This window comes from Pseudoclavibacter chungangensis (assembly GCF_013410545.1).
Classification (GTDB): domain Bacteria; phylum Actinomycetota; class Actinomycetes; order Actinomycetales; family Microbacteriaceae; genus Pseudoclavibacter; species Pseudoclavibacter chungangensis.
On record NZ_JACCFV010000001.1, the window covers coordinates 1660665 to 2122037 of the forward strand.

General features: G+C 70.5%; 392 protein-coding genes, 2 tRNA genes, 3 rRNA genes and 7 pseudogenes (2 of these 404 running past the window's edge). 142 read left to right on the forward strand and 262 right to left on the reverse strand.

Annotated elements, in window-relative coordinates:
• Window positions 1-254, forward strand: partial view of a LysR family transcriptional regulator gene (locus HNR16_RS07500; RefSeq protein WP_158039653.1) — the final stretch only. It extends 628 nt beyond the left edge of the window; the window shows 254 of its 882 coding nt (coding positions 629-882); its start codon lies off the left edge, out of view; its stop codon occupies window positions 252-254.
• Window positions 255-323: 69 nt separating this feature from the next.
• Here HNR16_RS07500 and HNR16_RS17825 read toward each other — a convergent pair whose 3' ends face one another.
• Window positions 324-1316: a PCC domain-containing protein gene (locus HNR16_RS17825; RefSeq protein WP_218868403.1), complete on the reverse strand. Its 993-nt coding sequence runs from the start codon at window positions 1314-1316 to the stop codon at window positions 324-326.
• 6 nt (window positions 1317-1322) lie between these two features.
• The gene (locus tag HNR16_RS07515; RefSeq protein ID WP_158039652.1) at window positions 1323-2486 is read right to left on the reverse strand and encodes an ABC-2 transporter permease; all 1164 of its coding nucleotides are present in this window, start codon (window positions 2484-2486) and stop codon (window positions 1323-1325) included.
• A gap of 130 nt (window positions 2487-2616) precedes the next feature.
• Here HNR16_RS07515 and HNR16_RS07520 point away from each other — a divergent pair, with 130 nt between their 5' ends.
• Window positions 2617-4566, forward strand: a complete 1950-nt coding sequence (locus tag HNR16_RS07520; RefSeq protein ID WP_225737770.1) for a potassium transporter Kup — start codon at window positions 2617-2619, stop codon at window positions 4564-4566.
• A 31-nt stretch (window positions 4567-4597) separates the two neighbouring features.
• Here HNR16_RS07520 and HNR16_RS07525 read toward each other — a convergent pair whose 3' ends face one another.
• The 6 genes from HNR16_RS07525 to paaA are packed head-to-tail and all read right to left on the reverse strand — an operon-like array spanning window position 4598 to window position 9286.
• Window positions 4598-5380 (reverse strand): enoyl-CoA hydratase/isomerase family protein, encoded by a 783-nt coding sequence (locus HNR16_RS07525; RefSeq protein WP_158039650.1) that lies wholly within the window; start codon window positions 5378-5380, stop codon window positions 4598-4600.
• Between the two features lie 7 nt (window positions 5381-5387).
• Window positions 5388-6569 (reverse strand): 1,2-phenylacetyl-CoA epoxidase subunit PaaE, encoded by a 1182-nt coding sequence (paaE, locus tag HNR16_RS07530; RefSeq protein ID WP_158039715.1) that lies wholly within the window; start codon window positions 6567-6569, stop codon window positions 5388-5390.
• A 2-nt stretch (window positions 6570-6571) separates the two neighbouring features.
• A complete protein-coding gene (paaD, locus tag HNR16_RS07535) occupies window positions 6572-7108 on the reverse strand; it encodes a 1,2-phenylacetyl-CoA epoxidase subunit PaaD (protein ID WP_225737768.1) in 537 nt (178 codons plus the stop codon).
• A gap of 5 nt (window positions 7109-7113) precedes the next feature.
• Window positions 7114-7950 carry a 1,2-phenylacetyl-CoA epoxidase subunit PaaC gene (gene paaC / locus HNR16_RS07540; RefSeq protein ID WP_158039648.1) on the reverse strand — a complete coding sequence of 279 codons (837 nt, stop codon included), beginning with the start codon at window positions 7948-7950 and terminating at the stop codon, window positions 7114-7116.
• On the reverse strand, window positions 7947-8258 hold the full coding sequence (paaB, locus tag HNR16_RS07545; protein ID WP_158039647.1) for a 1,2-phenylacetyl-CoA epoxidase subunit PaaB: 312 nt from the start codon (window positions 8256-8258) through the stop codon (window positions 7947-7949). Before paaB ends, paaC begins: the two co-directional genes overlap by 4 nt.
• 29 nt (window positions 8259-8287) lie before the next feature.
• On the reverse strand, window positions 8288-9286 hold the full coding sequence (gene paaA / locus HNR16_RS07550; protein ID WP_158039646.1) for a 1,2-phenylacetyl-CoA epoxidase subunit PaaA: 999 nt from the start codon (window positions 9284-9286) through the stop codon (window positions 8288-8290).
• 277 nt (window positions 9287-9563) lie between these two features.
• Between paaA and HNR16_RS07555 the strand changes: the two genes are divergently transcribed.
• The 5 genes from HNR16_RS07555 (at window position 9564) to HNR16_RS07575 (ending at window position 15617) form a co-directional block, all read left to right on the forward strand.
• Window positions 9564-10034: a PaaI family thioesterase gene (locus HNR16_RS07555; RefSeq protein WP_158039645.1), complete on the forward strand. Its 471-nt coding sequence runs from the start codon at window positions 9564-9566 to the stop codon at window positions 10032-10034.
• Window positions 10035-10122: 88 nt separating this feature from the next.
• Complete coding sequence (paaK, locus tag HNR16_RS07560) at window positions 10123-11400, forward strand: phenylacetate--CoA ligase PaaK (protein WP_158039714.1); 1278 nt, start codon at window positions 10123-10125, stop codon at window positions 11398-11400.
• A 72-nt stretch (window positions 11401-11472) separates the two neighbouring features.
• Window positions 11473-12105: a TetR/AcrR family transcriptional regulator gene (locus tag HNR16_RS07565; RefSeq protein ID WP_225737767.1), complete on the forward strand. Its 633-nt coding sequence runs from the start codon at window positions 11473-11475 to the stop codon at window positions 12103-12105.
• A 120-nt stretch (window positions 12106-12225) separates the two neighbouring features.
• Window positions 12226-14121 carry a S1C family serine protease gene (locus HNR16_RS07570; protein WP_158039644.1) on the forward strand — a complete coding sequence of 632 codons (1896 nt, stop codon included), beginning with the start codon at window positions 12226-12228 and terminating at the stop codon, window positions 14119-14121.
• Between the two features lie 95 nt (window positions 14122-14216).
• Window positions 14217-15617, forward strand: coding sequence for a sensor histidine kinase (locus tag HNR16_RS07575; protein ID WP_158039643.1), 1401 nt, complete (start codon window positions 14217-14219; stop codon window positions 15615-15617).
• Here HNR16_RS07575 and HNR16_RS07580 read toward each other — a convergent pair.
• The 13 genes from HNR16_RS07580 to dhaK form a co-directional block, all read right to left on the reverse strand.
• Complete coding sequence (locus HNR16_RS07580; RefSeq protein WP_158039642.1) at window positions 15533-16267, reverse strand: response regulator transcription factor; 735 nt, start codon at window positions 16265-16267, stop codon at window positions 15533-15535. The two genes, HNR16_RS07575 and HNR16_RS07580, sit on opposite strands and share 85 nt — an antisense overlap.
• 40 nt (window positions 16268-16307) lie before the next feature.
• Window positions 16308-18422, reverse strand: coding sequence for a phenylacetic acid degradation bifunctional protein PaaZ (paaZ, locus tag HNR16_RS07585; RefSeq protein ID WP_158039641.1), 2115 nt, complete (start codon window positions 18420-18422; stop codon window positions 16308-16310).
• Window positions 18423-18557: 135 nt separating this feature from the next.
• Window positions 18558-19412: a 3-hydroxyacyl-CoA dehydrogenase family protein gene (locus HNR16_RS07590; RefSeq protein ID WP_158039640.1), complete on the reverse strand. Its 855-nt coding sequence runs from the start codon at window positions 19410-19412 to the stop codon at window positions 18558-18560.
• Window positions 19409-20320: an enoyl-CoA hydratase/isomerase family protein gene (locus tag HNR16_RS07595; protein WP_158039639.1), complete on the reverse strand. Its 912-nt coding sequence runs from the start codon at window positions 20318-20320 to the stop codon at window positions 19409-19411. The genes HNR16_RS07590 and HNR16_RS07595 overlap by 4 nt, the downstream gene beginning before the upstream one ends.
• Window positions 20320-21534, reverse strand: coding sequence for a thiolase family protein (locus HNR16_RS07600; RefSeq protein WP_158039638.1), 1215 nt, complete (start codon window positions 21532-21534; stop codon window positions 20320-20322). The genes HNR16_RS07595 and HNR16_RS07600 overlap by 1 nt, the downstream gene beginning before the upstream one ends.
• Window positions 21535-21602: 68 nt before the next feature.
• A complete protein-coding gene (locus HNR16_RS07605; RefSeq protein WP_158039637.1) occupies window positions 21603-21971 on the reverse strand; it encodes a hypothetical protein in 369 nt (122 codons plus the stop codon).
• Window positions 21972-21978: 7 nt separating this feature from the next.
• Entirely contained in the window at window positions 21979-22563 is a 585-nt protein-coding gene (locus tag HNR16_RS07610; protein WP_158039636.1) for a hypothetical protein, read from the reverse strand.
• 45 nt (window positions 22564-22608) lie between these two features.
• On the reverse strand, window positions 22609-22899 hold the full coding sequence (locus HNR16_RS07615) for a GlsB/YeaQ/YmgE family stress response membrane protein (RefSeq protein ID WP_158039635.1): 291 nt from the start codon (window positions 22897-22899) through the stop codon (window positions 22609-22611).
• Window positions 22900-23023: 124 nt separating this feature from the next.
• Window positions 23024-24505 carry a flotillin family protein gene (locus HNR16_RS07620; RefSeq protein WP_158039634.1) on the reverse strand — a complete coding sequence of 494 codons (1482 nt, stop codon included), beginning with the start codon at window positions 24503-24505 and terminating at the stop codon, window positions 23024-23026.
• A 43-nt stretch (window positions 24506-24548) separates the two neighbouring features.
• Window positions 24549-25043, reverse strand: a complete 495-nt coding sequence (locus tag HNR16_RS07625; protein ID WP_158039633.1) for an NfeD family protein — start codon at window positions 25041-25043, stop codon at window positions 24549-24551.
• A gap of 103 nt (window positions 25044-25146) precedes the next feature.
• Complete coding sequence (dhaM, locus tag HNR16_RS07630) at window positions 25147-25890, reverse strand: dihydroxyacetone kinase phosphoryl donor subunit DhaM (protein WP_158039632.1); 744 nt, start codon at window positions 25888-25890, stop codon at window positions 25147-25149.
• Entirely contained in the window at window positions 25887-26519 is a 633-nt protein-coding gene (gene dhaL, locus HNR16_RS07635; RefSeq protein WP_158039712.1) for a dihydroxyacetone kinase subunit DhaL, read from the reverse strand. Before dhaL ends, dhaM begins: the two co-directional genes overlap by 4 nt.
• 2 nt (window positions 26520-26521) lie before the next feature.
• Window positions 26522-27523, reverse strand: a complete 1002-nt coding sequence (gene dhaK, locus HNR16_RS07640) for a dihydroxyacetone kinase subunit DhaK (RefSeq protein WP_158039631.1) — start codon at window positions 27521-27523, stop codon at window positions 26522-26524.
• Window positions 27524-27742: 219 nt separating this feature from the next.
• Between dhaK and HNR16_RS07645 the strand changes: the two genes are divergently transcribed.
• Window positions 27743-28516: an MIP/aquaporin family protein gene (locus HNR16_RS07645; protein WP_158039630.1), complete on the forward strand. Its 774-nt coding sequence runs from the start codon at window positions 27743-27745 to the stop codon at window positions 28514-28516.
• 98 nt (window positions 28517-28614) lie between these two features.
• Window positions 28615-30129 carry a glycerol kinase GlpK gene (gene glpK / locus HNR16_RS07650; RefSeq protein WP_158039629.1) on the forward strand — a complete coding sequence of 505 codons (1515 nt, stop codon included), beginning with the start codon at window positions 28615-28617 and terminating at the stop codon, window positions 30127-30129.
• Between the two features lie 96 nt (window positions 30130-30225).
• Here glpK and trpD read toward each other — a convergent pair whose 3' ends face one another.
• Window positions 30226-31281 (reverse strand): anthranilate phosphoribosyltransferase, encoded by a 1056-nt coding sequence (gene trpD / locus HNR16_RS07655; RefSeq protein ID WP_158039628.1) that lies wholly within the window; start codon window positions 31279-31281, stop codon window positions 30226-30228.
• Window positions 31282-31419: 138 nt separating this feature from the next.
• On the opposite strand from trpD, the gene ctaE reads away from it, so the two are divergent.
• From ctaE to qcrB, 4 genes are read left to right on the forward strand one after another with little or no spacing between them, the layout of a single operon-like run.
• A complete protein-coding gene (ctaE, locus tag HNR16_RS07660; RefSeq protein WP_158039627.1) occupies window positions 31420-32061 on the forward strand; it encodes an aa3-type cytochrome oxidase subunit III in 642 nt (213 codons plus the stop codon).
• Between the two features lie 19 nt (window positions 32062-32080).
• Window positions 32081-32899, forward strand: coding sequence for a cytochrome bc1 complex diheme cytochrome c subunit (gene qcrC, locus HNR16_RS07665; RefSeq protein ID WP_158039626.1), 819 nt, complete (start codon window positions 32081-32083; stop codon window positions 32897-32899).
• A 45-nt stretch (window positions 32900-32944) separates the two neighbouring features.
• A complete protein-coding gene (gene qcrA, locus HNR16_RS07670; protein WP_158039625.1) occupies window positions 32945-34024 on the forward strand; it encodes a cytochrome bc1 complex Rieske iron-sulfur subunit in 1080 nt (359 codons plus the stop codon).
• A complete protein-coding gene (gene qcrB, locus HNR16_RS07675; protein ID WP_158039624.1) occupies window positions 34008-35606 on the forward strand; it encodes a cytochrome bc1 complex cytochrome b subunit in 1599 nt (532 codons plus the stop codon). Before qcrA ends, qcrB begins: the two co-directional genes overlap by 17 nt.
• A 67-nt stretch (window positions 35607-35673) precedes the next feature.
• Here the strand turns inward: qcrB and HNR16_RS07680 are convergent, their stop codons facing one another.
• The 7 genes from HNR16_RS07680 to HNR16_RS07710 form a co-directional block, all read right to left on the reverse strand.
• Window positions 35674-36681, reverse strand: a complete 1008-nt coding sequence (locus tag HNR16_RS07680) for a transglutaminase family protein (protein WP_179558157.1) — start codon at window positions 36679-36681, stop codon at window positions 35674-35676.
• Window positions 36678-39188, reverse strand: coding sequence for a circularly permuted type 2 ATP-grasp protein (locus HNR16_RS07685; RefSeq protein ID WP_158039622.1), 2511 nt, complete (start codon window positions 39186-39188; stop codon window positions 36678-36680). Before HNR16_RS07685 ends, HNR16_RS07680 begins: the two co-directional genes overlap by 4 nt.
• A gap of 101 nt (window positions 39189-39289) precedes the next feature.
• Window positions 39290-39712 (reverse strand): cytochrome c oxidase subunit 4, encoded by a 423-nt coding sequence (locus HNR16_RS07690; RefSeq protein ID WP_158039621.1) that lies wholly within the window; start codon window positions 39710-39712, stop codon window positions 39290-39292.
• Window positions 39709-41481 (reverse strand): aa3-type cytochrome oxidase subunit I, encoded by a 1773-nt coding sequence (gene ctaD, locus HNR16_RS07695; RefSeq protein ID WP_158039620.1) that lies wholly within the window; start codon window positions 41479-41481, stop codon window positions 39709-39711. The genes HNR16_RS07690 and ctaD overlap by 4 nt, the downstream gene beginning before the upstream one ends.
• Window positions 41482-41491: 10 nt before the next feature.
• A complete protein-coding gene (gene ctaC, locus HNR16_RS07700) occupies window positions 41492-42439 on the reverse strand; it encodes an aa3-type cytochrome oxidase subunit II (RefSeq protein WP_225737766.1) in 948 nt (315 codons plus the stop codon).
• A 156-nt stretch (window positions 42440-42595) separates the two neighbouring features.
• Window positions 42596-42961 (reverse strand): iron-sulfur cluster insertion protein ErpA, encoded by a 366-nt coding sequence (gene erpA, locus HNR16_RS07705; protein ID WP_158039618.1) that lies wholly within the window; start codon window positions 42959-42961, stop codon window positions 42596-42598.
• On the reverse strand, window positions 42958-44448 hold the full coding sequence (locus HNR16_RS07710; RefSeq protein ID WP_158039617.1) for a dipeptidase: 1491 nt from the start codon (window positions 44446-44448) through the stop codon (window positions 42958-42960). Before HNR16_RS07710 ends, erpA begins: the two co-directional genes overlap by 4 nt.
• Window positions 44449-44485: 37 nt before the next feature.
• On the opposite strand from HNR16_RS07710, the gene HNR16_RS07715 reads away from it, so the two are divergent.
• A complete protein-coding gene (locus HNR16_RS07715) occupies window positions 44486-45052 on the forward strand; it encodes a DUF3043 domain-containing protein (RefSeq protein WP_158039616.1) in 567 nt (188 codons plus the stop codon).
• Between the two features lie 79 nt (window positions 45053-45131).
• Here the strand turns inward: HNR16_RS07715 and HNR16_RS07720 are convergent, their stop codons facing one another.
• From HNR16_RS07720 to HNR16_RS07835, 24 genes are all read right to left on the reverse strand, one after another.
• The gene (locus tag HNR16_RS07720) at window positions 45132-46160 is read right to left on the reverse strand and encodes a quinone-dependent dihydroorotate dehydrogenase (protein ID WP_158039615.1); all 1029 of its coding nucleotides are present in this window, start codon (window positions 46158-46160) and stop codon (window positions 45132-45134) included.
• Window positions 46161-46163: 3 nt separating this feature from the next.
• Window positions 46164-46655, reverse strand: coding sequence for a transcriptional regulator NrdR (gene nrdR / locus HNR16_RS07725; protein WP_158039614.1), 492 nt, complete (start codon window positions 46653-46655; stop codon window positions 46164-46166).
• Window positions 46655-47959, reverse strand: a complete 1305-nt coding sequence (hisD, locus tag HNR16_RS07730) for a histidinol dehydrogenase (RefSeq protein ID WP_158039613.1) — start codon at window positions 47957-47959, stop codon at window positions 46655-46657. Before hisD ends, nrdR begins: the two co-directional genes overlap by 1 nt.
• A 56-nt stretch (window positions 47960-48015) precedes the next feature.
• Window positions 48016-51525: a DNA polymerase III subunit alpha gene (gene dnaE / locus HNR16_RS07735; RefSeq protein WP_158039612.1), complete on the reverse strand. Its 3510-nt coding sequence runs from the start codon at window positions 51523-51525 to the stop codon at window positions 48016-48018.
• Window positions 51526-51634: 109 nt separating this feature from the next.
• Window positions 51635-52558 carry an RluA family pseudouridine synthase gene (locus HNR16_RS07740; protein ID WP_225737765.1) on the reverse strand — a complete coding sequence of 308 codons (924 nt, stop codon included), beginning with the start codon at window positions 52556-52558 and terminating at the stop codon, window positions 51635-51637.
• The gene (gene lspA / locus HNR16_RS07745) at window positions 52555-53133 is read right to left on the reverse strand and encodes a signal peptidase II (protein WP_225737764.1); all 579 of its coding nucleotides are present in this window, start codon (window positions 53131-53133) and stop codon (window positions 52555-52557) included. Before lspA ends, HNR16_RS07740 begins: the two co-directional genes overlap by 4 nt.
• Window positions 53134-53210: 77 nt before the next feature.
• Window positions 53211-53897: a DivIVA domain-containing protein gene (locus tag HNR16_RS07750; RefSeq protein ID WP_158039611.1), complete on the reverse strand. Its 687-nt coding sequence runs from the start codon at window positions 53895-53897 to the stop codon at window positions 53211-53213.
• A gap of 175 nt (window positions 53898-54072) precedes the next feature.
• The gene (locus HNR16_RS07755; protein WP_158039610.1) at window positions 54073-54363 is read right to left on the reverse strand and encodes a YggT family protein; all 291 of its coding nucleotides are present in this window, start codon (window positions 54361-54363) and stop codon (window positions 54073-54075) included.
• Between the two features lie 92 nt (window positions 54364-54455).
• A complete protein-coding gene (locus tag HNR16_RS07760) occupies window positions 54456-54944 on the reverse strand; it encodes a cell division protein SepF (protein WP_158039609.1) in 489 nt (162 codons plus the stop codon).
• Window positions 54945-55005: 61 nt separating this feature from the next.
• Window positions 55006-55713: a YggS family pyridoxal phosphate-dependent enzyme gene (locus HNR16_RS07765; RefSeq protein WP_158039608.1), complete on the reverse strand. Its 708-nt coding sequence runs from the start codon at window positions 55711-55713 to the stop codon at window positions 55006-55008.
• Between the two features lie 5 nt (window positions 55714-55718).
• Window positions 55719-57014, reverse strand: a complete 1296-nt coding sequence (gene ftsZ, locus HNR16_RS07770; RefSeq protein ID WP_158039607.1) for a cell division protein FtsZ — start codon at window positions 57012-57014, stop codon at window positions 55719-55721.
• A gap of 246 nt (window positions 57015-57260) precedes the next feature.
• Window positions 57261-58034 carry an FtsQ-type POTRA domain-containing protein gene (locus tag HNR16_RS07775; protein ID WP_158039606.1) on the reverse strand — a complete coding sequence of 258 codons (774 nt, stop codon included), beginning with the start codon at window positions 58032-58034 and terminating at the stop codon, window positions 57261-57263.
• Window positions 58031-59434 carry a UDP-N-acetylmuramate--L-alanine ligase gene (gene murC / locus HNR16_RS07780; protein WP_158039605.1) on the reverse strand — a complete coding sequence of 468 codons (1404 nt, stop codon included), beginning with the start codon at window positions 59432-59434 and terminating at the stop codon, window positions 58031-58033. The genes HNR16_RS07775 and murC overlap by 4 nt, the downstream gene beginning before the upstream one ends.
• A gap of 61 nt (window positions 59435-59495) precedes the next feature.
• Window positions 59496-60608, reverse strand: a complete 1113-nt coding sequence (murG, locus tag HNR16_RS07785; RefSeq protein WP_158039604.1) for an undecaprenyldiphospho-muramoylpentapeptide beta-N-acetylglucosaminyltransferase — start codon at window positions 60606-60608, stop codon at window positions 59496-59498.
• Complete coding sequence (gene ftsW / locus HNR16_RS07790) at window positions 60605-61888, reverse strand: putative lipid II flippase FtsW (RefSeq protein WP_158039603.1); 1284 nt, start codon at window positions 61886-61888, stop codon at window positions 60605-60607. The genes murG and ftsW overlap by 4 nt, the downstream gene beginning before the upstream one ends.
• On the reverse strand, window positions 61839-63359 hold the full coding sequence (murD, locus tag HNR16_RS07795) for a UDP-N-acetylmuramoyl-L-alanine--D-glutamate ligase (protein WP_158039602.1): 1521 nt from the start codon (window positions 63357-63359) through the stop codon (window positions 61839-61841). The genes ftsW and murD overlap by 50 nt, the downstream gene beginning before the upstream one ends.
• The gene (gene mraY / locus HNR16_RS07800) at window positions 63356-64453 is read right to left on the reverse strand and encodes a phospho-N-acetylmuramoyl-pentapeptide-transferase (RefSeq protein ID WP_158039601.1); all 1098 of its coding nucleotides are present in this window, start codon (window positions 64451-64453) and stop codon (window positions 63356-63358) included. The genes murD and mraY overlap by 4 nt, the downstream gene beginning before the upstream one ends.
• On the reverse strand, window positions 64450-65868 hold the full coding sequence (locus HNR16_RS07805; protein ID WP_158039709.1) for a UDP-N-acetylmuramoyl-tripeptide--D-alanyl-D-alanine ligase: 1419 nt from the start codon (window positions 65866-65868) through the stop codon (window positions 64450-64452). Before HNR16_RS07805 ends, mraY begins: the two co-directional genes overlap by 4 nt.
• On the reverse strand, window positions 65865-67403 hold the full coding sequence (locus HNR16_RS07810; protein WP_158039600.1) for a Mur ligase family protein: 1539 nt from the start codon (window positions 67401-67403) through the stop codon (window positions 65865-65867). The genes HNR16_RS07805 and HNR16_RS07810 overlap by 4 nt, the downstream gene beginning before the upstream one ends.
• 25 nt (window positions 67404-67428) lie before the next feature.
• Window positions 67429-69204 (reverse strand): peptidoglycan D,D-transpeptidase FtsI family protein, encoded by a 1776-nt coding sequence (locus tag HNR16_RS07815; protein ID WP_179558158.1) that lies wholly within the window; start codon window positions 69202-69204, stop codon window positions 67429-67431.
• Between the two features lie 28 nt (window positions 69205-69232).
• Window positions 69233-69799 carry a cell division protein FtsL gene (gene ftsL, locus HNR16_RS07820; protein ID WP_158039598.1) on the reverse strand — a complete coding sequence of 189 codons (567 nt, stop codon included), beginning with the start codon at window positions 69797-69799 and terminating at the stop codon, window positions 69233-69235.
• On the reverse strand, window positions 69796-70764 hold the full coding sequence (gene rsmH, locus HNR16_RS07825) for a 16S rRNA (cytosine(1402)-N(4))-methyltransferase RsmH (RefSeq protein WP_158039597.1): 969 nt from the start codon (window positions 70762-70764) through the stop codon (window positions 69796-69798). Before rsmH ends, ftsL begins: the two co-directional genes overlap by 4 nt.
• Window positions 70765-70900: 136 nt before the next feature.
• Window positions 70901-71332 carry a division/cell wall cluster transcriptional repressor MraZ gene (mraZ, locus tag HNR16_RS07830; protein ID WP_158039596.1) on the reverse strand — a complete coding sequence of 144 codons (432 nt, stop codon included), beginning with the start codon at window positions 71330-71332 and terminating at the stop codon, window positions 70901-70903.
• 553 nt (window positions 71333-71885) lie between these two features.
• Window positions 71886-72269, reverse strand: coding sequence for a DUF3040 domain-containing protein (locus HNR16_RS07835; RefSeq protein WP_158039595.1), 384 nt, complete (start codon window positions 72267-72269; stop codon window positions 71886-71888).
• 98 nt (window positions 72270-72367) lie between these two features.
• On the opposite strand from HNR16_RS07835, the gene HNR16_RS07840 reads away from it, so the two are divergent.
• Entirely contained in the window at window positions 72368-73444 is a 1077-nt protein-coding gene (locus tag HNR16_RS07840; protein ID WP_225737763.1) for a polyprenyl synthetase family protein, read from the forward strand.
• Between the two features lie 104 nt (window positions 73445-73548).
• Here HNR16_RS07840 and HNR16_RS07845 read toward each other — a convergent pair whose 3' ends face one another.
• Window positions 73549-73893 carry an Rv2175c family DNA-binding protein gene (locus HNR16_RS07845; RefSeq protein ID WP_158039594.1) on the reverse strand — a complete coding sequence of 115 codons (345 nt, stop codon included), beginning with the start codon at window positions 73891-73893 and terminating at the stop codon, window positions 73549-73551.
• Between the two features lie 160 nt (window positions 73894-74053).
• Between HNR16_RS07845 and HNR16_RS07850 the strand changes: the two genes are divergently transcribed.
• Both HNR16_RS07850 and pknB read left to right on the forward strand, forming a co-directional pair.
• Complete coding sequence (locus tag HNR16_RS07850) at window positions 74054-74593, forward strand: LysM peptidoglycan-binding domain-containing protein (protein WP_158039593.1); 540 nt, start codon at window positions 74054-74056, stop codon at window positions 74591-74593.
• Between the two features lie 50 nt (window positions 74594-74643).
• A complete protein-coding gene (pknB, locus tag HNR16_RS07855; protein WP_218868613.1) occupies window positions 74644-76641 on the forward strand; it encodes a Stk1 family PASTA domain-containing Ser/Thr kinase in 1998 nt (665 codons plus the stop codon).
• Between the two features lie 115 nt (window positions 76642-76756).
• Here the strand turns inward: pknB and HNR16_RS07860 are convergent, their stop codons facing one another.
• Window positions 76757-78136, reverse strand: coding sequence for a class II 3-deoxy-7-phosphoheptulonate synthase (locus HNR16_RS07860; RefSeq protein ID WP_158039591.1), 1380 nt, complete (start codon window positions 78134-78136; stop codon window positions 76757-76759).
• A gap of 38 nt (window positions 78137-78174) precedes the next feature.
• On the reverse strand, window positions 78175-78885 hold the full coding sequence (locus HNR16_RS07865) for a lysophospholipid acyltransferase family protein (protein ID WP_158039590.1): 711 nt from the start codon (window positions 78883-78885) through the stop codon (window positions 78175-78177).
• Between the two features lie 229 nt (window positions 78886-79114).
• On the opposite strand from HNR16_RS07865, the gene HNR16_RS07870 reads away from it, so the two are divergent.
• Complete coding sequence (locus tag HNR16_RS07870) at window positions 79115-80935, forward strand: AMP-dependent synthetase/ligase (RefSeq protein ID WP_158039589.1); 1821 nt, start codon at window positions 79115-79117, stop codon at window positions 80933-80935.
• 87 nt (window positions 80936-81022) lie between these two features.
• Here the strand turns inward: HNR16_RS07870 and def are convergent, their stop codons facing one another.
• From def to HNR16_RS07885, 3 genes are read right to left on the reverse strand one after another with little or no spacing between them, the layout of a single operon-like run.
• Window positions 81023-81514, reverse strand: coding sequence for a peptide deformylase (gene def, locus HNR16_RS07875; protein WP_158039588.1), 492 nt, complete (start codon window positions 81512-81514; stop codon window positions 81023-81025).
• Window positions 81511-82935, reverse strand: coding sequence for a mycothione reductase (locus tag HNR16_RS07880; RefSeq protein ID WP_158039587.1), 1425 nt, complete (start codon window positions 82933-82935; stop codon window positions 81511-81513). Before HNR16_RS07880 ends, def begins: the two co-directional genes overlap by 4 nt.
• The gene (locus HNR16_RS07885) at window positions 82928-86359 is read right to left on the reverse strand and encodes a pyruvate carboxylase (protein ID WP_158039586.1); all 3432 of its coding nucleotides are present in this window, start codon (window positions 86357-86359) and stop codon (window positions 82928-82930) included. The genes HNR16_RS07880 and HNR16_RS07885 overlap by 8 nt, the downstream gene beginning before the upstream one ends.
• Before the next feature lie 144 nt (window positions 86360-86503).
• On the opposite strand from HNR16_RS07885, the gene HNR16_RS07890 reads away from it, so the two are divergent.
• Window positions 86504-87346: a ParA family protein gene (locus HNR16_RS07890; RefSeq protein WP_158039585.1), complete on the forward strand. Its 843-nt coding sequence runs from the start codon at window positions 86504-86506 to the stop codon at window positions 87344-87346.
• An 86-nt stretch (window positions 87347-87432) separates the two neighbouring features.
• Here HNR16_RS07890 and HNR16_RS07895 read toward each other — a convergent pair whose 3' ends face one another.
• The 3 genes from HNR16_RS07895 to HNR16_RS07905 all read right to left on the reverse strand — a co-directional run bounded on the left by HNR16_RS07895 (window position 87433) and on the right by HNR16_RS07905 (window position 89390).
• Window positions 87433-87978: a MerR family transcriptional regulator gene (locus HNR16_RS07895; protein WP_158039584.1), complete on the reverse strand. Its 546-nt coding sequence runs from the start codon at window positions 87976-87978 to the stop codon at window positions 87433-87435.
• 264 nt (window positions 87979-88242) lie between these two features.
• On the reverse strand, window positions 88243-88962 hold the full coding sequence (gene ftsR / locus HNR16_RS07900; protein ID WP_225737762.1) for a transcriptional regulator FtsR: 720 nt from the start codon (window positions 88960-88962) through the stop codon (window positions 88243-88245).
• A 2-nt stretch (window positions 88963-88964) separates the two neighbouring features.
• Window positions 88965-89390, reverse strand: coding sequence for an FHA domain-containing protein (locus HNR16_RS07905; RefSeq protein ID WP_179558360.1), 426 nt, complete (start codon window positions 89388-89390; stop codon window positions 88965-88967).
• 355 nt (window positions 89391-89745) lie between these two features.
• Here HNR16_RS07905 and HNR16_RS07910 point away from each other — a divergent pair, with 355 nt between their 5' ends.
• Window positions 89746-90585 (forward strand): DUF3097 family protein, encoded by an 840-nt coding sequence (locus HNR16_RS07910; protein WP_158039582.1) that lies wholly within the window; start codon window positions 89746-89748, stop codon window positions 90583-90585.
• Here the strand turns inward: HNR16_RS07910 and HNR16_RS07915 are convergent.
• Window positions 90575-91168 (reverse strand): CDP-alcohol phosphatidyltransferase family protein, encoded by a 594-nt coding sequence (locus HNR16_RS07915; RefSeq protein WP_179558159.1) that lies wholly within the window; start codon window positions 91166-91168, stop codon window positions 90575-90577. The genes HNR16_RS07910 and HNR16_RS07915 overlap by 11 nt on opposite strands.
• Window positions 91169-91377: 209 nt before the next feature.
• Here HNR16_RS07915 and HNR16_RS07920 point away from each other — a divergent pair, with 209 nt between their 5' ends.
• On the forward strand, window positions 91378-92475 hold the full coding sequence (locus tag HNR16_RS07920; RefSeq protein ID WP_158039580.1) for an S-(hydroxymethyl)mycothiol dehydrogenase: 1098 nt from the start codon (window positions 91378-91380) through the stop codon (window positions 92473-92475).
• Window positions 92472-93083 carry an MBL fold metallo-hydrolase gene (locus HNR16_RS07925; RefSeq protein ID WP_158039579.1) on the forward strand — a complete coding sequence of 204 codons (612 nt, stop codon included), beginning with the start codon at window positions 92472-92474 and terminating at the stop codon, window positions 93081-93083. Before HNR16_RS07920 ends, HNR16_RS07925 begins: the two co-directional genes overlap by 4 nt.
• Window positions 93084-93141: 58 nt before the next feature.
• Here the strand turns inward: HNR16_RS07925 and HNR16_RS07930 are convergent, their stop codons facing one another.
• Window positions 93142-93960: a VOC family protein gene (locus tag HNR16_RS07930; RefSeq protein WP_158039706.1), complete on the reverse strand. Its 819-nt coding sequence runs from the start codon at window positions 93958-93960 to the stop codon at window positions 93142-93144.
• Between the two features lie 187 nt (window positions 93961-94147).
• Between HNR16_RS07930 and HNR16_RS07935 the strand changes: the two genes are divergently transcribed.
• The gene (locus HNR16_RS07935) at window positions 94148-94666 is read left to right on the forward strand and encodes a MarR family winged helix-turn-helix transcriptional regulator (RefSeq protein WP_158039578.1); all 519 of its coding nucleotides are present in this window, start codon (window positions 94148-94150) and stop codon (window positions 94664-94666) included.
• A 2-nt stretch (window positions 94667-94668) separates the two neighbouring features.
• On the opposite strand, the gene HNR16_RS07940 is transcribed toward HNR16_RS07935, so the two are convergent.
• The 10 genes from HNR16_RS07940 to HNR16_RS07985 all read right to left on the reverse strand — a co-directional run bounded on the left by HNR16_RS07940 (window position 94669) and on the right by HNR16_RS07985 (window position 115526).
• Complete coding sequence (locus tag HNR16_RS07940; RefSeq protein WP_158039577.1) at window positions 94669-95835, reverse strand: TRAFAC clade GTPase domain-containing protein; 1167 nt, start codon at window positions 95833-95835, stop codon at window positions 94669-94671.
• Complete coding sequence (locus HNR16_RS07945; RefSeq protein ID WP_158039576.1) at window positions 95832-96869, reverse strand: hypothetical protein; 1038 nt, start codon at window positions 96867-96869, stop codon at window positions 95832-95834. The genes HNR16_RS07940 and HNR16_RS07945 overlap by 4 nt, the downstream gene beginning before the upstream one ends.
• Window positions 96869-99646, reverse strand: coding sequence for a GAP1-N2 domain-containing protein (locus HNR16_RS07950; RefSeq protein ID WP_158039575.1), 2778 nt, complete (start codon window positions 99644-99646; stop codon window positions 96869-96871). Before HNR16_RS07950 ends, HNR16_RS07945 begins: the two co-directional genes overlap by 1 nt.
• Window positions 99636-102059, reverse strand: coding sequence for a SaeA-related protein (locus HNR16_RS07955; protein WP_158039574.1), 2424 nt, complete (start codon window positions 102057-102059; stop codon window positions 99636-99638). The genes HNR16_RS07950 and HNR16_RS07955 overlap by 11 nt, the downstream gene beginning before the upstream one ends.
• A gap of 44 nt (window positions 102060-102103) precedes the next feature.
• The gene (locus HNR16_RS07960) at window positions 102104-104782 is read right to left on the reverse strand and encodes a hypothetical protein (protein WP_158039573.1); all 2679 of its coding nucleotides are present in this window, start codon (window positions 104780-104782) and stop codon (window positions 102104-102106) included.
• A complete protein-coding gene (locus tag HNR16_RS07965; protein WP_158039572.1) occupies window positions 104782-108360 on the reverse strand; it encodes a tubulin-like doman-containing protein in 3579 nt (1192 codons plus the stop codon). The genes HNR16_RS07960 and HNR16_RS07965 overlap by 1 nt, the downstream gene beginning before the upstream one ends.
• Before the next feature lie 69 nt (window positions 108361-108429).
• Window positions 108430-111273 (reverse strand): vWA domain-containing protein, encoded by a 2844-nt coding sequence (locus tag HNR16_RS07970; protein WP_158039571.1) that lies wholly within the window; start codon window positions 111271-111273, stop codon window positions 108430-108432.
• 2 nt (window positions 111274-111275) lie between these two features.
• A complete protein-coding gene (locus HNR16_RS07975) occupies window positions 111276-111905 on the reverse strand; it encodes a hypothetical protein (RefSeq protein WP_158039570.1) in 630 nt (209 codons plus the stop codon).
• 169 nt (window positions 111906-112074) lie between these two features.
• On the reverse strand, window positions 112075-113079 hold the full coding sequence (locus HNR16_RS07980; RefSeq protein WP_225737761.1) for an MBL fold metallo-hydrolase: 1005 nt from the start codon (window positions 113077-113079) through the stop codon (window positions 112075-112077).
• Window positions 113080-113306: 227 nt separating this feature from the next.
• Window positions 113307-115526: an NADP-dependent isocitrate dehydrogenase gene (locus HNR16_RS07985; RefSeq protein WP_158039569.1), complete on the reverse strand. Its 2220-nt coding sequence runs from the start codon at window positions 115524-115526 to the stop codon at window positions 113307-113309.
• Window positions 115527-115711: 185 nt separating this feature from the next.
• Here HNR16_RS07985 and HNR16_RS07990 point away from each other — a divergent pair, with 185 nt between their 5' ends.
• The 6 genes from HNR16_RS07990 to HNR16_RS08015 all read left to right on the forward strand — a co-directional run bounded on the left by HNR16_RS07990 (window position 115712) and on the right by HNR16_RS08015 (window position 122459).
• Entirely contained in the window at window positions 115712-117409 is a 1698-nt protein-coding gene (locus HNR16_RS07990) for a cation:proton antiporter (RefSeq protein ID WP_158039568.1), read from the forward strand.
• Window positions 117410-117562: 153 nt separating this feature from the next.
• Window positions 117563-119320, forward strand: coding sequence for an MDR family MFS transporter (locus tag HNR16_RS07995; RefSeq protein ID WP_377700594.1), 1758 nt, complete (start codon window positions 117563-117565; stop codon window positions 119318-119320).
• On the forward strand, window positions 119317-119871 hold the full coding sequence (locus HNR16_RS08000; protein WP_158039567.1) for a MarR family winged helix-turn-helix transcriptional regulator: 555 nt from the start codon (window positions 119317-119319) through the stop codon (window positions 119869-119871). Before HNR16_RS07995 ends, HNR16_RS08000 begins: the two co-directional genes overlap by 4 nt.
• A 66-nt stretch (window positions 119872-119937) precedes the next feature.
• Window positions 119938-120789 carry a pyridoxal kinase PdxY gene (gene pdxY, locus HNR16_RS08005; RefSeq protein ID WP_158039566.1) on the forward strand — a complete coding sequence of 284 codons (852 nt, stop codon included), beginning with the start codon at window positions 119938-119940 and terminating at the stop codon, window positions 120787-120789.
• A gap of 109 nt (window positions 120790-120898) precedes the next feature.
• Complete coding sequence (locus tag HNR16_RS08010; RefSeq protein ID WP_338109151.1) at window positions 120899-121951, forward strand: aldo/keto reductase; 1053 nt, start codon at window positions 120899-120901, stop codon at window positions 121949-121951.
• Window positions 121952-122048: 97 nt separating this feature from the next.
• The gene (locus HNR16_RS08015) at window positions 122049-122459 is read left to right on the forward strand and encodes a YccF domain-containing protein (RefSeq protein ID WP_158039565.1); all 411 of its coding nucleotides are present in this window, start codon (window positions 122049-122051) and stop codon (window positions 122457-122459) included.
• Between the two features lie 7 nt (window positions 122460-122466).
• Here HNR16_RS08015 and HNR16_RS08020 read toward each other — a convergent pair whose 3' ends face one another.
• The gene (locus tag HNR16_RS08020) at window positions 122467-123978 is read right to left on the reverse strand and encodes an aminotransferase class I/II-fold pyridoxal phosphate-dependent enzyme (protein WP_158039564.1); all 1512 of its coding nucleotides are present in this window, start codon (window positions 123976-123978) and stop codon (window positions 122467-122469) included.
• A 74-nt stretch (window positions 123979-124052) separates the two neighbouring features.
• Between HNR16_RS08020 and HNR16_RS08025 the strand changes: the two genes are divergently transcribed.
• Together HNR16_RS08025 and HNR16_RS08030 are read left to right on the forward strand one after the other, a co-directional pair.
• A complete protein-coding gene (locus HNR16_RS08025) occupies window positions 124053-125006 on the forward strand; it encodes a LysR family transcriptional regulator (RefSeq protein WP_158039563.1) in 954 nt (317 codons plus the stop codon).
• Between the two features lie 41 nt (window positions 125007-125047).
• Entirely contained in the window at window positions 125048-125467 is a 420-nt protein-coding gene (locus tag HNR16_RS08030) for an SIP domain-containing protein (protein WP_158039562.1), read from the forward strand.
• 8 nt (window positions 125468-125475) lie between these two features.
• On the opposite strand, the gene HNR16_RS08035 is transcribed toward HNR16_RS08030, so the two are convergent.
• Both HNR16_RS08035 and HNR16_RS18785 read right to left on the reverse strand, forming a co-directional pair.
• A complete protein-coding gene (locus tag HNR16_RS08035; protein ID WP_338109152.1) occupies window positions 125476-126750 on the reverse strand; it encodes a glycoside hydrolase family 15 protein in 1275 nt (424 codons plus the stop codon).
• Window positions 126751-126880: 130 nt separating this feature from the next.
• Window positions 126881-127285 (reverse strand): annotated as a pseudogene (locus HNR16_RS18785) (trehalase-like domain-containing protein); the annotation flags it as partial.
• A 229-nt stretch (window positions 127286-127514) separates the two neighbouring features.
• On the opposite strand from HNR16_RS18785, the gene HNR16_RS08040 reads away from it, so the two are divergent.
• Window positions 127515-127988, forward strand: coding sequence for a hypothetical protein (locus tag HNR16_RS08040; protein WP_158039561.1), 474 nt, complete (start codon window positions 127515-127517; stop codon window positions 127986-127988).
• A gap of 65 nt (window positions 127989-128053) precedes the next feature.
• A complete protein-coding gene (locus tag HNR16_RS08045) occupies window positions 128054-128491 on the forward strand; it encodes an acyl-CoA thioesterase (RefSeq protein WP_158039560.1) in 438 nt (145 codons plus the stop codon).
• Window positions 128492-128524: 33 nt separating this feature from the next.
• Here HNR16_RS08045 and HNR16_RS08050 read toward each other — a convergent pair whose 3' ends face one another.
• The 9 genes from HNR16_RS08050 to HNR16_RS08090 form a co-directional block, all read right to left on the reverse strand.
• Window positions 128525-130414 carry an FAD-binding monooxygenase gene (locus HNR16_RS08050; protein ID WP_158039702.1) on the reverse strand — a complete coding sequence of 630 codons (1890 nt, stop codon included), beginning with the start codon at window positions 130412-130414 and terminating at the stop codon, window positions 128525-128527.
• A gap of 240 nt (window positions 130415-130654) precedes the next feature.
• On the reverse strand, window positions 130655-131569 hold the full coding sequence (locus tag HNR16_RS08055; RefSeq protein WP_158039559.1) for an SMI1/KNR4 family protein: 915 nt from the start codon (window positions 131567-131569) through the stop codon (window positions 130655-130657).
• Between the two features lie 152 nt (window positions 131570-131721).
• Entirely contained in the window at window positions 131722-132435 is a 714-nt protein-coding gene (locus HNR16_RS08060; protein WP_158039558.1) for a CE1759 family FMN reductase, read from the reverse strand.
• Window positions 132436-132471: 36 nt separating this feature from the next.
• On the reverse strand, window positions 132472-133677 hold the full coding sequence (locus tag HNR16_RS08065; protein WP_158039557.1) for an LLM class flavin-dependent oxidoreductase: 1206 nt from the start codon (window positions 133675-133677) through the stop codon (window positions 132472-132474).
• A 166-nt stretch (window positions 133678-133843) separates the two neighbouring features.
• The gene (locus HNR16_RS08070; protein ID WP_158039556.1) at window positions 133844-134677 is read right to left on the reverse strand and encodes an aldo/keto reductase; all 834 of its coding nucleotides are present in this window, start codon (window positions 134675-134677) and stop codon (window positions 133844-133846) included.
• 128 nt (window positions 134678-134805) lie between these two features.
• A complete protein-coding gene (locus HNR16_RS08075; RefSeq protein ID WP_158039555.1) occupies window positions 134806-137340 on the reverse strand; it encodes a glycoside hydrolase family 65 protein in 2535 nt (844 codons plus the stop codon).
• A gap of 454 nt (window positions 137341-137794) precedes the next feature.
• Window positions 137795-138553: an HAD family hydrolase gene (locus tag HNR16_RS08080; RefSeq protein ID WP_158039554.1), complete on the reverse strand. Its 759-nt coding sequence runs from the start codon at window positions 138551-138553 to the stop codon at window positions 137795-137797.
• A gap of 960 nt (window positions 138554-139513) precedes the next feature.
• Window positions 139514-141214 carry an HNH endonuclease signature motif containing protein gene (locus HNR16_RS08085; protein ID WP_179558160.1) on the reverse strand — a complete coding sequence of 567 codons (1701 nt, stop codon included), beginning with the start codon at window positions 141212-141214 and terminating at the stop codon, window positions 139514-139516.
• A gap of 242 nt (window positions 141215-141456) precedes the next feature.
• Window positions 141457-141627 carry a hypothetical protein gene (locus HNR16_RS08090; protein WP_179558161.1) on the reverse strand — a complete coding sequence of 57 codons (171 nt, stop codon included), beginning with the start codon at window positions 141625-141627 and terminating at the stop codon, window positions 141457-141459.
• Window positions 141628-142923: 1296 nt separating this feature from the next.
• Between HNR16_RS08090 and HNR16_RS08095 the strand changes: the two genes are divergently transcribed.
• The 5 genes from HNR16_RS08095 (at window position 142924) to HNR16_RS08115 (ending at window position 147495) form a co-directional block, all read left to right on the forward strand.
• The gene (locus tag HNR16_RS08095; protein ID WP_158039552.1) at window positions 142924-143985 is read left to right on the forward strand and encodes an ABC transporter ATP-binding protein; all 1062 of its coding nucleotides are present in this window, start codon (window positions 142924-142926) and stop codon (window positions 143983-143985) included.
• Between the two features lie 67 nt (window positions 143986-144052).
• Complete coding sequence (locus HNR16_RS08100; RefSeq protein WP_218868406.1) at window positions 144053-145303, forward strand: ABC transporter substrate-binding protein; 1251 nt, start codon at window positions 144053-144055, stop codon at window positions 145301-145303.
• Window positions 145304-145376: 73 nt separating this feature from the next.
• Window positions 145377-146396, forward strand: a complete 1020-nt coding sequence (locus HNR16_RS08105) for a carbohydrate ABC transporter permease (protein WP_158039551.1) — start codon at window positions 145377-145379, stop codon at window positions 146394-146396.
• Window positions 146393-147283, forward strand: a complete 891-nt coding sequence (locus HNR16_RS08110) for a carbohydrate ABC transporter permease (protein ID WP_158039550.1) — start codon at window positions 146393-146395, stop codon at window positions 147281-147283. The genes HNR16_RS08105 and HNR16_RS08110 overlap by 4 nt, the downstream gene beginning before the upstream one ends.
• A complete protein-coding gene (locus HNR16_RS08115) occupies window positions 147283-147495 on the forward strand; it encodes a hypothetical protein (RefSeq protein ID WP_158039549.1) in 213 nt (70 codons plus the stop codon). Before HNR16_RS08110 ends, HNR16_RS08115 begins: the two co-directional genes overlap by 1 nt.
• A 12-nt stretch (window positions 147496-147507) precedes the next feature.
• Here the strand turns inward: HNR16_RS08115 and HNR16_RS08120 are convergent, their stop codons facing one another.
• The 15 genes from HNR16_RS08120 to HNR16_RS08190 all read right to left on the reverse strand — a co-directional run bounded on the left by HNR16_RS08120 (window position 147508) and on the right by HNR16_RS08190 (window position 161147).
• The gene (locus HNR16_RS08120; RefSeq protein WP_179558162.1) at window positions 147508-148323 is read right to left on the reverse strand and encodes an HAD family hydrolase; all 816 of its coding nucleotides are present in this window, start codon (window positions 148321-148323) and stop codon (window positions 147508-147510) included.
• Window positions 148323-149471, reverse strand: a complete 1149-nt coding sequence (locus HNR16_RS08125; RefSeq protein WP_218868407.1) for a cysteine protease StiP family protein — start codon at window positions 149469-149471, stop codon at window positions 148323-148325. Before HNR16_RS08125 ends, HNR16_RS08120 begins: the two co-directional genes overlap by 1 nt.
• On the reverse strand, window positions 149471-151000 hold the full coding sequence (locus tag HNR16_RS08130; protein WP_179558163.1) for a phosphoribosyltransferase domain-containing protein: 1530 nt from the start codon (window positions 150998-151000) through the stop codon (window positions 149471-149473). Before HNR16_RS08130 ends, HNR16_RS08125 begins: the two co-directional genes overlap by 1 nt.
• A complete protein-coding gene (locus tag HNR16_RS08135; RefSeq protein WP_218868408.1) occupies window positions 150997-152196 on the reverse strand; it encodes an HpcH/HpaI aldolase/citrate lyase family protein in 1200 nt (399 codons plus the stop codon). Before HNR16_RS08135 ends, HNR16_RS08130 begins: the two co-directional genes overlap by 4 nt.
• Window positions 152193-152819, reverse strand: a complete 627-nt coding sequence (locus tag HNR16_RS08140; RefSeq protein WP_158039546.1) for a hypothetical protein — start codon at window positions 152817-152819, stop codon at window positions 152193-152195. Before HNR16_RS08140 ends, HNR16_RS08135 begins: the two co-directional genes overlap by 4 nt.
• A 367-nt stretch (window positions 152820-153186) precedes the next feature.
• A complete protein-coding gene (locus HNR16_RS08145; RefSeq protein WP_158039545.1) occupies window positions 153187-153738 on the reverse strand; it encodes a TerD family protein in 552 nt (183 codons plus the stop codon).
• Window positions 153738-154274, reverse strand: a complete 537-nt coding sequence (locus HNR16_RS08150; protein ID WP_158039544.1) for a hypothetical protein — start codon at window positions 154272-154274, stop codon at window positions 153738-153740. Before HNR16_RS08150 ends, HNR16_RS08145 begins: the two co-directional genes overlap by 1 nt.
• An 84-nt stretch (window positions 154275-154358) precedes the next feature.
• Window positions 154359-155570: a toxic anion resistance protein gene (locus HNR16_RS08155; RefSeq protein ID WP_158039543.1), complete on the reverse strand. Its 1212-nt coding sequence runs from the start codon at window positions 155568-155570 to the stop codon at window positions 154359-154361.
• 40 nt (window positions 155571-155610) lie between these two features.
• Window positions 155611-156189, reverse strand: a complete 579-nt coding sequence (locus HNR16_RS08160) for a TerD family protein (RefSeq protein WP_158039542.1) — start codon at window positions 156187-156189, stop codon at window positions 155611-155613.
• A 100-nt stretch (window positions 156190-156289) separates the two neighbouring features.
• Window positions 156290-156883, reverse strand: a complete 594-nt coding sequence (locus HNR16_RS08165) for a TerD family protein (RefSeq protein ID WP_158039541.1) — start codon at window positions 156881-156883, stop codon at window positions 156290-156292.
• Window positions 156884-157118: 235 nt separating this feature from the next.
• Window positions 157119-157439, reverse strand: coding sequence for a hypothetical protein (locus tag HNR16_RS08170; RefSeq protein ID WP_158039540.1), 321 nt, complete (start codon window positions 157437-157439; stop codon window positions 157119-157121).
• A 154-nt stretch (window positions 157440-157593) separates the two neighbouring features.
• Window positions 157594-157761, reverse strand: a complete 168-nt coding sequence (locus tag HNR16_RS08175) for a hypothetical protein (protein WP_179558164.1) — start codon at window positions 157759-157761, stop codon at window positions 157594-157596.
• Complete coding sequence (locus HNR16_RS08180) at window positions 157758-159113, reverse strand: L-lactate MFS transporter (RefSeq protein WP_158039539.1); 1356 nt, start codon at window positions 159111-159113, stop codon at window positions 157758-157760. The genes HNR16_RS08175 and HNR16_RS08180 overlap by 4 nt, the downstream gene beginning before the upstream one ends.
• 140 nt (window positions 159114-159253) lie before the next feature.
• Window positions 159254-160417: an MFS transporter gene (locus tag HNR16_RS08185; RefSeq protein WP_179558165.1), complete on the reverse strand. Its 1164-nt coding sequence runs from the start codon at window positions 160415-160417 to the stop codon at window positions 159254-159256.
• A gap of 25 nt (window positions 160418-160442) precedes the next feature.
• Window positions 160443-161147, reverse strand: coding sequence for an SDR family NAD(P)-dependent oxidoreductase (locus tag HNR16_RS08190; RefSeq protein ID WP_158039538.1), 705 nt, complete (start codon window positions 161145-161147; stop codon window positions 160443-160445).
• Between the two features lie 127 nt (window positions 161148-161274).
• Here HNR16_RS08190 and pgi point away from each other — a divergent pair, with 127 nt between their 5' ends.
• From pgi to HNR16_RS08205, 3 genes are read left to right on the forward strand one after another with little or no spacing between them, the layout of a single operon-like run.
• Window positions 161275-162957 carry a glucose-6-phosphate isomerase gene (gene pgi / locus HNR16_RS08195; RefSeq protein ID WP_158039537.1) on the forward strand — a complete coding sequence of 561 codons (1683 nt, stop codon included), beginning with the start codon at window positions 161275-161277 and terminating at the stop codon, window positions 162955-162957.
• Window positions 162958-162970: 13 nt separating this feature from the next.
• Window positions 162971-163477 (forward strand): DUF6328 family protein, encoded by a 507-nt coding sequence (locus tag HNR16_RS08200; protein ID WP_158039536.1) that lies wholly within the window; start codon window positions 162971-162973, stop codon window positions 163475-163477.
• The gene (locus HNR16_RS08205) at window positions 163474-164256 is read left to right on the forward strand and encodes a hypothetical protein (protein WP_158039535.1); all 783 of its coding nucleotides are present in this window, start codon (window positions 163474-163476) and stop codon (window positions 164254-164256) included. The genes HNR16_RS08200 and HNR16_RS08205 overlap by 4 nt, the downstream gene beginning before the upstream one ends.
• Here HNR16_RS08205 and HNR16_RS08210 read toward each other — a convergent pair.
• Both HNR16_RS08210 and HNR16_RS08215 read right to left on the reverse strand, forming a co-directional pair.
• The gene (locus HNR16_RS08210; RefSeq protein ID WP_158039534.1) at window positions 164183-165475 is read right to left on the reverse strand and encodes a M1 family metallopeptidase; all 1293 of its coding nucleotides are present in this window, start codon (window positions 165473-165475) and stop codon (window positions 164183-164185) included. The genes HNR16_RS08205 and HNR16_RS08210 overlap by 74 nt on opposite strands.
• Window positions 165472-169428 carry a Pls/PosA family non-ribosomal peptide synthetase gene (locus HNR16_RS08215; RefSeq protein ID WP_158039533.1) on the reverse strand — a complete coding sequence of 1319 codons (3957 nt, stop codon included), beginning with the start codon at window positions 169426-169428 and terminating at the stop codon, window positions 165472-165474. Before HNR16_RS08215 ends, HNR16_RS08210 begins: the two co-directional genes overlap by 4 nt.
• A gap of 164 nt (window positions 169429-169592) precedes the next feature.
• Here HNR16_RS08215 and HNR16_RS08220 point away from each other — a divergent pair, with 164 nt between their 5' ends.
• From HNR16_RS08220 to helR, 5 genes are all read left to right on the forward strand, one after another.
• On the forward strand, window positions 169593-170597 hold the full coding sequence (locus tag HNR16_RS08220) for an intradiol ring-cleavage dioxygenase (protein ID WP_158039532.1): 1005 nt from the start codon (window positions 169593-169595) through the stop codon (window positions 170595-170597).
• Window positions 170598-170686: 89 nt separating this feature from the next.
• The gene (locus HNR16_RS08225; RefSeq protein ID WP_158039531.1) at window positions 170687-170992 is read left to right on the forward strand and encodes a Sec-independent protein translocase subunit TatA/TatB; all 306 of its coding nucleotides are present in this window, start codon (window positions 170687-170689) and stop codon (window positions 170990-170992) included.
• Entirely contained in the window at window positions 170989-171888 is a 900-nt protein-coding gene (gene tatC, locus HNR16_RS08230) for a twin-arginine translocase subunit TatC (RefSeq protein WP_225737759.1), read from the forward strand. Before HNR16_RS08225 ends, tatC begins: the two co-directional genes overlap by 4 nt.
• On the forward strand, window positions 171876-172496 hold the full coding sequence (locus HNR16_RS08235) for a twin-arginine translocase TatA/TatE family subunit (RefSeq protein ID WP_158039530.1): 621 nt from the start codon (window positions 171876-171878) through the stop codon (window positions 172494-172496). The genes tatC and HNR16_RS08235 overlap by 13 nt, the downstream gene beginning before the upstream one ends.
• Window positions 172497-172664: 168 nt before the next feature.
• On the forward strand, window positions 172665-174836 hold the full coding sequence (gene helR, locus HNR16_RS08240; protein WP_158039529.1) for an RNA polymerase recycling motor ATPase HelR: 2172 nt from the start codon (window positions 172665-172667) through the stop codon (window positions 174834-174836).
• On the opposite strand, the gene HNR16_RS08245 is transcribed toward helR, so the two are convergent.
• The 4 genes from HNR16_RS08245 to HNR16_RS08260 form a co-directional block, all read right to left on the reverse strand.
• Entirely contained in the window at window positions 174788-176191 is a 1404-nt protein-coding gene (locus tag HNR16_RS08245; RefSeq protein WP_158039528.1) for an MATE family efflux transporter, read from the reverse strand. The genes helR and HNR16_RS08245 overlap by 49 nt on opposite strands.
• Window positions 176192-176253: 62 nt before the next feature.
• Window positions 176254-176538, reverse strand: coding sequence for a growth/differentiation factor (locus tag HNR16_RS08250; RefSeq protein WP_158039527.1), 285 nt, complete (start codon window positions 176536-176538; stop codon window positions 176254-176256).
• Window positions 176539-176545: 7 nt separating this feature from the next.
• Window positions 176546-178075, reverse strand: coding sequence for a TFIIB-type zinc ribbon-containing protein (locus HNR16_RS08255; protein WP_218868410.1), 1530 nt, complete (start codon window positions 178073-178075; stop codon window positions 176546-176548).
• Window positions 178076-178083: 8 nt separating this feature from the next.
• Window positions 178084-179361, reverse strand: coding sequence for an SPFH domain-containing protein (locus HNR16_RS08260; protein ID WP_158039526.1), 1278 nt, complete (start codon window positions 179359-179361; stop codon window positions 178084-178086).
• 214 nt (window positions 179362-179575) lie between these two features.
• Here HNR16_RS08260 and HNR16_RS08265 point away from each other — a divergent pair, with 214 nt between their 5' ends.
• The 3 genes from HNR16_RS08265 (at window position 179576) to HNR16_RS08275 (ending at window position 182050) form a co-directional block, all read left to right on the forward strand.
• Window positions 179576-180646 carry an Rv2578c family radical SAM protein gene (locus HNR16_RS08265; RefSeq protein ID WP_158039525.1) on the forward strand — a complete coding sequence of 357 codons (1071 nt, stop codon included), beginning with the start codon at window positions 179576-179578 and terminating at the stop codon, window positions 180644-180646.
• A 184-nt stretch (window positions 180647-180830) separates the two neighbouring features.
• Window positions 180831-181331, forward strand: coding sequence for a flavin reductase family protein (locus HNR16_RS08270; RefSeq protein ID WP_377700590.1), 501 nt, complete (start codon window positions 180831-180833; stop codon window positions 181329-181331).
• 122 nt (window positions 181332-181453) lie between these two features.
• Window positions 181454-182050, forward strand: a complete 597-nt coding sequence (locus tag HNR16_RS08275) for a superoxide dismutase (RefSeq protein WP_158042232.1) — start codon at window positions 181454-181456, stop codon at window positions 182048-182050.
• A gap of 77 nt (window positions 182051-182127) precedes the next feature.
• On the opposite strand, the gene HNR16_RS08280 is transcribed toward HNR16_RS08275, so the two are convergent.
• The 4 genes from HNR16_RS08280 to HNR16_RS08295 all read right to left on the reverse strand — a co-directional run bounded on the left by HNR16_RS08280 (window position 182128) and on the right by HNR16_RS08295 (window position 186574).
• Complete coding sequence (locus tag HNR16_RS08280; protein WP_158042173.1) at window positions 182128-183303, reverse strand: acyl-CoA dehydrogenase family protein; 1176 nt, start codon at window positions 183301-183303, stop codon at window positions 182128-182130.
• Entirely contained in the window at window positions 183300-184571 is a 1272-nt protein-coding gene (locus HNR16_RS08285) for a beta-ketoacyl-[acyl-carrier-protein] synthase family protein (protein ID WP_158042172.1), read from the reverse strand. Before HNR16_RS08285 ends, HNR16_RS08280 begins: the two co-directional genes overlap by 4 nt.
• Window positions 184568-186079, reverse strand: a complete 1512-nt coding sequence (locus tag HNR16_RS08290; protein WP_218868412.1) for a class I adenylate-forming enzyme family protein — start codon at window positions 186077-186079, stop codon at window positions 184568-184570. The genes HNR16_RS08285 and HNR16_RS08290 overlap by 4 nt, the downstream gene beginning before the upstream one ends.
• A 153-nt stretch (window positions 186080-186232) precedes the next feature.
• Window positions 186233-186574, reverse strand: a complete 342-nt coding sequence (locus HNR16_RS08295) for a DUF1801 domain-containing protein (protein WP_158042171.1) — start codon at window positions 186572-186574, stop codon at window positions 186233-186235.
• 62 nt (window positions 186575-186636) lie between these two features.
• On the opposite strand from HNR16_RS08295, the gene HNR16_RS08300 reads away from it, so the two are divergent.
• Window positions 186637-187119 carry a tRNA (cytidine(34)-2'-O)-methyltransferase gene (locus tag HNR16_RS08300; protein WP_158042170.1) on the forward strand — a complete coding sequence of 161 codons (483 nt, stop codon included), beginning with the start codon at window positions 186637-186639 and terminating at the stop codon, window positions 187117-187119.
• Between the two features lie 400 nt (window positions 187120-187519).
• Here the strand turns inward: HNR16_RS08300 and HNR16_RS08305 are convergent, their stop codons facing one another.
• The 3 genes from HNR16_RS08305 to HNR16_RS08315 form a co-directional block, all read right to left on the reverse strand.
• Window positions 187520-189241, reverse strand: a complete 1722-nt coding sequence (locus tag HNR16_RS08305; protein ID WP_225738010.1) for an ABC1 kinase family protein — start codon at window positions 189239-189241, stop codon at window positions 187520-187522.
• A 5-nt stretch (window positions 189242-189246) separates the two neighbouring features.
• Entirely contained in the window at window positions 189247-189795 is a 549-nt protein-coding gene (locus tag HNR16_RS08310; protein ID WP_158042169.1) for a PadR family transcriptional regulator, read from the reverse strand.
• Window positions 189796-190282: 487 nt separating this feature from the next.
• Window positions 190283-192133 carry an HNH endonuclease signature motif containing protein gene (locus HNR16_RS08315; protein WP_179558166.1) on the reverse strand — a complete coding sequence of 617 codons (1851 nt, stop codon included), beginning with the start codon at window positions 192131-192133 and terminating at the stop codon, window positions 190283-190285.
• Window positions 192134-193304: 1171 nt separating this feature from the next.
• Here HNR16_RS08315 and HNR16_RS08320 point away from each other — a divergent pair.
• Window positions 193305-194546, forward strand: coding sequence for an IS256 family transposase (locus tag HNR16_RS08320; RefSeq protein ID WP_179558167.1), 1242 nt, complete (start codon window positions 193305-193307; stop codon window positions 194544-194546).
• A gap of 778 nt (window positions 194547-195324) precedes the next feature.
• Window positions 195325-197910, forward strand: a complete 2586-nt coding sequence (locus tag HNR16_RS08325; RefSeq protein ID WP_225737999.1) for an excinuclease ABC subunit UvrA — start codon at window positions 195325-195327, stop codon at window positions 197908-197910.
• 232 nt (window positions 197911-198142) lie between these two features.
• Here HNR16_RS08325 and HNR16_RS08330 read toward each other — a convergent pair whose 3' ends face one another.
• Window positions 198143-198679 carry a helix-turn-helix domain-containing protein gene (locus HNR16_RS08330; protein ID WP_158042093.1) on the reverse strand — a complete coding sequence of 179 codons (537 nt, stop codon included), beginning with the start codon at window positions 198677-198679 and terminating at the stop codon, window positions 198143-198145.
• Window positions 198680-198752: 73 nt separating this feature from the next.
• On the opposite strand from HNR16_RS08330, the gene HNR16_RS08335 reads away from it, so the two are divergent.
• On the forward strand, window positions 198753-199112 hold the full coding sequence (locus HNR16_RS08335; RefSeq protein WP_158042092.1) for a hypothetical protein: 360 nt from the start codon (window positions 198753-198755) through the stop codon (window positions 199110-199112).
• A 36-nt stretch (window positions 199113-199148) separates the two neighbouring features.
• On the opposite strand, the gene HNR16_RS08340 is transcribed toward HNR16_RS08335, so the two are convergent.
• The 3 genes from HNR16_RS08340 to HNR16_RS08350 form a co-directional block, all read right to left on the reverse strand.
• On the reverse strand, window positions 199149-199862 hold the full coding sequence (locus HNR16_RS08340) for a DUF998 domain-containing protein (protein WP_179558168.1): 714 nt from the start codon (window positions 199860-199862) through the stop codon (window positions 199149-199151).
• A gap of 226 nt (window positions 199863-200088) precedes the next feature.
• The gene (locus tag HNR16_RS08345; RefSeq protein WP_158042090.1) at window positions 200089-201552 is read right to left on the reverse strand and encodes an NCS2 family permease; all 1464 of its coding nucleotides are present in this window, start codon (window positions 201550-201552) and stop codon (window positions 200089-200091) included.
• 34 nt (window positions 201553-201586) lie between these two features.
• The gene (locus HNR16_RS08350; protein WP_158042089.1) at window positions 201587-202069 is read right to left on the reverse strand and encodes a nucleoside deaminase; all 483 of its coding nucleotides are present in this window, start codon (window positions 202067-202069) and stop codon (window positions 201587-201589) included.
• A 437-nt stretch (window positions 202070-202506) separates the two neighbouring features.
• On the opposite strand from HNR16_RS08350, the gene HNR16_RS08355 reads away from it, so the two are divergent.
• From HNR16_RS08355 to HNR16_RS17840, 6 genes and pseudogenes are all read left to right on the forward strand, one after another.
• Window positions 202507-204015 carry a xanthine dehydrogenase small subunit gene (locus tag HNR16_RS08355; protein ID WP_158042088.1) on the forward strand — a complete coding sequence of 503 codons (1509 nt, stop codon included), beginning with the start codon at window positions 202507-202509 and terminating at the stop codon, window positions 204013-204015.
• Window positions 204012-206504: a xanthine dehydrogenase molybdopterin binding subunit gene (gene xdhB / locus HNR16_RS08360; RefSeq protein WP_158042087.1), complete on the forward strand. Its 2493-nt coding sequence runs from the start codon at window positions 204012-204014 to the stop codon at window positions 206502-206504. Before HNR16_RS08355 ends, xdhB begins: the two co-directional genes overlap by 4 nt.
• 7 nt (window positions 206505-206511) lie before the next feature.
• Window positions 206512-207318, forward strand: a complete 807-nt coding sequence (gene xdhC / locus HNR16_RS08365; protein WP_158042086.1) for a xanthine dehydrogenase accessory protein XdhC — start codon at window positions 206512-206514, stop codon at window positions 207316-207318.
• Between the two features lie 300 nt (window positions 207319-207618).
• Window positions 207619-208158, forward strand: a pseudogene (locus HNR16_RS19005) (bifunctional hydroxymethylpyrimidine kinase/phosphomethylpyrimidine kinase); the annotation flags it as partial.
• 202 nt (window positions 208159-208360) lie between these two features.
• A pseudogene (locus tag HNR16_RS19010) lies at window positions 208361-209470 on the forward strand (L-lactate permease); the annotation flags it as partial.
• Window positions 209471-209535: 65 nt separating this feature from the next.
• On the forward strand, window positions 209536-209778 hold the full coding sequence (locus HNR16_RS17840; RefSeq protein WP_218868413.1) for a hypothetical protein: 243 nt from the start codon (window positions 209536-209538) through the stop codon (window positions 209776-209778).
• Window positions 209779-209806: 28 nt separating this feature from the next.
• On the opposite strand, the gene HNR16_RS08380 is transcribed toward HNR16_RS17840, so the two are convergent.
• The gene (locus HNR16_RS08380) at window positions 209807-210607 is read right to left on the reverse strand and encodes a YggS family pyridoxal phosphate-dependent enzyme (RefSeq protein WP_158042085.1); all 801 of its coding nucleotides are present in this window, start codon (window positions 210605-210607) and stop codon (window positions 209807-209809) included.
• A 59-nt stretch (window positions 210608-210666) separates the two neighbouring features.
• Between HNR16_RS08380 and HNR16_RS08385 the strand changes: the two genes are divergently transcribed.
• Both HNR16_RS08385 and gabT read left to right on the forward strand, forming a co-directional pair.
• Entirely contained in the window at window positions 210667-212061 is a 1395-nt protein-coding gene (locus tag HNR16_RS08385; RefSeq protein ID WP_158042084.1) for an aminotransferase class I/II-fold pyridoxal phosphate-dependent enzyme, read from the forward strand.
• Window positions 212058-213395 carry a 4-aminobutyrate--2-oxoglutarate transaminase gene (gene gabT / locus HNR16_RS08390; protein ID WP_158042083.1) on the forward strand — a complete coding sequence of 446 codons (1338 nt, stop codon included), beginning with the start codon at window positions 212058-212060 and terminating at the stop codon, window positions 213393-213395. Before HNR16_RS08385 ends, gabT begins: the two co-directional genes overlap by 4 nt.
• A 75-nt stretch (window positions 213396-213470) precedes the next feature.
• On the opposite strand, the gene HNR16_RS08395 is transcribed toward gabT, so the two are convergent.
• The 5 genes from HNR16_RS08395 to HNR16_RS08415 all read right to left on the reverse strand — a co-directional run bounded on the left by HNR16_RS08395 (window position 213471) and on the right by HNR16_RS08415 (window position 217206).
• The gene (locus HNR16_RS08395; protein WP_179558169.1) at window positions 213471-213620 is read right to left on the reverse strand and encodes a hypothetical protein; all 150 of its coding nucleotides are present in this window, start codon (window positions 213618-213620) and stop codon (window positions 213471-213473) included.
• Window positions 213621-213664: 44 nt separating this feature from the next.
• The gene (locus tag HNR16_RS08400) at window positions 213665-214213 is read right to left on the reverse strand and encodes a DnaJ family domain-containing protein (RefSeq protein ID WP_158042082.1); all 549 of its coding nucleotides are present in this window, start codon (window positions 214211-214213) and stop codon (window positions 213665-213667) included.
• A gap of 91 nt (window positions 214214-214304) precedes the next feature.
• A complete protein-coding gene (locus tag HNR16_RS08405) occupies window positions 214305-215375 on the reverse strand; it encodes a LacI family DNA-binding transcriptional regulator (protein ID WP_158042081.1) in 1071 nt (356 codons plus the stop codon).
• A complete protein-coding gene (locus HNR16_RS08410; protein WP_158042080.1) occupies window positions 215372-216196 on the reverse strand; it encodes a TIM barrel protein in 825 nt (274 codons plus the stop codon). Before HNR16_RS08410 ends, HNR16_RS08405 begins: the two co-directional genes overlap by 4 nt.
• A complete protein-coding gene (locus HNR16_RS08415) occupies window positions 216193-217206 on the reverse strand; it encodes a Gfo/Idh/MocA family oxidoreductase (protein ID WP_158042079.1) in 1014 nt (337 codons plus the stop codon). Before HNR16_RS08415 ends, HNR16_RS08410 begins: the two co-directional genes overlap by 4 nt.
• 161 nt (window positions 217207-217367) lie before the next feature.
• On the opposite strand from HNR16_RS08415, the gene HNR16_RS08420 reads away from it, so the two are divergent.
• Complete coding sequence (locus HNR16_RS08420) at window positions 217368-218816, forward strand: sugar porter family MFS transporter (RefSeq protein ID WP_158042078.1); 1449 nt, start codon at window positions 217368-217370, stop codon at window positions 218814-218816.
• Window positions 218817-219265: 449 nt separating this feature from the next.
• Here HNR16_RS08420 and HNR16_RS08425 read toward each other — a convergent pair whose 3' ends face one another.
• Window positions 219266-219538, reverse strand: coding sequence for a hypothetical protein (locus tag HNR16_RS08425; protein WP_158042077.1), 273 nt, complete (start codon window positions 219536-219538; stop codon window positions 219266-219268).
• Between the two features lie 176 nt (window positions 219539-219714).
• Between HNR16_RS08425 and HNR16_RS18195 the strand changes: the two are divergent.
• Both HNR16_RS18195 and HNR16_RS08430 read left to right on the forward strand, forming a co-directional pair.
• Window positions 219715-220092, forward strand: a pseudogene (locus HNR16_RS18195) (transposase); the annotation flags it as partial.
• A gap of 298 nt (window positions 220093-220390) precedes the next feature.
• A pseudogene (locus HNR16_RS08430) lies at window positions 220391-221453 on the forward strand (IS110 family RNA-guided transposase).
• Between the two features lie 263 nt (window positions 221454-221716).
• Here HNR16_RS08430 and HNR16_RS08435 read toward each other — a convergent pair.
• From HNR16_RS08435 to HNR16_RS08465, 7 genes and pseudogenes are all read right to left on the reverse strand, one after another.
• Window positions 221717-222382 (reverse strand): response regulator transcription factor, encoded by a 666-nt coding sequence (locus tag HNR16_RS08435; RefSeq protein WP_158042188.1) that lies wholly within the window; start codon window positions 222380-222382, stop codon window positions 221717-221719.
• Window positions 222379-223647: a sensor histidine kinase gene (locus HNR16_RS08440; protein ID WP_158042189.1), complete on the reverse strand. Its 1269-nt coding sequence runs from the start codon at window positions 223645-223647 to the stop codon at window positions 222379-222381. The genes HNR16_RS08435 and HNR16_RS08440 overlap by 4 nt, the downstream gene beginning before the upstream one ends.
• Window positions 223644-224483, reverse strand: coding sequence for an ABC transporter permease (locus HNR16_RS08445; RefSeq protein ID WP_158042190.1), 840 nt, complete (start codon window positions 224481-224483; stop codon window positions 223644-223646). The genes HNR16_RS08440 and HNR16_RS08445 overlap by 4 nt, the downstream gene beginning before the upstream one ends.
• On the reverse strand, window positions 224480-225409 hold the full coding sequence (locus HNR16_RS08450) for an ABC transporter ATP-binding protein (protein ID WP_158042192.1): 930 nt from the start codon (window positions 225407-225409) through the stop codon (window positions 224480-224482). Before HNR16_RS08450 ends, HNR16_RS08445 begins: the two co-directional genes overlap by 4 nt.
• Window positions 225410-225427: 18 nt before the next feature.
• On the reverse strand, window positions 225428-225883 hold the full coding sequence (locus tag HNR16_RS08455; RefSeq protein ID WP_179558008.1) for a hypothetical protein: 456 nt from the start codon (window positions 225881-225883) through the stop codon (window positions 225428-225430).
• 48 nt (window positions 225884-225931) lie between these two features.
• Window positions 225932-227258, reverse strand: a pseudogene (locus HNR16_RS08460) (ISL3 family transposase).
• 133 nt (window positions 227259-227391) lie between these two features.
• The gene (locus tag HNR16_RS08465; RefSeq protein ID WP_179558092.1) at window positions 227392-228744 is read right to left on the reverse strand and encodes an ISL3 family transposase; all 1353 of its coding nucleotides are present in this window, start codon (window positions 228742-228744) and stop codon (window positions 227392-227394) included.
• Window positions 228745-228966: 222 nt separating this feature from the next.
• On the opposite strand from HNR16_RS08465, the gene HNR16_RS08470 reads away from it, so the two are divergent.
• The 5 genes from HNR16_RS08470 (at window position 228967) to HNR16_RS08490 (ending at window position 234569) form a co-directional block, all read left to right on the forward strand.
• Window positions 228967-230640 (forward strand): DUF262 domain-containing protein, encoded by a 1674-nt coding sequence (locus HNR16_RS08470; RefSeq protein WP_158042206.1) that lies wholly within the window; start codon window positions 228967-228969, stop codon window positions 230638-230640.
• An 11-nt stretch (window positions 230641-230651) separates the two neighbouring features.
• Window positions 230652-231458, forward strand: a complete 807-nt coding sequence (locus tag HNR16_RS08475) for a GGDEF domain-containing protein (protein WP_158042207.1) — start codon at window positions 230652-230654, stop codon at window positions 231456-231458.
• Window positions 231459-231659: 201 nt separating this feature from the next.
• The gene (locus HNR16_RS08480; RefSeq protein ID WP_158042208.1) at window positions 231660-231929 is read left to right on the forward strand and encodes a PDDEXK family nuclease; all 270 of its coding nucleotides are present in this window, start codon (window positions 231660-231662) and stop codon (window positions 231927-231929) included.
• Between the two features lie 60 nt (window positions 231930-231989).
• Complete coding sequence (locus HNR16_RS08485) at window positions 231990-233306, forward strand: ISL3 family transposase (protein ID WP_179558170.1); 1317 nt, start codon at window positions 231990-231992, stop codon at window positions 233304-233306.
• Window positions 233307-233354: 48 nt separating this feature from the next.
• On the forward strand, window positions 233355-234569 hold the full coding sequence (locus HNR16_RS08490) for a recombinase family protein (RefSeq protein WP_158041796.1): 1215 nt from the start codon (window positions 233355-233357) through the stop codon (window positions 234567-234569).
• On the opposite strand, the gene HNR16_RS08495 is transcribed toward HNR16_RS08490, so the two are convergent.
• A tRNA-OTHER gene (locus HNR16_RS08495) sits at window positions 234532-234609 on the reverse strand. The genes HNR16_RS08490 and HNR16_RS08495 overlap by 38 nt on opposite strands.
• A 96-nt stretch (window positions 234610-234705) precedes the next feature.
• Window positions 234706-235953: a hypothetical protein gene (locus tag HNR16_RS08500; protein WP_158041797.1), complete on the reverse strand. Its 1248-nt coding sequence runs from the start codon at window positions 235951-235953 to the stop codon at window positions 234706-234708.
• A 255-nt stretch (window positions 235954-236208) separates the two neighbouring features.
• On the opposite strand from HNR16_RS08500, the gene HNR16_RS08505 reads away from it, so the two are divergent.
• The 4 genes from HNR16_RS08505 to HNR16_RS08520 all read left to right on the forward strand — a co-directional run bounded on the left by HNR16_RS08505 (window position 236209) and on the right by HNR16_RS08520 (window position 240930).
• Entirely contained in the window at window positions 236209-236418 is a 210-nt protein-coding gene (locus tag HNR16_RS08505; RefSeq protein WP_158041798.1) for a DNA-binding protein, read from the forward strand.
• Window positions 236419-236567: 149 nt separating this feature from the next.
• Window positions 236568-238676, forward strand: a complete 2109-nt coding sequence (locus tag HNR16_RS08510) for an RNA helicase (protein WP_225737968.1) — start codon at window positions 236568-236570, stop codon at window positions 238674-238676.
• A gap of 68 nt (window positions 238677-238744) precedes the next feature.
• Window positions 238745-239113, forward strand: coding sequence for a hypothetical protein (locus HNR16_RS08515; protein ID WP_158041799.1), 369 nt, complete (start codon window positions 238745-238747; stop codon window positions 239111-239113).
• A gap of 401 nt (window positions 239114-239514) precedes the next feature.
• A complete protein-coding gene (locus HNR16_RS08520) occupies window positions 239515-240930 on the forward strand; it encodes a plasmid recombination protein (protein ID WP_158041800.1) in 1416 nt (471 codons plus the stop codon).
• 39 nt (window positions 240931-240969) lie between these two features.
• On the opposite strand, the gene HNR16_RS08525 is transcribed toward HNR16_RS08520, so the two are convergent.
• Both HNR16_RS08525 and HNR16_RS08530 read right to left on the reverse strand, forming a co-directional pair.
• Window positions 240970-241533 (reverse strand): antirestriction protein ArdA, encoded by a 564-nt coding sequence (locus HNR16_RS08525; RefSeq protein ID WP_158041801.1) that lies wholly within the window; start codon window positions 241531-241533, stop codon window positions 240970-240972.
• Window positions 241530-241853: a hypothetical protein gene (locus HNR16_RS08530; protein ID WP_158041802.1), complete on the reverse strand. Its 324-nt coding sequence runs from the start codon at window positions 241851-241853 to the stop codon at window positions 241530-241532. Before HNR16_RS08530 ends, HNR16_RS08525 begins: the two co-directional genes overlap by 4 nt.
• A gap of 289 nt (window positions 241854-242142) precedes the next feature.
• Between HNR16_RS08530 and HNR16_RS08535 the strand changes: the two genes are divergently transcribed.
• Genes HNR16_RS08535 through HNR16_RS17845 form a run of 4 tightly spaced genes read left to right on the forward strand, consistent with a single transcriptional unit; the run spans window position 242143 to window position 246329 of the window.
• A complete protein-coding gene (locus HNR16_RS08535; protein ID WP_158041803.1) occupies window positions 242143-244005 on the forward strand; it encodes an HsdM family class I SAM-dependent methyltransferase in 1863 nt (620 codons plus the stop codon).
• Complete coding sequence (locus tag HNR16_RS08540) at window positions 244002-244976, forward strand: restriction endonuclease subunit S (RefSeq protein WP_158041804.1); 975 nt, start codon at window positions 244002-244004, stop codon at window positions 244974-244976. The genes HNR16_RS08535 and HNR16_RS08540 overlap by 4 nt, the downstream gene beginning before the upstream one ends.
• Before the next feature lie 2 nt (window positions 244977-244978).
• Window positions 244979-245542, forward strand: coding sequence for a recombinase family protein (locus HNR16_RS08545; RefSeq protein WP_158041805.1), 564 nt, complete (start codon window positions 244979-244981; stop codon window positions 245540-245542).
• Entirely contained in the window at window positions 245535-246329 is a 795-nt protein-coding gene (locus HNR16_RS17845) for a hypothetical protein (protein ID WP_218868416.1), read from the forward strand. Before HNR16_RS08545 ends, HNR16_RS17845 begins: the two co-directional genes overlap by 8 nt.
• 107 nt (window positions 246330-246436) lie before the next feature.
• Here HNR16_RS17845 and HNR16_RS08555 read toward each other — a convergent pair.
• From HNR16_RS08555 to HNR16_RS08565, 3 genes are all read right to left on the reverse strand, one after another.
• Window positions 246437-246510, reverse strand: a tRNA-Pro gene (locus HNR16_RS08555).
• A gap of 164 nt (window positions 246511-246674) precedes the next feature.
• A complete protein-coding gene (locus HNR16_RS08560; protein WP_225737969.1) occupies window positions 246675-247361 on the reverse strand; it encodes a response regulator in 687 nt (228 codons plus the stop codon).
• A 52-nt stretch (window positions 247362-247413) separates the two neighbouring features.
• Window positions 247414-248538: a sensor histidine kinase gene (locus HNR16_RS08565; protein WP_158041806.1), complete on the reverse strand. Its 1125-nt coding sequence runs from the start codon at window positions 248536-248538 to the stop codon at window positions 247414-247416.
• Between the two features lie 110 nt (window positions 248539-248648).
• Between HNR16_RS08565 and HNR16_RS08570 the strand changes: the two genes are divergently transcribed.
• Entirely contained in the window at window positions 248649-249560 is a 912-nt protein-coding gene (locus tag HNR16_RS08570) for an ABC transporter ATP-binding protein (protein ID WP_158041807.1), read from the forward strand.
• 332 nt (window positions 249561-249892) lie between these two features.
• Window positions 249893-250702, forward strand: a complete 810-nt coding sequence (locus HNR16_RS08575) for an ABC transporter permease (protein WP_158041808.1) — start codon at window positions 249893-249895, stop codon at window positions 250700-250702.
• A 187-nt stretch (window positions 250703-250889) separates the two neighbouring features.
• Here the strand turns inward: HNR16_RS08575 and HNR16_RS08580 are convergent, their stop codons facing one another.
• Window positions 250890-251579, reverse strand: a complete 690-nt coding sequence (locus HNR16_RS08580; RefSeq protein WP_158041809.1) for a MerR family transcriptional regulator — start codon at window positions 251577-251579, stop codon at window positions 250890-250892.
• A gap of 239 nt (window positions 251580-251818) precedes the next feature.
• On the opposite strand from HNR16_RS08580, the gene HNR16_RS08585 reads away from it, so the two are divergent.
• From HNR16_RS08585 to HNR16_RS08625, 9 genes are all read left to right on the forward strand, one after another.
• Window positions 251819-252268, forward strand: a complete 450-nt coding sequence (locus HNR16_RS08585; RefSeq protein ID WP_158041810.1) for a DoxX family protein — start codon at window positions 251819-251821, stop codon at window positions 252266-252268.
• Window positions 252269-252612: 344 nt separating this feature from the next.
• The gene (gene iolC, locus HNR16_RS08590; protein ID WP_158041811.1) at window positions 252613-253572 is read left to right on the forward strand and encodes a 5-dehydro-2-deoxygluconokinase; all 960 of its coding nucleotides are present in this window, start codon (window positions 252613-252615) and stop codon (window positions 253570-253572) included.
• Window positions 253572-254495: a Cgl0159 family (beta/alpha)8-fold protein gene (locus HNR16_RS08595; RefSeq protein WP_158041812.1), complete on the forward strand. Its 924-nt coding sequence runs from the start codon at window positions 253572-253574 to the stop codon at window positions 254493-254495. The genes iolC and HNR16_RS08595 overlap by 1 nt, the downstream gene beginning before the upstream one ends.
• A 125-nt stretch (window positions 254496-254620) precedes the next feature.
• Window positions 254621-256126, forward strand: coding sequence for a CoA-acylating methylmalonate-semialdehyde dehydrogenase (locus tag HNR16_RS08600; protein ID WP_158041813.1), 1506 nt, complete (start codon window positions 254621-254623; stop codon window positions 256124-256126).
• Window positions 256127-256302: 176 nt separating this feature from the next.
• Window positions 256303-257274 (forward strand): 5-deoxy-glucuronate isomerase, encoded by a 972-nt coding sequence (iolB, locus tag HNR16_RS08605; protein ID WP_158041814.1) that lies wholly within the window; start codon window positions 256303-256305, stop codon window positions 257272-257274.
• An 18-nt stretch (window positions 257275-257292) separates the two neighbouring features.
• Window positions 257293-259254, forward strand: coding sequence for a 3D-(3,5/4)-trihydroxycyclohexane-1,2-dione acylhydrolase (decyclizing) (iolD, locus tag HNR16_RS08610; RefSeq protein WP_158041838.1), 1962 nt, complete (start codon window positions 257293-257295; stop codon window positions 259252-259254).
• On the forward strand, window positions 259251-260162 hold the full coding sequence (locus HNR16_RS08615) for a sugar phosphate isomerase/epimerase family protein (RefSeq protein ID WP_158041815.1): 912 nt from the start codon (window positions 259251-259253) through the stop codon (window positions 260160-260162). Before iolD ends, HNR16_RS08615 begins: the two co-directional genes overlap by 4 nt.
• Window positions 260163-260207: 45 nt before the next feature.
• Entirely contained in the window at window positions 260208-261218 is a 1011-nt protein-coding gene (locus HNR16_RS08620; protein ID WP_158041816.1) for a Gfo/Idh/MocA family protein, read from the forward strand.
• Window positions 261219-261259: 41 nt separating this feature from the next.
• A complete protein-coding gene (locus HNR16_RS08625) occupies window positions 261260-262147 on the forward strand; it encodes a sugar phosphate isomerase/epimerase family protein (RefSeq protein ID WP_158041817.1) in 888 nt (295 codons plus the stop codon).
• A 100-nt stretch (window positions 262148-262247) separates the two neighbouring features.
• On the opposite strand, the gene HNR16_RS08630 is transcribed toward HNR16_RS08625, so the two are convergent.
• Window positions 262248-263006, reverse strand: a complete 759-nt coding sequence (locus HNR16_RS08630; RefSeq protein ID WP_158041818.1) for a GntR family transcriptional regulator — start codon at window positions 263004-263006, stop codon at window positions 262248-262250.
• Between the two features lie 180 nt (window positions 263007-263186).
• Here HNR16_RS08630 and HNR16_RS08635 point away from each other — a divergent pair, with 180 nt between their 5' ends.
• Window positions 263187-263477 carry a hypothetical protein gene (locus HNR16_RS08635; RefSeq protein ID WP_158041819.1) on the forward strand — a complete coding sequence of 97 codons (291 nt, stop codon included), beginning with the start codon at window positions 263187-263189 and terminating at the stop codon, window positions 263475-263477.
• A 68-nt stretch (window positions 263478-263545) separates the two neighbouring features.
• On the opposite strand, the gene HNR16_RS08640 is transcribed toward HNR16_RS08635, so the two are convergent.
• From HNR16_RS08640 to HNR16_RS08675, 8 genes are all read right to left on the reverse strand, one after another.
• On the reverse strand, window positions 263546-265003 hold the full coding sequence (locus HNR16_RS08640) for a glyceraldehyde-3-phosphate dehydrogenase (RefSeq protein ID WP_158041820.1): 1458 nt from the start codon (window positions 265001-265003) through the stop codon (window positions 263546-263548).
• A 192-nt stretch (window positions 265004-265195) separates the two neighbouring features.
• Window positions 265196-266767, reverse strand: a complete 1572-nt coding sequence (gene der, locus HNR16_RS08645; protein WP_158041821.1) for a ribosome biogenesis GTPase Der — start codon at window positions 266765-266767, stop codon at window positions 265196-265198.
• Window positions 266764-267471 (reverse strand): (d)CMP kinase, encoded by a 708-nt coding sequence (cmk, locus tag HNR16_RS08650; protein WP_158041822.1) that lies wholly within the window; start codon window positions 267469-267471, stop codon window positions 266764-266766. Before cmk ends, der begins: the two co-directional genes overlap by 4 nt.
• Window positions 267468-268574 carry a prephenate dehydrogenase gene (locus HNR16_RS08655; protein WP_158041823.1) on the reverse strand — a complete coding sequence of 369 codons (1107 nt, stop codon included), beginning with the start codon at window positions 268572-268574 and terminating at the stop codon, window positions 267468-267470. The genes cmk and HNR16_RS08655 overlap by 4 nt, the downstream gene beginning before the upstream one ends.
• Window positions 268575-268586: 12 nt before the next feature.
• A complete protein-coding gene (locus HNR16_RS08660) occupies window positions 268587-269378 on the reverse strand; it encodes a pseudouridine synthase (protein WP_158041839.1) in 792 nt (263 codons plus the stop codon).
• Window positions 269379-270330: 952 nt separating this feature from the next.
• Window positions 270331-270897: an SMC-Scp complex subunit ScpB gene (scpB, locus tag HNR16_RS08665; RefSeq protein WP_158041824.1), complete on the reverse strand. Its 567-nt coding sequence runs from the start codon at window positions 270895-270897 to the stop codon at window positions 270331-270333.
• Window positions 270887-271714: a segregation and condensation protein A gene (locus tag HNR16_RS08670; RefSeq protein ID WP_158041825.1), complete on the reverse strand. Its 828-nt coding sequence runs from the start codon at window positions 271712-271714 to the stop codon at window positions 270887-270889. Before HNR16_RS08670 ends, scpB begins: the two co-directional genes overlap by 11 nt.
• Window positions 271701-272729: a ParA family protein gene (locus tag HNR16_RS08675; RefSeq protein ID WP_225737970.1), complete on the reverse strand. Its 1029-nt coding sequence runs from the start codon at window positions 272727-272729 to the stop codon at window positions 271701-271703. Before HNR16_RS08675 ends, HNR16_RS08670 begins: the two co-directional genes overlap by 14 nt.
• Window positions 272730-272860: 131 nt before the next feature.
• On the opposite strand from HNR16_RS08675, the gene HNR16_RS08680 reads away from it, so the two are divergent.
• Window positions 272861-273673, forward strand: coding sequence for a CPBP family intramembrane glutamic endopeptidase (locus HNR16_RS08680; protein ID WP_158041826.1), 813 nt, complete (start codon window positions 272861-272863; stop codon window positions 273671-273673).
• 38 nt (window positions 273674-273711) lie between these two features.
• The gene (locus HNR16_RS08685) at window positions 273712-274620 is read left to right on the forward strand and encodes a DNA-3-methyladenine glycosylase family protein (RefSeq protein WP_158041827.1); all 909 of its coding nucleotides are present in this window, start codon (window positions 273712-273714) and stop codon (window positions 274618-274620) included.
• A 24-nt stretch (window positions 274621-274644) separates the two neighbouring features.
• Here HNR16_RS08685 and xerD read toward each other — a convergent pair whose 3' ends face one another.
• The 21 genes from xerD to argC form a co-directional block, all read right to left on the reverse strand.
• The gene (gene xerD / locus HNR16_RS08690) at window positions 274645-275589 is read right to left on the reverse strand and encodes a site-specific tyrosine recombinase XerD (RefSeq protein WP_158041828.1); all 945 of its coding nucleotides are present in this window, start codon (window positions 275587-275589) and stop codon (window positions 274645-274647) included.
• Window positions 275573-276265: an NUDIX domain-containing protein gene (locus tag HNR16_RS08695; protein WP_158041829.1), complete on the reverse strand. Its 693-nt coding sequence runs from the start codon at window positions 276263-276265 to the stop codon at window positions 275573-275575. The genes xerD and HNR16_RS08695 overlap by 17 nt, the downstream gene beginning before the upstream one ends.
• Complete coding sequence (locus tag HNR16_RS08700) at window positions 276262-278013, reverse strand: CTP synthase (protein WP_158041830.1); 1752 nt, start codon at window positions 278011-278013, stop codon at window positions 276262-276264. The genes HNR16_RS08695 and HNR16_RS08700 overlap by 4 nt, the downstream gene beginning before the upstream one ends.
• 85 nt (window positions 278014-278098) lie before the next feature.
• Window positions 278099-279832 carry a DNA repair protein RecN gene (gene recN, locus HNR16_RS08705; RefSeq protein WP_158041831.1) on the reverse strand — a complete coding sequence of 578 codons (1734 nt, stop codon included), beginning with the start codon at window positions 279830-279832 and terminating at the stop codon, window positions 278099-278101.
• A complete protein-coding gene (locus tag HNR16_RS08710; RefSeq protein ID WP_158041832.1) occupies window positions 279829-280773 on the reverse strand; it encodes an NAD kinase in 945 nt (314 codons plus the stop codon). Before HNR16_RS08710 ends, recN begins: the two co-directional genes overlap by 4 nt.
• On the reverse strand, window positions 280770-281648 hold the full coding sequence (locus HNR16_RS08715) for a TlyA family RNA methyltransferase (protein ID WP_158041833.1): 879 nt from the start codon (window positions 281646-281648) through the stop codon (window positions 280770-280772). The genes HNR16_RS08710 and HNR16_RS08715 overlap by 4 nt, the downstream gene beginning before the upstream one ends.
• A 37-nt stretch (window positions 281649-281685) precedes the next feature.
• A complete protein-coding gene (locus HNR16_RS08720; protein ID WP_158041834.1) occupies window positions 281686-281913 on the reverse strand; it encodes a hypothetical protein in 228 nt (75 codons plus the stop codon).
• Entirely contained in the window at window positions 281910-282950 is a 1041-nt protein-coding gene (locus tag HNR16_RS08725; protein WP_225737971.1) for an HAD-IIA family hydrolase, read from the reverse strand. The genes HNR16_RS08720 and HNR16_RS08725 overlap by 4 nt, the downstream gene beginning before the upstream one ends.
• A 2-nt stretch (window positions 282951-282952) precedes the next feature.
• On the reverse strand, window positions 282953-284437 hold the full coding sequence (locus tag HNR16_RS08730; RefSeq protein WP_179558171.1) for a hypothetical protein: 1485 nt from the start codon (window positions 284435-284437) through the stop codon (window positions 282953-282955).
• Window positions 284438-286083: 1646 nt separating this feature from the next.
• Window positions 286084-286200 (reverse strand): 5S ribosomal RNA (rrf, locus tag HNR16_RS08735).
• A 137-nt stretch (window positions 286201-286337) separates the two neighbouring features.
• Window positions 286338-289445: ribosomal RNA gene (locus HNR16_RS08740) — 23S ribosomal RNA — on the reverse strand.
• Between the two features lie 407 nt (window positions 289446-289852).
• Window positions 289853-291374, reverse strand: a 16S ribosomal RNA gene (locus HNR16_RS08745).
• The 16S, 23S and 5S rRNA genes sit together here, the layout of an rRNA operon.
• Before the next feature lie 592 nt (window positions 291375-291966).
• A complete protein-coding gene (gene tyrS, locus HNR16_RS08750) occupies window positions 291967-293271 on the reverse strand; it encodes a tyrosine--tRNA ligase (RefSeq protein WP_158041887.1) in 1305 nt (434 codons plus the stop codon).
• Between the two features lie 72 nt (window positions 293272-293343).
• Window positions 293344-294033 (reverse strand): DNA-3-methyladenine glycosylase, encoded by a 690-nt coding sequence (locus HNR16_RS08755; RefSeq protein ID WP_158041886.1) that lies wholly within the window; start codon window positions 294031-294033, stop codon window positions 293344-293346.
• 8 nt (window positions 294034-294041) lie between these two features.
• Window positions 294042-295451, reverse strand: coding sequence for an argininosuccinate lyase (argH, locus tag HNR16_RS08760; RefSeq protein WP_158041885.1), 1410 nt, complete (start codon window positions 295449-295451; stop codon window positions 294042-294044).
• A 151-nt stretch (window positions 295452-295602) separates the two neighbouring features.
• Window positions 295603-296679 (reverse strand): lipoyl synthase, encoded by a 1077-nt coding sequence (lipA, locus tag HNR16_RS08765; RefSeq protein WP_158041884.1) that lies wholly within the window; start codon window positions 296677-296679, stop codon window positions 295603-295605.
• A complete protein-coding gene (gene lipB, locus HNR16_RS08770) occupies window positions 296676-297428 on the reverse strand; it encodes a lipoyl(octanoyl) transferase LipB (protein ID WP_158041883.1) in 753 nt (250 codons plus the stop codon). Before lipB ends, lipA begins: the two co-directional genes overlap by 4 nt.
• 105 nt (window positions 297429-297533) lie before the next feature.
• Window positions 297534-298472, reverse strand: a complete 939-nt coding sequence (gene argF, locus HNR16_RS08775; protein WP_158041882.1) for an ornithine carbamoyltransferase — start codon at window positions 298470-298472, stop codon at window positions 297534-297536.
• A gap of 61 nt (window positions 298473-298533) precedes the next feature.
• Window positions 298534-299433: an acetylglutamate kinase gene (gene argB, locus HNR16_RS08780; RefSeq protein WP_225737973.1), complete on the reverse strand. Its 900-nt coding sequence runs from the start codon at window positions 299431-299433 to the stop codon at window positions 298534-298536.
• Window positions 299430-300590: a bifunctional glutamate N-acetyltransferase/amino-acid acetyltransferase ArgJ gene (gene argJ, locus HNR16_RS08785; protein ID WP_158041881.1), complete on the reverse strand. Its 1161-nt coding sequence runs from the start codon at window positions 300588-300590 to the stop codon at window positions 299430-299432. The genes argB and argJ overlap by 4 nt, the downstream gene beginning before the upstream one ends.
• Entirely contained in the window at window positions 300587-301633 is a 1047-nt protein-coding gene (argC, locus tag HNR16_RS08790; protein ID WP_158041880.1) for an N-acetyl-gamma-glutamyl-phosphate reductase, read from the reverse strand. The genes argJ and argC overlap by 4 nt, the downstream gene beginning before the upstream one ends.
• A gap of 145 nt (window positions 301634-301778) precedes the next feature.
• Between argC and HNR16_RS08795 the strand changes: the two genes are divergently transcribed.
• A complete protein-coding gene (locus tag HNR16_RS08795; protein WP_158041879.1) occupies window positions 301779-303080 on the forward strand; it encodes an aminotransferase class V-fold PLP-dependent enzyme in 1302 nt (433 codons plus the stop codon).
• Window positions 303077-303532: a Fe-S cluster assembly sulfur transfer protein SufU gene (gene sufU / locus HNR16_RS08800; protein ID WP_158041878.1), complete on the forward strand. Its 456-nt coding sequence runs from the start codon at window positions 303077-303079 to the stop codon at window positions 303530-303532. The genes HNR16_RS08795 and sufU overlap by 4 nt, the downstream gene beginning before the upstream one ends.
• Window positions 303533-303665: 133 nt before the next feature.
• Here the strand turns inward: sufU and pheT are convergent, their stop codons facing one another.
• Window positions 303666-306236 (reverse strand): phenylalanine--tRNA ligase subunit beta, encoded by a 2571-nt coding sequence (pheT, locus tag HNR16_RS08805; protein WP_158041877.1) that lies wholly within the window; start codon window positions 306234-306236, stop codon window positions 303666-303668.
• A complete protein-coding gene (pheS, locus tag HNR16_RS08810) occupies window positions 306237-307289 on the reverse strand; it encodes a phenylalanine--tRNA ligase subunit alpha (protein ID WP_158041876.1) in 1053 nt (350 codons plus the stop codon). It lies immediately after the preceding gene.
• Window positions 307290-307516: 227 nt separating this feature from the next.
• Here pheS and HNR16_RS08815 point away from each other — a divergent pair, with 227 nt between their 5' ends.
• The 4 genes from HNR16_RS08815 (at window position 307517) to HNR16_RS08830 (ending at window position 311101) form a co-directional block, all read left to right on the forward strand.
• Entirely contained in the window at window positions 307517-308266 is a 750-nt protein-coding gene (locus HNR16_RS08815) for an amino acid ABC transporter ATP-binding protein (RefSeq protein WP_158041875.1), read from the forward strand.
• 167 nt (window positions 308267-308433) lie between these two features.
• Window positions 308434-309318 carry a glutamate ABC transporter substrate-binding protein gene (locus HNR16_RS08820; RefSeq protein WP_158041874.1) on the forward strand — a complete coding sequence of 295 codons (885 nt, stop codon included), beginning with the start codon at window positions 308434-308436 and terminating at the stop codon, window positions 309316-309318.
• Between the two features lie 107 nt (window positions 309319-309425).
• Window positions 309426-310079 carry an amino acid ABC transporter permease gene (locus tag HNR16_RS08825; RefSeq protein ID WP_158041873.1) on the forward strand — a complete coding sequence of 218 codons (654 nt, stop codon included), beginning with the start codon at window positions 309426-309428 and terminating at the stop codon, window positions 310077-310079.
• Window positions 310076-311101, forward strand: a complete 1026-nt coding sequence (locus tag HNR16_RS08830) for an amino acid ABC transporter permease (RefSeq protein ID WP_158041872.1) — start codon at window positions 310076-310078, stop codon at window positions 311099-311101. Before HNR16_RS08825 ends, HNR16_RS08830 begins: the two co-directional genes overlap by 4 nt.
• Window positions 311102-311181: 80 nt before the next feature.
• On the opposite strand, the gene HNR16_RS08835 is transcribed toward HNR16_RS08830, so the two are convergent.
• The 4 genes from HNR16_RS08835 to infC form a co-directional block, all read right to left on the reverse strand.
• Window positions 311182-311994: a TrmH family RNA methyltransferase gene (locus tag HNR16_RS08835; RefSeq protein ID WP_158041871.1), complete on the reverse strand. Its 813-nt coding sequence runs from the start codon at window positions 311992-311994 to the stop codon at window positions 311182-311184.
• Window positions 311995-312100: 106 nt separating this feature from the next.
• A complete protein-coding gene (gene rplT / locus HNR16_RS08840) occupies window positions 312101-312484 on the reverse strand; it encodes a 50S ribosomal protein L20 (RefSeq protein ID WP_158041870.1) in 384 nt (127 codons plus the stop codon).
• 39 nt (window positions 312485-312523) lie between these two features.
• Entirely contained in the window at window positions 312524-312718 is a 195-nt protein-coding gene (gene rpmI, locus HNR16_RS08845) for a 50S ribosomal protein L35 (protein WP_158041869.1), read from the reverse strand.
• A gap of 10 nt (window positions 312719-312728) precedes the next feature.
• Window positions 312729-313367 carry a translation initiation factor IF-3 gene (gene infC, locus HNR16_RS08850; RefSeq protein ID WP_158041868.1) on the reverse strand — a complete coding sequence of 213 codons (639 nt, stop codon included), beginning with the start codon at window positions 313365-313367 and terminating at the stop codon, window positions 312729-312731.
• 241 nt (window positions 313368-313608) lie between these two features.
• On the opposite strand from infC, the gene HNR16_RS08855 reads away from it, so the two are divergent.
• Entirely contained in the window at window positions 313609-313986 is a 378-nt protein-coding gene (locus HNR16_RS08855; protein ID WP_225737972.1) for a DUF1844 domain-containing protein, read from the forward strand.
• A 39-nt stretch (window positions 313987-314025) separates the two neighbouring features.
• On the opposite strand, the gene HNR16_RS08860 is transcribed toward HNR16_RS08855, so the two are convergent.
• The 6 genes from HNR16_RS08860 to HNR16_RS08885 all read right to left on the reverse strand — a co-directional run bounded on the left by HNR16_RS08860 (window position 314026) and on the right by HNR16_RS08885 (window position 318677).
• Window positions 314026-314946, reverse strand: a complete 921-nt coding sequence (locus tag HNR16_RS08860) for an SseB family protein (RefSeq protein ID WP_158041867.1) — start codon at window positions 314944-314946, stop codon at window positions 314026-314028.
• 19 nt (window positions 314947-314965) lie between these two features.
• Window positions 314966-315712 (reverse strand): bifunctional 1-(5-phosphoribosyl)-5-((5-phosphoribosylamino)methylideneamino)imidazole-4-carboxamide isomerase/phosphoribosylanthranilate isomerase PriA, encoded by a 747-nt coding sequence (priA, locus tag HNR16_RS08865; protein WP_158041866.1) that lies wholly within the window; start codon window positions 315710-315712, stop codon window positions 314966-314968.
• A gap of 75 nt (window positions 315713-315787) precedes the next feature.
• Window positions 315788-316438, reverse strand: coding sequence for an imidazole glycerol phosphate synthase subunit HisH (gene hisH / locus HNR16_RS08870; RefSeq protein WP_158041865.1), 651 nt, complete (start codon window positions 316436-316438; stop codon window positions 315788-315790).
• The gene (gene hisB, locus HNR16_RS08875; protein WP_158041864.1) at window positions 316435-317040 is read right to left on the reverse strand and encodes an imidazoleglycerol-phosphate dehydratase HisB; all 606 of its coding nucleotides are present in this window, start codon (window positions 317038-317040) and stop codon (window positions 316435-316437) included. Before hisB ends, hisH begins: the two co-directional genes overlap by 4 nt.
• A 10-nt stretch (window positions 317041-317050) precedes the next feature.
• Window positions 317051-318139 (reverse strand): histidinol-phosphate transaminase, encoded by a 1089-nt coding sequence (locus HNR16_RS08880; RefSeq protein ID WP_158041863.1) that lies wholly within the window; start codon window positions 318137-318139, stop codon window positions 317051-317053.
• Window positions 318140-318236: 97 nt separating this feature from the next.
• Window positions 318237-318677, reverse strand: coding sequence for a LysM peptidoglycan-binding domain-containing protein (locus HNR16_RS08885; RefSeq protein ID WP_179558172.1), 441 nt, complete (start codon window positions 318675-318677; stop codon window positions 318237-318239).
• 249 nt (window positions 318678-318926) lie between these two features.
• On the opposite strand from HNR16_RS08885, the gene lexA reads away from it, so the two are divergent.
• Window positions 318927-319580, forward strand: coding sequence for a transcriptional repressor LexA (gene lexA / locus HNR16_RS08890; protein WP_158041861.1), 654 nt, complete (start codon window positions 318927-318929; stop codon window positions 319578-319580).
• 85 nt (window positions 319581-319665) lie between these two features.
• On the opposite strand, the gene hflX is transcribed toward lexA, so the two are convergent.
• On the reverse strand, window positions 319666-321309 hold the full coding sequence (gene hflX / locus HNR16_RS08895) for a GTPase HflX (protein WP_158041860.1): 1644 nt from the start codon (window positions 321307-321309) through the stop codon (window positions 319666-319668).
• 53 nt (window positions 321310-321362) lie between these two features.
• Between hflX and HNR16_RS08900 the strand changes: the two genes are divergently transcribed.
• On the forward strand, window positions 321363-321971 hold the full coding sequence (locus tag HNR16_RS08900) for a class I SAM-dependent methyltransferase (RefSeq protein ID WP_158041859.1): 609 nt from the start codon (window positions 321363-321365) through the stop codon (window positions 321969-321971).
• A 27-nt stretch (window positions 321972-321998) separates the two neighbouring features.
• On the opposite strand, the gene HNR16_RS08905 is transcribed toward HNR16_RS08900, so the two are convergent.
• From HNR16_RS08905 to miaB, 4 genes are read right to left on the reverse strand one after another with little or no spacing between them, the layout of a single operon-like run.
• Window positions 321999-322430 (reverse strand): hypothetical protein, encoded by a 432-nt coding sequence (locus HNR16_RS08905; protein WP_158041858.1) that lies wholly within the window; start codon window positions 322428-322430, stop codon window positions 321999-322001.
• The gene (gene dapF, locus HNR16_RS08910; protein WP_158041857.1) at window positions 322427-323323 is read right to left on the reverse strand and encodes a diaminopimelate epimerase; all 897 of its coding nucleotides are present in this window, start codon (window positions 323321-323323) and stop codon (window positions 322427-322429) included. Before dapF ends, HNR16_RS08905 begins: the two co-directional genes overlap by 4 nt.
• Window positions 323324-323370: 47 nt before the next feature.
• On the reverse strand, window positions 323371-324309 hold the full coding sequence (miaA, locus tag HNR16_RS08915) for a tRNA (adenosine(37)-N6)-dimethylallyltransferase MiaA (protein WP_158041856.1): 939 nt from the start codon (window positions 324307-324309) through the stop codon (window positions 323371-323373).
• Between the two features lies 1 nt (window position 324310).
• Complete coding sequence (gene miaB, locus HNR16_RS08920; RefSeq protein ID WP_158041855.1) at window positions 324311-325858, reverse strand: tRNA (N6-isopentenyl adenosine(37)-C2)-methylthiotransferase MiaB; 1548 nt, start codon at window positions 325856-325858, stop codon at window positions 324311-324313.
• A gap of 297 nt (window positions 325859-326155) precedes the next feature.
• Here miaB and HNR16_RS08925 point away from each other — a divergent pair, with 297 nt between their 5' ends.
• Window positions 326156-328747: a hypothetical protein gene (locus HNR16_RS08925; protein WP_158041854.1), complete on the forward strand. Its 2592-nt coding sequence runs from the start codon at window positions 326156-326158 to the stop codon at window positions 328745-328747.
• Window positions 328748-328874: 127 nt separating this feature from the next.
• Here the strand turns inward: HNR16_RS08925 and HNR16_RS18605 are convergent, their stop codons facing one another.
• The 15 genes from HNR16_RS18605 to HNR16_RS09000 form a co-directional block, all read right to left on the reverse strand.
• Entirely contained in the window at window positions 328875-329681 is an 807-nt protein-coding gene (locus tag HNR16_RS18605; protein WP_179558173.1) for a regulatory protein RecX, read from the reverse strand.
• 1302 nt (window positions 329682-330983) lie between these two features.
• Window positions 330984-332060, reverse strand: coding sequence for a recombinase RecA (gene recA, locus HNR16_RS08935; RefSeq protein ID WP_158041852.1), 1077 nt, complete (start codon window positions 332058-332060; stop codon window positions 330984-330986).
• Between the two features lie 235 nt (window positions 332061-332295).
• Complete coding sequence (locus HNR16_RS08940; RefSeq protein WP_338109154.1) at window positions 332296-332526, reverse strand: DUF3046 domain-containing protein; 231 nt, start codon at window positions 332524-332526, stop codon at window positions 332296-332298.
• A gap of 110 nt (window positions 332527-332636) precedes the next feature.
• Complete coding sequence (locus HNR16_RS08945; protein WP_158041850.1) at window positions 332637-332945, reverse strand: helix-turn-helix domain-containing protein; 309 nt, start codon at window positions 332943-332945, stop codon at window positions 332637-332639.
• Between the two features lie 137 nt (window positions 332946-333082).
• Entirely contained in the window at window positions 333083-333454 is a 372-nt protein-coding gene (locus tag HNR16_RS08950; RefSeq protein WP_158041849.1) for a hypothetical protein, read from the reverse strand.
• Window positions 333455-333843: 389 nt separating this feature from the next.
• Entirely contained in the window at window positions 333844-334371 is a 528-nt protein-coding gene (locus HNR16_RS08955; protein WP_158041848.1) for a CinA family protein, read from the reverse strand.
• Window positions 334368-334970: a CDP-diacylglycerol--glycerol-3-phosphate 3-phosphatidyltransferase gene (gene pgsA, locus HNR16_RS08960; protein WP_158041847.1), complete on the reverse strand. Its 603-nt coding sequence runs from the start codon at window positions 334968-334970 to the stop codon at window positions 334368-334370. The genes HNR16_RS08955 and pgsA overlap by 4 nt, the downstream gene beginning before the upstream one ends.
• 24 nt (window positions 334971-334994) lie before the next feature.
• Window positions 334995-337841: an FtsK/SpoIIIE family DNA translocase gene (locus tag HNR16_RS08965; protein ID WP_158041846.1), complete on the reverse strand. Its 2847-nt coding sequence runs from the start codon at window positions 337839-337841 to the stop codon at window positions 334995-334997.
• Window positions 337842-337925: 84 nt separating this feature from the next.
• The gene (locus HNR16_RS08970; RefSeq protein ID WP_179558174.1) at window positions 337926-339179 is read right to left on the reverse strand and encodes an ABC transporter permease; all 1254 of its coding nucleotides are present in this window, start codon (window positions 339177-339179) and stop codon (window positions 337926-337928) included.
• Window positions 339176-340270, reverse strand: a complete 1095-nt coding sequence (locus HNR16_RS18790) for an ABC transporter ATP-binding protein (RefSeq protein ID WP_158041844.1) — start codon at window positions 340268-340270, stop codon at window positions 339176-339178. Before HNR16_RS18790 ends, HNR16_RS08970 begins: the two co-directional genes overlap by 4 nt.
• Window positions 340270-341325, reverse strand: coding sequence for an efflux RND transporter periplasmic adaptor subunit (locus tag HNR16_RS08980; protein WP_158041843.1), 1056 nt, complete (start codon window positions 341323-341325; stop codon window positions 340270-340272). The genes HNR16_RS18790 and HNR16_RS08980 overlap by 1 nt, the downstream gene beginning before the upstream one ends.
• Window positions 341326-341551: 226 nt before the next feature.
• Window positions 341552-343225 carry a ribonuclease J gene (locus tag HNR16_RS08985; RefSeq protein WP_158040793.1) on the reverse strand — a complete coding sequence of 558 codons (1674 nt, stop codon included), beginning with the start codon at window positions 343223-343225 and terminating at the stop codon, window positions 341552-341554.
• 48 nt (window positions 343226-343273) lie between these two features.
• On the reverse strand, window positions 343274-344251 hold the full coding sequence (gene dapA, locus HNR16_RS08990) for a 4-hydroxy-tetrahydrodipicolinate synthase (RefSeq protein ID WP_158040794.1): 978 nt from the start codon (window positions 344249-344251) through the stop codon (window positions 343274-343276).
• 9 nt (window positions 344252-344260) lie between these two features.
• Window positions 344261-344989: a DUF1990 family protein gene (locus tag HNR16_RS08995; protein WP_158040795.1), complete on the reverse strand. Its 729-nt coding sequence runs from the start codon at window positions 344987-344989 to the stop codon at window positions 344261-344263.
• Between the two features lie 69 nt (window positions 344990-345058).
• A complete protein-coding gene (locus tag HNR16_RS09000) occupies window positions 345059-345319 on the reverse strand; it encodes a hypothetical protein (RefSeq protein ID WP_158040796.1) in 261 nt (86 codons plus the stop codon).
• Between the two features lie 25 nt (window positions 345320-345344).
• Here HNR16_RS09000 and HNR16_RS18795 point away from each other — a divergent pair, with 25 nt between their 5' ends.
• The 4 genes from HNR16_RS18795 to HNR16_RS18800 all read left to right on the forward strand — a co-directional run bounded on the left by HNR16_RS18795 (window position 345345) and on the right by HNR16_RS18800 (window position 348899).
• Window positions 345345-345911 (forward strand): CGNR zinc finger domain-containing protein, encoded by a 567-nt coding sequence (locus HNR16_RS18795; RefSeq protein ID WP_225737874.1) that lies wholly within the window; start codon window positions 345345-345347, stop codon window positions 345909-345911.
• A 155-nt stretch (window positions 345912-346066) separates the two neighbouring features.
• Window positions 346067-346780 (forward strand): DUF4166 domain-containing protein, encoded by a 714-nt coding sequence (locus tag HNR16_RS09010; RefSeq protein ID WP_158040798.1) that lies wholly within the window; start codon window positions 346067-346069, stop codon window positions 346778-346780.
• A complete protein-coding gene (locus HNR16_RS09015; protein ID WP_158040799.1) occupies window positions 346777-347814 on the forward strand; it encodes a DUF1731 domain-containing protein in 1038 nt (345 codons plus the stop codon). Before HNR16_RS09010 ends, HNR16_RS09015 begins: the two co-directional genes overlap by 4 nt.
• Window positions 347811-348899, forward strand: a complete 1089-nt coding sequence (locus HNR16_RS18800; RefSeq protein ID WP_158040800.1) for a ribokinase — start codon at window positions 347811-347813, stop codon at window positions 348897-348899. Before HNR16_RS09015 ends, HNR16_RS18800 begins: the two co-directional genes overlap by 4 nt.
• 306 nt (window positions 348900-349205) lie before the next feature.
• On the opposite strand, the gene HNR16_RS09025 is transcribed toward HNR16_RS18800, so the two are convergent.
• Complete coding sequence (locus tag HNR16_RS09025; protein WP_225737884.1) at window positions 349206-350504, reverse strand: alpha-amylase family protein; 1299 nt, start codon at window positions 350502-350504, stop codon at window positions 349206-349208.
• 485 nt (window positions 350505-350989) lie between these two features.
• Between HNR16_RS09025 and HNR16_RS09030 the strand changes: the two genes are divergently transcribed.
• Window positions 350990-351511, forward strand: a complete 522-nt coding sequence (locus HNR16_RS09030) for a GNAT family N-acetyltransferase (protein WP_158040802.1) — start codon at window positions 350990-350992, stop codon at window positions 351509-351511.
• A gap of 304 nt (window positions 351512-351815) precedes the next feature.
• Here HNR16_RS09030 and HNR16_RS09035 read toward each other — a convergent pair whose 3' ends face one another.
• Both HNR16_RS09035 and HNR16_RS09040 read right to left on the reverse strand, forming a co-directional pair.
• Window positions 351816-353483 carry a DUF222 domain-containing protein gene (locus HNR16_RS09035; protein WP_179558175.1) on the reverse strand — a complete coding sequence of 556 codons (1668 nt, stop codon included), beginning with the start codon at window positions 353481-353483 and terminating at the stop codon, window positions 351816-351818.
• 195 nt (window positions 353484-353678) lie between these two features.
• A complete protein-coding gene (locus tag HNR16_RS09040; RefSeq protein ID WP_158040804.1) occupies window positions 353679-354221 on the reverse strand; it encodes an EXLDI protein in 543 nt (180 codons plus the stop codon).
• A gap of 212 nt (window positions 354222-354433) precedes the next feature.
• Between HNR16_RS09040 and HNR16_RS09045 the strand changes: the two genes are divergently transcribed.
• Window positions 354434-354868, forward strand: coding sequence for a VOC family protein (locus HNR16_RS09045; protein WP_179558176.1), 435 nt, complete (start codon window positions 354434-354436; stop codon window positions 354866-354868).
• Window positions 354869-354964: 96 nt separating this feature from the next.
• Here the strand turns inward: HNR16_RS09045 and lepA are convergent, their stop codons facing one another.
• Window positions 354965-356815 (reverse strand): translation elongation factor 4, encoded by a 1851-nt coding sequence (gene lepA / locus HNR16_RS09050; protein ID WP_158040805.1) that lies wholly within the window; start codon window positions 356813-356815, stop codon window positions 354965-354967.
• Window positions 356816-357159: 344 nt separating this feature from the next.
• On the opposite strand from lepA, the gene HNR16_RS09055 reads away from it, so the two are divergent.
• Window positions 357160-358227, forward strand: coding sequence for a CPBP family intramembrane glutamic endopeptidase (locus tag HNR16_RS09055; RefSeq protein ID WP_225737875.1), 1068 nt, complete (start codon window positions 357160-357162; stop codon window positions 358225-358227).
• Window positions 358228-358305: 78 nt separating this feature from the next.
• Here the strand turns inward: HNR16_RS09055 and HNR16_RS09060 are convergent, their stop codons facing one another.
• Complete coding sequence (locus HNR16_RS09060; RefSeq protein ID WP_158040806.1) at window positions 358306-360315, reverse strand: transketolase family protein; 2010 nt, start codon at window positions 360313-360315, stop codon at window positions 358306-358308.
• A gap of 213 nt (window positions 360316-360528) precedes the next feature.
• On the opposite strand from HNR16_RS09060, the gene HNR16_RS09065 reads away from it, so the two are divergent.
• Window positions 360529-360981 carry a PTS sugar transporter subunit IIA gene (locus HNR16_RS09065; protein ID WP_158040807.1) on the forward strand — a complete coding sequence of 151 codons (453 nt, stop codon included), beginning with the start codon at window positions 360529-360531 and terminating at the stop codon, window positions 360979-360981.
• A gap of 288 nt (window positions 360982-361269) precedes the next feature.
• On the opposite strand, the gene HNR16_RS09070 is transcribed toward HNR16_RS09065, so the two are convergent.
• The 4 genes from HNR16_RS09070 to HNR16_RS09085 all read right to left on the reverse strand — a co-directional run bounded on the left by HNR16_RS09070 (window position 361270) and on the right by HNR16_RS09085 (window position 366627).
• Window positions 361270-362178 carry a carbohydrate ABC transporter permease gene (locus HNR16_RS09070; RefSeq protein ID WP_158040808.1) on the reverse strand — a complete coding sequence of 303 codons (909 nt, stop codon included), beginning with the start codon at window positions 362176-362178 and terminating at the stop codon, window positions 361270-361272.
• On the reverse strand, window positions 362178-363116 hold the full coding sequence (locus HNR16_RS09075) for a carbohydrate ABC transporter permease (RefSeq protein WP_158040809.1): 939 nt from the start codon (window positions 363114-363116) through the stop codon (window positions 362178-362180). The genes HNR16_RS09070 and HNR16_RS09075 overlap by 1 nt, the downstream gene beginning before the upstream one ends.
• Window positions 363113-364345, reverse strand: a complete 1233-nt coding sequence (locus HNR16_RS09080; RefSeq protein WP_225737876.1) for an ABC transporter substrate-binding protein — start codon at window positions 364343-364345, stop codon at window positions 363113-363115. The genes HNR16_RS09075 and HNR16_RS09080 overlap by 4 nt, the downstream gene beginning before the upstream one ends.
• 101 nt (window positions 364346-364446) lie before the next feature.
• Window positions 364447-366627: an alpha-galactosidase gene (locus HNR16_RS09085; protein ID WP_158040811.1), complete on the reverse strand. Its 2181-nt coding sequence runs from the start codon at window positions 366625-366627 to the stop codon at window positions 364447-364449.
• A gap of 111 nt (window positions 366628-366738) precedes the next feature.
• On the opposite strand from HNR16_RS09085, the gene HNR16_RS09090 reads away from it, so the two are divergent.
• Entirely contained in the window at window positions 366739-367854 is a 1116-nt protein-coding gene (locus tag HNR16_RS09090) for an ROK family transcriptional regulator (RefSeq protein WP_158040812.1), read from the forward strand.
• Window positions 367855-367978: 124 nt separating this feature from the next.
• On the opposite strand, the gene HNR16_RS09095 is transcribed toward HNR16_RS09090, so the two are convergent.
• Both HNR16_RS09095 and HNR16_RS09100 read right to left on the reverse strand, forming a co-directional pair.
• Window positions 367979-368860: a DUF2262 domain-containing protein gene (locus tag HNR16_RS09095; protein WP_158040813.1), complete on the reverse strand. Its 882-nt coding sequence runs from the start codon at window positions 368858-368860 to the stop codon at window positions 367979-367981.
• Window positions 368861-369019: 159 nt separating this feature from the next.
• On the reverse strand, window positions 369020-369427 hold the full coding sequence (locus HNR16_RS09100; RefSeq protein WP_158040814.1) for a VOC family protein: 408 nt from the start codon (window positions 369425-369427) through the stop codon (window positions 369020-369022).
• A gap of 77 nt (window positions 369428-369504) precedes the next feature.
• Between HNR16_RS09100 and HNR16_RS09105 the strand changes: the two genes are divergently transcribed.
• From HNR16_RS09105 to rpsT, 4 genes are all read left to right on the forward strand, one after another.
• Window positions 369505-370092 carry a TetR/AcrR family transcriptional regulator gene (locus tag HNR16_RS09105; RefSeq protein ID WP_158040815.1) on the forward strand — a complete coding sequence of 196 codons (588 nt, stop codon included), beginning with the start codon at window positions 369505-369507 and terminating at the stop codon, window positions 370090-370092.
• Between the two features lie 139 nt (window positions 370093-370231).
• Window positions 370232-370507 carry a PTS sugar transporter subunit IIB gene (locus tag HNR16_RS09110; protein ID WP_158040889.1) on the forward strand — a complete coding sequence of 92 codons (276 nt, stop codon included), beginning with the start codon at window positions 370232-370234 and terminating at the stop codon, window positions 370505-370507.
• Window positions 370508-370535: 28 nt separating this feature from the next.
• Window positions 370536-372071 (forward strand): PTS ascorbate transporter subunit IIC, encoded by a 1536-nt coding sequence (locus tag HNR16_RS09115; RefSeq protein ID WP_158040816.1) that lies wholly within the window; start codon window positions 370536-370538, stop codon window positions 372069-372071.
• A 135-nt stretch (window positions 372072-372206) separates the two neighbouring features.
• Complete coding sequence (rpsT, locus tag HNR16_RS09120; protein ID WP_158040817.1) at window positions 372207-372467, forward strand: 30S ribosomal protein S20; 261 nt, start codon at window positions 372207-372209, stop codon at window positions 372465-372467.
• 200 nt (window positions 372468-372667) lie between these two features.
• Here rpsT and HNR16_RS09125 read toward each other — a convergent pair whose 3' ends face one another.
• The 4 genes from HNR16_RS09125 to HNR16_RS09140 all read right to left on the reverse strand — a co-directional run bounded on the left by HNR16_RS09125 (window position 372668) and on the right by HNR16_RS09140 (window position 377042).
• Entirely contained in the window at window positions 372668-373762 is a 1095-nt protein-coding gene (locus HNR16_RS09125; protein WP_158040818.1) for an ABC transporter ATP-binding protein, read from the reverse strand.
• Window positions 373763-373790: 28 nt separating this feature from the next.
• On the reverse strand, window positions 373791-375125 hold the full coding sequence (locus HNR16_RS09130; protein ID WP_158040819.1) for an ABC transporter substrate-binding protein: 1335 nt from the start codon (window positions 375123-375125) through the stop codon (window positions 373791-373793).
• A 64-nt stretch (window positions 375126-375189) separates the two neighbouring features.
• Window positions 375190-376068, reverse strand: coding sequence for a carbohydrate ABC transporter permease (locus tag HNR16_RS09135; RefSeq protein ID WP_158040820.1), 879 nt, complete (start codon window positions 376066-376068; stop codon window positions 375190-375192).
• Window positions 376065-377042, reverse strand: coding sequence for a carbohydrate ABC transporter permease (locus HNR16_RS09140; protein WP_158040821.1), 978 nt, complete (start codon window positions 377040-377042; stop codon window positions 376065-376067). Before HNR16_RS09140 ends, HNR16_RS09135 begins: the two co-directional genes overlap by 4 nt.
• Window positions 377043-377230: 188 nt before the next feature.
• On the opposite strand from HNR16_RS09140, the gene HNR16_RS09145 reads away from it, so the two are divergent.
• The 3 genes from HNR16_RS09145 to HNR16_RS09155 all read left to right on the forward strand — a co-directional run bounded on the left by HNR16_RS09145 (window position 377231) and on the right by HNR16_RS09155 (window position 383630).
• Window positions 377231-379048 (forward strand): dynamin family protein, encoded by a 1818-nt coding sequence (locus HNR16_RS09145; protein WP_225737878.1) that lies wholly within the window; start codon window positions 377231-377233, stop codon window positions 379046-379048.
• Window positions 379045-380643, forward strand: a complete 1599-nt coding sequence (locus HNR16_RS09150) for a GTPase (protein WP_158040823.1) — start codon at window positions 379045-379047, stop codon at window positions 380641-380643. Before HNR16_RS09145 ends, HNR16_RS09150 begins: the two co-directional genes overlap by 4 nt.
• A 257-nt stretch (window positions 380644-380900) precedes the next feature.
• Entirely contained in the window at window positions 380901-383630 is a 2730-nt protein-coding gene (locus tag HNR16_RS09155) for an aminotransferase class I/II-fold pyridoxal phosphate-dependent enzyme (RefSeq protein ID WP_158040824.1), read from the forward strand.
• 68 nt (window positions 383631-383698) lie between these two features.
• Here HNR16_RS09155 and holA read toward each other — a convergent pair whose 3' ends face one another.
• Complete coding sequence (gene holA, locus HNR16_RS09160; protein ID WP_158040825.1) at window positions 383699-384727, reverse strand: DNA polymerase III subunit delta; 1029 nt, start codon at window positions 384725-384727, stop codon at window positions 383699-383701.
• A gap of 116 nt (window positions 384728-384843) precedes the next feature.
• A complete protein-coding gene (locus HNR16_RS09165) occupies window positions 384844-386067 on the reverse strand; it encodes an MFS transporter (RefSeq protein WP_158040826.1) in 1224 nt (407 codons plus the stop codon).
• 96 nt (window positions 386068-386163) lie between these two features.
• On the opposite strand from HNR16_RS09165, the gene HNR16_RS09170 reads away from it, so the two are divergent.
• A complete protein-coding gene (locus HNR16_RS09170; RefSeq protein WP_218868418.1) occupies window positions 386164-387207 on the forward strand; it encodes a LysR family transcriptional regulator in 1044 nt (347 codons plus the stop codon).
• On the opposite strand, the gene HNR16_RS09175 is transcribed toward HNR16_RS09170, so the two are convergent.
• Entirely contained in the window at window positions 387153-388205 is a 1053-nt protein-coding gene (locus HNR16_RS09175) for a helix-turn-helix transcriptional regulator (RefSeq protein ID WP_158040827.1), read from the reverse strand. The genes HNR16_RS09170 and HNR16_RS09175 overlap by 55 nt on opposite strands.
• Window positions 388206-388268: 63 nt before the next feature.
• On the opposite strand from HNR16_RS09175, the gene HNR16_RS09180 reads away from it, so the two are divergent.
• Both HNR16_RS09180 and HNR16_RS17850 read left to right on the forward strand, forming a co-directional pair.
• Complete coding sequence (locus HNR16_RS09180; protein ID WP_218868419.1) at window positions 388269-390206, forward strand: excinuclease ABC subunit UvrA; 1938 nt, start codon at window positions 388269-388271, stop codon at window positions 390204-390206.
• Entirely contained in the window at window positions 390203-390514 is a 312-nt protein-coding gene (locus HNR16_RS17850) for a hypothetical protein (protein ID WP_218868420.1), read from the forward strand. Before HNR16_RS09180 ends, HNR16_RS17850 begins: the two co-directional genes overlap by 4 nt.
• A gap of 117 nt (window positions 390515-390631) precedes the next feature.
• On the opposite strand, the gene HNR16_RS09185 is transcribed toward HNR16_RS17850, so the two are convergent.
• Window positions 390632-391213, reverse strand: coding sequence for a TetR/AcrR family transcriptional regulator (locus HNR16_RS09185; RefSeq protein ID WP_158040828.1), 582 nt, complete (start codon window positions 391211-391213; stop codon window positions 390632-390634).
• Window positions 391214-391312: 99 nt separating this feature from the next.
• Here HNR16_RS09185 and HNR16_RS09190 point away from each other — a divergent pair, with 99 nt between their 5' ends.
• Window positions 391313-391699 (forward strand): DUF1304 domain-containing protein, encoded by a 387-nt coding sequence (locus HNR16_RS09190; RefSeq protein ID WP_158040829.1) that lies wholly within the window; start codon window positions 391313-391315, stop codon window positions 391697-391699.
• Between the two features lie 228 nt (window positions 391700-391927).
• On the opposite strand, the gene HNR16_RS09195 is transcribed toward HNR16_RS09190, so the two are convergent.
• The 4 genes from HNR16_RS09195 to leuS form a co-directional block, all read right to left on the reverse strand.
• Window positions 391928-394804, reverse strand: coding sequence for a ComEC/Rec2 family competence protein (locus HNR16_RS09195; RefSeq protein ID WP_158040830.1), 2877 nt, complete (start codon window positions 394802-394804; stop codon window positions 391928-391930).
• An 11-nt stretch (window positions 394805-394815) separates the two neighbouring features.
• Entirely contained in the window at window positions 394816-396141 is a 1326-nt protein-coding gene (locus tag HNR16_RS18805) for a helix-hairpin-helix domain-containing protein (RefSeq protein WP_225737879.1), read from the reverse strand.
• Window positions 396142-396258: 117 nt separating this feature from the next.
• A complete protein-coding gene (locus tag HNR16_RS09205) occupies window positions 396259-396780 on the reverse strand; it encodes a DUF3995 domain-containing protein (RefSeq protein ID WP_158040831.1) in 522 nt (173 codons plus the stop codon).
• Window positions 396781-396870: 90 nt separating this feature from the next.
• Window positions 396871-399432 carry a leucine--tRNA ligase gene (gene leuS, locus HNR16_RS09210; protein WP_158040832.1) on the reverse strand — a complete coding sequence of 854 codons (2562 nt, stop codon included), beginning with the start codon at window positions 399430-399432 and terminating at the stop codon, window positions 396871-396873.
• A 226-nt stretch (window positions 399433-399658) separates the two neighbouring features.
• Between leuS and HNR16_RS09215 the strand changes: the two genes are divergently transcribed.
• Window positions 399659-400573 (forward strand): DedA family protein, encoded by a 915-nt coding sequence (locus HNR16_RS09215; protein ID WP_158040833.1) that lies wholly within the window; start codon window positions 399659-399661, stop codon window positions 400571-400573.
• Window positions 400574-400692: 119 nt separating this feature from the next.
• Here the strand turns inward: HNR16_RS09215 and HNR16_RS09220 are convergent, their stop codons facing one another.
• On the reverse strand, window positions 400693-401976 hold the full coding sequence (locus HNR16_RS09220) for an MFS transporter (protein WP_158040834.1): 1284 nt from the start codon (window positions 401974-401976) through the stop codon (window positions 400693-400695).
• 71 nt (window positions 401977-402047) lie between these two features.
• Here HNR16_RS09220 and HNR16_RS09225 point away from each other — a divergent pair, with 71 nt between their 5' ends.
• Window positions 402048-403019 (forward strand): GlxA family transcriptional regulator, encoded by a 972-nt coding sequence (locus tag HNR16_RS09225; RefSeq protein ID WP_158040835.1) that lies wholly within the window; start codon window positions 402048-402050, stop codon window positions 403017-403019.
• Window positions 403020-403091: 72 nt separating this feature from the next.
• Here HNR16_RS09225 and HNR16_RS09230 read toward each other — a convergent pair whose 3' ends face one another.
• A complete protein-coding gene (locus HNR16_RS09230; protein WP_179558177.1) occupies window positions 403092-403751 on the reverse strand; it encodes a TetR/AcrR family transcriptional regulator in 660 nt (219 codons plus the stop codon).
• 272 nt (window positions 403752-404023) lie between these two features.
• Here HNR16_RS09230 and HNR16_RS09235 point away from each other — a divergent pair, with 272 nt between their 5' ends.
• The 4 genes from HNR16_RS09235 to HNR16_RS09250 all read left to right on the forward strand — a co-directional run bounded on the left by HNR16_RS09235 (window position 404024) and on the right by HNR16_RS09250 (window position 410073).
• Window positions 404024-404761 (forward strand): SOS response-associated peptidase, encoded by a 738-nt coding sequence (locus tag HNR16_RS09235; protein WP_158040837.1) that lies wholly within the window; start codon window positions 404024-404026, stop codon window positions 404759-404761.
• Window positions 404762-404849: 88 nt separating this feature from the next.
• Window positions 404850-406085, forward strand: a complete 1236-nt coding sequence (locus HNR16_RS09240; RefSeq protein WP_225737881.1) for an App1 family protein — start codon at window positions 404850-404852, stop codon at window positions 406083-406085.
• A gap of 150 nt (window positions 406086-406235) precedes the next feature.
• Window positions 406236-406559, forward strand: coding sequence for a DUF6504 family protein (locus HNR16_RS09245; protein WP_158040838.1), 324 nt, complete (start codon window positions 406236-406238; stop codon window positions 406557-406559).
• A 22-nt stretch (window positions 406560-406581) separates the two neighbouring features.
• Window positions 406582-410073: a DNA polymerase III subunit alpha gene (locus HNR16_RS09250; RefSeq protein ID WP_263971457.1), complete on the forward strand. Its 3492-nt coding sequence runs from the start codon at window positions 406582-406584 to the stop codon at window positions 410071-410073.
• A 24-nt stretch (window positions 410074-410097) separates the two neighbouring features.
• On the opposite strand, the gene HNR16_RS09255 is transcribed toward HNR16_RS09250, so the two are convergent.
• Window positions 410098-410736 (reverse strand): isochorismatase family protein, encoded by a 639-nt coding sequence (locus tag HNR16_RS09255; protein ID WP_225737882.1) that lies wholly within the window; start codon window positions 410734-410736, stop codon window positions 410098-410100.
• Window positions 410737-410806: 70 nt separating this feature from the next.
• On the opposite strand from HNR16_RS09255, the gene HNR16_RS09260 reads away from it, so the two are divergent.
• Complete coding sequence (locus tag HNR16_RS09260) at window positions 410807-411808, forward strand: GlxA family transcriptional regulator (protein WP_158040840.1); 1002 nt, start codon at window positions 410807-410809, stop codon at window positions 411806-411808.
• Here HNR16_RS09260 and HNR16_RS09265 read toward each other — a convergent pair.
• The 4 genes from HNR16_RS09265 to HNR16_RS09280 form a co-directional block, all read right to left on the reverse strand.
• Window positions 411751-413334: an alpha/beta hydrolase gene (locus HNR16_RS09265; protein ID WP_158040841.1), complete on the reverse strand. Its 1584-nt coding sequence runs from the start codon at window positions 413332-413334 to the stop codon at window positions 411751-411753. The two genes, HNR16_RS09260 and HNR16_RS09265, sit on opposite strands and share 58 nt — an antisense overlap.
• Before the next feature lie 7 nt (window positions 413335-413341).
• A complete protein-coding gene (locus tag HNR16_RS09270; RefSeq protein ID WP_158040842.1) occupies window positions 413342-413833 on the reverse strand; it encodes a DNA-3-methyladenine glycosylase I in 492 nt (163 codons plus the stop codon).
• A 114-nt stretch (window positions 413834-413947) separates the two neighbouring features.
• The gene (locus HNR16_RS09275; RefSeq protein ID WP_158040843.1) at window positions 413948-414454 is read right to left on the reverse strand and encodes a beta-class carbonic anhydrase; all 507 of its coding nucleotides are present in this window, start codon (window positions 414452-414454) and stop codon (window positions 413948-413950) included.
• Between the two features lie 70 nt (window positions 414455-414524).
• The gene (locus HNR16_RS09280; protein ID WP_158040844.1) at window positions 414525-415028 is read right to left on the reverse strand and encodes an HtaA domain-containing protein; all 504 of its coding nucleotides are present in this window, start codon (window positions 415026-415028) and stop codon (window positions 414525-414527) included.
• Between the two features lie 145 nt (window positions 415029-415173).
• Here HNR16_RS09280 and HNR16_RS09285 point away from each other — a divergent pair, with 145 nt between their 5' ends.
• A complete protein-coding gene (locus tag HNR16_RS09285; RefSeq protein WP_158040845.1) occupies window positions 415174-415770 on the forward strand; it encodes a TetR/AcrR family transcriptional regulator in 597 nt (198 codons plus the stop codon).
• Here the strand turns inward: HNR16_RS09285 and HNR16_RS09290 are convergent.
• From HNR16_RS09290 to HNR16_RS19020, 5 genes and pseudogenes are all read right to left on the reverse strand, one after another.
• Window positions 415704-417758, reverse strand: coding sequence for an FAD/NAD(P)-binding protein (locus tag HNR16_RS09290; RefSeq protein WP_158040846.1), 2055 nt, complete (start codon window positions 417756-417758; stop codon window positions 415704-415706). The genes HNR16_RS09285 and HNR16_RS09290 overlap by 67 nt on opposite strands.
• Before the next feature lie 178 nt (window positions 417759-417936).
• A complete protein-coding gene (locus HNR16_RS09295; RefSeq protein WP_158040847.1) occupies window positions 417937-418533 on the reverse strand; it encodes a DinB family protein in 597 nt (198 codons plus the stop codon).
• 104 nt (window positions 418534-418637) lie between these two features.
• A complete protein-coding gene (locus HNR16_RS09300; protein ID WP_158040848.1) occupies window positions 418638-419585 on the reverse strand; it encodes an AEC family transporter in 948 nt (315 codons plus the stop codon).
• A 139-nt stretch (window positions 419586-419724) separates the two neighbouring features.
• Window positions 419725-420036, reverse strand: coding sequence for a flavin reductase family protein (locus tag HNR16_RS19015; protein WP_420849929.1), 312 nt, complete (start codon window positions 420034-420036; stop codon window positions 419725-419727).
• A pseudogene (locus tag HNR16_RS19020) lies at window positions 419972-420364 on the reverse strand (flavin reductase family protein); the annotation flags it as partial. The gene HNR16_RS19015 and the pseudogene HNR16_RS19020, both read right to left, overlap by 65 nt.
• Window positions 420365-420874: 510 nt before the next feature.
• Between HNR16_RS19020 and HNR16_RS09310 the strand changes: the two are divergent.
• Entirely contained in the window at window positions 420875-421219 is a 345-nt protein-coding gene (locus HNR16_RS09310) for a histone-like nucleoid-structuring protein Lsr2 (RefSeq protein ID WP_158040849.1), read from the forward strand.
• 76 nt (window positions 421220-421295) lie between these two features.
• Here HNR16_RS09310 and HNR16_RS09315 read toward each other — a convergent pair whose 3' ends face one another.
• Genes HNR16_RS09315 through HNR16_RS09345 form a run of 7 tightly spaced genes read right to left on the reverse strand, consistent with a single transcriptional unit; the run spans window position 421296 to window position 427903 of the window.
• The gene (locus tag HNR16_RS09315) at window positions 421296-422522 is read right to left on the reverse strand and encodes an aminotransferase class I/II-fold pyridoxal phosphate-dependent enzyme (protein ID WP_158040850.1); all 1227 of its coding nucleotides are present in this window, start codon (window positions 422520-422522) and stop codon (window positions 421296-421298) included.
• The gene (locus HNR16_RS09320) at window positions 422519-423268 is read right to left on the reverse strand and encodes a 4-carboxy-4-hydroxy-2-oxoadipate aldolase/oxaloacetate decarboxylase (protein WP_158040851.1); all 750 of its coding nucleotides are present in this window, start codon (window positions 423266-423268) and stop codon (window positions 422519-422521) included. Before HNR16_RS09320 ends, HNR16_RS09315 begins: the two co-directional genes overlap by 4 nt.
• Window positions 423265-424023, reverse strand: coding sequence for an SDR family oxidoreductase (locus HNR16_RS09325; protein ID WP_158040852.1), 759 nt, complete (start codon window positions 424021-424023; stop codon window positions 423265-423267). The genes HNR16_RS09320 and HNR16_RS09325 overlap by 4 nt, the downstream gene beginning before the upstream one ends.
• A 31-nt stretch (window positions 424024-424054) precedes the next feature.
• Window positions 424055-425386 (reverse strand): MFS transporter, encoded by a 1332-nt coding sequence (locus HNR16_RS09330; protein ID WP_158040853.1) that lies wholly within the window; start codon window positions 425384-425386, stop codon window positions 424055-424057.
• The gene (locus HNR16_RS09335; RefSeq protein ID WP_158040854.1) at window positions 425383-426417 is read right to left on the reverse strand and encodes a 5-oxoprolinase subunit C family protein; all 1035 of its coding nucleotides are present in this window, start codon (window positions 426415-426417) and stop codon (window positions 425383-425385) included. Before HNR16_RS09335 ends, HNR16_RS09330 begins: the two co-directional genes overlap by 4 nt.
• Window positions 426414-427139: a 5-oxoprolinase subunit B family protein gene (locus HNR16_RS09340; RefSeq protein ID WP_158040855.1), complete on the reverse strand. Its 726-nt coding sequence runs from the start codon at window positions 427137-427139 to the stop codon at window positions 426414-426416. The genes HNR16_RS09335 and HNR16_RS09340 overlap by 4 nt, the downstream gene beginning before the upstream one ends.
• The gene (locus HNR16_RS09345) at window positions 427136-427903 is read right to left on the reverse strand and encodes a LamB/YcsF family protein (RefSeq protein ID WP_158040856.1); all 768 of its coding nucleotides are present in this window, start codon (window positions 427901-427903) and stop codon (window positions 427136-427138) included. Before HNR16_RS09345 ends, HNR16_RS09340 begins: the two co-directional genes overlap by 4 nt.
• 188 nt (window positions 427904-428091) lie before the next feature.
• Here HNR16_RS09345 and HNR16_RS09350 point away from each other — a divergent pair, with 188 nt between their 5' ends.
• Window positions 428092-429108, forward strand: coding sequence for a LacI family DNA-binding transcriptional regulator (locus HNR16_RS09350; protein WP_225737883.1), 1017 nt, complete (start codon window positions 428092-428094; stop codon window positions 429106-429108).
• Window positions 429109-429140: 32 nt separating this feature from the next.
• Here HNR16_RS09350 and HNR16_RS09355 read toward each other — a convergent pair whose 3' ends face one another.
• Window positions 429141-430463, reverse strand: a complete 1323-nt coding sequence (locus HNR16_RS09355) for a GNAT family N-acetyltransferase (protein WP_158040857.1) — start codon at window positions 430461-430463, stop codon at window positions 429141-429143.
• A gap of 81 nt (window positions 430464-430544) precedes the next feature.
• Window positions 430545-431936: a cation:dicarboxylate symporter family transporter gene (locus HNR16_RS09360; RefSeq protein WP_158040858.1), complete on the reverse strand. Its 1392-nt coding sequence runs from the start codon at window positions 431934-431936 to the stop codon at window positions 430545-430547.
• 195 nt (window positions 431937-432131) lie between these two features.
• Here HNR16_RS09360 and HNR16_RS09365 point away from each other — a divergent pair, with 195 nt between their 5' ends.
• Both HNR16_RS09365 and HNR16_RS09370 read left to right on the forward strand, forming a co-directional pair.
• Complete coding sequence (locus HNR16_RS09365) at window positions 432132-433400, forward strand: sensor histidine kinase (protein ID WP_158040894.1); 1269 nt, start codon at window positions 432132-432134, stop codon at window positions 433398-433400.
• The gene (locus HNR16_RS09370; RefSeq protein WP_158040859.1) at window positions 433397-434089 is read left to right on the forward strand and encodes a response regulator; all 693 of its coding nucleotides are present in this window, start codon (window positions 433397-433399) and stop codon (window positions 434087-434089) included. Before HNR16_RS09365 ends, HNR16_RS09370 begins: the two co-directional genes overlap by 4 nt.
• Before the next feature lie 16 nt (window positions 434090-434105).
• On the opposite strand, the gene HNR16_RS09375 is transcribed toward HNR16_RS09370, so the two are convergent.
• Window positions 434106-434573: a MarR family transcriptional regulator gene (locus HNR16_RS09375; RefSeq protein WP_158040860.1), complete on the reverse strand. Its 468-nt coding sequence runs from the start codon at window positions 434571-434573 to the stop codon at window positions 434106-434108.
• A gap of 59 nt (window positions 434574-434632) precedes the next feature.
• Between HNR16_RS09375 and HNR16_RS09380 the strand changes: the two genes are divergently transcribed.
• Window positions 434633-434944: an SDR family oxidoreductase gene (locus HNR16_RS09380; protein ID WP_158040861.1), complete on the forward strand. Its 312-nt coding sequence runs from the start codon at window positions 434633-434635 to the stop codon at window positions 434942-434944.
• Between the two features lie 118 nt (window positions 434945-435062).
• Window positions 435063-436139: a Gfo/Idh/MocA family protein gene (locus tag HNR16_RS09385; protein WP_158040862.1), complete on the forward strand. Its 1077-nt coding sequence runs from the start codon at window positions 435063-435065 to the stop codon at window positions 436137-436139.
• 10 nt (window positions 436140-436149) lie between these two features.
• Here the strand turns inward: HNR16_RS09385 and HNR16_RS09390 are convergent, their stop codons facing one another.
• Window positions 436150-437247 carry a YeiH family protein gene (locus HNR16_RS09390; RefSeq protein ID WP_158040863.1) on the reverse strand — a complete coding sequence of 366 codons (1098 nt, stop codon included), beginning with the start codon at window positions 437245-437247 and terminating at the stop codon, window positions 436150-436152.
• A gap of 164 nt (window positions 437248-437411) precedes the next feature.
• Here HNR16_RS09390 and HNR16_RS09395 point away from each other — a divergent pair, with 164 nt between their 5' ends.
• The gene (locus HNR16_RS09395) at window positions 437412-437747 is read left to right on the forward strand and encodes a hypothetical protein (RefSeq protein ID WP_158040864.1); all 336 of its coding nucleotides are present in this window, start codon (window positions 437412-437414) and stop codon (window positions 437745-437747) included.
• A gap of 9 nt (window positions 437748-437756) precedes the next feature.
• Here HNR16_RS09395 and HNR16_RS09400 read toward each other — a convergent pair whose 3' ends face one another.
• The 5 genes from HNR16_RS09400 to HNR16_RS09420 all read right to left on the reverse strand — a co-directional run bounded on the left by HNR16_RS09400 (window position 437757) and on the right by HNR16_RS09420 (window position 442700).
• On the reverse strand, window positions 437757-439253 hold the full coding sequence (locus HNR16_RS09400) for a zf-HC2 domain-containing protein (protein ID WP_158040865.1): 1497 nt from the start codon (window positions 439251-439253) through the stop codon (window positions 437757-437759).
• A 178-nt stretch (window positions 439254-439431) separates the two neighbouring features.
• A complete protein-coding gene (locus tag HNR16_RS09405) occupies window positions 439432-440511 on the reverse strand; it encodes a hypothetical protein (RefSeq protein WP_158040866.1) in 1080 nt (359 codons plus the stop codon).
• Window positions 440512-440565: 54 nt separating this feature from the next.
• On the reverse strand, window positions 440566-441033 hold the full coding sequence (locus HNR16_RS09410) for a hypothetical protein (protein ID WP_158040867.1): 468 nt from the start codon (window positions 441031-441033) through the stop codon (window positions 440566-440568).
• Window positions 441030-441758 (reverse strand): 3'-5' exonuclease family protein, encoded by a 729-nt coding sequence (locus HNR16_RS09415; protein ID WP_158040868.1) that lies wholly within the window; start codon window positions 441756-441758, stop codon window positions 441030-441032. The genes HNR16_RS09410 and HNR16_RS09415 overlap by 4 nt, the downstream gene beginning before the upstream one ends.
• 669 nt (window positions 441759-442427) lie before the next feature.
• A complete protein-coding gene (locus HNR16_RS09420; RefSeq protein ID WP_179558178.1) occupies window positions 442428-442700 on the reverse strand; it encodes a hypothetical protein in 273 nt (90 codons plus the stop codon).
• On the opposite strand from HNR16_RS09420, the gene HNR16_RS09425 reads away from it, so the two are divergent.
• A complete protein-coding gene (locus tag HNR16_RS09425) occupies window positions 442684-443868 on the forward strand; it encodes a lipid-transfer protein (protein WP_158040869.1) in 1185 nt (394 codons plus the stop codon). The genes HNR16_RS09420 and HNR16_RS09425 overlap by 17 nt on opposite strands.
• A 156-nt stretch (window positions 443869-444024) precedes the next feature.
• On the opposite strand, the gene HNR16_RS09430 is transcribed toward HNR16_RS09425, so the two are convergent.
• The gene (locus HNR16_RS09430) at window positions 444025-445494 is read right to left on the reverse strand and encodes an XRE family transcriptional regulator (protein WP_158040870.1); all 1470 of its coding nucleotides are present in this window, start codon (window positions 445492-445494) and stop codon (window positions 444025-444027) included.
• Between the two features lie 135 nt (window positions 445495-445629).
• Here HNR16_RS09430 and aceA point away from each other — a divergent pair, with 135 nt between their 5' ends.
• Window positions 445630-446946 (forward strand): isocitrate lyase, encoded by a 1317-nt coding sequence (gene aceA / locus HNR16_RS09435; RefSeq protein ID WP_158040871.1) that lies wholly within the window; start codon window positions 445630-445632, stop codon window positions 446944-446946.
• A gap of 29 nt (window positions 446947-446975) precedes the next feature.
• Window positions 446976-448658 carry a malate synthase A gene (aceB, locus tag HNR16_RS09440; protein WP_158040872.1) on the forward strand — a complete coding sequence of 561 codons (1683 nt, stop codon included), beginning with the start codon at window positions 446976-446978 and terminating at the stop codon, window positions 448656-448658.
• A 166-nt stretch (window positions 448659-448824) separates the two neighbouring features.
• Here aceB and HNR16_RS18810 read toward each other — a convergent pair whose 3' ends face one another.
• From HNR16_RS18810 to HNR16_RS09470, 6 genes are all read right to left on the reverse strand, one after another.
• Complete coding sequence (locus HNR16_RS18810) at window positions 448825-450651, reverse strand: lipase family protein (protein ID WP_158040873.1); 1827 nt, start codon at window positions 450649-450651, stop codon at window positions 448825-448827.
• 106 nt (window positions 450652-450757) lie between these two features.
• Window positions 450758-452287: an alanine/glycine:cation symporter family protein gene (locus tag HNR16_RS09450; protein WP_158040874.1), complete on the reverse strand. Its 1530-nt coding sequence runs from the start codon at window positions 452285-452287 to the stop codon at window positions 450758-450760.
• 4 nt (window positions 452288-452291) lie between these two features.
• Window positions 452292-453116, reverse strand: coding sequence for a dihydrodipicolinate synthase family protein (locus HNR16_RS09455; protein ID WP_225737886.1), 825 nt, complete (start codon window positions 453114-453116; stop codon window positions 452292-452294).
• 157 nt (window positions 453117-453273) lie between these two features.
• The gene (locus HNR16_RS09460; RefSeq protein ID WP_158040875.1) at window positions 453274-454659 is read right to left on the reverse strand and encodes a protoporphyrinogen/coproporphyrinogen oxidase; all 1386 of its coding nucleotides are present in this window, start codon (window positions 454657-454659) and stop codon (window positions 453274-453276) included.
• A gap of 282 nt (window positions 454660-454941) precedes the next feature.
• A complete protein-coding gene (locus HNR16_RS09465; protein WP_179558179.1) occupies window positions 454942-455079 on the reverse strand; it encodes a hypothetical protein in 138 nt (45 codons plus the stop codon).
• A 40-nt stretch (window positions 455080-455119) separates the two neighbouring features.
• Window positions 455120-455806 (reverse strand): GntR family transcriptional regulator, encoded by a 687-nt coding sequence (locus tag HNR16_RS09470; protein WP_158040876.1) that lies wholly within the window; start codon window positions 455804-455806, stop codon window positions 455120-455122.
• Between the two features lie 183 nt (window positions 455807-455989).
• Between HNR16_RS09470 and HNR16_RS09475 the strand changes: the two genes are divergently transcribed.
• Window positions 455990-457516 carry an aldehyde dehydrogenase family protein gene (locus HNR16_RS09475; protein ID WP_158040877.1) on the forward strand — a complete coding sequence of 509 codons (1527 nt, stop codon included), beginning with the start codon at window positions 455990-455992 and terminating at the stop codon, window positions 457514-457516.
• A gap of 74 nt (window positions 457517-457590) precedes the next feature.
• Here the strand turns inward: HNR16_RS09475 and HNR16_RS09480 are convergent, their stop codons facing one another.
• A complete protein-coding gene (locus HNR16_RS09480; protein ID WP_276528843.1) occupies window positions 457591-458469 on the reverse strand; it encodes a LysR family transcriptional regulator in 879 nt (292 codons plus the stop codon).
• Between the two features lie 112 nt (window positions 458470-458581).
• Here HNR16_RS09480 and HNR16_RS09485 point away from each other — a divergent pair, with 112 nt between their 5' ends.
• Both HNR16_RS09485 and HNR16_RS09490 read left to right on the forward strand, forming a co-directional pair.
• Window positions 458582-459604 (forward strand): NAD(P)H-dependent flavin oxidoreductase, encoded by a 1023-nt coding sequence (locus HNR16_RS09485; RefSeq protein ID WP_158040879.1) that lies wholly within the window; start codon window positions 458582-458584, stop codon window positions 459602-459604.
• A gap of 42 nt (window positions 459605-459646) precedes the next feature.
• On the forward strand, window positions 459647-460045 hold the full coding sequence (locus tag HNR16_RS09490) for a tautomerase family protein (protein WP_158040880.1): 399 nt from the start codon (window positions 459647-459649) through the stop codon (window positions 460043-460045).
• Between the two features lie 75 nt (window positions 460046-460120).
• On the opposite strand, the gene HNR16_RS09495 is transcribed toward HNR16_RS09490, so the two are convergent.
• On the reverse strand, window positions 460121-461373 hold the 3' portion of the coding sequence (locus tag HNR16_RS09495; protein ID WP_158040881.1) for an MFS transporter. It continues 124 nt past the right edge of the window; the window shows 1253 of its 1377 coding nt (coding positions 125-1377); its start codon lies off the right edge, out of view — the gene reads right to left on this strand; its stop codon occupies window positions 460121-460123.

Here is a 461373-nt window from a genome sequence, read left to right on the forward strand (position 1 = left end):
TCCGCGCGGCGGGCGTCCGACGCACCGTGTCGTTCGAGGCGACGACGACGGAACTCGTGCTCGACCTCGTCGCTCACGGTCTCGGGGTGACGATGCTCGCCGACACACTCGTGTCGTCAAACCCGGGACTCACGACCGTCCCCGTCACCGATGGCCCCGAGCGCATCGAGTACCTCGCCTGGAGTGCGTTCAACCCGTCACCGGCGACGCGAGCGTTCCTCTCCGGGCTGCCGCATGACGACGATCGATCCTGATCGCACGCACGACGGCGTGCGTCCGGGCGACGCGGACCCGACGAGCGCGACCGACCGGGTGGAGGACGGTCAGGGGGTCCACACCTCCGTCTCGCTCCCCGGCCCGTACCAGTGGCCGTTCGGGAGCGACTGCAGCTCGAAGATCGATCCCCACGGCGCGCGGACGTAGATGCTCGCATTCCCCGGGGTGTCCTCGTGGCGGGAGTTGCCGTGCGGCTCGTCCAGCGCCTCCCCGCCCGCCTCCACCGCTCGCGCGAGCGACGCGTCGATGTCGTCGACGAGGAGCGCGACGTGGCCCCAACCGATGTCGGCGAGCCCGGCGGGGCCCTGCCGTTCGTCGGTCTCCACCTCGAAGACCTCGAGACCCGGTCCCGTGCCGATGACGATCATGCGCTGCACGATGATCCGTGCGCCCGGCGGCAGCCCGAGCTGCGCCTCGACCTCGGCACCGCTGCGCGGCGGATCCGATCGCAGGAGCCCGTCGTACGCGACCTTCGCCCCGAACGCGTCGACGAGGAAGCGGGTCGCCGCCTCGAGATCGGGCACCGTGAGGCCGATGTGGTTGATGCCGCGCGGTACCGGCGGCGTCGTCCGCGATTCGGACGGCACGTCGTCCGCGCGCGTCTCGTCGATCGCGATGACCGCGAGTCCGGAGGACGGATCGAGTCGCTTCACGAGATGTGCGGGCGACTCCGTGAGCACGACCTCCATGGTCGGGTTGACATGCAGCGCCTCCGCGTGTCCGGCATAGGCCACACAATCGCGTCCACCGAGCACCGCGTGCGCGTGCAGCGTCGGGCCCTCCGAACCGGTCGCGATGTCGCCGATGAACGAGGCGATCTCGAGCTGCTCGTCGAAGTGCTTGAGCCAGAAGCCGCCGAGCTCCGCCGCGAACACGCCGAGCGTCGCCTCGTCGACGGCACCGATCGCCGTGACGGTGGCTCCGCGGATCCCGCGGTCACGAGCGAAGGCCGTGATCTCGGCACACGCCTCATCCCCGGCATCCATGACGAGGAGGTACGTCCTCGTCTCGCCGTCCTGGTGCAGCAGCCTGCTCTTCACCGGTCATCACCCCTCGTTCGTCTCGTTCCGACCGTTCTTCGGTGGCACCGCGGAATCCGGATCCGGGCCCGCGGTCGCCGCGTCCTCGACGCGGACGTCGCCCGGGTCCGGCACGTCGTCGGCCGGCGCCGAGGATGCGCTCGAGGCGGCGGGCCTCGCGGTCGGGGCCGGCCCGGCGCCCTGCCGATGAAAGCGCACGATCGTGAATGCGAGCAGGGAGACGATGCACCACGCGGCGAGCACGAGCAGGGGCTCGAGCGGCATGACGCCCGGGAAGTAGGTCACGTCGCGGACGATCCGCACGGTCGCGCCCGTCGGCAGCCAGCGCCCCATGATCTCGTAGAACGGGGGCAGGAGTTCGGGCGCGACGGCGCCACCCGATGAGGGGTTCGCGATGACGACGAACATGATCCAGGTCGGCAGGAGCGCCCAGCGTCCCCCGATCGAGACCCGCCAGAAGCTGTAGACGAGCGCGGCCGCGAGCATGTTCATCGCGAGCACGGGCCAGACGAGGAGGACGGGGAACTGCTCGATCCCGAGGAACGGGCCGATCACGAGCGTCATGAGGAGCGCGACGACGGCCGAGCGGATCACGTCCCACGTGATCTCCCCGCGCAGGGTCAGCCCGGGCGCGTTCACGCGCGTCTGGATGGCACCGACGAATCCGAGGATCGTGGCACCGAGCGCGAGGTAGAACAGTGCGAGCCCGTCCGGGTCACGGGGTGCGAGCGGGTGCGCGTCGACGATCGTGACCTGCTCCCCCAGCGCCGTCTCGAGCCCCGGCACGTACTGTTCGACGACGCGGGCGACCGAGACGCCGGCCGCGCTCGAGACCGTGAGCGTGGCGGGCGTCGTCGACAGGTCGATCACCGCGTAGACGTCGACGCGAGCGAGCGCGTCGATCGCGTCCGCCGTGTCGTCGAAACGGTCGAGTCGGAACATCTCGGCCCCGTCGGCGTCGAGGACGCCGGTCGCGAGCTGCACGCGATCATCGGGGCCGACCGTGGCGACGGGGACGCCGTGGGGCGTCGGGTTCGCCATCGCGAGACTGTACGACGCGACGAAGAGCGGGCCGACGACCGCGATGATGAGCGTGATGACGAGCGCCGGCAACTGCGCGCGCGCCGAGCCCCCGAGCACCCGAAGCCTCGCGCGCATCGTTCCCAGCACGTCGCCTCCTCTGCTCCGACGACCAACGCTACGCGAGCCGCGGTGCGAACGCGCGGGACGCACGGCTCCACGAGCCGCGGGGCGAGGGCCCGTCGTGCACTGTGCGGCCGCCGGGTCTACGATCGCCGACGTGGATTCCGCATCGAATCGAACCCCCCGCGCCGACGCGGGTGGGACCTCGACCGCCGCACGCCGACCCCCTCGCGCGTCGCTCCTCCTCGTCGGTGCGCTCGGTGTCGTGTTCGGCGACATCGGGACGAGCCCGCTCTATGCGATGCAGACGCTGTTCTCGGCGGACCACAACGCGGTGCGACCCTCGCACGAGCACGTGACGGGCATCATCTCGCTCGTCGTCTGGGCGCTCATCGTGGTGGTCACGATCAAGTACGTCGCCTTCGTGCTCCGCGCGGACCACAACGGCGAGGGCGGCATCCTGTCGCTCGCGACCCTCCTGTCCCGCAACCTCACCGCCGGGAAGCTCCCGAAAGCGGCCGCCGCGGTCACGATCGCCGGCATCATCGGTTCGTGCTTCTTCTTCGGTGACAGCGTCATCACCCCGGCGATCTCGGTCATGTCCGCGGTCGAGGGGCTCCGGGTCGCCGTGCCGTCCCTCCCCGATCTCGTCGTGCCGGTCGCGATCGGGATCCTCGTCGTGCTGTTCGCGGTGCAGCGCTTCGGTTCGGGACGTGTCGGTCGCGTCTTCGGCCCCGTCATGCTGCTCTGGTTCGTCGTGATCGCGGCGCTCGGTCTACCGCACATCATCGCGAGGCCCGAGGTGCTCGTCGCGCTGCTCCCCGTCCCTGGCATCCGCTTCCTCGTCGCGGAGCCGCTCATCGCGCTCGTCGCGATGGGTGCGGTCGTGCTCGTCGTGACGGGTGCCGAAGCGTTGTACGCCGACATCGGCCACTTCGGCCGGCGGCCGATCCAGCACGCCTGGCTGTTCGTCGTGCTCCCCGCGCTCCTCGTCAACTATCTCGGGCAGGGCGCGCTCATCCTCACGCACCCCGAGGCGGTCGCGAATCCCTTCTTCCTGCTCGCCCCCGCGTGGGCGACCCTGCCCGTCACGATCCTGTCCATCGTCGCGACGATCATCGCCTCGCAATCGGTCATCACGGGGTCGTTCTCCGTCGCGAAGCAGGCGATGCGTCTCGGCTACCTGCCCCCCATGACGATCCGTCGCACGTCGTCGCTCACGTCGGGTCAGATCTACATGCCCGCCGTCAACTGGGTGCTCTTCGCCGCGGTCATCACGGTCGTCCTCGTGTTCCGCAGCTCCACGAGCCTCGCCTCCGCGTACGGTCTCGCGGTCACGACGACCTTCGTCATCACGACGATGCTGTTCGTCGTGTTCGCGCGCCGCGTGTGGGGATGGCCGCGCTGGACGCTCGTCGTGACGGTCGCGGTCCTGTCGGTCTTCGAGTTGACGTTCCTGCTCGCGAACCTCGCGAAGATCCTCAACGGCGGCTGGCTGCCCGTCCTCATCGGCATCGTGCTCCTCACGGTCATGACGACCTGGCGTCACGGTCGCGCCGTGATCGGCGTGCGGCGCCGGGCGGCCGAGGGAACGCTCGACGAGCTCCTCGGCGGGCTCCGCGACGAGCCGCCCCGTCGGGCGCCGGGGACGGTCGTCTTCCCGCACGCCTCGACGCGGACCGCGCCGCTCGCTCTGCGCCTCAATCTCGAACTGAACGGCGTCCTGCACGAGCGAACGGTCATCGCCCGCGTCGCGACGGTCGACGTCCCCCACGTCGCCCCCGAACGACGGGTGCGCGTCGAGGACCTCGAACCGAACGTGCCGGGCATCGAACGCGTCACGATCCGCTTCGGATTCATGGACACGCACGACGTGCCCGAGGCACTGTGCCACGGTGGGCCGCGCCTCGCGGTCGAGACGGGTGACCTCGCGAACGCCGAGTACGTGCTCTCGCGCACGCGCATCGTGGCGCCGCGCGGCTGGGCACCGCGTGCCCTGCGCGCGCGGCTGTTCGTCGCCCTCACGCGGATCGCGAGCTCACCCGCGCAGCACTATCACCTGCCGCTCGACCGCACGGTCGAGCTCCGCGTCCGCGTCGCGCTCTGAACGCGCGGGCGCGCGCGCGGCGGCGGCCGGTTCAGTCGTGGGCGCGCGCGCCCCGGAACGTCGGGGAGCGCTTCTCGCGGAACGCGGCGAAACCCTCGACGTAGTCCGGGGTCGCCGCGAGCGCCGCCTGTGCGCGGTTCTCCGCGGCGATCGAGGTCCACAGCCCGACGCGCTCGTCGCGGACCTGGGCGACGAGCCGTTTCGAGGCATTGAACGCCTCGGTCGGACCGTTCGCGACGCGTTCCACCCGTTCACGGGTGAAGGCGAGGAGCTGCTCGTCCGGCACCGCTCTGCTGAAGAGTCCCTGTCGGACGGCGTCCTCGCCCGTCATGAGTTCCCCCGTGAACACGAGATCGAGCGTGCGATGCGCGCCGAGGCGCTCGACGAACAGCGCGTGCCCACCGGAGTCGAGCGTCGCGCCGAGCGCCGCGAACGGTGAGCCGATGCGCGCGCCCTGTGCGACGTAGACCACGTCACTCGCGATCGCGAGCCCGAGGCCCACACCGAGGCACGCGCCGTGGACGGCGGCGAACGTCGGCGCGGGGAAGGCGCTCATCCTGCGCAGGAGCCCCGCGAGCCGCACGTCGAGGTAGTCGTCGACGTCGTCCGTCGCCGGATCGACGCCGGAGATGTCGCGCCCGGCACAGAACGCCTTGCCCTCGCCGCGCAGCAGGAGCGCGCGGACGCCCGCCCGCTCGGCCCGCTCGTACGCGGCGTCGAGCGCGACGAGATCGTCGCCGCCCAGGGCGTTCCGGCGTGCGGGAGCATCGAGGACGACCTCGGCGACGTCGCCGGAGATCTCGAGTTCGATCACGATCGGCTCACACGTCGAAGTCGACGGTCACGGCGTCGCTCGTGGGTCGGGACTGGCACGTGAGCACGTAACCGCGTTCGACGTCGTCCGCCTCGAGCGCGTAGTTCTCGGCCATCTCGACCGTGCCCGCGGTGACCTTCGCGCGGCACGTCCCGCAGACGCCACCCGCGCACGCGAAGGGCACGTCGGGGCGCACGCGGAGGGCGGCGTTGAGGATCGTCTCCCGCGCGCTTCGTGGGCTCGTGACCTGTCCGCTCAATCCGTCGAGCACGAAGTCGATCTCGACGTTGTCGCCCTCGGGGTCGCTCACGACGGGCCGGCCGGTCGAGCGCTGCGCGCCCTCGCCCGGCTGCCCCGTCGAGAAGAGCTCGAAGCGGACGCGATCGCTGTCGACGTCTCGGGCCGCCAGCTCGTCGCGGACGAGCTGGACGAGTTCGAACGGTCCGCACAGGAACCACTCGTCGACCTGTCCGACCCGGATGACGTGTTCGAGGAGCATGCCGAGCTTCTCCGCGTCGACGCGTCCCGAGTGCATCGGTGAGATGCGCTGTTCGCGCGAGAGCACGTGATGGAGCGCGAGCCGGCTCGGGTAACGGTCCTTGAGGTCGGCGAGATCCTCGAGGAACATGACGTCGGACGCCGCGCGGTTCGCGTAGACGAGATCCATCGTCGTGTCCTCGTTCGCGAGGACGGACCGCGCGATCGCGATGACCGGGGTGATGCCGGAGCCCGCGGCGACACCGACGAAGTGCCGCTCACCGCGCGCCACGAGCTCCTCACTGAGGACGCCCGGGCTGTTGAGGCTCGTCAGGCGATGCTTCGACACGAACGCGCCCTGGGGGTTCATGACCTCGATGACGTGACCGGGGGCGAGCTCGTCGTTCGCCCAGTTCGAGAAGAGCCCACCGAGGTCGCGCTTGATCGCGATGCGGATCTCGCCCGGCCGCGGCTCGGCGCAGATCGAGTAGCTGCGACGGACCTGCTGGCCGTCGAGTTCGGTCCGCAGCGCGATGTACTGCCCCGCGACGTAGTCGTACTCGTCCTGCAGCGCGTCGGGCACGTCGAACGTGACCTCGATCGCGGCGTCGGTGAGGCGACGCACATCGCGGACGGTCAGCGGGTGGAAGGCGGCGCGCCGCCTCGTCGTCGGACCGGCGCCGTCGCCGGTTCCGTCGAGCGTCGTGTCGATCACTAGAGCACCTTGAAGTAGTCGAACGGCTCCTGGCAGTCGGAGCACGAGTAGAGGGCCTTGCACGAGGTCGAGCCGAAGCGGCTCATCTCGCGGGTCGCGAGCGAGCCGCAGCGCGGACACCGCACGCTCAACCGCACGCGCACGGGTCCGCGGTTCGCGCCCACGGCGGCCGTGCCGCTCGGTGGCGCGATGCCGTACTCCTCGAGCGTGGCTCGGCCGACGTCGGTCATCCAGTCCGTCGTCCAGGCGGGGGCGAGACACAGCTCGACGCGGACGTCGACGAAGCCGGCCGCCGCGAGCGCCCGTTCGAGGTCGACCTCGATCGTGCCCATCGCGGGGCACCCCGAGTAGGTCGGCGTGATGGTGACGCGCGCGCCGTGTGCACCGACGGCCTCCGCGCCGCGCAGGATGCCGAGGTCGGCGATCGAGAGCACGGGGATCTCGGGGTCGTTGACGGTCGCCGCGACGTCCCACACCGCCGCGTCGGCGGCGTTCTCCGGGCGCACGGCTCGGGCCGGGGCCGGGCGGGCTGCCACGGCGGTCACCAGCTCGCCCCGGGGTGCTTGCGCGCGAGCACCTGCATCTCGGCGAGCAGATAGCCGAGCTGCTCGCGATGCTCGCCCCGTCGGCCCCCGGTGCGCGCCTGCGCGACCGAGGGCACCTCGAGGCCGGCCTCACCGATGACCGACGTCACGCGCTCCATCGCGGGCGCCCGCAGTGTGGAGGGGCGGACGGCGATCCCGTCGAGCCGGTCGTGCAGCTCCTCGTCCTCGAACAGCTCGTCGACGTACGGCCACACGTCCTCGAGACCCGCCTGCATGCGCCGGTTCGACTCCTCGGTGCCGATCCCGAGCCGGAGGGTCCACTGCGTCGCGTGGTCGAGGTGGTAGTCGACCTCCTTGACCGCCTTCGCGGCGATCGCGGCGAGCGTCTCGTCGGCCGAGTCGCACAGCCGCACGTAGAGCTCGAACGCGTACGCGCTCCACACGAGCTGCCGCGCGATCGTGCGCCCGAAGTCGCCGTTCTCGAGCTGGACGAGGTGCACGCAGCGGAACTCGTCCTCGTCGCGGAAGTACGCGAGCTCGTCCTCGCTCCGCCCCCACGCGGAGCCCGCGTAGGTGAGCAGGACGCGGGCGTGCCCGAGCGTGTCGAGTGCGATGTTGCCGAGCGCGATGTCCTCCTCGATCTCGGGGCCGCGCGAGATCCACCACGCGAGACGCTGGGCCAGCACGAGCGAGTCGTCACCCAGCCGCAGTGCATACGCGCCGACGTCCTCGCTCGGGCGGGGGACGGTGTCCCCGCGGGCGGCGATCTCCTCGGCGATGAGCGCCGAGCCGGCCGAGATGCGGGTCGCGGAGTCGAATCCCTGAACGCTCACAGGTGTTTCACCCCCTCGCTCTTCGTGTAGTACGTCGCGTGCCGGTAGGCCTTGCCCTGTGCCGACTCGAAGAACGCGCCCTTGTGGTCGGGGTCGGACGCCGTGATGTCGGCCGCGGGCACGACCCAGATCGAGACGCCCTCGTTGCGGCGCGTGTAGAGGTCACGTGCGTTGCGAAGGGCCATCTCGGCGTCGGGCGCGTGGAGCGAGCCCGCGTGGACGTGGCTGAGGCCCCGCGACGAACGGACGAACACCTCCCACAGGCGCCAGACGTCGTCCGCGGCCCGGACGGGATGCTGATCGGTCATGTCGGTGGTCTCCGTGCGGTCGGTCGGATTCAGGCGACGGCCGCGGTCTCGGCCGTCGCGGCCTGCTGTTTGCGTGCGTACTCGCGCGCGGCCTCGCGCACCCACGCACCGTTCTCGTGTGCCTCGACGCGCCGCGCGAGCCGCTGGGCGTTGCACGGGCCGTTGCCCTTGATCACGCCGAAGAACTCGTCCCAGTCGAGCTCGCCGTAGTCGTAGTGGCCGCGCTCCTCGTTCCAGGCGAGGTCGGGGTCGGGAAGGGTGAGCTCGAGCGCCTCGGCCTGCGGCACGATCATGTCGACGAAGCGCTGACGGAGTTCGTCGTTCGAGAAGCGCTTGATGTTCCACGCCATCGACTGCTGCGAGTTCGGCGACGCGTCGTCGGGCGGCCCGAACATCTGCAGGGCCGGGCCGTAGAAGCGGTTCACCGCGTCCTGGGCCATGCGCTTCTGTGCGGGTGTCCCGTGGCTCAGCTCGTACAGGATCTCCCAGCCCTGGCGCTGGTGGAACGACTCCTCCTTGCAGATGCGCACCATCGCCCGGCCGTACGGCCCGTACGAGGCGCGGCACAGCGGCACCTGGTTGCAGATCGCGGCACCGTCGACGAGCCAACCGATCGCGCCCATGTCGGCCCACGAGCGCGCGGGGTAGTTGAAGATCGACGAGTACTTCGCCTTGCCCGTGTGCAGCTGCTCGAGCAGCACGTCACGTGGCGTGCCGAGCGTCTCGGCCGCCGAGTAGAGGTACAGGCCGTGGCCCGCCTCGTCCTGCACCTTCGCCATGAGGATCGCCTTGCGCTTGAGCGAGGGTGCCCTCGTGATCCAGTTCGCCTCGGGCTGCATGCCGATGATCTCGGAGTGCGCGTGCTGCGACACCTGCCGCGTGAGGGTCTTGCGGTAGGCGTCGGGCATCCAGTCCCGCGGCTCGATCCGCGAGTCGTCGCCGATGATCGCGTCGAAGTACGCCTGGGCGGCGTCCGTGTCGAAGACGTCGTCGACGGTCTGTTGCAGGTTCCTGACGGTGTCGCTCATAGTGGTTCGCTCCTTCGGTCATCGGCGCGAGTCGTGTGCGGCGGGCCGGGGCGCCGTCGCTCCGACCGACGTGCCCGACGCTGGGCGACGTCCACGTCCGGACGGAATAACCGACCTTCCGGTCAGTTTATGTGGGGAAGGTGATCTCGGCAAGCCGATTCCGGAGAGAAGCCTGGGACTCCCCCGCCCCACCCACTTGACTTTCCCGGTCGATTACGATTTTCTGCATGAGCGGTCGGTAAATCGTCCGCGTCGACGGCGACGAGGAGAGAGCAGCATGGTCTCCGGCCCGCGCCCCCTCCGGGAGGCGTCCCCGACCACGAGCGATCCCGTGGGCGCGCAGCATCGCGTGCTCGACGGCGACCGCTCGGCCGAGTGGATGGGGACCCACATCGTCCGTGCCGAACGGGGGCACGCGGAGATCCGCATGCGCGTGCGCCCCGAGATGCTCAACGGCTTCGGCACGGTCCAGGGCGGATTCGTGTTCGCCTTCGCCGACACCGCGTTCGCGATCGCGTGCAACGACCCCGACGAGACGGGCAGCATCACGGTCGCGCAGGGGGTGGACGTGAACTTCCTGCGACCCGCGTACGAGGGACAGACCCTCACCGCGCGGGCGCACGCCGTGCACGAGGGCCGCTCCGGTGTCTACGACATCGAGGTCTTCGCGCAGGGGGACGACGACGAGGACGCGACCCCCATCGCCATCATCCGCGGCCGGAGCCGCACCGTCCCCGACCGGCGCTGAGGCCGGCAGGGTTTTCGCACTCGAGAAAGCTGACCGCACCGTGCTGACCCAGACAACCGAGAACACGCAACTCGATCCCGAGGAGCGCATGAGCCGCGACGAGCTCGAGGCGCTCCAGCTCGAGCGCCTCCGGTGGACGCTCCGCCACGCGTACGAGAACGTCCCCTTCTGCCGGCGCCGATTCGACGAGCACGGCGTCCACCCCGACGACCTCGTCGAGCTCGCCGACCTGCGGAAGTTCCCCTACACGACGAAGGACGACCTGCGCGAGAACTACCCGTTCGGGATGTTCGCCGTCCCCATGGACCGCGTTCCCCGCATCCACGCGTCGTCGGGGACGACGGGGCTCCCGACCGTCGTCGGGTACACGCGCGGCGACCTCGACAACTGGGCGACCGTCGTCGCCCGCAGCTTCCGCATCTCGGGCACCCGGCCGGGCGACCTCGTGCAGAACGCCTACGGCTACGGACTGTTCACGGGTGGACTCGGCGCGCACGCGGGCATCGAGAAGCTCGGCTGCACCGTCGTCCCGATGTCGGGTGGACAGACCGACAAGCAGATCCAGCTCATCGAGGACTTCCGGCCGCGCGTCATCTGCTGCACACCGACGTACCTGCTGACGATCCTCGACGCGATGCGGCACCGCGGCATCGACCCGCGCGCGACGTCGCTCGAGGTCGCCGTGCTCGGTGCCGAGCCGTGGACGAACGAGATGCGGCGCGAGATCGAGGCCGGATTCGACCTCCGCGCCTCCGACATCTACGGCCTGAGCGAGGTCATGGGTCCCGGCGTCGCCGGCGAATCGGCCGAGTACCAGGACGGCTCGACGATCTGGGAGGACCACTTCCTCCCCGAGATCGTCGACCCCGACGACCTCACGCGCGTCCTCGACGACGGCGAGACCGGCGAGCTCGTGTTCACCTCGCTCACGAAGGAGGCGCTGCCGATCATCCGCTATCGCACGAAGGACCTCTCGCAGCTCCTCCCCGGGACGGCCCGCCCCGCGATGCGCCGCATGGCGAAGATCAAGTCGCGCACCGACGACATGATCATCCTGCGCGGCGTCAACCTCTTCCCGTCGCAGATCGAGGAGATCGCGCTCGCGATCCCCGGCCTCAGCCCGCACTATCACCTGGAGCTCACGCGCCCCGGACGCATGGACGAGCTCACGGTCGTCATCGAACGGCGCGAGGACTGCACGCCCGAGGCGGCGGCGGCCGCGAGCGAGGAGCTTCGCCGTTGCGTGAAGATCAGGATCGGTTCGACGGTGAACGTGACGGTCGCCGAACCCATGACGCTCGAGCGGTCCGCCGGCAAGCTGAAGCGACTCCACGATCTGCGAGGGCCCGTCGATCATGCGGGCTGAGCGGGCGCGCGGGCGCGGCGTGGGCACGCGTCCCCCGGACGCGCGCGGCACCTCGCGCTAGGATCCCCTCTCGTGCCTCCCGCATCGTCCTCCGCGCTCGACGCCGTCCCCGTGCCCCAGCGGCGCGGCCGCCCCGGCTACGACCAGGAACAGGTCATCGCCGCCGCGGTCGACCTGTTCAATCGGCACGGCTACGACGCGACGAGCATGGGCATGCTCGCCGAGCGGCTCGGCATCTCGAAGTCCGCGATCTACCACCACGTCCCGGGCAAGGAGCAATTGCTCGAGCACGCGCTCGATCGTGCGCTGCTGGAACTCGAGGGGGTGCTCACGCATCCCGCGGCCCAGGAGCGTTCCGTCGACCAACGGCTCGAGTACGTGCTGCGCGCGACGGTCGGCGTGCTCATCGACGAGTTGCCGAACGTCACGCTGCTGCTCCGCCTGCGCGGCAACACGCCCCTCGAACGCCGCGCGCTCGACCGACGACGTGCGTTCGATCACGAGGTCGCGGCACTCGTGGAGGCCTCGGCCGAGGCGGGCGCCCTGCGCGGCGATCTGCAACCGCGCGTCGTCACGCGACTCGTGTTCGGCATGATCAACTCCATCATCGAGTGGTACCGGCCCGACGGCCCGCTCCGACGCGAGGAGATCGCCGACAGCGTCGTCGCCATCGCGTTCGACGGCCTGCGTTCGCGCCCCGCGTGACCCCATCGGCTGCCGCCGTCGCCGTTCGCTGAGACGGCGCTGAGCGCCTCAGCATCGCCTCAGCGCCCCCGGCGCACCCTCGTGGTCGAGAAACATCACTTCGGACCACGAGGAGCAATCGTGAGCGAGCGCAGCCACAGCAACGACACCGGGACCCCGGACGTCCACCGGGAGGACGGCACGGACGTTCCCTTCGGGTCCGGAACCGGCTCGCCGACGAACGGCCCGGGCCCGGCACCCGCCTGGCGCACCGAGGACGGATTCGTCGTCGGGGCGGCGATGCCCGTCGCGTCGCACGACGGGGACACCGCGGTCGTGCCGGGGGTCGGTCCGTCCCACCCCGTCCCGCCGCTCCAGGACGGCTCCCGCCCCCACGATCCGACGCGGTTCCCGGACACGTTCACCCCGCGCACGAGCGACCCGTTCGCCCCGCTGCCGGACCTTCCGCCGAGCGGTGGCGCCGCGGACGGCTTCCGTGCCTTCGGTGCCCCTCGGTACGACGGACCGAGCGGCACGTTCACCGCACCGTCGACGCCGCTGCAACCGTCGACGCCGCTGCAACCGTCGACGCCGCTGCAACCGTCGGTCGGCGACCCGTCCGTCGGCGCCACCGGGTACGCGGGCCAAGCGTACCCGGGCCAGGGATCCGCGAGCGGCGGGTACCCGGGCGGCGGCTCCGGCGGTACCGGGTACCCCGACGGCGGGTTCGCGGGTCACGGATATCCCCCACGGTTCGACGCGAACGGTTCCGTCCCCGAGCCCGGCGCATTCGGCACCGCGGCTTCGGAGCGGTTCCGAGTGGACCAGGCAACCGGGCCCGGTGCGACTCCCCACGGCGCCGGTCCGGCCGCCGCGTGGCCTGTCGCGGCCCCCGAGGCCGCATGGCAGCCGGACGGTGGCACCGCCACATCGACGAGGCGCCGTCGCTCCGCGATCCACTGGCCGAGCGCGATCGTCGCGACCGTGCTCGCGACGACCGTCTCGCTCGGCGGCACGTTCGCGCTGCAGCAGTGGGGATCGGCCGGCGACGGCTCGTCGGCGGCGTCGAGCGCCGTCGTCGCGCAGGCCTCGGCCGCCTCGATCGACTGGTCGGCCGTCGCGCAGGCCGTCTCGTCGAGTGTCGTCTCGGTGAGCGCGACGACGAGCGAGGGGGTGTCCGAGGGATCGGGTGTCGTCTGGGACTCGAGCGGTCACATCGTGACGAACGACCACGTGATCGCCGGTGCGACGGCGGACGGCATCTCCGTCCTGCTGAGCGACGGCACGATCCTGCCGGTGACGGTCGTCGGCGAGGACGCCTCGACGGACCTCGCGGTCCTCAAGGTCTCGAACCCGCCCGCGCAGCTCACCCCGATCACCGTCGGCGACTCGGCCGACGTCGCCGTCGGTGCCGACGTCATGGCCGTCGGCAACCCGCTCGGGCTCTCGGGCAGTGTCACGACGGGCGTCGTCAGTGCCCTCGATCGGCCCGTGACGACGAGTTCGGCGTCCGGCGACGCCGTCGTCACGAACGCGATCCAGACCTCGGCGGCGCTCAACCCGGGGAACAGCGGCGGCGCACTCGTCGACGCAGCCGGTCGCCTCATCGGCATCAACTCGGCGATCGCGTCCCTCCCGTCGACGACGAGCGGCACCGACGAGTCGAGCACGAGCGGCAACATCGGCATCGGCTTCGCGATCCCCTCGGACCAGGTCCGGAACGTCGTCGAGCAACTCGTCACGACCGGTTCGGTCGCACACGCCTCACTCGGGATCCAGGTGGGTGACGGCGGCGTCCGGCTCGCGGACAGCGCGCGGGCGGGTGCGCTCGTCGGTGCGGTCACCGCGGGCAGTCCCGCGGCGTCCGCGGGCCTGCAGAAGGGCGACGTCGTCCTCGCGATCGACGGCCGTGACGTGACGGGCGCCGAGGCGCTCATCGGGTTCGTCCGTGAGCACTCCCCCGGCGACACGGTCACCCTGTCCGTCTCGGACGGGACGACGACGCGGGACGTGCAGGTGACGCTCGGTACCGCGTGACCGGCCGGGCGTGGGACGTCACGGCGGCGGGACGTCCTACGCTCGGGGAACGGCCCCTCGACGCACCCGACGACGGCCGGAATCGGAGGACGGACATGAGCGATGGGCGACGCCCCGGCATCGGCCTGCGCGGCAGGCTCTCCGTCCTGACGGCCGTCGTCGTCACCGTTCCCCTCCTGCTCGGCGTGTTCCTGCTCGGGACGATCCTGCACCGTGTGTTCAGGGCGCAGCTCGCCGACGAGGCGGCCGCCGAGGCACAGCGCGTCGCCGCCCTCGTGAGCGTCACCGGCCCCGCCGTCGTCTCCGTCCCCCACGCCTACGCCGACGGCTTCCGTGTGCAGGTCGTCGACGAGCACGGCACGGTGGTGGCGGCCTCCGTGCCGGGTGACGCACCGTTCGCCGACGCGGACGCCGGGCCGGGCGGCCTCGCGATCGTCGGCGTCGACACCTGGTGGGTGCCCGGCGCCCCGGCGGACGACCTCGTCGCGATCGCGCCGACGACCGTGCTCGGGGAACGGTTCTGTGTCCTCGTCGCGGTCTCCCAGGCCCCCGCGGCGCGATCGGTCGACACGCTCGCCGCGAGTCTCGCCGCCGCGGTCCCCATCCTCGTCCTCGCGGCAGCCGCCGCGACCAGGTTCGCCGTCGCCCGCACGCTCCGTGACGTCGAGGCGATGCGACGGCGGGTCGCGGCGATCGGCGACGATCCGGCGTCACTCGGCGTCCGCGTCACCGTCCCGACCTCGCGCGACGAGGTGCACGACCTCGCGGAGACGATGAACGACATGCTCGATCGCATCGAACGCGGCCGTGCCGCACAGCGGGCGTTCGTGTCCGATGCGGGACACGAACTGCGCTCGCCCATCGCGACCGTGCGCGCCGCCGTCGAACTCGGCGAACGCGACCCCGGTGAGTGGGAGCGGCTCGGTCCGCTCCTCCGGGAACAGACCGCGCGACTCGGCGACCTCGTCGACGACCTCCTCACCCTGTCGAGCATTGCCGACGGCGGGCTCCGGCTCGATCGCGACGAGGTCGATCTCGACGAGCTGCTTCGACGGGAGGCATCGCGCGTCCGGGCGACGACAAGCCTCGACGTCGCCGTGCGACCGGCCCCCGCACGCGTTCGCGGCGACACCCGTCGCCTGACGACGGTCCTGCGGAATCTCGTCGACAACGCCGCGCGACACGCGAACGCGACCGTGCAGCTCGCGAGCGCCACGGACGGCGACCACGTCGTCGTCCGGGTGTCGGACGACGGCGCGGGGATCGCGCCCGCGGACCGTGACCGGATCTTCGAACGCTTCGTCCGACTCGACGAGGCCCGCACGCGCGAGGCGGGCGGCGCCGGCCTCGGCCTCGCGATCGTCGGTGAGCTCGTGCGGGCGCACGGCGGGACCGTGCGCGTCGAGGACGCTCAGGAACTGGGCGGCGCGTCGTTCGTCGTGACCCTGCCGTGCGCCCCGTCGGATCCGTCGCCCGACGGCGGCTCGAAGCGGTAGCCCACCCCGCGCAGCGTCGTGATGCTGCGGGCCCCGAACGGCTGGTCGATCTTGCGGCGCAGGTACCCGATGTACACCTCGACGAGGTTCGGTGCGTTCTCGGCCGCGTCGTCCCAGACCCCGGCGAGGATCTCCGACTTCGAGATCGCCCGGCCCGCCCGGCGCATGAGGAACTCGAGGAGACGGAATTCCGTCGCCGTGAGCTCGATGGGGGTGCCTCCGCGGCGCACCGCGTGGCCGCGCGGATCGAGTTCGAGATCGCCGACGCGCAGCGCGCCGGAGCGTTCTCCGGCACCGCGCCGGGCGATCGCGCGCAGGTGGGCGGCGAGCACCACAAGACTGAACGGCTTCGTGAGGTAGTCGTCCGCTCCCGAGTCGAGCGCCTCGGCCTCGTCGAACTCGCCGTCCTTCGCCGTGAGCATGAGCACGGGTGTCCACACGCCACGGCGCCGCAGTTCCGCGACCACCCGGAAACCGCTCAGGCCGGGAAGCATGAGGTCGAGCACGATCGCGTCGAAGTCGCCGCTCGACGCGGCCTCGAGCCCCGCGATGCCGTCGTGTTCGACCGCGACGACGTGCCCGTCCTTCGTCAGGGCACGCCGCACGATGTCGGCGAGCGGACGATCGTCGTCGACGACGAGCAGGCGCATGGGTCTCCCTCCGGTGCCGCGAGGGAACGGCCCGAGGCCATCATCCCCCGAGCGCCTGCGATTCGTCGGCGGCGACGAGCGTGAGCACGTCGTAGTTCGCGACCACCTCGTCGCGCTGGTTGTAGAGCACGGCGTCCCAGCGAACCTCGCCGTAGTCGTCGGTCTCCCGCGGCGTGATCCGCTTCGCGGTGAGTTCCACGCGCACCTCGTCGTCGACGCCGATCGGCGTGACGAAGCGCAGGTTCTCGAGGCCGGAGTTCGCGAGCACGGGACTCCGACCCGGCGCGACGAAGAGTCCGGCCGCCCACGACACGAGGAGGTAGCCGTGCGCGACGACGCCCGGGAAGAAGGGGTTCGCCTCGGCCGCGGCGTCGTCGACGTGTGCATAGAACACGTCGCCCGTCGTGTCGGCGAAGGCCTGGATCTCCTCGCGCGTCGCGCGTCGGAGGCCCGAGACGAACGCGTCGCCGACGCGGAGCGTGTCGAGCGCGCGCCGGAACGGGTGGACGACGTCGGGCGAGCCGCCGAAGGCGGGATCCCCCGCGATCCGGCGCGCCGCGCCACGGTGCCAGACGCCCGTGACGGCCGTCAGCAGATCGGGCGATCCCTGCACGGCCGTGCGCTGCATGTAGTGGTGGACGGCACGGATGCCCCCGAGCTCCTCACCGCCACCGGCGCGGCCCGGGCCACCGTGCACGAGGTGCGGGACTGGTGAGCCGTGGCCCGTCGAGGTCTTCGCGTCGTCCCGGTCGAGCAGGAGCACGCGACCGTGGTGGCCCGCGATCCCCGTCAGGAGCGTGCGGGCGACGTCCGGGTCGTGGCTGCAGACCGTCGCGACGAGCGAACCGGCGCCGAGCGCGGCGAGTTCGACGGCGTCGTCGAGCGACGTGTAGCCGAGGACGCTCGTGACGGGGCCGAACGCCTCGCGCTCGTGCACGATCTCGGCCCGGGCGTCGTCGAAGGTCAGGACGACGGGCGACATGAACGCTCCTCCCGGTGCGAGCCCGGCCGGCGCGTCGAGCGAGCCGTACGCGATGCGGCCGCCTCCCGCGACGAGGTCCTCGACCGCGTGGCGGACGTCCGCGAGCTGATCGAGGGACGCGAGCGGCCCCATCGTCGTCGCCTCGCTCCGGGGATCGCCGAGCGCGACGCGCTCCTCGATGCGATCCGCGATGGCCCGGACGAGAACACCCACGAGCGGTGCGGGCGCGATGACGCGACGGATCGCCGTACACTTCTGGCCCGCCTTCGCCGTGATCTCGGTGACGACGGATTTCACGAACGCCTCGAACTCCGGCGTGCCGTCGACCGCGTCGGGGCCGAGGATCGCGGCGTTGAGCGAGTCGGCCTCCGCCGTGAACCGTACGCCGCCCTCACGGACCGCCGGGTGGGCCCGGAGCGTGTCGGCGGTCGACGCCGATCCCGTGAACGCGACGGCGTCGCGGTAGTCGAGGTGGTCGAGCAGGTCGCGTGCGGAACCCGAGACGAGCTGGATCGACCCCTCGGGCAGGATCCCCGAGTCCGCGATGAGGCGGACGCACGCCGCCGTCACGAATCCGGTCGGCGTCGCGGGTTTCACGATCGAGGGCAGCCCCGCGAGGAACGCGGGCGCGAACTTCTCGAGCATGCCCCACACGGGGAAGTTGAACGCGTTGATCTCGACCGCGACCCCGGGGAGCGACGTGTACACGTGCTCGCCGACGAACGAGCCGTCGGCCGAGAGCGGCTCGACCGCACCATCGATCTCGACCGTCGCGTTCGGGAGTTCCCGGCGGCCCTTCGAGCCGTACGTGAACAGGACGCCGATCCCGCCGTCGATGTCGATGAGGTTGTCGCGCCGGGTCGCACCGGTCCGGTTCGAGACCTCGTACAGCTCGGTCTTGTGCGCCTGCAGGTGGATCGCGAGATCCTTGAGCTTGAGGGCCCGCTGGTGGAACGTGAGCGGTTGGACGCCCGCGCGCCCGACGGTCCGCGCGTACCCGACGACCTCCGCGAGGTCGAGCCCCTCGGTGGACACGCTCGCGACCACGTCGCCGGTCGAGGCATCGAGCACGGTGGCACCCGCGGTACCGGCCGGTGGGGTCCACCAGGACCCGAGCACGTAGCTCGGGACGAACGGCACCTCGGTCGTCGCGGTCTGGTCGGTCTGCGTCATCGGTTCCCGTCTCTCTCGATTCCTCGTCGCGCTCGCGCGGTCGGGCGCGTCGTCGCACCCCGGAGAATTCCCGACCTTTCGGTCGGTATTGCATCAGGCTAGCTCACGACGCCGCGCACCGGCAGCCACGACGCGTCACGACCAGTCGTAGAAGCCCGTTCCCGATTTGCGCCCGAGCTCCCCGCGCGCGACCTTCTCACGGAGCACGTCCGGGGGCGCGAACCGCTCGCCGAGCGTCTCGTGCAGGTACTCCGCGATGCCGAGGCGCACGTCGAGTCCCACGATGTCGGTCGTACGCAGCGGACCCGCGGGGTGCCGGTAGCCGAGCTCCATGGCCAGGTCGATGTCCTGCGCGGACGCGACGCCCTCCTCGACCATGCGCATCGCCTCGAGCGCGATCGCGACCCCCAACCGACTCGACGCGAATCCCGGGGAGTCGTTGACGACGATCGGCGTCTTCCCGAGCGCCCGCACCCACTCGGGCGCGGCGGACCGGACGTCCTCCCCCGTCTCCGGCGCGAGCACGACCTCGACGAGCGTCGAGGCGGGGACGGGATTGAAGAAGTGCAGCCCCACGAACCGCGCGGGGCGGTGCAGCGCCGCCGCGAGCTCGGTGAGGCTCAGCGAGGACGTGTTCGACGCGAGGACGGCCCGCTCGTCGAGGACGCGCTCGACGCCGACGAGCGTGTCGAGCTTGACGCGGAGGTCCTCGAAGACCGCCTCGACGACGAGCTCGCGGTCGGACAGTTCGTCGAGCGCGTCGACCGTCCGAAGTCGCGCCGAGAGGGCCTCGGCGGTCTCGTCCACGGCACCGCGCGCGGTCGAGGTCGCGACCGATCCCATCACGCGCTCGCGCGCCGCCTCGGCGGCGGCCGCGTCGCGTTCGGCGACGACGACCTCGCACCCGGCCACGAGGAAGGCGTGCGCGATCCCAGCACCCATCCGCCCGCCGCCGACGACACCGATCCGTTCCGGCAGTTCCGCACTCATCCCTCGTCCTTCCCGTCGCCGCGACCACGCGGCACCCCGTCGTCGGCTCTGCCCCCACCGGGCTCGCCGTCAGCCTCACCCGTCGTCGCCGAGGTGCCCGAGCCGCGCGGGGCGCCCGACCGCGCGGCACCGTCCGCCCGCGCGGCACGTCGGTCGAGGAACGCCTGCATGCGATCGAACTTCGCGTCCGATTCGAACAGGATCGCCTGTGCGATCGTGTCGACGACCGGGTGTGCGTCGCGCGGCGCATGGAACACCGCCTTCGTGAGCCGGATCGCGAGCGGGTCCTGCGTCGCGATGCGGTCGGCGAGTGCGTGCGCCGCGGCGAGGAGCTCGCCCGCGGGATGCACCTCGCTCACGAGCCGACAATCGAGTGCCTCCCGCGCGCCGAGGACGCGCCCCGCCATGAGGATCTCCTTCGCGATCGGCTCACCCACGAGCTCGCGCAACCGCCAGGTCGCCCCCGCGGCGGCGATGATCCCGAGCCCTGCCTCCGGGTTCCCGATGCGCAGATCGTCCGACGCGAGCCGGAAGTCCGCGGCGAGCGCGAGCTCCGCCCCTCCCCCGAGTGCATAGCCCTCGACCGCCGCGACGACGGGCATCGGGAGTCGCGCGACGCGATCGAAGATCGACGAGTTGATGCCGGCGAGCGCGTCGTCGCGACGGCGCTCGCGGAGCTGGGCGATGTCGGCGCCCGACGCGAACAGGCCGTTCGCGCCGCGAAGGATCAGGATGCGCGGTCGACGCTCGAGCCACGCGCACAGCGCGTGCAGTTCGTCGACCGTCCGCTGGTCGATCGCGTTCTTCGTCGCGGCGTGGTCGAGGGTCGCGACGACGCGATCGGGTGCGACATCGACGCGGACGCGCTCGAACTCCTCGAACACGCCGTCGATCCGTTCCCCGCCCATCAGACGCGCTCCACGAGCAGCGCGGCGCCCTGCCCGACGCCGATGCACATCGTCGCGAGCCCGAGGTCCGCCCCCTCGCGCTCCATGCGTCCGAGCAGCGTGATCGTGATGCGAGAGCCGGACGAGCCGAGCGGGTGCCCGAGCGCGATCGCACCGCCGTCCCGGTTCACGATGTCGGGATCGAGACCGAGGCGGCGGATCGTCGCGAGCGATTGGCTCGCGAACGCCTCGTTGAGCTCGACGGCCCCGATCTCGTCGAGCCGTCGCCCCGCTCGCTCGAGCACGCGTCGCGTCGCGGGAACGGGACCGATCCCCATGATCTCGGGCTCCACCCCGGCCGCGCCGCCGGCGACGACCCTCGCCCGGGGCGTGAGGCCGTGGCGCCGGACGGCGTCCTCGGACGCGACGACGACGGCGGAGGCGCCGTCGTTCAGGCTCGAGGAGTTTCCGGCCGTCACGACGTCGCCGCCGGCGACGACGGGGAGCAGCTTCGCGAGCACCTCGGTCGTCGTCCCGGGCCGGGGTCCCTCGTCCGTGTCCACGACCGTGACCGCGCCGCGGCGCCCGGTCACCTCGACGGGCACGATCTCGTCCGCGAAGCGCCCCGCGGCGATCGCCGCGAGGGCGCGCTCGTGCGACCGCACGGCGAAGGCGTCCGAGTCGGCCCGGGAGATGCCGTCGACGCGGGCGAGTTCCTCCGCCGTCTCGGGCATCGAGAAGGTCATCTTGCCCTCGCGCCGCAGCGCACCGTCGACGAAGCGCGGATTCGGGAACCGCCAGCCGATCGACGTGTCGTAGGCCGGGCCCGGTTTCGACCACGCGGCCTCGGGCTTGGCCGTCACCCACGGCGCCCTCGTCATCGACTCGACGCCGCCGGCCACGACGATGTCCGCGTCGCCCGCACGGATCATCTGCGCGGCGAGGACGATCGCGGACATCCCCGAGGCACAGAGCCGGTTGACCGTGATGCCCGGCACCGACAGCGGGTATCCCGCGAGCAGCCACGCCATCCGTGCGACGTTGCGGTTCTCCTCACCCGCCCCGTTCGCATTGCCGAGCACCACCTCGTCGACGAGCTCCGGCGCCACGCCCGCACGTTCGACCGCGGCCCTGATCGCGATCGCCGCGAGATCATCGGGGCGGACCGACGCGAGCGCACCCCCGTACCGTCCGACCGGGGTGCGGACCCCGCCCACGAGCAACGCCTCGGCCATGTGAACTCCTTCGTCCCGTGGCGGGGTGGAATACCGACCGCTCGATCAGTATTCAATCATGGACCGGATCAACGGGGCTCGTCGTCCGGGGTCCATTCCGGCGTGTGCTGATGGGTGACGAGCCGTGGGCCCTCCACGGTGTCGACGTAGGTCGAGACCGTGTCGGCCCGATAGACCCGATCACCGCGCAGCCCCGTGAAGCGCGAGACGACCGCGACGGCGTCGTCGCCTACTCGCACGGTGCGGTCGTGCTCGACCTCGATCCGGTCCCACTCCTCCGACACGTCGAGCGCACCGGCGTAGTCGTCGAGGCCCAGGACGAATCCGGGCACGACGAAGATCGCATCGGGGTGGGCCCAGCGGCGGACGGTCGCGCCGTCCTGCGCACGCGCGAGTGAGGTCTCGACGTGCACGAGGAGGTCGTGATCGATCGGCACGATGCGGTCAGACCTGGATTCCCCGATCGGCCGCGACGCCGTCCCAGCCGCGTCGGTAGAGCGGCACGAGCATCGCCCAGGTGAAGAGGGCGCAGATCACGAACGTGACCGTGAGCACCCGCGTGACGTCCTCGATGCCGCCCGACACGAGGAACGAGACGAACGCGGCGGCCGCGCCCGCGGCGACGGCGTCCCCCGCCGCGAGCCGGAGGACGTCCCGCCGCGCGTACCGTCTCGTGCCCGAGGACACCCAGCGCAGGATCGCGATCGCGAGGATCGCCGCGACGCACGCGGCGGCGACGAGGACGAACCAACCGCCGAGCAGGCCGCCGAACCCGAGTCGCTCGAGCTGCGAGCGACCGACGGGGGTCCCGAGGAACGGGATGAGCACGAGCATCCCGACGACGAGGAGGGCCGGTGCCACGAACCGGGCCGACGTGAGGAATCCCGGTCGGAACGCGGCGACCTCGAGTCGCGCGGGCTCGTCGGCCGCCGGATGGCGGGTCGAGCGTCCGGCGTCCCGTGTCACACGGTCGACGTCGTCGCGTCGTGGCAGTTCGTTGTCGTCGTGGGCTCGTCGGCGTGAGGGCACGGCGACAGTGTACGGCGGCCGGGCGAACCGACGGACGGCGCGAGGTTACTTCCGCACCGCTCGCGCACCGCGGCGCGTGCTGAGCGCGCCCCAGACGACGAGGACGACGAGCGCACCCAGGATCGCGGAGAGCCACGTCCAGAGGCTCGTGAATCCGGCGTCCTCGACCCGGAACACGAGGCCCGCGAGTGCACCACCGAGCATCGCACCGAGCACCCCCAGGGGCATCGTGACCCAGAACCCACCACCGCGCCGGCCGGGTACGACGAGCTTGGCGACGGCGCCCGCCACGAGCCCCACGACGAGCCAGCTGAGCCACGCGAGTTCGAACAACATCGTCCCCTCCTCCGACGCGCTCGGGGTCGTCCCGTGATGGCCAGCACGCTACCGATCACGGGGACGCCGCGGGCCGGGTGCCGATAACGATTCGTCATCGACACCCGGCCCGCGGGAGGGACACTCAGTCCGTCGTGTCGCTCGGTTCCGTCGTGGCTCGCTCGCGCCGACCGAATCCCGACGTCTCGCCGACACTCCCGAGGAGCGTCTGCAGGTCGATGCCGGTGAGCGACTTGAGGACCTCCGAGCCCTCGCCGAGCACCTGTCCGACCGTCTTCGTGACGGCCGACGCACCATCGGTCGAGACGACCGTGAGCGTGTCGATGTTGCCGACGGGCTCGGCCGCCGCGCGCACGATCTCGGGCAGACGCGAGATGATCTCCTGCGCGAGCGCAGCCTCACCGTACTTGCGCAGCGCCTCGGCCTTCGCGTCGGTCGCCTTCGCCTCCGCGACACCCTCCGCCTCGATCGCGGCTGCCTTCGCTTCACCCTCGGCCCGGATACCGGCCGCGAACGCGATCTGCCGGTCGCGCTCCGCCTCACCGGCGTAGCGCACCGCCGTGGCGGCGGCCTCGGCGTCCTGCACGGCCGCGACCTTGTTCGCCTCGGCCGTCCGGGTGCGCTTGTAGACCTCGGCGTCGGTCGCCGCGTTCTCCGTGTCGCGACGCGCGTTCGCATCCTGCACCTGTGCGTAGGCCTGCGCCTCGGCGGGCTTGCGGACCTCGATGTCGAGCTTCTCCTGGGTCACGCGCGCCTGCTCGGCGAGCGCCTCGCGCTCCTGCTGTGCGACGAGGCGGTCCTGCTCGGCCCGGGCGAACTGTCCGGCGGCGTCGGCCTCGGCGTTCGCGCGATCGGTCTCGGCCTTGATCGACGCCTGGCGCAGGCGCAGTTCCTTCTCGCGCTCGGCGATCCGCTCGGACGCCTCGATCTTCGCGAACTCGGACACCCGGGCCGCCTCGGCCTCGCTGACCTCGGCGACCTGACGGGCACGAGCGGACTCGGAGCGCCCCAGGTTCTGCAGGTAGTCGCTGCCGGGCGTCGAGATGTCCGAGATGTTGAGGAGGTCGACCTGGAGACCCTGCTCGATGAGGTCCGCCTTCGTCTCGGCGACGACGCGATCGGAGAGCGACTTGCGGTCCGAGATGATCTGCTCGATCGTCATGTCGCCCACGATGGAGCGCAGCGACCCCTCGAGGGACTCGCGGATGATGTCGTTGAGGCCCTGCTGCTGGTCGAGGAAGCGCTGCGCGGCGCGGCGCACGCCGTCCTCGCTGCCCGACACCTTGAAGTTGATCGAGGCCTTGATCGCGATCTTGATGCGGTTCTTGTCGACACCCTCGACCTGGATGCCGATCTGTCGCTGTTCGAGCGACATCGCGAAGCCCTGCTGCAGGATCGGCCAGACGAACGTGCGACCGCCGATGACGACGCGCTGGCCCGTGAGGTCGGCGGAGCCCTTCACGCCGGCGCCGCGGCCGACGATGATGAGCGCCTCGTTGGGGGGCACCCGGCGGATACGGGAGGAGATGAACACGGCGAGCGCGACGAGGGCGATGACGATCACGATGACCGCGAGCACCCCGACGTTGTCGGTGATGAAGTCCATGTGGGTCCTTCTCGGTAGTCGGGAGGGGGGGGTCTGGATTCGGTCAGTGCGACGTCGCGTCGGGCACGACACCCGTCACGAGCGGCTCCACCTTGATGCGCGAGCCGAACGCCTGGACGACGCGGATGCGGGTGCCCTCGCTGATGGGTTCGTCCGCGAACGCCTGACGACGCTCGATCTCGCCCGCCGCGTCGAGGGCGACCTCGCCGCTCGCGGACGTGATGTCGGATTTCGCGATCCCCGTGTCACCGGTCACGTCGCGGGCCTCACCGTCGCTCGAGCGCGCGAGACTGCGGATGAGCAGCGCCGAGCCGATGTACGCGACGAGACCGATCCCGATCGCGATGACGTAGGCCCACACGATGTCGAGCGAGAGGCTCGTCGCGAGTGCCCCGGACGCGCCGAAGACCGTGAGCGCGATCGCGATCCCGGGGATCGAGATGAACCCGCCGCCGTCGAGGTCGAACAGTCCGTCGAACAGGAAAGACACGACGAGCAGCGCGAGACCGATCGCACCGATGATGATGAACACGGTCATGTGGTCGAGCCCCTCCTCGCACGCTCCGGCACGACGTCGCCGCCGAATATGCTGCGAGTCTACCGAGCGCGGCGAGGAGGGGCTTCATTCCACGGAGTGAGCTTCAGTCCTCCCCGAAGCCCGATTCGATGAGCCCGGCGACGGCGTCGACCGCGGCGGCCGCGTCCGCCCCGCTCGCCCGGACCTCGAGTTCGTCGCCGCGCTTGGACCCGAGCGCGACGACCGCGAGGATGCTCTTCGCGTTCGCACCGCCGACCGTGATGTCGGCGTCGAACGTCGACGCCGTCTTCACGAGCTCGGCCGCGGGACGCGCGTGCACGCCCATCTCGTTGACGACGCGCACGGTGCGGACGACCGTGCCGTCGTCGTGCGTGGCGTCGCCCGCGGCGTCGCTCCCGGCGACGGCGGTCGTGTCCGACGCCGGTTCGGGCGGGGCAGGCGCGTCGGCGGGGGCCGCCCGCCCCCAGGCGCCCTCGGCGGCGGCGACGACCGCCGCGAGGTCCTGCCCCTGCTGTGCAGCGACACCGGCGACGACCGCGCCCTCGACGAGCGGGGCGTCGGCGATCCGGACGAGCTCGCGCTCGTCGTCGTCGAGCACGTCGAGCACGGTCTCGCTCGTGAGCACGGCGGAGCCGAGATCGCACAGGACGACGACACCGGAGCCGTCGGAGGCCGACAGGGCTCGGTGGACGGCGCCCTCGACGCGATCGAAGCTCGTCCCGATCCCGTCCTCGTCCGTCCCGCCGGCCGCCTCGAGCGGCACCGCGCCGGCCATCTGCCGCGTGATCTCGACGACCCCGCGCGCGACGTCGGCGGAGTGCGACACGAACACGAGCGCGACGGTCATGCGTTCGCCTCCGCGGCCGCCGCGGCGGCCTCGAGGATGTACGCCGTCGACTGGGCACCCGGGTCGCGGTGACCGGCGCTGCGCTCACCGAGGTAGCTGGCGCGCCCCTTCCGGGCGACGAGCGGCTCGGTCGCGACGGCGCCGGCCGCCGCCGCGTCGGCGGCGGCCCTGAGTGCCGCGACGGGGTCGTCCCCCGCTGCCGCCGCCGCGTCGACCGCGGGCGTCCAGGCGTCGATCATCGTCTTGTCGCCCGGCTCGGCCTTGCCGCGGAGGACGATGCCGTCCCGCGCGGCGGTCAGGAACGCCACGATCGCGGCACCGTCGAGTTCGTCGAGCCCCTTGATCGCCGTGCTCCCCTTGAGGAACGCCGTTCCGTAGAGCGGCCCGGCGGCTCCGCCGACCGTCGAGATGAGCGTCGTCGCGACGAGCTTGAGGACGTCACCCGGCGTCGCGTCCGCGGCCGACGCGTCGAGCTTCGCGACGACCGCGCGGAACCCGCGGTCGAGGTTCTCGCCGTGGTCGCCGTCACCGATGTCGCGGTCGAGGTGCGTGAGCTCCTGCTTGTGCTCCTCGACGAGTGCCGCCGCGCGGCGCGTCCAGTCGACGGCCCATGCGGTTCCGAGTGCCATGGTCATCGCCCCCAGCGGAGGGCCGCGGTCTCGACGGGCGCGTCCCAGAGTTCGGTCAGTTCGTCGTCGAGCTTGAGCACCGTGATCGACGCCCCCTGCATCTCGAGGGACGTCGTGTAGTCGCCCACGAGGTGGCGCGTCACGTTGATGCCCCGCTCCGCGAGGACCTCGGCCGCGCGCCGGTAGACGATGTAGAGCTCGATGAGCGGTGTCCCGCCCATGCCGTTGACGAACAGGAGCACGTCGTCACCCGACTCGAACGGCAGGTCCTCGAGGATCGGCTCGAGCAGGCGATCGACGATCCGGTCGGCCGGCTCGATCGGGATGCGCGCGCGACCGGGTTCACCGTGGATGCCGATGCCGATCTCGATCTCGTCGTCCGGCAGGTCGAAGCTCGGTTCGCCCGCGTGGGGCACCGTGCACGCCGTGAGCGCGACGCCCATCGAGCGGACCTGCGCGTTGACGCGCGTCGCGATCGCCGCGACCGCGTCGAGGTCGTCCCCGCGATCGGCTGCGGCGCCGGCGATCTTCTCGACGAGGACCGTCCCCGCGACACCGCGACGCCCGGCCGTGTAGAGGCTGTCCTTCACCGCGACGTCGTCGTCGACGACGACGCTGCGCACCTCGATGTCCTCGGCGGCCGCGAGATCGGCCGCCGTCTCGAAGTTGAGGACGTCGCCCGTGTAGTTCTTGACGATGTGCAGGACGCCCCGGCCCGCGTCGACGGCCTTCGTCGCCGCGACGATGGGATCGGGCGTGGGTGAGGTGAAGACGGGGCCGGGCACGGCCGCGTCGAGCATGCCGGGACCGACGAGTCCACCGTGCATCGGCTCGTGGCCGCTGCCACCGCCCGACACGATGCCGACCTTGCCCGCGACGGGCGCGTCGGCCCGGACGATGAAGATCGGATCGGTCTCGACGCGGATCAGGTCCGCGTGCGCGACGGCCATTCCCGCGACGGCCTCCGAAACCACGTCCTCGGGGTCGTTGATGAGTTTCTTCACGGTACGTTGCCTCCATGGTGCCAGGCGGACGGGCTCCGCCGTCTGCCCGAACACTATCGCTCCCACATGACGGCGGGCAGTGGCGTCGACCGGGCTGTCGGATATCGAGAAAAGTGAAGATCAGCGTGCCGAAACGCACCCCGTGCAGATATGGTGACTTCGCACCCGAGGGTGCCCGGCACAGGTGCCGGTTCTGCACTTACAGAAAGGCCTCCCACAATGAATCTGGGACTCATCTTCGTCTCGGAGGCCGTCGGTACGACGCTGCTCCTCCTGTTGGGTTGCGGTGTCGTCGCCAACGTGGCCCTCAAGGGCACGAAGGGCAACGGCGGCGGCTTCCTCCTCGTCAACTGGGGCTGGGGTCTCGCCGTGTTCGTCGGCGTGCTCACGTCGGCCTACTCGGGCGGTCACCTCAACCCCGCCGTCACGATCGGTGTCGCGATCAACAACGCCGCGACCGGCGGGACCGTCGACTTCGCCGACATCGCCGTGCGCATCCTCGCCCAGATGCTCGGCGCCATCCTCGGCGCCGTGCTGTGCTGGCTGGCCTACAAGCAGCACTTCGACGAGGAGCCGGACCCCGCCGCGAAGCTCGGCGTCTTCGCGACCGGCCCCGCGATCCGCAGCTACGGCTGGAACACCGTCACCGAGGCGATCGGCACCTTCGTGCTCGTCTTCGCGGTGATCTCGTTCAAGAACTTCGCGTCGATCCACGACACGACCTCGGGCGCGTTCTCGCTCGGCAACCTCGCACCGCTCGCCGTCGCGCTCATCATCGTCGGTATCGGCGCGAGCCTCGGTGGCCCCACGGGGTACGCCATCAACCCCGCCCGTGACCTCGGACCCCGCATCGCCCACGCGATCCTGCCGATCAAGGGCAAGGGCTCGAGCGACTGGTCGTACGCGTGGGTCCCGATCGTCGGCCCGCTCATCGGCGGCGCCCTCGGCGGTCTCCTGGGCGTCTGGCTGCTGCCCGCCGCCATCATCCTCTGATCCCACCCGACCGACATCGGCCGACGCCGGGACGGGTCTCCTCCCAGCGCCGGCCCCCATACTTCTGAACGCATCCACGACGAAGGAGTCACATCACCGTGAGCAAGTACGTCATCGCCATCGACCAGGGCACCACCTCGAGTCGCGCCATCGTCTTCGACCACTCGGGGTCGATCGTCGCGACCGGTCAACTCGAGCACGAGCAGATCTTCCCCCGTGCCGGCTGGGTCGAGCACGACGCGAACGAGATCTGGACCAACACGCGCGAGGTCATCGGCCAGGCGCTCGGCAAGGCGAACATCACCCGCCACGACATCGCCGCGATCGGCATCACCAATCAGCGCGAGACCGCCGTCATCTGGGACAAGAACACGGGTGAGCCCGTGTACAACGCGATCGTCTGGCAGGACGCGCGCACCCAGTCGATCGTCGACCGACTGGCGGGCGACGAGGGGGTGGACCGGTTCCGTGACACGGTCGGTCTGCCGCTCAACACCTACTTCGCGGGCACGAAGATCGTCTGGATCCTCGAGAACGTCGAGGGTGTGCGTGAACGGGCCGAGGCGGGCGACCTGCTGTTCGGCACGACCGACACGTGGGTCCTCTGGAACCTCACGGGCGGGGTGAACGGCGGCGTCCACGCGACCGACGTCACGAACGCGAGCCGCACCCTGTTCATGGATCTGCGGACCCTCGAGTGGGACGACTCGATCCTCGAGGCCTTCGACGTGCCACGCTCCCTCCTCCCCGAGATCCGCTCGTCGTCCGAGATCTACGGCTACGCGTCGGACAACTCGCTGCTGCGCGAGGTCCCGATCGCCGGCATCCTCGGCGACCAGCAGGCCGCGACCTTCGGCCAGGCCGCGTTCACACGCGGTGAGGCGAAGAACACGTACGGCACGGGCTCGTTCCTCATCTACAACACGGGCGACGAGATCGTGCAGTCCGACAACGGCCTGCTCACGACGGTCTGCTACAAGCTCGGCGACGAGCCCCCGGTGTACGCCCTCGAGGGATCGATCGCCGTGACCGGTTCACTCGTGCAATGGTTGCGCGACAATCTCGGTCTCATCGGGAGCGCACCGGAGATCGAGACCCTCGCGAGCTCGGTCGAGGACAACGGTGGCACGTACATCGTGCCGGCGTTCTCGGGACTCTTCGCTCCCCACTGGCGATCGGACGCCCGTGGTGCGATCGTCGGCCTCACGCGCTTCGTGAACAAGGGGCACATCGCTCGCGCCGCACTCGAGTCGACCGCGTTCCAGACGCGCGACGTGCTCGACGCGTGCAACGCCGACTCCGGTGTGCCGCTCGCCGAGCTCAAGGTCGACGGCGGCATGGTCGCGAACGACACGCTGATGCAGTTCCAGGCCGACATCCTCGACACCGACGTGGTGCGCCCCAAGGTCACCGAGACGACCGCGCTCGGTGCCGCGTACGCGGCCGGTCTCGCGGTGGGCTACTGGAAGGACCTCGACGAGGTCGCCGCGAACTGGCAGGAGGACAAGCGGTGGACGCCGTCGATCGACGTCGCCGAGCGCGATCGCCTGTACCGCAACTGGCAGAAGGCCGTCACGAAGACCCTCGACTGGGTCGACGAGGACGTCGTCTGACCGACGACGCACGACGCCGAAGGGCGGGGATCCTCGATCCCCGCCCTTCGGCGTCCCTCCGGAACTCCGATCGCTCGGGAGCCCGGTTCGGACGCGTCAGGCGCGCGTGGCCGCGACCCAGTCGTCGAGCAACCGGATCGCACGGCCCTCGTCGATCGCCGCGCGGGCGAGGCCGATCTTCTCGCTGAGCCGCTCGCGGAGAAGCCGCTCCTGGCTCTCCGGGGTGGTCGCGAGGTCGTGCGCGACCATCCCGGCCGCCGCGTTCAGCAGCACGATGTCACGGACCGCGCCGTCCTGCTCGCCGGCGAGCACGCGTCGCGCGATCGCAGCGTTGTCGACCGGCGAGCCGCCGAGCAGCTGCTCCATGGGATACGTGTCGAGCCCGACGTCGCGCGGGTGCACGTCGTGCTCGGTGATCGCCCCGTTCGACACCTCCCAGATGTGTGAGTACCCGGTCACGGTGAGTTCGTCGAGTCCGTCGTCACCGCGGAACACGAGCGCGGCGGCACCGCGCGTCCGGAAGACGCCGGTGACGAGCGGGATCGCGTTCGTCTTCGCGACGCCCACGGCCGAGGCCTCCGGGCGTGCGGGATTCGTGAGGGGACCGAGGAAGTTGAAGACGGTCGAGATCCCGAGTTCCCCGCGCACCGGCGCGGCGTTCGCGAATCCGGGATGGAACAGCGACGCGAAGAGGAACGTCAGCCCCACGTCGTGGAAGATCCGCGCGACCCGCTCGGGATCGTCGCTGTGCTCGGCCCCGAGCGCGGTGAGGACGTCCGAGGATCCGGAGCGGGCGCTCGCCGCGCGGCCCCCGTGCTTGATGACGGGAACGCCCGCACCGGCGCACACGAACGCCGACATCGTCGACACGTTCACCGTGCCGACCATGTCACCACCCGTGCCGACGATGTCGAGGGCCCACGGCGTCACGTCCAGCGGAACGGCGTGCGCGAGCGCCGCGTCCCGGAATCCGACGATCTCGTCGACCGTCTCGCCCTTCGCACGCAGCGCCACGAGGAACGCCGCGAGGCGGGCCTGCGAGACCTGACCCGTGACGATCTGCTCCATCGCCCACGTCGCGTCCGACACCGAGAGGTCCTGTCCGTTCAGCAGCGACTCGAGCAGTGTGGGCCAGGTGGGCGCGATCGTCATGCGCACCACGATAGTGCGGCACCGACGCGTCGCGTCCTGCATCATCCGGTGCCGGGCGGCCCGGCCGCGCCCCGCGTTCCCGGGGCAGCGACGCGCGGGCCGGGCAGAGTGGCGTGGCGATCTGGGAAATCCGACATAATGGGATGCGTGACTGCTGCAACTTCCGCTCCGGCCGTTTCTCCGGTTCATCGTCCCAACACGACCGCCATCGGCGTCATCGTGTGGCTCGGCAGCGAAGTCATGTTCTTCGCAGGCCTCTTCGCGATCTACTTCACACTGCGGGCGATGGCGCCGGAGCAGTTCCAAGCGGGTCACGAGATCATGAACATCCCGTTCTCCAGCATCAACACGACGATCCTCGTGGCCTCCTCGTTCACGTGCCAGTTCGGCGTCTTCGCGGCCGAGCGCGCGCAGGCCCGAGCGACCGGCTGGCGTCCGTCGCAGTGGGGCACCGTCGAGTGGTTCTTCCTGACCGTCTTCCTCGGTGCGGTCTTCGTATCGGGTCAGGTCTGGGAGTACGCGACGCTCGTCACGGAGGGCTACGTCCTCAACCTCAACGCGTTCACGAGCGCCTTCTACATGACCACGGGCTTCCACGGCCTGCACGTCACGGGCGGGCTCGTCGCCTTCCTGCTCGTCATCGGCCGGATCTACTCCGTCCGGAAGATGGGTGCCAGGGAGTCCACGAGCGCGCTGTGCATCTCGTACTACTGGCACTTCGTCGATGTCGTGTGGGTCGCGCTGTTCTTCGTCATCTACCTGCTGCCGTTCTTCGCGTAGCCCCTCAGGAGAGAGAGTCATGTTCCTTCGGAAATCAACCCGAACCTCCTCGCGGACGTCGGCGAAGCGACGCGCCCCGCTCGCGACCGCAGCGCTGCTCGGTATCGGACTGCTCGCAACCGGTGGTGCGTACGCGCTCGTCGACGACGTGACCGAGGCGCAGGCCGACAGCACGACGCAGAACGCCGCTGACGTCGCCGCGGGCGAGAGCCTGTTCAACGCGAACTGCGCGACGTGCCACGGCATGGACGCCGTCGGCACCGAGTCGGGTCCGAGCCTCGTCGGCGTCGGTGCCGCAGCCGTGGACTTCCAGGTCGGCACGGGCCGCATGCCCATGCAGAACAACGCACCGCAGGCCCCCAAGAAGCCGCTCCAGTTCACCGACGAGCAGATCTCGCAGCTCGCGGTCTACGTCGCGTCGCTCGGCCCCGGGCCGGCGATCCCCGACGAGAAGTACCTGCTGGCCGACGGCGACGCCGCGCGCGGCGCCGAGCTGTTCCGCATCAACTGCGCCATGTGCCACAACGTGGCCGGCGCCGGTGGCGCACTCACCGAGGGCAAGTTCGCCCCCGAGCTGCAGACCGTCGAGCCCGTGCACCTCTACGAGGCCATGATCACCGGGCCGCAGAACATGCCCGTGTTCAACGACGCGAACCTCACGCCCCAGGACAAGGCCGACATCATCACCGCGCTCCAGTTCCAGACGCACGTGAGCGGTGGCGTGGGCGGCCTCGACCTGGGCTCCCTCGGCCCCGTGTCGGAGGGTCTGTTCATCTGGATCATCGGCATCGGCGGTGCCGTCATGATCGCGATCTGGCTCACCAGACGCGCGAGCTGACCGAGCACGCCCAGAACGACTTGATCAACGCAGAAAGGCATCACAATGGCTGAAGACGAACACGGCGGTCAGCTTCGCACCGTCACTTCGTCAGAGCGTCAGGTGAGCACCGGCACGTCCCTGCCGGTCACGGACGGCTTCGAGAACCCGGGCCTGCCGGAGCACACCCCCCGCATCACCGACACCGACCCGAGCGCGGCGAAGCGCATCGAGCGCCTCATCGCGGTCGTCTTCTGGGTCTCGCTCGCGGCGTCGATCTTCGCGGTGGTCGCGTACTTCGTGTGGCCGATCAACCGGGACGACTTCGCGAGCATCCGCCTGAACAACCTGTTCCTCGGCGTCGGCATCGCGACGTCCATGCTCACGCTCGGCGTCGGCATCGCCGCGTGGGGCAAGTACCTCATGCAGGACCACGAGCTCGTCGAATCGCGACACATCACGAAGGGCTCCCCCGCCACGCGTGCCCGCGCCGTCGAGATCTTCGCGCAGGCCAACGAGGAGTCGGGCTTCGGCCGGCGCACGCTGCTGCGCAACTCGCTCATCGGTGCGGTCCTCGCCCTCCCGATCCCGGGCATCGTGCTGTTCCGCGACCTCTACAACGGCAACAACCCGGACCCGGTCGAGCTGCTCAGCGAGACCATGTGGGACAAGGGCATCCGACTCGTGCGCGACCCCACGGGCACGCCGATCCTCGCGTCCGAGGTCACGATCGGTTCGGTCTTCCACGTCATCCCCGACGGGCTCATCGACCTCGAGCACGGCATGCTCGAGGAGAAGGCCAAGGCCGTCGTCCTCCTCATGCGCCTTCCCCAGGACCGCCTCATCGAGTCGGAGCAGCGCAAGTCGTGGTCGTACAACGGCATCGTCGCGTACTCGAAGGTGTGCACCCACGTGGGCTGCCCCGTCGCCCTGTACGAGCAGCAGACGCACCACCTGCTCTGCCCGTGCCACCAGTCGCAGTTCGACGTGACCGAGCACTGCAAGGTCATCTTCGGACCCGCCGGTCGCCCGCTCCCGCAGTTGCCCATCACGGTGGACAACGACGGCTACCTCGTCGCGCAGAGCGACTTCCACGAACCTGTCGGCCCGAGCTTCTGGGATCGCAAGCATGACTACAACATCTGAGGCCCCCGTCCGCCCCGACGGATTCATCGGGAAAGCGGCGAACTACCTCGACGAGCGCACGAGCATCTCGGGCGCCGTCAAGGAGTTCGGGCGCAAGATCTTCCCCGACCACTGGTCGTTCATGCTCGGTGAGGTCGCGCTCTACAGCTTCGTCGCGATCCTCCTCTCGGGCACGTTCCTGACCTTCTTCTTCGACCCGTCGATGGCGCACACCGTGTACGAGGGCTCCTACCTGCCGCTCAAGGGCATCGGGATGTCGGTCGCGATGCAGTCGACGCTCGACATCTCGTTCGACGTCCGCGGCGGCCTGCTCATGCGCCAGGTGCACCACTGGGCGGCGCTGCTGTTCGTCGCCTCGATCGGCCTGCACATGCTGCGCGTGTTCTTCACGGGCGCGTTCCGCAAGCCGCGCGAGCTCAACTGGATCGTCGGCTTCGTGCTCTTCGTCCTCGCGATGGCCGAGGGCTTCACGGGCTACTCGCTCCCCGACGACCTGCTCTCGGGCAACGGTCTGCGCATCATCGACGGCATGGTGAAGAGCTTCCCGCTCATCGGCGCCTGGATCTCGTTCCTGCTGTTCGGCGGCGAGTTCCCCGGCATCGACATCGTGGGGCGCCTCTACGCGCTGCACATCATGATCCTGCCCGCCATGGTGATCCTGTTCATCGCGCTCCACCTCGCGCTCATGGTCATCAACAAGCACACGCAGTGGCCCGGCCCCGGGCACACGAACGAGAACGTCGTCGGCAGCCCCGTACTCCCCGGCTTCGCGTCGAAAGCCGGCGGCTTCTTCTTCCTCATCTTCGGGTTCATCTTCCTCATCGCGTCGTTCTTCTCGATCAACCCGATCTGGAACTACGGCCCGTACGACCCCTCCCCCGTCTCGGCCGGTACCCAGCCCGACTGGTACATCGGCTTCGCGGACGGTGCGTTGCGTCTCGCACCGCCACGATGGGAGACGTACTGGTTCAACCACACGTGGGCGTGGGGCGTGCTCGTGCCCGTCATCGTGCTCGGCCTGTTCATCGTCACGGTCGCGGTGTATCCGTTCATCGAGGCGTGGGTCACGGGCGACAAGCGGGAGCACCACCTCCTCGACCGTCCGCGCAACGCGCCCGTCCGCACGGCCATCGGTGCCGCGGGGGTCACGTTCTACGCGGTGATGTGGGCGGCGGCGTCCTCCGACCTCATCTCGACGCACTTCCATCTCGCGATGGAACACGTCATCCACTTCCTGCAGGCCTCGCTGTTCCTCGGGCCGGTGATCGCCTTCGTCATCACGAAACGCATCTGCCTCGGGCTGCAGAAGAAGGACCGTTCGCTCGCGCTGCACGGCATCGAGACGGGACGCGTCATCCGCCTCCCGAGCGGTGAGTTCCTCGAGGTGCACACGCCCGTGAGCGAGGAGGAGCGCTGGGTGCTCACCTCGTACAACGACAACGCGCCGATCGTGCTCCGACCGAACGCCGAGGGCAAGATCACACCGATGATGCGCGTCCGCGCGGCACTCAGCCGCTGGTTCTTCGAGGACCGCATCGAACCCGTCACGAAGGCGGAACTCGAGTCGGCCGAACACCACTGAGCCGAGTGAACGAGGAGGGGGCCCACGCGAACGCGTGGGCCCCCTCCTCGTTCGTCCGTGCCGAGGCTCAGGAGCCGCCGCGGACATCGAGCGGTGCGTCGCCGGGCTCGGGCTCGGGTCGCGGCACGGGCAGTTCGATCGGGTTGCCGTCGCCGTCGAGTCGGATGACGTCGACGCCGACCGTGAGCGTCGACGGTGAGTCCTCCCCGTAGACGATGCCGCGCAGCGGCGAGACGTCACCGAACTCGCGGCCCCAGGCGGTGACGACGTACCGGCTGTCGGCGAAGTGGTCGTTCGTGGGGTCGAGGTCGACCCACGTCCCGAGCGGGGTCCGCACCGACGCCCACGCGTGGGAGGCGTCGGATCCCTGGAGCTTCGGCTTGCCCGGTGGCGGCTGGGTCTCGATGTAGCCGGACACGTACCGTGCGGGGAGCCCGGCCGCGCGGAGGCAGCCGATCGCGAGGTGCGCGAAGTCCTGGCACACGCCCGCTCGGAGTTCGAGCAGCTCGGGCAGGGTCGTCCGGACGGTCGTGACCCCGTTGCGATACGTGAAGTCCGTGTAGATCCCGTGCACGAGGCCGAGGAGGGCCGCACCGAGCGGGCGGTCCCCCGGCAGGTGTCGTGCGGCGTATGCGCGCACGTCCGTGTGCAGGGCGACGAGGGGTGAGGGCAACAGGAACTCGGTGGTCTCCGCGGGATCGCCGTGCGCGGCGTTCCATGCGGCCGCCTCGTCAACCGTCCACCGGTCGAGGGCCTCGACGTCGGGGCGCGGCCACGCGACGTGGACGCGGAACTCCTTCTCGATGTGCAGTCTCGTGTGCTCCGTGCGGATCTCGAGGTAGGACGAGGGATTGCCGTACAGGTCGGCGTGGACCGCGACGACGTCGGGCTCGGGGTCGACGCGTGTCACCGCCGAGAGGATGCGCTGGGATGGCGCCTCGCGAGGGAGCAGGCGGCCCCGCTCGTAGGCGGCCTCCCGCGGCAGCTCGGAGTCGTAGCGCGTGACGTGACGCACGAGGTAGTCACGTGGCGCATAATGGTCCACGTTCGTGTCGCCGGCGTTCGTGTCGTTCATGTCCGCGCCCTCCGTTCCGGCGACCATCTCGCCTGGTGGGCCGCGTGCGGTGCCTGACGGAGGAAGTGACGGCGCTCGATGCGATCGCCGATCGTCCGAAGTGCGCCGAGCAGTGACACGAGCACCGACTCCAGGGCGTCCCGATCGTCCGTGAGCGTACCGAGATCGAGCGGTGGGAGCCCGTCGATGAGTTCCCGGACGGCGGCCACGAGCGTCGCGTCACCGATGATCCTGAGGTCGCGCTCGAGTGCCTCGAGCTGGAACGCGACGGACCTCGGATTGCGCCGGTCGACGAGGAGCAGATCGAGGGTCGACTCGACCTGCACGGCGGGCCCCGTCGCATCCGCGACACGGCGTCGATGCGAGATGACCGAGTCGAACACGCGCAGCACGGCCTCGGTGACGAGGAACTCGACGACGGGCGAGCTCGCGGGTGTGAGCACGGACATGAGCAGGGCGACTGCGAACTGGGCACGCTCGATCCGGACGCCGGCGTCGAGGTAGGCCCATGTCTCGTCGCGGTACATTCCGTGGGCGGCGATGCCCTGCAGTGCGAGCAGTGGGCCGAGCAGGGAGTCGAAGTGGGGCCGCAGCTCGTCGGCGACGAGCGGGTGCGTCTCCCCCACGGCACGTTCGAGTGCGGAGAGCTCCGACCAGGTGTCGTCCGAGAGCAGGTCGCGAACCTGCTGCGACGCGCGAACCACGCGTGCGACGCTCGACGCGATCGTGCCCCTCGGCGCGGGCCCGACGACGAGGTCCCGCAGGTAGTCGGCGACCGCCTCGCCGTCGGCGCGCGGCCGCGCACCCGTGACGCCCGGGAGCGCGGCGAGCAGCGTACCGAGCGCCGTGTTCCCCGCCGTTCCGGGATGGAGCGCATGGTCCTCCGCGAGATCCCCCGCGACCGCGAGCAGACGAACCGTCCCGTCGGCACGTTCCGTGTAGCGCCCGACCCAGTGCAGGTTGTCGGCGACGCGTGGCGTCGTCTCGAACAGACCGCCGCGCCGACGCGCTCTCGTCCGCCGCGTCGTGACGACCGTGTCGGCCGGCGAGCCGTGTGCCGTGCCGAGCACCCACACGTCCTTCGCGAGGGCGCCGCGCTCGTTCGACACCGTGTGCTCGTCGCGCTCCGCCGCCACCCGACCGAGACCGCCACGCATGAGCTCGAACCGTTCCCCGTGCCACGCACCGAAGGTGCGCAGCACGAAACGACGGTCCTCGAGGCCGTCCGCCGTGACGGTCGGCGTAGAACTGAGCGGGAGCGGACGCTGACCGGTCCACGCCCACGGCCGCGCGAGGATCTCGTCGCGGAGGTGCTCACGCCGCGTGCGATCGAGCTCCCACCCCGCGATGCTCGTCGGTCCGTCGGCACGATCGGTGGGCCGGATGAGGAGGGTGTCGAAGTTCGCGAGGACGTGCGAGCGCGCGGTCGCGTCCCCGCACCACCACGTCTCCGGGGACTCGAGGAGCGGTTCCTCGCCGAGCAGACGACGCACGACGTCGCCCAGGTACGGAGCGAGTCCGACGCTTTCGAGCACCCCGGCACCGATCGGGTTGACGACGGTCACGTTGCCGAGGCGCGTCGACTCGAGGAGGCCGGGCACCCCGAGCTCGCTCTCGCCGCGAAGGTCGAGCGGATCCGACCAGAGTTCGTCGACGCGACGAAGGACGACGTCGACCGGCACGTCCCCGTGGCCGGCCCGCAGCCAGGGCCTCCCGTCACGCACGACGAGATCGTCGGCCTCGACGAGGGGCACGCCGAGCGCCGAGGCGAGGAAGGCCTGATCGAACGCGGTCTCCGACGCCGCGCCCGGCGAGAGCATGACGGTACGCACCGTGCCCTCGCCCGACGGGGCCGCATCGGTGAGGGCGGCCGACATCGTGTGGAAGAAACCGAGGAGCGTGCCGATCTCGGTCGTCCGGTGCAGGCGGGGCAGGAGGCGGGCGACGACGCGACGCGTCGCCATCGCGTACCCGGCGCCCGAGGGCGCCTGTGTGCGGTCTCCGAGCACACGCCACGAGCCGTCCGCATCGCGCCCCAGGTCGGTCGCGAACATGACGAGCGGACGTCGCTCGCGAGGAACACCGACCGCGGGGCGCACGAACCCCGGATGACCGAGCACGACCGGCGGCGGCACGACGCCGTCGCGGAGCAGCCGACGCTCACCGTAGAGGTCGTCCTGGAGGGCGTGCAGGGCACGCGCCCGCTGCTCGAGACCGCGTTCGAGCGAGGCCCACTCCGCCGCCCCGATGACGACGGGGATCGGATCGATCTCCCACAATCGCGCCTGTCCCCCGTCGGCCGTCCCGCCGTACGTGATGCCGTCGTCCTGGACGAGCCGCCTGGCGGCGCGCTTCGCCTCCAGCATGCCGAGCGGGTCCCCGCCGACGAGTGCCGCGACGAGGTCGTCGGGAGCGACGCTGCGATCGCGACCCTCCAGTACCTCGCGGAATCCGCGCTCGAGGGGCCCGTCGTCGTCCGTGCCGACGGAGTGCGAACCGAACGTCATACGTGCACCCTATTGCCTCGGCGGACGCGCAGCTCCGGGCACGCCGAAGCGCCCCCGCTCCGGTCGAGGAGCGGGGGCGCTTCGGCGTGCCGGCCGGTGCGTCAGTGCTTGAAGACGCCCCGGTAGTACTCGAACACCCATCCGAAGAGGGCGACGACGAGGATGGGAGCCGCGAAGAACGTGATCCACCAGCCGACGGCCGCACCGATGAGGACGACGCAGATCGAGGCCGCGAGCACGATGGGCCACCAGCTCCACGGGCTGAAGTGCCCGAGCTCGTAGTCGGCCTCGTCGATCTCACCGTCGAGCCGGTCCTCCGGCAGGATGCGCAGCTTGAACGGCTTGTTCTCGACGCCGAGGTAGAAGGCCACGAACGCCGTGAACGCGGCGCTCAGGAACAGCGTCACGACGCCGACCCACTCGGGGTTGAACCCGTCGTCCTTGAGCGTCCACAGCGTGTAGACGACGGCGACCACGACGTAGAAGCCCGAGAGGATCCACAGCAGGTGCGAGATGGTCTTCATGCGCGGTCCTTCCCGTCGACGTCACCGCTCGCGCCGACGCGTTCGCCGGCCTCGTGCCCCTCGGGCTCCGTCCACGAGCCCTCGAGCTGGCCGTGCGTGTGCGCCGCCGCCTCGGGGTGGTTGAGGTCGAACGCCGGTCGCTCCGAACGGATGCGAGGGATGGACGTGAAGTTGTGTCGCGGCGGCGGGCAGCTCGTCGCCCACTCGAGCGATCCACCGTAGCCCCACGGGTCGTCGACCGTGACCTTCTCGCCGGACCGCGCCGTGATGAAGACGTTGAGGAAGAACGGGATCATCGAGACGGCGAGCAGGATCGCACCGAACGTCGAGAGCTGGTTCATCCACGTGAAGTCGTCCTCGGGCTGGTACGTGTAGTACCGCCGCGGCATACCCATGACGCCGAGCCAGTGCTGGATGAGGAACGTCGTCTGGAAGCCGATGAACAGGATCCAGAACTGGATCTTCCCGAGCCGCTCGTTGAGCATCTTGCCCGTCCACTTCGGCCACCAGAAGAAGAAGCCGGCGAACATCGCGAACACGATCGTGCCGAACACGACGTAGTGGAAGTGGGCGACGACGAAGTACGTGTCGGACACGTGGAAGTCGAGCATCGGCGACGCGAGGATGACGCCCGTGAGACCGCCGAACGTGAAGGTCGCGAGGAAGCCGAGCGCGAAGAGCATCGGTGTCTCGAACGTCACGGACCCTCGCCAGAGCGTGCCGATCCAGTTGAAGATCTTCACGCCCGTCGGGACGGCGATGAGCATCGTCATGAGCGCGAAGAACGGCAGGAGCACGGACCCCGTCACGAACATGTGGTGCGCCCAGACCGACGCGCTCAGCGCGGCGATCGCGATGGTCGCCATGACGAGGGTCTTGTACCCGAAGATCGGCTTCCGGCTGAAGACCGGGAAGATCTCCGACACGACACCGAAGAACGGCAGCGCGAGGACGTAGACCTCCGGATGCCCGAAGAACCAGAAGAGGTGCTGGTAGAGGATGGCCCCACCGGCGTCGACATCATAGATGTGCGTGTGGAACACCCGGTCCATGAGCAGACCGAACCACGCGGCCGCGAGCACGGGGAACGCGAAGAGGATGAGGATCGAGGTGATGAGCGCGTTCCACGTGAAGATGGGCATACGCCACATCGTCATGCCGGGTGCACGCATCGTGATGATCGTCGTGATGAAGTTCACGGCACCGAAGATCGTCGAGAAGCCCGTTGCCGCGAGCCCGGCGACCCACAGGCTCCCGCCGACGCCCGGTGTGAACGTCGTCGTCGAGAGCGGCGTATAGGCCGTCCAGCCGAAGGCGGCCGCGCCGCCCGGCGTGAGGAAGCCCGCGACGGCCGTGAGCGACCCGAACGTCAGCAGCCAGAACGCGAAGGCGTTGAGTCGCGGGAACGCGACGTCCGCCGTGCCGATCTGAAGCGGAACGAGCACGTTCGCGAAGCCCGAGAACAGCGGGGTCCCGAACATGAGCAGCATGATCGTGCCGTGCATCGTGAAGAGCTGGTTGTACTGCTCCTTCGTCGGGATGAGGTCCATGCCCGGCTCGAACAGTTGCCCGCGGATGAGCAGCGCCATGACGCCGCCCACGCAGAACCAGATGAAGCTCGAGATCAGGTACATGTACCCGATCACCTTGTGGTCGGTCGACGTCAGCCAGCTGACGATGATGTTGCCCTTGTGGCCGACCGTTCGACTCGGCGTGGGGTTCGCCTCGCTGAGATTCGCCTCAGCGGGGCGCGGCAGCGTTGTGGTCATGTCGTCTTGCCTACTTCGACTCGTCGTGTTCGCTGAAGTCCGGGGCCTCGGTCCCGGGCAGGTTGTCGTTGCGGTTGCCCTCGTCACCGACGGCACCCACGTTGCCCGCATCGCGCAACGACTGGATGTACTCGTTGTACTCGGCCTCCGAGACCACGTGGACCTCGAAGAGCATCATGGAGTGGTATTCCCCGCAGAGCTCGGCGCACTTGCCGATGTAGACGCCCTCGCGCTCGGGGACGAACGAGTACTGGTTCGTCTTCCCGGGGATCGTGTCCTCCTTGTAGTGGAAGTCGGGCACCCAGAACGAGTGCGCGACATCGCGCGACTTGAGGTCGAGGGTGACGTTCGCGCCGACGGGGAGCATGAGCACGGGCAGCTTCTCGTACTCGATCTCACCGGTGAGGCGATCGTTCTCGTCGCGCTCCTCCTGGGCCTGGATGCCCTGCGTGTAGACACCACCGTCGTAGGGAGAGCCGGCGACGTCGAGGTAGTTGAAGTCCCACGCCCACTGCTTGCCGTACACCTCGATGTGGACGTCACGCACTTCCTGGCCCGCGACGGCCGAGGCCTGGTCGGCGGCGAAGTTCTGCTCGACGATCGCCTGGTCGCGTGCCGTGAAGGCGAAGAACCCCGCGACGAGGATGATCGGGACGACCGTGAAGAAGACCTCCATCGGCTGGTGGTAGCGCATCTGCTTCGGCAGGCCCGTGTCGTTGCGGCGCCGACGGTAGACGACGGCGGCCCAGATGAGCAGGCCCCACGTGATGAGACCGACCACGAGCAGGATGATCCAGCTGTTGACCCAGAAGGTCATCATGAGATCGCCCTTGTCGGTGGTCCCGCGCTCACCGGGCATGAAGCCGTCGAGCTGCTGCTGCGAGCAGCCGGCGAGCACGGCGATCAGGAGCATCGCGACCGGGACCGCGGCCCACGTTGATCGGTGGTCTTTTCGCACGACGAACCTTTCGAGAAGACGCATACAGGTGGCTGCCAGTATAGTGGGTTCGCCGAGGGCGTGTCGTTCCGGCGACACGGCCGCCGGGGAAATCCGGGGCACACGACGCGGGGCCCGGTGCCGTGGCACCGGGCCCCGCGTCGACGAACGGACGGATCAGTGGAAGGAGTCCCCGCACGCGCACGAACCCGTCGCGCTGGGGTTGTCGATCGTGAAGCTCTGCTTCTGGATCGTGTCCTCGAAGTCGATCGCCGCGCCCTCGAGGTAGGGGACGCTCATGGGGTCGATGATGACCTCGACCCCGTCGAAGTCGACCGATGCGTCCCCGTCGAGCTCGCGCTCGTCGAAGAAGAGCTGGTAGATGAGGCCCGAGCAGCCGCCGGGCTGGACGGCGATGCGGAGTCGCAGGTCCTCGCGGCCCTCCTGCGAGAGGAGGCTCTTGACCTTCGCCGCGGCCGCCTCGGTGAGGGTCACGTTGTGCGTGGCCTCGGTCATGGTGATGCCCTCGAGTACGGTCGTCATGCTTGCTCCTCTGCGGTGTCCGGATGGGGTCCCTCGGCGGGTGCACCGCCGTCTCCAGGATAACCCTCCCGGCTCGTCGACACATTCCCGCCGCCGGCGGCGAGGCGGGCCAGGAAGACCGCCTCGGTCAGGATCGCGCGTCGCAGGACGCCCAGGTGCTGCGATTCGTTCGGGCTGTGGGCTCTCGTCGCGGGATCCTCCACGCCCGTGACGAGGATCTGCGCGTCGGGGAATCGTTCGACGAGATCCGCGATGAACGGGATCGAGCCACCGATGCCCGTGAGTGCCGCTTCGGTCCCCCACCCCTCGTGCATCGCGTCACGCATCGCGGTCACGGCCGGGGCGTCGACGTCGACGAGGAACGGGTTCCCCGCGTCGACGCCCGAGATCTCGACCGATGCACCGAACGGCGCGTGCTCCTCGAGGTGTCGGCGGATGTGCTCGGCGGCGTCCTCGGCGCGCTGGCCGGGGGCGATGCGGGCGGAGAGACGCACCGAGACGACGGGTACGAGGGTGTTCGAGGCGTTCGCGAGGCTCGGGGCGTCGATGCCCGTGATCGTGATCGCCGGCTCGTTCCAGAGGCGGTCGTTGAGCTCGCCGCGCCCGATGGGCCGCACGCCGTCGAGGAGCCCCGCATCGCGTCGCAGGTCCTCGAGATCCCCGCCCGCACCGCCCGGTCGCGACGTGAGTCCCGCGACGGCCACGGCACCGTCCTCGTCCCACAGGGTGTCGAGCAATCGGATCGTCGCGAGCATCGCATCAGGCGCCGCACCGCCGAACATCCCGGAGTGGGAGGCGTGAGCGAGCGTGCGGACCGTCACGGTGCACGTCACGTTGCCGCGCAGCGAGACCGTGAGGCCGGGCACGTCGACGGACGGGTTGTCGCTGTCCGCGACGACGATGACGTCCGCGTCGAGGTGTGCGCCGTGGGCCTCGAGGAAGGGACGGAAGCTGCGCGAGCCGTTCTCCTCCTCCCCCTCGACGAACAGCGCGATGCCGAGCGGGAAATCGTCGCCGAGTGCGGCACGCACGGCCTCGACCGCGGCGACGTGCGTCATGACGCCCGCCTTGTCGTCGCTCGCACCGCGGCCGTGGAGCCGGTCCCCGACGACGGTCGGTTCGTACGGTGGCGTGTCCCAGTCCGCGTCGGATCCCGGGGGCTGGACGTCGTGGTGGGCGTAGAGCAGCACGCGCGGCGCACCGGCGGGTGCCGAGCGGACCGCGACCACCGCGGGCTGCCCCTGTCGCCCCTCGTCGTCGACGGCGTCGAGCACCTCGACGCGCTCGAACACACCCGTCGCCCGTGCGAGTTCCGCGACCGCCTCGGCGCTCGCGCGGACGTGGGCACGGTCGAACGCGTCCCAGGAGACGGACGGGATGCGCACGAGGTCGGCGAGGCGGGCGATGGTCCGTGGCAGGTCGGCGTCGACGGCGCGTCGGATGGCGTCGTCGGACGCACGGTGGTCGGCGTCGAGTGGGGTCGTCATGCGGTTAAGCTTAGGGTTCTGACGTTTCGGAGGCACGATGGCCAAGCAGGAGTCCGCGGGCGACCACCCGGCATCCACGGGGAAGAAGGGGCCGACACCCTCGCGGCGCGAACGCGAGGCGGCGAACCGGCGCCCGCTCGTCCCCGAGGACCGCAAGCAGGCCAAGCGGGAGATGCAGGCGCAGATGCGCGCCAAGCAGGCCGAGGCCCGCGAGGGCATGGCCCGGGGCGACGACCGCTACCTGCGTCCGACCGAGCGCGGGCCGCAGAAGCGCTTCCTGCGCGACTACATCGACGCGCGCTTCTCCCTCGGCGAGTTCCTCCTGCCGCTCATGTTCCTCGTCATCTTCGCCACGTTCCTCCCCAGCCAGCAGGCGGGCATCTGGGCGATGGCGTTCATCTGGGTGTTCCTCGCGATCGCGATCGCGGAGGCCCTCATCGTGGCGAATGTCATCAAGCGGAAGATCACCGCGGTCGTCGGCGCCTCGAACGTCGAGAAGGGCATCATCCTCGGCACGATCACGCGCATCATGCAGCTGCGGCCGCTCCGGATGCCGAAGGCACGCGTCAAGCGTGGCGAGAAGATCGAGTTCACGGGGAAGTGAACCCGGCTCGGGGCGTCCGTCGCGATGCGCGCGACGGACGCGCCGAGTCACACCCGGCGATCCGCCGAGCGGAACGCCGTCAGGCGCCGGCAGCCCGCCGGGCGAGGCCACGATTGATCGCGCGCGCCCACCCGGGCCCCTCGTAGAGGAACGCGGTGTATCCCTGCACGAGCGTCGCACCGGCGGTGAGACGCTCGGCGACGTCGGCGGCGCTCGTCACGCCACCGACCGAGACGATGCACAGCTCGGCCGGCACGGTCTCGCGCAGCACGCGGAGCACCTCGAGGGAGCGACGGCGGAGCGGCGCACCCGAGAGTCCACCGGCGCCGTACGCGTCGACGACGCGCGCCGGGGTGCGCAGACCGTCGCGGGCGATCGTCGTGTTCGTCGCGATGACGCCCGCGAGCCCCGCGCGCACCGCGAGCTCCCCGATGCGGCGGATCTCCTCGTCGGCGAGATCGGGGGCGATCTTCACGAGCAGCGGGACACCGTCGGCGGCCTCGCGCGTCGCGCGGAGGATGGGCTCGAGTGCGTCGAGCTCCTGCAGGCCACGGAGGCCGGGCGTGTTCGGTGACGACACGTTGACGACGAGGTAGTCGGCGACGTCCCGGACCGTGCGTGCGGCCGACACGTAGTCGTCGACGGCGGCCTCGGCGGACGTCGTCTTGTTCTTGCCGATGTTCACGCCGACGATCGCGCGCCCGCGCCTGCGACGGCGCAACGCGTCCGCCGCCTGGGCCGCACCGAGATTGTTGAAGCCCATGCGGTTGACGAGACCGCGATCCGCGATGAGTCGGAACATGCGCGGGCGGGGGTTGCCGGGCTGCGCGACGGGCGTCACCGTCCCCACCTCGATGTGCCCGAAGCCGAGCGCCTCGAGGCCGGCCACGTCGTGGGCGTCCTTGTCGAAGCCGGCAGCGAGGCCGAAGGGCGACGGGAAGACGAGACCGAGTGCCTCCGTCCGCAGGGACGGATCGGGGGCGCACACCGGGCCGACGAGCGGCGCGAGGGCTCGCGAACCGAGGAGGCGGACGACCCAGGAGCCCATCGCGTGTGCGCGCTCGGCGTCGAAGCGCGAGAGCACCGTGCGGAACAGGATTCGGTACACGGGCTACTCCCCCGTCTCGCTGAGATCGGCGGCCCCGTACTTCGAGGTCACCCCGTCGTGCCGGAGCGCGTCGATGGCCGCGGCGAAGTCCTCGAGGTCGGCGAAGGCCTGGTAGACCGACGCGAAGCGCAGGTACGCGACGTCGTCGAGCTCGCGCAGCGGCGCGAGGATCGCGATACCGATGTCGTTCGTCTCGACCTGCGAGGCGCCCGACGAGCGGACGGACTCCTCGACGCGCTGGGCGAGGAGGGCCAGGTCCGTGTCGGTGACCGGACGCCCCTGGCACGCCTTGCGCACACCCGCGACGACCTTGTCGCGCGAGAACGGCTCGACGACACCGTTGCGCTTGACGACCGAGAGGCTCGCGGTCTCGATCGTCGAGAACCGACGACCGCACTCGGGGCACTGACGCCGACGACGGATGGAGTTGCCGTCGTCGGTCGTGCGTGAGTCGACGACCCTCGAGTCGGGGTGCCGGCAGAACGGGCAGTGCATCAGGTCGTCCGGGCCCGGACGGCCTCGCCGTGCGCGGGCAGGTCCTCGGCGCCGGAGAGCGCGACGATCGCATCGGCGACCTCGGCCAGCGCGGGGGCGTCGTAGCGGATGATCTGCTGGGGACGCAGGAACGTGTGTGCACCGAGCCCCGCCGCGTGGGCGGATTGGCCGCCGGTCGGGAGTACGTGGTTGGACCCGGCGAGATAGTCGCCGAGGCTCACGGGTGAGTGCGCCCCGAGGAAAATCGCACCGGCGTTCGTGATGTCCGCGAGCACGGCCTCGTCGTCCGCCGTCTGGATCTCGAGGTGCTCGGGGCCGTACGCGTTCGAGACCGCGGCGGCCGCGGCGAGATCGTCCACGAGGACGATCGCCGATTGCGGCCCGGCGAGCGCGATCGCGACACGGTCGGCGTGGCGGGTCGCGGCTGCCCGTGCGGCGACGCGCTCGGCGATGCGGTCGGCGAGGTCGGCGTCGTCGGTCACGAGGACCGAGGCCGCCATCTCGTCGTGCTCCGCCTGGCTCACGAGATCGCTCGCGACGAGGTCGGGGTCCGCGCTCGCATCGGCGATGACGAGGATCTCGGTCGGTCCCGCCTCCATGTCGATGCCGACGACCGACTGCACGATGCGCTTCGCGGCGGCGACGTACACGTTGCCCGGGCCGGTGATGACGTCGACGCGCTCGATGCCGAGTGACTCGACACCGTACGCGAGTGCGCCGATCGCACCGGCGCCGCCCATGGCGTGCACCTCCCGGACGCCGAGCAGCGCGGCCGCGCCGAGGACGGTCGGGTGCACGGCGCCACCGAACGCGCGCTGCGGCGGCGAGGCGATGGCGATCGAACGCACCCCGGCCGCCTGGGCCGCGACGACGTTCATGACGACGCTCGACGGGTACACGGCCTTCCCGCCGGGCACGTACAGCCCGACGCGTTCGACCGGCTGCCAGCGCTGCGTGACCGTCGCGCCGGGGGCGAGGGTCGTCGCCGCGGCCGGCGGCACCTGCGCGGCCGAACCGGCGCGGACCCGCTCGATCATGCGCTCGAGCGCGTCCCGCACGTCGGGGGCGAGGCCGGCGCGGGCCGCCGCGAGTTCGTCCGCGGTCGCCGTGACGTGGTCGGGCGCACCGCCGTCGAGCCGCTCCGCCTGGTCGCGGAGCGCGTCCGCACCGCGCGTGCGGACGTCGTCGATGAGGGTCGCCGCGGTCTCGGCCGCGACCGAGACGTCGATCTCGGGTCGCGGGAGGGCGTCGCGCAGGGCGGTCGGCGAGAGGGAGGTGGCGCGCAGATCGATCGTTCGCAGCATGGTGCCTCGAGTCTATCGGCGCGCCGAGCTCGACATCGCCCTCCCCGCGCGCCACCTCACCCGAGACAGCCGGGGCCCAGGAGCGCCTTGAGCTCGCCGAACAGGTCGTCGGACACGCGCACGCGGTGCGGCAGCTCGAAGCGCCGGATCACGTTCGCGCCGCGCATCTTGAGCCGCACCTCGCTCGCCCCGGCGTGCCGCCGCAGGACCTCGTCGAGTTGCCCGACGACGCGCTCGGTCGCCTGGGTGTCGACGAGCGCGAGCGTGAGCGGCCCGGTGCTGCCCTCCTCGGCGAAACGCGGCACCTGCAGGCCCTGGGCGTGCAGGTTCATGCCGTCGTCGCGCTTCGAGACGCGCCCGCGGACGACGACGATCGCATCGTTGACGAGCTTCGACGCGAACTCCTGGTACGTCTTGCCCATGAACATGACGGTCATCTCGCCGCCGAAGTCCTCGACCTGCACCATGCCGTACGGGTTGCCCGATTGACGGGCCACGCGGTGCTGGACGCTCGTGATGAGGCCCGCGATCGTGACCTGCTGACCGTCCTCGACCGTCTCGGACTCGAGCAGGTCGAGGATCGAGGTCGACGCGAGCTTCGCGAGTTCCCGTTCGAGCCCCTTGAGCGGGTGGTCCGACACGTAGAGCCCGAGCATGTCGCGCTCGAACGCGAGTTTGTCGGTGCGGGCGAACTCGGGGCGGTCGGGAACCTGGTCGGTCTCCTCCTCGAAGTCCATGAGGCCCGCGAACAGGTCGACCTGCCCGTGCGCCTCGTTCCGCTTGCGCGACACCGACGCGTCGACGGCGTCCTCGTGGATCTCGAGCAGTGCCCGGCGCGTATTGCCGAGCGAGTCGAACGCGCCCGCCTTGATGAGCGACTCGATCGTGCGCTTGTTCGCGACGCCGAGCGGTACCTTGCGGAGGAAGTCGTGGAAGCTCTCGAACGCGCCCTTCTCCTTGCGCGCGGCCCGGATCTCCTCCACGACGTTGGCGCCGACGTTGCGCACCGCGCCGAGGCCGAATCGGATGTCCATGCCGACGGCCGCGAACTTCGCGACCGACTCGTTGACGTCCGGGGGCAGCACGTCGATCTGCATGCGGCGGCACTCGCCGAGGTAGATCGCGAGCTTGTCGCGGGAATCGCCGACGCTCGTGAGGAGCGCCGCCATGTACTCGGCCGGGTAGTGGGCCTTCAGATACGCCGTCCAGTACGAGACGACGCCGTACGCGGCGGAGTGCGCCTTGTTGAAGGCGTAGTCGGAGAACGGCAGGAGGATGTCCCACAGCGTCGTGACGGCGGCGTCCGAGTAGCCGTTCTCGCGCATGCCGCGATGGAAGCCCTCGTACTGCTTGTCGAGCTCCGCCTTCTTCTTCTTGCCCATCGCGCGGCGGAGCAGATCGGCCTGGCCGAGCGTGAAGCCCGCGAGCTTCTGCGCGATCGCCATGACCTGCTCCTGGTACACGATGAGGCCGAAGGTCTCGCCGAGGATGTCCTGCAGCGGCTCCGCGAGCTCCGGGTGGATCGGCACGACCTCCTGCAGCCCGTTCTTGCGCAGCGCGTAGTTCGTGTGCGAGTTCGCGCCCATCGGGCCCGGCCGGTAGAGCGCGCCGACGGCCGAGATGTCCTCGAAGTTGTCGGGCTTCATGAGGCGCAGGAGCGAGCGCATCGGCCCGCCGTCGAGCTGGAAGATGCCGAGCGAGTCGCCGCGGGCGAGCAGTTCGTACGTCGGGTGGTCGTCGAGCGAGAGCGCTTCGAGCTCGACCTCGGCGCCCTTGTTGTCGCGGATGTTGTCGAGCGCGTCGTCGATGATCGTGAGGTTGCGGAGCCCGAGGAAGTCCATCTTCAGCAGGCCGAGGGCCTCGCAGGTCGGGTAGTCGAACTGCGTGATGATCGCGCCGTCCTGCTCCCGCTTCATGATGGGGATGATGTCCATGAGCGGGTGGCTCGACATGATGACGGCGCACGCGTGCACGCCCCACTGGCGCTTGAGGCCCTCGATGCCGAGCGCCGTGTCGAACACGGTCTTCGCCTCGGGGTCGGTCTCGATGAGCGCGCGGAACTCGCCCGCCTCCTTGTAGCGCTCGTGCTTCGGGTCGACGATGCCACGCAGTGGGATGTCCTTCGCCATGATGGCCGGCGGGAGCGCCTTCGTGAGCCGCTCGCCCATGCCGAACGGGTGCCCGAGCACGCGCGCCGAGTCCTTGAGCGCCTGCTTCGTCTTGATCGTGCCGTAGGTGACGACCTGCGAGACGCGGTCGACGCCGTACTTCTCGGTCACGTAGTCGATGACCTCACCGCGCCGACGCTCGTCGAAGTCGACGTCGAAGTCGGGCATCGAGACGCGATCGGGGTTGAGGAAGCGCTCGAAGATGAGCCCGTGCTCGAGCGGGTCGAGTCCCGTGATGCCGAGCGCGTAGGCGACCATCGATCCGGCACCCGAGCCACGGCCGGGACCGACGCGGATGCCCTTCGACTTCGCCCAGTTGATGTAGTCCGCGACGACGAGGAAGTAGCCCGGGAACCCCATCTGGGTGATGACCCCGTTCTCGTAGTCGGCCTGCTGCTGCACGCGCTCGGGAATGCCGTCGGGGTAGCGCCCGTGGAGGCCCGTCTGGACCTCCCTGATGAACCAGGACTCCTCGGTCTCGCCCTCCGGGACGGGGAACACGGGCATGTAGCTCGCGTCCTCGTCGAACGTCGCCTCGCAGCGCTCGGCGATGAGCAGCGTGTTGTCGCACGCCTCGGGGTGGTCGCGGAAGATCTGCCGCATCTCGGCGGCGCTCTTCAGGTAGTAGCCGGAGCCGTCGAACTTGAAGCGGTTCGGATCGTGCATCGTCGAACCCGATTGCACGCACAGGAGGGCCGAGTGGCTGTCGGCGTCGCCGTGGTGTGTGTAGTGGAGGTCGTTCGTCGCGACGAGCGGGATCGCCATGTCCTTCGCGAGCTTCAACAGATCGCCCATGACGCGTCGCTCGATGTCGATGCCGTGGTCCATGATCTCGCAGAAGTAGTTCTCGGCGCCGAAGATCTCGCGGAACTCCCCCGCCGCCTTGCGCGCCTCCTCGTACTGCCCGAGCCGGAGTCGCGTCTGGATCTCGCCCGACGGGCAGCCGGTCGTCGCGATGAGCCCCTCGTGGTACTCCTGCAGCAGTTCGCGGTCCATGCGCGGCTTGAAGTAGTAGCCCTCCATGGACGCGCGCGACGAGAGCTTGAAGAGGTTGTGCATGCCGGGCGTCGAGTGACTCAGGAGCGTGATGTGCGTGTACGCGCCGGCGCCCGAGACGTCGTCCCCGCCGCCGTCGCCGAACTTCACGCGCGTGCGGTCGGACCGGTGCGTGCCGGGCGTGAGGTACGCCTCCGTGCCGATGATCGGCTTGATCCCGTTCTGCCGCGCCTGCCGCGCGAAGTCGTACGCGCCGAACACGTTGCCGTGGTCGGTCATCGCGATCGCGGGCATCCCCTCGGCGCTCACGGCCTTCATGAGGTCCCCGACGCGGGCGGCGCCGTCGAGCATCGAGTACTCGCTGTGGACGTGCAGGTGGACGAACGAGTCGGACTCGGACAAGACGCTCCCGGGGGTCGGATCACCGTGTGCATGGCCCGCGTCCGTGACGGGACGGGGTCCCTCAGCCTACGCCCCACGAGCCCGACGGAACGTCAGTGTCGCGCCCCGCTCAGGACTCGCGGAGCAGCTCCAGCGCGTTCGCGAGATCGGCCGGGTAGTCGCTGTGGAACTCGACGTACTCCCCCGTCTCGGGGTGCGCGAACCCGAGTGTGCGCGCATGCAACCATTGCCGCGACAGACCGAGTCGGGCGGCGAGCTGCGGGTCCCCACCGTAGAGCGGGTCACCGATGCAGGGATGCCGCTGCGCCGCCATGTGCACACGGATCTGGTGCGTCCGGCCGGTCTCGAGGTGCACCTCGAGCAGGCTGCCGTGCCGGAACGCCTCGATCGTCTCGTAGTGCGTGACCGAGGGCTTGCCGTCGGAGGTGACCGCGAACTTCCACGAGGAGCCCGGGTGCCGACCGATGGGAGCGTCGATCGTTCCGGCGAGCGGGTCGGGGTGCCCCTGCACGGCCGCGTGGTAGATCTTCGTCACGGTGCGCTCCTTGAAGGCGCGCTTGAGCGTCGCGTAGGCGTCCTCCGTCTTCGCGACCACCATGAGTCCCGAGGTCCCGGCGTCGAGCCGGTGGACGATCCCCGCCCGTTCGGGTTGTCCCGAGGTCGAGATGCGGAACCCGGCCGCGGCGAGCGCACCGAGCACGGTGGGCCCCTCCCAGCCGACCGAGGGGTGAGCGGCCACGCCGACGGGCTTGTCGACGACGACGAAGCTCGGCTCGTCGTGCACGATCCCGAGATCGGGGACCACCATGGGAACGACCTCGACGGGGCGTGCCGGCTCCCAGGTGACGTCGACGAGTGATCCCGCCGCGAGGCGATCGGATTTGCCGACGGTCCTGCCGTCGAGGAGGACGCCGCCGGATTCCGCGATCTCGGCCGCCGTGGTTCGGCTGAACCCGAGGAGCTTGGACAGCCCGGCATCGACCCGGACGCCGTCGAGGCCGTCCGGAACCGGCAGCATGCGCGACTCGCTCATGCGCGCCCCTCCCGCTCGTCCGTCCCGGGGGCGGGCGGTGTCCCGACCCCGCCGGACGCCTCGTCCGGCTCGTCCTCGGGGGCCGGCGCCCCGTCCGAGCGCGAACGGCGTCGGACACCGTCGAACCCGACGTCGAGCACCGTGAGGAGCACGAACAGGATCATCCCGAACACGATGCCCATGTCCGCGATGTTGTAGATCGCCGGGATCAGCCACGGCGTCGAGATGAAGTCGACGACGTGCCCCACGCCGAATCCCGGTGGCCGCAGGAGTCGGTCGGTGAGATTCCCGAGCACACCACCGAGTACGAGCCCGAACACGGCGGCCCATCGGGCCGAGTGGATCCGGCGGGCCACGACGACGATGACGACGATCATGACGATCGCGAAGCCCGTGAAGAGCCACGTCTGTCCCTCGGCGAACGAGAACGCCGCACCGGGATTCCGCACGAAGTACCACTGCAGCACGCGCCCGAGAACGGGCACCGGCTCGCCCTCGGTGAGCGATCGTTCGACGATCGCCTTCGTGAGCTGGTCGAGTCCGTACACGCACAGCGCGACCGCGCCGATCAGCACGAGGATCTTCGTGCTGATCGGACGCGGTCGCTGCGTGCGCGCGGGATCAGGTCGAGTCGACGCTCCCACGCTACGAACTACTGCTGCGGCTGCTGCACGCCGGACGCGGCGGGCTCGACACCCGAGGCCTGGCGGTTGAGGTCGTTGAGCTGACCCTCGATGTAGCCGCGGAGCTGGTTGCGGTAGTCGCGCTCGAAGATGCGCAGCTCTTCGATGCGCTCCTCGATCTTCGTCTTCGAGTCCTCGAGGCGGCGCATCGTGTCGCGCTCCTTGGCCTCTGCGTCGCTCACGATCTGGCGGGCCTTCGCGTCGCCCTCGTTCACCACGTTGCGGGCGCGGAGCTCGGCGTCGGCGACGATGCGGCGGGCCTCGGCCTCGCCCTCGGCGATGATCTCGTCCTTGCGGCGAGCACCGTCGGCGACGTGCTCGTCGTGGAGACGACGGGCCAGGACGAGCAGCGAGTTCGACGACTCGGCGTCGTCACCCGACGCGGCGGCGCCGAGCGAGGCGACGGGCTGCGGCGTCGGCTGCTGCACGGGAGCGGGCTCTTCCACGACCTTCTCGAGGACGGGCTGGGGAGCGGATGCGACGCGCTTCGCGGCGGCATCGAGCTCGGCCCGGAGCTCTTCGTTCTCCGCGATGAGGCGACGGAGCTCGATCACGATCTCGTCGAGGAAGTCGTCGACCTCGTCCTGGTCGTACCCCTCGCGGAACTTGGTCTGCTGAAAGCGCTTGTTGACCACGTCTTCTGGCGTGAGTGCCATGCCGGCCACCTCTCAACTTTCTTTGCGTATCGCTTGTCAATGGGTAACAGTATCGCCCCCGGCCCGCTGCCGCGATGCTGGGGGCTGCCCAGCGGGGTGCGCGTCAGTCACACTACGGCACTGGTGCCACTTTCGTCACATTTGAGTGAAGATTTACGACCGCACGGCGTGTCGTTCAGCGGAGGAAGACGAGGGCATTCGCGAGGATGATGAGTGCGAACATGACGATCATCCAGGCCAGATCGATGCTGATGTTACCCACGCGCAGCGGGGGAACGACCTTGCGAACGAGCTTCACGGGCGGATCGGTGATCGAGTACACGAACTCGCAGAGCACGAGGACGACACCCTTGGGCTTCCAGTTCCTGGCAAACAGCTGAACGTACTCGAGGATCAGTCGCGCCCACAGGACGACGATGTACAGGTTGATGACCAGACCGAGGATCTGGGCGAGCAGTCCGAGCAATTCGTGAGGCCTCTCTCGCGGATAGGTGTGCGCAGCTCACGCACGAGGCGGCGCGCATGTCGCACGCCGCCTCCCGAGGAACGGATTCTCGCCTAGGCGAAGAACGACGACTCCTTGGCCGCGGCGTTCTTCGTCTCCTCGCCGTGCACCGCGACATGGTGCGGCGAGAGGAGGAACACGCGGTTGGTGACGCGTTCGATCTTGCCATACAGGCCCTGCGAGAGGCCGCTCGCGAAGTCGATGAGGCGACGGGCCTCGCCGTCCTCCATCTGCGAGAGGTTGATGATGACGGGGATGCCGTCGCGGAAGTTCTCCGCGATGACCTGCGCGTCCTTGTACGCCTTCGGGTGGACCGTGAGGATCTCGTTCATTTCGTTCGCCGCCGGAGTCGGAGCCTGCATCTTGGTGGTCGGGGTGATGGGAGTCACTGGGGCAGGCGTCTGCCGCTGCTGCGGCTGCTCCTGGCGAGGCTCGGGGACGGCCTCGGCGCGGCGGGGCGTGTGCACCTCGTCCTCGAAGCGGTTCTCGTCTTCGTCGGCCAGGCCCAGGTAGACCATGGCATTGCGCAGGGGGTTGGCCATCTCAGTTCCTCCGTCAGTTTCGCGCGTGCTGCGTGTGGCACGTGTGTCGCGTGTGACTATGCTATTGCCGCATCGGTCGTTCTCCCGTGATTGCCGCGCCGATTCGCAGGTGTGTCGCACCCTGTGAAATCGCTGACACGAAATCGCCCGACATCCCCATCGAGAGCGCGCTCGCGCCCGGAGCGATCCGCCGCACATCGGCGGACAACTCGGCGAGCCGGGCGAACGCGCGAGCCGGCTCCACGTGCTGCGGGGCGACCGTCATGAGGCCGCGCAGCCGCAGCACCGGCGTGGCGAGCACGTGCTCGACGAGCGACTCGAGCGCGTCCGGAGCGACACCGCCCCGGCCGGACTCGTCGGAGAGGCCCACCTGGACGAAGACGTCGAGCGGCCGCTCGCGCCGCGCCGTCGCGAGCGCATCCACGAGGCCCGGTCGGTCGATGCTCTGGATGCAGTCGGCGTACGCCGCGATCTGCCGCGCCTTGTTCGTCTGCACCTGACCGACGAAGTGCCACTCGAGGTCGTCCCGACCCACGGCGGCCCGCTTGTCACGTGCCTCGGGGTGACGGTTCTCGCCGAAGCGGCGTTCACCGAGCTCGGCGAGCGCCTCGACGAGTTCGGGCGGGTGGAACTTCGTGACGACGACGAGCTCGACGTCGTCGGGCGAACGGCCCGCGTCCCGGCACGCCTCGTCGATTCGAGCGTGAACCGCCCGCAGACGGGCGGCGAGGGCGCTCTCGCCGCCCTCGCCGCCGCTTTCGTGCGCCATCGCCGCTACTTGAGGAAGTCGGGGATGTCGAACGGGTCGTCGCTCGAGTCGTCGTAGCCCTGCTCGGCGTCGGAGCGCGGCAGCACCGTCGGGGCCTCCGCCGTCGACCACGCCGGTACCGCACGCGGACCCGGCTGGCCCGTGTTCGGCTTCTGCTCGGTCTGCTGCGCGGGCGCGGGCTCGGGCTTCGACTGGACGGGCTCGGGGCGCTGGGACGACTGTCCGTACGCGCCGATCCCGACGGGCTCCGGCTCGCGGTCCGCGGTCGTCGACGGACGGTGCGACTCACCGCCACCGGCCGACTGCTGCGGGGCAGTCGACTGCGCCCGCTGCGCCTCCGCGAGCGACTTGGGCTCACCGCCGTCGAAGCCCGCCGCGATCACGGTGACCCGGACCTCGTCGCCGAGCGTGTCGTCGATGACCGTTCCGAAGATGATGTTCGCCTCGCGGTGCACGGCCTCCTTCACGAGCCCGGCCGCCTCGTTGATCTCGAAGATGCCGAGGTTGGAGCCGCCCTGGATGGAGAGGAGCACGCCGTGAGCGCCCTCGATCGACGCCTCGAGCAGTGGCGAGGCGACCGCGAGCTCGGCTGCCTTGATCGCACGATCCGCACCGCGCGAGGAGCCGATGCCCATGAGCGCCGATCCCGCCCCCTGCATGACGGACTTCACGTCGGCGAAGTCGACGTTGATGAGGCCCGGCGTCGTGATGAGATCGGTGATGCCCTGGACACCCGCGAGGAGCACCTGGTCGGCGGTCGAGAACGCCTCGAGCATCGAGATGCCGCGGTCGCTGATCTCCAGGAGCCGGTCGTTCGGCACCACGATGAGGGTGTCGACCTCTTCCTTGAGCGTCGCGACGCCCACCTCGGCCTGCTGCATGCGGCGCATGCCCTCGAAGCCGAACGGCTTCGTCACGACGCCGATCGTGAGCGCGCCGATCGACTTGGCGATCCGGGCGACCACGGGCGCGCCGCCCGTTCCCGTTCCGCCGCCCTCACCCGCCGTGACGAAGACCATGTCCGCGCCGGCAAGGGCCTGCTCGATCTCCTCGGCGTGGTCCTCGGCCGCGCGACGCCCCACCTCGGGGTCCGCGCCGGCACCGAGACCGCGCGTCAGTTCACGTCCGACATCGAGCTTCACGTCGGCGTCGCTCATGAGCAGCGCCTGCGCATCGGTGTTGATGGCGATGAATTCCACGCCGCGGAGTCCGAGTTCGATCATGCGGTTGACGGCGTTGACGCCGCCGCCACCGATGCCGACGACCTTGATGACGGCGAGGTAGTTGTTGGTGTTCGACACGTGTCCGGCCCCTCGTTGTTGTCACGAGCCCTGCGTCGCGTCGCGTGCGCGGAGCACACTTCCGACGACGACTTTAGGGTCTGGGGAGGCTCGTGAACTCGTCTGTTGCACCGACGGTACGGGGGTGAGCCGGGTGGCGTCCGGATCGTGGCGGGTGTGTCGCGAATGATCGGCGCGAAACGCCCATCTCATCTCAAGTTCCACCTGAAGGTTGAGGCTCGGGACGAGGGCGCCGCGACCCGCCGATCAGCGCGTGACGGGCGACTCCGGACTCGAGACGTCGTACTGCGACACGCCACCCGCCGGCGCCCCGGACATGAGCGCGAGGAGCACCTCGACCTTCCGCGCGGAGTCCTCGCCGCTCCCCCACACGACACTCGTCCCGTCACGCAATTGCAGCGTGACGTCGTCGAACGTCCGCGCCGTGACCGAGGCGACGCCGACACGGAAGTCGGCGGGCAGCGCGAGCGAGACCTGTGCCGCCGCGGCGAACGCGGGCGACGACGTGTCCCCGCCGCCAAGATCGAGCGTCGGCACGTCGGCCGGCGCCTCGGGTGCCCGCCACAGCTCGACGCCGGCGGCGTCGTACACGGCCCACTGTCCGTCCCGCTCGAGCGCGCCGATCGGCTGACGCTCGACGATGTCGACGACGAGTGTCGACGGCGGTACCGCCCGCTTCGACCAACTCTGCACGAGCACGAAGCCCGCGAGCCTTGTCGCGACGTCGTTCGTGGTCACGAGCGCGAGCGGGCGCCCGTCGAGGTCGGCGAGGACCTCACCCACGGCCGTCGCGTCGAGCCGGCTCGTGCCCTCGACCCGGATCTCGCGCACCGCCATGATGGGCGAGAACACGGCGACGGCGACGAACAGGAGCAGTGCCGCGACCGATGCGACGATCCCGACGAGCAGCCGCCGCCTGCGGCGCGACGAACGCGTGAAGCGCCGGACCTCGTCGCGCTCGACCTCCCGCTCCCGCCGCGCGTCCGCGATGGACGCGTCGCGATCCGCCGCGGGGCTCATGCCCCTGCGGACGCCTCGAGCGAGCCGAGCAACTGGGGGACGATGAGGTTCACGTCACCGCACCCGAAGGTGATGACGAAATCCCCCTCCCGCGCGACCGATGCCGTGTAGTCCGCGGCCTCCTGCCAATCGGGACGGAAGGCCACGCGGTCCGGATCGGCGAAAGCGTCCGCCACGAGTGCTCCCGTGACACCGGGAATCGGGTCCTCGCGCGCGCCGCACACGTCGAGTACGACGGTCCGATCGGCGAGCCGCTCGTAGACCTCGGCGAACACGTCGCTCATGGCCTGCGTGCGCGAGTAGAGGTGCGGCTGGTGGACGGCGATGAGTCGCCCGTCGCCCACGACCGTGCGGGCCGCCGTGAGCGCGGCCTCGACCTCGGCGGGGTGGTGCGCGTAGTCGTCGTAGACGCTCACACCACGAACGGTGCCGTGCAGCTCGAACCGCCGCTTCGTGCCGCCGAAGGCCGCGAGGCCGTCGAGCGCGGCACGCGGATCGTGCCCGAGGGCGGTGAGGACGGCGAACGCACCCGTCGCGTTGATCGCGTTGTGCCGACCCGGCACGTGGATCTCGGCCGGATACGCGACGCCCTCGTGATGGACGACGAAGGTCGTGCGGCCCCCCTGTGACGCGATGTCGCTCACGCGGACCGTCGCCCCCTCGGCCTCGCCGAAGGTGATGATCCGCGGATGGTCGATCCGCGTCGTGACCTCGACCGCGAGCGGGTCGTCGGACGAGATCACGACCGCCTCGCTCGCCCGCGACGCGAACGACACGAAGGCGGCCTCGAACGCCTCGACCGTGCCGTAGTGGTCGAGGTGGTCGTTGTCGATGTTCGTGATGAGGGCGATCGCGACGTCGTAGAAGAGGAACGAGCCGTCGGACTCGTCGGCCTCGACGACGAACTCCCGCCCGCCACCGATGTGCGAGGAGGTGTGCAGCTGCTCGATCACGCCGCCGTTCACGAAGCTGGGGTCGGCCCCGAGCTCGTCGAGCGCCGTCACGACCATGCCCGTCGAGGTCGTCTTGCCGTGCGCGCCGGCGACGGCGACGAGCCTGCTTCCGCGTGTGAGCCACACGAGCGCCTGCGAGCGGTGGAGGACCGTCAGACCCCGCTCGCGCGCGAGCACGAGTTCGGGGTTGTCGGGCCACAGCGCCGAGGTCACGACGACCGTGTCGGCGTCCCCCAGGTTGGCGGCGTCGTGGCCGATGTGGACCTCCGCGCCGCGCTCGCGCAGTTCGCGCGTGTAGTCGTTCTCGGTGCGGTCGCTGCCGGAGACCCGGACCCCGCGGTCCATGAGCATGCGCGCGATGCCGCTCATGCCCGAACCGCCGATGCCGATGAAGTGGACCTTCCCGAGTTCGTCGGGAATCTGCGCATCCGGGTCTGGCTGGATCATCTGCTGTCGCTCTCCTCGTTCGTGCTCACACGCGGTCGTCCCGTCGTGCGACCGCTACAGGTTACGCGCCCGGGGCGTCGTCGCGCCCGCCGCGCGGAACGGACGGGCGCCCGAGGGCACCGTCGACGAGCGCGATGAGGCGGGCGGCGCCGTCGCGGACGCCGATGCGTTCGGCGTTGGCCGACATCCGCTCCCGCCGCGGCGCGTCCTCGAGCAACGGCACGAGATCGTGTTCGACCCACTCGGGGGTGAACGCCGCGTCACGCACCGTGATCGCGGCATCGGCCGCGAGCATCTCGCGGATGTTGACGGCCTGCTCGCCGTTGCCGACCGGGTACGGGATGTATACGGCGGGCAGGCCGACCGCGGTCATCTCGCACACCGTCGAGGAACCCGCTCGCGAGATCGCGAGGTCCGCAGCGGCGAACGCGAGGTCCATGCGGTCGCAGTACTCGAGCACGTGATAGTGCTCGATGCCCGGATCGTCGAACGGCGAGAGGCGGCCGACGACGTGGACGATCTGCCAGCCGGCGTCGACGAGCCGACGACCGGACGCGCGGACCGTGTCGTTGAGTCGTTTCGCGCCCTGCGAACCGCCCGTGACGAGCAGTGTGCGCCGCGCCGGATCGAGCCCGAACGCGGCGATCGCCTCGTCGTGCGAGGCCGCCCGATCGAGGCGCTCGATCTCGCGCCGGAGCGGCATGCCGACGGTGACGGCACCGGGCAGCGGGGTGTTCGCGAACGCGGCACCGACGGCCGCGGCGCGCTTGGCCCCGAGCTTGTTGGCCATGCCGGGCACGGCGTTCGCCTCGTGGATCACGAACGGGACGCGACCTCGTGCGGCCATGTAGGCGGGTGCCGAGGCGTAGCCGCCGAACCCGACGACGACGTCCACACCGCGGGACGCGATGAGTTCGCGGACGCGACGGACCGCACGCGTGAAGCGCCCGGGGAAGCGGAGGGCGTCGAGATTCGGGCGACGCGGGAACGGCACCTTCGCGATCGTCTCGAGCTCGTAGCCGCGAGCGGGCACGAGGCGTGCCTCGAGGCCCTCCCGCGTCCCGAGCGCGATGATCTCGGCGTCGGGTTCGCGTGCGCGGATCTCGTCGGCGACCGCGAGGAGCGGGTTGACGTGTCCGGCGGTCCCGCCGCCTGCGAGGAGGTACGTGGTCATGCGGTCCGCCGACGTTCGGGGCGTTCGTGTTCGTTGGCCATCGACACCACGATACCGATGGCGAGCAGGGTCGTGATGAGCGCGGAGCCGCCCGACGAGACGAGCGGTAGCGGCACGCCGAGCACGGGGAGCAGATCGAGGACGACGGCCATGTTGACGAACGCCTGGAACACGAGCCACACGGCGACGCCACCGATCGTCGTGCGACGGAACGGGTCGTCGGTCGACACGATGATGCGCACCATGACGAGGGCCAGCGCGACGAACAGCAGGATCATGACGAGTGCGCCGACGAGGCCGAGTTCCTCCCCCACGATCGCGAAGATGAAGTCGTTGTCGGCCTCCGGCAGCCACGACCACTTGGCCGACGAGTTCCCGAGCCCGACACCGAACAGGCCGCCCGCGGCGAGCGCGTACCGCCCGTGCGCGGACTGCCAGCCCCACGTCTCGTACGGACACGTGTCGTTGATGAAACACGTGATGCGCGACATGCGGTTGCCGCTCACGAGCACCATCGCGATCGCGCCCGCGGCGGCGGCGGTCACGGCGATGAGGAGGAACCGCATGGGTACGCCGCCGAAGTAGAGCGCCCCCAGGACGAGCCCGCCGATGATGATGACCGTCCCCAGGTCGCCGCCGGCGAGCGCGATGCCGATCGACACGGCGAGCACGGGCAGGATCGGGATCGCGACATGGCGCCAATCGGTGAGCTTCTCACGCTTGCGGCTCACGATGAACCCGAGCCAGACGACGAGCGCGACCTTCAGCAGCTCCGCCGGCTGGAACGTGAGGCCGCCGATGTCGAGCCACGCGCGGTTGCCCTTCTCCTCGATACCGAGCGGCGTCAGGACGAGCGCCTGCAGGACCGTCGCACCGATGAGCATGGGCCACGCGAGCGCGCTCCAGAACCGCAGCGGCATGCGCGACGCGATGAGCATGAGGGGGATCCCGGCGACCGCGAACACCGCCTGACGGACGAACTTGTCCGAGACGGCGTTGCCCGCCGCGAACTCCTCGACCGCGGAACTCGACAACACCATGACGAGGCCGTAGACGACGAGGAACAGGGTGATGCCGAGCAGGAGGTAGACGTTCCGGTCGCCCGCCTGGACACGCTCACCGAGCGAGACGGTGACGGCACGGGCACCGTCGAGCGCACGGCGCGCCCCGTCACCCGTGCGTCCTCCCGTCCGCTCGGCCGACCCGGCCCCCGTGGGCCGGCGACTCGCGTCAGGCGTCGCCCGCCCCGTCCGAGGAGCGGTCGACGTCGTGCGGGTCATCGTCACTCGCCTCCCACTGTGCGCGAACCGCCGAGGCGAAGCGGTCGCCGCGGTCCCCGTAGCTGTCGAACTGGTCCATCGACGCCGCGGCCGGTGCCAGCAGCACCGTGTCCCCCGTCTCGGCGATCCGGCGCGCCTCGGCGACCGCTCGCGGCATCACGTCCTCAGTGTCCTCCACGTCGACCTCGAACACGGGTACCGCGGGGGCGTGTTGGCGGAACGCCTCGACGACGGCCGCGCGGTCGCGGCCGATGACGACGGCGCCGCGCACCCGTTCCGCGTGCCTGGCGACGAGCGGAGCGATGTCCACGCCCTTCAGCAGCCCACCGACGATCCACACGACCGACGGGTACGCGTGCAGCGACGCGTTCGCGGCGTGCGGGTTCGTGGCCTTCGAGTCGTCGACCCACGCGACGCCGTCCCGCGCACCGACCGGCTCGTTGCGGTGGCGATCCACGCGGAAGTCGGCGAGTGCACGTCGGACGTCGATCGGTTCGACTCCCGCCGCGCGTGCGAGCGCCGCCGCCGCGAGCACGTCCTGTACGAGATGGCCCGCGCCGAGGCCGAGCGTGCGCAGTTCCTCGAGTGTCGTCAGCTCGAGCGCGCGGTGCGCGCGGTCGTCGAGGAACGCCCGGTCGACGAGGATGCCGTCGACGACACCGAAGTCGCTCGGACCCGGCACGTCGAGTCCGAAGCCGATCGCCCGGCAGCCCTCCTGGACGTCGGCGGCCTCGACGAGCTCGCGGGTCACGTCGTCGGCGCGGTTGTAGACGCACGCGACGCGGGTCCGCTCGTAGACGCGTCCCTTCGCCGTCCGGTAGGCCTCGGCGCTCCCGTGCCAGTCGAGATGGTCGTCCGCGATGTTGAGCACGACCGACGCGAGCGGCGCGAGGGAGTGGGTCGAATGCAATTGGTAGCTCGACAGCTCGACGACGAGCACGTCGAATCCCGCCGGATCGCGCACGGCGTCGAGCACGGGGACGCCGATGTTGCCGCACGGCGCGACGCGTGCACCGCTCGCGGCGATCATGTGGGCCGTGAGCTGCGTCGTCGTGGTCTTGCCGTTCGTCCCCGTGATGCACAGCCACTCGGCCGGCGTCCCCGTCTTGTCGCGGACACGCCAGGCGAGTTCGACGTCGCCCCAGACGGGGAGCCCCCGTTCCGCCGCCCACCGGAGGAGCGGGTGGTGCGGGGGGAAGCCGGGGGACGCGACGACGAGTTCCGGGTCGAACGCGACGAGCTCGTCGGGGACGGCGTCGAGCGGTTCGCGCACGACGACCGGGACGCCGAGCACCTCGAGGATGCGTTCGCGGTCCTCGTCGTGCGCGCCCGCGAGCACGAGCACCTCCGAGCCGAGCTCCGCGAGCGTGTCGGCGACGGAGAATCCGGTCATGCCGAGACCGAGCACCGCGACGCGGAGCCCCGCCCAATCGGACGACCAGCTCGTCAGGGCGTCGAGACGCTCACTCATACCTGCGACCACCATTCGAGGTAGAACAGTCCGAGGCCGGCCGCGGCGCAGATGCCGGCGATGATCCAGAACCGGACGACGATCGTGACCTCGGCCCACCCCTTGAGTTCGAAGTGATGGTGCAGCGGGCTCATGAGGAAGATGCGTTTGCCGTGGGTCAGCTTGAAGTAGATCCGCTGCAGGATGACCGAGCCCGTCGTGATGACGAACAGGCCGCCGATGAGGACGAGCAGGAGCTCGGTGCGCGAGATGATCGCGAACGCGGCGAGCGCGCCACCGAGCCCGAGCGAACCGGTGTCGCCCATGAAGATCTGTGCCGGCGACGTGTTCCACCAGAGGAACCCGATGAGCGAGCCGACGATCGCCGACGCCGCGATCGTCATGTCGAGTGGCGCGTACGCGTGGTAGCACGCGTCGGACAGCGACTCGGCGACCCGTTCCGAGCCGCAGGTCTGGTTGAACTGCCAGTACCCGATGAGCCCGAACGCGCCGATCGACACGATCGACGCCCCCGTCGCGAGACCGTCGAGTCCGTCGGTGACGTTGACCGCGTTGGAGGTCGCCGTCGTGATGAGGACGATCCAGATGACGAGCAGGATCGTGCCCATGACACTGCCGAAGGCGAGGAAGTCGAACGGCAGCTCCCGGATGAACGAGATGCCCGTCGAGATGACCCGGACGCCCTCGGAGTTCACGAACTGCAGTCCGACGATCGCGAAGACGGACGCCACGATGACCTGGCCGGCGATCTTCGACCAGCCGCCGAGCCCGAGGCTCTGCTGCTTTCGCACCTTGAGGAAGTCGTCGATGAAGCCGATGCCCGCGAGCCCGACCATCATGCCGAGCACGAGCAGTCCGCTCGCGGTCGGGACGTCCCACACGATGAGCAGCGACGCCCCGTAGCCGACGACGGAACCGATCGTGAAGACGATGCCACCCATCGTCGCCGTTCCGCGCTTCGAGTAGTGCCCCTCCGGACCGTCCTCGCGGATGAACTGGCCCCAGTGCAGCTTGTGGAACAGCCGGATGAACAGCGGGGTCATGAACAGCGTGAAGAGCATGCCGACCGCGCCGGCGATGAGGATGGCGATCATGCGTCACGTCCTTCCGCGAGGTCCGCGAGTCGGTCGCCGAGGAACCGGAGCCCCGCCGAATTGGACGACTTGACGAGCACGATGTCGCCGGGCCGCAGCTCCGCCTCGAGGAGGGTGTACGCCTCGTCCGCGTCCTCGACGAAGCGGGACTCGCCGCTCCACGATCCCTGCGCGATCGCGCCGAGGTGCAGGGCGCGGGCGCCCCGGCCGACCACGACGAGCTGATCGATGTTGAGACGCACCGCGAGCAGACCGATCCGGTCGTGCTCCTCGATCGCGTACGGGCCGAGCTCGCTCATCTCGCCGAGGACGGCGATCGTGCGCGCGTCCGGCGGCGCGATCTGCGCGAGGGTCCGGAGCGCGGCCGACATGGAATCCGGGCTCGCGTTATAGGCGTCGTTGATGACCGTGACGGGGCCTCGGTGGACGACCTCCATGCGCCACCGCTCGGCGCGCGTCACCTCCTGCAGCGCGTCGCGCACGTCCGCGGCACTGACACCCTCGACGTGGGCGGCCGCGGCCGCGGCGAGCGCGTTCGTGACGTGGTGCTCACCGATGACCGCGAAGTGGACGTCGACGGGCTCCTCACCGGGCACGTGCAGCGTGAACCGCGTGCCGTCGAGCGAGGTCGTCACGTCGCTCGCGCGCACGTCGGCGTCGTCGCCGCGTCCGAACCACACGACGCGCGCGGCCGTCTTTTCCGCCATCGTGCGGACGCGCGCGTCGTCGGCGTTCAGGACGGCGACGTCGCCCTCGTCGAGCGCCTGGACCATCTCGGTCTTCGAACGGAGCGTCACCTCGATGCCGCCGAACTCACCGGCGTGGGCGAGCCCGACCGTGAGGACGATGCCCACGTCGGGCTTCGCCATGCGGGTCAGTCGCGTGATCTCGCCCGGTGCGCTCGCCCCCATCTCGGCGATGAGGTACCGCGTGGACGCCGTGAGGCGGCAGAACGTGATCGGCGCGCCGACCTCGTTGTTGAACGAGGCGATCGGTGCGACCGTCTCGCCACGGCGCGAGAAGATCGCCTGCAGCAGATTCTTCGTCGTCGTCTTCCCGTTCGACCCGGTGACCGCGATCTCCCGCAGCCTCCCGAGCGAGCGCACGCGGCGTACGACCTCGGTCCCGAGTGCCCCGAGTGCCTCGACGGCGTTCGCCACGACGATCTGCGGCACGTCGAGATCGAGCTCCCGCTCGTCGATCACGAGCGCGGCCCCGGCCTCGACGGCCTTGGGCGCGAAGAGGTGCCCGTCGGTCTCCTCGCCGGGCTTCGCGACGAACACGTCGCCGGGCCCGATCTTCCGCGAGTCGGTGTCGACGAGTCCCTCGACGACCGTCTCGGCAGTCGCGCCGCCGCGGAGGACGAGCGTCCCCGCGGTGACGTCGGCGATGTCCTGCAGCGTCATCGGGATCACGCCTGCCACCCCGCTTCCCGAAGCGCCTCACGCGCCTCGTCCCGGGCGGAGTAGTGGATCTTCTCCCCCGCCACCTCCGTGTAGCTCTCGTGCCCGGGTCCCGCGACGAGGATGGTATCGCCGTCGTCCGCGAGCTCGACCGCCCGTCGGATGCCGAGGCGGGCGTCCGCTATCTCGAGCACCTCGCCCTCGGGGCGTGCGGCCCGGGCCGCGTCGACGAGGACGCGGCGGATGGCCTCCGGGTCCTCCGTGCGGGGGTTGTAGTCGGTGATGATGACGACGTCGGCGAGTTCGGCGGCGATGCGCGCCATGTCGGGTCGCTTCGTCGCGTCGCGGTCGCCGTCGGCGCCGAAGATCATGAAGAGGCGGCCGGTCGTGAACTCGCGCAGCGCACCGAGGGTCTGTTCGAACGCGTCGGGCGTGTGGCCGTAGTCGACGTAGAGCCGGGGACCGCGCTCGCCCGACACGAGTTCGAGGCGGCCGGGGACGAACGCGTCGACCCCGCCGTCGCGTTCGAGCGCCTCGCCGATCTGATCGAGGTCGTAGCCCGATTCGACGAGCATGACGATCGCGAGGCCGGCGTTCGCGGCCGAGAACCATCCGGGCATCGGGATCGACGTGTCGAGCGAGCGACCGTCGGGGGCGACGAGCGTGAACGTCGTGGACGCGCCGCGCTGGCCGCCGACGATGACGCGCCAGTCCGCCTCGACCCCGTCCTTCGAGGTGATCGTCGTGACGGGGATGCGCGTGTTCTCGACGAGCTTCGCTCCCCACTCCGAGTCGAGCGAGACGACCCCGCGACGCGCGCGCTCGGGCGTGAACAGCTCGAGCTTCGCCTCGAAGTAGGACGCGAAGTCCGGGTAGTCGTCGAGGTGGTCGTGCGAGAGGTTCGTGAAGCCGACGACGTCGAAGAGGAGCCCGTCGACCCGGTGACGCGTGATCGCCTGCGCGGAGACCTCGATGCTCGCGGCGTGGACACCGACCTCGCGCATGCGGGCGATGAGTGCGTGGAGCTCGTTCGCTTCGGGCGTCGTGAGCGACGCGTCGATGCGTTCGTCGCCGATCCGACGCTCGACGGTCGTCGTGAGGCCCGTGAGGACCCCGAGCTGCCCGAGCAGCCCGTCGAGGATGTACGCGACGGTCGTCTTGCCGTTCGTCCCCGTGACGCCGAAGAGCTTCGGCACGTCGGGGTCGGTGCGGTAGATCCAGGCCGACACCTCGCCGAGCGCCGCACGGGGGTCCTCGGTCACGAGCACCGGGAGCCCGCTGTCGGCGGCGAGCGCCGCGCCGGCCGCGTCGGTGAGCACGGCGACCGCGCCGTCGGCCCTCGCGTCGTCCGCGAACGACGCGCCGTGGACCCGCGCACCGGGGATGCCGACGTACAGGTCGCCGGCGTCGACGTCCTTCGAGGAGATGGAGACGCCGGTCACCTCGAGGTGATCGATGTCGTCCGGTGCGTCGAGTCCGAACCTCGCGCAGAGTTGCGAGAGGGAACGTGGGACCGGATGGAGCGGGCGGATGCTTGCTGCGGGCATGTCTTCCTGAGGCGCGTGACGGGCTCTAGTAGCTCGTCTGGATGGTCGGCCACGGCTGCGGCGAAGTCGGAACCCGGTTCTTCTCCAGCACGTAGCTCATGACATCTTTCCACGCCGGAGCGGTTGCCGCGCTCGACCGCGTGGTCGTCGGGTCCATGATCGAGACGACGACGACGTACCGTGGGTCGTCGATCGGCGCGACACCGGCCATCGAGGTCATGTACTGACCGTCGAGGTACGTGCCCTCGCCGGAGGAGATCTGTGCCGTTCCCGTCTTGACCCCGACGCGGTAGCCGGGGATCGAGGTCTCGGCCGCGTTGTGGCCGGACTGCGCCGTGGCCTCGAGGAGCGTCAGGGTCTGGGCTGCGGCCTCGGGCGAGATGACCTGCCGGGGTTCCCCGCTCGTGAGCGGGGCGACCGTGCCGTCCGCGGCTCGGCAGCCCTGCGCGAGGCTCACGGGGAGGCGGACACCGCCGTTCGCGATCGTCTGGTAGATGCTCGCCATTTGCGGCGCCGTCACTTCGAGCCCCTGGCCGAACATGGTCGCGTAGTTCGTCTGGGGGTCCCACTCGCTCGCGGGGTGGACGGTGCCCGATTCCTCGCCGAGGAAGCCGGTCTCGGTCGGGCTGCCGAGACCGAAGTTCACGAGGTTGTCGTAGCGGGCGTCCGCGGAGAGTCGCTGTCCCATCATCGCGATGCCGACGTTCGAGGACACGGCCATGATGCCCGCCGCCGTCCAGTTCGCGACCGGGTGGTTCGAGTCGTCCGAGAAGCTCGCACCGTCCTGGTCCCAGCTGTCGGGCACGACGAAGTGCTCGTCGGGTGTCGTGAGTCCCGCGTCGAGAACCCCGGCGGCGGTGAGCGGTTTGATCGTCGAACCGGGTTCGTACGGCGACGTGAATGCACGCGAGCCGCGATCGTCGGGCTCCGAGAGGCCGGGGTTGTTGGGGTCGACGCTCGGCCACTCCGCGACCGCGACGAGCTTGCCCGTCTTGACCTCCTGCACCGTGATGTGGCCGTACTGGCCGCCCATGCGCTGCACCTCGGAGGCGATCACCTGTTGTGCGTACCACTGCGTGTCGAGGTCGATGGACAACATGAGGTCGCCGCCCTGTTGCATCTCGGTGATCGTCACCTCGCTGCCGGGGATCTGGACGCCGTCCGCGCCTCGCTCGTACATGAGCTCCCCGTCGACGCCCGCGAGACACGAGTCGAGCGAGTTCTCGAGGCCCGCGAGGGGGGTGCTGTCGGAGCCCAGGAATCCCGTCAGGTTGCCGGCGACCGCGCCGTTCGGGTAGACGCGGGCGGGGTGGCGTTCGTAGTACAGCCACGGGATCGCGAGGGCACGGACGGCCTCGTACTGTTCGAGCGTGACGGAACGGGTCAGGAGCGCGTAGTTGCTCTCCGGATCGGCGGCGAGCGCGTCGTCGACGATCGAGGTCACCTGGGTCGGGTCCTGCCCCGTGATCGAGGCGAGCTTCGCGAGGGCGTCGTCGCGGGTCATCACGACGACCTCCTCGCCATCGCTCGTGATCTCGGTGATGTCGGCGACGTTCCGCGGCGAGACGGTGATGTCGAAGCGGTCGACGCTTCCCGCGAGGACCGTGCCGGACGCGTCGAGGATGTCGCCCCGGTCGCCCCAGATGGTCGAGGTCACGCCCCGGCGCCCCTCGGCCTCCTCGTTGATCGACTGCGCGTTGACGAGCTGCACGTCGACGAGCCGAACGAGAAACAGGACGAGGACGGCGACGACGGCGACGACGGTCGCGGCGCCGCGGCGGCGGACGGCCGTGCGGTTCACATGCACCCCTTCACGGCTCGGCTCCGGATCACCTCGTGGTCGGTGACTCCAGCTCGGTTGCCGAGGGTACGTCAGTCCCGTCGCCCGTCGCGGGAGAAACTCCGTCCTGGCCCGGAGCGGGCGCGATGTTCGGATTCGCCGCGTTTGGCGCGCTCGGGTTGAGCGCCTCGTTCCCGACGAGGCCCGGGTCGATGCCGGCGCCGGCCGACGGCGCGGTGTCGCCGCCCGTCACCTGCCCGGTGGAGGTGTCGACGAACGAGAACGACTCCCCCGGGACCATGCCCTGTGCCGTCGCGAGCGTCGCGAGATTCTGTGGCGACGACAGTGAGCCGACCTGCTCCGCGAGTGCGGTCTCCTGTCTCGTGAGCGCGGTCTGCTGCTGTTCGAGGGCTTGGACCTCGTACGCGCCCTGTGCGACGACGGTCGCGAGCACGAGCTGCGCCACGAGGACGCCGCCCATGACGAGCAGGGTCGAGACGACCCACTTCACGGCCGGAGCCGCCCGGCGCCTGGGCTCGGGGGCGGCCGAGAGACGACCACGGGGTGTGCGGCCGCGCGGAGCGGCGGGCTGTCGTGCGTTCGAGATCGCGCTCATGCGTCGTTCCTCCTGATCCGTCGGGCGGCGCGCAACCTGACCGGGAGCGCGCGCGGGTTGGTTTCGGACTCGTCGAGCGGTGGCCGTTCGGCGCCACGAACGAGGAGTTCGAACTGCGGGCGGTGTTCCGGCAGTTCGACCGGGAGCCCGCGCGGCGCCGTCGACGTGCTCGCCTCGGCGAACAGCCGCTTGACGAAGCGGTCCTCGAGGGACTGGTAGGACTCGACGACGATGCGGCCGTCGACGCGCACTCGGTCGAGGGCCTGCGGCAGGGCACGTTCGAGTGCGGCGAGTTCGCCGTTGACCTCGACGCGGAGCGCCTGGAACACGCGCTTCGCGGGATGGCCCGCATCGCGTTTCGCCGCGGGCGTCGCGGCCTGCAGGATCTCGACGAGGCGTCCCGTCGTGGTGATCCGCTCGTCGGCTCGCTCGCGCACGATGCGCGACGCGTACCGGGGCGCGAGCTTCTCGTCGCCGCAGCGGTAGAACAGTTCGCGCAGCGCGGTCTCGTCGTAGTCGTTCACGACGTCTTCGGCGGTGACGCCGCGCGTGCGATCCATGCGCATGTCGAGCGGTGCGTCCCGGGCGTAGGAGAAGCCGCGCTCGGGCTCGTCGAGCTGGAGCGAGGAGACCCCGAGGTCGAACAGCACGGCGTCGACCTCGCGGAGGCCGAGTTCGTCGAGCGATTCCGCGAAGCGGTCGTAGACGGCGTGCACGAGCGTCACGCGGTCGCCGAAGCGCGCGAGTCGACGTCCCGCGAGCTCGAGCGCATCGGTGTCGCGATCGATGCCCACGAGGCGGGCGGTGGGGCACGCGGTGAGCACGGCCTCGGCGTGGCCGCCCATGCCGAGGGTCGCGTCGACGTAGACGGCCCCCTCGCGGTCGAGGGCGGGAGCGAGGAGCTCGACGCAACGTCGGAGCATGACGGGGGTGTGGAGTGCGGCGGGGTCGCGTGAATCGTCCATGGTGTCCGGGCTGCTGCCCCTGCCCCCCGATCCCCATCCATTCCGACCTGCCACCGGGGAAGGTGTGTCAGGGCGTTCGATCTGCTGCCGGGGAAGGTGCCTCAGAGCGTGAACGGCTGGGAGTCGCGGGCCAGGGTCAGAAGAGTCCCGGGATCACCTCCTCGGCGGTCTCGGAGAAGGCGGCCTCGTTCTCGTCGACGTAGCTCGTCCAGGCCTCGGCGTTCCAGATCTCGGCACGGGTGCCGGCACCGATCACGGCGAGTTCGCGGTCGAGTCCCGCGTACTCGCGGAGCTGCTGCGGGATCGTCACCCGGCCCTGCTTATCGGGCGTCTCGGCGTGCGCACCCGAGAGCAGGAGGCGCAGGTAGTCGCGCGCCTGCTTGCTCGTGACGGGCGCCTGCCGGATGCGGTCGTGCAGGTCCTCGAACTCGGCGTTCGAGAAGACGTAGACACAGCGGTCCTGGCCGCGCGTCATGACGACGCCCTCGGCGAGCTCGTCGCGGAACTTGGCGGGAAGTATGAGCCGCCCTTTCTCGTCGAGCTTGGGCGAGTACGTGCCGAGGAACATGCACGCCCTCCTCTCGCCCGATCGCTCCGCATACCCCCACTTTACTCCACTTCACGCCACGTTCTGGGATTCACGACGTTTTCGAGGTGTGTCATCCTCCGGATTCGCTTGAAATCATACGGATCTCGAAGGTGGAGGGGATTTTTCGACCCGTGATACTGGAGGGACAGGAGTGAACAGCGCTCGGGTGGGCTCGGGCGGGCTCGGGGTACCCCGGGTGAGCACCGCGCGGCGAGCGACGCGTCGGCGCGTCACCGGAAGAACGCCCGCAGGCGGGGAGCACCCGGGGAGGAATGTGGAGGACCGCCCGGCGAGTGACGTGGAGGATCACCCGGGGAGGAATGTGGAGGACCGCCCGGGGAGCGACGTGGAGGAACACGCGGGGAGGAATGTGGAGGATCACCCGGGGCCGCGGAATGCGGACGTTCCGCCCGCGCGTCGACGCTGTCGCGTCGGCTCGGTCGCGCCGGCTCGCGAATCGAGCCGGAACGACGAAACGCGGGCCGGCAGTCCGTGGACTGCCGACCCGCGTCGAGGCGTGTGTGGCGGTGTACTACTCGTCGCCGCTCTGGCGGCGCTCCCAGCGCTCCTCGAGGTTGCCCATGAACGACCCCTTGGCCTTCGGTGCCCCGGACGACTTCGGATCGGGCGCGGATTCGGCCTGCGCCTGCGCGTCGCCCTTCCGCGGACGGAAGGCGAACACCACACCGATGAGCATGGCGACGAAACCGATCACGCCGACGACGGGCTGCTGGAGCGCGAGCCCACCGAGGACGATGCCGAGTCCGACAGCGACCGCGAGGACCGCGAGGACGACCGAGCGCGTCGAGACCCCACCCGACGAGCGGCCGGCGGTCGACACGACGTCGGCGTCGTTCTGATAGAGGTGTCGCTCCATCTCATCGAGCAGCCGTTGCTCTTGCTCGGACAATGCCATGTGAACCTCACACCTCTCGAATCCTGACGTGCCGCCGTCGGACCTCGGGTCCGTCTGATGCTCCATCCTAGGCGCGGGCGGCTGAGTAGAATAGAGAAGTGACTGACAGTTCCGTCCCACCGGGTGAGGTCGATGCGATAATCGCCGCTCGCATCGACGAGGCGATGACCGCGATCGCCCCCCTGGGCGCGGATGCGGTCACGTTCGTGGATCGAGCGAGAGCGTACACCCGGGGCGGCAAACGCATCCGTGCCGCATTCTGCATCGCGGGATACGAGTCCACCGGCGCTGCCGCCTCGAGTGCCGCACCCACCGCCGCGGCCGCCCTCGAGTTCTTCCACGCGGCCGCCCTCGCGCACGACGACATCATCGACCGGTCGGACACGCGCCGCGGCCTCCCGTCCGCACACCGCGCCTTCGAGGCACTCCACGACGATGCGCGATGGGCCGGGGACGGTGCACACTTCGGCACGAGCGCCGCGCTCCTGCTCGGTGACCTCCTCCTCGTCTGCAGCGACGAGCTCATGGTGGAGGCCGAGCAGCTGGTCCCGCCGGACGCCGGGCGCGCGGCCCGTGCAGAGTTCCGACGCATGCGGCTCGAGGTGTCCGCCGGCCAGTACCTCGACCTCGTCGAAGAGGTCGCGTGGCCGACCGTCCCGACCCCCGAACGGGCGGCACGGGCCATCACGATCGCCACGGCGAAGTCGGCCCGGTACAGCGTCGAGGCCCCGCTCGTGCTCGGTGCACGCCTCGGCGGCGCCGACGACGACGACATCGAGCGCATCCGCGCGTTCGGCCTCCCGCTCGGCCTCGCGTTCCAACTCCGCGACGACGTGCTCGGCGTGTTCGGCGACGAAGCCGTCACGGGCAAGCCCGCGGGCGACGATCTGCGCGAGGGCAAGCGCACGCTGCTCGTCGCGGACACCCTCGCACGGCTTGACGCCGATGCCGCCGCCGCGTTCGACCAGGACCTCGGCGACCCCGACCTCGATGACGCGGACGTCGAGCGATTGCAGGGGGTCATCCGCGCGAGCGGTGGGCTCGATGCGACCGAGCGACGCATCGAGGACTGGCTCGGCACGGGCCTCGCCGCGATCGACGCCGCGGGCCTCCGCCCGGAGTCGACGACGCTCCTGCGCGACCTCGCCCACCGGACGGCCCGACGCGACCTCTGACCGGGGCACCGGCCCCGGCCGGCCGGCCGTCCCGACGCCGGCCGGCCGAACGCCCGGCCGCGGTGCCCGGTCGCGCCGTGAAGGCTCGGGTCGCGGCGGCCGACTCAGAGGCCGAGAAGCTGCACGCTGTGCCTGACGCTCGTGCGCCGTCCCGCGCGGAGGGCGTCCACGGGGGCCTGCCCGAGCGTCTCGTCCACGGCGAGCATCCAGTCGAGCACCTCGTCGTCGCGGAGGCCGCCGTCGAACAGCAGCGTCAGCGTGCCACGAAGCCCGTGCAGGGGTTCGCCGCCGTGGATGAAGTCCGCGGGGATCCGCGGTTCACCGTCGATGCGGCGCGCGAGCAGGAACCGTTCCTGGACGAGGCGACCGACCTTGCCCTTGGAGAGCCCGAGTTGCTCGGCCGCCTCGGGGATCGTCAGCCACTGTCGTTCGATGCTGCTGTCAGACACGTCTTCATGCTCCCAGATGACGTTCGCCACGTCGACCGGACACGACGCGCCACACCGAACACGTGAGCCTCACGTAAAACTTTAGTCACTTGAGTAACAATCGTCATAAGACATCGTCCGATGCACACACCGGGCGACTGCGGTGAGAGGGGACGGCAGCATGACGAGCTCGACGAACGACAGCGTGCCACGCCGCGCGCTGCGCCTACTGGCCACGGCAGGCACGACCGTCCGCGCCGTCGCGGCCCGGTGGCGATCGGCACAGGCCACCGCGACCGCCCCCGTGCCCCGCGGCACGGTTCACGTCGTCGTCGTCGGCGAGACCGCCGAATCCGTCGCCCTCGCGCACGACGTATCGACCGCGTCGCTCCTCGTACGCAACGGCCTCCGACTCCGCGGGCCGCTCGTACCCGGCACGCGCCTCGTCGTCGACGACGCCTGCCGAGGTGTGCGCGCCCACGGCGCCGATGAGATCCCACGGCACCACGTGTCGGACGACGACACCCTGGAGGGCATTGCGCGCACCCACCGGGTGTCCCCGCGCGTTCTGCTGCACGCCAACGAACTCGCGTGCGCCGCATCGATCGCGCCCGGCATGACGCTCGTCGTCCCCCGCTCCACCGACGCCCGCGACACGGGCGAGATCCCGGTCATCCGGCCCGTCGAAGCGGGCCACGGCGGAGTTTCGTCAGCGGCATGAGCACGACGACCGCTACCCTGCACAACGTGAGTCCAGCGAACCCTGACGACATGATCGGCCGTCTCATCGACGGCCGGTACCAGGTGCGCTCGATGATCGCCCGCGGCGGCATGGCCACCGTGTACGTCGCGACCGACCTGCGTCTCGAACGCCGCGTCGCCATCAAGATCATGCACGACCACCTCGCGGCCGACGACAGCTTCCGCGCCCGCTTCATCCGCGAGGCCCGCGCCGCCGCCAAACTCCAGCACCCGAACGTCGTCAACGTCTACGACCAGGGCGACGACCACACGTTCGCCTACATGGTCATGGAGTACATCCCGGGCATCACGCTGCGGGACCTCCTCCACGACCACCACCGGCTCACGGCGGAACAGACGACCGATGTCATGGACGCGGTCCTCTCCGGGCTCCAGGCGGCCCACCGGATCGGCATCGTTCACCGCGACCTCAAACCCGAGAACGTGCTCCTCGCCGACGACGGTCGGATCAAGCTGAGCGACTTCGGCCTCGCACGAGCGGCGAGCGCGAACACCGCCTCGGGCCAGGTCCTGCTCGGCACGATCGCCTACCTGAGCCCGGAGCTCGTCACCAAGGGCACCGCCGACATCCGGAGCGACATCTACTCGCTCGGCATCATGATGTACGAGATGCTGACGGGCGAGCAGCCCTACCGTGGCGACCAACCCGTCAACATCGCCTACCGACACGCGAACGAGGACGTGCCGCCACCGAGCGACGTGTGCGCGGACGTCCCGCCGGAGCTCGACGACATCGTCGCGTGGGCGACGGAACGCGATCCGGAGAACCGGCCCGCCGATGCCGGCGCCCTGCTCGCCGCGCTCCGCCAGGCCGAATCGGACATGAACGGCGGCGGCCAGCGTGCGACCCAGGTCGTGCCGACCGCGGGCATCGCGCACAGCGACGAGTGGGACGACGGCGAGCCGACCGATCCCACGGCCCTCGCGGTCGCCATCCCCCCGGGTTCGCTCGACCGCGCACCCGCGTACGCACAGGACGAGGCCCCGACGACGGTCGCGCCCCTCGTGCGCACCGGCACGCTCGTGGCCGACGAACCCGACCTCGACGCGCTCCCCGCGACGGGCGAGCTCGCATCGCAGGCCCCGCGGCGGCGGCGCCGCGGCATCGCGATCGCGATCGTCGTCGCCCTTGTGACGGTCCTCGCCGCGGGCACCGGCTGGTGGTTCTTCACCGGTCCCGGCTCCTACGCGGCGCTCCCCGAGGTCGTCGGCCAGCAACAGAGCGATGCGGAGCAGGCGATCGTCGACGCCGGATTCGTCGTCGGGAACGTGACCGCGTCGCCCTCGCTCGAGGTGCCGGAGGGGCAGGTCATGGAGATGGACCCGTCCGCCGGACAGCGGGTCGCTCCCGAGACGCCCGTGAACCTCACGGTCTCGAGCGGCCCCGAGATCCTCCCCGTGCCCGACGACATCGTCGGGCTCACCGAGGCACAGGCGAAGTTCTCGATCGAGCAGGCACGGTTCACCTACGATCCGGCCACGACGATCAAGGAGTTCTCGGACCAGCCGGTCGGGACGGTGCTCGCCGCGACGGACGCCGCGGGCGGCCCGCTCCCCGACGAGATGCCCGAGCAGCAGCCCATCCGGCTCGTCGTCTCGGCGGGTGCGATCCCGAACGTGACGGGCGTCACGACGCAGGACGCGACGTCGAAGCTCAACGCGGTGGGACTCAACGCCACCGTCGCGAGCGAACAGTTCTCGAGCACGGTCCCCGCGGGCGTCGTGCTCGAGCAGCAGACGACGACCGATCCCGTCCGACCGGGCGACACGATCAACCTCGTCGTGTCGAAGGGGAAGGACCTCGTCGAGGTCCCCAACGTCGTCGGGAAGTCGGCCAGCGAGGCGAAGGCCGCGCTCGAGGCGGCGGGGTTCGCCGTCACCATGTCGCAGGTCCCGAGCGGTACCGTCATGCCGGGCAACGTCCTCAACTCCCTTCGCATCAAGACCACGAACCCCGCGGCCGGTACCCAGGCCGAGCGCGGCTCGACGGTCGACATCAAGTGGTGAGCAGCCGCGCCGTGCCGGCGCGCTGACGGTCGGCACCCCGCGGCCCGCACCGCGACGAAACGGCTCGGCCCGATTCCGCAGGGAATCGGGCCGAGCCGTTTCGTCGCGCCGCGGCTCAGGAGCCGCGCAGCTGCTCCGCCACGAGGAACGCGAGTTCGAGGGACTGCATGTGGTTGAGCCGCGGGTCGCACAGCGACTCGTAGCGCGTCTCGAGCGCGGCCTCGTCGATCTCCTCGGCACCACCGAGGCACTCCGTGACGTCGTCACCGGTCAGCTCGATGTGGATACCGCCCGGGTGGGTGCCCGCGGCGCGGTGCGCCTCGAAGAAGCCCTTGACCTCGTCGACCACGTCGTCGAAGCGACGCGACTTGTAGCCGTTCGGGGTCGTGATGCCGTTCCCGTGCATCGGGTCCGTGATCCACAGCGGGGTCGCGTCGGTCTGCTTGATGGCCTCGAGCAGCGGCGGCAGTGCCTCGCGGATCTTCCCCGCCCCCATGCGCGTGATGAAGGTGAGCCGGCCGGGCTCGCGCTCCGGGTCGAGCTTCTCGATGAGCCCGCGCATCGTCTCGGGCGTCGTCGACGGCCCGAGCTTCACCCCGATGGGGTTGCGGATCCGGCTGAAGAACTCGACGTGTGCCTCGTCGAGGTCACGCGTGCGCTCACCGATCCAGATGAAGTGCGCCGAGGTGTCGTACGGCGTCGCGGTGCGCGAGTCGATGCGCGTGAGGGGACGCTCGTAGTCCATGAGGAGTCCCTCGTGGCCGACGTAGAACTCGACGTCGCGCAGCGCGTGGAAGTCCGCACCGCAGGCCTCCATGAAGCGCACGGCCCGGTCGATCTCCGCCGCGAGGGCCTCGTAGCGGGCCATCGCGGGATTGCGGGCGAAGCCGCGGTTCCAATCGTGCACCTCGCGCAGATCGGCGAATCCGCCGGTCGTGAAGCCGCGCACGAGGTTCAGCGTGGACGCTGCCATGTGGTACCCACGGAGGATCCGCTGCGGGTCGGGCGTGCGCGACTCGGACGTGAAGTCGAAACCGTTGACGATGTCGCCACGGTACGCGTCGAGGGTCTCGTCGCCGCGCGTCTCGGTGTCCTTCGAACGCGGTTTCGCGAACTGGCCGGCCATGCGGCCCATCTTGATGACGGGCAGGGACGCACCGTAGGTGAGGACGACGGCCATCTGCAGGATCGTGCGCACCCGCGCACGGATCTTGTCGGCCGTCGCGCCCTCGAACGTCTCGGCGCAGTCACCGCCCTGCAGGACGAACGCGTCGCCCGCCGCGGCCTGCGCGATGCGGTCGCGCAGTCGGTCGACCTCGCCCGCGAAGACGAGCGGCGGAAGGCCCGACAGCTCGTCCGTCACGCGCCGGACGGCGTCGGCATCGGGCCAATTGGGCTGCTGCCGGATCGGCAGTTCGCGCCATGCGTCCAGGCCGAGCGGATCGATCGTCTCCAGGGTGTCCTGGTCGAGGGGCACGTTCGTGATGTCGGTCATGCTGTTCACTTCGGGGTCGGTGATGTTCGGGTCTGGTGTTACCGCTTCGCTGACTCGAGCGCCTGGCGGTCGAGCTGCTGACGGACGGATGAGGCGTAGACGTCGCGGAACTCCTGGTCGGAGAGCGCGGAGAGCTCGGACATGATCTCGTCGGTGATCGAGCGCAGGAGGAAGCGATCCTCCTTGAGGCCGCGGAAGCGCGAGAACTCGAGCGGCTCGCCGAAGATGATGCCCGGGCGGATGAGTCGGGGAACCTTCGAACCGATGGGCAGGATCTTCTCGGTGCCGACCATGGCGACGGGCACGACCGTGACGTTCTCGTCGGCCTCCATGATCATGCGGGCGATGCCCGTGCGACCGCGGTACATGCGGGCGTCCGGGCTGCGGGTGCCCTCCGGATAGATGCCGAGCACGCGCCCCGCGTTCAGGACACGCAGCCCCGTCTTGAGCGACGCGTCGCTCGCGGCGCCGCCGGAACGGTCGATCGGGAGCATGCCCGTGCCCTTGAAGAACTCCCGCGTGAGGGCCCCCTTGACGCCCTTCCCCGTGAAGTACTCCTTCTTCGCGAGGAAGGAGACCGGGCGGTCGATGACGAGCGGGAGGAACACCGAATCGATGACGGAGAGGTGGTTGGACGCGAGGATCACGGCGCCCTTCGCGGGCACGTTCTCGACGCCCCGCACCCACGGCCGGAAGGTGCTCTTGAGCAGTGGCCCGGCGATGAGGTGCCGGAGAATCCAGTAGAACATTCGGGTCCTCTCCCCCGGTCGACCTCGCAAGTCTACTCCGACTCGCCCGTCCGCACCCTCGGGCCCCCGCGCACGGCACTCGTGCCCGTCCGCCGGAACACGGGACGGCCGCCACGGTGCACGGGAGTGCGATGGGGCGAGCCGATAGTCTGTCGCCATCGCGCCCGGCCGGGCCCCGGCCGATTGCTGACGCGCAGCGTCGCCGTCCGCGTCCCCGAGAGGAGACCCCATGCAGGAGTTCGAGACGCCACCGGTCGTCCCGGCAGATCCCACCCTCAACGTCACCGACACGCTCGTCCGCCAGGTCGAGCGGGACCCCGAACACATCCTGTTCGGCCGACCCGACGGCGAGGGCTGGCGGGATGTGCCCGTCGGACGGTTCCACGACGAGGTCGTCGGCCTCGCCAAGGGATTCGTCGCCGCCGGCATCGAACCGGGCGAACGGATCGCGTTCATCGCCCAGACCTCGTACGAGTGGACGCTCGTCGACTACGCGCTGTGGTTCGCCGGCGCCGTCATGGTGCCCGTCTACGAGACGAGCTCGGCGTCCCAGATCGGCTGGATCCTCGAGGACTCGGGCGCGATCGGGATCATCACGGAGCGTCCCGAGCACGACGTCCGGCTCGAGGAGATCTCGGAGCAGGTCGGTTCCCTGCGGTTCCGTCGCGCGCTCCACGACGGTGCGATCGCGGAACTCACGGCACTCGGTCGTGACGTCCCCGACGACGAGATCGAACGGCGACGGTCCCTCGCGGGCGAGGACGACATCGCGACGCTCATCTACACGTCGGGGTCCACGGGCCGGCCGAAGGGCTGTGTGCTCACGCACGGCAACTTCGTCGAGCTGTGCCGCAACGTCGAGGACCCGCTCGGGGTCATCGTCAACAAGGACTCCTCGACGGTTCTGTTCATCACGCTCGCCCACGTCTTCGCCCGCTTCATCTCGGTGCTGTGCGTCTACGGCGGCATCAAGGTCGGGCACCAGCCCGACACGACGAAGCTCGTGAACGCGCTCGGCTCGTTCCGGCCGACCTTCCTGCTCGCCGTGCCGCGCGTGTTCGAGAAGGTCTACAACTCCGCCGAGCAGAAGGCCGAGTCGGGCGGCAAGGGCAAGATCTTCCGGCGCGCGGCGGACGTCGCCGTCGCGTACTCGCAGAGCCTCGACACGGGACGCACGCCCATCGGGCTGCGGCTGCAGTACAAGCTGTTCGACCGGCTCGTCTTCTCGAAGCTCCGCACGACGATGGGTGGTCGCGTCGCCTACGCGGTGTCGGGTTCGGCGCCCCTCGGCCTGCGGCTCAGCCACTTCTACCGTGCCATCGGCATCAACATCATGGAGGGCTACGGCCTGACGGAGACGACGGCGCCGCTCTCGGTGAACCTGCCCGACAAGTCGAAGATGGGCACCGTCGGGCCGCCCCTGCCGGGCGTCGCCGTCCGCATCGTGGACTCGGGCGAGATCCAGGTCAAGGGCATCAACGTGCTCAAGGAGTACTGGCGCAACCCCGAGGCGACGGCCGAGGCGTTCGAGGACGGCTGGTTCAGGACCGGCGACCTCGGGGCGTTCGACGAGGACGGCTACATCACGGTGACGGGTCGCTCGAAGGAGATCATCGTGACCTCGGGCGGGAAGAACGTCGCTCCGGCGGCGCTCGAGGACCCAATCCGTGCCCACCCGGTCGTCGCGCAGGTCGTCGTCGTCGGTGATCAGCGGCCGTTCATCTCGGCGCTCGTCACGCTCGACGGTGACATGCTGCCGGCGTGGCTCGAGACGCACGGTGAGGACCAGACGCTCACGATCGCGCAGGCCGCGCAGAACCCGACCGTGCTGGCCGCCATCCAGGAGGCCGTCGACCAGGCGAACACGCGGGTGAGCCGGGCCGAGTCGATCCGCAAGTTCGTCGTCCTCGACAGCGACTTCACGGAGGCCGACGGCACACTGACGCCGAAGATGTCGATCAAGCGCCACGTGATCCTCGACACGTACGCGCCCGTCATTAACGGCATCTACGCCGCCGCGCCGCCCACGCAGGGCGTCACGCTGCGCTGAGCCGCACCAGCTCGAACGAACACGGATCGGGCCGGTGGCGATACGCCACCGGCCCGATCCGTGTTCGTCGGCGGGTCGTGCGAGGGCTCAGAACCAGTCGCTCTCGCGGACCTGCCGAAGCGTCGTCCGTCGCTGCTCGCGCGTGAGGCGATCGAGGTAGACGATGCCGTTCAGGTGGTCGGTCTCGTGCTGGAGCATCTGGGCCATGAGCCCCGTTCCCTCGAGCACGAGCTCGTCGCCGGACGCGTCGACGCCCCGCACGCGGGCGTACTCGTAGCGCGGCGTCGGCGCCCAGATGCCGGGGACCGAGAGGCACCCCTCCTGGATCTCGACGAGGTCGCCGCCCGTCTCCTCGAGGACGGGATTGACGATGTAACCGATCTCACCGTCGATGTGGTAGCTGAACGCGGCGAGCGAGACGCCGATCTGGGTCGAGGCGACCCCCGCGCGGCCCTCGAGCGACGTCGTCTCGACGAGGTCGCGGACGAGCGCGCGCAGGGCGTCGTCGAACGCGGTCACGGGCGCGGTCGGACTCCGCAGCACGGGGTCGGGGTAGAGGCGGATGGGCCGGACGGTCACAGCTCCTCCTCCGCCCGCAACAGCGCGTTCTCGACGACCTCGCTCGCGGCGGGGTGGGGCCAGTACTGGGCGCGCGCGAGCCCGCGGACGGAGTGCCCGAGGCTCGCGGCCGTCACGAGGGGCTGGACGAGGATCGCGGCGTCCGGACCCATGATGTGGGCCCCGACGAGCGCGCCGCTCCCCCGCTCGACGACGAGCTTCACGAAGCTCGTCGTGTCCTCGAGGGCCCAACCCCACGCCGTCCAGCCGTACTCGTGGACGACCTCGAAGGCATCGAGTCCCTCGGCCCGGGCGGCGTCGAGCGTCCGGCCGAAGACGGCGATCTGCGGGTGCGTGAACACGGCGTGCGGCACCGGTGCGAGCGTGTTCGCGACGAGGTCCGCGTCGTCGGCGAACAGGTTCTGCCGAACGATCCGCGCTTCCTCGTTCGCGACGTGCTTGAGCTGGTGCGGCGAGTCGACGTCACCGAGCGCGAACAGGCCGGGCACGACCTCGCCACCGGCGAGCACACGCTGGTACGCGTCGACGACGAGTCGACCGTCGTCGTGGTGGTCGAGGCCGATCTCCCGGCTCCCGAGCCGGTCGGTGTTCGGCACGCGCCCCGCCGCGACGAGGACGAGGTCGACGTCCACCGTCTCGTCGCCGGCTCGCACCCGGAGGACGTCGCCGTGCGCCGTCACCTCCGGATCGCTCACGCCGGTGCGCACGTCCCATTCGTCGCGCGCGACGGCCGTGAAGCGGTCCGTGAGCTCCGTGTCGTACCCGCGCAGCAGCGAGGAGCGGACGAGCTGGGTCACCTCGACGCCGAAACCCGAGAACATCGCGGCGAACTCGCACGCGCTCACGCCGCCACCGATGATGGCGATGCGACGCGGGAGCTCGTCGATCCGCATGATCGTGTCGGTCGAGTGCACGCGTCCGTCGAACGCGCCGAACGGGGCACCCGGGAGGGCCCGCGGACGGGAGCCGACCGCGACGACGATGCGATCGGCCTCGATCGTCCGGCCCGACGCGCTGCGCACGGTGCGGGGATCGACGAACCGCACGGTCTCACGGACGAGGCCGATGTTCGGCTCGCCCGACCGACGGTACTCCTCGCCGGACGTCGAGATCTCGTCGATCCGCCCGAAGACGCGGTCGCGCACGGCCCGCCAGTCGACGCGGCCCGTGACGTCGCGCAGCCCCAGCCGCTCGCCGTCGCGCGCGTCACGCAGCAGGTCGGCCACGTGGACGAGCATCTTCGTCGGGATGCACCCGACGTTGAGACACGTGCCGCCGAACCACGGCGCGTCGTCCGCGACGAGGATCCGCCGCTCGTGGTGGTCGGGGTGCGGCAGCGTGTTGCCGGACCCCGCCCCGATCACAAGAAGATCGACGTGTTCCGTGCCCTCGTCCTGCCCGGTCGTCGTCCCGTCACTCACTGCCGACGAGCCCCGCTCGTTCGCTCGGGCTGATCACGAGGAGCAGGTCGCCGTGCGCGACCTCGCTCGGCGAGGCGATCGCGAGGCGCTCGACCGTTCCCGCGACGGGCGCCGTGATCCCGGCCTCCATCTTCATGGCCTCGATCGTGGCGACCGTCTGCCCGGCCTCGACCTGGTCGCCCTGTTCGACGCGCAGGCTCACGACGCCCTGGAACGGTGCGGCCACGTGGGAGGGGTTCGAGGCGTCCGCCCGCTCACGCTCGACCGTGTCCACCTGGATCGCGCGATCGCGGACGAACACGGGACGCAGCTGTCCGTTGAGCGTGGCCATGACGGTCCGCATGCCCTCGTCGTCGGCCTCGCCGATCGCCTCGAGCCCCACGAACAGCTGGACGCCGCGGCTGATGTCGACGACGTGCTCCTCACCGGGCTCGAGACCGTACAGGTAGTCGAGCGTGTCGAGTGTCGAGAGGTCGCCGAAGAGTTCGACGGTGTCGTCGTAGCTCGACGCGGGCTGCGGGAACAGGAGGCGGTTGAGCGCGCGACGGCGCGTCGCGCTGTCGCCGTCGAGTGCCTGTTCGTCGTCGGCGGTGAGCGCCTTGTCGGCGAGGTGCACGTCGCGCCCCGCGAGCACCTTCGTGCGGAACGGCTCGGGCCACCCGCCGGGCAGCTCGCCGAGCTCGCCCGCCATGAAGCCGATGACCGAATCGGGGATGTCGTACGCCGCGGGATTCGCCTCGAACTCCGCCGGGTCGGCGTCGACGGCGACGAGGTGCAGCGCGAGGTCCCCCACGACCTTCGAGGAGGGGGTCACCTTCGGGATGCGGCCGAGGATGCGGTCCGCCGCGGCGTACATGTCCTCGATCTTCTCGAAGCGATCGGCGAGTCCGAGTGCGATCGCCTGCTGGCGCAGGTTCGAGAGCTGGCCGCCCGGGATCTCGTGCTTGTAGACGCGTCCGGTGGGGCCCGGGAGTCCCGACTCGAAGGGCCGGTAGACGAGGCGCACGGCCTCCCAGTAGGGCTCCAGGTCGGCGACCGCGTCGAGCGAGAGGCCCGTGTCGCGCTCCGTGTGCGCGAGTGCCGCGACGAGGGCCGACATGCTCGGCTGGCTCGTCGTGCCCGCCATCGGCGCGCTCGCGACGTCGACCGCGTCGACGCCGACCTCGCTCGCCGCGAGGAGCGTCGCGAGCTGGCCACCCGCCGTGTCGTGCGTGTGCAGGTGCACGGGCTGGTCGAAGCGCTCGCGCAACGCCGTCACGAGCCGGCGCGCGGCCTCCGGGCGCAGGAGGCCCGCCATGTCCTTGATGGCGATGATGTGCGCTCCGGCCGCGACGATCTGCTCGGCGAGTCGGAGGTAGTAGTCGAGCGTGTAGAACGGCTCGGCCGGGTCGGCGAGGTCACCCGTGTAGCAGAGCGCCACCTCGGCGACGGTCGTGTTCGACGCGAGGACCGCGTCGATCGCCGGCCGCATCTGCTCGACGTCGTTGAGTGCGTCGAAGATGCGGAAGACGTCGATGCCCGTGTCGACCGCCTCGCGCACGAACGCGTCGGTCACCTTCGCGGGGTACGGCGTGTAGCCGACCGTGTTCCGACCGCGCAGCAACATCTGGATCGGGATGTTCGGGACCGCCTCGCGCAGTGCGGCCAGGCGTGCCCACGGGTCCTCCCCGAGGAATCGCAGCGCGACGTCGTACGTCGCGCCACCCCACGCCTCGATCGAGAGGAGCTGCGGCAGCAGCCGCGCCTCGTAGGGCCCGACCTCGACGAGGTCCTTCGTGCGGACGCGCGTCGCGAGGAGGGACTGGTGCGCGTCGCGGAACGTCGTGTCCGTGACGGCGAGGGAGGTGCGCTCGCGCAGCGCGGCGGCGAACCCGGCCGGACCGAGGTCGACGAGGTGTTGGCGTGCCCCCGCGGGCGCGGGCTCGGCGAGGTCGACGACGGGGAGCTTCGTGCGCGGCTCGGTCGCGGTCGGACGGGCCCCGTTCGGTCGGTTGACGGTCACGTCGGCGAGCCAGTTCACGATCTTCGTGCCGCGGTCGCCCGGGCGCTTGTACGTGAGCAGCTCGGGGCGTTCCTCGATGAAGCTCGTCGAGACGTCCCCGCGCTGGAACGCCGGGTCGGCGAGCACGGCCTGCAGGAACGGGATGTTCGTCTGCACGCCGCGGATGCGGAACTCGGCGAGGGCGCGCTGGGCGCGTGCGACCGCCGTCGGGAAGTCGCGTCCGCGGGCCGTGAGCTTCGCGAGCATGGAGTCGAAGTGCGGCAGCACCTCGGCACCCGTCGCGATCGTCCCACCGTCGATGCGGATGCCGGAACCACCCGCGGAGCGGTAGGTCGTGATGGTGCCCGTGTCGGGCCGGAAGTCCTGTGCGGGGTCCTCGGTGGTGAGGCGGCACTGCAGCGCGGCACCGTGCATGCGGATGTCGTCCTGCAGCAGGCCGAGGTCGGCGAGCGACTCGCCCGCCGCGATCCGGATCTGCGACTGCACGAGGTCGACGTCGGTGATCTCCTCGGTGACCGTGTGCTCGACCTGGATGCGGGGGTTCATCTCGATGAACACGTGCTCGCCCGCGCGCTCGCCGGCGGTGTCGAGCAGGAACTCGACGGTACCCGCGTTGACGTAGTCGATGGACTTCGCGAACGCGACGGCGTCCCGGTAGAGCGCCTGGCGCGTCGCCTCGTCGAGGTTCGGGGCCGGTGCGATCTCGACGACCTTCTGGTGGCGTCGCTGCACGGAACAGTCGCGCTCGAACAGGTGGACGGTCTCGCCCTCGCCGTCCGCGAGGATCTGCACCTCGATGTGCCGGGGGCGCAGGACGGCCTGCTCGAGGAACATCGTCGCGTCACCGAACGCGCTGTCCGCCTCCTTCATGGCCGCTTCGAGGGCGCCACGGAGGTCCTCGCGGCGCTCCACGCGACGCATCCCGCGTCCGCCACCGCCGGCGACGGCCTTGGCGAAGATGGGGAAGCCGATCTCGTCCGCCGCGGCGACGAGTGCGTCGACGTCGGTCGTCGGCTCCGAGGAACGGAGCACGGGAACACCCGCCGCGATCGCCTGATGCTTCGCGGTGACCTTGTTGCCCGCCGACTCGAGCACCTCGGGCGGTGGTCCGATGAAGGTGATGCCGTTCTCGGCCGCCGCGCGTGCGAGGCCGGCGTTCTCGCTCAGGAAGCCGTACCCGGGATAGATGGCGTCCGCGCCGGCGAACTTCGCGACGCGGATGATCTCGTCGACGTCGAGGTACGCCCGCACGGGCTGCCCGACCGTCCCGATACGGTAGGCCTCGTCCGCCTTCAGCCGGTGCAGCGAATTGCGGTCCTCGTACGGGAACACGGCCACGGTGCGCGCGCCCAGTTCGACGGCCGCCCGGAAGGCACGGATCGCGATCTCGCCGCGATTCGCGACCAGGATCTTCTTGAACACTCGTTCCACCCATCTGCGCGTCGGCGCGCGTCGCAGTCACTCCGCCCCCAGCCTAGAGGGCGGAGCGCGCGAGTACCGCCGCAGCCTCCCCCGAACGGACGGACATCCAGGCGGGGGCGGTTCGAGCGCGTAGTCTGTGGGCCTATGTTCGTCCTCAGCATCTCCTCGCTCAAGGGCGGTGTCGGCAAGACCACGGTGACCCTCGGTCTCGCCTCCGCTGCATGGGCCCGCGGTCTGCGCACGCTCGTCGTCGATCTCGACCCGCAGTCAGACGTGTCGACGGGTCTCGATGTCGATCCTGCGGGGCACGGCAACGTGGCCGACGTGCTCACGTCGCCGAAGGCACAGGTCGTCCGTGAGGCGACGGCCCGCTCCGGCTGGTCGAACGGCAACGATCGCGTGATCGACCTCATGATCGGGAGCCCGTCGTCGATCAACTTCGACGGGCCGCACCCCTCGATCCGCGAGATCTGGCGCCTGGAAGAGGCCCTCGCGACGGTCGAATCCGAGTACGACCTCGTGCTCATCGACTGTCCCCCGTCCCTCAACGCGCTCACGCGCACCGCGTGGGCGGCGTCGGACCGGGTTGCGATCATCACCGAGCCGGGCCTGTTCTCGGTGGCCGCGGCCGATCGGGCCCTGCGCGCGATCGAGGAGATCAGGCGCGGCCTCTCCCCTCGGCTGCAGCCGCTCGGCATCATCGTGAACCGCACGCGCATGCAGTCCATCGAGCACCAGTTCCGCGTGAAGGAACTCAAGGAGATGTTCGGTCCGCTCGTGCTCTCCCCGCACCTGCCGGAGCGCACGTCGCTCCAGCAGGCGCAGGGTGCCGCGAAACCGGTGCACCTGTGGCCGGGCGACAGCGCCGAGGAGATGGCCGACCACTTCGATCGCATTCTCGAACGCATCATGCGCACCGGACGGCTCGGCCGCTACGCGACCCTCGAGGGCCAGGCGGCAGGCGCCGGACGGCGCGGCAGCGCCTGAGTCACAACCGCCGGGGACGAACGAGGGCCGGGCCGCTGTGCGGCCCGGCCCTCGTTCCGGTTCGGGGTCGACGGTGTCGGCGGCTGTCAGCTCGCGCGGGACGCGCGGCGCGCGGCGAGCTCGTCGACGGGGTCGACGCTCTGCTCCTGGAAGTCGACGAGCGTCGACTCCACCTCGCGCAGGACCTGGCCGACGAAGATGCCGAACACGCCCTGACCGCGGTGGACGAGGTCGATGACCTGGTCGTTCGACGTGCACAGGTAGACGCTCGCGCCGTCAGACATCAGGGTCGTCTGGGCGAGGTCGACGACACCGGTCTCACGCAGCTGGTCGACGGCCGCGCGGATCTGCTGCAGCGAGATGCCGGTCTCGAGCAGACGCTTCACGAGCTTGAGGACGAGCACGTCCCGGAACGAGTAGAGACGCTGCGAGCCCGACCCGGAGGCACCACGCACGGTGGGCTCGACGAGCCCCGTCCGTGCCCAGTAGTCGAGTTGCCGGTAGGTGATGCCCGCGGCACGCGCCGCGACCGCGCCGCGGTAGCCGGAGGTGGGATCGAGGTCGGGAAGACCATCGGTGAACAGCAACTCGGCCCCACTGTCGGGGGTGTCGCCTCGCCCGTTTGCGCTCATGCCCTCGCCCTTCTCGAACCGGTGTGTTCCGCGTCTGATGGTGACCACGTTATCCCCGTGGAAGCCGGAGTCCCGGCATTCACCCGCTATCACACGGGCGTGTCGTCGGGGACGCCGCGAACTCCCAGAAGTCTAGCCGCGCGGCACCCCGGCGACCATGTAGCGGCCCTGCGAGCCGCCGAGATCGGCGTCACCGCGCGGAACTCGCCGGGAACACTCAAGTTCCACCTCAAGGTGAGGCGAAATGGGCTCGGTGGCGCCGACTCAGCGGGACGACCGCGGACGACCGCCGTCGGCGAGCGCCTGCCGGATGAGCGTGCGACGCACGATCTCGAGCAGATCCGCGAGCTCGGCGGCGCGCTCGACGTCCCGGTGCCCGCCACCGGGCTCACCGCGCCGAGCCGCCGAGGGCACGGCCTGCTCGATGAGGCCGAGCTCGTGCTGCGCGGCGGCACGGAAGCTGCGCAGATGGCGCGGACCGATGCCGACCCGCTCGAGCTCGACGAGCGTCCGGAGCATCGTGAGGTCGTCGCCCGTGTACCGCGGCGACGCCACCAGCAGCCCCGTCTGCACGGCCTGTTCGAGCAGCGCGGCACTCGCGCCGGCGCGCCGGAGCAGCTCCGGCCGATCGAGGTGCACGTCGGCCGGGAGCATCGTCGCCGTCGAAGGGGCCCGCGAGCCGGGCCGCTCGGGTTCACCGCCCTGGTCCCGGTCGTCGAGGTACTCCGCGATGACCTTGAGGGGCAGGTAGCGGTCACGCTGCATCTCGAGCGCCGTCCGGATCCGCTCGACGTCCGCGTCGGAGTACTTGCGGTACCCCTTCTCGGTGCGCGACGGACGCACGAGTCCCTTGTCCTCGAGGAACCGCAACTTGGACGGCGACAGTTCGGGGAACTCCGACGCCAGTCGCTGCAGCACCTGACCGATGCTGAGCTTCGGCGTCCGCGGGTCCTCCGCGTGTGCCCGTGCGGCGCGTGCCGCCACGGCTACTCCCCCGAGAGCGGCGGAACGGCGGAGGTGTCGAGCGGGGAGCTGTAGAACGTGAGTCGGAACTTGCCGACCTGGACCTCCCCGCCGTTGACGAGCTCGACGGAGTCGATCCGCTCGCCGTTGTAGTAGGTGCCGTTGAGCGAACCGAGGTCGCGCATCGAGAAGGACCGGCCGTGTCGCGTGAACTCCGCATGACGTCGCGAGACGGTGACGTCGTCGAGGAAGATCTCGGCGTTCGGGTGTCGTCCCGCGACCTGCGAGTCCGTGTCGAGCAGGAACCGTGCCCCGACGTTCGATCCGCGCCGGACGATGAGCAGCGAGGAGCCCGACGGCAGCGCACTGATGGAGTCCATCTCCTCCTTCGACACCCCACCGGCGATCAACGCCGCGAGCTGGGCCGAGAAGTCACCCGTGAACGACATCGTGGACGATTGCGTGTGCTCGTCCACACCGTCGCCGTCCACGGGCCGGCGCCCCGCGGCGTCGAATTCCACCATGAATACCTCCTGAAGTCTGCAGCTCAGCGTAACGGATGCGGACCGCTCGAGCGCAGCACGCACTCACGAGCACCGAGTAGGTGAGTGTCCCGCGCGCGCCTGGGAGTTCGGCCTGACGTGTGGCTCATGCCGGGGCACATCGTGAGTGTCCCGCGCGCGCCTGGGAGTTCGTGGCGACCGTGTCCCCATCGCCGCCTCCACTCGGGCCCCCGGCGCGACGCGCCGCGACGCACCGTCCGAGGACGACGGCCTCGCGCACGCACGGCCGTACACTCGGCGCGTGCGAGATGACCGATACGACGGCGATCCCGTCGCGGCGATGGGCCGCGAGGCACGGACGCCCGCGCGCCCGCGAGAGCTCCCGATGGCGAAGGGCCTCTGGCTCGAGGAACCCGCGACGGGCTTCTACGGGCAACTCGTCGGCGCCGATCGTGTCACGATCGCGCTGCGCGACTTCGACGGGCAGGTGCGCAGATTCGAGCGCGGCGGCGTGTTCGTGCACGAGGACGTGGCGGTTCGCCTCGTCGCCCCCGTGACGGCGACACCGACGGGCCACGCCCGCAGCGCGTCCGGGTCGTTCCACGTCGCCGACGCACCCGCGCGCGTCGCGCGCGAGGGACGCATCTTCGTCGAGGGCAAGCACGACGCGGAGCTCGTGGAGAAGGTGTGGGGCCACGATCTGCGGATCGAGGGGGTCGTCGTCGAGTTCCTCCAGGGCGCGGACCACCTCGACGCCGTGCTCGATGTCTTCGGCCCCACGCGCGAACGTCGCGTCGGCGTGCTCCTCGACCATCTCGTGCCGGGGTCGAAGGAGTCGCGCCTCGCCGAGGCCGCGGTCCGCGGCCGTGGCCCCGACGCGCTGCTCGTCGTCGGGCACCCGTACGTCGACGTCTGGCAATCGGTCCGGCCGGCGAGGCTCGGTCTCGAGCGCTGGCCCGTCATCCCCCGCGGGCAGTCGTGGAAGCACGGCATCGTCCGCGCACTCGGCTGGCCCGCCGAGGACCAGGCGGACATCGCCCGGGCGTGGCAGCGGATCCTCGGGCGGGTGCGGGACTACCGCGACCTCGAGCCGAGCTTCCTCGGTCGCGTCGAGGAGCTCATCGACTTCGTCACCGCGTGACGGGCGGATCCGCGGGACGCAGGTAGCGGACGGCGTACATCGCGGCGACGAGGACGTGCAGCACGGTCGCCGCCGTGACGCACACGACCGCGACGACGGTGAGCCACGTGCTCCCGAGCTCGGGCGAACGGGCGACGAGGAGCAACGGCAACGAGACCATCATGAGGGCCGTCTTGACCTTGCCCAGGTAGAGGACGTGCCCCTCGCGCACCCGCTCGACGCGCAGCAGACCGATGACGAGGAGCGCCGCGTCGACGACGACGATCGTCACGATCACGGCCACGGGCAGCACCCCCACGACCGCCATCGTGATCGAGATCGCGATGACCCCGACGCGGTCCGCGAGCGGATCGAGCACCTCGCCGACGCGCGAGACCTGACCGAGTCGCCTCGCGAGGAAGCCGTCGATCCAGTCGGTTCCCGCGAACAGCGCGAGGGCGACGGCGGCCCACAGTTCGGCGCCGGGACGGAGCACGAGCGCGACGACGAGCGGGACGAAGACGACGAGGCGCAGGAGGGAGATCGCGTTGGGCACGGTGGCCCAGCGCATGGGCGCGGCGTCCCGCGGTTCGCGATCGGTCACGCTCCCATCATGCACCGGTCGGTGCGGACGACGCCGGGGCGACATGCCGACTCCTGGCGAACACCGAGCGGGTGGAGCGGCCCGCACGCTCGCAGGGCGTGCCCACCACGCCCGTGAGAGCCTGCTCACGGGTGGCGCGACGCATCGATCTGCGACAGGATCGATGTGCCGTGCGACCGCCGTCCCGCACGTGTCGAACAGGAGTTCCCATGCAGAAGGCCACCGGAGTCATCGCGCGGAGCAAGGGCGCTCCCGTCGAACTCGTCACGATCCTCGTACCCGATCCCGGCCCCGGTGAGGCCGTCGTGCGGGTGCTCACGTGCGGCGTGTGCCACACGGACCTGCACTACCGGGAGGGCGGCATCGGCGACGACTACCCGTACCTGCTCGGTCACGAGGCCGCGGGTGTCGTCGAGTCGGTCGGCGAGGGTGTGACCGACGTCGCGCCCGGTGATTTCGTCGTCCTCAACTGGCGTGCCGTCTGCGGCGAGTGCCGCGCCTGCAAGCGCGGTCGCCCGTGGTACTGCTTCAACACGCACAACGCGACGCAGAAGATGACGCTCGAGGACGGGACGGAGCTCTCGCCCGCCCTCGGCATCGGGGCGTTCGCGGACCGCACCCTCGTCCACGCGGGTCAGTGCACGAAGGTCGATCCGGACGCGCGCGCCGCCGCCGTCGGCCTGCTCGGGTGCGGCGTCATGGCCGGTATCGGCGCGGCGATCAACACGGGCAACGTCTCACGCGGCGACACCGTCGCCGTGATCGGCTGCGGAGGGGTCGGGACGGCCGCGATCGTCGGTGCACGCCTCGCGGGTGCGGCGAAGATCATCGCCGTCGACCTCGACGACCGCAAGCTCGCGCAGGCCGTCGAACTCGGGGCGACGCACACGGTGAACTCCCGCGAACGGGACGCGGTCGAGGCGATCCGCGAGCTCACCGACTCGTTCGGTGCGGACGTCGTGATCGACGCCGTCGGGCGCCCGGAGACGTGGACGCAGGCCTTCTACGCCCGCGACCTCGCCGGCACGGTCGTCCTGGTCGGCGTCCCCACACCCGACATGGAACTGTCGGTGCCCCTCCTCGACGTCTTCGGTCGCGGTGGATCGCTCAAGTCGAGCTGGTACGGGGACTGCCTCCCGAGCCGCGACTTCCCGATGCTCGTCGACCTCTACCAGCAGGGCCGCCTCCCGCTCGACGCGTTCGTGAGCGAGGAGATCGGCATAGACGACGTCGAGGCCGCGTTCGAGAAAATGCACCACGGCGACGTCCTGCGTTCCGTCGTCGTCCTGGACGAGGCCGGCGCATGACCGCGCGGATCGACCACACGGTCACGTCCGGGACGTTCTCGCTCGACGGTCAGACGTTCGACGTCGACAACAACGTGTGGGTCGTCGGCGACGACGACGAGTGCGTCGTGATCGACGCACCGCACGACGTCGAGGCGATCGTCGATCTCGTCGGCGGCCGCACGGTCCGGGCCGTCGTCTGCACGCACGCGCACGACGATCACGTGCGCGTCGCGCGCGAGCTCGGTGCCCGCGTCCACGCGCCCGTGCTGCTCCACCCGGACGACCTCGTCGTGTGGCGCCTCACGAACGACACGGATCCGGACGGTGAGCTGTCCGACGGTCAGGATCTCGAGGTCGCGGGCATCGTGCTGCGCGTCCTCCACACCCCCGGACACTCGCCCGGATCGGTCTGCCTGTTCGCTCCCGCTCTCGGCACGGTGTTCACCGGTGACACCCTCTTCGACGGCGGTCCCGGCGCGACGGGCCGCAGCTACTCCGATGCCGACCTCATCGTGCGGTCCATCCGGGAGCGACTTCTCACACTGCCCGACCAGACCGTCGTGCGAACCGGACACGGTGGCGACACCACGATCGTTGCGGAGCGCGCCCGGCTCGACGCCGACTGACCCCGGCGGCGAACGAGGCGGCGCGGTCGATCCGCGGCGCCCCGGGTGCCCTGTTCCGTCAGGCGCTCGCGACGGTGACGGCCGAGCCCCACGGGTCGGCGACGCGCACGGCCCGGCCGTCGTCGGCGAACGGGATCGAGCGCTCCCGCAACCGGGCCGCGAGGGCATCGAGGTCGTCTCGCCGCGGTACCTCGACCGCGACGCTGCCGAGGCCGAGCGTGGCGGCACGGGGCCCGGCACCCCGGCTGTTCCACACGTTGACGGCGATGTGGTGGTGGTATCCGCCCGCGCTCACGAAGAGCGCGCCCGGCGCCTCGAGCGTCGGCTCGAAGCCGAGTGCGTCGACGTAGAACGTCCGCGCCGTCGCGATGTCGCCCACCTGCAGGTGGACGTGCCCCACGGTGGCCTCCCCCGTCGGCTCGCCCGACCGGGTGGACAGATGCCGCCGGAGATACGCCCGCGGGTCGAGGAATGTCGTCGTCATCGAGATCCTGCCCGCATCGTCCGTCCAGGTGGCGCGCGGCCGGTCTCGGTAGAGCTCGATCCCGTTGCCCTCGGGATCGGTGAAGTAGAACGCCTCGGAGACCGAGTGGTCCGAGGAGCCGACGAACCTCGAACGGGGATGCTGTGCGGCCCGGTGAACCGTCGACGCGAGCGTCGCGGGCGTGTCGAACAGGAGGGCGGTGTGGAAGAGGCCCGCCTCTCGGGGCGAGGCGATCGGCAGCTCGGGTTCGCCGCGGAGTTCGACGAGCACACGGCCCGCGCGTCCCAGCCGCGTCGCCCGCCCCGACTCCCCCAGCACCTCGAGACCGAGGGCGTCCCGATAGTAGGCGGTCATGCCGTGCAGGTCGCCGACGAACAGCGTCACGAGGTCCATCGTCGTCCGCGCGTCCAGGGTGTCGCCCGCCGCGCGGCGCTGCGCCGCCCGGTCCCGCTCGGCGTCCCCGACGCTCGGATCGATCACTCCGTGTCCGTCCACGGCTCCTCCTCGATGACATTAGTTGTAGCTACAACTAGCCTATGTGGGAACAGTTGTACGTGCAAATGCGAGTAGGATCACCCTCATGTCCGAACCACGCTGGCTCGCCGGCGACGAGCGGGAGACCTGGCTCAGCTTCGCGGCGCTGCTCGAGCTGCTGCCCTCGTCCCTCGACGCGCAACTCCACCGGGACGCCGATCTCACCCACTTCGAGTACTACGTCCTCGCGATCCTCTCGGAGGCCACGGAGCGGACGCTCCGCATGGGCGTTCTCGCGCGCGCAACGAACGCGACCCTGCCGCGGCTGTCGCGTGTCGTCTCGGGCCTCGAGCGTCGAGGATTCGTGACGCGAGCCACGTGCCCGAGCGATCGCCGGGCCACGAACGCGACGCTCACGGACGCCGGGTTCGCACACCTCGCCGCCGCCGCGCCCGGCCACGTCGAACACGTCCGCACGATCGTCTTCGACGTCCTCACGCCCGAGCAGGTCGCCGCGCTCGGCGCCGCCTCGGACGCGATGCTCGGTGTGCTCGACCCGGACGGGCACGCGCGCGCCGGCGCCGACCTCGCCTCGGGCGGCCGGAGCGACGACGCCCAGGCCTGATCTCACACGGCCGGCAGCACCCCGGTCACGTGCAGGATCCACTTCACGGGGTCGAGGCACCGGAACGGCGCGATCCCGTGCGCGTTGAGCCGTCGGCCGTCCGGCGACTCGCCGAGCGCGGACACGGCGAAGAACTGGTGCATGATCGGCACGCCCGTCTGCGGGTTCTCCATGCTCCGGACGACACCACCGCCACCGAGGCGATCGAGCAGGCTCTTGACCTCCTCGTGGAGGAGCAACCCGTCCCCGACGTCGTAGGCCGCCTGATCCTCGCTCGGATCGCGCAGGAACGCCGCTCCGGTGTTCGACATGATGCCCGACCACTGGACGTCGTCGACCCCGCGCAGTGCGTGCAACGCGTCGAACTTGGACAGGATCACCCCGACCCGCGGCGAGCTGCGACCGACGAGTCGCTGCAGGTTCCCGAGCACGATGAGCGGGTCGCCACCGACCTGGAGCTGGGCCGGGATGAGGTCCACGAGCTTCTCACGGATGTTCGGGACCGCGAGCGGATCGAACATGAAGAAGATGCCGTCCGCGTGGGCGAGGAACTGCAGGTGACCGGCCTGCGCGGGCGGCCGCTCCATCTCCTCCCCCGCGACGTCACGCAGCACGAGGAACCGCACGCGACCCTGCACCATGCCGAGGTTGAACACGAGCGGTTCGCGCTGGTACGAGTTGTCCGTGATGGCCGCGGGCGTCGGCGCCATGAGTCCGCGCTCCACGTAGAGGGGCTTCTCGTACACCTCCGTGAACGTGTCCCTCGTCCGTGCGTCGCCGAACTGCATGACCGTGCCCATCTGGAGCGCGAGACGCTGCAGCTGCTTCACGACGACCGCGATGAACACGCTCTTGCCGGTCGCGCGCGCGCCGTTCATGGCGATGCACACCGCGTGCCCGTTGCGCCAGCCGTCGAGGAGCGCGTAGTGACAGTGCGGGCACGCTTCACGCATGGGCTCGGAGCACGTCGGGCACTCGCCGCCGAGCGGCGGCTGCCAGTCGACCGCGCCGGGCGGTTGCGTCGCGATGACGACCTTCCCCTTCTTGACCGGGACGGGCGAGTACCTGCTCGCCATGCGGTCCGGGTACTTCGTGCATCGGGGGTTCTCACACACCCAGGCGAACGCGTCGGGTGGGAGCAGCTGGAAGCAGTGCGGGCACTTCGTCACGGCCGGTCAGCTCCGTCCCCGAGCGCGTCGATGAGGCTCGCGACGAGGGGGCGGACGAGGTGCGGCGCTGAGGCCAGTGGGTCGGCACCGCCGTCCGTCGGCGCGGGCCCGAGCGCATCGACGTCGACGAGCGTCGCGGGCAACCCGCCGGTGTCCTGCAGCGGCCACGCCGAACCGTGTCCGACGAGGACGAGCCGTGCCGTGGGGGATGCGTCCCGCAGCGCCCGCGGCTGCGGAGGAACCGCGTCGGTCAGCACGTACTGGACGGTCCGGCCCGCTCCTGCCCTCGTGCCCGTCGATGCTCCGGCGAACGCGGCGCCCGTCATGGGGATCGATTCGTCGAAGTGCCGCGCGACGGCGTCCGCGACCGACTCACCGTCGGCCGGCGCCACGGCGAGCGGGGGGCGACGCGCGACGACGACCGCGGGCCGACGGTCGGGATCGACCACGGCGCTCACGCCCTCGAGCAGTTCGAGCGCCCGACGGAGCTGCCCGGAGGCATGGGCGCGCCGGAACGACGCCGACGCATCGACCGCGATCGTCACCTCGACGGCGCGCGACGTGTCGAGTCGCTGTGTACCCACGATCTCCGTCGTCGCGACACGCGCGGCGTCCGCGAGGGGACCGAGCGTCAGGTGCACGGTCTCGCGCACCTCCGAGCGGACGCGCAGGCCGTCCGGCGTCCGTTCGAGCGAGAGCACGTCCTGCCGTGCGAGCCCCGCGAGGTCGATGGGCGGGAGCACCGCACGTTCGGGATCGACCGTCCCGGGGTCGTTGACACCGACGCTCACGTGCGCGCGGGACCCCTGTGCGAACACCGACGCGCCGACGGGTTCGACGTGCAGGCGGATCCGCCCCTCGACGCTCGGCAGGATGAGGAGTTCGGGGCGCGGCCGGACGGCGTTCGCCACGGGCACGCCGTCGGCGCTCGCCTGGATGGTCCCCGCGACCGGACCCTGCATCTGGAGCGTCACGGTGAGCGGACGCGGGCTCAGCGCGACCGGGGTCGTGCCCTCGAGCATGTAGGTGGGCATCAGTTCTCCTTCGGGTCGGTTCGGGCCGACGAACCGGTCTTCGCATCCGTGGATGTCGCGCGCGGTCGTGAGTCGGCCGGGCGTGAGCGGAGCCACGACCGCACCGTCCGTTCCACGCCCGTCGAGCGGCTGACCTCGGCGAGGTGCTCCGCGACCGCGCTCGCGAGGAGGCCGGGCTCGCTCGTGACGCGCGGGAGCACCTCGTCGAGGACGGCGTCGAGGAGGCGCACGTCGTCGAGGTCGGTCGCGTCGACGAGCTGGACCGTCTGCGCCGGGAGCGCGACGTCCGGAACCGATCCGGCGTCGACGATCGCGATCGCGACGAGGCCGGCGGCCCGGTGCAGCGCGACGTCGGGGGCGTCGGAGCGGGCGGTCTGGACCGCGAGGGCGGCCTCGACGAGCTCGGGCGTCGCGAGCGAGGCACGCAGCGCCGTGAGCTCGGACACCGTCCAGTCCTCGCCGGCGACATCGCTCGTCGCGAGCGTGATCGCGGCGTCGACGAGCAGCGGACCGAACACGCGCATGGCGAGCATGTCGTGCCGGCCGACGAGCCGACTCACGACGGTCCGCACGTTCTGCTCGTTGCCGGCGGGGATGCTCGACCGCGTCGCGGCCTGCGCCCACGCGCGTGCCACGGCGGTCACCACCTCCTGGGTCGGTGTGCCCCGTCGCGCGACGGCGAGCGCGAGATCGTTGAGCTCGCGGGACGCATCGGCACACGCGAGGGGTCGCTCGAGCAGCTCGGCGGGCAACGCGCCCGGGAACGCCGTCTCGATCGCGAGCAGCGGATGTGCCTGCCAGAGTTCGCGGCCCGTGATGCGCGCGAGCTCCGGATCCGCGGACCACGAGCCGTGCGTGGCGAGCCGGACGAGGACGGCCGAGGCGACGGTCGCGGACGTGGCGCCCTCACGGTCCGCGAGCCGGAGCAGGCAGGCACGGTCGCTCGCGCCGAGTGCGAGCACCGGTGCCGGATCGCCGACCGCGGTCGCGGCGATCGCGTCCAGGAGTCGGGGCGACGGTCCGTGTTCGAGCATCCACTCGACGGCCGCGGGCGAGAGCAGGGCATCGGCGGGGACGCGGGCCGCACTCGGGTGGGCGTCGACGGCACGGAAAACGGGACCGTGCACGACGCGCGCGTCGCCGAGCCGCGGGAGTTCCGCGCCGAGCGGCTCGGCCGCGCCGACGAGGAGCCCGGGAACGAGCGTCCGGGCGATCGCGCGGTCCACGATCGCGGCGGCACCGTCCGAAGCCGGCGCCGGGTCGCCCGCGGGCGGTGTTCCGCCCGGCTCGGCCGGGAGCGCGGGCGAGGGGGCGAGGTCCGTCGCCGCATCGAGAAGGCCCGCGCGGGTGGCGGTCTCGGCGAGACGGAGGAGCACGGTCGGCTCGACCTCGTCCCCGAGTCGCCGCTCGAGCACGGCGACGGCACGGATCGCGAGCGCCGCGACGACCGGCTCCGCCGGGAGCGGCGCGCCACCCGGGAGCGCGAGCCACGAATCGTCGTCGAGGGCGAGCGCGAGGTAGCCCGCGGTCGCGACATCACGCACGAAGGCCGGGGTCGTGGGGTCGAGCCGTTCGAGCGCGGTCCACGCCGTCGCGGCCGAACCGCCGAGCCCCGTCTCCGCCTCGGCCGCGGCGACGAGCGTCTCGAGCAGGACCTCGTCGCCGAGCGCCGCGCCGGGCAGTTGCGACACCGCGATCGCACGGGCGAGCGAGCCGTCGCCGATGTCGACGCGCAGCGCGGCCACCGCGAGCGGCCACAGGAGCGGCAGACCCATGTCGCCGACACGGGCCGCGACGTCGTCGAGCTCGCGGAGTGCGGCCTCGGCGGTCTCCCGTTCGAGCAGGACCTCCTGGGCGAGCTGCGACCAGTCGGTCGGTGCGATCTCGCTCCCGAGCGTCGTCCGGTGAGGCGAGTGGCCCGCCTGGCCGAGCGCGGGCGTCTCGCCGTCGCGGACGACGATCCAGCGCGCGAGATCGTCCTCGTCGAGCGCCGCAAGGTCCTCGACCGGGATCGAGGCGATGAGCGTCCCGCGCTCCCACACGGACGCGAGGCGCGCCGCCCGCTCGTACACCGAGAACGAGACCGCGCGAGCGGTGGACGACGGCATGAGGCGGGAGAGCGACGCGATCCAGAGCGCCGCCTGATCGGCCGACGGTGACACGAGCAGGACGCGGCGTCCCCCACGCATCGCCTCGTCGAGGGCGTCGAGGAGCACGCTCAGGACGCCGATCCGCCAGGTCTCCGGATCGAAGAGGAAATCGACCACCATGTCGAGCCCGACCATGCCCGCCGCCTCGGGGTAGTCGCCGTCCGGCAGGAACGCACCGAGCACCTGATCGGCCCCGTAGGGCGTGAGCAGATCGAACGAGCGCCACAGCTCGATGGGTCGCACCTGCGGTGCGGGGTCGGTGGGACGGCGGTCCAGCACGGCATGCGTGAACACGTTCCCGGGACGTCCCGTGGAGTCGCTGCCGGCCTGCACGGCATGGATGTACTCGCCGACGACCCCGGTGAACGAACCGTCCGGCCCGGTCTGTCGAACGAGCAGGTACGCGAATCGGCGGGGCTGGACGGCGATGTCGCTCGGCGTCGGGTACTCCGGGAGCGGGGCGTGCGAGTCGAACGCCGTGACGAACAGGGCGCTGATCGACTCCATCTCGCCCGGTTCGACGCCGCCCCTGGACTCCTTCACCTGCCAGCCACCGGCACCGTCACCGCGATCGAACGACGCGTAGGTGAGCTGCGCCCATCGTGGCGCGGCGATCTCACGGTCCACCGGGGCCTCCCCCCATCGGTGCCCGGGGTGCGACACGCAGGGTCGCGACGGGCGGGTCGAGCAGTGCGACACGGCGCAGGACCTCGGGGGGAAGGTCGACGAAGAGACGCAGGAAGCCGACGGGCGGCACCTCCTGCAGGAAGGCACCGGGATCGGCGTGCCACGTGCCGGCGGGCGACGGGCGCATGCCGAGCGGGCTCGGGACGAACCGCCGCTGGGGCTGGGTCGGTGGCCCTTCCGGGACGACGGCGACGGGACGACCGTCCCCGATCGTGAGCGGGAGCCGGTCACGATTGTGGACGAGCACGAACGGCGGCGCGTGCTGCACGTCCTGCTGCGCCCGGACGCGCACGGTGACGGCGGGTCGGCCGTCGGGGAGCGATCCCTGGAGGACCTGGTACCAGATGCGCAGCAGCCCCGGATAGGTGACGATCGTCGGCTCGGCGAGGACACGGGCCCCGCCGTCGAACGCGACCGAGACGAGGTGCAGATCGCAGCCCTGCACGTCGAGCTGCCCGGCGGGGAACTCGAGACCGCCCCGGTCGCGGTAGTCGGTGCGCGAGACCTCGATCGCCTGTCCCTGCATCGCGACGGCGGAGTCGATGCCCCGCATGCTCTTGTAGGCGAGGACGACGTCCGCGCCCTCGGGCCACTCGAAGGTGAGGATCTCGCGGTTCACGCGCTCGATGAGCTTGGGACGCCCGACACGCGGGACGCGGACGCCGCGGACGGTGTTCCCGACGAACGCCATGTCGCCGAGCAGCACGACGGTCGTGAAGTAGGCGCGCGTCCACCCCGTGGGCCAGGGCACCTGTCGCATCGACGCGGTCTGGCCCGTCGTCGTGATGGGGTGCGCGAGCCGCTTCGCGACCGGCAGGCCGGCCTGGTCGAGGGCGGCCGCACGGGTCGCCTGCCGCTCGATGCCGGGCTGATGGGGCTGCTCGGTCCGATAGACGACGACCTGGCCGCCCGGCGGGATGCTCCACGACAGATCGAACAGCGGCGCGTCCTCGTGGTCGTGCAGCTCGAACGAGAGGTCGGTGACCGGACGGTGCACGGCCGAGACGAGCACCTCGTTGTTGAGCGGCGCCGAGAGTCGCGCGACTCCGTCGAACTCGGCCTCCGCGAACACCTGGTAGAGGTAGCGCGCTCCCCGGTCGGCCTCCGTGTCGACGAATCCACCGAGGTTCAGCTCGTCGCTCAGGATGCGGAACCGAGGGTCGCCCGAGGCGCCGGCCGCGACCTGCACGGGGATGCGGAACACCTGGACGCGCGTCGTGCCCGGCAGCACGCGCCATTGCCCGATGACACGCCCCTCGTCCTCCCGGAGGTCGAGCTCGAGCACGGGCGACACGAGTTGCCCGCGGGCGACGAGCACCGGCTGCGCGAGCTTGGCGTCGTCGAGGTCGGCCCCCGTGTTGCGCCAGACCTGGTAGTGCCGGGCGGCGTGGGAGAACGCCATGTCGTCGACGGCCTCGGTGGCCGTCGTCGCCGTGACGAGTCGCGCGGCGTCCGGGGAATACGGGGCGAACTCGTCGCTCGTGATGAGTCGGTCGACGGTGACCCGGTCCGGCTCGGCCGACTCCGGGCCGCGCCACGACACGTGGACCCCGCCCTCCGGCCTTCGCCGGACGACGAGCGCCGCGGGCTCGCCCTCCGACGCACCGAACTCGTAGGGCGCGAACCCCTCTGCATCGACCGTCGGATCGGGACGCGCCTCCGGTTCGGGCTCGGCCGGGCGGCTCGGCGGTGGCGTGGCCCGATCGGCGTTCGGCGCGTCCGTCGGGGCGGCCGACGTCGGCACCTGCGTGCGTCCGGTCCCCGCGGACGGCGTCGAGGCCTCGTCCCCGCGCCCCGGCTCGGGGGTGGTCGACGGGGACGCCGAGCCGCGCACGTCGAGCGCGGACGCGAGCTCGTTCGCGAACTGTCCGATCACGGGCGGGAAGATCGCCCGGATCTCGTCGGCGGTCTGGACGTGCGAGTTCGCGACGAGACGGAGGTGGGTCTCGCGGAGTTGCCAGGCGTTCTCGGTCCCCGCGTCCGTCGCTCGCGCGTGCCAGTCCCGCACGGCGACGAAGCGCTGGTCCGCCCGGGTCGGGCCGTCGACGTGCGGCGGCGCCTGACCGCCCGCCGCGGGCCGCGCACCCGGTGCGGCGACCGGCCGACGCAGCGCCTCCGGGAGACTCGTGTGCGGCTGTACGACACCCGCATCGGCCTGCTCGAGCAGCCAGCCGAGCGTCCGCTCCCACGCGACGACCTGCGGAACGCGCTGGAGAACGGGTGTCACGCCGCCGGCCTGTGCGACGGCCGCGAGCTGGTGCCGCTCGGGCACGGCGTGGCCGGCGCGGTGCGCGGCGACGGCCCAGTGCTCGAGCGCGGCGAGCCGCGCCTCGTCGCGAGGGGTCGGGGACATGGTCGAGGGTCCTTTCGGGGGTGGGAGGGGCGCGCGGAGCGCGATCAGAAGGGCGTACCGCCGAAGAGGTCCCCGGGCGGCGTCGCGCCGTCGAGTCCCGGCGCGCCGAGGGACTCGTCACGCGACGAGCGTCGCGAACGGTCCGGTGCCGCATAGGCGCGCAACTCGAAGTCGTCGAAGGGCTCGCTCAACTGCGTCAGCGCCGCCATGCGGTCGAGGTCGCGCTGGGTGCGCTCGGAGAACGATCGACCGACCACGCTCAGTCCGCGGGCCCGCGCGGAATCGGACAGCACCTGGTCGTCGAGTCGATCGACCCCGGCCTCGTGGTCCCGATCGATCCCGCTCATGAACGTCGCGTAGTCGACGGGGTCGCCGCCCTCGGCGTCGTCCACGACCTCGCGGAGCAGATCCGACACGAGCGTCTGGTGCTGGGTCTGCAGGAGCTGCATGATCTGTCGCCACTTCGCCTCCCCGATCGCCGGGTCGACGCCCCACTGGTCGAGCGACTCGGCCCACAGGTGGAGCAGGCTGTTCTGCCCGTCGCCGCGGTCGCGGTAGATCGCGAGCGGCTGCCCCTCGAGTTCGACACCGCGCGGGCCGACACGGCCGGCGGCGCCCTCGAGCGATGCGGCCCAGCACTCCGAGAGCCAGCCCACGGAGAACACGTCTCGTCGGAGGCGCGCGACTGCGCCGTCGATGTGCTCGTCGTCCGACAGGACCGTGCCCACCCGCGTGGACAGCGGGAGTCCCGTGACGGCGTCGTCGTTGCGTTCGACGCGCACCTCACGCTCGCCGAACGGGTTCGCGAGCACCTGCCCGATGACCCTCGACCAGGCGAGGAACTGACCGTACGCCTCGGAGAGCCGCCGCGCGTCACGCAGCGCGTGACGCAGGTTCAGCCGCGCGACCTCCTCCGTCGACATCACCTCGCGCCGACGGTTGATGATCGCGAACAGCTCGCGTTGCCCCTGCGCGAACACGAGCAGGGCCGCGAGGAACCAGACGACCAGGAGCCCCGCGATCACGATCGCCGTCCACCACCACGTGGTGAGCAGCCCGATGATGCCGAGCACGATCGCCGTGACGATGCCGACCGCGAACACGACCGTGAGGATCTGCATGATGAGCGAGAGCTGACGCTGCTTCTCCGCGAGTCCCGCGAGCAGGTCCTCACCCGCGGCCGCCTGTCGGATCTGCTCGAAGAGGCCGCGGATCTCGTTCTGCACCGCGCCGAGCGCGCCCGCGATCCGGCCGCCGACCTGCGACGCGAAACTCCGGCCGTGCTCCATGCGCCAGCGCTGCAACCCGTCGAGTGCCCCCGAGGCGTCGACGCTCATGAGCGGCTGCTCGGCGACGACACGCACCCGGCGTTCGAGATCCGCCGCGCCGAGCACGTCGTACGGTTCGACCCGGACGGCGCCGATGCTCGCCGCGACGTGCGGCTTCATCCCGCTGAACGCCTCCGCCGTCGACGGCACGATGCGGTCGACGCGTCGGACGATACCCGGCTGGCTCCCGATCCGGACGGCCGCGAGCCCGGCGACGCGCTCGCCCGCGTCCGCGAGCGTCAGCGAGGCGGCGGCGTAGTCCTGCCACAGGCCGGAGAGGTCCGCGTAGGGCGCGTGCTCGCGTTGGCCCGTCGCGTCGTCGAAGAGTCGGTCGAGCGACGTCGCCGCATCACGGAAGTCGAGCCAGCTCGAGGGGGTGCCGTTCGCCGTCACCCCGCGCACGACGACGTCGTAGGCGGCGGGCGCGTGACCGTACACGAGCCCCTGCACGGCGCCGGCCGCGTCCGCGCGCATCTGGTGGACGACCTGCCCGAGCCACGCGCGCGGGGCGTTCTTCATGGCCGCCCAGAGGAAGCCGAAGAAGAGGCGCAGTGCCTCGGCGGCGCCGATGGGCTTCGCCTCGGGTGGGCGGTGGGGTTCGCGCGGCCCGCGGAGCACGTTCGCGTGGCGCGTCCAGAGTTGGCCCGCCATGTTCTCGGCGGCGAGCGCCTCGTCGTTCACGTACACCGTCGGCACGCCGAACTGCGAGGGCAGCGGGAGCCCCGCGTCCATGGCGAGGACGCCCGTGCGCAGGCGAGCGGCGACCTCCGCCGTCCCCACGCGCCGGAAGAAGCTCCGCACGAGGCGGGCGCGGCGGCCGTCGACGAAACGTTCGCCGTCGAGCGGCGAACGATCGACGCCGCTCCACAGACCGAGCACCCCGGCGACACCGGCGGCCGCGTAGCGTCCGAGTTCGACCCCGTCGTCGGTCGCGTCGAGTCGCGTGCGCCCCATGCCGGGCCCCGTCGAGTCCTCGGGCGACAGGACGACGTTGTGCCACCCCGTGATGACGAGGTCCTCGACGGTCTGGTCGACGCCGGCCCGCGTCACGACGGCGCGAACGCGCGTCACGGGCACGCGCGCGAACGCCCGGTCGATGAGGTCCGTGATCGTCTGCTCCTCGACGAGCGTGAGCGGCTCGGCGCCGTCGAGCGCGGGGACGAGCACACACAGCCGCACGCCGTCGATGCGTTCCCGGCCGGCGATGGAGGTGAGCGAGGCACCGTGGAATTCACCCTGCCGGACGTGGATCGCGGCGTCGCCACGCTCCCCGAGCATGCGCGGCTCGATCCAGTGGAAGTCGTCCACGAGTCCGGCGGCCGACCAGTCGGCGAGCGCGTCGCGAACGCTTCCGAGGGGTCCGGGAGGCGCGACGACGAGGGTCAGGACGCGCATCAGAACGCCCCGAAGCCGGCGTCGGGTACCTCGGGCACGTTCGTCGCGGAGGCGTTCCGGCCGGACGACCCGCTCGCGAGCCCCTCGGCGTTGACCGGTGCGGCCGAGGTGCCCGTGCGGGCACGCTGCTCGGCGGCGTCGACGAGTTCGAGCAGCCGGTCCGTGACCGTCACGATGTCGGGTGCGAGATCCCGGAAGATCGGCGTCGACGCGGCGTGTCGTCGGTTGAGGATCGCGCCGTAAGGGCCGGAGGACTCGCCCTGTCGTGCGGGTGGGATGAAGCTGCCGGCCGTGAAGGTCCGGATCTGTTCGACCCAGGTCCGCGCGTTCGCGGCGCGTTCCTCGAGCGTGTCACCGGGGATGCGGGACGGGATGCCCGACGGCGTCCGTCCCGTCTCGATCCAGGCCGCGAGCTCGAGCTCGCCCGCGACGCGACCGAGGCCGCGCTCGGGGTGCAGCTCGTTCGAGTCGTACATGCGCCGCAGCCGGCGGTAGGGCTTGAGCGACGACATGACCGGCACCTCGTGGGCGCGCGAGATCGCGAGCAGCTGCGACTCGAGCACGGCCGGCAGCCAGTCGTACGACTGGCCGCGGAACTCGCTCGGCGGTGTGAGCAGCGGGTTCGGGAACGGCAACCAGCGACGATCGTCGGGGTCCCACACCTCGACGGGCGAATTGAACGGTGCGTCGGGGAAGCGCAGTTGCCCCGTCATCTGCCCGATGTACCACCCGGCGATCATGGCCTGCCGCTCGGCGTCGCTCACGGGGAGCGAGGCGGGCAGCGGCCTGCTGCGACGGTGCGCCCAGAACTGCAGCCTGCCCTGCGCGGGCGTCCCGGCCCACTGCTGGGCGACGGGCTTGAGGAGCGCGTCGAACGTGAGCGGCGAGTAGTTGCGGTACGACCCGAACACGTCGATGCGCGTCAGGTGGTCGGCGGTCGAGAGGGCCTTGTCGAACGCCTGGCCGACCTCGCTCGCGACGTTCGAGCGGCCGTCGATGACCGCCCGCAGCTCGCCGACGAGATCGCGGATGTGCTCGAACGGGATGGCGGAGAACTTGTACCGGTACTGCGGCTGGGTCGAGTGGATCGCCGTGACGGCGTCCGCGTCGAGGCTGATGAGCGGCAGCGCACGCGTCAGGGTCTCGTTGAACTTCGACACCAGGTCCGCGCGACGGCGTGGCAGCTCGGACGACGGGATGTCCGTCCCGAGGGCGTAGTCACGCAGCGAGAGCGAGCAGAACGCCTCGAACGACTCCCCCGGTCGCGACACGAACGCGAGGGCCCGACCCACGAGTTCACGCGGCGCGACGTGCAGTTCGTACCGCCCGTGGGACGGCGTGAGGGGCTGTCCCGTCATGGGGTCGCGGTTGAAGATCGCGGGTCGCCAATTGGCCTGGACGGTGAGCAGACCGCCCGGTGCGGTCGCGCCCTCCGCGACGGGCCAGTAGCCGGAGGTGACGGCTCGCGCGGCGACGACGCGCGCGTCCTCGAGGGTCGAGACCCGTTCACCGGTCGACACGGCCATGCGCACGTCGTTCTCGAACTGCGTGCCGAAGCCCGCGGACGGCGTGAGCAGGATCTCGTTCTCGGCGACGTCGAAGCGCTCCGGGACGATCTGATCGCTCTCGCTCGGCCACAGGCCGTACTGGTCGGTCCCGACGTTCGCGAGCCCCGACGCGACGGGCGGGGTCTGCACGGCGTTGTCGAGGACGCCGATGGAGTTCGAGAGCGTCGCCTGCAGCGGCGCGATGACCTCGCTCACGAGCGATTGCAGGACGCCTCCGGCGAGATCGGCCGCGCGCGAGTACACGAGGTCGGTGAGCTGGACGCGCATGATGTCGCACAGGCGCTCGACGAGCCCCTGCCCGTTGACGATCCCGCCCTTCATCGTGCTGATCTCGGCGAGGAAGCTCGGCGGGATCTGTGCGAGGTCGGGCCCCGAGAACCCGGCGAGGTCGCCGAGCCGAGGCGCGAGCTCCTCGCGGATGAGTCGCTCGACGCGCTCGAGGACCTCGCGCGCGTACGACAGGCCGAAGAGCTCCGAGGCCTCCTGCACCTGGTAGAGCACGCGGTCGTGCAGCTGCTGCGCCCACGTGAACGCCCAGCGGTACGCGCCCTCGGCGGCGGCGGTCCGCAGCGTCGGCGCCCGGTCGATGAGGAAACGCTGCAGCGTCGGCGTCCACTGTTCGGCGCGTCCCGCCGGCATCGGCACGAACGGTGCGACGTTCTGGTCGACGATCTGCCGCGCGGTGTTGTCCGCCTCCTGGCGGCCGAACGCGCCCTGGGTGAACCACTGCGCGACCTGCTCCTGGTTGAGCCCGCCGACACCGACGCCCGTCGGCAGGCCGATCGAGCTCGTCACGCGCGACCACTGCGAGTCCGCGAGCGAACGCAACTGGTCGACACCCGAGGACGTGTTGCCCGGCTGCAGGTGTCCCGTCCGCAGACGGTCGACGGCGATGCGGGCGAGCCGCTGGGCGGCGTAGTGCCGGTAGCGGTCGCGACCGAGCGACAGGCTCGCGAAGCCGAACGAGCCCCACGGGATGGGATTGGCCGCACCCCAGCCGAGATAGTCGGGGTGGGCGGGGGTCGGGTCCGAGATGTTCCCGAGGTCGAACGACGCGTAGTCGCCGGACGCGCTGCCCGAGGCGATGAGCGCCGCGAGCCCACGACCGAGCCCCCGGTAGACGGCCTTCTGGGAGCCGTCGCCGAACAGGGTCTTCTCGACACCGACGTAGCGGCCGACGGGGAAGACGCGTGCGAACGGCGGGCGCCCCGTGGGGGTCACCTCGAGCCCGAGCGCGCGCAGCATCGTGATGTCGTGCGCCTCGGCGGCATTCGTCTGGGTCGCGACGATCTCGCCGAGCATCGCGAGGGCGTTCGCGCGGACGCCGCCGCGCGCGGACTCGGGGAGCTCGTCGAACGCGTCGGGCGCCACCATGAAGACACCCACGAGATCGGGGTCGACGCCCGGCACGAGCGCGAGGAGCCGGCACACGTCGAGCGCCATCGAGGCACCCGCGCCACCGGCCATCGAGGAGACGACGAGCACGAGCGGCTTCTCCTCGGGGTTGAAGCGACCCACGCCCGGCAGCGCACGCGCCACCTCGGCCATCTGCGTGTTCGTCTCGACCGTGTTGAGCTGCTGGTACGCCCGTGCGAGGCCGTCGTACACGTCGCGCGCACGAGCGAGGGTGATGATCCGACCGACGGCACGCATCTGCCCCGCACCGTACGTGAGCGGCACGGTGATCTTCTCCGCCTCGCGCGGCGCCCACGTCCCGAACTCGCCGAACGCCGATCCCTGTCCGAGCCACTGCGAGACCGCGTTGTCGAGCACCTGGTACGAGCCCGAGTGGGGTGCCGTCGAGATGTACGTCCCGCCCTGCTCCCGAACGTTGCCGACACCGTCGATCTTGGTGTCCGGGGCACTCGGCACGTCGATGTGGACGAACTGCCACCCCGCTGGGATCTGCGTGATGCCGTACGGGGCGAGCTCGCTCCGCAATTGGTCCATCATGTAGGCGAGTGTCGAGCCACCCGAACCGCCGCACCCGACGATCAGGAACTTGTACATGGGGGTGTGCCTCTCTGAACGGCCCGACACGTGCGGGCGGATGTGGATCGGTCGGGGACGTGGGCGACGCTACACGGTGCCCCAGGGGCTGCCGCCCGACTGCGGCGGCTGCCCGCCGCCGGACGGGCCGGGCCCCTGCGACGGTCCCGATCCGAACGGCGAACCGCCCGCACCGGGCCCCTGCGACGGTCCCGATCCGAACGGCGAACCGCCCGCACCGGGCCCCTGTGACGCACCGGGGCCGAAGGACGGGCCGCCGAACGGTGAGGCCATTGCGTGCTCGGCCCCCGTCGCGCCCGGACCACCGGCACCGCGCTCACGGAGCAGCTTGTCGAGGAGGTCCGGGGCGCGCCTCGAGACATCGTTCTGCAGGTCCTCGCGGGTGGAGGGCGTCGCGTCGCCGCCGACGAGCAGCAGCAGTTGCGCCTCGTCGCCGGGTGTTCCGTCGACGTGGAGCACTGCCCAGGTGTTGTGCACCGCGAGCGGGAGCCGGGCGACGACCCCCGTCTTGTCGGTCGAGGGCTGCCCGCTCCCCGCGGATGCGCGGCCGGGAGCGTCGACGGTCACGTAGCCCGTCCCCGTCGGGGAGAGTCCCACGCGCGTGCGGAGGTGCACGTCGCCGACCGTGATCCGTCGCGCACCACCCGGCGGCATGGCCACCGTGTTGACGAGGTCGGCCGGGCCGATCGCGAACGGGGCACCGTCGCGCAGCACCTGACCGTGCTCGATCCGGACCGGTACGAGCGCGCCCACGAGGGGCTGCGGGGGGATCCGCGAGATCGCCCACTTCGCCGCGTAGAGGAGCAGCAGGGGAACGCCGATTCCGAGCAGCGGTGCGGCGATGAGCACGAGGATGAAGTTGAGTGTGTTGAGCGGCTTCTCGAGGTTCGCGGTGAACGGCACGTCGACCTCGATCGCGGTGCCGAGCCCGTCGGCCGAGCTGATCGAGACGGGAACCGTCCCGTTGATCGTGCCGTTGCCGGCCGCCTCGGTGGCGAGCGTCAACGAGATCGGCGTCCCCGCCGCGGCGTCGACGCACGTGCCGGCGGAGTCGTGACCGGGAGCCGTGATGGTCGCCGCTCCGATGCCCTCCGGCACCGCGACGACGGTCGTCGCGCTCGCGGCATCGACCCAGACGCACCCCTCCCCGGAGATCGGGAGGTCCGCGGTGAGCTGCACGTCGCCCGAGGCGGCACCGAAGTCGATGGACTCGCCGATCGTCGGATAGCTCGACGGCGTCGCGATCGAGACGGGCAGGGCGATGACGGCGGGCTCGAGCGTCGTTCCCGGGACGGTGGAGCCGTCGGCGAGCGTCGCGTCGGCCGTGGTCACGCCGAGGGTGAGTCGCAGCGTGCCGGCACCGATCGCGGCCTCCGTCAGGTCGACGCGGCTCGGTTTCGTGATCGCCGCCTTGTCCTCGGTCGCGTGCAGGGGGAACTCCTTCCCCTGTGCGTCGATGACCGTCGCGTCGAAGGTGATGGCGCCACGCACGCTCGTCGGGTCGACGGGGGCGTCGTCCGAGCGGTTCGCGATGCCGAGCGTGATCTCGCCCGACGTCCCGCCCGCGGCGAGCTGCAGGTCCTCCGGCGAGACGAGCGCAGGCACGAGCGAGCCGCGGATGTGGATGTTCGAACGCGACTGCTGGCCACCGGAGGTCCCCGCGGGGTCGGTGAACGCGAGCTGCCACTGGCCGGACCACGCCGTGTCGGCCGCACCGGCCTTCGTCGCGGAGATGGAGATCGACTTGTCGGTCTCCCACGTGTAGGCGAATTCGGCTCCGGCCGCGTTCACCGTCGTCTCGGTCCCGGCGGGATGCGTGGGGAACCCGACGAGCTCGCCCGACGGGAGTTGGATCGAGACCTCGAGGTTCGCGACGTCCGCCTGCGCGAGGATCCGCACGTCGGGCGTCGACTCGTCGAGCACGAACGTGTGGGCGTCCTCCGTGCACACGACGTTCTGGCAGATGCCGTGCTCCTGCTCGATGGGCGGCCCGTCGGGGTTCGTGATGGTGTCGAACGCGAGCAACAGCGAATCGATGTCGCTCGCGAGGAAGAACTGCCCGCGATCGTCGGAGACGAGACTGCCGCACGTCGATCCGTCGGGCCCCTTGCCCTCGACGATCGATTGGAAGAGGTTGAACTGCGAGGGGTCCGCGGCGTTCGTCGTGAGTCCGATGCCGAACAGTTTGACCTTCGAGCTCGTGAGCTGGTCGGCGAGTCCGCCCTCGCGGCAGATGTCCTGCTGGGCCTTGTCGCGCACCTGTGCGGCGGCCTGGTCGGTCGTCAGCTGGATGCCCGGCGCGAACGCCTTCTCCGTGCCGTACGCCTGGCGCTCCTGGTCGGTGAGGCGCGGCGAGTACGAGAGCTGGCCGTCCGTGAACATGACGATGCCCTGGCAGCGCTTGGCACCGTGGCCGACGTCACCCGCGCCCGCCTTCGCCTGCAGTTCGCGCTGTGCCGAATCGAGCGCCGTCCAGTAGTCCGTGTCGAAGCCGTCCATGCGGTTCGTGAGCGAGGCGATCGAGTCGCGGATGGTGGGCAGGTTGGCCGCGTCGAGCGCGGTCCAGCCCATGATCGTCTCGGCCGTGTCGCCGAACACGCCGAGCTGGACGTCGATCGAGAAGCCGTCGGCCCCGGCCGAGTCCGCGAGCTGGTTGATGAAGTACGTGGCGCTCGACACGCGAGCGGCGGCCGGATCGGCGCTCCCGAGCGAGGACGACTCGTCGACGAGCAGGAGCAGGTCGGCGGCACCGCCGCCCTTGAGGCAGGCGCCGAAGTCGTCCATGGCCGAGCGCGGTTCGGCACCCACCGGAGCGGCGTTCGCCGGTGCGACGGCGCCGAGCACGGCACCGCCGAGCGCGAGCGCGGCCGCGGCGACCAGTGCGAGCAGGCGTGAGGAGCGTCGTGTGGTCATGGTCACATCCGTCCGACCCAGAAGGCGATCTGCAGCGAGGCGATCATGACGGCCACGAACGCGAGAACGAGCACGATGCCGTAGAGCAACGGGCCCCACAGCGGCGGCGAGTACGTGAGGAAGGCGCGTGCCCGGACGTCCTTCGTGAGATACACGGCCAACAGACCGATCACGCCCGGTCCCGCGAGGGCCCAGCAGGCGATGCCCACGGCGGGGATGCCGCCGAAGATCGAGGCGGCGATGCCTGCGAGGAGCGCGACGACGAGCGCGGCGACGAGCCACCCGACGGGCGCCTTGACCGCGTGGACGGGCTCGGACGCCGAGCCGCCGAACGAGGAGTTCACGGTTCCGAACGGGTCGATCCGGTCCGGTTCGCCGCTCGCCGTGAACAGGCCCGCGTTCGGTGCGCCGCCCTGTGGGGCACCGAACGGTCCTCCCTGTCCGCCGTACGGCGACGGGGCGCCGCCCGCGGGGGCGCCGAACGTCGGGGTGCTCTCGCCCTGGTTGCCGTAGCCGCCGAACGGCGCGGCGCTCTGGTCCTGCCCGCCACCGAATGGGCTCGACCCGCGGGAATCGCCCGCGGGCGGCGGGGTGAAGTCGCTGAAGTCCCAGCCACTGTTACCTGTGCTCACTCACGCGCCCATCTGCTCAACGCCCTGTGTACGACCCGCGAGGCGGATGCACTCCGGCCACCGTGTCCGGCCCGTGCGACCGAAACGTCGTCAGCTTACAGCCGCGGGAGGGCCGGACAGTGCGATCTCAATCGTCGTGACGGTGTCCGTGCTACCTGCGGATGAGTCGTCACCGATCGCCCGGCGGCGCGCCGCCCGATCGGCAGGCGAGGAGGGTCGCGAGGCGTTCGGACCGGGCGAGGTCGGCATGCATCGAGGTCTGCGCGAGCGCGGACAGGAGGTGGAAGCCCCGCAGTCCACCCCGGCCCGCCGACCAGGTGATGCGCGAGGCGATCGACCACACCGAGGCGTCGGGCTCGGCGGCCAGGACGGCCGCCACCTCCGCGAGCCGCCGCAGGTGATGATCGCGCAGCTCGGCGCAGCGGGTGCCGATGCCCCGGAACCGGTGTTCGTGACCGGGGAGTGCCTCGTGGTCGTCGAGTGCACCGATCCGCTCGAGTCCGTCGAGGTAGGCGGCGAGCGGGTTCGTCCGGAAGCCGCCGCCGAGACCCACGCCCGGGTTGATGCGCGGGAGGACGTGGTCTCCCGTCAGGACGCGACGGCGGTCGACGTCGTGCAGACACACGTGGCCCGGCGTGTGGCCGGGCGTCTCCAGCACGCGGACGACGCGACCCGGGATCGGGAGGAGGTCGCCGTCACGCAGCGCCGTGTCGGCCGTGGGTGCGCGCCCGTGTTCGTCGGCCGGTGCGACGGCGGCGAGATCGGCGCGGTCGTCGACCGGGACGCCCCACGTCTCGAGCGCGGCCGCCCGGCCCGCCCCGTCGCGCCACTCGGGTTCGGTCGTCGAGGTCTCGGCGGCTCCGAGCAGGAGTGGCGCCCCGGTCGCGGCCCGAAGTCGCGCTGCGAGGCCGACGTGATCGGGGTGGACGTGCGTCACGACGATGCCGTCGAGCCCGGCGGCACCGATGGTGTCGAGTGCATCGAGCAGCCGGTCGAGGGCGCGCTCGCCGTCGACACCGGGATCGACGACGTGGGCGCGTCCCCCGTCGTCGAGGAGGATGTAGGCGTTCGTCCACGGCACGAATTCGATGCCGGTCGGCATCGCGATGCGCCACGTGCGTTCGTCGATGCGGGCGTGCGACGGGACCGCCGCCGTCTCCCAGGCCCGATCCACGCCGGGCTCCGTCACCCGAACGGGGGTCGTCAACGGGGTCCCGGCTCGGGGTGGCGGCGACGCGATCGCGCACGCCGCGCACGGGGATCGTCTCCCCCGCGGGGGCCCATCCGTCCGATGTCGTCGCGCGCCATGGTCCGACCCTAACGCCCGCGGGGCGCCCGGCACGTGCCGGACGCCCCGCGGGCGGCGCGATCCCGTTCAGGCGACCGCGCGGCGGATCGTGCTCAGGAGATCGTGTCCACGATCGCGTTGAGCACGGTCGACGGGCGCATGACGGCGCTCGCCTTCGCGTCGTCGGGCCGGTAGTAGCCGCCGATGTCGACGGGCTCGCCCTGGACCTCGATGAGCTCGCGGTCGATGTCGCCCCACGCCTCGGCGAACTCGGCCGCGACGGGCGCGAAAGCGGCCGCCAGTTCGGCCTCGGCCGTCTGCTCGGCGAGCGCGCGCGCCCACTCCGCCGCGAGGAACGCGTGGCTCGAGCGCACGTCGGGCTCGCCCACCTTGCGGCGGGGGGACTTGTCCTGATTGAGCAGTTGCTCGGTCGCCTCGTCGAGGGCGTCGGCGAGCACGTCGGCGCGCGCGTTGCCCGTCGTGGTCGCGAAGTGGCGGAAGCTCTCCGCGAGCGCCATGAACTCGCCGAGCGAGTCCCAGCGCAGGTGGTTCTCCCCCACGAGCTGCTGGACGTGCTTCGGCGCCGAACCGCCGGCACCCGTCTCGAACAGGCCGCCGCCGTTCATGAGCGGCACGACGGAGAGCATCTTGGCGCTCGTCCCGAGCTCGAGGATCGGGAACAGGTCGGTCAGGTAGTCGCGCAGGACGTTCCCCGTGACCGAGATCGTGTCGAGCCCCTGGCGGATCCGGTCCACCGAGAACTTCGTCGCCTCCTCGGGCGAGAGGATGCGCAGGTCGAGCCCGTCGGTGTCGAGGCCCTCGAGCGCGCGCTCGACCTTGGCGATGAGGCTCGCGTCGTGGGCGCGCGTCGCGTCGAGCCAGAACACGGCGGGCGTGTCGGAGGCGCGTGCGCGCGTGACGGCGAGCTTGACCCAGTCCTGGATCGGCGCGTCCTTCGTCTGGCAGGCGCGCCAGATGTCGCCCGCCGAGACCTCGTGCTCCGTGAGGACCGACCCGGCGGCGTCGACGAGCTGCACGACACCGTCCGACTCGATGCGGAACGTCTTGTCGTGGCTGCCGTACTCCTCGGCCTTCTGCGCCATGAGGCCGACGTTCGGCACCGAACCCATCGTCGCCGGGTCGTACGCGCCGTTCGCGCGGCAGTCGTCGACGACGACCTGGTAGACGCCCGCGTAGCTCGAGTCGGGCAGCACGGCGAGCGTGTCGGCCTCCTCGCCGTCGGGGCCCCACATGTGGCCCGACTGGCGGATCATGGCGGGCATCGACGCGTCGACGATGACGTCGCTCGGGACGTGCAGGTTCGTGATGCCGCGGTCGGAGTTGACCATCGCGAGCCGCGGGCCCTCGGCGAGGCCCTCGTCGATCGCGGTGAGGATGCCGTCCCGCACGTCCGCGGGCAGCTCCTCGGCACCCGCGACGATCGAGGCGAGCCCGTTGTCGGGTGAGAGCCCGGCCTCCGCGAGCGCGTCGCCGTATCGCTCGAACAGCGCCGGGAAGAAGGCCCGCACGACGTGTCCGAAGATGATGGGGTCGGAGACCTTCATCATGGTCGCCTTGAGGTGGACGGAGAACAGGACGCCCTCCTCCTTCGCGCGGCGGACCTGCTCGGCGAGGAATGCGTCGAGTGCTGCGGCGCGCATGACGGTCGTGTCGACGACCTCGCCCGCGAGGACGGGCAGCGACGCCTTGAGGACCGTGACGGTGCCGTCGGTGGCCACGTGCTGGATGCGGAGGGTGTCCGGGGCGTCGAAGACGACCGAGCGCTCGTTGCTCCGGAAGTCGTCGGCCGACATCGTGGCGACGTTCGTCTTCGACTCGGGGGTCCACGGTCCCATGAAGTGGGGGTGCGAGCGGGCGTAGTTCTTGACGGCCGCGGGCGCCCGGCGGTCGGAGTTGCCCTCGCGCAGCACCGGGTTCACGGCGGAGCCCTTGATGCGGTCGTACCGGGCGCGCGTCTCGCGCGCCTCGTCGCTGCGGGGGTCGTCGGGGTAGCCGGGGACGGCGAAGCCCTGCTCCTGGAGTTCGGCGATCGCGGCCTTGAGCTGCGGGATCGACGCGGAGATGTTGGGGAGCTTGATGATGTTGGCCTCGGGCGTCTTCGCGAGCTCACCGAGCTCCGCGAGCGCGTCACCGATGCGCTGCTCCGGCTCGAGGTGCTCGGGGAAGCTCGCGAGGATGCGGCCGGCGAGCGAGATGTCGCGCGTCTCGAGCTCGATCCCCGCGGCCCGGGCGAACGCCTGCACGATGGGGAGGAAGGAGTACGTGGCGAGCAGCGGAGCTTCGTCGGTGTGGGTGTAGATGATCTTGGCCATGTAGTCGGCGCCCTCTCGGCTCAGGGATGCAGGTGCGCGGTGCGGGTACGCGATGCGCCCTGTCAGCGTACCCGGCACGGCGCGCCGGGGCCGCGGTGCCCGTGCCCGCAACATGCTCGTCACGACCGCCGTCTACGATGGCTCGCACCTGGACCGGCGGCGGTCGGCCCGGAGGGAGAGGGGTCATGACCGAGTTCGCCATGCTGGCGGTCGCGGGCGTGCTCATCATCGTCGCGGTCTCGGCGCTCGCACCCCGCATCGGTGTGGCCGTGCCCGTGCTGCTCGTCATGATCGGTGCGGCGTGCAGTTTCATCCCCGGTGCGCCGGTGCTCGAGATCGAGCCCGAGTGGATCCTCGCGATCGTGCTCCCGCCGATCCTCTATTCGGCCGCGGTGAACATGCCCGTCGTCGATCTGCGCCGGAACGTGTTCGCGATCTCCGGGCTCTCGGTCGTGCTCGTCGTGGTCTCGGCGTTCGCCGCGGGCACCTTCCTGTTCCTCGTGTTCCCCGACCTCGATTTCGCGGCGGCCGTCGCGCTCGGAGCGGTCGTGAGCCCACCCGACGCGGTCGCCGCGACGGCCATCGGGAAGCGACTCGGACTCCCCCACCGACTCGTCACGATCCTCGAGGGCGAGGGACTGCTGAACGACGCGACGGCGCTCGTGATGCTGCGCACGGCCACGGCCGCGGTCGCCGGTTCGGTGTCGCTGTGGGGCGTCATGGGTGACTTCGCGCGGGCGGTCGTGGTGGGCGCGATCGTCGGACTCGTGATCGGTCTCGTGACGGTGTGGGTGCGCTCGCACCTGACCCAACCCGTGCTCACGACCGCGATCTCGCTCGTCGTGCCGTTCCTCGCCTACAACCCGGCCGAGCTCCTGCACGCGTCGGGCGTTCTCGCCGTCGTCGTCGCCGGGCTCGTCACGGGGCACGAGAGCGCGAAGCGCTTCACGGCCTCCGACCGTGTGTCGGAGCGCACGAACTGGCGCACGGTGCAGCTCATCCTCGAGAACGGGGTGTTCCTCGTCATGGGGTTCGAGATCCGCACCCTCATCGCCGATGTCGAGGAGCACGGGCTCGGCGTGTGGCTCGCCGTCGCCATCGGTCTCGTCGTGACGCTCGTCCTCGTGGTCGTCCGGTTCGCCTTCGTCTTCCCGTTCCTCGCGTTCCTGCGCGTCCGGGAACGGCAGGTAATGCGCCGCGTCCCGCGGCTCGAGGACGCGCTCTCGCGACTCGACGTCGACGAGACCGATCCCGTCCGGCGCGCGCGCTATCGCCGGGCGCTCCGACGGGGGCGGGCCGACGCGGGGTTCTACGTCCGCGAAGGACTCGCGTGGCGCGGCGGTGTCGTGCTGTCGTGGTCGGGCATGCGCGGTGTCGTGACGCTCGCGGCGGCGCAGTCGCTGCCCGCGGGTGTCCCGTACCGGTCGCAACTCGTGCTCATCGCGTTCACGGTCGCGGTCGTGACCCTCGTCGTCCAGGGCGGTACGCTCCCCTACCTCATCCGGGTCCTCCGGATCGCGCCACCCGATCGCGCCCACGAGCGGCAGGAGCTCGCGACGCTCATGACCGCGGTCTCGGCCGATGCGCAGACGCGCTTGCGCAGCCCGAACCTGCGCCGGGACGACGGTCGGTCGTTCGATCCGGAGGTCGTCGAGCGGATCCGCCGCGAGACGGAGGGTCGGGCCACGGCGATGGCGCGGACGGCCGCCGATCCCAGGACGGGCCCGGCGGCACAGCTGCTCGAGCTGCGCCGCATCGTGCTCGACGCACAGCAGGCCGCCCTGAACGATGCGCGCGTGAGCGGTCTGTACTCGTCGACCACGCTGCTCCGCGCGCAGTCGATCCTCGACGCGGAGGCCGTCCACCTCGACCGGCCGCGCTGACGCGGACATCCCTGACGCCGCGCCCGTGCGACCGCCGTACACGGGTGCACGAAATTTGTTGACCGCGGTCAATCATGATATCGTTGCCCTCGGTCAACAACATTTCGGCCCGCCGTCGACGACGAGCGGGCCGACGTCCGTCCGAGGAGTTCCATGTCATCGTCCGCACTCGCGGAATCCGACGCCACGACCGGTGGCGCCATGACGCATCGCCAGGTGCTCGAGGCCCTCTCCGGCCTCCTGCTCGGCATGTTCGTCTCGATCCTCGCGGGAACCGTCGTCTCGACGTCGCTCCCGCTCATCATCGCGGACCTGGGCGGCGACCAGGCGGCGTTCACGTGGGTCGTCACCGCGACCCTGCTCGCGACGACCGTCTCGACGCCGATCTGGGGCAAGCTCGCCGATCTCTTCGATCGGAAGCTGCTGCTCCAGCTCGCGCTGAGCGTCTTCGTCCTCGGCTCGGCGCTCGCGGGATTCTCGCAGGACCCGTCGACGCTCATCGGCTTCCGCGTCCTGCAGGGTCTCGGTGCGGGCGGCCTCGCGGCCCTCAGCCAGATCGTCATGGCCGACATCATCAGCCCGCGCGAACGCGGCAAGTACGCGGGGCTCTTCGGTGGCGTGATGGCCGTCGGCACGGTCGGTGGACCCCTGCTCGGCGGCGTGGTCACCGACGCCTTCGGATGGCGCTGGAACTTCTTCATCGCGCTCCCCGTCGCCCTCCTCGCGATCGTCCTCCTGCAGCGCACCCTGCACCTCCCGAAGCGCGCGCGGCGGCGCGTCTCGATCGACTACCTCGGCTTCGTCCTCATCTCGGGCGGCGTCTCGCTCCTGCTCGTGTGGGTGACGCTCGCCGGCAGCAGCTTCGAGTGGGCGAGCGCGACCTCGTTCACGATGGTCGCCGGTGCGCTCGCGCTGCTCGTCGCCGCCGTGTTCGTCGAACTGCGTTCGCCCGACCCGATGATCCCCATGACGATGTTTCGCGACCGCACCTTCACGCTGTCGGTCGTCGCGAGCCTCGCGGTCGGCGTCGCGATGTTCGGCACCGCCGTCTTCCTCAGCCAGTACATGCAGCTCGCGCGCGGTGCGACCCCGACGCAGTCCGGCCTGCTGACGATCCCGATGATGGCGGGCGTACTCATCGCCTCGTCGGTCTTCGGATCGCTCATCAGCCGGACCGGCCGCTGGAAGGCCGTCATGGTGACGGGCTCGGGCCTCACGATCGCGGGCCTCCTGCTGCTCTCCTTCCTGCACTACGACACCCCGTTCTGGTACGTCGGAGGCGCCATGTTCGTGCTCGGCTCGGGCGTCGGCATGGTCATGCAGAACCTCGTGCTCGTCGTGCAGAACGCGATCGAGGTGCGCAACCTCGGCGTCGCGACGAGCGCCGTGACGTTCTTCCGCAGCCTCGGCGGCACGATCGGCGTCTCCGTACTCGGTGCCGTGCTCGGCCACCGGGTCTCGACCGACCTCGGCGCGAACATCGCCGCGCTCCCCGTCGATCAGCAGCTCGTGGCGGCGCAGACGCTCGCCTCGGGCACCATTCCGCACATCTCGGCGCTGCCGGAGTTCCTCCGCGTACCCGTCGAGGCGGCCTACGGCACGGGCGTGGGAACCGTGTTCCTCTGCGCCGTCCCGCTCGCGGTGATCAGCCTCGTCGCGATCGTGTTCCTGCCGCGCATCCCGCTCGGCACGCGCACCGCGCAGCAGCGACTCGCGGACGGCGACCGGCCCGCGGAATCCGATGCGGTCGTGCACCCCGAGGAACCCACGCACGCCGACGACCCCGTGCACACCGACGGGCCCGTCGACGGTACTCGGGCCACGACCCAGGTGCCGGCAGGGGTCGCGGCGGACGCGGCGGCACGCGGCGACGAGGCGACGCCTGCGGGCCGGACGGCGGGCGGGGCATGACGAGTTCCACGTCCGCGCACGATCGCGAACCGGGCGACACCGAGGCCGAGATCGACGCGCTCGAGCACGAGTTCGTGCGGTTCTTCGCCCGCGCCCGCGCGATGTGGAAGACCGCGGCGACCGAGATCGAACCGGAGTTGCAGCCCGTCGGCTACAAGCTGCTCGTGAACCTCCATCGCGACGGCCCACGCCGCGCGGGTGACCTCGCGGCCGCCACCGAGACCGACAAGAGCGTCGTGAGCCGCCAGCTCCGGTTCCTCGAGTCGCGCGGTCTCGTCGAGGGCATGCCCGATCCCGACGACGGGCGCTCCCGGATCTACGCCGCGACACCCGAGGCGAGCGCGCGTCTCGACGCGACGGGCAGCCGATTGCGCGCCCGACAGCACGGCTGGCTCGCCGAGTGGGAGGGCGACCGGGTGCGCACGCTCACGGCGCTCCTCGCGGAGCTCAACACCGGGCTCGACGAGCTCGCGCGACCGACCGAACCGGCGGCGGAGCGCGCCGAGCGGACGACCGACCGCCCGGGCACCGCCACGGTGCACGAGGACTGAACGCCGCGTGAACGGCGCACCGACGGCCGCCGTGCCGTCGGTGCGCCGCCGTGGGAGGATGTGACGGTGAACATCCTCTCCATCCAGTCGCACGTCTCCTACGGCCACGTCGGGAACTCCGCGGCCGTCTTCCCGCTGCAACGACTGGGGCACGAGGTGTGGCCGGTGCACACCGTCAACTTCTCGAACCACACCGGCTACGGCGAGTGGCGCGGACAGGTGATCCCCGCGAGCGAGGTCGCGGCCATCATCACGGGCCTCGAGGAGCGCGGCGCGCTCGCGCGCGTTGACGCGGTGCTGAGCGGCTACCAGGGCGGAGCGGACATCGCCGACGTCGTGCTCGACGCGGTCGCCCGCGTCAAGGCGCTCAACCCCGCCGCGACGTACACGTGCGACCCCGTCATGGGCAACGCGAAGTCGGGCTGCTTCGTCGACCCGGCGATCCCGCCGATCCTCCGTGAGCGGGTCGTGCCGGCGGCCGACCTCATCACGCCGAACCAGTTCGAGCTCGGCTTCCTGACCGAACGCGAGGCGTCGACGATCGAGTCGACGCTCGAGGCCGTCGACGCGGCCCGGGCGCTCGGGCCGCGCGCGGTGCTCGTGACGAGCGTCGAGCGACCGGACCGCGAGCCCGACACGATCGAGATGCTCGCGGCCGACGACGAGGGCGCCTGGATCGTCCGGACGCCGCACCTGCCGCTCAAGGCGAATGGCTCGGGCGACGTGACGGCGGCCCTGTTCACGGCCCACTACCGCACGACGGGTTCCGCCGCCGAGGCGCTCGCGGCGACGACGTCGAGCGTGTTCGACCTGCTGCAGGCGACGCTCGACTCGGGTGCGCGCGAGCTGCAGCTCGTCGAGGCGCAGCAGGCCTATGCGGCACCGCGCCTCCAGTTCGAGGTGCGCCGACTCCGCTGAGCGGCGGTCGTGTCCTTCCGTGCCCTGCCTACCCCGCCGAGCGCGGCCCGGGCGAGACGCGGCGTCACATCGTCCCGTCCGGCCGGACGCGACGGGTAGCGTGCCGGACGTGACCGGAACGAACACGCACACGCGCGACCACGCCACCGTCGAGCTCGGCGACGGGCTCGTCGTCTCGCCACAGGGCTACGGGGCGATGTCCCTCACCGACGTCTACGGCCCCGTCAGCGACGACGACGCGCTCGCCACGCTCCGGCACGCCGTCGACGCGGGGGCGTGGTTCGTCGACACGGCGAACATCTACGGCGAGGGGCGCAGCGAGCGCATCATCTCGCGACTCATCGACGGCCGGCGCGACGAGATCGTGCTCGCGACGAAGTTCGGCATCGTGCCGGGTGGGCGCATCGGCGAGCGGAGCATCCGCGGCGACCGGGCCCACGTCCGCGAGCAGATCGACCGCAGCCTGCAGCGCCTCGGAACCGACCACGTCGACCTCTACTACCAGCACCGGGTCGATCCCGAGGTGCCGATCGAGGACACGGTGGGGGCCGTCGCCGAGCTCGTCGCGGAGGGCAAGGTCCGGCACATCGGCCTGTCGGAGCCGACGGGCGACGAGCTCCGTCGCGCCGTCGCCGTCCACCCGATCGCGGCCGTGCAGAGCGAGTGGAGCATCGTGAGCCGGGACGTCGAGGCACACGTGCTGCCGGCGGCGCGCGAGCTCGGCGTCGGCTTCGTCCCCTACTCCCCCCTCGGCCGCCAGTGGCTCACGGGCGCGTTCGACGAGGCGGCGCTCGGCGCCGACGACGGTCGCCGCAAGTTCCCGCGCTTCTTCCCCGAGGCGCTCGCCGCGAACCGCCCCGTCCTCGCCGAGATCGTCGCGATCGCGTCCGAGGCGGGGGCGACCCCGGCGCAGCTCGCGCTCGCCTGGCTCGACGCGCGCGGCCGCGAACTCGGCGTACCGGTCGTGTCGATCCCGGGCAGCCGGAGCATCGCGCACGTCGACGAGAACCTCTCGGCGCTCGATGTCCGTCTCGGCCCGGACGTGCTCGCGCGACTCGATCCGATCGCGTCGCGCATCACGGGCGGCCGCTCGTTCGATCCCGCGTGGGTCTCGCGGGGGCGTGAGACCGCCGTGGACGACACGGCGTCGCCACACGCCTGACCCGCGGTCGCCGCCCGTTCGCCGAGGGCTCACCGGGACGGCGGACCCTCCGGCCAGCCGGTGGGTGCGGGCGGTCCGGACGCGAGATGATGGTGGCATGCGCACGCTGCTCAACATCATCTGGCTCGTCCTGTCCGGGTTCTGGCTGTTCCTCGGCTACGCCCTCGCGGGCATCCTGCTGTGCATCCCGATCATCACGATCCCGTGGGCCATCGCGTCGTTCCGCATCGCGGGCTACGCGCTGTGGCCATTCGGGCGCGAGGTCGTCGCCAAGCGCGATGCCGGCGCGTTCTCCTTCATCGGCAACGTCATCTGGGTGCTCCTGGCCGGCTGGTGGCTCGCGATCGGCCACATCGCGTCCGGCATCGCACTGTGCGTCACGATCGTCGGCATCCCCCTCGGTATCGCCGACTTCAAGATGATCCCGATCTCGCTCGCTCCCCTGGGCCGCGAGATCGTGCCCGTCGGGACGGCGAGCGCGGCGAGCGCGCACCGCGTGCCCGCCTGATCGTCGATCACACGACGACGCGGAACCCGCTCAGGCGCTCGTCGACCGCCCCGCGCACGTGGCCGCCCGGAACGGTCGCCGTGGCGCGCAGGAACGCGATGGTCTCGGGCGTGATCTCCTCGCCCGGCAGGACGTTGGGGATGCCGGGCGGGTACGCGGCGAGCGAGTCGGACGAGATACGTCCCGCGGCCTCGTGCCACGGCACGACCTCGGACGGCGCGAGGTAGGCGTCGCGCGGCGGGACGACGAGCCGTCCCGTGGCGGGCAGTTCGAGCGTGCCGGGCGCGGCCGCCGCGGACGCCTCGGGGCGCGTGTCGGCGAGCTGCGCGAGCGCGGCGAGCAGGCGCCGGCCGTCGGCGCTCCCGCCGACCCCGACGAGGGCGACGATCGCGGTCGCGGTCGCCATCTCCACCTCGATGCCGTGTTCGCGGGCGAGCAGGCTGCGCACGGTGTATCCGTCGCGCCCGGTCGCGCGGATGTCGACGGGGATCCGGAACGGATCGACGTCGACGACGGCATCGACCTCCGTGAAGCGGTCCGAGAGGATCGGGAAGCGGCCGTCGGCACGCAGGAGCGCACGCATCGCGAGCACCTCGTCGTACGAGCGGGCGAGTTCGTCACCGCGCTCCACGAGGTCGCGCCGATCGAGGTCGAGCGACGCGAGGAGCAGCGCGCTCTCCGACGTCGAGGTCGTCATGCGGACGGCGCGCTCGACGTGCGGTTCGAGTGCCGCCGCGAACGGTCCGTGCCCCAGGTGCAGCATGGCGCTCTGCGTGAGCGAGCCCGTGAGCTTGTGGGTGCTCGTCACGACGAGGTCGGCCCCGAGCCGGGTCGGTGCGTCCGGCAGTTCGTCGAGGAATCCGAAGTGGGCTCCCCACGCCGCGTCGACGACGAGCGCGGCGCCCGCCGCGTGCACGACCTCGGCGATGGCTGCGACATCGGCGACGGCGCCGAAGTAGCTCGGCGAGACGATCACGACGGCGCGCACGTCACCCGGGTGCTGCGCGATCGCGGCGGCGACCGCATCCGGCGTGACGCCGTGCGCGATGCCGTGTTCGACGTCGAGGCGGGGCTGCACGAAGCCCGGCTCGGAGCCCGCGAGGATGACGCCGTCGACGAGACTCGAGTGCGCGCTGCGCTGCATGACGAGACCCGGGCCGAGCGCGCGCGCCGCGAGCGCCGCGACGCGGTTGCCCTGCGACGACCCGCCGGTCAGGAACCAGGTGCGCGACGCACCCCAGGCCTCGGCCGCGAGCCGCTCCGCGTGGGCGCGCGGAGAGTCCGCGCCGAGATCGATCCCGTCCATGAGCATCGTGACATCGAGTCCGAGCACGCGCTCGCCGAAGAACTCCGCCTGGCCCGTCGCGAGCCCGCCGGAGCGCGCGCCGTGACCGGGCACGCTCAACGAGAGCGTGTCCCGAGCGGCGTGCATCGCGAGTGCGGCGGCGTACGGCGCACCGGGGCCGGACCGGCGCTCGTCGGAGGAACCGGGGCGGGTCGTCTCGGGCGCATGGGTCATGTTCCGATGGTGCCCCCGCAGCTTCGAAGCCGGAAGGGCAACTTTTCTTGTGGCTTCAGCACTACGCTGAAGCCATGTCCCGTCACCCGGCCGATCTGCGAGGACTCACGGCGTTCGTCGCCGTCCTCGACACGGGCTCCGTCGCGGCGGCCGCGGCGCTACTCGGGTGGAGCCACCCGACGGTCGATCACCACCTCCGCAAGCTCGAGCTCGCCGCCGGCGTCCCCCTCCTCGAACGCGGCCCGCGCGGGAGCGTCCCCTCCGAATCGGGCCTGCGCGTCGCAGCCTCGGCGCGGCGCGTGCTCGACGCCGAACGGCATGTGTTCGACGAGCTCGACGCCTGGCGGCGGACGGGGTCGTCCCTCGTCCGCCTCGGCGTGTTCCCGACGCTCGGTGCGCAGATCGTGCCCGGGCTCCTCGCCGGGCTCACGGGATCGGGGGTCGCACTGGAGGTCACCCTCGACGAGTGCGAGCGTCTCACGGCGAAGCTCGGCGACGGTTCGCTCGAGGCGGCGATCGTGTTCCAGGCCTCCGGCGCCCCGATCACCCTGCCCGCCGAGACCGACGCCGAGCTCCTGTTCGCCGAGGAGGTCATGATCGCGCTCCCCGTCGGTCATCCGGTGGGCGGAACGGCGGTCCCGCTCACGGACCTCGGCGCCTTCCGCGACGAGCGCTGGTCGTTCGGGGCGTCCGGGAGCGACACGCTCGACGACGCGACACGCGATCTGTGCCGCCGCTCCGGCTTCGACCCCGAGACCGCCATGCACTCCGACGACTACGCCGCGGTGCTTCGACTCGTGGCGGCGGGCGTGGTCGTGGCGGTCGTACCGCGCTCGGTCGCCCGGGGCGACGGTGTCGACTTCGTCCCCATCGACCGCGCGCTCCTCCATCGCGAGGTGCTGCTCGCGACGACCCGCGCGGCACTCGCCACGCGAACCGTCGATGCGGTCCGGGCGGCACTCCGGCGCGTGCTCCCCGACATCGGACCCCGTGCGGCCAACCCACCCTCGCCAGGTTCACGCCTGTAGGTTAGGCTCGCCTTACTCTTCTTCCGTGGAATCGAGGTCCGATGCCGCCGCTCATCTGCCTGTTCATCGGCGACCAGTCCGACCTTCCGCAGATCCGCCGCCTCTGCGACGAGCTGCCGACCGATTCGTACGGGCAGATCTTCATCGAGGTCACGACGCGACTCCAGGTCGTGCGCTGGTCACCGCCGGCGGGCATGACGCTCACGTGGTTGTGCCGGGACGAGTCCCGGGGCCGCGGCGGCGCCGTCGCGAAACGCGGCGAGCTCGCGACCCGTGCGCTGCGGGCCTGGGCAGCCGAATGGTTGCCGGAGGACGGCACAGCGACGGACGGACCCTACTCGATGTGGGTCGGCTGCAGCTCGAGTCCCCTCGTGACCTTCGAGTACCACGAACTGCGCGAGCGGCTCGCGTGCGAACCCGAGCACTTCCGTGGCGCTCGCCCCGGTTCCCACGACGGCTGACTCGTTCCTCATCCGGCCCCGGGCCGGGGGGCTCGATCCGCGAGCGTGGCGAGCGGGTCGGCGAGCGTGTCCGCCGCCCGGATGAGCGCCAGATGGGTGAACGCCTGCGGCGTGTTGCCCGTCTGGCGACCCGCCGCGACGTCGTACTCCTCGGAGAGCTGCCCGACATCGCCCGCACACGCGAGCACGCGGCGCATGAGCGACTCGGCCTCCGCCCTGCGGCCGGTCCGCGCGTACTGCTCGACGAGCCAGAACGAACAGGCGAGGAACGGATGCTCGCCGCCGGCGATCCCGTCGAGCTCGGCGGACGCGTCGTAGCGAAGCACGAGCCCGTCGGGCATGAGCTCCGTCTCGATGCGCCGGACCGTCGCGATCATGCGCGGATCGTCCGGCGCGACGAACCCGATGTCGGCGAGCAGGAGCAGGTTCGCGTCGACCGCGGTCCCGCCGTAGAACTGGACGAACGAACCGGATCGCCGATCGACGCCGTCCCGCTCGATCTCCGCCCGCAGTTCGTCCCGAACCGACGCCCAGCGCTCCGCCGGCCCGTCGAGACCACCCTCGACCGCTTCGACACCGCACTGGAACGCGGCCCACAGCATGGCCCGTGAGCACGTGAACGCGCGCGGCGCTCCGCGGACCTCCCACATCCCACGGTCGGGGCGCCGCCAGCTCCGCTCGAGGTACACGGGGATGGCGCGCTGCAGGTTGCACGACCAGCCGTCCTCGGCGAGTCCGTGGCGTCGCGCCGCACGGAGGGCGATGAACAGTTCACCGAACACGTCCGCCTGGTACTGCGACGCCGCGCCGTTCCCGATGCGGACGGGACCGGAGCCACGGTAGCCGGGCAGCGAGTCGATCTCCCGCTCGTGGAGATCGCGTTCGCCCGCGAGGCCGTAGACGATGCGGACGTCCGCGGGCGCCCCCGCGACGGCGCGCAGCAGCCATGCGCGCCACCGGATCGCCTCGTGGGTGAGGCCGTGGTGCAGGAGCGTCCCGAGGGTGAGCGATGCGTCGCGGAGCCACACGTACCGGTAGTCCCAGTTGCGGCCGGCGCCGATGCGTTCCGGCAGGCTCGTCGTGGCGGCCGCGACGATACCGCCCGTGTCGCGGAAGGTGAGTGCTCGGAGCGTCGCGAGCGATCGGCGCACCTCGCGCTCGTGCCCCGCCGGTACGCTCGCCTGCCGGATCCAGCGCTGCCAGTCGGTCCGGACCTCGTCGAGCTCGGCGTCGACCTCGATGGGCGCGGGCACCTGCTCGTGGGAGGCGAACCAGCTCAGCACGAAGTCGACGGTCTCCCCCCGCCCGCACGTCGAACTCGGTGACGTGCCGCATGCCCTCGGCGCGCAGTTCCGGCCCGCGGAGGACGAGGGCGTCGGGGCCGGCGGTCGCGACGAGGACCGCGCTCCCGTCGCGACGCTCCTGCCGGACCCACGGGGTCGCGCTCGCGTAGCCGAAGCGGAACGTGACCTCCACCCGCATGCGGACGACCCCGCGGTCCCCCGAGATGCGGCGAACGACGTGGCTGCGGCCGCCACTGAACGTCATGGCGTCCGTCACGGTCACCGCGCCGGTCGAGGTGCGCCAGTGCTGGCGCAGCACGACCGTGTCCTCCACGTACGCCCGCGACGCCACCGCGTCGGGGTCCGCGGGGGCGATGCGCCACGCACCGTGGTCCCCGTAGCCGAGCAGCGCCCCGGAGACCGAGGGACTGTCGAAGCGCGGGAGGCACAACCAGTCGATGGATCCGTCGTCGCCGACGAGTGCGGCCGTCCGCCGATCACCGATGATCGTGTAGTCCTCGATGCGAAGCGGCATCACGGTCCCCGTCCCTGCGCCGCCCGGCGCGCGCTGCGACGCTACTCCCCCGAACGGTGCGGCGGCCGCATGCACCGGACCACGACGGGCGTTCGGGCGCCCGTGCGATGATGGACCCTCATCGTCGCCCGCGAGAATCGAGATCGCCCTGTCCCGCTCGTCACGTCACGCCGCCCCCCGCCGGAGTCCCGCACGTCGGTTCTGGTCGGCAGTCACGACCGTCCTCGGCGTGCTGCTCCTGGTCGCCGGCGTCGCACTCGGCGCGGGTGCCCTTCTCGTGCCCGACCGGGTCGAGGCCCTCTACGGCGACGTCAAGACCTCGGTGCAGGACACCGTGCAGGACGTGTCCGGCGAGGTGCCCACGATCCGGCTCGGCGAAGAGGGCGACGAGAACGTCCTCGACATCTGCGACGGCTCGTTCTTCGAGATGGCGACCTACCGCGACGACAACCACATCCTGCCCGTGTTCGCCGCGCACAACAATTGCGGCGGCGACGTGATCCTCGGCTGGGAGGTCGGCACGCAGATCGCGATCGACGGCCGCCCGGGCCTCTACGAGGTCGTCGAGATCCGCAACACGGGCAAGACCTGGGTCACGACGAGCGAGCTCGTCGGCCTCCAGGGGGAGCTCGCGCTGCAGACCTGCTACTACGGCGTCCAGGAGATGCGTTTCGTCGGGCTCTCCCCCGTCCCCGGGAGCTGACCCCCGGAGCCACGCACCGAGACGCACCGGAGCGGCGACGTCCTGCGCGGCGATACCCTGGCGGCATGACCGACGACACCGAGACCGACGCCGACGCCGACGAGATCAACTTCCGGTCACGGCGATGGGTCCGTCCCGAGGACCTCAACGCGAACGGCACCCTCTTCGGTGGCAGCCTCCTCCGCTGGATCGACGAGGAGGCGGCGATCTACGCGATCCTGCAGCTCGGCAACCACCGTGCCGTCACGAAGTACGTCTCCGAGATCAACTTCGTGTCGTCCGCGAAGCAGGGCGACCTCATCGAGATGGGAATTCGCGCGACGAAGTTCGGTCGCACCTCGCTCACGATGCGCGCGCAGGTGCGCAACATGATCACGCGTCGCAGCATCCTCACGATCGAGAAGATCGTGTTCGTGAGTCTCGACGAGCACGGCGTCCCCGTCCCGCACGGGTACTCCGACATCACCTACGGCCGCGACCGCATCCCGTTCGAACGGGAGTAAGCCGGCGGGAGGCCGGCTACCTCCCGCCCGCCGTCACCCGGCCGTGAGGAGCGGTGCGAAGTAGTCGGCCAGTTCCTCGCGTGCGTCCAGCGGCAGCACGTTCGAGACGTACTGATCGGGACGCACGACGACGACGGCCCCCGTGGGCGAAATCCCGCGCGCCTCGAACACGTCCTCGCCCTCGATCGCGGTGTGGAACTTCTCGTAGTCGACGACGCCGAAGGGACCGACGCGCGGGCGGAACAGCTCGGGCACCCGGTTGATGTCGACCTCGGTATAGGGCTGCCGGTAGACGACCTTCACGTCGAAGAGGGCATCGATGTCGGCGTCGCGGGGCGAGTGCACGGCGAGCGGCGAATCCGGTGCCTCGGCGAACCATGCCGCCCAGTCCGTGACGCCCGAGGGCTCGCCCGGCGCGGGCGCGTCGGCGAACACGTAGATGCGCCACCGGCCGTCGGCCCGGTGGTGGTGCCCGAGATGGATCGTGTTCGCGTCCGCGACCCGCATGACGCGAGCCGACTTGAACCGCTTCCCGACGGGGAATCCCGTCGCGAGGTGCTGGTGGACGGGCGTGGCCGTCAGGATGGACGGCGCGTACTCGGTCATGAAGCCCGCCGGGAACTCGAACGTGCGCACGTAGAACTCCTCGAGCTCGGTCGGGTCGGCCATCTCCTCCGGCTTCGCGGCCATGAGGGTCGACCACTCCCGGTCGAAGTCGATGAGGTCCTTCGCGACGACGCGCCGCTCCGCCGAGTAGGTGCGCAGCAGACGCTCGGGGCTGCGTCCGGACACGACCGAGCCGAGTTTCCAGGCGAGGTTGAAGCCGTCCTGCATCGACACGTTCATGCCCTGTCCGGCCTTCGCGCTGTGGGTGTGGCACGCGTCGCCGGTGAGGAACACGCGCGGCGTGCGCTCGCCCACCTCGTCCTCGCCGAGGTCGTCGAAGCGGTCGGTGAGGCGGTGCCCGACCTCGTACACGCTGTTCCAGGCGACGTGCCGGACGTCGAGCGTGTACGGGTGGAGGATCTCGTTCGCGCGACGCACGATCTCGTCGAGCGGGGTCGCGCGGATGCGTCCCGCGTCGTCCGCCGGCACGACGCCGAGGTCGACGTACATGCGGAAGAGCGAGCCACCCTCGCGCGGGATGAGGAGGATGCTCCCGCCCGAGCCCGACTGGATCGCACACTTCGTGCGGATGTCGGGGAAGTCGGTGACGGCGAGCACGTCCATGACGCCCCACGCGTGGTTCGCCTTCTCCCCCTCGAGGCGGCCACCGATCGCGCGGCGGACACCGCTCGCCGCTCCGTCGCACCCGACGACGTAGCGCGCCCGGACGGTGCGCGACGTGCCCGCGCGTTCACCGGCGGTCGAGCGCACCTCGACGGCGACGGGGTACTCCGCACCGTCCGTGACCTCGAGCCCGACGAACTCGATGCCGTAGTCGGGGACGACCCGTCCGGGCGCGTTCGCCGCGAACTCGGCGAAGTGGTCGAGGACGCGGGCCTGGTTCACGATGAGGTGGGGGAACTCGCTGATCCCGCTCGGGTCGTCGAGCGTGCGCGCGGCCCGCGCGATCCTCGTGGGATCGTCCGGGTCCGGCTTCCAGAAGATCGTCTCGGTGAGGTGGAACGCCTCCTCCGTGATGCGTCCGGCGAAACCGAAGGCCTGGAACGTCTCGACGCTGCGCGCCTGGATGCCGTCGGCCTGCCCCACGGCGAGGCGACCGGCACGTCGCTCGATGATCCGGACGTTCACGTCCGGGTACATCGCGAGCTGGGCCGCGGTGATCATGCCCGCGGGACCGCTGCCGACGACGAGCACGTCGACCTCGTCCGGGAGCTCGGTGGGCCGATCGAGGCCGACCCCGGCGGCCTCGAGGATCCGCGGATCGCCGGACACATACCCGTGGTGGTGGAACTGCACGAAGTGCTCCTCACGTCGTCGTGTGGGTGCACCGGACTCGAACGCGTCGTTCGCCGTCTCCGTCATCGGAACGGTGAACACTCGACCCGGTGCGATCATGTGTGCGATATGCGCACATGAAGTGCGAAGATCGCACACTCACTCTACGCGGGCACGTCCCGCCGAGCAATGCTTCCCTCCCTGTGCCGCCCCACCGAGCCTGCCCGGATCACGTGCCACCGCCGCTTCGACGGTCGAGGATCACCCGTACCGGCGGACGAACGCCACGAGCGCGGGAACGAAGTCGCTGCCGAGGGGCACGTCGATCGACGCGGTCCCGACCGGGACGCTCGCGACGAACGCCGCGTTCTCGTCGGAGGGCACACGAACGAAGAGGCGAACACCGACGCCGGCCGGCGCGGCGGCACTCCATGACAGTTCGACGCGATCGGGGCGGTCGCGGAAGAACCGATCCCAGTCCTCACCCGCTCCGCGGAGCATGACGAGTCGTTCGACACCGTCGCCCACGTCGACGTCGCCGAGGTAACCGTCCGTCCACCACATGAAGCGACGCAGCTCGTCGGGGAACCGGAACCCGACGCGAGCCTCCAGGCGCGACGGGCCCCCGTCGGGGACGTCGGCATCCAGGCAACGGGGGTCGAGGAAGCGCAGGCCGAACGCCTCGACCGGCTCCCCCCGCGGAACCCTCGGCCACGGCTCGTTCCCCGACTCCCCCGCATCGTCGAGGTCGTCGAACTCGTGGATCCACCCGTGGAGCGCGTCCACGAACGTCCCACCCGACCACGCGTACACCTCGTTCGAGCCCGCATCGACGACGGCGAACCGCAGCGCGCCGTCCTCCTCGCGCCGGAACACGAGCGCGTCCCCGCCACCGTTGTCACCGATCTCGACCGCCCCGGGGAACCTGTCCTCGTCGTGATAGGCGTCGCTCGTCTCCGTGCACTCGACGATCTCGTCGACGGCGTGGAGGCGGATGTACCGCGGCTCCGTCGCGGTCGCGTCGGTGATCTCACCGTCGTAGCCGTCGGTCAGGCGCAGGAGGGCCCGCACGTGCACCGGGAACCGTGCCCCCAGCCGCCGCTCGGCGGCGTCGATCGCCCCGTCCGATGCCCCGGACTCGGTCTCGTCGACGAACTCGATGTCGAAGAATCGCATGGGCACGACGCTACGCGGCACCCCGGCGGCCCTCGTCGCACGTCGGACCGATCCCGGCTCATGCCACGTACGCAGCCGGGAAGGCGGCCGACACGCACGGCGCGATCACCGAGCGGTCGCCGAGCGCGGCGGACGTGGCTCGTATCGCTCGCTCACGCGGCGGAGCCGCCGGTGGCGAGGCGCATGAGGTCGGTCCCGAGGTCGATTCCTGTCCCCGCGTCGTCCACGGCCCGGAACGTGTGCTGATAGCTCGACCAGGTGTCCGCCCGGAGTCGGTTCGCGAACCCGCTGTCCATGAGGAGGAACAGTTCGAACGCTGCGCGGTCGATTCGAGTGGTGAGGGCGGGAACGTTCCAGTCCTCGGTCGACGCGAAGACGCCGGTCGGTGCGATGAGGGTTCGCAGGAACGCGAACAGCGAGCGCATCGCCCCGTCGACGACGAGCGCGTGCCTCGCGGTTCCCGCCGTCGCGGCGAGGACGACGGGCGTCCCGAGGAGCAGATCGCTGTCGAGCACGTGGAAGAAGGAACTGAACAGTCCGCTCGGCTCGGCCTTGTAGACGGGCGTCGCGACGACGGCACCGTCGGCCGCGCCGAGGAGTTCGGCCGCGCGTTCGAGGCCGGGCCCCACGAGCTGCGATACGAGTGCGGTCCCGATCTCGCCGGCGAGCTCGCGGAGTTCGAGGACGTCGGTGTTGACCTCGCGGCCGTGGCGCGCTGCGGCGGCCTCGACGGCGCCGGCGAGTCGATCCGCGAGCATGCGCGTCGAGGAGGGGTCACTCGTCCCCCCGTTCACGACGACGAGCCGGAACGGCGCGGCGGCCTCGTTCGATGCCGGGTCCGGGTGTCGGTCGATGTGTGTCGTCATGGTGATGTGCTCCCTGTCATGCGGTGGGTCGATGCGTCACGGCGTTGCGGTCCGTCGGTCGTCGGCCGAAGCGGTCGTGCGGACGGTCGCCGAGTCGAGGTACGGCGAGCCACCTGTCACGTTGTCCCCACGGTTCGCGCGCGGGCGTGGTTCGCGGACCTCGCCGTCGCCGTAGCGGGCGCGCACGAGTGCCGCGTGCGTGGGCGCCTCGGCCGACTCCGGATCCCGGCGTGCGGCGAGCTCCCGGCGCAGCACGGGGACGACCTCGCCGCCGAGGAGCTCGAGCTGCGACAGCACGGTCGACAGCGGGAGCCCGGCGTGGTCGATGAGGAACAGTTGCCGCTGGTAGTCCCCGAACGTGTCCTGGAACGTGAGGATCTTGTCGATGACCTCCTGCGGGCTCCCCACCGCGAGGGGCGTCTGCGTCGAGAACTGCTCGAGCGAGGGGCCGTGTCCGTAGACGGGTGCCTCGTCGAAGTACGGCCGGAACTCGCGATACGCGTCCTGCGAGTTCTTCGCGATGTAGGTCTGCCCGCCGAGACCGATGATCGCCTGCTTGCGCGTGCCGTGACCGTAGTGCTCGAAGCGCTCACGGTAGAACTCGATGAGCCGCTTCGAGTGCGCGCTCGGCCAGAAGATGTGGTTCACGAAGAAGCCGTTGCCGTAGAACGCCGCCTGTTCGGCGATCTCGGGCGTGCGGATCGACCCGTGCCAGACGAACGGCGGGACGTCGTCGAGAGGGCGCGGTGTGGAGGTGAACCCCTGGAGCGGCGAGCGGAACTTCCCCTCCCAGTTCACGACGTCCTCGCGCCAGAGCCGGTGGAGGAGGTTGTAGTTCTCGAGGGCGAGGGGCAGGCCCTGCCGGATGTCCTGCCCGAACCACGGGTAGACGGGCGCGGTGTTGCCGCGGCCGAGCATGAGGTCCATACGCCCGCCCGCGAGATGCTGGAGCATCGCGTACTCCTCGGCGATCCGCACCGGGTCGTTCGTCGTGATGAGGGTCGTGGACGTCGTGACGAGCAGGCGCTCGGTCGTCGCCGCGATCGCCGCGAGCAGGGTCGTCGGCGAGGACGAGAAGAACGGCGGGTTGTGGTGCTCGCCGATCGCGAAGACGTCGAGCCCGACCTGCTCGGCCGTCCGCGCGATCTCGACGATCCCGCGGATCCGCTCGGCCTCGCTGGGGGTCTCACCCGAGACCGGGTCGCGCGTGACGTCGCTCACGGAGAAGATTCCGAACTGCATGGTGCCCCCTTCGGTCATGTTCATGCGTTTTCATATAAATGGAACGTACGAGTGACCGGAACATTCCCGGTGTGTCGTCGCGACGTGCGCAGGACGACCGGCGGGACCGCAGGAACGCCGAGAGGGCACCACCGGTGCGGCCGGTGGTGCCCTCGCGGAGGGTGGTTCAGAACTCCTGGTAGACGGCGGGGTCCTGGTCGGCGATGCGGCCATCGGCTCGCCCGAGCCCGGTGATCGCGGCGATCTGGTCGTCGTTCAGCTCGACGTCGACCGCTCCGAGGTTCTCGAGCTGTCGTTCGTCCGACGCGGCCTTCGGGAGGGGCAGCGCGCCTCGCGCGATGCCCCACGCGAGCACGACCTGGCCGGGGGTCGCCCCGACGTCGCTCGCGATCTGACGGATGACGGGCTCCGCGAGCAGGTCGTTGCCGCGCCCGAGCGGGCTCCACGCCTCGGTGATGATCCCGCGCTCGCGGTCGAACGCGAGCTGCTCGGTCTGCGGGAAGTAGGGGTGCAGCTCGACCTGGTTCACGTCCGGCAGCACACCGGTCTCCCGCTCCAGCCGCTCGAGGTGCTCGGGCAGGAAGTTGCAGACGCCGATGGCGCGGACGAGGCCCCGCTCGCGTGCGTCGATGAGCGCCCGCCAGGCCTCGACGTAGCGGTCGACCTCGGGGTTCGGCCAGTGGATGAGGTAGAGGTCGATCGCGTCGAGGCCCGTGCGGTAGACGCTCTCCTCGACCGTCGCGATGGCCTCGTCGTACGCGTGATGGCGCCCGGGGAGCTTCGAGGTCACGACGAGGTGGTCGCGACGCGAGAGGCGCGCGGCGCGGCCGACCGCTCCCTCGTTCTCGTAGTTGAACGCGCTGTCGAGGAGCGTGTACCCCTTCTCGAGCGCCCGGCCGATGGCCTCGACGCCCGTCGCGCCGTTGAGCTTGTAGGTGCCGAATCCCAGGACCGGCAGGGTCAGGCCGGAGTGCGAGGTCGTGGTGGGGATCGTCGTCATGCGTGTTCCTCCTCGAGGGCTCGGTCGGCGCGGCGGATCGGCCGCACCAATCCGGAGCGTAGTCCCGCGAACGCTCGCGCGCCCGAGCGTGCGCTGGACGGGGTCGCCCGCGAGACCCCGCGACGCGCTCAGCGACCGAACGGCTCCTCGGTCGGCGGCGTCAGGTGGATGGGCCCCGTGACGATCGGGATCGCGGTCGTGATGACCGGCACGGAGGCTTCGAGGAGCGACCCGTCGTCGCGCCGCGCGTCCTCCTGCGGACGGGGACGGCCGGGCCGGTCGGGGCCCTGGCCGTCGAGGGGGACGCGCACCTCGTGTTCGGGGCCCGCGACGAAGCGCTCGCCCCGCACGCCGAACTCGACCTCGCCGCCCGACCGCACGCGCACGCGAAGTTCGTGGGTCGAGACGGTGACGTCGAGCTCGCTGTCGTGCCAGCGCAGCGGGAACTGCAGTTCGGGCCACGCGGCCGGGAGCCGCGGGTCGAACGTGAGCTCCCCGCCGTGGTCGCGCATGCCGCCGAAGCCGCACACGAGCGCCGTCCAGACACCGCCCGCCGAGGCGACGTGCACGCCGTCGGCGGCATTGTGGTGCAGATCCGCGAGGTCGACGAACACGGCCTTGCGGAAGTACTCGAGCGCGAGCTCGCGATAGCCGACCTCGGCCGCGAGGATCGACTGCACGACCGCCGAGAGTGTCGAGTCACCCGTCGTCAGCGGGTCGTAGTAGTCGAAGTCGGCGAGCTTCTCGCGGTCGGTGAACGAGTCACCCTGCAGGAACAGGGCGAGCACGACGTCGGCCTGCTTGAGCACCTGGAAGCGGTAGATGACGAGCGGGTGGAAGTGCAGCAGGAGCGGGCGCTGCTCGGCCGGCGTGTTCTCGAGGTCCCACACCTCCCGTTCGAGGAACATCGCGTCCTGGGGGTGGATGCCGAGTGCCTCGCTGTACGGGATGTGCATGGACTCCGCGGCGCGCTCCCACGCGCCGACCTCACCGGGCTCGAGGTCGAGGCGGTGCACCATCGCGCGGTACTCCTGCGGCGCAGCGGTCTTCATGTTGCGGACGGCGCGGCTCGCGGCGCTGAGGTTGAAGCGTGCCATGACGTTCGTGAAGAGGTTGTCGTTGACGACCGTCGTGTACTCGTCGGGGCCCGTGACGCCGTGGATGTGGAACGACTGGTCACCGTTGTGCTTGCGCAGGAAGCCGAGCGACACCCACAGGCGCGCGGTCTCGACGAGCACGTCGATGCCCTCGCGGTAGAGGAAGTCCGTGTCGCCCGTCGCGCGAACGTACTTGACGAGCGCGTAGCTCACGTCCGCGTTGATGTGGAACTGTGCGGTCCCGGCCGCGTAGTAGGCGGACGCCTCCTCGCCGTTGATGGTGCGCCACGGGAAGAGGGCGCCCTCCTCGTTGAGCTGCCGTGCTCGCCGCCTCGCGTCGTCGAGCATGAGCACGCGCCTGCGCAGCGCGTTGCGTGCCCATTGCGGTGACGTGTAGGTGAGGAACGGGAGCACGTAGACCTCGGTGTCCCAGAAGTAGTGACCGCTGTAGCCCGACCCCGTCATGCCCTTCGCGGGCACGCCCTTGGCATCGGCGCGGGCCGCGGCCTGCGCGAGCTGGAACAGGCACCAACGGATCGCCTGCTGGAGCGCGTCGTGGCCCGTGACCCGGACGTCCGAGCGGGCCCAGAACGCGTCGAGGAAGGCGCGCTGCTCGACGAGGATCGCGTCGAGCCCCGTCTGCCAGGCCCGGTCGATCGTGAGGGCGCAGCGGTCGAGCAGTTCGCGCGTCGGGACGCCCCGCGACGCGTGGTACGCGGCGGCCTTGGTGACGACGGTCGGCACGCCGGCGCTCGCGCGGAACACGAACGCCGTCTTCGCGAAGTCGGGCTCGATGAGCCCCGACACCTCGACAGGGTTCTCGGATTCGACGCGGTGGTCGACCATCACGGCGAGCGTCATGCCCGACGAGGCGACCCTGTACGAGAGGGCGCTGCGCGCCCCGTCCTGCCGGTACTCCTGCGGGATGAGCACGCGGTCGGCGATGCGCTCGGCCTTGCGCGGGTCGAACGACGGCTCGATGCGGCCGGTCGTCGTCGGTGCGGGCTCGGAGGCGCCACCGTACACGTCCTCGCCGTCCTGGCGGTTGATCACCTGGCTGCTGATCGTGACGGTCGCGTCGGCGTTCAGGACCGTGACGCGCAGACGCATGAGCGCGAGGTGGCGGGCCTCGAACGACACCATGCGCTCGTCCTCGATGCGCACGTGCTTGCCGGAGGGGGTGATCCACAGCAGGTGTCGGCGGAGGACGCCATCGCGCAGGTCGAGCGAGCGCTCGTAGTCGCGGACGTCGGCGACGTCGAGCGAGAGCGGCTCGTCGTCGACGTAGACGCGGATCACCTTCGTGTCGGGCGCGTTGACGATCGTCTGGCCGACCTCGGCGAACCCGTACGCCTGCTCGGCGTGGCGGATCGGCCACGTCTCGTGCAGGCCGTTGATGAAAGTGCCGTGCTCGTGGGCGTGGCGGCCCTCGGGGAAGTTGCCGCGGAGGCCGAGGTAGCCGTTCGCGACGGCGAAGAGGGTCTCGGTCACCCCGGCGTCGGCGAGCGTGAAGTTCGTCTCGACGAGTCGCCAGGGGTCGACGGGGTAACGGTCGCGGTCGATCATGTGCAGCCTGTCAGGATCGTGTGTGGTCGGTGGATACGTGCGCGTGGGGCGGCGTGGGCGGTCGTCGCGCGTCCGCGGGGCGATGTTGCGGTCGGAGTGACGGTTCGGTCGGAGCGAAGATGCGGTCGGAGTGACGGTTCGGTCGGAGCGATGATGCGGTCGGTGTGACGGTTCGGTCGGAGTGACGGTTCGGTCGGAGTGACGGTTCGGTCGGAGCGATGATGCGGTCGGTGTGACGGTTCGGTCGGTACGTGGCTGTTTCGGGTGCGGTCGGTACGTGGCTGTTTCGGGTGCGGTCGGTACGTGGCTGTTTCGGGTGCGGTCGGTACGTGGCTGTGCCGGGTGCGGTCGGTACGTGGCTGTGCCGGGTGCGGTCGGTGCGCGCCTGTGTCGCGTGCGGTCGGCGTTCTGCGCTGCTTGTCCGGGCGGCGTGGCGGGTGCGGTCGGGCGCTCGTCAGTCGAGGAGTTCGCCGAGATCGGTGACGACGAGGTGCGCGCCCGCATCGAGGAGCGCCTGGGCGCCCGTGCCGCGATCGACGCCGATGACGAGTCCGAATCCTCCGGCGACGGCGGACGCGACGCCGGAGAGGGCGTCCTCGACGGCGGCGCTCCGCGCGGGTTCGACGTGGAGCCGTTCGGCTCCGGCGAGGAACACGTCGGGGGCGGGCTTGGAGGGCAGGCCCTCGATCTCGGCGACGACGCCGTCGACGACGACGGGGAAGCGTTCGCTCAGCCCCGCGACGCGCAGGACGCGTTCGGCGTTCTTCGAGCTCGACACGACGGCGACGGGCACGTCGCGGCGCGCGAGTTCGTCGAGGAGCCGAACCGAGCCGGGGTACGCCTCGATGCCCTCTTCCAGGAGACGTTCGAAGAGGACGTTCTTGCGGTTGCCGATGCCGCAAACGGTCTCGGCGCTCGGCGGGTCGCCGGGTTCGCCCCACGGCAGTTCGACGCCGCGATCGGCGAGGAGTGCGGCGACGCCGTCGTAGCGCTTCTTGCCGTCGACGTGGTCGAAGTAGTCGCGGTCGGTGTAGGGCGATTCGATGCCGCGCGCCGCGAATTCGTCGTCGAAGAGGCGCTGCCAGGCGCGCATGTGCACCTCGGCGGTCGGGGTGAGGACGCCGTCGAGGTCGAACAGCACCCCCTGCGCGGCGAACAGGTCGGCGGGTGCGCCGTCGGGGCGGTCGCGCGTGGCGTGGACGGGTTCGGTCACGGGTCCTCCTGGCGGTTCGAGGAGCGACGACGGAGGCCGGTGTCGACCCCCGCCCACGCGGGCGGGTTCGGTGCTTCGAGTATCGCACCCGGGCGGTGCCGGGTCGCGAGCCGGAGCCGAGTGACGCGCCCGTCGGAACGAGCGGCGAAACGAGATCCGACGCGTTCGATGCTAGCCGCACCGAACCTCGACGCGACACCGACGACCGCCGGGGTACCGGGATTGCGAGGAGCAGCGACGCTGCTGTCGGTACAGACACCACCAGCGACACCGAAACGACCCAAGGCACAGACACTGTTCACCGGCTCGGACCGGCTCGGCTCCGCTCGGACTGGCTCGACGCGGCCCAGCTCGGCCTGACTCGGCTCGACCCAGCTCGAATTGGCTCGACTCGGCGCCGCTCGACTCGGCTCGACTCGACGCGCCCCGGCCCGACTCGGCGCGACGAGATGCGGCGCGACCCGGCTCACACTGACTCGACTCGACTCGACCCATCTCAGACTGACTCGACTCGACGCGACGCGACGCGGCCCGACTCAGCTCGACCCGATGCGGCGCAACCCAGCTCAGAATGGCACGGCTCGGCTCAGCTCAGCTCAGCTCGACTCGACTCGACTCGACTCGACTCGACTCGACTCGACTCGACGCGGCCCGGCCCGGCCCGACCCGGCTCAACTCGATCCAGCTCAGATGGCTCGACTCGGCGCAGCCCGGCCCGGCTCGACTCGACCCGGCCCAACTCGATGCGGCGCGATCCAGCTCAGAGTGGCTCGACTTGGCACCGCCCGGCCCGGCTCGGCTCGATGCGGCGCGACCCAGCTCTGACTCGACGCGACGCGACGCGACGCGACGCGGCCCGGCTCGGCCCGGCTCAACTCGATGCGGCGCGACCCAGCTCAGAGTGGCTCGACTCGGCGCGGCGCGGCTCGGCGCGGCTCGGCTCGGCTCGGCGCGATCAGATCAGAACGGCGGTGGATCGAATCCTCCATCGGCGTCGCTAGGGACCGTGGCGGTTCTCCTCGGCCGGTGTCCGCGAGGGCCGGCTCGGCGCTCGGCGTTCATATGCCCAACCGTGGACGACTCGAGCTCGGGGTCGAACTCGAACTCGGCTTCCATGCTCGTTCGCGGACGCTCGGTGACCGGTCGAATGGTGGGCGCGACCGCGTATTCGGAGGTATCGAGCGCACGAACCAGCCCCGCCGGGGCGGCTTGGGTGTCGCCTGTTCCGGGTGGGCTGTCGAGATCGTCGTCATGGTAGGCCCATGAGGGTCTGAACCTGGGCCCGACAGGGATGGGTCGGTCGGAGTAGTGATCGCCGTTCGGTGAGAACCACACCAGCCGTCCCGGCTCCCGCTGTTCCACTCGCCAGCGCGTGGCGTGTTTGAAGGTGTGGTGCCTGCGGCACAGGTGCGCCATGTTCCCCAGCGAGGACGTGCCGCCGTCGGTGACCGCGATCGTGTGGTCGATATCGCACCGCCTGGCGGGGCGCGTGCAGCCGGGGAAGCGGCAGTGCCCGTCCCGCACGCGGAGGAACTCGCGCTGTGCCGTGGTCGGGAAGCGCGTGTCGCTCTCGCGAGCGACGCCCGTGATCGGATCGGTCAGTACGCGCAGGAACGACGGTGCACGCGAGGCGAGTTCCCGCGCCTGTTCCACCGGAACCGGCACCACCCCGTCGAGCAGCGCTGGATCGTCGCCACCATCGAGGAGCGACAGCACGGGCACGGTGATCGCCACGCGGGCGTTGATCCCGCCAGCCGCGCCGTGCGGCGACCCGCACCCATCGGCGGGGTCGCTGGTGAGGACGAGTTCGCACAGCAGGTCCGCGCGGATCTGATCATGCGTCCGGGGCTCATCCGGACCCGCGAGCGCTTTGGCCTGCTCGGTCAACCGGTCGAGCATCGCCGCACCGAGGAGGGTGGGGACGAGTGCTTCGAGTCGGCTCATGCCGTCGTCCTCGTGCACGACCCGCACCCCACGCTGCTCCCGAGCGACCTTGTGCCGCTCGTCGAGACTCTCCCGCATGAGCGTCTGCGCAGCCCGCCGCGCGCGAGCCCGCAACCTGGCGGGCGTCTCCCGCGAGGCCCCGTCCACCACCGCACGCTCGTACGCTTTGCGCGCCTCGTCATCGGGCAAGCGTCGTCCTTCCGCGAGGATCACGCGCACGTGCGCGAGCGAGAGGTACCCGTCCCGGAACATTCCTTCCGTGACGGGGAACGCGTCGCGCAGCATGAGGCTCTCACCGAGCTCCCGCGACACGACCGGCTCTGACCGGCTGGTCGCGAGCGCGAGCTCGGCGGTGCGCTCACGCATCGCCGTCACCACCGCATCATCACTCCCGGGATGCTCTTCCCGAGCACTGGCGAGGGTCGCTTCGTGGATGAACGCGAGCAGCTCCGCGCGGCGCGCTTCGGCTTTCGCGATGAGCTTGTCCTCGGCACGGATCGCGTCCAGCGCCAGGTCGAAGGCTTCGTCGTGGGCACCGATGCCATCGAGGTGCTGCAGACGCATCATGAACGCAACGTGCGGCGCGACCGTCGCCTGACCACGAGGCCGAGAGCGCGCGTCACCACCAGCCGACGGGCGCGCGTCACCACCGACCGCCGGACGCGAGGCCGCGTCCGGGGCCGGTGCGGCAGTGCCGTCGGGCTCGTGATCGTTCATACCCATACCCCATCACCACCCTCGGACAATCCGACCCGGCCCAGGAACGGAGCCGGAAACGACAACGGGAACAGCGACACCGTCGAACCGGGCAGGCACGACCGCGAGAGCCCGCGACAGCGCGCGTCACAGCCGGCCGTCAGACGCGCGGTCGCGTCCGGGGCCGGTGCGGCGGTGGTGCCGTCGGGCTCGTGATCGTTCATACCCACACCCCATCACCACCCTCGGACAATCCGACCCGGTCACGGAACGGACACCGGAACGAAATCGTGAACGGTGTTCGGGAAAACCCTCGAACGCTGAAAGGCCCGACGACGAACTCCTGCGCGATGGCGCGCATCCCCGGCGCCCATCAGATGCGGGGCAGCATCCGGGACCGGGTCGGTGGCGCCGTCGAGCTCGTGATCGTTCATACCCACACCCCATCACCGCCCTCGGACAATCCGACCCGTCCCAGGGGCGGTAACTGGGATGGGATCGGAATCCGGGACGGGAGAACACTCGAACGCTGAAAGGCCCGACGACGAACTCCTGCACGACGGCGCGCATCACCGGCGCCCATCAGATGCGGGGCAGCATCCGGGACCGGGTCGGTGGCGCCGTCGAGCTCGTGATCGTTCATACCCACACCCCATCACCGCCCTCGGACAATCCGACCCGTCCCAGGGGCGGTAACTGGGATGGGATCGGAATCCGGGACGGGAAAACCCTCGAACGCTGAAAGGCCCGACGACGAACTCCTGCACGACGGCGCGCATCACCGGCGCCCACCGGATGCGGGGCGGTATCCGGGGCCGGGTCGGTGGCGCCGTTGGACTCGCGATCGTTCATGCCCACACCCCATCACCACCCTCGGACAATCCCATCCTGCCCAGGAGCGGCAACTGGCCCGGGAGCGGCAACTGGGATGAGATCGGAATCCGGGACGGGAGAACACTCGAACGCTGATAGGCCCGACGACGAACTCCTGCACGACGGCGCGCATCACCGGCACCCACCGGATGCGGGGCGGTATCCGGGGCCGGGTCGATGGTGCCATTGGACTCGCGATCGTTCATACCCACACCCCATCACCACCCCCGGACACTCCGACCCGCCGTGGGCTGGAACGGTCGCTTTCTCCGGCTGCCGCAACTCGGGCGGATCGCCACTGGGCACGCCGCCGTCGGCCGTCGAACACGCGGGGTGCCCAAGGCGGCGGCAGCATCGATCTCACGAAGATCCAAACACTCACACTGTCAGTCCCGACGACCACTTCTATCGCTCACCGACACAGAGCACTCGGGCAGTGAGCGAATCCAATTGCTGCTGAGCGGGAACCGCAATGGCATCGTCAAGTCGTGAAAGAAAGCCGGGTTGTTGCTACCGGGCCCGCGGCCCGGTAGCAACAACCCGGCTTTCTTCGGAGACGGTCAGCCCCAGACGGCCAGTCCCGAACCGAGGGAGTGAGCGGGGAACGACGAACGGGGAACGGCGAGCGGCGAGCGGCGAGCGGGGAACGGGTAACGACGAGTGAGGAGCGGGGAACGGTGGACGGCGAACGGGGCACGACACGCCACGCACGTCCCCCGCCCGCTGTCGGCTCCCTCGCGATGCCGCCTGGGTATCCGGTGATGCAACTTCCGGTTCGTCGGAGTACGGTGCGCACGAGTCAGCTCCACGTTCCACGCATCGTCCGGCGCACCCCGCCGGGGAAGGGCGAAGACGTCATGGCAACGGTGACCTTCGATCATGCGACGCTCAGGTATCCGGGCGCGACCCGGCCGAGCGTGAACGATCTCGACCTCGAGCTCGCCGACGGCGAGTTCCTCGTGCTCGTCGGCCCGTCGGGCTGCGGCAAGTCGACCACGCTCCGCATGCTCGCGGGGCTCGAACAGGTCACGAGCGGGTACATCCTCATCGACGACGTCGACGTGACGGACACGGACCCGAAGGATCGCGACATCGCGATGGTCTTCCAGAACTACGCGCTCTATCCGCACATGTCCGTCGCCGACAACATGGGCTTCGCGCTGTCGCTCGCGAAGGCGCCCAAGCACGAGATCCGCGAACGCGTCGAGCGCGCAGCGGCGATGCTCGACCTCACGCCATACCTCGACCGCAAGCCGAAGGCCCTCTCCGGCGGCCAACGCCAGCGCGTCGCGATGGGGCGCGCCATCGTCCGCGAGCCGAAGGTGTTCTGCATGGACGAGCCGCTCTCGAACCTCGACGCGAAGCTCCGGGTCCAGACGCGCGGCGAGATCGCCCGGCTCCAGAAGCGCCTCGGCACGACGACGCTCTACGTCACCCACGACCAGGTCGAGGCGCTCACGATGGGTGACCGGGTCGCGGTCCTCGACGCGGGCACGCTCCAGCAGGTCGCTTCGCCCGAGGAGCTCTACAACCGGCCGGCGAACGTGTTCGTCGCAGGATTCGTCGGCTCGCCCGCGATGAACCTCGTCCCGCTCGTGCGCGACGCCGACGGCCGGATCCCCCTCGGCGACGTCGCCGTGCCGATCCCGCCCGGCGCCCCCGCCGAGATCACCGTGGGGTTCCGCCCGGAGCACCTCGACCTCGTCGAGTCGGGCGGGATCACGCTCTCGGTCACGATGGTCGAGGACCTCGGCAGCGACCTCTACGTCTACGGACGATCCGACCTCGCCGGCGAGCCGCAGCTCGTGCTCCGTCTCGAACGCACGAGCGGGATCCGGATCGGTGACACGCTCCACGTCACGATGGACCCGGCGCGCGTGCACCTGTTCGACACCGCGACCGGCGAGCGGTTGGACTGACGATGCGACGACCGCACGCCGCCGGGCCCCGCACGCCACGAACCGCGAACCCGCTCGGGAGGGGGCGATGATGAGGAGCACGAAGCGCATCGCCGTCCTCGCACTCGTGGCCGCGGTCGCGCTCACGGGCTGCGCCGGACGTTCGGCGAGCGACGTCGACACGACGGCACGCGGCCCGATCACGATGGCGATGGGGTCGAACGACGCGGGCAAGCTCGCGCCCGTCATCGAGGCGTGGAACGCGGCCCACCCCGACGAGACCGTCACGATGTTCGAGCTCCCGAAGGACGCCGATCCCGCGCGCGACACGCTCGTGCAGTCCCTGCAGGCGCGCTCGGGCGACTACGACGTCATGGCGCTCGACGTCGTCTGGACGGGCGAGTTCGCGGCGCACCGGTGGATCCTGCCCCTCGAGGGCGACCTCGCGATCGACACCTCGGGGCTCCTGCCCGCGACCGTCGACAGCGCCACCTACCGCGAGACCCTGTACGCGGCGCCCATGAACACGAACGCGCAATTGCTGTTCTACCGCACCGATCTCGTCCCCACGGCGCCCGCCACCTGGCAGGACCTGCTCGCGAGCTGCCCCACCGCCCGCGCGGCCGACGTGGATTGCCTCGACCTGCAGTTGAAGAGCTACGAGGGCATCACCGTCCAGGCGACACAGGCGATCAACTCGTGGGGCGGTTCGGCGGTCGGCCCCGACGGATTGACCCCCACCGTCACGACGCCGCAGGCGACCGCCGCGATCCAGGCCGTCACCGACGCGTACGCCGACGGCGACATCGCCGGACGCTCGAGCGGTTTCACGGAGGAGGAGACGAACCTCGCGTTCCTCGCGGGCGAGACGATGTACGCGTACAACTGGCCGTACATGTTCGACACGGCGAAGACCGAACCCACGTCGACCGTCGGCGACGACTTCGCGGTCGCCCCGATCGTCGGCCCCGACGGGGTCGGCGCGTCGACGCTCGGCGGGTACAACAACGCGATCAACGCGTACTCGGAGTACCCGGCCACGGCACGCGACTTCGTCGCGTTCGTCCAGAACGAGGACAACCAGCGTGCGTTCGCCGACCAGTCCTTCCCACCCGTCCTCGCATCCGTCTACGACGACCCCGAACTCGTCGCGCAGTACCCCTACCTGCCCGTGCTGAAGGATGCGCTCGAGCACGCCCAGCCGCGCCCGGTCACACCGTTCTACTCGGGTGTCTCGAAGGCCATCCAGGACAACGCGTACGCCGCGATCACGGGAGCGAGACCCGTCGACCAGGCGCTCGCCGACATGCAGGCGGCCATGACCGCGGCCGCGAGCTGATCACCATCGCGGACGCCACGCGTCCGCCCGACCCGATCCGAACCCCGATCCGAACACAGCGAGGTGATTCGACATGACGCAGGCGCCGAGCGAGACCGAGGCCGTCGTCCTGACGACCGGCACGCCCGACCGGCGGCGCCGCGACGACGGTCGATGGGCGTGGGCGCTCATCGCCCCGACCCTGCTCATCCTCGCGATCGTCATCGGGTACCCGATCGTGCAGGCGGTGCGCCTCGCGTTCCAGGCGGACGAACAGCTCGACCCGGCGACGGGATTCTTCGAGGAGGGCGGCTTCGCGGGCGGCTCGAACTTCGTCCACTGGCTGATGCAGGACTGCGGTGGCGGCGCGGGAAGTTGTCCACCGGGCACGCTCGGCTCGGAGTTCTGGTCCGCCATCGGTGTCACGTTCTTCTTCACGATCGTGACCGTGACGCTCGAGGTCGCCCTCGGATTCTGGTTCGCGACGATCATGGGCAAGAACCTCTGGGGCCGGTCCGTCATCAGGGCGAGCGTGCTCGTGCCGTGGGCGATCCCCACCGCCGTGACCGCGAAGCTCTGGTACTTCATGTTCGCCGACAACGGCATCGTGAACAGCGTCCTCGGGCAGCAGATCCCGTGGATGACCGGCGTCTGGGAGTCACGCTTCGCGGTGATCGTGGCCGATGTGTGGAAGACGACACCGTTCGTCGCGCTCCTCATCCTCGCGGGCCTGCAGATGATCCCGAAGGACGTCTACGAGGCCGCCCGCATGGACGGTGCGTCGCGCTGGCAGCAGTTCACGCGCATCACGCTGCCCCTCGTGCGACCGGCGCTCATGGTCGCGATCCTCTTCCGCGTCCTCGACGCGCTGCGCATGTACGACCTGCCCGCGATCATGCAGGGCGCGTCGGGCGGTTCGCCCACGACGACGATGTCGATCCTCGTCACGGCCGATATGCGGCAGGGCAACTTCAACAGCGCCTCGGCGCTCTCGACGCTCGTGTTCCTCGTCATCTTCCTCGTCGCGTTCGTGATGGTGAAGTTCCTCGGCGCGAACGCGGTCGATCAGACACGGGCCGGTGCACGTCCGGCGACGAAGGAGAAGACGTCATGACCGCGACCTCGGCACGGAACGAGCGCGCGACGGTGCACCCGCCGCGACGGTACCGGTCGGAGAACGGTTGGGGCACGCGCCTCGGCGCCGTCGTCATCGTGCTGTTCTGTCTGCTGCCGTTCTACTGGATGGTCGTCGTCGCGTTCCGCGAGACGGCGCACACGTTCGACACGACCCCGTGGCCGACGTTCGTGACGCTCGACAACTTCACGGCTGCACTCTCCACGAGCGCGGGGAACGACTTCCTCGCCGCCATCCGCAACAGCCTCCTCATCAGCCTCTGCACGACCCTCGTCGCGGTGCTGCTCGGGATCAGCGTCGCCTACGCCCTCGCGCGCCTCGAGTTCCGGGGCAAGAACGTCGTGACGGGCATCGTCCTCGGTGCGTCCATGTTCCCGGGTGTCGCGCTCGTGACGCCGCTGTTCCAACTGTTCAGTGCCCCTGAGGTGGGCTGGATCGGCACGTACCAGGCGCTCATCGTGCCGAACATCTCCTTCGCCCTGCCCCTCACGATCTACACGCTCACGTCGTTCCTCAACGACATGCCGTGGGAGCTCGAGGAGGCCGCCCGCATGGACGGTGCGACGCGGGGCCAGGCGTTCCGGAAGGTCATCCTGCCGCTCGCCCTGCCCGCGGTGTTCACGACCGCGATCCTCGCGTTCATCGCGTCCTGGAACGAGTACCTGCTCGCGAGCCAGCTCTCGAACCGTCGGACCGAGCCCGTGACGGTCGCGATCGCCCGCTTCGCGGGCGACAACCCCTACATCCAGCCGTACGCGACGATCATGGCGGCGGGGACGCTCGTCACGATCCCGCTCGTCGTCGTCGTGCTCATCTTCCAGCGGCCCATCGTCGCGGGCCTCACGGCGGGCGGGGTGAAGAGCTGATGGTCGCGCGCAACCGGCGGGTGCGCACGGCGCGGCTCGAGATGTGGCTCGGGCTGAGCGGATTCTTCGCCGGCATGGCCCTGTTGCAGCTCGTCACCGCGTTCGTCGTCCGCGCCGATCCCGTGCTCCCGCTCGTGCTCGCGGTCGTCCTCGCCGTGACGTTCGGCACGCTCCTGCGCCGATGGGTCGTGCTGCGACGCTCCGACGAGTGAGACGCGCGGCCCTCAGGCGCCCGACGACGTGAGCGCCTCCGAGATGCGTCGCAGGATCTCCTCGCCGGCCAGCACGCCGCGGGTGTCGGTGACCGTGAGGTTCGATGCCCCGTAGCCCGCGTCCTCGAGCTCGCCGTGCGCGGGCCGGTACGCGATTTCGGCCGCTTCGATGAGCGAGCGGTCGAGCAGCGAGTCGCCCGCGGCGAACACGAGCGACGCCCCGAGCCGCTCACGCAGCTCGTCGACCGCGCGTCCCTTCGTGACGGGCTCGGGCACGCAGTAGAGCTTGCGGCCCTGCAACGAGATGGTCCACCCGAGGGCGTGGCAGCGCTCCCCCAGCTCGACGAGCCAATCGGTCGGCACGGCCTCGCGGTCCACGATCGCGTAGAGGAACAGTCCGTCCGCCTCGTGCACGCGCAGCACCCACCCCGCGTTCGCCGGGTCGCGGAGGACGGCGTCGATCTCGTCGAGCGGGGCCGAGCTCGCCGCGACATCGGCGCGGAGCCTGGCCGCCCGATCCTCGTCGGGGCGGCCGTCGACGAGGATCGTGCCCCCGTTGCTGACGATCGCGTAGCGCGGCCGTGGCGCGGGGAACGCGATGCGGGCGTACTGCGCGGGCGTCCGGGTCGTGACGGGTACGAACTCGGCTCGCGTCCGGATCCCGTCGAGGAGCCGCTCGGCCTCGCGGGTCATGAACGACAGCGGCGCGCCCTGGTACACCTCCGAGACGACGAGCGCGGGAGCGAGCTCATCGGGTGTGTCGAGCGCGAGGGCCCGCGCCGAGTAGACGAGCGTGCGGTCGAGGTCCGACGCGACGATCGCGCCCATCAGTCCGTACCGTCCGTCCGGTCGAGGGGCCGGATGAGGCCGACGGAACTGTACGGCAGCCCCTCCACGACCTCGACGGGCACGCCCCGCTGTTCGGCGAGCAGGAGCACGTGCGCCACGTCCGTCATCGCGTCCGGGCGGACGAGGACGCGCCACGGTATGCGACGGAGCAGGACGCGCGTCGTCTCGCCCACGCCGGGCTTCACGAGGTTCACGTCACCGATGCCGTACTCGTCGCTGATGCGTTCGACCGCCGCCCAGCCCGTCCACGTCGGCTCGCGATCCCCGGCCCGCACGTCCTCGACGCCGCGAGCGACGTCCTCGTCGACCTCGGGGAAGAACGCGCAGACCGCGTCGAGGAACGCGCCCGACACATCGTGTTCGCGCAGCTCCGCGTAGAACTTCGCGCCGTGGTAGTCATCGGGCCCGATGAGGTCGCGGTTGTAGACCGTGCGCGACACGAGGCCGGACACGGTCGAGTTGAGGCACGCCGAGGGGACGAGGTAGTCCTCCCGCGTCCCGAAGATCCGCACGCAGTGTCCGGGGTCGGCGAGCACCGCGAGATCGCGGAGGAACCCGATGCCGCTCGTCGCCTCGAAGCGGTCGAGGGCGCTCGCGAGCTCACGGGCGATCGCGCCCTTCCCCGTCCAGCCGTCGACGAACGCGACACGCGCAGGATCGTGGCGCGCGGCGAGCGCCCGCAGCGCGAGTTCGTCGACCCCGACACCACGGACGATGCTCATCGTGTAGTGGTCGACCCGCGTGCCGCGCATGCGTTCGGCCCAGCGCTTCATGAGGATCCCGATGGGCGTCCCCGCGCGTGCGAGCGACACGAGCACGGGTGCCCCCTCGCGCTCGGCGAGCACGAGATCGGTGACGACCCCGACGGCGACGGCGATGCGCCGCGCACTCGCGGCGAGGGCCTCCCGGTAGAGCGCCTCGTACTCGGGTGAGGGCACGTACTCGATGGGCAGCGACTCGGCGTAGTTCGCACGGCCGCTCTGGATCTCGCGCTCCCGCTCGGCGGAGGGTGCCTCGAGGCGGGCGTCCCGCAGATCGGTGAGGAGCCAGCGGACGTCCTCGGGCGCGTAGGAGCCGAAGTCGGGGCCGACGAGCGGCTCGGGGAAGGTTTCGGTGGGGGCGGTCATCATCTCGTCCGTTCCGGGATGCTCGTGTCGGGGTGGCCGCTCGCTCCGAGGGGGCGGTCGCGCGGGCCCCGTTCGTCGACGACCGGTGGGTGCCAGGCGGGCGTGTGCACGACGACGACGCGGGCGGTGACGCGACGGAGTGCGGCGACGACGCCTTCCGCCGCGTCGAGCGCTCCGGCGGGGAGTCCGGGCTCGGGCATGAACACGATCGTGTCGAATCGTCGTCCGCCGCGGGTCAGGTTGTACGCGAACCGCTCCCCCGGACCGTCGACGGTCTCGTCGTGGCTGCGGAACCGGATCGCGCCCGCGATCGCGTAGTCGTCGCGGTCGACGGGCGCGATCGGCGAGCGCGTCGTCGTCGAGAAGCGCACCGCGCGGCCGGGTGCACGCAGCGCGTCCGCGACGTGGACGGGTAGTGCGATGAACTCCTCGGAGCCGAGGACGAGGACGCTGCCGTCGCCGGCGACGGGGTCGATCGCGTCCGCGATCCGCCGCACGACCGCAGGCTCGACGGTGCCCTCGACGCCGAACCGTGCGCTGCGGATCGGGCGCACGTCGACCTCGACGTCGACGACGTCACTCGTCGCCCCCGCGTCGTCCGTCTCCCCCCCATCGCTCACACCACCTGCCACTCCCGCGTCACCGAGGACAGCCTCGGCGCCGACGACGGCGACGGCGTCCTCGGCGCCGGAGGGCTGCGAGGGCGCGCCGATGAGTCGCTCTGCCCGCTCCCGCACGTCGTCGGGCAGGTGCACCGTGCCGACCCCGAGCGCGACGACGTCGATGCGCGTCCCCAGCTCCGCGGCGAGGGCGTCGACGCGTGCGCGATCGGCGGCCGAGCGCAGGTCGATGAGCGAGGCGACGACCCAGTGCCGCTGGGGGCGCACGGCGTGCATCTCGCGCACGGTGTTGATGACCGTGGTGCCCGTGCTGATCTCGTCGTCGACGAGGACGACCGTGCCGTCGGCGACGAGCCAGTCGTCGTCGACGGGTGAGAGCACGTGGCTCGTCGCGTGCGAGTGCTCCTCCTCGAAGCCGATCGCGGGTGCGCCCGGCGCCGGGACGTGGCGCGTGCTGTGGAGGTACCGCGCGCCGAGGGCCTCGGCGACGAGGTGGCCGAGCCCCGTCGCGGTCTCGGCGTACCCGATGACGCGCACGTCGGGGCGATCGCGCGGCGTCGCCGCGGTCGCCGCACGCAACGCATCGAAGCGCCCCTCGTCGGCTCCCGTCGTGCGCTCGTCCGGGTCGAGCGCGGCCGCGAGGAGCTCGGCCGGGCGTGGATCGGGCGCGGCGTCGTCGAGGCGCGCGGCCACGTACCCGCCGAGCACGTGCCCGGCCGCGAGCGCGAGCGCGGGCGGTGTCGGCACGTGCTTCGCGAGCACGGTCGACACGAGCAGGTGGACGCGGCGGGGATTGCGGCGCAGCGCGAGGCCGACGAGTCGCTCGACCGGTACCGCGCTGCGGACGGGGTCGCCGTGCAGCACGATGCCCGTCTCGTCGCGCACGTGGCCACCCGTCCACGCGTTCATCGCATGCTCGCTTCCAGGAGGTCGACGACGGTCGTCTCCTCGGCCGCGACCCCGAAGGCCTCGGCGCGCAGCAGCGTCTTCCGCGCCCATGCGCGGTGGGGTCCGTGCTCGTTCATCTTGTTGCCGTACGGCGAGGCGTGTGCGCCGCCCGCGTCGCCGTCCACGATCGCGCTCGCATCGAGGTACTCCTCGTGGGTCACGACCGAGAGGGCGTGCACGACGGACACGTGACTCGGGTGGATGACCGTCTTGCCGAGCAGACCGTTGGCACGATCGAGCGTGATCTCGCGGATGAGTCCGTCGAGGCCCTTGAGCACGAGGCGCTCACGCAGCCGTCGCTCCCGTGCCGTGACGAACGGCGTCGTCCGCAATTGCGGCTTCAGGATGCGCTCCGCCTTCGCGAAGTGCTCCCACACGGGGCCGGAGATGACGAGATCGTCGCCGGGCCTGCCGAGCACGTTGACGATGTCGGCGATGACGGCCGAGACGACCTTGACGTCGTAGACCGTGAAATCCTTCGAGCGTCGCAGTCCGAACGCGCTCGACAGGTCGGTCGCGCCGATGCGCAACGCGAGCACGTCGTCGCGGTGCGCCCGCGTCACGTCGAGGATCGATGCGAGCGTCTGCTCGCGCGTCTCGAGGTGGATCATGACGGGTGATTCGAGGATCGCCATGATGCGCAGCCGCTGCCCGCCGTCGGCGCCCGTGCGCCCGTGCGTTCGCTGCACCGATTCGAGGGCGGCGAAGAACCGCTCGGCCCTGCCGCCGTGGTTCTCGAACTTCGGGACGACGAAGCCCGAGAGCAGGTCGAGGGCGTCGCCGAGGCGATCCGCGAGCGCGACGAGCTGCTCGGGTGTGCGGACGCGCACGAACAACAGCGGGAGCGGCGCATGCCCCTCGCGATCGCGATCATCGTGCAGCTCACGCAGGGCCGCAGCGACATTCGCCTCGGCGGCGGGCACCTCATCGTCGGCGATGGAGTCCTCGAGGCAGAGCACCATGCTGACGCAGCCACGCGCCGCCTGCTTGAGCACGTCCTTCGCGAGCGAGGGGCGATTCCCCGGGCAGTAGAGCGTCCCGCCGAGCGCGGTCGCGAGGAGCTCGGGCGCGGAGTCCAGGCGGAGCTCCGCGGGCGGTCGGTGGAAGAGCCGATCACGGTGTTCGGGCTCGAGGAAACCGAAGTGGCGCACGTTCATCCGTTCCGTCGTTCGCGTCGCGTCGGCCCGCCGGTCACGACGAAGCCGAACCGGCGGACGACCTCGTCGAGCGTGATCGGGCGGGTGAGCGGTTCGGCGCGCAGCTCGAGCAGCGAGCCGACCCGTGTGATGGAGAGCACGTTCATGGTCGACTCGTCGCCGGTCGACACGACGGTGTGTGAGCCGTCGAACAGATCGACCTCGAGCGGCTCGGTGTCCCCGACGAACACCGCCCGGCGCAGCATGGACAGGTGCCGGAGCGCGATGAGGGCGCCGTCGTCGGCGAGTGCGACGAGTTCACGATTGCCCGGTGTGTGCACCGTGCGCCCGGCTCGCTCGCCGGACGCCGTGCACCACCCCGTCTCGAGCGTCGTCGCCTCCCACACGGCGACCACCGCACCGTGCACGAGGAGGGTGCCGATCGCCGAGCGCCGGGCGTCGAGGCGCACCATCGGCTCCTCGTCACCCAGGACGAGCACCTCGCCGATCGTCGGTGCGGGGAACGGCGGGAGGACGTCGGCGGGTGCGCTGCGCGGACGCGCCGGTGCCCCGGCCGCGCCGGATGTCGACGCCGGCGACGGGGCGGACCTGCCGCCCGCGGCGTTCGCGTGCGAAGCGCCCACGGCGCCCGGCGGAACGGCGCCCCGACGCGGCCCGAGATCGAGTCCCGTCCCGGACGAGCCCGGTGCCGGGGCGGGTTGCGCGGGGGTCGACCGCGCGGGCTGTGCCGGAACCGGCGGTGGGACCGTCGGCACGACCGGCGGTGTCCGCGGCGCCGCCGTGGTCGGTGGCGGCGTGACGTGCTGGACGGGCGTCGTCGCTCGCGCGGCGTCCTGGGCCGGCGGCCCGACGGGTGCGACGGGCGCCGTCGACCCCGGTAGGCGCGTCAGGTCGAGCCGCGCCGGAGCGTCGGCCACCCGGGCACTCGGCTTGATGCGTCGACGGAGATAGGGCAGATCGGTGCGTGTTCGACCGGCGTCCGGGCCCACGTCAGAGTTCGATTCCGAAGTCGTCTGCGAGCCCCTGCAGGCCGGACCCGTAGCCCTGGCCGAGCGCGCGGAACCGCCACTCGTCGCGGTGCCGGTACAGCTCGCCGAAAAGCACCGCCTGGCTCGACGCGACATCGCCGAGCGGGACGTCGAAGCGCACGAGCTCGCGCCCGTCGCGGGCGCAGACCCGCACGAAGGCGGAGCGGACCGAGGAGAAGTCGCCCGGGCCGCGGACGTCGGGGTCGACGTACACGACGAAGACGAACCGATCGACCTCGTCGGGGACGACCCGGAGGTCGATGTCGATCTCCTCCTCGTCACGGGCGTCGGCGAACGTGACCGAGCCGTCCGCGCTCATGAGCTGGTTGAAGAAGACGAGGTGGTCGCTCGACAGCGCCCGGCCGTCGTGCCCGCACACGATCGCGAGCGGGACGAGCTCCGCCTGGGGTCCGCGGCTCGGGACCACGTCCCAGCCGAACCCGAACAGCACTTCGTCGATGCCGGGGTTCTCTGCCGTGATCGCGGCGTTCGCGCCAGGAACGAGGGATGCCATCAGCGTCCCCCGAGCACGAGCGCGTCGTCGGGGCCCTGGAACTTGTCCGCGAGGAACCGGCCGTACGTGGACAGTTCCGCGATCGCGCCGGAGCGCACCTGTCCGAGCATGTCGCGCACCGTCGCCTCCAGGATCCCGAGCTGCTCGCCGAAGGCCGTCGTGGCGGCGGCGTCCTCGGCCCGGTCCGCATCGTCGAGCGCCAGGTAGGCGCGCATGGGCGTCGGCACGTAGTCGCCGATCATCGCCGCGAGCAGCACGCGCTGCTCGGTCGACGCCCCCTGGTCGGCGATCGCCGCGACGATCTCGCGCAGGCGGTCGTCGATCTGACGCAGACGCGACGAGATCGGCGTCGGCAGGTCCCGCCCCGCGGCCCGGACCTCGTCACGGAGACCGTCGAGGGCCCGCGCGGTGCGGGCGTCCTCGAGTTCCGTCTCGGAGGGGCCCGGCGGCGGCGTGTCGATCGCGTCCGGGGGCGCGGCCGGGGCCCCCTGGTCGCGCCGTCGCCCGAACGCGCTCATGAATCGTTCGAACGCCATCGTGCACCCCCGTTCCCGTGGACGGCCACCGACGACCGTCCCTTCCTCCTGCTGTCCCGTGCGCGGCGCATCCGCCGCCGTGGATCAGGCCTGTTCGCGCTGCTCCGCCTCGCGGCTGCGCTCGAGGTACGGGCGCGCGCGCTCGAGCCCCGACTCGAGGGCGTTCACGGTGCCCTCCATGTTCCGCGCGGCCGTCGCGCGGAACGTGTCGATCGCGTCCATCGTCGCGAACACGTTGTCGAAGGCCCGCTGCAGCGTCTCGACGCTCACCCCGGAGTTCGTCGCCTGCTCGTGGATGCGCGTCGTCTGGTCGCGCAGCATCTCGCTCGTCTGCAGGATCATGTTGTTCGTCGTCGTGTTGATGGCGTCGATCTGGTCGAGCACCATCTTCTGGTTCGCGAGCGCCTGCGCGACGATGACGGCCGTGCGCAGGGCGGCGATCGTCGTCGTCCGGGCGCGGTCGACGCCCTTGATGAGCTCGAGGTTGTTCTTGCGGATGAGGTCCATCGCGAGGTAGCCCTGGACCGACACGGCGAGCTGCGTGAGGATGTCCTGGTGCCGCTGCCGCACGGGGAAGAGCACGTCGGCCTCGAGCGCCTGCGCCTGCTCGATCTGGCCCGCCGCCCGCGTCTGGTCGATCTTCTCGACGCAGGCCGCGTCGAGGGCCTTGGCGAATACCGCGTACTCGCTGAGGGCCTGCATGTTCTCCCACAGCTGGACCTTCTCGCCCGCGAGCGAGGCGTTGTCCTTGAGGAGTTCGTCCTGCCCGGCCATGAGCGACTTGATGATCTTGTCGAGCTGGGTCTGCGCCGATTCGTAGCGCTGGAAGTACTTGGCGAGCTTGTTGCCGCCGGGGATGAACCCGAGAATCTTGCGCCCCAGGCCGAGGTCGGCCTGGTTGGGCGTGAGGTCCTCGACCGTCGAACGCAGGTCGCCGAGGGTCGTGGCCACACGGATCTGCGCACTGTCGCCGCCACGCTTGGCACCGGCGACCGAGGTCGACGAGCGCTCGAGCATGCGCGAGGAGAAGTTCCCCGATCGCACCATCTCGGCGCCGCCGATCTCGGAGATACCGCCGAGCTTCTGCGTGAACTCGGGCGCCCTCGGGTCGAGGGTCGCCACCTCCGCCACGAACGCGCGCGCCTGCTGCTGGATCTCGGCCTGCCGGTCGGCGGGCACGGGGACCATGCCCGGTGCCTGCTCGGCCTGCACGATCTCCGGTGCGTCGGGTGCGTGGAGCACGAGCGAGGCCTCGGCGACCTCGCCCGCGTCCGGTGGCGTCAGTGGGCTGCTCATGCGAACTCCTCGGTGATTCTCGGGTTCATCCGGTGGGGCGTCAGCCGAGCTGGACGCCGAAGTCGGTCGCGATGCCGGCGAGGCCGGTGGTCCAGCCCTGACCGACGGCCTTGAACTTCCACTCGGCACCGTTGCGGTAGACCTCGGAGAAGATCATGGCCGTCTCGGGTGCGGCGTCCTCGCTCAGGTCGTAGCGCACGACCTCGTTGCCGTCCTGGTCGACGATGCGGCAGTAGGCGCCGCGGACCTGACCGAAGTTCTGGCGACGCGCGTCGGCCTGGTCGATCGAGACGACGATCACGATGCGCTGCACGTCGGGCGAGACCTGCGCGAGGTTGATGACGATCTGCTCGTCGTCGCCGTCCCCCTCGCCGGAGCGGTTGTCACCCTGGTGCACGACGGAGCCGTCGGACGCCGAGAGCTGGTTGTAGAAGATGAAGTCCGCCGACGAGCGGACCTTGCCGTCGGCACCGATGAGCAGCGCCGAGGCGTCGAGGTCGAACTGCTCCCCGCTCGTGGTGCGCGGGTCCCAGCCGAGACCGACGGTCGCCTGGGTGAGGCCGGGCGCGGCCTTGGTGAGAGAGAGGTTGTTGCCCTTGGCGAGCGAGAGACCAGCCATGCGATTCAGTGCTCCTTTTGTGGGTTCGGACGCGGTTGCGACCGGATTGGGGGAAGGGACGGTGACGATCTTCCGGGGTGCGGTGCCCCCGGGTCAACGCTCAGAGGACCTCGGCCGCGGGGCCGATCAGATCCTTCACGGTGCGACCGTCGGCACGCCGACCGATCGCGGTGAACGTCCACCCGGTCCCCTGGCGCGACACCTTCGACATGATCATCGCGGTCTGGGGTCCCGAGTCCGTGAGCTGATAGCGCGCGACCTCGGGCGTTCCGGGCGTCGCGTCGTCAACGACCCGACTGAACGCGTTCTCGACGGCGTCGAAGGTCTGCCGGCTGTAGCTCGTGATGACGAACACGATCTGGGCGACCTCGGGGGCGACGCGCGTGAGGTCGACGACGATCGTCTCGTCGTCGCCGTCGCCCTCGCCCGTGAGGTTGTCGCCCGTGTGCCTCGTCGACCCGTCACCGCTCGCGAGCTTGTTGAACCAGACGGTGTCGACCGCCGTGCCCGCCGCGTCGAAGAAGATGGCCGACGCATCGAGGTCGATCTCGGCGGGGGCCTTGCGTCGCCCGAACAGGCCGCGCTTCTCCGGCAGGGCACTGTCCCATCCCAGCCCGAGTCGGATCCGGGTGAGCGCTCCGCCGTCCTGCTTCGTGAGCGAGAGGGACTGCCCCTTCTCCAAGCTCAGACCCATTCGGTGACTCCTCGTCGGTCGGACCGGTGCGGCGACGATGCCGATCCTATCGATCGGGGCTCGCCGCCACGTGTTTCGTGGGCAACGCTACGGGATCCGGGTCGCCGATCGCTGGGATCGTCGCGCGTCCGCGCGAGGAATCCGTCCACGGTCGGTGGTACGGGGATCGATGAGCGTCCTCGGGGCCCCGACGACTCATCCTCGGGGATGATACTCGTCGCGGCCCGCGGCGCCCTCACGTCCCCGACCCGGCGATCGCCCCGGCACCGACGGCGAGGACCGCGATGAGCGCGAATCCGACCATGCTGCAGTACAGCACCGCGAGCGGGACGAGGCGACGCGGGCCGGGCCGGACGGCGTACCGGACGACGAGCATCGCCACGAGGAGCGTCGCGAGCACGCCGATCGCGACCCACCCGAACACGGGCGCCTCGGGAATGAGGAGCACGAACACCGCGCCGCACAGCGCGAACGTCACGGCCGCCACGACGATCCAGCTCGTGCCGGGCGACGTCGTGAGCGCCGGCTGATCGCGCATCCTGGTCGATTCGGACATGCCCGCACGGTAGCCCGCGACCCTTCGGGCGGCCTCCGGTCCGCCCCCTCGTTCGCTCGACGCGCACGACGAGCGCGGCCCGTGACGCTCGGCGGGTGCTCGACAGTTCATGCTCGGCCGCTGCTGCACGGCCCGCGGTGCGCGGCCCGCGACGTCAACCGGTGAAGATCGCGGACGCGCGGATCGCGGTCTGCACGAGTCCGTAGCCGAGCCCGCCCACGACGACGAGCGTGAGCGCCGTCCCGACGACGCGGTAGGGAATCGTCGTGCCGTTGACGCGCGGCGCGCGGCCGTCCGCCGGGTCGTCCGTGTGCTCGCTCATACCCGTGCCCCCTCGTTCTCGATTCCGCGCGGCTCGACGAACCGCTCGTCCACGGGCCGGACGAGCAGGTTCGCGACGAACCCGATCGCGAGCGCGCCCGCCATGATGAACAGGCTCGGTGCGTACAGCTCGGGCCCGGTCCGTCCCGCCGCCTGGCCCGATTCGACGATCGTGTTCACGACGAGCGGCCCGACGACGCCCGCCGCCGACCAGGCCGTGAGCAATCGGCCGTGGATCGCGCCCACCTGGAAGACACCGAACAGGTCCTTCAGGTACGCGGGGATCGTGGCGAATCCCCCGCCGTAGAACGACAGGATGACGAGCGTGGCGAGCACGAACACGACGAGCGAGCCGCCGCCGAGGAACCCGACGAGCAGGTACATCGCGAGCCCACCGCCGAGGTAGAGCACGTACACGTTCTTGCGTCCGATCCAGTCGGACACCGTCGACCAGACGAAGCGACCGGCCATGTTCGCGAGCGAGAGGAGCCCGACATAGCCCGCGGCCGCTGCGGCGGTGACCCCGAAGGAGTCCTGGATCATGGGCGACGCGTTCTCGAGGATTCCGATCCCGGCCGTCACGTTGAGGAACAGCACGACCCACAGGAGCCAGAACTGCGGCGTGCGGATCGCGTTGCGCGCCGATACGTCGTGGGTCGTCTGCAACGGCTTCGACGTCGCGCGGCCCGGGTCCCACCCCGTCGGACGCCACTGCGGATTCGGTACGCGGATGACGAACGCGCCGGCCGCGATCACGATCGCGTAGACGGCACCGAGCGTCAGGAACGTCGGGGTGAGCCCCGCGATGAGCTGCGCCGGTTCCGTTCCGCCACCGTAGAAGCTCATGAGTGCGTTCGACATGGGACTCGCGATGAGCGCACCGCCGCCGAAGCCCATGATCGCGAGACCGGTCGCGAGTCCGGGTCGATCGGGGAACCACTTCATGAGCGTCGAGACCGGTGAGATGTAGCCGATACCGAGCCCGATGCCACCGATGACGCCGTAGCCGGCGTAGACGAGCCACAACTGTCCGCTCGCGATGCCGAGCGCGGACACGGCGAACCCGAGCACCCAGCAACCGCCGGCCGCGAGCATCGACGCGCGCGGCCCGGCGCGCTCCACCCACGTCCCGAAGACCGCGGACGAGCAGCCGAGCATGAGGATCGCGATCGAGAAGATCCAACCGATCGAGACCTCGCCCGCCTCGAATCGCCCCATGAACGGCGCCTTGAAGACGCTGAACGCGTAGACCTGGCCGATGCAGAGGTGGATCGCGAGGGCGGCGGGCGGGATGAGCCAGCGGTTGAAGTGCACGGGGGCGACGATGGCCTCCCGCGTGAGGCGTTCGAGCATGGTGTCCTTCCGGTCAGCGGCGCTGCTGTCGTTCGGTCCTCGTCCATCGTGACAGACATGTCGCGTCGGATCGAATCGCCGACGGTCGCTCACGTCCCCCGTCGCGGCGGCCGGGTCGGCGCGGGCACCGGCAGCGGCCGTCAGCCGTCGAGCCGGGGTGCGTCGCGCGGGTAGCCGAGCATGAGCGCGGCCGATGCGAGCCACACGACGCCGATGGCGACGAGCAGCGTCTGTCCGCCGAGGCCGTTCGCGGCGCCCGCGAGCCCCGCGCCGAGCGCGTTCGCGGACGAGCGCAGGCCCGCCCCGATCGTGAACACCTGCGAGCGCACCGCGGCCGGGCTCTGCTGCATCCGCAGGAGCAGCATCGAGGCGGTGCTCGACGAGGTGAACAGGCCGGACAGTCCGACGAGGACGGTCGTCCACACGAGTCCGGGCCCCAGGGCGAGCGCGGCGATCATCGTCGCGAGCCCCGTCGCGGCGAATCCGAGCCGCATGTCGCGAGCGGGTGGGATGCGGACGGGTCGGACGGAGATCGCGATCGTGCCGAGCAGCGCGCCGACCGCGAACGCGGTCACGACGACCGCTCCCCCGTCGGGCGACCCCGTGCGCTCGATCGCGAGGGCGACGCTCGCGATCGCGAGCCCGCCCGCGCCGAGCTGGCTCACGGCGCCCGAGATCGTGACGAGCGCGATCGGTCGATGACGAACGAGGTGTCGCGCGCCGATCGCGATCGCGTGCAGCATCGATCCGGCCTCCGCGGGCTTGCGCGGCAACCCGATCACGAGCGTTGCGACGACCCCCGCGAGGGCACAGCCCGACATGACGACGAGCGCGATGCGGGCCGATCCGAAGGCGGTCGCCGCGGCCACGACCGCGGGGCCGACGACCGAGCCGATGTTGTACGCGAGCGCATCGACCCCGAAGGTGCGCTTCTCGCTCGTCACGACGAGGCTCGCGACGCTCGACAGGCCGCCCATGTAGAACGGTGACGCGGCGCCCGCGCAGAGCACGAGCAGGAAGACGAGCGGGAGCGGGATCGGGCCCGTGAGGGAGGCCGCGGCGAACGCGAGTGCCGTGAGCCCGCCCGCGACCGCGACGAACGGGGCCGGGCGCGGGGTCCGGTCGATCACGGCCCCCACGACGGGTGCCGCGACGATGCTCGGGGCGAGGCTCGCCGCCGCGAGTGACCCGCCGACCGCGACGTCGCCCGTCGCCTCGATCGCGAGGAGCGGCAGCGCGACGGCGGCGCCGCCGCTCGAGAGCCGCAACGGCGCGGCCATCGCGAGGTACCCCGCGACGCTCACGAGCAGGGCGCGACGGGCCCGCGCGTCACGACGCGGTCGCCGGGTCCGTCCGCCGCACGGGCGGCCGGACGGAGACGTACTCGAGATCCCCCGGGTGCGCGACGACGTGGAGGACCGTGCTCGCGACGTCGGCGGGGGCGAGCTTCGCCCGGCGGACGTCGTCGGGCGCCGAGTCCCGCGTGTCGGTGGGGCCCGGCGCGACGGTCACGACACGGATGCCCTGCGGACCGAGGTCGAGGCGAAGCGAGTCGGTGAGGCCCTGGAGCGCGAACTTCGACGCGACGTACACCGGCTTGTCGGCGAAGGGGTGTCGGCCGGCGCCCGAATTGATCATGACGACCGTGCCGTGCGCAACCCGGAGCGCGGGCGTGAGCGCGCGCACCAACGCGGCCGGGGACGTGACGTTGACCGCGAACGCCTGCGTGAAGTCCGCCGAGCTCGTGCCGGCGAGGACGCCGTCGTGGATGACGGCGGCGTTGTTGACGAGCAGATCGAGCCGTTCGATGCCGAGCGCGGCCACGCCGCGCTCGGCGGCATCGGGATCCGTGAGATCGAGTGGGAGGACGCGCACGGTCGCGCCCGTCGGTGCGAGTTCGGTGGCGACGCATTCGAGCGCGGCGGCGTCGGTCGCGACGAGCACGAGGTCGTAGCCGGTGCGGGCGAGCGCATCGGCGATCGCGCGTCCGATGCCGCGGCTCGCGCCGGTCACGAGGGCGAGAGGTCTGGACATGCCGCGATCGTATCGTCGCGAGGGGTGTGCGCCGGTGGAGCGGTGTCACATGACGTTCCCACCCCCGGCCACAGGATCGTCCCCCGGATCCCTCCTCGTCGTCACCCCGGAGCGCTAACGTGAAGCCATGAGCACACCGGTCGACGCCACGTCCACTCCCGCCTGGGCCGAACTGTCCGCCCTCCGCGACGCCTTCACCCCGGATCTGCGCGCGTGGTTCGCCACCGATGCGGAGCGCGCGGAGCGCCTCACCTTCGATCTCGCGGAGCTGCGCGTCGATCTGTCGAAGAACCTCGTGACCGACGAGGTGTTCGCCGCGCTCGTCCGCCTCGCGGAGCAGACCGGCGTCGCGGAGCACTACGCGGCGATGCTCGCGGGCGAGCACATCAACACGACCGAGGACCGCGCGGTGCTGCACACCGCCCTGCGCCGCCCGAAGGGTGCCGAGCCCGAGCTCGTCGTCGACGGGCAGCACATCGACCACGACGTGCACGAGGTCCTCGACAACATGGCCGCGTTCGCGAACCGCGTGCGCTCGGGCGAGTGGACGGGCGTCACGGGCAAGCGCGTGACCCACGTCGTGAACATCGGCATCGGCGGCTCCGACCTCGGCCCCGTCATGGTCTCGGAGGCCCTCGCGCCCTATGCCGATGCGGGCATCGAGGCCCGGTTCGTGTCGAACATCGACCCGACCGACATCGCGCAGAAGACCGCCGACCTCGACCCCGAGACGACGCTCGTCATCGTCGCGTCGAAGACGTTCACGACGCTCGAGACCCTCACGAACGCGCGGCTCGCGCGCGACTGGCTGTGGGCGGGACTCGAGGCCGCGGGCGCGATCGGTGACGACGACGCGTCGCGCACGAACGCGGTCGCGCACCACTTCGCGGCCGTCTCCACGGCGCTCGACAAGGTCGGGGCGTTCGGGATCGACACCGACAACGCGTTCGGGTTCTGGGACTGGGTCGGTGGCCGCTACTCGGTCGACTCGGCGATCGGCCTGTCGCTCGACATCACGCTCGGGCCGGACGCGTTCGCGGACCTCCTCGCGGGCTTCCACGCCGTCGACGAGCACGTGCGCACGACGCCCCTCGACCGCAACGTCCCCGTCCTCATGGGGCTGCTGAACGTCTGGTACTCGAACTTCCTCGGTGCGCAGTCGCACGCCGTGCTCCCCTACGCCCAGCAGCTGCACCGCTTCGCCGCGTACCTGCAGCAGCTCACGATGGAGTCGAACGGCAAGTCGGTGCGCTGGGACGGCTCGCCCGTGACGACGACGACGGGCGAGGTGTTCTGGGGCGAGCCGGGGACGAACGGTCAGCACGCGTTCTACCAGCTCATCCACCAGGGCACGCGGCTCATCCCGGCCGACTTCATCGCGTTCGTGAACCCCGCGTACCCCCTCACGGACGACGGCCGCGACGTGCACGGACTCCTGCTCGCGAACTTCCTCGCCCAGACGAAGGCCCTCGCGTTCGGCAAGACCGCGGAGGAGGTCGAGGCGGAGGGCACGACGGGCCCGCTCGTCGCGGCGCGTACCTTCCCCGGCAACCGCCCGACGACCTCGATCTTCGCCCCGGCCCTCACGCCGCGCGCGCTCGGCGAGCTCATCGCGCTGTACGAGCACATCACGTTCACGCAGGGCGTCGTGTGGGGCATCAACTCCTTCGACCAGTGGGGCGTGGAGCTCGGCAAGCAGCTCGCGCTCCAGATCGCCCCGGCGATCGAGGGCGACGAGGAGGCCGTCGCCGCGCAGGACGCGTCCACGAAGGCGCTGCTCGCCTACTACCGGGAACACCGCACGCACTGAGCGGGGAGGGCACATGGCGAGCGAGCCGGACCCGCTCGACGACGGCGACGACGGTCGCGACGAGTCGCCGAACGAGCGCTCCGACCGCAATTGGAGCGACCTCATGCAGGAGTTGCGGGTGCTGCAGACGGGCACCCAGATTCTCACGGGGTTCCTGCTCACCCTGCCGTTCCAGGCGCGGTTCCCGCAGATCGGCACGTTCGACCATGTGCTCTACCTCGTGCTGCTCGTGCTCGCGGTCACCGTGAGCGTGCTCGCGCTCGCGCCCGTGATGATGCACCGGTTGCTGTTCGGCACGCGCGTGAAACCGGCCCTCGTTCGCGTCTCGGGGAGGATCCTCGTCGCATGTCTCGTCGCGACGTCCGTGCTCGTGATCGGCATCGTCCAGTTCGTGTTCGACATCGTGGCGAGCCCGCAACTCGGCATGCTGGCGGCCGGCGTCGTCACGGCGATCGTGCTCGCCCTGTGGATCGTCGGCCCGCGCGTCGTCCGCTCGGCGCAGCGCCGCATGACGCCGTGACGTCGGGGGCCGGCGCGCGAGATGCGCGGGCGCGGACGCGGCACCGCTTCGCGGTCGCGGGCGACCGTCGCGGCGCACGGCGCGTCCCGGACGTCCGCTTCGCGACGCTGCCGCTCTCGGCCGCCGACCGGGTGCGCGCGCTCGAGGCCGCGACCCCGAGCGAGGCCGAGCGCTATCGCCGCACGGGCTCCGACGGCTTCCTGCTCGGCCGGCTGCTCGTGCACGAGATCATCGTCGCGCGGACGGGCGTCGACCGTCCCATCCGTGCCGCGTGCGCGACGTGCGGTGAGGAGCACGGCCGGCCCGTCGTCGCAGAGCTCTGCCCGCCCGGGCCCGGAGCGACGGCGCCCGGCGCGACCGGGCTCGACGTGACCCGGCTCGACGTGGCCCGGCTCGACGTGCCGCCGCTCGACGCGAGCGACCCGGGCGTGACCGGGCTCGGCGTGAGCATCGCGCACGCCGGGTCGCTCGTCGTCGTCGCCGTCGGCGCCGGCCGCGTGGGGATCGACGCGGAACGCGCGGGCGCGACGATCCCGCGGGATTTCGCGCGCGACGTGCGCGGCTGGACGCGCCTCGAGGCCGTCCTCAAGGCGGACGGCCGCGGATTCGACGCGGACCCGGCCCGTGCGCGGATCGGGCGCACGACGGGCACCCTCGACGGGATCCGCTACGCGCTCGCCGACATCGCGACCGTCCCGGGCGTCGTCACCTCGGTAGCGTGGGAAGCTCCACCGCGCCGAGCCACGCGTCGAACAGGTCGTCGAGGGGGCGCACGCTGAACGCGGCCGCGAGCACCCGGAACTCCGAGGTCGTCGCGGTCCCGTGCGAGCGCTGCGCCGTCCAGGTACGCAGGAGCTCGAAGAACCGCTCATCGCCTATCCGACGACGCAGCGCGTGCAGCGTGAGGGCGCCGCGCTTGTAGACCCAGTCGTCGAACATCCGGGCGGCCCCGGGGTCGATGAGCGGCGCCGGTTGTGTCGTGCGCGCGAGGATCGCGTGGTGCGTGCGGGCGAGCGAGGCCGCCGAGGGGCCGCCACGATGCTCCGACCAGAGCCACTCGCTGTAGCACGCGAAGCCCTCGTTGAGCCAGATGTCGCTCCACCGAGCGAGGCCCACGCTGTTACCGAACCACTGGTGCGCGAGCTCGTGGGCGACGAGCCGCTCCGAGCCGCCCTTGCCGTCCGCGTGATTCGACCCGAAGGTGGCGCCGCCCTGCGATTCGAGCGGGATCTCGAGCTCGTCCTCCGTCACGACGACCGTGTAGCTCGGGAAGGGGTAGGGCCCGAAGCACTCGCTGAAGAACGCCATCATGCGCCCGAGCTTCCCGAAGTCCGCACGAACGCGACCGCGGAGGGCCCGCGGGTGCACGAGCGAGCCGCGCACGCCGGCGAGGTCGATCCGCTCGATCTCGTAGCGGCCGATCTCCACCGTCGCGAGGTAGGTGGACGTCGGCTCGCGCTGCACGTAGCGCCACTGGGTCGTGCCGGAGGCGGTGCGCTTGTCGACGAGCTCGCCGTTGCAGACGACCGTGTAGGCGTGATCGGTCCGGAAGCGGATGTCGTACTGCGCCTTGTCGTCGACGCGATCGTTGCAGGGGAACCAGGTCGACGCACCGGAGGGCTGCGAGGCGACGAGCACCCCGTCGGTGAGCTCTTCCCAGCCGAGCTGCCCCCAGCGGCTCCGACGCGGTCCCGGTGCGCCCGCGTAGTCGATCGTCACGGTGAACGCGTTCCCTGCGGGGATCGGACGACGCGGCTTCAGTTTCAGCTTGTGGCCCGTGTGCGTCGCGCGGCCGATCTTCTGACCGTCGACGAGGACACGTCCGACGCGGAGGTTCGAGAGGTCGAGGGTGATGACGGGGAGCGTCGCGAACGCGGTCGCCTGGATGGTCGCCGTGCCCTCGAGACGATTGTTCGCGACCTTGTAGCGCAGGTCGAGCTCGTAGCGGTCGACGCCGTAGCCGTCGTCACCGTTCGTGCGGAGGTACGGGTCCGTCATCGGGCCGTCGCGTGGTATTCGCCGAGCGTGAGCTCGCGCCACGGGCCGATCGGGTTCCCGCTCCACCGGCTCCCGGCCGGCACGACCTCGCCGCGCATCACGAGGGATGCCGGCCCGACGGTCGCGTCGCCCCCGATGCGCGCCGCGGGCAGGATGACACTGTGCGGCCCGAGGGTCGCACCGCGGTCGAGCGTCACGGTGTCCATGCTCATGATTCGATCATGGAACAGGTGCGTCTGCACGACACACCCGCGGTTCACGGTCGCGCCGTCGGCGAGCGAGGCGAGATCTGGCTCCGGCAGCCAGTACGTCTCGCACCACACACCGCGACCGATGCGCACGCCGAGCGTCCGCAGCCACACGACGAGCGCGGGCGTGCCGGCCGCGGCCTGCGCGAACCAGGGCGCGGCGACCATCTCGACGAACGTGTCGCTCACCTCGGTGCGCCACACGAACGACGACCACAGGGGGTGCTCCCCCGCGCGGATGCGGCCGACGAGCAGCCACTTCGCGATCGTGCTCACGGCCGCCGCGACGGCCCCGGCCGCGAGCAGGACGAGCCCACTCAGGAGGACGGCGACGAGCGGACCGAATGCGGCCGTCAACGCAACGAGCGCGATCACGACGCCGAGGCCGATCCCGACGGTGACGAACACGGGCACGACGCGGCACAGCTCCCAGAGGATGCGTGCGACGCGCAGGTGGGCGGGTGGGTTGAACGTGCGCGAGTCGTCGGTCTCGTTCGCCGTGCGGCGGAGGCGGACGGGCGGCGAGCCGAGCCAGCTCGAGCCCGCCTTCGACTTGCGCGGCGCGACGGACAGGACGGCGACGAGCGAGTCCTTGCGCACTTTGTGCCCCGGTGCGGCCATACCGGAGTTGCCGAGGAACGCCCGCTTGCCGATCTCGACGTGACCGACGCGGATCCAGCCGCCACCGAGTTCGTAGGAGGCGACCATCGTGTCGTCCGCGAGGAACGCGCCGTCGCGGATCGTGGTCATGCACGGCAGGAGCAGGACGGTGGACGCCTCGACGCCGACGCCGACACGGGCGCCCAGCATGCGGAGCCACACGGGGGTGAAGAGGCTCGAGTACAGCGGGAAGAGGAACGTGCGCGCGAGGTCGAGCAATCGTTCCGTCGTCCACACCTGCCAGCCGACGCGCGAACGCACGGGGTACTGGCCCTCGCGGACGCCGATCGAGAGCAGCCGGACGAGGAGGACGACGGCGCCCGCGAACACGATCCCGACGACGAGCGTCGCGGGCACGAGCGCCGCGAACGAACGCCACGCGGCCTCGACGAGATCGGCCGAGCCGTGCATGGCGAGCGCGACGACGGCGCCGCCCGCCGCGAGCGCGATGACGGGAAGCAGCGAGAGCGCGAACGACGACGCGCCGAACGCGACGACCCATCGGCTCGCACGCGGCGGGCGCCGTTCGGGCCACCACGCCTTCGCCTTCCCCTCGCGTTGCGCGGGTGACCCCGCCCAGTACGTGCCGGAGCGGACCTTGCCGAACACGGCGGATCCGGGCGCGATCTCGGCGTGCTTGCCGATCCGGGTGCCCGGCAGGAGCGTGCTGCGCGCGCCGACCGAGGCGTGGGCCCCGATGCGCACCGCGCCGACGCGCACGAGGTCACCGTCGATCCAGTAGCCGGACAGATCGACCTCGGGCTCGACGGACGCGCCACGGCCGATGCTGAGCATGCCGGTCACGGGCGGGAGCGTGTGCAGATCGACGTCGGGCGCGATCTTGGCGCCGAGCGCGCGGGCGTAGTAGATGATCCAGGGCGCGCCGGCGAGGCTCACCGCGCCGACGAGGTGCGCCGCCTGCTCGGCGAGCCACAGCCGGAGGTGCACGCTGCCACCACGCGGGTAGTCACCAGGACGCAACCCGGCGAGGAGCGTGCGTGCCGCGAGGACCGAGATGCCCATGCGTCCGAAGGGGGTCGCGAACACGACGATGCCCACGACGAGCAGCCACAGGTCGATGACGGGCAGGAACGAGAAGCCGCCGATCCAGTGGAGCAGCTGGTTCGCGGCGAGCGCGGCGAGGAGCCAGCGCACCCCGCTCAGGACGAACAGCGGTGCGCCGAGGAGCGTCTGCCAGAACTGCATCCGGCGCGGCGTGGGGGCGATGACGTGGGCGCTGCGCGTGCTCGGTTCCTCGGCGTCCCGCGCGTCGAGGGCGTCCGCCATGGCACCGAGTCGCGGGTGCGCGTAGATGTCGGCGACCGTGAACTCGGGGTCGCGTTCGCGGATGCGCGCGACGAGCTGGGCGGCGGAGAGCGATCCTCCACCGAGATCGAAGAAGTTCGCCGAGGGGTCGCCGACGGGCACGCCGAGCACGTCCTGCCACAGGGCAGCGAGCTCGCGCAGTTCGGGATCGAGATCCGCCGCGGCGTCGTCACCGTCCCCCGAGGGCAGCGGCCACGGCAGCGCGTTCTTGTCGACCTTGCCCGACACGCGCGTCGGGAGCTCGTCCACGAGCGCGAGCATCGGCACGAGCGCGGCGGGCAGCTCCTCGCGCAGACGCGCGACGGCGGCCGGGAGGTCGAACTCGGGTGTCGCCGCGAGATAACCGACGAGCACCTGATTGCCCGCGGCGGTCGTCCGCACCGCGGCGGCGGCGCCGCGCACGTCGGGGAGCGCCTGCAGGGTCGACTCGATCTCGCCCAGTTCGATGCGGCGGCCGCCGACCTTCACCTGGTCGTCGGCGCGGCCCTGGAACACGAGCCCCGCCGCCTCGTACCGCACGAGGTCACCCGATCGGTAGGCGCGCGCCCACTCGAGCGAGGGCATCGGCGCGTACTTCTCGGCGTCCTTCGCGGGGTCGAGGTAGCGTGCCAGGCCGACGCCACCGATGATGAGTTCCCCGACCTCGCCCTCCGCGACGCGGTTCCCGTCGGCGTCGACGACCGCGAGATCCCACCCGTCGAGGGGGAGCCCGATCCGGACCGGCGTCGAGCCGTCCATCTTCGCCGCGCACGCCACGACCGTCGCCTCGGTCGGACCGTACGTGTTCCAGACCTCGCGACCGTCGACCGCGAGCCGTTCCGCGAGTTCGGGCGGGCACGCCTCGCCGCCGAAGATGAGCAGTCGGACGTTCTCGAGCGATTCGGCGGGCCACAGCGCGGCGAGCGTGGGCACGGTCGACACGACGGTGATGCCGCGCGACGTCAGCCAGGGGCCGAGGTCCATGCCGCTGCGCACGAGCGCACGCGGCGCCGGAACGAGGCACGCACCGTTGCGCCACGCGAGCCACATCTCCTCGCACGACGCGTCGAATGCGACCGAGAGTCCCGCGAGCACCCGGTCACCCTCACCGAGCGGCTCGTCGGCGAGGAACATGCGGGCCTCCGCGTCGACGAACGCGGCGGCGGAACGGTGCGAGACGGCGACCCCCTTGGGGACGCCCGTCGAGCCCGAGGTGAAGATGATCCAGACGTCGTCGTCGACGCGCGGCGGCGAGACGACGGGCGTCGCCGAGGTGAGCGCGGGCGCCGTTGCCCGGTTGCCGCGGAAGAGCGGCACGGGAACACCGCGGGAATCGGGTCCGTCCCACGGCGTGAAGTTCCCGTCGGCGGTGACGACCCCGCGGACCGCCGCCTCGCCGAACACGAGCGTCGCGCGCTCCTCGGGGTCGTCGGCGTCGACCGGCACGTACGCCGCGCCCGCCGCGATGACCGCGAGGATCGTGACGTACAGCTCGCGCGTCCCGGAGGTCATGCGCACGCCGACACGGTCGCCGCGACGGACGCCGGCCTCGGTGAGCCGGGCCGCGGTCGCGGTGACGAGCGCGAGCAGTTCGCGGTAGCTGAGCGCACCCCGACCGTCGTCGAGGGCCGATGCATCCGGGTGGCGGTGAGCCGTCTCGCGGAGCACGTCGAGCATCGTGCGCGGCGGCGCGGCGCGGTCACCGCGGGAGAGCACGTCGATCTGGGAGGTGGCGTTCATCGGATTCAGCATCGTATCGACGGGTGAACGATTGGGGCACCCGCCGCTCCGAGAACGGCCCGGCCGCCTCGACACATAGCCGATACCGAACTCCGCCAAAGCGCGCTGCTCGGAACGTCGGACACGCTGATCGGACCAACCCACCAGTCGAGAGGTGACCGCACATGATCCGCATCCCGGAGCCCGAACACACGCCGAAGGGCCCCGCCTACGAGGGGCGCCTCCTCGATCATCCGGACGAGGAGGTCGTCGACCAGGGGGCGTCGTTCGATCTGCGCACGCTCGTGAGCAGGCGTGCCGTGCTCGGCCTCGTCGGTGCCGGGATCGGCACCGTGACGCTCGCGGCCTGCACCCCGGCGGGCTCGCAGGCGACGACCGGCACATCGACCGCCACGGCCGCGGCGACGACTCCCGGCGCGACGACGACCGCGACGCTGCCCGGTGCCGAGATCCCCGACGAGACCGCGGGCCCGTACCCGGGCGACGGCTCGAACGGGCCGGACGTACTCGAGGAGTCGGGCATCATCCGTTCCGACATCCGTCAGAGTCTCGACGGCGGCACCACGGCCGAGGGCGTGCCGCTCACGTTCTCGTTCACGATCACCGACATGGCGAACGGCGACGTGCCGTTCGAGGGCGTGGCCGTGTACGCGTGGCACTGCGACGCGCAGGGCCGGTACTCGATGTACTCGGAGGGCATCGAGAACGAGACCTACCTGCGCGGCGTCCAGGTCGCGGACGCGACGGGGACGGTCTCGTTCACGTCGATCTTCCCGGCCTGCTACTCGGGCCGCTGGCCCCACATCCACTTCGAGGTGTACCCCGACGCGGCCTCGATCACCGACACCGCGAACGTCATCGCGACGTCGCAGATGGCGCTCCCCCAGGCGGCGTGCGACGCCGTCTACGCGGACGCGGCCTACAGCGGCTCCGTCCAGAACCTCGCGGGCGTCACGCTCGAGACCGACAACGTGTTCGGCGAGGACGGTGGTGCGCTCCAGCTCGCGACCGTGAGCGGGGACACGTCCTCGGGCTACCTCGCATCGCTCACCGTGCGGGTCGACACGACGACCGAGCCGACCGGCGGCGGCGTCCCGGAGGGCGGCGGTCAGGGCGGCCCCGGCGCGCCCGACGGTGGCCAGGGCGGCCCGGGCGCGCCCGGCAACTGACGCACCGCACGCCTCGTCCCCCACCTCCCCCGACTCCAGACCAGGGGCGGCCCGACCGACGGGCCGGCCCACGAACGAACGGAACCTCCATGCTGCAGAACCTCACGGGCTGGCACGCCCTCATCATCGTCGCGCTCGTCCTGCTCCTCTTCGGCGCCACGAAACTCCCCGCCCTCGCCCGGAGCGTGGGCCAATCGGTCCGGATCCTCCGGACCGAGGCCGCGCAGGCGCGCGAGGAGGACGGTGCCGAGACGGTACCGTCCGATGCCGCGGAGGCCCGAGCCGACGACGTCGCGGCCCATCGGTCGCAGGCGGCCCGGCGCGACGGCGAGCCGTCCCGGCCCACGACCACGACCACGTCCGAGACCGCGCACACCCCGCGCGCGGTGTCGTGAGTACGCCCACGACGACGGGGCGGGTCGCGCGCGAGCGGCCCGCTCCGGCGGCGGGGCGCATGCCGGTCTCGGGCCACCTCCGCGAGGCGAAGCGGCGCGCGACGCGCATCGCCGTCGCGCTCGTCATCGGGATCGTCCTCGGCTTCGTCGTCTCGGGGTCCGTCCTCGACCTGCTGCGCGCACCCGTCCTGGAGCTCGCGGCGAGCCGCGCGGCGAGTCTCAACTACGACACCGTGACGGCCGCGTTCGACCTTCGCGTGCGGATCGCGGTCGTGATCGGCATCGTGGTCGCGATCCCCGTGGCCCTCATCGAGGCCTACCGCTTCGCGGCGCCCGGCCTCACACGCCGCGAGCGCCGTGCCTCGCTCGGCGTGCTCGCCTCGGCCGGTCCCCTGTTCGTGCTCGGTGCCGCGACGGGGCTCGCCCTCTTCCCCCGCCTCGTCACCGTGCTCACGAGCTTCGCGGGCGAGACCGACAGTTCGCTCCTGCAGGCGGACGCCTACGTCGACTTCGTCCTCAAGACCGTCGTCGTCACGGGCATCGCGTTCGTCCTGCCCGTCGCGCTCGTCGTCCTCAACGCGGCGGGCGTGCTGCCGGCCCGGACGATCGCCCGCAGCTGGCGGGTCGTCGTCGTCCTCATCGCGCTCGTCGCCGCGATCGTGACGCCCGCGGCCGATGTGCTGTCGATGTTCCTCGTCGCGCTGCCGCTCGCGGCGCTCTTCGGCATCGCGCTCGGGATCACGGCGCTCGCCGACCGACGCCGCGCCCGCGCGCTCGAGCGCGCACCGCTCATCGAACCCCGCCCCGAACCCCTGTCCGTGTCCGCCGGCCCGACCGCGCCCCTCGCCGCGGACGGGCACCACATCACCGATGGGAGTCGATCGTGTTCGGACTGACCGTCGAGAAACTCGTCGTCATCGCCCTGCTGGCCGCGTTCGTGATCGGCCCGTCACGATTGCCCGCCTACGCCCACACGCTCGCGACGCTCGTCCGTCGAGGGCGCGCGCTCGTCGAGGCGGCGAAGGCCGATGCGGAGGACCTGGCGGGCGTCGACCTGTCCGCCGACCAGTGGGAACGGCTCGACGTGCGCCGATACGACCCGCGGCGCATCGTACGCGAGGCACTCGGCGACACCGGTGCGACACCCGCGTCGCGCTCGCCCCGGAGCACGCCGGAGACGCCCACGAGCACACCCGAGAAGCCCGGGAACACGCTCGATGAGCCCGGGAACACGCTCGAGAACCCCGCGAGCTCGCTCGAGAAGCGGACGGCTCCCGCGATTCCCTCCGAGCCCCCCGCGAGCGAGTCGTCGAGCGTGCCGTCGAGTGCCGTCGTGCGACCCGTGTATCGGGTCACGGGCACCTCGGGCCATCCGCGCCGCCGCATCGTGCCCCAGGACCCCGCACGGGCGACCGAGCGGGCACCCGTCGGTGCGCCGAGCGAGGCACGTGAGCGGTCGGCACCGGAACCGCTGCGGGCGCAGGCCGTGGACGCCGCGGGCTGACGCCGGTCGGCGGAGCCGCACGAGGGTCGGGGCCCTGCCGCATCGGTGCGCTCGGGCGTGGCGTTCCTGTTGCTTCCATCGTACCGCCGGGCCGGGGGCTTGCGGCAAGCCCCCGGTCGTGGTGCAGGATCGAGCCTCTCGTCCCCCGGCCCGAGGAGCAGCTCACGCGTGTCCGACCCCGATCAGCCCACACCCGACCACCGCGCCCCGTCCCCCTACCTCGGGCTCCCCGAACGACGCGGGGCCAAGGCCGATCCCGCGCTCGTGACCGATGACCTCGAGCGGTTCGCCGCGATCGACCGCGCCATCGACGCGGATCGGGCACGGCTGCGCGCGCGCCTCGACCGCGCGAGGCGGGACCCCGCGCGGGACGGGCAGGAGGCGCTCGACCGCGACCTCGAGGTCCGTCGGACGAGCGCGCAACTCGCTGTCCTCGGCCGCTTCGGGGTCGACGCGTGCCTCGGGCGCATGGTGCCCGCGGACGGCGGGACGCCCGTCTACATCGGTCGCGCGGGGCTCCGGGACGCGGACGGGCACACCCTCCTCGTCGACTGGCGCACGCCCGCGGCCGCACCGTTCTTCGCGGCGACCCCGGGTGCCCCGATGGGTCTCGCGAGTCGGCGTCGCTACCGATGGGCGAACGGCCGCGTCGTCGACTACTGGGACGAGCGCCTCGATCCCGATGCCGCCGTGGGCGCGCTCGCCCCCGACGAGCAGTCGGCGTTCATCGCGAGCCTCGGCGAGGCACGGACGCCGCGCATGCGCGACGTGCTCGCGACGATCAGCACCGAGCAGGACGCCGTCATGCGTGCACCGTCCCCGGGCGCGCTCGTCGTCGACGGCGGCCCGGGCACGGGCAAGACCGTCGTCGCCCTGCACCGAGCCGCCTACCTGCGCTACGCCGACCCCCTCCTCGGCAGCGGCCGCGGCGGCGTCCTCGTCGTCGGGCCGAGCGAGCCGTACCTCGCCTACGTCGCGGACGTCCTCCCGGGGCTCGGCGAGGAGGGCGTGCGCACGTGCACGCTCACCGATCTCGTGCCCGAGGGCCGCGACGCCGGTGCGGAGGAGGATGCACGGGTGGCGGACCTCAAGGCGAGCGCGACCCTCGCGGACGCGATCGAGCCCGCCGTCCGCTGGTACGAGCGCGCTCCCGAGCGTCCCGTCGTCGTCGACACGCCCTGGCTGCGCCTCGTCGTCGAGGAGGCCGATTGGCTCGAGGCATTCGATGCGGTCGAACCCGGAACGGCGCACAACGACGCCCGGCTGACGGTCTGGGAGGCGCTCGTCGACCACCTCGTGGAGCGCGCGGACGTCGGCGAGGTGTCGCCCTCGCAGCTGCGTCGCGCGCTGCGCGCGAACGACGAGCTGGTTCGTGCGTTCGATCGTGCCTGGCCGGTGCTCGACGCGGCGGGCGTCGTCGCCGATCTCTACACGACCCCCGCCTACCTGCGGATGTGCGCCCCCGGATTGCGCGACGACGAGGTGCTCGCGCTCCGGCGCCCCGACGGCCGCGCCTGGACACGTGCCGACCTCCCCCTGCTCGACGCCGCGCACCGCCGGATCGGGGCGCGCGACGCGTCGCTCGTGCGCCGTCGCCGCGCGATCGCACTCGAGGCGCACGCCGAAGAGATGGACCGGGTCGTGGACGCCGCGATCGAGTCCGACGACGACGGCGAGGGGCTCGTGACGATGCTGCGCGGGGACGACGCGCGGTTCGCCCTCGTCGACGAGTCGACCCTGCCGGAGCTCCCGAGCGATCCGCTCGCGGGCCCGTTCGCGCACATCGTCGTCGACGAGGCGCAGGAGCTGAGCGATGCGGAGTGGCGCATGCTGCTGGAGCGGTGCCCGTCGGGCAGCTTCACGATCGTGGGCGATCGGGCCCAGGCCCGTTCCGGATTCCCCGAGTCGTGGGAGGAGCGGCTGCGTCGAGTGGGTGTCCGCGATGTCCGGGTCGCCGCGCTCCGACTCAACTATCGGACGCCCGCCGAGATCCTCGCGGAGGCGGCACCGGTGATCCGCGCCGCCGTGCCGGATGCGAACGTGCCCGAGTCGGTCCGTTCGACCGGCACGCCCGTCCGGACCGGCCGCACGCGGGACCGTGATCGCGTCCTCGACGCGTGGCGCCGGTCGTCCCCCGACGGGGTCGCGTGCGTCATCGGGGATGCGGGGTTCGAGGGGGACGACCGGGTGCGCTCGTTGTCCCCCGTCGACGCCAAGGGCCTCGAGTTCGACCTCGTCGTGCTCGTGGACCCGGATGCGTTCGGCGCGGGCGTCGCCGGGGCCGTCGACCGCTACGTCGCGATGACGCGAGCGACCCGCGAGCTCGTGATCCTCCGCTGACGGCCGCCCGGTGCCCGCGCCGCGCCCTCGGCCGGACGGCCTTCCGACCATCGTGAGCGGAGGAGCCGGACGAGGAGCAGCGCGGCCTTGACGGCCTCGGCGACGGCGAGCGCCCAGAAGACCCCGGCGACGCCGAGTCCCCACTGGCCCACGAGCAGCCACGAGGCGGGCAGGAGGACGAGCACGCTCGTCGCGATCGAGATCACCATGGGCACGACGACGTCGCCGGCCGAGCGCAGCGCGCCGTACACGACGGCCGTCACGGCGGACAGCGGCAGCAGGATCGCGCTCACGAACAGTCCGTCCCGCGCGAGCGTGACGACCTCGTCGCCGGCGCCGAACACGGCGAGCGCGGGCTCGGCGAGGAGGGCCAGGACGAGGGTGAGGAGTGCCGCGACGAGGGCGGTCCACCCCGCCGTCCGCAGGGTGCGCCGCTTCGCCGTCGCGCGATCGCGCGCACCGACGTCCCAGCCCACGATCGTCTCGTTGCCCTGCGCGAGCGCGAGGACGACGCCCGTGACGAGTGCCGTGAGCGTAAGCACGTAGGAGCGCGCGTTGATCGCATCGGTCCCGAGCGCGTTCACGAGCGTGACGACCGCGACGATCACGAGGTTGTAGGCGCCGTTCTCGAGCACCGACGGGATCGACAGTCGCGCCATCGCCGCCGCACCGGGCTCGCCGTCGGCCCGAGCAGGGAGACGTCCGAGGACGCTCGCCCCCGTGGCCCGGCGGACGAGGACCGCGAGGACGAGCACCCCGACGCCGCGGACGACGAGCGTCGGGAGCGCCGCCCCCACGGCGCCCCACTCGAGCACGAGCAGGAGGACCGCGAGCAGGGCGACGTCGAGCACGTTCACGACGATGCCGATGACGAGGAGCGCCGGCGTGCGGCCGTAGGCGCGCAGGACGGCGGACGCGGCCACGATGTACGCGTTGAACGCGAGCCCGCCCGCGACGATCCAGAGGTAGACGATCGCGTCGTCGGCCACCTCGGCGGGAGTGCCCACGAGGTCGACGAGGACGACCGCGCCGAGGGCGACGGCGAGCGCGAGGACGATCCCGAGGGCGCTGCTCGAGCGGAGCGCGATCGCCACCGAGCGGCGCGCGGCGTCGAGGCGCCCGGCACCGAGTTGCTGCGCGATGACGACGAGCGCACCGATCGAGAACAGCACGGACACGTCGTAGACGACGCCGAGGATCTGGTTCGCGGTCGCGACGGCCGCATTGAGCTCGGGCGATGCGGCGCTCAACAGCGCGACGTTCCCGAGCGTCGCGAGCAGCGTGAACACGGTGATCGCGAGCAGCGGCCAACTGAGCCGGAGGAGCCCCTTGCGCACGAAGGTGGGCGACGACATGGGACCTCCGGAGGTCAGGGTCCCCTCAGCCTATTGGGCACCCGACCGCGCACGGTCCCGGTTCAGAACCCCGCGCCACGCACCTCCCGGTGGTTCGCGTCCTGCTTCGACGCGTAACTCGAGCCGGTGACGTGGTCCACCCGCTCGTCGAACGCCTGCATGCCGACGACCTCCGCGCTCGTCTCCGTCTCGTGCCGGTGGCGCTTGTCGGTGTTGCGGTAGTACGTGTACATGATGAAGAAGAACACGGGCCCCGAGAGGAGGAACAGGAGCGGGACCCAGCTCCCGTCGTCCGAGGATCCGCTGGAGGACGCGAGTGCGATGCCGAGCGCGTGGGTGATGATCATGTCCGCCTCACCAGAGGATCAGGGCCGAGAGGCCGGCCGCGATGACGCCGAGCACTTCGGCGATGCCCGTGAAGACCCAGAGCCGCGTCATGTTGAGCGGGACCGAGCCCATCGTCTCGCCCGTGCGACCGTTGACGGCGATGTAGTGGAGGAGCTTGCGACCGCCCGACTTCTCCTCCTGGTAGCTGTAGAGCCACACGGGGAGGTACGCCGCGATCCACCGCTCCCCCATGATCTCGACGTCGCGCCGGTCCCAGCGCACACCGCGGTCGTAGAAGGAGATGGTGTCGAGGCTGCGGTACCGGCCGATGTCCTCCGTCTGCATCGCGGCGGGTTCGTAGAGCGCATCGACGTCGACGTCGCGACGCTGGGAGCTGAACCCCGCGAGGTAGTTCGCGTCGTAGACGACCGCGTTCTTCGTGTCGAACGGCATGATCGAGTTGATGATGTTGTTCGTGTTGCGTGATGCGTCCTGGTCGCGCTTGTCGGAGGCCGACTCGAGCGTCAGGTCGTCGACGTGGAGCGAGAACCGACGCCCGACGCGGTAGACGTCGTAGTCGAATCGGCGCTCCGTCTCGTCCTTGCCGACCGAGACGGTGTACGTCCGCGTCGTGTGCTCCCCCTCGCCCTCGAACGTCAGGTTCGCGTTGACGTCGACGATCATGTAGGGGAGGTAGACGCCGAGCACGTTCTCCGGGCTGAACTCGCGGATGAAGCGGCGGTTCGCGAAGAATCGACGCTTCTTGACGAATGCGCCGATCCGTTCGACGGCCGCGTCCTTCGGGAGCGAGAACGGGAGGACGACGTCGGGGACGGCACCGTTCGGCATCTGCTCGTTGATCGAGAGCGTGTTGCGACACCACGGACACCTGGCCTGCATCGCGTGGTTCGTGTCGATCGAGATCTCGGCACCGCACGCGGCGCACTTGAAGCTCACGACCTGGTCGGTGCCGGGCACGATGTTCTGTGAGCCGGATCCGATGACGCGCCCTCGCAGGTCGCCGATCGGGGTGTCGAGGTGGAACGCCTCGGTCGCGAGGGGGGTGCTCCACGCGTGACGGCAGAAGTGGCACACGAGCATGCCGCTCGGGATGTCGAGCTGGATGTCGCTCGATCCGCAGCTCGGGCACTTGCGGATTCCGTCGCCCGAGCCCGCGGCCGTGTCGATGACCGTGGGCCCGTCGTGCTGCTCGTACACGATGTCGGGTGCTTCGCCGGGCCCGTAGCCGGCCTCGCGCTCACGATCCCGGACGCGGTTCACGTCGTCCCACGTCGCGTCCTGGAACGCCTCGGGTGGCGTCACCTCGACCGCCTGATCGGCGGGGATCGGTTGCGGCGGGGGCGGGGCGCCCTGTGCGGCGCTCGCGGGGTCGGCGTACGGCTGCTGCACGGGCTGCTGCTGCACGTGCTGCTGTGCGGACGGCTGCTGACCCGGCCCCGGCGGCACCTGGCCGGGCGCGCCGTGGGGCTGCGACGGTTGCCCGTTCCACGGCGCCCCGGGCGGCACGCCCTGCCCGCCCGTGCCTCGATCGCTCACGATGTCGCCTACAGCCCGAGCGCCTTGGCCTTGGCCGCGTCGTAGTCGGCCTGCGTGATGAGCCCCTGGTCGAGCATCGTCTTGTACTGGGCGAGCTTCGCGATGGGGTCGTCACCGCCCTGTTGGGGCGCCTGGCCCTGCTGCGGTTGCTGATACTGCGGCTGGCCCTGCTGCGGTGCCTGCTCGTACTGCGGCTGGCCCTGCTGCGGCTGCTGATACTGCTGCGGCGGCACCTGCTGGTACGGCTGCTGTCCGGCGGGCTGCTGCAGGCCACCGGCGGCACCGGTCGCGGCGTTGAGGCCCATACCCATCATGGCGATGTTCGTCGCACCGCCACCGCTCTCGCCCGCCGCCTGCATGCCGCGTGCGACGGATTGCTGGAGGAAGGAGTTGCCGCGGTTGCCGCCGAGCGCGTCGGCCTTCTTCACGTCGGAGAGCAGCTGGCGCGTGTCCTCGTCGTACTCGATGGCCTGCAGCGCGACCTTCACGATCGTGAGCCCTCGGTCGCTCGTCCAGCGGTAGCCCTCTTCGACGGCGGCCGAGAGCGACTGGGCGAAGCCCATCGAGTCGCTCTGGATGCGCGCGATGCGGTTCCCCTTGCTCGGGTCGTTCGTGTACAGCGAGAACGCGGGTGCGAGGGCACTCACGACCTCGTTGAACAGCTGCGTCGCTGCATCGTTGTCGAGATCGGTGAAGTCGAACACGTGACCGCCGGGCTGCAGGTAGGTGAGCGGCACGAACTGGCTCGCGAACAGGATCGGGTCGACGATGCGGAGCGTGTAGGTGCCGCGCGTGATGGCCCCGACCTGTGCGCCGAGGTAGGCGTCGTCCCAGTAGATCTCGCTCTGGGTGCCGAAGCGGTTGTTCGGCAGCTCCCGCAGGTTCACGTAGAACACGAGCTGCTGGCTTCCGGGCTGCCCGCCGAATTTGAAGCGCTCCCACGAGGTCTTGATGAGGGGGCTCACGATGCCGTCGCCCGCGAAGACCGACTGCGAGTTCGGGTCGTCACTGCGCCACTCGTAGCCGCCCGGCTGCGCGATGAAGCCCGTGATGCGGCCGTCCTGGAACGTGAGCACGCCCGTGCCCTCGGGGACGACGATCTTGGAGCCGTTCGAGATGATGTTCTCGGAGCCGCGCACGTTGGAGCCGCGACCCGCGTTCTGGCCGGACGGGACGCCGGGGAAGATCGCCGCGGTCGGCGCGACCTGCGGCGGGACGATGAAGTCCTTCCACTGGTCGGCGAGGGTCCCACCGAGTGCTCCGACGAATGCCTGGATGAATCCCACGGTCCTGCTCCTTCGATCTGGGGCGAACCGAGCGGCACGTGCGCGCTCGGGTGGGCCGACGAGGGGTGCCCCGCAGCGTGGGGCCCTTCGCACCTCGGCACCTCATTCGACCACACGCGGCCCCCGTCGCCAATCATCTCGCGGCTGACACCCGGTCAACCTCCCGGCGGGCGCGCGATTGACATGCCCTCGAATATTTGTTCGAATACTCGGCATGCGATGGCAGGGACAGTCGGTGGGCACGGTGGACGATGCGGCCCTGCCCGGCATGGAGCGCGTCGACGGCCTCGTCCGTTCGGTCACGACGCCGGAGTTCGCGGGCGTCACGTTCCACGAGATCATGGCGCGCTCGGCACTCAATCGCGTGCCGCGCGCGTCGGACATGCCGTTCGAGTGGACCGTGAACCCCTACCGCGGGTGCTCGCACGCGTGCGTGTACTGCTTCGCGCGCGGCACCCACACGTATCTCGATCTCGACGGCGGCGAGGACTTCGACACGCAGGTCGTCGTGAAGGTCAACGTGGCCGACGTCCTGCGGCGCGAGCTCGCGCGCCCCTCGTGGTCGCGTGCCGCACTCCAGCTCGGCACGAACACCGATCCGTACCAGCGCGCCGAGGGGCGCTATGCGCTCATGCCGGGCATCATCGACGCGCTCGCCGAGTCGCGTACGCCGTTCACGATCCTCACGAAGGGCACCCTCCTGCGTCGGGACCTCCCCCGCCTCGTCGAGGCGCGCCGCCGTGTGCCGGTCGGTCTGGCGATGTCGATCGCGGTGTACGATGAGTCGCTGCAGCGGTCGATCGAGCCGGGCACGCCGTCGGCCGAGGCCCGCCTCGCGACCGTCCGCCGAGCGGTGGACGCGGGATTCGAGGTGACCGTCTTCCTCATGCCGATCGTCCCCCACCTGACGGACTCGCACGCGGCACTCGACGAGGCGCTCGATCGCGTGCGTCGCGCCGGTGCGACGCGCGTCGTCTGGGGCGCACTGCACCTTCGCCCCGGGGTCAAGCCCTGGTTCATGGCCTGGCTCGAGCGCGAACACCCGGACCTCGTGCCGCGGTACCGCGGGCTCTACCCGGGCACGGCGGTCGACGCCCCGAAGGCGTACCGCTCGTGGCTCTCGGAGCGCGTGCGCCCACTGCTGCGCCGGCACGGCCTCGAGCGCGCGATGCGCCCGCTCGCACAGGGACGATCAGCGTCCGCGGCGCACGAGCCGATCCCGTCCCGGAGCGCCGTGCGCCGGACGGGTCCAGCCGCGACCGTCGGTGCGCCGACCCTGTTCTGAGCCGCTGCGCGCCTTCCCGTTGCATCCAGGTCGGTCCCGTTCGCCTCCACGTCGGCATCCACGTCGTCCCACGTCCGAGCGTGACGCCTGTGACGCGGCCACCTTGACTTCAAGTGCACATGAAGTCTTACAGTGGGTGCATCCGGACGGTGAACGTCCGGCAGACGACGAACCTGGAGTCCGGATGACGATGACGCTCGCGACCGACCTGGCGACCGCGTTCAAGGACGCGTTCCGCGAGCACCCCGCGGGGACCGCACTGATCACGGCCGCGTCGCCGTCGGGCCCGGTCGGGCTCACGGCGTCGAGCGTGGCCTCGGTGGGCCTCGATCCGGTCGCGATCTCGTTCTCGGTGACCCGGGCGACGGGCAGCGCCGGGGCACTCCTCGCGGCCGACACCGTGCTCGTGCACCTGCTCGACGCCCGTCACGTCGCGATCGCGCAGCAGTTCGCGGTGAGCGGTGGCGAGCGGTTCTCGCCCGCCCAGGGCTGGGAGACGCTCGAGACCGGTGAGCCGTTCCTGCCCGTCGTGCGGACGGCACTGCGGGCGCGCCCGCTGCACCGGATCCCCGTCGGCGCGTCGACCCTCGTCGTCGCCGAGGTGCTCGACATCCGCAGCGGCCCCGCGGCCGAGCCCGTCGTGTACCACGATCGCGCGTTCCGCTCGCTGGGCGCCCCGCACTGATCCTCCGCCCCGCGACCCATCCGACCCGCGACACCGTCGCTTCCCGAACCAACCGGACGTCCACCCGGACGATTCCGGTCCCCCTTCGCCGTGTGTGCGGCGAACCGATGAAAGGACCGACCGTGGCTGAATTCACGCTTCCCGATCTTCCCTACGACTACGCCGCACTGGAGCCCCACATCTCGGGCCGCATCATGGAGCTCCACCACGACAAGCACCACGCCGCCTACGTCAAGGGCGCCAACACCGCCATCGAGCAGATCGCCGAAGCCGCCTCCACCGGCGACCTCGCCAACATCAACAAGCTCGAAAAAGACCTCGCCTTCAACCTCGGCGGCCACAACAACCACTCCATCTTCTGGAAGAACCTCTCCCCCGAGGGCGGCGAACCCCACGGCGCCCTCAAGGACGCCCTCGAGAACCGCTTCGGCAGCATCGAGAACTTCCAGAACCTCTTCACCTCCGTCGCCCTCGGCGTCCAGGGCTCCGGCTGGGCCGTCCTCGGCTACGACGACACCGCCGGCAACCTCACCACCTTCCAACTGTTCGACCAGCAGGGCAACATCCCCTTCGGCGTCACCCCCCTGCTCCTGCTCGACGTCTGGGAACACGCCTACTACCTCGACTACCAGAACGTCCGCGCCGACTACGTCAAGGCCTTCTGGAACATCGTCAACTGGAACGACGTCGCCGAGCGCTACACCACCGCAACCAACTGACACCCCCACACAAACACCGCGGGCCCGCACCAACCGGTGCGGGCCAACGGCATTCACGCGTCCCGGGGCCGCTCCGGTCAGTCCTCGTCGAGGAGGGCGGCGGCGAACATGGGGCGCGCGGCGTCCTCGCTCGGCGGGTGGAAGAGGCCGGCCGCGGCGTCGCGGTAGAGGCGGCTCGCCTCGGAGCGGTTGTCGAACCCCGCACCGCCCGAGCAGCGCAGCGCGATCTCGGCCGCATCGAGCGCGGCCCGGGCCGCAGCGATGCGCGCGCTCACGAGCCGGAGCGGCCAGGCGGCGCCGTGGTCGACGAGTTCGTCGACGTCGCGCGTGATCGCGTCGAGCTGGGCCGAGACGGGCTCGAACGAGCTGAGGCCGTCGGCGATGCGCACGCGCCACTCGGACACCTCGGCGAGTGTCGTCCCGGCCTTCGCGGAGCGGCGTGCGCGCAGCGCCTCGGCGGCGACGCGGAGCGAGCGCTCGGCGACACCGGCGTAGACGGAGCCGATGAGCAGCTGGAAGTTCGCGGTGATGCCGAACGTCAGGAGGTCGGGGTGGCGTCCGGGCGGGATGCGTCGGACGACGCGGTCGGCGCGCATGCGTGCACCGTCGAGCGTCGTCGCGCGGCTCTGCGAACCGCGCATGCCGAGCACGTCCCAGTCCTCCGAGACCGTGATCCCGTCGGTCTCGCGATCGAGGAATCCGAACACGAGGCGCGGGTCGTCGGGGTCGGCGGTATCGAGCCCGTGGGTGATGAGTCGCGTCCACGCGGGCGAGAGCGAGGTGAAGATCTTGACGCCGCTCAGCAGGTAGTCGCCGTCGGGCGCACGCTCGGCGACGGTGTTCGAGCCCTGCAGCACCCAGTCGTTGCCGGGCTCGCTGATCCCGAACGCGAAGAGCTCACCGTCGGCGGCGTCACGGAACACGTCGTCGAGCGAGTCGTCGCCGCGCTCGGCGAGGACGCGCGCGACGCCCGTGCACATGAGGTGCATGTTGACGGCGAGCGCGGTCGCGCCCGCTGCGGTCGCGAGGCGGCGCTGCAGGCGCGCAACCTGCTGCAGCGTGAGCCCCGGGCCGCCGAACGATTCCGGTACGAAGAGGCGCAGGTAGCCGCGATCGCGGAGCTCGGCGAGGTCGTCGTCGAAGAAGGCGTTCTGCCGGTCGACCTCCCCGGCCCGCTCGCGGATGCGCTCGAGCAGTTCGTCGGGCAGGTACTCCTGCTCCAGTTCGGCGATCCTCGCCAGTCGGTCGGTCATGCCGTCTCCTTCCCGTCCGCGCGCGCGAACAGCAGCGCGCCGTTGTGTCCGCCGAACCCGAACGAGGTCGAGAGGACGGTGGGGACGTCGGCCGCGCGTGCCGTGCCGGCGACGATGTCCCATCCCTCGAACGCCGGGTCGTCGAGGTTGATGGTCGGCGGGACGAGCCCGGTCCGCATCGTCTCGATCGCGATGAGCGCCTCGACGACGCCGGAGGCGCCGAGGAGGTGGCCCGTGCTGGACTTCGTCGCCGTGACGGGGATGCGTCGCGCGTCCGGGCCGAGTGCGCGCTCGAAGGCCGCGATCTCGGCCGCGTCGCCGAGTGGCGTGCCCGTACCGTGTGCGTTGACGTGTGCGACCTCGGCGGTGTCGACGCCGGCGTCCGCGAGGCAGTCGGTGATGGCTCGCGCGGCGCCGCGACCCTCCGGGTGGGGCGCGGTCGCGTGGTGGGCGTCGCTCGAGGCACCGAAGCCGATGACGCGTGCGAGCGGCGCGGCGTCGCGGGCGCGCGCCGCGTCGGCGGCCTCAAGCAGGGTCGCCGCGGCGCCCTGCGCCATGACGAATCCCGTGCGGCCGCGGTCGAAGGGTCGGCTCGCGGTCGTGGGGGCGTCCTCGAAGCCGGTGGCGAGGGCGCGCAGGTTCGCATTGGACGCGAGGTTGACGGGGCCGAGGCAGTCCTCCATGCCGACGACGAGCACGGCGTCGGCGTAGCCGTGTCGGATGCGGCGCATGGCCTCGCCGATGCCGACAGCCCCGCTCGCGCACGTCGCGCACACGGCGTGCGAGGAGCCGCGGGCGCCGCGTCGCTGGCTGATGAGGGCGGCCGCGGCGTCGGGGGCGCCGTGCATCGAGAGCGTGCCCGGAACGGCGCGCGGGCCGCGGGCGTCGAGGGTGCGCGTCGCGGCCTGCATCGCGTCGACGGGCCCCGAGCCGGTGGCGACCACGACGCCGAAGCGCTCGGCGTCCCAGGGCAGGAGCGCCGGGTCTGCGGCGACACCGGCGTGGGCGAGCGCCTCGTCGGCGGCGACGAGTGCCCAGTGCTGGACGGGATCGAGTCGCCGGGCGAGCCGCGGTTCGATGCCCACCGCGGGGTCGAAGCCTCGCACGAGGCCGCCGATGCGGACGGGAAGGCCTACGAACTCGGGGGCGTCGAGTCGGGTCACGGCGCTGCGTCCGTTCACGACGGCGTCCCAGGTCGAGGCGGCGTCGAGCCCGCTCGGCGTGACGGCACCGAGGCCCGTCACGACGACCTCCCGCCGCTCGGTCACAGCCGTGCCACCCGCCCCGCGCGGACGAGGCTCGCGACCTCGCCACGGCGGATCTTGCCGCCGACGGTGCGCGGGAGCTCGTCGACCCGGTACCACCGACGCGGCACGGCCTGGGGTGCGAGTCGTTCGCGTGCGTGGGCACGGAGGGTCTCGACGTCGGGGGCGTCCCCCTCGAGGACGAGCGCGACGACCGCGCCGAGTTGTTCGTGTGGTTCGGCGACGGCACTCACGGCGCCGATGCCGGGGACGCCGTCGAAGGCACGGTCCACCTCGGTGAGGGCGATCTTGTGGCCGCCCGAGATCGCGATGTCCCCCGCGCGCCCGACGAGTTCGAGGGTGCGCCCGTGCAGGCGCCCCTGGTCGTGCACGGTGGCCCATCCCCCGTCGTCGCGAAGTCGCTCGTCGGTGGTCGCGGCGAGGTATCCGTCGGAGCACGCGGCGGCGTGGATCCAGAGGGTTCCGAGTGCGCCGTCGGGCAGCACGGCACCCGTCTCGTCGCGGATCTGTGCGTCGATGCCGTCGTAGAGGTGGATGCGCGTGCCGTCGCCGTCGCGTCCGTCGCCGATGAAGCCGATCTCGGCCGCGCCGTAGTAGCCGATGAGGCGGACGCCGGGCAGGACGGCGGCGAGGCCCGCACGGATCGAGGCGGGGAGGTTCGCGCCGCCCGTCACGACGAGGTCGAGCGTCGCGTAGCGGGCCGGGTCGCGGCGTGCGACGTCCGTGAGGGCCTGGGCGATCGCCGGGACGCCCACGAGTCGCGTGATCCGCTCGCGTTCGATGCGCTGTCCCATCGTGATGGGGTCGAACGCGTCGGCGAGGTGCGCCTCACCACCGGTCGCGAGGCACTCGATGAGTGCGTAGAGGGTGAGGCTGTACGAGAGCGGCCCGGGCGCGAGCGTGGCGACGCCGGGCTCGGGGCCGAGGTGCGCGCTGGAGACGGCGACGTTGGCGCGGTACTGCCGACGGGTCTTGAGGAACGCTTTCGGCTCGCTCGTGGTGCCCGATGAGAAGAGGAGCAGGAACGCCTCGTCGTCGTCGCGGACGGTCGGCGGCGGGGCCGGCTCGACCTCGCGTTCGATGCGGCGGAACTCGTCGGGTGTGACGACGGTGCCGCCCCAGCCACGTGCCGCGAGGGCGTCGCGCAGGTCCTCGCTGTCGGTGACGACGAGGCCGATGCCGGTCGTGAGCACGACGCGGAGGCGGTGCGCGAGGGGCCAGCGCGGATCGATCGTCGCCGAGACGGCGCGGTACCCGGCGAGTCCGGCGACGATACGCGCGGCGTGCGCGGCGGAGCCGATGCTCACGGCCGTGATGGGGATGCCCCGCGTCTCGGGGGCGGGGACGGGCGGCACGGTCGCGGCGGCGTGGAGCCGTTCGACGGCCGCGGCGACCCGCCGCGAGTCCTCGACGAGGCCGGCGTAGCTGAGCGATTCGTCGGGGCCGACGATGGCGGGGCGATCGGGGTGCGCGGCCGCCACCTCCAGCACCGTCCGTGTGATCGGCACCATGGCCTCCCGTGTCTCGTCCCCGGCGTCGTTCGGTCGAGGCCGGGCCCGCCCTCGATCCTATCGCCGCCTTTCTGGACGGAGTTCACCTGCCGACACAGAGCACGCGCCCTCTCGGGCCTGCTCGAAGCCACATCGGGTCGGATCCAAGCCGTGTCAGGAGCGATTGTGTGCGACGGCGGCGCGGACGAGTGCGAGGAACGCGTCCTCGTCCAGTGCGTCGTCCTCGCGCAGGTCGATGGCGCGCCGCGTGCCGGCGTCGAGGCTCGCGTTGAACAGGCCGCTCGGGTCGTCGATCGACGCGCCCTTCGCGAAGGTGACCTTGACCTTGTCACGGTATCGCTCGAGCGTGCAGACGAGTCCGTCGGCCGAGAACGTCGGCACCCCCGCGGGGTTCGTGGGTTTCACCCACTTGCGCTCCTCGCGTGCATCGGGCGCGGCCCGCAGGATGAGGGTGCGCAGCAGGTCGAGGCGTGCGTCGCGCCAGTCGTCGCTCATGCTCGGAGACTACGTCGCCTCGGTGGGTTGGGTGGACGGCGCGCGGTGAGAGGATGTCCCCGATGTTCCACGTCCTCTTCTACGAACCCCGCATCCCCCCGAACACCGGCAACGCGATCCGCATGGTCGCCGCGACGGGGGCGACGCTGCACCTCATCGAGCCGCTCGGGTTCGAGCTGAGCGATGCGCGGCTGCGCCGCGCGGGTCTCGATTACCACGACCTCGCGAACGTGCGCGTGCATGCCGATCTCGACGCGGCGCTCGCGGCGGTCGCGGCCGACGGCACGGGTCGCGTGTTCGCGTTCACGACGCGCGGGAGTCGCTCGTTCGAGGAGCCGGACTACGAGCCGGGCGACGCGCTCCTGTTCGGCCCGGAGCCGACCGGGCTGCCGGACGCGGTGGTCGACGATCCGCGTGTGACCGATCGGGTCCGCATCCCTATGCTGCCGGGGGTGCGCTCCCTCAACCTCTCGAACTCCGCCGCCGTCGCGGTGTACGAGGCCTGGCGTCGGGTCGGCTACGCGGGGGCCGAAGCGCACGACTGACGCCTGGGCCCTCGACCGCCATCGCAGCCCTCAGCCGACACCGGAACCTCCACCTGACACCGGAGCCAACAGCCAACTCGGGAACCCCCGGCCGACACCGGAACCCTCAGTCGCCACCGGGACCCCACATGACACCGGAGCCAACGGCAAACTCGGGAACCCACAGCCGACACCGAAACCCTCGGCCGCCGCCGGAACCCCGACCCGACTCCGGAACCTCCATCTGACCCCGAGCCAACAGCCGACCCGGGAACCCCCGGCCGACACCAGAGCCCACAGCCAACAGGGGAACCCCCGGCCGCGACAGGAACCTTCAGCCGCCACAGGAACCTTCAGCCGCCACCGGCCCCGGCCGACTCCGAACCCCTCACCCGTCGCCCTCGGCCCTCACCCGGGGCCCTCATCGCCGACGGCGTCCGCCGAGGAGCACGTGCGCGAGCGGCAGCACGGCACCGATCATGATCACCGTGCCGAGGACGTCGTCACCCGGGCGCACGAGTGCACCGGCGACGAGCAGCCCGGCGAACACGACGGCCGAGACGAGGCGCCGCACGGCGCGATCGACCCGATCGAGCCGTTCCTCGATGCGCGTGCTGCGGACGTCTGCGGTGCCCTCCTCGAACGAGGTGACGAGCGTGTCGATCCGGCCCGGCAGGCGGGCGAGCGACGCGACGGCGTCGCCCGCGCGGGTCGTGAGATCGCGGATCGCGCCGCCCTGTTCCTCGCGCAGCATGCGCGCGGCGAACGGTTCGACGGAGTCCCAGAGGTTGAAGCGGGCGTCGAGTGAGCTGCAGACGCCGGACGTGATCGACAGAGCACGGACGACGAGCAGGAAGTTCTCGGGCAGCTGGAACGGCATGGAGCGCACGACGTCGCCGAACTCGTCCGCGAACGAGCGGAACTCGTTGGGGTCCACCTCGCGGAGTTCCGCGAATCCCATGCCGCCGAAGCGCTCGAAGAGCTTCGTCATGGCCCGCTGCAGTTCGGCCGTGTCGGCGGACGGGAGCAGGACGCCGACGTCCTTGACGGCGGCGACGAGTCCCGCGCCGTCGCGCGCGGCGGCGGCGATGACGAGTCGGCGCAGGCCGCGCCGCATGCGGGTGGAGATCTCGCCCATCATGCCGAAGTCGACGAACGTGATGGTCCACGGCGGCCCGTCCGAGTCCACCGCGTCGGGCGGGTGCGGAGTCACGAAGATGTTGCCGGGGTGTGGGTCGGCGTGGAAGTAACCCTGTCCGAAGAGTTGCTCGAACATGAGACTCGCGAAGACGGGCGCGACCTCGGCGGGATCGATGCCGGCGGCGCGGAGGCCGTCGAGGTCGGTGATCTTGATGGCCGAGACGTCCTCGAGCGTGAGGACGCGGCGGGTGGTGCGTTCCCAGACGACGGCGGGGACGGTGACCCGGGAGTCGTCCGCGAAGTCGTCGGCGAAGCGTTCGGAGCCGACGGCTTCGTGGAGGTAGTCGATCTCCTCGAGGCTCGTGCGTGCGAATTCCTCGACGAGGACGGGCATGTCGACGCGGTCGGCGACGATGCGGACGCGGCTGAGCCAGCGTCCGACCTTGCGCAGGGCCGTGAGGTCGACCTCGACGATGGTCCCGATGTCGGGTCGTTGCACCTTGATGACGACGCGGTCGGTGCCGACGATCGCGGCGTCGTCGGGCCCGAGCCGTGCGCGGTGGACCTGCCCGAGGGAGGCGGCGGCGAGTGGGTGCTCGTCGATCTCGGCGAAGACGCGGTCGAGCGGGAGGCCCAGCTCGGCCTCGGCGAGCGAGCGGATCCGGTCGAACGGGACCGCGGGCACCTCGTCCTGGAGTCCCTCGAGTTCGCGGGTGATCTCGGGTGGCACGACGTCGAGGCGCGACGACATGAACTGCCCGACCTTGATCATGAGTCCGCCGAGCTCGATGGCGAGGACGTTGAAGCGCCGCGCGAACTGCTGCATGCGGCGGGCGCGGGTGCGATCGCCGAGCACCGTGAGGCCGATGCGGGGCAGGAACAGTTCGAACCACCAGGTGATGGCGAGGTGCCGCGCCGCGAAGCGCATGATGCGTCGGTATCGCCGTCGCGCGTCGGCGTCCCAGTGCTCGGGAGACCCGTGATCTCCGTCGGCCGTGGCCACCCGGTTCAGTCTTCGGCCAGGATCGCGTACACGCGGCGGCGGGCGTCGTCGAGCACGCCGACGGCGCGGTCGACCTGCTCGGGCGTGCCGGTCCGGGCGAGTTGTGCGACGGCGTGCGCGAGTTCCGAGCCGGCCTTCGGAAGAGCGGCTGCGGCCCCGAAGCGGTTGCCGCGTTCGGCGCCGTCCCACGGCGCGCTCTCCTTCGACTCGTCGGCGACCTCGCGCCCTTCCTCGGTGAGCGAGTAGGTCTTGCGGCCGTTCGCTTCCTCGGCGGCGATGAGCCCCTCGTCGGCGAGGAGCTGGAGGGTCGGGTAGACCGATCCGGCACTCGGCTTCCAGGCGCCGCCGCTGCGCTTCTCGATCTCGCGGATGATCTGGTACCCGTGCATGGGTCGCTCGACGAGCAGTGCGAGGACGGCGGCGCGCACGTCGCCGCGGCTCACTCGGCTGCCGGCGCGCTTCTCGAATCCGGCTCGGAACTGGTCGAAGATCTGCCACACGCCGTCGACCGGGTTCCCCTGGCCGAATCCGCCCTGCTGGTGGGTCGTGTTCATGGTGTCCGCCCTCTCTGATCGATCTGTTCGTTGCGATCTGTTCGTTGCGGCCGATGCCCTCAACGACACTCGACGATATATCGTTCAACCTGAGTCCGGAAGGTCAGGGAACTGAGCGCGCGCCTGGAAGCAGTGGCCGACGAGCTGCATGCAGCCGGATCGGTGTGCCCCGCTCGCGAGTGCTCATGACGTCACCCGGGGACCCACACCGATCAGCGGGCCGACCTCGCATCGAGTCAACGTGGGACGAGCCCCAACTCGTACGGTGCCCGCAATTCTCGCTGCCATCCGGTCGCTCTCTTTGGGTCGGTCGGCCGACCGCGGCTCGGTGCAGCCCCGGGTAAGCGGCTCAGAACGGTGGTGGCTCGAATCCTCCGTCGGTGTCGGTGCCGATGCCGATGCCGATGACGGTATCGGCATCGGCGCCGGTGTCGGTGCCGGTGTCGGAGTCGGTATCGGTGTCGGACTCCTTGTCGCTTCTCCTCGGTCATTGTCCTCGAGGGCCGGCCTTACGGAGTGCGCTCGTGGACATGGCGGTGAACGCCTCGAGCGAAGGGTCGAACTCGAACTCGGTTTCCATGCTCGTTCGTGGACGATGGGTGGCCGGTCGAATCGTGGGCGCGATCGAGTGTTCGGAGGTATCGAGCGCGCGAACGAGCCCCGTCGGTGATGTCGGGCGGGCGTCTCCGCCTGGTGGGTGGTCGCCGCCGTTTGGCGAGTGGGCGCCTCCGCTTGGCGGGTGTCCGCCGCCTGCTGCGTGGCTGCCTTCGTCTGGTGGGTGGCCGCGGCCTGGTGCGTGCCCGCCGCCAGGTGGTTGGCCGCCTCCGTCTGGTGGATGGTCGAGGTCATCGTCGTGGTGCGCCCAGGACGGTCGGAACCGTGGCCCGATGGGAACGGGTCGGTCGCTGTACCGGTCGCCGTTCGGCGCGAACCAGATCAACCGTCCCGGCTCCCACTGTTCCACTCGCCAGCGCGTGGCATGTTTGAACGTGTGATGCCGGCGACACAGGTGCGCCATGTTCCCCAGCGAGGACGTGCCGCCGTCGGTGACCGCGATCGTGTGGTCGATATCGCACCGCCTGGCCGGGCGGGTGCAACCAGGGAATCGGCAGTGCCCGTCACGCACGCGCAGGAACTCGCGCTGCGCCGCCGTCGGGAAGCGCGTGTCGCTCTCGCGAGCGACGCCCGTGATCGGATCGGTCAGCACCCGCAGGAACGACGGCGCACGCGCCGCGAGTTCCCGCGCCTGCTCCACCGGCACCGGCACCACCCCGTCGAGCAGCGCTGGATCGTCGCCACCATCGAGGAGCGACAGCACGGGCACGGTGATCGCGACGCGCGCGTTGATCCCGCCAGCCGCGCCGTGCGGCGACCCGCACCCATCAGCGGGGTCGCTGGTGAGGACGAGTTCGCACAGCAGGTCCGCGCGGATCTGATCATGCGTGCGAGGTTCATCCGGCCCCGCGAGCGCTTTGGCCTGTTCGGTGAGCCGGTCGAGCATCGCCGCCCCGAGCAGGGTGGGGACGAGTGCTTCGAGTCGGCTCATGCCGTCGTCCTCGTGCACGACCCGCACCCCACGCTGTTCCCGTGCGATCTTGTGGCGCTCGTCGAGGCTCTCCCGCATGAGTGTCTGTGCGGCGCGGCGTGCGCGAGCCCGCAACCGGGCGGGCGTCTCCCGAGAGGCCCCGTCCACCACGGCCCGTTCGTACGCTTTGCGGGCGTCGTCGTCGGGGAGGCGTCGTCCTTCCGCGAGGATCACGCGCACGTGGGCGAGCGAGAGGTACCCATCGCGGAGCATTCCTTCCGTGGCGGGGAACGCGTCGCGCAGCATGAGGCTCTCACCGAGCTCACGCGACACGACCGGCTCGGACCGCGCGGTCGCGAGGGCCAGTTGGGCGGTGCGTTCACGCATCGCCGTCACCACCGCATCATCACTCCCGGGATGCTCTTCCCGAGCACTGGCGAGGGTCGCTTCGTGGATGAACGCGAGCAGTTCCGCGCGGCGGGCTTCGGCTTTCGCGATGAGCTTGTCCTCGGCACGGACCGCGTCCAGCGCCAGGTCGAAGGCTTCGTCGTGGGCACCGATGCCGTCGAGGTGTTGCAGGTGCATCATGAACGCAACGTGCGGCGCGAGACGCGCCTGCCCACGCGGCCGAGCGGGCGCGTCACCACCAGCCGACGGGCGCGCGTCACCACCAGCCGACGGGCGCGCGTCACCACCAGCCGACGGGCGCGCGTCACCACCAGCCGACGGGCGCGCGTCACCGCCGGCCGACGGACGCGACGCCGCGTCCGGGGCCGGTGCGGCAGCGGCGCCGTCGGGCTCGTGATCGTTCATACCCACACCCCATCACCACCCTCGGACAATCCGACTCGACTCAGCAACGGGGCAGGAATCGAGAACGGGAACGGTGACACCGACGAACCGGGCAGGCACGACCACGAGCGCGAGCGGCAGCGCGCGTCGCCACCGGCCGTCGGACGAGGGGTCGCGTCCGGGGCCGGTGCGGCAGCGGTGCCGTCAGGCTCGTGATCGCTCATAACCCACACCCCATCGCCCCCCACGGACAATCCGACTCGACTCAGGAACCGGGCCGGAATCGAGAACGAGAACGAAAACGGGAACGGGAACGGGAACGGGAACGGGAACGGTGACATCGTCGAACCGAGCGGGCACAACCGCGACGACCCCGCGACGGAACGCGCCTCCAACAGCCCGGGACGCGATACGGCGCGTCCAGGGCCGGACCGGCGGTGCCGTCGGGCTCGTGATCGTTCATACCCACACCCCATCACTGCCCTCGGACAAACCGACCCGGCACGGGATCAGGGTCGGATTCGAAAACCGCAGGCATTGTGACGCCGTCGAAGGCAGCAGATTCGACCACGAAGATGCATCATCGCGCGCCGCCACCGACGACGGGACGCTGGGTCAGTCCGGCGCCGAGTCGGCGGCACCCTGGTCCCGATGGTCGTTCGTGGCCTCGCTCCGTCGCTCCCGACAGGCCCTCCGGCCGCCTACCGAGGCGGGATTTCCACGCCATGCGGCAATTCTGCTGCCCTCCGCGGGCAACCGCAGCGTCCAGGGGTACCTCGAGCCGACGTCGACAGTCCGTGAAAGAAAGCCGGGTTGTTGCTACCCGGCCCGCGGCCCGGTAGCAACAACCCGGCTTTCTTCGGCGCCAAGCATGGTGACCTGGGCGGTGAGACACCGGGGCATCGCTCTCGTTGCGAACTGCTGTCGCTCCGGACACCGCACGTTCACGCGGACGCGAGGCAGAGCAGCATCGCCACCGCCGCTCCACGACACTTGGCGACACTCACGTTTTCACCCCGCCCCCTCACGTCAGTCACCTTTCGCCCCTCCCCTGACGGCACTCAACGACCCTCGGGTTGCGTCCAATAGCGTGGTGTATGGATCGGGTGGCCGTGTCGCTGCGGACATAGCGACGGTCACCGCGTGATCCTTCGAGAGAACTCTTCACATCCGTCTCGAAAGGACCCCGACGATGACCGTCGCACCCCACGATATCGACCCTGCCCGTTTCCTCGAAGACCACCTGGCGCAAGCGTCTCCGGACCTGCTGCGAGAGATGATGGGCACCTTCATCAATTTGTTGTTGTCCGCGGACGCCGACCAGGTCTGCGGCGCCGCCTACGGCACGATCAGCGTCGACAGGGTGAACCGTCGTAACGGTTACCGCTCGCGCGCGTTCGACACTCGCACTGGCACGATCGACCTCAAGATCCCCAAGCTCCGCTCCGGGACGTACTTCCCGGAGTGGCTGCTGGAGCGGCGCCGCCGCGCGGAGGCCGCGCTGACGACCGTGGTCGCGACGAGCTACCTCCTCGGCGTCTCGACGCGGCGGATGGACGACCTGGTCAAGACCCTCGGGATCACCGGGCTCAGCAAGTCGCAGGTGTCGGAGATGGCGAAAGATCTCGACGAGCAGGTCGCCGCGTTCCGCACCCGACCCCTCGACGCCGGCCCGTACTCGTTCGTCGCCGCGGACGCGCTCACCATGAAGGTCCGTGAAGACGGACGAGTCGTGAAGGTCGCGGTGCTGGTCGCGACCGGCGTGAACGCGGACGGTTACCGCGAGATCCTGGGCCTACAGGTCAACTCCACAGAGGACAGCGCCGGGTGGCTCACGTTCTGGCGCGACCTCGTCGCACGCGGCCTTTCCGGCGTGAAGCTCGTCACATCCGACACGCACGCGGGACTGGTCACCGCGATCGGCGCGACCGTCGGCGGCTCCTGGCAGCGCTGCCGCACCCACTACGCCCAGAACCTCATGGCCGTCACACCGCGCAGTTCCTGGCCATGGGTGAAGACCCTCCTCGGAACAGTGTTCGACCAACCCGACGCCGACGCGGTGCACGCCCAGTTCGACCGCGTCCTGGACGCCCTCGGGCACAAGCTCCCGCGCTCGTTCGAGCACCTCGAGGCCGCACGCGAGGAGATCCTCGCGTTCACCGCGTTCCCGAAGAGCGTCTGGCGACAGATCTGGTCCAACAACCCGAACGAACGACTCAACCGTGAGATCCGCCGCCGCACCGACGTCGTGGGGATCTTCCCCAACCGAGACAGCATCATCCGACTCGTTGGCGCCGTCCTCGCAGAGCAACACGACGAATGGGCCGAGCAACGCCGCTACCTCGGCCTCGACGCTCTCGCCGCAGCCCGACGCGTCGGCAAACCCGACATCGAGAAGGTGACCGAACCCGACCTGACAGCCCTCACCGCATAACCCCGAAACACGAAGGATCACACGAACACCGATACACCACCTCCGGGGACTTGACCCGACCCTCGCCTTCACCCGCGCACCACGCGCCACTCGACGGCTCGCCGATCGGCGCCCGAGCCCGCGCGAGCCTCGAGACTCCTCACCCCGCATCGGCCTCGTCCGAGACGCCCCGTCCGTGCCGCCGCACCCACGTCACTCATCGCGGCTCCGATCACCGCCTGCTCCGGCCGCGCCGCGCCACCCGCGCCGCGCCACCCGCGCCGCGCCGCTCCACCCGCGCCGCTCCACCCGCGCCGCTCCACCCGCGCCGCTCCGCCGCGCCGCATGCCCCGCTCCGCCTGCGCCGCTCCGCCCGCGCCGCTCCGCCGCGCCGCATGCCCCGCTCCGCCTGCGCCGCTCCGCCCGCGCCGCTCCGCCTGCTCCGCGCCAACCGCGCCGCTCAACCTGCGCCGCTCCGCCCGCGCCGCTCCGCCTGCTCCGCGCCAACCGCGCCGCTCAACCTGCGCCGCTTCGCCTGCGCCTCCGCCGCTCCGCCGCGCCGCATACCCCGCTCCACCCGCGCCGCTCCGCCCGCGCTGCTCCGCCCGCGCCGCCCCGCCCGTCTCTATGCACCCACGTCACTCATCGCGGCTCCGATCACCGCATACCGGCTCCGCCTGCGCCGCTCAGCCCGGCCCACTCCCCCGCACTCCGTCCACGGTCACCCGCCGCCAACCCGGGCGTGACACGATCACACGGTGCGCGGACGGCAGCGTCCGCTTCCAGAAGGGGGCCATCCGTGAGCGATTCGGGACCGTCCACCGACACCGAATCCGGGGCGTCCGCCAGCGGGCGCGCGACGGGGAGCCCCGCGACACCGGCACCTCCGCCCGCTCCCGCACAGCGCCCCCACGCGATCGAGGTGCGCGGTGCGCGCGTCCACAATCTCCGCGACATCGACGTCGACGTCCCCCTCGACCGTCTCGTCGCGATCGCCGGGCGATCCGGCTCGGGCAAGTCGTCGCTCGCGCTCGGTGTGCTGTACGCCGAGGGATCCCGTCGCTATGTGGAGGCGCTCTCGACGTACACGCGTCGGCGCATGTCGCAGGCCGCGCGGGCCGCGGTCGACTCTGTCCGGCACGTGCCCGCGGCGCTCGCGCTCCGCCAGCGTCCCGGCGTGCCCGGCGTGCGTTCGACGTTCGGCACCTCGAGCGAACTGCTGAACGTTCTGCGCGTCCTCTTCTCCCGCCTCGGATCCCACGTCTGCCCGAACGGTCACCGGCTCCCGCCGACGATCGACGTCGCCGCGGGCGAGGAGCTCGTCTGCCCCGTGTGCGGCGTCCGGTTCGCGCCGCTCGGCGCCGAGTCGCTCGCGTTCAACTCGGACGGTGCGTGCCCGAAGTGTGCCGGCACGGGCATCGTTCGGGACATCGACGACGACGCACTCGTGCCCGACCCGCACAAGACGATCGACGAGGGTGCGATCGCGCCGTGGGGCCTGTTCGGACTCTCGGTCATGCCGCGCGTCGTCGCGGAGTTCGGCGTGCGCACGGACGTCCCGTACGAGCATCTCGACGATCGCGAACGCGCCATCGTGCTCGACGGGCCGTCCGAGAAGCGCCACGTGCGCGTCCCGTCGAAGACGGGGAAACTGTTCGAGCTCGATTTCACGTACCGCAGCGCCCGCCAGGCCGTCCGCGAGGCGATGCACAACGCGACGAACGAGCGGGGACTCGCACGCGTGAATCGCTTCGTCCGCGCCCGCACGTGCCCGAGCTGTCACGGCACGCGCCTCTCGGCGGAGGCACGGGCGATCCACGTCGACGGCATCGACCTCGCGGTCGCGACCGCGAAGACCCTCGACGACGCGATGCGATGGGTCGCCTCGCTCCCGGCCACCGTTCCAGCTGACATGCGAAGCATGGCGGCCCAGATCGTCGACGAGTTCGAGGGAATGGGCCGCCGACTCGTGCAGCTCGGGCTCGGGTACCTCTCCCTCGATCGCGCGGGCGCGACCCTCTCGACCGGCGAGCGCCAGCGCGTGCAGCTCGCCAGATCGGTGCGCAACGAGACGACGGGCGTGCTCTACGTCCTCGACGAACCCTCGATCGGCCTGCACCCGGCGAACATCGTGGGCCTGCGCGGAGTTCTGCGCGACCTGCTCGCGGACGGCAACTCGGTCGTGCTCGTCGACCACGAGGTGCAGGTGCTGCGCGAGGCGGACTGGTTCATCGAGATCGGCCCAGGATCCGGCAGCGACGGCGGCCGCGTCGTCGCGCAGGGTGACCTGGAGGCGATCGAAGGCGCCCCGAACTCGCTCATCGGCGGATTCCTCGCCGGACGCGAACGAATCGTCGTTCGCGATCGCACCCCCGCGGACGCGATGTTCGACGAGGGCACCGTCCGGCTCGTGACGACGCCGATCCACACGGTGCACGCACTCGATGCGCGGTTCCCGAAGGGACGCCTGACGGCCGTGACCGGCATGTCGGGATCGGGCAAGACGACGCTCGTCCTCGACGGGCTCGTCCCCGCCCTCGCGGCCGCCGACGCGGGCGGTGCACTCCCCGCGCACGTCTCGTCGATCGAGTCGGCGGGCATCCGACGGGCACAGGTCGTCGACGCGACCCCGATCGGCACGAACGTCCGCTCGACCGTCGCGACGTACAGCGGCGCGTTCGACGAGTTGCGGCGCGCGTTCGCGGCGATCCCGCTCGCGCGCGAACGCGGCCTCGGCGCGGGTGACTTCTCCTACAACACCGGCTCGCTGCGCTGTCCGCGCTGCGAGGGGACGGGTCGCATCGTGCTCGACGTCCAGTTCCTCCCCGACGTCGACATCGCGTGCCCCGCGTGCGGCGGCAGTCGATACGCTTCGGCGGCCGACGCGGTCGCGCTCGACACACCGGCCGGGAGCCTCACTCTGCCGCAACTCCTCGACACGACGGTCGGAGAGGCCGCGACCCTCCTCGAGTCACTCCCCCGTGTCGCACGGCGGCTGCGCACGCTCGTCGATCTCGGCCTCGACTACCTCACCCTCGGCGAGGACACCCCGGCGCTCTCGGGTGGCGAGGCCCAACGCTTGAAGCTCGCCGGCGAGCTGGGCAAGCGCCACGGCGGCACCCTGTTCGTGTTCGACGAGCCGTCCGTCGGCCTGCATCCGCTCGACGTGCGCGTCCTGCTGGGGGTGCTCGACCGTCTCATCGCGACGGGCGCGACGATCGTCGTGATCGAGCACGATCTCGATGTCGTCGCGAACGCCGATCACGTCATCGACCTGGGGCCGGGCGGCGGCGCCGACGGTGGTCGCATCGTGGCCACGGGCACACCGGAGCACCTCGCCTCCGACGAGCACAGCGTCACCGGGCGCTTCCTCGCGCGCGGCTGAACGCGTGGAGCGCCGACAACCACGCAAGGAACGAAACCGACACGGTCCGGCAACGCCCACGTCCACGCCCACCGGCCGCCCGAGCACCCCGTGGACGCACGACGGCACCGGTGCACCGACCACCCCCGGGCCGAACCCGCATCGGATGTACCGCCGCAGCACCGGCCGACCCCATGGCCACCCGTTCGGCGTCGCGGTGTCGACGACGACCGTCGTCGCGGTACCGTCCCCGTCACGCCGCCGGCGAATCGGGCAACAGGATCGTCGTGAGGTCCACCCGCCGGGACCCGGCGCGCGCGGGATCGCGGTACGGCGCGAGTAGTTCGGTGAGCCCCTGCTGGATCACGGCGAGGTCGTCCGTCGTGACGTGCAGCGGCGTCTGCGCGAAACCGAGGTACGAGCGACCCGCCGGATCGCCCGCCGCTTCGAAGCGATCGAAGCCCGCGGCGACCTCGCCGAGGAAGGTCACGAACGCCGAGCGCAGCGCCGCATCGTCCATCGCGCCGAGTTCGTCGGCCTCGACGTGCGCCATGCGCTCCCCGAGCGCGTAGGTGCGCTCGGTCGCGCCGCGCACGCGGCGCTCGCCGACGACCACGAGGATCTCGGCCTCCACGAGCGCAGCGATGTGCCGGTAGAGCGTCGCCTGAGTCACGTCCGGGAGTGCCCGCCGCAGCGCTGCGGTCGTGAGCTCCGCTCCCCCGAGCTGCTGGATGATCCGCAACCTGACGGGATGCAGCACGACATCGGCGATCGCTCGCGAATCGGACATGTCTCTTCCCTCAACCATTCTCACCGTGATAACATTCTCACTGACACCACGATCGTATGCCGAGGAGGACATCATGACGAACGTCGACTACCGGGACGGAACCCTGCACGTCACCTTCACCGGATGGGAGGGGCTCATGGCCGGACGCAGCGCGATCGCGGTGCCGCGCGGTGCCATCCTCGGCGCCAGGTCGACCGACGGCTGGACGACGGAGATCCTGGGCATGCGCTCGGGCCTCGTCGTCTCCGGATTCCGGAAGGTGGGCGTCTTTACCCACCCCTCCGGCATCCGCCGACTCGTCTCGATGTCACGCGGGGTCCCGCTGCTCCGTGTTGGCGTCGACCGCACCACGACGGGCTTCGACGAGCTCCTGCTGAGCACACCGCACGCGAGCGCCATCGCGCGAGCGATCATGAGCGGCGTGCCCGCCTGACCGTTCCGCGGCCAGGGCCGGGTCGGGTCGGCGCGGTCACACCAGGCCGCGCCAACCGACGGCCTCGTCGGACGAGACCGGGTTCGGACGTGCGCGGAGCAACGCGACGCCCACCACGAACTGCCAGAGCATGAACGTGTAGACGGAGCCGCGCTCCCACACCCCGTCGGGGAACAGCACGTGGCCCGTCAACAGCGCGGCGCAGACGAGGCCGAGCACGCCCAGCACGACGCCGGCCACCCGCACGCGCCGCTCGAGCGCGCCGCGCAGCGCCCGGAACGACGTGATCGCGGCGAGGTTGCCACCCCCGATCGCCATGAATGCGCCGAGGACATGGATGGTCATGAGCCCGTTCGCCGCATTCTCCGGCGAGCCGGGCACGAGGCCGACGAACGTGATGCCGATCGCGTGCACGATCCCGAGCACGAGGAACGCGATACCCGCGGGGCCCCGACGCACGAGCGGCGCCACGAGCACCAGTCCGATGACGAAGAGCAGTCCTTCGCCCACGAAGCCGGCGTTCATGACCTGCGGCAGTCGGGAGTCGAGCATGCGGTCGCCGAACGGGCCGACGCTCGCGACGCCGAGGTCGCTGATGTAGAAGCGGCCGTAGTCGTAGCCGGGGAAGGCGAGGGCCGCGACGGCCTCACACAGCACGTACCAGCACGGCGCGAGCACCCAGAGCATGCCCGTGGCACGATTCCCACGCTCGGTCGCGTCGGGCATAGCCTCCGCCGCTCGTTCGTTCACGTCGCGCTCCCTCGTCGACCCACCGACCGGTCGGCGCGACATCCGTCGGGACGGACCACTCGCACCCACGGACGGACGAAAGCCGGCCCGCACGCGTCATGATCGCACGCCCCGAACGCGGATGCCCCGAGCTCGACGCACGGATCCGGTCACACCGACCACGCCCCGACACGTCATCGACCCGGCCGCGCGACGTCGCCGCACGGCCGGGCCGATGACGTCCACCTCAGCCGATGATCTGCTCGACGGGCCCTCGGAAGAAGTACACGAGGAATCCGACCGCGACGAGCCACAGGAGCCAGTGCACCTGCTTGGCCTTGCCGCTCAGCGCGCTGATGAGGCACCACGACACGAAGCCGATGCCGATGCCGTTCGCGATCGAGTACGTGAGGGGCATCGTGACGATCGTCAGGAAGGCGGGGAGCGAGACGCGGAAGTCGGTGAAGTCGATCTCGGCGACCTGCGCCATCATCATCGCGCCCACGACGACGAGGGCGGCCGAACCGACCTCGATCGGCACCGCGAGCGTGAGCGGGGTGAGGAACATCGAGAGGAAGAACAGTGCACCGGTGACGACGGCCGCGAGGCCCGTCCGCGCCCCCTCCCCGATACCGGACGCGCTGTCGACGAACACGGTCGCCGACGAGGTCGACGTGGCGCCGCCCATGACCGCGCCCGCACCCTCGACGATGAACGCCGAACGCAGCCGCGGGAACGTCGAATCGGCGTTCGCGAGGCCGGCGCTCTTCGCGAGCCCCGTCATCGTGCCCATCGCGTCGAAGAAGTTCGTGAACAGCAGCGTGAAGACGAGCATCGTCGCCGCGAGCGGCCCGATGCGCGAGAACGCCCCGAACAGGTCGAACTGTCCGACGAGCCCGAAGTCGGGGATCGTGACGAACGAGGTCGGCAGCGCGGGGATCGTCATGTGCCACCCACCGGGCTCGTCGGACACCGAGCCGAGCTGGAAGATCGCCTGCACGATGATCGCGACGACGGTCGCGACGACCATCCCGATGAGGATGCCGCCCTTCACGCGGCGCGCGACGAGGATGCCGATGAGCACGAGCGCGAACAGGAAGACGACCGTCGGGATCGAGGCGATCGATCCGCCGTCGCCGAGTTGCACGGGCGGGCCGCCCTCGGTGCGGTTCACGAAGCCCGCGTTCACGAAGCCGATGAAGGCGATGAACACGCCGATGCCGACCGTGATCGCCGCCTTGAGCGGTGCGGGGACGGCCTTGAAGATCGCGGTCCGCGCGCCGGTGGCACCGAGTACGACGATGAGGAGCCCGTTGATGATGACGAGCCCCATCGCCTCTGGCCAGGTCACCTGTCCCACGACCGCGACCGCGAGGAACGAGTTGATGCCGAGACCCGCCGCGAGCGCGAACGGCACGCGCGCGATGATGCCCATGAGCATCGTCATGGTGCCCGCCGTGAGCCCCGTGGCGGCCCCCACCTGCGCGGCGTCGAGGATGTTGCCCGCGACGTCGGGGCTGTTGTCACCGCCGAGGATGAGCGGGTTGAGGATCACGATGTAGGCCATCGTGACGAACGTGACGATGCCGCCACGGATCTCGCGCGACACGGTCGAACCGCGTGCCGTGATCTCGAACCAGCGGTCGATCGCGCCCGTCCCGCGTGGCACCGGTCGGCGCTCCTGCGTGTCGTCGCTCGTTGATGACGTCATGACTGCTCCTCAGCGTCCCGCGGTGTCGATGGTCTCAGTAGTCGATTCTGGTGGTGTTCGCCCGCCACTCGTCGAAGGGGTCGACGGGTGTCCCCGAATCGGGGGTGACGCGATCCACGGGCATGAGGGCGCGCGTCGGGTCCTCGAAGTAGTCATAGAAGACGGCGTCGTCGAATCCCGCGTCGGCGGCGTCCTGCCGGTCCGCGGCGAAGTACACGTGCGCGATGCGGGCCCACAGCGCCGAGGCGAGGCACATGGGGCACGGTTCGCAGCTCGTGTAGAGGCTCGCGCCGCTGAGGTCGAACGAGCCGATGCCGCGGCACGCGGCGCGGATGGCGCTCACCTCGGCGTGCGCGGTCGGGTCGAGATCGGCCGTGACGCGATTGACGCCCTCGAAGACGCGGCCGTCGGCGGTGACGACGATCGCACCGAAGGGCCCGCCGGCGTTGCGGACGTTGTCGGTCGCGAGACGGACGGCCTGCGCGAGATACCCCGCGGGCGTGACTGCATGGTCCATGGAGTGCTTCCTCCCTGATCGACGCGCGGCACGGTCACGCCTCGCGTCTCGAACGTCACGATCCACCCCCGGACGTCCGCTCCCTTGCGGACATCGGTGAATCGTGCGCCCTGAACCTAGCAATCGAGTTTCCGAACCACAAGACGTTTCGGAACTGAGATTCCACATCGTGACATCAGAGCCGCCCGTCACGGACTGGATCGGATTCCGGAATGTCGCGTACCCAGAGAGATCGATGGCGAGAGCGGCATGATTGACGACCTGGGAACGCATGCCTATGCTTTCACGACACAAGAAACGAGTTCCATATCACGGAATGAATGCGATCTCGTGCTGTGCGGATGACCGCCCGCACGCACCGTGGAATCCAGAGAGATCGCCATGAGAGCGGCACCGGGTCGTCGACGATGACACCCGGCGCCGGAGCCGGAGCAATCATGACGACAACCGACCCCGACCGCACCCGTGAGCCACGCTTCACGATCAACGGGGAGCGCCGTTCGTTCGGGAACGCGCCCGCCCACACGACCGCGCTCGCGTGGCTCAGATCGAACCGCCTGACGGGCGCGAAGGAGGGCTGCGCGGAGGGTGAGTGCGGCGCGTGCGCCGTGCTCGTCGCGACATCCGACGGCGACGGCAGCGCGTGGACCGCCGTCAACTCGTGCCTCGTGCCCATGGCCGCCCTCGACGGCGCAGAGGTCGTCACGTCCGAGGGGCTCGCCGAGGGGCCGGAACTCCACCCCGTGCAGGCGGCCATGGCCGCGGCGGGCGGATCGCAGTGCGGCTACTGCACGCCGGGGTTCGTGTGCAGCATGACGGCGGAGTTCTATCGGCCGGGTCGCTCGATCGACGCGGCCACGCACGCCGATGCGCAGACGGAATCCGGGGACGTCGACGGGCTCCCCGCGGCTGATCACGAGCACGGGCCGAACGGGTTCGACCTCCACGCGCTGAGCGGCAACCTCTGCCGCTGCACGGGGTATCGCGCCATCCGCGACGCCGCATACTCGCTCGGCGCGCCGGGTGACGAACCGCTCGCGAACCGACGGAACGCGCCGGCCCCGACGCCCGAGCCGTTCGAGCTGCGGCGCGGCGACGTCTCGTTCACGCGTCCGGCCTCGCTCGACGAGGCCACGGCACTGCTCGCCGAGCACGACGACGCCGTCCTCGTCTCCGGAAGCACCGATTGGGGCGTCGAGGTGAACATCCGCGCGCGCAGGGCGAAGCGGATCATCGCGCTCGACCGGCTTCCCGAGCTGACGGGCGTCTCGTTCGACGACGACGCGATCATGATCGGGGCTGCCACCACGCTCTCCGACGTCGAGCGCGAGCTCGACGGCCGCGTGCCGCTCCTCGCGGCCCTGTTCCCGCAGTTCGCCTCACGCCTCATCCGCAACCGCGCGACGCTCGGCGGCAACCTCGGCACCGGGTCGCCGATCGGCGATTCCCCGCCCGCACTGCTCGCGCTCGACGCCGTGCTCGTGCTCGCCTCGTCCGAGGGTCGCCGAGAGGTGCCGCTCGCCGAGTACTTCACGGGCTACCGCGCGAGCGTCCGTCGCCCCGACGAGCTCATCGCCGCGATCCGCATCCCACTGCCGCTCGCACGGCTCACGGGCTTCCACAAGATCGCGAAGCGTCGCTTCGACGACATCTCGAGCGTCGCGGTCGGCTTCGCCGTCGACGTCGAGGAGGGCGTCGTCTCGCGTGCCCGGATCGGTCTCGGTGGCGTGGCCGCGACGCCGGTGCGCGCGCTGCGGACGGAGGAGTTCCTCACCGGCCGCCCGTGGAACCGTCGGACGCTCGGCGAGGCCGCCCGGATCCTGGGTGCGGAGGGGACCCCCATGAGTGACCACCGCGCCAGCTCGAACTACCGCTCCATCATGCTCGCGAACGCCCTGCTCAAGTTCGGCGCGGCGAACACCGTCATCGAGGAGGTCGACGCATGAGTGACCTGGCAACCCGACCGGCGGCCCCGGTCGTCGGCCGTTCCCACCCCCACGAGAGCGCGGCCGGTCACGTGACCGGCGAGGCCCTCTACACCGACGACATCGCGCAGCGCACCGCTTACGCGCTCACCGCCTGGCCGGTGGCGTCGCCGCACGCGCACGCTCGCGTGCTCCGGCTCGACACCGAGGCGGCACTTCGCATCCCGGGTGTCGTCCGTGTCCTGACGAGTGCCGATGTGCCCGCGGTCAACGACGCCGGGATCAAGGGCGACGAGCCGCTCTTCCCCGAGGTCGCACAGTTCGTCGGTCATGCCGTCGCCTGGGTGCTCGGCGAGGACGAGGACGCGGCGCGCGCCGGTGCGGCCGCGGTCGAGGTCGAGTGGGAGGTGCTCCCCTCGCTCGTGTCGGTCGACGATGCGATCGCAGCGGGATCGTTCCAGGGAGTCGTCCGCACCGTGCGACGGGGCGACCCCGACGTGGCGCTCACGAACGCGCCGCACGTGTTCGAGGGGGTCACGGCGTTCGAGGGTCAGGAGCACTTCTACCTCGAGACGCAGGCGGCGCTCGCGTTCGTGGACGAGGGCGGTCAGCTCTTCGTGCACTCGAGCACACAGCACCCGACAGAGGCACAGGAGATCGTCGCCCACGTCCTCGGCCTCTCGAGCAACGACGTGACGGTGCAGGTCGCGCGCATGGGCGGCGGCTTCGGTGGCAAGGAGATGCAGTCGCACGGCTACGCGGCGATCGCCGCGATCGGCACACTCCTGACCGGCCGCCCGGTGCGGCTGCGACTCAGCCGCGCGCTCGACCTCGTCATGACCGGCAAGCGCCACGGGTTCCACATCTCGTGGCGCGTCGGGTTCGACGACGACGGGCGGATTCTCGCCCTCAAGGCCGTCCTCACCTCCGACGGCGGCTGGTGTCTCGACATGTCCGAGCCGGTTATGGCCCGCGCGCTCTGCCACGTCGACAACGCCTACTTCATCCCGAACATCGAGGCGGTCGGCCGCATCGCGAAGTCGAACAAGACGTCGCAGACCGCGTTCCGCGGGTTCGGCGGCCCACAGGGCATGCTCCTCATCGAGGACGTCCTGGGCCGGAGCGCACCGCTCCTCGGCCTCGACCCGGAGGAACTGCGGCGCCGGAACTTCTACGTCGACGGGCAGACGACGCCCTACGGCATGCCCGTCCGCCACGCGCACCGCATCGAGCGCATCTGGCGCGAGGTCGGCGAGCGCAGCGATTTCGCGGCCCGCCGCGCCGAGGTGGACGCCTTCAACGCGCGGCACGACGACCGCAAGCGCGGCCTCGCCATCACGCCCGTGAAGTTCGGGATCTCGTTCAACCTCGTCGCGTTCAACCAGGCCGGTGCGCTCGTCCACGTCTACAAGGACGGTTCCGTCCTCATCAATCACGGCGGCACCGAGATGGGGCAGGGCCTCAACACGAAGATGATCCAGGTCGCCGCGACCGCGCTCGGTGTCCCGTACGACAGCGTGCGGCTCGCGCCGACCCGCACCGACAAGGTGCCGAACACGTCGGCGACGGCGGCGAGCTCCGGCGCCGACCTCAACGGTGGGGCCGTCAAGAACGCGTGCGAGCAGATCATCGAGCGCATCGCCGACGTCGCGGGCGGCATGCTCGGCGTGCAGGGCCGCGACGTGCGCATCTCGGACGGTGTCGTGCGTGCCCTGGGCATCCCGGATCGCGAACTCACGTTCGCCGAGGTCGTCGGCGAGGCGTACCGGCGCCGCATCCAGTTGTGGGCCGCGGGCTTCTACCGCACCGAGGGACTGCACTGGGACGCGAACACGATGAGCGGCGAGCCGTTCAAGTACTTTGCGTGCGGTGCCGCCGTGACGGAGGTCGAGGTCGACGGGTACACGGGCGCGACGTCGACCCGCCGCGTCGACATCGTGCACGACGTGGGCGACTCCCTCTCCCCCATGATCGACATCGGCCAGATCGAGGGCGCCTACGTGCAGGGACTCGGCTGGCTCACGCTCGAGGACCTGCGCTGGGACGAGAGCGACGGACCCGGGCGCGGCCGGCTCCTCACCTCGTCGGCGAGCACCTACAAGTTGCCGAGCTTCTCGGAGATGCCGGTGGAGTTCAACGTGCACCTGCTGCAGGACGCCGCCGAGGAGGGGGCCGTGTACGGCTCGAAGGCGGTCGGCGAGCCGCCGTTCATGCTCGCGTTCAGTGCGCGGGAGGCGTTGCGCGATGCCGTCGCCGCCTACGGACCGGTGGGCTACAGCGTCGAGCTCGCGTCGCCCGCGACACCGGAGGCGCTCTATTGGGCGATCGATCGCGCACGCGCGGCGGCGGACGGTGGCCCGGGCGATGCGGACCCGTCGTCCGCCTCACCGTCCGTCACCACCGCTGACGACGCGCCGGGTGCCCACCCGAGCACGTCGGGCAGCGGATCGACGCGCACGACCGGACTGCCCTCACCGGTGGCCCTCGCCGTCGATCCGGTGGACGACTGAGCGCGACGTGGACTGGGTCGACGAGCTCGCGCGGCTCCGCGGCCGGGGCGAAGCGGGCGTGCTGCTCACGGTCGCGACCGTCCGTGGGCACGCGCCGCGCGAGCCCGGCGCGAAGCTCGTCGTTTCGCGCGATGCGACGTGGGGCACGATCGGCGGCGGGAACGCTGAGGCGTCGGCGATCGACCGGGCGCGTGAGCTGCTCGACGACGGGGCGGCCGGCACGGAACTGCTCACGTTCCGGCTCAACGATCGCGTCGCGACCGAGCACGGCGTGCAGTGCTGCGGAGGGGAGATGACCGTGCTCGTGGAGCCGATCCGACCGAGGCGGGTCGTGGCCGTGTTCGGCCTCGGGCACGTGGGGTTCGAGATCGCACACGTCCTCGCGCGTCACGAGCTCCGGCTCGTGCTCGTGGACTCGCGTGCCGAGGCGACCCTGCCCGAGCGCTTCGCCGCGCTCGCGACGGGCCCCGCCGATCTCTCGATCCGTCACGAGGCCGCCCCGGAGCGCGTCGTCGCCGATCTGCCGGCCGAGGCGACGCTCCTCGTGCTCACACACGACCACGCGGAGGACTTCGTGCTGTGTGACGCGGCGCTGCGCCACGCCTCGTCGGGGTACATCGGCCTCATCGGGTCGAACGCGAAGTGGCAACGGTTCCGGAGTCGGCTCGCGGACGAAGGCCATACGGCGGAGGCGATCGATCGCATCACGTGCCCGATCGGCATCCCGGACATCACGGCGAAGGACCCCGCATCGATCGCGGTCGCGGTCGCGGCGGACCTCCTCGCCAGGCGCGACGCGGGCGTCCCCCGGTGATCCTCACCGAGCACGTCACGAACGCCGTCGTCGTGCTCGCGCACCCAACATTGGCATAGGTCATATTAGGCTCGGGGTGTGGACCAGACGCAGAACATGGGAAGCGCCGCGGCACGCGACCGCTGGGAGCTCGACCGGGGGCCCGTCGACGTGCTCGTCATCGGCTCGCAGCTCGTGTACGGCTCGGTCGGGACGAACGGCGTCGTCCCGATCCTGACGGACGCGGGACTCGTCGTCGCCCGGATCCCCACCGTGCTGCTCAGCAACCTGCCGCACCACGCGAGCGTGCACGCCGTACCGATGACGGCTGAGTGGCTCACCGGGACGCTCGCCGACCTCGACGCCCTCGGCATCACCGACGAGATCGGCACCGTCGTCACGGGCTACTTCGTCGCGCCGGAGCAGGTCGAGGCGGTCGCCACCTGGCTCTCGGCGCTGCTCGCTCGCCGCCCGACGCTCCGGGTGGTCGTCGATCCGACCCTCGGCGATTCGGACGTCGGCTTCTACACGGAGCCCGCCGTCGCGGGCCCCCTGCGGTCCGCTCTCGTCCCGCTCGCGACGGGGATCACCCCCAACGCGTTCGAGCTCGAGACGCTCACGGCGGAGTCGGCGGCGACCGACGACGTCCCGACGAGAGCGCGCTCGCTCCTCGGCCCACGCGGCGCATGGGCCGTCGTCACGGGCGGTGAGACGGACTCGGATCCCGCCGGGGCGTCCGGTCCCGACGAGGTGTCGAGCCTCCTCGTCCTCGCTCACGGCCACGACCGGCACGCGGGACCACGCATCGCGTCGAGCGCGAAGGGTGCCGGCGACGTGTTCACCGGCGCGCTCGTCGCCGCGCTCCACCCGGGCAGGGGCTCGACGATGCGGTCACGACCGCCGCCGCGACCGTCCGGGTGGCACTCGCGACACGGTCCCTGCCACCCCGGCCCGGTCCGTCGCCGACATCGAGTCCGTCGGACTGAGCCACGTCGCCCCCGACACGCGGCCGCGCGGCGGGCCGGGGCGATTCGCGAGGGCCGGACGGACAGGAGGGAGTCCCGTGCACACGCTGTCGTTGCTCGTCGCGGCCGCACCGATCGTCGTGATCCTCGCGATGCTGCTCCTCCGCGTCCCCTCGCTCTGGGCGGCCGTCGCGGGGCTCGTCGTGGCACTCGTCGGCGCCACGCTCCGCTTCCCGGTCGGCGCAGAGGTCGTCGCGGCGACGACGGCCGAGATGGGGCCGACGCTGCTCGTCGTCGCGCTCATCCTGCTCGGTGGCGTCGCGATGGCCGAGACGATGGAACGCAGCGGTGCGCAGGAGCGGCTGTCGTCGTGGCTCGCATCGGCCGAGGCCGGTGGCGACCGCACGATCACCCTGCTGCTGCTCGTGTTCGGGCTCACACCGTTCATGGAGTCGGTGACGGGTTTCGGTCTCGGAGTGGTCGTCACCGCACCCCTGCTCATCAGGATGGGACTCACGCCCGTGAAGGCCGTCGTCGCGGGACTGCTCGGACTCGTGCTCGTGCCCTGGGGCTCGCTCGCACCGGGGACGCTCATCGCCGCGCAACTCGGCGACCAGGACTTCACCGCACTCGGCGTCTGGTCCGCGATCCTCACCCTGCCCGTGCTGCTCGTGAGCGCGATCGTCGTCGTCGCGGTCGTCGTCGGTCGGCCGCGGGCCGCGGTGCTCGGACTCGTCACGGCCGTCGTCGGCGTGGCATGGGGCACACTCGTGCTGTCGAACCGGTTCGTCGGCGTTCCGCTCTCGGGTGTCCTCGCGTCCGGATCGGTCATCGCCCTGCTCCTCGGCATCACCGCAATCGCGCGCGGCGGGCTGCCGAGGGTCGGACGGGACCTCGCACGCGCCCTCGTCCCCTACCTCGTGCTCGTGATCAGCATCCTCGCCGCGACCGCGATCACCGCGCTGACGAGCACGCGCGACACGCTCGGCTGGACGGCGAATCCCGCGCTCTGGCTGCTCATGGCGGCGGCCACCTCGTTCGCCGGGCTCGGCACGTCGCGGAGTGAGACGCTCGGCCTCCTGCGTCGCGTCGTGCGTCGCTGGGCACCCATCGCGGGCAACGCGGTCGCGTTCATGCTCGTCGGCATCGTCATGGCCGCAACCGGCATGGCGACGGACCTCGCCGTGACCGAATCGCACATCGGGTCTGCGTTCGTCGCCCTGATCCCCCTCGTCGGTGCACTCGGCGGCTACGTCACGGGCTCGAGGCGGCGATGTTCTCCGCCGCGACGGCCTCGGCCGCGAGCGGGCTCGGCGCGAACGCACTCGTCGCGGTCGCCGGCCAGAACGTCGCGGGGTCGTACGCGATGCTCGCCTCACCGCCACGTGTCGCGCTCGCGGTCGGCGTCGCCCTGCCGGCCGGTGAGCGCCTGCCCGCCTGGGCCCCGCGCGTGCTCCTCGGTGCGGTGCTCGTCGCGGTCGTCGTGCTGGGGGCGCTCGTCGCCCTGTTCGCGTGACGGATGTGCGCGCGACGGGACAGTGCGATCAGGCGCCGTCGGCGATACCCGCGGCGCCCGGCCAGTAGTCGCCGTCGGCGGTCGCGCGGGCGCCGAAGACGGCCTGGCCGACGCGCACGCACGTCGCCCCCTCCTCGACCGCCACCTCGTAGTCGCCGGACATGCCCATCGACAGTCCGCCGTCGCCGACGAGCTCCGGATCCGTGTCGCGGATGCGGTCGCGCAGATCCCGCAGTCGCGTGAAGCAGGCACGGACGGCCGGGACGTCGCGACTGAAGATCGCGAGCGTCATGAGCCCGCGCACCCTGAGCGCGGCGTAGTTCGGCAGCTCACGGAGGAACGCCTCGACCTCCTCGGGTGCCAGCCCGTACTTCTGCGGTTCGGCCGAGGTGTTGACCTGGACGTACACGTCGAGCGACCGGCCCGCAGCCTGCAAGCGGCGGTCGAGCGCCGCCGCGACACGTGCGCTGTCGAGCGCCTGGAACTCGGCGGCGAAGGCGGCCACATCGCGCGCCTTGTTGGTCTGGAGATGGCCGATGACCGACCAGGCGACGCCGAGATCCGCGAGCTCCTCGGCCTTTCGCTTGGCTTCCTGCACCTTGTTCTCGCCGAGCTCGTGACACCCCGCGGCAACGGCGAGCCGGATGCGCTCCTCCGGCACCGTCTTGCTCACGGGCAGCAGGCGCACATCCGACGGATCGCGCCCCGCCCGAGCCGCCGCGGCCGCGATGTTCGCCCGCACCTGCCCCAGGTTGTGCTCGAACTCCGACACCGTCGTCGCCGTCGGGTAGTCCTGCACGGGGACCCCATCCGCAGATTGCTTTGACATAGGCCAAAGTTTACCATTGCCGTGACAGCGCACCACGGTCGCCGACGAGAGGGCACGGAATGGACGTCTCACCGGATCGCATCGCAGGCGACAGTGCCCAGGAGATCGCGGAGAGCGTGCGGGGGCTCATCGACTCGGGCGAGCTCGCGCCCGGCGACGCACTCCCCCCGTACCGACGCCTCGCTGAGCACCTCGGCGTCAATCGGAACACGACGATCGCCGCGTACCGGCAGCTCGCCGTCGCGGGCGCGGTCGAGACGCGGGGACGCGGGGGCACGATCGTGCTCGGCCCGCACCTCGGCACCGAGGAGGGGTTCCTCCTCGGCACGACCCTGCGGGACGTGGGCAGCGGGAACCCCGATGCGGCGCTCCTGCCGAACCCGGCGGACGTGTCGCTGCCGGCCGCGCCCCCGCGCCTCTATGGGGAGACGCCGATCGATCCGGCGCTCGCGGCGTGGGCGACCGAGTGGATCCGTGCGGACCGAGCCCGGCCGTTCTCCCTCTCGGTGACGTCCGGTGCGGTCGACGCGGTCGAACGACTCCTCGCCGGCGCCCTCGCGGTCGGTGACGCGGTCGCACTCGAGGACCCCTGCTACCTCACGAGCATCAACACGACTCGCGTCGCGGGATACCGGACGATTCCCGTGCCGGTGGATGCGGACGGCATGACCCCCGACGGCCTGCGTGCGGCACTCGAGCAGGGGGCGCGCGCGGTCGTCTGCACGCCGCGCGCCCACAATCCGACGGGCGTGAGCGTGAGCCCGGAGCGGGCCGCCGAACTCCGGGCCACGCTCGAGGGGTATCCGAACGTGCTCGTCGTCGAGGACGACCACTTCTCGCTCCTGTCGACGTCGACCCCCGTGTCGATCGTTCCACCGGAGCACCGGCGATGGGCGCTCGTGCGCTCGGTGTCGAAGTTCCTCGGGCCCGACCTGCGCCTCGCGCTCGTCGCGACCGACGACGACACGGCGCGCAGGCTCGCGCTCCGGACGGGCTCGGGCGCGACCTGGGTGAGTCACCTCCTGCAGCGCACGGTGCACGCGCTCGTCAGCGATGCGTCGGTGCTCGCGCGCGTGCGGCAGGCTCGTGCGCACTATGCGAAGCGGAATCTCGCGTTCGTCGAACGACTGCGCCTCGTCGGCGTCCCGACCGCGAGTCGGGACGGGCTGAACGTCTGGGTCGACGTCGCGACCGACGCCACCGAGGTCGCCGACGGACTCGCCGATCGCGGCTGGCTCGTGCGCGAGGGCGGCATGTTCACGCTCGGCGACGAGGCATCGACACGTTTGCGCTTCACGGTGCACGACCTGACCGACGCCGAGCAGGAGACGCTCGTCGAGGACCTGATCGCGGCGCGTGAGGCGGCCGCGAACGGTCTCTCGCCGAGCGCGGGCACCACACACCGATCACCGGACGTCCACGAGTCCGGTACACGAGGAGAGGATGCACCATGAGCTCGACCATCACGACCGGGGCGGCACCGTCGGCCCCGCAGCTCGTCACTGAGATCCCCGGCCCGCGGAGCCGCGAGATCAATGCGCGTCGGACGGCGGCCGTTCCGCGCGGGGTGGGCGCCGTGCTGCCCGTGTACGTCGATCGCGCGGAGGGCCCGTGGGTCGTCGACGTGGACGGGAACCGACTGCTCGACCTCGGTGCCGGGATCGGCGTGACGACGCTCGGGCACTCGCAGCCGACCGTCGTCGCAGCCGCGCAGGAACAGCTCGAACGCTTCGCCCATACGCTGTTCACGGTCACGCCGTACGAGAACTACGTCCGCCTCGCCGAACGGCTCGCGGCCCGTACGCCGGGGTCCCACGCGAAGAAGAGCTTCTTCGTGAACTCGGGCGCCGAGGCCGTCGAGAACGCCGTCAAGATCGCCCGCGCCCACACCGGCCGGTACGCGGTCGCATCGCTCGACCACGCGTTCCACGGCCGCACGAACCTGACGATCGCGATGAACCACCGCGCGGCGCCGTACGGGACGGGCTTCGGTCCGTTCGCGCCGGGCATCCATCGCGTGCCGAACTCGTACCCGTTCCGCGACGGGCTCACGGGCGCGGAGGCCGCGGCCCGTACGATCGCCCACCTCGAGCAGCGCATCGGGGTCACGGACCTCGCGGCGATCGTCGCCGAGCCGATCCAGGGCGAGGGCGGATTCGTCGTCCCCGCGGACGGCTACCTGCCTGCACTGCAGGCGTGGGCGAGCGCGAACGGCGTCGTCTTCGTCGCGGACGAGATCCAGGCCGGTCTCGGCCGCACCGGCACGTGGTTCGCGAGCGAGCTGTTCGACCTCGTGCCCGATCTCGTGCTCACCGCGAAGGGCATCGCCGACGGACTCCCGCTCGCGGGGATCACGGGACGGGCGGAGATCATGGACGCCGCGCTCCCGGGCGGACTCGGCGGGACGTTCGGCGGCAATCCGGTGTCGATCGCCGCCGCTCACGCCGTGTTCGACCTGCTCGAGACGGGTGCGCCGTTCGTCGAGGCGGCGCGCATCGAGCACGCGCTCACGACGGGGCTGCGCGCGCTCGCGGCGAGGCACGACGTCATCGGCGAGGTGCGCGGCCACGGCGCGATGATCGCGTTCGAGCTCACCGAACCGGGCACGACCGCGCCGCTCGCCGGACTCGCGAACGAGATCGCCGCGTTCGCCGCGCAGCGCGGGATCCTGCTCCTGACGGCGGGCAGCGACGGCAACGTGATCCGCTTCCTCCCCTCACTCGAGGTCACGGACGAACAGATCGCGTTCACACTCGGCGTCGTCGACGACGCGCTCGCGGCACGCTGATCGCACGCGAGCGGCCCGTGACCGGCGGTCGCGGGCCGCTCGGGCGGTCGCACACATCGCGGGTGACCACGCCGCTCAGGGCAGCATCGCTCGCAGGTGCTCGACGAACGGCGCGAGGCGCTGCGCGAGGAAGGTGCCGAGTTCGTCCGGCTCGTCGTCGCTGCAGGCCCCCGCCTCCGCGCTCCGCGTCGCGACCGCGAGCAGGGCGTGCGCGACCGTGTCCATGAGCTCGCGCTCGGCCGTGACGCCGCCTCGTGTCGGGTGCGAGATCAGGTCTCCGGCGCGTCCGTGGCTCGTCGCCGGGCGCGGAATCGCGGCCAACGGCGACGACGTTCGGTCGCCCGTGCGGCCTCGTCCGCCCGACGCCGTGCTTCCTCGGCGCGAGCGGCCCGTCGTTCGGCCCATGCCGCGACGGTCGCCTCGGTGTCGCGCGGCATGGTGACGAGCGGCGGCCCGGCTGGTGGTTGGAAGCGCGCCCGGACGACGCGGGTGTTGAACTCCGCGATCTCGTGGCGGACGGCCTTCTCGTTCGTGAGCGTATCGAGCCGCTCGTCGAGGGCCGCGTCGTCCCGGCGGAGCTCGATCGAGGGTGGCAGCATGGCGAGTTGCTCGCGCTTGACGAGGCCCTTGAGCCACCAGTCGGGATCGAGGTGGTCGTCGAGGTCGAGGGGCTTGCCCGCGCCCGGCAGGTCGTCGAACGCCCCGCGCTCGATCGCCGCACGGATCTGGCGGTCGGCGATGAGCGCGACGGCGAGGTCGACATCACACGGGAAGGCAGCGGGGTCGACGAACCCACTGGACGATTCGTGCTCGGTCATGGCCGTTCCTGGTCGCGGTTGCGTGTGTCCAGTGTATTGCGGGACCCCGCGCACCCGCCCGGAGTCCGCGGTGGACGTCCGATGCCGTGCGCTACGCGGTGCGCCCACCGCTGCTGCGCCGAACGACGAGTTCCGTCGGCAGGATGCGGTGTTCGCCGGGTAGCGGAGGTGACCCCTCGGCGCGCGCCTCCGCCCGCCGAACCACCATCTCGACGGCAGCCGATGCGAGCTGCGCGGGGTCCTGCGCCAGGCTCGTGAGTTGCAGGTACGGCAGCTCGGCCTGCTCGGAATCGTCGAAGCCGACGACCGCGAGGTCTTCGGGGACTCGCTTCCCGAGGAGGCGCGCCTGAGCGACGATGCCCTGGGCGCTTCGATCGTTGAAGGCGATGACCGCGGTCGCGTCGGGGTGGCTTCGCAGTGCCGCCTCGATACCGCGCGCGCCGTCGGCCTCCGAGGCGCCGCCCGGGAGGACGGCGACCTCGTCGTCCAGCCCCTCCTCCGACGCACAGCGGAGGAACGTCGCTCGCCTCGTCGCGTCCCCCGAGACGCCCGGAGCGCCGAGGTAGAGGATGCGCGTGTGCCCGCCCGCACGCAGGTGCCTGACGGCGAGCTCCGTGCCTCGAGCGTCGTCCATCGAGACGCTGTCGAACCACGTGGAGCCGTACTGACTGGCCACAGTGACGACGGCCACCTCGCCCGCGATGCGGTCGACGGCGTCCTGCGGCAGCGTCGCGCCGAGCAGCACGAGGCCCTCCACCCGCTCCCCGAGGAGCGCATCGATCGCGTCCGCCTCGCCACGATGTCTCGTCACGGCCGCGAGCGACACGTTGTAGCCCGCCCCGCGGGCGGCGAGCTGCAACTCGTCGATGAGCTCACCGTGGAACGGCTGAGCCGCGTGGAAGACGATGCCGATGAGGAGCGAGCGGCCCTGCCGGAGCATCCGGGCTCGCTCGTCCCGTCGGTAGCCGAGGCGAGCGGCTGCCTGGAGCACGCGCGCCCGCGTCTCTGCTCCCGCGCCCGGCGCCTCCCGCATGACGATCGAGACGAGTGGCTGCGAGACCCCGGCCGCTTCGGCGACGTCGCGCATCGTGACGCGTTTGCCGTTCCCCGGTCTCGCGGGGCCGGGGGCATCGTGTGCGTCTCGTGCGTCGGCGTCGCTCATGCTCCGATGCTAAAGGCCTCCCGGAAGCGGCGGAGCGCGAGGTCGGCATCATCGGCGGCATAGGCCTCCATCGCGACGACTCCCCGGTAACCGAGCTCGTCGAGCGCGCGAGCGACCCGCGGGTAGTGGATCTCCCCCGTGCCCGGTTCGCAGCGGCCGGGGACGTCCGCCACCTGGACCTCGCCGATGTACGGAAACGCCCGGCCGCACAGGTCGACCAGGTCACCCTCGCCGATCTGCGCGTGGTAGAGGTCGAGGTTCAGGCGAAGATGCGGGCTGTCGACCGCCGCGACCAGGGCAATCGTGTCGCTCGCCCGATTGAACGGCACGCCGGGGTGGTCGACGGCGTGGTTGAGGTTCTCCAACGTGAAGACCTTGTCGTACTCCGTACCGAGCGCGGCGAGCCGCTCGAGCGTGCGCAGCGCCGCGAGCCAGTCGGCCGGGGTCGGGTTCGGGGTCGGCCGCACGGGGAGGCCGTTGTCGTCGAGGCCCGTTCCGTGGATCACGAGGCGCGGCACGTCGAGCACCTGCGCGGCGTCGAGCGACTCGCGTGCGGTGGCGACGATCTCGTCGGCACCGTCCGGATCGATGAGCTCGCCGCGGATGTATCCCGACATCGAGCCGAACGTCGCGCCCGTCGCGGCGAGCGCGTCGAGGTCCTTCTCCCACCAGCGCCAGATCTCCACCTCGAAGCCGACGTCGTCGATGCGGCGGACGCGCTCCGTGAACGGCAGATCGAGGGAGAGCATCTCGGCGCACGCCGCGAGCACGAACGGAGACTGTTCGGCGGGCGACCCGGTGCCCTTCCCGGCGCCGCTCATCGGACAACCTCGACGGGCTCGCCGCTCGTGACCGACTCGATGCAGGCGAGCGCGATGACCATCGCTTCGAGGGCCGCTTCCGTGCCGGGTCGCGCGCTCTCGTCACCCGCGACCGCGTCGACGAACGTTTGCAGCTCGGCCGTGTAGGCGGCGCGCATGAGCTGCGTGTCGGCGCGCACCGTATCGAACGCCGCGCCCGACGTGCCGTAGAGACGGAGGCTCGACGCGGCGAGCTCCCCGGCCGTCGCCATCCCCGCACTGCCGAAGACCTCGGCTCGGGCGTCGTAGCCGTAGGCGGCCGAGAAGTTCGCCTCCGCCGTCGCGATCGCGCCGTTGTCGTATCGGATCGTCACGACCGCGGTGTCGAGCAGGCCGGTGTCCTTGAAGTCCGGGGCGACGAGCGCGTCCGCGACCGCGTACACCGAGGTCGCACGGGCACCCGGATTGAAGAAGTTCAGGGTGTCGAAGTCATGGATGAGCGTCTCGAGGAAGATCGTGAACGGCCGGACCGCGGCGGGGTCGGCGAGCCCGGGGTCACGGGTCACCGAGCGGAGCAACTGCGGCGTTCCGAGCCGTCCGGCGTCGAGGGCCGCGCGGAGTTCGGGGAATCCGTTCGCGTATCGGCGGTTGAATCCGACCTGGAAGATCACACCGTGCCGCTCGACGGCCGCCTCGACGCGGCGCAGCTCCTCGAGCGAGACGCCGGTCGGCTTCTCGCAGAAAACAGCCTTTCCGGCCGCCGCGGCCTGTTCGACCAGCGTGGTGTGGAACCGGGCGGGTGCCGTGATGACGACCGCATCGAGGTCCGGGCGCGCGAGGAGTTCGGCGACGTCGGTGTACGAGTGCTCGACGCCGAGCGATTCGGCGAGCGTCGCCGCCGCCCCGTCGACGGGGTCGGCGACGGCGACGAGCTCGGCGTTCGGCAGGTCGCGGGCGATGATCGCGGCGTGGTTGCTTCCGATGCGCCCGGCGCCGATGAGCGCGAGGCGGATGAGCGGGGACGTGGACATGGTGCATCTCCTGGGGACGGCGGTGCCGACACGACACCGTGCTGCTGGGTGTGCCCAGCACCACGAGACTATTACGTAGTAGCGCGAGTCGTCTAGTACGTATAAGGTGACCGAATCGGCCGCTGTGACGGGCCGGGATCCGCCGAGACAAAGGAGTTCTCATCACTTCCACACACGGGGCGACGCCGTCGGAGACGGCCCTGCCCAAGCTCACCCCCGGCCCGTACCGCAAGCGACTCGGGCTCATCTCGATCGTCGCCTGCTTCGGCGGGCTCCTGTTCGGTTACGACACCGGCGTCATCAACGGGGCGCTGCGCCCGATGGCCGCGGAGATCGGGCTCGACGCCTTCACCGAGGGCGTCGTCACGAGTTCGCTCGTCTTCGCCGCCGCCGTGGGCGCGCTCTTCGGCGGGCGCATCTCCGATGCCATCGGGCGTCGTCGGACGATCATCATCCTCGCGGTGCTCTTCTTCCTCGGCACGGTCGTCGTCGTGGCCTCCCCCGGCTTCGCGCTGCTCGTCGCGGGACGTGTGATGCTGGGCCTCGCCGTCGGCGGCGCATCCACGGTCGTGCCCGTCTACCTCGCCGAACTCGCGCCGTTCGAGATCCGCGGGTCGATCACGGGCCGCAACGAGGTCGCCATCGTCACCGGTCAGCTGTCGGCGTTCGTCATCAACGCGATCCTCGGCAACACGCTCGGGCACCTCGACGGGGTGTGGCGCATCATGTTCGCGGTCTGCGCGATTCCGGCCATCTGCCTCTTCTTCGGGATGCTCCGCATGCCCGAGTCGCCGCGCTGGCTCGTCGAAAAGGGGCGCCACGCGGACGCACTCGCCGTCCTCAAGACCGTCCGATCCGAGGAGCGCGCGATCGCGGAACTCGGCGAGGTCGAGCAGGTCGCGAAGGAGGAGCAGCGCGAGGCCAAGGTCGGGCTCGCCGCGGTGCTCACGAACAAGTGGCTCATCCGGATCCTGCTCATCGGTGTCGGGGTGTCGATGATGCAGCAGCTCACGGGCATCAACTCGATCATGTACTACGGGCAGGTCGTGCTCATCGAGTCCGGATTCGAGGAGTCGGCAGCACTCATCGCGAACATCGCACCCGGTGTCGTCGCCGTCATCGGTGGCTTCATCGCGCTCTACATGATGGACCGCGTCGACCGGCGCAAGACGTTCGCGATCGGCCTCACGCTGACGACCACGTGCCATCTGCTGATCGGTGCCGCGTCGCTCGCCCTTCCGGTCGGCAACCCTGCCCGACCGTTCGTGATCCTCATCCTCGTCGTCGCGTTCGTCGCATCGATGCAGACGTTCCTCAACGTCGCCGTGTGGGTGTACCTGGCGGAGATCTTCCCGCTGCACATGCGCGGCCTCGGCATCGGCGTCTCGGTGTTCTTCGGGTGGATGACCAACGGCTTCCTCGCCCTCTACTTCCCGAGCCTCATCGCCGGGATGGGCATCAGTGGCGTGTTCTTCCTCTTCGCGGGCATCGGCGCGGTCGCGCTGTTGTTCACGATCACACAGGTGCCGGAGACCCGTGGCGTGACGCTCGAGAAACTCGAGGTCGGCGTCACCACGGGCGCCATCCACGTGGTCCGCAGGAGGCGCTGAGCGAGTTGGGCTCGGCCGTTGCCTCGAACGGTCGAGCTGCCCGCGGGTGCGGCTTCGACGCGAGAGTCGTTGCCTGCCCGCGGGCACTTCGCGTCTGCGGCGGGGCCTGCTGCGACGTCCGTTGCTCAGAGCCGGCCGCTGTCCACCGACGTGCCGGTCCCCCGCATCGGGCTCCTCGGCGTCGAGCACCGGCACGAGCGCTCGGCGGCAGGCGGGACCTCCCGTATCTGGCCCGGAATGTCGCTGACCCGTCACGAGGCGCGGGCGAACTCACCAGGGTGCAGTTGAACCGCGTCCTCGGCGTAGCACCAGGGCACGGTCGGCGCGTCGTCGTCCCCCGATGACGGGTGAGTCGGCCGGAGCGACCAAGCCGAACCGCTCGACGATGTCGGAGGCCTACACCCGGTCGCCGAACACGTCGGCGTTCGTGAGGTCGTCGAAGCGCGCGATCAGCTGATCACCGTCGTAGACCTCCGTGTGGTCGGCCAGGGCCCGAGCGGTTCGGATGTGCCCGTCCCCTGCATGAACGGCTCGCGAGCCGGATCGACGTCGCCCGCGATGTGGATCGTGACCGCTCCCCCCGGCCCGCCTCGATCGGGCGAGAGCGGCTCGGCGACATCGAAGCCCCCGTACTCCTCACCGAGACGCCGAAGCACCTCAGCGATGAACGGCGTCGGACCGAAGGGTTCCGGTTCGATGCGCTTGCGGCGGAAGATACCCACGTGTTTCGGTCCTCTCCGTTGACGACAAGGGCGGCTGGCATGTGGACGTCGCGTCGACTTCGGGCCGAGCATCACCGCGGCCCCGCGCCACCCAACCATCATCGCACTGTGCGAGCGATGGCCGAAGTGGATCAACGCACAGATCGCGACGGCCGGACTCGTTCGTGAGGCCCGGGCGTGTTGCAGGGTCCCTGCACGGACACCGCGGCCGCGCTGGCGACCCCGCTCTACTCTTGCCGACGCACCCTTCACACCGGCGCAGCGCGAGTCACCGACCGCCAGATCGAACGGATCCAGGTCCTGTTCGCCGACGAGCGACACATCGCGGTGGAAGCGACCTGGGTCAACTACCAGCGCATGATCGCCGCCTACCGCCACCCGGACCGCACACTCGGGAAGACAGAGATGCAGGCCGTCATCGACGTCCTCCGCACGGCTATCCCGAAGGCCTCGACGAACTGCCCCGCCTCGGCCGAACTCTGCGTCAGCGAGCCAGCGACGTGCTGGCATTCTTCGACCTGCAAGGCACCAGCAACGGCCCCACCGAGGCAATCTGTGAGTCTGGGTTCGGCTGGTCTGGGACTGGCTGGTCAGGATGGATGTCGGTCGTGTCGGCCGGGGTGTGGCTCTCGAAGCAATTGGCCCGCTCGCGGTGTCTTTCCGTTGAATTGTCCGCTCCGGTCGGCGCGGTCGACGCCGTCCGGCCCACCTCGGTGACCTCATCAGGAGACTGCCCGACCTTGCGGGTCGTGGCCCATCACAGATTCGCCCCGGAGTGACCTCTTCCCGGATCGGCGTCGGCCGCTCGGTGACCGTGACCCTGTCCATTCGAAGAGAGGAGCGTCGATCGCCATGGCTATCGTCGCGCATACCTGTCCGTTCGTCATCGGCGTGGATACTCACGCCCGCAACCACGCCGTCTCGATCCTGGCCTGCCCAACACGACGAAGCCCAGTTCCCGGCCACCACAGCAGGTCTGTCACGCGCAGTGTCCTGGGCCGGACGACGCACCGGTGGTGGCGTCGGCGTGCTCTGGGCGATCGAGGGCACCGGAACCTACGGGGCACGTCTGGCGCGCGCCGCATCGGATGCTGGCTACACGGTCGTCGAGGCCCCGCGCATGAACGCCCGCGCCAACCGCGGCATCGGCAAGTCGGACCCGTTGGACGCCCGCCGCATCGCTGCCGCAGCACTCCCGCTCCAGGACAGCCAGCTGCGCGAACCACGCGCTGACGACGGTATCCGCGCCGCCGTCAAGATGCTCCTGGCCTCCCGAGACCACATGAGCACTGAGCGCACTGCGACGATTAACGCGCTCACGGCGTTGCTGCGCGTCGTCGATCTCGGCATCGATGCCCGCCGGCCACTCACCCAGGCGCAGATCGTCACGATCGCCGCATGGCGAACACGCGACGAAGACCTCGCCACCGCGACAGCCCGAGGCGAAGCCACCCGTCTCGCCAAGCGCGTCGCCACGCTCGACACTGAGCTCAAGGACATCACCAAGCGGATCACCGACCTCGTCCGCCGAAGCCCCGCCAGCACGCTTCTGGACCAGCCGGGGATCGGGCCGGTGACCGCCGCTGTCGCGTTGACCTCCTGGTCGCACCTGGGCCGGATCAGGTCCGAGGCCGCGTTTGCCAGTCTCGCCGGCGCCAGCCCGATCCCCGCATCCTCGGGCAACACCGTCCGGCACCGCATCAACCGCGGCGGTGACCGACGCTTGAACCGCGCCCTCCACATGGCCGTCGTGACCCGCATGCGCATGGACCCGAGAACCCGCGCCTACGTCGAGCGCCGCACCGCCGAGGGACGCACCCTGCGCGAGATCCGCCGCTGCCTCAAGCGATACCTCGCCCGCGAGATCTACCGACGCCTCAACACCGCAGCCCGAGCCCAGCTTGCGACGACTTGACAAACATAGGAGATTCAACGGCAGGGTCGAACACCTCCACGGATCCGCCCTCGGCTTCCGACATCTCACGCACTACATTGCCGGGGCCCCTGCTCGAGGCCGGTGGCTTCAGACCCCGCCTACACCCTGGAATGCGATGAGCCCGGAAGGCTCCCGACCTCGTCGCGGGGCCCAGCCGCGCGTCCACTGCCATCCTCGTGGCGCTCTCTCGAAGCTCATCAGGGTCTTTTGTCGCAGCCGACGACGTCCGTCGCAGCCTTGACTCACCCGACCAGACCGAGCTCGTATGCCTTGATGACCGCCTGCACGCGGTTGGACAGCTCCAGTTTTGTCAGGATGCGTCCGAAATGCGCTTTCACCGTGGACTCGCTCAGGTGCAGTGTGTCCGCAATCTCCGTGTTCGTCAGGCCGCGTCCGACCAGAACGAACACTTCGCGTTCCCGGGCCGACAGCTCCGACAGCTCCGGCAGTCCGGCCTGTTCGGGCTTGCCCGCTACGAGGTGCGGGACAGCCACTTCGATGAGCCGCGAGGTGATCCGAGGCGACACCACCGCATCGCCGGTCGCGACGGTGCGGATCGCGGACACCATTTCATCGGGTCGGGTGTTCTTCAGCAGGAACCCTGCAGCACCAGCCTGCAACGCTCCGAACGCGGACTCATCGAGATCGTAGGTGGTAAGCACGAGCACTCGGGTGTCCGGCAGTCTCCGAACGATCTCACGTGTCGCGGCGATGCCATCCTTCCCGGGCATCCGCACATCCATGAGTACGACCTCCGGCTTCAACCGCACGGCCGCCCGGATCGCTTCCTCACCGTCAGCGGCCTCACCGACCACGGCCATGTCATCCTGCGCTTCGAGAACGAGCCGTAAGCCGTACCGCACGAGCTCCTGATCATCGACGAGCAGCACGGTCGTTCTCACCGTCACGCGATTTCTCCGTGGTCTCCGAAGCGTAGTCGAGCCTCCACGCGCCAGCCTCCTCCGGATCGCGGGCCCGCGACCACCTCGCCATCGTAGAACATGGCGCGCTCACGGATACCGAGCAAGCCGCGTCCGGATTCCGATGGGGCCTTCACCACGTCCGCCAAGTCCTCGACGATCACCGCAGCGCCGGACGGAACGAAGTCGACGGAGACTTGCACTTTCCTCACTCCTCTGCCGTGCCGGAGAACATTGGTGAGAGACTCCTGCACAATGCGATAGACGGTGAACAAGTACACGGGGTTGCTCGGGATCGTTCCGCCCACCTCGAACACCACAGGCAGACCAGCCGAGCGGAATTCGTCGACCAGGGCGGACAGATCAGGGATCCCTACCTGCGACTGATCGAGTTCGGGATCGCCGGGCTCGTCGCTCCGAACACGGCTGAGAAGCCTGCGCACCTCGCTCAGCGTCCGACGGCCGGTCTCTCCTACCCCGCGAATCGCCTTCTGCGCCTCTTCGGGCTGACGTTCGATCGAGGCGTCCGCACCGTCCGCGAGCGCAATCATCACAGCCAGGCTGTGCGCGATCACATCATGCATCTCGCGGGCTACGCGCTCGCGCTCGTCGGCTCGTGCGATGGTTGCCTGCTGGTCACGCTCCCGTCTCAGATGCTCCGCGCGTTCGACGAGTCCGGCGACGTACCGTCGCCGGCTCCCGAGGTTTATCCCGAGCAGGACCAGCACGAGCAGCGGAATGCCGATGATAGCGAGCAGGTTGGCTGCGTTTAGCAGTGCCTGTTCTCCCGTCCGGGGTGCCGTCCCAAGAAAGGGCGCGCCACCACCGTTGAGTCGCCAGCTGAAGACGCACGAGGCCACCACCAGTGCAACGAGCGCGGCGAGGTACCACTTCCACGTGTCCCGGAGCGTGCATTGGATGCTCACTGAAAACAGCACGACTGCGAGGACGAAAGTCTCCGCGCCAGCGCCGACCCAGAATGAGAACGGTAACAGTAGCAGTCCCCCGGCGACGGCGAACGTGGGGGAGGACGTCCGCGCCACGATGACCAGGGCCCCTGCGACCGCGAGCAGGAGCAGGGGTGCGAGCGGTGCGCTCCAGTCCGAACAAGTCGACAACGCAACACCGATCGCGACGAAGAGTCCATAGCCGCCGAGCACCGCGAGGTGTTTGGCCAGGACGCGTGGCCCGGGACGCCACGAGCGGTGCGTTCGCGCTGCGGCGTCGCCCTCTACGACCCCCTTCCGACTCATACATCTCGCTTCCGCAGGGCGATCGCTCCGCCGATCAGGCTGACGAACGCCCAGGCGACCACCAGCACTGCTCCCGCGGCCGGGCTGAGATATCCCTGGCCATTTGCGAACGGCGCATCGGGGATGGCCATCTGTACCATCGAGTACCCGCCGTTTCCGATGACCAGCATCCGCAGCACGGTCGAGGCCAGACCGGCGGGAAGCAGCATCGACAGTCCAGGGCCAAGGAAGGTCAGTGTGAAGATGATGATCGCCCCCGCGGTCGTCGATCGGACGATGGCGGCGACGCCGAGACCGAACACGGCCGTCAGCGCCAGGTAGAGGACCGTGCCGAGCAATGAGCCGAGCACGCCGTCACTAGCGAGAGAGACATCCATGCCTGCTTCCCGGATCATGGGGTTGGCGATGGCCCATGCGCCGAAAATCATAATGGCCGCCACCACCGACACCGCGGTGAACAGCACCAGGGCTTTCGCCCAGAGCACCTTCAGCCGACCGGGGACGGCCAGCATGGTGGGCTGTATCGTCCCCGAGGAGTACTCCGCTCCCATGGACATGACTCCGAGGATGCCCGCAAAGACCGGGCACATCGCACCGGCGACCTGCGTGAGGTCGTACATGATGCGCTGAAGGTCATAACCGTGTCCGGCAGCAAAAACGAGAGTGTTCGAGACGGCAAACACTCCGGCGCCGAGCCCCAGAATGAGCATGCCGACCAGACAGATCCACGTGGACGTCATCGTCGACAGCTTGATCCACTCCGAGTGCAGGATGTTGACGAGCCGCGGCGCGCTCGACGCTGTTGAACGCTGTCTCGATACGGTCAGGGGGGTCATGCGTTTTCCTCCTTCGAGGCGATCGACGCGGCTGTGTATTCGGCAGATCCTTCGGTCAGAGCGAGGTATGCCTGTTCCAGCGAACCAGCATGCGTGGAGACCTCATACAAGACGATCCCTTCAGACGCCGCGGCATCCGCGACCTCTTCCGAGGTCATCCCGCTCACATCGATGGCGCCATCCGGCTGGGACGTGAGGGTCACCCCGTCACGGGCAAGTGCAGCTACGAGGTGTTCAGCGCGATGGGTGCGCACGCGCACTACCGTGGTCGTCGCGCTGCTCATCACGTCCTGCAGCGGGCCGTCGGCGAGGATGCGGCCCCGCCCGATGACGATCAGCTGATCGGCCGTTTGCGCCATCTCGCTCATCAGGTGCGACGACAACAAGACAGTCCGGCCTTCTGCGGCGAGCTGCCGGAGGAAGGAACGGACCCAGAGAACGCCATCGGGATCGAGTCCATTGATCGGCTCATCGAGGATGATGACCCCCGGATCGCCGAGCAACGCCGCAGCAATGCCGAGCCGTTGGCCCATGCCCAGAGAGAAGCCGCCGACACGCTTGTTCGCGACGTCTTCGATGCCCGTCATTCCCATCACCTCGCGCACGCGTGCGGGGCCGATGCGGTGTGTCGCGGCGATTGCAAGCAGGTGCTTGTACGCTGATCGACTTTTCAGGGCGGCGCGAGCGTCGAGCAGCACCCCGACCTCGCGCAACGGTGACTGGAGGTCGCGGTACTTTCGTCCACGCACTTCGGCGGTTCCGGAGCTCGGCTCATCGAGGCCGACGATCATTCGCATGGTCGTCGTCTTCCCCGCACCGTTAGGCCCCAGGAAGCCGGTCACCTTGCCCGACTCAACAGTGAAGTCGATGTCATCTACGGCGATCTTGCGTCGGTAGCATTTCGTCAGGGATTGCACCCGGATCATCTGGTCCCCTTTCATCGCTCACGACGCTACATGCGGGCCTGGGACGACCGCATTGGCCCGCGGTCTCGTCCTCGACGGCACGTAGTATCCAGGTACACATCGGCCCTCAGCTTGTGGCACAGCGCCGCTGGGCGTGTGGATCACGTCTGACCTGATCCAGATCAGTGCGGCGGACCGACAGACGACGCCGACATCGAGGTAATCGCAGAGTTCGTAGATCGCCGCGCCCTCACGGACCTTCTCCCTGACGGACCGGATCACTCGCATCACGCGGTCGCGGTGGCGCGCAGGCAGCCGCCAGCGGAGCTCAAGCTGGACGAGGTCCGGGGCGATCAGTTGTGCAGCACGCAGATCATCGCGAGCGGGGATTCCTGGCACCTCAGAGCTGAGTGTGGACGCGCCGGACGCTTCCAACGCCTGGACGCCCTCGCGCTGCACGCGACGCCGCTCCTCACGCTCCTGCTTTTCGATCATGGCCATCAGTGTCTCCACTTTCATGGCTCTTCGGACATCTGGTGGGGGTCATGGTGTGAGGCCTCCGGCGGCGAGGAGCATGCGGAGTCGGTAGTTGTGGCGGTTGCGGAACCCTCTGGCGAGGCGGCGGTGGAGCTCGATGATCCCGTTGACGGCCTCGGTGCCGCCGTTCGATGATCTCCCGGTCGTGAAGTAGGCCAGGAACGCTGCCTGCCAACGGCGGAGGGTGCGGCCGAGCCTCGCGATCTCCGGGATCGGGCAGGTGTGAAACGAGTCGACGACCTTCCGGGCGATCCGCCGCCCGGCGGCGAGGTCCTTCTGGTGGTAGGCGGAGCGGAGTTGCTGCGCGCACTGCCATGCGACGAACACCTCGTCGTGCGCGGGATCGGCCTTGATCGTCGTCGCGAGCCTGTTCCGCTGTTTCTCGGTGAGGTTCTCTGCCCCGGCGCGGAGGATCGTCTGGATTCCGTAGAGCGGGTCGCCCTTCCGTCCGCGATGTCCGAGGGTGTCCTGCTGGACACGGCGGCGCACCTCGTCCACAGCGGCGGTGCCGAGCTTGACGACGTGGAACGCGTCGAGCACCGTGGTGGCGTCTTCGAGCTTGTCGTCGATCGCGGTCTTGTAGCCGGCGAACGGGTCCAACGCCGCGACCTGCACGTTCTTCCGGAACGCATCGCCGCGGTCTGCGAGCCAGGACGCGTAGGCCTTCCCCGACCGGCCGGGCACGAGATCGAGCAGTCTGGCCCGCGTCGTTCCGTGGTCGTCGCGGCTCAGGTCGACCATCCCGGTCAGCTCCTTCGGGCCGCGCTTGCGGGGATCGACGTGATGGGGAGGCTCGGAGCGTGTGCTCATCCACGCCGAGCGTGGTCACGTTCTCGAACCGGGACTCATCGGCCGCCGACTTGACGAGCTCGGGCTCAACCGCGCGCCACACGGTCTTCCACGACGTGTCGAGCTGACGGGCCAGACCGTGAACGGTCGCGTGCTCGCGGCGTAGCTGCCCGATCGCCCATGCCACGGCGCGCTGGGTGATCGACCCGCGTCGGGCAACCAGATCCGGAAGCTGCTCCACGAACGTCTTCCGCACGCAATCCTCCTCGCCACACCGCCAGACCCGTTGCCGCCACACAATCCGCCCCCGTGTCGTCCCGGGCACGTCATGAAGCACGCGACGGCGCCGGCCGCGACTGGTCGCGATGACTCCACACGACAGGCACCCGATCGGAGCTGCCAGGCTCGAGACCGTCACGACCAGCAGCCCGTCACGGCGCTGGGCGTGCTCGACATAGACACCGGGAAGGCCGAGCAGAACGTCGCAGCGGGAACACGGATCGGCGGAGCGCGCGTCAGCGCACCCCGAGGTAGGGTGAAGCACGTCGAGGTCCTCGGAGTCGATCAGACAGTTAGCGCTACTGATCCTCCGGGACCTCGACCCCTACCCGCCGACCATCACCCGGCGAGCCTCACCCCCACCAAATGTCCGCAGAGCCGGTTAGGCTCTGCGCATTCTAGGTGGGGGTGAGGGGGTCAAGTCCGCCGGCGATCAGGAGCATGCGGAGCCGGTAGTTGTCGTAGTTGGTGAAGCCGCGGGCGATCCGGCGGGCGAGTTCGATGAGCCCATTCACGGCCTCGGTGCCGCCGTTGGATGAGCGTCCTGTCGCCCAGTAGGCCAGGAACGCGGCTCGCCACTGGGTGAGGGTGCGGCCGAGGCGGGCGATTTCGGGGATCGGGCAGGACGGGAACGATTCGAGAACCTTCTCGGCGATCTTGTGCCCTTCGACCAGGTTGGGGTGCCGGTAGGCGTCGCGGAGCTGCTGGGCGGCGTGCCAGGCGACTTCAACTTCAACGTGCTCCTCCCTCGTCGCGAACGCCGCGTCGAGCCGGGACCGCTGCCTGTCGGTGAGGCGCTCCCGTCCGGCGCGGAGGATGTTGCGGATCCCGTAGAGCGGATCTCCCTTGCAGCCGCGATGGCCGAGGGTGTCTTGCTGGACGCGGCGACGGACGTCATCAACCGCGGCGGTGCCGAGCTTGACGACGTGGAACGCGTCCAGCACCGCGGTCGCGTCGTCGAGTTCGTCGTCGAGGGCCTTCTTGTAGCCGGCGAACGGGTCAAGAGCTGCGATCTTCACCCCGGCACGGAACTGTTCGTCCCGCTCCTTGATCCAGTCTGCGTACGCCTTCGAGGATCGACCTGGCACCAGGTCCAGCAGTCGCGCCCGCACGCGTCCCGTGGCGTCTCGGGTCAGGTCGACCATCCCGGTCAGCTCCTTCGGACCGCGCCCGCCGTCGGCGACGGGCTTCGTGGACACGTGATGCCACAGGTGCTCGTCCACGCCGAGCACTTCTACGCCATCGAACCGGCCAGGGTCCTGCTCGCGGCGCTGCAACTCGGCCTCCACGTGCGTCCAGACCGTGCGCCACGCGACGCGCAGCTGCCGAGCGACACCGCGCACTGACGCGTTCTCGCGGCGCATCTGCGCCACCGCCCACGCCACCGCGCGAGCCGTCAGCGCTTTGTTGGCCGCCGCGACGGTCGGGTTCTGCTCCGTGAATGAGCGCACCCCGCACCCGTCCTGGCGACACCGCCAGCGGCGCTTGCGCCACCGGACCCGAACCGGAGTCCCGCCCATCGGGGCGTCCGTCAGAACGAGCACCTTCCGTCCCGCCGACTCCGCGACCACTCCGCACTCAGGGCAGCCGACCGGACCCGGCGGCGACTCGGCATCGATCACGAGCACGCCATCGCCGCGACGCTCGACCCCGGCCACCCGGAGCCCGTCGAGTCCGACGAGCAGGTCGCAGCGATCACAGTAGACAGCAGAACATGGGCGCGCGGCGGCGCAGCGCGTAGCATCAGGCACGGGTCGAGGTCTCCGGACGAACAGGTTGCTTGGTCGCTACCGATCCTCCGGGCCTCGACCCACCTCACCCCGTCACGCCACGCCCGAGCGCCTCACCCCACCCAGAATGCGCAGAGCCAGTATGACCTATCGGCAACGAGCGGCCTCCCCATCTGACACCGCGCTTAGACCCTCGTGTACGGCAGAATGATCAAGCAGGCGCACGGACGAGAGTAGGCAGTCATGCAAGACGGTGGACAGTTAGACATCAGCCTTCGAGGGGTTGCGCATCTTCTCAGGGATCAGTCGCTCGAAGTTCCAGCGTTTCAACGCAACTACTCTTGGAGCAGGGAGCAGGTTGATGAATACTGGTTTGATCTCAAGGCCGCGCTCACCACTGACCAGCCGTTCTATTTCCTTGGCACAGTAGTTCTGGGACGTTCGGCCAGTGGCGCGGCGTCAGTTATCGATGGACAGCAACGTTTGGCTACGACGTCCATGCTGCTAGCAGCGATACGGGACGTGTTCCGAGATAGAGGCGATGTTCGCCGTGCCGAAACGTTGCAGTCCCTGTATCTGGCTGCGCCATCCCTCCTGGAAAACAGAACACAGCCGAAGCTTCAGCTTAACGCCGTGGATCAAGCATTCTTCGAAGCGCATATTCTCAGGCTTCGCGATACCCCAGCCCAAGACGCAGAAACTCGCCCGGCGCTCGCGGATGCTTTCGCGCGATTGAGCGCGCGGCTGGTGGACGACGTGGAAGGCGTCGGCCCGAAGTGGGAGGATCGGCTCCTTCGCTGGGTAGAGCTCTTGGAGAAACGAACACAAGTTATTGCCGTCAGCGTGACGGATGACTCAGATGCGTTCGTCATCTTTGAGACGCTCAACGATCGCGGAATGGAACTCTCGGTTTCGGATCTCATAAAGAACTATCTTCTTGGCCTAAGCAGGGAGGAAATCGCGCTGGCTCAGGAGTTGTGGGTATCGACCTCACGCGCGATCGAAGAGACGGCGACATCCAAAGAGATCACTTCGTTTATTCGTCAATGGTGGAGCTCAAGGCAGGGTGCGACCAGAGAACGAGACCTGTATAAGTCCTTGCGGAGCAACGTCTCGGCCCGGGATGAAGCTGTGTCGGTGTTGCGCGAAATGGCAAAGTCAGCACCTGCCTATGCTGCACTGCTTGACCCGGATCACTACCTCTGGGCTGAACTCCCGGCTATGGCACCGCGTTCTGTGGCGGTGCTGCTCGAGCTCGGGTTTGAGCAGTACCGCCCGCTTGCTATCGCCGCAATGCGGAAGTTCCCGGGAACCGACCTGGGCGAACTCCTGGCCTCCATCGTCAACTGGTCTGTGCGCGGACTTATCGTCGGCGGGATCGGTGGTGGTAGTGCTGAGCGTTACTATGCGGAGGCGGCAGTCCGAGTCTCGAATGAACGCGCACGGACAGTTGAGGAAGTTTTTCGTGAGCTCGATGGAATGGTAGCCAGCGACCGCGAGTTCGAGGCAACTTTCCGGGAACGACGAGTACTCCGGATCTCCTACCTTCGATACCTTCTTCGCTCGCTTGATTCCGGCGAAGCCATTTCGACACTGCGGCATGGTGACTCGGTGCCCATCGGATTCTTCCCACGAACTGACCCGAATGGCGTATGGGGCGACTTTGTTGCCGAAGATGATCGTAAACAACTAAGTGCCCGCATAGGCAACTACGGCCTGTTCCCAGCTCACCTGTCCGCGAAGGTACCTTCTGCGCCTCTCGAGCGTCTGGCCTTCTTCGAAGCGCATGACGAGCTGCGCAGCTCGCTCGGGCTGACCTGGGATCAGGTGACTCCCGACGTCGTGGCTAGCCGTCAGGCTCAGATGGCTGAAGCTGCTGTAACGGTCTGGCCAACGATCCAAAAGAACACTGTCTAGGGCGGCAGGAAATGGACGCGAAGGAGCTTGACGAGAACTGGCGGCGCGCATGTCGGGCAAACCCAATTCTTAGCAGACTGGGCGACCCCTCGGACAGTGCCCAACTCATCGCCGACGTGCTGAGCCGGGTGCAAGGGCTTGGCCATCCTCCCGACGCAGTCCTGCGCGGACTCGCGGTGGGATTCGCCATGTCTGGGTGGGAAGGGAACCCGGAGGCCGCGTATCTGCAGCTCGCAACATTGGTGATAGAGGCCTCCAAGGACCCTCAGGCAGACTTGCGAGAAGCCCTGCAAGTTCTTTCAGTGGTAGGCGATGCCTCAGTGAGCAATCTTCTCGATGTATGGCGTACTGAGGCCGAAGAAGATCGATTGACACGTCTCGGCAATCGTCGGCGTATGGAGGCAGTGACGAGGGATTGGGTTAGGACCGAAGTCACGTTTGACTATGCTTCCATCGATGTAGATGGATTGAAAGCCGTCAATGACGGCCCAGGTGGGCACGAGGCCGGTGATGAACTGCTGAGAACTGTCGCCGCACACCTGACGAGCACGCTACCCAACGATCTATGCCATATTTTCCGCTACGGCGGCGATGAGTTCGGAGTCGTCATGAAACGATCCGAGGACGGGGCAGCGCTCAGAGAGCGGTTGGATGAGGTTGTTCAAGGTCTGCCCGGCGAGATCTCCTTCAGCTGGGGGGTTTCCACCTGGCCTGACGAGGATAACGAAGTACACACCGTGATTCGCTATGCAGATGAACGGATGTACGAGCAGAAGCGCATGAAGAAGAGCAGTGACGTGAGCGACGCGACCCAATGAAAGATAGCCTTCTCAGACAACCAAGTTCTCCCGAGTAGACGGCAGGAGCTGCCCATTTCGCTGAGCCCTTCAAAGGGATGTTCTGTTACCTGCCTGCATTCCCACTCTCCAGGAACTCACGGCCTAGCGGGGTGTCTTTTCCAGAGTCAATGTCAACGGCTCAGAGTGCCCGCATTCTCCCGCGAGCCTAGCCTTGTAGTCATGGTGGGCGGCGAGAAGGACGAGAGGCGGCATGTACCTGCCGCGTCGAGCGAGGGTCGCCGCCGGAACATGCAGGCGAACCGGCGCCGGGATACGAAGCCAGAGCTGGCTTTGCGGTCTGCGCTGCACCGGGCCGGGTTCCGGTACCGGTGCGACTTCCGCATCGATCTGCCGGAGGGGAGGGTGCGCCCGGATATCGTGTTCACTCGCAAACGGGCTCTTCGGACATTTGGTGGGGGTGAGGCTCGCCGGGTGATGGTCGGCGGGTAGGGGTCGAGATCCCGGAGGATCAGTAGCGCTAACTGTCTGATCGACTCCGAGGACCTCGACGTGCTTCACCCTACCTCGGGGTGCGCTGACGCGCGCTCCGCCGATCCGTGTTCCCGCTGCGACGTTCTGCTCGGCCTTCCCGGTGTCTATGTCGAGCACGCCCAGCGCCGTGACGGGCTGCTGGTCGTGACGGTCTCGAGCCTGGCAGCTCCGATCGGGTGCCTGTCGTGTGGAGTCATCGCGACCAGTCGCGGCCGGCGCCGTCGCGTGCTTCATGACGTGCCCGGGACGACACGGGTGCGGATTGTGTGGCGGCAACGGGTCTGGCGGTGTGGCGAGGAGGATTGCGTGCGGAAGACGTTCGTGGAGCAGCTTCCGGATCTGGTTGCCCGACGCGGGTCGATCACCCAGCGCGCCGTGGCATGGGCGATCGGGCAGCTACGTCGCGAGCACGCGACCGTTCACGGTCTGGCCCGTCAGCTCGACACGTCGTGGAAGACCGTGTGGCGCGCGGTTGAGCCCGAGCTCGTCAAGTCGGCGGCCGATGAGTCCCGGTTCGAGAACGTGACCACGCTCGGCGTGGATGAGCACATCTGGCATCACGTCGATCCTCGCAAGCACGGCCCGAAGGAGCTGACCGGGATGGTCGACCTGAGCCGCGACGACCACGGAACGACGCGGGCCAGACTGCTCGATCTCGTGCCCGGCCGGTCGGGGAAGGCCTACGCGTCCTGGCTCGCAGACCGCGGCGATGCGTTCCGGAAGAACGTGCAGGTCGCGGCGTTGGACCCGTTCGCCGGCTACAAGACCGCGATCGACGACAAGCTCGAAGACGCCACCACGGTGCTCGACGCGTTCCACGTCGTCAAGCTCGGCACCGCCGCTGTGGACGAGGTGCGCCGCCGTGTCCAGCAGGACACCCTCGGACATCGCGGACGGAAGGGCGACCCGCTCTACGGAATCCAGACGATCCTCCGCGCCGGGGCAGAGAACCTCACCGAGAAACAGCGGAACAGGCTCGCGACGACGATCAAGGCCGATCCCGCGCACGACGAGGTGTTCGTCGCATGGCAGTGCGCGCAGCAACTCCGCTCCGCCTACCACCAGAAGGACCTCGCCGCCGGGCGGCGGATCGCCCGGAAGGTCGTCGACTCGTTTCACACCTGCCCGATCCCGGAGATCGCGAGGCTCGGCCGCACCCTCCGCCGTTGGCAGGCAGCGTTCCTGGCCTACTTCACGACCGGGAGATCATCGAACGGCGGCACCGAGGCCGTCAACGGGATCATCGAGCTCCACCGCCGCCTCGCCAGAGGGTTCCGCAACCGCCACAACTACCGACTCCGCATGCTCCTCGCCGCCGGAGGCCTCACACCATGACCCCCACCAGATGTCCGAAGAGCCCATAAAGTCGAGCGCGGCGGCACCGTGGGACGCGCGAAGCTCGGCTACCTCAACGCGCGAAAGGACTTCGACGGGCGCCTGGTCAACACCATCGACGTCGACCCCGTCCGTGCTCCGCTCATCCGGTGGGCGTTCGAGCAGTACTCGACCGGGCAGCACTCGATCATGCAGTTGCAAATCATGCTCGAACACCAAGGACTGACCACGCGCCCCTCATCGAAGCGCGCGGCCAGGCCACTGTCCACGAGCCAGCTGGCGATGATCCTCCGCGATCCGTACTACACCGGCGTCATCCGCTACAAAGGACGCCTCTACCCGGGACGCCACGAACCGATCATCTCCAAGGAACTGTTCCTCGCCGTGCAGAAAATCCTCGACGGCCGCAACCGCAAAGGCGACCGCGACCGCACCCACTTCCACTTCCTCCGCGGCCTGCTCTACTGCGCCGAATGCAAGGAAGCCGGGCGCGACAGCGGCCTCGTCTACAGCCAGAACACCGGCCACGGCGGCACCTACGAGTACTACCTCTGCACCGCCAAACAACGCGGCCTCTGCAGCATGCCCAGCGTCCGCCTCGACGACGTCGAAGAGGCCGTCGCCAGAGCTGTCGCCGCCGAGGAGTTCCACACCGAGGAACTCATCGAGATCCGCGACCAGGTACGCCACGCCCTCGAAGAGATGCAGTCCCACGAGCAAGAAGAGAAGGACGCGCTCCGCACCCAACTCGCCAAGCTCGAAGCACAGGAGGATCGGCTGATCGATCTTGCCGCCGATGGCAAGCTCCCCAGCAGCAAGCTCCGCGAACGACTCGAAGCCGTCACCCTGCAGAAGGGCGCCGTAGCCGAGAAACTCGCACGCACCGGCGCCCGAATCCAGCGCGGCGTCGACCGCGTCTACGCCTCCATCGACTTGCTTGAGAAGCCCCGCGAGCTATACGAGAGCCTGCCCGACAGCGCCCGACGCAACCTCCTCGGCGCGTTCTTCAAGAAGCTCAACGTCCTCATCACCGAAGATGGCCTGCACCTCACCAGCGAACGGACAGAGATCAACGAAGCGTTCCACGAGTGGCAGACACACCACCGCCTCACCTCGGCCGCACACACGCCGACGAAAACGAAGAGGGCCTCCCGCATTCCTGCGGAAGACCCTGCTTCGGTGCCGTACCGACTTACTCAGTCCAAAGGTTTGAATAAGCCTGTATTGGTCGGGATGACAGGATTTGAACCTGCGACCCCTTGAATCGCATTGGTCAATAGTGTCAACCGTGCACCCCAGCCCGCTTCAGCCCTGTTTACAAGGCTGTTTGTCGATTCAGGTATCCCAGCAGAGCCCGCCACATCCCGGTGGTTCCCGCTACTTGCGGTGACTTCTGCGGTTACATCTCCGGCTTCTCGCGGAGGATGGAGGCGGCCTCAACCACGCTCTTGGTGTCGGTCACCGCGGTGTAGAACTGCCGGTTGACGGCCGGGGAGTGGCCGAGCAGTCGCGTGCGCGTGGCCTCGGGCAGACGGTCGTACAGCAGCGTGTTCAAGGTGGTGCGCCACAGGTGCCCGCGCTCGAACTCAAATAGGTCGATCTTCAGGTCCGTGGCCATCTCCTGGTACAGCGCGGCGATCTTCCGGTCGCGCGTGCGAGGATCCCATGCCTTGCTCGGGTCCGATGGAGCCGGGAAGAGCTGATCGCCCTTGGCGGTCTTCAGTCGAGCCGCGAGCCGGGCACTCACTCGGGGGTCGAGGACTGGGACCGGTCGGCCTCTGCGGGTCTTCACCGCCGTGTCGGGCAGCCAGAAGATGAAGGTTCCATCTTTGTCGACCGTGCACTCTGCGACGGGACGCGTGGCCAGCTCGCTGGTTCGCAGGCCGGTGTTCGCTTGGGCCAGCACGACGTCGATCACCTGGGCGCGCTGCAGGATCTGAGTGTCGTGGCTCCAGCGCCCGCGTTTGGGCTGGGGCACGTTCTCGGGGTCGGCCACGAGGAGATGCTCGATGACGCGTTGGTACTCCTCCAAGGCCAAGGCCTGCCCTCCGCGGCTGACCGCGGGCCGCTTCGCACGGCTGAGGTCGACGTCGAGGTCGGCCAGCGGATTGACTTCGAGCAGCTCGTCGACGCGTAGAGGGCCAGCCAGATACTTCTTGGCCACGGTCTTTGCATGTTTGACGTTCTTCGCGCCGTGCAGCTCGCCGATCTCCTCTAGGCAGCGTGTCAGGTTGCGCGGCCGCATCGCGTCGTGGATCGAGAGGCCAGCAAGCGAGTGAAGGTGCTTGTGCTTCTGGCGGCATTCCCCGCGCAGCAGCCGGTAGGCCAGCTCGTAGCGCCGGGTGGTGGCCTCGGCGAGCCGGTCGGCGCGGATGGCCGGCAGTGTGACGTTCTCCATGTAGGCGAGGACCGGTGACGTGTGAGTCCAGTTCGCGTTACCTGGTGCCTTCAGCAGGGAGTCTGCGGTGCGGCGTGCTCGGGCACGCACCTCCCCCTTCGTTGGGGCCTTGGTGGTCTTGTCCAGCAGTCTGCCGCCGGGGAGGCGCAGACGCCACCGCAACGCCCAGCCGTCGCCGTGCGGGAACGGCTTGGCGCGGTCGATGGAGTGCTGGCCGGGTTCGAGGCGGGTGGTTGCTGCGCGAGCCATGCGGTGACTTCCTCTCAGGGTCAAGATGAACGGTACGGTGATCTGCACCCGGGTTCAAGTGGGTTGTGCAGGGTCCGATCGGGACATATCCTGGATTCAGGCGCTCCGCAGGACGCGGACGCTGACCGTGCCGCCCGGATCATGGGTGAGCTAAACCGGCTAACCGGAGCCCAGCAAGACGGACTGGGAAGTCCCTGCGGCGGATCATGGAAACCGCAGACGGCGAACCAACTTCGCACGAAGGTTCGCCGCGCCATGCCCAAGACCCTCACCGACGCGCTCTCGACCGAGCAGGCCTCTGCCTTTCTCGGTGGCCGCCCCTCCCCCAAGACTCTCGCCAACTGGCGCTCGCTGGGCATCGGTCCCGCGTACATCAAGTACGGCGACGGACTCGTCGCATACCTGGTCGAGGATCTCGAAGCGTTCCGGCGCTCCCGCCGCGTTGTGACTCGGGGTGCCCGGTGATGCCTCAGTCGCACCTGTCCTCTCCCCCCGACCTGGAGAAGACGACTACGACCCCCCAGGAGGGAGGGGGATCTGCCGACGCTGTCGTCGAAAACCCGGTTTTGGAGGGGGTGCTTCTTGCTGATGGAAAACGGACAAACGGACGCACGGTGTTCGACCAACCCCAGGAATCACTCTCTGACCAGGCATTAGACGCGCGCGACTCCTTGGGTTCGCGCGCGTCAGTTTCAGAAACTGACGCGGAGGCCGTGCTGTCGGCCGCAACCGTGGACTACGCCGATCTGGACGTGCCCGGCGCTGATCGAAGCGACGATGTGGAGCCCCTCGTCGTCGCTTCCACGCCGGAGGAGGTCGAGACGGCTCGTGCCTTCTTCGAGGACCAGAAGACGGCCGAGTCGGACAAGCAGGTCGAGCGGGCCCGCACGCGCTCGGGAGTCTTCTCGATCATGCAGTACCGGCACCACCCGGAGACGGGCGAGCTGATGCTCACCCAGGAGCAGCTCGATGCCGGGTTCGAGGTGCTCGGAGAGCGACTGCACCACTACGCCTACGTCTGGCACGACGGTGATCGTCTCGTCGATGTCGATGAGGGCACCGGCGAGTTCACCTGCATCGGGCTCAAGGGTCTCCACGTGCACATGGTCTTGTGGTTCGACACCGAGACTCGCCCGACGGTCCGCACGGTCTCCGATGCGTTCATGATCCCGAGCGCCCGGGTGCGCGTGCCCAACGAGGTCGCCGCCCAGGAGGGGCGCGAGACCCACAGGGGTCGCAACGCCGCCGAGAAGGCGTTCTTCGATCTGGCCGAGTACCTGACGCACGAGTCGCGCGGGAAGAACGCGATCCCTGGCGTCACCCAGCCGGAGCGCTACTACCTGGTCGATCGCACTCAGTCGGGCATGCCCGGTAAGTACCAGTACGGGCGCGGTCGGGTGGTGGCGAACTTCGACTTCGGGAAGGCGCTCGACGCCCACATGGCCACCCGGCACAACGCTGCCGAAGGCGGCGCTGGGGCGAAGCTCAGCAAGCTCTTCCAAGCCGTTGGACAGGGGGCGCTGACACTCAACCAGGTCCGTGACCAGGAGCCCGCGATGTACTTCGCAAAGGGTAACCTGGCGCACTTCCAGAAGCTGCGCGGCGACTTCCTCGCCCATCAGGACGCCCCTGAGTCGGTGATGAACTTCTACGTATTCGGACCTGGTGGGGTCGGCAAGGATCTCCTCGCGAAGGCTCTGGCTCGGGCGCTCGCGCCGGACGCAGAGAGGCCCTATTTCAAGGTCGGTGGCGAGAACGTTTCGTGGGAGGGCTACGACGGCGAGCCGGTCGTCATCTGGGAGGACATGCGTGTCGGCGACATGATTCGCACGGCCAAGAGCCGCGGCATGCTCTTCCGCATCCTGGGACCGTGGCGGGACCCTGACGAGCAGCCCATCGTGAACATCAAGAACAGTCACACGCAGTTGCTCAACCGCGTGAACATCGTTACCGGACCCCAGGACTACGAGACCTTTCTACGAGGCCTGGCGGGCGAGTACGTGAGTATGCAGGGTGGCGTGAGGGTCGAGCACGAAGCGGAGAACCTGGACCAGGGGTTCCGGAGGTTCCCGTTGATCATCCCGGTTGCCGAGCACGAGTTCTCGATCTTCGTGAACTCCGGCGTGCTCAACGGCACCCGCGAGTACCAGAGCTACGAGCGGCACGAGCACATGCGTCAGGATCTGGAGTTGTTGGCCCGCCGGTGCAAGGCGATCAAGGACGCCGCCGAGCGGGAACGTGTGCGCGGTGAGATCGAGGTCAAGACCGTCGCGCCGATCGTGGCCCAGCACGACCGGGTCGCTCAGCCGGCTTTGTCCCCGTTGATGGCCGAGGACGTGCTGGCGGAGTTTGCTGATGTGGGTGAGGTCATCCCTCTTGAGGAGCGCTCCCGGCGTGCTCACGAGGCGTCGTCGGAGCGCGAGCGTGTCTACCGCGATGCCGTCGAGGCGTGTCGTCGCAATGTCGTTGAGTGGATGGAGATGTGCTCCGCGCACCACGGCATCGCGCGCGACGATCCTCACCTCCGGGTCCACGCCGACATCTGGCGCACCGGCCACGGATGCGCCTGCCTGCCATCGAACAGCTCGCACAAGGTGTGGCCGTTCATGGCAGATCACCTTGAGCGAGCCCGGGCCCTCGATGAGGCCATGTTCGCAGCCCAGAGCGCGCTGACGCCGGAAGAGCGGCAAAGAGTCGTTCGCTTCGACGCGGTGTCGGTTTGAGCCGCCCGTATCCCCCGGAGATGAGCACCGGACAACAACAAGAGCTCAACCAACAGAAAGCAGGAACCATGACCAACAAGACCGCAGCAGAGCTCAAGGCCGAGCGCGCCAAGCTCAACGCCCAGATTCGGGCCGCCGAGCGGGCCGAGAAGAAGGCGGCAGCGCGGGCGCTCCTCGACGCCAAGCACTCCCTCGGGGAGTGGTTGGCCGACTCCCTCGGAGCGACCTCGGCGGAGGAGGTGGAGACTCTTCGGCGGGCCGTCGATCTCGACCACGCCCGGGAGTGGCTCACCGCCCAGGGTAGCGCCGAGGACGGGCACGAGGAGGCGACCTCGGGCGATGGTTCGGTGGTCGATTATTCGACATCGTACGAGCCCGCCGACGGGTACGACGAGGCCGGGATCTCGACCACCTCGACGGCGCACTACGGGTCCTGAGGTGGTCGAGATGGCGACTGTCGCAAGGCCCCACCGGGACCTCGATCCCGACTGCCCGGTGTTGCCGCCCGCACCGAAGCCGACGCCCCACTGGGGCGTCGGTGGAGGTGCCTGGTTCCCCGGGCGCACAGCGGCCGGAGCCCCGCGCAGCGGCCGCCGGAGGGCCCCGGACAAAGTGAAGGGCGCAGCCCGGTCGAGCGCAGCTCGATCACTTTGTCTTACGGGGTTAAAACAAATCCTTGTCGGGGGGTGCGCAGCCCTTGACCCACACGACAAGGATTTGTTGCGGCACGGTCGTGCTGTGGGCGGCGAAGCAGGGTCCCGCAGCACGGATGGGACGCGTCGGAGGTGCTCTCCCCGAGTGGCGCAGCCCGAGGCTCGGGGAGAGGAACGGAGGCATCATGAGTGAGCAAGTAGTGGGCCGCGCTGGGTTCCACGCGAAGCACACGAAGGCGGTCGGTGAGCGCGCAGCGATCTTGCATGAGGCGATGCGCGAGTTGGACCAGCAGAGCATCACGTACTGGGCGGCGCGCAACCCGAATATTGTCGTCGCCGATGAGCAGCTGAACATTGCGATGGTCAACGACAACAGCGGCGGGTTTGCTCGCTGCACCGATCGTCGGCAGGTGCTGGACTACGGCGAGTCCCGGGTGGGGTTGCTCAGTCGGAAGTTGCGCGAGGATGCTCCTGACAAGAACGGGAAGATGGCCGGCGGCGCGGTGACCACGAGCCTGTTGGTCTCTCACCTGCCGAAGTCGATGTGCGAGGAGATCGAGGACTTCTATCCGGTGCTCGACGCGACGACCGGTGAGCCGGTCGTCGACAGGAACACGGGTGAGCCGATGCGGCGCAGCCGCTGGATCGCGGCGGACCGCGATGAAGCCGTCAAGTACTTCGAGGCCGTGGTCGACTATCTCGCGGAGAACGTGATCCCTGGTGGCCGCGATGCTGTGCTCGGGTACGACATTCAGTTCTCCGAGTCCACGCCGCACATTCAGATCGTCGCCGACACCTTCGCCGCCGATCCGAGGAAGCCGGGGCGGCTGCGCGTCGACACCTCGCGCGCATGGTTCTCGCACCGGGATGTGCGCGACGAGCAGGGCAAGGTCAAGAGTGGGCCGGCCAAGATGCGGGAGTACCACGAGGGCCTCAAGCAGCATCTGATCGAACGCGGCTACGACATCTCGCCGGACTTCGACGAGGAGCGCCACCTCGCCGGGATGGGCAAGGAAGAGTTCGGCAGGTCGATGGATGCCGAGCGCGTCGCGGTCGCCGAGCGTGAGTATGTCGAGACCAAGCTCGCGGCCAAGATCTCGGTCGCGGAGAAGGACAGCAAGGCTGCCTGGGAGTACAAGCAAGCGGCCAAGGCCGAGCTCGCGGCTGCCGAGAAGGAGCGCGCAGCCGTGACTGCCGAGCTGGAAGAGGCCGTCGAGATCAAACGACGGGCGAAGGCCGACGGGCACCGAGAGGGCTACGAAGATGGTCGGCTTGAGGCCCAGGTTCAGCTCGCCGAGATAACGCGCCTCGCTGAGGGCGAGCGCGCCGAGGCTGCACGACAGGCTGATGCGGCACGGGTCGCCCGCCGGGCCCTTGAGGAGACCGAAGAACGGCTCGAGGCCGAGCTGGCGAGGGTCGTCGAGGAGCCACCGGACTTCAAGCGGTTCCTCGACACGCCGCGCAAGGACGGCAAGACCATGCGGGATGTGTACAACCGGGCCATGGCTCCGGTGTGGGCGAGCAGGGCGAGCAGGGCCGCCCTGCTCGACGAGGTCCGCCAGGAGGCGAAGCACAGTGGCGCGTACGACCTGGAGCTCTGAGCGAACCGAGAAACCCGCTCTCGCGGGCTCATCGGCGGCTCATAGGTCGCGGAACACGTACACGCCGTAGCCCTCGCCCGCCGGGGCGTCGACGACGGTGTGGTCGAAGGCGAGGTCGCGGGTCCAGCTCGCCCAGTCGAAGTACCGCACGGCCTCCTCCGGCCAGCCGGTTGTCATCCCGGTGTCGTCGGCGAGCTGCTCGGCGTACTCCCGGAAGCTCTCCCAGTGTCCGCAGTACCGCTCCTCGAAGTCGGGCAGCGAGGGCAGGTCGCTGGTCCCCTGGGTCACGTGCATCCCGGACCGGACCCACGCGCACACGGCGGGCCACTGCTCAGGACCGGCCTCCTCGTAGCACCGGCCCCACTGAGCGGCCTCCAGAGGCCCGAACTCGCCCTCGACGGGCACGAACTCGTGGTCGAGCACCCAGACCTCCTCACAGGCCGCGTACGGCCTCCCAGAGCCCTCGTGGAGGTCGGCGAGGGTGACGTCCTCGACGTCGGTGCAGTCGAGCCACCGGCCCACCAGGGCCCCGTCGTTGTAGCAGCCCAGGCACCCGAGCCATACCCGGGGAGCACCAGTGTCCGTGGGGGTCGCCGTGCTCATGCCGCATCCCCCGAGGTCAGCACGCGCACGCGGTGCGCCGTGGCGGCATACGGCCCGACGGCGATGGCGTCGATCAGCTCGACGACGCCTGCCTCGGCCAGGGCGTGGGCGAGCCCGCTGTGCTCGGACCAGTCCTTGACGACGGCCTCGTCGGGCAGCAGCGGGAGGTCGGGCAGGCGGGTGGTCAGGACCTCGGACTCGCCGGTGGCGGGGTCCAGGGCCAGCAGGGCGTGCTGCGCGGGGTCGTGGTGGATCTCGACCGGCTCGGTGAAGGCTGGCAGGTCGAGCGTGACGGCGGTGCGGATCGTTGTCCAGGCCATGGTGGTCCTCCTTGGTGTCGGGGAGGACCCGGCGCACCCTCGCAGCCGTGCTCGGGTGAATCGACGCTTGCGGGCGCAGCCGGGTCCTCACCACGAGGCCCGGCGCCGCGTCAGCGGTGCATGCAGGGTAGGTGTCCGAAAAGGCCACGAGGCACTGCTTGGTACACCTACTGATCTGGACAGGGAATATGATACACTGGCGGAGGCTCCGGCAGGCCGAACGGCTCCGAGCTGGACAGGTGTCCGAGATCGACCGATCCTGGACGGGATCGAGATGGAAGGTGTGGCCGTGGCGAACGAGCGAATCACAGAGGACATGGTGGACGCCCGGCTACGGTTTCTGGGGTACTACGACGATGACGAGACGATCATCGTCGAGAAGCAGCAGTCGGCCGTCGCGGCCATCCGGACGGCGTTGGCCAAGGCCTCGAAAGCTGGGAAGGGCGGCGCGGGATACCCCGAGCACATCATCACCGCGCCGGCCACTCCCGACATGGTCGTCCTGATCGAGTGCAAGGCTGATGTGAGGAAGCACGAGTCGCCTGGCCGCGATCGCGCCGCAGATTTCGCGGTCGACGGCGTCTTGCACTACGCGAGGTTTCTCTCGCCGAACTACACCGTGATCGCCATCGCAGTGTCAGGCGACGAGAAGACGAACGAGTGGTCCTTCTTCGTGATGCCGAAGGGCAGCACCGAGCCGGAGCAACTGGTTTCTCCTCAGGGTGCGCCGATCGCCGAGCTCGTCAGCATGGAGGACCTGATCCGTGCCGCCTCGTTCGATCGCAAAGTCCAGGCCCAGCGCACCGAGGACTTGATCCAGTTCTCGCAGCAGATGCACGAGTTCATGCGCGACGAGGCCGAGCTGGAGGAGAAGGAGAAGCCTCTCGCCGTGGCAGGCACGCTGATCGCACTCAAGGACGAGGTGTTCGCCAAGACCTACGATGCCTACCCGGCCAGCCAACTCGCAGGATTCTGGATGGACTCCATTAAGAAGGTGATGTTGGCGGCGAAGTTGCCAAACGCCAAGATCACGAACATGACCCAGCCCTTCTCGGGGATCGAGGTCCATCCTGAGTTGAGCAAGTCGATGAAGGCGTTCCCGAAGGGCCTGCTCAACGAGATCGTGAGGATGCTCGCGGAGAAGGTCATGCCGTTCATCACCGTATATCACGACTTCGACGTGGTTGGTGCCTTCTACGGGGAGTTTCTAAAGTACACCGGCGGGGACGGTAAGGGGCTGGGCATCGTTCTCACGCCCAAGCACGTGACGGAGTTGTTCAGCCTCCTGGCCAACGTAGACAAGGACTCGATCGTGCTGGATCCGTGCGCGGGCACTGGCGGATTCCTAATCTCGGCGATGAACCAGATGATGCGCTCGGCCACCACGGAGGCCGAGGTCGAGTCGATCAAGAAGAAGCAGCTCGTGGGCGTGGAGCAGCAGCCCTCCATGTATGCCCTCGCGGCGTCAAACATGATCTTGCGGGGCGACGGCAAAGCGAACCTGTACCAGGGATCGTGCTTCGACACCGCTATCACCGCTGGCATGAAGGGCCATAAGGCGACAGTGGGGATGGTAAATCCGCCCTACGCCAAGTCCAAAGCCGACCTGCATGAGTTGCGGTTCGTCGAGCACATGCTGGACAACTTGGCCCCCGGCGCGACGGGTATCGCTATTGTGCCCATCTCGTGCGCGACGGCCCCGAGCGAGCACAAGCGGAACCTGTTGAAGAAGCACACCTTGGAAGCCGTGATGTCGATGCCGCCAGAGGTGTTCTATCCCGTGGGGGTCGTCACCTGCGTGATGGTTTTCACGGCGAAGAAGCCGCACGCTACTTCTAACAGGAAGACGTGGTTCGGGTATTGGCGTGAGGATGGATTCATCAAGGTGAAGAACCTGGGGCGCGTGGACCGAAACCATGTTCACACGACGATCCGGGACCGTTGGGTCGAGACGTTCCGGAACCGTGAAGTCCATCCAGGCGAGTCGGTCATGCAGATGGTGACGGCTGGCGACGAGTGGGTGGCTGAGGCCTACATGGAGACGGACTACTCCTCGATCACCCAAGAAGATTTCAAGCAAGTGCTGATGGACTACGCGTTGTTCACGCTGCGCAGTTCGTCAGAAGCGGTGGCTGGCGGTGAGAAGGAGTGAAGGCACTGTCGGAGCTGTTCGTCGTTGCGTATGGCAACAAGCTCGACATGAACAAGATGACCCCCGCTATGCCGGGTACTGGGGTCGCGTTCGTGGGCCGAATCGGCGGGTTGAACGGAAAGGCGGGGGTCGCTGGTTGTGTCCGGCCTGTACCTGGCCTGGAGCCGTTTCCTTCTGGCTGGCTCACAGTGGCGCTGGGTGGGTCCAGGCTCTTGTCAAGCTATGTTCAGCAGCGGCCGTTCTACACGGCGCAGAACGTCGCTGTCCTGGAGCCCCGGGACCCCGGCATGCCGCTGGTGCACAAGCTCTACTACGCGATGTGCATCCGAGCCAATGCGTTCAGGTATAGCGCCTTCGGCCGGGAGGCGAATAGGACGTTGGGAGCCGTGCTCTTGCCCAGCGAAATACCGCAGTGGGTCGATGAAGCCGAAATCCCCGCCTTGTCCTTGTCAGGGACGGCTGACCTTGGCACTGTAATGGGCCAGTATCCCGGTTCGTCGGATGAAATGGTTCCGATCACCGATCATTTCGATATTGAGTATGGCCATGGGCTATCGATGAGCACACTGACCACGGTGAGCGCGCCCGAAGGTGTCAACTTCGTCAGCCGGAAAACTCGAGACAACGGAGTGGCGGGTCGAGTGCTTGTGCCCGATGGAGTCACGCCGGCTCCCGCGGGGACCCTGTCAGTTGCGCTGAGCGCAACACCCCTCGCCACCTTCTTCCAAAGTGAGCCCTACGTCACTGGCTACCATGTGGCCATCTTGCGCCCGAAGACCCAGATGTCCATCGGCGAGCTGCTCTGGTGGAAGATGGCGGTCGAGGCGAATAAATACCGGTACTCCTACGGCCGACAGGCGAACAGAACCCTTTCGTCACTGCTTGTCCCCGCGGCCCCCGCGGCTTGTGTGGCCGAGGTCCTTCGGGAGTTGAGTGTCGGAGGCCGCGAGATCGAGGCGATCGGGGCCTGACCGTGAAGATCGGTTACGCGAGGGTCTCGACCAAGGGCCAGAGCGAGTCGCTGGAAGTCCAGCGAGCGGCCCTGGAGGCTGCTGGGTGCGCTCGCGTGTTCAGCGACACCATGAGCGGCGCCAAGGCCGCCAGGCCCGGTCTGAAGGACGCATTGGACTACATGCGGGACGACGATGTGCTGGTGGTCACCCGCCTTGATCGGCTCGGCCGCACGGCCCTGGACACGCTGCGCACGATCGAGAGCTTGGCCAAGCAGGACGTCGCGGTCGTCGTGATGAAGCCCGAGCTGGACACCCGCACCAAGGAGGGCCGGCTCATGGTCACGATCATGTCCGGCCTCGCCGAGTTCGAGCGTGACCTGTTGATCGAGCGCACCAAGGAGGGCGTGGCGCACGCCCGGGCCGAGGGCAGGGTGCCCGGTCCCAAGCCGAAGTTGTCCGCTGAGCAGGTCCGGCTGGCCGGCAAGGCCGTCGCCGGTGGAGAGTCGGTCTCATCTGTGGCCCGATCGCTGGGGGTGTCGCGTCAGACCCTCTACCGCGCGCTGGATAGGCCCGAGGGTGACTGAGGACGAACAGGATGCTCTGGCCTCGATCCGCCTGGCCTACGAGGATCTCGATCGGTGGCGGGCACGGTCCCGCGGGGTGGAGCGCCCTGAGCCCGGAAGCGAGCTGGCCGGCGACGAGGCGGTGTGGCCCTATCTCGATCCTGCCGAGGTCGCCCGCCAATCCCTGGTGTCGGCGACCCAGCACCTGAACCTGGCCCGGGCCGCGATTGAGGTTGGGGAGGTGTTCCCGACAGCGCACTTCTCGGTGCTCCGAGGCGCCCTGGTGGGCAGCAGCATGGCTGTTTGGGTGCTCGGGCCCGACTCCGCGGTGGACCGGCAGCAGCGGGCGCTGAGGGTGGTCGAGGAGTTCTACAAGCGGGCGCTGCAGTACCACGACGACATTCGGCCTCACGTTGACGTGTCGCACCCGGATGCCGCCCAGTGGCTGGACTCCGGGGAGCACATGCGTCGTCGACGGGCTGAGGCCCGTGCGCGTTGGAGTGCTGCTGACGGACTGAAGGAGGGCCAGGCGCTGGAGATGACCAGCATCGTGCGGGTTGTCTCGGAGTTCGTGTTCGCCCCGCAGGAGGCCCTCAACGTCCGTCTGCTGTGGCGGCAGCTCAGCGGGGATGCCCATGCGCTCACGTGGCAGCTGGTGGGCCGGAGCAGCCATGCGCAGCACGTCGGCGGTGGCATGGCCGAGTTCGCTGCGGGAGGTGACCTCGTCGAGTTGGCAGACGTCTTCGGCAAGGTCTTCAGCCTCACTAAGCGTGGCTGGTCCCTGTTTGACCGCCGCTGCGAGGGGTAACGGCCGGTCCTGGGGGGTCACTGCGTGTTTGCGGTGACTTTAGCGGTCACTTTGAGTTTGGAAACGACGATGGCCTGGTCAGAACATCGTTCTGACCAGGCCTTTCGTCGGGACGACAGGATTTGAACCTGCGACCCCTTGACCCCCAGTCAAGTGCGCTACCAAGCTGCGCCACATCCCGATGTCGTCCTCGTGGGCGGGCCCGCGTTGACAACCTGACCATCGTAGCGCAAACCGGCGGCCCCTCGTGCCACACCCGAGTCGCGTGTCACTCGCGACACCGAGACTCGTGAGCCGACGGCCGACGACAGCGCCGCGGCAGGGAACGCGTCGCACCGGTCGGCCTCAGTCCAGCACGCCCTCGCGCAGCGCGCGCAGCACCGCGTTCGTGCGGTCCGTCGTGCCGAGTTTCAGGAGCACCGCCGACACGTGGTTCTTGACGGTCCCCTCCGCGAGCACGAGCGCCTCCGCGATGTCCCGGTTCGTCAGGCCGGCCGCAACAAGGCGCAGGATCTCGAGCTCGCGTCTCGTGAGCGGCGCGACCGTGATCCCGTCCGCCGACGCGCCGTCCCCGCCCGCGGCCGCGCTCGCGCGCACGCTCGCGAGCAGGCGATCCGTGACCGCCGGGTGCAGGTAGCCCTCCCCCGCCGCGAGCGCCTCGATCGCCTCCAGCAGCGTCTCGAGCGACACGTCCTTCAACAGATAGCCGCGCGCCCCGGCCCGGACCGCCGCGAGCAGTCGTTCGTCGTCGTCGAACGTCGTCAGCACGAGCACCGCCGGCCCGGGCACGCCGCGTCGCGCGAGTCGCTCGAGCAGCCACTGCCCGTCCGTCCCCGGCATCCGCAGGTCGAGCAACACGACATCGGGCGCGAGCTCGTCGACACGTGCGAGGCCGTCCGCACCGTCGACCGCCTCACCCACCACCGCCACGCCCGGCATGAGCCCCACGAGCCCGACGAGCCCGCGGCGCACGAGCGTCTGATCGTCCACGACGAGGACGCGCACGTCGCCCGCCCGCTCCGCCCCGGTCACGACACCACCGGCCCGGTCACGACACCGTCCCAGTCCTCACGACTCGGCCCGGTCACGACGCCACCGGGATCGTCGCGACAACACGGAACCCGTCGCGCCCGTCCACGCGGAGGGCGCCGCCGAGCGCCTCCACGCGCTCCCGCATGCCGGTCAGTCCGTTACCCGGCCGCACCTCGCGCGTCCCCTCGCCGTCGTCTGCGGCCTCGAGCTCGACGCCGCCGTCGGCCCCGCGCCGCACCGTCACGCGCAGCGCCGTCGCCGACGCGTGCCGCAGCGTGTTCGTCACGACCTCCTGCACGGCCCGCACGAGCAGCTCGATCACCGCGGGATCGTGCACCGGGCCCGTCTCGACGCGCAGGTCCACGCGGATCGCGCCGACCCCCGCGACGATCGACGCGAGCGCGGCCTCCAGATCGTCGTCCGAGGCGCGCAACTCCCCCACCGTCGAGCGCACGTCCGACAGCAGCTCCCGCGCGGCGTCCCGCGCCCGTTCCGTGTGCGCACGCGACGCGTCGGGGGCCGTGTGCAACGCGGCCTCGAGCTCGAGACTCAGCGCCGTCAACCGGTGTCCCAGCACATCGTGCAGATCCCGCGAGATGCGCAGCCGCTCGCTCGAACGCGACGACTGCTCCAGCAGCCGCCTCGTCGCACGCAACGCCACGTTCTGCGCCTCGATCTCGGCCCGCAGGGAGCGCTCGCGCAGGAAGACGCGCACGAAGAGCACGGCATTCGCCTGCAGGACGGCATAGATGACGGCCGTGAGCACCCCGTCCGTGACCGAGCCACGCGACCAGGCGACCCCGAGGATCACGGCCGAATTGACCGCGACGACCACGGCACTGCCCCACACCGGCACGATGTAGCCACTCACGAGCGCCGAGAACACGAGCGTGATCATGATCCACCCCGCACCCGGTGCCGTCACGACGACCGCGAGCGCCGCGACGCACATGACACCGAACGCGACACCCACGATCGGCCACGGCACCCGGTCCGCGAACACCGTCGTGATCGTGAGCGACACGAGGTACACGACGAACAGCGCCGACCACACCGGGAGCGACACGTGCAACAGCGACGGATCCGCGAGCGCCGGACCGATCACGATCGCGCCGATGACGACCGAGAGCACGACCGGCACCCCGTCGGTCACCCGGTCCATCCATCGCGCGGTCATTCCCCCAGGCTATGCGGGCGACCCCGGCGCGACGGGTGCCGGAAGTCACGGTTCGGGGTCGTGACCGACGGCACGCGAAACCGGACCGCGGCATCCGTAGCGTCGCCGACATGGACGATTCGACGACACACACCGCCGGTCACGCGGCCGCCGGAACCGGCGACCATCCGCCCCGCAACCCCCGCCCGGGCCCGGCGACGACGAACCGGACGACAGCGAACCGGACGACGACGAAGCTGCCGACACCGAGCGGGCCCACACCCGTCGACGCCGCGATCGAGGTGTCCGGCGTCACGAAACGCTTTCGCGACACGACCGCGCTCGCCGGAGTCGACCTGCGCGTCGAGCACGGTGAGGTCGTCGGCTTGCTCGGCCCGAACGGCGCCGGGAAGTCGACGCTCGTCGCCGCGCTCGTCGGGCTGCGGCGGCCCGACGCCGGCACGATCCGCGTCCTCGGTCTCGATCCGGCGCGTGACCGCCAGGCCCTGCGCGGACGCGTCGGCGTGCAGCTCCAGGGAGCCGTCTTCCACGACGCCCTCACGGTGCGCGAGCTGCTCGTCCTCCACATCGCGTTCCACGACGCGCCATACCCGCTCGACGAACTGCTCGACCTCGTCGACCTCACAGCGAAGGCGGGCACCCGGGTCGAGCGACTCTCCGGCGGACAGCACCAGCGCCTCGCACTCGCGATCGCGCTCGCCGGCCGCCCCGGCGTGCTCGTGCTCGACGAACTCTCGACGGGCCTCGACCCCGGGGCACGCGCCCGGATCCGCACGCGGATCGAACGCATCCGTGACGACGGCACGACGATCCTCCTCGTGAGCCACGACGTGGAGGAGGTCGAACGGCTCTGCGACCGCATCGTCCTGCTCGACGACGGCCGCGTGATCGCCGACGCGAGCCCGACCGCACTCGTCGACGCGTGCCGCGCGGAACACCCCGGCGTGACGACGCTCGACGGAGCGTTCCTCGCCCTCACGGGCACCGCACCAGCACCCGACACCGACCCGGAGGACGAGTGATGACCCCCATGACGAACCACGACGGGCACGACGGACACGACGCCGGTCGGACGCCGCCCGCGACGCCCCACGGCGTCGGTCGGAAACCGGCCGGGGCGGCGCCCACGAGTCGGCGGGCGGGCGTTCGCCCCGATGCTGCCGCCACCCCGGCCGGCTCGATCGAGGCGGCACCACATCCGGTCACCGAATGCACCGAATGGTCCGCGCCGAACACGCACACGGGCACAGGCACGAGCACGAGCACGGACACTGACGCGAGCGCGAATCCGAGCGGGCGAGCGACCCGGCCTCGTCCGCCCGGCGGGCGGGCGGCTCATGAGGGCCTCGGGATCATGGCGCGCGCCGCCTGCGCGCCAGGCGACATCCGACGACCGGACACCCGCCCGTCGCTGTCGCGCCGCCTGGGACGCGGCGGCGCGCTGCTCCGCGCCGAAGCGCTCTCGACCGTGCGCGACACGTCCGGCATCCTCGTCCCGCTCCTCCTCCCCCTCGTCATCCTCGTCGCGAACGCCGTGCAGCCGTACGCCGACCAGCCCATCGGCGTGGGCGACATGACCGCGCTCGAGGCCGCGCTCGTGCCGCTCGTCGCCACGATGGCCGCCTCCATGGTGGCCGTCGTGAACATGCCGAGCTTCATCGCGACCTACCGGCGGACGGGCATCCTCCGCACCCTCGCGGTCACCCCCGTGAGCCCCGCGGCCGTGCTCGCCGCCAACGTCGTCGTGAGCCTCGCGCAACTCCTCCTCGGCGTCGCCGTGACCGTTGCCGTGGCCGCCGCGGTCTTCGGCCTGCAACCGCCCGCCGACGGGTGGTCGCTCGCGCTCTCGCTCGCCGCGGGCCTCGTCGGCATGTACGGCGTCGGAGCGATCGTCGCGGCGATCGCCCCCACGCCGAACGCCTCCGTCGCGATCGGCCTCGTCGCGTTCCTCGGCTTCGGGGTACTGGGCGGCATGTTCGGCCCCACGACGGCCTACCCCGAATGGCTGCGCACCCTCGGGGAGGTCCTGCCGTTCGGCGCCATGGTCGACGTCGTCGGCGACGCCTGGATCGGGCAGCCCCTGGGCGCGGCACCCCTCATCGGCCTCGCCGTCACGGGAGTCGTGGGGACGATCGTCGGGTTCTCGGTGACCGCCCGCCGCTGAGACACGCGCACGGACGCAACGACGGCCGGCGGTCGTGCCCGTCGTCGGCGGTGTCGTCCGGGTCGACGCCACGCAGCCTCGGTCGACGCCAGGAGCGACAACGCACCCTCTCGGTCACGCGTCATGAGCGACGCCGCACCGTGTCGGTCACGCGTCAGCAGCGGCGCCGGACCGTCTCGGTCACGCCTCAGGAGCGTTCCGGCTCGCCGCCGTCCGCGCGCGCCGCGGCATCAGCGGCAAGCACGTCGGTCCCGCCGCCCGCGTCCGGCCCGGACGGCGCGTCCTCGGGCGAGAGCAGGTGCTGGTGCATGAGTCGTCGCAGGGCGAGGATGAGCGGTTCGTACAGCGCGGTGCCGAGGACGGCGTAGGCGACGGCGTCCGGCGTCGCCATGCCCTGCATGGGCACGAGCTCCGCCTCGGCCGTGCCCCACAGCGGCGCCGCGTAGCGGTCGAGGGTCTCGGCATCGACCGGCAGTCCGGCCGCCGCGAGCGCCTCGATGGACGTCTGCAATTGCGCGGTCGCGGGCCGCTCGGGCGCGAACCGCATGCCGAGATGCTCCACGACCCGTCGTGCGTCCCCCAGGTCCGCGGGCTGCGGGACGTACGGCGGCAGGGCCCCGACGGCGCGCCCGGTCGCCGTCACGACGTCCGCGGGCGGTGCGTCGATCAGGTCGAGGATCTCGCGGATCCGCGCGAGCGGCATCTCCTGCACGCGCCGCAACGCCTGGATGAGATTCACGCGGTCGAGGTGCTCGGGGCCATACTCCGCCTGCGTCGCCGACGTCGGCGCTCCGCGGGCGAGCAGACCCTCACGGATGTAGAGCTTGAGCACGGGAATCGAGACCCCGGTGCGGTCCGCGAGCTCGGAGATCCGCATCGTCACCCCCTCGACTCGCCCCACACTTGCGAACGATCGTACGCAAGCCCATACTAGACACCTCACATATCTAATTAATGCATCGCAACGGACGTTCCCCGCACCTCGAATCCACCCAGGTCGTCGACCACGCCATGCGCCGACCCTCACCGTCGGGCGCCCGGCAGCCCGAACACCGGGGCTTCGTCGACGCGCGGACGCCACGACGCGACGACATCCCGGAACACGGAGGCCGAATCATGGTGTTCATCGTCACCGCGATCGCGTTGCTCGTCGGCATCATCGCCCACCGCTTCGACATCCCCCCGTTCCTGCACCCGGTCTCGGTGCCGATCGCGGGACTCGTCGCGATGTGCGCCATGGGCATCCTCGCCCGCCTCGTCCCCACGCGCCGCCGGGCACTCGTCGACATGGTTCCCGAATGGGTACCGAAACCGACCGTCGTCGTGTGGCTGACGGGGTTGCTCGAGCTCGCGGGCGGCATCGGGCTCCTGATCGAGGCGACGCGCCCGTGGGCCGCGATCTGTCTCGGCCTCCTGCTCGTCACCGTGTTCCCCGCGAACGTCGTGGACGCGCGCCGGGCGGGCGACAAGGACGGCACGACGGGGAATCGACTCCTCCGTCGGGGTTCCGAGCAAGTCGCGTTCGTCCTCCTGTGCGTCTCGGTGCTCGTCATCGATCACCGCTGACCCGATTCCCCTGCGGTCCGCGCCACGGATGGCAACCACGGGTCGGCGCGAGCGCCAGCAGGCGGAGATCACGATGCGGCGCCGCAATGTCTTGAGATCTTTTATATCTGTCGCATTCGGCTCCACCGGAACACGGACCACCTCGGGCCCCCAGCGCCACCGTGCCCCACGCGAGGACAGGTGATCCCCGTACGATCCGTCCGGAGTGAATCGACGCGAGAACACCGGCTGGTCGGCCGGTCAGGTGCGTGACAAGCAGGACGACTATGTTCGTTTGTCATGACAAAGAGTGCTATGCTGGCCTCAGTTCATCACCCGCGAACGAGAAAGTTGTACGACGCCGTATGACCACAACATCCGCTTCCGCCTTCGACGTGATCACGATCGGCCGTCTCGGCGTCGACGTCTACCCGCTGCAGACCGGTGTCGGCCTCGAGGACGTGACCTCCTTCGGCAAGTTCCTCGGCGGCAGCGCCGCCAACGTCGCCGTCGCCGCCGCCCGGCACGGACACCCCACCGCCCTCGTCTCACGCGTCGGCGCCGACCCGTTCGGCACCTACCTGCTACGCGAGCTCGACCGTCTCGACGTCTCCAACCGCTTCGTCGCGACCGACCCCGACTACCCCACGCCCGTCACGTTCTGCGAGATCTTCCCGCCCGACGACTTCCCGCTGTACTTCTACCGGAAGCCCAAGGCCCCCGATCTGCAGGTCTCGACGGCCGACCTCGACCTCGACGCCGTCCGCGACGCGCGCATCTACTGGTCGACCGTCACGGGCCTCAGCGAGGAGCCGAGCCGCAGCACGCACTTCGACGCATGGGCCGCCCGTGGCCGCGCGCCGCTCACGATCCTCGACCTCGACTACCGCCCCATGTTCTGGGCGACCCCGGCCGAGGCGTCCGAGCAGGTCGCGAAGGCCCTCGAGCACGTCACCATCGCGGTCGGCAACAAGGAGGAGTGCGAGGTCGCCGTCGGCGAGACCGAGCCCCACCGCGCCGCCGACGCCCTGCTCGAGCGTGGTCTCGAACTCGCGATCGTCAAGCAGGGCCCCAAGGGCGTCCTCGCGAAGACCCGCGACGAGACCGTCGAGGTGCCGCCCTACTTCGTCGACGTCGTCAACGGGCTCGGCGCCGGCGACAGCTTCGGCGGCGCGCTCTGCCACGGCCTCCTCGAGGGCTGGGACCTCGAGCACATCCTGCGCTTCGCCAACGTCGCCGGGGCCCTCGTGGCCGGCCGCCTCGAGTGCTCCACCGCCATGCCGACGACCGCCGAGGTCGACGCGATCCTCCAGGGAGCCGAGTGATGACCGACACCGCCATTCCGACCTTCGCCCAGCGCGGCTTCATCGACGCCGCCGCGTTCGAGCGCCTCCGCGAGACCCGGGCCACCGACCCCGGGGCGCTCGCCGAGATCTACGCGGCGCGCACCCGCCGCGACCTGCTGCCCGCCGACGGCCGCCTCTTCATCGTCGCCGCCGACCACCCCGCACGCGGCGCGCTCGGGGTCGGCGACGACCCCATGGCGATGGCCGACCGCTACGAGCTGCTCGAGCGTCTCGCGCTCGCTTTGTCGCGCCCCGGCGTCGACGGCGTGCTCGGCACGCCCGACATCATCGACGACCTCGCGCTCCTCGGCGCGCTCGACGACAAGATCGTCGTCGGCTCGATGAACCGTGGCGGCCTGCGCGGTGCGAGCTTCGAGATGGACGACCGCTTCACCGGCTACGACATCGCCGGTATCGTGCGCGACCGCCTCGATTTCGCGAAGACGCTCCTGCGCATCAACCTCGACGACCCGGCCACCGTCGCCACGATCGTCGCGAACGCCGAGGCCGTCAACGACGCCGCGGCCGCCCGCATCCCGATCATGCTCGAGCCGTTCATCAGCGAGTGGCGCGACGGTCGCATCGTCAACGACCAAACGGCCGACGCCGTCATCCGCTCCGTCGGCATCGCCGCCGGTATCGGCACGACGAGCTCGCACACGTGGATGAAGCTTCCCGTCGTCCCCGAGATGGACCGCGTCATGGCCTCCACGACGTTCCCGACGCTGCTCCTCGGTGGCGAACGCTCCGACGACGCGGACGCGACCTACGACAGCTGGCGCGACGCCCTCGCGCTCCCCGGCGTCCGTGGCCTCACGGTCGGGCGCAGTCTGCTGTACCCGCAGGACGGCGACGTCGTCGAGGCCGTCGACATCGCCGCGGGCCTCGTCCACGGCGCCTGACCGCACGAGATCGCCGATCGTCCGCCCCCACCCCGCGGCGGCGATCGGCGCCCGACACCCACGGCACAGGGGCTCCCATGCCGCGCTCACGACCCACCATCCGACCCGCCAGGAGAACACCGGACATGACCGAAACCACACTCCCCGTCGTCCCGCACTGGATCAACGGTGCCGAGGTGCCCGCCACCTCCGACCGCACCTCGCCCGTCTTCGACCCCGCCCGCGGCGTCCAGACGAAGACCCTCGGCCTCGCGAACAAGGCCGACATCGACGCCGCCGTCAAGGCCGCCGCCGACGCGTTCCCCGCGTGGCGCGACCTGTCGCTCGCGAAGCGCCAGCAGATCATCTTCCGCTTCCGCGAACTGATCGTCGAGCGCCGCCAGGAGCTCGCCGAGATCATCACGTCCGAGCACGGCAAGGTCGTCTCCGACGCGGCCGGCGAGGTCCAGCGCGGCATCGAGGTCGTCGAGCTCGCCACGGGCTTCCCGCACCTCATCAAGGGCGGCTTCTCGGAGAACGTCTCCACGGGTATCGACGTCTACTCGATCAACCAGCCCCTCGGCGTCGTCGGCATCATCTCGCCTTTCAACTTCCCCGCCATGGTGCCGATGTGGTTCTTCCCCATCGCGATCGCCGCGGGCAACACCGTGATCCTCAAGCCGAGCGAGAAGGACCCGTCGGCCGCCAACTGGCTCGCCGCCCTCTGGAAGGAAGCCGGCCTCCCCGACGGCGTCTTCAACGTCCTCCACGGCGACAAGGAGGCCGTCGACGGTCTGCTCGAGGCACCCGAGGTGCAGTCGATCTCGTTCGTCGGCTCGACGCCCATCGCGCGCTACATCTACGAGAACGCCGCGAAGACCGGAAAGCGCGTCCAGGCGCTCGGCGGCGCGAAGAACCACATGCTCGTCCTCCCGGACGCCGACCTCGACCTCGTGGCCGACCAGGCGATCAACGCGGGCTTCGGCTCCGCGGGTGAGCGCTGCATGGCCGTCTCGGTCGTGCTCGCCGTCGAGCCCGTCGCCGACGAGCTCATCGCCAAGATCGAGGAGCGCATCGCGAAGCTGCGCATCGGCGACGGCCGCCGCGAGCCCGACATGGGCCCGCTCGTGACCGAAGCGCACCGTGACAAGGTCGCGTCGTACATCGACGTCGCCGCACAGGACGGCGCGAAGGTCGTCGTCGACGGCCGCGGCATCGAGGTCGACGGCGACGAGAACGGCTTCTGGCTCGGCCCGACCCTCCTCGACGCGGTCCCCACCACGTCGCGCGCCTACACCGAGGAGATCTTCGGCCCGGTGCTCTCGATCGTGCGCGTCGAGTCCTTCCAGGAGGGCGTCGACCTCATCAACACCGGCGAGTTCGGCAACGGCACCGCGATCTTCACGAACGACGGTGGCGCCGCGCGTCGCTTCCAGCGCGAGATCCAGGTCGGCATGATCGGCATCAACGTGCCGATCCCCGTGCCGGTCGGCTACTACTCCTTCGGCGGCTGGAAGAACTCGGCCTTCGGCGGATCGAAGGCCTACGGCGAGCAGGGCTTCGCGTTCTTCACGCAGGAGAAGGCCGTCACGAGCCGCTGGCTCGACCCCGCCACGCACGGCGGTATCAACCTCGGCTTCCCCGAGAACTGACCCCGTCACCGCGTCGCCCGGAGCACCGCTCCGGGCGACGCGGCCGACCGGCCCGACGACGGGCCGGACCGAACGACCAGCAGCACCCCGCACCACCAGTAGCACCCGCACCACCACGGCCGCCGATCGGACCGAGCGACGAGCAGCCGATCGCATCGACGAGCAAAGGAGCACGCATGAGCACGACGAACGAGTGGTTCCACACGAAGGGATCCCTCGCGCAGGGCGATTGGGAGACCGTCGTCGACGCCTCGCTGCCCGGCTGGGCCCACACGGGACTTCGCATCGCGCAGCTCGACGAGACCGGCCGTCTGACCCTCGAATCGGGCGACGTCGAGCGCATCGTCATCCCGCTCACGGGCTCCTTCACGGTCGACGTCGAAGACGCCGGCGAGCGCTCGAGCATCGCGCTCGCGGGCCGCCCCTCCGTCTTCGACGGCCCCGCCGACGTGCTCTATCTGCCCGTCGGTGCCGCCGGCACGATCCGCCTCACCGAGCGCAACGCCGCGAGCCCCGACGGCTCCGGCCGCGTCGCCGTCGCGGAGGCCCCGGCGACCGAGCGCTTCCCGCTCCGCCACATCACGAAGGCCGAGACCCCCGTCGAGCTGCGCGGCGCGGGCCGCTCGAGCCGCCAGGTGCACAACTTCGGCACCGTCGCCGGACTCGACGCACAGAAGTTCATCGTGTGCGAGGTCATCACGCCCGCCGAGAACTGGTCGAGCTACCCCGCCCACAAGCACGACGTCGAGAACCCCGGCCACGAGACCTCGCTCGAGGAGATCTACTACTTCGAGACCGCCGTCTCGCGCGGCCTCGACACCCCGGCCGAAGCCGACCCCGTCGGGCTGTTCGCCACGTACTCGTCCGAGGCCGGTGACATCGACACGAACGCGATCGTCCGCTCCGGCGACGTCGCCCTCGTGCCGTTCGGCTACCACGGCCCGGCCGCCGCGGCCCCCGGCTACGACCTCTACTACCTCAACGTCATGGCCGGCCCCGGCCCCGAGCGCGCCTGGCTCATCAGCGACGACCCCGCCCACGGCTGGGTCCGCGAGAGCTGGGAGGGCCAGGACGTCGACCCCCGCCTCCCCTACACCGACCGCACCGAGAACGCCGGAAGCGCCCCCGCTCCGACGAAGGAGAACTGACCCGTGAGCACCACCCGCATGACCGTCGCCCAGGCGCTCGTCACCTTCCTCGGGCGCCAGTGGACGGTCGACGGCGACCACCGCGAGCGGACGGTCCCCGGCATGTTCGGGATCTTCGGCCACGGCAACGTCGCGGGCATCGGCCAGGCGCTCCGCCAGGCCAACGAGCTCGACCCCGAGCTCATGCCCTACTACCAGGCCCGCAACGAGCAGGCCATGGTCCACCAGTCGGTCGGCTACGCCCGCATGCACCGCCGACTCGGCACGTTCGCGTCCGCCGCGTCCGTCGGCCCCGGCGCCGCGAACATGCTCACGGGCGCCGCGCTCGCGACGAGCAACCGTCTGCCCGCGCTGCTCCTGCCGAGCGACACGTTCGCGACCCGCGTCTCCGACCCCGTGCTCCAGCAGCTCGAGCTCCCGCACGACCCGGGCATCCAGGTCACCGATGCGTTCCGGCCCCTGTCGCGCTTCTTCGACCGCGTGCAGCGCCACGAGCAGCTGTACTCGATCGCCCTCGCCGCGATGCGCGTGCTCACCGACCCCGCCGAGACCGGCGCGGTCACGATCGCGCTCCCCGAGGACGTCCAGGCCGAGGTCGTCGACGTGCCCGACGAGTTCCTCCAGGTGCGCGAGTGGCACCTCTCGCGGCCGCTCCCCCAGCCCGGCCCGCTCGCCCGCGCGATCGAGGCCATCGCCCACGCGAAGCGACCGTTCGTCGTCGCGGGCGGTGGCGTGCTCTACTCGGGCGCCGAGGGCCAGCTCCGCGCCTTCGTCGAGGCCACCGGCATCCCCGTCGGCACCTCGCAGGCCGGCGGCGGTGTGCTCGACTGGGACCACCCGCAGAACCTCGGCGGCGTCGGCGCGACCGGCACGCTCGCCGCGAACCGCATAGCGGCCGAGGCCGACGTCGTCATCGGCATCGGCACGCGCTACAGCGACTTCACGACCGCGAGCCGCACCGCGTTCCAGAACCCCGACGTGACGTTCGTGAACATCAACGTCGCGTCCTTCGACGCCTACAAGCACGGCACGCAGCTCCCCGTCGTCGCGGACGCCCGCGAGACCCTCACGGTCCTGCGTCGTGAGCTCGCCGACCTCCGCGTCGACCCCGCCTACGCGGCTCGTATCGCCGAGGAGAAGGCGAACTGGGACCGCGTCGTCGACGAGGCCTTCGCCCCGTCCCACCTCGAGCTGCCCGGCCAGGCCGAGATCATCGGTGCCGTGCAGCGCGCGAGCGCGCCCGAGGACGTCGTCGTGCAGGCGGCCGGTTCGCTGCCCGGCGACCTCCACAAGCTGTGGCGCGTGCGCGACCCGCTCGGCTACCACGTCGAGTACGCGTTCTCGTGCATGGGGTACGAGATCGCGGGTGGCCTCGGTGTGCGCCGCGGCATCGACGCGTCCGACACCGATCGCGACGTCATCGTCATGGTCGGCGACGGTTCGTACCTCATGCTCCACACCGAGCTCGTCACGGCGGTCGCGGAGGGCCTCAAGCTCATCCTCGTCATCATCCAGAACGAGGGCTACGCGTCGATCGGTCACCTCTCCGAGACCGTCGGCTCCGACCGCTTCGGCACGTGGTACCGGCCCTACGACGAGCAGGCACGGAACTTCCAGGGGCCCGGGCACCTGCCCGTGGATCTCGCGGCGAACGCCCGCAGCTACGGCCTCGACGTCGTCGACCTGGCGCCCGGCGCCGACGTCGTCGAACGACTCCAGGCGGCGATCGCCGACGCGAAGGCCTCGGACACGTCGACCGTGATCCACCTCCACTCCGACCCGCTCGTGTACGCACCCGACGGTGAGGGCTGGTGGGACGTCCCCGTCTCGCCCGTGTCGGAGATCGACTCCACCCGGCGCGCGTACGAGGCGTACCGCGAACAGAAGGCCGCGCAGCGCCCCCTCGTGGGCGCCCGCCCCCAGACCCCCGGTGCCGACAGCGATGCCGACACGGACGAACAGAACGGACAGAACGCATGACCGCCGACGGCATCCGCATCGGAACCGCACCCGACTCGTGGGGCGTGTGGCTCCCCGACCACCCCGGCCAGGTGCCGTGGGAACGCTTCCTCGACGAAGCCGCCGCGGCGGGCTACACGTGGATCGAACTCGGCCCCTACGGCTACCTCCCCACCGACCCGAGCCGACTGCGCGACGAGCTCGACGAGCGCGGCCTGAAGCTCTCGGCCGGCACCGTGTTCACCGGGTTCCACAAGGGTGACGAGCAGTGGGAGCGCGCGTGGGACCAGGCGATCGCCGTCGCCGGTCTCGCCGCAGCCCTCGGCGCCGAGCACCTCGTCGTCATCCCCGACATGTGGCGCAGCGACATCACGGGCGAGGCGATCGAGTCGCGCACCCTCGACGACGCGCAGTGGGCGAAGCTCGCGGCGGGTCAGAACAAGCTCGGCAAGGCGCTCCTCGAGGAGTACGGCGTCAAGCAGCAGTTCCACTCGCACGCCGACAGCCACGTCGGCACGTACCGCGAGGTCGAGCGGCTCCTGCACGAGACCGACCCGCGCTACGTCAACCTGTGCCTCGACACGGGCCACTTCGCCTACTACGGCGGCGACAACCTGCGCCTCATGAACGCGTACCCGGAGCGCATCGGCTACCTGCACCTCAAGCAGGTCGACCCCGATCTCCTGTTCGACGTGCTCAAGAACGACGTCCCCTTCGGCGAGGCCGTCGCACAGGAGATCATGGTCGAGCCGCCGAACGGCGTCCCCCCGCTCGCGCCGATCATCGAGCGCGCCGCACAGATCGACCCGAACATCTTCGGCATCGTCGAGCACGACATGTTCGGCTGCTCGGTCGACCGCCCGTTCCCCGTCGCCCAGCGCACGCGGGAGCACATCTTCTCGTCGACGCCCCTCGCGCGCAACGACTGACCCCCTGACGCACACCCACACACCCGCAGAATCGAGAGCATCTCAATGACCGAGAACCTCCGCATCGGCATCGTCGGCGCCGGCCTCATGGGCGGCGACCACGTGACCCGCATCACCAACCGCGTCTCCGGCGCGAGCGTCAGTGCCATCGTCGAGCCCGACGAGACCCGTGGCGCGGCCGCCGCCGCGAACGCGCCCGGCGCCCGCTCCTTCACGCGCATCGAGGACGCAATCGAGGCCGACGCGCTCGACGCCGTCCTCATCGCCACCCCGGGTGCGTACCACGAGCCCGTCCTGCTGCCCGCGCTCGAAGCCGGCCTGCCGATCCTCTGCGAGAAGCCGCTCACCCCCGACCCCGAGTCGTCGCTGCGCATCCTCGAGGCCGAGCAGAAGCTCGACCGCCCGCACATCCAGGTCGGGTTCATGCGCCGCTTCGACGCCGAGTACGCGAAGCTGCGCGCCCTCGTCGAGTCGGGGCGTCTCGGCGAGCTCCTCATGGTGCGCGCCGTGCACCGCAACCCCGACGTGCCGCCGTCGTACACGCAGTCGATGCTCATCACCGACTCGGTCGTGCACGAGTTCGACGTCACGCCGTGGCTCGCCGGCAGCGACGTCCGCTCCGTCGAGGTGCGTCACCCGCGCCGCAACTCGAAGGCGCCGGAGCGCCTGCGCGAACCCATCCTCGTGCTCATCGAGCTCGCGAACGGCGTCCTCGTCGACGTCGAGATGAACGTGTCGATCGGCTTCGGCTACCAGGTCGCGACCGAGGCCGTCTTCGAGCAGGGCGTCGCCCGCATCGGCCAGCCGCAGGGTCTGCAGACCTGGCACGACGGAACGTTCGCGATCGACGAGCACCGCAGCTTCACGACGCGCTTCGCCGACGCGTACGACGCGCAGATCCAGCGCTGGGTGGAGGCGGTCAAGCGCGGCACGATCGACGGCCCCAGCGCATGGGACGGCTTCAAGGTCGCGCTCGCGTGCGAGGCGGGCGTCGCCGCGCTCGACGGCGGCATCCAGCAGGTCGTCATCCCCGAGCGGCCCGCGTTCTACGCCTGAGCACCCCGCCACCGGCCGCCACCGATCGACGAAGGAGCATCGTGGTCACCATCGCACTCGACCCCACCCCGTATCACTCGACGCACTCCCTGCTGGAGTTCCCCGACGTCGCCGCCCGCGCGGGCTACGACGCACTCCAGCTCACGCCGCACCCCGACTTCGGTCCGTTCTTCCGCTACCCCAAGGCGGACGACGCACTCGTGCGGAACCTCAAGAAGCGCGCCGCCGATGCGGGCGTCCGCATCCCGGCGATCCTTCCCGTCCAGCGCCTCGCCTGGCCTGACGAGACCCGTCGCCGAGCGGCCGTGCGGAATTTCCGCCGGATCATCGAGCTCGCCGTGCAGCTCGAGGTGCCGGTCATCAACACCGAGTTCTCCGGGCGTCCCGACGAACTGCAGGAGGACTCCGAGGCCGCGTTCTACACGACCATGGAGGAGCTCCTCCCGATCATCGAACGCGAGGGGATCCGGGTGAACATCGACCCGCACCCCGACGACTTCGTCGAGGACGGGCTCGACGCGTGGCGCGTCATCCGCGCACTCAACTCGGACTCGATCGGCTTCGTGTACGTCGCCTCGCACACGTTCCACTACGGTGACCGCGCGACGAGCCTCATCCCCGAGCTCGGAGCACGCCTCGGCGCGGTGTACGCGGCCGACACGTTCGACCACAACCGCTCGCACGGGCTCCGCTACATCACGAACCCGCCCGGCAACGCCGTCCGCGTGCACCAGCACCTGCGCATCGGCGACGGTGACGTCGACTGGGGCGAGCTGTTCGGGACGCTCGCCGCGAGCGGGTACTTCGAGCGGGATGACGCGCTCGTCGTCTCGAACGTGTTCGGGGAGGACGAGACCGCCGACGAGACGTCGCGCTTCCAGCTCGACCGCATCCGTCAGCTCGTCGACGAGGCCCGCTCGGCCGACTGAGCCCGTTGCACCCACCGACCGCAGCCCACGTCGCCCCCGCGACGTGGGCTGCGGTCGTTGCTCGCGGCCCGCTGCGGAGCCGCGCGAGGTCGCTTGCCACTCAGCGTTCGACGAGCGTGATCTCGAAGGAGTAGAGATCGGGCCGGTAGCAGTGCGTGCCGTACTCCACCGCGCGACCCGAGCTGTCGAACGCCGTCCGCGTCATCGTGAGCACGGGTTCGCCCTGGTCCATGTCGAGCAGCTCCGCCTCCATGCCGGACGCCGCTCGCGCACCGATGCGCTGCTTCGCGACGCGCATCGTCACGCCCCGGGCCCGAAGCAGCTGGTAGAGGCCGTGCCTCGTGAGCTCGTCGAGATCGAGGTCGAGGAAGTCCGCCGGGAGCACGTTGTCGAGGATCGCGAGCGGGATGCCGTTCGAGCGCCGCAGGCGCTTGAGGTGCAGCACGGGGCTGCCGAGCTCGACGCCGAGCGTCTCGGCGATCGTCGAGGTCGCGTTGGACTCCTCCGAGTCGAGCACGATCGTGTCGGGCTCCTGCCCCTGGCGGGAGAGATCCTCATACAGGCTCGTGAGCTCGACGTTGCGCGTCACCTTGCCCTGCACGACCTGGGTCCCGATGCCACGGCGACGCACGAGCAGTCCCTTGTCGACGAGATCCTGGATCGCCCGGCGGATCGTCGGCCGCGACAGCCCGAGGCGCTGGGCGAGGGCGATCTCGTTCTCGAGCTTCGCGCCCGGCGGCAGCGACTCGTCACGGATCGCCGACTCCAACCGGCTCGCGACCTGGTGGTACAGCGGCACGGGCCCCGACCGGTCGAGGTCGAGGAAGAGTTCGGGTGGAAGGCTCTGCTCCTGGGGCATGGGCGCGCTCCTGTCGTCGTGGTGGGGCGGCGATCGGTGGGGGCGGCTCCGGTGCCGCCGAATGCATGCCCTCGACGTGATCGAATGTCTGCACATTACCCGTTCCGGGCTCACCCGGGCGTGAGCGCCGCGCCACCGGCCATCGCGCCACTCGACGCCCTGCGGCGCTAGTGTGGCGCGATGCCCTCGTATCGTGTCGCCGTCGAGATCACCGCGAGCAGAGCGGGCGTCCCCGCCGATGCGGTGCTCCCCGCGATCGCGGCGGGCGTCGCGGCCGTCGCCAACGTGGAGGCGAGCGACGTTCGTGTCGCTCGCGGCCGCGCCGACGTCGTCGTCCGATTCACGGCGCCCGACGACGGCACCGCGGCGTCGATCGCCGGCGAGGGCGCGCGCGCCGCGCGGGAGGTCGCCGTGATCGGCGGCGTCCGAGTGACCCGCCGCGACGGGTCCAGGTGGTTGCCGCTCACGTAGACGGGACGCCGCGGGGCGGGCACGTCGGTCCGTGCCCGCCCCACCTGCTCGCGTGCATCCCGCGCGGGTCAGATCCCCAGCTGGTCGAGCTCGCGCCGCGAGGGCACGACGGGCGGGTGGACGCCGCCCAGGTACTCGACGATGCGGATCACCTGCGAGGAGTAGCCGAACTCGTTGTCGTACCAGACGTACACGACGAGGTTCCGGCCGCTCGCGATCGTCGCGAGACCGTCGACGATGCCCGCGCGCGTCGTGCCGATGAAGTCGCTCGAGACGACCTCACCCGATTCGACGTAGTCGATCTGCTGGCGCAGGTTCGAGTTGAGCGCCACCTGCCGCAGGTAGTCGTTGACCGTCTCGCGGTCGACATCGGTCGCCATCGTGAGGTTGAGCACGGCCATCGACACGTCGGGCGTGGGCACGCGGATCGAGTTGCCCGTGAGCTTGCCCGCGAACGACGGCAGGGCCTTCGCGACGGCCTTCGCCGCGCCCGTCTCGGTGATGACCATGTTGAGGGTCGCCGCGCGACCGCGTCGGTCGCCGCGGTGGAAGTTGTCGATGAGGTTCTGGTCGTTCGTGAACGAGTGCACGGTCTCGACGTGACCGTGCTCGATGCCGAAGCGGTCGTCGAGCGCCTTGAGGACGGGGGTGATCGCGTTCGTCGTGCACGAGGCGGCCGAGATGATGCGGTCGGCCTCGGTGATGTCCTCGTGGTTGATACCGTGCACCACGTTGCGCAGCGAGCCCTTGCCCGGGGCCGTCAACAGCACGCGCGCGACGCCCTTCGAGCGGAGGTGCTGCGAGAGCCCCTCCTCGTCGCGCCAGCGTCCCGTGTTGTCGACGACGATCGCGTCGTCGATGCCGTAGGCCGTGTAGTCGATCGTCGCGGGGTCGTCCGAGTAGATGACCTGGATGAGCGTGCCGTTCGCGAGGATCGTGTTGTTCTCGGTGTCGACCGAGATCGTGCCCGCGAACGGACCGTGCACCGAGTCGCGCTTGAGGAGGCTCGCACGCTTGGCGAGATCGCCCTCACCGTTGCGACGTACGACGATCGCCCGCAGCCGCAGTCCGAGCCCCGAGCCGGCGTGCCCGATGAGGATCCGGGCGAGCAGTCGACCGATGCGACCGAACCCGTAGAGGACGACGTCGGCACCGGAGTCGCCGTTCTGTGTGCCGAGGACCTCGGCGAGCTCGGCGCGCAGGAACGTGTCCAGGTCACCGCCCTGTGCGTCGTAGCGCGTCGCGAGCTGGCCGAGATCGACCGAGGCCGTGCCGAGTTCGAGACCCGCGAGGTGCTCGAGGATCGGGAGCGTGGTCGCGAGGTCGAGCTCGATGTCGTTGACGCGTCGCGCGTAGCGGTGCGCCTTGATGATCTCGATGGCGGACAGGTTGATGAGGCGGTGACCGTGGATCGACGTCACGACGTTGTGCTCGCGGTAGAGCTTCCCGATGAGCGGGATCATCGACTCGGCGACGGCGACGCGGTCGAGCCACTGGCCCTGCGCCTCCCTGAACTGTTCCGGCATCGGCATTCATCCTCCGTTGGTGGGTGCGACGGCGCAGGTGCTAGTGGCACGGCGCACGGGACGCGGGGGCGGTCACCCCCGCGAAAGCCTACCGTCCGAAAGCGCCAAAGCATACCCCTGCACCGCGCGATCCCGCCACCGTCCGAACCGTCGCGTTCCGAAAGGATCTCGCCAAAATCTCTCGGCGTGCGTTCAGCGACGCTGGCGCTTCTCCCGCACGCGCATGTTGACGACGATCGGCGTCCCCACGAAGCCGTACACCTCACGCAGGCGTCGCGTGATGAAGCGCCGGTAGCCGGGGTCGAGGAACCCGGTCGTGAAGAGCACGAAGGTCGGCGGCCGTGTCGCGGCCTGCGTCCCGAAGAGGATGCGGGGCTGCTTCCCACCGCGCAGCGGATGCGGGAACTCCTGCACGAGCTCCGTCAGGAAGGCGTTGAACTTGCCGGTCGGGATGCGGGTGTCCCAGCTCTCGAGCGCCGTCTCGAGCGCGGGCACGAGCTTCTCGAGGTGCCGCCCGGTCTTCGCCGAGATGTTCACGCGCGGCGCCCACGACACGTGCGCGAGGTCCTGTTCGATCTCGCGCTCGAGCTTCCAGCGACGCTCGTCGTCGAGCTCGTCCCACTTGTTGAACGCGAGCACGAGCGCACGGCCCGACTCGAGCACGAGATCGACGACGCGCACGTCCTGCACGCCGATCGGCTGCGTCACGTCGATCACGACGACCGCGACCTCCGCCTTCTCGAGCGCCGCGGTCGTGCGGAGCGACGCGTAGAAGTCGGCGCCCTGTTGCAGGTGCACCTTCTTGCGGATGCCGGCCGTGTCGACGAACCGCCACACGCGGCCACCGAGCTCGATCTGCTCGTCGATCGGGTCGCGCGTCGTTCCCGCGAGGTCGTTGACGACGACGCGCTCCTCCCCCGCGGCCTTGTTCAGCAGACTCGACTTGCCGACGTTCGGTCGGCCGAGGATCGCGACCCTGCGGGGGCCGTCGACCTCGTCCTTCGCGACCTTGGAGACCTCCGGCAGCACCGAGAGCGCCTTGTCGAGGAGGTCCGCCACCCCGCGCCCGTGCAGCGCCGAGACGGGCCAGGGCTCCCCCAGGCCGAGGCTCCACAGCTGCGCCGCGTTCGGCTCCTGCACGAGGTCGTCGACCTTGTTCGCGACGAGGAGCACGGGACGATCGCTCTTGCGCAGCAGCTTGACGACGTGCTCGTCGGTCGAGGTCGCCCCGACGTTCGCGTCCACGACGAACAGCACCGCATCGGCGAGCTCGATCGCGATTTCGGCCTGCTGGGCGACCGAGAGGTCGATACCCTTCGCGTCCGGCTCCCAGCCGCCCGTGTCGACGAGCGTGAACCAGCGGCCGTTCCACTCCGCCTTGTACGACACGCGGTCGCGCGTGACGCCCGGCGTGTCCTCGACGACCGCCTCGCGACGACCGATGATGCGGTTCACGAGCGCGGACTTGCCCACGTTCGGACGTCCCACGACCGCGAGGACGGGAAGCGCCGGCAGGTACGTGATCGCGTCGGCGTCCTCGGTCGCGGCGTCGATGATGTCGAGGTCGTCGTCGTCGAGCTCGTAGTCGTCCAGGCTCTGTCGCAGTGCCGCGGCGCGCGCGTCGGCGACCTCGTCGTCGACGGCGTCGACGGCCTGGCGCAGCTCGTCGGCCGTCGGGGCCCCCGGCGCGTCGGGCGCGAACCCGGCGCGTTCGGCGCCGTCGACGCCCTCGGTGTCGTTTCGGTCCGTCTCGTGGTCGGTCATGGCGCCTCCTCGGGCACGGCGGCGGTGATGAGGTCCATCATCGCCTGGACGGTCTGTGGAAGATCGAGATGCGTCGAGTCCAGCACGTGCACGCCGTCGGCGGCGTGGAGGAAATCGACGACCTTCGAGTCGGCGGCGTCCCGCTCGGTCACGGTGGCGGCCACCCGCGCGGCGTCCTCGCCGGCCTTCTCGGCCGAGCGTCGCGCGATGCGCACCGACTCGTCGGCGGTCATGAGGATCCGCACGGTCGCGTCCGGTGCGACGACGGTCGTGAGGTCACGGCCCTCCGCGACGACGCCGGGTGCCGCACCGTCGGCGAGCAGGCGCCGGAAGAGCGCGTTGACGGCATCGCGCACGGCCTGCACGCGAGCCACCTTCGAGACCGCCGCCGAGATCGCGGTCGCGCGGATCGCGGTCGTGACGTCGTGGTCGCCGACGCGCACCCAGCGCTCGCCGGGGCGGAGCGCGATGGCGTAGCCGGCCACGAACTCGGGCAGGAGCGCCGTCACGGCGTCGGCGTCGTCGAGGTCGGTCCCGCGTACGGTGCCGAGCCAGGCGAGCGATCGGTATGCTGCGCCCGTGTCGAGGAACTCGAAGCCGAGTCGCTCCGCGACGGACCGGCTGACGGTCGACTTGCCGCTGCCGGAGGGCCCGTCGACGACCACGACGGTGCGTCGGAAGGCGGTCGGTTCCTGTGTCGTCATTCCACGACCCTCCATCCGAGCGCGGTGAGCCCGTCCTCGAGTCGTCCCCGCACCTCCGGGAGCACCGCGAGCTCGACGAGGCCGACCTCGGCCCCCTGCGCGTGCTCCACCCGGAAGTCCTCGATGTTCACCGCCGCGTCGCCGATGTCCGTCATGAGCCGAGCCAGTTGGCCCGGCCGGTCGTCGACCATGACGATGAGGTTCGCGAAGTCCCGCTGCTTGCCGTGCTTGCCCGGGATGCGGGCGACACCGTCGTTGCCGCGCGAGAGGTGCTCGGCGACCACCCGACGGGAGCCGGCCGCATCGACCTCCTCGAGGGCGCCCGCGACCTCGTCGATGTCGCGGGCGACATCGCGCAGGATCGACGCGACGCGTGCGCCGTTCGCCGCGAGGATCTGCACCCAGAGCGTCGGATCGCTCGAGGCGACGCGCGTGACGTCGCGCAGCCCCTGCCCCGCGAGCGCCGTCGCCCCGAGGTCGTCGCCGAGCAATTGCGATGCGAGCACGGACGAGACGATCTGGGGCACGTGCGAGACGAGCGCGACGGACGCGTCGTGCTCCTGCGCCGTCATCACGATGGGCGTCGCGCCGAGGTCGAGCGCGAGGCCCTCGATCTCCTGCAGCGCGTGCACCGTGACCCCCTCGTGCTGGGCGATCACCCAGGGCCGGCCGAGGAAGAGGTCCGCCCGGCCCGAGAGCGGGCCGCCGGTCTCGCGCCCCGCCATGGGGTGCGAGCCGAGGTAACGGGACAGCTCGACGCCCGCGGCCCGCAACTCGTCGAGCGGTCCCGACTTGACCGACGCGACGTCGGTCACGATCGCGCTCGGCCAGGCCGCGAGCTCCTGCGCGACGACGCGAGCCGTCACGTCCGGCGGGACGCACACGACGACGAGGACCGGCGTGTCGGCGGCATCCGCCGCATCGGCCGATTCGGCCGGCGCCGCGCGGCCGGCGCCGTAGTCGACGGCGAGGCGCAGCGCCGACGGGCTCGCATCGGACAACAGCACGTCGACGCCGAGTCGGCGCAGACCGAGCCCGACGGAGGTACCGAGGAGTCCGGTGCCGACCACGCGCACGGGCGAGACGGTCCGGGTTGGGGTCATGCTCGGAGGGTCCTATTCGCTCGGGGCGTCGTCGCCGCCGTGGTCGGCGCGCTCGTCGGTCGGCTGCTCGCGGCGGCGCTCGGCGCGGCGGGCGAGGGTGAGGAGGCGACCGAGTTCCAGTGTAGTGAGGTCGCGCGTCTCCCCCGCTCGCAGGGTGCCGAGGTGGATCGGTCCGAAGCTCCGGCGCACGAGCTCCTGCACGGGATGGCCGACGTGGTCGAGCATGCGGCGCACGATGCGGTTGCGGCCCGAGTGGAGGGTGAGCTCGACGAGGGTCGCCGAGCGGCTCGGCTGATCGCCCAGCACGACCGCGCGATCGGCCCGGATGAAGCCGTCCTCGAGCTCGAAGCCCGCGAGGAGCTGCGCGATGGTCTGCGGCCGCACCCGGCCACGGACCTTCGCGACATACGTCTTCTCGACACCGTACGAGGGGTGGGCGAGCACGTTCGCGAGGTCCCCGTCGTTCGTGAGCAGCAGCAGGCCGCTCGTCTCGCCGTCGAGGCGCCCGACGTTGTACAGGCGCTCGGGGTATTCGCGCGTGAACTGGCGGAGGTCCGGCCGGGCCTGCTCGTCGCGCATCGTCGAGACGACGCCGGTCGGCTTGTTGAGCACGACGTAGCGCATGTCGGTGTCGAGCTGCACGGCCGTCCCGTCCACCTCGATCCGGTCCTGGCGCGGGTGCACGCGTGAGCCGAGTTCGGTCACGACCTCGCCGTTCACGCGCACGCGGCCGGCCTGGATGTACTGCTCGCACACGCGCCGAGACGCGACACCCGCGTTCGCGAGTGCCTTCTGCAGGCGCATCGAACCGTCCACGTCCTGGGCGCGAGCGGCGTTCGCGCCCGAGGCCGTCGTGTCGTCCGAGGAGCGCGGCATGGGGATGTCGTCGAAGTCGTCGAGTGACCAGCCGCCCGCGGGTCGCCCCGCGGCGGCCTTCCGAACGGCGTCTCGGCCCTCGCGTTCGTCGTCGCCGCGTCGCTCGCGGGCGTCCGTGCGGCCGCGATCGTCGGGCCGGTCGCGGTACCTCGCGGCATCGCTCGTGCGCTCCGGACGTGCCCCGGTGCGCTCCGGCCGCCGCCCGGCGCGGTCGTCGCGCGCGCGACCGGCACCGAAGCGACGTCCGCGTCCGCCGTCGCTCGTGCGTCGCTCACCGCGCGGCGCGCCCTCGCGATCGCGGGGGTCGCGCTCACGGCTGCCGCGGTCGGCGCTGCTGCGCTGCCGACGGCCGCGCTCGTCACCGCCGCGCTCGTCACCGCCGCGCTCGAAGCCGCCACCGTCCCGGCGACCACGCTCGTCACCGCCGCGGGCGGAGCCGCCACGGTCGAAGCCACCGTGCTCGGATCGACCACCGCCTCGTCCGCCGCGTTCGTCGCCGCGGCGATCGTGCGCGCCGCGTGCGCCGCCGCGTTCGCCGTCCCACCCGTCACGGGCGGGTCCGCGTCGCGGCCCGTCGCCGCCGCGGGCGGCCCGCTTGGGTCGCTCGTCGAGCCACTCGCCACGCTCGGGCCGGTCCGAACGGCCACCACGCGTCGGTCGATCGTTCCGACCCGGGCGAGCGGTCCCGCCGGTCAGCCCACGCCCACCGGCTCCCCCGGCCCGACCGTTTCCGCCCGTCCGACCGCTTCCGCCCGTCCGATCGCTTCCGCCGGCCCGGCCGTTCCGGCCCGCCGCGCCGTCGCGGCCACCGACCGAGCGACCGCCGCCCGAGCGGCCGCCGTTCGAACGTCCGCCGCCCGGTTCGTGCCGCCTGCGTCCGTCATTCATGGAAGCCGTCCTGTCCGTCGTCGAGAAGTGGGGAGATCTTCGGGAGTTCGTCGAGCGAGGCGATCCCGAGGTGTCCGAGCAGGTGCTCGGTCGTCACGTAGCGGGTCGCGCCGGTGATCGGGTCGTGGCCGTCCTCCGTCACGAGCCCTCGCGCCACGAGCGTCCGCACGACCGAGTCGACGTTCACCGCCCTGATCTGCGCGACCTGGCTCCGAGTGACGGGTTGACGATACGCGATGACCGCGAGCGTTTCGAGTGCGGCCTGCGAGAGCTTCGACGGTTGCCGCGTCAGGACGAAGTCCGACACGACCTCGTCGAACTCCGATCGCACGTAGATGCGCCAGCCGCCCGCGACCTCGCGCAGCTCGAAGCCCCGGCGCGGGCCACCGCCGAGCCCGTCGTAGTCGTCGACGAGCCGTCGCACGGCGGCCCGGACATCGCCGACCGGCCGACTGACGGCCGTCGCGAACGCCGCGAGCGAGACCGGTTCGTCCGCGACCATGAGCATCGCCTCGAGCGCGCGGTCGAGCTCGACGAGGTCGTCCGACTCAGCCGTCATAGTCGACTCCGAGCGTTCCGAGATCGTCGTCCGACCAGTCGGCGCCGTCCCACGTGATCGTGAGCGGGCCGAGCGGGACGAGCTGCTCGAACACGAGCGCCGAGCGTCGGTAGAGCTCGAGCACGGCGAGGAAGCGCGCGATGACGACCCCCGGCACGTCCGCGTCCGCGACGAGGTCACGGAAGTCGATCGTGCCGACCTCGCGCAGGCGCGCGACGACGAGGGCGGCCTGCTCGCGGATGCTGATCGCGGGCGCGTGCAGGTGGTCGAGCCCGACCGTCGGCGGCTCACGAGGGGTGAGGGCGATCGCCGCGAGCGCCGCGAAGTCCGCCGGCGAGAGCGTCCACACGAGTTCCGGGATGCGTTCGCGGAAGCGTTCCTCGAGCGGCACCGCCCGTGCGTGTCGGGCCTGTTCCTCGCCGAACCGCTCGGCGAACCAGCCCGACACCTCCTTGAACGCCCGGTACTGCAGCAGTCGCGCGAACAGCAGGTCGCGCGCCTCGAGGATCGCCACGGCCTCGGCGTCGACGTACTCGCCCTGCGGCAGGAGGCTGACGATCTTCATGTCGAGCAGCGTCGCGGCGACGACGACGAACTCGCTCGCGCGATCGAGTTCGTCCGCCGACTCGAGCCCGTGCAGGTAGCGGATGAACTCGTCCGTCACGCGGCTCAGCGACACCTCGGTGATGTCGAGCTCGTGCTTCGAGATGAGCGCGAGCAGCAGGTCGAACGGCCCGTCGAATACCTCGAGACTCACCCGGAAGTCGACCGCGCCCGCGGCCTCGTCGAGCTCGGTCGGGGCGCTAGGCGACGGCACCGCGGTCGACCAGCTCGCGCGCGAGCTGACGGTAGGCCTGCGCGGCCGTGTGCTCGGGGGCGAACGACACGATCGGCATCCCGGCGACCGAGGCGTCGGGGAACTTGACGGTGCGTCCGATCACGGTCTGGAACACCTTGTCGCCGAACGCCTCGTACACGCGGTCGAGCACCTCACGCGAGTGCAGCGTGCGGCTGTCGAACATCGTCGGCAGGATGCCGTCGAGTTCGAGGGTGGGGTTCAGTCGATCGCGCACCTTCTCGACCGTCTCGACGAGGAGTGCGACACCGCGCAGCGCGAAGTACTCGCACTCGAGCGGGATGACGACGCCGTGGCTCGCGGTGAGCGCGTTGACCGTCAGGAGACCGAGCGAGGGCTGGCAGTCGACGAGGATCACGTCGTAGTCGGCGCTCACCTTGCGCAGCACGCCCGCGAGGATCTGTTCGCGGGCGACCTCGGTCACGAGGTGCACCTCGGCGGCGGACAGGTCGATGTTGGCGGGGATGATGTCGAGCCCCGGGTAGTCCGTCTCCTGGATCACCCGGCGAGGGTCCTTCTCGGTGCCGATGAGCAGGTCGTAGACCGTCGCGCCGTCGTGGGTCGAGACGCCCAGGCCGGCCGAGAGCGCACCCTGCGGGTCGAAATCGACCGCGAGGACGCGTCGACCGTACTCGGCGAGCGTCGCACCGAGGTTGATCGTCGTGGTCGTCTTGCCGACGCCACCCTTCTGGTTGCACATCGAGATGATGCGCGCGGGCCCGTGCGCGTCGAGAACTGGTGGCTCGGGGAACAGGTGGTAGAGCTGCGTCGACACGGCGCTCGCGCTCCGCGTCCCGCTCGAGGCGAACTCGTCCTCGACGTCCTCGTCGTCCTCGCTCTGCGGGAACGGCGGCTCGAGCACGTCACGGCCCCGCCCCTCGGCCCGGCGGTCCGCTGCGGGTCTGGTCGGTCGCAACAGCTCGGAGGGGATCTCCAGTCCGGGCAGCTCGGGCAGCTCCGCATCGCTCTTCGCCATCTCGCCATCCTCTCCGCCGGCGGACCCCGCATACGCGCGAGCGTCCTCGACTCCTGGAATCCTACGTCGGCGTGTCGCGCTGCCGTCCGCGACGCACCGTACGTTCACGCCTCACGGCGTACGGTCGCAGCATGTCGATCGCTCACGATGCGAGCGCACCCGGTGCGGCACCCGCGGCGCCGCGTGCCCCGTTCGCCGTCCCGCTCGCGTGTTTCCTCGTCTGCACCGCGGTGTGCACGATCGCCCTGCTCGGCGTGCAGCGGCTCGTGGGCCTCGACGGGCGTCTGGTGTTCCTCGGACAGTTCGGCCCTGCGCTCGGCGCACTCGCGACGATGCTCCTCCTGCCCCGCTCGCAGCGTCTCCCGCCGCCGCCTCGCGTCCCGCGCGCGCAGTTCGTCGCCCACGCGTGCCTCGCGCTCGGTGCCGTCGCGCTCATCGCCCTCGGCCTGTTCCTGGGCGCGCTCCTCCTCGGGCTCCCGGCGCGTGCGCCCGTTTTCTCGGGCGGCGTGTTCGCGCTGTTCCTCGTCCTCCAATTGCTCGGGGCGCTCGGTGAGGAGGCCGGCTGGCGCGGGTACCTGCAGCCCGCCCTCGAGACGCGGCTCCCCCGGCTCCCCGCCACGACGATCACGGGTCTCGTGTGGGCGCTCTGGCACTCGCAGTACCTCGCCGAACCGGCGTTCTTCGTGTCCTTCGCCGTGTCGTGCGTGGGTCTCTCGGTCCTCATGGGGCACCTCGCGGGCGGCGACATGCTGCAGCGCACGCTCGTCGCGGGGGTCATGCACTGGCTCGTCAACGTCCTGCTCGCCCTCCTCCCCTCGTTCGGACAGGGCGCGGCGTCGTGGACGATCGCGATCGTGACGGTGCTCGTCGCGCTCGTGTTCCTGGTCCTCTTCCGGTTCGCACGGAGACGGCGCGACCGCCGTTCGGCACGCACCGTCAACTGATCCCGCCACTCGTCGCCCGGGTCTGGGACCATGGGTGCATGAACGCTGCGCCGTCGGAGACGCGGATCCGGCTCGATGTCACGACGCCGTTCGCCGCGCTGCCGTTGCGGCGATTCCTCACGGCGCACGCCGTCCCCGGCCTCGAACGCTTCGGTCCGGGCTCGGGCTGGTGGACGCGGCGCGTCGACACACCGTCCGGGACGGCCGTCGTCACGGTCAGGCTGCCCGCGGAGGATGTCCCCGCGGTGCGTTCGCTCACGCTCCCGACGATCGTCCGGGCCGACGAGCACGATGCCGTCGAGGCCGCCGTCGAGGCGGTCAGGCGCGCGCTCGCGCTCGACGAGTCGACGGATGCGGACGATGCCGTTCTCGTCGACGATCCCGAGGTCGGTCCGCTCGTGCGGGCCCGGCCGGGGCTGCGGATCCCCGGCGCGGTCGACCCCGCCGAGACCGCGCTGCTCGTCGTGCTCGGCCAGCAGGTGTCGCTCGCCGCGGCGCGGACGCTGCAGGGCCGGCTCGTCGCCTGGACCGCCGGCATGCAGCGCTCCGCGGCCGTCGACGGGCTCGTGCCCTCACCAGATCCGGCGATCGTCGCCGAGGCGCACCCCGCCGAATTGCGCGACGCGCTCCGCGTTCCCGTCCAGCGCGTCCGGGCGATCCAATCGCTCGCCGAGGCGCTCGCGGACGGTCTCGACGTCGGGCCCGGCGCCGACATCGAGTCAACCCGCCGCGCGCTCCTCGATCTTCCCGGTATCGGGCCCTGGACCGTCGACTACACGGCGATGCGGACGCTTCGGGATCCGGACGCGTTCCCCGCGAGCGATCTCGTGCTGCTCGGCGCGCTCGGCCGCCCGCGGCCCGCCGAGGCGACGAGGCGTGCGGAGGCGTGGCGGCCGCACCGGAGCCGTGCCACGATGCACCTCTGGACGGCCGCGGCCTACGCGTGAGTCCGGATCGGCGGCAGGCCGGCCTCAGCGCGCCCGGGGGTGGCTCGTGGCGTACACGTCGAGCAGCGTGTCGGCCGTGACGAGCGTGTAGATCTGCGTCGTCGCGACGGACGCGTGCCCCAGCAGTTCCTGCACGACGCGCACGTCCGCGCCGCCCTGCAGGAGGTGCGTCGCGAACGAGTGACGCAGGACGTGGGGCGAGACGTGCGCGCGGAGCCCCGCGCGCTCGGCGACCGCACTCAGGACGTGCCACGCGCTCTGACGCGAGAGCCGCGCGCCGCGCGCGCCGAGGAAGAGCGCGGGCGTCGCCGTCCCGCGCGCCGAGAGCTCGGGGCGAGCGCGCACGAGGTAGGCGTCGAGCGCCTCCTGCGCGTACCGACCGACGGGGACGATCCGCTGCTTGCCACCTTTGCCGTGCAGGCGGACCGAGCCCGGCTCGGCGACGTCGTCGACGTCGAGGCCGACCGCCTCCGAGATGCGTGCCCCCGTCGCGTAGAGCAGTTCGAGGAGTGCGCGGTCGCGCGCTCGCAGCGCTCCCTCGCCCGACGCGGCCTCGAGCAATCGCTCGACCTGGTCGATCGTGAGCGCCTTCGGCAGACGCTCGGGGCGTTTCGGGGCCACGACGTCGTACGCGACATCGGTCTCGGTGATCCCCTCCTCCTCGAGGAAGCGGTGGAAGCCGCGGACCGCGGAGAGGATCCGCGCCGTCGAGGACGCGGCGAGCGGCGGCACGCCCGGTGCGCCCGTGCGCAACGCCGCGACGAACGCCGTCACGTGGCCGCGGGCGATCTGCGCCGGATCGATCACGCCCTCGGCGGCGAGTGCGGCCACGTAGCGTCCGAGGTCGCGTCGGTACGCGGCGAGGCTGTTCGGGCTCAGGCCGCGCTCGATCGTGAGGTGGCGCAGGTACCGCGACCGTGCGGCGTCGAGTGCCGCCGGTGTCGGATCGTCCTCAGTCGCCTCGGTCATGCTCGTCCGGCACGTGCCCCGGGTGTCCCGTCGCGCGCGGCCCGGCCGATCTCGTCGGCCACGGTGCGTCAGCGGGCCGCAGATCGCGCCATCCCGCGGCACGCGAGACGGCGGCCGCGAGGAGGGCCGAGACGGTCGTGGCGTTCGCGATGTCGCCGCGCCGCACGGCCTCGACCGCCTCGTCGAGCGCGACCCAGCGCACCTCGATGTCGGCCTCCTCGTGCTCACGCACGTAGTCCGTCTCGACGGGGCTCGGTCCGCGCGCGAGGAACACGCGGATGCCCTCGTCGCTCCCGCCCGGTGAGGTCAGCAGGTCCTGCAGCACCCACCAATCGGCGGCGGCGAGATCGGCCTCCTCCTCCAGCTCGCGCTTCGCGGACGCGAGGGGATCCTCGCCGGGCACGTCGAGGAGGCCCGCGGGCAGCTCCCAATCGCGCAGGCGCACGGGATGGCGGTACTGGTTGATGAGGAGCACGCGTTCCGCCTCGTCGACGACGAGCACGGCGACGGCGCCCGTGTGGTCGACGAAGTGCCTGGTGATCTCCTGGCCGTCGAGCACGAATCGTTCGTTGCGGACGTCCCACACGTGTCCGCGGAAGGCGACCTCGCTCGATCGGACCGGGAGCGCGACGGGGCGGTCCCGGAGTTCGCCCGCCCGGTCCGCCCCGGCCGTCACGCGGCGTCCTCTGCGGGCGTCGGGTGCTCGTCCGAGCGGGTGCCCTCGCCGGGCAACTGCTCGTCGACCTCGACGAGGCGCGATGCGCGCTGGCGGTCGAGCGCCGCGGCGACGAGCCCCGCGAACAGCGGGTGCGCGCGGCCGGGTCGCGACAGGAGCTCGGGGTGGGCCTGCGTCGCGATGTAGTAGGGGTGCACGTCGGTCGGGAGCTCGGCGAACTCGACGAGTGCACCGTCCGGCGACGTCCCCGAGAACACGAGACCCGCCTCGGTGAGCGGTGCGCGGTACTGGTTGTTGACCTCGTAGCGGTGTCGGTGGCGCTCCTCGACCTCGGTCGTCCCGTAGGTGCGCGCCGCGAGCGAGTCGGGGGCGAGCACGGCGGGGTACAGGCCGAGGCGCATCGTGCCGCCGAGGTCGCCGCCCTGGAGGATGTCGACCTGCTCGGCCATCGTGGCGATGACGGGCTGCTCGGTCTCGGGGTCGAACTCGGTGGACGAGGCACCCTCGATGCCCGCGACATCGCGTGCGTACTCGATGACCATGCACTGCAGGCCGAGGCACAGGCCGAGCGTGGGGATCTCGTTCGTGCGTGCGAAGCGCAGCGCGCCGAGCTTGCCCTCGATGCCGCGGATCCCGAACCCGCCGGGGACGCAGATCGCGTCGACGTCGCTCAGGTGCCGCGCGGCACCCTCGGGGGTCTCGCAATCGTCGGAGGGGATCCACCGGATCGTGACGCGCGTCTGGTTCGCGAACCCGCCCGCGCGCAGCGCCTCGGTGACCGAGAGGTAGGCGTCGGGGAGGTCGATGTACTTGCCCACGAGCCCGATGGTCACGTGGTGCTTCGGCTCGTGGACGACGTCGAGGAGGCGCTCCCAGGCAGACCACTCCATCTCGCCCGCGCCGAGGCGGAGCTGCGTGATGATGTAGTCGTCGAGCCCCTGCTCGTGCAGCATGCGGGGGATGTCGTAGATCGAGGGCATGTCGATCGCGTTGACGACGGCGGGCTCGGGCACGTCGCACATGAGCGCGATCTTGCGCTTGTTGCCCTCGGTGACGGGCCGGTCGCTGCGCAGCACGAGCGCGTCGGGCTGGATGCCCGCCGAGCGGAGGGCCGCGACGGAGTGCTGGGTCGGCTTCGTCTTCTGCTCTCCCGAGGCGCCCATGAACGGCACGAGCGAGACGTGCACGAAGAAGACGTTGTCGCGTCCCAGCTCGTGACGGATCTGCCGCGCGGACTCGATGAACGGCTGCGATTCGATGTCGCCGATCGTGCCACCGACCTCGGTGATGATGACGTCGGGTCGGGGCACTTCGTCGGCCTGCAGGCGCATGCGGCGCTTGATCTCGTCGGTGATGTGCGGGATCACCTGGACCGTGTCGCCGAGGTACTCGCCGCGACGCTCGCGCGCGATGACCTCGGAGTAGACCTGTCCCGTCGTGACGTTCGCGGCCTGTGACAGGTTCACGTCGAGGAAGCGCTCGTAGTGGCCGATGTCGAGGTCGGTCTCGGCACCGTCGTTGGTGACGAAGACCTCGCCGTGCTGGAACGGGTTCATCGTCCCGGGGTCGACGTTGAGGTACGGGTCGAGCTTCTGCATGACGACGTGCAGGCCGCGCGCCGTGAGGAGATTGCCGAGGCTCGCGGCGGTGAGACCCTTGCCGAGCGAGGAGACGACACCGCCCGTGACGAAGATGTGCTTGACCGGGGGATGATTGGGGCCCGTGCGGCCCTGCTCGGAGTCGTTCACGGGGTTACATGCTATCCCACGTGCGCGGAAGCGGCCGGACGTTCGCGGCGAGCCGATTCGGGAACTCGGTCGAGGCGTCACGCGTTCAGCGCGCGGCCGGCTCCTCCGCCGCGAGGGCCAGGAGTTCCGCCGCGTGCGCACGGCCCGTGTCGCTCGTCGCGAGGCCCGACAGCAGGCGCGTGATCTCGACGGCCCGCTCGTCGTCGTCGAGTCGTCGGATCGAGGAGGTCGTCACCTCGCCGTCGTTCGCCTTCTCGATGCGCACGTGGTTCGTCGCGAATGCCGCGACCTGTGCGAGGTGGGTGACGACGACGACCTGGGAGGTGCGCGCGAGGCGACGGAGTCGGCGTCCGATCTCGATCGCGGCGGCACCGCCGACCCCCGCGTCGACCTCGTCGAACACGAGCGTGGGAACGGGATTGGCCGCGGCGAGCACGACCTCGAGCGCGAGCATGACGCGCGAGAGTTCGCCGCCGGACGCCGCCTTCGAGATCGGGGCGGGGGACGCGCCGGGGTGCGGTCGAAGCAGGAACGAGACGCGGTCGGCCCCTTCGGCGCCGATCGAACCGGCGTCCGCCACGTCGACGACGAGGAGCGCGTCCGGCATCGCGAGGTGCGCGAGCTCCTCGCTCACGCGTGCCGAGAGTTCGGTCGCGGCTGCCGTCCGTGCGGCCGTGAGTTCGGCGGCGGCCTGTTCGAGCGCGTCCTGCGCCTCCTCGGCGACGCGCTCGAGGTCGACGACGCGCTCGTCGTCGCCGTCGAGCTCGAGCAGGCGGGTGCCCGCTTCGCCGTATCGGCGGATGACGTCGTCGAGGGTGGGCCCGGCGAGGCGCATGAGCCCGTTGAGGGTCTCGAGCCGCTCCCCCAGCGCGTCGAGTTCGCCGACGCCCTCGACGTCGATGTCGTCGAGGTAGCCGGAGAGCCGGATCGCGAGGTCGTCGATCGCGAAGACGATGTCGTCGAGGGCACGCCCGAGCGGTTCGAGCAGATCGTCGCGCCGGACGCCGCGCTCGATCGACGTGCGGGCGTCGCGGAGCAGCCCCTCGGCGGAGGGGCGCGGACGTTCCGCGACCTCGTCGGTGCCGCGCAGGAGGGCGTGTGCCTCGGCGACGGCCGCACGCAGCTCCTCGCGGTTCGCGACGCGTTCGATGCGCGCCACGAGCTCGGCGTCCTCACCGGGCTTCGGTTCGACGGGCTCGATGGCGGCGATCAGGGTCCGCAGTTCGGCCGCCTCCGCCTGCCGCGCGTCGAGCGCGGCGCGGAGTTCGTCGGCCGCCTCGCGCGTCTCTCGCGCCCGCCGCCACGCCTCACCGACCCGGTCGCGGAGTCGCTCGGTCGCGTCGCCGCCGTAGGCGTCGAGTGCCGCTCGCTGCGCGCGTTCACCGCGGAGGCGCAATTGGTCGCTCTGGCCGTGGACGACGACGAGCCGCTCGCCGAGCTCGGCGAGCTGGCCCGCGGGCACGCTCGCGCCGCCGAGCCAGGCGCGGCTCCGGCCGTCGGTGCCGGAGATCTGTCGCGTCACGAGCAGTTCTGCGGTCGAGCCGTCACCGACGGGCTCCACGTCGCCCCCGGCGTCGGCGACGAGTGCGGCGACGTCTCCGGCGGGATCGACGAGCCAGCGTCCCTCGACGACGGCCTTCGGTGCGCCGTTCCGGACGGCACCGGCCGGTGCGCGGCCGCCGAGCAGGAGGCCGAGGGCCGTGACGATCATGGTCTTGCCCGCGCCCGTCTCACCCGTGATCGCGGTGAAGCCCGCGCCGAGCGGCAGCGCGGCCTCGTCGATGACGCCGAGGCCGCGGATCTCGATGTCGCCGATCATGTCGCGGCGGTCCCCCTCCAGCCCGCCGTGGGGAGGCGGAACTTGTCGACGAGTCGTTTCGAGAACGGCGCGAGGTGGAGCCTCGCGAGCCGCACGGCGTGCGGCGAGCGGGTGGCGACCACGCGGGCCCCCGCGGGGATGACCACCTGTCGCCGTCCGTCGCACCACATGATGCCTCCCGGGCCCCTGGGATTCAGCTCCACGGCGAGCACCGAGGTCGGTGCGACGACGATCGGGCGCGAGAAGAGTGCGTGCGCGCTGATGGGCACGAGCAGGAGCGCCTCGACGGTGGGCCAGACGATGGGGCCACCGGCGGAGAAGGAGTAGGCGGTCGATCCCGTCGGGGTCGAGAAGATGACCCCGTCGCAGCCGAACGCGGACAGCGGCTGGTCGTCGACCTCGATGACGACCTCGACCATCTTCGCCCGGTCGGCCTTCTCGATGGACGCGTCGTTGAGCGCCCAGTCCTCGGCGATGACGGCGTCACCGATCTCGACGCGCAGCGAGAGCGCCATGCGCTCCTCGACCGTGTAGTCGCGGTCGAGGACGCGCCGGAGCGTGTACGCGACCGAGTCGCGCTCGCTCTCGGCGAGGAAGCCGACGTGGCCGAGGTTGACGCCGATGATCGGCACGCCGCTCGGGCGAACGACCTCGGCCGCTCGCAGGATCGTGCCGTCGCCGCCCAGCACGACGGCGATCTCGACCTCGTCGAGATCGCAGTCCTCGCCGAGGACGAGCGTCGACCCCGGCAGCCGGACGGCGTCGATGGCCCGCAGCTCGTCGGCCGTGTCGCGTTCGAGGACGGGCTGCACGCCCTCGTCGGCGAGGAGCTCCGCGACGCGGAAGGCGGCCTCCACGGCGTCGGCGCGACCCGTGTGGCCGACGAGGAGGATGCGTCGGGTGGTGGTCGCGGAAACGGGTGCCGAATCACGGTCGGTCATGCGCGTCCTCCTGTCGTGAGCTCGTCGAGTCGCCTCGTCCATTCTGTCGGATCGGTGCCGTCGGGCGCGAAGTGGACGACCAGCTCGCGGTTCCCGTGCGTGCCCTCGATCGGCGAGGCGATGATGCCCCGGATGCCGAGCCCCGTCGCGTGCGCCGCGTCGAGCACACCGCGGACGGCATCCCGGGCGAGCGCGGGATCGGTGACGATGCCTCCGCGCACGCCGGTGCGGCCGACCTCGAACTGTGGCTTGACGAGCAGCACGAGATCGGCGTCCGCGCGCACGGTCCGCCTGATGGGTGCGAGGACGTGACGGAGGGAGATGAACGAGAGGTCGCCGACGACGAGGTCGATGTCGGCGGGGTCGGGTGCGTCACCGGGGAGTCGCTCGCGCAGCGACGCCGCGTCGAGGTCCCGCGCGTTGACGCCCTCGAGCGAGGTCACGCGCGGGTCGTCGGCGACGGCGGGGTTCATCTGGTCGTGGCCGACGTCGATCGCGAGCACGTGGCGCACACCGCGTTCGACGAGCACCTGGGTGAACCCGCCGGTCGAGGCCCCGAGATCGAGCGCGACGCGTCCGCTCGGATCGACGCCCTGGAAGGCATCGAGCGCCGCGACGAGTTTGTGCGCGGCGCGCGAGACGTACCGCTCGGGTCGGCTGACATCGATCCGGGTGCCCTCCCCCACCCGGTGCGACGGCTTCGTGACCGCCACCCCGTCGACGAGCACGACGCCCGCGTCGACGAGACGCGCCGCGAGCGTCCGACTGCGGGCGAGTCCGCGCGCGACGAGGGCCCGGTCGAGGCGGGCGTCGCCTCCCGGACCCGCCCCGTCCGTGCGGGACCCGCCGGAGCCCGTCGACCCGTCGGCCGTCATGTGCGCGGTGTGGGCGGAACGGTGGTGCGCCGAGTGGTCACGGCCGAGCCCCGGTCGCGGCGTCGTCGCGTGCGGACGCCGCGTCGGTGGCGGGCTCCTCGAGTGCCGCGGTCAGTCGCGCGTGCACCTCGGCGTAGGCCGCCGCACGCTCCTCGAGCGGGAGCGAGGCCGCGCGATCGAGTTCGTCGCGAAGATCGGTGAGCGTGTGTTGGTCGGGCACGCGTGCATCGGGCAGCGCGATCGGGGCGGGATGTTCGTCGCTCATCGTGCGTCGCCCTCGCTCGAGTAGAGGCGCTCGGGCACGCGGAGGGCGTAGATGAGCTTCTCGGACGCGGCGATCGCCGCGCACGCCGCGCGGAGCAGATCGAGTTCGTCCCGACCTGCCGACTCGATCCGCACGTCGACACCGACGACGGAGACCTGTTCGCGGCCGACTCTCGCCGTCGCGTGTTCCGGCTCGCTCGTGACCTCGACGACGGGGTACGGCTCCCGCAGGCCGCGCAGATCGCGGAGGATGAAGTCGGGGCGCTCGTCGGGCGAGGCCGCGATGAGGGCCTTCGCACGGTCGATGCCGGTCAGGACGACGGCGCTCGGGATGCCGGCGGCGCGCGCGCCCTTGATGTCGGTGTCGAGGCGGTCGCCCACCATGAGCGGGTGCGCGGCGCCGAACCGGGCCACCGCCGCGTCGAAGATCGCTCGCTCGGGTTTGCCCGCGACGATCGGCAGGCGCTGCACGGCCGTGTGGACGGCGGACACGAGCGTGCCGTTGCCCGGTGCGATGCCGCGGGCGACGGGGATCGTCCAGTCCTGGTTCGTCGCGATCCAGGGGATGTCGCGCACGAGCGCGAAGGACGCCTCCGCGAGGTGGACCCAGCCGACGTCCTGCGCGAATCCCTGCACGACGGCGTCGGGTTCGTCGTCCGCGGACCGCGTGACACGGAACCCGGCCGCCTCGAGTTCGTGGACGATGCCCTCGCCGCCGACGACGAGGACGAGCGAGCCCGCGGGCACCCGCTCCGTGAGGAGCGCGAGTGCCGCCTGCGGGCTCGTCACGACATCGGTGGCCTGTGTCGTGAGGCCGAGTTCGCGCAGGTGTTCCGCGACCTGTTCGTCGGTGCGCGACGCGTTGTTCGTGACGTAGCCGACACCGACACCGCTCGCGCGGATCGCGTTGAGCGTGTCGACGGCGTGCGCAACGGCACCCGGTCCCCTGTAGACGACGCCGTCGAGATCGGCGAGGAGCAGGTCGACCCCGTCGAGCGGTGCAGGACCCATACCCGTGCCTCGGTTGAAGATCCCCACGATCACACCTCTCCGTCGTCGTCGCGTTCGGTCGAGGCCGACGCCGTCCCACGCGATGCGTCGGACGTTCCGGCCGCCTCGGACTGCGAGGCCGCCTCGGGGGTCTCTGGGGCCTCGGGGGCCTCTGGCGCCTCGGCGGTCTCTGGCGCCTCGAGCTCGTCGGTCGTCAACGGCTCTCCGGCGTCCTCGTCCACCTCGGATCCGGCTGGGCTCGTGGCCTCGCCGGCCGGCGCCCCGTCACCCGCGACCGTGGCGGGTCGCTCGACCGCAACGGCGGTCTCGGGTTCGACACCGTCGCCCTCGACGCCGGACTCCGCGTCCACCCTCGCATCCGACGCGGCATCCACCCGGGCCTCCGGGCTCGCATCGGACGCGACCGCCGCGTCGGCCACGACGCCGTCGCCCGCGTCCGCTCCAACGGCCGCGTCGGCCACGACGCCGTCGCCCGCGTCCGCTCCAACGGCCGCGTCGGCGTCGACGACCACGTCCGCGTCATCAACGACGTCGACCTCATCGACCACGCCCCCGTCGACGACCACGACGGCCTCGTCGACTTCATCGACCACGTCGACCTCATCGACCACGCCCCCGTCGACGACCACGACGGCCTCATCGACCACGTCGGCGTCCGACGCGACCTCGGCGTCGTCGACGGCGTCGTCCAGCGCACGTCCCTCGACGCCGTCGGCCTCGACCGTCTCCGGCCCCTCGGCGACGTCGACCTGTTCGGCGGCGTCCACGGGTTCGTCGACGGGCTCGGGGTGCGCCACGAGGTATGCCTCGAGCTCGGCACCCTCGAGGGGCTCGGTGACGACCCGCACGGTCTCGTGCTCGTCGTGCGCGGCCGCTTCGAGCGCCCGCTCGGCCCGCTCGGCGAGCGACACCCAGCGCGTCGCCTCCCCGTCGCGCCCGAGTTCGGTGAGGACCTCCGCGTACGCCGCGAAGAGCGCGGGCGAGTAGGAGAACGCGCGACGCTCGTCGAGCTGCTCGATCTCGAGCTCGGCGAGTGCGAGTTCGGGCTTGCCCTGGTCGAGTCGTGCGCCGGACATCGCGATCGCGACGTTGACGCGCTCCGCGGGCGACAGCGTCGAGAGGTCGACGGAACGACCGAGCTCGAGCGCGCGATCGGGGCGCCCGAGGCCCCGCTCGCTGTCGATCATGAGCGCGAGCTGGTCGTCGCTCCCGCTGATGCGGCGGTACGTGCGCAGCTCGCGCAGGGCGAGGGCGAAGTCGCCGGTCGCGTACGCCGTGATCGCGAGCGTCTCCCGGACCATCGCGATGCGGCCGCCGCGACGCGAGGCGCTCAGCGCGTGGCGGTGGGCGAGCTCGGGGTCCGAGTCGATCACGATCGAGGCCATCGCCAGGTGCCGAGCGACGAACTCCGCGTTCTCCGTCGTGAGCGTCTTGAGTTCCATGCGTGCCCCGCCCGCGAGGTCACGCTCGGTGATCTCGTCGGGCAGCTCGGGATCGTCGTGCTCGGTGCGCACCGACTTCAGCGAACGACGAAGCAGCTCCTCCTCGGTGAGCGGCTCGCGTGCGTCCTCGTGACGCCCGCGTCCGCGATCGAAGGATCCCTGCCCCGACCGGCCGCTCCCGCGGTCGTCGTCACGGCGCCGGCCCCCGGCGAACGGCTTCCGGTCGCCGGAGCGTCCGCCACCGTCGCGGTGGCCGCCGTCGTGGGAGCGACGGCCATCGCCCTCGAACGTGCGCGGGCGGGCCGAACGATCGCGCCCGTCGCCCCCGTCGTACGAGCGACGCGGACGCTCACCGCCGCGTTCCGTGCGATCCCCGGGCCCCGACGAACGACGTCCGGAGTCCCACGAACCACCGGAACGCTCGCCGCGTCCGCTTCGCTGCTCACCACCACGGACGTCTCGTGCGCCCGCGGAACCCCTGGCCCCGCGATCGCGGCTCCGGTCATCACGCGATGAGCCGTCGCCGTCCCGGAAGCCCCCGCCACTGCGGGCGGGGCCCCGCCCCTCGCCTCGTCGGTCGGCACCGTCGAAGCGCCGCGGACGGTCACCGTCGCGGCCCCGTCGATCGTCGCCGCCGCGCCCGCCGTACGAACGATCACGGTCACGGTCACGGTCACGGTACGAGCCCTCGCGCGATTCTCGACCGCGTCCGGCGTCGTCGCGCCGCTCGGGGCGACCACTGCGCTCATCGCGCCACGACGACCCGCCGCCGTCACGGCGATTCGCTCCGCGGTCATCCCGACGACCCGAACCGGAACCGAACTCACGCCGATCCCCACCACGATCATCCCGACGACCCGAACCGGAACCGAACTCACGCCGATCCCCACCACGATCATCCCGACGACCCGAACCGGAACCGAACTCACGCCGATCCCCACCACGATCATCCCGACGACCCGAACCGGAACCGAACTCACGCCGATCCCCACCACGATCATCCCGACGACCCGAACCGGAACCGAACTCACGCCGATCCCCACCACGATCATCCCGACGACCCGAACCGGAACCGAACTCACGCCGATCCCCACCACGATCATCCCGACGACCCGAACCGGAACCGAACTCACGCCGATCCCCACCACGATCATCCCGACGACCCGAACCGGAACCGAACTCACGCCGCTGTCCGCCTCGACGATCCGCGCCGCCACGCTCGTCGTCGCGTCGCCACGGCGCACCGTCACGGCCACCACCCCCACCTCGTCGGTCACCCGACGACGAGCGCGGCCGATCGCTCCATTGCTGACGCGCACCATCGCGCCGATCACCGCGTACGTCGTCCCGGTCTGCGCCGAAGCGTCGCCCCTGGCCGCCGCCCGAACCGGAGGCACCGCCCGCACCCTTCCAGCCGTCCGACCGCTTCGGGCCGTCACTCCGCTTCGAGCGGTCCGACCGAGGACCGCGGTGGTCCGACCCACGTGAGGCGTCCCGTCGCCGCGATTCTCCGCCGGCCTGATCGTTCCGCTCGCTCATATGTGGGTCCTCTCCCTGGGGGATGCGCTGTCGAGTTGTCACGGCTCACCAGAGCCGTGGGACCAGTCTACCCGCGGCGGGGCGACGTGCCTGCGGCAGGCAACACGTCCTGGCCACGTGGAAAGTGGTCCGGAAATGCCGAAGGCCCACCCCGTGTCGGGGTGGGCCTTCGAAAAGAAGTCCGGCGGTGACCTACTCTCCCACAGGGTCCCCCCTGCAGTACCATCGGCGCTGAGCGTCTTAGCTTCCGGGTTCGGAATGTGACCGGGCGTTTCCCGCTCGCTATGGCCGCCGAAACACTATGGATAGTGAATCGATACAGACCACACGCGCTGCGTGTGGCGGTTCCGTCCGTCTATCGGGAACCACAAAGTGGACGCGAGCACTCGTCAAGAGTCTCAGTGTTACGTGCACCCCACCACGAATGATGGGTGTTATCAAGTCATCGGCATATTAGTACCGGTCAGCTCCATGGGTCTTTGGTCCCCACTTCCACATCCGGCCTATCAACCCAGTCGTCTACTGGGAGCCTTCACCCCGAAGGGACGGAAATCTCATCTTGAAGCCGGCTTCCCGCTTAGATGCTTTCAGCGGTTATCCGTTCCGAACGTAGCCAATCAGCGGTGCTCCTGGCGGAACAACTGACACACCAGAGGTTCGTCCATCTCGGTCCTCTCGTACTAAAGATAGATCTTCTCAAATTTCCAACGCGCGCAGCGGATAGAGACCGAACTGTCTCACGACGTTCTGAACCCAGCTCGCGTACCGCTTTAATGGGCGAACAGCCCAACCCTTGGGACCTACTCCAGCCCCAGGATGCGACGAGCCGACATCGAGGTGCCAAACCATGCCGTCGATATGGACTCTTGGGCAAGATCAGCCTGTTATCCCCGAGGTACCTTTTATCCGTTGAGCGACAGCGCTTCCACAAGCCACTGCCGGATCACTAGTCCCGACTTTCGTCCCTGCTCGACTTGTCAGTCTCACAGTCAAGCTCCCTTGTGCACTTACACTCGACACCTGATTGCCAACCAGGTTGAGGGAACCTTTGGGCGCCTCCGTTACATTTTGGGAGGCAACCGCCCCAGTTAAACTACCCACCAGGCACTGTCCCTGAACCGGATCACGGTTCGAAGTTAGATATTCAGAATGACCAGAGTGGTATTTCAACAATGACTCCACACACACTGGCGTGCATGCTTCAAAGTCTCCCACCTATCCTACACAAGTCACACCGAATACCAATACCAAGCTATAGTAAAGGTCACGGGGTCTTTTCGTCCTGCTGCGCGTAACGAGCATCTTTACTCGTAATGCAATTTCGCCGAGTTCGCGGTTGAGACAGCTGGGAAGTCGTTACGCCATTCGTGCAGGTCGGAACTTACCCGACAAGGAATTTCGCTACCTTAGGATGGTTATAGTTACCACCGCCGTTTACTGGGGCTTAAATTCAGAGCTTCGCCAAAGGCTGACCCTTCCTCTTAACCTTCCAGCACCGGGCAGGCGTCAGTCCGTATACATCGTCTTGCGACTTCGCACGGACCTGTGTTTTTGATAAACAGTCGCTTCCCACTGGTCTCTGCGGCCCAAACACGCTTTCCCTGCAAGAGGTACTACGCGTCAGGCCCCCCTTCTCCCGAAGTTACGGGGGCATTTTGCCGAGTTCCTTAACCACGATTCTCTCGATCTCCTTGGTATTCTCTACCTGACCACCTGTGTCGGTTTGGGGTACGGGCGACTAGAACCTCGCGTCGATGCTTTTCTTGGCAGCAGAGGATCACCGACTACGTCTTACGACTTCCGCGTCAGATCTCAGGCTATACGAGTGACGGATTTGCCTATCACTCACCCTACATCCTTGCCCGGATTCAACCATTCACCCGGTTCGGCTACCTTTCTGCGTCACACCTGTTAACACGCTAACCGCACCAGATCGGGTCGAGCGCTAGGCCGGCAGCCACCCCGAAGGGCGGAGGCCGGATTCGGACTCTTAGCAGTACTGGATTGATTGGGACGGTTCTTCGTCGGTCACGGGAATATCAACCCGTTGTCCATCGACTACGCCTGTCGGCCTCGCCTTAGGTCCCGACTTACCCAGGGAAGATTAGCTTGACCCTGGAACCCTTGGTCTTTCGGAGGTCGGGTTTCTCACCCGACATTCGCTACTCATGCCTGCATTCTCACTCGTGTAGCGTCCACGGCTGGTTTCCACCGCCGCTTCACTCGCCACACGACGCTCTCCTACCACTCCATACGACTGAACCACAAAGGCTTGTCACAAGTATGAAATCCACGACTTCGGTGGTGTGCTTGAGCCCCGTTACATTGTCGGCGCGGAATCACTTGACCAGTGAGCTATTACGCACTCTTTCAAGGGTGGCTGCTTCTAAGCCAACCTCCTGGTTGTCACTGCAACTCCACATCCTTTTCCACTTAGCACACGCTTAGGGACCTTAGTCGGTGGTCTGGGTTGTTTCCCTCTCGACAATGAAGCTTATCCCCCACTGTCTCACTGCTGCGCTCTCACTTACCGGCATTCGGAGTTTGGCTGACGTCAGTAACCTGTTGAGGCCCATCGGCCATCCAGTAGCTCTACCTCCGGCAAGAAACACGCAACGCTGCACCTAAATGCATTTCGGAGAGAACCAGCTATCACGAAGTTTGATTGGCCTTTCACCCCTATCCACAGCTCATCCCCCCAGTTTTCAACCTAGGTGGGTTCGGTCCTCCACGAGGTCTTACCCTCGCTTCAACCTGGCCATGGATAGATCACTTCGCTTCGGGTCTAGGACATGCGACTGAATCGCCCTATTCAGACTCGCTTTCGCTACGGCTACCCCACACGGGTTAACCTCGCCACATATCGCTAACTCGCAGGCTCATTCTTCAAAAGGCACGCCGTCACACCAACAAGGGTGCTCCGACGGATTGTAAGCAAACGGTTTCAGGTACTATTTCACTCCCCTCCCGGGGTACTTTTCACCTTTCCCTCACGGTACTTGTCCGCTATCGGTCATCTGGGAGTATTTAGGCTTATCAGGTGGTCCTGACAGATTCACACGGGATTTCTCGGGCCCCGTCCTACTTGGGATACTCTCTACGCCATTGAAGCATTTCGGTTACGGGACTCACACCCACTATGGTCAGGCATTCAAACCTGTTCACCTATACTTCGCTGTCACGCTCGCTGCTCGGTAGCGCAGCCAGAAAGTCCCACAACCCCGATCATGCAACCCCTACCAGGTATCACACACGACCGGTTTAGCCTGATCCGCGTTCGCTCGCCACTACTAACGGAATCACTGTTGTTTTCTCTTCCTGTGGGTACTGAGATGTTTCACTTCCCCACGTTCCCTCAACCCGCCCTATATATTCAGGCGGGAGTCACCAGCACACCAAAAGGGTCTGGCGGGGTTTCCCCATTCGGACATCCTCGGATCACAGCCCGTTTATCGGCTCCCCGAGGCTTATCGCAGATTACCACGTCCTTCTTCGGCTCCAGATGCCAAGGCATCCACCGTTTGCTCTTAGAAACTTGATCACCATGAGTAACAAGAAACTATGTTCTTGACCAGTGGCACCCCAAAAAGGGATGTCACATAAGTGACCGCCACGATCCCGAAGAACCGCGACGATCTAAGATGCTCGCGTCCACTGTGTAGTTCTCAACATACGGCCGGTCCCGAGCCGAACCACTCAAACCGAGTGACCCCAACACGGGCCGAGAAACCAGCTCCGACACCAAACGGCATCAGGCCCGGTCCCTCAGGACCCAACAGCGTGCACCCAGCAAACCCACCACCAAACCACTTTCCAACCCGAAGGCGTACTCACGACCCAGCAGCAAACCCACCAGAAATGTCAAATGTTCCACCCATGAGCACCAGCGAACGACATTCGCGTCCGATCTGGCCTCTGCCACCCCCGAAGGGGTGCAGTGCTCCTTAGAAAGGAGGTGATCCAGCCGCACCTTCCGGTACGGCTACCTTGTTACGACTTAGTCCTAATCACCGATCCCACCTTCGACGGCTCCCTCCAAAAGGTTGGGCCACCGGCTTCGGGTGTTACCGACTTTCATGACTTGACGGGCGGTGTGTACAAGGCCCGGGAACGTATTCACCGCAGCGTTGCTGATCTGCGATTACTAGCGACTCCGACTTCATGGGGTCGAGTTGCAGACCCCAATCCGAACTGAGACTGGCTTTTTGGGATTCGCTCCACCTCGCGGTATCGCAGCCCTTTGTACCAGCCATTGTAGCATGCGTGAAGCCCAAGACATAAGGGGCATGATGATTTGACGTCATCCCCACCTTCCTCCGAGTTGACCCCGGCAGTCTCATATGAGTTCCCACCATAACGTGCTGGCAACATACGACGAGGGTTGCGCTCGTTGCGGGACTTAACCCAACATCTCACGACACGAGCTGACGACAACCATGCACCACCTGTATACCGACCTTGCGGGGCGACCATCTCTGGCCGTTTCCGGTATATGTCAAGCCTTGGTAAGGTTCTTCGCGTTGCATCGAATTAATCCGCATGCTCCGCCGCTTGTGCGGGCCCCCGTCAATTCCTTTGAGTTTTAGCCTTGCGGCCGTACTCCCCAGGCGGGGCGCTTAATGCGTTAGCTACGACACGGAAACCGTGGAATGGTCCCCACATCTAGCGCCCAACGTTTACGGCATGGACTACCAGGGTATCTAATCCTGTTCGCTCCCCATGCTTTCGCTCCTCAGCGTCAGTAGCGGCCCAGAGATCTGCCTTCGCCATCGGTGTTCCTCCTGATATCTGCGCATTCCACCGCTACACCAGGAATTCCAATCTCCCCTACCGCACTCTAGTCTGCCCGTACCCACTGCAGGCCCGAGGTTGAGCCTCGGGATTTCACAGCAGACGCGACAAACCGCCTACGAGCTCTTTACGCCCAATAATTCCGGACAACGCTTGCACCCTACGTATTACCGCGGCTGCTGGCACGTAGTTAGCCGGTGCTTTTTCTGCAGGTACCGTCACTTTCGCTTCTTCCCTGCCAAAAGAGGTTTACAACCCGAAGGCCGTCATCCCTCACGCGGCGTTGCTGCATCAGGCTTGCGCCCATTGTGCAATATTCCCCACTGCTGCCTCCCGTAGGAGTCTGGGCCGTGTCTCAGTCCCAGTGTGGCCGGTCACCCTCTCAGGCCGGCTACCCGTCGTCGCCTTGGTGAGCCATTACCTCACCAACAAGCTGATAGGCCGTGAGCCGATCCCCAACCGATAAATCTTTCCAGACACAGACCATGCGGCCGCATCTCATATCCAGTATTAGCTCCGATTTCCCGAAGTTATTCCAGAGTCAAGGGCACGTTGCTCACGTGTTACTCACCCGTTCGCCACTAATCCACCAGAGCAAGCTCCGGCTTCATCGTTCGACTTGCATGTGTTAAGCACGCCGCCAGCGTTCGTCCTGAGCCAGGATCAAACTCTCCGTAAATGCATAAACCCCAGCCAACCCCCGAAAGAGCCAACCAGGAAACACTACTCACCATCCCGAAGGACAGCAGAGCTGATCTGACCAACAGACCATCATTACTGACAATCAATCAATCCAAAAGGAATCATGACACCCCAAAAACGGGACGCCACGAGGTAAAATTTGGCATTTGACAATGTGCACGCTGTTGAGTTCTCAAGGATCGGACGCTCCCGGGGCCCGGCGTTCGCCGTTCCACCCGAGGCAGCCCGGTCACTTTACCTCACGTTCATGTGCCGCACAAGGCGACCCGCCGAACGGGAGTGGTGGTGACCGTGTCTCCGAGGTGCTTCGCTCGCCGTGGCGAGCTACTTCTTTCGGAGTTTTGTTGCCTTTGACCGGGGCTTTTCCGCTTTTGCGTTTCGCTCCTGCCGGGCAACGAGTGATTACTTTACGCATGACGGGGCGCCCGTGCCAAATCACCCGGATCCCGGGCGTGTCGCCGACCCCGTCCGTTCACCGAACATGCGCCTGCCCGGCACGACGACGGCGCGGGCGCACCCTCCAGGGGTGCGCCCGCGCCGTCGTCGTCATGCCGGTGTCCCGGCCCGCATCACGCCTCGAGTCGAATGCCCGCGAGGGTCTTCTTGCCCCGGCGGACGATCGCGACCCCACCGGGCAGGGCGGCATCGGCGGGGATGTCGGCCTGTTCGTCGGTCACCTTCTCGTTGTTGAGCGCGACACCACCCTGGGCGATCGCGCGACGCGCCTCCCCGAGGCTCTTCGCGAGCCCCGTGTCGACGAGTGCCTGCGCGACCGTCACGCCGGCGGCGCCGTGTGCGTTCGGCAACTCGTCGACCGCGGCGCTGAGCGTCGCCGGCTCGAGAGCCGAGAGATCACCCTGACCGAACAGCGCTTCGGACGCCGCGATCGCTGCATCGGTCGCCGCCTGTCCGTGGACGAGCGCGCACACCTCGCGGGCGAGCGCCTTCTGGGCCGCACGCCGGAACGGCTCCTCCGCGACGAGTCGCTCGAACTCCTCGATCTCCTCCCGCGTCCGGAACGTGAAGATCTTGAGTCGCGCGATCACATCGGCGTCGTCCGTGTTGAGCCAGAACTGGTAGAACGCGTACGGCGAGGTGAGGTTCTCGTCGATCCAGATGGCGTTGCCCTCGGACTTCCCGAACTTCGTCCCGTCGGTGTTCGTGATGAGGGGCGTCCCGAGTGCGTGCACGTGTGCGCCCTCGACACGGCGGATGAGATCCACTCCCCCGGTCAGGTTTCCCCACTGGTCGGAGCCGCCGGTCTGGAGGACGCAGTCGTACTGGCGGTACAGCTCGAGGAAGTCGAGCGACTGGAGGATCTGGTAGCTGAACTCCGTGTACGAGATGCCCGCCTCGGAGTTGAGCCGGGCCGAGACGGCGTCCTTCTTGAGCATCGCGCCCACCCGGAAGTGCTTGCCGATGTCGCGCAGGAAATCGATGGCCGACAGCGGGGCCGTCCAGTCGAGGTTGTTCACCATGCGCGCGGCGCTCGCACCCTCGAACGACAGGTAGCGGCCGATCTGGGCGCGCAGGCCCTCGACCCACTCGGCAACCGTCTCGCGAGAGTTCAGCGTGCGCTCGGCCGTGGGCCGCGGGTCGCCGACGAGTCCCGTCGAGCCACCGACGAGCCCGAGCGGTCGGTTGCCCGCGAGCTGGAGCCGCCGGAGGAGCAGCAATTGCACGAGGTGGCCGAGGTGCAGGCTCGGCGCCGTCGGGTCGAAACCGCAGTAATACGTGATCGGACCGGCCTCGAGCTTGGCCCGCAGATCGTCGAGGTCGGTCGAGACGTGGATGTAGCCACGCCACTCGAGCTCGTCGAGAACGGATTCGAAGGTCGGGTCGTTCGCCTGCGAGGCGAGGTCGCGATCAGTCACCGGATCACCGTACCAATCGTCGGACCCGTCGGTCGCACGCCCGCACCGCGCACCGGGTGGCTCGTCACCATCTCACTCCGCGTCCGCGTCGCGGTGCGATCGGTGGGCCGTGTAGCGGGAGACCGTCGGATCGGCGGCGATCGAGAACCGCCAATCGAACGCGGGGGCACCACCGGGGAGGGCGAGTCCCACGCGCGGGCCGCGCACGATGAGATCCCGCGCGACGGGCACCGCCGGCGGATGCAACGCGAACGGCGGCTCGTCCACACGGCGACCGGAGTCCTCGAGGCGCACCCCGAGCGCGAGACCGAGATTGCCCGGGCCGCGTGCGAGGTCGCGCGAACGCGGCTCGACCGTTCCGGGACGCCGGACCGCAGCACGTCGCCGCCGCGCGAGATCCTCGCCCTCGACGACCTCGCCCGCGCGCACGAGGCAACCGGCGGCGGCACCCCGATGACCGCACACGAGATTGAGGCAGAGATGGATGCCGTACGAGCGGTAGACGTAGACGTGACCGGCGGCCTCGAACATCGGCCGCGTGCGCGGCGTCGGCCCGCGGTACGCGTGCGAACCGGGATCCCTCGCGCCCTCGTAGGCCTCCACCTCGGTGATCCGCACGGTCACGGCGCCCTCGGCGTCGCGCCGCGTGAGGAGCGCACCCAGCAGGAGCGGCGCACTCTCGACCGCGGGTCGGGCGAGCTCGCGAGCCGCCCAGTCGTTCCCGGTCGAGGGGCGCCCTGTCCCGCCCGATTCCGCCGACACGTCGCCGATCAGTCGCCGAGCGCCACGCGCAGCCGCTCGAGCTGTTCCGCGACGCGAACGGGCGCCGTCCCGCCCCGACCGTCGCGCGTCGCGACGGATCCGTCGACCGTGAGCACCTCGCGCACCGCCGGCGTGAGGTGCGGCGAGACCGACGCGAAGTCCTCGTCGCTCAGTTCGTCGAGCTCGATGCCGCGCCCCTCCGCGAGGCGGACGCACTCCCCCGAGATCTCGTGGGCGTCACGGAACGGCACGCCGTGCTTCACGAGCCACTCCGCGATGTCGGTCGCGAGCGAGAACCCCTGCGGCGCGAGTTCGCGCATGCGCTCGCCGTGGAACGTCGTGGTCGCGACCATGCCCGTGAACGCGGGCAGCAGGACCTCGAGCGTCTCGACCGAGTCGAAGACGGGCTCCTTGTCCTCCTGCAGGTCGCGGTTGTAGGCGAGCGGGAGCGCCTTGAGCGTCGCGAGGAGCCCGGTCAGGTTGCCGATGAGCCGGCCCGACTTGCCCCGCGCGAGCTCCGCGATGTCCGGATTCTTCTTCTGCGGCATGATGCTCGAGCCCGTCGACCAGGAGTCGTGCAGCGTGACGAAGCCGAACTCACGCGTGTTCCAGACGATGATCTCCTCCGCGAAGCGCGACACGTCGATGCCGATCTGCGCGGCGACGAACGCGAACTCCGCGACGAGGTCGCGCGCGGCCGTGCCGTCGATCGAGTTGTCGACGGCGTTCGAGAAGCCGAGTTCGTGCGCGACGAACTCGGCGTCGAGACCGAGCGTCGACCCCGCGAGCGCTCCCGAGCCGTAGGGCGACTCGTCGAGCCTGCGGTCGAGGTCGCGGAGTCGGTCGAGGTCGCGCACGAGCGGCCACGCGTGGGCCAGCAGGTGATGGGCGAGGAGAACGGGCTGCGCGTGCTGCAGGTGCGTGCGTCCGGGCATCACGACGTCGAGGTGCGCCGCCGCCTGGTCGGCGATCGCGGTCGCGAGCCCCCGGACGAGTCCGGCGACGATCGCCGAGTGGTCGCGCAGGTACATGCGCACGAACGTCGCGATCTGGTCGTTGCGGCTGCGCCCCGCCCGGAGCTTGCCACCGAGCGATGCACCCGCGATCTCGACGAGTCCGCGTTCGAGCGCGGAGTGGACGTCCTCATCCGACTCGGCCGCGACGAACGCACCGGACGAGACGCGAGCCTCGAGTTCGTCGATCGCCGCGAGCATGCCCGTGAGCTCGTCGTCGTCGAGATACCCGGCGCGGGCGAGCGCACGAGCGTGCGCGCGCGAGCCCGCGAGATCGTAGTGCGCGAGGGCCCAGTCGAAGTGGGTCGACTTCGAGAGTCGCGCGAGCTCCGGCGACGGCCCGCCCTCGAAGCGTCCGCCCCAGAGGGCGCCGGCCTCACCGGCGCGTTCGTTGTGCTCGATCATGCGTCTCCCATCCACTCACCGATCAGTCGCCCGCCCATCGGGCGAATGCATGCACCGCCACTCACCCGGACCATCGGGGCGGTGGCGTGAAGCGTGCGAACGGCGCTCGTCATCGGCGCCGTCGGGCGAACCGTCATCGCGGGACCCGAGTCTACTGCTCCGCGGCCGACCGTCCCGCCCGTGCACCCGTCCTGCGGACTCCGGTCGAGACCGGACGGGAACGCCGACGTTCCACGACCGCGCGCGCTTCCTGCCACACGGAGCCGGGGCGGTCGAGGTGGACGAGATGTTCGGGCAGTGGGCGTCCGTGGTGCCGCATCGCGGTCGCCCACAGACGGCCTGCCCGATACGACGAGCGCACGAGCGGGCCGGACAGGACCCCGGCGAATCCGAGGGCTTCGGCCCGATCCCCCCACTCCACGAAGGCCTCGGGTTCGACCCAGCGTTCGACGGGATGATGTCGCGGTGAGGGCCGAAGGTACTGGGTGATGGTGAGCAGGTCGCACCCCGCGTGGCGCAGCTCGACCATCGCTTCCTCGATCTCGTCGTCGGTCTCCCCCATGCCGAGGATCAGGTTCGACTTCGTGACGAGCCCGCGCGCCTTCCCGTAGCGCAGGACGTCGAGGGAACGCTCGAACGTGAACGCCGGGCGGATACGACGGAAGATCCGCGGCACGGTCTCGACGTTGTGCGCGAAGACCTCCGGAGCGGACGCCACGATGCGCTCGAGGTGTTCCTCGTTGCCCGAGAAGTCGGGAATGAGCAGTTCGACCCCGGTCGACGGGTTCATCGCGTGGATCGCGCGCACCGTCTCCGCATAGAGCCACGACCCCTCGTCCTCGAGATCGTCACGGGCGACGCCTGTGACCGTCGCGTACCGCAGACCCATCGTGCGAACGGATTCGGCGACACGGCGCGGCTCGAGGACATCGAGCCTGGCGGGCTTGCCCGTGTCGATCTGGCAGAAGTCGCAGCGACGGGTGCACTGGGCACCACCGATGAGGAAGGTCGCCTCACGGTCCTCCCAGCACTCGAACTGGTTCGGGCAACCGGCCTCCTGGCACACCGTATGGAGCTGCTGATCGTGGACGAGCGTCTGCAGCTCCTCGAAGGCGGGACCGCGCTTCGCCGTCGTCCGGATCCACTCGGGCTTTCGTTCGATGGGAACCGCACTGTTGCGGGCCTCGACGCGCAGCAGGCGGCGTTCGCCCCGTTCGACGGTCGTCATGCGAGCACCACGCGAGTCCGTCCGAGCGGGGACGTCACCGTCTCGTACCGCTCACCGATCCGGCGCTCGAGTCCGTCGAGCAGTCGCGGTGCCAGGACCGCCGGCGTGACGTCCTGAAGGCCGGCGTCCGCGAAACTCCCGACGCCGGCGTCACTGATCCCGCACGGCACGATGAGCCCGAACGGACGAAGATCGTTCGTGCAGTTGACGGCGACCCCGTGACTCGTGACGCCGCGGCGGATCGCGAGGCCGATCGCGGCGACCTTGCGGGCGGGCCCGCGACGATCCGCCGGGAGCCACGCACCGGAGCGACCGTCCACGCTGTCGACCCCGAGCCCGAGCTCCCGGAGCACCTCGATCACCGCGGCTTCGACGCCGCGGACGAGACCGGACGCATCGGTGCGGTTCCTGAGCCTGCCGACGATGTACACGACGAGCTGTCCCGGTCCGTGCCAGGTGAGACGCCCGCCGCGCTCGATCGGGACCACGTCCGTCCCGTCGTAGGGGTACTCGTCGCGTGAGGCCCGACGGCCTGCCGTGTAGACGGGCGGGTGCTCGAGTGCGAGGAGGGACGGGCCACGCGCTGCGCACACGACGTCCTCGCGAAGTGCCGCCTGGAGCTCGAGGCTCGCACGGTAGTCGACGAGGCCGTCCCGACGCACGAGCCCAGGGACGTCGGGCAGCGCGTCGACGCCGCACGGAACATCATCGGCCGCGACCCGGCCGAGCAGGTGCTGCTGGAAGGTCATGCGGGCACCGTAGCACTTCTTGAACTCAATCCATGAATTGGATGAGCGATCGCTTGGTCCACCCCGTCCGCGAGGACGACGTGTGCGTGCGACGGATGTCCGGCGTCAGGAAACCGTCTCGGCCGCCTTCGCGAGCAACCACGCCAGCAGCGCCTTCTGCGCGTGGACGCGGTTCTCCGCTTCGTCCCAGATGATCGATTGCGGCCCGTCGATGACGGCTGGTTCGACCTCGTAGCCCCGGTCGGCCGGGAGGCAGTGCATGAAGACGGCGTCGGGCTTCGCGGCGGCCATGACCTCGGGCGTCACCCGGTAGGGCGAGAGGTCGTCGATGCGGCGTTGCTTCTCGTCCTCGCGCCCCATCGACACCCACGTGTCGGTGACGACGACATCGGCGTCGCGCACGAGACCGAGGAGGTCATCACCCGTCGTGACGGATCCGCCCTCCTCCGCGGCGATGCGCTCGGCGGCCTCGACGATGTCGGCGCGCGGACGGTAGCCCTCAGGTGCCACGACCGCGACGTGCATGCCCGCGGTCGCGCACGCGAGCAGGTACGAGTGCGCCATGTTGCTCTCACCGTCACCGATGAAGACGACGCGCTGTCCCGCCAACTCGCCGCGGTGCTCACGGATCGTGAGGAGGTCGGCGAGGAGCTGACAGGGGTGGAAGTCGTCGCTCAGGCCGTTCACGACGGGGATCGTCGTCCCCTCGGCCATCTCCTCGAGGCCCGCCTGCCCGTAGGTGCGCCACACGATCGCCTCGACCATGCGCTCCAGCACCCGGGCCGTGTCGTGGGCCGTCTCCTTGCCGAGCAATTGGCTCGATTCGGTCGAGATGACGAGTGGGGAGCCACCGAGATCGGAGATGCCGACGTGGAACGAGACGCGCGTCCGCGTCGAGGTCTTGTCGAAGATGACCGCGACCGTCTTCGGCCCCTCGAGCGGTCGCTCGGCGAACCGATCGCGCTTCAGCCGCTCGGCGAGGTCGAGGATCTCGCCCTGCTCGACGCGGGTCAGGTCGTCGTCGCGGAGGAGGTGTCGGATCACGGGATCGTCCTTTCGGTGCGGATGGTCGTGCCGTTCGGGTGGAGCTTCGGAGCGTGCGCACTCACGGGTGCACCATCGTCCCGAAGCCCTCGTGGGTGAACAGTTCGAGCAGGATGGAGTGCGGCACGCGACCGTCGGTGATCGATGCCTGTTCGACGCCGCCCTCGACCGCCTCGATGCAGGCCTGCACCTTCGGGATCATGCCCGACTCGAGGCTCGGCAGCAGCTCGCGCAGTTCGGCCACCGAGATGTCCGAGACGAGGGAGTCGGTGTTCGGCCAATCGGCGTAGAGGCCGGCGACATCGGTGAGCATGACGAGCCGGGCGGCGCCCAGGGCCGCGGCGAGCGCCGCGGCCGCCCGGTCGGCGTTGATGTTGAGCGCGTGACGCGGGGCGTCGAGATCGGATGCGATCGTCGAGACGACGGGGATCCGTCCCGCCGCGATGTCGGCCTTCACGACCCGCGGGTCGACCGCCACGATCTCGCCGACGAGCCCCAGGTCGACGGGTCGCCCGTCGTTCCCGATCGTCTTGCGCCGGGCCTGGAAGAGCCCGGCGTCCTCGCCGCTCGACGCCGTCGCGATCGGTGCGACGTCGTTGATCGCGGCGACGAGCTCGCGCGCCACCTGTCCCCCGAGCACCATCCGGACGACCTCCATCGCCTCGGGCGTCGTGACGCGATACCCGCCACGGAACTCGCTGCGGATGTCGAGCCGGTCGAGCATGCGGGAGATGTGCGGGCCGCCGCCGTGCACCACGACGGGGCGGACACCCGCGTACCGGAGGAACGCGATGTCGCTCGCGAACGCTTCGAGGAGCGACGGGTCGACCATCGCGTTGCCGCCGAACTTGATGACGAGGATCTGCCCGTGATAGCGCTGCATCCACGGCAGCGCCTCGATGAGCGTCTCGACCTTGACCGTCGCCTGGGCGCGGTCGTCGTGCACCTGCTCGGGCGTCACGAGGCGTAGGCGCTGTTCTCGTGCACGTAGTCGTGCGTGAGGTCGTTCGTCAGGATCGTCGCGGTGTCGGTCCCGGCGTGCAGATCGATCTCGACGAGCGTGTCGCGGGGGGTCAGGTCGACGCGATCGGCGGGCTCGTGCGGCGTGCCCTCCTTGCAGACCATGACCCCGTTGATCGTGACGTCGAGCACGAGCGGATCGAACGTCGCGTCCGTCGTGCCCGCCGCCGCGAGCACCCGGCCCCAGTTCGGGTCGTTGCCGAAGATCGCCGCCTTGAAGAGGTTCGATCGGGCGACCGCTCGGGACACGTCCTCGGCGTCCTGTTCGCTCGCGGCGCCGACCGTCGTGATCGTCACGTCGTGGCTCGCGCCCTCGGCGTCCTGCTGCAGCTTGCGGCACAGCTCGGCGCACAGCTCCGTCAGCAGCTGCGTGAACTCCGCACCGGGAGTGACACCCGAGGCGCCCGAGGCGAGGAGCACGACCGTGTCGTTCGTCGACATGCAGCCGTCCGAGTCGAGCCGGTCGAACGTCGTGCGCGTCGCGGCGCGGAGGGCCGCATCGAGACCCGCGGACTCGAGGTCGGCGTCGGTCGTGATGACGACGAGCATCGTCGCGAGGCCCGGCGCGAGCATGCCCGCCCCCTTCGCCATGGCACCGATCGTGTACCCGGGACCCTCGCGCGTCGCGGTCTTCGCGACCGTGTCGGTCGTCATGATCGCCTCGGCCGCGCGGTCTCCCGCCGCCGCACCGTCCTCGAGGACGTCCGCCGCGAGGGCGACGCCGTCGAGCACATGGCGGCGGAACGTCTCGTCACCCACCCCGATGAGTCCCGTCGAGCACACGACGACGTCGCCCGCGGACACGCCGATCGCGTCGGCGACCGCCTCGGCCGTGTGGTGGGTCGTCGCGAAGCCGAACGCACCCGTGTAGCAGTTCGCCCCGCCCGAGTTGAGGACGACCGCGGAGACCGTGCCGTCGGCGAGCACCTGCTTCGACCAGATGACCGGGTTCGCGATGCACCTGTTGCTCGTGAAGACGGCCGCGGCGGCGGCCGACGGCCCGTCGTTGACGACGAGTGCGACATCGCGCTTGCCCGTCGATTTGAGGCCTGCCGTCACGCCCGCGGCGCGGAAGCCCTTCGGTGCGGTCACGCTCATGGTGCGACTCCGTCCAGTGGGAGGCCGAGGGACTCGTCGAGCCCCAGGGCGAGGTTTGCGGATTGGATGGCGGCGCCGGCCGTGCCCTTGCCGAGGTTGTCGATCGCACTGACGGCGACGAGGCGTCCCGCGCGCTCGTCGACGCCGACACCGATCGCGGCGCGGTTCGATCCGGTCACGTCGCCGGAACGCGGCCAGACGCCGGCCGGCAGGAGGTCGATGAAGCGCTCGTCGGCGTAGACCTCGTCGAACGCGGCGCGCACGTCCGCGAGCGAGACGCCCTCGCGCAGTCGCGCGCTCGTCGTCGCGAGGATACCGCGCGACATCGGCACGATCACGGGCGTGAACGTGAGGGCGACCTCGGTGCCGCCCGCACGACGCAGGTTCTGCCGGATCTCGGGATTGTGCCGGTGCCCGCCGTCGACGGCGTACGGGTTCGCCGAGCCGATGAGCTCCGACCCGAGCAGGTCGACCGAGGCCTTCTTGCCCGCACCCGACGGGCCGACGGCGAGGACGGCGGTCAGGTCGCGGGGCTCGACGAGTGCCCGCGTGATGGCGGGCGCGAGCGCGAAGGTCACGGCCGTGACGTTGCACCCGGGCACCGCGATGCGACGCACGCCGCCGAGCGCGGCACGCTGTCGTCCGCCGTCGGCGAGGGGCAGCTCGGGCATGCCGTAGGTCCACGAGCCGTAGTGGTCGCCACCGTAGTAGTCGGCCCAGTCCTGGGCGGATTCGAGCCGGTGGTCGGCCCCGCAGTCCACGAGGAGCGCGTCGCCACCGAGCTGTTCGGCGATGGCACCGGAGTGCCCGTGCGGGAGCGCGAGGAACACGATTTCGTGGCCGCGCAGTGAGTCCGCCGTCGTCGGCGCGAGCACGGTGTCGCCGTAGCTCGCGAGGTGCGGGTGCACGCGTCGGAGCGGCTCGCCGGCGTTCTGGTGGGCGGTGACGGTGCGCACCTCGAACTGCGGGTGCGCGGCGAGGAGCCGCAACAGCTCTCCCCCGGCATACCCGCTGGCACCTGCGACGGCGACGGAGTAGGACATGCACTCGATCCTACGGCGTCGTCGACGTGGCCCCGCGCCGTCCTCCCCGCGCCGTCGTCCGCGGAGCCGTCGGGATGCACGGGCGTCACACTCCCGGTCCGTGCGGGCGCGCGTGGCTAGGCTTGCACGGTACGGAAGGACGACCATGACCCGACTCACCGACTCGAGCGTCGGCCTCACCGACGCCGAGGTCGACGCGATCCGCGCGGACTTCCCCATCCTGGGCCAGTCGATCGAGGGCGAGCCGCTCGCGTATCTCGATTCGGGTGCGACCTCGCAGCGGCCCCGCCAGGTGCTCGACGCCGAGCGCGGGTTCCTCGAGCACGACTACGCGGCGGTGCACCGTGGCGCGCACACCCTCGCGGCCCGCTCGACGGAGGCGTACGAGGACGCCCGCGCGACCGTCGCGGGGTTCGTCGGTGCAGAGGCCGAACAGATCTCGTGGACACTCAATGCGACCGACGCGCTCAATCTCGTCGTGGGCGGTCTCGATCGCGCCTCCCACGGCTTCGGCGGACCCGAGGCGAAGCGTCTCGCGCTCGGCCCGGGCGACGAGATCCTCATCACCGAGGCCGAGCACCACGCGAACCTCGTTCCCTGGCAGCAGTTGGCCCGGTCCACGGGGGCCGAGTTGCGCTACGTGCCCGTGCGCGACGACGGGACGTGGACACTCGACGACGCCGCCGCCCGCATCGGCCCACGAACTCGCGTCGTCGCGTTCGCCCACGTCTCGAACGTCACGGGACTCGTCGCGCCCGTCGCCGAGCTCGTCGAGCTCGCGCGGGCGGTCGGCGCCGCCACGGTCCTCGACGCGTGTCAATCGGCGCCGCACCGACCACTCGACCTCCCCGCGCTCGGTGTCGACGCGGCGGCGTTCTCGGGGCACAAGATGCTGGGCCCCACCGGCATCGGCGTCCTCTACGGCCGCCCCGAGTTCCTCGATGCGCTCCCACCCGTGCGGACGGGCGGATCGATGATCACGACCGTCACGATGGAGGCGACCGAGTTCATGGCGCCGCCGCTGCGCTTCGAAGCGGGCACGCAGCCCGTGAGCCAGGCCGTCGCACTCGCCGAGGCCGTCCGGTACCTGCAGGCGGTGGGACTCGAGCGGATCGACGCACACGAGCGCGCGATCGGTGCGCGTCTCGTGCGCGGCCTCGAAGGCATCGACGGTGTTCGCGTCATCGGTCCGGCCGCGGACGTCCCACGGGCCGGTCTCGCGAGCTTCGCGGTCGACGGCGTCCACGCGCACGACGTGACCCAGTTCCTCGACGCCCGCGGCATCGCGGTGCGCGGCGGGCATCACTGTGCCCAACCGTTGCACCGGCGGCTCGGGCTCACCGCCTCGACGCGTGCGAGCAGCTACCTCTACACGACGTCGTCCGAGGTCGAGCGTCTGCTCGAGGCCGTCGCCGACGTGCGGAGCTACTTCGGGGTCGCGTCGTGAGCGATCCGCTCGCGTCGCTGTACCAGGAGGTCATCCTCGACCACTCGAGGCGGCGGGCGGGCGAGGGCGAATTGCCCGACGCGGACGCCGCCCACTTCGAGCGCAACCCGACGTGCGGCGACGAACTGACGATGCGCGTCCGGCTCGACGCGACCGGCGAGCGCGTCAAGGCGCTCGCCTGGCAGGGCGACGGGTGCAGCATCTCCATGGCGTCCGCCTCGGTGCTCTCGGAGCTCGCCGTCGGGCGCACCGTCGAGGAGGTCGACGAGCTCGTCTCGACGTTCCGCGAGCTCCTCCGGCGTCGGGAGCCGAGCGAGGCGGACGAGGAGTTGCTCGAGGACGCGATCGCGTTCCGCGGCGTCGCGAAGTTCGTCATGCGCGTGAAGTGCGCGATGCTCGCCTGGGTCGCCCTCGAGGCGGCCGTCGCCGAGGCGCGCGTCAGCCGCGACTGAGCCGGCCAGAACGAACTGTCGAGCGCGACGACGTCGGCGTCGTGTCGTCGTCGGTGCCGACGCGAACGAGGTGGGCCCGGGTGATCCGATCGGATCGCCCGGGCCCACCTCGTTCGCGTCGTGCCGGGTCGCGTCAGGCGCGGATGCGTGCCCCGAAGCGCTCGCCGGCGAGCGCCGCGCCCGCCTCCTTCGCCGCCGTCGCCTCCGCCGCGGTGAGCGTGCGGTCGTCGGCCCGGAAGCGCAGCGCGAACGTGAGCGACTTCTCGTCGTCCTCGAGCCCGCGCCCGCGGTAGTCGTCGACGAGGTGCACGTGCTCGAGCAGCTCGCCGGCCCCCTCGACGACCGCGGCCCGGACGTCGCCGGCCGGGACGTCCGCCGCGACGACGAGCGAGAGGTCCTGCGTCGCCGCGGGGAACCCGACGATCGTCGCGGCGACGACGTCCCGCCTGCCGAGCTCGATCACGGCGCTCAGGTCGAGGTCGACCGCACCGACGACGCGCGGCAGATCGTGCGCCTCGGCGACGTCCGGGTGCAGCTCGCCCGCGTAGCCGACGACGTGCGACGTCCCCTCGGCGTCGACGACGACGAGTTCGGCGCAGCGGCCGGGGTGGAACGCGTGATGCGTCGCCTGTCGGACACCGATCTCGCACGCGGTCGCGAGGCCCACACGCCGGACGAGCTCGATCGCGTCCTGCCAGCCGTAGTCCGCGGCCGCCAGGTGCGGCGACTTCTCGGTGCGCTCCCCCACGAGGACCGCGCCCAGGCCGCGCGGCTGCGAGGGCAGCCCGTCGGCGAGCGCCTGCAGCTCCGCGTCGAGCGGCCGACCGCTCGTGTCGGGCAGCTCGGCGACACCGAGCTCCTGCCCCTCGCCTGGCCGGAAGAGCGTGCCGATCTCGAAGATCGCGAGGTCCGTGAGACCGCGGGAACGATTGCGGTGGGCGACGCCGAGGAGGCCCGGGAGCATGCTCGTCCGGAGCCAGGCGGTCGTCGCATCGAGCGCGTTCGCGAGCTTGACGGCGGGCGTCGTGCCGTCGTCGGGACGGCCGAAGCGATCGTTGTCCGCGACCGTCGTGAACGGATAGCTCAGCACCTCCGTCGCCCCCCACGCCGCGAGCACGTCGGCCGTCTGGCGGCGGAGCCGCTGCTCGCGCGTGAGGCCGCGCCCGGGAGGCGCGACGGGGAGGACGGAGGGGATGCGCTCGAAGTCGCAGAGTCGGCCGACCTCCTCGACGAGCGCCACCTGGTTCACGAGATCGGGACGCCAGCTCGGCGGCGTGACACCGAGTACGCCCGGTGCCTCCTCCCACACCTCGCAGCCGACGGCCGTGAGCGCGCCGACGATCTCGTCGTCCGCGTACTCGACGCCCATGATCCGCTCGGGTGCGTCCACGGGGAGCGTGAGCGCCTCGGGCGTCGGGAAGCGGGTGAAGAGGGATCCCGACGGCTGCAGCTCGCCGCCAGCGAGCAGCACCATGAGCTCCGCCACGCGCGCTCCGGCGACCTGCGCGACGCGCGGGTCGACGCCGCGCTCGAAACGTCGCGACGCCTCGCTCGGCAGCTTGTGCCGCCGCGCCGTGCGGGCGATCGAGATGGGCGAGAACCCGGCGGCCTCGATGTAGACGTCGGTCGTCTCGGGGCCGAGTTCGGTCTCGGCCCCGCCCATGACGCCCGCCAGACCGATCGCGCCGCGGTCGTCCGTGATGACGAGGTCCTCGGTGCTCAGGTCACGGACCTTGCCGTCGAGGGTCTCGAGTCGCTCGCCCGCCTCGGCCCGCCGCACACCGATGCCTCCGCGCAGTCGCGAGAGGTCGTAGCCGTGGATCGGCTGCCCGAGTTCGAGCATGACGTAGTTCGTGATGTCGATGAGCAGGCCGAGGGGTCGGATGCCCGCGAGCGTGAGTCGCGCGCGCATCCACGGCGGGGTCGGTAGGGTCGGGTCGACACCCGTGACGACCGTCCCGGAGAACACGGTCACGGCGTCCTGATCACGGACGCTCGTGTCCTCCGTGACCGTGACCGGCACGCGGACCGCTCCGGGATCGGTCGCGAGCGCATCGTGGGCGATGGCCTCGAGTTCCGGCCGCACGGCGGGATCGTGGAACGTCGCGCCCGTCGCGTGCGAGTACTCGCGGCCGAGGCCGCGGATCGACATCGCGTAGCCGCGGTCGGGCGTCACGTTGACCTCGATCGCCTGCTCGTCGAGACCGAGGAGCGCCTTCGCATCGCTGCCCACCTCGGGGTCGAGGCCGAGGGTCGCGAGCACGAGGATGCCGTCGTGCTCGTCACCGAGCCCGAGTTCGCGCACCGAGGCGATCATGCCGTCGGACACGTGCCCGTACGTCTTCCGCGCGGCGATCGCGAAACCACCCGGCAGCACGGCGCCCGGCAGCGTCACGACGACCTTGTCGCCGACCTCGAAGTTGTGCGCCCCGCAGACGATGCCACGGACGTCGGCACCGCCGTCGGCCGTCTCCTCCCCCTCGGGGGCGACGCGGACGAGGCACCAGTTGATGGTCTTCCCGTTCGACTGCGGCTCGGGCGTGCGCTCGAGCACCTCACCGACGACCACGGGGCCGGTCACGTCGAAGCCGTGCACCGCCTCGTCCTCGAGCCCGACGCGCACGAACGCGTCGAGCACGTGCTTCGGCTTCACCTGGACGGGGAGGTCGACGACCTCACGCAACCAACCGATCGGTGCGCGCACCTAGATCACCATCCCGAACTGCTCGCTGAAGCGGATATCGCCCTCGACCATGTCGCGCATGTCGCTCAGCTCGTTGCGGAACATGAGCGTGCGCTCCGTCCCCATGCCGAAGGCGAACCCCTGGTACTCGTCGGGGTCGACACCCGCGGCGCGGAGGACGTTGGGGTGCACCATGCCGCAGCCACCCCACTCGATCCAGCGCGGGCCGCCCTTCGCGCCGGGGTGCCAGATGTCCATCTCGGCGCTCGGCTCGGTGAAGGGGAAGTAGTTGTTGCGGAGGCGGATGCGCGCCTCGTCGCCGAACATCGCTCGCGCGAAGTGCTCGAGCGTGCCGCGCAGGTGGGCCATCGTGAGGCCGCGGTCGATCGCGAGCCCCTCGAACTGCATGAAGACGGGCGTGTGCGTCGCGTCGAGCTCGTCCGTCCGGAACGTGCGCCCGGGGCACAGCACGTACAGGGGGACGCCGCGCTCGAGGAGCGACCGGACCTGCACGGGCGAGGTGTGCGTCCGCATGACGAGGTGCCGGTCGACGGGCTCGACGAAGAACGTGTCCTGCATCGCCCGAGCCGGGTGGTCCGCGTCGAAGTTGAGCGCGTCGAAGTTGAACCACTCGTTCTCGAGTTCGGGGCCGTCGGCGATCTCCCACCCCATGCCGACGAAGATGTCGCTCACGCGGTCCTGCAGCGCGGTGAGTGGGTGGCGTGCACCGAGCGGGTCGCGCGAGCCGGCCGTCGTGACGTCGACCGTCTCCTCCGCGAGGCGACGCTCGGCCTCCGCACGGGCGAGTTCTTCCTCGCGGGCGGCGTACGCGGTGTTGAGCCGACCGCGCGCCTGGCCGACGAGCTTCCCCGACGCCTTCTTCTCGTCGTTCGGAAGATGACGCAGGGCGGCATTGAGCCCCGCGAGCGGGGAGCCGTCGGCGAGGTGGGCGCCGCGGACGACCTTCAGCGCGGCCGAGTCGGCCGCCGTCGCGATCGCTTCGAGTCCGGCCTCGACCGCCGCATCCACCGCGTCGGGCGTGATCGGGTTCGAGCTGTTCGGGGATTCAGACACGGCGTCCGAGTCTAGTCGTTCCGGGCATCCGGTCGCCGTTCGAACGCACGGGCCTCGGCGCCGAACCGCTCGAGTGTTACGTGTCGAACCGCTCGGGCGTCGCCTACTGCACAGCGCGCGCGAGCCGCAAGTGGCGGATTGTCACATATTTGGGTTGCCGGTAACCATCATGTTGCAAAGTTCGAAGAACTTCCGCATGGAGGGCTCGTTCATGCTGAAATCACTGCATGGCAAATCAGAGCGAACCTCTCGTCGTGGTCGACCACGTCGAGAAGCACTACGGCGACTTCCACGCGCTCAAGGACGTCAACCTCACCGTCGAGAGGGGCCAGGTCGTCGTCGTCATCGGTCCATCGGGCTCGGGCAAGTCGACCCTGTGCCGGACGATCAACCGGCTCGAGACGATCACCTCGGGCGAGATCCGGATCGACGGCAAGGTTCTTCCCGCCGAGGGCAAGGCACTGGCGAATCTCCGCGCCGAGGTCGGCATGGTGTTCCAGTCCTTCAACCTCTTCGCGCACAAGACGATCCTCGAGAACGTGACGCTCGGGCCCATCAAGGTTCGTGGCGTCTCGAAGGCCGAGGCCGAGGCCGAGGCGCGCAAGCTCCTCGATCGCGTCGGTGTCGGCCACCAGGCGAACAAGCTGCCGGCCCAGTTGAGCGGTGGCCAGCAGCAGCGCGTCGCGATCGCCCGGGCGCTCGCGATGAGGCCCAAGGTCATGCTGTTCGACGAACCGACGAGCGCCCTCGACCCCGAGATGATCAACGAGGTGCTCGACGTCATGGTCGAACTCGCACGCGAGGGAATGACCATGGTGGTCGTGACGCACGAGATGGGCTTCGCGCGGAAGGCCGCCGACCGCGTGGTCTTCATGGCCGACGGGCAGATCCTCGAGGACGAGACACCGGAGGAGTTCTTCACCAACCCCAGGACCGACCGATCGAAGGACTTCCTCTCGAAGCTCATCACGCACTGACCCAATTCCACCCGGCCATCGCTTTCTCCACCGACGGAGACGGGCCGACGACGCGCCGGAGCGGGGACGACATCGCCGTCCTTCCTCCTCGGCACCCACACTCGGATCGTTCACGCGACTACGTGATCGATCCATCGACCACCGTTTGAATGCAAGAAGGAGCATCCATGCGCAAGCGCACGGTAACCACCGCACTCGGAGCCGGGCTCATCGCCCTGCTCGGCCTCGTCGGTTGTGCCTCGGGCACACCCGGGCAGGAGGGAGGCGAGGTCAGCGAGGCCCCCGTCGCCACCGACGTCGCCCTCGAGGGTTCGCCCACCTACGACCGCATGAAGGCGGCCGACAAGATCGTCATCGGCGTCAAGGAGGACCAGCCCGGTCTCGGCTACCTCGACGCGGTGTCCGGCAAACGCACCGGTTTCGACATCGACATCGCCCGCTGGATGGCGGCCGAGCTCGGCTTCGGCGAGGACAAGATCGAGTTCAAGGCGATCCCCTCGGCGAACCGCGAGACCGCGATCGTGAACGGCGACATCGACCTCTACGTCGGCACCTATTCGATCACCGACAAGCGCAAGGCGCAGATCGACTTCGCCGGGCCGTACTTCCTCACCGGGCAGGGCCTGCTCGTCAAGAGCGACTCGACGATCACCGGCGTCGACGACCTCAACGAGTCGACGAACGTCTGCTCGGCGACCGGCTCGACGCCGATCCAGAACATCCGCGACAACTACCCTGGCGTCCCTGTGACCGAGTTCGACACGTACTCGCAGTGCGTCGAGGCGCTCCTCAACGGACAGGTGCAGGCCGTCACGACCGACCAGGCGATCCTGCTCGGTTACGCCGCCCAGGACCCCGACAACCTCAAGGTCGTCGGCGAGCCGTTCAGCGAGGAGAAGTACGGCATCGGCCTGCCCAAGGGTGACGACGTGCTCCGCAACTACCTCAACGACGCCCTCGAGAACGGCAACGCGAAGTGGCAGGAGATCTACGACGCGAACCTCGGTTCGACGGGTGTGAAGGTCGAGCAGCCGGCGGTCGACCGCTACTGATCCGTCCGAACGCCAACTGATCGATCCGGGGGCGGCGGTGCGACCCGCGCCGCCGCCCCCGGTCCTCTGACCGGCCCACGCCGGTCGACCAAGAAAGGAGGGCGAGGGTGTTCGAGATCATCACGAACCACCTCGGCCTGTGGGGTGACGCACTCGTCGGCACGCTGATCCTGTTCATCGGTGGCGGCCTGCTCGCCCTCGTGCTCGGCTTCATCGTCGGCGCCATGCGCGTCTCCCCCGTGCCCATCGCCCGCGCCGTCGGTACGGCCTACGTCAACCTCATCCGGAACACCCCGCTCACGCTCGTGTTCTTCGTGTTCGCCTTCGTCGTGCCGCTCGTCTTCCCCATCGGGCAGACGGACTACATCGTCCTGGGCGTCTTCGCGCTCGGCATCTACACGGCCACCTACGTCGCCGAGGTGCTCCGAAGTGGCATCAACACCGTCCCCGTCGGCCAGGCCGAGGCGGCACGCGCGATCGGCCTGCCGTTCACGCAGGTCATGGGGCTCATCGTCCTGCCCCAGGCGGCCCGCGCCGTCATCCCGCCCATGATGAGCGTGTTCATCGCGCTCCTCAAGAACACGACCGTCGCGGCAGGCTTCTCGGTGCTCAACCTCGGCTCGATCCGCGCGAACATGAGCGAGCTGGGCGAGAACGCGATGCTCGTGCTCATCTGGGTCGCGATCGTGTTCGTCGCGCTCGTCATGCTGCTGTCCTGGGGCCAGACGGCCCTCGAGCGTCGCTGGAAGGTGGCACGATGACCACGTCCGTCCTCTACGACGTCCCCGGCCCGAAGGCCATCGCCAGGAACAAGCTCCTCGGCGCGCTGACGGTCGTCGTGATCGTCGCCCTCATCGGCTTCATCATCTACCGGCTGTTCGTGACGGGACAGTTCACGGCGCAGAAGTGGGAGATCTTCGCGTACGCCATCGTGTGGCAGCAGATCCTCGCCGCGCTCTGGGCGACGCTGAGCGCCTTCCTCGTCGCGGCGGTCGGCGCGCTCATCCTCGGACTCGTGCTCGCGATCGCCCGCCTCAGCGACCACGCGTGGGTCGCGGTTCCGGCTCGCGTCGTCATCGAGATCCTGCGCGCGATCCCCGTCCTCGTGTTCATGATGCTGCTCTACTACGGCGTCAACTCGTTCCGCGATGCGACGGGCTTCAGCATGTCGCCGTTCTGGTCGGTCGTCATCGCGCTCATCCTCTACAACGGCTCGGTGCTCGCCGAGGTGCTCCGTGCGGGCGTCGAGGCGCTCCCGCGTGGGCAGTCGGAGGCGGCGTACGCGATCGGGCTCCGCAAGAGCGGTGTCATGTCGAACATCCTCATGCCACAGGCGATCCGCTCGATGCTGCCCGTCATCATCGCGCAGCTCGTCGTGACACTGAAGGACACGGCGCTCGGGTCGATCATCACGTACAACGAGTTGCTCTACCTCGCGAAGTTCCTCGGCGGGCAGGGGCAGCTCGGGCGGCCGATCGTCCCGATGACCATCGTCGTCGGCGCGATCTACATCATCACGTGCATCCTGCTGTCGTGGGTCGCAACGGTCGTCCAGAACCGCATCTCGGCCTCCCCGAAGGTCGCGGGCGGCGCCGCCGCGGTGGGCAACGCCGGCGGCGTGACCGACACCCAGCTCATCGGCGTGCAGCAGTCGGACGTCCTCGAACTCGAGGAGGCGGAACGCGCGTCCGCGCTCTCGGTCGAGGAATCCGCCGGCGAGCGGGCGCGCGAGGGTGACGACGGCGACGGACCGGGGGCCGGTCCCACGCTCGGCAAGGCCTGAGCGCAACCGTCCCACGACGAGGGGGCCGGCACATTCGTGCCGGCCCCCTCGTCGTCGCCGTTCGCGACGCCGCGCACCACTCAGTCGATGCGCCCCTGCCGCTGCGCGAACGCCGACTCGTAGAGCAGGACGGACGCGGCCGTCGCGAGGTTCATCGACTCGGCGCGTCCGAAGATCGGCACGCGGACCGCCTCGTCGGCGAGTTCGAGCTTCTCGGCGTCGAGCCCACGCGCCTCGTTCCCGAACACCCAGGCCGTCGGACCGTCGAGGCTCCCGGCGCTCCGTGCCTCCTGGAGGTCACGACCCGAAACGTCCGCCGCGAGGACGCGCAGCCCCGCCTCCCGCGCCCGATCCACGGCCGCATCGAGCTGGACGTCGACGGCGATCGGCACGTGGAAGAGCGAACCGGTCGTCGACCGGACGACCTTCGGGTTGTAGAGGTCGACCGCACGGCCCGTCAGCACGACGGCGTCGGCACCCGCCGCGTCGGCGGCGCGGATGATCGTCCCCGCGTTGCCCGGATCACGCACCTCCTCGAGGATCGCGACGAGCCGCGGCTCCCCGTCGAAGACCGTGCGCAGCGACACCGGGAACTGTCGGCACACGGCGACGACCCCCTGCGGCGTCCGCGTGTCCGCCATCGCGTCGATCGCCTCCTCCGTCGCGAACTGCACCTCGAGTTCCGCCTCGAACGCGAGGTCTCCCAGGTCGGTATGACGTTCCAGCGCGGTCGGCGTGATGAAGAACTCCTCGATCAGGTCGGGGCGGTCCCGGAGCCCCTCCCGAACCGCCTGCGGTCCCTCGAGCAGGAACAGTCCCGTCTCCTGCCGCTCCGACTTCTGCGCCAGACGGCGCACCTCGCGCACACGCGCGTTCCGTGGACTCTCGATCACGCTCTCGACCTCTTCCGACTCGTACTCGTTCGTTGGCTGGGACGTCGATGGGGCGACCGGAGCTGTGCTCCGGTCGCCCCATCGAAATCCGTCGTGCGGACTGCGGCTACGCGGCCTTCGGCGCCGAGGTGTCCTCGGGGAGTGCCTGCTTGGCCGTCGCGACGAGCGCGGCGAACGTCGCGGGCTCGTTCACGGCGAGCTCGGCGAGGATGCGGCGGTCGACCTCGACACCCGCGAGCCCGAGGCCCTGGATGAAGCGGTTGTAGGTGAGGCCGTTCGCACGCGCGCCGGCGTTGATGCGCTGGATCCACAGGCGACGGAACTCGCCCTTCTTCGCGCGGCGGTCACGGTAGCTGTAGACGAGCGAGTGGGTGACCTGCTCCTTCGCCTTGCGGTAGAGGCGCGAACGCTGTCCGCGGTAACCGGATGCGCGCTCGAGGATGACGCGACGCTTCTTCTGGGCGTTGACCGCCCGCTTGACACGTGCCATGAGTCTGGAGTTCTCCTGAAGTAGTTGTGGGGCCCGGTACTAGTGACCGAGGAGCTTCTTGGCGACCTTGGCGTCGGCGGGCGACAGCACCTGGTCCTGGTTGAGGCGCGCCTTGCGGCCCGGCGCCTTCACCTCGAGGTTGTGGCGCATTCCCGCCTGCTGCTTCATGATCTTGCCGCTTCCGGTGACCTTGAAGCGCTTCTTGGCCCCCGAGTGGGTCTTCTGCTTCGGCATCGCTGTCTCCTTATTCCGATGTCTCTGAGCCGGAGGCGGCCTCGGCCGACTCCGGTGCTGGGGTGTTCTGGTGCTTCGCGGCGCGCGCGGCCTCTTTCGCCTCGCTGCGGCGGGCGGAGGCCTCGGCCTTGACCTCGGACTTCGCCTTGAGCGGGCCGATGATCATGACCATGTTGCGGCCGTCGATGGTGGGGTTCGACTCGACGGTGCCGTAGTCGGCGACCTCTTCGGCGAAGCGGCGGAGCAGGCGCACGCCCAGCTCGGGACGCGACTGCTCACGGCCGCGGAACTGGATCATGGCCTTGACCTTGTCGCCTGCCTCGAGGAAGCCGATCGCGCGCTTGCGCTTGGTCTCGTAGTCGTGGCTGTCGATCTTCAGACGGAAGCGGACCTCCTTGAGGACCGTGTTCGCCTGGTTGCGACGGGCCTCCTTGGCCTTCTGCGCCGCTTCGTACTTGAACTTGCCGTAGTCCATGATCTTGGCCACGGGCGGCTTCGAGTTCGGGGCGACCTCGACGAGGTCGAGCTCCGACTCCTGGGCGAGACGCAGTGCGACATCGACATTGACGACACCGACCTGCTCCCCGCCGGGACCGACGAGTCGTACTTCAGTGGCACGAATGCGGTCGTTGATGCGTGGTTCGCTGATGAGAGCTCCTCAGATGTTCGACGGTGTGGAAACGAGAACGACATCACCCCGCCGCGCACGCGCGAGCGCTTCTCCACCCGAAGGGCCGCGACACGGCCCACGCCTCCGTGGTCGGAGGGGAGTGGAACGACCCGGTAGCCTGTAAGCGGCCGCGCGGGTGGGACGAATCCTCTTGCTTCCGGTTCCTGCACAGCAGAAACCGTCGGCCACTCTATCACGTCGCCGACCGCAGAGGAACATCGTGTCGCAGTCCCCCACCACCGATGAGCCCGGCGATGCCCGGGAGGCCCTCGACGACGCCCTGCGCGACATCGGTGACGTCCCCGCCGTCGAACTCATCACGACGACGGCCGTCCACCTCATGAGCGCCGCGGCCGTCAAGTGCGGCCTCGGCGAGCTCGACGGCGACGAGGCACGCGATCTCGACGAGGCACGCAAGCTCATCTCGGCCCTCGCGGGCCTCCTCACCGCGTCGCTCCCCTACCTCGGTGACCACCACGCCCGACCGCTCCGCGACGGGCTCCGTTCGCTCCAGCTCGCGTTCCGCGAGGCGTCCCCGTACCCCGACCCCGTCGGGAAGGGCCCGGGCGAGGACCTCACGGGCCCCGTCTACGGGTGACGTCGGCCCGGCCGTCCGGGCCGGATCGCGTCCGAACGATCAGGCCCCGTCGCGTGGGCGCCGCCGGAACAGATCGCGCACGCGGCGAGTCGACGACGATGCGTGGGGCTCCACCGACTCGCCGGACTCCCCCGGCTCCCCCGGTGCGCCGGGCGCGGACTCCGCGGCGAGCGGCGAGGCCGAGACGGGTGCCAATCGGAGGGTCATGGAGTCGACGCCGACGGCGATCGACTCGTCCTCCTGCCACGCCGTCTGTGCGCGGGTGGCGAGGGCCGCGAGCTCGTCACGGGGCGCGGAATCGGGGACACGCAGGGTGACGAGCAGTTCGGGCCCTTCGAGCCCGACACCGAGGCCGCCGGGTCCCATCTCGATCGCCTCGACGAGCGGCTCCGCCGAGACACCGGCCGCGACCGCCGTCGCCACCTCCTCGTTGCTCCACGCCGGCGTCCAGGGCTCGTCGCGAACGATCGCCCAGCTCGCGGGACGGCGGATCCCGAACTCGGTGGCACTCCCCGGATCGACGATCACGAGATCGGTCCCCTCCTCGACGACGGCGGCGGCCACGCGCCGCATACCGATGGGGATGGGCCGCGCATCCGGATTCCAGGCGCGCATCGCGTCCGTCGAGGTGAACACGGGGAGGACGGGTCGCCCGTCCGGCCCCTGCACCGTGACGATGGAGAGCTCGGCCGACTTGTCGACCGTCACGCCCTCGTCGTTCGCCCCGGCCTCCCCGAGCTCGGCGATAAGCGGGACGAGGACACGGGCGTGCCGGAGCGCATCGACGACCCGCTCGGGTCCCGTCTCACCGGCCTGGAAGTCGACCATGGCCCGCGCGACCTCCTGCGGCGTCGATCCGTCGTCGTCACGGTACGGGTTGTCGTCGAACGACCGACCCGCCCACGGTTGACCGGCGGAATCCGACGCACTCGCGCGGAAGTGTTCGGGGAGCTGGGCCACGAGAGGTTCGTCCGTCCGCTCAGTCGCCCGCCACGTCGAGGGCCTCACGAAGGGTGAAGGCGCCCGCGTACAGCGCCTTACCGACGATGGCACCCTCGAGACCGAGCGGCACGAGCTCGCGCAGTGCGATGAGATCGGACAGGCCCGAGACGCCACCGGACGCGATGACGGGGCGATCGGTCCGGCAGAGCACCTCCCGCAGCAGATCGAGGTTCGGTCCGCGCAGCGTGCCGTCCTTCGTGACGTCCGTCACGACATACCGCGCGCAGCCGGCCGCCTCGAGTCGGGCGAGGACCTCCCAGAGGTCGCCGCCCTCCTCCGTCCAGCCCCGCGCGGCGAGCGTCGTGCCCCGCACGTCGAGCCCGACCGCGACGAGGTCGCCGTAACGCGCGATGACACTCGCGGCCCACTCGGGATTCTCGAGCGCGGCGGTGCCCAGGTTGACGCGCTTCGCGCCCGTGTCGACGGCGCGCTGCAACGACTCGTCGTCCCGGATCCCGCCGGACAGCTCGACCTTGACGTCGCGGACGGCGCGGATGATCTTCTTGATGACGGCACGGTTGTCGCCACGACCGAACGCGGCGTCCAGGTCGACGAGATGCAGCCAGCGCGCGCCCTGCCGGGCCCACTCGCTCGCCGCCTCGACGGGATCGCCGTAGTCGGTCGCCGAATCGGCCTCGCCCTGCACGAGCCGGACGGCCTTGCCGTCGACGAGGTCGATGGCCGGGAAGAGGACGAGTTCGGGGGCTGCGTTGAATTCGCTCACGTGGTGTTCCTCGATGGTTGCTCGGTCGGCATGGACTCGTTCGCGTGGGGTTCCGCTCGGAAGGCGGGCGCCCGCCTAGCCGTCGCCACGGAGCGAGCCGATCCAATTGCTCAGGAGCCGGATGCCTGCGGCGCCGGACTTCTCGGGGTGGAACTGTGTGGCACTGAGCGGACCGTTCTCGACGGCCGCAACGAACGTCTCGCCGTAAGTGCACGTCGTGACGTGAACCGGCCGCGCGCGCGGGTGAGGCTGCAGATCGAGGCGCGGTGCGGCGTACGAGTGCACGAAGTAGAAGCGCTCGTCGCGGATGCCGTCGAACAGGACCGAGCCCTCCGGTGCATCGACCGTGTCCCACCCCATGTGCGGAAGGACGTCGGCCTCGAGGCGCCGGACCTCGCCGGGCCACTCACCCAGCCCCGGCACGACCGCACCGCCCTCGAGGCCCGCCTCGAACATGACCTGCAAGCCGACGCAGATGCCCAGGACGGGGCGTCCACCCGCGAGCCGACGACCGACGATCTCACCGACCCGGTGCTCGTCGAGTGCGCGCATGACGTTCGCGAAGGCACCGACACCCGGAACGACGAGTCCGTCGGCCTCGCTCGCGGCCACGCGATCGTCGGTGAGTGCCACGTCGGCCCCGGCCGCCTCGAGCGCCTTGACGGCCGAGTGGACGTTGCCCGAGCCGTAGTCGAGGACGACGACGCTCGGCCGCCCCGTCGTCACAGGCTGCCCTTCGTGGAGGGCACGCCGACGACCTCGGGGTCACGACGCTTGGCCGCACGGAACGCCCTGGCGAACGCCTTGAACTCGGCCTCCGCGATGTGGTGCGGATCGCGTCCCCGCACGAGGTCGATGTGCACCGTGAGCGCGGCGTGGAAGGTGATCGCCTCGAACACGTGACGCACCATCGCACCCGTGAAGTGACCGCCGATGAGGTGATAGACGAACGCCTCGGGCTCCCCCTCGTGGACGAGGAACGGTCGCCCCGAGATGTCGACGACCGCCCGGGCGAGCGATTCGTCGAGCGGGACGAGTGCGTCGCCGTAGCGGGCGATGCCGGACTTGTCGCCGAGCGCGAGACGGATCGCCTGCCCCAGCACGATGGCCGTGTCCTCGACCGTGTGGTGCACATCGATGTCCGTGTCGCCGCTCGCACGCACGGTGAGGTCGCTCAGCGAGTGCTTCGCGAAGGCCGTGAGCATGTGGTCGTAGAACGGCACCGTCGTCGCGATGTCCGCGACACCGGTCCCGTCGAGATCGATCGTCAACTCGATCGAGGACTCACTCGTCGACCGCGTCACCGTGGCGGTCCGTGGTGTGCTCATGTCATCAACCCTAGGCCGTCGCGGGACGGCTGAGTTCCGCCAGCGCCGCGAGGAACGCGCTCGTCTCCTCTTCCGTACCGGCCGACACGCGCACCGTGCCGGGGAGCCCGACATCGCGGATGAGGATGTCGCGCTCGAGCATCCCCTCGAAGATTGCGCGCGGGTCGTCCACGCCACCGATGAGCACGAAGTTCGCCTCGCTCGGATAGGGCGCGTAGCCGAGCGCCGTCACCTCCTCGACGATGCGGTCGCGCTGCACACGGATCGCCTCGACCTGACCGAGCATGACGTCGGCACAGTCGAGCGCAGCCCCCGCGGCCGCCTGGGTGAGTGCGGACAAGTGATAGGGCAGTCGAACGAGGCGCACCGCGTCGGCCACGACGGGCGCCGCCGCGAAGTACCCGACCCGTACGCCCGCGAACGCGAACGCCTTGCTCATGGTGCGGGAGACGACGAGGCGTTCGCGTCCCGGCAGCAGTTCGAGTGCGCTGGGCTCGCCGTCGTGCCGGAATTCCGCGTAGGCCTCGTCGACGATGAGCACGCCCGTCGTCGCCGCGTAGGCGGCCTCGATGGTCTCGAGCGACATGCCGGTCCCCGTGGGGTTGTTCGGCGTGCAGAGGATGGTCACGTCGGGCTGTTCGCGCTCGATCGCCTCGCGTGCGAGTTCCGGTGTCACGGCGAAGCGGTCGTCGCGGGACGCGGTGACGAATTCGCTCCCGACACCGCGCGTGAGGAGCGGATACATCGAATAGCTGGGCGAGAAGCTCAGCACGCGTCGCCCGGGCCCCGCGAACACCTGCAGCAATTGCTGCATGATCTCGTTCGAGCCGTTCGCCGCCCACAGCTGATCGGGTGTCAGATCGTGGCCGAGATAGGAGGCGAGCTTCTCGCGGAGTGCCGTGAACTCGCGGTCCGGGTACCGATTGAGCCCGGGCAGCTCCCGCGCGATGGCCTCGACGATCCGGTGGGCGACGACCTCGGGCACGTGGTACGGGTTCTCGTTCACGTTGATGGCGACGCGCACAGGCTGCTGTGGGGCGCCGTACGGACTGAGGCCGCGGAGGTCGTCACGGATGGGGAGATCGTCGAGCTGGGTCACCCCACCATGCTAGAGCGCCGTCGTGCGGCGGCGCGTACCGCCGGAGGACGGACACCTCCACGGTGCGCGTCGTCGCGCTCCGATCGATGTCTCGCGCTCAGACCCAGGTGGGAAGCGCGAGACGCTGACCGGGCTCGATCTGCGCGCCCTGCAGCCCGTTCAGCGTGCTGATCTCGGCGACGACGTCGCGGACGTCACGATCGTCGGCGATGGTGCTCGCGATGTCCCAGAGGGACTGACCGGGCTGAACCGTGACATAGGTGAAGTCGGTGGTGGCCTCAACGTCGGTCGCGACCGCACTCGGGACCGCCGCAATGGCGCTCGCGGTGCCGAATCCGAGTGCCGCGAGGGCGACGAGCGCGAGCGCGCCGAACACCACGCGACCGCGGGTCGTGAGACGGAGCGAACGTCCCGATACGCGGGAACGGCCGACGCCCCGTGCGTCCGACGTCGTTCGACTCGACTCGGCCGGGCGGGACGGCACGTGGCTCGACAGCGAGACCCCGGCGGGACGTTCGGCGACAACGGCGATGCTCATGACGGCTCCTCGTGCTCGAGATGTGCGAAGGGGCCTCGGCCGGGAGGCCCCTTCGAACATCTGTCTCGAATATACGTTCGATTTCCTCGTGATGTCAACCCGCTGTACCGATGTTTCGGAGAGGTGTTCGAGACGACACTCGAAGAAATGTGCGTTCCGCACCTGACGACCGGTATCGTCGTTGCCGAACACGACGAGTGCACCACCACCCACGGACACGCGCTCGAACCGCCGAGATCGGAGGCCACGATGGCCGCACGCACCGCCCCGGACGGGGCAAAGCCGCTCAGCGAGAAGCAGCAGCGCATCCTCGCGCACATCGCACACACCGTCGTGCAGCGTGGCTTCCCACCGTCACTGCGGGAGATCGGTGACGCCGTCGGCCTCGCCTCGCTCTCGAGCGTGGCCTACCAACTCACGCAATTGGAGCTGGCCGGCGCGATCCGGCGTACGCCCGGGGCCTCACGCTCGATGGAGGTGCTCGTCGAGGTCCCCGGTGTCGACGACGCGATCGACGAGCCGAAGGCCGATGCAGCGTACGTGCCGCTCGTCGGCCGCATCGCCGCGGGCACACCGATTACGGCGGAGCAGCAGGTCGAGGACGTGTTCGCGCTCCCGCGCCAGATCGTCGGCGGCGGCGAGCTGTTCCTGCTCCGCGTCGTCGGCGAGTCGATGATCGACGCCGCGATCTGCGACGGCGACTGGGTCGTCGTCCGCCAGCAGCGGGTCGCCGAGAACGGCGACATCGTCGCGGCCATGCTCGACGGCGAGGCGACGGTCAAGGCGTTCCGCCAGCGCGACGGTCACACGTGGCTGCTCCCCCGCAACTCGGCGTTCGAACCGATCCCGGGCGACGAGGCCGAGATCCTCGGCAAGGTCGTGGCGGTCCTCCGCTCGATCTGAGCGGGTCGCACCGAAGCCGGGCGACGGACCCGTCCGTCCACACGGGCCCGCGTCGGTTCGCGCGGGCCAGCACCGCGAACCGCTCTCAGTCGCGCGGCGTACCCGCCGGCCGACGACGGACGCCGGGCCGAGTGGCCTCGAACCCCGGAACGAGTTCGGGATGCTCGATGAGCCCGTCGAAGAGCCCGAGCTGATCGGGGTGGACGCGAGCGCGCAGCCGAGTGCCGTCCGCGATGTGCTCGCTCGAGAGCACCGCCCCGCGATCGTGCAGGTAGGAGACGAGGTCCCCCCGCGAGTACGGGACCACGAGATCGAGCTCGACCTCGGGGGTCGGGAGCGTTCCGGCGATGCGCTCGAGGAGCTCCTCGACGCGCGCCCCCGTTCGAGCCGACACGAACACGGCGTCCGGGACGAGGGCTCGCAGTTCGAGTTCGCGTTCGGGCCCCACGAGATCGGACTTGTTGAATGCGACGATCTCGGGGATGTCGCGCCCGTCGACGTCCGCGATCACGTCGCGAACCGTCGACAGCTGCGCCGCGGGGTCGGGGTGTGACGCGTCGACGACGTGCACGAGCACGTCCGCGTTCTGCACCTCCTCGAGCGTCGAGCGGAACGCCTCCACGAGCTGGTGCGGTAGGTTGCGCACGAACCCCACCGTGTCGGCGATCGTGTAGGGCCGGCCGTCCTCGGTCTCGGTGCGACGGACCGTCGCGTCGAGCGTCGCGAACAACTGGTTCTCGACCAGGACGCCCGCCTTCGTGATCCGGTTGAGCAGGCTCGACTTCCCGGCATTCGTGTAGCCGGCGATCGCGACGGACGGGACGGCGTTGCGCTCACGTTCCTGCCGCTTCGTGTCGCGCGCGGACTTCATACCGGCGATCTGTCGACGCAGCTTCGCCATGCGCGTGTGGATGCGACGACGATCCAACTCGATCTTCGTCTCACCGGGGCCGCGCGACCCCATCCCCGCACCCGAGGAACCGACCTGTCCACCCGCCTGTCGGGACATCGACTGGCCCCAACCGCGCAGGCGTGGGAGGAGGTACTCGAGCTGCGCGAGCTCGACCTGCGCCTTGCCCTCCCGGCTCTTCGCGTGCTGGCTGAAGATGTCGAGGATGACGGCGGTGCGATCGATGACCTTCACCTTGACGGCGTCCTCGAGGGCGCGCCGCTGGCTGGGCGCGAGTTCCGTGTCGGCGACGACGGTGTCGGCGCCGAGCGAGGCGACGATGTCCGCGAGTTCGGCGACCTTGCCGCGTCCGAGATACGTCGCGGGATCAGGATTCGGCCGCCGCTGGAGCACACCGTCGAGGACCTCGGCTCCCGCCGTCTCGGCGAGGGCCGCGAGTTCGTGCAGCGAGTTCTCCGCGTCCTCGAGCGTTCCCGCGCGGTAGACGCCGATGAGCACCGCCCGCTCGAGCCGAAGTTGTCGGTACTCGACCTCGGTGACGTCCTCGAGTTCGGTCGAGAGCCCGTCGACGCGGCGGAGGCCCGCGCGCTCCTCGCGGGCGAACTGGGCGCCGTCGTCGGTGGTTCCCGTCGCGGCGGCGTCGTCGGCCTGGAGGGCCTGCGCCCGTCCGCCCGCCTGATCGCCCGAGAAGACGGTCGCCGATCGGCGTCCCTCGGCGTGGCCGAGCACGCGGGCGACCACGTCGTCGTCGCGGTGTCGGCTTTCGTGCGCGTCGTGGCCTGCGGCGTCGGTTTCGGGGGTTCGGTCGTCATCGAGCATTCCGGCCAGTCTACGCCCGTGTCCCCCGTGACGTCTTTGCTAGCGTCGGGGCGATGAACGCCGAGCACTACTTCACCGCGTCGCCCGGGGCGCCCGATCGTCGGCGCACGATCACGGTCGAGCTGCGCGGCCACCGGGTCGAGGTCGCGACGGCGGCGGGGACCTTCAGCGCCGAGCACCTCGACACGGGCACCGCCGTCCTCCTCGACAGCGTGCCGCCGCCGCCGTCCACGGGGACCGCCCTCGATCTCGGCTGCGGCTGGGGTCCCATCGCGATCGCCCTCGCACTCGAGGCGCCCGGACTCGACGTCCGTGCCGTCGACGTGAACGAACGAGCGGTCGCCCTGACGGCCGACAACGCACGCACGCTGGGGCTCGATAATCTCCACGCGGGCACGGCGCGGGACGTGCCGCCCGAGCTGACCTTCGACGTGATCTGGTCGAACCCGCCGATCCGTATCGGCAAGGCAGCACTGCACGAGCTCCTCGACGCATGGCTGCCGCGGTTGGCGCCCGGGGGCGAGGCGCATCTCGTCGTCGCGAAACAGCTCGGTGCGGATTCCCTGCAGCGATGGCTGACGGAACGGTTCGCTCCCGCCACCGTGGAGCGCACCGCGAACGCGCGCGGCTTCCGCGTTCTCACGGTGCGACGTCCGCGCTGACGCGGCATCGGCGGCGAGCGAACGGGGTCAGGCCGCCGTGTACTCGATCGAGGTCTCGGCCGTGAGCGGATCCGGGGTCAGCTCCGTCACCTCGAGACGGATCTCGTACAGGCCGGATGCGGCGACCTCCACGGACAGGTGACCGCACGTCGTGCCCCGTTCGCTCGGAAGTGCGGTCGAGGTGCGAACGCGATCCTCCTCCCCCTCGTGCGAGATCGTCACGGTGCACGTCCCTTGGCCGGCGACCCCGGTGACGGTCCCGGAGACGCTGATCCAGCCGTGGCCCGGATCCGCGACGGCCGCGATCTCGAGCGTGGGCTCCGGGGTCGCCGTCGCGCTCGGGGCCGCCGTGTCCTCGACCTCGTCGACGCCGTTCGTCGCGCCCGCGCAGCCGCTCAGGAGTGCCACCGTGAGCACCGCGAGGCACGCGGACGCCGCACGCACACGTCGTGCGCTCATCCCGCGGTCACCGGGGACGGGAGTTCGAGATTGCCGTCGAAGACGAGCTCTGCGGGTCCTGCGAGCGTCACCCGCTCCTCCCCCGGTGCACCGGCGACGGCGACCTCGACGACGCCGCCGGGAACGCCCACGCGCCACCGGTCCGGGGCACCGGCACCCGCCCAGTGCCGAACGGCGAGGGCCGCGGCGACGGCGCCGGTCCCGCACGAGAGCGTCTCCCCCACACCGCGCTCGCTCACGCGCATCCGGATGCGACCGATGCCCCCGCTCACGAGCGGCTCGGCGGGAACGACGAATTCGACGTTCGCGCCCGCGGGCGGTGCCGGATCGAGCACGGGCGGTCGAGCGAGGTCGAGCGCCTCGAGCTCCGTGTTCGACGAGAGCGCGACGACGACGTGAGGATTGCCGACGTCGATGCCGAGGCCGGGACGATCGACCTCGAGCCCGTGCGCCGACACGAGCGGTTCGCCACCTCGCAGCGCCCAGCGCCCCATGTCGACGCGGAACCCGTCCTCGCTCCGTTCCACGCGCTTCACGCCCGCGCGCGTACCGATCGCGATCGTCTCACCGACCCCGAGCGTCGCGAGACCGGTGTCGACGAGGAACCGCACGTAGGCGCGCACGCCGTTGCCGCACATCTCCGAGACCGAGCCGTCACCGTTGGCGTAGTCCATGAACCACGTCGCGTCGGGGTCCTCCGCCAGCGCGGCCGCCCCCTCGGGCAGGTGCTCGGAGCGGACCGCCCTGATGAGGCCGTCGGCGCCGACCCCGAAGTGCCGGTCGCAGAGGGCGGCGATCTGCGTGGGCGAGAGCGGCGCGGTGCCCTCGGGGTCCGCGACGAGAACGAAGTCGTTGCCGGTCGCCTGCCCCTTGGTGAAGCGGAACGTGGTCATACGACCATCGTAGGTCGCCGTGCGTCCGGGGTACTGCGGGCGAGTCGTCACGGGCCGGTCGCGCCGAGGAGCGTGCCCGCCTCCCGCGCCGCGTCGACGACGATACCGGCCGCATAGGGGTCGCCCGCGTCGAGCCGGATGGCGCTCTCGTACCGTCGGAACCAGCCGACCTGACGGCGTGCGTACTTCCGGGTGAGGGCCTGCGCCTCCGCGATCGCCTCGTCCCGGGTGAGTTCCCCACGCAGCTCGCCGATCGCCTGCGCGTAGCCGATCGCACGTCTGGCCGTGGTCCCCCGCTCGAGGCCCGACTCGAGGAGCCGCGCCGTCTCCGCCACGATCCCCTGGTCCCACATGGCAACGACCCGCGCATCGAGGCGGGGGGTCAGCACCTCCCGCGGCTGCTCGAGGACGACGAACGTCGTGGGTCGCCACCACGAGTCGTGGTCGGGGAGGGTCGCGGAGAACGGTCGTCCCGTGATCGCGATGACCTCGAGTGCACGCACGATCCGCCGTCCGTTGTGCGGACCGATCTTCTCGGCGGCGACGGGGTCGTACTCGGCCAGTCGTCGTGCGAGCATGCCCGGCCCCCACTGCTCGAGCTCGGCCTCCAGACGCGCGCGCACGGCGTCGTCCGTGCCGGGGAAACGCAGATCGAAGCAGACCGCCGAGATGTAGAGTCCCGATCCCCCGACGAGGACGGGGACGGCGCCGCGTCGCTCGATCGACTCGATGGTCGACCTGGCCGTCCGCTGATAGGCGGCGACGCTCGCGTCCTCGTCGACGTCGAGGACGTCGAGCAGGTGGTGCTCGACCCCGCGGCGGTCCTCCGGCGGCAGTTTCGCCGTCCCGATGTCCATGCCGCGGTAGAGCTGCATCGCGTCCGCATTGACCACTTCGGCCCGTGTGCCGGAGGCCTCGAGCAGTCCCGCGATCTCGAGTGCGAGGGCCGATTTGCCCGTCCCGGTCGCGCCACCGACGACGAGCACGTCAGCGCCGGGCGGGCGCCGGCGCCCCGATGCGGAGCGTGGGCAGGCCGAGCGAGAGGCCGCCCGTTCCGGCGGATGACGGCACCCCGCACGAGTCGGCCTGCGCACGGTCCCACGCGTCGCCGGCCCGAGTCCGACGGACGGGCGGAGCCGCGCCGGACGGATCGTCGGCGAGCAGGTGCGAGGGCGCGGCGTAGGAGATCCGAACCGTGACGACGTCCCCCGGCCGGGGCGCGGCGGCGTCCTCGGGGAACGAGAAGTGCACGAGCCGGTTGTCCTCGGCCCGACCCGTGAGCCGGTGGGTCGTGCCGTCCTTGCGCCCCTCGTGGCTCGCGACCATGACCTCCTGCGTGGAACCGACGAGGGAGCGGTTCTCCTCGAGGCCGATGCGGTTCTGCAGTGCGACGAGGCGCTCGTAGCGTTCCTGGACGACGTGCTTCGGCACCTGGCCGTCCATCGTCGCGGCGGGCGTCCCCGGGCGGACGGAGTACTGGAACGTGAACGCGTTCGCGAACCGCGAAGCCTCGACGACCCGCAGCGTCTCCTCGAAGTCCTCGTCCGTCTCGCCGGGGAACCCGACGATGATGTCGGTCGAGATCGCCGCGTGCGGCATGTGCTCGCGGACGCGCTCGAGGATGCCGAGGAACTTCTTCGATCGGTACGACCGTCGCATGGCCTTCAGGACGCGGTCGGACCCGGATTGGAGTGGCATGTGCAGCTGGGGCATGACGTTCGGCGTCTCCGCCATGGCGAGGATCACGTCGTCGGTGAACGCCGCGGGGTGTGGGCTCGTGAACCGGACGCGTTCCAGCCCCTCGACGCCGCCCATCGTGCGGAGCAGTTTGCCGAACGCGAGCCGATCGCCGAACTCGACGCCGTAGGAGTTGACGTTCTGCCCGAGGAGGGTGACCTCGATGGCACCGTCGTCGACGAGGGCCTGCACCTCCGCGAGCACGTCCCCGGGGCGCCGGTCCTTCTCCTTGCCACGAAGTGACGGCACGATGCAGAACGTGCACGTGTTGTTGCAGCCGACCGAGATCGAGACCCACCCCGCGTAGCTCGACTCCCGCTTGGTCGGGAGGGTCGAGGGGAAGACCTCGAGCGACTCCAGGATCTCGAGCTGGGCCTCGTCGTTGTGACGGGCGCGCTCGAGCAGGCTCGGCAACGACCCGAGGTTGTGCGTCCCGAACACGACGTCGACATAGGGGGCGCGCTCGATGATCGTGCCGCGGTCCTTCTGGGCGAGGCAACCACCGACGGCGATCTGCATCCCGTCGTGGCCGCGCTTCACCGCCGCGAGTTGTCCGAGATTGCCGTAGAGGCGGTTGTCGGCGTTCTCGCGGACCGCGCACGTGTTGATGACGACGACATCGGGCTCGGCGTCGTCCGGTGCGGGCAAGTACCCCGCCGCGAGCAGGGAACCCGTCATACGCTCCGAGTCGTGCACGTTCATCTGGCACCCCAGCGTGCGCACTTCGAACGTGCGTGGTGTCCCGTCCGGGCGAACGGCGGCGGGCGATGGCGCGATCCTGGTGGCCGTCTCAGTCATGGTGCACCGATTCTACGTTCGCCGGGGACCTCGGCCGTCCGCCGCGATGTGAGGCCGATGTCGGGCGTCGCCCGCGGCCGAGTACACGGTGGGAGCGCTCGCCGCGCCCTCCGGTAGGGTGAGCGGGACCGCGCTGCGGTCACGGTGCCCCACGACGTCGCCGGACGCGTCCGTTCCGCCCAGGGACGCATCCGCCGGGATGCCCCGGCCGGGCGGCCGCTCAATCGGCCGGTCCGACCGGTGGTGCGACGAACGGGGGCGTTCAGGGCACCGTCGGCTTCGAACCGGGGGCACTCCATGCGGTCACTGAATTCGCCGGACGACGCGTTCTTCCGCCGCGCGAGCGCGCTGCGCAGCGACGGAACGGATGGCGCGCCGCTCGAGATCATCCTCGGCGGCGACGTCGCGGTTCCCTCCGGCGCCCTCTATCTGGGGCCCGTCGACGGCACGAACGGTGTCGACGGCGTCGTCGTCCGGGTCCCCGCCGACATCTACCGCGTGCTCGTCACGATCCGGCCGGGCGACGCTGCCGGCCCGCCACTCGTGCGTGCGATCACCGTCGAGCTCACGGGCGATGCCGAGGCATCCCAGAGCGGTTTACCCGCGAACGCGTTCTGGCACGAGTCTCCGGGCGTCGTCCCCGTTCTCGACACGGGTGACGGGCTCTTCGTCGCCGCGGACGCGGGGCTGCGCGACCAGCACCGCGACGGGCGGTTCCCGTGGGACGGGTGGATCCGGGACGCCGTTCAGCCCGCCCTGCAGGACGCTCGTCTCGCCGGACGCCACAGCACCGAGGTCAGTTTCCCCGGCCGCCAGGAGACGATCGTCGCGCTCATGTTCGACCGCGACGGCCACGGCGCCCCCGTCGAGGTGGCGATGTACGCCGGGTTCGACGAGCGTGGGATGCCCGCGAAGCTTCACGTCGCGGCGTTCGACGGGGCCGCTGACGGGGCTTCCGGCGGTGCCGGGACGCCACGCCACGACGCGAGTCCGTTCGGCGCGGCCCCGCAGGCGCACCCCGGCCGGATCGGTGCGCCGCCGCAGGGCGACGAGCCGCCCGCGTCGAGCACCGCCCCGTGGGACGCGACACCCGTCGGTGTGCCGCCCGCACAGGGACTCACGATTCCGACGACGCCGTTCAGCGCGGGAATCCCGGGAACGATCGGCACTGCCGACGGCGCGGCGGGCGGAACGGTGCCGGATCTCGTCGTGGGCGACGCCGCGTCAGGCCGCAGTCCGTTCGGCGGCCCACAGCCGCCGACCTCGCAGGCACCGGAAGCGCCCGTGTTCGGGGCGAGCACTCCGCCCGCACCGACGTTCGGCGGCGGCTCGGCGTTCGGTTCGGCGTCGTCGTCGGGCGGGAGCGGCGCTCCGCCGATCGGTCCTGTCTTCGGCGGTGCGGCCGCCGACATGGACGGGGCCGGCGACCGCGGCGCATCGCACCAACCCGAACCCCGCCGCCAGCACGACGCACGCGGGGCCGTCGGGAGTTTCTTCGCGGACGACGACGTGCCGTCGTGGGCCGACCCCTCCCGCGACGAACACCGACCGGCCCGTACGTTCGACGATGTCATCTCGGCGTCCGCCTCGTCGGCGTGGGATGCGTCGGGGTCGACCGACCAGGGACTCCTGTGGGACGACGCGGCACGCGATCGCGCCGCTCACGATCACGGCCCATCGGCCACCGGTCCCCGGGAACACACGAACGTGCCCCCGGGATCCTCGCCGGCCCTCGCGCAGGCCGCACCGACGCGCGAGCACCCCCACGCGCCGTCGCACGAGGGCGTCCCGGCGCCGTCCGTCATGGGCGCCGCCCCCGGTCAGCAGCCCGGCCCGGGCGCCGCACCCGAGTTCGCCCCGTTCGCGAGCGACGACGTCGAGCCGGCGCAGCAGGGGACGGATCGTCCACCACAGCAGGGTGCGCCGGCGCACGTCGTCCCGGCGTCCGACCCGGCCGTCTCAGGGCCCCTCATCCGCGCCCTCGACGAGGGGCTCGCGGCCGTCGATCGCAACGATGCCGCCGCCGCCGTCCCGCAGCTCGGGACGGTTCTCGTCGGACTCGAGTGCGGGGCGGGCGAATTCCCGGACGTCGCCACGGCGCTCTCCCAGCGGGATCTGACCGCCCCGCAGCTCGTCGATCTCGTGGTCGACCTGCAATTGCGCGAGGGACAGACCGGCGACGCCGTCGAGAGCCTGCGGCGTGCCCTGTCGTCGAGGGCGCTCTCGGGCACGCTCGCCGAGACGGTGCACCTGCGGAAGCGCCTCGGCGAACTGCAGATCCGATCGGGTGACGAGGCGGACGCCGTCTCGACGCTCGAGGCGGCCGAGGGCGAAGCGAGCGCGCTGCTGCGTGATGCGGATGCCGAGCAGCGCGCCGATACGGTCGGCTACGCGCGGGACTACCACGCGCACATCACGTTCCTGCTCGCCGACAGCTCGCTGCGTCTCGGGGACCCCACCAGGGCCGTCCAATTGGCCGGCGACGCGATGCGCGCCTTCGAGCAGCTCGGGCTCGACCGGATGGCGGGACGCGCCGCGTTCCTCGCGGCGAGCGCGAACGGTCGTCTCGGGAACGATGCCGGGAGGCTCGCGTCCATCCGGGACGCCGAGCGCGTCTTCCGGCGTGGTGGCGAGCTCGACGGTCTCGGGACGGCGCTCGGGTTCCTCGGTGAGGACGACGCATTGCGTGGCGACTACCGTGCGGCCGTCGCGACGTTCATCGAGGCGCGAAGTGTGTTGGAGCGTGCCGGGGAGTTCACCAATGCCGCGACGGCGGCGCACAATCTCTCGATCTGCCTTCGCCGGCTCGGTGACGACGGCGGTGCCGACGACGCGACGCGCGAGGCGGAGCGCCTGGAGTTGCGGGCGGCGAGCGACCGGGACGCCTGAGCCCCCGGCTGCTCCGGTGGAACGATGCCCCGTGACCGCACGGCCCTCGACGGGCCGCGCGCTCCCCGGTGCGTCGAGCACGTCCACGGTCACGCGACCGGGTGACGGTCACGCGATCGGGTGACGGTCAGTCGGCGTTTCCGAAGAAGACGCCCGAGCCGCCACGATGTGCGCTGCCGTTCGATCGGGCGCCCTCGCCGAGCGCGGTGTCGGCGGCACGGAGCGCGGTGGCGCCGTCGAAGCCTCGTCGCTGCAGGTAGGCCGCCAGGCGACGACGTGCGGCGCCCGAGTCGACCCCGCGCATGCGGGACGCGCGAGCCCGCGCGAGTTCGACCGCCCGCTCCGCCTCGTCGTCGTCGTCGAGCGCCTCGAGGGCGAGCGCGATCGCATCGGGATCGAGACGTCGCTCGCGCAGGGTCCGCCCGATCACGATGGGCCCCTGTCCCTTTCGCGTCAGTCGTTCCGCGAGCGTCGCCGCGAGACGCTCGTCGTCCAGGTACCCGAGTTCCGTCATGCGATCGAGCAGATCCTCGATGTGCCCTGCTCCGAGTTCGTCGTGTGCCTCGAGGATCGCCCGTCCCTCGGCCCGAGAACGATCGGTCCGGCGCAGGGCGCGCACGAGGTCCGTCTCCGCCTCCGCGAGGATCGCGTCGAGCTCCGCGCCCACGCCGGCCACGCCGGCCACACCGACGCTGCCCGATCCGTTCGTCCCGACGCTCCCCGCTCCCGTCGTTCCCGCGAACGAGATCCGGATCGGGTCGGCCCACGCGACCGACTCCGCGCCGGGTCGCCCGTCCCCGTCGCCGGACCCGCTCGAGGCGGTTCGTGCGCGCGACGCCTGCGGAGGTGCGACGTCGACATCGCGCGTGTCGGTCTCGGTGTCGGTGCCGGTTCGACTTCGTCGTCCCGTTCGTTCCGTCCCCTCGACGCTCACGGGACGGGCCGTTCGCGACTCGGCGTCACGTGGCGCGCTGCCCGTTCCCCGCGTCGATCGCGCGCGCTCGCTCGCGGTTCCGGCTCCCGCCGTCATTTCGGGGGCCGCCGTGGTCGTCGTCGGCGCGGTAGCGTCCGCCGTCGTCGTCGGCTCGCTCGGCACGTCCGCCGGGCCCGGTCCCGCCGCCGGAACCGCACCGTCCGTCCGAACGGCATCGTCCGTGCGAATCGTGTCACCCGATCGAACCGGATCGTCCGCGCGAGCCCGATCACCCGTGGGACGCGCCTCATCCACCCGAGGCGGGTCCTCCGCCGGAATCGAGCCGTCCGTGCGAGCCGAGGCGCCCAGCGGTCCCGAGGCGCTCGACGATGCCGAGGCGCCCAGTGGTCCCGAGGCGCCCAGTGGTCCCGAGGCGCCCAGTGGTCCCGAGGCGCCCAGCGACGCTCCGGGCCCCAGGTCTCGGAACTCTTCCGGGTCGAACCCACTCCCCTCGGCTTCGAACGAGAAATCGTCGTCGGCGACCGCGTCGTCCTCCCACGGTCCGCTGGTCGCGACCACGCGGTCGCCGACGTCGTCACCACCGGTGGGCGACACCCCCGCCGGCGCGAGTTGTGCACGCGTCCGCTCGGAGCGATCGAAGGGGATGACCGTCCCTCCGTCCGACGGATCCACGGTCGCGGGGACGCCGCGAGCGGGGCGGAAGCGCGTCACGTTTCGCGTGGTGGCGTCCACGGCTCGCTCGCCGCCGTCGTACGGCCCCTCGTCCCGCTCGGGGCCACGGTCCCCGCCCGTTCCCCGGGTCACGTCGCCGTCCATGTGAACGTCCTCTCCATCTCGTCGTTCGTCCCACCGCTCGTCCCGCCGCCCGGCTCCCGACCGTCGCGGGGTCGCGCCGCGCCTCAAGGGCACGTGCACCGCCCGGGGCCCGGGACGCCGCACACGGCCCCCGTCTCCGGCGACGCGTGCGCGATGGCCGCGGTCCGCGCGAACCACGCATGTCGCGAGCGTGCTCCCGCACGTCGGACGCGCCGTCGAGCGCGCGGTCTCGGGCCGAGTCCGCCTCTGCTCGGGTCCGTCTCGCGCGCGGGAACACCCGCCGTGCGTGATCCTGGCGAGCTGATGACGTCGGTACCGCGGCCTCGCACGGTTGCATCGTCTCGCTGCCCGCAGGCAGCCACGCGGCGAACGAACCGCTCGACGCCGCCCGGTTGTCGTGCGCACCACGCACCGAGCACGCGATCGGAACCTGCCGGACGACCGTGCGTCCGGGGGCCGCGGTGTTCCGCGGCCCCCGGAGGTGTGTCAGGCGCCCTTGCGCTTGGCCGCGCGCGCCTCGATCGGCTCGACGTTGCTCGGTGCCGGTGCGGCCTGCACCTCGGCGTCCGCGACGATCCCGAGCTTCGTGAGGATCTTGCGCTCGATCTCGGCCGCGATGTCGGGGTTGTTGAGCAGGAAGTTGCGCGCGTTCTCCTTGCCCTGGCCCAGCTGATCGCCGTCGTAGGTGTACCAGGCGCCCGACTTCTTCACGATCTCGTGCTCGACACCGAAGTCGATGAGCGACCCCTCGCGAGAGATGCCAACGCCGTAGAGGATGTCGAACTCGGCCTGCTTGAAGGGCGGTGCCATCTTGTTCTTGACGACCTTGACTCGCGTGCGGTTGCCGACCGCGTCGCCGCCGTCCTTGAGCGTCTCGATGCGCCGGATGTCGAGGCGGACGGACGCGTAGAACTTGAGCGCCTTTCCACCCGAGGTCGTCTCGGGGCTGCCGAAGAACACGCCGACCTTCTCGCGCAACTGGTTGATGAAGATCGCGGTGGTCTTCGTCTGGTTGAGGCCACCCGTGATCTTACGCAGCGCCTGAGACATGAGGCGAGCCTGGAGGCCGACGTGCGCGTCGCCCATCTCGCCCTCGATCTCGGCACGCGGCACGAGCGCGGCGACCGAGTCGATGACGATGAGGTCGACCGAGCCCGAGCGGATGAGCATGTCGGCGATCTCGAGCGCCTGCTCACCCGTGTCGGGCTGCGCGACGAGCAGCGCGTCGATGTCGACGCCCAGCTTCTTCGCGTACTCGGGGTCGAGCGCGTGCTCTGCGTCGATGAACGCGGCGATGCCGCCGGCCTTCTGCGCGTTCGCGATCGCGTGGAGCGTGAGCGTGGTCTTACCCGACGACTCCGGACCGTAGATCTCGATGATGCGGCCGCGGGGCAGCCCACCGATGCCGAGCGCGACATCGAGTGCGATGGAGCCGGTCGGGATGGTCTCGACGGGGGCGCGCGTGTCGCTCCCGAGTCGCATGACCGAGCCCTTCCCGAACTGGCGGTCGATCTGGGCGAGGGCGGTTTCGAGGGCCTTCTCGCGGTCTGCGGGGTTCGGCATGGCTGGTCCTTTCGAACGGGGTGATTCGCCTGAAGGCTGTCGTCGCGCTGATGCAGAGCGCCTCGACAAGGCGGCCGGCGGTTCCGGTGTTCGTCACGCTACGAGCCCCCTCGGACATCGCGTCGATGTGCCCGTGCGGACCTGTGGAGAACGAGCTCCGGATCGCCTGTCACCGACAGTACGACACTCGAACGTTTCTTCGAAAGCGACACGCGGTCGACGTTCGAGAGGGGACTCAGCGGTCGCGTCGGGCTCCTGGTTCGAGACGCCCCACGCCGTGGCGTCGCTGCTCCGGCACGCGCATCTCCTCGCAGATCGCGAGCCAGACGGTCCGCGCATCGACCCCCTCGCCGAGCGCCTCGCGTGCCGTGCGATCACCGAGCCCCGTGAGGACGACATCGCGCATGACCGAGCGGCCGTAGGCATCGCCGAACTCGTCGACCATCGCCCGCTCCAGCTCGCTCATCCGCATCCGCTCACCCTAGACGATCGACGCACCGCGACCCGCGCGAACGACTCAGTGCACGACGAACGCCCCGGGGCGGTGGACCCGGGGCGTTCGTGGTCGGGCTCAGGTCAGCTGACCTGGAGCGGCTCCTGGACGGAGCGGATGATGTCGTCGGGAACGGTGTCGGGGAAGAGGTCGACACCCTCGTGCACGGCGAGCCGATCACTCACCTGCCGGTAGATGGCGGACAACGGCGTGTCGAGCGCCTCGGCGACCGAGGCGAGGATCTCGCTCGACGCCTCCTTCTGACCGCGCTCCACTTCACTGAGATACCCCAGTGCGACCGATGCACGGCCGGCGACCTGACGGAGGGTGTGGCCCTTGCGCAGACGGACGTCGCGCAGCACCTCACCGATCTCCCTGCGTGCGAGCACCATGTGGGATCTCCCTTCGCGTCATGCGGATGTACTGTACCCCAACGATCGATGTCCGATCGTGGGAGACGTTCAGTGAAACGCGGGGTGACCGCGCGCTATTCCGGGCCCCACGATCGCCGCCGGGCGCGAGGGACCCGTCACCGCTCCAGGTGGAGTCGTCGGAGCTCGGCCCGGGAACGCTCCCGTCGCTGCGTGGCGAGTTCGAGCCGCGCGTGACGCGCCGCATGATGCTCCGCGGCGTTCGCCCGCGGGAGCTCCCTCGTGCCCCACGCGAGCAGGGTCGAACCGATCCGGAGCGCGACCCGCGCGAGGCGGGACGGCGCCGGATCGGACGCGCGACCGGCGGTGAGGACCCGATCGAGGGCCTCCACGGCACGGACGGCGTCGAGGACGACGTGTTCGACCGGACGATCGAGAAGGGGCGTGGACGTGGTGTCGCGCGCATCGCGCGCGATTCGGATGGTGGACTGCTGCGTCTGCATGAGCTGCTTCCGGCGTGCGGTCGGCACCCTGCGATGGTCGCCGACCGGGTCGAGAACGATGGATGCGCTGTGGCATCGGAACCGCCGCGAGCGTTGCCGCGGTGGGTGGAGGTGTCGACGATCGTCGTGGACACCGGGGTGCGGCCGGCCTCGGGCCGGGCGCCGCGCTATGCGCGGAGCTCTCCCCCGAAGCCGACGCGGTTGAACACGGGCAGCTGTGCGAACTGGTTCTTCATCATGGTCGGCTCCTCTCGTACTCGATCACGAACGGGTGTCTCGCCAGGCTAGGCCGCGTCCGCGCGCGCCACAACCCTTCTCGGCGTGTCCTACTCAGGGCCGGCAGTGAACGAGGGCCCGGGCTTCATGCCCGCAGCCAGTGAGCGGTGGCTACCGGGAGGCGGGAAGACGGGCGCAGGTCATTGGCGGGCGAGGAACTCGCTCACGTTGAAGATCGCGGCCTCGACGGTCGCCTGTCGGATGCGGTTGCGGCTCGTGACGTCGTCACCCGGCACGACGAGGGACGAGAAATCGAGCTGTACGACGTGGCTGCCGAAGAGCGAATCGATACCGACGAACACCGTACCGACCGGCTTGCCCTCCTGCGCCGAGGGCCCCGCGACGCCCGTCGTCGCGACGCCGATGTCGGGGACACGCTCGTCGATGGTCATCGCGACGCGGGCCGCGGCGGCCATCGCGACCGCCGTCTCGCCGTCGACCGCGCCACGCCGGTCGAGCAGCTCCTCGTCGACGCCGAGCAGCGTGTGCTTGAGCGGCGTCGCGTAGGCGACCACACCGCCGACGAGCGCACCCGAGATGCCCGGCACCGAGGCGAGCTCGGCGGCGACCGCGCCACCGGTGAGGGATTCGGCGACCGCGATCGTGAGCCCCGCCTGCAGCAGGGTCGAGGCGAGCTCCGTCGTCTGCGGAAGCGGGGTGAGGTTCATCGGGACTCCTTGGTCGCGGACGGACGGTAGGCCTGCCAGAGGTAGTCGGCACCCGACCACACGGTGAGGACGAAGGCGATCGACATGAGCCCCGTGTTGAACCAGTGCACCCAGTCGCCGAAGAGCGTCCAGAGCGGGAGGAGCGCCGCCGAGATGGCCACCGCCTGCGCGACGGTCTTGAGCTTGCCACCACGCCCCGCGGGCAGCACGCGGCGGTTCGCGAGCGCGAGACGCCAGAGCGTGATGCCGAGCTCGCGCACGAGGATCACGATCGTGACCCACCAGGGCAGTTCCTGAAGGATCGAGAGCATGACGAGCGCTGTGCCCGTGAGCGCCTTGTCCGCGATCGGATCGAGGAGCTTGCCGAGGTCGGTCACGAGGTTGCGCGACCGCGCGAGGTGCCCGTCGATGCTGTCCGTCGCGATCGCGACGATGAACAGTGCGCCGGCCGCCCAGCGGAGGGGCCCGTCGAGGTCCCGGTCCGCGAGCAGCAGCCACACGAAGACGGGGACGAGGAGGATCCGGACGATCGTGATGACGTTCGGGACGTTCCAGTTGCTCACCGGGCCGTCGCCGGCGCGGATGATCCGACCGGTCATGTGCGCTCCCTCACCGGGATGCGACTAGTCGCGTCCCGTCAGACTCCAGGCGTCCTCGCTCTCCGACGACTCCCCCTCTTCGACACCATCGTATTGCGCCGCGACGGCATCGAGGGCCGCGGCCTCGTCGGCGACCGGTGCGGGCGGCTCCTGCCCGCGCATGCGCGCGAGCACACCGGGGAGTTCCTCGACCGTCACGAGCACGTCGCGGGCCTTCGAGCCCTCCGATGGGCCGACGACGTCGCGTGACTCCATGAGGTCCATGAGCCGCCCCGCCTTCGCGAACCCGACGCGCAACTTGCGCTGCAGCATCGAGGTCGACCCGAACTGACTCGTGACGACGAGCTCGGTCGCCGCGAGGAGCAGCTCGAGGTCGTCGCCGATGTCGGCGTCGATCTCCTTGCGCTCGACGACGGCCGCGACGTCGGCGCGGTATTCGGGCTGGGCCTGCTGCTTGACGTGCTTGACGATCGCCTGGATCTCGTTGTCGTTGACCCACGCACCCTGGACGCGCATGGGCTTCATCGAGCCCGCCGGGGAGAACAGGCCGTCGCCCTGACCGATGAGCGCCTCGGCGCCGACCTGGTCGAGGATGACGCGCGAGTCGGTCGAGCTCGTCACGGCGAACGCGAGTCGCGAGGGCACGTTCGCCTTGATGAGGCCCGTGACGACGTCGACGGACGGACGCTGCGTCGCGAGCACGAGGTGGATTCCGGCCGCACGCGCGAGCTGCGTGATGCGGACGATCGAGTCCTCCACATCGCGCGGGGCGACCATCATGAGCTCGGCGAGCTCGTCGACGACCACGAGGAGGTACGGGTACGGCTTGAGCTTGCGCTTCGACCCCTCGGGCAGGACGATCTCGCCCGCCCGGATCGCGGCGTTGAAGTCGTCGACGTGCCGGTACCCGAAGCTCTCGAGGTCGTCGTAGCGCATCTCCATCTCCTTCACGACCCACTGCAGCGCCTCGGCCGCCTTCTTCGGGTTCGTGATGATGGGGGTGATGAGGTGCGGGACACCCGCGTAGGGCGTGAGCTCCACGCGCTTGGGGTCGACGAGGACCATGCGCACCTCGCTCGGCTTGGAGCGCATGAGGAGCGAGACGATCATCGAGTTGACGAACGACGACTTGCCGGATCCGGTCGAACCGGCGACGAGGAGGTGCGGCATCTTCGCGAGGTTCGCGAGCACGAAACCACCCTCGACGTCCTTACCGACGCCGATCGTCATGGGGTGGGTCGAGTTGATCGCGCGCTGCGACTGCAGGACGTCACCGAGTGCGACGACCTCGCGGTCGGCGTTGGGGATCTCGATGCCGATCGCGCTCTTGCCGGGGATCGGCGAGAGGATGCGGACCTGGTTGGACTTCACGGCGTACGAGATGTTCTTCGACAACTGCGTGACGCGCTCGACCTTGACGCCCGGTCCGACCTCGACCTCGTACCGCGTCACGGTCGGGCCGCGCGAGAAGCCCGTCACCTTCGCGGCGACGTTGAACTCCGTGAAGGTGTTGTCGAGCGCCGCCATGATGACGTCGTTCGCCTCCGTGCGTGTCTTGCCGGGCTCGCCGCGCGAGAGCATGGACGTCGCGGGCAGGCGATAGGGGTTGTCGCCGTCGGCGTCGCGCGAGTCCCACGCCGCCTCGTCGGGCTCGTCGGCCTGTGCCGCCGCCGTGTCGGCGGCCGGAACGGTCGCCGTCCCCACCGCGTCGGGCGCCTCGAGGACGAACTCGTCGAGGTCGGTGGCGTCGGAGTCGTCGTGGATGCCCGTCGGGCTCGCACCCGCGGGACCCGCGAACGAGCCGAGCGCGGCCGCCGACTCCTCGGGCGTCGGCATGACGGTCGTGGGTTGCGGGGCCGTGTCGAACGCGTCGAGGTCCACGGGCCCGGATTCGTTCCGCGCGGGCGCGTGGGTCGCGCCCGTGAGCAGCTCGGTGAGCGCGTCGTCGGTCCCCCGCGGCTCCTCATCGGGCTCGCCGAGCACGGGCGTGTCGAACGCGGGGTCGACCTCGCGGCCGGACGCGTTGCGGCGCCACCACGGGAGCGACTCGTCCGCGTCGTCCGCGGCGGCCTCGCCCGTCTCGTCGGACAGGAGGTCGTCGGCCGATCCGCGGCGGCCCGCTGCGGAGGAGGTGCGAGCGTGGGCCGCCCCCTCGTCGTCGTCGATGCCGAACAGCCACACCCACAGCTCGCGGAGCCGCTGGGGGACGCGGTTCGGCGGGGTCTTCGTGATGATGAACAGGGACAGCACGAGGACCACGATCGCGATCGCGCCCGCGCCCCACACGGTCGTGAGGAAGACGAGCGGCGTCCCGGCCATCCAGCCGAAGACCCCGCCCGCGCGGGCGAGCTCGGGCATGCCGGCCGAAGCCTGGGGTTGCCCGCCGAACACGTGCGCGAGGGTCGACGAGGCGAGGACGCCGAGGAACAGCCCGATGCCGATGCGGCCGTTGTCGCTCACGGACGCGGGATTGCGGAAGAGCCAGAGCGCGAACCCGGCGAGCACGACGGGCAGACCGTACGCGACGACACCGAAGAGGCCGCCGAAGGTGAACGCGTTGAGCGTCACCGCGACGGGTTCTCCGGGGAAGAACCACACGACGACCGCTCCCAGGACGGCGAGGAGCAGCAGGAGCATCGGGAATCCGTCGCGACGCTCCTCCTTGCTCACGCGCTCCGGACCGAGCGCGCGGGCCGCCGCGCCGACGGCGTGGGCGAGGCCCAGCCAGGCGCGGGTGACGATGCCGGGACCCTCGTCGGTTACGGCCTGCGGGAGCTTCTTCGTTCGAGACGCGGCCGAGCCGCCTCCACGCTTCGAGGAGGACGCGGCGGACGCGGACGAGCGCGGGCGTTTCGGCGTGGAAGTCGGCATGGGACGACGATAACCCCATGAGTCACATCAGCCCCGCGCGCCTCGCCGGATTCGGCGCGACACGCGGGGCGTCCGCTCGGTACCTCAGAGACGCAGGGCGTCGATGACCTTGATCCTCGTCGCGATGAACGCGGGGATGATGCCCGAGATGACACCGACGACGAGGCTGATGATGAGGCCCATCCACGCGGCATCGGTCGGGAACGGCGCCCCGTCGGGGAACGCGCCCAGTGAGACGGCCTGCTGCACCGCCGTGTTGCTGAGGATCAGCGCCGCGAGGGCGATCCCGCACATGCCGGCGATGAGCGTCCCGACGACGCTCTCGAGCAGGACGGCGACGAACACGCGTCCACCCGTGGCACCGAAGGACCGTCGGATCCCGATCTCGCGAACGCGATTGTCGACCGACAGGATCGCGAGATTGATGTAACCGACGACACCGATGACGAGCACGATCGACGACACGATCGCGATCATCGTCGTGAGTCCCTGGGCACCGCCACCGTACGCGCCCGCATCGGTTCGGGTCGCCTCGACCGCGACAGAGGGACCGAGCGACGACTGCAGGTCGGTCTTGATCCGCCAGCCGAGGTCCTCACCGATCGCGGGAGGCAGCCAGACGACGTACGACATCTGTGAGCCCGCTCCACCCATCGCCGACGCGGCGGCGACCTCCGAACCATCCGTCTCCGTCGTGGAGATGCGGTCGTAGGAGTCGTAGAGCATGTAGAGCTGATCACTCGTCGAGAAGCCGAACTCGGGGGCCGAATAGACACCGACGACGACCGCGGTCGTGCGTGTCGGCGCGAGGATCTCGAGCGTCGGATGCGTCGCGAGGTCGGGCGAGCCGAGCCCCTCCCACATCGAATTGCTGATGACGACCGCCGGGGCGAGACGATCGGCGTCGTCCGTCGCGAACCAGGACCCCTCCGTGACGGGGACGCTCCGCATGTCGCCGTACGAGTGGTCGACGGCGGTCACGGCGACGGGCGCGACACCATCGGGATACTGCACCTGCACCTGCCCCGACAGCGATCGGCTGACGTAGGTGATCTCGTAGCGCTCGCTGATCTCCGTCATCGCCGACTCGAAGCGTTCGGCGGTCTCGGTCGCGTCACCGCCCGAGGCGCTGATCTGGTACGACATGTCCGGGCCGCTCATCTGGTTGTTGAGCATGTCGATCCCCGACTCGGTGAGTCGACCGATGCCGGTGACGGTCGTGAGCGCGCACACGGCAAGGAGGACACCGAGCAACGAGAGGATCAATCGCGTCTTGTGCACGCGGATCTCGTCCCACGCGTCGAGCAGCCCCCCGACGGCTCCCGTGAAGAACTTCATCGCTCGTCCCCCGATGCTTCGTCGCTGCGGCCACGTCGCCAGCGTCTCGTGGCCGACCGGCGGCGGCCGCGGCGATTCGGGGCCTCGCTCGCGCCGTCCCCCACGACGGGTCCGCCCGCCACGGTGTCTCCCGACGGATCGCCCGGAGACGCCCCGAAGGTCGGCACCTCGGGCGCGTCGAACACCACCGGGTCGGGCTCGGGCTCGCCGGTGACGGCGTCCCATTCGACACCGGACGGGGACGAGCCGTCGGCGTTGCTCCCGGCCTCGACGAAGACCGACTGCGCGGCGACGTGCCGCGCGAACTCGGGCGCCGCGACGTCGTCCTTCGCGATCGCGACGGCACCGACGGCCACGGGGACCTCGCCGCCGCGCGCGACGATCCGCTCACGCTCCGCCTCGGTGAGGTCGTCGTCGGCGAGCACGTGCCCGTCGTCGATCCGGATGACACGCGGCGCCTGTGCCGCGATCGCGGGGTCGTGCGTGATGACGATCATGGACGCGTCCGTCTCCGACGTGACCTCGTCGAGCAGCGCCATGACGGCGGCCCCCGTCTCGACGTCGAGCGCACCGGTCGGCTCGTCGGCGAGGATGAGCGCGGGGCGCCGGACGAGGGCGCGGGCGATGGCCACGCGCTGTTGCTCACCACCGCTCAACCGGTCGGGCTTGGCGTCGAGACGGTGCCCGAGGCCGACACGCTCGAGCATCTCCGACGCGATGCGCTTGCGCTTCCAGAACCGCTCGTCGCGCTCGTAGAGGAGCGGCATCGCCACGTTCTCGACGGCGGTCCGCTTCTGCAACAGGTTGAACTGCTGGAAGACGAACCCGACCGTCGACCCGCGCAGCCGATCCCGACGAACCGCCGAGAGCGAGGTCGTCGGGGTGTCGTTGAACAGCACGTCACCCGTGCTCGCGGTGTCGAGGAGGCCGATGATGTTGAGCAACGTCGACTTCCCCGAGCCGGAACGTCCCACGACCGAGACGTGCTCGCCGCGGTCGACGCGCAGGTCGATGCCCTTCAGGATGTGCAGGTCACCGCCGTCGGGCGTCCGCACCGACTTGTGCACGTCGCGGAGTTCGATGAGGCCCATCAGAGCGACCCACCGGCGCCGCACTCCTCCGAGACCTCGCCGGTCGCGGGGTCGGGCTCGCAGGGGTCGGGCGGACGCGTCGCGCCGGGGACGAACTGCAGGATCGTATCGGTCTCGGCGAGCCCATCGACGACTTCGACCGAGGTGCCGTCGCTGAGTCCGAGCGTGACGGTCCGCTCCTCGTGCGTCCCGTCGTCGCCGACGACGGTGACCGTGCCGGTGCCGGCCTGGCCCTTGACCGCAGTGATCGGGATCGTGAGGACGTTCTCGGCGATGCCGCCGTGGATGATCATGCTCGTCTCGACGCCCGCGAACGCCTCGACGCCGTCCGGCACGCGGCACGTCACCTTCGACTTCGTCTGATCCGTCGCCTGCGTCCCGGTGCCGGTGCCGCCACCGCCCGTGCCGGTCCCGGTTCCACCGGTCGTGGGCGTCGTGCCCGACGTGATCTTGAGATCGGTACAGGTGAACGCCGCCGGCCCACCGGTGATGGTCACCTCGGCGTCGGTCGGCTGGGTCGTGAGCCGGTAGCGCTGCACGGCGGGGATCTCGCCCGCGACGATGAGCTGCGACGGGGTCACGGTGATGGCGTCCTGCCCCACCTGCACTGGCTGGTTCGGCAGCAGGTCGAGGGTCGTGACCGTGCCCGTCGCTGGAGCGGTCACCTCGTCCCACGAGACCTTCGTCTCGCCGGCCGTCTGCGAACCATCCGCATTCGTCGTCGGCTCCGCCGGGGTCTCACGCTTGATCGAGGCGATGACCTCGCCGAATCCGACCGCGGAGCCGACGTTCACGTAGACCTCCTGGACGATGCCCTCCATGGGGATCTTGCCGGTCTGGACCTCGTCCTGGGTGACGGTGCCCTTGACGGTGAGGTCGTTCGTGATCGTCGCGACGACGGGGGTGACCGTGGGATCCGCGAGCGAACCCGTGGGGACGAGCTCCTCCTCCGTCGGGCCGCCCGGGAAGAACGCCATCTTCGCGATCGCCGCGATGACGACCACGACGAGCAGTCCCTTCAGGATCGGCCAGATCCACTTCCGCCAGACGTTCACGTGTCTCCCTCGGTCCGAGCTCGTCCGACCGGGGGTCGGCGGTGCTCCTCGGTTGTTCCATTCGACCCTATGCGGGCGTGCCCGTCGGCTCCTCCCCCGTGCGGGCGAATCACCTCGGCCGAACGACAGAGACGGACGGCGGCGGGCGTGTGGCGGGACCAACCGTGGTTGGTCCCGCCACACGCCCGCCGCCGTCCGTCTCGCGCCCCGTCGAGGGCGCGGCCGGTCAGGCCTCGATGACGACCGGGATGATCATCGGCTTGCGCTTGAGCTTCGTGTTGACCCAGCGGCCGACCGTGCGTCGCACGACCTGCGAGAGCTGGTACTGGTCGCGCGTGCCACCCTCGACGGCCTCCTTGAGCGCCTTCTGGATGCCCGGGATGATGTCGTCGAAGACCGCCTCCTCGGGCGCGAAACCGCGCGCGTGGATCTCGGGCCCGACGACGATGTTGCCCGTCGCTGCCTCGACGACGGTGAAGATGGAGATGAACCCCTCCTCCGCGAGGATGCGGCGATCCTTGAGGTCGGCGTCGGTGATCGTGCCGACGGTCGAGCCGTCGACGTAGACGAAGCCGATGTCGATCTGGCCGACGACGCGCACCTGGTGGTCGCGCATCTCGAGGACGGCGCCGTTCTCCACGACGAACGTGTTCTCGGCGGGCACGCCGGACTGCTTCGCGATGCCCGCGTTCGCGACGAGGTGACGGAACTCCCCGTGCACCGGCATCGCGTACTCGGGCTCGATGATGTTGTAGCAGTAGAGCAGCTCACCGGCCGACGCGTGGCCCGAGACGTGCACGTTCGCGTTCGCCTTGTGCACGACATTCGCGCCGTTCTTGATGAGCGCGTTGATGATGCGGAAGACGGAGTTCTCGTTGCCCGGGATCAGGCTCGACGCGAGGATGACGGTGTCGCCCTCCCCCACCTCGATCTGATGGTTGTGCGCGGCGATCCGGCTGAGCACGGCCATCGGCTCGCCCTGCGACCCCGTCGACATGAACACGATCTTGTCGTCCGGCAGGTTGACGGCCTTGCGATGGTCGATGAGCACGCCCTCGGGCACGTCGAGGTACCCGAGGTCCTCGGCGATGCCCATGTTGCGGACCATCGAGCGGCCCATGAGCGCGACCCGGCGGCCGTTCTCGACGGCCGCGTCGATGACCTGCTGCACGCGGTGCACGTGGCTCGAGAAGCTCGCGACGACGACCTTGCCCGGCGTCTTCGAGATGACGTCGCTCAGGACGGGGCCGATCGCCCGCTCGGTCGGCGTGAAGCCCGGCACCTCCGCGTTCGTCGAATCGGCCATGAAGAGGTCGACGCCCTCCTCCCCGAGCCGCGCGAACGCGCGCAGATCGGTGAGCCGGTCGTCGAGCGGCAGCTGGTCCATCTTGAAGTCGCCCGTGTGCAGCACGGTGCCGGCGGCGGTCGTGATGTGCACGGCGAGCGCGTCGGGGATCGAGTGGTTCACGGCGACGAACTCGAGCCGGAACGGGCCGAGCTGCTCGACCTGCCCCTCCTCGACGGTCAGCGTGAACGGCTTGATGCGGTGCTCCTTGAGCTTCGCCTCGACGAGCGCGAGCGTCAGCTCCGAGCCGATGAGCGGGATGTCCCGCTTGAGGCGAAGGAGATAGGGCACGCCGCCGATGTGGTCCTCGTGACCGTGCGTGAGCACGATGCCGACGACATCGTCGAGACGGTCCTTGACCGAGTCGATGTCGGGGAGGATCAGGTCGACACCCGGCTGCGTCTCCTCGGGGAAGAGCACGCCGCAGTCGACGATGAGGATCTTGCCGTCGATCTCGAAGGTGGCCATGTTGCGGCCCACCTCGCCGAGGCCACCGAGCGGGATGATCCGCAGGGTGCCCTTCGCGAGTTTCGGCAGTTCGGTGGATGTGGTCATAGATCGCCTTCCGGCAGGGGGTACGGCGCCTTCGCGCCCTGATGTGGTCTATCGCGTGGTGCCGGGGATCTGCGGCAGCGCACCGCCCGCGGCCGCATTGCGGTCGGGGCGGAAGTTGCGGAGGTCGAGGCCCTCGATGTCGCGCACGAGCGCGATGTCGTCCTCGATGAGGGCGGCCTCGAAGTCCTCCGGCCCGACGAGCGGGAGGCGCACGCGGGGTGAACCGATCCGCCCGAGGCCGTGCAGGATGTACTTCGTCGCGACCGTCCCGGGAACGTGCGTCATCGTGGACCGCACGAGGGGTTCGAGCGAGCGGTGCGCGGCCGTCGCGGCGGGCAGGTCGCCGCGGTTCACGGCGTCGACCATCGTTCGGTACGCGTGGGGGGCGATGTTCGCGGTGACGCCGATGAGGCCGGTGCCGCCGATCGCGAGCGTCGGCAGCGCGTTCGCGTCGTCGCCCGCGAAGTACATGAGGTCGGTCTGGTTGAGCACCCGGCTCACCTCGGCGAGGTCGCCCTTCGCGTCCTTGACGGCGAGGATGTTCGGGTGCTTCGCGGCGCGCAGGATCGTCTCGTAGCGGATGGGGATGCCTGCGCGGCCGGGGATGTCGTAGAGGATCACGGGCAGATCGGTCGCGTTCGCGACCATCCGGAAGTGCGTCAGGACGCCCGACTGCGTCGGCTTGTTGTAGTAGGGCGTGACGGCCATGATCGCGTCGGCGCCGGCCTCGGCGGACTGCCGTGCGAGCTGGATCGCGTGGGCCGTCTCGTTCGACGGGCCACCCGTGATGATCTTGGCGCGGCCACCGGCCACGTCCTTGCCGACGCGCACGAGCTTGAGCTTCTCGGCGTCGGTGAGTGTCGAGGTCTCTCCCGTCGTCCCCGTCACGACGATGCCGTCGGCGCCGCCCTCGATGAGGGAGTCGAAGAGCTTCTCGACGTCGCCCCACGCGACTTCGCCGTCGACCGTCATGGGGGTCACGACCGCGACGAGGACCTGGCCGAAGGGATTCGTTTGCTCGCTCACGCTCCCAGGCTACCGGTTCCGCGTGGCCCGGGCGCCGTACGGCCCCTCGTCGGCGGGGCGCGCGCTCGCGCCCGGCACGGGGGTCGTCGGGTGCAGCGCCGCGAGGTAGCGGCGGATGATGCGCTTGCGGTAGCGGTTCGCGTACCACCACACGAGGCGGAAGCGGAACGAGCCGGGGCGGACGAACTCGCGGATCGTGATCCAGACGGAGTCGTCGGGCTCGTGCGTGACGACGAACCGCTGCTCGCCCGCTTCAGGCCCACCCGGCAGGGTGCCGTACACGAACCCGAACCGGTGCTGCTCGGCGATCACCGTCAGGACGCGGACGGGCGAGGAGAACCGGAACGGCCCCGTCCGTGTGACGATGTCGGCGGTCGCACCGGGACGGATGAGGACCGGATCGGCGAAGTCGAAGAGGTGTGCGTGGGGGCGGACGGGGACGGACGCGTTGCTGCTCGGGTCGACCGCGAGGGAGCGGTAGGCGTCACCCGCCATGGTCTCCTGGCGCACGTCGACGACCTCGAGCCCGGAGCCCAGCTGCACTCCCCAGCGCATGAGTCGGGCGACGGACTTCTCGAACCGCTCCTCGCCGGAGCCGAGCTTCGCGCGGTATTCCGCCGCGCGATGGCCCTTCGGCGGGTAGCGCAGGAGGTCGTCGTTCGCCGTCGCACCGACGGCCGCGTAGTTGCAGACGGGGGCGTCGGCGACCGTCCGACGCCGGGGTCCCGGCCGCGCCATCAGGCGTGGGTGCGTCGCGGCGCCGGGCGGTCCGGGGCAGTGCGGGAGGTCACGATCACGCCCGAGATCCTAACCGGCGAGGCCAGGCGTCCGGCCGGCGGGTGTGTGCGTCCCCGTGATCGGCGCACGTCCACCGGTGCCACCGGCACCGACGGTGCCGCCGGTGCCGGGTCGACGGAGTGCCTCGACGCTCGTCGTCCCGCGGTCGCCCGCGTCCTGCGAGACCGAGATCCTGCGGGCCCCGCACGCGCACCGCTCGTAGCGGAGCAGCCCGGCGCTCGCCCGGTGTCGGGATTCGGTGAGCCATTCGTGAGGACAGTCGTTTCGCATGCCTCGAGCGTGCTGTAATGGCATCGTGCATTTCAACCATTACGGCCGAGAGCCGATCGCACTCGGAGTCGACCTCGCGAACGATCCGCCGCGCGATGCCCCCGAACTCGTGCGACGGTGCACGTCGGCCGGGCTCGTCATCGACCTCCCCACCTCGGAGGACGATCTCGATCACACGCTCGGCTTCCTCGACCGGTGGCGCGCGATCGCCGCGCAGACCGACCGCGGTCGACGCGCCGACGCCCTCAACGTGCTGCTCGCCGAGTACGCGGCGGCGCCGCGACTCACGGACCACGCCGGGGACGGCTGGCACCTCCACTTCCGGGAGGACGACGTCGCGGTCGGGCGCCAGATCGCGGCACTCATCACGGTGGGGACGGCACTTCACCTGACGCAACTCGGCATGGACCGGTGGGGCGTGTGCGCGGCGGGCGAGTGCGAGCGGGTCTTCGCCGACGTGTCGCGCGGCGGTCGGCAGCGACACTGCTCCCCCGCGTGTGCGAACCGCGAGCGGGTCCGTCGTCATCGCGCGGGCTCCGGTGGCGTGCGGACCTCGCGACCCGTCGGCGCCTCCGCGAACCGTTCCACCTGATCCCGACCGGCTCGACCCCACTCGTCCCGATCCCGTTCGTCCCGATCCCGTTCGTCCCGATCCCGTCGGCGACGGATACCCGCACACCCACGGTCGCATGCCGACTCCCCCGAGCGCGGGATCCGCCGCGGAGCACGCCACCGTAGGCTGCAGACGTGACCACGCACCACCGCCCGACCGACACCGACGGCGACTCGGAGGGGCTCGGGAACGCGAGCGCGAACGGCTCACCGTACGCCCGGGCGCTCGGCGATCGGATCGACGAACTGCACCCACGGTTGCGCACGTACTTCGCGACCATTCCCGCCGGCCACATCGGCGTCGGGCACGGCGTCTTCGAGCGCGCCGGCGTGCCGCAGCGATGGTTGCGGCCACTCGTGCGCCTCGTCGAACCGCTCGGTGTCGCGTTCGGCGGCTTCGAGCACGAGGTGCCCTTCCGGATCGTCAATCGCACGGTCGACGGCCGCGCGCTCGCGCAGCGCGACTTCCACCTGCGCGGCCGCGTGTGGACGATGGGCGACACCGTCTCGCTCGCGCCGACGGGACGCCTCGTCGACTCCCTCGGGCGGTTCGGCACCGTCGTCGCCGCCTTCGACGTCGATGTGCGCGGTGGTGCGCTCCGACTCGACAGCCGCGCGGTGGGCGTCCGAGCCGGCCTGTTCCGGCTCCGGCTCCCGTCGTTCGTCGCACCTCGGATCTCCCTCACGGAACGCTTCGACGACCCCGACGACCGGGACGGAAGCGACGGGGATACAGCCGACGGGCAGCAGCACGTCGACCTGACGGTCACGCTGCCCCTGCTCGGCACGATCTACGAGTACGCGGGCTCGTTCACCTACCGCATCGAACGGACGGAGCAACACACATGAGCGCAGGAGCGCCCGACGGACGGGTCGTGATCGGCGGAGCCGGCGGCTTCATGGGGCACGCACTCGCGAACCGCGCGAGGCGCGCGGGCCGCGAGGTCGTCACGGTCGGCCGCGCGGGGTCCGACCTCACGTGGGACGACCCCGACGGCCTCGCCCGGGCCGTCGACGGCGCCTCGCTCGTCCTCGGCCTCGCCGGGAAGAGCGTCGATTGCCGCTACACGCCCCCGAACCGTGCCGAGATCATCCGCTCGCGCGTCGCGACGACCGCGGCGATCGCCGAGGCGATCCGTCGCGCGGCCGCTCCCCCGGCCCTGTGGGTGAACTCGTCGACCGCGACGATCTACCGGCACGCGATGGATCGTCCCCAGACCGAGCGCGAGGGTGAACTCGGCTCGGGCTTCTCGGTCGACGTGGCGCGGGCGTGGGAGGCGGAGCTGTTCCGCGACGAGCTGCCCGCGACGCGACGCGTCGCGATGCGCTCCGCGATCGTGCTCGGCTCGGGCGGCGTGCTGCCCGTGCTGCGCACGCTCGCCCGCGCGGGCCTCGGCGGCTCGGCCTGGGACGGGCCCTGGCCGGTGTCGGCGGCACGCCGCGCCGCAGGCACGGCCCACGACCCGGGCTCGCGCCGCGGCGAGCAGCGATTCAGCTGGATCCACCTCGGCGACATCGCGCGGATCATCGACTTCCTCGAGACCCGGCCCGACATCGAGGGCCCGGTGAACGCGTCGAGCCCGCACCCCGTCACGAACCGGCGCCTCATGGCGCTCGTCCGTCGGCACGAGCGGGCGCTCGTCGGCCCCCCACTGCAGCGCTGGATGCTCGAGCTGGGCGCCGTCGCGCTGCGGACCGAGACCGAACTCATCCTCAAGAGCAGGTGGGTCGTGCCGCAGCGCCTGCTCGAGGCCGGCTACCGTTTCCACCACCCGCGACTCGACGGCGCGATCGGCTCGATCGTGGCGGCCGAGCGATCGGGAGCCGGAGAGACCGACGCGCCGCCGAGCGCCGACGAGTCGACGGAGGCCGCGGCGGCGTGAGTGGCGGGATCGTCGTCGTCGGATCGGTGAACGCCGATCTGCTCGTTCGTGTCGCGCGTCTCCCCGGGCCCGGCGAGACGCTGCTCGCGACGTCGAGCGAGGTGCGTCCGGGCGGGAAGGGCGCGAACCAGGCGGTCGCCGCGGCGCTGCTCGGGGCGCCGGTCACGATGATCGGGGCGGTCGGCGACGATGCACACGCGGCGATCGCGACGAGCGGGCTCGAGCGTGCCGGGGTGGATCTCGCGCGGCTCACTCGCGTCGCGGGTCCGACGGGGCTCGCGATCGTGCAGGTCGACGATCGGGGCGAGAACTCGATCGTGGTGGTTCCGGGAGCGAACGCCACGGTCGGGCCCGAGCTCGTCGCCCGGCATCGCGAACGCATCGCGTCGGCGGATGTCGTCGTCCTCCAGGGCGAGCTGCCGGGCGAGACGGTCGAGGCGGCGGCGCGCACCGCGGGCGGTCGACTCGTGTTGAACCTCGCGCCGGTCGTCGCGATCGATCTGGCAGTGGTCCGTTCCGCCGATCCGCTCGTCGTGAACGAGCACGAGGCGGCGCTCGTGCTCGATCTGCTGGGCGGGGTCGAGCTGGTGGGCGGGGTCGAGCGCGCCGGTGCCGGAGCGGAGGCCGGGGTGGACGTGCCGATGTCCGTCCCCGACGCCTCGACACGGCGCGGCGACCGGGATGCCGACGACGCACGTGCGCACGGCACCCGCGTCGACGACCCACGCGACGCCGTTGTGACCGACAGGTCGGATGCCGCCGATCCGGAGCGACTCGTCGATGCCCTGCTCGCTGCCGGGGTGCATTCGGTGGTCCTCACGGTCGGCACCGACGGCGCCGTGATCGGGACGGTCACCACGGACGGACCGCGCACGGTGCGCGTGCCCGCTCCGAACGTGACCGCGGTGGACACGACCGGCGCGGGCGACGCGTTCACGGGAGCGCTCGCCGTCGCGCTGCTGCGGGGCGACGGGCTGCACGCCGCGGCCGCATACGCGGTCAGGGTCGGTGCGTTCGCGGTCGGTGGTCCCGGTGCACAGGACGCGTATCCGACGACCGAAGACGAGCTCCCGGCTTCGCACTGACCGCACACTGACGCCGAGCCCCCGGTAGGCACCGACGCCACGCCGACGCAGAGCCCCCGGCTACGCACCGACGCTATGCCGAGAGCGGAGGCCTATCGAAGCGCCCACGGCGGGGCCCGAGCCGACGTCCGGCCGCGCACGACGTCGCGCGGACACATTGATCTCGTTCCCGTGCCGGACCGTCCGGTCGTGCGCGCCGCCTGACGGAGCGTCCGTCCCGCAACCCTGCGACCCTGCGCGCGATCGCCCGATCCCACGGATCACGCCGCGGCGGTGTCGATCCGGATCGCCGGGTGCGATCGACGTTCAGCGCAGAACGGCCCAGCCGCGCGGCGCGATGGCCACCGTCGCGCCGTCGAGCCGGGCGTCGCCGGCCCCGACCGTCGATGCGCGCAGCCCCTCGATCGCGAGCTCATCGTCACCGAGATTGATCACCGTGACGAGCGCGTCGGTGTCGGTGGCGGTGCGCAGTGCGAGCGAGGTGTTCGTGAGGTGTTCGACCTCGGTGCGGGCCGTGTGCAGCCACGGGTGACGTCGCCGGAGCGCGACGAGCGTGCGGGTCGCGTCGAGCACGCGACGCGCGTCCGGAGCGAGCTCAGCGTCGGCCGGCGCGTTCGGCGGGAACTCGGGGCGGACCGCGTCGTCGCCGCCGAGCCGCTCCTCCTTGACGCCCTCGAACGCGAGTTCGTCGCCCGCGTAGAGCATGGGCGTCCCGGCGACCGTGAAGAGCACGGCGAGTGCGTGCGGGACGAACTCGGGCCCGATCGCGGTCGCGATGCGCGTCACGTCGTGGTTGCCGATGAAGGTGGTCGGGACGTATGTGTCGAGGAGGGCGTCGTGGCGGCCGATCGCGTGGGCGAGCTCGAACAGATTGCGGTCGGCGATCGCGTGCCAGATGCCCTGCCAGAGTTCGTACTGGGTGAGCGAGTCCATCGTCGAGGTCGCGACGATCGCGGCACCGTCGCCGTGGATCACCTCGCCCGAGAACCACGCGTCGGGGTGACGCTCGCGGACGCGTGGCAGGACGCGCCCCCAGAACGCCGGGTCGACGGCGTAGGCGGCATCGAGCCGCCAACCGTCGGCGCCGCGGTCGAGCCAGGTGGTCATGACGTCGACGACGAGGTCCTCGACGGCGGGTGAGGTGTGGTCGAGGGCGACGAGGGACTCGTGCCCCTCGAACACGTCCGCGCGGACGGGATCGCCCGGGCGCCGGTCGTCGCTGTCGATGCGGAACAGCTCGGCGCTCGCCGACGCGGGCCCGTCGGCTTCGACGTCTCGGAAGGCGGGGTGCGCACGGCCGACGTGGTTGAAGACCCCGTCGAGGAGGAGTCGGATGCCGCGCTCGCGGCAGGCGGCGACGAGCCGGTCGAAGTCGGCGTCGTCGCCGAGCCGCGGGTCGATGCGGTGGTGTTCGACGGTGTCGTAGCCGTGGGTGGACGAGGCGAAGATCGGGCCGAGCGCGAGGCCGTTGAGTCCGAGGTCGATGAGGTGGTCGAGCCAGGGTTCGAGTCGCTCGAGACGGTGTTCGACGGGGCGTGTTGTCGGGTCGTCGTCGGGCCTGATGGGGGCGCCGAGGAACCCGAGCGGATAGAGGTGCCACCACATGACGTGCTCGACCCAGGCGGGTTCGGGGTGGCGCTGTGTCACGGTGACCTGCAATCCGGGTGCTCGCCCATCGTCGTCCGGCGGGGTCGCCCTCGCCCTGGCACCGTCATGGTGGCACATGCGAGCGCGGGCACGCCCCGGGCCGGTCGTGGTAGCACGTCGTGGCAGGCGTTCCGCGGTGGACGGCGCTCGGAGAGCGCTGCCCGGGTCGCCCACGAAGAAGTGCGGGTGGCCGCGCACGAGGAAACGCGGAGGTCCTGCAGGGGCGATCGCGGGCGTTCACGCAGAGGCAACCGCGGGCGGCCCCTCACAGGCAGGCGCAGGCAGTCGCGCGGAGGCAATCGCAATCGGTCGCGCACCAACACGCGCGGGCGATCGCGGTGAGCGGTCGTTCCGCGGGTGGGTGGCAGCGTAGGCGGGCGGAGAAGCCCCCGAGCGGTGGTGCATCCATCGTCGTGTGCACGACGGCCGCGTAAGGTGCCGGGATGCCGGTTCTCGAGCGTCCGCACGTGCGCTTCCACGAGTCGTTCCTGGCGGCGCGCCGGGAGTGGGTTGGCGAGCACCAGCCGGGTGCGGGCCTTCGCGGTTCGGACGACCCGGTGTCGCCGGACGGGTTCGCCGCGTGGGTGGATCGATTGCTCGCGGAGGAGCGGCACGTCGACGGTCCCGGCCTCGTGACGTGCACGTACCGCTGGATCGTGGACGACGCCCGGTATCTGGGCTCGATCTCGCTCCGGCACGAGTTGACGCCGTTCCTCTTCGACGAGGGAGGGCACATCGGCTACGGTCTGCGACCGTCGGCACGGGGACGTGGCCTCGGCAGCTGGGCGCTGCGGCGCATGCTCGTGCAGGCACGGAACCGTCGGATGGGCACGGTGCTCGTGACGTGCGACGACGACAACATCGCCTCGTCACGCACGATCGAGGCATGCGGCGGAGTGCTGGAGGACATCAGGCGGAACGAGGTCGGCCGCGTGTATCGACGCTATTGGATCGCGCTCGACTGACGGCGGCCTCGCGCGTTCGCGACGCGGTCGCACATTCCCCACGCGGTCGCAGATTCGCGACGCGTTCGCATTGCGACGTGGACGGGCGCTCTCGACGCCACTGCAGGTTCGCGACTCGAGCGCATGTTCGCCGGGCGCGCGACGCGGGGCGCCGCGGGTGGCTCGCCTGAGGTCGCGGACTCGGCCATTGGGGATGACTCGCGTCTTTGACCGTGTTCGACCGTGTTCGGTCGTCGTCGCGGCGCCGGGCCGGCTCCGCATCCGCTGCACAAGGCATATGGGGGATCGTCTCGGTGGGTTGGTTTCAGGCTCGTCGGTTGAGGCGGGTGGTGTGTCGGAGTGGTGCGGTGGTGTGGGGGTGCCAGTGGGCGTGGGGGTCGTACCAGTGGGGTGGTTTGAGTTCGGGGGTGCCGTGGTTCATGCGGATCTGCCAGCCGGTGCGGTCGAGGTTGCGGTGGTGGTACCAGCACAACAAGACGCCGTTGTCGGTGTGGGTGGGGCCGCCGTGAGCGTGTTCGGTGACGTGGTGGATCTCGCACCACGCGGCGGGCGTGCCGCAGCCGGGGATCAGGCAGCCGCCGTCGCGCAGCGCGATCGCGCGGCGTTGGTCGCGGTCGAAGACGCGTTGTTGGGTGCCGATGCGGCGGATCTGGCCGTGGTCGTCGAGGGTGACGCGTTGCACGATGCCCGCACAGGCGGTGTGGCGGGCGGTGGCGAGGGGGACGGGTTCGTCCTGCCCGGTCGCGTAGGCCCAGCCGCGGCCCTCGACGAGGTCGCGTTCGCGGACCTGCACGACCAGCACGGGTGCCGCGCCGCCCATCGTGGGCAACCGGTTCGCGGCGGCGGCGACGCGCAGCGCGGTCGTGAACGCGTCGTGGAGGAGTTGCGGGCGGGTGCGGTCATCGACCGGACCGAACTCCCCCTCGAGCCCGTGACGAGCACCGACCCCACCACGGGCATCGGCCCCGGCGTCCGCGTCGACCCCGGCGACGCTCCCGGTGCCGTCGCCGCGAGCATCGTGCGCGGCGCTCGCGCTCGGGTGGGCGAGGCCCGCGAGGGTGGGGTGGAAACGCACCGCGTGCCCGTCGGGGCCGGGCGTGCCGTCGCCCGCGCGGGGCGCGGCCAGCGCGGAATCGATCAACCGCAACTGCGCCGCGGTCTCGATCAACAAGTGCCCACTGATCGGCACCAACCCCTCACGCGCGACCCCCAACCGCAGACCCCGACGCCGCAACGCGCGCTGCTCACACGGCTCGGCACCATCCTGATCAAGCACCATCGACCACACCCGCGCCTGCACCCGCAACTGCTCCGCACACGCCCGACCCGCCCGCACCCCGAACACCCCACCACCGGAACCGGCACGGCCCTCGGCGTCGGCAGCACCATCGCCATCGGCGCCGTCGTGAACATCGGGATCGGCATCGGACGCGGCTTCGGCGTCGCGGCCCGCAGCGTCGTCGTCCGCGCGGCCCAGCCTCGGCCCGAGCACGAGCGGCCCGCTCGCCTCGCCCGCCAACGCCGCATCCGCCGCCCGGAACATGCCCGCATCCGCCCGCGCCGACGCCGCCAGCAACGCGCCCGTGCACGCCAACACGCCCTCCACCCCCACATGCCCCGCGACCATCGCGCCGCGCACCGCCGCGCACCGCGCCTCGAGCACCTCACCCGACAACGCATCCACGCCGCCCCGCACCGCCGACGCCGCCCGCAACCACCGCGCGGCAGCCCCCGCCGAGGTGCCCGTCGCACGCCGCAACACCTCGTTCACCGAGCGACAACCCCGCCGCGACGACAACCGCCCCGCCCCCAGATGCGGCGCCGAGCGCGCCTGCACCTCACCCGCGACCTCGACCACCAGCCCCTCGACCCGCCGCAACAACTCCCCCGCGACCACCGCGAGCTCCAACACACCCTCATCACTCTCACCACGCACGGCTTCGCCCGAGAGGACCTCGCCCAGTAGCCCCACCAGGGCACCGGACACCTCCCGTACACGCTCCGCCGTCGATTCCATACCCCCACCCTCACCCCACCCACCGACACCAGACCCCACCCCCACACCACACCCGCACCACCAGCAACAACCCCCACCAGGACACAGGAAAACCCCAGGTTCAGGAGGCTGTCCGTGGCGTCGCGCGAGCATCCCGGTGATGCGCCCGCGTCAGATGTCGAGTTCCTCGACCGCCGGTCGATCGGCGGCCGCCTCGAGGGCGCGCACGAGGTCTGCCGGCACGTCGTCGGCCATGGCGGCGATGTCGGCGTACACCCGCAACGTCCGGGGCCCCGACGCCCACCACTCGCCGCGCCACTCGTCACTCTGCTCGCCGGGGCCACCGTGCTCGTCGCGCACGTCGTCCCAGTCCCCGACGTCGGCCATCGCCGACCAGTCGGGATCGTCGCGCTGGTAGACCGCGAACTGACCACGAGCCGTGCGATAGACCCGGAAGGTCCGAGCCCGTCCCGCCTCGACACGCTCGAATCGCAGGACCGGTGCCCCGGTGAACCGCTTGGTGACCACGACGGGCCCCTCGTCGACCGCGAGTTCGATGGTTCGCATCTCGTCTCCTCCCGTGTCTCGACGGCGCTTCGCCACGTAGAGGCGAAGTCCTTCCGCCACCGCCGTCGAGAGCGATCCGGCGAGCGCGGCCGCCTGCTCGAACAGGGGCAGATCGGACTCGGACACGTACACGTTCTTCGATGGCATGCACATAACTATGCGCATATGGATCATCGATCGCAAGGTGCCCGTTCAAATTGCCGGCGCACCGCGGGCCAACCGTTGACCACCGACACCGACCACTGACGCCCGACGCCCGACGCAGCACGCCGAGCACCGCCACCACACGCGAGCCTGCGCTCGGACGGATCGAGCCCGACTCCGAGCGCGTTGTCGCACTGGCCGGGTACGGTCACCGCATGACCGTGCAACGTCTGGACAACACTGCGATCGTCGTCGAGGACCTCGACGCGGCCGTCGCCTTCTTCACCGCACTCGGGCTCTCCATCGACGGGCGCGCCGAGATCTCGGGGCCATGGGCCGACGAGACGGTCGGCCTCGAGGGCATCCGCAGCGAGATCGCCGTGCTCCGCACGCCCGACGGCCACGGCCGAATCGAGCTCACGCACTACCGCGAGCCCGAGGCCGTGCCGGCGGCGCCGCCCGCACCGAACACGATCGGCCTGCACCGCGTCATGTTCGCGGTCGACGACCTCGAGGCGACCGTCGAGCGACTACTGCCCCACGGCGCCGAGTTGCTCGGCGAGATCGCCCAGTACGAGGACGCCTATCTCCTGTGCTACCTGCGCGGCCCCTCGGGCATCATCGTCGCGCTCGCGCAGGAGATCGGCTGACCCGGTCGAACTGACGAGTCCGGAGCGCGGAAGCCTCGATGAGCGAGTGAGCCGCGCGGTCGGGAGGTTCCCCCGGGCCGCGCGTCGACGCGAGGCTCAGCGCTTCTCCTTGCCCTCCACGTCGCCGCTCAGCGCCGCGATGAACGCCTCCTGGGGCACCTCCACGCGACCGACCATCTTCATGCGCTTCTTGCCCTCCTTCTGCTTCTCGAGGAGCTTGCGCTTGCGCGAGATGTCACCGCCGTAACACTTCGCGAGCACGTCCTTGCGGATCGCGCGGATCGTCTCACGCGCGATGATCCGCGCCCCGATCGCCGCCTGGATCGGCACCTCGAACTGCTGCCGCGGGATCAGCTTCCGCAACCGCTCCGCCATCATCGTGCCGTACGAGTACGCCTTGTCCTTGTGCACGATCGCACTGAACGCATCGACCTTCTCGCCCTGCAGCAGGATGTCGACCTTCACGAGCTCCGCCGCCTGCTCACCCATCGGCTCGTAGTCGAGCGACGCATACCCCTGCGTCCGGCTCTTCAGGTGGTCGAAGAAGTCGAACACGATCTCACCGAGCGGCATCGAATACCGCAGCTCGACGCGCTCCTCCGACAGGTAGTCCATCGAGATGAGCGACCCGCGACGCGACTCGCACAGCTCCATGATCTTGCCGACGTAGTCCTTCGGCGCGAGGATGGCGGCCCGCACGAGCGGCTCGCGCACCTCGATGATGCGCCCCTCCGGGTACTCCGACGGGTTCGTGACCGTGTGGACCGCGTTGTCCTCGGTCGTCACCTCGTACACGACCGACGGCGCCGTCGTGATGAGATCGAGGTCGAACTCGCGACGCAGCCGCTCCGTCACGATCTCGAGGTGCAGCAGCCCGAGGAACCCGACGCGGAACCCGAACCCGAGCGCGACCGACGTCTCGGGCTCGTAGTTCAGCGCGGCATCCGAGAGCTTCAGCTTGTCGAGCGCCTCGCGCAGCTCCGGGTAGTCGCTCGCGTCGATCGGGTAGAGCCCCGAGAACACCATCGGCTTCGGTTCGGTGTAACCCGCGAGCGCGTCCGTCGCCGGGCGACTCGCGTTCGTGACCGTGTCGCCGACCTTCGACTGGCGCACGTCCTTCACGCCCGTGATGAGGTACCCCACCTCGCCGACGCCCAGCCCCTTCGCGGCCACCGGCTCGGGCGCCGAGACGCCGATCTCGAGCAGCTCGTGCGTCGCCCCCGTCGACATCATCTCCACCCGCTCGCGGCTTCGCAGGTTGCCGTCGACCATGCGCACGTAGGTGACGACGCCGCGGTACGCGTCGTAGACCGAGTCGAAGATCATCGCCCGCGCGGGCGCGTCCTCGACGCCGACCGGCGCCGGCACGCGCTCCACGACGCGGTCGAGCAGCGCCTCGACACCCATGCCCGTCTTCCCGCTCACCCGCAGCACGTCCTCGGCGTCACCACCGATGAGGTTCGCGATCTCACCCGCGAACCGCTGCGGATCCGCGGCCGGGAGGTCGATCTTGTTGAGCACCGGGATGATCTCGAGGTCGTTCTCGAGCGCCAGATACAGGTTCGCGAGCGTCTGCGCCTCGATGCCCTGTGCCGCGTCGACGAGCAGGATCGCGCCCTCGCACGCCGCGAGCGAGCGCGACACCTCGTACGAGAAGTCGACGTGCCCGGGTGTGTCGATCATGTTGAGGATGAACTCCTCACCGTCGACCCCCCACTGCATGCGCACGGCCTGCGACTTGATCGTGATGCCGCGCTCGCGCTCGATGTCCATGCGGTCCAGGTACTGGGCCCGCATCTCGCGCTCCTCCACCGAACCGGTGAGCTGCAGCATGCGATCGGCGAGCGTCGACTTGCCGTGGTCGATGTGGGCGATGATGCAGAAGTTCCGGATGCGAGCGGGCGGCGTGGCCGCGGGCTCGAGCGGAGTGGAGGCGCGAGGTGACATGGTCCGCCCATTGTCCCCTATCCCCGCCCGTGTGCGGGCCAGCGTGCCCGATGCCGTCCACGTGGCCGTCGGCTCCGTCTCCCCCGCACGGGTGAGTCCGCTGCCCGGAGCCCACACGTCGCCCACGGATCTCGCCCGCACGGCCGAAGCAGCGGACGCGCTCCGCGAGCAGCATGGTGGTCATGCACACCAACGAACCGAACGACCTGGTCCCCACTCCCGGCACCGCAGCCGGTGCCCGTCGTCCGGACTCGGGGCCCGACGCCCCGTCGACGGGAACGCTGTCGGCGCACGCGCCACACGGAGCCGACGTCGCTTCCCCGGCCCCGAGCTCGAACGACGCCGTGAACGCGACCGACGAGCGCATGCGGCGCCGCCTCGAACGCGGCGCCGACGCCCTCCCGACGAAGGTGCCCTGGGGCGCCGTCACCGTCTTCATCGCGATCGCGTTCGTCGGGGCCTGGCTCGCCTGCCTGCCCCTGTGGCTCGGCGGCGCCTCGCTCGACGTGGTCGACCCCGTCACGTTCCAGCTCCTGCTCCTCGGCATGATGTACACCCCGACGATCGCGGCGCTCGTCGTCGTCTTCCTCGTGCAGCGCCCGGCCCGGAAGGCGCGCTACCTCGGGCTCGTCTTCCGCCCCTCGGGTCGGACGATCCTGTTCATCGCGATCGGCATCGTCGCGCCGCCCGTCCTCTTCGCGCTCAGCATGCTCCTCGCCGCGGCCCTGGGGTACGTGACGCTCGACCTCGCGAACGTGAGCGCACTCCGCGAACTCTTCGCGCAGAACCTCGCCGCGGCGGGCGCGAGCGATCAGGCCGGGACGTTCGACGCGATGCCCCCTGCCGTGCTCGTCCTCATCACGATCCTCCAGACACTCGTGTTCGCGGTACCGATGGCCACGATCGCCGCGTTCGGTGAGGAGCTCGGCTGGCGAGGGTGGCTCCTGCCCTCCCTTCGTCCGCTCGGCACCTGGCCCGCGATCGCGATCTCGTGCGTCGTGTGGGCGCTGTGGCACGCACCGATCATCCTGCTCGGCTACAACTTCAACGACCGCGGACCGCTCGGCCTCGTCATGATGATCGGCTTCTGCCTCGCGGGTGGCTCGTTCATCTCGTGGCTGCGCCTCCGCAGCGCGACGGTCTACCCCGCAGCCGTCGCCCACGGCAGCCTCAACGCGTTTGCCGCGACGATCTTCATCTGCATGGCCGATGCCGGTTCCACGATGGACGGCCTCACGACGATCGTCGGATGGACCGGCTGGGTCCCGTTCCTCCTGCTCGTCGGCGTCCTCGTCCTCCTCGGCCAGTTCGCCCGCCAGCCGCTGCCCGGGCTCACGCTCGCAGAGTCCGTCATCGCGTCGCAGCGTGCCGGCGAGGCAACGCCCGCCACGTCCGGTGCCGTCTCGCACTGACGCGCCGTTCCGACGAACGGGCCGCCGGTTGCCCCGCGGCCCGTTCGCTGTCGTCAACTGGCGGGACCCGCGGGAGGCTCATTGTCCCGATTCGCCGCCGACTGCATCGAGCACGGCGGCCACGACCGTCTCGACCGTGACGCCGCGCAGCGCCATGATCTCGTCGCCCGACCCCGATTCCCCGAACGCCTCGACACCGACGACGGCATCGGCGAACTCGTACCAGGCCGCCCCGACGCCCGCTTCGACCGCGATCACGGGGCCCGCGCGGTCGATCACGTACGCCCGGTAGTCCTCGGCCTCCGCGCGGAACCACTCGACGCACGGCATCGACACGACGCGCACCGGCACGCCGCGCGCATCCAGCTCGTCGGACGCGGCCACCGCGAGCGCGACCTCGCTCCCCGTCGCGACGATCGTCACGTCACCCGGCTGCCAGCCCGCCGCCTCGCGGAGCACGTAGCCGCCGCGGCGAACGCCGTCGGCCGCCGACGAGGGCCACGCGACGACGGGCACCGCCTGGCGCGCGAGCACGAGGGCCACCGGCCCCGCGGGTGCGTCGACGATGCGACGCCACGCGTCGACCACCTCGTTCGCATCGGCCGGGCGGACGACCTGCAGGCCGGGCACGGTGCGCAGCGCGGCGATCTGCTCGACCGGCTGGTGCGTCGGACCGTCCTCACCCACCGCGACCGAGTCGTGCGTGTAGACGTACATGACGTCCAGGCCCATGAGGGCCGCGAGCCGGATCGCGGGCCGCTGGTAGTCGGAGAACGCGAGATACGTCGAGCCGTACGGACGCCACGGCCCGTGCAACGCGATGCCCGTGAGCATCGCGGCCATCGCGTGCTCGCGCACGCCGAACGCGAGGTGGGTGCCCGAGGGCTCCTCGGCCGAGAACGCCGCACCCGGGAGCGCGACGTTCGTCGACCCCGACAGATCCGCCGAACCGCCCCAGGCCGGATAGCCGGCCTCGACGAGCGCTCGCAGCACGCGTCCGTTCGTGACGCGCGTCGCGATCCGCTCCCCCTCCTCGGCCCGTGGGATCCCGTCGAGCGCCGCGTCGCCACTCCCCGGCTCGCCCGCGAGGAACGCGTCCCACCTGCTCGCCGCTTCCGGATGCGTGTGCCGCCAGCGGGCCATGTCGGCGTCCCAGTCGGCGTGCAATCGTTCGCCTCGGCCGATCGCTCGGCGCGTCCACGCGCGGACGTCGTCGGGGACGAGCTGTTCGAGCGTCGCGTCGGGCGCGAACCCGAGCGAGCGCTTCACGGCGGCGACCTCGTCGGCGCCGAATCCACCCGCGTGCGCGGCGGGCGTCCCCGCGCGCTCGGGCGCGGGTGCGCCGATGACGGTCCGCAGTGCGACGAGCGTCGGTCGGCCCGTGCGCCGACGGGCCTCGACGAGCACCCGCTCGAGCGCGTCGACGTCGTTCGCGTCCGTCGCCTCGAGCACACGCCAGCCGGCCGCGTCGAATCGTCCGCGCACCTCGTCGGAGAAGCCGTCGGGAATGGGGCCGTCGATCGTGATGCGGTTGTCGTCCCACACGACGACGAGGCCGTCGAGCCCGAGCCCACCGGCGAGGCTCGCCGCCTCGGAGCTGATGCCCTCCTGCATGCAACCGTCGCCCGCGATCACCCAGACGGTGTGGTCGAACACCTCGGCGTCCTCGCCGAACACGGCCCGTTCGTGCCGCGCCGCGGCGGCCATGCCGACGGCGCTCGCGAGTCCCTGGCCGAGCGGCCCCGTCGACATCTCGACGCCGGCCGTCACGCCGAGTTCGGGATGCCCCGGTGTGCGGGACCCGAGCCGTCGCGAGGCGGCGAGGTCGTCGAGCTCGAGCCCGTAGCCCGTGAGCATCTGCTGCACGTAGAGCAGCAGGCTCGCGTGGCCCGCCGACAGGACGAGCCGGTCGCGCCCGGGCCACGACGGATCGGCGGGGTCGTGCCGCATGACCCGCTGGAAGAGCACGTGCGCGAGCGGGGCGAGGGCCATCGCGGTCCCGGCGTGACCGTTGCCCTTCGCCTGCACGACGTGCGCCGGGATCGCGATCGCCGCCGCGATCGCCCGCTGTTCGAGTGGCTCGACCATGTCGTCCCCGTCTCCTCACCGGTGCGTCGTCGTGGTCCGTCGCGTGGATCACGCACCCGGCGCCAGCCTACGACCGAGGCCTCCGCGCGTGCCCGCCCCGCGTCGGCCCGCCGGCGGGTGCGCCCGCTCGGACCCGCCGGACGAGCACATCCGGTCGACAGCCGGATCTGCGAGCATCGGCTCGACCGAGCTGCACACCGGAAGGGGCCGACCATGACCACGTCGAACGAATCGTCACTGCCCGACGAGGCGATCCTCCTCGGCGCCCACGCGGACGACTGGCGGGGCGCCGTGCGGCTCGCGGGCGACGCGCTCGTCGCGGCAGGCATCACGACGCCCGTCTACTCGGACGAGATGGTGGCCGCCGTGGAGACGCTCGGCCCCTACATCGTCATCGCGCCCGGCTTCGCGCTCGCACACGCCCGCCCGTCCGCCGCCGTCCTCCGCACGGGCATCAGCTGGGTACAGCTCGACGAGCCCGTCGTGTTCGGGCACGCGAAGAACGACCCCGTCGACCTCGTCGCGGGCCTCGCGGCCGTCGACCACGATGCCCACCTCGGCATCATGTCCACGCTCGCGCGGGCCCTCGCCGACCCCGCCGTCATGACGCTGCTGCGCGAGACGGGCGATGCCGCGGGCGTCCGCCGGGCGCTCGGTCTCGACTAGGGCAAGAACGCGTCGTCCGCGGTGAGCCGTCGCTCCATCGCGGCGCGGGCCGCCGGAAGACCGTTCCCGATCGCGCCGAATCAACGCTCCCGTCGCGTGACCCGTCGGTCAGTTGCCCCCCCTCGTCCCTCCCCCCAGGTCGTCGGCGATACCGGTGCACTCGGACGAGGGCGCCCGAGCAACGGGGCGGTCGAACACCGCCCCATCACCCCGGACGCCCTCGCGTTCCGGCATCCGACCCCGGTCGCGGGACGACACCGGATCGTCGTCACCCGCGGCCGAGCGGAGCTACTTGATCGATCCTCGCGTGACGCCCGAGATGACCCAGCGCTGCGAGAAGATGTACACGATCAGCAGCGGCGCCATCGCCATGAGGTACGAGGCGAACGCGGTCGTCGTGTCGATGTTGTACTGCCCCTGGAACACGTACTGCGCGAGCGGGATCGTTCGAGCGGCCGGATCGGTGAGCACCACGAGCGGCATGATGAAGTCGTTCCACGCCCACACGCACGTCAGGATCCCGACGGTCGCGTTGATCGGCGTGAGCAACGGGAAAACGATCTGCCAGAACACCCGCCACGTGGATGCGCCGTCGACGCGCGCCGCCTCTTCGAGCTCGATCGGGATCGAACGGATGTAGGCGCTGTAGATGAAGATGTTCAGCGATATCCCGAAGATCGTGTAGAGCAGGATCATGCCGATCTGGTTGTCGAGCCCCAGGAGCGAGGTCTGCTTGACCAGCGGGAGCATGATGATCGGGAACGGGATGAACAGCGCGGCGAGGAAGTAGAAGAACACGCCCTTGAAGAAGCGACGGTGGCTGTTCCGCGCGAGCGCATAGGCCACGACCGAACTCGTCAACAGCGTGAAGACGACCGAGCCGACCGTGATCAGCGACGTGTTCACGAGTGCCTGCGGGAACGCCGTCCGCTCCCAGGCGTCCGCGAAGTTCTCCCAGCGGACCGGGTTCGGCCACTCGAATCCGTTGCCCGCCGCCAACTGCTCGGGCGATTTGAGCGCCACGACGACGGCCAGGTACAGCGGGATCAGCACCGTGAGCGAGCAGACCGCGATGAGCGCGGTCGCCCACCAATTGGTCTTCCGGGTGTCGTCGGATTCGACGGCGCGGCGACGGCGACGGCGGGGACGCGGTGCCGTCACCTCGGCTTCGGCGAGAACATTGGTTGCGGTGGTCATCAGATATCGGCCTCTCTGCGCTGAAGGACCCGGAACTGCACGAGCGAGACGATCGTGATCACGATGAAGAAGATCACGGCGTTGGCGGTCTGGTAGGCGAACTCCCCGCCCGAGAACCCACCACGGAAGACGAGCAGGGTGACCGATTCGGTGGACGTCCCCGGCCCACCGTTGGTGAGCGCGACGATCGGATCGAACACCTGCAGGAAGCTCTTGAGACTCAGCACGACGTTGATCGTGAAGAACGCGCTGATGAGCGGGAAGGTGATCGCGCCGAACTGTCGCCACGGCGACGCCCCGTCGAGCGACGCGGCCTCGTAGAGCTCGGGCGGGATCGTCTGCAGCCCCGAGAGATAGATGATGATCGAGAACGCGCACGCCTGCCAGACCGCGAGGCCCACGATCGCCGTCCACGCCCAGTCCGGGTTCGTGAGGATGTTGTCGCGGAAGAGCGGGATGTCCGACAGGATCTTCGGCAGCGAGTTCGAGAACAGGAACTGGAAGACGTAGCCGATCACGAGGATCGCCAGCACGTACGGCACGAAGTAGACGCCGCGCCAGAAGTTCCGGGCCCGGATCTTGGCATTGAGTCCCAGCGCGATGGCGAGCGAGATGACGTTCGTGAGGATCGTCGCGACGATCGCGAACAGGAACGAGAACCCGTACGCCGCCAGGACCAGATCGTCCTTGACGAGGTTGATGTAGTTCGCGAGACCGACGAAGCTCCAGTCCCCGTAGCCCGCGTAGTTCGTGAAGCTGAAGAAGATGCCGACGAGGACGGGGATCGTGTGGAATGCGGCGAACGCGATCACGGCCGGCCAGACCATCCAGTAGTAGGCGGGCAGTGCCCGCGACCCGGACGTCCTGACGCGTCCCGCGCGCCTCCTGTTCCGGGCACCCGACGTGCTCGTGCGCACGGCCTCGGTCAATGTGCTCATTTGTCGTCTCCCGTCACGGGGATGGTTCGCGCCGCGACCTTGCGCCACTCGTTGTCGAGCGTCGAAAGCGTTGCATCCGCATTGCGGTCGAACAGGAACTGTTGGATCGTGGGTGTCAGGGGGATGCTCGGCGGGACCTGGTGGTCGATGAAGCCGGTGATCCGCCCTTCGTCGAAATACGGCTTCACGGACTGCAGTGCCGCGTCGTCGCTCAGCTCGGCCCCGATCACCGACGGGATCATGTTCTGCGACGCGGCGAAGTCCTCGATCACACCGACCTCGAACAGATAGTCGATGAAGCGGAGTGCCTCCGCGCGATGCGGTGTGTCCTTGGCCATCGTCACGGCGACGTCGACGCCCGAGACGAGGATCCGATCGTCGGGGTCCTCCGGAACCGGGTACGGGAAGATGGCGACGTTGACGTCCGGGTTGATGCTCTTGATCTGGTTGACGGCCCAGATCCCCTGCAGCATCATCGCCGACTCACCGCGCGCGAAGGCGGCATTGCCGTCGTCGTACATCTGACCGCGGTAGCCGTCCTGCATGTACGAGAACAGTTCGGCCTGCTTGGCCATCACGTCCTGGAAGTCCTTCTGGAACGACACCGCCGAGTCCGGGCCGACGTTCTCGCCCTCGGCCCGGAGCTCGTCGAAGAATCCGTCCTGCGCCGCGTACGCGCCGATCCCGTTCCACGACGGCATGCCCGTCCAGGCATCGCCGAGGGTGCCGTAGAACGGCGTGATGCCTGCGGCTTCGAGGGCATCGCACACGGCGATGAACTCGTCCCACGTCTCGGGGATCTCGAGGCCCTGTTCCGCGAAGATGTCCTGGTTGTACAGCACCCCGTTGGCGTTGTTGACGTAGCCGAGCGAGTTGACCTCGCCCTCCTTGTTGCCGAGCTCGGCGAGGATCTCCTGCACGGCGCGGTTGATCGTTCGGAGCACCGGCTCGTTCGAGAAGTCGTAGAAGACCCCCGCCTCGGCCAGATCACCGAATCCGCCGTTCGCGTTCAGGGTGATGACGTCCGGTGCCTTGTCCTTGACGAGCAGGGTGCGGATGAGGGTCTCGGAATCCGCGACCTGGTTCTGGACGACGCGGATGTCGGGATTCTCCGCCTCGAAGTCCGCGATGATCCTGTTGAAGTCCTCGAGCGCTTCGCCCTTGAACTGGAAGAAGCTGAGCGTGGTGACACCGTCGTCCGGCGTCACCGCGCACCCTCCCAGCGTCATGACGGCACCCAGGGTGGCCACGACGGCCCCTGCGCGGACCAGTATTCGTTGTCTGGATCTCATGTGTGCGCCTCCTTGCGCGTGAACTGTTCTCGGTTGAGTCAGTGGTGCGAGTCGATCTCCACGACCACCGCCTGCTGCGGGAACTGCACCGGTGGGCGAACGCCGATGGTGGCGAGTTCGCGACCGGTCATCGTGATGGGGGCCTCTGCCCAGGCGAGGGGCGACTGCCCGGGCTCGTGCGACGAGCCGGACAGCATCCGGAGCTCGTACGTGCGTGCCGGATCCAGCCCCGGGAACCTGATGCGACCGGCCGGGTAGGCGGCGCTCGTCGTCACCTGTGTGACGACGAAGACGGCCGACGCGGCGTCCGCGGCGACGGTTCCCCGCACATCGATCCCCGGCTCGACGCCGTCGACGTGCACGACGGTTCCGTGCGCGATGAGCGGGCGAAGACGCTTCGCGAGGGCGATCCACGAGGCGACGCGGCCACGGGTCACGGCATCGACGGAGGTGAGATCCCATTCGACGCCGAAGTGCCCGAGGAGAGCGACGGCCGCGCTGAGCTCGAGCGAGACGGTGCGGCCCGAGGAGTGGACGACCGGGCTCGTGAGATGCATTCCCATCATCTCGGGCGGCACGACGAGTCCCGTGTGGCGCTGGTTCTCGAGCCGCTCGAGCGGGTCGAGGCTGTCGCTCGTCCAGATGCGGTCGGTGCGGTCCAGGATGCCGAGGTCCACTCGGGCCCCGCCCGATGCGCACGTCTCGATCTCGAGCCCGGGGTGCGCCGCCTTGAGTTCGTCGAGCAGGCGATAGAGGGCGAGCGTGTGTTCGCGCACGCGCGGCGCGCCGCCGGGGCCGCTCCCCGCGTCGACGAGGTCCCTGTTGTGGTCCCACTTCAGGTAGGCGATCGGGTACTCGATGAGCAAAGCGTGCAGGCGGTCGGCGACGTGCCGGTAGGCGTCGGGGTCGGCCAGATTCAATACCTGCTGCTGTCGTGCCGACGGCGGCAGCGTCGTCCGTGCCCGAAGGATCCACTCGGGGTGCGCGCGGGCGAGGTCGCTGTCCGGATTGATCATCTCGGGCTCGACCCAGAGTCCGAACTCCATCCCGAGTTCGCGGACCCGATCGACGAGGGGATGCAGGCCGTCCTGCCAAACCTCGGCGTCGACCTCCCAGTCGCCGAGCCCTCGGGTGTCGTCCCGCCGTCCGGTGAACCACCCGTCGTCGAGGACGAACCGCTCGATCCCGACCTCGGCCGCCGCTTCCGCCAACGACGTCAGGCGGTCGATGTCATGGTCGAAGTACACCGCCTCCCACGTGTTCAGGGTCACGGGCCGTGGGCGGGTCGGATGCTGCGGCCGGTCGCGCCACTCGGCGTGGAACCGAGCGGACAACTCGTTGAGCCCGTCACCCCACGAGCCGATGACCCACGGGGTCGAGACGGACGCTCCGGGCGCGATCTCGACCTCGCCCGACACGAACAACTCGCCCGCCGCGAGGAACGCCTCGCCCGTCACGGTGCGCTCCGCGAGCACGCGATGGTTGCCGCTCCACGCCACGTGGATGCCGTGGACACGGCCGGACTCGAAGCCGAATCCCGGTCGTCCGGCCGCCAGGAGCACGGATGCGTCCGCCCCGGGGCGACCCCGGCGGCTCTCCCGCAGGTGGGTGCCCAGCGTGAACGCACGACGCTGAGCGGCGCGCTCGCGCAGATGGTGACCGGTCGTGTCGAACAGCTCCGTCGCGTCCCACGGCGTCGGGAAGGCCACATCGAGCCTGTCGAGCGAGTAGGCATCGGTGCCCGTGTTCGTCACCGTTGTCCGCTGGTGGAGGAGACCGCCCGAGCCGATCCTGATCTCCCATCGGAACGCGAGTCGGGCCTCGGCGTCCTCGAGGTTGAACGTTGCCGCAGTGTCGTCCGACTCGTGGTCGACGCGCCCGGGCGCGATGCTGAACCCCGCTCCCCCGCGATGTCCTTCGATCGCGGGGGTACCCGACCAGCCCGAGGCCCCGGTCGCGATCGCACTGAGGCGGGGGGTGCGGTCGAGGCCACCGGAGACACGCTGCGGACGCGCGGCGACGGCGAGGCCTCGGAGGCTCTCGGGCGTCGAGTCGACGAGCTCCTCACCCCAGTGGACGATGACCGGAACTGGATCGGACGAGAGATCGATCACGACGCTCGTTCCGCGACGGTGCAGATGGAGCACACGACCCCCGATGTCGTCGTGACCGGACTCGTCCGTCGTTCGCTCCTGCAGAGCCCCATTGCTTGAGTGCATGGATTAGTTCTAACACAAAAGTAATACTGGGACAAGGATGCCCCCGAAGGTCCGTTCTTCAACCGGGGGGCGAGCTGTTACTATCGAGGCGGAATCAAGGAGGGGGCGCCGATGCTCACACCGAGCGAGAACGCGCTGGCCGAAGCGGTCCTGCTGCACGGCCCCATCTCCCGCTCGGCCCTCACGAGCCGCCTCGGGCTCTCGGCCGCGAGCCTCACCCGCTTGGCGAAGCCGTTCCTCGACACGGGCCTGCTGGTCGAACTCGACGACGTCTCCGACGGCTCCGTCGGACGGCCGAGCCGCCCGCTCGACATCTCACCCGACGGCGGGTTCTTCGTCGGCATCAAGTTGACGGGTCACACGCTGCACGCGGTCATGACCGACGTCCGTGCGGGCCTCGTCGCCGCCTCAACCCGCCCGCTCACGGGAACGGACGTCTCGAGCGTCGTCTCGGACATCCGCGCGGCGGTCGACGACTTCGACGGTGACATCCGCGGACTCGGCGTCAGCCTCGGCGGGTCCATCGAGGACGGCACCGTCGAATTCGCACCCTTCCTCGAATGGCGGGACGTCCCGTTCGCCACGATGCTCACCGAGGCCACGGGCCTCCCGGTCACCATCGAGAACGACCTCGTCGCCCTCGCGGAGGCCGAGCGCTGGTTCGGGGCGGGGCGCGGACTGCCCGGGTTCTCGGTGATCACCATCGGCGAGGGGATCGGCTACGCGGTCGTCGCCCACAACGAGGTCGTGCGCACACGGGAGGTGGGTGCCGGCCTCGGAGGCCACATCCCCCTCGCCGCGAACGGGCCGCTCTGCGATCGCGGGCACCGCGGGTGCGCGCAGGCGATGCTGACGTCCGGCTCGCTCACCACGCAGATCTCCGGCGCACTCCAACGGCGCGTGGAGTACGACGAGTTCCTGTGCCTCGCGGCGAGCGGGGATCCGGCCGCCGTCGCCGTCGCCGAGACCGCGGGCGAAGCCCTCGGCCGGTTCATCGCACTCGCGGCCAATCTGACGATGCAACCCGCCGTGGTGCTCGCGGGCGACGGCATCGGACTCTTCGCCGTCGCGGAGCCCGCGATCCGACGTGCGATCGCCGTGGATCGCGACCCACTCGCCGAGCCGATCGAGCTCGTCGTCGACGAGCCCGGCTTCACCGCATGGGCGCGCGGGGCGGCGGCCGTCGCCATCCAATCGGCCGTCGCGGCACTGAGCCTCGCCCGCTGACCGCCACGCACCCCCGCTGCCGACCCCGCCACAGCGACGGTTGCTGCGCTCGACGCGCTCCGCGCGTCTCGCTGCCGCGATGCCGGGCGGGCGCGACGCCCGCCGGGCTCCGCAGCGGCCGCCGTCAGCCGCTCACGGAGGCGTCCGTCGGCGTCCCGTCGGGGTCGATCTCGACGACGACAGCGACATCCCGGAACAGCCCGTCGTCGCCGTAGTACGCGTTCGCGGAGCCGTCGGGGTCGACGCTCAGTTCACTCAGCCGGAGCCCGTGCGCGATCGACTCGATGGTCGACTCCTCGAGCCCGGCGGCACGAGCACTGTCACGCAGCCATTCGCCTGCCGGCTCCAGCGTCGACGCGGCGAAGGACCGCCAGGTCGCATCGACGGTCGTGGCATGCGCCACGAGTTCCCGAAGTCGCTCCAGCGTCGCGACACAGGTCTCGCTCCCCTCGACCGCGTCATCATCGACCCCGAGGGTCACCCGGACCGTCCGGCCACACCAGTCGAACGACCCGACGAATGCGTCGAGCGGGCGATCGAGCTCGAACTCGCCGAGATCGGTCGTCACGTCGGCCGACTCGACACGGCGAGCGAGACGCTCGTCGAGCGCCGACACGTGGACGTGACGCTCGAGGACCTCGTCCAGGGCGAAGTGGTGCGGGAGGTCGGGAACCTCGAACCCGTATGCCGCGTACTCGGCCGGGTCCGGAGCGGCCCGGCGCACGCGGAGCACGTACTGGGTCAACGGTTGCAGATCGTGGATCCACGTGCCGCCCAGCTCCGTCCCGCGCTCGTCGTCGGCGACGAGCCACGACACACGTCCCCGTTCCTCGACGACCTCCCCGCGCTCGTCGACGTACGCGAGCACGTCGGCCGACGCGGTCCAGAGCTCGTCCCCGTCCACTCGCCCCGCACCGCCCGCATGCTCGCCCGTGAGCACCGTGATGCGGACGGATTCCGCCGCATGGCGTCGTTCGAAGCGTCGGCGCTCGTCGGAAGCTGACATGCGGCCGACCCTAGCAAGCTGTGCGGACGGACCGACCGGCCAGCCAGAGGATGCCCCACCTTCCTCCCACCGACCGCTCACGCGGGCATCGTGGTGAACGACGGAATCGGTCGCGCCCCGTCCCGACTCGTCCCGTGCCCGCGCGTCGCCCTCGCGCGATCACCCCTCGGCGTAGGCGGCGGCGAACTCGGGGCTCGGCGCGATCGGCTGGACGACGTCGAGCAGCACGCCGTCGGGTGCCGCGACGATGAAGTGCCGCTGCCCGAACGGCTCGTCCACGAGCGCCCGTACCGGGCGGTGCCCGAGTTCGTCGACGGTCCGCGTGTGCACGGCGTCGACGTCGTCGACCTCCACGGTGACGAGCACACCGCTCGGTGCCCGCCCGTAGCCCTCGGGCACAGTCTCGTGGTCGAGCGACAGGACGGCGAGCTCGAACGCGCCGCTGCGCATGCTGATGTACCAGTCCGACTCGAACGTCGTCTCGAGCCCAAGGACGTCACGATAGAAGGCTCCCGCGGCCGGGACGTCGTTCGAGGTGAGCACCGGATAGAGACTCGTGATGGTCATGATCGACTCCTCCGTCTTTTACGTACACTGTGTACGTAAGCCGAGTTTACATACAGCGCGTACGTAAAGGAAGACCGATGCCACGAACCTCGGCGGCCGTCGCCGCCCGCACCGCGAGCCGGGTGCTCGCCGTCGCCACGACCCTCTTCTCGACGAGGGGCTTCGCGGACGTGTCCGTCGACGACGTCGCACAGGCCGCCGGCGTCACGCGGGGCGCCGTGTACCACCACTACGACAGCAAGGCCGGGCTCTTCCGGGCCGTCGCCGAGCATCTCCAGGCGGGCATCGCCGCCGAGCTCGTCGCAGCGGCCGACGCATCGGACTCCCCGGCGGCACGACTCCGCGCGGGCTCGCACGCCTTCCTCGATGCGATCACGCGCGGTGCAACGTCACGGGTACTCCTCGTCGACGCGCCCGCAGCGCTCGGCTGGCAGGAGTGGCGTCGGATCGACGCGGAACGCTCCGAGGTCCACCTGCGCGATGCCCTCGGCGACGTCCTGGCCGAGTCCGGATCCGATTCGTCACTCCTCGACGCACTCACCGTCCAACTCTCCGGCGCCATGAACGACGCCGCGCTCTGGATCGCGCAGCACGACGACCCCACCATCGCCCGGCCGCTCGCGCACGCCGCGCTCGATCGCCTGCTCGACGCGGTCACCGTGTGACGCCGAGCCGCCACGTCCGGGCAACGCACCGTCCGCGAGTCGCCCGGGCCGCGGCGGTACACTCCCGGTGCGATCGGAACGGCGGTCGACGCCGTCGAAGCTGACGGAGGCGGCGCGGCCGCCGGAAGGGCAGGACCCCATGAAGATCATCGCCGTCTGCGGCATGGGCATCGGAACCTCCGTGCTGCTGAAGATGAACATCGAGGCAGCGCTCGAGGAGCTCGGCGTCGATGCCGAGGTCGAGGCGGCCGACATCAGCTCCGCGCGCGGAGCGGCCGCGAGCGCCGACCTCGTCATGACGAGCGCCGAACTCGCCCCCGAGATCGGCGAGGTCGACGTCCCCGTCGTCGTGGTCGACAACTTCGTCGACCAGGCCGAGGTGACGCAGAAGCTCGCCGCCGAGCTGGACCACTGACCGGCCCGACCGGACAGGCGGACACATCATGGAGTGGCTCGTCACCCTGCTCGACTTCATCGGGCAGCAGATCCTCAACGTCCCGGCGTACCTCGTCGGCATCATCGTCGCGATCGGGCTCATCGCGCTCAGGAAGTCGACCGGGCAGGTCGTGGGTGGCGCCCTCAAGGCGACGCTCGGCTTCCTCATCCTCGGCGCCGGCGCCGGCGTCGTCACGACCGCCCTCGATCCGCTCGGCGCGCTCGTCCTCGCCGTCACGGGCGCCGAGGGCGTCATCCCGACCAACGAGGTCATCACCGCGATGGCCGCCGACAGCTTCGGCTCGACGAGCGCGTACATCCTGTCGCTCGGCTTCGTACTCATGCTCGTCATCGCCCGCTTCACGCCCCTCCACTACGTGTTCCTCACGGGGCACCACATGGTGTTCATGGCGATGATGCTCTCGGTGCTCCTCTCGATCGGATTCGGAACCGGCAACGAGTGGCTCACGGTCCTCGTCGGCGCGTTCCTGCTCGCCGTCATGATGGTCGCGATGCCGGCGTTCGCCCAGCCGTGGACGAAACGCGTCACGGGCAACGACACGATCGCGATCGGTCACTTCGGCACGCTCGGCTACATCGCCGCCGGGGCCACCGGCCAGGCGGTCGGGCGCCGGAGCGTCTCGACCGAGGAGATCAAGGTGCCGCAGGGCCTGCGATTCCTTCGTGACTCGATGGTCGCGACGGCGCTCTCGATGGTGCTCATCTACCTCGTGTTCGCCGTGTGGGGGCTCGTCGCCCTCGGCGACGAGGCGCTGCCGTTCCTCGAGGCCGACGACAGCGGCGCGTTCGTCATGGCCGCGATCATGCAGGGTCTCATGTTCGGCGTCGGCGTCTCGGTCATCCTCTACGGCGTGCGCACGTTCCTCGGCGAGCTCATCCCGGCGTTCCAGGGCATCGCGAAGAAGGTCGTCCCCGGCGCGAAGGCCGCGCTCGACATCCCCATCGTGTTCCCCTTCGCCCAGAACGCCGTGCTCGTCGGGTTCCTCGCCTCGTTCCTCGGCGGGCTCGTCATGCTCTTCCTGCTCGCCGTCTGGCTCGGCCCCGCGTTCGGGCTCGCGCTCATCCTGCCCGGCATGGTGCCCCACTTCTTCACCGGTGGTGGTGCCGGGGTCTACGGGAACGCGACGGGCGGACGCCGCGGGGCGAGCCTCGGAGGCTTCGTCAACGGCCTGCTCATCACCCTCCTGCCAGCCTTCCTGTACGGCGTCATGTCGGGCATCGGGCTGCAGGGCTCGACCTTCGGCGACGCCGACTTCGGCTGGTTCGGCTCGCTCGTCGGCCTCAGCGTGCAGACCGGCAGTCTCGGCGTGGGCATCGTGCTGACGCTCCTCCTCGGGCTCGTCGTGCTCGGCCTCGCGATCGCGTGGCAGGTGCGCGTCGTCGATCGCGGCTGGATGCCCGGAGCGGCCCACCAGGCGTTCATCGACGAGCGCACGGAGGCCGAGAAGGCGGCCGCGAAAGCCGCGAAGGACGCCGCGACCGCACGACGCCGTGAGGCGTCGAGCGACGAACCCGCCGACTGACCACACACGCGGCACGGAACCTGGTAATCTTGCTCCTTGGCTTCCGCGTTGTCCCACACGGCGCGAACACGCCGCTCGGCCCCTCTACCGCGCGGCACTTCCACAGTCCGGTATTTCAGGGAGAACACCACCCGCATGGCGAACATCAAGTCGCAGATCAAGCGCATCGAGACCAACCGCAAGGCGACCGAGCGCAACAAGGCCTACAAGAGCGAGCTCCGCACCGCGATCCGTCGCGTCCGTCAGGCCGTCGCCGCGGGCGACGCCGAGCAGGCCGGCACCGCCCTCGCGCACGCCACGAAGAAGCTCGACAAGGCCGTCTCGAAGGGCGTCATCCACAAGAACCAGGCGGCGAACCGCAAATCGGCCATCGCCAAGCAGGTCGCGTCGCTCTGACCCGACCTCGCCCGTTCGGGCGAACACGACGAAGGCCCCGCTCCGGCGGGGCCTTCGTCGTTCCCGCTCGCTCCGCCGCCCGTCGCGACGGCGGGGCGTCCGGGTGTGCGCCCGCACCCCGTCCCCGGCACGCCGGAACGGCACCGCCCCCGCATCGTGCGGGGGCGGTGCCGTTTCGCGCGTCGCCGTCGTGGCAGGGCTCAGCGCAGCCGCCGTTCGGTGGCCGCGTCGAAGTGGAGGATGCGTTCGTGCTCGACGGCGAAGGTGAGTTCGTCCCCCACGGCGGGCGCGTGGCCCTTCGGGAGACGCGCCACGGCGGGCCGCTTGCGCGTCCCGTCGGTCGATCGCGCGTAGACGAAGAGGTCCGACCCGAGCTCCTCCACGAAGCCGACGGTCATCGTGATGCTCGGAACCGTCGGCGCGGGCTCCCCTTCGTGAACGAGGCGCAGGTCCTCGGGACGGATCCCGATGACCTCCTCGCCCTCGTGCCCCGGGAACCGGTTCACGGTCAGCGCGAGCGACGCGTTCGTCGCCGCGGCACCATCGTCGTTCGGCTGCACGTGCACGAGATTCATGGTCGGCGACCCGATGAAGCCCGCGACGAAGAGCGTGTCGGGCTCGTCGTACAGCTCGCGCGGCGTGCCGACCTGCTCGATGCGGCCAGCGTTCATGACGACGACGCGATCGCCCATCGTCATGGCCTCGGTCTGATCGTGCGTGACGTACACGGTCGTGACCCCGAGCCGCTGCTGCAGATCCGCGATCTGCGTGCGCGTCTGCGTGCGCAGCTTCGCGTCGAGGTTCGAGAGCGGCTCGTCCATGAGGAACACCTGCGGCTGGCGCACGATCGCGCGCCCCATCGCGACGCGCTGCCGCTGACCGCCCGAGAGCTCCCGAGGCTTCCGGTCGAGGTAGTCCTCGAGCTCGAGCAGCTCGGCGGCACTGCGCACCCGCTTCGTGCGCTCGGCCTTCGGCACGCCGGAGTTCTTGAGCGCGAACTCCATGTTGCCGGCGACCGTCATGTGCGGGTACAGGGCATAGCTCTGGAAGACCATGGAGACGTCGCGGTCCATCGCGCCGACACCCGTCACATCCCGATCGCCGAATCGGATGTCGCCCGCGGTGGGCAGCTCGAAACCGGCGAGCAGTCGCAGTGTCGTCGACTTCCCGCATCCCGACGGCCCCACGAGGACGATGAACTCGCCGTCCTCGATGTGGATGCTGACGTCCTCGAGGGACGGCTTCGTGGCTCCGGGATACGTCAGCGAGAGTCCGCTGAGCGTGACGTCGACCATGGTTCTCCTTCGTGTTCCCGAGCGGCGGCTACGCGCCGAGGCGGGGCTTGAGGTCGTTCTCGTAGAGCGACGTCATCTCGTCCTGCGCGCCCTGCAGGGTCGTTTTCACGTCCGCGTCGGTCGTGAGGATCGTCTGCAGCGCCGTCGAGATCGTCAGGTCGCCACCGGGCAGCAGCACGCGGCCGAAGTCCTGGTTGCGGGTCTTGGCGAGCTGCTTGACGGCGACCTCGAACGCGGGGGTCGTCGCGTAGACCTCGCTCATGTCGGCGTCGGTGCGGACGGGCAGGTAGCCGGTCGAGGCGGAGAACGTCGCCGTGTTCTCGGCGTTCGTGAGGAAGTCGATGAACTTCGCGGCCGCGAGCTGCTTCTCGGGCGTCGACTTCGAGGAGATGCCGAGGCCCGCGCCGCCCGTCGGGACGACGTCGTCGCTGCCCGCGGGGCCGCCGGGCAGGAAGCCGACGCCGATCTCGAACTGTGCCGTCTCGAGCAGGCCACCGAGCGAGCCGGTCGAGCCGATGAACGAGCTCGTCGCGCCCGCGGCGAAGTCGTCGGCGGGGTCACCGCTCGCGACGTTGGCCCAGCCGTCCTTCACACCGTTCTGCGCGAACGTGACGGCCTCGACCGTGGCGTCGCTCGTCATGGGCGACATGTCCCACTCGTTGCTCCAGTTACCGCCGTACGCCCACACGATGTTCGCCATCGTCCAGGCCGGGTACTCGTCCTGGGGCGGGAAGGTGAACGAGGACGCGGCGGCGTTCGCGGCCTTCAGCTTCTCGCCGTTCGCCTTGACGTCGTCCCACGTGGCGGGTGCCTGGTCGGGCAGACCGGCCGCCGAGTACTGCGACTTGTTGTAGTAGAAGATCGGCGTCGAACGCGCGTAGGGCGCGGCGAAGTGGGCGCCCTCGTAGAGATAGTCGTTGTAGAGCGTCTCCTGGTACGTCGAGACGTCGGCACCGGCCGCCGCGAGCGCGTCGTCGACGGGAAGGAGCGAACCGTTGAGGTAGTTGGTGAACCACGTGGCGTCGGAGACGACGACGACGTCACCGATGTCGTTCGAGCCCTGGGCGGCCTGGAACTTCTGCGAGACCTCCTCGTAGTTCGCGCCGGCCGTGACGATGTTGACCGTGATGCCGGTCTCGGCCGTGAAGGCGTCCGTGATCTGCTTCTCGACGTCGGTCGAACCGCCGGGGTGGTTCGTCCAGAAGGTGATCGAGTCGGCGGGCGTCACGCCCGAGAAGTCGACCGCCTCGCTCGCTGTGTCGGTGCCGCCGACGGCGGGGCCGCAGCCGGTGAGTGCGAGCGTCGCGACACCCACCGAGGCCGTGACGGCCAGCAGCTTCGGGGTACGGATTCGGATGGTCATGGATTCACTCCGATGGTTGTGTTGCTGTGGAGACGTGGGAGTTCGAGCGAGCGTGCGGCGGCCGTCACTTGACGGCGCCCTGCGTGAGCCCCGCGACGATGTAGCGCTGGAGCGACGCGAAGACGATGAGGATCGGGATGATGACGAGCACGGCGCCGGCCATGTAGAAGCCGTACACACCCGTGCCCGACTCGATCGAGTGCAGCAGGTTGAGGCCGACGGGCAGGGTCATCGAGTCGGGGGTGTCCGTGATGATGAGCGGCCACATGAAGTTGTTCCACTCGTTCACGATCGTGACGAGCGCGACCGTCGCGATCGCGGGCGCCGAGACGGGCACGACGATCTGCCACAGGCGTTTCATGTGCCCCGCGTGGTCGAGCTCCGCGGCCTCGAGCAGTTCCTTCGGGAGCGTCTTGAACTGCTGTCGCAGGAGGAACGTGCCGAACGCCGTCCCGAGCCCGGGCAGGATGATGCCCCACAGGGTGTTCCGGCCGCCGAGCTGCGAGACGAGGTTGTAGTTCGGCAGGAGGACGGCCTCGGGCGGCACCATGAGTGCGACGAGGATGCCGATGAAGATGAGGTTCTTGAAGCGGATCTTCACGAACACGAGCGCGTAGGCGGACGCGATCGCGAGGACGACCTTGATCGCCGATCCCACGAACGTGACGATGATGCTGTTGATCGTGATGCGGCCGAGCGGCACCCGGTCGGCGACGGCCTCGTAGTTCGCGAGCGTCGGCTCCTGCGGCAGGAACGCCGGGGTGAGCGTGACGATCTCGCTCGCGGGCTTGAACGACGACGCGATCATCCACGCGAGCGGCACGACGATGATGAACAGGGCGATGAGGATGGGCAGGTAGCCCACGAGGATCGTGTCGAGGACGTTGCGCCAGCCGAGGGCCTGTCGGAGCCCGTGGCCCGTGCGGACCGAGGTCACGGTCATGCGTAGTGCACCTTCCGCTCGACGAACCGCATCTGCAGGGCCGTGATCGCGAAGAGGACGACGAATAGGACGACCGAGATCGCGGCCCCGTACCCCGCCCGCTGGTAGGGGCCGAACGTCTGCAGGTAGATCTCGAACACGATCGTGTTCGTGCCGTTGCCCGTCGGGGTCATCGTGTTGAGCAGATCGAACGCCTGCATCGAGCTCAGGATCGTCGTGATGAAGAGGAAGAACACCGTCGGACTGAGCAGCGGCAGGACGACCGAGAAGAAGCGCCGCACCGGGCCCGCGCGGTCGATCGTCGCCGCCTCGATGAGGTCGCGCGGGATCGACTGCAGGCCCGCGAGGTAGACGACGGCGCAGTAACCGAGGTTCTTCCAGACGTAGACAATGATGACCATCACGAGCGCGAGGTCCTTGTCGAGATACCACTGCGGCGAGGTGCCACCGAAGCCGCGGATGACGTACGCGAGGACGCCGATCTGCGGATCGAAGATGAAGTTCCACACCATGCCGATACCGACGCCCGAGAGCACGTACGGCGCGAACACACCCGTCCGGAAGAGCGTGCGTCCGGGCAGTCGCCGGTTGAGTGCGAGCGCGAGCAGGAGGCCGATGATCATCGAGCCGGCGACCGTCGCGACCGTGAAGATCAGCGTCACCCGCCACATCTCGAGCCCACCCGACGAGGTGAACAGGCGCGTGTAGTTATCGAAGCCGACGAACCTCGCCGCCGACGAACCGAGGCTCCAGTCGAGCGTCGAGTAGTAGACGTTCGAGAAGAGCGGCACGTAGATGAACGCGATGATGAGCGCCGCGTTCGGGCCGATCAACCCCCAGAACACGAGCCGTTCCCTGCGCTGTCGACGGCGACGTGTCGCGTCGAGGGAGGCGGTGGCCCGGTCGTCCGGCTTCGCGGGCACCGCGGCGCGCGGCTCCTCGACGTCCTTCTGCAGTGTCTTCGGCGTTGCCACGAGTTCCTTCGGTGTTCCCGCGCCGAACGGCGTCCGGCGACCCCCGAAACGATGGGGCACGCGTCTGAATCACCGGATCGTCGTCGGTGAACGCGCGCGGACGTCGACGTGAAGGATCCGGGAACCCACCCCCACGCCGATCGTCTCGCGTCCGCCCCACGACGGCATGCATGCGGCATGCTGGGACCGTGACCGACACGACGCCCGGTGCCGAGGCCCGACTCGCCGAGCTCCGGGATGCGCTCGAGCAACTCCGGCTCCCGCTCGAACTCGCCGAGGCGGACGCCGCACGGCGCGTCCGAGACGCCTCGATCCGGCAGATCGACGACTACGTCGCGCCGCGGCTCGTGGACCTCGACGCCCCGCTGCTCGCAGTCGTGGGCGGCTCGACCGGCGCGGGCAAGTCGACGCTCGTCAACTCGCTCGTCGGACATCCCGTCACGCGGACGGGCGCGATCCGGCCGACGACCCGTCAGCCGATCCTCCTCCACGCGCCGACCGACCGCGAGTGGTTCGCCTCGACCCGCATCCTGCCCGGACTCGCGCGCATCACGGGTGTGCGGCGCGACGGCCACCTCCCCGCGAGTCGCGCGGGCGACGATCCGGACGCGACCCTCATCTCGTCGGTCGTGCTGCTCGCCGACGAGCGCATCCCCGAGCGGCTCGCGATCCTCGACGCGCCCGACGTCGACTCGATCGCCGACGAGAACCGCGCGCTCGCGAAGCAATTGCTCGCCGCCGCCGACCTCTGGTTGTTCGTCACGACCGCGAACCGCTACGCCGACGCCGTGCCGTGGGCGCTCCTCGAGGACGCCGCGGAACGCGACATCACGCTCGGCGTCGTCCTCGACCGCGTCCCCGTCGAGGCGGTGCCGGAGGTCGAACCGGACCTTCGGGCGCTGCTCGCATCGAAGGGCCTCGGCGCCGCGCCCGTCTTCGTGATCCCCGAGACACCGCTCGACGAACTCGGCATGCTGCCCGCCGGAGCAGTGGACCCCGTTCGCGCGTGGCTCGAGTCGCTCAGCGCCGATCGCGTCGCCCGCGAGGAGGTCTCGAGGCGGACCGTCGCGGGGGCGGTCCGTCGCCTCGCCGCGAACGCACGCGTCGTCGCGGCTGCCAGATCGGCGCAGCTCGCGGTCGCCGAGGGCGTCCGCGAGCGTACGCGCGACGCCTACGCGATCGCCCAGGAACGCGTGATCGACGCGACGCGCGACGGCACGCTGCTCCGCAGCGAGGTCCTCAGCCGATGGCAGGACGTCGTCGGCACGAGCGACGTGTTCCGCTCGCTCGAGTCGTGGTTCGGGCGCGCCCGCGACCGCGCGACCGCGTTCGTGCGCGGACACCCCCAGCCCATCCGCGAGGTCGAGGTCGAGATCGAGCACGGCCTGCACGCGGTCGTCGTCGACCAGGCGGGCCGCGCGGCGGCGGACGCGTATGCGCGACTGCGACAGTCCCCCGCCGGCCGCCAACTCGCCGCCGACACGACGCTCGGCCGCGAGAGCGCGGACCTCGACGCGCGCACGTCGACCGCGATCCGTGCGTGGCAGGCGGCGCTCGTGGACCTCATCCAGGAGCGCGCCGCGGGGAAGCGCGGCCGTGCCCGGCTCATGTCGCTCGGACTCAACGCCGTCACGGTGACGCTCATGGTCGTCGTGTTCGCATCGACCGGCGGACTCACGGGCGGCGAGATCGCGATCGCGGGCGGCTCCGCCGTCGTCGGGCAGAAGCTGCTCGAGACCGTGTTCGGCGAGGACGCCGTCCGTCGGCTCGCGGCCGAGGCGAGGGACGATCTCGAGCGGCGCGTGGCCGCCCTGTTCGAGACGGAGTACGAACGATACGACCTCCTGCTCCGACTCGTCGACGAGGGGCCCGGCCCCGACGATCTCGAGACCGCCGCGGCGGCGCTCGAACGGGCGATGCGCTCGGTCGGGCGCGATACCGCCGCCGACGCGCTCGTCGAGCAGGTCGATCCGGTCGTGCTCGAGAAGCCGGAGGAGACGGCGTGAGCCGCCCCGGACTGGACGCCCGACTGGCGGCACTGGACCGGGCGAGCGCACTCGGTGCCGGACGCGTCGACCCCACCGTCGAGGAACGCCTCGCCGCGATCGCCGAGCGCGCGCACGAACGACGCGGTCTCGCGGGCGACCACACGGTCGTCGGGTTCTTCGGCGCCACCGGCTCGGGCAAGTCGTCCCTCTTCAACGCCGTCGTCGGCGAGGAACTCGCGCGCGCCCACGTCCGTCGGCCGACGACGAGCGAGCCGCTCGCGGCCGTCTGGCGCCCGGAGGGTTCGGAGCAGCTCCTGGACTGGTTGGAGGTCCGCGACCGACGCACTCCGCACGCGGCGCTCGCCGGTGATCCCGAGCTGTCGGCGATCCTGCTCGATCTGCCCGACTTCGACTCCGTGGAGGCATCGCACCGCGCCGTCGCCGAACGGCTCGCCGGGAAGGTCGATGTGCTCGTGTGGGTCGTGGATCCGCAGAAGTACGCCGACGCCGTCGTCCACGCCGAGTTCATCGAGCCGCTCAGGACGCACGGAGCCGTGACCGCCGTCGTGCTCAACCAGATCGATCTGCTCGGCGCGGACGACGTCCCCGCGGTCGTCCACTCGCTCGGGGAACTCCTCCGTGCCGACGGGCTCACCGGCGTGCGCGTCCTCCCGGCGTCCGCCCGCACCGGGCAGGGCGTCGACGAGGTCCGCGACGTCATCGCACGCTTCGCCCGGGCACGCATCGCCCGGACGAAACGGCTCGAGGCCGACCTCGATGCACTCGCGGCCGACCTCCCGCCCACGAGCACCGCGCGCCTTCCGAAATCGCTCGGTGCGACGCTCGTGCGCGACCTCGGCCGCTCGGCCGGGGTGGACGACGTCGCGACCGCGGTCGGCCGCTCCTATGCGAAGCGTGCCGGGCAGGTGACGGGCTGGCCGCTCACGAGCTGGCTCCTGCGGCTCCGCCCGGATCCCCTGCGCCGGCTGCACCTCACGAGCGGTGGCCCGGGACGCGACGGGCGCGACCCGGACCTCCATCGCACGTCGCTTCCGCGTCAGAGCGCCGCACAGCAGGCGCTCGCTGGGCGCGCGGTGCGCAGCTATGCCGATGCCGCCGCCGAGGGACTCGACGAGGGGTGGTTCGCGGCGATCCGCGAGCACGCCGACGAGGCGCTGCGCACGCTCCCGGACGAACTCGACCGGGCCGTCGCCCGGACCTCGCTCGGTGCCCGTGGCTCCTGGTGGTGGGCGCTCGTCGGGATCGTGCAGTGGACGGCACTCCTCGCCGCCCTCGTGGGTGTCGGTTGGTACCTCGCGGCGTGGTTCCTGCCGCTCGCCGGGCTGCCCGCGCCGACGATCGCGACCGTGGAGGGGTGGCCGGTTCCGGGCCTGCTCGTCGTCGGTGGCGTGCTCCTCGGCATCCTGCTCGGCCTCGCCGCACAGGCGATCGGCGCGGCCGTCGGCGCGGCGCGCCGCGGCCGGGCGCGTCGACGACTCTCCGCAGCGGTCGCGCGCGTCGTCGACGAACGCGTCGTGCAGCCGATCGCCGCGGAACGGGCACGGTACGACGCGTACGCCGACGCCCTGCGCGTCGCGACCGCCGGACGCTGACCGTCGCGCGGCACGACACGTCCGTCGACGCCCCGCACGTCCCGACCGCGGGACACCGACCGCCACGCGGCACGACGCGCCTGTCGGGTTCGGTAGGGTCGAGGGCGTCCGCTTCGATCGTGGGCCCGAGGTCGGGTCGCCGCGACGGCACGGACCACCCGACGGTGGCCGCACGAGCTCCCGCGATCCGTCACCGTCCGCGACGTCCGACGACGGCCGATCGCGCAACCGCACACGCCACGAGACGAGCCGACCACATGGTTTCACCCATCGCCCCGATCAGCCGCGACGCGACGACGAACCGCGACCTCGAGCGGAATCCCGGGATGCCGTCGAGCGTGTGGCGCCTTCGGCTCGATGCGTGGGAGTACCTGCGGTACGCCGTGAAGCTGCTCGCCCGCGGCGGCGACGAGCTCGACGACGTCGCGGGGATGGCCGAGATCCGCAGGTCGCTGCGCTCCCTCGAGACGGTCGAGATGTACTGGGCGGGCTTCGGTCAGCGCTACGTGCGGACGATCCGCGAGCTCGTCGATGCGGGCGAGTACCGCTCCGCGCTCGAACGCATCGACGCGGTCATGCAGCGCATCCGCGGCGCAGGGTCGCTCGACGCCGCCGACGGCGCGAACGACCCGCAGGGGGCCATCGGCTCCGACGAGCCCGTCGAGGCCCCGGCCGACGGGCGACCGCGGTTCGAGGTGCTCGTCGTCGACGAGATGTCGCCGGCCGACCGCGACGCGCTCAAGGCGGAGATGGCGCGCATGCGCACCGACTCCGACGCGTTCCTGTACGAGCTCGTGATTGTGCCGAGCGCCGAGGACGCGATCGCGGCCGCGCTCACGAACCCGAACCTGCAGGCGTGCGTCGTGCGCCCCGGCTTCTCGTCGCGCTCGGCGCAGGCGCTCAGCCGCGACCTGCGCCGGACGATCGAACTCGCGACGGAGACGTACGCGAGCCCCGCGGCACGCCGGGACGCGGGCGGTGCCACGCAGCACGCTTCCATCCAGCGCATCGTCGGACTCGCGGACGTGATCGCCGGGATCCGCCCCGAGCTCGACCTCTACCTCGTCGCCGGTGCCCACATCGAGGACCTCGCGGGTGCCCTCACGCGTCGCTTCCGTCGCGTGTTCCGCCGTGAGGACCGCCTCGAGCTGCACCTCAGCCTCATCAGGCGCATCTCGCACGTCTTCGACACACCGTTCTTCACCGCGATCCAGGAGCACGCCCGCCGCCCCGCGGGGGTCTTCCACGCCCTGCCCGTCTCGCGCGGTGGTTCCGTCGTGGGGTCGAAGTGGATCCGCGACATGGCGGACTTCTACGGGCTCAACCTCCTACTCGCCGAGACGAGCGCGACCTCGGGCGGCCTCGACTCCCTCCTCGCACCGACCGGCACGATCAAGAAGGCGCAGGACCTCGCGGCGCGCGCGTTCCACTCCGACTCGACGTGGTTCGTGACGAACGGCACCTCGACGGCGAACAAGATCGTGCACCAGGCCGTCACGGCGCCCGACGACGTCGTCATCGTCGACCGCAACTGCCACAAGTCGCACCACCACGCCCTCATGCTGTCGGGGGCGCGCGTCGCGTACCTCGACGCGTATCCGCTCGACGAGTTCGCGTTCTACGGCGCGGTCCCCATCAGCCGGATCAAGCGGCTCCTGCTCGACTACCGGGCGGCCGGGCGTCTCGACGAGGTCCGCATGGTCACGCTCACGAACTGCACGTTCGACGGCATCGTCTACGACCCCGAGCGGGTCATGGCCGAATGCCTCGCGATCAAACCCGACCTCGTTTTCCTGTGGGACGAGGCGTGGTTCGCGTTCGCCGCGTTCCACCCCGTCACGCGACGCCGCACCGCCATGTCGGCGGCGGAGCGGCTCGAGGAGCAACAGCACAGCGCCGAGCACGCGCGTGCCGTCGCCGAGCAGCGTCGACGCCTGTTCGACCCCGAGACGGGCGAGCCCGCACCCGACGAGGTGTGGCTCGCGGAGCGCCTGCTCATGCCCGTCGACGCCCGCATTCGCGTGTACGCGACGCAGTCGACCCACAAGACGCTCACGGCGCTGCGACAGGGATCGATGATCCACGTGCGCGATCAGGACTGGAAGGAGGTCGAGGAGTCGTTCCACGAGTCGTTCATGACGCACACCTCGACGTCGCCGAACTACCAGATCCTCGCATCCCTCGACCTCGGCCGTCGTCAGGTCGAGCTCGAGGGCTTCGAGCTCGTGCAGCGACAGCTCGACCTCGCGACGAGCATCGCCCACGCGGTCGCGCGGCACCCGCTCCTGCGCCGCACGTTCCGGGTGCTCACGATGCACGACCTCGTGCCGCCCGAGTACCGCACGACGACGCGGCCGATGCCGCTGCGCGACGGGCTCGCGGAGATGTGGGAGGCGTGGGCGACCGACGAGTTCGTCGTGGACCCGAGCCGCATCACGATCGAAATCAGCCGTACCGGCGTCGACGGCGACACGTTCAAGCACGAGCACCTCATGGATCGCTACGGCATCCAGGTCAACAAGACGAGCCGCAACACGGTCCTGTTCATGACGAACATCGGCACGTCACGCAGCGCGGTCGCCTACCTCATCGAGGTGCTCGTGAAGCTCGCGGAGCGGTTCGAGGACCGCGACGAGGACGACGCGCCCGCCGAGCTGCCGCCGCTGCCCGACTTCAGCGAGTTCGCGAACGGCTACCGCACGACCCCCGATCTGCCCGACGGCGACATCCGGACGGCCTACTACGCCGGGATCCGCGGGCAGGACGTGGAGCACGTGCTCGGCGACGCGCTGCGCCGACGCGTCGCCGACGGTGAGCGGCCCGTCTCCGCGGGCTTCGTGACCCCCTACCCACCCGGCTTCCCCGTGCTCGTGCCCGGCCAGGTCATCAGCCCCGCCGTGCTCGAGTTCATGGCCGTGCTCGATACGCGCGAGATCCACGGCTACGACCCGAAGCAGGGCTACCGCATCATGCCCGAGCCGAGCTGATCCGCCGGCCGGCCGGGCGGGCGGGTGCCCGTTCGGTCGGCGAGTCGACCCCGCTCCGCCCGGTGGGCTCAGACGTCGCGCGTCGCGATCTTCCGGAGCAGGCGCTCGACCGCGAACTGCGCGTCGCGGCTGCCGCCCTTCACCATATGGTCGGTCTCCGCGACGAGCGCGATCGCCCGGCCGAGGCGGACGTCGTCCCAGTCCCGCAGCTCGCGCCTCGCCTGCGACACCTGCCACGGCGACGCGCCCGCGACCTTCGCGAGCTGCGCGTCGGAACCGTGCTGGTCGGAGACCTTCGCCATCATGCGCAACTTCGCGGCCACGGCCGCGACGATCGGCACGGGGTGCACGCCCGTCGAGAACCCGTGCCGCGCGAGCGCGAGCGCGTCCCTGACACGGCCCCCGAGGGCCGCATCGGCGATCTTGAAGCCCGTCGTCTCGACCCGACCACCGTAGTACCGCTCGACGTCGCGCTCGGTGACGTCGCCGCTCGTGACCGTGATGAGTTGCTGCGCCGCGGCCGCGAGTTCGGCGACGTCCGTGTTGAACGCGGCGACGAGTTGCGCGGCCGCGGACGGGTCGATGCGCCGCCGCTCGGCGCGGAACTCGCCCAAGACGATGTCGACGAGTTCGTTCGGCTTCGGTTTCGGGCAGCTGATCTCGATCGCGACGTCCTTCGCCGCGCGGACCGCGTCGAGCAGCTTCTTCCCGCGCACGCCCGATGCGTGCCGGAGGACGAGCGTCGTGCCCTCGACGGGCGATTCGAGATACGCGAGGCCGTCGACGATGAGCGCGTCCGTGCACTGCTGCACCCCGTCGATCACGACGAGGCGGGACTCCATGAACAGGGACGGGCTCACGAGCGTCGCGAGGGATCCGCCCGTGTAGGCCGAGGCCTCGACCTCCGTCACCTCGAGGTCGGGATCCTCGGTGCGCAGCGTCCGCTTCAGCAGGCCGATCGCGAGGTCGGCGAAGTAGTCCTCGGGCCCCGAGACGAGCACGACCGGTGCGGGACGCACATCACGCGGCGCGAGCACCGGGATCGCCTGCTTCGCGGGCTTCTTCGCGGAAGACGACGCGCGCTTCGGTGCCGCCACGGATTCTCCTCACGGTTCGGTTCGGAACTCCCCCATCGTAGGCGGCCGAACCCGCACGCGATGCCCGCGGCCGGCGGGACGACAGCGGTCGCTGGTCGCTGGTCGCTGGTCGCTGGTCAACGAGCATCCGGTCCCACGGGGTCGCGCGTGGGGCCCGGCCGGAGGAGCCCGACGAGGAGGGAGGCCCCCGCGAGTGCGGCCGCGACCCACAGCATCGGGAGGACACCGGCGGCCTCGACCACGAAGCCGCCGCAGGCCGCGCCGAGCGCGATGGACCCCGTGAAGACGCCCACGTACAGCCCGGTGATTTGCTCCACCCGGTCCGGTGCGGCCGCTCTCATCCACAATTGCGCCCCGACCGACAGTCCGCCGCAGGCGACGCCCCAGAGCGCGATGGCCGCGACGGCCGCGAGCACACCGCCGAATCCGGCGAGGATCGCGATCGCGACGGTGATCCCGGCGGCGAGCAGGAGTACGGTGTGTCGGGGACGGCGACCCGCGGCGGCACCGGCGACGAAGTTCCCGGCGAGCCCGAACACGCCGTAGAGCAACAGGAGCAGCGCGATGGCGTCGGCCGAGAGGTCGGTCCGGCTCTCGAGCACGGGGCGCACATAGGTGTAGGCGGCGAAGTGCGCCGTCACCAGCAGCACCACGACGACGAGGCCCGTGACCACGGCCGGACGCAGGAGCGGCCGGCTCGCGGAAATCGCATGCGATGCACCGTCGCCGGCCGGTCGACGCAGCTTCGGCAACCCGAACAGCATCGCGAACGCGACCGCGAGCGCCAGCGCGGCGAGCGAACCGAAGGCCACCCGCCAGCCGAACGCGTTGCCCACGAAGGTGCCCAGCGGCACGCCAAGCACCGAAGCGGACGCCACGCCGCTGACGGCGAACGAGACGGCGAGGGCGGCATCACGCGGCGCGACGAGGCGGATGGCGACGGCCGACGCCAGGCCCCACACGACACCCATGCCGATGCCGAGGACGACTCGGGAGACCACGAGCACACCGAACCCGCCCGCGATCATGGTCAGCACGTTCCCGAGGGCGAGGACGAGCATGGCGGCCGCGAGCACCGTCCGGCGATCGAGGTCCCCGAGGAAGCGCGGCGCGACCGGGGCGGTGACGGCGGAGGCGAGCCCCGTGACGGTCAGGCTCGTCCCCGCCGCCCCGGCGGAGATCCCGAGGCCGTCGGCCATCGGCGTGAGGACCCCGACCGGCAGCATCTCCGAGGTGACCACGATGAACGTCGCCAGCGTGACGACACCCACGGCCAGCCACTGCCGCGGGGTCGTCCGGTTCTCGTGGATCGAGGCAGAACGGGAATCAGCTGAGGTCATGGATCCAAGCCCATCGCCCGACAGCGCTCGGAACAACAGCGATCTGCTCATCGATCGATGAGCACGACTGATCGATCGACGTGTACGCTCACACGCATGGGCGGCGAGTACCCGACGATGCATCAGGCGAACATCCAACAGATCGAGTGCCTGATCACACTCGCCGACGAGCTCCACTTCGGTCGCACCGCCGAGTGTCTGGGGTACTCGCAGTCCCGCGTCAGCCAGCTCGTCGCCGATCTCGAAGCGCGTGTGGGGGCGCGATTGGTCGAGCGCACGAGCCGCCGCGTCGCCCTCACCCGGGTCGGTGCGCAATTCGTGGACGAGGTCCGTCCTGCCTACCGTTCGCTCATGCGGACGTTCACCCGCGCACGCGAACGCGCGCTGCGCGGAGCGGTCGAAGAGCTGCGGATCGGGTTCACCGGCGTGATCTGCGAAGAGATCACGGGCGTCTTCCGCGCCCTGTACGAAGCGCACGGGATCGCGGTGCGCACCCACGACCTCCCGCTCGGCTCCCCCTTCGCCGCCGTGCTCGACGGCGAGGTCGATGCCGTGATCGCCGAGCTTCCCGTCCACGAACCCGAGCTGGTCGTCGGCTACCGCTTCCCACCCCAGGATCAACTCGTGGCGGTCGCGAGCGACCATCCCCTCGCGGCTCGGGACGCACTCGACGTCGAGGAACTCGCGGGTCTCGATCTGCTGCACCGGATCGGGGAGGCCCCGGACTACTGGAAGGCCGCCCGCACCCCACCGGCAACACCTCGCGGCGCGACGATCCACTCCACCATCGGGATCACCTCCATCCAGGAGGGCCTGGCACTCGCGGCCTCCGGGCGACAGGCACTGCTCACGTGTCGCCCCTTGGCCGAGCACCAGTCACGAACGGACCTTCGCTTCGTTCCCGTCCGTGGGCTCGAAGGCACAAGCCAGCTCGGTCTCGTCTGGCGCGGCGACTGCACGAGCCCCCAGCTGACCGCCCTGGCGCAATTGCTCGATGCCGACGACAGCGTCGATCGTCGGGCCGGCGCCCGGGTGGATCCGGTGCCGACCGAGCGCGAGCGGGCGACCCGCGCGCGGCGTGCCGGTCATCGGCCGCCCGCGTCACCGCACGTGGCCTCGACGTTCTCGACCGGGTCGTGACGGGACGCGCCGGCCGTCCTGCCGGGGGTCCCGTCGCCGCCCCGATCGGTCGTCGCCACGGCGGCCGATGCCGCGAAGCTCGCCACGGCCTCGCGCCATGACGCGGGTTCGTCGACGGTGAAGGCGCACTCGAGCCTGCTGAGGTGGAACAGGAGCCACTGCCAGGACTCGCATCGCAGCGTCACACGGGTGCGGCCCTCGTGGACCGCCTCGACGTCGATCGACTCGAAGGCCAGGGCCGCGACGACATGGTCGACGGGAGCCTCGACCGTGACGACGGCTTCGCGGGTCGAGCGCTTCGTGCCCGCTCTCACGAGATCGAGGGCCGTCTCGCTCGGCATCGGGCGCGGGCGGAACTCGGTCGTGCGCACGAACAACCCGGTCACGCGGTCCGTGCGGAACACCCGCCAGTCGTCCCGGTCCGAATCCCACGCGACGAGATACCAGCGCAGCAGGTGGTGCACCTGCGCGTGCGGTTCGACCCGCCGGTGCGACTCCCGATCACCACGGCGATAGTCGAACTCGATCTCCCGGTGTTCGTGGACGGCGGTGGCGATCCGCATGACGTCCGAGATGTCGACGGTCGGTGCCCGGAACGGCTCGACCTCGACCCCGCCCCGCACCGTGGCGGCGCGCGTCGCCAGGCGCGGCGGAAGCACCTGATCGAGCTTCCCATAGGCCCTCGTCATCGCCTCGCCGATGCTCCCGGGTCCCCCCGAATCGGCGCTCGCGCTCGCCGCGAGCACGAGCATGATCGCGACGACCTCGTCCTCGTCGAACATCAGCGGAGGAATGGCCCGTCCCGCGGCGAGCCCGTAGTGACCGCCCGGCCCGGGCGTGGCGGCGACGGGATAGCCGTACGCGCGGAGTCGGTCGATGTCGCGCCGCACCGTGCGCTCGCTCACGCCCAGCCGTTCGACGAGTTCGGCCCCCGTGAACCGCCGCTTGGTCTGCAGAAGGGCGAGCAGATCGAGCATCCGCCTCGTGACATCGGCCATGCACGCCATGCTCCCATCGAATCCGGCCAGGATCCGGCCGGATCCCCGCATAGCGTCGGGACCATGACCGAATCGACCATTCGTGTGCGTCACGCCGTGACCAACAACCTCGACCGACTCAATGTCGACATCCGCCGGAACCGGCTCGTCGTCGTCGCCGGTGTCTCGGGCTCCGGGAAGTCCTCGCTCGTGTTCGACACGATCGCGGCCGAGGCCGGCGCCGAGCTCAACGAGACCTACCCGCCGTTCACCCGCAACCGCTTGCCGAAGTGGACCCGGCCCGATGTCGGCAGCATCGACGGGCTCTCCCCCGTCATCGTCATCGACCAGCGGCGGCTCGGGGGGAACGCCCGTTCGACCGTCGGCACGATCACCGATGCGTGGACCTACCTGCGTCTCCTGTTCTCGCGACTCAGCGAGCCGTACGTCGGCGAGTCGACGGCGTTCTCCTTCAACGACCCATCGGGCATGTGCCCGAGCTGCTCGGGCATCGGTGATGTCGTCGCACCGGATGTGGGCACGTTCCTCGACCTCGATCGTCGGCTCGACGAGGGCGCGATCCTGTTGCCGGGGTTCGGCGAGGGGCGGTACTGGTACCGGAAGTACGCCGACATCGGCGTCTTCGACGTCACGACGCCGTTGCGCACCTGGCCACGGGCGCACCTCGACGCACTGCTCCACGGTGGGGAGTACGTGAACGCGCTGGGCGTCGAGGTCCCCAAGGACTACGAGGGTGTCGTCGAACGCTTCGAACGCATCTACCTGCGAACCGCCGACGACCTCTCCGAGCGCAAGCAGAAGACGATCGCCGCCTTCACCCACACGACGAGGTGCCCCGACTGCCTCGGTGAACGGCTGAACGAGGCCGCCCGGAACGCCACGGTGAACGGGCACACGATCGGGGATCTCGCGCACCTCGAGATCACCGAACTCCGAGACGTCGTCGAACGGATCGACCGACCGCAGGTGCGCAGCGTCGTCGAGGCACTCCTCGCGCGACTCGACGCCATGAACGCCATCGGACTCGGGTACCTGCATCTCGCCCGCGCGACCTCGTCGCTCTCCGGCGGTGAATCGCAACGCATCAAGGCGGTCAAACACCTCGGTTCGAGTCTGATCGAGATGCTCTACGTATTCGACGAACCGACCGTCGGCCTCCACCCCCACGACGTCGACGCCATGGTCGACCTGCTCGTCCGTCTCCGTGATCGCGGGAACACCGTCCTCGTCGTCGAACACGATCCCGCGGTCATGGCCCGGGCCGACGAGATCATCGAGATCGGCCCCGGCCCGGGTCCCGCCGGCGGCCGCCTCGTCTTCCAGGGAAACTACGACGAGCTGCTCGAATCCGACGGACCGACCGGCCGTGCGCTCCGTTCGCGGTTTCCCACGACCGCGGTGCCCCGGAATCCGTCCGGCGCGATGACGATCGCGAACGCGACGAGGAACAACCTCCGCGGCATCACGGTGGAGATCCCACGGACGGTGCTGACCGTGCTCACGGGGGTCGCGGGCTCGGGGAAGTCGAGCCTCGCGGCCGAAATCGTCGCCCGGTGCGGAGCGATCATGATCGACCAGCGTCCGGTCTCGGCGAATCGTCGATCGACGCCGATCACGTACACCGGTATCGCGCAGCCACTGCGGAAACACTTCTCGGCGCGCACCGGAGCGCCCGAGAGCCTCTTCGGCGCGAACGGCGACGGCGGCTGCCGACGTGCCGAGGGCTCGGCGTCGTCTACACCGATCTCGCGTTCATGGACGGGCAGGAGACGAGTTGCCCGAGCTGCGGCGGCACGCAGTTCAACGACGAGGCACGTGCGCACCTCGTCGACGGACTGTCCATCGCCGACGTCGAGCGGCTCTCGATCACCGAGGCGATCGCGCGACTCGATGCTCCCGCGATCCGGTCGCGACTCGTGCACCTCGAGCGGGTCGGCCTCGGCTACCTCGCGCTCGGACAACCCCTCAATACGCTCTCGGGCGGCGAGGCACAGCGCGTGAAGATCGCCAAGGAACTGCGAGATGCCGACGAGCCGAGCGTCTACGTGCTCGACGAGCCGACGACGGGTCTCCACCCGAGCGACATCGCCCGCCTCGTGTCCGTACTCGACGACCTCGTCGAGCACGGACACACCGTCGTCGTCATCGAGCACAACCTCGACGTGATCCGTCGCGCGGACTGGCTCATCGATCTCGGGCCGGGCCCCGGTCGTCACGGTGGACGCGTGCTGTACGCCGGCCGGGTCGACGGTATCGGCGACACGGCGACGGGGGACGCGCTGCGGGCGGACGCCGTGGCCCCCGTCTGACGCTCCCGAACCGTGTGACCGACGGGCCGTCGCGCGACGGTCGACGCGCGCTCCGATGGGGCCACGGCGCTCAACGGGAACGCGGAGGAAGGGCGAGTCCGCTCGCCTCGGCGCTCCTCAGGCCGGCCGTTCTCGTGTGATGAGCTCGTGGGCGGTGGCGAGTGTGTGGATCGCGACGTCCGGAGCGACACGCACGAGGGCGAAGGCCGCCACGACCAGATCGGTCACGGCATCGGTCAGCCGGTCCGCGTCCGCAGCGGAGTCGTCGGCGAGGAATGCCCGAACGCCGTTGCCGATCGCGGCGTGCAGTTCGTTGCGGTAGTCGATGATCACCCGGGCGACGTCGCCGTCAGCGGCGAGTGGCGTGGCGGCGGCATTGACGAGGAGGCATCCGGGCGGACCCACCGCACGCGAGAACACGGCCCGGAGTCCGTCGAGGTAGTCCAGGATCGCTGCTCGGTCGACCGTCACCGACCGGAGCGGGCGCAACCGGGGGCGGACGACCTCGTCCAGATAGTTCTGAACGGCCGCATCGAAGAGTCCCCGTTTCGAGCCGAAGGTGTTGTAGATGCTCGACCGACTCAGCCCGGTCGCCCCCTCCAGCGTGGGAAGCGAGGCTCCGGCGTAGCCGTCACGCCAGAACACCTCGAGCGCCGAGCGCACCACCTCGTCCCGGTCGAAGGCCAGGGTTCGAACCATGCCGAGCGCCTCCATTCCGTATCGTTCGGTTCAGTATATATTGAACTGATCGATACAGAACTGCATGCGGTCACCACCGCATCTCGAAAGGAATCCGCCATGCTCATTGCCGGACTCGTCCTCGCGGGTCTCGCCGCGCTCGTCCACGTCTACATCTTCGTGCTCGAATCGTTGGCCTGGGCGGGTCCGCGCGCGCGGGCCACGTTCGGACACACGGCCGAGCAGGTGGAGGCGACGAGGGCGCTCGCGTTCAACCAGGGCTTCTACAACCTCTTCCTCGCCATCGCCGTCGTTCTCGGGATCGTGTTCGTCGCCGTCGGCCAGCTCGCGATCGGCGCGACCCTCGTGTTCGCCGGCGCCGGTTCGATGGCCGCCGCTGCGATCGTGCTGCTGCTTTCCAGCCCCGACAAGTCCGCCGCCGCGCTCAAGCAAGGACTCGTCCCGCTCCTGGGCGTCATCGCCCTCGCCCTCGGCCTCGTGCTCTGACCCCGACACGGGGCGAGCGGGACGAGCACCTCGGCACGACTGCGTCCATCGACGCCCGGATTCCGTTCACCCGTCATCCCGGTGTCGACCGACCACCGACGACGTCGACACCGCCGGCGCGAAGCGCACCCTCTCTGAGACGGGCACCCGCCGCCCGTCAGCACACGCGCAACGGCTCCGGTCGGACGCGCGCGGCACGTACCACCGCGACCGGCGGCATCATCGTGATCACCCCGATCGACGCCGATCATCGACGCCGACAACCGCGTGGAGGACAGCCCTCATGGCGGGCGCCGCCGCGCACCACGAGAGCCCCTGATCGGCGCGTGACCCCATCGGGCACACGGAACCCGGGTGGCATTCGATGCGACACGAACGGGACCGGTGCGCGCTGCGCCTGCGCCACGAGACGCGGGCGCCCCGCTCGCTCATCCCGCGCTCACTCCACACGGCGACCGGTGGTCTCGCGGCGGCACCGTCGCCACGCTCGGGAACACCGTGCGCACTCGTCTCGCCGCCCTCCCCCGCCGAGCCGATCGTGATGGTGCCGAGGAGGTCGGTGCGCAGCGGTGTCGTCCCCGCGGCGTCGAGCATCGCGAGCGCGGCGTCCGTCGGGTGTCCGTAGTCGTTCCCTGCGCCCGCCGAGACGACGCCGACGGTCGCCCCGATCGCCGCCGTGAGCGCCGCGGACTGATCGGCCGAGCCGTGATGCGACACCTTGAGGACGTCGGCCCCGAGCGCGACGGCGGAGTCGGCCAGGACGGCGTCCTGTTGCGGCTCGCCGAGATCGCCGAGCGCGACGAGCGACAGGCAGTCCGCGACACACGCCGAGGTCGGGTCGACCCGCACCGCGAGACTCGACGCGTTGCCCTCCCGCGCCGAGGGGCCACTCTCCGCCTTCGGCCAGAGGACGCGCCACGACGTGTCGCCGAACGCGAACGACGCACCCGCGGCGAGCGGCCGGACCACCGCGCCGTGGGACGCGAGTCGTGTGACGATGCCCTCGCTCGCCGCCTCACGGGTATCGGGCACCGCGACCTCCGCGACGCGTCCCGCGAGCGAGTCCGCGGCGCCGACATGATCGTGATCGAAGTGCGAGAGCACGAGCAGATCGACCCGATCGACCCCGAACAGGTCGAGGCACCGATCGAGCAGCACGTCGTCCGCACCGGTGTCGATGAGCGCGATGCGCTCGGCCGCCCGGACGAGCAGGGCATCCCCCTGACCGACGTCGCACGCCGCGAACCGCCACGTCGTCGGCCGCGACAGCCGCTCGTGCAGGCCGCCGCCGAGCGACAGGCCGCTCCACAGCACGAGGACGAGCACCGTGATGCCACCGACGGCGAGCCGGAGTCGACGCAGCGGTGCCTCCCGCGCCCGCGTTCCCACGAGCGCGGCGACACCGAGCAGGAGCGCGGCGAACGACACCGCGCCGGCCACGCCCGGCAGCCACGGCCAGCTCGCCCCGGGCCACGACGCGACGGCGGTCGCGACCATGCCAATCCACTGCGCCGGGAGCCATGCGAGCCACAGCACCGGTGCCGCCACGGCCGGCGACGCACCCCCGACGAGGCACGCGAGCAGGCCGAGCACGGTCGCGATCGGCGCCGCCGGCGCGGCGAGCAGGTTCGCGACGACCCCGTACACGGGCACGCTCGGCTCGAGCAGGAGCAGCACTGGCTGACAGCACAGCTGCGCCGCGACGGGCACCGCGATCGCGGCCGCGACGGGACGCGGCACGACCCGCGTGAGCCGTTCCGCGAGGGGCCCGGCCACGACGACGAGCCCCGCCGTCGCCGACACGGACAGCGCGAACCCGGCATCACGAGCGAGCCCCGGATCGACCGCGAGCAGCACGATGACGGCGAGCGCGAGCAGCGGCACGCCCGCCGGGCGACGGCCGAACGACCCCGCGGCGAGCACGACGGACGCCATGACCGCCGCCCGCACGACACTGCCCTCCGGCGTGACGAGTAATACGAACACCGCGAGCGCGAGGGCAGCCGCCGCGACACGGATGCCACGTCGTACCCCGAGCGCGCGGCCGACGAGCAGGACCGCGGCGACGACGATCGCGCAATTGGAGCCGGACACCGCGGTGAGATGCGCGAGCGACGACGTCTTCATGTCCGCGTCCAGTGCCGTGGGCACGCCTCTCGTGTCGCCGACCGCGAGTCCCGGGAGCAGTGCACCGCCCACACCGGGCAGTGCACTCGCGGCCCCGACGAACCGGGTGCGCAGGGTGTCCGTCCCCGCGAGAAGCCCGCCGGGCGGTGCGCGCACCAAGGCCGTCGCGTCCGCGAACAGGAGCGCGGACACGTCGTCGCCGGGATCGGTCGCCCGCAGCCGTCCCTCGACCGCGACGGACGAGCCGATGCCCGGGGCACCCCCGTCCGCGTTCGGCTCGATCGTGCCGAAGACGAGGACGGGTGCCTCGATCGGAACGGCGACATCGTCGACGATCAGGCGTGTGGTGCGCACCTCGAACCGCGCCTCGTCCCGGGGCCGTGTCCCGTCGCCCTCGGACGCCCCTTCCGCCGCGGTCCCGTCGAGCGCCGCCGGCGGGACGAGCCCCGTGATGACCCCCTCGATCCGGACCGTCCCCGCGTCCGCGGCCGCGAGCAGCACGGTCGGCCTCGTCCGGGCGGCGTCGAGGGCCGCCGCCGCGGCCACGAGCGCGACGACGGCGGCCACGAGACCGCCCACGGCCACGAGCTCCCGCACCGGGCGACGGAACCGCGCACGCCCGCCCGTCCGGGCACCGTCGTCGTTCGGCGAGGCCCGTCTCGTCGCTCGACGGAACGCTCCGTCCCGATCTCGCCCCGCGCGACGGACGTGCATCACGACGACGAGTGCACTCGAACCGATCGCCGCGAAAGACGCGACGAGTGCGGCCGCTCCGGCCGCGTCCGATCGACCTGCCACGAGGAACGCCGTGAGCCAGGCCGCGACCGCGGGAGCGACGAGCCGGAGGTCGTGCACGGGCGTCCGTGGCCGCTGTCGCGCCGCCGCGTCCCCGGTACCGGCCGACGTCGGACGCGCGTTCGCGAGGTGTCGGCGCGCCGCCCTCGCACCGGGTTCGTCGCGAGCTCCGACGTGCCGCATCGCGTGCACGGTCAGACCGTCACGAGCGCTTCGAGTTCCGCGAACGTGGCCTCACCGATGCCCGACACCTGCAGCAGTTCGTCCACGCTCGTGAATCCGCCGTGCTCCTCGCGGTAGGCGATGATGCGGCCGGCGATGGCCTCACCGACCCCGGGGAGCTCCTGGAGCTCGTCCGAGCTCGCCGTGTTGAGATTCACGAGCGAGGTCGCGCCGTCCGGCGCGGCGTGCTCCGGCGGCGCTGCCTCCCCGAGCACCGGCACGCGGATCTGCTCCCCGTCGACGATCGGACGGGCCAGGTTGAGCGCTTGCTCGTCGGCCCCCTCGGCGAACCCACCGGCCGCCTGAACCGCGTCGAGGACGCGCGAACCGTCGGCGAGCTCATGGACTCCGGGTGCGAGCACGGCGCCGGAGACGTGCACGATCAGGCTCGCGCTCGCGGTCACCGACGGTTCGGCGTTCGCGGTGCCGTCGGCGGGAGCGGCCTCGACGGGCGACTCCCCCGCCGCCGTCGTCATCGGCTCGACGACGCTCGTCGTCCCGGGGCGGAGCGCCGTGAGCAGGACCGTGGCCGCGAGCGCGACGAGCACGAGCACGACGGCCGCGCCGACACCGACGCGCCATCGCGGCCCCCGGTCGGGGCCGAGCAGCGAACGAAGGTTCCGTTCGTCGACCCGTCGCTCGAGCGAACCCTGCTCACGTGCCCGAGCGCCACGGCGGCCCGCGTGCCCGTGACGTTCGTCGTGATCGTCGTACGCCTCGTCGGGCTCGTCCTCGTCCAGTCCGAACGTGTCGTCGTGGTGCCACGCGTCGGACTCCTCGCCGTCGAGGTGATCGGCGGGATACCAGAGGTCGGCGTCGTCGTCGAGTCGGTCAGCGACGTCGTCGTCGAGTCGATCCCCGTCGGGATCGTCGTCGAGGGCCCGACGGTCGCCCGGTCGCGCCCGAGCGGGCGTCGTGCTCGACGCGCCACGACGGGCGTCCGGCTCCGAGAACCGACGCGTTTCCGCCGCCTCGTCGGACCACAGCGGGCCCGTCCGACGGGACGCGATCGGTGGTTCGTCGTGTTCGTGGTGCCCCCGCGCCGATGCATCACGGCTCGGTCGGTGCCGCGTCGCCGAGTTGTATGCCGATCCGTCGGGGCCCGAGCTCGACGATCGGTGCTCGCGGCCGTCGTCACCCGCACCGGTCACCCCGCGAAGGCGCTCGAGTCCACTCGCCGCCGGACGCGCCCACGCGCTCGTCGACTCGGCGCGGTTCCACGGCACCGCCGTCGCGCGTCCGCGCCGCTCGGAGCCGCTCGCGGCGGCTCCACCCGTCTCGTCTCTCGTCCCGATCACGACGGCGACGCTATGAGGCGCCCCGCCCGAACGTCCCCGATGATCGACTCCGCTGTGGAGGACGCGGCCGTCCCCAGGTCGACCGCAACCACGTCGCTCCGTCGACGGACGCGGCCACTACCGCGGCTCGTCGACGGTGTCCCGGTGCAGGGAGCGCGCACCGCGCCGCGAACGCCAGAGGCCGATCAGGAGTGTCGCGCCCCAGAGCGCGAAGAGCGGATCCCACAACAGCGCGTGGCCGAGCAGGGCCGCCCGATCGACGGGCCCGTCCGGAACGATCCACCCGAGCAGCACGGCGGCGCTCGGGATGATCCCGCTCACGCCGTAGACGACGAGCCCCGCACCTCCGAGCCACGAGAGGGCGCGCCAGAACCGACGCCACGGGAGGCCGCGTTCGGCAAGCACGGGAATCCACGCCGCCGCGAGCTTCACCGTCGCGACGACACTCAGGAGCAGCGTCACGCCTCCCGGCATCGCCCGGGCCGCCTCGACCGCGCTCGTCCCGACGGTCGAGAGCAGGAACTCGCTGCCCGCTGCCCACCAGATGCTCGGCAGCGCATGCAGCGTGCCGAGGACGGCGGCGATCAGCAGGAACACACGTCCGCGCCCGTCCGACCGGCTCCCCACTCCCACCGACATGCCGCGACCATAGCGGGCCCGGCTCCGGGCGTGCCGGGCCGTCGCCGATCACCGGGAGTCGCCTCGAAGGGCGACACATCCCGCCCGGCGTCAGCCCTTGACGGCGAAGTTCACGAGCTTGGGTGCCCGCACGATGACCTTCACGATCTCCTTGTCACCGATCGCCCGGACGACGTTCGCGCTCTCGCGCGCGAGCTTCTCGAGCTCCCCGTCGCCGATCGAGGGCGACACCTGGAGCACGTCGCGGACCTTGCCGTTGACTTGCACGACCGCCTTCGCCTGCTCCTCGCGCAGCAGCGACGGGACCGGCTCGGGCCACTTCACGAGTGCGACCCCCGGCTCGTGGCCGAGCTTCTCCCACATGTCCTCGGCCGTGTACGGCGCGAACAGGTCGAGCACGACCGTGATCGCCTCGGCCGCCTCACGCACGGCGGGGTCGCCGGCGCCGGGGCCCGAGTCGATCGCCTTGCGCACCGCGTTCGTGAGCTCCATGAGCTTCGCGATGACGACGTTGAACTTGAACGACGACGCGAGGGGCCCGACCTCCGAGAGGAAGCGGTGCACCTGACGCCGCAGCGCGAGATCGCCGCGCTGCACGTCGGCACCCGGCTCGCTCGTCACGTCGTTCGCGACGCGCCACGCGCGCGCGAGGAACTTCACGCTCCCCGCGACCGACACGTCGGCCCAGTCGACGTCGTCCTCGGGCGGCGAGGCGAACATCATCGTGAGTCGCACGGCGTCGACGCCGTACGTCTCGAGCTCCTCCGAGAGCTTGACGACGTTGCCCTTGGACTTCGACATCTTCGTGCCGTCCATGATGACCATGCCCTGGTTGAGCAGGGCCGAGAACGGCTCGGAGAACGTCACGTAGCCGAGGTCGTAGAGGACCTTCGTGATGAACCGCGCGTACAGCAGGTGCAGGATCGCGTGCTCGACACCGCCGATGTACTGGTCGATGGGGGCCCACTTCTCGGCCTCGGCCGGGTCGAACGCCTGCGTGTCGTCCTTCGGCGACAGGAACCGCAGGAAGTACCACGACGAGTCGACGAACGTGTCCATCGTGTCGGCGTCGCGCTGCATGGGCGCGCCCGTCGTCGGGTCGGTCGCGGCCATCCACGCCGCGTCGCCCCCGAGCGGGGAGGTGCCGCGGGGACGCAGGTCGAGGCCCTCCGCATCGGGCAGCAGCACGGGCAGCTGGTCCTCGGGGACGGGCACCTCGACGCCGTCGGCGCCGTGCAGGATCGGGATCGGCGTCCCCCAGTACCGCTGACGCGAGATGAGCCAGTCGCGCAGTCGGTAGTTCTTCGCCGGGCGCCCCGTGCCGCGCTCCTCGAGGATCTCGATCGCACGCGTGATCGCGTTCCGCTTCGACAGACCGTCGAGCGGTCCCGAGTTCGTGAGCCGTCCCTCCCCCGTGAGTGCCTCGCCCGTGACCGAGGGGTGCAGGTCCTCGAACTCGGGCAGCGAGCCGTCCTCGGGGATGACGGGGATGACGCCCGTGACGGGCTGGGTCGTGTCGACGACGACGCGCACCGGCAGGTCGAAGGCGCGGGCGAAATCGAGGTCGCGCTGATCGTGCGCCGGAACGGCCATGATCGCGCCGTGACCGTAGTCGGCGAGCACGTAGTCCGCGGCCCACACGGGCAGGCGCTCACCGTTCAGCGGGTTGACGGCGTAGCGCTCGAGGAACAGCCCCGTCTTCGGCCGCTCGGTCGACTGCCGGGCGATCGAATCCAGCGAACGGACCTCGTCGAGGTAGCTCGCGAAACGCTCCCGCGTCGCCGCCGAGGCGTCCGCGGCGAGCTCGGCCGCGAGATCGCTCTCGGGCGCGACGACCATGAACGTCGCGCCGTACAGCGTGTCCGGTCGCGTCGTGAAGACGGTGACCTTCTCGTCACGCCCCTCGATCTCGAAGTCGACATCGGCACCGAGCGAACGGCCGATCCAGTTGCGCTGCATCGTCAGCACCTTCGCGGGCCAGTGGCCCTCGAGCTGGTTCAGGTCGTCGAGCAGACGGTCCGCGTAGTCCGTGATCTTGAAGTACCACTGATTGAGCTTCTTCTTCGTGACGACCGCGCCGCAGCGCTCGCAGTGGCCGTCGACGACCTGCTCGTTCGCGAGCACCGTCTGGTCGTTCGGGCACCAGTTCACGTCCGAGAACTTGCGGTACGCGAGCCCCTCCTCGTACATCTTCAGGAACAGCCACTGGTTCCAGCGGTAGTACTCGGGGTCCGAGGTGTGGATGACGCGGTCCCAGTCGAAGCTCACGCCGTAGCGGCGCATGCTCTCGCGCTGCTGCGCGATGTTCGCATAGGTCCAATCGCGCGGGTCGCCACCGTTCTTGATGGCGGCGTTCTCGGCCGGCAGGCCGAACGAGTCCCAGCCGATCGGGTGCAGCACGTTGAAGCCGCGGTGGCGCCAGAAGCGGGCGGCGGCATCGCCGAGCGCGTACTGCTCGGCGTGCCCCATGTGCAGATCGCCCGAGGGGTAGGGGAACATGTCGAGGACGTACTTGCGCGGGCGCGTGTCGCCCGGCACCGAGGAGTCGAAGAGTCGCAGCTCGTCCCACACGGGTGCCCACTTCCGCTCCAGGGCGCGGAAGTCGTAGTCCTGGGTGTTCTCGTCACGCTCGGTGGTCACGGTGCAGTTCATCCTTCGACGGCGGCTCGGCGACGCCTTCGCGGCAACGCCCCGGCGACGGCACGGGAACGGCCGACGCAACTTTCCCAGCGTACTCGCACGAGCGGTGGCGGGGCGTCGCCGGAACGTGACCGGCGGGCCGCCCGCGGGCCGCGGATGCGAGCGCCACTCGACTCCGTCGTGACGCGCCCGCCCCGCACCCGGATCGGGCCCAGGACCACGCGCGTAGCCTTACCGCATGCTCGACGGCGTCCTCGACACCATCCTCGGCACGATCCGCGACCTCGACCCGGTCGTCCGCACCGTCGCCGCCGGGATCGCGATCCTGCTCGAGACGAGCATCCTCATCGGACTCGTCGTGCCCGGCGACACGATCGTGCTCGTCGCCGCGACGGGCGTCGTCGGCCCCGTCCAGTGGCTCTCCATGATCGCCGCCGTCATCGTCGGCGCGCTGTGCGGCGAGAGCATCGGCTTCCTCATCGGACGCTTCTTCGGCCCACGCATCAGGGACTCGCGGCTCGGTCGAAGACTCGGTGAGCACCGATGGCGCATCGCCGAACGCTTCGTCGAGCGTCGCGGCGGCGTCGCCGTCTTCGTGTCGCGGTTCGTGCCCGTCCTGCACTCGCTCGTTCCGCTCACGGTCGGCATGAGTTCGATGTCGTACCGCACGTTCATCGCCTGGACGCTCCCGGCGTGCGCGCTCTGGTCGAGCGTCTACGTGTCGGTCGCGGCGACCGCGGCGCTCAGCTACGACGAGATCTCCCGCAGCCTGCACATCGGCGGCTACGTGTTCGTGGGCATCATCATCGTGTTCGTCGTCGTGGTCTGGGCCGGCAAGAAGCTGCTGCAGCGCCTCCTGCACCACGAGCTGCAGGACCCGGGCGCGACGGCGCACGACGTCCCCGACGACACCGGCGCGACGGCCGACACGGCACCGGCGCGCGGGACGGACCTCGACGCGCGACGGACCGACGAGACGGCGTCCGCCCCACTCGAGATCGACTCACGGCAGATCGGGGTCGACGCGCGGCAGGACCGCGACGAGCAGTCGGCACCCGGTACGGACGACCTCGAGGCCGACACGGCCGGGGAGTCGCACGGGAGCGAGGGCACCGCGACGAACGCGCGATCGAGCGGGCGACGCCGGGCGTAGGCCGGGACGGCCGGGCGTCGGCGATCGGACCATTGTCGGGACAGGTCGGGACGGGTCGGGACGGGTCGACACCGACCGAGCTTCCGAGCCACGCGTGCGCGCCGGGCGTGCGCGCCGCGTCACGATCGGAGCTCCGGTGCAGGACGTGCGCCTCGCCACAACAGGGTGACGGCGATCGCCAGGACGACCATGACACCGGACAGCACCGTGGTGAGCGTCCAGCCGAACCACCCGATCCCGGCCGCGCCGAACGCGGTTCCGAGGCTGCCACCGATGAAGTACGCGAGCATGTATCCGCTGTTGAAACGGGCGGGGGCCGCGGGGTCGATGTCGAGGACGGTGCTCTGATTCGCGACCTGCGCGGCGAACAGCCCCGCATCGAACACGGCGAGACAGATCATCGTCGCGGCCATGCCGGGGAGGACGAACCCGAGCGGGATCACGGCGGCGAGCGCCAGGACCAATCCCGTGAGGACGACCCTGCGGGCACCGACCCGGTCGGTCCGACGCCCGGCGATCGGCGTCGCGACGAGGCCGGAGAGTCCGGCCAGCGCATACAGCCCGACCTGTTCCGAGGTCGCGGCGTACGGGGGCTGGACGAGCGTCACCGCGAGCCCCGACCAGACGGCGCAGAACGCGAAGAACCAGCTCGCGCCGCGGATCGCGGCGATGCGGAGCGCCGGATGACGGACGAAGAGTCCCGGAACGGAGCGGAGCGTTGCGAGGTAGCCCGTCATGGGCGCGGTTCGCGGCGCCTTCGGGATCAGCATCAGGCAGCCGAGCCCGAACACGGCGCAGGCCACGGCGAAGCAGCGCAACATGACGTCCCACCCGAGCGCCTCGGCGAGCGATCCGCCGACGACCCTCCCCGCGAGGATGCCGACCGAGATGCCCGCAGTGACCACCCCGAGGGTCGTCGCGCGCCGGAGCGGCTCGGCGAGCCGTCCGACGAGCGTGGTCATGCCCGCGCCGACCACCGAACACGCACCGGTCACGGCGACGAGCAGCGCCAGCTGCGACGCGCTGACGACCAGGGAACTCAACATCAGACCGGATGCGAGCACCGCGAACTGGAGGCAGAGCACCAGGCGAGGTAGACATCGATCGACCAGCGGAACGATGACGGCCAGGCCGATCATGTAGCCGATCGGGCCCCACGCCAGTGCGATGCCGATGTCGGGGACCGCTGTGCCGATCGATGCGGCGACGTCGCCCACCGCGGGCTGGAGGACGTAGATCGTCGAGGTTCCCAGTGCCGCGGCCGCCGTCATGAACAGCACGACGAAGCCGCCGAGTCCGGTGACGCCCCGTCCTGCCTCCGCCGACGAGCCGTGCGTGTCCGCCTCGAATCGATCTGCACCCAGGACCGGGTCGGAGTCCTCGTCCCGTCGTTCCTCGTTCATGAGGTCCAATGTCGTCCGGGTCGGCCGACATGACGAGAGTCCGAAATGACACCAATGGTACATTTTCGGTCATGTCGCAGACGATCGCACTCGCCCTCAGCCCCGGGGTCCCGCTGTTCGAACTCGCCGGGCCGTGCGGGATCTTCGGCGTCGACCGCAGCGACCTCACCGGCACCGACTGGTATCGATTCATCGTGTGCGGCCCACCCGCGGCCGCCGTCGATCAGTGGTTCACCGCCACCACCCCGTACACCTATGACGACCTCGCGGCAGCGGACACCGTCATCGTCCCCGCGTGTCATGACGCCGCGCTCACACCCGACCCGGATCTCGTCGAGGCGATCCGGGACGCATCGTCCCGCGGCGCACGCATCGCATCGATCTGCACGGGCGCCTTCGTGCTCGCCGCCGCCGGCGTGCTGGACGGACGCACCGCCACGACGCACTGGCTCCACGCGCGAACGCTCGCCGAACGACACCCCCTCGTGACGGTCGATCCCGACCCGCTGTACATCGACCACGGCGACGTCCTGACCTCAGCCGGAAAATCCGCGGGAATCGACCTCTGCCTCCACCTCGTTCGGACCGACTACGGTGCCCGCGTGGCCAACGACGTGGCTCGACGACTCGTGAGCGCACCCCACCGCGAGGGGAACCAGCGACAGTACGTGGATCCCGTCACGCTCCCCCCGACGAGCGACGACCTCCGGGAAACCCTCGACTGGGCGATCGCCCACCTCGATCGACCCATCACCGTCGACGAGCTCGCCCGGCGGGCGCACGTCAGCGCCCGAACCCTGCACCGACAGTTCCACCGGCGCATGGGAACCAACCCGCTGGAGTGGCTGAACACCCAGCGGGTACGCCGAGCACAGCACCTTCTCGAAGTGTCCGACCACACCATCGACCGCATCGCCGAGGAAAGTGGCTTCGGGAGCGCGATCACACTCCGACGTCATATGCACAGTGCACTCGGCACGACGCCCGACACCTACCGGCGGACCTTCGGTCGACGTGACGCGCGACGCACGCAACACGCCTGAGCGGCATCGACACACGCCGCACTCGGCTCTCGCGTCACCTCCGTGGCGCGGACGATCTCACGACCGGAACGGCTACGCCGCGGCGCGGGCCTCGAAACGCTCGGTCACGAGATCGATCGCCGTCGAGCTCGCACCGCGTGCGATCGCGAGGAGACGTTCGTCGCCGGCCCGGGCGCCGACGAACGCCCGCTCGACGAGCTGATGGACGAGGACCGTCACGACGCCGACGTCGTCCGCGAGCGCGTTCCTGGCGTCGTCGTCCACCGTGAAGCGCTCGGCGACATCGTGCGCGATCTGCTCGCGCGGGCTCCGGTCGGTCCGCAGTGCCGGCCCCACGAGCTGCTGCTCGCCCTCGTGCAGGGGTGTGTCGAGGGTGTTGTCGAAGCCGATCGCCGACCAGCCCGGCTCGTCCCGATACCGCTCGATGAAACGCTCCGTCATCGTCTCGAGCGTGGCCCGGAGGCCGGCGGTCCCGTCGGACACCGACTCGAGTGCCGCGCTCACGTCGCCGTGCACGGCGGTCGCGTGCCGCAGCGCGAGTCCGCGGAGCACCGCGATGCGGTCCGGGAAATAGCGATAGAGCGTGCCGATCGCAGCCCCCGCACGCTCCGCGACGAGATTCGTCGTCAGCCGCTCGACCCCCACCTCCGCGACCACATCGGCTGTGGCGTCGAGCAGGGCATGAAGACGGGCGGTGCTCCTCGCTTGGATGGGCTCGGTGCGTAGCGACACGGGGGTCTCCTCGGTGTGATGGTGCATGGGGGGAGGAAGCAGACGCCCGAAGACGCCATGGGGAGACTCCGATCATCGGATCGGGGACAGGCACGGCGACCCCACCGTCGTCCGACGGCGAATCACCTTACAATTCATGGATCGTAGCGCGCCACGAGTACCGCAAACGCTGAAAAAGCCTGATTACACGGTTATTTATCTCGAGTCACGTAACTCGGCGCACTCTCGGCTGTTTCTTGGACCGAGCCCACGAGCGAGCGTAGGGTCGGAGCATGTGTGGACGTTTCGTCGTCGCCCGGGCCTCGAGCGAGCTCGTCGCGGAGCTCGACATCGACGAGGTCGGCGACGACCTCCCGGACCCCTCGTGGAACATTCCGCCGACGAGTCGCATCGCGATCGTCGCCGACACCCTCCCGCGCGGGAACGACGCGCCCGACGCGCAGATCACCCGTCGCCTCGAGGCCGCCTCGTGGGGACTCGTCCCTATCTGGGCGAAGGACCCCTCGGTCGGCGTCCGGGCATTCAACGCCCGCAGCGAGACCGCGGCCGACAAGCCGACCTTCCGCGCCGCCGTCGCGAAGCGTCGCGCGATCGTGCCCGCCTCGGGCTACTACGAGTGGCGGAAGCACCCCGACGGCTCGAAGCAGCCCTTCTACATCCACCCGAGCGACGGCCCGCTCCTGTTCGCCGGCCTCTACGAGTGGTGGCGCCCGCCGGGCGCCGGCCCCGACGAGCCCTGGTCGCTCAGCGCGACGATCCTCACGCGCCCATCGGCCGGCCCGCTCGCCACGATCCACGACCGCATGCCCGTCTTCGTCGACCCGGACGAGGTGACGAGCTGGCTCGACCCGCGGGTTCGCGGCGACGGGCACCTCGTCGCCGACATCGCCGACCGCGGTGCGATCGTCGCCGAGCGCCTCGAGCACGTCGCGGTCGACCCTCGCGTCGGGAACGTGCGCGTCGACGACCCGACCCTCATCGAGCCGATCGCGGAGGCCGACCCCACCTGAACCGAACGACCTCACCCGACCCCACCTGAACCGAACGACCTCACCCGACCCCCTGCACGTGTGGCGCACGACCTGCGAGGATGTCGGGGTGTCAGCGAACAGGTCCCTCCTGCGTCTCCTCGGGCGTCTCATGACGAAGTTCCCCCCGATCCGGTCCATCATCGACAACGCGGCCCGCATCGAGGACCGGGTTCGCCTCACGCGCGTCTCCACCGTGCGACGACGCGGGCACGTGACGATCGTCGAGCCCTACACGGCATACGGCTCGACCTCGTGGGTCCGCGTGCTCGCACGCGTGCAGATCGTGCCGCCACCCGGCCGACGACTGCGCGTGTTCGCGCGTCGCCGGGAGAGCGAGCGACGCGTGCGCGGCTGGCGCAGCTTCACACGAATCTCGGTTGGCCGGGTTCCCGCGACCGTCATCATCGACGGGGTCAGACACCGCGTGACGGCCGACCGCGGCGGCGTCATCGACGTGAACCTGCCCGCGAACCTCGCACCGGGCTGGCGGGAGATCTCCTTCGAGAGCTTCGACGGCCGCATCACCCAGGCACCCGCGTTCATCGTGGACGACGCGCAGCGCACGGGACTCGTCTCGGACATCGACGACACGGTCATGGTGACGGCGCTCCCCCGCCCGCTGCTCGCCGCGTGGAACACCTTCGTCCTCGACGAGCACGCCCGCACACCCACGCCGGGCATGAACGTGTTCTACGACCGACTCCTGCGCACCCTCGGCTACGAGTCGGCCCCGACGCTGTACCTCTCGACCGGTCCGTGGAACGTCGCCCCCACGCTCGCCCGGTTCCTCGGCCGCAACCTCTACCCTGCGGGGCCCCTGCTCCTCACCGACTGGGGCCCGACCCCGAACCGCTTCTTCCGCTCCGGCTTCGACCACAAGGTGGCGAACCTCGAACGGCTCGCGCGCGAATTCCCCCACATCCGCTGGGTGCTCGTCGGTGACGACGGTCAGCACGACGAGGAGATCTACGGCCGCTTCGCCACCGCGCACCCCGAGAACGTGCTCGCGATCGCGATCCGTGAACTGTCGACGAGCGAGGCCGTCCTCGCGGGCGGCCGCGTCGCCTCGTCGAAGTGGCAGGCCGACTCGGGCGTCCCGTGGGTGTACGGCCCCGACGGTGCCGCGCTCGCCGCACGACTCCACGAGGCGGGCATCCTCCAGGAGTCCGCCGAGCGCTCACGCGCCGAGACCCTCCTCACCGAGTACCGCGAGGAGGTCGCCGAGCGCGACGAGTTCATCCGCACCGACGGCCGAGCGGGCGACCTCGAGGACGACGAGACGCCCGCCCTTCGGGAGCACTGACCACACCCTCACGACACGCCGACGCGCCCGTTCCGTTCCGGGCGACACGGCGGTGCCGCCGCCCTCGACTGTCGATTCCCCGCCCCGGCGTCTACACTTCGATTCGAACATTTCTTCGAACCGCGAGGTGTCCCAGCACAGGAGGCGACGATGGAGGTCGGCGAGGCGGTCGATGTGGAGCTCTCCCCCGACGGGGCTCCCATTCGCTTCGAGTGGCGTCGGATCATGTACGGGGTCATCTCGACCCCCGAACCGTGGCTCGGACGGAGCGAGTGGTGGCGCCAGGTACCCCGCGCCCCGCGCGACGCCGACGGGCCCGGGTTCGAGCTCGAGCTGTGGCGCGTCGACGCCGTGCCGCTCGCCGCGGGCGGGCCACGCATCGACGGCACGTTCGACCTGCTGCGCGCCGCCGACGGCACGTGGACGGTCACCCGTGCCTGGAGCGATGAGCTCGACGCCCGATTGTTCGCGTAGGTGCGCCGTGCGTTCCGATTTCGTGCATCTTCACGTCGCCTCCGCCTTCTCCGCCCACCACGGCACCGCCTGGCCCGAACAGCTCGTCGAGGCCGCTGCCGTCGAGGGCGCACCGGCCGCCGCCATCACCGACCGGGACGGTCTCTACGGCGCGATCCGGCACGTCCGGGCCTGCCTCGAGGCCGGGATCGCCCCGATCGTCGGGGTCGATCTCGCGCTCGTCCCGACGCGCCGCCAGCGTGACCGCACCCGCTCCACCGATCCCGATCCGCTCCCCGAGCCACCCGAGCAGGCTCGCGTCACGGTGCTCGCCCACGGACACACCGACGGCGCGGGGTGGGCGGGTCTGTGCCGGCTCGTCTCCGCGGCCCACGCCCCGCGTCGCGGCGAGACGGCACGCTCCGCCGCGGGCAGCGCGAACCGTGCGGTCGGCGTCTCCCGGGAGCGCTTCTCACCGTTCCTCCTCGGCGAGGACGGCCCGATCGGCACCCTCCTGCTCGGCCCCGTGTCCGATGTCGGTCTCGCGGTCGCCGCGGGCGATGCCGCGGGCGCGGAACGCCTCCTCCGCCACTACGCGACGCTCCTGCCCGGCGCGCTCGCGGTCGAGATCGTCTGCCATCTCACGGAGCCCGGCCGGCCCGGCAGCCTGCGGCATGCGACCCGCATGCTCGAGCTCGCCGACGCCTGCCGCGTCCCCGCGGTCCTCACGAACCAGGTGCGCTACCTCCGCCCCGACGACGCGGTCACGGGCGATGTGCTCGACGCCGCGAGCACCCTGCAGCCGCTCGGCGGCTTCGAGGGGCAACCGAACGCGCAGGCCTGGCGCAAGCCCGTCGAACTCATGCGGACCGTCGCGGAGCTCGTCACGAGCCACTCCACACTCGGCCGCTCCGGAGCCGAGCAGCTGCTCTCCGCGACGGCACGGCTCGCGGAGCGGTGCGTCCTCGACCCCGTCACCGATCTGCACTGGCGCGAGCCGAAGGTGCCCGAGCCCGAGGTGATCGGCCTCACGGGCGATCCCGATCGAGCGCTCTGGCAGCGCTGCGAGACCGCCCTCGGCGAACGCTTCGGCCACCTCGCGGAGCGGGCGCGCGAGGACGCCTTCCGTCGCATGCGCGACGAACTCTGCACGATCCAGGACTTCGGCTTCGCCACCTACTTCCTCACCGTCGCCGACGTCACCGACCTGATCCGGAGCATGGGCATCCGCAACCAGGCCCGCGGTTCCGGCGCGGGGAGCCTCGTCAACTACCTCCTGCGGGTCTCGAACGTGAACCCGCTCGAACACGATCTGCTCTTCGAGCGATTCCTCGGGCGAGCGCGCTCGACGCTGCCCGACATCGACGTCGACGTCGAGTCGGCGCGACGTCACGAGGTCTACCGGGCGATCTTCGACCGCTACGGCTCCGAGCGCGTCACACTCCTGTCGATGCAGTCCACCTACCGCGCCCGCGGTGCCGTCCGCGACGCGGGCCTCGCGCTCGGCCTCGACGACGCACAGATCGATCTCGTCGCGAAGCAGCTGTGGCGCTTCGACGCGCGCCACTTCCGGGAGGCCCTCGGCGAGAAACCCGAGCTGCGCGAGCTCGCGGAGCTCATCGGCGACGACCGGGCACTCGACCTGCTCGTCGATCTCACGGAGCGCCTCGACCGGCTCCCCCGCCACATCTCCATGCACCCGTGCGGCGTGCTGCTCGGGAACGCCGGCCTGCTCTCCGTCACCCCCGTGCAGCCGAGCGGCATGGGACTGCCCATGAGCCAGTTCGACAAGGACGACATCGACGACGCCGGCCTCCTCAAGCTCGACGTACTCGGCGTGCGCATGCAATCGACCCTCGCGTACGCGGTCGGCGAGATCGAGCGCGTCCACGGCCCGAGCGCGGCGCTCGCGGGCGGGTTGCCCGTCGATGCCCGCTACGTCACGCCGTCCGGGCACGTCCACCTCGACGAGGTCCCCCACGACGACGAGCCGACGTTCGAGCACATCCGCTCGACGCACACGCTCGGCATGTTCCAGATCGAGTCCCCCGGGCAGCGGGAACTCATCGGCAAGATGCAGCCGGACGAGTACGAGGACCTCATCGCCGACATCTCGCTGTTCCGCCCCGGCCCGATGAAGGGCAACATGGTGGCGCCGTTCCTCGACGTCAAGCACGGTCTCGCCTCGCCCGACTACCTGCACGAGAACTTCCGCCCCTTCCTGCGGGAGACGTACGGGGTCGTGATCTACCACGAGCAGGTGCTCCGCATCCTGCACGCCTGCATGGGCATCGACCTCGCCGAGGCCGACGAGCTGCGTCGCCTCATGGAGAAGCGCGGCGAGGGCATCGAGGCGCGCTTCCGCCGCGAGACGGCCGCGAACCGCGACGAGCGGGGCCGTCGGCGCTACACCGACGCCGACATCGATCGCATCTGGAACGTCCTGAAGGGCTTCGGCTCGTTCGGGTTCTGCAAGGCACACGGTGCTGCGTTCGCCCTGCCGACGTGGCAGAGCGCCTGGCTCAAGACGCACTACCCGGCCGAGTTCTTCGCGGGCATCCTCACGCACGACCCGGGCATGTACCCGAAGCGGCTGCTGCTCGGCGACGCCCGGCGCATGGGGATCCCGATCCTCCCGCTCGACGTGAACCGCTCCACCGACGAGTACCGCGTCGAGCGCCTCCGCGACTCCGCGCCGGGGGCGGCGACGGAGCCGGGCGACCTCGGGATCCGGCTCTCGCTCGCCGATGTGCAGGGCATCACGATGGCCGAGACCGAGCGCATCCTCGCCGAACGCCCGTACACCTCGATCGGCGACTTCGCCGAGCGCGCCCGACCCTCCCGCCGACTGCTCGAACGCCTCGCCCTCGTCGGAGCCTTCGACGCGCTCGAGGCCGCACGGGTCTCGACGATCCCGCCCGAGCAGGGCGGCAGGGCGAGGCCGAGCCGCGCCGACCTCGTCGCCTACGTGCGCGAACTCTCCCGCGCCCGACGCCCACACCATCGGCACGAGGAGGAGCCCGAGCTCCCGATGCTCTTCGACGTGCACCCGGAGGTCGAGCCGCTCCTGCCCGAGCCCGATGCCCGTGCGCGGGTGCTCGACGAGCTCGACGTGCTGCAACTCGACCTGTCGGAGCACGTCATCGACAGCTACCGGCCGATGCTCGACGAGTTCGGCGTGACCCGCGCGGGCGATCTGCTGCGCATGCGGGGTGGCGCCGACGTCGTCGTCGCGGGCGTTCGCGTCGCGACACAGACCCCGCCCATGCGAACGGGCAAGCGGGTCGTGTTCATCAGCGTCGACGACGGCACGGGCTGTGCCGACGCCACGTTCTTCGAGGACGCCCAGGAGCAGTCGGGCCCGCTCCTGTTCGGGACGAAGCTGCTGATGATCAGCGGCACCGTGCGCCGCACGGGCGAGCGCGGCGTCTCGGTGCAGGCGGAGCGCGCGTGGGACCTCAAGCAGTTGTGGGCCCAGTGGAGTGCGACGAGACAGAACGGGATCGCCCCCGAGTCGCTCGGCGAGACGGCCTGATCGGCTCTCGCGCCACGGATCCGCTCACTCGGCGAGCACGCTCGCGGTGTCGCTGACGCGCGCGAAGCCGCCCGCGGCGAGGTTCACGGCGGTGGTGCGGGCGAGTTCCGCGGCGGGCACGTGCGTCCGTCCGAGGCCGGGGACGTCGGCCACGAGGTCGAACGTCGTCGTCGCATCGAGCACAACCGTCACGTCGTAGCCGAGATTGCCGCCCATGCGTGCCGTCGTCTCGACGCACATGTTCGTCTGGATCCCGCAGAGGACGAGCCGCGAGAGGCCCGCGCCACGGAGCCACACGTCGAGCGACGGCTCGCCCAGGAAGGCGGAGTTCACGTGCTTCACGACGAGCAGATCGGCCGCCGCGTCCGCCACCGCCGGAACGAGGGCGTTGCCCGGACCGGACGGGTGCAGCGGGGACGCGGGATCCCTGGAATCGTGTCGGACGACGACGACCGGGCCGCGGTCGCGGGCGGCCCAGTCCGCGAGCAGCCGGGACACGTGGTTCACCGCGTCGTTCGGCATGCCGCTCCCCCAGTACGCCGCGTCCTCGAAGCCCGTCTGGACATCGATGACCACGAGCACCGTGTCGCCGTGGGACGATTCCTCGCCGGACGTGGCCTCGTTCCGCATCGCGTCGTCGTTCCGCTTCGCTTCGTCGTTCATGCCTCCATCCCAGCGCCTCGGCGCACGCACGAACACCGGCCCGAAGTGCGGGTTCCGATAAGATCGCGCCATGTTGATCGCGATCCTCGTCCTCGACGGGATGCGGGCATTCGACGTCACGGCGACGCTCGAGGTGTTCGCCGACGACCGTCGGGACCGGGGCGTCCCGCGCGACGAGGTCGTCGCCGTCTCGCCCGAGCCCGCACCGCGGCTCGAGCACGGACTGCGCATCGACGTGGCGCCGCTCGGCGCCGCCCACGGCGCGGACCTCGTGATCGTGCCCGGCTTCGTGGACCCGCTCGCGGCGCTCGGGCCGGACCGGGACGCCTCCGTCGCCGCCGCGCTCGAGGCCCTCGTGCACCTGCACGACGCCGGTGCACGACTCGCGTCACTGTGCACGGGCGTGTTCCTGCTCGCACGCACGGGCCTCCTCGACGGACGGACCGCGACGACGCACTGGCGCTCCCTCGCGCACCTGCGCGAACGGCATCCGGCCGTCCGCGTCGATCCGGACGTCCTCTACACGCACGACCCCGAACGACGCGTGTGGACGTCCGCGGGCGTCACGGCCGGCATCGACGCGTGCCTCGCGATCCTCGCCGATGTCCACGGGGCGAGCGCCGCGGCGGCCGTCGCCAGGTCCCTCGTGCTCCCCGGCGTCCGGTCGGGCGGCCAGGCCCAGTTCGTACCGCCCCGCTACCGGCCGGACGAGCTCGGCGGCGCCGAGTTCGAGCACCTGCGCGCCATGGTGCGGGGCCGCCTGCAGGAGTCGTGGCCGCTCGAGGCGCTCGCGCGGGTGGCAGGGCTCTCGCCGCGCACGCTGCAGCGCCGATTCCGCGCCGAGACCGGCCTCACACCGGGTCGCTGGCTCATCAGGGAACGCGTCGTCGAAGCGCAGGAACTCCTCGAGCGGACGGCGCTTCCCGTCGAGCTCGTCGCCGCACGCGTCGGCTTCTCGAGCGCGGACCTTCTGCGCAAGCACTTCACCGCCACGGGAGCGGGCTCGCCGTCCGCCTACCGACGGCGTTTCGCCCGGGCCGCGACGTCCTCCCCACCGGATCGCTCCGGCTGATCGACGGCCCCTCCCGCCTCCGCTCGACGCCACGCGCCGCGCTCCGGTCGCACACGTTCGGCACCGTCGGTGCCGACGAGCCGGACCGCCCGCTCGATCTCGTCGTGCAGGAGCGCCGAGCCGAGGATGCGGAAGTGACCCGAGAGCGGGACCTCGCGATCGTCCGCCGCGCCGGGCAGCCGGGAGGGGCTCGGGATGTGCGGATCGAAGGTCGGCCAGATCGACACGATGCGCCCGTTCGTGGTGTCGCTCCAGCCGAGCGAGCGGATGATCCGGCTCGACGGCGAGAACTCCCGGATCGATGCGGCCGTGAAGAGCCTCGCGTACTCGGACCCGCTGAACGGCGTCGCGACGGCGACGAGACCGCGGACCCGAGCCGCCCCGCGCGGGTCGAGGAGCACCGACTTGCCGATGAGCCCGCCCTTGCTGTGTGCGACGATCACGACGTCCCGGAGCCCGAGCCGTTCGAGCGCCTCGACGACGATGCGCCCCTGCGCGGCGATGTCCTGCATGTTGAAGCCGAGTTCGGGGACGACGTGGACGGCATGGCCGAGTCGATGCAACCGGTCGCCGATCCCGCGGAGCATCGGCCAGCGCTCCAGCACACCCGGCAGCAGGACGACGGGCGGCAGCGCCGGGTCGCCCCGCTCCCAGCGTCGGAGCCTCCCACGATCGGGTGCGAAGCTGCGCAGGTGCCAGCCGACCGCGAAGCCGTAGTCGCGCGCGATGTCCTGCAGACGCCCGTGGAGGCGTCGGAGCAGTGGTTCGTCCGGCGCCTCGTACCGCTCGGGCAGATCGAGCGCCTGCGCGAGCTCGTACGCGACGCGCGTGTGGGTCTCGCGCCGCCCGAGCAGCCCGAAGTGTCCGACGCGATCGACGTCGTCGTTGCGTGCGCTCGCGAGACGATTGCTGCGGCCCAGCACCTGGTCGAGGGTCGAACCGAGATTGAGGATCCGATCGTCCGCCGCGTCGTGCCGCGCGAGCACGATCGTCTGCCTGCTCGAGGGGCGCATGTCGATCACCTCGACGTCGCTCACGAGGTTGCTGAGCTGGAAGCCGCGGAACGGTGCCGCGAGCGAGACGAGGCCGAGCACCCGGTCCTCGGGCTTCGCGAGCAGCAGCACCCCCTTGCCGACGAGACCCCCCTTGCTGTGCGCGATGAGGACGACGTCGCCGAGATCGTTCGCGCGGAGGTCGTCGAGCACGCGACGGGCGAGCGTCTCGGCGGACTCCCGATTGCGGTGCAGCGTGGGAACGACGTGCACGGGATACCCGATCGCGTTGAGGTGCCGCAGGATCGGGTGCAGGAAGTCCCAGCGCTCCCAGAGTCCGCCGAGGGGCACGATCGTCGGGTAGCCCGGCGCGCCGCGGCGGAGGCGGGGCGCATCGGGCGGCGCGAGGGTGCTCCGCACGTGTCGATAGGCCGACAGCATGAAGTCGTTGACGATCCCGAGTCCGACGGCCGCGATCACGAGCGGCCACTGACCGGGGCGGAAGTCCGGGAACGCGCGCTCGCTCGGTGGCATGTACCGATTATGGCGCCGCGGTGGCCAGGCGTTCGCCCCGGCCCGTCCATTCGACGAGTGCGTGTGCGACGACCGGCCCGACGAATCGGAATCCGTGCCCGCGCAGCACACGTGCGAGCTCGACCGACTCGACGGACCGCCGACCGCCCGTCCCCGGCAGGACGGTGAGCACCGTTCCCCGGGGAACGACGCCGTCCACGAGGCCCGAAAGCCCACCCGCCACACGCAGCGACAGCACCGTCCGAGCGTTGTGGACGGCCGCCTCGACCTTCCGCCGGTTCCGGATCATGCCGGGCCGGTGCAGTGCGACATCGACCTCGGCAGCCCCGAACGCCGCGAGCCGCACCGCGTCGAACCCCGCGAGCGCATCACGCAGCACGTCACGCCGCTCGAGCACGAGCCGCCACGACAGCCCGGCCTGGAACCCGAGCAGGACGAGCGCCTCGAACAGTTCCCGTTCGTCATCGGCACCGTCGTGTCCGTCCGTCCTCGACCCCATCGCGGCCCCCTCCGTCGTCCTCCGATCCTGCCGCGCACGACCGGTCCGGGCCGCACGGACAACGACGGGCTGTGGAGGAGTGCTCCTCCACAGCCCGTCGGGCGACGCGGTGGCTCAGGCGGCGTCGGCCGTGCGCGAGACCTCGCGGAGTTCACCCGTCTCGACGTCGAAGACGAAGCCGCGCACGTTGTCGGTGTGGGCGACGAACGGGCTCTGCGTGATGCGCCGGATGGACTCCCGAACGCTCACGTCGACGTCACGGAACGACTCCGCCTTCCAGTGCGCACGCGCGCCGGTCTCGGCGAGCAGACGCTCGTCGAACTCGTCCTCCGTGAACGTCGAGAGGCCGCAGTTCGTGTGGTGGATGAGCAGGATCGCCTCGGTCCCGAGCATGCGCTGCGAGATCGTGAGCGAGCGGATCACGTCGTCGGTGATGACGCCGCCCGCGTTCCGGATGATGTGCGCTTCACCGAGATCGAGACCGAGCATGGCGAAGATGTCGAGCCGCGAGTCCATGCAGGCGACGACGGCGAGTCGCTTCGACGGTCGGAGCGGCTTGTCCCCCGTGTAGCTCGCGACGTACTCGTGATTGTGCTCCAGCAGCTCGTCGATGACGCTCATCCGTGTGCTCCTCCTCCGGGCCGGCCGCGTCGGGGATGGCGGTCTCGGCCGTGCGACTCACAGTCTAGGCTCACCCTCGCCAGTCGCCCGCCGCAGGCAGGAGCGAGAGGGAGAGCGGCTCGAACTCCGTGTAGGCGGGGTACGCCCCGCCGAACGTGTCGGCGCCCGCGCTCGTGAGGGTCACGGGCACGGCGACCCAGTCGAGGGCTCCGTCGTCGCGGCGGAAGGCACCGCCGAGCTGCAGCGTCGCGAGCTCGACGAGGTCGCCGTGCAGATCGTGCACGTGCAGGGACGCTCCGTGGTCGCCGAAGTGCACCTCCGGTTCGCCGAGCACGACGTCGAGGTGGCCGGCGTGCGCCCGGAACCTGAGGCGACCACCGAAGCACGCGACGCCCGTCGGTGAGACGGGATCGAGCACCGCGTCGTCCGCGGTGCGCGGGAAGACGAAGCCGTCGTCGCTCGCCTCGACGCCCTCGCTCGCCTCGACCGAGCCGCCGGACCGGCGGACGTAGTCGATGAACGAGTCCTTGACGCCCCAGCGGAGTCCACCGTTCCCCTCGATGTCGTTCGTCATGTCAGCACGCTAGCGAACCGGGCTCGGCGCGGCCGACACGTGACCGTCGTGGCGCCGCTCGGTCGCGCGTGCGCGCGTGTCCACCCCGCCGCCGGGTCCACTCGAACGACCGCCCGATGCGGACCGCTCGATAGGATCACTGGTCATGCCCAAGATCGTCGACCACGACGCTCGTCGGCGCGAGATCGTGCGCGCGACGTGGCGGCTCGTCGCCCGCAAGGGCATCCGGGCGACGACGATGCGCGAGATCGCGCGCGAGGCGGGATTCGCGAACGGCGCGCTCTCGCCCTACTTCGCGAACAAGGACGCGATCGTGATGGCCGCGTTCACCCACGTGTTCGAGACGGCGGACGGCCGCATCGAGGTGTCGACGCGCGACCGGCGCGGGCTCGACGCCCTCCGACGGGCGATCTTCGAGGTGCTCCCCCTCGACGAGGAGCGGCGCCTCGAGGCGCGCATCGTCGTCCCGTTCTGGGAGGAGGCGCTCACCGACGGTGCGAAGCGCGATCTGCACGCGACGACGGGGAGCGCGTGGCGTAGCCGCTTCGCGACCCACCTGCGCGAGGCGGTCGTCGACGGTGATCTCGACGCGACGCTCGACGTCAATGCGGCCGCCGACGTGCTGTTCGTGTTCGCGATGGGCACGCAGACGCAGGTCGTGCTCGAGCCGGAACGCTACTCGGCGGAACGGCTCGAGGCACTCGTCGACGCGTTCGTCGACCGGCTGCGCACCGAGCGCTGAGCGCGGGCCTGCGCGAGCAGATCGGCCGCGACCGCGTCGGTCTCGACGAGCATCGTCGCGCGCGTGCCCGGCATGGGGCTGATGAGCGTGTCGCGGCGGCTCGTCGCGAGCGGGACGCCGATCAGCCGGATGCGCTCGTCGGTCGTGCCGTCGCCGTGGACGATGCGGCTCGTCACCGGATCCACGTCGACCGCGCTCGTCGGGACGCGGCCGCCGAGCCCGCTGACGCGCGCGAACGGACGAGCCCGCCCGTCCTCGACGAGCCGCCGCAGCAGCTCGTCGCGGGTCGTCCGGACGTCGTGCGGCCGCACCCATGCGTCGATGAGGACCGGAGCGGTGACGGGCTCGGCCTCGACGTCGGGCGAGGACATGACGAACCGTCCGGTCGCCTCGTCGATGTCGACGATCGGTCGCGGGCCGACGAAGGTGACAAGCCCCGCGTCGACGAGCGCGAGCAGCTCCCGGATCCGCTGGGCCGGCGGGCCCGAGCCGGCGAGGTTGCCGATCTGCATGAACTCGTGCAGCGGCCCCGCCGCGTCCTCCGCATCGAGACCGTCGAACGCCGCGACGCGGGACACGGCGGCCCGGGCCGAGGCGAGTGACCACAGGCCGACCTTGATCGGCGAGTCGTGCCCCCGTTCGGCCTCGACGAGATCGGCGCGCAGCCGCGCGACGATCTCGTCGTGCAGGGCGTCGGACGAGGCGAACCGTCCCGCCGGGAGCGTCGTCGCCGCGACCGGATCGAATCGGTCGGCCGCGTCCGGGACGACGTCTCGCAGCGCCCGGTCGAGCTCGTCGAGGTCGTCGGCCCGCGACTCGACGATCCCGAGGACGACCTCGAGGGGTGCCGTGAACGCGGCGGGGTTCGTCCGGTGCAGCGTCGCGTAGTAGGCGTCGAGTGCGTCGCGTCGCAGGGCGGGCCGGAGATCCCGCACGAAGTCGACGGTGCCGTGGAGCCGCGGCACGACGGCCCGCAGGCGCTCGTGTCCGCCCGCGGGCGGCAGGCTCCCGTAGCGCGATTTCGCGCGGAACGGCAGGCCCCTGCCGGAGGCCGCGTGGAATCGGGGCTCGCGGCCGCTCGGCACGTAGACGGACGCCCCGTCGGTGCCGAGTTCGTGCCGTCCCCCGCGGCCGACGGTCAGGAGTGTCACGGTGTCGAAGAAGCCCATACCGAGGCCCCGGACGAGCACGTCGACACCGTCGGGGACGCGCTCGACGGGCTGGTCGATGGGACTCGCGGGTTCGATCCACACCGCACCGCTCCCCCGCGCGCGGTCGCGGAGCGCCGCATCGGCCGGGCTCGGCGCACTCGGGAGCCACCCCTGCGCGAGCACGACGGCGTCGGCAACGAGGCGCGCGCCGTCGTCGAGCTCCACGACGTCGACGTGCCCCGCGGGTTCGATCCCCACGGCGCGTGCCCGGTGCACGTGGACGCTCGACGCCGACGGGAGAGCGGCGGTCGCCCGGTCGAGGGCCCATTCGAGGTAGGCGCCGTAGAGCGCGCGCGAGGCGTGGCTGTCGAGCTCGACGGCCGCGAGTTCGTCGAGGAAACCACCGGGCGCGACGAGTGCGGCGGACGGCGGTCGCTCGGCGAACGTGGCCCGCACCGCCGGATCGATCGATCGCAGTCGGCTCGCGTGCTCGTCGCCGAGTCGCGGTGGCGCGAGATGCTCGACCACGAGGTCGGCCCACTCGAGCAGGGTGGGCCCCGCGACGACGGGCAGCACCGCCTCGGTCGTCTGCTCCGTGAAGAGCGTGACGGCACCCGCGTACGTGTTCATGTTGAGCTCGCGGGACTGGTCGGTGCGCCACACCTCGCCCGCGCCGGCCGGCGCCGGGTCGACGAGGTGGATCTCGATCTCGGGCGCATCGCCCCCGAGACCACCGGCCGCGATCCGCTCGACGATCGAGACGCCGCGCGGCCCCGCACCGACGACGACCACGCGGAACGGGACGGGAGCCTCCGTGCTCGTGTCCGTCGATCCCATAGCTCCGCCTCCGCTCTCTCGGCGCCACGACACCGGGCGCGACCCGGCACCGAGTCCGTTCCGGGCGCCGAGTCCATTCAAGACGTCCGACACGGTGGCGTCGAATCGACGCGAGCGTCGCGGTGCCCGCACCGACGCGCGGCGTCATCTTCGGCGCACCGTTCGCGTGCCCCGCCGCTCAACCGCGGCCGAGGTCGAGGTCGATTCGGTCGGCGATCGCCCGCAGCCGCGCGACGTGGGCCGCCCAGGAGCCGCCGTCGCGTGGGGGCAGATTGCGCGCGTCCGGGAGCATGCCGCGCGCGCCGTCGATCCCCTCGCGCAGAACGTCCGCCTGCCCGGCGTGCCTCGCTTCGTCGGCGATGACGTGTACGAGGATCCGCAGGAGCGTCGTCGCGGCGCGCTCCTCGGGCCACCACGGCACGCGTCCCGTGGCGTGCAGCGGGAGTTCGTCGATCGTCGCGTCCGCGTGGGCCCAGGCGCGGTCGGCGAACGCGAGGACGTCGAGCATCGTCTCGTCCTCCGCGGCGAACATGTCCCCGTCGGGTTCCGCCCCGTCGGCGTACCAGGGGATCTCGAAGGGTGCAGGCCGGCCGAAGACGAGGCCGAAGTACTCCGACTCGATGGAGGCGGTGTGCTTCACGAGCCCGAGCAGATTCGTCCCGGAGGAGGTTCGCGGACGTCTCGCGTCGGCCTCGCCGAGCCCCTCGAGCTTCCACAGCAGCGCCTCGCGCTGCGACCGGAGCGTGCGGTGCAACGCGGCCTTCGTGTCGTCCATGGGCGGATGCTAGCGAGGCGGTCCGAGCGTGCCCGGGGACCGCGATGTGTGCTCGGAGGCTCGCCGGTGCGCCGCTCGCGGGTAACGGGTGGACGAGGGCGGGGTCACGGGTGGACGAGGAAGGTGACCGCGAAGACGACGGGAACGCTCAGGACCGTCGTGAGGAGGATCGACTCGCGCGCGAGCTTCTCACCCGTGCCGTACTCCGAGGCGTACGTGAAGATGTTCTGCGCGGCGGGCAGCGCCGCCGTCACGACGACCGCGAGGAGCGTGTGCCCGGTGATGCCGAAGACGTGGACGGCGAGCAGCCACGCGACGACCGGGTGCACGAAGGACTTGAGGATCGTCGAGAGCAGCACCTGTCCCCGTTCCGGGCCGCTGAACGGGACCGAACTGTCCCGCAGCGACATCCCGAACGCGAGCAGGACCGCCGGCACGCTCATGGCACCGATCAGTTCGATCGGCGCCATGACGAACGAGGGAACCGCGAAACCGGGGACGACGATCCCGAGCACCCCGCAGGCGAGTCCCGACAGCGAGCCGATGACGATGGGGTTGCGGAACGGTCGGAGCGCATAGTGCCACCAGCGCGACGCACGCGCCGAACGGTCGCTCGTCGCGATGTCGAGCAGCGCCATGAGGATCGGATTCATGATGAGCTGCTGCACGAGCATGACGGGCGCGACGAGGGTCGCGTCGCCGAGCACGTAGACCGCGATGGGGATGCCGAGGTTGCCGGAGTTCACGTAACTCGACACCATCGCGCCGACGGTCCCCGGCCCGAGCCCCCACCGTCGGATCGCCGCGATCGTGCCGTACAGCCCCGCCATCACGAGCATCGCGACGGCCGTGACCGTGAACTGCGCGGAGAAGAGCGACACGAGGTCGGCCTCGGCGAGCAACTGGAACATGAGCGCGGGCGTCGCGACCCAGAACGCGAGTTTCGTGAGGACGGAGCGGCCGTTCTCGCCGAGCCAGCGCGTGCGCCCCAGGACCACGCCGACGCCGATGATGACGCCGATGACCGTGAACCCCTGCAGCACGCCGATCATGTCCCGCTCCCTCCGCGCCCGCGGCGGGCACCGATCGAGTGTATTGGCGCACGGAGCGCCGCCTCGATCATCGCGCCGTCGGTCGCCGACGGGGTCGCCGCCGTGGGCCACCCCGATCACCGGGGTGGGGCGGGGCCGTTCAGCCGAGGTCGACGGACCCGAGCGCCGCGAGGTCACGGAACCCCGAACCGTGCCACACGAGCGGATCGCGTTCGTCCGCCGTCGCCACCCGGTGCACCCTGAGCAGGCCCATGAGGTGATCTCCCGCCCGGAACTCCTCGTGCAACGAGACCTCGAACCAGCTCGATGCCGCCGTGAGGAACAGGGCCGTGCTCGCCGTGCTCGACCGCCACGTCGTCGAAGCGTGCGGCGCGGTCCTTGCCGGCGAGCTGGCGAACGAGCGGACCCTGCCCAGCGGCGAACACCGAGACACCGAACCGTTCCGCGTCACGCAGGAGCGGCCAGGTCTCCGAGTTCTCCTGCACGGCGACCGCCACGAGGGGTGGATCGAGGGAAACGCCCACCATGAACGACGAGGCGACGAGTGCGTGCTCGATGCCGTCGATCTCGGCCGCGTGCACGGAGACGCCCGTCGGGAATCGTCCGAAGGCGCGTCGGAGCGCGAACTGGTCGTCGTCGTGCGAGACGAGTCGCAACCCGTCCGAAACCTTTGTCGTCATGAACGTCCCCTTCACTGTCCTGTCGTGGTCCGTCATCCATCCGGATTCGGCGGAGCCCGATGAAACGTCGGCCGGAGGCCGTCGATCCGTCGACATCATCGGTTCCGGCGCGGACGCCGGGGCCGGCGTCGATGCCGCAGTAAGTGTGCCTCACGGTGGTGCGAATCGCAGCGGTCCGGTATGTCACCGCGCGTAACAGCGCGCGTCCGCACGGCCCCGTGCCGATCGCCTCCGTGACCGACCGTGGCCGCGTACATCGGGCCGGACACCGCCCGTCGTCCCACCGCCCGACACGAATGACGGACCCGACGAGAATCCGCATTCACCGAAGTGACGATGAATCGCGTTCCGCTTTTCGTTTCCCACCATTCCTGCCCCTGCGGATACGACTTCCGATCGACCCTGATGTAGAATCGCTCCGCGCACTCCACCCGTTCGAGTTCCATACACCCCAACCCTCTTTCACGTTCTTCCGGTAGTCCGGGCGTTCATGAGGGTCAATCGCCCAGCGAATTCCCGGGCAAGATCGAATGCATTTGCACCTCCGGACATCTCCCCGTACCCTTTCCCTATCTGCATCCATGTTCCAAGGCAACAGAAGGAAGTACCGTGGCACGTAAAGTCGTTTATCAGCTCGTCGACGACATCGACCAGACCCCGCTCGACGAGGGTGAGGGCGAGACGGTTCGCTTCTCGCTCGACGGCAACGATTACGAGATCGATCTCTCGTCGGATCACGCGAAACTGCTCCGCGCCGGTCTCGAGAAGTACGTCGACGCGGCCCGCGTCGTCTCGCGGACGAAGTCGGGCCGTTCGAGCTCGAACTCGCGCGTCCCGAAGCGCGACCTCAGCGCGATCCGCGCGTGGGCGTCGGCGAACGGCCACAAGGTCTCCGACCGCGGTCGGATCCCGAACGCCGTCGTCGAGGCGTACGACGCGGCGAACGGTCGCTGAGCGGCGCGCGACGAACACACGAATGACGGAGCGGGGCGGCCATGTGGCCGCCCCGCTCCGTCGTTCGCGCCTGTCGTCAGGCGAGCGTGGCGACCGCCTCGGCGATCGCGCGCGCGCCCGCCTCTATCTGCTCCTCGCTCGTCGCGATCGAGGTGCGGAAGAACGCGTCGCTGCCGTACGCGGCGCCCTGGATGACGGCCACGCGCGCCTCGTCGAGGAGCCACATCGTCACGTCCTGATCCGACGTGAGCACGGTGCCACCCGCGGTCCGCCTGCCGATGAGTCCGGAGCAGTCGACGAACACGTAGAACCCGCCGTCCGGGACGATCGGCCGGAGTCCGTCGATCTCTCCGAAGCGGTCGACCGCGAGGTCCCGCCTCGACCGGTACCGCGCGACGCTCTCCGTGATGAACGACTGATCGCCCGTCAGCGCGACCACCGCGGCCGCCTGGCTCACGGACGACGGACAGGACGAACTCTGCGACTGGAGGATGTTGATGGCCCGCACGAGCCCGGGAGCGCCGACGCCGTATCCGAGGCGCCACCCCGTCATCGCGTACGACTTGGAGACGCCGTTGACGGTGAGGACGCGGTCGCGAACGCGCCCCGCCGCCGCCACGAACGGCACGAAGGGCCGCCCCGTGAAGCCGATCTCGTCGTAGATCTCGTCGGCGAGCACCCACACGTCCGGGAACGCCTCGAGGACCTCGACGAGCCCCTCGATCTCGGCGCGCGTGTAGACCGCGCCCGTCGGGTTCCCGGGGGCGTTCACGACCACCCACCGCGTCCGCGGCGTGATCGCCGCGCGGAGCGCCTCCGGTGTGAGCTTGAACCCGGTCGCCTCGGCGGTGTCGACGATCACAGGCGTGCCGTCGTTCGCGAGCACCATGTCCGGATACGAGACCCAGTACGGGGACGGGACGATGACCTCGTCGCCCGGGTCGAGGGTCGCGGCGAAGGCCATGTAGATGACCTGTTTGCCGCCCCCGCCGACCGCGATCGACGCGTCGTCGAACTCGATGCCGCTCGCGCGCAGCATGCGCGCTCGGATCGCCGCCCGTAGTTCGGGCGTCCCGTTGACGGCCGTGTACTTCGTCCGGCCCGCCTCGATCGCGGCGATGCCCGCGTCCTTCACGTTGCGGGGGGTGTCGAAGTCGGGCTCGCCGATCGTGAGGTCGATGATCGGTGTCCCCGCGGCCCGGAGCTCCCGGACGCGGTTCGCCGCGAGTGTGCTCGGCGACTCCCTGATGCGCGCCACCCGCGCCGAGGGGCGGAACGCCGCCGTGTTCGTGACGCCGCTCATCGCGCCCCGAGCCCCTGCTCGGGGTCGACGTCGTCCAGATCGGTCGTCAGGCCCTTCGCGCGGAGGACGTCGTGAAGACCGCAGAGATCGATCGTCGTGCCACCGGCGTGGTAGCGCGCGATGAGGTCGGCCTCCTTCCGGTCACGTTCCTCCGACAGCTCGGCGACGATGTCGGCCTCGTCCCGTCGGACGACGACGATGCCGTCGGCGTCACCCTTGACGATGTCGCCGGGTTCGATGCGTTGTCCGCCGAACACGAGCGGCTGGTTGATGTGCCCGAGCGTCTCCTTGACCGTGCCCGAGATCGACACGGACCCGGAGAAGACCGGCAGCCCGAGCTCTCGGAGTTCCCTCGTGTCACGCACGCCGCTGTCCGTCACGAGCGCCGCGATCCCCTTCGCGGCGCACGCGTTGCCGAGGACGTCCCCGAACGTCCCGGCCTGCGCGAACGCTCCGGCCGAGACGATGAGGACGTCACCGGGCTGTGCGAAGTGGATCGCGACCTGGAGCATGAGGTTGTCGCGCGGCGCGCAGACGACGGTGAAGGCCGAACCGACGAACGAGCTCTCGCGGTCGATGGGCGTGATGTTCGAGGCGACGGCCCCACGTCGGCCCTGCGCCTCGTGGATGGTCGCGGCCGTGTACCTGCCGATGCGCTCGATCTGCTCGGGACGAGCGCGCTCGATGCGGGTCGTCACGTGCGGCGGGATCCGCAGGGTCGCGTCGGTGTGTGCGGTGGGGGTCATGCGTCTTCTCTCCTGTCGAACGTGAGGCCGCCGGGCACCTGGAAGGTCGGCGTGACCTCGATGAGGCCGAAGTTCACGTGGCCGGGGGCGGCGACGACGAAGTCCACGGTGCGGACGATGTCCTCGGTCGTGAGCGACTCGTACCCCTCGTAGTAGGTCGCCCACGCCTCGGCCATCGCCTCGGGCGTCCCGCCGAGGTTCCGGCCGAAGATCTCCGTCTCCACACGCCCCGGGCAGATCTCCGTCACCCGGATACGGCGTCCGAGGACGTCGTTGCGGAGCTGACGGGACACCTGGGACAGCGCGGCCTTCGTCGCGTGATAGGCCGTGTGGCCGAAGAAGTTGTACCGACCGGCGATGCTCGTGATGTTCACGACGTGGCCACGATCCCGCTCCACCATGCCCGGCAACAGGAGGCGTGCGAGGTGCAGCACGGCGCGGAGGTTCACGTCGACCATCGCGTCGATCACGCCGCGTGAGGCGTCGAGCACATTGCCCGTCGCGCTCACGCCAGCGTTGTTGACGAGGACGTCGATCTCGAGTGCCCCGAGTTCGCGCTCCAGCGCGTCGACATCGGCGAGGTCGACGACGTGCGGGATCGCGCCGGTCTCGGCGGCGAGGGCGGCGAGCCGCTCCTCGTCGCGGGCGACGGCGTACACCTCGAGGCCCGCCTCGGTGAGCCTGCGCACGATCGCGGCGCCCATCCCCGTCGAGGCGCCCGTCACGAGGGCCGTGCGGTAGTCGCTGTAGGTCATTGCTGCGTCCTGATCCTTTCGGTTCGATCGGTCATTCGTCGCGGAGCGGCTCGTGTGCTCGATCGGTCACCGTGAGCACGGCGACGAGGGTTCCGATCGAGGTGAGGACGACGTAGTACGCGGGCATGAAGCTGTTGTGCGTCAGGCCGATGAGCCACGTCATGAGCAGCGGCGCGGTGCCGCCGAACAGCGCGGACGAGATGTTGTAGCCGAGGCCGTAGGCGCTGTACCGGATCCTCGTGGGGAACAGCTCGACGATCATGATGTGGATCACCGCGGTGTGGCCCGCGAACACGACCGCCATGAGGCAGGCGCCGAGGATCGCGAGGCCGAGTTCCCCCGTGATGATGAGCGCGTAGGCGGGGATCGCGATGACGGCCATGAGCACGGCCGCCCAGGCCATGATGCGCTTGCGCCCGAACCGGTCGGACATCGCACCCGCGATCGGGACGGCGATGCAGATCGCGACGAGGCTCGTCGCCGTGACGATGAGCGCGGTTCCGATCGAGAAGCCGATCGCATCGCTCTTCAGGAATGTCGGCATGTACGAGAAGATCACGTAGTAGCCGGCCCCGTTCATGAGGGGCACGAACAGCGCGAGCAGCATCGCCTTGCGGTGTTCGGGCGTCGAGAACGCTTCCTTGATGGGGTTGCGGGAGAGCCGGTCCTCCTCCTGCAGCTTCTTGAAGTTCGGGGTGTCGTCGAGCGACTTGCGGATGTAGAACCCGACGAGCCCGAGCGGCACTGCGACGAGGAAGGGGATGCGCCACGCCCATGCGCCAAAGCCGCCGGCGCCGATCGCGTCCGCCGTGAGCCAGGGTGACATGCCGAACGCGACGAGGGTGCCCGTGAGGAGTGCGGCGAACGATGCGACCTGCGCGAGGCTCGTGTTGAGGCCGCGGCGGTTGGGTGCCGAGTGCTCGGCGAGGAACGTCATCGCGCCGGCCGCCTCGCCGCCGACGGAGAGGCCCTGCAGCATCCGGAACAGCACGAGCAGGACGGGCGCCGCCACACCGATGACGGCGTACGGTGGCAGGAGCCCGATGCCCGCCGTCGCGACGCTGATGAGCATGATGACGGCGACGAGCATGCGCTGTCGGCCGAAGCGATCGCCGAGGACACCGAAGATGACGGCGCCGAGCGGGCGGACGAAGAAGGAGACGGCGTAGCCGGCGAAGACGAAGACGAGTGCCCCCGTCTCGTCACCGGCGGGGAAGAAGACGATCGCGAGCGTGCTCGCCATGAAGGCGAAGATGCCGTTGTCGTACAGTTCGACGAAGATTCCGATACAGCCGGCCACGAGGATCCGGCGCTTGCTCGGCGGCTGCTTCGTTGCAGCGGCCGACGTCGCGGGTGCGGTCATGAGATGCCCTCCGGTGATGGGGTGGAACTCGGGGTGAAGGTGGACCCCCGGGCGACGAGCTGTGTCGCTCCGAGGTGGGTGTAGACGGTCTCGACGCGACGACGCAGGTCGTCGAGCCGGTCCCGCCACTCGTGCAGCGACTCCTGCGCCCGTTCGACCGTCGTGTGTCGGAACCGGATGCGCTCTCCCGGTCGCACTTGACCGAGATCGTCGAGGGAGAGGGGCGTGACGACGGCGAGGACGGGGTACCCCGCCGTGACGCCGCGGCCGCGGTGCAGCACGAGCAGTTCGTCGCCGGGCGGCACCTCGACGGCGCCGACCGGGACGCCTCGCGAGAGCACCTCGCCGCCCCCTCGCCGCACGGGCAGCGCGCCCGTGAGCCGGAGGCCGATGTGGTTGCTCTTCGCGGAGACGGTGTAGGGGTCGTGGACGAGGCGGGCGTCGGTGCCCGCGAACTCGTCCACGTCGGGACCGTCGGTGATGTGGATGACGGCTTCGCCGCCCATGTGGGGCACGAGGACACCGAGGTTGAACAGCGACATGTCGAAGAAGGGGTTGACGACGGGGTCGACCGCCTCCCCCACGACGAGTTCGCTCCCCGGCCGGAGCGAGGTGCCGAACCCCGCGACCGTGTCCGGTGCGCAGCTTCCGAGCAGCATCGGCACCTCGAACGCGCCGTGGGCGCTCAGGTAGGTTCGCAGCCCGGCCGCCATCTCGACGATCTCCATCCGCTGTCCGGCACACAGCGAGATGGGCTCCCACATCGGGCGCTCGACGTCGTCGACGACGACGACGACGGGGGCGCCGGTGACCGCGACGAGCAGGTTCGTGGCCGCGACGAAGACGAAGTCGGACGCCGTGATCTCGACGAGCGGCGCGCGCTCGTCGTTCGCGACGAGGATGTTCGCGACGCGGGCGGAGTACTGGTCGAGCGCCCCGTTGACCGGGAGCCCGACGGCCGGGCCGCGCTCGCGTCCGAGGTCGGTGACGGCGGCGACGACGGCGCGCTCCACCACGATGCCGCCGCTCATGCCGCGACCGCCTCGAGCGGGTGACCCCGCAGCGCCTCGAAGCGCTCGTCGTCGATGCGTTCGAAGCGGATCGTGTCGCCCGGCCGGTACGGGACGAGCGGCTCGCGCGTGAGGTCGAGGATACGCAGCGGGGTGCTGCCGATCCCGGACCAACCGCCCGGTGCGGTCGCCGGGGCGACGGTCGCCTGGCGCCCCGCGACGGAGACGATGCCGGCCGGCACGCTCGTGCGTGGGCTCGCGAGCCGTGGGACCGGGACGGGGAAGGCCGGCCCGTCGAGCATCGGAGACCCGCCGGGTGCACCGAGGCAACGCACCGTGTAGAGCGGCTCGAGGTGCAGCCGGATGACGTCCTCGGCCGCGAGTCCGGTGAGGTGGGCGACGCGGTCGAGGTCCGGTCCGAGTTCCCCGCCGTAGCGCACCGGGACGACGAAGTGACGGGGGTGGTCGTGCAGGGGGCGATCGGCGTCGAGGCCCGCCAGCGTGGATTCGATGGTGCCGGTCAGCTCGGCGGCGGTGATCGCGAACGGGTCGTACTCGACGAGCACCGACTCGTACGTGGGGACGCAACCGATGAGGCCCGACGTCCCGCTCCGTGCGAGTGCGTCGGCGAGCAGGTGCACGGTGCGCCAATCGCGCTCGCGGTCGCCCGAATCGCTGCTCACGCGGATCGCCGCGGCTCCCGAGCCCGCGATGCGGACGTGGGCCGGGTCGACGGCACTCATCGTCGTCGCTCCGGTGCCGCGACCTCGACGCCCGCGGCGACGAGCTCGTCGCGCAGCCGCTGCGCGAGGCGGACCGCGCCCGCGTTGTCGCCGTGCAGGAGCACGGAGTCCACCGTGACGGGAAGCGTTCGGCCGGTGCGGCTCTCGATGGTCCCGTCGAGGACCATGCGCACGGTGCGCGCGGCGATCTCGTCCTCGTCGTGGATGACGGCTCCCGCCTCCGAGCGGGGAACGAGCGTGCCGTCGTCCTCGTACGCGCGGTCGGCGATACCGATCACACCGATCTGCAGGTCGGCCTCGCTCGCCGCGTCGGCGAGGCAGCCGTCCTGGACGAGCACGCGCAGTTCGGGATCGACGACGAGGACGGCCGCCACGACGGCACGGGCGTAGTCCTCACGCACCGCGACGAGGTTCCCGAGCCGACCGTGCGGTGCGATGTGCGCCACACGTGTTCCGTGCGCGGTCGCGAACGCCTGCAGCGCACCGAGTTGGTAGATCACGTCGGTGCGGACCTCGTCGCCCGTCAGGTCCATCGCCCGCCGGCCGAAACCGACGAGGTCGGGGAAACTCGGGTGGGCGCCGACGTGCACGCCGCGCTCGACGCACTTCGCCACCGTGCGGTCCATGATGCGGGGATCGCCGGCGTGGAAGCCGCAGGCGATGTTCGCCGAGGTGACGATGTCGAGGAGCGCGTCGTCGTCGCCCATCTTCCAATCGCCGAATCCCTCGCCGAGGTCCGCAACGAGATCGATTCGTCGTGCCATGTCGGCTCTCCTTGCTCACGTCATCGGGTGCAGGACATGCTTCGCCGCACCGGATCCCTGCGCCAGCGCTTTGCCGTGTTCGTGCCGAGCGGGTTCGCGACACGGCGGGTTCCCGGGCGACGCGACCACGGGGTGTGCGAGTCGTGGCAAAATTCTTGCCACGACGACCGCACGAAAGGAATCAACCGATGGCCATGCCCGCCCGGCGCGTCCGACGGCGAGTCACCCTCACCGACATCGCCGACGCGTGCGGTGTCGCGCCGTCGACGGTGTCGCGCGCCCTGTCGAATCCGAATCGCGTGAGCCCCCAGATGTACGAGCGCGTCGTCCGCAAGGCGCGCGAACTCGGCTACGCGAGCGCGATGATCCCCGCGTCGAGGACCCGGACGACCCGCGGGACGATCGCGCTCGTCGTCCCCAACCTCACGAATCCGTTCAATCTCGACCTGATCCGCGGCTGTCAAGCACGCGCCCAGGCGGGCGGTTTCCTGCTGCTGCTCGTGACGAGCGACGACTCCGAGGAGGTCGAGGGCGAGCTGCTGTCAGAGCTGTCGGACGCGGTGGACGGCATCGTCGTGGCCTCACCGCGGGCCCCGGACGCCGTCCTCGAGCGCGTTGCGGACCGTGTTCCGCTCGTCGCGCTCAATCGCGAGGCGGGTGCGCTCTCCGGCGTCGTGATCGACACGCCCGTCGGGCTCGTGAGCGCACTCGACTATCTCGTGAGTCTCGGCCACACGCACATCGCCTACGTGCGCGGTCCGGGCTCGTCCTGGCTGGATCGGGTGCGCTTCGGTGCGCTCAAGGAGGCCGCGGATCGGGCCGCCGTGTGCCTCCTGCCGGTCGGCGCGTTCCGGCCGACGCTCGCGGCGGGCGCGGCGGCGGCCGACGCCGTCGCGCTCGCAGACGTCACCGCCGCGATCTTCTTCAACGACGCGCTCGCGATCGGCGCGCTCATGCGCTTCGCAGCGAGGGGCGTCGCGGTCCCGGACGATCTCAGCGTCATCGGCTGCGACGACATCTTCGGGGCGTCGTTCACCTCGCCACCGCTCACGACCGTGAGCGCCTCGGGCGAGCAGGCCGGGCGCGCGACGATGGACCTGCTGCTCGGACGTTTCACCACGAAGGACCGCAGTCGCCGCATGGACCACCTACCGAGCCAGCTCACCGTCCGCGAGTCGACCGGCAGGGTACCCCCGTCCCGCTGAGCGCGGGGCCGTTCACGCCCGGGGTGAGCACCTCAGTACCACGTCGAAAGCCACGGTGTCCGTGCCGGTCGGAACAGGCGGTCCGCGACGGCCGCGTCGCCCGCTGCGCGCGGCGTGATCCGGCCGGCCCGAACGAGCGTCTCGGCGGTCACCGTGCCGAGCACGAGCGAGCCCAGTTCGGCCACGTCGAGTTCGAGCACGGGCGTCGCGTGCGGCACGGCGTCGAGGCGCGTGACGACCCCGGTGCCTGCCTCGTCGGCGACGAGCAACCAGGTGCCGGCGGCGAACCCGAGCGAATCCGCGACATCGAGGACGATGCGGCCGGACGCCGCGTAGTCCCGTCCGCCGAGCACGGCGGGGACATCGAGGACGCGGAGCCACTCGTGATCGATGACCCGCTCGGTGACCGCGCGGAAGTCCCCGATCATCCAGCGCAGCGGCTCGCCGGGCGCACGCACCTCCACCGAGACACTCTCGACGAGATCGAGCTCGAGGAAGTAGCGCCAGAGGGCCGCGTACGCCTCGTCGTCGACCGTGACGAGCGCCTCGATCTCGACGGTGTGCTTCGTGAAGTCGTGTTCGTTCGCGCGGAGCCGATAGACCGCGACGCCCGTCACCTCAGCGTCGGCGGAGGCGTAGCGGACGCTCCGGATCGGTGCCGTCTTGGCTGGGTCCCCGACCGCGCCCGTCATGCGGGCCCAGAGCGCCGGGTAGGCGTTCGTGTCGCCCGGTACCTGCAGCCGGGCACGGTCGTGGAGCGTCGCGAGCAGCGCCGCGGCGTCCTGTGGCGTGACGTGATCGATGCGCCCCGGCGCGACGGGTCCCCGCCACGTCGCACGCGCGGTCTCGACCTGGTACGTCGCACCGAGCGTCGCCGGGCCGAATCCGAATCGGCCGTAGATCGTCGACTCCGAGACCGTGAGCATCGCGGCCGCGAGGCCCGCCGCGGCGGCCGTGCGGAGTTCGCCCTCGAGCAGGTTGCGTGCGATACCGCGGCGACGGTGGGTGGGCGATACACTCACCTCGGAGACGGCCCACGACTCGATCGTCCGGCCGGGCGAGAGCGTGATCTCGCCGATCCACGACGCGACGGTCGCGACGGGATCGATCGGGACGGGGGCCGTGTCGTCCCAGACCCCGGTGATGCGCCGTTCCGCGAGCGCCTCACGCGTTCTCGCGAGCGCGGCCGCGTCGTCCCGCTCGCCGTGGAATCCACGCGAGACCGCCTGCAACCAGGCGTCGAACGTCGTCTCGTCGGCGACGTCGACGAGCCCGTATCGGAGCCCGGTATCGGCGAGACGTGTGGCCGACCGTTCGTCGATCGGAATGGTCTTCGAGCGTTCGCTGCGATCCATTCCGCCAGCATACGGCCCGTCGACGACGCCACGGAGCGAGCTGCGCCGTGCGCCACCCGCCCCGTGGGACCGCGCGAGACGTCAGCGCGTCCCGGTGTCGGCTCCCCCGGTCGTGAGCGCGGCCGGCTCCTCCGCGGGCCCGTGGTCGTCGCCCGCGAACGTCGATTCGTCGAACGGCAGCTCGCCGCCGAGGACGGCCTTCGCGCGCTCGGCGTCGAACTGCTTCGTCCACGTCCCGATGAGGATGGTGGCGATCGCATTGCCCGAGAAGTTCGTGATGGCGCGCCCCTCCGACATGAACCGGTCGATTCCCACGATGACGCCGACACCGTTCACGAGGTCCGGTCGGTACGCCTGCAGACCCGCCGCGAGTGTCGCGAGGCCGGCGCCGGTCACACCCGCCGCGCCCTTCGAGGCGATGATCATGAAGACGAGCAGGCCGATCTGCTCACCGATCGACATGGGCTGCCCCATGCCCGTCGCGATGAACAGCGACGCCATCGTGAGGTAGATCGCGGTGCCGTCGAGGTTGAACGAGTAGCCGGTCGGGACCGTGATGCCCACGACGGGCTTCGAGACGCCGAGGTGCTCCATCTTCGCGATGAGTCGCGGCAGCGCCGACTCGGAGGAGGACGTGCCGACGATGAGCAGGTACTCGCGTCCGAGGTACTTGATGAGGCTGAACACGTTGATGCGTGTCACGGCGTACAGGAGCGTTCCCAGCAGGACGACCACGAACAGGAAGCACGTGATGTAGAAGGCGATCATGAGCAGACCGAGCCCCCAGATCGCCGCCACGCCGGTCTTGCCGACGACGGCTGCGATCGCGCCGAACGCGCCGATGGGTGCGAGCCAGAGGATCATGCCGAGGACACGGAACACGAGGGTCTGCAGGTGACGGATCCCCGTCATGATCGGCTTGCCCTTGTCGCCGAGCCCCTGCAGCGCGAAGCCGACGAGGAGCGCGATGAAGAGCACCTGGAGGACGCTCTCGCCCGTGAACGCCGAGAAGAACGTGTCGGGGATGATGCCGAGCACGAAGTCGGTCGTGTGCGACGCCTCACCCTCGACCTCGTAGCTCGAGCCCGACATGTTCAGGCCCTCGCCGGGGTGGATGATGTTGCCGACGACGAGGCCGATGCCGAGCGCGAACGTCGACATGAGCATGAAGTATCCGAGCGCGAGTCCGCCGATCTTGCCGACCGTCGCGGCCTTCGCGATCGAGCCGACGCCGATCACGATCGTGCAGAAGATGATCGGGGCGATCATCATCTTGATGAGGGCGACGAATCCCTTTCCGAGCGGTTCGAGTCCCTGCGCGAACTCGGGTGCCGCGAGTCCCACCACGATGCCGAGCAGCACCGCGATGATCACCGACACGTAGAGCCACGTGTGCTTGTCCCAGCCGCGGATCCCCCGCTTGCGTTCGTCGTGTGTCGCGGGGGTCGTTCCCCTGCCGTTCGAAAGAGCCATCGTCGCCTCCGTGGTCGAAACATCGTTGTCCGGTCGATCGGCCCGGCCGATCGTTCCCCTCCACCTTGCGCGCCCGACGTCGCGGCGCGACGCTTGTGGTCCTATTGGTCTCGGTACGATGGAGTCCGACGGCGCCGATGCCGACACGCCCGGAACCGCGCCGGATGCCGATCGGTGTGGCGCCGGGGAGGAGCGATGGACCGACGGGGCCGTGCGAGCGCCGCGTCACGCGCGTTCGCCGCCGTGACGGCGTCGGTGCTCGTGGTCGGCGTCCTCGTCGGCGCACTTCTCGTCGTCGATGCGCAACGAACGGCCCATCACGAGGCCGAGACGGTCTCGCGCGCGGTCGCGGAGTCGATCGTCGCGATGCCGCTCGTCGCGGAGGCGCTCATGGCACCCGGTGCGACCGAGCGGCTGCAACCCATCACCGACGACATCCTCGCGGACGCGTCGGTCGACTTCATCACGATCATGACGCCGGACGGGATCCGCGTCACGCACCCCGACGTGACCCGCATCGGGTTGCGCTATCTCGGCACCGTCCCCGACGCACCGGTCCCGCTCACGGAGGAGTACACGGGGACGCTCGGGGCGTCCGTGCGGACGATCGTCCCCGTCGTGTCCGACGGGGCGCTCGTGGGGTGGGTTGCCGCGGGCGTCACGCTCGGGAGCATCACGACCGACCTCGCGCTGCCGAGATTCCCGTTCGTCGTCGGGGTCGCGCTCACGATCGTCGCCGCGGGGATCGCGGGGGCCGTCCTCGCACGTCGGTTCATGCGCCAGGTCGCCGGCGACCTGCCCGCGGACCGGATCCGCGACGCCGTGTCGTCGTACGAATCCGTTCGGACGCTCAGCCAGGCGATGCGCGCGCAGACCCACGAGCACGGGAATCGGCTCCACACGGCGGTCGCGCTCCTCGAACTGGGGCGGACGACGGAGGCGATCGCCATCCTCACCGAGACTTCACGCCGGAGCCAGGCGCTCCTCGACCGGATCGATGTGCCCGCCCACATCGATCCGGCGGTGACCGCACTCCTCATGGGCAAGGCGTCGCAGGCGCGCGAACTCGGCATCGAGTGGACCGTCGAGATCGATCCCGACGCCCCGCCCACGGGTCTCGGATCGGTCGATCTCGTCTCCGTCCTCGGCAACCTCATCGACAACGCGCTCGACGCCGCCGCGAGCGGTCGCGAGCCGCGCTGGGTCGACGCATCGCTCGAGCGTGGGACCAGCGGCGAACTGCGGATCGTCGTGTCCGACAGCGGCGACGGCGTCCCCGACGAGTTCACCACTCGGGTGTTCGAGGAGGGGTTCTCGACGAAGCCGGTGGGAGGACTCGGGCGCGGGGTCGGCCTTCCCCTCGTGCGCTCCATCGTGGATGCGGCGCACGGCTCGATCGAGCTCGCCCCCGATGCGCCGACGACGTTCACGGTGCACCTCCCCGCCGCGGAGGCATCGGCATGATCGACGTCCTGCTCGTCGACGACGAGGCGCTCACGCTCGAGCTGCACCGCAGCTACGTCGAGCGTGTCGACGGGTTCCGCGTCGTGGCGGAGTGCAGCGGTGCACGCTCGGCCGTGGATCACGTGCTGCGCGCGCCGGGCGGTGCCGGGATCGACCTCGTGCTGCTCGACATGACGATGCCCGACGGGACGGGACTCGACGTGCTGCGGCATCTGCGCTCGCGCGCGTCCGCGGTCGACGTCATCGCACTGACCGGCGTGCGCGATGCCGATGTCGTTCGCCAGTTCGTGGCCCTCGGCGCCGCGCACTACCTCGTGAAGCCGTTCACCTTCGCGGTGTTCCGTGAGCGGCTCGAACAGTACCGCGACTTCCGCTCGCGGGCGAGCGCGGCCGCGGGCGCGGCGACGCAGGAGGAGATCGACGCGATGCTCGGCGCGCTCCGACCCGCCGGCTCCGGCTCGCTCCCGAAGGGGCTTTCGACCGATTCCCTCGCGCTCGTCTCCGAGGCGGTCCGGACCCACGAGGCGCTCTCGGCGAGCGAGGTCGCCACGCTGCTCGGCATCTCGCGTGTCACCGCTCGCCGCTATCTCGAATTCCTCGCCGACTCCCGGCGCGTGGAGCGGGGATCCCGCTACGGCACCGGCGGACGCCCCCAATCGGAGTATCGCTGGCGCGACCGACCGCGGTGATCGTGAACCGGTCGATTCAGCGCTCGTCCGCCGCGCGGCGCTGCCAGGCGCGACGGAGCGCACGCACGCCCTGTGCGAGCGCGCGCAGGTCGTCGTCGTCGAGGTCACCCAGCAGGTCGTACGCGTGGTCGCGGAGGCCGCCGACCAGTCCGTAGACCCGTTCGGCGACGACGGTCGGCTCGAGGCGCCGCACGCGGCGATCGTCGGGCGATTCGACGCGCGTCAGGTAGTCGAGTTCGACGAGCCGATCGACGGTGGCGGAGACGGTGGGGGCCGTCACGTGGAGCGCGTCGGCGAGTTCACGGCCGGTCGAGGCGACGCCGCTCGTGACGAGCAGGACCACCTTCAGTTGATGGATCGTCAGATCGAGCTCGACGAGCTCGTCGAGGTGTCTGATCGCGAGCAGTTCGGCGACGGCGCGACGGTCCCCGCACACCTGGGTGATCGCCGTGTCCCGGTCGACGGTGCTCGACTTCTCAGCCATGTCGCTTAGCGTATCAGTCACTAATCATTAGCTATGTCCTAACTAAATGGGGTGCATCCATGAACGACACGATCGACCGCCAGGGGGCGGCACGGGACGAGAACGAGTGCGCGACGATCGTGCAGGACGAGGTGTGGTGCCTCGTGCGACCGGGACGAGCATCCCGCGACGAGGCCGTCGCCCTTCTCGAGGACGGTGCGCGCGTGGGCATCATCGCCGACGACGTCGAGCCGCTCGCGACGCTCGTCGCGGTGTACTACGACCGCATCCTCCCGGTCGAGACGAACGTCCGGGACACCGATGCCGTCGAACGCGGCATCGCACTCGCTCGCGAGCACTTCGGCTGGATCGACCGACTCCGCACGCCCTGACCGGCGACGACGTCGGGGCGTGTGCCGAAACGGGGCGACACACGCGGAAGCTGTCATGTCCTGACATTAGGATGACGGAGGGCCCGTTCCGGGCCCGACGAATCCGACGGGAGCCGACATGACCACACCCTCCGAACGCACCCGACCGGTCCGCATCGGTCTCGTCGGTTACGGCGCCGGTGGCCGTCGGTTCCACGCCCCGTACATCGCCGCGGCCACGGGCGTCGAACTCGCGGGCGTCGTCACGAGGTCCCCCGGACGACGCGCCGAGGTCGAGGCCGACTTCCCCGGAGTGCCCGTCTACGACTCGCTCGCCGCGCTCGTCGAGGGTGAGCGGGCCGGGCACGGCATCGATGCCGTCACGATCACGACGCCGCCCACGACGCGGCGCGAACTCGTCCTCGAGGCCCTCTCGCTCGGCGTCGACGTCGTCGCCGACAAGCCCTTCGCCCCGACCCCGGCCACCGCGGTGGAGCTCCGCGACGCGGCCGCGGCGGCCGGCAGGACCCTCGCTGTCTACCACAACCGACGGTGGGACCCGGACGTCCGCACCATCCGCGACCTGCTCGACGCCGGCGACCTCGGGACGATCCGTCGGTTCCACTCACGCTACGACCTCGACGAGCCCGGCTCCCTCGAGGGCGGGCCCGGCGGTGGCCTCCTGCGCGACCTCGGGAGCCACCTCGTCGACCAGGCCCTGTGGTTGTTCGGCCCCGCGACGCGCGTCTTCGCCCGCCTCGATCCCGCGGACACCCCGGAGGGCCCGACCGACGAAGGATTCGTCATCACGATCGAGCACGCCGACGGGACCGACTCCCACCTGAGCGCGAGCAAGCGCAACCGCCTCCAGGCGCGCGAGTTCCGCCTGTACGGTGCGGACGGCTCCTACACAGCATCGACGACCGACGTGCAGACCGTTCGCATCGACGCGGGTGAGCGTCCCGCGCACGATCCGTCCGAGTGGGCACACGAACCGGAACACGCCTGGGGCGTCCTCACCACGGCGGCGGGCGCACGACGCGTGCCGTCCTCGCGCGGCTCGTACGTCGACTACTACGAGCAGTTCGCCGCCGCCGTGCGCGGCGAGGCGGACGCGCCCGTCTCCGCCGACGACGCCGTGGCCGTCATCGAGGTCCTCGACGCCGCACGGCGCAGCGACGAGATCGGTGCCGTCGTCGATCTCGGGGAACGCTGAGCCCGATCCGTCAGCTCGCCGTCAACAGGATGACGGCGAGTGCCGTCACGGTGACGACGATCCAGAGCAGGCCACCCAGCAGGAGCGGACGGAGGCCGGCCGTGCGGAACGCCGCCAGGTCGACCGACAGGCCGATGCCCGCCATCGCCGTGGCGATGAGGAACACCGAGACGGTGCCGGCGGACACCGCGACGGGGTCGGGGACCGCACCGAGCGTTCGCAGCAGGGACGCGACGAGGAAGCCGACGAGGAACCACGGGACGAGTCCCACGACCCCGCTCGCGGTGAGCGTCGTCGCCGACCCGCCGTCCCGGCGCTCGCGCCGCGCGGTGCGGACCGCGAGGCCGACGCTGATCGGGATGATCATGAGCGTCCGCACGAGCTTGACGACGACGGCGAACGAGAGCGCCGCCGAACCGTAGATCGCCGCCGTGGCGACGACCGACGACGTGTCGTTCACCGCCGTCCCGGCGAACAGACCGAACGCATGCTGATCGAGACCCGCGAGGTGCCCGATCCAGGGGAACAGCAGCACGGCCGCGACGTTGAACAGGAAGATCGTCGAGACGGCGTAGGCGATCGCGGTGCTCGACGCGCCGATGACGGGCGCGACGGCAGCGATCGCCGAGGCCCCGCAGATCCCGGTGCCGACACCGATGAGGGTCGTCAGTTCGCCGTCGACGCGCATCGCCCGTCCGAGGAGCCACGCGGTGACGAGGCAGACGACGAGTGTCGTCACCATGACGGGGAACGATTCGACGCCCACGCTCACGACCTCTCCGAGCGAGAGCTGCGTTCCGAGGAGGACGACCGCGGCCTGCAGCACACGTTTGCCCGCGAAGCCGATCCCGGGGGCGAGGACGGACGCCGGACGCCGGACGATCGCGACCACGGCCCCCAGGACGACCGCCGGCATGGCGCTCCCGAGGACGGGCACGAACGACCCGACGAGCGTCGCGATCGCCGCGATCGCGAGGCAGACCGCGAGGCCGGGTACGAGCGCCGCGGTTCGCCGGGCCGCCGAGGGCGGTGACTCCCCCGCACCCGGACGGGTCTCGTGATCGGGTTCCGGATCGTCCGGACCCGCGGGCAGACCGTGCTGGGACATGCTCCCTATCGTACTCGGGCCCGTCGATTCGGTCGTCGACGACACGCGTTCGTCCCGGAGGAAGCGCCCGGCCGATCGGCTGCGCGAGAATCCCGTCGTCCGCGCATGGTGTCGTCGTGGTAGCTGCGACACCGGCCCCTGGGCCGCTCACGACGAGCGAGGCGATGCGACTCTCCTCGCTCATCGACCGCTGTCGCGATCGCTCCGGCCTCCTCGGCACCTCGCAGGACCCTCGGGCCGTCGCGTCGCGTCGTGCGCTCTTCCGCGTGGTCGACTCCCCCACCGCCCGCAACTGGGACGCCGCATCTCGCGTCGTCGTCGCGCTGCGTGCGGACGGACGTCCCGTCTCGCTCTGGACGGCGCTCGTCGAGACCGTCGACTACCCCGTCATGCACCATGTGCCGGGCACGCCCTGGCGCACGCTCCCGACGAGGAGCGAACTCCTCGACACGATCATCGTGTGTGCGCTTCGCGCCGAGAGCCTCGACGCTCCCCTCTGACGACCGCGATCAATCGCACTCGTCCCACGGCCAGGGCCACGAACCGCCGTCACAGTGACCGGGCGTCCCGGTCGGCGTCGGGTCCGGGCCGTCGGTCGGGGTCGGGTCGTCCGTCGACCCGGGGTCGTCGGTCGGGGTCGGGTCGTCCGTCGACCCGGGGTCGTCCGTCGGGTCCGGCGAACCGGGCGAAGTCCCGGGCGGCGTCGACGTGGACGGGCCGGGCAGCCCCGGCGAGTTCGAGCCGGGCGGCACGACGGGATTCCCCGACGGCGGCCGCCCCGGCGAGGTCGGCGGGGCCGCGGGGTCGTCGGCCGGTGGCGCGGTCGGGTCCGAGGAGTCCTCGGGGACTGCCGGCGACGACGACGGCGTGGTGGCCGGCGCCGTCGCGGGCGGTGCCGACGACCCGCTGCCGCCGCCCGATCCCCCGCTCGACGAGTCGTCCCCCTCGGCGCTCTCGGCCTGCTCGGACGATGCGTCCGCACCACCCGCGATCGCGGGGACCACCCAGAACGCCGCCGTCCCGGCCACGAGGATCGCCGCGACGGCGCCGACGGCCCAGACCGGCGCACCACCGATCACGGACATGATCGCGGCACCGACGGCGGCCGCGCCGCCGACGGCCGGCGCGCTGGACGGGGAGCCGCCCGTGCCGCCCGGCGACGCCGTGCTCGCCTGCGCGGCACCCGCACCGGAGGCCGACGCGAGCCCCGCGCCGAGCGCCGCGGCCGCCGATGTCCCGACCGTCGCCGGGAAGATGACCGCCCGGAGCGCGGCACCGATGTCGCGGAGCGAGACGACCGCCGCGTCGCAGGACTCGCACGTCTCGAGGTGCTTCTCGACCCGGGTGCTCTCCTTGATCGTGAGCCCGTCACGCACGTACGCGCCGAGCTTCGACGAGATGCGCCGGCAGTCGAGTCGCACGGGCTCCGCGACGTGCTGCTGGAGGTAACGGCGCTTGAGGCCCTCGCGAGCGCGACCGAGCAGCGACGAAACGGCGTTCGGAGTGAGTTCGAGGAGCGGTGCGGCGTCGGCGACGTCCAACTGCTCGACCTCGACGAACCAGAGCGCGTTCTGCCAGCTGCTCGGCAGCCCCAGGAACGCACCACCGATCGTCGTCTGGTCGAGCGACTCCTCGATGACGGAATAGTCGTCGACGCTCGGGACGTCGAACGGTTCGAACGAGTCCACGTCGATCGTCGAGGACTCGCGTTTCGAGAGCGCCGCCGCAGCGTTCCGGACCGCGGCGTACAGGTAGGGCCGCATCGCGACGTGTGGTCCGGCGCCGGCCTTGAGCGCCGCGAACGTGCTCGTGAATCCCTCTTCGACGAGGTCCTCCGCCGCCGGGCGCCGACCTCGCGTCAGGGAGAGTGCCAACCTCGTGGCCGCGTCGTAGTGCCGCCGGTACAGTTCCGCGAACGCCTCGGCGTCGCCGGTCTCGCGCACCTCGCGGAGCAGCGCCGCCTCTTCCGACGCCAGCTCGTCCGCCGGCGACCATGCCGTACTCATCCCGCGCCCCCTCGGCTCAGTTCATCGCTCGCAGCGCCCTCAGCGCGTCACGACCGACTCCCAGCCGGTCCCCTGCATTCCCATGGTAACCGGAGCGCGACTCAGGATCCACGCTGCGGTCCCCCCGGGCGTCACGAACGCCCGGGGAGCTCATCCGCCCGGGGAGCTCATCCGATCGTCAGACCGGCGAATCGGTCGTCTTCGTCGACGCTCCCCGCCGGTTCGCGGCGTTGACCGCCGAGGTCCAGAGCCGCTCGGCCTCCCCGGGATTGCGTTCGAGCGCGGCGGCGATGAGGTCGCGCTGCGCCATGGTGCACTCCCCGAACGGCGCGAACAGCGCCTCGGTCGTCCGTTCGTCGGATTCACCGTCGAGATACTCGGCGGCGATCGACGCGAGCCGACCGCGGACGACGGCCTTCACCGCCGTCACCTCGCGCGGGCCGAGCGAGGCCGCGGCCGCATCCGGCAGGCCGAGCGCCTGGGCGAACAGGCTCCACGCGCGTCGACGGCGTTCGACGGCACCCATCTGCGCCTGCGTCAGGCGCTCCGCGAGCGCCTCCGCGGCCTCGTCACGCGAATCCGCGTCGCGCACCTGCTCGGGCGTCGCGTCGCCCACCCGATCCGTGGGATCCGCGAGCGCGGGTTCGACGGCGTCGTCCCCGCACCACCGCTCGTCGAACGACACGTGCGGCGTGAGCGAGATGCGATGGAAGTCCGGCGCCGGACGGTGCTCGGGGTCGTGCCACCCGGCGCGGACACCGTCCGCGATCACGTCCTCTTCGACGCGCGAGGGCATGCGACCCTTGACCTGCAGGAACTCGTCCACGAGCCCGAGGTACACGCGACGTCCCGCGAAGGACTCGTAGCGGACGTCGGCGGGCAGGTGCCACCGGGACGCGAGCTTCGTCACGCGGTCGACGATGAGCTTCTCGTTCGGCGTCCGCCCCCCACGCTCGTTGTGGGCCTCGAGCAGTCCGAAATAGGCCTCCTGCACGATGTCGTCGACGTCGTCGCGGGTGAAGGCGCGTCGCCCGACGAGCCGCATCGCGCGACGTCGCGCGAAGTGCAGCAGGTTCTCGGGCGAGTCCTGGGCGGCCGGCCCCGCGTCGATGCGCGCGGGCGCGGCCTCGACCACCGGGTCGAGGTGGGCGATCGAATCGATCGCGGACGTCCGTCGGACGTCCGTCGGGTCGTCGGGACGCACGTGGTCGGCAGCGCCGGGCCGGGTGCCGATCGTGGGCTGGTCAAAACCGCTCATACAAGTGAGGAGTCGATCCCCCATGCGGATCGCACGCAGATCCGAGGCATTCAGCTAACTCTCAGGAAACTCGACCGGCACGCTCCAGCGCTCGACCGAGGGAACCTCGTCCCACGGGATCCGCCACGCGCGCGGTGGCGCTTCGGTGATGCCCTGGCAACCGGTCGTGAGCCGACAGGCGACCGGTACCTCACCCGCAACGATGTCGTAGGCGCCGCAGAGGGGACAGCGCCGCAGATTCGCCTCCGCGCGCGTGGGCAGCCTCCGCAGGAGACGGAGGTTCCGGTCGATGATCTCGACCTGCCGCCCCGTGAGTCGATGGCGCGCGGCGAACTGCAGCGCTAGATCGTCGCCCGACTCGAGGACGTCGAGCAGTTCACCGAACGTGGACGTGCCGCTCGACTCGAGCAATCCCTGCACGACCGCGCCGATGGCGACGAGCGTGTCCCCCTCGGGCGTGAGGATGCCCATGACGGTGGCACCTTCGCCGTGCTGCCGGTGACGCATCGTGGCGGTGTTCATCTCGAGGCCTCCTCGCGCGTCGGGAGCACCGGCCACGACGCCGCGGCGCGGGCATCGGAACGGGCGCCGAGTTCCCACTCGGCCGTCGTTCGGTGGATGTCGAGCAGCGACCCGGTGCCGTGCCCGATCTCGCCCGCGAAGCGATCGAGCAGCGTCCAGGCGAGGAGGCCCGCGACGACGACACCGAACAGTGGCCCGTGCGCGTTCGCCCGATCGACGGGGATGCCGTGGCTGCTCGCGGTCTCCACGAGCCGGCGGGAGCCGCTGCGGAAGGGGTCGACGGCCTTGTCGATCGCGAACGGGTCGATCACCGGCGCGGGTGTCGCCGGGTGCACCGCATGTCGCCGCGCCTCGCGGTCGATCACCGTGAACGGGCGCGCCGCGTGGAAGGCCACGACGGGAAGTCCTGCATCGAAGCGCTCGCGGAGCGCCTCCACGATCTGCACGATCGCGTCCCCACCGTCGTCGAGCCGTTCGTCAGGCCGCTCGCCACCGAGTCGGACGACGTTGGACTCGGCGGCGCCGATCGGCTCGCCCGGCTCGACCCGCCAGCGACGGACCGCGTGCACCCGCCCGTCGCGTCCGACATCGGCGAGCACCGCCGATTCGATGCGTCCCTGCTCGACGTCGAGCGCGGACGACTTGACGTCGAGCACGGTGAGCGAATGCAGGTCGCTCAGCGTGGGGACCCCGCGTCCTCGCGGCGGAAACGTCGTGACGTTCACGGACCACTCCTCTTCGTTCCGGCAGATCGCCCCTCGCGTCGGGCGACTCGTCACCACCGCCCATGCCCGGATCGGACCGAACCTGCGCAAACGGACGAACACCGACGCGTCGTCGTTCCGCCCACGCGTCCGGCGGTCCCCGCGGTCGCGGGAGGGTGCGCGGCCGCCGCGCCGAAGAGCTCGGCGCGGCGGCCCGACCATCGTGCGCACCGCCCGGGGGAAGCGGGGCACGACTGGTCGGCCCCGCGTGGAGACCTGCGGGGGGCGACCGGGTGCCGTGTCACTGGGGGTTCGCGACGACCCGTCACCACTCCCCATGGACGGACGGCGAAGAAGTTGCGCACCGACCGGCGCGGCCCCGCGACCGCGGCGTTCCGGCGGACGACGCGGGTTCGTGCGTGCCGACCGAGGACGAGGACGGTGTATGCGCTCCGTCGGCGATCGGGAGGGGCGGGGCACCGGGGCGTCGAGCGCGTCGCATGTCGCGTCACGGAGCGCCGCCGTGCACCGGGGGGAGGTCCGGCGGCCCATCCGCATCGCGCCCGTCGGCGATCCGGCGGAGGGACCGGTATCGCGCGGGGGGTCGCGATACCGGTTCAACTCGTCCGCATCGACGATCGCGCCGACGGTTCCGACCGTTCGCCTCCGGGGGGAAGAGACGTTCTCCGGTCACCACCACTCATGCACGGACGTCGAAGAACTTGCGCACACGATGTCGGTCGGATCGTTCGAGCGGTCGGAATCGGCGTCGGACGGTGCGCCGGTCGGGATCCGCACCCGGGCGGCCGGCGAGCGCCCGGGCCGCGTCACGGTGCCCTCGAGGCCGACCGGACCCCGCCGGTCCACGATGCGCGAGCTACACTGCTCGGCACCGACGAGCATCGCCGCCCCGGCCGGTTCGTCGCCGGACGAAGGAGACGACGAGATGACGAACGCGCTCATCGCGGGCGTCGGCACGGTGCCGTTCCGCACGCCGCGCACGAGCGATCCGTACGACGTCATGGCCGAAGGTGCGGTCCGCGCGGCGCTCGCGGATGCCGGCGTCGACCTCGCCGACGTCCAGCAGAGCTATGTCGGCTACGTCTACGGCGATTCGACATCCGGGCAGCGCGCCCTGTATCGCGTGGGCCGGACGGGTGCCCCGATCATCAACGTCGACAACAACTGCGCCACGGGATCGACGGCCCTGTGGCTCGCACGACAGGCGATCGAGAGCGGCGACGCGGACTGCGTGCTCGCCCTCGGCTTCGAGCAGATGCAGCGCGGTGCACTCGTCGAGCACTGGGCGGACCGCCCCGGGCCGCTCGCCGATTTCGTCGCCCGTGCGGACGACGAGTTCGGACCGGACGACGTTCCCATGGCCGTGAAACTGTTCGGCGGTGCGGGCCGCGAGTACCAGGAGCGGCACGGCACCGACGACCGCACGTTCGCCGCGATCACCGTCAAGTCACGACGTCACGCGGCCGCGAACCCCATCGCCGTGTTCCGCGAACCCGTGACGGTGGAGGAGGTCCTCGCGTCGGGTGAGGTGTTCGCACCGCTCACGCGCCTGCAGTGCTGTCCGCCGACGTGCGGGGCGGCAGCGGCGATCCTCGTCTCCCCCGCGTTCGCCCGCTCGCGGGGGCTCGATGCCGGCGTGCGGATCGTCGCGCAGGCGATGGCGACCGATCGGGACTCGACGTTCGAGGGCGATCTCGCGCAACTCGTGGGTGCCGACCTCACGGCCGACGCGGCCGCGCAGGTCGCCGAGGCCTCGGGTGTCGACCTCGCCGAGGTGCCCGTCGTCGAATTGCACGACTGCTTCACCACGAACGAACTCCTGAGCTACGAGGCACTCGGGCTCACCCCGCCGGGGACCGCCGAGCGCTTCGTGCTCGACGGCGAGAACACGTACGGCGGCCGCGTCGTCACGAACCCGTCCGGCGGGCTCCTCTCCAAGGGGCACCCGCTCGGCGCGACGGGTCTGGCCCAGTGCGCCGAGCTCGTCCAGCAGCTGCGCGGTGAAGCGGGCGAGCGCCAGGTCGAGGGCGCGACGCTCGCGCTGCAACACAACATCGGGCTGGGCGGCGCCGCAGTCGTGACCCTCTACGAGCGATCCCCCACCCCGTGACCCCCTGACCGCCTGACCGCTCGCCCACCCGCCCCCCGCCCCCGCGATCTCTCTCCCCCCAAGAGTTCCGGGCGAAATCTGGGGTTCCGGGTGCCCCGGAACCCCAGATTTCGCCCGGAACGCGGAGGGTCGGTGCTCGCGGTCGGCGCTCGCGCGTCAGGGGTGGGGGGTCGCGTGGCGGTCGAGGAAGTCGTAGACCTCGACCTTGTCGACGCCCGTCGTCGAGCCGTCGGGCATCGCCGCGAGCAGTGACGCGTTGAGGCGCGCGCTCGGCCACGCCTTGCCCTCCCAGTACGCGGTCGACTTCCCGGACGGCTCGCGGCAGCACGACGGATCGGGGCAGCGCGAGGGCAGCCGGCGCTTCGTGTCGCGCCCGCGGAACCACTTCGCCTCCGCGAAGTTCGTGCCGACGCTCACCGAGAAGTCACCGCTCGTCGACGACTCGATGCGTGACGTGCACCAGAACGTGCCCGACGGCTTGTCCGTGTACTGGTGGTACGGGCTCAGACGGTCCTCGACCTCGAACACCTGCCGCGCACTCCACCACCGGCACACCTGCTGCCCCTCGACCGCACCGAGCACGTCGGTCGGGAACTGCACCTCGTCGTTCGCGTAGGCCTTCGAGATCGCGCCGCTCGCGTGCACCTTCACGAAGTGCACGGGGATGCCGAGGTGCCGCGTCGCGAGGTTCGTGAACCGGTGGGCCGCCGTCTCGTAGCTCACGGCGAAGTGATCGCGCAGGTCCTCGACGGAGAGCTCCCGCGCGGCCTTCGCCTCCGTCAGGTACTCGAGTGCGCTCGCCTGCGGGACGAGCAGCGCGCCCGCGAGGTAGTTCGTCTCCACGCGCTGCCGGAGCAGATCGCCGAAGTCGTGCGGCTCCGGACTGTCGAGCACGTGCGCGGCGAGTGCCTGCAGGAGCGCCGAGCGCGCATCGGTGCCGGGCTGGCGGATCGGGAGGTAGATGCGGTGGTTGCGGTGATCGGCGATGCTGCGCGTCGTCGCGGGCAGATCCCCCACGTAGTGGAGCGTGAAGCCGAGGTGCGCGGCGAGCTCGGAGGTCGCGCGCTGCGAGAGCGGACCGCCGCGGTGACCGATCGCGGCGAGGAGCTCGGCGGCGGCGTGCTCGAGATCCTCGTAGTAGTTGTCGCGGGCGCGCTGCTCCGCACGCAGCTCGGCGTTCGCGCGCCGGGCCTGCTCGGGTGTCGCGGCGCGCTGTTCGTGCAACCGCTCGAGCTCACCGTGCAGCGTGAGGATCGTCTCGATCGCCGCGTCGCTCAGGCTCTTGCGAACGGGGAGCGCGGGGAGGTCGAGGGAACTGTAGAGCGGGCTGCGCTGCGCGCGCTCGAGCTCGATCTCGAGCTCGTCGCGGCGCGAGAGCGCCTCGGGCTCGAGGAGCGCGTCGAGGGTCGTGTCGAGCGCGCGGGCGAGCCGCTGCAACTCGGCGAGCTTGAGCTCGCGCTTCCCGTTCTCGATGACGGAGACCTGCGAGGCGGCACGTCCGATCGCGTCGCCGAGTTCGCCGACGGTCATCCCGCGGTCGACCCGGAGCCGACGCACGCGTCGTCCGATGGTGAGTGAATCGAGCACGTCCTCATCGTCACCCGCGAGGGTCCGTCGTCCTGCCATGCCACGAGCCTGCCACACCCGATCATTCTGCGGATCAGAAAAACGTGCATATTTCTATCCACTTTCTTGCGAAGAACCGGTCCGATTCGGCGCATGCTCATTGCAGGCCACGTGAAAGACGCGAAGGAGCAGCACATGACCGACACGCAGAACCTCCCCGGCACGCAGACGCAGACCGCCGCAGAGCTCGAGCTCGAGTGGGCGACGGACCCCCGCTGGGCGAACGTCAAGCGCGACTACACCGCCGAGGACGTCATCGCCCTGCGAGGTCCGGTCCGCGAGGAGCAGACGCTCGCGAAGCGCGGCGCCGAACAGCTGTGGGATCTGATCCAGCGCAACGACGAGGACCCGGAGAAGTGGGTGTACGCGCTCGGTGCCCTCACCGGCAACCAGGCCGTGCAGCAGGTGCGCGCGGGCCTCGAGGCCATCTACCTCTCGGGTTGGCAGGTCGCGGCCGACGCGAACCTCTCGGGCCAGACCTACCCCGACCAGAGCCTCTACCCGGCGAACTCGGTTCCGGCCGTCGTCCGTCGCATCAACAACGCCCTGCTGCGCGCCGCGCAGATCGAGTTCGCCGAGGGCGGCGAGACGTCCCGCGAGTGGACGGTGCCGATCGTCGCCGACGCCGAGGCCGGCTTCGGCGGCCCCCTCAACGCCTACGAGCTCATGCACGGCATGATCCAGGCGGGTGCGGCGGGCGTGCACTGGGAGGACCAGCTCGCCTCGGAGAAGAAGTGCGGCCACATGGGCGGCAAGGTGCTCGTCCCCACGGGGCAGCACATCCGCACGCTCAACGCCGCGCGCCTCGCCGCAGACGTCGTCGGCACGCCGTCGCTCGTCATCGCCCGCACCGACGCGCTCGCCGCGACCCTGCTGACGAGCGACAACGACGAGCGTGACCGCCCGTTCCTCACGGGCACGCGCACCGCCGAGGGCTTCTACGACGTGCAGAACGGGATCGAGCCGGTCATCGCCCGCGGTCACGCGTACGCGCCGTACGCCGACCTCATCTGGGTCGAGTCGTCGGAGCCCGACCTCGAGCTCGCCCGCCGCTTCGCGGAGAGCATCCACTCGGAGTTCCCCGAGCAGAAGCTCGCCTACAACTGCTCGCCGAGCTTCAACTGGAAGCGCCACCTCGACGACGACACGATCGCGAAGTTCCAGCGCGAGCTGTCGGCGATGGGCTATGCGTTCCAGTTCATCACCCTCGCGGGCTTCCACGCCCTGAACTACTCGATGTTCGACCTCGCGAGCGGCTACCGCGACCGGCAGATGTCGGCCTACGTCGAGCTGCAGGAGGCCGAGTTCGCCGCCGAATCGCGCGGCTACACGGCCACGAAGCACCAGGCCGAGGTCGGCACCGGCTACTTCGACCGGATCGCGACCGCCCTCAACCCGTCGAGCGCGACGCTCGCGCTCGTGGGCTCGACCGAGTCCGAACAGTTCCACTGATTCCCGCACCATCCGAAAGGTGAACGACGATGACCACCACGTTGACGGCCGGGTCCGAGAGCACGCCCCGGCCCGAGCCCCGCCCCGCCGGACGCATCGAGGTGCGCGGCGACATGCACGACCGGTTCGACGAGATCCTCTCGCCCGCGGCACTCGACTTCATCGCCGAGCTGCACGACCGGTTCATGAACCGCCGCGAGGAGCAGCTCGTCGCGAACGCCGAGCGGTTCCGAGCGATCGACGCCGGCGCCGACCCCGCCTTCCCGCGGGAGACCGCCTCGATCCGACGCGACCCCACGTGGCGCGTCGCCGGCGCGGGGCCCGGCCTCGAGGACCGCCGGATCGAGATCACCGGTCCGACCGACCGCAGGTCGACGGTCGAGGCGCTCAACTCCGGGGCGAAGGTGTGGCTGGCCGACCACGAGGACGCGCTCAGCCCGACCTGGTCGAACGTCATCGACGGACAGCTCAACCTCGCCGACGCGATCCGGCGGCGCATCGACTTCGTGTCGGAGGACGGGACGGCGCACACGCTCGGCGAGCACACGCCGACGATCGTGTTCCGCCCTCGCGGCTGGCACCTCGACGAGCGGCACCTCCGCTACGTCGACGCCGCGGGACGCCCGCGTCCCGCCTCGGCCTCGCTCGTCGACTACGGCCTGTACCTGTTCCACAACGCCCACGAGCTCGTCTCGCGGGGCGCCGGCCCGTACTTCTACCTGCCCAAGCTCGAGAGCCGCCACGGTGCGCGCCTGTGGGACGACGTCTTCTCGTTCAGCGAGCGGGCGATCGGGCTCCCCCACGGCACGATCCGGGCGACCGTGCTCATCGAGACCATCACGGCGGCGTTCGAGATGGACGAGATCCTGTACGAGCTGCGCGATCACTGTGCGGGCCTCAACGCGGGCCGCTGGGACTACCTGTTCAGCATCATCAAGAACTACCGCAACCGCGGTCGCTCGTTCCTCCTCCCCGACCGGGGGCAGATGAACATGACGGTGCCGTTCATGCGGGCGTACACCGAACTGCTCGTCGCGACGTGCCACAAGCGCGGCGCGCACGCGATCGGCGGGATGAGCGCGTTCATCCCGAACCCCGACGACGAGGCGCGGACCACCGCGGCACTCGAGCAGGTCGCGATCGACAAGCGCCGTGAGGCGTCGGACGGGTTCGACGGCAGCTGGGTCGCGCACCCCGGGCTCATCGAGACGGCCTGTGCCGAGTTCGACGCGGTCCTCGGAGAGCGGCCGAACCAGCTCGACCGACTGCGCGACGACGTCTCGGTGACGGGCTCGCAGCTCATCGACTTCCGCATCCCCGACGGCACCGTCACGGTGGCGGGCATCCGCGAGAACGTGTCGGCCTCGCTGCGCTACCTCGACAGCTGGTTGCGAGGCACCGGCGCGGTACCGATCGACGACCTCCTGGAGGACGTGTCGACGGCGGAGATCTCCCGCTGCCAGCTCTGGCAGTGGATCCAGCAGGGGGCGCTGACCGACGACGGTCTGCCCGTGGTGCGCGAGCGGGTCGAGTGGATCATCGACCGCACGCTCGGCGAACTGCCCCGGACCGGAACCGACCGACTCGACGACGCGGCCGAGCTGCTTCGCGAGATGGTGCTCGGTGATTCGTTCCCCCGATTCCTCACCCTGGGCGCCTACGAACGGCACCTCGACGAGTCCCGCCGAGGAGTGGCGACCCGAGCGGCGTGAGCGGCCGCCGGCGCGATCCGCCGGCGTCACGTCGGGTGAGTACACGCGGTGCCCGACCGGAACGGCTTCCGGTCGGGCACCGTCGTGTTCGCACGCACCGGCGCGGCCACTGCAACGCCGAGCGCGCTCGGCGGCCGGGGTGCGCCGGCCGAACGGGCTCGGCGGCTCAACAGTTCGCGGGCGCCTGCCCGAGCGTCACCGCATCGGCCCACGCGAACAGGTCGTCGATGAGGGGCGAGCCCTCGGCGATGACGCCCATGTGGCTGCGTCCCTCGTACTCGTGGACCTCGACCGTCCGATCGGCGGCGCACAGCTCGGCGGCGAGGGTGCGTTGCAGCTCGATCGGGATGACCTCGTCGTCGGTGCCCTGCCCGAGGAAGAGCGGTGCGGGCACGATCCCGTCGGCGCGGTTCTGCGCGAGCCGGTCGTGCGTCGGCCCCTCGGACACGTCGATCCGGTACAGGGGCGCGTCCCACGACAGCGAGGCACCGACGAGGACGGAGACGAGCGTCGGCGCCTCAATCACGCAGCGGCTCGCGAACGCCTCGACGATGCCGTGCCCCGCGGGGTGCACGGTCGCGTCGAGCTCCACATCGGGGTACGCCTCCGCGTAGGGCACGAGCACGAGCGAGGTGACGAGCGAGGCGAGCGGGCTCGGGTCACCCGTCGTGATGCGACTCGCGAGCGCGAGCGGGTCGCTCGCCGCCGAGAGCGCCGCGACGCCGAGCACGTCGAGCTCGGGCGCGTAGTCCGCGGCGAGTTGTCCGGCCCACAGCGTCGCGTGACCGCCCTGCGAGTGACCCCAGATCCACGCGTGCTCGGAGGCGTGCGCGTCGTCGATCGCGCGCAGCGCCCGGATGCCGTCGAGCGTCGCACGCCCCTCACCCTCGCCGACGAGATAGGGGTAGGCGCCGTGTGTGCCCTGCCCCGGGTAGTCCGTCGCGACGACGGCCCAGCCGCGCTCGATCGCGCGCGAGATGCCGGGGATCGCGAGCTCGGTGAGGGCGTCCGCGCCGACGCTCGGCGCGCACGATCGCGCGACGCCGGTCGTGCCGTGCTGCCAGGCGAGCACGGGCCGCTCGCCGTCGGTGGGCGCGGCGGTCGGGTACGCGACGACGGCGCTCGCGAGTGCCGGGGCTCCCTCACCGTCGGTCGTCGCGTACAGCACCCGGAGGGCGGCGGCGCCCGCGGGGACCTCGCCCGTGTAGGGGGCCACGCGGAGCACCGTGCCGGGCTGGGCGCGGGCGGGACCGCTCCATGCATAGAAGTCGTCGACCGACGCGGCGCTCGCGACGAGCGGGACGGTCCCGGCGGTCGCGACGATCGCGGCCACGAGCGCGCCGACCGCACCGATCGTGCGGAGCACCGCCCCGGCCCCGCGCGGCTCGCTCCGGACGTGACCGATCGATCCCTGACGCACGCCGAAGCGTCGCGGGGCGCGTCCACGGATCCCCGTGACGACGAGCGCGACACCGAGGACGACGAGCGCGATCGAGAAGACGACGGCGATCGCGACGGATGCGGCGTCGGGCCACACGAGCGCCGGGCCCGCCGCGAGCACGCACGCGGCGGCGGCGAGACCCGCACGGACGCGTTCGCCGCGCGAGGCCGGCGTCCCCTCGGCATCGGTCCCGTCGACCGGACGGGCGCGCCTCCCGACCGCGGTGCCCGCGAGACGGACGGCCCCGAGACCGAGCGCGAGCGCGCACAGCGTGGGGAGCGCACGGATGACATCGGGTGCCGCGAACACGCAGACGGCCGCGACGACGAGCAGCACACCCGCGACGATCCGGCGGACCGGCCGACCGCGACCGCCACGCAGCGAGACGATCGCGCCGACGACGAGGGCGAGACACAGCGCGGCGAGCACGGCGAGGAGCGCGGTGAGCGGTCGCACCACGAGCAGCACGCCCGCGACGATCACGAGGACACCGAGCAGGCCGGCACCGATCCGGGGCACGATCGAGAGCTCGCGGGGGTTCGAGGCAGTCACCCGATTCAGGGTAGGACCTCCCTGCCCGCGGCGTGGCCGACGGCCCGGTGGGCACCCGACGCGTGTCGGGTGCCCACCGGGCCGTCGCACTCCGGTGCCTGCAGTCTCAGCCGCCCGCGGGTCGCTCCCCCGGGTCGGTCCCGTCGACCGCCGTCGCCGAGGCCCCGGCCTTCTCGCGCTGCTGCTCCCAGAAGTCGGCTCCCTCGATCCCGAGCGCCTTCGGATCGAACGTCGGATCGAGCCCCTGCTTCCGCTGCCGCTCGTCGTCCTGCGAGATGCGGTACACGAGCGGGAAGAGGAATGCGAGGCACACGAGGTTGATCCACGCGATCACGCCGAGCCCGATGTCGCCGAGTGCCCACACGATCTCCGCGTTCGTGACGGAGCCGACGAAGACGATGACGAGCGTGCTGAACTTGAGCGCCGTCTTCCACCCGTTGCCGACGCGGCCGTCGAGCAGGTAGAGCAGGTTGGAGTTCGCGACGTAGAAGTACAGCAGCAGGCACGTGAACCCGAACAGGAACACGGCCACCGCCACGAACCCGGCGCCCCAGCCGGGCACGAGCGTGTCGATGGACTCCTGCACCCAGTTCGCGCCGACCTCGACGCCGGGGATGTGCTGCACGAGGAACCCGCCGTGGCCGTCCGACACGTTGAACTTGCCGGACACGACCATCATGAGCCCGGTCGCCATGCAGATCAGCAGCACGTCGATGTAGATGCTGAACGTCTGCACGAGCCCCTGCTTGCCGGGGTGGGACGTGCGTGCGGCCGCCGCGGCGAACGTGGCCTCGCCGAGGCCGTTCGCCGAGGCGAACACGGCACGGCGGACGCCCCAGGCGACCGCCGCGCCGGCGATGCCGCCGAGGACCGGCTCGATGCCGAAGGCGGAGTTGACGATGAGCAGGATCGCGTCCGGGACGCGGTCGGCATTGACCACGATGACGGCGATCGCGAGGATCAGGTAGCCCACCGCGAGCACGGGGACGAGGGTCTGGGTCACCTTGACGATGCGGGTCGTCCCGCCGAAGATGACGAGCGCGATGAGGCCGGTGACGAGCACGGCGGGCACCCACTCGGGGACGCCGAACGCGAGTTTCGTGCTCGACGCGATCGTGCTCACCTGGAAGCCGGGGAACAGCAGGCCGTAGCCGATGAGGCCGAGCATGGCGACGATCCCGCCGACCTTGGGCAGCTTGAGACCGTACTTGATGTAGTACGGCATGCCACCGATGTCCTCGTTCGCCTTCTTCCGGTCCTCGTCCTCGATCTGCCGCTTGAAGGTCTGTGAGAGCGTCGCCTCGGCGTAGCCGACCGTGCAGCCGACGATGCCCGTGACCGCCATCCACAGGAGGGCGCCGGGCCCGCCGCCGAGGACGGCCGTCGCGACGCCCGCGATGCTCCCGACGCCGACCCGGCTCGCGAGCGCGAGCACGAGGGCCTGGAACGAGGACTGCCCACCCTCGCCGTCGTTGCGTTCCCGGAGCTGTCGGATCATGTCGGGGATCCGCCGGAACTGCACGCCCTTCGTGGCGATCGTGAAGGCGATGCCGAGGCCGAGGACGACGTAGGCCATCGGCCCCCAGATGACGTCGGCGACGCCGGCGAAGACGCCAGTGATGTCGAAGGATTCCATGCGCTCACACCCCCTGTTCGATGGGTTCGAGTCGCGCGAGCGCCGCGGTCACGCCCGCGAGCTGCTCGGCGCCGAGCGGTGCGGTCGGACGGCGCGGGTCACCCACGTCGAGGCCCCGGGCGGTGAGTCCCGCCTTGACGGCCGAGATGAACGGCACGCTGATGAGCGCGTCGATGACGGGATACAGCCGCTTCCAGTCGGCGAGCGCGCCCGCGAGGTCGCCCGCGGCGATGCCCCGCGCGACCGACACGATCTCGTCCGGGACGACGTTCGCCGCACCCGCCATGACGCCGGCCGCCCCCTCCGCGAGCGCGCTGTAGATGTAGGAGTCCCATCCGATGAACGTCCCGATGACGTCGGCATGGTGGTGGATGAGCTGCAGCGCCTGCTCCCAGTTCGCGCTGGAGTCCTTGATGTAGGCGACGTTGTCGATCTCGGTCGCGAGCCGACGCACGGTCGCCGGGTCGAGGTTCACGCCCGTGACGGCCGGGATGTTGTAGAGCATGACGGGCAGGTCGACCGCACCCGCCACGTCCGTGAGGTAGGCGACCGTCTCGTCGATCGTGAGCGGCTCGTAGAACGGCGTGATGAGCATGAGGACGTCGGCGCCGGAGCGCTCGGCGGCCTTCGACAGCCGGATCGCCTCTGTGGTCGAGGTCGCGCCCGTCTGTGCGATGACGGGCACGCGGCCGGCCGTCTGTTCGATGACGGTGTCGACGAGCGCGATGCGTTCGTCCGAGCTGAGCGCGCCGACTTCGCCGGTCGAGCCGGCGGCGACGACACCGTCGACGCCGGCATCGATCGAACGATCGACGACGGACCTGAGCAGGGCACGTCGATGCCCTCATGGGCGTCGAAGGGCGTGGTCAGCGCCGTGAGGACGCCTCGCAGTGGTGCGGTCATGCTGGTTTCCTTCGTTGTCGGTGGAGCGTTGTCGTGATCGGTGGAGCATTGTCGTGATCGGGTGGACGGGCCGCGGGTGCAGCTCAGGACGCCCCGAGCGGCAGCTCGTGTCCGCGACGCTGTCGCTCGGTCGCGAGGACGCTCGCGGCCTCCTGGGCGGCCGAGAAGCCGGAGGTGATCGCGGTCTCGGTGTAGAGGGTTCCGAGGTAGTCACCCGCGAGGAACACGCGATCGGCACCGGCCGTGAGCGTCGGCTGGAGGCGCGCGCGCCCCGAGAAGCAGTAGGGCGACGCGTCGACCCAGCGGGCGGCCTTCGACTCGACGACGGAGTCGGCGAAGCCGTGGCCGAGGATCGCGTGGAGATCGCGCAGGTGGGTGTCGACCACCTCGTCGTCGCTCTTGTCGAGCAGTGCCGCACCGAGGGCCGCGGGTGAGAACGTCATGAAGCTGCCGCCGGGCCTGCGGACGGACTCCGTGCCGCGGACGATGCTCGCCTGGTTGAGCGCGATCGCGAACGAACGCTTCGGCGCGGCGATCGCGTAGATGTCGTCCCAGGGGCGCGCCGAGGGCTCGTCCGTGAGGAACGCCGTGCTCACGTGGGGGCCGTACTTCACCTGCGCGAGTGCGTCGCGGAGGTCCGCGGGCAGGTCGACGCCGATGCGGTGCGACACGTTCGCGGTCGTGGCGAGGACGACCGTTCGCGCCTCGACCTCGTGTTCGGCACCGTCCCGGTGGTAGCGCACGACGACCGAGCCGGCCTTCCGGACGACCTCATGGACCTCGGTCCCGAGCCGGACCCGGTCACCGAGGGTCACGGCGAGGACCTCGGTGAGCGTCGAGGGGCCACCGACGATGCCGCGGCTGAGCCCCTGTCCGATGCCGAGCACGAGGCTGAAGTAGCCGAGCCCCGCGCCCTCCGACACCTGGTCCATGTTCCCGGCGGAGCGGGACACGGTCGTGCTGAACAGCGCCGCGGCGTCCTCGGGAAGCTCGCCCGTGAAGTCCTGGAAGGAGCGTTCGTTCGCGAAGTCGTAGATCCGTTGCTGCCGCATCGCCCCGGACTCGCCCGCACGTTTGCGGACGACGCCCGTGTACCGGGCGACCCCTGCGACGATCTTGACGCCCGCGCGCATCGTCGCGACCCGGGAACGCATCGGCATCGGGATGCGCAACGGATAGCTCGCGATGTGTCCGCGCCGGAGGAAGCGACCGTTCATCGCGAGCGCCTGGAGCGAGCCCGGGATGTCGACGGCCATGACGCCGACCTCGTTCAGCAGGGCGTCCGTGGACGAGCCGCCGCCCGCGAAGACGTGTCCACCCCAGTTGAGCCAGTACGCCCCGCGTCGTTCGGAGCGGATGCGCCCGCCGACGCGGTCGTCCGCCTCGAGGACGAGGGTGTCCCAGTGCCGGAGCCGCCACGCGGCCGAGAGCCCGGCGAGGCCGCCGCCGACGATCACTATGTCTTTCATGAGCCGAGTCGCTCCTTCGTCTCGTCTTCCGTCCACGGTCGTGGACGATCCGATCGCCGCGGTGCGGTGGTCCGCGCCGTCGTGCGCGATCGGTTTCGCTTGGGTGGGCACGACGGAACGCAGCGTCGGACACCGACGCGTCGTCGCGTGCGTGTGCGCGTTCAGCCGTGGTGGGGTACCGGTCCCGGACCGGTTCGGTGGGCCTTCGGACTGCTGTGTCCGGTTCCTCGTGCCGAGGTTTCCATCACGATAGGTTCCGATCGGCGATCACACAATATCTGATCACAGATCGGCGATATTTTTTGATGAGCCGACCACGTCGACGACGGTGGCGCGCACCGTGCCGGCCGCGATGACGCACACCGAGACGGCCACCACGCACTCGCGGCACGACGAGCGCACGGCGACACGCGCGACCACCGGATTCGGCGGACGCGCGGGACTCACCCCCCGGTCGGACTCAGTCCGTGTCGTCGCTCGCGGGCCTGATCGCCTCACCGATGCGCGTGGTCGCCGAGTCGATCGACTCACCCGTGATCACACCGGCGCGTTCGGCGTCGCCGGCACGGACGGCGGCGAGCAGTGCCCGCTGATGATCGAGCAGCGGCGCTCCGTCGCCCGCCGCCATGGCGCGTTGCGCGCCGAGCAGCTTGTAGGAGCGACACCGGTGCCACAGGGTGCGGATCATCTCGACGAGCACCGCGTTGTCGGACTCCTCGTACAGCACGGCGAGGAATCCCTCGTCACGATCGAGATAGTCGACCGGATCGGCGGCCTCGACGGCACGCTCCATGGCGCCGAACTCCTCGACCATGCGCGCGATCGTCGTGGCCGAGGAACGCGCGGTCCCGAGGGTCGCGGCATCGACCTCGAGCCGTCGCCGCACGGCGTACAGATCGAGGAGCTCCTTGTCGGTGAAGCCGCGCACGATCGCGCCACGGTACGGCACGGCCTCGGCGAGCCCCATCTCCTCGAGACGGCGGATCGCCTCGCGGACCGGCATCGTGCTCGTGCCGAGCTCGTCCGAGAGCTCGCGCATGTTGAGCCGCTTCCCCGCTGGCAGATCGCCGCGGATGATCGCCTCGTGGATCGCCTCGAAGACCTGATCGGCAACCCTGGCACTCGGCTCGATCCGCGACATCGACATGGCCCCACAGTAGTCGCCCCGGGTGTTCAGCCGACGCCCGGCACCCCTCGACACCCCGCCCGATCGACGAGCACGACCGCATGCTTGTGTCCACCGAGACGCCGACTTATGATCGGTGATCAAATCTTGGCTCAGTGATGAGCACACCCGATTCCTCGACCACCACCGGAAGGACCCGGAACCGTGAGTGAAACCAGCCCCGCAACCGTCCAGCGCAGCGACGCACACGCGACGTTCGTCGCGAGCGACGAGCTCCCGCCCCTCACCCACTTCATCGACGGAGCCTTCGTCCCCGGCACGGGCGATGCGACGACGACCCTCGTCGACCCGTCGACCGAGACTCCCATCGCCGACGTCCCCCGCGGTTCGTCGGACGACGTCGACCGCGCGGTCGCCGCCGCGAACGCCGCACTGGCCGGGTGGCGTCGCACGACGCCGAAGCATCGCGCCGAGCTGCTGCTGCGCATCGCCGACCGGATCGACGAGGCGCACGACCGCCTCGAGCGACTCGAGTCACTCAACGCGGGCAAGCCGCACGAGGTCGCGGTCGACGACGTGGCCTCGGCCTCGGACGTCTTCCGGTTCTCGGCCGGCGCGGCGCGCTCGTTCGCCGAGGTCGGCAGCTCGCAGTACGTCGAGGGCCACACCTCGATCATCCTGCGCGAACCCGTCGGCGTGGTCGGCGCGATCGTGTCGTGGAACTACCCGCTGCTCATGGCCGCGTGGAAGATCGCACCGATCCTCGCCGCGGGCAACACGCTCGTCATCAAGCCGTCGGAGCAGACGCCGCTCAGCCTGCTCGCCCTCTGCGAGCTCGTCGCCGACATCCTGCCCGCGGGCGTCGCGAACCTCGTCCTCGGGCTCGGTCGCGAGGTCGGCGCTCGACTCTCCAGCCACCCCGACATCGCCCTCGTCGCCCTGACGGGCAGCGTCGGCAGTGGCAGGACCGTGGCCGCCGCCGCGAGCGAGACGGTCAAGCGCGTGCACCTCGAGCTCGGCGGCAAGGCCCCGCTCGTCATCCTCGCGGACGCCGACCTCGAGCTGGCCGCGCAGACGATCCGCACGGCGGGCTTCTGGAACAGCGGGCAGGAGTGCGGTTCGGGCACGCGCGTGCTCGTCCACGAATCGGTCGCCGATCGGTTCACGGACCTGCTCGTCGAACAGGTCGGCGCACTCGCGATCGGCGAGCCCTGGGCGGGTGACGGGATCGAGATCGGCCCGCTCTTCTCGAAGGCCCACTACGAGCGCGTCCTCGCGTTCATCGAGCGCGCAACGTCCGACGGCGCGGTCGCGGCGGTCGGCGGCGGTGCGCTCGAGGGGCCGGGCTACTTCGTGGCCCCGACCGTGCTCACGAACGTCGCGCCGGGCTCCTACGCCTCGCAGGAGGAGGCGTTCGGCCCGATCGTCACGGTCGAGACGTTCGCGACGCTCGACGAGGCCGTCACGAGGGCGAACGAGGTCGAGTACGGCCTGGCCGCATCGGTCTGGACGAGCGACGCGAGCGCGGCCCTCGAACTACCGCACCTGCTCGACTTCGGCACGGTGTGGGTGAACACGCACCTCGTAATCGCGAACGAGGTGCCGTGGGGTGGCTTCAAGGGCTCGGGCTACGGCCGCGACCTGTCGTCGTACGCCCTCGACGACTACTCCCGCACGAAGCACGTCCAGTTCAACCACTCGAGCGTCGCCGGTCTCGGCGGCGGGAACTGAGGCGCCGCACGGGGAGGGACGGGGTCGGGGCGATGTGCCGCCGCCCCTCCCACCCCGTGCGACAGGGCCGACGCTCATCGCTCGTGCGGTGCGCGCTCGCCGTCGTCATCGGCGGCGGCGTGCGCGGCGATCCCGATCGCCACGAAACGATCGACGAGTTCGTCCGAGCGATCCGCGGGCCGGACGAGACGGAGCGGCACCCGCGGGGCGTCGACGAGCGGAACGAACACGACGCCCGCGTGGGCGTAGGTCGACGCCGCGGATCGTGGCGTCGCCCCGACACCGCGATCGGCGGCGACGAGCGTGATCCACTCGTCGTAGTTGCCGCACTCGACGACGTCCCCGGGCTCCCGTCCCGCGGCCCACAGCTCGGGGCGCGTACTGCCGCTCCCCGTGTTCACGATGATCGTGTGGTCGCGCAGCTCGTCCCAGTCGATCGTCCGACGCCGCGCGAGCGACGAGCGCGCGCTGACGGCCGCCACGCGCGGCTCGTCGAACAGGTTCCGCTGCCGGACGCCCCTCGCCCGGATCTCGTGACGGACGAGGGCCGCATCGATCTCGTTCCGCGCGAGCGCGGCGGCGATGTCGTCGCGTCGCACGACCCGCACGCGAGCACCCTCGGAACGTTCGAACGCCTCGACGCACTCGGCGAACCAGGGGTCGGGAAGCGCCCACGAGAAGCCGAGCCGCAGCTCCCGACCGCTCTTCGCCTCGTCGAGCGCGAGCTCGAGCGTGGCGAAGACGTCCGTGGCGCGCGCCAGGAATCGGGTGCCCGCAGGCGTGAGCGTGACCGACCTGGTGGTGCGTTCGAGCAGACGGACGCCCACGAGCTCCTCGAGCCGACGGACCGTCCGGGAAAGGGCAGGCTGGGTGACGTGCAGCGAGGACGCGGCCGCCGTGAACGACGACTCCCGCGCGACGGCGACGAACGCGCGCAGGTGCCGCAACTCCACATCCATAACCCAGAAGCATAGATCGCGACGGATCGGCACTTCACGGTGAGCTGGGCGTTCCGTAGCGTGGCACCCGTTGCGCAGCTCGTGCACGTCTCGGAGGAGGGCCCGCATGTCGGATCGACTCATCACCTCGCGACTGCCCGTCGTCGCCGCACCGATGGCGGGCGGCCCGAGCACCGTCGCGCTCGCTGAAGCGGTCGCCACCGCGGGCGGATTCCCGTTCCTCGCGGGCGGCTACGCCGCGCCCGACGACCTGCTCGCACAGATCGAGCGACTCCGCGCTGCGGGCGTTCCGTTCGGGGTCAACCTGTTCGTCCCCTCGACCGAGCCGGTCGACGACGCGGCGTTCGCCGCCTACGCCGCGGAGCTCGGCGACGAGGCCGCCGCGTACGACCTCACGCTTGACGACGTGCCCCTCACCGACGACGACAACTGGGACGCGAAACTCGCGCTCCTCGTCGCGCACCCGGTCCCCGTCGTCTCGTTCACCTTCGGCCTCCCCGACCCCGCCGCGATCGCCGCGCTCAACGCCGTCGGGACGCGTGTGCTCGTCTCGGTGACTTCCCCCGCGGAGGCCCTGCTTGCGACCGACGTCGGTGCGGACGGACTCGTCGTCCAGGGCGCCGCCGCGGGTGGGCACAGCGCGACCTTCGACGACACGCGCGACCCCGAACCGCTCGACACCGCGACACTCGTCCGACGCGTCCGCGCGGTCACCCCCCTCCCCGTCGTCGCCGCGGGTGGCGTCGACGGCCCCGAGGCCGTCCGCCGACTGCTCGACGCGGGCGCTGAGGCCGTCGCGGTCGGCACGCTCCTGCTGCGCACCGACGAGGCCGGCACCTCCCCCACCCATCGCCGCGCGCTCGGTGATCCCGCGCACACCGAGACGGTCGTCACGCGCGCGTTCACGGGGCGGCCTGCGCGTGCGCTCCGGAACGGGTTCGTCGATCGCCACCAGGCGACGGGCCTCACTGCGTACCCCGCCGTGCACCACCTCACCCGCGCGCTCCGGAAGGCCGCCGGCGCCGCCGGCGACGCCGATCGCCTCCATCTCTGGGCGGGGACGGGATTCCGCAGCGCACCGACCGGGCCCGCCGCGGACGTCGTCCGCGCGCTCGCCCGCGACATCTGACCACCGACCCAAGCCGATTCACCAACGGAACGAGGAACCCCCATGCCACTCATCGCCGTCCACGTCCTCAAGGGGCACGACGAGACCTATCTCACGAGCCTGCTCGACACGATCCACGAGGCCGTCGTCGAGGCATTCGAGGTGCCCGAGACCGACCGGTACCAGGTGCTCACACAGCACGAGCCGTTCGAGATCCGCGCGCTCGACACGGGTCTCGGGTTCACCCGCAGCGATCGCCTCACGATCGTGCGCGTCATCAGCAAGGCACGCCCCGAGGCGGCGAAGGAGCGACTGTACGCCCTCCTGGCGCAGAAGCTCGACGAGACCCCGGGCGTCCCGCCGGAGGACCTCGTCGTGAGCGTCGTCGAGAACTCCTCGGCGGACTGGTCGTTCGGCGCGGGCCGGGCCCAGTTCCTCACGGGCGAGTTGCCGACGTCCTGACCCGGCGCCGCTCCGCGTCCGTCGCCCGGCGGTCGGGCATGTCCGTCGAGGCGCGCGTTCGGCGCGCGTCGCGGATCAGGCCCGCCGGACGGTACGGAGTTCGTCGCCCGAGCCGCGCGGGAGCGTCGACATGACGATCGCGGACGCGAGTGCTCCGACGGACACGAGTGCGAAGGCGATGAGGAACGCCGGGCGAGCGGTCTCCCCCGTCGACCACACGCCGAACGCGAGCCCGACCGACGCGATCGACACGCCGAATCCGCTCGCGACCTGGACGATGACGGCATTGACGGTGTTCGCCGCGCGACGCTCCTCGTTCGCGATCGTCGCGAACCCGATCGTCGCGAAGGCCGTGAGCGCGACCGAACGGAACACGCCGCTCAGGAGGGCGAGGACCGCGAGCACGACGCTCGGCCACTCGGGCGGCACGAGCGCGAGCGCGACGGTCACGACCGCGAGCGCGATCGCCGAGACCACGAGCACGCTCCGATAGCTGAAGCGGTTGAGCAGCGGCGTCGTCGCGGGCTTGATGCCGATGTTGCCGACGAACACCCACATCACGAGCAGACCGGCCTGCACGGGGTCCCAGCCGTAGGCCTGTTGCAGCAGCAGCGGCAGCAGGTACGGCACGGCACCGACCGCGATCCAGTAGGCCACCTGCCCGAGCTGGGCCGTCGCGAACACGCGATCGCGCAGGACGCCGAGATCGATGACGGGGTGCGGGGTCCGCCGCAGGTGCAGGATCCCGACGACGAGGGCGACGACCGCGGCGCCACCCCAGATCGGTGCGTCCCATGCGCCGTCGACGACGCGCTGGGCACCCCACGTGAGGCCCCCGAGGCCGACGGCCACGAGGACGAAGCCGAGGACGTCGAAGGCGGTTCGCTCCCCCTCGACCGTGCGCGGTGTGAGCCGGATCGCGGCGATCGTCGCGATGATCCCGAGCGGCACGTTGATCCAGAAGATCCACTCCCACGCGACGTGGGTCGTGATGACGCCGCCCACGAACGGCGCGATGACGGGTGCCACGAGCCCGGGCCAGACGATATAGGCGATGAGTCGCGGAATATCCTGCTTGGGCGCATCGCGGAGCACGAGCTGCCGCCCCACGGGCACCATGAGTGCACCACCCGCGCCCTGCAGCACCCGGAGCGACGTGAGCGTGCCGAGATCCTGCGCGAACCCGCAGCCGAGGGAGGCGAGCGTGAAGACGACGATCGCCGCGACGAACACCGTCCGCGCCTGGAGGCGTGTGAGCAACCAGCCGCCGAGCGGGATGAAGACCGCGAGCGCGACGAGGTAGGAGCTCACGAGGACCGCGGCTTCCG

Bases quoted from the DNA above. Each gene is read 5' to 3' on its own strand.
- paaB (WP_158039647.1), bottom strand. From the start codon at position 8,258: ATGACCGATCAGCATCCCGTCCGGGCCGCGGACGACGTCTGGCGCCTG.
- paaA (WP_158039646.1), bottom strand. From the start codon at position 9,286: ATGAGCGACACCGTCAGGAACCTGCAACAGACCGTCGACGACGTCTTC.
- HNR16_RS07555 (WP_158039645.1), top strand. From the start codon at position 9,564: ATGGTCTCCGGCCCGCGCCCCCTCCGGGAGGCGTCCCCGACCACGAGC.
- paaK (WP_158039714.1), top strand. From the start codon at position 10,123: ATGAGCCGCGACGAGCTCGAGGCGCTCCAGCTCGAGCGCCTCCGGTGG.
- HNR16_RS07575 (WP_158039643.1), top strand. From the start codon at position 14,217: ATGAGCGATGGGCGACGCCCCGGCATCGGCCTGCGCGGCAGGCTCTCC.
- HNR16_RS07580 (WP_158039642.1), bottom strand. From the start codon at position 16,267: ATGCGCCTGCTCGTCGTCGACGACGATCGTCCGCTCGCCGACATCGTG.
- paaZ (WP_158039641.1), bottom strand. From the start codon at position 18,422: ATGACGCAGACCGACCAGACCGCGACGACCGAGGTGCCGTTCGTCCCG.
- HNR16_RS07590 (WP_158039640.1), bottom strand. From the start codon at position 19,412: ATGAGTGCGGAACTGCCGGAACGGATCGGTGTCGTCGGCGGCGGGCGG.
- HNR16_RS07595 (WP_158039639.1), bottom strand. From the start codon at position 20,320: ATGGGCGGGGAACGGATCGACGGCGTGTTCGAGGAGTTCGAGCGCGTC.
- HNR16_RS07600 (WP_158039638.1), bottom strand. From the start codon at position 21,534: ATGGCCGAGGCGTTGCTCGTGGGCGGGGTCCGCACCCCGGTCGGACGG.
- HNR16_RS07615 (WP_158039635.1), bottom strand. From the start codon at position 22,899: ATGTTGTTCGAACTCGCGTGGCTCAGCTGGCTCGTCGTGGGGCTCGTG.
- HNR16_RS07620 (WP_158039634.1), bottom strand. From the start codon at position 24,505: ATGGACTTCATCACCGACAACGTCGGGGTGCTCGCGGTCATCGTGATC.
- HNR16_RS07625 (WP_158039633.1), bottom strand. From the start codon at position 25,043: ATGACCGTGTTCATCATCATCGGTGCGATCGGTCTCGCGCTGCTCGTC.
- dhaM (WP_158039632.1), bottom strand. From the start codon at position 25,890: ATGACCGTCGCGCTCGTGTTCGTGTCGCACTCCGCCGACGTCGCGCGC.
- dhaL (WP_158039712.1), bottom strand. From the start codon at position 26,519: ATGGCACTCGGAACCGCATGGGCCGTCGACTGGACGCGCCGCGCGGCG.
- HNR16_RS07645 (WP_158039630.1), top strand. From the start codon at position 27,743: ATGAATCTGGGACTCATCTTCGTCTCGGAGGCCGTCGGTACGACGCTG.
- trpD (WP_158039628.1), bottom strand. From the start codon at position 31,281: ATGACGATCGCGCCCACCTGGCCCACACTGCTCGAGTCGCTGCTGAAC.
- ctaE (WP_158039627.1), top strand. From the start codon at position 31,420: ATGGGATGCGTGACTGCTGCAACTTCCGCTCCGGCCGTTTCTCCGGTT.
- qcrC (WP_158039626.1), top strand. From the start codon at position 32,081: ATGTTCCTTCGGAAATCAACCCGAACCTCCTCGCGGACGTCGGCGAAG.
- qcrA (WP_158039625.1), top strand. From the start codon at position 32,945: ATGGCTGAAGACGAACACGGCGGTCAGCTTCGCACCGTCACTTCGTCA.
- qcrB (WP_158039624.1), top strand. From the start codon at position 34,008: ATGACTACAACATCTGAGGCCCCCGTCCGCCCCGACGGATTCATCGGG.
- HNR16_RS07680 (WP_179558157.1), bottom strand. From the start codon at position 36,681: ATGAACGACACGAACGCCGGCGACACGAACGTGGACCATTATGCGCCA.
- HNR16_RS07685 (WP_158039622.1), bottom strand. From the start codon at position 39,188: ATGACGTTCGGTTCGCACTCCGTCGGCACGGACGACGACGGGCCCCTC.
- HNR16_RS07690 (WP_158039621.1), bottom strand. From the start codon at position 39,712: ATGAAGACCATCTCGCACCTGCTGTGGATCCTCTCGGGCTTCTACGTC.
- ctaD (WP_158039620.1), bottom strand. From the start codon at position 41,481: ATGACCACAACGCTGCCGCGCCCCGCTGAGGCGAATCTCAGCGAGGCG.
- erpA (WP_158039618.1), bottom strand. From the start codon at position 42,961: ATGACGACCGTACTCGAGGGCATCACCATGACCGAGGCCACGCACAAC.
- HNR16_RS07710 (WP_158039617.1), bottom strand. From the start codon at position 44,448: ATGACGACCCCACTCGACGCCGACCACCGTGCGTCCGACGACGCCATC.
- HNR16_RS07715 (WP_158039616.1), top strand. From the start codon at position 44,486: ATGGCCAAGCAGGAGTCCGCGGGCGACCACCCGGCATCCACGGGGAAG.
- nrdR (WP_158039614.1), bottom strand. From the start codon at position 46,655: ATGCACTGCCCGTTCTGCCGGCACCCCGACTCGAGGGTCGTCGACTCA.
- hisD (WP_158039613.1), bottom strand. From the start codon at position 47,959: ATGCTGCGAACGATCGATCTGCGCGCCACCTCCCTCTCGCCGACCGCC.
- HNR16_RS07740 (WP_225737765.1), bottom strand. From the start codon at position 52,558: ATGAGCGAGTCGCGCATGCTGCCGGTTCCGGACGGCCTCGACGGCGTC.
- HNR16_RS07750 (WP_158039611.1), bottom strand. From the start codon at position 53,897: ATGGCACTCACGCCAGAAGACGTGGTCAACAAGCGCTTTCAGCAGACC.
- HNR16_RS07760 (WP_158039609.1), bottom strand. From the start codon at position 54,944: ATGGCCAACCCCCTGCGCAATGCCATGGTCTACCTGGGCCTGGCCGAC.
- HNR16_RS07765 (WP_158039608.1), bottom strand. From the start codon at position 55,713: ATGGCGCACGAAAGCGGCGGCGAGGGCGGCGAGAGCGCCCTCGCCGCC.
- HNR16_RS07775 (WP_158039606.1), bottom strand. From the start codon at position 58,034: ATGAGCCCCGCGGCGGATCGCGACGCGTCCATCGCGGACGCGCGGCGG.
- murC (WP_158039605.1), bottom strand. From the start codon at position 59,434: ATGATCCAGCCAGACCCGGATGCGCAGATTCCCGACGAACTCGGGAAG.
- murG (WP_158039604.1), bottom strand. From the start codon at position 60,608: ATGACCACGTACCTCCTCGCAGGCGGCGGGACCGCCGGACACGTCAAC.
- ftsW (WP_158039603.1), bottom strand. From the start codon at position 61,888: ATGACCCGCACGACGTCGACCGCTCCTCGGACGGGGCGGGCGACGCCT.
- murD (WP_158039602.1), bottom strand. From the start codon at position 63,359: ATGAGTGAGCGTCTCGACGCCCTGACGAGCTGGTCGTCCGATTGGGCG.
- mraY (WP_158039601.1), bottom strand. From the start codon at position 64,453: ATGATCGCCATCCTCATCGCCGGCGCGGTCGGCATGCTCTTCACGCTG.
- HNR16_RS07810 (WP_158039600.1), bottom strand. From the start codon at position 67,403: ATGCCCGCAGCAAGCATCCGCCCGCTCCATCCGGTCCCACGTTCCCTC.
- ftsL (WP_158039598.1), bottom strand. From the start codon at position 69,799: ATGAGCGCGATCTCGAACGCACGACAGCCCGCCGCTCCGCGCGGCCGC.
- rsmH (WP_158039597.1), bottom strand. From the start codon at position 70,764: ATGGACGATTCACGCGACCCCGCCGCACTCCACACCCCCGTCATGCTC.
- mraZ (WP_158039596.1), bottom strand. From the start codon at position 71,332: ATGTTCCTCGGCACGTACTCGCCCAAGCTCGACGAGAAAGGGCGGCTC.
- HNR16_RS07835 (WP_158039595.1), bottom strand. From the start codon at position 72,269: ATGGCATTGTCCGAGCAAGAGCAACGGCTGCTCGATGAGATGGAGCGA.
- HNR16_RS07850 (WP_158039593.1), top strand. From the start codon at position 74,054: ATGACGAGCTCGACGAACGACAGCGTGCCACGCCGCGCGCTGCGCCTA.
- pknB (WP_218868613.1), top strand. From the start codon at position 74,644: ATGATCGGCCGTCTCATCGACGGCCGGTACCAGGTGCGCTCGATGATC.
- HNR16_RS07860 (WP_158039591.1), bottom strand. From the start codon at position 78,136: ATGACCGACATCACGAACGTGCCCCTCGACCAGGACACCCTGGAGACG.
- HNR16_RS07865 (WP_158039590.1), bottom strand. From the start codon at position 78,885: ATGTTCTACTGGATTCTCCGGCACCTCATCGCCGGGCCACTGCTCAAG.
- HNR16_RS07870 (WP_158039589.1), top strand. From the start codon at position 79,115: ATGCAGGAGTTCGAGACGCCACCGGTCGTCCCGGCAGATCCCACCCTC.
- HNR16_RS07890 (WP_158039585.1), top strand. From the start codon at position 86,504: ATGTTCGTCCTCAGCATCTCCTCGCTCAAGGGCGGTGTCGGCAAGACC.
- HNR16_RS07895 (WP_158039584.1), bottom strand. From the start codon at position 87,978: ATGAGCGCAAACGGGCGAGGCGACACCCCCGACAGTGGGGCCGAGTTG.
- HNR16_RS07905 (WP_179558360.1), bottom strand. From the start codon at position 89,390: ATGTCGTTCACGGGTGACTTCTCGGCCCAGCTCGCGGCGTTGATCGCC.
- HNR16_RS07920 (WP_158039580.1), top strand. From the start codon at position 91,378: ATGCAGAAGGCCACCGGAGTCATCGCGCGGAGCAAGGGCGCTCCCGTC.
- HNR16_RS07925 (WP_158039579.1), top strand. From the start codon at position 92,472: ATGACCGCGCGGATCGACCACACGGTCACGTCCGGGACGTTCTCGCTC.
- HNR16_RS07930 (WP_158039706.1), bottom strand. From the start codon at position 93,960: ATGGACCTCGTGACGCTGTTCGTCGGCGACCTGCACGGCATGACCGCC.
- HNR16_RS07935 (WP_158039578.1), top strand. From the start codon at position 94,148: ATGTCCGAACCACGCTGGCTCGCCGGCGACGAGCGGGAGACCTGGCTC.
- HNR16_RS07945 (WP_158039576.1), bottom strand. From the start codon at position 96,869: ATGCCCACCTACATGCTCGAGGGCACGACCCCGGTCGCGCTGAGCCCG.
- HNR16_RS07955 (WP_158039574.1), bottom strand. From the start codon at position 102,059: ATGTCCCCGACCCCTCGCGACGAGGCGCGGCTCGCCGCGCTCGAGCAC.
- HNR16_RS07960 (WP_158039573.1), bottom strand. From the start codon at position 104,782: ATGCGCGTCCTGACCCTCGTCGTCGCGCCTCCCGGACCCCTCGGAAGC.
- HNR16_RS07965 (WP_158039572.1), bottom strand. From the start codon at position 108,360: ATGTACAAGTTCCTGATCGTCGGGTGCGGCGGTTCGGGTGGCTCGACA.
- HNR16_RS07970 (WP_158039571.1), bottom strand. From the start codon at position 111,273: ATGACCACACGACGCTCCTCACGCCTGCTCGCACTGGTCGCCGCGGCC.
- HNR16_RS07985 (WP_158039569.1), bottom strand. From the start codon at position 115,526: ATGGCCAAGATCATCTACACCCACACCGACGAAGCTCCGCTGCTCGCC.
- HNR16_RS07990 (WP_158039568.1), top strand. From the start codon at position 115,712: ATGACCGAGTTCGCCATGCTGGCGGTCGCGGGCGTGCTCATCATCGTC.
- HNR16_RS07995 (WP_377700594.1), top strand. From the start codon at position 117,563: ATGTCATCGTCCGCACTCGCGGAATCCGACGCCACGACCGGTGGCGCC.
- HNR16_RS08000 (WP_158039567.1), top strand. From the start codon at position 119,317: ATGACGAGTTCCACGTCCGCGCACGATCGCGAACCGGGCGACACCGAG.
- HNR16_RS08015 (WP_158039565.1), top strand. From the start codon at position 122,049: ATGCGCACGCTGCTCAACATCATCTGGCTCGTCCTGTCCGGGTTCTGG.
- HNR16_RS08020 (WP_158039564.1), bottom strand. From the start codon at position 123,978: ATGACCCATGCGCCCGAGACGACCCGCCCCGGTTCCTCCGACGAGCGC.
- HNR16_RS08025 (WP_158039563.1), top strand. From the start codon at position 124,053: ATGTCCCGTCACCCGGCCGATCTGCGAGGACTCACGGCGTTCGTCGCC.
- HNR16_RS08030 (WP_158039562.1), top strand. From the start codon at position 125,048: ATGCCGCCGCTCATCTGCCTGTTCATCGGCGACCAGTCCGACCTTCCG.
- HNR16_RS08045 (WP_158039560.1), top strand. From the start codon at position 128,054: ATGACCGACGACACCGAGACCGACGCCGACGCCGACGAGATCAACTTC.
- HNR16_RS08055 (WP_158039559.1), bottom strand. From the start codon at position 131,569: ATGCGATTCTTCGACATCGAGTTCGTCGACGAGACCGAGTCCGGGGCA.
- HNR16_RS08060 (WP_158039558.1), bottom strand. From the start codon at position 132,435: ATGACGACACACATCGACCGACACCCGGACCCGGCATCGAACGAGGCC.
- HNR16_RS08065 (WP_158039557.1), bottom strand. From the start codon at position 133,677: ATGCAGTTCGGAATCTTCTCCGTGAGCGACGTCACGCGCGACCCGGTC.
- HNR16_RS08070 (WP_158039556.1), bottom strand. From the start codon at position 134,677: ATGACGACGATCCCCACCACGACCTCGCACTCCGGCCTGACCCTGCCG.
- HNR16_RS08075 (WP_158039555.1), bottom strand. From the start codon at position 137,340: ATGATCGACCGCGACCGTTACCCCGTCGACCCCTGGCGACTCGTCGAG.
- HNR16_RS08085 (WP_179558160.1), bottom strand. From the start codon at position 141,214: ATGAACGATCACGAGCCCGACGGCACTGCCGCACCGGCCCCGGACGCG.
- HNR16_RS08090 (WP_179558161.1), bottom strand. From the start codon at position 141,627: ATGAACGATCACGAGCTCGACGGCGCCACCGACCCGGTCCCGGATGCT.
- HNR16_RS08095 (WP_158039552.1), top strand. From the start codon at position 142,924: ATGGCAACGGTGACCTTCGATCATGCGACGCTCAGGTATCCGGGCGCG.
- HNR16_RS08100 (WP_218868406.1), top strand. From the start codon at position 144,053: ATGATGAGGAGCACGAAGCGCATCGCCGTCCTCGCACTCGTGGCCGCG.
- HNR16_RS08105 (WP_158039551.1), top strand. From the start codon at position 145,377: ATGACGCAGGCGCCGAGCGAGACCGAGGCCGTCGTCCTGACGACCGGC.
- HNR16_RS08110 (WP_158039550.1), top strand. From the start codon at position 146,393: ATGACCGCGACCTCGGCACGGAACGAGCGCGCGACGGTGCACCCGCCG.
- HNR16_RS08115 (WP_158039549.1), top strand. From the start codon at position 147,283: ATGGTCGCGCGCAACCGGCGGGTGCGCACGGCGCGGCTCGAGATGTGG.
- HNR16_RS08120 (WP_179558162.1), bottom strand. From the start codon at position 148,323: ATGGGCGCGATCGTCGCGTCGGACCTCGACCGCACGCTCGTCTACTCG.
- HNR16_RS08125 (WP_218868407.1), bottom strand. From the start codon at position 149,471: ATGACCGCCCCCACCGAAACCTTCCCCGAGCCGCTCGTCGGCCCCGAC.
- HNR16_RS08130 (WP_179558163.1), bottom strand. From the start codon at position 151,000: ATGAACGCGTGGACGGGTGGCCACGTGCGCGACGAGACGGGCATCGTG.
- HNR16_RS08135 (WP_218868408.1), bottom strand. From the start codon at position 152,196: ATGAACGTGCGCCACTTCGGTTTCCTCGAGCCCGAACACCGTGATCGG.
- HNR16_RS08145 (WP_158039545.1), bottom strand. From the start codon at position 153,738: ATGGCATCCCTCGTTCCTGGCGCGAACGCCGCGATCACGGCAGAGAAC.
- HNR16_RS08150 (WP_158039544.1), bottom strand. From the start codon at position 154,274: ATGGCGTTCGAACGATTCATGAGCGCGTTCGGGCGACGGCGCGACCAG.
- HNR16_RS08155 (WP_158039543.1), bottom strand. From the start codon at position 155,570: ATGAGCAGCCCACTGACGCCACCGGACGCGGGCGAGGTCGCCGAGGCC.
- HNR16_RS08160 (WP_158039542.1), bottom strand. From the start codon at position 156,189: ATGGCTGGTCTCTCGCTCGCCAAGGGCAACAACCTCTCTCTCACCAAG.
- HNR16_RS08165 (WP_158039541.1), bottom strand. From the start codon at position 156,883: ATGGGTCTGAGCTTGGAGAAGGGGCAGTCCCTCTCGCTCACGAAGCAG.
- HNR16_RS08170 (WP_158039540.1), bottom strand. From the start codon at position 157,439: ATGTCCGAATCGACCAGGATGCGCGATCAGCCGGCGCTCACGACGTCG.
- HNR16_RS08175 (WP_179558164.1), bottom strand. From the start codon at position 157,761: ATGAGCGAGCACACGGACGACCCGGCGGACGGCCGCGCGCCGCGCGTC.
- HNR16_RS08180 (WP_158039539.1), bottom strand. From the start codon at position 159,113: ATGCTCGAACGCCTCACGCGGGAGGCCATCGTCGCCCCCGTGCACTTC.
- HNR16_RS08190 (WP_158039538.1), bottom strand. From the start codon at position 161,147: ATGTCCAGACCTCTCGCCCTCGTGACCGGCGCGAGCCGCGGCATCGGA.
- pgi (WP_158039537.1), top strand. From the start codon at position 161,275: ATGAGCACACCGGTCGACGCCACGTCCACTCCCGCCTGGGCCGAACTG.
- HNR16_RS08200 (WP_158039536.1), top strand. From the start codon at position 162,971: ATGGCGAGCGAGCCGGACCCGCTCGACGACGGCGACGACGGTCGCGAC.
- HNR16_RS08210 (WP_158039534.1), bottom strand. From the start codon at position 165,475: ATGACGGACCCGTACCTCCGCACGAACGGTGACGACGGCTACGGCGTC.
- HNR16_RS08215 (WP_158039533.1), bottom strand. From the start codon at position 169,428: ATGAACGCCACCTCCCAGATCGACGTGCTCTCCCGCGGTGACCGCGCC.
- HNR16_RS08220 (WP_158039532.1), top strand. From the start codon at position 169,593: ATGATCCGCATCCCGGAGCCCGAACACACGCCGAAGGGCCCCGCCTAC.
- HNR16_RS08225 (WP_158039531.1), top strand. From the start codon at position 170,687: ATGCTGCAGAACCTCACGGGCTGGCACGCCCTCATCATCGTCGCGCTC.
- HNR16_RS08245 (WP_158039528.1), bottom strand. From the start codon at position 176,191: ATGTCGTCGCCCACCTTCGTGCGCAAGGGGCTCCTCCGGCTCAGTTGG.
- HNR16_RS08250 (WP_158039527.1), bottom strand. From the start codon at position 176,538: ATGATCATCACCCACGCGCTCGGCATCGCACTCGCGTCCTCCAGCGGA.
- HNR16_RS08265 (WP_158039525.1), top strand. From the start codon at position 179,576: ATGCGATGGCAGGGACAGTCGGTGGGCACGGTGGACGATGCGGCCCTG.
- HNR16_RS08270 (WP_377700590.1), top strand. From the start codon at position 180,831: ATGACGATGACGCTCGCGACCGACCTGGCGACCGCGTTCAAGGACGCG.
- HNR16_RS08280 (WP_158042173.1), bottom strand. From the start codon at position 183,303: ATGACCGACCGACTGGCGAGGATCGCCGAACTGGAGCAGGAGTACCTG.
- HNR16_RS08290 (WP_218868412.1), bottom strand. From the start codon at position 186,079: ATGGTGCCGATCACACGGACGGTGCTGGAGGTGGCGGCCGCGCACCCC.
- HNR16_RS08295 (WP_158042171.1), bottom strand. From the start codon at position 186,574: ATGAGCGACGACTGGCGCGACGCACGCCTCGACCTGCTGCGCACCCTC.
- HNR16_RS08300 (WP_158042170.1), top strand. From the start codon at position 186,637: ATGTTCCACGTCCTCTTCTACGAACCCCGCATCCCCCCGAACACCGGC.
- HNR16_RS08310 (WP_158042169.1), bottom strand. From the start codon at position 189,795: ATGAACACGACCCACCAGCAGGGCGGATTCGGCCAGGGGAACCCGGTC.
- HNR16_RS08315 (WP_179558166.1), bottom strand. From the start codon at position 192,133: ATGAACGATCACGAGCCCGACGGCGCCGCTGCCGCACCGGCCCCGGAC.
- HNR16_RS08320 (WP_179558167.1), top strand. From the start codon at position 193,305: ATGACCGTCGCACCCCACGATATCGACCCTGCCCGTTTCCTCGAAGAC.
- HNR16_RS08330 (WP_158042093.1), bottom strand. From the start codon at position 198,679: ATGTCCGATTCGCGAGCGATCGCCGATGTCGTGCTGCATCCCGTCAGG.
- HNR16_RS08335 (WP_158042092.1), top strand. From the start codon at position 198,753: ATGACGAACGTCGACTACCGGGACGGAACCCTGCACGTCACCTTCACC.
- HNR16_RS08345 (WP_158042090.1), bottom strand. From the start codon at position 201,552: ATGACGTCATCAACGAGCGACGACACGCAGGAGCGCCGACCGGTGCCA.
- HNR16_RS08350 (WP_158042089.1), bottom strand. From the start codon at position 202,069: ATGGACCATGCAGTCACGCCCGCGGGGTATCTCGCGCAGGCCGTCCGT.
- HNR16_RS08355 (WP_158042088.1), top strand. From the start codon at position 202,507: ATGACGACAACCGACCCCGACCGCACCCGTGAGCCACGCTTCACGATC.
- xdhB (WP_158042087.1), top strand. From the start codon at position 204,012: ATGAGTGACCTGGCAACCCGACCGGCGGCCCCGGTCGTCGGCCGTTCC.
- HNR16_RS17840 (WP_218868413.1), top strand. From the start codon at position 209,536: ATGTTCTCCGCCGCGACGGCCTCGGCCGCGAGCGGGCTCGGCGCGAAC.
- HNR16_RS08380 (WP_158042085.1), bottom strand. From the start codon at position 210,607: ATGTCAAAGCAATCTGCGGATGGGGTCCCCGTGCAGGACTACCCGACG.
- HNR16_RS08385 (WP_158042084.1), top strand. From the start codon at position 210,667: ATGGACGTCTCACCGGATCGCATCGCAGGCGACAGTGCCCAGGAGATC.
- gabT (WP_158042083.1), top strand. From the start codon at position 212,058: ATGAGCTCGACCATCACGACCGGGGCGGCACCGTCGGCCCCGCAGCTC.
- HNR16_RS08395 (WP_179558169.1), bottom strand. From the start codon at position 213,620: ATGGACACGGTCGCGCACGCCCTGCTCGCGGTCGCGACGCGGAGCGCG.
- HNR16_RS08400 (WP_158042082.1), bottom strand. From the start codon at position 214,213: ATGACCGAGCACGAATCGTCCAGTGGGTTCGTCGACCCCGCTGCCTTC.
- HNR16_RS08405 (WP_158042081.1), bottom strand. From the start codon at position 215,375: ATGAGCGACGCCGACGCACGAGACGCACACGATGCCCCCGGCCCCGCG.
- HNR16_RS08410 (WP_158042080.1), bottom strand. From the start codon at position 216,196: ATGAGCGGCGCCGGGAAGGGCACCGGGTCGCCCGCCGAACAGTCTCCG.
- HNR16_RS08415 (WP_158042079.1), bottom strand. From the start codon at position 217,206: ATGTCCACGTCCCCGCTCATCCGCCTCGCGCTCATCGGCGCCGGGCGC.
- HNR16_RS08440 (WP_158042189.1), bottom strand. From the start codon at position 223,647: ATGAGTCGGAAGGGGGTCGTAGAGGGCGACGCCGCAGCGCGAACGCAC.
- HNR16_RS08445 (WP_158042190.1), bottom strand. From the start codon at position 224,483: ATGACCCCCCTGACCGTATCGAGACAGCGTTCAACAGCGTCGAGCGCG.
- HNR16_RS08450 (WP_158042192.1), bottom strand. From the start codon at position 225,409: ATGATCCGGGTGCAATCCCTGACGAAATGCTACCGACGCAAGATCGCC.
- HNR16_RS08455 (WP_179558008.1), bottom strand. From the start codon at position 225,883: ATGATCGAAAAGCAGGAGCGTGAGGAGCGGCGTCGCGTGCAGCGCGAG.
- HNR16_RS08470 (WP_158042206.1), top strand. From the start codon at position 228,967: ATGCAAGACGGTGGACAGTTAGACATCAGCCTTCGAGGGGTTGCGCAT.
- HNR16_RS08475 (WP_158042207.1), top strand. From the start codon at position 230,652: ATGGACGCGAAGGAGCTTGACGAGAACTGGCGGCGCGCATGTCGGGCA.
- HNR16_RS08480 (WP_158042208.1), top strand. From the start codon at position 231,660: ATGGTGGGCGGCGAGAAGGACGAGAGGCGGCATGTACCTGCCGCGTCG.
- HNR16_RS08500 (WP_158041797.1), bottom strand. From the start codon at position 235,953: ATGGCTCGCGCAGCAACCACCCGCCTCGAACCCGGCCAGCACTCCATC.
- HNR16_RS08505 (WP_158041798.1), top strand. From the start codon at position 236,209: ATGCCCAAGACCCTCACCGACGCGCTCTCGACCGAGCAGGCCTCTGCC.
- HNR16_RS08515 (WP_158041799.1), top strand. From the start codon at position 238,745: ATGACCAACAAGACCGCAGCAGAGCTCAAGGCCGAGCGCGCCAAGCTC.
- HNR16_RS08520 (WP_158041800.1), top strand. From the start codon at position 239,515: ATGAGTGAGCAAGTAGTGGGCCGCGCTGGGTTCCACGCGAAGCACACG.
- HNR16_RS08525 (WP_158041801.1), bottom strand. From the start codon at position 241,533: ATGAGCACGGCGACCCCCACGGACACTGGTGCTCCCCGGGTATGGCTC.
- HNR16_RS08530 (WP_158041802.1), bottom strand. From the start codon at position 241,853: ATGGCCTGGACAACGATCCGCACCGCCGTCACGCTCGACCTGCCAGCC.
- HNR16_RS08565 (WP_158041806.1), bottom strand. From the start codon at position 248,538: ATGACCGCGCGATGGATGGACCGGGTGACCGACGGGGTGCCGGTCGTG.
- HNR16_RS08570 (WP_158041807.1), top strand. From the start codon at position 248,649: ATGGACGATTCGACGACACACACCGCCGGTCACGCGGCCGCCGGAACC.
- HNR16_RS08575 (WP_158041808.1), top strand. From the start codon at position 249,893: ATGGCGCGCGCCGCCTGCGCGCCAGGCGACATCCGACGACCGGACACC.
- HNR16_RS08580 (WP_158041809.1), bottom strand. From the start codon at position 251,579: ATGCGGATCTCCGAGCTCGCGGACCGCACCGGGGTCTCGATTCCCGTG.
- HNR16_RS08585 (WP_158041810.1), top strand. From the start codon at position 251,819: ATGGTGTTCATCGTCACCGCGATCGCGTTGCTCGTCGGCATCATCGCC.
- iolC (WP_158041811.1), top strand. From the start codon at position 252,613: ATGACCACAACATCCGCTTCCGCCTTCGACGTGATCACGATCGGCCGT.
- HNR16_RS08595 (WP_158041812.1), top strand. From the start codon at position 253,572: ATGACCGACACCGCCATTCCGACCTTCGCCCAGCGCGGCTTCATCGAC.
- HNR16_RS08600 (WP_158041813.1), top strand. From the start codon at position 254,621: ATGACCGAAACCACACTCCCCGTCGTCCCGCACTGGATCAACGGTGCC.
- iolB (WP_158041814.1), top strand. From the start codon at position 256,303: ATGAGCACGACGAACGAGTGGTTCCACACGAAGGGATCCCTCGCGCAG.
- iolD (WP_158041838.1), top strand. From the start codon at position 257,293: ATGACCGTCGCCCAGGCGCTCGTCACCTTCCTCGGGCGCCAGTGGACG.
- HNR16_RS08615 (WP_158041815.1), top strand. From the start codon at position 259,251: ATGACCGCCGACGGCATCCGCATCGGAACCGCACCCGACTCGTGGGGC.
- HNR16_RS08620 (WP_158041816.1), top strand. From the start codon at position 260,208: ATGACCGAGAACCTCCGCATCGGCATCGTCGGCGCCGGCCTCATGGGC.
- HNR16_RS08630 (WP_158041818.1), bottom strand. From the start codon at position 263,006: ATGCCCCAGGAGCAGAGCCTTCCACCCGAACTCTTCCTCGACCTCGAC.
- HNR16_RS08635 (WP_158041819.1), top strand. From the start codon at position 263,187: ATGCCCTCGTATCGTGTCGCCGTCGAGATCACCGCGAGCAGAGCGGGC.
- HNR16_RS08640 (WP_158041820.1), bottom strand. From the start codon at position 265,003: ATGCCGGAACAGTTCAGGGAGGCGCAGGGCCAGTGGCTCGACCGCGTC.
- der (WP_158041821.1), bottom strand. From the start codon at position 266,767: ATGACCGACCACGAGACGGACCGAAACGACACCGAGGGCGTCGACGGC.
- cmk (WP_158041822.1), bottom strand. From the start codon at position 267,471: ATGACGACACAGGAACCGACCGCCTTCCGACGCACCGTCGTGGTCGTC.
- HNR16_RS08655 (WP_158041823.1), bottom strand. From the start codon at position 268,574: ATGACCCCAACCCGGACCGTCTCGCCCGTGCGCGTGGTCGGCACCGGA.
- HNR16_RS08660 (WP_158041839.1), bottom strand. From the start codon at position 269,378: ATGCGCCTGCAGAAGGCACTCGCGAACGCGGGTGTCGCGTCTCGGCGC.
- scpB (WP_158041824.1), bottom strand. From the start codon at position 270,897: ATGACGGCTGAGTCGGACGACCTCGTCGAGCTCGACCGCGCGCTCGAG.
- HNR16_RS08675 (WP_225737970.1), bottom strand. From the start codon at position 272,729: ATGGCGAAGAGCGATGCGGAGCTGCCCGAGCTGCCCGGACTGGAGATC.
- HNR16_RS08680 (WP_158041826.1), top strand. From the start codon at position 272,861: ATGTCGATCGCTCACGATGCGAGCGCACCCGGTGCGGCACCCGCGGCG.
- HNR16_RS08685 (WP_158041827.1), top strand. From the start codon at position 273,712: ATGAACGCTGCGCCGTCGGAGACGCGGATCCGGCTCGATGTCACGACG.
- xerD (WP_158041828.1), bottom strand. From the start codon at position 275,589: ATGACCGAGGCGACTGAGGACGATCCGACACCGGCGGCACTCGACGCC.
- recN (WP_158041831.1), bottom strand. From the start codon at position 279,832: ATGATCGGCGACATCGAGATCCGCGGCCTCGGCGTCATCGACGAGGCC.
- HNR16_RS08710 (WP_158041832.1), bottom strand. From the start codon at position 280,773: ATGACCGACCGTGATTCGGCACCCGTTTCCGCGACCACCACCCGACGC.
- HNR16_RS08715 (WP_158041833.1), bottom strand. From the start codon at position 281,648: ATGACGGCCGACGGGTCGACGGGCTCCGGCGGGTCCCGCACGGACGGG.
- HNR16_RS08720 (WP_158041834.1), bottom strand. From the start codon at position 281,913: ATGAGCGACGAACATCCCGCCCCGATCGCGCTGCCCGATGCACGCGTG.
- argH (WP_158041885.1), bottom strand. From the start codon at position 295,451: ATGATCGAGCACAACGAACGCGCCGGTGAGGCCGGCGCCCTCTGGGGC.
- lipA (WP_158041884.1), bottom strand. From the start codon at position 296,679: ATGACGACCGTCGAACGGGGCGAACGCCGCCTGCTGCGCGTCGAGGCC.
- lipB (WP_158041883.1), bottom strand. From the start codon at position 297,428: ATGACCTTCCAGCAGCACCTGCTCGGCCGGGTCGCGGCCGATGATGTT.
- argJ (WP_158041881.1), bottom strand. From the start codon at position 300,590: ATGAGCGTGACCGCACCGAAGGGCTTCCGCGCCGCGGGCGTGACGGCA.
- argC (WP_158041880.1), bottom strand. From the start codon at position 301,633: ATGTCCTACTCCGTCGCCGTCGCAGGTGCCAGCGGGTATGCCGGGGGA.
- HNR16_RS08795 (WP_158041879.1), top strand. From the start codon at position 301,779: ATGACCCGACTCACCGACTCGAGCGTCGGCCTCACCGACGCCGAGGTC.
- HNR16_RS08815 (WP_158041875.1), top strand. From the start codon at position 307,517: ATGGCAAATCAGAGCGAACCTCTCGTCGTGGTCGACCACGTCGAGAAG.
- HNR16_RS08820 (WP_158041874.1), top strand. From the start codon at position 308,434: ATGCGCAAGCGCACGGTAACCACCGCACTCGGAGCCGGGCTCATCGCC.
- HNR16_RS08830 (WP_158041872.1), top strand. From the start codon at position 310,076: ATGACCACGTCCGTCCTCTACGACGTCCCCGGCCCGAAGGCCATCGCC.
- rplT (WP_158041870.1), bottom strand. From the start codon at position 312,484: ATGGCACGTGTCAAGCGGGCGGTCAACGCCCAGAAGAAGCGTCGCGTC.
- rpmI (WP_158041869.1), bottom strand. From the start codon at position 312,718: ATGCCGAAGCAGAAGACCCACTCGGGGGCCAAGAAGCGCTTCAAGGTC.
- hisB (WP_158041864.1), bottom strand. From the start codon at position 317,040: ATGAGCACACCACGGACCGCCACGGTGACGCGGTCGACGAGTGAGTCC.
- HNR16_RS08885 (WP_179558172.1), bottom strand. From the start codon at position 318,677: ATGAGCATCGCCGTTGTCGCCGAACGTCCCGCCGGGGTCTCGCTGTCG.
- lexA (WP_158041861.1), top strand. From the start codon at position 318,927: ATGGCCGCACGCACCGCCCCGGACGGGGCAAAGCCGCTCAGCGAGAAG.
- hflX (WP_158041860.1), bottom strand. From the start codon at position 321,309: ATGCTCGATGACGACCGAACCCCCGAAACCGACGCCGCAGGCCACGAC.
- HNR16_RS08900 (WP_158041859.1), top strand. From the start codon at position 321,363: ATGAACGCCGAGCACTACTTCACCGCGTCGCCCGGGGCGCCCGATCGT.
- HNR16_RS08905 (WP_158041858.1), bottom strand. From the start codon at position 322,430: ATGAGCGCACGACGTGTGCGTGCGGCGTCCGCGTGCCTCGCGGTGCTC.
- dapF (WP_158041857.1), bottom strand. From the start codon at position 323,323: ATGACCACGTTCCGCTTCACCAAGGGGCAGGCGACCGGCAACGACTTC.
- miaB (WP_158041855.1), bottom strand. From the start codon at position 325,858: ATGACTGAGACGGCCACCAGGATCGCGCCATCGCCCGCCGCCGTTCGC.
- HNR16_RS08925 (WP_158041854.1), top strand. From the start codon at position 326,156: ATGCGGTCACTGAATTCGCCGGACGACGCGTTCTTCCGCCGCGCGAGC.
- recA (WP_158041852.1), bottom strand. From the start codon at position 332,060: ATGCCGAACCCCGCAGACCGCGAGAAGGCCCTCGAAACCGCCCTCGCC.
- HNR16_RS08940 (WP_338109154.1), bottom strand. From the start codon at position 332,526: ATGAGCGAGCTGGAGCGGGCGATGGTCGACGAGTTCGGCGATGCCTAC.
- HNR16_RS08945 (WP_158041850.1), bottom strand. From the start codon at position 332,945: ATGGTGCTCGCACGCAGGGAGATCGGTGAGGTGCTGCGCGACGTCCGT.
- HNR16_RS08955 (WP_158041848.1), bottom strand. From the start codon at position 334,371: ATGAACCTCACCCCGCTTCCGCAGACGACGGAGCTCGCCTCGACCCTG.
- pgsA (WP_158041847.1), bottom strand. From the start codon at position 334,970: ATGACCGGTCGGATCATCCGCGCCGGCGACGGCCCGGTGAGCAACTGG.
- HNR16_RS08965 (WP_158041846.1), bottom strand. From the start codon at position 337,841: ATGCCGACTTCCACGCCGAAACGCCCGCGCTCGTCCGCGTCCGCCGCG.
- HNR16_RS08970 (WP_179558174.1), bottom strand. From the start codon at position 339,179: ATGAAGTTCTTCACGGGAGCCGTCGGGGGGCTGCTCGACGCGTGGGAC.
- HNR16_RS18790 (WP_158041844.1), bottom strand. From the start codon at position 340,270: ATGGGCCTCATCGAACTCCGCGACGTGCACAAGTCGGTGCGGACGCCC.
- HNR16_RS08985 (WP_158040793.1), bottom strand. From the start codon at position 343,225: ATGACCACATCCACCGAACTGCCGAAACTCGCGAAGGGCACCCTGCGG.
- HNR16_RS08995 (WP_158040795.1), bottom strand. From the start codon at position 344,989: ATGGCGCGGCCGGGACCCCGGCGTCGGACGGTCGCCGACGCCCCCGTC.
- HNR16_RS09000 (WP_158040796.1), bottom strand. From the start codon at position 345,319: ATGCGAAACGACTGTCCTCACGAATGGCTCACCGAATCCCGACACCGG.
- HNR16_RS09015 (WP_158040799.1), top strand. From the start codon at position 346,777: ATGAGCGCAGGAGCGCCCGACGGACGGGTCGTGATCGGCGGAGCCGGC.
- HNR16_RS09025 (WP_225737884.1), bottom strand. From the start codon at position 350,504: ATGTGGTGGCACCTCTATCCGCTCGGGTTCCTCGGCGCCCCCATCAGG.
- HNR16_RS09030 (WP_158040802.1), top strand. From the start codon at position 350,990: ATGCCGGTTCTCGAGCGTCCGCACGTGCGCTTCCACGAGTCGTTCCTG.
- HNR16_RS09040 (WP_158040804.1), bottom strand. From the start codon at position 354,221: ATGCCATCGAAGAACGTGTACGTGTCCGAGTCCGATCTGCCCCTGTTC.
- HNR16_RS09045 (WP_179558176.1), top strand. From the start codon at position 354,434: ATGACCGTGCAACGTCTGGACAACACTGCGATCGTCGTCGAGGACCTC.
- lepA (WP_158040805.1), bottom strand. From the start codon at position 356,815: ATGTCACCTCGCGCCTCCACTCCGCTCGAGCCCGCGGCCACGCCGCCC.
- HNR16_RS09060 (WP_158040806.1), bottom strand. From the start codon at position 360,315: ATGGTCGAGCCACTCGAACAGCGGGCGATCGCGGCGGCGATCGCGATC.
- HNR16_RS09065 (WP_158040807.1), top strand. From the start codon at position 360,529: ATGACCACGTCGAACGAATCGTCACTGCCCGACGAGGCGATCCTCCTC.
- HNR16_RS09070 (WP_158040808.1), bottom strand. From the start codon at position 362,178: ATGACCACCGCAACCAATGTTCTCGCCGAAGCCGAGGTGACGGCACCG.
- HNR16_RS09075 (WP_158040809.1), bottom strand. From the start codon at position 363,116: ATGAGCACATTGACCGAGGCCGTGCGCACGAGCACGTCGGGTGCCCGG.
- HNR16_RS09080 (WP_225737876.1), bottom strand. From the start codon at position 364,345: ATGACGCTGGGAGGGTGCGCGGTGACGCCGGACGACGGTGTCACCACG.
- HNR16_RS09085 (WP_158040811.1), bottom strand. From the start codon at position 366,627: ATGCACTCAAGCAATGGGGCTCTGCAGGAGCGAACGACGGACGAGTCC.
- HNR16_RS09090 (WP_158040812.1), top strand. From the start codon at position 366,739: ATGCTCACACCGAGCGAGAACGCGCTGGCCGAAGCGGTCCTGCTGCAC.
- HNR16_RS09095 (WP_158040813.1), bottom strand. From the start codon at position 368,860: ATGTCAGCTTCCGACGAGCGCCGACGCTTCGAACGACGCCATGCGGCG.
- HNR16_RS09100 (WP_158040814.1), bottom strand. From the start codon at position 369,427: ATGACCATCACGAGTCTCTATCCGGTGCTCACCTCGAACGACGTCCCG.
- HNR16_RS09105 (WP_158040815.1), top strand. From the start codon at position 369,505: ATGCCACGAACCTCGGCGGCCGTCGCCGCCCGCACCGCGAGCCGGGTG.
- HNR16_RS09110 (WP_158040889.1), top strand. From the start codon at position 370,232: ATGAAGATCATCGCCGTCTGCGGCATGGGCATCGGAACCTCCGTGCTG.
- HNR16_RS09115 (WP_158040816.1), top strand. From the start codon at position 370,536: ATGGAGTGGCTCGTCACCCTGCTCGACTTCATCGGGCAGCAGATCCTC.
- rpsT (WP_158040817.1), top strand. From the start codon at position 372,207: ATGGCGAACATCAAGTCGCAGATCAAGCGCATCGAGACCAACCGCAAG.
- HNR16_RS09125 (WP_158040818.1), bottom strand. From the start codon at position 373,762: ATGGTCGACGTCACGCTCAGCGGACTCTCGCTGACGTATCCCGGAGCC.
- HNR16_RS09130 (WP_158040819.1), bottom strand. From the start codon at position 375,125: ATGACCATCCGAATCCGTACCCCGAAGCTGCTGGCCGTCACGGCCTCG.
- HNR16_RS09135 (WP_158040820.1), bottom strand. From the start codon at position 376,068: ATGACCGTGACCTCGGTCCGCACGGGCCACGGGCTCCGACAGGCCCTC.
- HNR16_RS09155 (WP_158040824.1), top strand. From the start codon at position 380,901: ATGGTTTCACCCATCGCCCCGATCAGCCGCGACGCGACGACGAACCGC.
- HNR16_RS09165 (WP_158040826.1), bottom strand. From the start codon at position 386,067: ATGACCTCAGCTGATTCCCGTTCTGCCTCGATCCACGAGAACCGGACG.
- HNR16_RS09170 (WP_218868418.1), top strand. From the start codon at position 386,164: ATGGGCGGCGAGTACCCGACGATGCATCAGGCGAACATCCAACAGATC.
- HNR16_RS09175 (WP_158040827.1), bottom strand. From the start codon at position 388,205: ATGGCCGATGTCACGAGGCGGATGCTCGATCTGCTCGCCCTTCTGCAG.
- HNR16_RS09180 (WP_218868419.1), top strand. From the start codon at position 388,269: ATGACCGAATCGACCATTCGTGTGCGTCACGCCGTGACCAACAACCTC.
- HNR16_RS09185 (WP_158040828.1), bottom strand. From the start codon at position 391,213: ATGGTTCGAACCCTGGCCTTCGACCGGGACGAGGTGGTGCGCTCGGCG.
- HNR16_RS09190 (WP_158040829.1), top strand. From the start codon at position 391,313: ATGCTCATTGCCGGACTCGTCCTCGCGGGTCTCGCCGCGCTCGTCCAC.
- HNR16_RS09195 (WP_158040830.1), bottom strand. From the start codon at position 394,804: ATGCGGCACGTCGGAGCTCGCGACGAACCCGGTGCGAGGGCGGCGCGC.
- HNR16_RS09205 (WP_158040831.1), bottom strand. From the start codon at position 396,780: ATGTCGGTGGGAGTGGGGAGCCGGTCGGACGGGCGCGGACGTGTGTTC.
- leuS (WP_158040832.1), bottom strand. From the start codon at position 399,432: ATGAACTGCACCGTGACCACCGAGCGTGACGAGAACACCCAGGACTAC.
- HNR16_RS09215 (WP_158040833.1), top strand. From the start codon at position 399,659: ATGCTCGACGGCGTCCTCGACACCATCCTCGGCACGATCCGCGACCTC.
- HNR16_RS09220 (WP_158040834.1), bottom strand. From the start codon at position 401,976: ATGAACGAGGAACGACGGGACGAGGACTCCGACCCGGTCCTGGGTGCA.
- HNR16_RS09225 (WP_158040835.1), top strand. From the start codon at position 402,048: ATGTCGCAGACGATCGCACTCGCCCTCAGCCCCGGGGTCCCGCTGTTC.
- HNR16_RS09235 (WP_158040837.1), top strand. From the start codon at position 404,024: ATGTGTGGACGTTTCGTCGTCGCCCGGGCCTCGAGCGAGCTCGTCGCG.
- HNR16_RS09245 (WP_158040838.1), top strand. From the start codon at position 406,236: ATGGAGGTCGGCGAGGCGGTCGATGTGGAGCTCTCCCCCGACGGGGCT.
- HNR16_RS09255 (WP_225737882.1), bottom strand. From the start codon at position 410,736: ATGAACGACGAAGCGAAGCGGAACGACGACGCGATGCGGAACGAGGCC.
- HNR16_RS09260 (WP_158040840.1), top strand. From the start codon at position 410,807: ATGTTGATCGCGATCCTCGTCCTCGACGGGATGCGGGCATTCGACGTC.
- HNR16_RS09265 (WP_158040841.1), bottom strand. From the start codon at position 413,334: ATGCCACCGAGCGAGCGCGCGTTCCCGGACTTCCGCCCCGGTCAGTGG.
- HNR16_RS09270 (WP_158040842.1), bottom strand. From the start codon at position 413,833: ATGGGGTCGAGGACGGACGGACACGACGGTGCCGATGACGAACGGGAA.
- HNR16_RS09275 (WP_158040843.1), bottom strand. From the start codon at position 414,454: ATGAGCGTCATCGACGAGCTGCTGGAGCACAATCACGAGTACGTCGCG.
- HNR16_RS09280 (WP_158040844.1), bottom strand. From the start codon at position 415,028: ATGACGAACGACATCGAGGGGAACGGTGGACTCCGCTGGGGCGTCAAG.
- HNR16_RS09285 (WP_158040845.1), top strand. From the start codon at position 415,174: ATGCCCAAGATCGTCGACCACGACGCTCGTCGGCGCGAGATCGTGCGC.
- HNR16_RS09290 (WP_158040846.1), bottom strand. From the start codon at position 417,758: ATGGGATCGACGGACACGAGCACGGAGGCTCCCGTCCCGTTCCGCGTG.
- HNR16_RS09295 (WP_158040847.1), bottom strand. From the start codon at position 418,533: ATGGACGACACGAAGGCCGCGTTGCACCGCACGCTCCGGTCGCAGCGC.
- HNR16_RS09300 (WP_158040848.1), bottom strand. From the start codon at position 419,585: ATGATCGGCGTGCTGCAGGGGTTCACGGTCATCGGCGTCATCATCGGC.
- HNR16_RS09315 (WP_158040850.1), bottom strand. From the start codon at position 422,522: ATGAGCGGCGTCACGAACACGGCGGCGTTCCGCCCCTCGGCGCGGGTG.
- HNR16_RS09320 (WP_158040851.1), bottom strand. From the start codon at position 423,268: ATGACCCCCACCGCACACACCGACGCGACCCTGCGGATCCCGCCGCAC.
- HNR16_RS09325 (WP_158040852.1), bottom strand. From the start codon at position 424,023: ATGACCTACAGCGACTACCGCACGGCCCTCGTGACGGGCGCCTCGACG.
- HNR16_RS09330 (WP_158040853.1), bottom strand. From the start codon at position 425,386: ATGACCGCACCCGCGACGTCGGCCGCTGCAACGAAGCAGCCGCCGAGC.
- HNR16_RS09335 (WP_158040854.1), bottom strand. From the start codon at position 426,417: ATGAGCGGCGGCATCGTGGTGGAGCGCGCCGTCGTCGCCGCCGTCACC.
- HNR16_RS09340 (WP_158040855.1), bottom strand. From the start codon at position 427,139: ATGAGTGCCGTCGACCCGGCCCACGTCCGCATCGCGGGCTCGGGAGCC.
- HNR16_RS09345 (WP_158040856.1), bottom strand. From the start codon at position 427,903: ATGGCACGACGAATCGATCTCGTTGCGGACCTCGGCGAGGGATTCGGC.
- HNR16_RS09350 (WP_225737883.1), top strand. From the start codon at position 428,092: ATGGCCATGCCCGCCCGGCGCGTCCGACGGCGAGTCACCCTCACCGAC.
- HNR16_RS09355 (WP_158040857.1), bottom strand. From the start codon at position 430,463: ATGGATCGCAGCGAACGCTCGAAGACCATTCCGATCGACGAACGGTCG.
- HNR16_RS09360 (WP_158040858.1), bottom strand. From the start codon at position 431,936: ATGGCTCTTTCGAACGGCAGGGGAACGACCCCCGCGACACACGACGAA.
- HNR16_RS09365 (WP_158040894.1), top strand. From the start codon at position 432,132: ATGGACCGACGGGGCCGTGCGAGCGCCGCGTCACGCGCGTTCGCCGCC.
- HNR16_RS09370 (WP_158040859.1), top strand. From the start codon at position 433,397: ATGATCGACGTCCTGCTCGTCGACGACGAGGCGCTCACGCTCGAGCTG.
- HNR16_RS09375 (WP_158040860.1), bottom strand. From the start codon at position 434,573: ATGGCTGAGAAGTCGAGCACCGTCGACCGGGACACGGCGATCACCCAG.
- HNR16_RS09380 (WP_158040861.1), top strand. From the start codon at position 434,633: ATGAACGACACGATCGACCGCCAGGGGGCGGCACGGGACGAGAACGAG.
- HNR16_RS09385 (WP_158040862.1), top strand. From the start codon at position 435,063: ATGACCACACCCTCCGAACGCACCCGACCGGTCCGCATCGGTCTCGTC.
- HNR16_RS09390 (WP_158040863.1), bottom strand. From the start codon at position 437,247: ATGTCCCAGCACGGTCTGCCCGCGGGTCCGGACGATCCGGAACCCGAT.
- HNR16_RS09395 (WP_158040864.1), top strand. From the start codon at position 437,412: ATGCGACTCTCCTCGCTCATCGACCGCTGTCGCGATCGCTCCGGCCTC.
- HNR16_RS09400 (WP_158040865.1), bottom strand. From the start codon at position 439,253: ATGAGTACGGCATGGTCGCCGGCGGACGAGCTGGCGTCGGAAGAGGCG.
- HNR16_RS09405 (WP_158040866.1), bottom strand. From the start codon at position 440,511: ATGAGCGGTTTTGACCAGCCCACGATCGGCACCCGGCCCGGCGCTGCC.
- HNR16_RS09410 (WP_158040867.1), bottom strand. From the start codon at position 441,033: ATGAACACCGCCACGATGCGTCACCGGCAGCACGGCGAAGGTGCCACC.
- HNR16_RS09425 (WP_158040869.1), top strand. From the start codon at position 442,684: ATGACGAACGCGCTCATCGCGGGCGTCGGCACGGTGCCGTTCCGCACG.
- HNR16_RS09420 (WP_179558178.1), bottom strand. From the start codon at position 442,700: ATGAGCGCGTTCGTCATCTCGTCGTCTCCTTCGTCCGGCGACGAACCG.
- HNR16_RS09430 (WP_158040870.1), bottom strand. From the start codon at position 445,494: ATGGCAGGACGACGGACCCTCGCGGGTGACGATGAGGACGTGCTCGAT.
- aceA (WP_158040871.1), top strand. From the start codon at position 445,630: ATGACCGACACGCAGAACCTCCCCGGCACGCAGACGCAGACCGCCGCA.
- aceB (WP_158040872.1), top strand. From the start codon at position 446,976: ATGACCACCACGTTGACGGCCGGGTCCGAGAGCACGCCCCGGCCCGAG.
- HNR16_RS09450 (WP_158040874.1), bottom strand. From the start codon at position 452,287: ATGGAATCCTTCGACATCACTGGCGTCTTCGCCGGCGTCGCCGACGTC.
- HNR16_RS09460 (WP_158040875.1), bottom strand. From the start codon at position 454,659: ATGAAAGACATAGTGATCGTCGGCGGCGGCCTCGCCGGGCTCTCGGCC.
- HNR16_RS09470 (WP_158040876.1), bottom strand. From the start codon at position 455,806: ATGTCGATGTCGCGGATCGAGCCGAGTGCCAGGGTTGCCGATCAGGTC.
- HNR16_RS09485 (WP_158040879.1), top strand. From the start codon at position 458,582: ATGTCGGATCGACTCATCACCTCGCGACTGCCCGTCGTCGCCGCACCG.
- HNR16_RS09490 (WP_158040880.1), top strand. From the start codon at position 459,647: ATGCCACTCATCGCCGTCCACGTCCTCAAGGGGCACGACGAGACCTAT.